At 67.6% G+C, this 350969-nt stretch carries 313 protein-coding genes, 6 tRNA genes and 2 rRNA genes (2 of these 321 cut by a window edge); 192 read left to right on the top strand and 129 right to left on the bottom strand.

What is annotated here, in order from left to right; translation table 11 throughout:
• The 3 genes from LHU95_RS16735 to LHU95_RS16725 all read left to right on the top strand — a co-directional run.
• Window positions 1-2365, top strand: a 23S ribosomal RNA gene (locus LHU95_RS16735) (it extends 384 nt beyond the left edge of the window).
• 120 nt (window positions 2366-2485) lie between these two features.
• Window positions 2486-2600: ribosomal RNA gene (gene rrf, locus LHU95_RS16730) — 5S ribosomal RNA — on the top strand.
• Window positions 2601-2635: 35 nt separating this feature from the next.
• Window positions 2636-2712, top strand: a tRNA-Met gene (locus LHU95_RS16725).
• Window positions 2713-2878: 166 nt separating this feature from the next.
• Here LHU95_RS16725 and LHU95_RS16720 read toward each other — a convergent pair.
• From LHU95_RS16720 to LHU95_RS16700, 5 genes are all read right to left on the bottom strand, one after another.
• On the bottom strand, window positions 2879-3310 hold the full coding sequence (locus tag LHU95_RS16720; RefSeq protein ID WP_248708098.1) for a hypothetical protein: 432 nt from the start codon (window positions 3308-3310) through the stop codon (window positions 2879-2881).
• A 17-nt stretch (window positions 3311-3327) separates the two neighbouring features.
• The gene (locus LHU95_RS16715) at window positions 3328-3687 is read right to left on the bottom strand and encodes a hypothetical protein (protein WP_248708097.1); all 360 of its coding nucleotides are present in this window, start codon (window positions 3685-3687) and stop codon (window positions 3328-3330) included.
• Window positions 3688-3828: 141 nt separating this feature from the next.
• Window positions 3829-4368, bottom strand: a complete 540-nt coding sequence (locus tag LHU95_RS16710; RefSeq protein WP_248708096.1) for an OmpA family protein — start codon at window positions 4366-4368, stop codon at window positions 3829-3831.
• Window positions 4365-5231: a hypothetical protein gene (locus tag LHU95_RS16705; protein ID WP_248708095.1), complete on the bottom strand. Its 867-nt coding sequence runs from the start codon at window positions 5229-5231 to the stop codon at window positions 4365-4367. Before LHU95_RS16705 ends, LHU95_RS16710 begins: the two co-directional genes overlap by 4 nt.
• A 211-nt stretch (window positions 5232-5442) precedes the next feature.
• Entirely contained in the window at window positions 5443-7089 is a 1647-nt protein-coding gene (locus tag LHU95_RS16700) for an arylsulfatase (protein ID WP_248708094.1), read from the bottom strand.
• An 859-nt stretch (window positions 7090-7948) separates the two neighbouring features.
• Here LHU95_RS16700 and LHU95_RS16695 point away from each other — a divergent pair.
• The 3 genes from LHU95_RS16695 (at window position 7949) to LHU95_RS16685 (ending at window position 21726) form a co-directional block, all read left to right on the top strand.
• Window positions 7949-8932, top strand: coding sequence for a helix-turn-helix domain-containing protein (locus LHU95_RS16695; RefSeq protein ID WP_248708093.1), 984 nt, complete (start codon window positions 7949-7951; stop codon window positions 8930-8932).
• 226 nt (window positions 8933-9158) lie between these two features.
• Window positions 9159-10169, top strand: coding sequence for an HAD family hydrolase (locus LHU95_RS16690; protein WP_248708092.1), 1011 nt, complete (start codon window positions 9159-9161; stop codon window positions 10167-10169).
• Between the two features lie 853 nt (window positions 10170-11022).
• Window positions 11023-21726, top strand: a complete 10704-nt coding sequence (locus tag LHU95_RS16685) for a VCBS domain-containing protein (protein WP_248708091.1) — start codon at window positions 11023-11025, stop codon at window positions 21724-21726.
• Window positions 21727-22056: 330 nt separating this feature from the next.
• Here the strand turns inward: LHU95_RS16685 and msrP are convergent, their stop codons facing one another.
• A complete protein-coding gene (gene msrP / locus LHU95_RS16680) occupies window positions 22057-23001 on the bottom strand; it encodes a protein-methionine-sulfoxide reductase catalytic subunit MsrP (RefSeq protein ID WP_248708090.1) in 945 nt (314 codons plus the stop codon).
• Window positions 23002-23115: 114 nt separating this feature from the next.
• Complete coding sequence (locus tag LHU95_RS16675) at window positions 23116-24723, bottom strand: ABC transporter substrate-binding protein (protein WP_248708089.1); 1608 nt, start codon at window positions 24721-24723, stop codon at window positions 23116-23118.
• A gap of 261 nt (window positions 24724-24984) precedes the next feature.
• On the opposite strand from LHU95_RS16675, the gene LHU95_RS16670 reads away from it, so the two are divergent.
• The 3 genes from LHU95_RS16670 to dps are packed head-to-tail and all read left to right on the top strand — an operon-like array spanning window position 24985 to window position 28420.
• Window positions 24985-26271, top strand: coding sequence for an NCS2 family permease (locus tag LHU95_RS16670; protein WP_248708088.1), 1287 nt, complete (start codon window positions 24985-24987; stop codon window positions 26269-26271).
• A 16-nt stretch (window positions 26272-26287) separates the two neighbouring features.
• Window positions 26288-27877 (top strand): MFS transporter, encoded by a 1590-nt coding sequence (locus LHU95_RS16665; RefSeq protein WP_248708087.1) that lies wholly within the window; start codon window positions 26288-26290, stop codon window positions 27875-27877.
• 60 nt (window positions 27878-27937) lie between these two features.
• Window positions 27938-28420, top strand: coding sequence for a DNA starvation/stationary phase protection protein Dps (dps, locus tag LHU95_RS16660; RefSeq protein ID WP_248708086.1), 483 nt, complete (start codon window positions 27938-27940; stop codon window positions 28418-28420).
• Between the two features lie 26 nt (window positions 28421-28446).
• Here dps and LHU95_RS16655 read toward each other — a convergent pair whose 3' ends face one another.
• Entirely contained in the window at window positions 28447-29724 is a 1278-nt protein-coding gene (locus LHU95_RS16655) for a transcriptional regulator (protein ID WP_248708085.1), read from the bottom strand.
• Between the two features lie 480 nt (window positions 29725-30204).
• Between LHU95_RS16655 and LHU95_RS16650 the strand changes: the two genes are divergently transcribed.
• The 3 genes from LHU95_RS16650 to parE all read left to right on the top strand — a co-directional run bounded on the left by LHU95_RS16650 (window position 30205) and on the right by parE (window position 34006).
• Window positions 30205-31002, top strand: coding sequence for a dienelactone hydrolase family protein (locus LHU95_RS16650; protein WP_248708084.1), 798 nt, complete (start codon window positions 30205-30207; stop codon window positions 31000-31002).
• Window positions 30999-31964 carry a hypothetical protein gene (locus tag LHU95_RS16645; protein WP_248708083.1) on the top strand — a complete coding sequence of 322 codons (966 nt, stop codon included), beginning with the start codon at window positions 30999-31001 and terminating at the stop codon, window positions 31962-31964. The genes LHU95_RS16650 and LHU95_RS16645 overlap by 4 nt, the downstream gene beginning before the upstream one ends.
• A 68-nt stretch (window positions 31965-32032) precedes the next feature.
• A complete protein-coding gene (gene parE / locus LHU95_RS16640) occupies window positions 32033-34006 on the top strand; it encodes a DNA topoisomerase IV subunit B (RefSeq protein WP_248708082.1) in 1974 nt (657 codons plus the stop codon).
• Window positions 34007-34034: 28 nt separating this feature from the next.
• Here the strand turns inward: parE and LHU95_RS16635 are convergent, their stop codons facing one another.
• Complete coding sequence (locus LHU95_RS16635; protein WP_248708081.1) at window positions 34035-34325, bottom strand: hypothetical protein; 291 nt, start codon at window positions 34323-34325, stop codon at window positions 34035-34037.
• 5 nt (window positions 34326-34330) lie between these two features.
• Between LHU95_RS16635 and LHU95_RS16630 the strand changes: the two genes are divergently transcribed.
• The gene (locus tag LHU95_RS16630) at window positions 34331-34663 is read left to right on the top strand and encodes a DUF1491 family protein (RefSeq protein ID WP_248708080.1); all 333 of its coding nucleotides are present in this window, start codon (window positions 34331-34333) and stop codon (window positions 34661-34663) included.
• Window positions 34664-34749: 86 nt separating this feature from the next.
• Here LHU95_RS16630 and htpX read toward each other — a convergent pair whose 3' ends face one another.
• Window positions 34750-35646, bottom strand: coding sequence for a zinc metalloprotease HtpX (htpX, locus tag LHU95_RS16625; protein ID WP_248708079.1), 897 nt, complete (start codon window positions 35644-35646; stop codon window positions 34750-34752).
• Window positions 35647-35682: 36 nt separating this feature from the next.
• Between htpX and LHU95_RS16620 the strand changes: the two genes are divergently transcribed.
• The 5 genes from LHU95_RS16620 to LHU95_RS16600 all read left to right on the top strand — a co-directional run bounded on the left by LHU95_RS16620 (window position 35683) and on the right by LHU95_RS16600 (window position 40995).
• Window positions 35683-35865 (top strand): DUF1674 domain-containing protein, encoded by a 183-nt coding sequence (locus LHU95_RS16620; RefSeq protein WP_248708078.1) that lies wholly within the window; start codon window positions 35683-35685, stop codon window positions 35863-35865.
• Between the two features lie 53 nt (window positions 35866-35918).
• Window positions 35919-36009: transfer RNA gene (locus LHU95_RS16615), tRNA-Ser, on the top strand.
• 88 nt (window positions 36010-36097) lie between these two features.
• Window positions 36098-37687, top strand: a complete 1590-nt coding sequence (locus LHU95_RS16610; RefSeq protein ID WP_349292627.1) for a tyrosine-type recombinase/integrase — start codon at window positions 36098-36100, stop codon at window positions 37685-37687.
• Between the two features lie 465 nt (window positions 37688-38152).
• Complete coding sequence (locus tag LHU95_RS16605) at window positions 38153-39124, top strand: hypothetical protein (RefSeq protein WP_248708076.1); 972 nt, start codon at window positions 38153-38155, stop codon at window positions 39122-39124.
• Window positions 39125-39276: 152 nt separating this feature from the next.
• Window positions 39277-40995 (top strand): hypothetical protein, encoded by a 1719-nt coding sequence (locus tag LHU95_RS16600; RefSeq protein WP_248708075.1) that lies wholly within the window; start codon window positions 39277-39279, stop codon window positions 40993-40995.
• Window positions 40996-41506: 511 nt separating this feature from the next.
• Here LHU95_RS16600 and LHU95_RS16595 read toward each other — a convergent pair.
• The 5 genes from LHU95_RS16595 to LHU95_RS16575 form a co-directional block, all read right to left on the bottom strand.
• Entirely contained in the window at window positions 41507-42337 is an 831-nt protein-coding gene (locus LHU95_RS16595; RefSeq protein ID WP_248708074.1) for a sulfite exporter TauE/SafE family protein, read from the bottom strand.
• Between the two features lie 83 nt (window positions 42338-42420).
• Window positions 42421-43494, bottom strand: coding sequence for a YeeE/YedE thiosulfate transporter family protein (locus LHU95_RS16590; RefSeq protein WP_248708073.1), 1074 nt, complete (start codon window positions 43492-43494; stop codon window positions 42421-42423).
• A gap of 40 nt (window positions 43495-43534) precedes the next feature.
• Window positions 43535-44008, bottom strand: a complete 474-nt coding sequence (locus tag LHU95_RS16585) for a DUF302 domain-containing protein (RefSeq protein ID WP_248708072.1) — start codon at window positions 44006-44008, stop codon at window positions 43535-43537.
• Between the two features lie 70 nt (window positions 44009-44078).
• Window positions 44079-44795 (bottom strand): cytochrome c biogenesis protein CcdA, encoded by a 717-nt coding sequence (locus LHU95_RS16580; RefSeq protein WP_248708071.1) that lies wholly within the window; start codon window positions 44793-44795, stop codon window positions 44079-44081.
• A gap of 10 nt (window positions 44796-44805) precedes the next feature.
• Complete coding sequence (locus LHU95_RS16575; RefSeq protein ID WP_248708070.1) at window positions 44806-45207, bottom strand: thioredoxin family protein; 402 nt, start codon at window positions 45205-45207, stop codon at window positions 44806-44808.
• Between the two features lie 156 nt (window positions 45208-45363).
• Here LHU95_RS16575 and LHU95_RS16570 point away from each other — a divergent pair, with 156 nt between their 5' ends.
• The 6 genes from LHU95_RS16570 to LHU95_RS16545 are packed head-to-tail and all read left to right on the top strand — an operon-like array spanning window position 45364 to window position 49549.
• Entirely contained in the window at window positions 45364-45957 is a 594-nt protein-coding gene (locus tag LHU95_RS16570; protein WP_248708069.1) for a TetR/AcrR family transcriptional regulator, read from the top strand.
• 16 nt (window positions 45958-45973) lie between these two features.
• Window positions 45974-46678: a glutathione S-transferase C-terminal domain-containing protein gene (locus tag LHU95_RS16565; RefSeq protein ID WP_248708068.1), complete on the top strand. Its 705-nt coding sequence runs from the start codon at window positions 45974-45976 to the stop codon at window positions 46676-46678.
• A gap of 29 nt (window positions 46679-46707) precedes the next feature.
• Window positions 46708-47586: a glutathione-dependent disulfide-bond oxidoreductase gene (gene yghU / locus LHU95_RS16560; protein ID WP_248708067.1), complete on the top strand. Its 879-nt coding sequence runs from the start codon at window positions 46708-46710 to the stop codon at window positions 47584-47586.
• A gap of 53 nt (window positions 47587-47639) precedes the next feature.
• Window positions 47640-48305 (top strand): peroxiredoxin-like family protein, encoded by a 666-nt coding sequence (locus LHU95_RS16555; protein WP_248708066.1) that lies wholly within the window; start codon window positions 47640-47642, stop codon window positions 48303-48305.
• Window positions 48306-48336: 31 nt separating this feature from the next.
• Window positions 48337-48858 (top strand): peroxiredoxin-like family protein, encoded by a 522-nt coding sequence (locus LHU95_RS16550; RefSeq protein WP_248708065.1) that lies wholly within the window; start codon window positions 48337-48339, stop codon window positions 48856-48858.
• A 7-nt stretch (window positions 48859-48865) separates the two neighbouring features.
• A complete protein-coding gene (locus LHU95_RS16545; protein ID WP_248708064.1) occupies window positions 48866-49549 on the top strand; it encodes a haloacid dehalogenase type II in 684 nt (227 codons plus the stop codon).
• Window positions 49550-49911: 362 nt separating this feature from the next.
• Here the strand turns inward: LHU95_RS16545 and LHU95_RS16540 are convergent, their stop codons facing one another.
• Together LHU95_RS16540 and LHU95_RS16535 are read right to left on the bottom strand one after the other, a co-directional pair.
• Window positions 49912-51744 (bottom strand): glycoside hydrolase family 55 protein, encoded by a 1833-nt coding sequence (locus LHU95_RS16540; protein ID WP_248708063.1) that lies wholly within the window; start codon window positions 51742-51744, stop codon window positions 49912-49914.
• Window positions 51745-51756: 12 nt separating this feature from the next.
• On the bottom strand, window positions 51757-53481 hold the full coding sequence (locus LHU95_RS16535) for a phage tail protein (protein WP_248708062.1): 1725 nt from the start codon (window positions 53479-53481) through the stop codon (window positions 51757-51759).
• Here LHU95_RS16535 and LHU95_RS16530 point away from each other — a divergent pair.
• The 6 genes from LHU95_RS16530 (at window position 53480) to LHU95_RS16505 (ending at window position 56902) form a co-directional block, all read left to right on the top strand.
• Window positions 53480-53632 (top strand): hypothetical protein, encoded by a 153-nt coding sequence (locus LHU95_RS16530; RefSeq protein ID WP_248708061.1) that lies wholly within the window; start codon window positions 53480-53482, stop codon window positions 53630-53632. The two genes, LHU95_RS16535 and LHU95_RS16530, sit on opposite strands and share 2 nt — an antisense overlap.
• A 22-nt stretch (window positions 53633-53654) precedes the next feature.
• Window positions 53655-53954 carry a hypothetical protein gene (locus LHU95_RS16525; protein WP_248708060.1) on the top strand — a complete coding sequence of 100 codons (300 nt, stop codon included), beginning with the start codon at window positions 53655-53657 and terminating at the stop codon, window positions 53952-53954.
• 99 nt (window positions 53955-54053) lie between these two features.
• Entirely contained in the window at window positions 54054-54254 is a 201-nt protein-coding gene (locus LHU95_RS16520) for a type II toxin-antitoxin system Phd/YefM family antitoxin (protein ID WP_248708059.1), read from the top strand.
• Between the two features lie 136 nt (window positions 54255-54390).
• Entirely contained in the window at window positions 54391-54840 is a 450-nt protein-coding gene (gene brxF / locus LHU95_RS16515; protein ID WP_248711575.1) for a BREX-3 system P-loop-containing protein BrxF, read from the top strand.
• A gap of 428 nt (window positions 54841-55268) precedes the next feature.
• Window positions 55269-56189 (top strand): BREX-3 system phosphatase PglZ, encoded by a 921-nt coding sequence (gene pglZ, locus LHU95_RS16510; RefSeq protein WP_248708058.1) that lies wholly within the window; start codon window positions 55269-55271, stop codon window positions 56187-56189.
• On the top strand, window positions 56186-56902 hold the full coding sequence (locus tag LHU95_RS16505; protein WP_248708057.1) for a hypothetical protein: 717 nt from the start codon (window positions 56186-56188) through the stop codon (window positions 56900-56902). Before pglZ ends, LHU95_RS16505 begins: the two co-directional genes overlap by 4 nt.
• A gap of 291 nt (window positions 56903-57193) precedes the next feature.
• Here the strand turns inward: LHU95_RS16505 and LHU95_RS16500 are convergent.
• Window positions 57194-57283 (bottom strand) — tRNA-Ser (locus LHU95_RS16500).
• 678 nt (window positions 57284-57961) lie between these two features.
• On the opposite strand from LHU95_RS16500, the gene LHU95_RS16495 reads away from it, so the two are divergent.
• Window positions 57962-58453 (top strand): DUF302 domain-containing protein, encoded by a 492-nt coding sequence (locus LHU95_RS16495; RefSeq protein ID WP_248708056.1) that lies wholly within the window; start codon window positions 57962-57964, stop codon window positions 58451-58453.
• Window positions 58454-58462: 9 nt separating this feature from the next.
• Here LHU95_RS16495 and LHU95_RS16490 read toward each other — a convergent pair whose 3' ends face one another.
• Entirely contained in the window at window positions 58463-59491 is a 1029-nt protein-coding gene (locus LHU95_RS16490) for an A/G-specific adenine glycosylase (RefSeq protein WP_248708055.1), read from the bottom strand.
• On the opposite strand from LHU95_RS16490, the gene LHU95_RS16485 reads away from it, so the two are divergent.
• The 9 genes from LHU95_RS16485 to LHU95_RS16445 all read left to right on the top strand — a co-directional run bounded on the left by LHU95_RS16485 (window position 59491) and on the right by LHU95_RS16445 (window position 68951).
• On the top strand, window positions 59491-59970 hold the full coding sequence (locus LHU95_RS16485; protein WP_248708054.1) for a DUF721 domain-containing protein: 480 nt from the start codon (window positions 59491-59493) through the stop codon (window positions 59968-59970). The genes LHU95_RS16490 and LHU95_RS16485 overlap by 1 nt on opposite strands.
• A gap of 189 nt (window positions 59971-60159) precedes the next feature.
• Window positions 60160-60759 carry a thioredoxin domain-containing protein gene (locus LHU95_RS16480; RefSeq protein WP_248708053.1) on the top strand — a complete coding sequence of 200 codons (600 nt, stop codon included), beginning with the start codon at window positions 60160-60162 and terminating at the stop codon, window positions 60757-60759.
• 9 nt (window positions 60760-60768) lie between these two features.
• Window positions 60769-64797 carry an AAA family ATPase gene (locus LHU95_RS16475; RefSeq protein WP_248708052.1) on the top strand — a complete coding sequence of 1343 codons (4029 nt, stop codon included), beginning with the start codon at window positions 60769-60771 and terminating at the stop codon, window positions 64795-64797.
• A gap of 88 nt (window positions 64798-64885) precedes the next feature.
• Complete coding sequence (locus LHU95_RS16470; RefSeq protein WP_248708051.1) at window positions 64886-65185, top strand: AtpZ/AtpI family protein; 300 nt, start codon at window positions 64886-64888, stop codon at window positions 65183-65185.
• A gap of 24 nt (window positions 65186-65209) precedes the next feature.
• Entirely contained in the window at window positions 65210-65965 is a 756-nt protein-coding gene (locus LHU95_RS16465; protein ID WP_248708050.1) for a F0F1 ATP synthase subunit A, read from the top strand.
• Between the two features lie 48 nt (window positions 65966-66013).
• Window positions 66014-66238 (top strand): ATP synthase subunit C family protein, encoded by a 225-nt coding sequence (locus tag LHU95_RS16460; protein ID WP_248708049.1) that lies wholly within the window; start codon window positions 66014-66016, stop codon window positions 66236-66238.
• Between the two features lie 58 nt (window positions 66239-66296).
• Window positions 66297-66794, top strand: coding sequence for a F0F1 ATP synthase subunit B' (locus tag LHU95_RS16455; protein ID WP_248708048.1), 498 nt, complete (start codon window positions 66297-66299; stop codon window positions 66792-66794).
• The gene (locus LHU95_RS16450) at window positions 66794-67282 is read left to right on the top strand and encodes a F0F1 ATP synthase subunit B (protein WP_248708047.1); all 489 of its coding nucleotides are present in this window, start codon (window positions 66794-66796) and stop codon (window positions 67280-67282) included. The genes LHU95_RS16455 and LHU95_RS16450 overlap by 1 nt, the downstream gene beginning before the upstream one ends.
• A gap of 79 nt (window positions 67283-67361) precedes the next feature.
• A complete protein-coding gene (locus LHU95_RS16445) occupies window positions 67362-68951 on the top strand; it encodes an ABC transporter substrate-binding protein (protein WP_248708046.1) in 1590 nt (529 codons plus the stop codon).
• 58 nt (window positions 68952-69009) lie between these two features.
• Here LHU95_RS16445 and LHU95_RS16440 read toward each other — a convergent pair whose 3' ends face one another.
• The 4 genes from LHU95_RS16440 to andAc all read right to left on the bottom strand — a co-directional run bounded on the left by LHU95_RS16440 (window position 69010) and on the right by andAc (window position 72313).
• The gene (locus tag LHU95_RS16440) at window positions 69010-70209 is read right to left on the bottom strand and encodes an MFS transporter (RefSeq protein ID WP_248708045.1); all 1200 of its coding nucleotides are present in this window, start codon (window positions 70207-70209) and stop codon (window positions 69010-69012) included.
• A gap of 78 nt (window positions 70210-70287) precedes the next feature.
• On the bottom strand, window positions 70288-70599 hold the full coding sequence (gene andAb, locus LHU95_RS16435) for an anthranilate 1,2-dioxygenase ferredoxin subunit AndAb (RefSeq protein ID WP_248708044.1): 312 nt from the start codon (window positions 70597-70599) through the stop codon (window positions 70288-70290).
• Window positions 70596-71072, bottom strand: coding sequence for an aromatic-ring-hydroxylating dioxygenase subunit beta (locus tag LHU95_RS16430; RefSeq protein ID WP_248708043.1), 477 nt, complete (start codon window positions 71070-71072; stop codon window positions 70596-70598). Before LHU95_RS16430 ends, andAb begins: the two co-directional genes overlap by 4 nt.
• Complete coding sequence (gene andAc, locus LHU95_RS16425) at window positions 71069-72313, bottom strand: anthranilate 1,2-dioxygenase large subunit AndAc (protein WP_248708042.1); 1245 nt, start codon at window positions 72311-72313, stop codon at window positions 71069-71071. Before andAc ends, LHU95_RS16430 begins: the two co-directional genes overlap by 4 nt.
• 105 nt (window positions 72314-72418) lie before the next feature.
• Here andAc and LHU95_RS16420 point away from each other — a divergent pair, with 105 nt between their 5' ends.
• The gene (locus LHU95_RS16420; protein WP_248708041.1) at window positions 72419-72868 is read left to right on the top strand and encodes a PIG-L family deacetylase; all 450 of its coding nucleotides are present in this window, start codon (window positions 72419-72421) and stop codon (window positions 72866-72868) included.
• 35 nt (window positions 72869-72903) lie between these two features.
• Here the strand turns inward: LHU95_RS16420 and LHU95_RS16415 are convergent, their stop codons facing one another.
• Both LHU95_RS16415 and LHU95_RS16410 read right to left on the bottom strand, forming a co-directional pair.
• A complete protein-coding gene (locus LHU95_RS16415) occupies window positions 72904-73818 on the bottom strand; it encodes a tripartite tricarboxylate transporter substrate binding protein (RefSeq protein WP_248708040.1) in 915 nt (304 codons plus the stop codon).
• The gene (locus LHU95_RS16410; protein ID WP_248708039.1) at window positions 73815-74861 is read right to left on the bottom strand and encodes an adenosine deaminase; all 1047 of its coding nucleotides are present in this window, start codon (window positions 74859-74861) and stop codon (window positions 73815-73817) included. Before LHU95_RS16410 ends, LHU95_RS16415 begins: the two co-directional genes overlap by 4 nt.
• A gap of 63 nt (window positions 74862-74924) precedes the next feature.
• Here LHU95_RS16410 and LHU95_RS16405 point away from each other — a divergent pair, with 63 nt between their 5' ends.
• From LHU95_RS16405 to LHU95_RS16395, 3 genes are all read left to right on the top strand, one after another.
• Window positions 74925-76073 (top strand): phosphoserine transaminase, encoded by a 1149-nt coding sequence (locus LHU95_RS16405; protein WP_248708038.1) that lies wholly within the window; start codon window positions 74925-74927, stop codon window positions 76071-76073.
• Window positions 76070-77242 carry an acyl-CoA dehydrogenase family protein gene (locus LHU95_RS16400; protein ID WP_248708037.1) on the top strand — a complete coding sequence of 391 codons (1173 nt, stop codon included), beginning with the start codon at window positions 76070-76072 and terminating at the stop codon, window positions 77240-77242. The genes LHU95_RS16405 and LHU95_RS16400 overlap by 4 nt, the downstream gene beginning before the upstream one ends.
• A gap of 291 nt (window positions 77243-77533) precedes the next feature.
• Entirely contained in the window at window positions 77534-78271 is a 738-nt protein-coding gene (locus LHU95_RS16395) for a class I SAM-dependent methyltransferase (RefSeq protein WP_248708036.1), read from the top strand.
• A gap of 14 nt (window positions 78272-78285) precedes the next feature.
• Here LHU95_RS16395 and LHU95_RS16390 read toward each other — a convergent pair whose 3' ends face one another.
• The 5 genes from LHU95_RS16390 to LHU95_RS16370 form a co-directional block, all read right to left on the bottom strand.
• Entirely contained in the window at window positions 78286-78681 is a 396-nt protein-coding gene (locus LHU95_RS16390; protein ID WP_248708035.1) for a Rieske (2Fe-2S) protein, read from the bottom strand.
• Window positions 78682-78701: 20 nt separating this feature from the next.
• Entirely contained in the window at window positions 78702-79811 is a 1110-nt protein-coding gene (locus tag LHU95_RS16385) for an amidohydrolase family protein (RefSeq protein ID WP_248708034.1), read from the bottom strand.
• Window positions 79811-80878, bottom strand: coding sequence for an amidohydrolase family protein (locus LHU95_RS16380; RefSeq protein ID WP_248708033.1), 1068 nt, complete (start codon window positions 80876-80878; stop codon window positions 79811-79813). Before LHU95_RS16380 ends, LHU95_RS16385 begins: the two co-directional genes overlap by 1 nt.
• Before the next feature lie 87 nt (window positions 80879-80965).
• Window positions 80966-81265, bottom strand: coding sequence for a putative quinol monooxygenase (locus tag LHU95_RS16375; protein ID WP_248708032.1), 300 nt, complete (start codon window positions 81263-81265; stop codon window positions 80966-80968).
• 55 nt (window positions 81266-81320) lie between these two features.
• The gene (locus LHU95_RS16370; protein WP_248708031.1) at window positions 81321-81632 is read right to left on the bottom strand and encodes an antibiotic biosynthesis monooxygenase; all 312 of its coding nucleotides are present in this window, start codon (window positions 81630-81632) and stop codon (window positions 81321-81323) included.
• Window positions 81633-81703: 71 nt separating this feature from the next.
• Between LHU95_RS16370 and LHU95_RS16365 the strand changes: the two genes are divergently transcribed.
• The 6 genes from LHU95_RS16365 (at window position 81704) to LHU95_RS16340 (ending at window position 89627) form a co-directional block, all read left to right on the top strand.
• The gene (locus LHU95_RS16365) at window positions 81704-82666 is read left to right on the top strand and encodes a tripartite tricarboxylate transporter substrate binding protein (protein WP_248708030.1); all 963 of its coding nucleotides are present in this window, start codon (window positions 81704-81706) and stop codon (window positions 82664-82666) included.
• A 415-nt stretch (window positions 82667-83081) separates the two neighbouring features.
• On the top strand, window positions 83082-84236 hold the full coding sequence (locus tag LHU95_RS16360) for a sugar transferase (RefSeq protein WP_248708029.1): 1155 nt from the start codon (window positions 83082-83084) through the stop codon (window positions 84234-84236).
• A gap of 201 nt (window positions 84237-84437) precedes the next feature.
• A complete protein-coding gene (locus tag LHU95_RS16355) occupies window positions 84438-85166 on the top strand; it encodes a WecB/TagA/CpsF family glycosyltransferase (protein ID WP_248708028.1) in 729 nt (242 codons plus the stop codon).
• Between the two features lie 155 nt (window positions 85167-85321).
• Window positions 85322-87487, top strand: a complete 2166-nt coding sequence (locus tag LHU95_RS16350) for a hypothetical protein (protein ID WP_248708027.1) — start codon at window positions 85322-85324, stop codon at window positions 87485-87487.
• The gene (locus LHU95_RS16345) at window positions 87484-88200 is read left to right on the top strand and encodes a polysaccharide biosynthesis/export family protein (RefSeq protein ID WP_248708026.1); all 717 of its coding nucleotides are present in this window, start codon (window positions 87484-87486) and stop codon (window positions 88198-88200) included. The genes LHU95_RS16350 and LHU95_RS16345 overlap by 4 nt, the downstream gene beginning before the upstream one ends.
• Window positions 88201-88298: 98 nt before the next feature.
• Window positions 88299-89627 carry a hypothetical protein gene (locus LHU95_RS16340; RefSeq protein ID WP_248708025.1) on the top strand — a complete coding sequence of 443 codons (1329 nt, stop codon included), beginning with the start codon at window positions 88299-88301 and terminating at the stop codon, window positions 89625-89627.
• On the opposite strand, the gene LHU95_RS16335 is transcribed toward LHU95_RS16340, so the two are convergent.
• Window positions 89516-90331: an FkbM family methyltransferase gene (locus LHU95_RS16335; protein ID WP_248708024.1), complete on the bottom strand. Its 816-nt coding sequence runs from the start codon at window positions 90329-90331 to the stop codon at window positions 89516-89518. The two genes, LHU95_RS16340 and LHU95_RS16335, sit on opposite strands and share 112 nt — an antisense overlap.
• Before the next feature lie 167 nt (window positions 90332-90498).
• Between LHU95_RS16335 and LHU95_RS16330 the strand changes: the two genes are divergently transcribed.
• On the top strand, window positions 90499-91785 hold the full coding sequence (locus LHU95_RS16330; RefSeq protein WP_248708023.1) for an oligosaccharide flippase family protein: 1287 nt from the start codon (window positions 90499-90501) through the stop codon (window positions 91783-91785).
• An 11-nt stretch (window positions 91786-91796) separates the two neighbouring features.
• Here LHU95_RS16330 and LHU95_RS16325 read toward each other — a convergent pair whose 3' ends face one another.
• The 5 genes from LHU95_RS16325 to LHU95_RS16305 all read right to left on the bottom strand — a co-directional run bounded on the left by LHU95_RS16325 (window position 91797) and on the right by LHU95_RS16305 (window position 98706).
• Entirely contained in the window at window positions 91797-92672 is an 876-nt protein-coding gene (locus LHU95_RS16325; protein WP_248708022.1) for an FkbM family methyltransferase, read from the bottom strand.
• Window positions 92673-92776: 104 nt separating this feature from the next.
• Window positions 92777-93730: a tripartite tricarboxylate transporter substrate binding protein gene (locus LHU95_RS16320; RefSeq protein ID WP_248708021.1), complete on the bottom strand. Its 954-nt coding sequence runs from the start codon at window positions 93728-93730 to the stop codon at window positions 92777-92779.
• Complete coding sequence (locus LHU95_RS16315) at window positions 93727-96333, bottom strand: MMPL family transporter (RefSeq protein ID WP_248708020.1); 2607 nt, start codon at window positions 96331-96333, stop codon at window positions 93727-93729. The genes LHU95_RS16320 and LHU95_RS16315 overlap by 4 nt, the downstream gene beginning before the upstream one ends.
• Window positions 96323-97774, bottom strand: coding sequence for a hypothetical protein (locus LHU95_RS16310; RefSeq protein WP_248708019.1), 1452 nt, complete (start codon window positions 97772-97774; stop codon window positions 96323-96325). Before LHU95_RS16310 ends, LHU95_RS16315 begins: the two co-directional genes overlap by 11 nt.
• The gene (locus LHU95_RS16305; RefSeq protein WP_248711574.1) at window positions 97774-98706 is read right to left on the bottom strand and encodes a ferritin-like domain-containing protein; all 933 of its coding nucleotides are present in this window, start codon (window positions 98704-98706) and stop codon (window positions 97774-97776) included. Before LHU95_RS16305 ends, LHU95_RS16310 begins: the two co-directional genes overlap by 1 nt.
• Here LHU95_RS16305 and LHU95_RS16300 point away from each other — a divergent pair.
• The 3 genes from LHU95_RS16300 to LHU95_RS16290 all read left to right on the top strand — a co-directional run bounded on the left by LHU95_RS16300 (window position 98705) and on the right by LHU95_RS16290 (window position 100778).
• A complete protein-coding gene (locus LHU95_RS16300) occupies window positions 98705-99439 on the top strand; it encodes a hypothetical protein (protein WP_248708018.1) in 735 nt (244 codons plus the stop codon). The genes LHU95_RS16305 and LHU95_RS16300 overlap by 2 nt on opposite strands.
• Before the next feature lie 2 nt (window positions 99440-99441).
• A complete protein-coding gene (locus LHU95_RS16295) occupies window positions 99442-99966 on the top strand; it encodes a hypothetical protein (protein WP_248708017.1) in 525 nt (174 codons plus the stop codon).
• 128 nt (window positions 99967-100094) lie between these two features.
• On the top strand, window positions 100095-100778 hold the full coding sequence (locus LHU95_RS16290; protein ID WP_248708016.1) for a class I SAM-dependent methyltransferase: 684 nt from the start codon (window positions 100095-100097) through the stop codon (window positions 100776-100778).
• A 282-nt stretch (window positions 100779-101060) separates the two neighbouring features.
• On the opposite strand, the gene guaA is transcribed toward LHU95_RS16290, so the two are convergent.
• From guaA to LHU95_RS16245, 9 genes are all read right to left on the bottom strand, one after another.
• The gene (gene guaA, locus LHU95_RS16285) at window positions 101061-102644 is read right to left on the bottom strand and encodes a glutamine-hydrolyzing GMP synthase (protein WP_248708015.1); all 1584 of its coding nucleotides are present in this window, start codon (window positions 102642-102644) and stop codon (window positions 101061-101063) included.
• A 15-nt stretch (window positions 102645-102659) separates the two neighbouring features.
• The gene (gene bla / locus LHU95_RS16280) at window positions 102660-103454 is read right to left on the bottom strand and encodes a class A beta-lactamase (protein WP_248708014.1); all 795 of its coding nucleotides are present in this window, start codon (window positions 103452-103454) and stop codon (window positions 102660-102662) included.
• Window positions 103455-103503: 49 nt separating this feature from the next.
• The gene (locus LHU95_RS16275; RefSeq protein WP_248708013.1) at window positions 103504-104067 is read right to left on the bottom strand and encodes a GNAT family N-acetyltransferase; all 564 of its coding nucleotides are present in this window, start codon (window positions 104065-104067) and stop codon (window positions 103504-103506) included.
• A 12-nt stretch (window positions 104068-104079) separates the two neighbouring features.
• Entirely contained in the window at window positions 104080-105402 is a 1323-nt protein-coding gene (locus LHU95_RS16270; RefSeq protein ID WP_248708012.1) for an RsmB/NOP family class I SAM-dependent RNA methyltransferase, read from the bottom strand.
• Window positions 105399-106109 carry a haloacid dehalogenase type II gene (locus LHU95_RS16265; RefSeq protein ID WP_248708011.1) on the bottom strand — a complete coding sequence of 237 codons (711 nt, stop codon included), beginning with the start codon at window positions 106107-106109 and terminating at the stop codon, window positions 105399-105401. The genes LHU95_RS16270 and LHU95_RS16265 overlap by 4 nt, the downstream gene beginning before the upstream one ends.
• Window positions 106102-107592 carry an IMP dehydrogenase gene (gene guaB, locus LHU95_RS16260; protein WP_248708010.1) on the bottom strand — a complete coding sequence of 497 codons (1491 nt, stop codon included), beginning with the start codon at window positions 107590-107592 and terminating at the stop codon, window positions 106102-106104. Before guaB ends, LHU95_RS16265 begins: the two co-directional genes overlap by 8 nt.
• 167 nt (window positions 107593-107759) lie before the next feature.
• Window positions 107760-108533, bottom strand: a complete 774-nt coding sequence (locus tag LHU95_RS16255; RefSeq protein WP_248708009.1) for a hypothetical protein — start codon at window positions 108531-108533, stop codon at window positions 107760-107762.
• Window positions 108534-108624: 91 nt separating this feature from the next.
• Window positions 108625-109311, bottom strand: coding sequence for an RlmE family RNA methyltransferase (locus LHU95_RS16250; protein WP_248708008.1), 687 nt, complete (start codon window positions 109309-109311; stop codon window positions 108625-108627).
• A 136-nt stretch (window positions 109312-109447) separates the two neighbouring features.
• The gene (locus LHU95_RS16245; RefSeq protein WP_248708007.1) at window positions 109448-110431 is read right to left on the bottom strand and encodes a Ppx/GppA phosphatase family protein; all 984 of its coding nucleotides are present in this window, start codon (window positions 110429-110431) and stop codon (window positions 109448-109450) included.
• Window positions 110432-110562: 131 nt separating this feature from the next.
• Here LHU95_RS16245 and LHU95_RS16240 point away from each other — a divergent pair.
• A tRNA-Gln gene (locus LHU95_RS16240) sits at window positions 110563-110636 on the top strand.
• Window positions 110637-110645: 9 nt separating this feature from the next.
• Here the strand turns inward: LHU95_RS16240 and LHU95_RS16235 are convergent.
• Window positions 110646-111278 carry a flavin reductase family protein gene (locus LHU95_RS16235; protein ID WP_248708006.1) on the bottom strand — a complete coding sequence of 211 codons (633 nt, stop codon included), beginning with the start codon at window positions 111276-111278 and terminating at the stop codon, window positions 110646-110648.
• A gap of 171 nt (window positions 111279-111449) precedes the next feature.
• On the opposite strand from LHU95_RS16235, the gene LHU95_RS16230 reads away from it, so the two are divergent.
• The gene (locus tag LHU95_RS16230; protein ID WP_248708005.1) at window positions 111450-111716 is read left to right on the top strand and encodes a hypothetical protein; all 267 of its coding nucleotides are present in this window, start codon (window positions 111450-111452) and stop codon (window positions 111714-111716) included.
• Here LHU95_RS16230 and LHU95_RS16225 read toward each other — a convergent pair.
• The 7 genes from LHU95_RS16225 to LHU95_RS16195 form a co-directional block, all read right to left on the bottom strand.
• Window positions 111710-113398: an NAD(P)/FAD-dependent oxidoreductase gene (locus LHU95_RS16225; protein WP_248708004.1), complete on the bottom strand. Its 1689-nt coding sequence runs from the start codon at window positions 113396-113398 to the stop codon at window positions 111710-111712. The two genes, LHU95_RS16230 and LHU95_RS16225, sit on opposite strands and share 7 nt — an antisense overlap.
• Before the next feature lie 171 nt (window positions 113399-113569).
• Window positions 113570-113914, bottom strand: a complete 345-nt coding sequence (locus tag LHU95_RS16220) for an FKBP-type peptidyl-prolyl cis-trans isomerase (protein ID WP_248708003.1) — start codon at window positions 113912-113914, stop codon at window positions 113570-113572.
• A 49-nt stretch (window positions 113915-113963) separates the two neighbouring features.
• The gene (locus LHU95_RS16215; protein WP_248708002.1) at window positions 113964-114434 is read right to left on the bottom strand and encodes a hypothetical protein; all 471 of its coding nucleotides are present in this window, start codon (window positions 114432-114434) and stop codon (window positions 113964-113966) included.
• A 127-nt stretch (window positions 114435-114561) separates the two neighbouring features.
• Complete coding sequence (locus LHU95_RS16210) at window positions 114562-116652, bottom strand: hypothetical protein (RefSeq protein WP_248708001.1); 2091 nt, start codon at window positions 116650-116652, stop codon at window positions 114562-114564.
• 217 nt (window positions 116653-116869) lie between these two features.
• Entirely contained in the window at window positions 116870-119551 is a 2682-nt protein-coding gene (locus LHU95_RS16205) for a DUF4159 domain-containing protein (protein ID WP_248708000.1), read from the bottom strand.
• 85 nt (window positions 119552-119636) lie between these two features.
• A complete protein-coding gene (locus LHU95_RS16200; protein WP_248707999.1) occupies window positions 119637-120503 on the bottom strand; it encodes a DUF58 domain-containing protein in 867 nt (288 codons plus the stop codon).
• The gene (locus tag LHU95_RS16195; RefSeq protein ID WP_248711573.1) at window positions 120496-121461 is read right to left on the bottom strand and encodes a MoxR family ATPase; all 966 of its coding nucleotides are present in this window, start codon (window positions 121459-121461) and stop codon (window positions 120496-120498) included. The genes LHU95_RS16200 and LHU95_RS16195 overlap by 8 nt, the downstream gene beginning before the upstream one ends.
• Window positions 121462-121615: 154 nt before the next feature.
• Here LHU95_RS16195 and LHU95_RS16190 point away from each other — a divergent pair, with 154 nt between their 5' ends.
• From LHU95_RS16190 to LHU95_RS16170, 5 genes are read left to right on the top strand one after another with little or no spacing between them, the layout of a single operon-like run.
• Entirely contained in the window at window positions 121616-122254 is a 639-nt protein-coding gene (locus LHU95_RS16190) for a DUF1285 domain-containing protein (protein ID WP_248707998.1), read from the top strand.
• A complete protein-coding gene (locus tag LHU95_RS16185) occupies window positions 122251-122844 on the top strand; it encodes a CoA pyrophosphatase (RefSeq protein ID WP_248707997.1) in 594 nt (197 codons plus the stop codon). Before LHU95_RS16190 ends, LHU95_RS16185 begins: the two co-directional genes overlap by 4 nt.
• Window positions 122844-123098: a hypothetical protein gene (locus tag LHU95_RS16180; protein WP_248707996.1), complete on the top strand. Its 255-nt coding sequence runs from the start codon at window positions 122844-122846 to the stop codon at window positions 123096-123098. The genes LHU95_RS16185 and LHU95_RS16180 overlap by 1 nt, the downstream gene beginning before the upstream one ends.
• Window positions 123095-124297 carry a CCA tRNA nucleotidyltransferase gene (locus LHU95_RS16175; protein WP_248707995.1) on the top strand — a complete coding sequence of 401 codons (1203 nt, stop codon included), beginning with the start codon at window positions 123095-123097 and terminating at the stop codon, window positions 124295-124297. Before LHU95_RS16180 ends, LHU95_RS16175 begins: the two co-directional genes overlap by 4 nt.
• 14 nt (window positions 124298-124311) lie before the next feature.
• The gene (locus tag LHU95_RS16170) at window positions 124312-126060 is read left to right on the top strand and encodes an ABC transporter ATP-binding protein (RefSeq protein ID WP_248707994.1); all 1749 of its coding nucleotides are present in this window, start codon (window positions 124312-124314) and stop codon (window positions 126058-126060) included.
• Here the strand turns inward: LHU95_RS16170 and LHU95_RS16165 are convergent.
• The gene (locus LHU95_RS16165; RefSeq protein WP_248707993.1) at window positions 126057-126863 is read right to left on the bottom strand and encodes a DUF169 domain-containing protein; all 807 of its coding nucleotides are present in this window, start codon (window positions 126861-126863) and stop codon (window positions 126057-126059) included. The two genes, LHU95_RS16170 and LHU95_RS16165, sit on opposite strands and share 4 nt — an antisense overlap.
• Before the next feature lie 155 nt (window positions 126864-127018).
• Here LHU95_RS16165 and LHU95_RS16160 point away from each other — a divergent pair, with 155 nt between their 5' ends.
• From LHU95_RS16160 to LHU95_RS16150, 3 genes are read left to right on the top strand one after another with little or no spacing between them, the layout of a single operon-like run.
• The gene (locus tag LHU95_RS16160) at window positions 127019-128008 is read left to right on the top strand and encodes an isocitrate lyase/PEP mutase family protein (protein WP_248707992.1); all 990 of its coding nucleotides are present in this window, start codon (window positions 127019-127021) and stop codon (window positions 128006-128008) included.
• 15 nt (window positions 128009-128023) lie between these two features.
• The gene (locus LHU95_RS16155; protein ID WP_248707991.1) at window positions 128024-128908 is read left to right on the top strand and encodes an N-formylglutamate amidohydrolase; all 885 of its coding nucleotides are present in this window, start codon (window positions 128024-128026) and stop codon (window positions 128906-128908) included.
• Between the two features lie 6 nt (window positions 128909-128914).
• Window positions 128915-129214: a hypothetical protein gene (locus LHU95_RS16150; protein WP_248707990.1), complete on the top strand. Its 300-nt coding sequence runs from the start codon at window positions 128915-128917 to the stop codon at window positions 129212-129214.
• A gap of 18 nt (window positions 129215-129232) precedes the next feature.
• Here the strand turns inward: LHU95_RS16150 and serA are convergent, their stop codons facing one another.
• Together serA and LHU95_RS16140 are read right to left on the bottom strand one after the other, a co-directional pair.
• A complete protein-coding gene (gene serA, locus LHU95_RS16145; RefSeq protein WP_248707989.1) occupies window positions 129233-130477 on the bottom strand; it encodes a phosphoglycerate dehydrogenase in 1245 nt (414 codons plus the stop codon).
• Between the two features lie 30 nt (window positions 130478-130507).
• Window positions 130508-131791 (bottom strand): M20 family metallo-hydrolase, encoded by a 1284-nt coding sequence (locus LHU95_RS16140; protein WP_248707988.1) that lies wholly within the window; start codon window positions 131789-131791, stop codon window positions 130508-130510.
• A gap of 326 nt (window positions 131792-132117) precedes the next feature.
• Between LHU95_RS16140 and argS the strand changes: the two genes are divergently transcribed.
• The 15 genes from argS to LHU95_RS16065 all read left to right on the top strand — a co-directional run bounded on the left by argS (window position 132118) and on the right by LHU95_RS16065 (window position 150184).
• Window positions 132118-133902 (top strand): arginine--tRNA ligase, encoded by a 1785-nt coding sequence (gene argS / locus LHU95_RS16135; RefSeq protein ID WP_248707987.1) that lies wholly within the window; start codon window positions 132118-132120, stop codon window positions 133900-133902.
• Between the two features lie 80 nt (window positions 133903-133982).
• Window positions 133983-134627: an SPOR domain-containing protein gene (locus LHU95_RS16130; RefSeq protein WP_248707986.1), complete on the top strand. Its 645-nt coding sequence runs from the start codon at window positions 133983-133985 to the stop codon at window positions 134625-134627.
• A gap of 1 nt (window position 134628) precedes the next feature.
• The gene (gene nagZ, locus LHU95_RS16125; protein ID WP_248707985.1) at window positions 134629-135555 is read left to right on the top strand and encodes a beta-N-acetylhexosaminidase; all 927 of its coding nucleotides are present in this window, start codon (window positions 134629-134631) and stop codon (window positions 135553-135555) included.
• 27 nt (window positions 135556-135582) lie between these two features.
• The gene (locus LHU95_RS16120) at window positions 135583-136287 is read left to right on the top strand and encodes a site-2 protease family protein (RefSeq protein WP_248707984.1); all 705 of its coding nucleotides are present in this window, start codon (window positions 135583-135585) and stop codon (window positions 136285-136287) included.
• A complete protein-coding gene (locus LHU95_RS16115) occupies window positions 136284-137048 on the top strand; it encodes a ScpA family protein (protein ID WP_248707983.1) in 765 nt (254 codons plus the stop codon). Before LHU95_RS16120 ends, LHU95_RS16115 begins: the two co-directional genes overlap by 4 nt.
• Window positions 137038-137640, top strand: coding sequence for an SMC-Scp complex subunit ScpB (gene scpB, locus LHU95_RS16110; RefSeq protein ID WP_248707982.1), 603 nt, complete (start codon window positions 137038-137040; stop codon window positions 137638-137640). The genes LHU95_RS16115 and scpB overlap by 11 nt, the downstream gene beginning before the upstream one ends.
• A 240-nt stretch (window positions 137641-137880) precedes the next feature.
• Entirely contained in the window at window positions 137881-138204 is a 324-nt protein-coding gene (locus LHU95_RS16105) for a Rap1a/Tai family immunity protein (protein WP_248707981.1), read from the top strand.
• Between the two features lie 16 nt (window positions 138205-138220).
• Window positions 138221-138499: a glycine zipper domain-containing protein gene (locus tag LHU95_RS16100; RefSeq protein ID WP_248707980.1), complete on the top strand. Its 279-nt coding sequence runs from the start codon at window positions 138221-138223 to the stop codon at window positions 138497-138499.
• Window positions 138499-140226 carry a DcaP family trimeric outer membrane transporter gene (locus tag LHU95_RS16095; RefSeq protein ID WP_248707979.1) on the top strand — a complete coding sequence of 576 codons (1728 nt, stop codon included), beginning with the start codon at window positions 138499-138501 and terminating at the stop codon, window positions 140224-140226. The genes LHU95_RS16100 and LHU95_RS16095 overlap by 1 nt, the downstream gene beginning before the upstream one ends.
• A 145-nt stretch (window positions 140227-140371) precedes the next feature.
• Window positions 140372-141559, top strand: coding sequence for a patatin-like phospholipase family protein (locus tag LHU95_RS16090; protein ID WP_248707978.1), 1188 nt, complete (start codon window positions 140372-140374; stop codon window positions 141557-141559).
• A gap of 155 nt (window positions 141560-141714) precedes the next feature.
• On the top strand, window positions 141715-143097 hold the full coding sequence (locus LHU95_RS16085; protein ID WP_248707977.1) for a M20/M25/M40 family metallo-hydrolase: 1383 nt from the start codon (window positions 141715-141717) through the stop codon (window positions 143095-143097).
• Between the two features lie 33 nt (window positions 143098-143130).
• Entirely contained in the window at window positions 143131-144663 is a 1533-nt protein-coding gene (locus tag LHU95_RS16080) for an AbgT family transporter (RefSeq protein ID WP_248707976.1), read from the top strand.
• 22 nt (window positions 144664-144685) lie between these two features.
• Complete coding sequence (locus tag LHU95_RS16075; protein ID WP_248707975.1) at window positions 144686-146518, top strand: SLC13 family permease; 1833 nt, start codon at window positions 144686-144688, stop codon at window positions 146516-146518.
• Window positions 146515-148344, top strand: coding sequence for an SLC13 family permease (locus LHU95_RS16070; RefSeq protein ID WP_248707974.1), 1830 nt, complete (start codon window positions 146515-146517; stop codon window positions 148342-148344). Before LHU95_RS16075 ends, LHU95_RS16070 begins: the two co-directional genes overlap by 4 nt.
• A gap of 25 nt (window positions 148345-148369) precedes the next feature.
• Window positions 148370-150184, top strand: coding sequence for an SLC13 family permease (locus LHU95_RS16065; protein WP_248707973.1), 1815 nt, complete (start codon window positions 148370-148372; stop codon window positions 150182-150184).
• Window positions 150185-150245: 61 nt separating this feature from the next.
• Here the strand turns inward: LHU95_RS16065 and LHU95_RS16060 are convergent, their stop codons facing one another.
• Window positions 150246-150794, bottom strand: a complete 549-nt coding sequence (locus LHU95_RS16060; protein ID WP_248707972.1) for a Yip1 family protein — start codon at window positions 150792-150794, stop codon at window positions 150246-150248.
• A 137-nt stretch (window positions 150795-150931) separates the two neighbouring features.
• Between LHU95_RS16060 and LHU95_RS16055 the strand changes: the two genes are divergently transcribed.
• Together LHU95_RS16055 and LHU95_RS16050 are read left to right on the top strand one after the other, a co-directional pair.
• On the top strand, window positions 150932-151900 hold the full coding sequence (locus LHU95_RS16055; protein WP_248707971.1) for a tripartite tricarboxylate transporter substrate binding protein: 969 nt from the start codon (window positions 150932-150934) through the stop codon (window positions 151898-151900).
• A gap of 10 nt (window positions 151901-151910) precedes the next feature.
• The gene (locus tag LHU95_RS16050; RefSeq protein ID WP_248707970.1) at window positions 151911-153356 is read left to right on the top strand and encodes an amidase family protein; all 1446 of its coding nucleotides are present in this window, start codon (window positions 151911-151913) and stop codon (window positions 153354-153356) included.
• 96 nt (window positions 153357-153452) lie between these two features.
• On the opposite strand, the gene LHU95_RS16045 is transcribed toward LHU95_RS16050, so the two are convergent.
• The 8 genes from LHU95_RS16045 to LHU95_RS16010 all read right to left on the bottom strand — a co-directional run bounded on the left by LHU95_RS16045 (window position 153453) and on the right by LHU95_RS16010 (window position 167330).
• Entirely contained in the window at window positions 153453-154700 is a 1248-nt protein-coding gene (locus LHU95_RS16045; protein WP_248707969.1) for a hydantoinase/carbamoylase family amidase, read from the bottom strand.
• Window positions 154701-154780: 80 nt separating this feature from the next.
• Window positions 154781-155755, bottom strand: a complete 975-nt coding sequence (locus tag LHU95_RS16040; protein ID WP_248707968.1) for a tripartite tricarboxylate transporter substrate binding protein — start codon at window positions 155753-155755, stop codon at window positions 154781-154783.
• A gap of 88 nt (window positions 155756-155843) precedes the next feature.
• Window positions 155844-159500 (bottom strand): translocation/assembly module TamB domain-containing protein, encoded by a 3657-nt coding sequence (locus tag LHU95_RS16035; protein ID WP_248707967.1) that lies wholly within the window; start codon window positions 159498-159500, stop codon window positions 155844-155846.
• A gap of 13 nt (window positions 159501-159513) precedes the next feature.
• Window positions 159514-161268, bottom strand: a complete 1755-nt coding sequence (locus tag LHU95_RS16030) for an autotransporter assembly complex family protein (protein ID WP_248711572.1) — start codon at window positions 161266-161268, stop codon at window positions 159514-159516.
• A gap of 202 nt (window positions 161269-161470) precedes the next feature.
• Window positions 161471-163051, bottom strand: a complete 1581-nt coding sequence (locus tag LHU95_RS16025) for an amidohydrolase (protein WP_248707966.1) — start codon at window positions 163049-163051, stop codon at window positions 161471-161473.
• Window positions 163048-164631: an ABC transporter substrate-binding protein gene (locus tag LHU95_RS16020; RefSeq protein WP_248707965.1), complete on the bottom strand. Its 1584-nt coding sequence runs from the start codon at window positions 164629-164631 to the stop codon at window positions 163048-163050. Before LHU95_RS16020 ends, LHU95_RS16025 begins: the two co-directional genes overlap by 4 nt.
• 67 nt (window positions 164632-164698) lie before the next feature.
• Window positions 164699-165889 carry an MFS transporter gene (locus tag LHU95_RS16015; RefSeq protein ID WP_248707964.1) on the bottom strand — a complete coding sequence of 397 codons (1191 nt, stop codon included), beginning with the start codon at window positions 165887-165889 and terminating at the stop codon, window positions 164699-164701.
• A gap of 118 nt (window positions 165890-166007) precedes the next feature.
• Window positions 166008-167330: an LLM class flavin-dependent oxidoreductase gene (locus tag LHU95_RS16010; protein WP_248707963.1), complete on the bottom strand. Its 1323-nt coding sequence runs from the start codon at window positions 167328-167330 to the stop codon at window positions 166008-166010.
• Between the two features lie 152 nt (window positions 167331-167482).
• Here LHU95_RS16010 and LHU95_RS16005 point away from each other — a divergent pair, with 152 nt between their 5' ends.
• The 7 genes from LHU95_RS16005 (at window position 167483) to LHU95_RS15975 (ending at window position 175633) form a co-directional block, all read left to right on the top strand.
• The gene (locus LHU95_RS16005; RefSeq protein ID WP_248707962.1) at window positions 167483-169063 is read left to right on the top strand and encodes an ABC transporter substrate-binding protein; all 1581 of its coding nucleotides are present in this window, start codon (window positions 167483-167485) and stop codon (window positions 169061-169063) included.
• A gap of 11 nt (window positions 169064-169074) precedes the next feature.
• Window positions 169075-170412 (top strand): LLM class flavin-dependent oxidoreductase, encoded by a 1338-nt coding sequence (locus LHU95_RS16000; RefSeq protein ID WP_248707961.1) that lies wholly within the window; start codon window positions 169075-169077, stop codon window positions 170410-170412.
• A gap of 169 nt (window positions 170413-170581) precedes the next feature.
• Window positions 170582-170809: an acetyl-CoA carboxylase biotin carboxyl carrier protein subunit gene (locus LHU95_RS15995; RefSeq protein ID WP_248707960.1), complete on the top strand. Its 228-nt coding sequence runs from the start codon at window positions 170582-170584 to the stop codon at window positions 170807-170809.
• Entirely contained in the window at window positions 170806-172191 is a 1386-nt protein-coding gene (locus LHU95_RS15990) for a biotin carboxylase N-terminal domain-containing protein (protein WP_248707959.1), read from the top strand. Before LHU95_RS15995 ends, LHU95_RS15990 begins: the two co-directional genes overlap by 4 nt.
• Window positions 172188-173747 (top strand): carboxyl transferase domain-containing protein, encoded by a 1560-nt coding sequence (locus tag LHU95_RS15985; RefSeq protein WP_248707958.1) that lies wholly within the window; start codon window positions 172188-172190, stop codon window positions 173745-173747. Before LHU95_RS15990 ends, LHU95_RS15985 begins: the two co-directional genes overlap by 4 nt.
• On the top strand, window positions 173744-174694 hold the full coding sequence (locus tag LHU95_RS15980; protein ID WP_248707957.1) for a tripartite tricarboxylate transporter substrate binding protein: 951 nt from the start codon (window positions 173744-173746) through the stop codon (window positions 174692-174694). The genes LHU95_RS15985 and LHU95_RS15980 overlap by 4 nt, the downstream gene beginning before the upstream one ends.
• A 57-nt stretch (window positions 174695-174751) precedes the next feature.
• On the top strand, window positions 174752-175633 hold the full coding sequence (locus LHU95_RS15975) for a hypothetical protein (RefSeq protein WP_248707956.1): 882 nt from the start codon (window positions 174752-174754) through the stop codon (window positions 175631-175633).
• 9 nt (window positions 175634-175642) lie between these two features.
• On the opposite strand, the gene LHU95_RS15970 is transcribed toward LHU95_RS15975, so the two are convergent.
• Window positions 175643-176611: a phosphoribosylaminoimidazolesuccinocarboxamide synthase gene (locus LHU95_RS15970; protein ID WP_248707955.1), complete on the bottom strand. Its 969-nt coding sequence runs from the start codon at window positions 176609-176611 to the stop codon at window positions 175643-175645.
• A 139-nt stretch (window positions 176612-176750) separates the two neighbouring features.
• Here LHU95_RS15970 and LHU95_RS15965 point away from each other — a divergent pair, with 139 nt between their 5' ends.
• Complete coding sequence (locus LHU95_RS15965; protein ID WP_248707954.1) at window positions 176751-177797, top strand: LLM class flavin-dependent oxidoreductase; 1047 nt, start codon at window positions 176751-176753, stop codon at window positions 177795-177797.
• 228 nt (window positions 177798-178025) lie between these two features.
• Window positions 178026-179567, top strand: a complete 1542-nt coding sequence (locus LHU95_RS15960) for an amidohydrolase family protein (protein WP_248707953.1) — start codon at window positions 178026-178028, stop codon at window positions 179565-179567.
• A 25-nt stretch (window positions 179568-179592) separates the two neighbouring features.
• Here LHU95_RS15960 and LHU95_RS15955 read toward each other — a convergent pair whose 3' ends face one another.
• Window positions 179593-180579, bottom strand: coding sequence for a tripartite tricarboxylate transporter substrate binding protein (locus LHU95_RS15955; RefSeq protein ID WP_248707952.1), 987 nt, complete (start codon window positions 180577-180579; stop codon window positions 179593-179595).
• Window positions 180580-180668: 89 nt separating this feature from the next.
• Between LHU95_RS15955 and LHU95_RS15950 the strand changes: the two genes are divergently transcribed.
• Window positions 180669-181895, top strand: coding sequence for an MFS transporter (locus LHU95_RS15950; protein ID WP_248707951.1), 1227 nt, complete (start codon window positions 180669-180671; stop codon window positions 181893-181895).
• On the opposite strand, the gene LHU95_RS15945 is transcribed toward LHU95_RS15950, so the two are convergent.
• Complete coding sequence (locus LHU95_RS15945) at window positions 181877-182263, bottom strand: RidA family protein (protein ID WP_248707950.1); 387 nt, start codon at window positions 182261-182263, stop codon at window positions 181877-181879. The two genes, LHU95_RS15950 and LHU95_RS15945, sit on opposite strands and share 19 nt — an antisense overlap.
• A gap of 74 nt (window positions 182264-182337) precedes the next feature.
• On the opposite strand from LHU95_RS15945, the gene LHU95_RS15940 reads away from it, so the two are divergent.
• The 3 genes from LHU95_RS15940 to LHU95_RS15930 are packed head-to-tail and all read left to right on the top strand — an operon-like array spanning window position 182338 to window position 185281.
• Window positions 182338-183297 carry a tripartite tricarboxylate transporter substrate binding protein gene (locus LHU95_RS15940; protein WP_248707949.1) on the top strand — a complete coding sequence of 320 codons (960 nt, stop codon included), beginning with the start codon at window positions 182338-182340 and terminating at the stop codon, window positions 183295-183297.
• Between the two features lie 11 nt (window positions 183298-183308).
• Window positions 183309-184301 (top strand): 2-oxoglutarate and iron-dependent oxygenase domain-containing protein, encoded by a 993-nt coding sequence (locus LHU95_RS15935; RefSeq protein WP_248707948.1) that lies wholly within the window; start codon window positions 183309-183311, stop codon window positions 184299-184301.
• Complete coding sequence (locus LHU95_RS15930; RefSeq protein ID WP_248707947.1) at window positions 184298-185281, top strand: tripartite tricarboxylate transporter substrate binding protein; 984 nt, start codon at window positions 184298-184300, stop codon at window positions 185279-185281. Before LHU95_RS15935 ends, LHU95_RS15930 begins: the two co-directional genes overlap by 4 nt.
• 49 nt (window positions 185282-185330) lie before the next feature.
• Here the strand turns inward: LHU95_RS15930 and LHU95_RS15925 are convergent, their stop codons facing one another.
• Window positions 185331-186302, bottom strand: a complete 972-nt coding sequence (locus LHU95_RS15925; RefSeq protein ID WP_248707946.1) for a tripartite tricarboxylate transporter substrate binding protein — start codon at window positions 186300-186302, stop codon at window positions 185331-185333.
• 132 nt (window positions 186303-186434) lie between these two features.
• Between LHU95_RS15925 and lepA the strand changes: the two genes are divergently transcribed.
• The 3 genes from lepA (at window position 186435) to LHU95_RS15910 (ending at window position 189735) form a co-directional block, all read left to right on the top strand.
• Window positions 186435-188240: a translation elongation factor 4 gene (lepA, locus tag LHU95_RS15920; RefSeq protein ID WP_248707945.1), complete on the top strand. Its 1806-nt coding sequence runs from the start codon at window positions 186435-186437 to the stop codon at window positions 188238-188240.
• A gap of 13 nt (window positions 188241-188253) precedes the next feature.
• Complete coding sequence (locus tag LHU95_RS15915) at window positions 188254-189003, top strand: class I SAM-dependent methyltransferase (RefSeq protein WP_248707944.1); 750 nt, start codon at window positions 188254-188256, stop codon at window positions 189001-189003.
• 537 nt (window positions 189004-189540) lie between these two features.
• The gene (locus tag LHU95_RS15910) at window positions 189541-189735 is read left to right on the top strand and encodes a hypothetical protein (RefSeq protein ID WP_248707943.1); all 195 of its coding nucleotides are present in this window, start codon (window positions 189541-189543) and stop codon (window positions 189733-189735) included.
• A 6-nt stretch (window positions 189736-189741) separates the two neighbouring features.
• On the opposite strand, the gene LHU95_RS15905 is transcribed toward LHU95_RS15910, so the two are convergent.
• The 7 genes from LHU95_RS15905 to LHU95_RS15875 all read right to left on the bottom strand — a co-directional run bounded on the left by LHU95_RS15905 (window position 189742) and on the right by LHU95_RS15875 (window position 198206).
• A complete protein-coding gene (locus LHU95_RS15905) occupies window positions 189742-190800 on the bottom strand; it encodes a 2Fe-2S iron-sulfur cluster-binding protein (protein WP_248707942.1) in 1059 nt (352 codons plus the stop codon).
• A gap of 173 nt (window positions 190801-190973) precedes the next feature.
• Entirely contained in the window at window positions 190974-191732 is a 759-nt protein-coding gene (locus tag LHU95_RS15900; protein ID WP_248707941.1) for an FAD binding domain-containing protein, read from the bottom strand.
• Window positions 191729-193978, bottom strand: coding sequence for a xanthine dehydrogenase family protein molybdopterin-binding subunit (locus LHU95_RS15895; protein ID WP_248707940.1), 2250 nt, complete (start codon window positions 193976-193978; stop codon window positions 191729-191731). Before LHU95_RS15895 ends, LHU95_RS15900 begins: the two co-directional genes overlap by 4 nt.
• Window positions 193979-194189: 211 nt before the next feature.
• Window positions 194190-195461: an amidohydrolase/deacetylase family metallohydrolase gene (locus LHU95_RS15890; protein WP_248707939.1), complete on the bottom strand. Its 1272-nt coding sequence runs from the start codon at window positions 195459-195461 to the stop codon at window positions 194190-194192.
• 68 nt (window positions 195462-195529) lie between these two features.
• A complete protein-coding gene (locus tag LHU95_RS15885; RefSeq protein WP_248707938.1) occupies window positions 195530-196348 on the bottom strand; it encodes an ABC transporter permease in 819 nt (272 codons plus the stop codon).
• On the bottom strand, window positions 196348-197112 hold the full coding sequence (locus tag LHU95_RS15880) for an ABC transporter ATP-binding protein (protein ID WP_248707937.1): 765 nt from the start codon (window positions 197110-197112) through the stop codon (window positions 196348-196350). The genes LHU95_RS15885 and LHU95_RS15880 overlap by 1 nt, the downstream gene beginning before the upstream one ends.
• Before the next feature lie 23 nt (window positions 197113-197135).
• Window positions 197136-198206 (bottom strand): ABC transporter substrate-binding protein, encoded by a 1071-nt coding sequence (locus LHU95_RS15875; protein WP_248707936.1) that lies wholly within the window; start codon window positions 198204-198206, stop codon window positions 197136-197138.
• Window positions 198207-198487: 281 nt separating this feature from the next.
• Here LHU95_RS15875 and LHU95_RS15870 point away from each other — a divergent pair, with 281 nt between their 5' ends.
• The 3 genes from LHU95_RS15870 to LHU95_RS15860 are packed head-to-tail and all read left to right on the top strand — an operon-like array spanning window position 198488 to window position 202314.
• Window positions 198488-199492, top strand: coding sequence for a tripartite tricarboxylate transporter substrate binding protein (locus LHU95_RS15870; protein ID WP_248707935.1), 1005 nt, complete (start codon window positions 198488-198490; stop codon window positions 199490-199492).
• A 51-nt stretch (window positions 199493-199543) separates the two neighbouring features.
• The gene (locus tag LHU95_RS15865) at window positions 199544-201199 is read left to right on the top strand and encodes an FAD-binding protein (protein ID WP_248707934.1); all 1656 of its coding nucleotides are present in this window, start codon (window positions 199544-199546) and stop codon (window positions 201197-201199) included.
• Entirely contained in the window at window positions 201199-202314 is a 1116-nt protein-coding gene (locus tag LHU95_RS15860) for a cyclase family protein (RefSeq protein WP_248707933.1), read from the top strand. The genes LHU95_RS15865 and LHU95_RS15860 overlap by 1 nt, the downstream gene beginning before the upstream one ends.
• A 9-nt stretch (window positions 202315-202323) precedes the next feature.
• On the opposite strand, the gene LHU95_RS15855 is transcribed toward LHU95_RS15860, so the two are convergent.
• The 3 genes from LHU95_RS15855 to LHU95_RS15845 form a co-directional block, all read right to left on the bottom strand.
• On the bottom strand, window positions 202324-203427 hold the full coding sequence (locus LHU95_RS15855) for an enolase C-terminal domain-like protein (RefSeq protein WP_248707932.1): 1104 nt from the start codon (window positions 203425-203427) through the stop codon (window positions 202324-202326).
• 209 nt (window positions 203428-203636) lie between these two features.
• A complete protein-coding gene (gene glnA / locus LHU95_RS15850) occupies window positions 203637-205061 on the bottom strand; it encodes a type I glutamate--ammonia ligase (protein WP_248707931.1) in 1425 nt (474 codons plus the stop codon).
• 147 nt (window positions 205062-205208) lie between these two features.
• Entirely contained in the window at window positions 205209-205547 is a 339-nt protein-coding gene (locus LHU95_RS15845; RefSeq protein WP_248707930.1) for a P-II family nitrogen regulator, read from the bottom strand.
• Between the two features lie 290 nt (window positions 205548-205837).
• On the opposite strand from LHU95_RS15845, the gene LHU95_RS15840 reads away from it, so the two are divergent.
• The 6 genes from LHU95_RS15840 (at window position 205838) to LHU95_RS15815 (ending at window position 211598) form a co-directional block, all read left to right on the top strand.
• Window positions 205838-207028, top strand: coding sequence for an aminotransferase (locus LHU95_RS15840; RefSeq protein WP_248707929.1), 1191 nt, complete (start codon window positions 205838-205840; stop codon window positions 207026-207028).
• A gap of 4 nt (window positions 207029-207032) precedes the next feature.
• A complete protein-coding gene (locus LHU95_RS15835) occupies window positions 207033-207281 on the top strand; it encodes a hypothetical protein (RefSeq protein ID WP_248707928.1) in 249 nt (82 codons plus the stop codon).
• 38 nt (window positions 207282-207319) lie between these two features.
• A tRNA-His gene (locus LHU95_RS15830) sits at window positions 207320-207392 on the top strand.
• A gap of 347 nt (window positions 207393-207739) precedes the next feature.
• Window positions 207740-208708: a tripartite tricarboxylate transporter substrate-binding protein gene (locus LHU95_RS15825; RefSeq protein ID WP_248707927.1), complete on the top strand. Its 969-nt coding sequence runs from the start codon at window positions 207740-207742 to the stop codon at window positions 208706-208708.
• Between the two features lie 50 nt (window positions 208709-208758).
• Window positions 208759-210975: an ATP-binding protein gene (locus LHU95_RS15820; protein WP_248707926.1), complete on the top strand. Its 2217-nt coding sequence runs from the start codon at window positions 208759-208761 to the stop codon at window positions 210973-210975.
• Window positions 210972-211598 (top strand): response regulator, encoded by a 627-nt coding sequence (locus tag LHU95_RS15815; protein WP_248707925.1) that lies wholly within the window; start codon window positions 210972-210974, stop codon window positions 211596-211598. Before LHU95_RS15820 ends, LHU95_RS15815 begins: the two co-directional genes overlap by 4 nt.
• Before the next feature lie 109 nt (window positions 211599-211707).
• On the opposite strand, the gene LHU95_RS15810 is transcribed toward LHU95_RS15815, so the two are convergent.
• The 5 genes from LHU95_RS15810 to LHU95_RS15790 all read right to left on the bottom strand — a co-directional run bounded on the left by LHU95_RS15810 (window position 211708) and on the right by LHU95_RS15790 (window position 216528).
• Window positions 211708-212571, bottom strand: a complete 864-nt coding sequence (locus tag LHU95_RS15810; RefSeq protein WP_248707924.1) for an endonuclease/exonuclease/phosphatase family protein — start codon at window positions 212569-212571, stop codon at window positions 211708-211710.
• 94 nt (window positions 212572-212665) lie between these two features.
• Window positions 212666-213724, bottom strand: coding sequence for an ABC transporter ATP-binding protein (locus LHU95_RS15805; protein WP_248707923.1), 1059 nt, complete (start codon window positions 213722-213724; stop codon window positions 212666-212668).
• Entirely contained in the window at window positions 213724-214542 is an 819-nt protein-coding gene (locus LHU95_RS15800) for an ABC transporter permease (protein WP_248707922.1), read from the bottom strand. Before LHU95_RS15800 ends, LHU95_RS15805 begins: the two co-directional genes overlap by 1 nt.
• A complete protein-coding gene (locus LHU95_RS15795) occupies window positions 214539-215381 on the bottom strand; it encodes an ABC transporter permease subunit (RefSeq protein ID WP_248707921.1) in 843 nt (280 codons plus the stop codon). The genes LHU95_RS15800 and LHU95_RS15795 overlap by 4 nt, the downstream gene beginning before the upstream one ends.
• A gap of 43 nt (window positions 215382-215424) precedes the next feature.
• Entirely contained in the window at window positions 215425-216528 is a 1104-nt protein-coding gene (locus tag LHU95_RS15790; RefSeq protein WP_248707920.1) for an extracellular solute-binding protein, read from the bottom strand.
• A gap of 70 nt (window positions 216529-216598) precedes the next feature.
• On the opposite strand from LHU95_RS15790, the gene LHU95_RS15785 reads away from it, so the two are divergent.
• The 11 genes from LHU95_RS15785 to LHU95_RS15735 all read left to right on the top strand — a co-directional run bounded on the left by LHU95_RS15785 (window position 216599) and on the right by LHU95_RS15735 (window position 226739).
• Window positions 216599-217936: an amidohydrolase family protein gene (locus LHU95_RS15785; RefSeq protein WP_248707919.1), complete on the top strand. Its 1338-nt coding sequence runs from the start codon at window positions 216599-216601 to the stop codon at window positions 217934-217936.
• Between the two features lie 290 nt (window positions 217937-218226).
• Complete coding sequence (locus LHU95_RS15780; protein WP_248707918.1) at window positions 218227-218826, top strand: sigma-70 family RNA polymerase sigma factor; 600 nt, start codon at window positions 218227-218229, stop codon at window positions 218824-218826.
• Window positions 218826-219479, top strand: coding sequence for an NrsF family protein (locus tag LHU95_RS15775; RefSeq protein WP_248707917.1), 654 nt, complete (start codon window positions 218826-218828; stop codon window positions 219477-219479). Before LHU95_RS15780 ends, LHU95_RS15775 begins: the two co-directional genes overlap by 1 nt.
• A gap of 125 nt (window positions 219480-219604) precedes the next feature.
• The gene (locus LHU95_RS15770; RefSeq protein WP_248707916.1) at window positions 219605-221062 is read left to right on the top strand and encodes an FAD-dependent oxidoreductase; all 1458 of its coding nucleotides are present in this window, start codon (window positions 219605-219607) and stop codon (window positions 221060-221062) included.
• The gene (locus LHU95_RS15765; protein ID WP_248707915.1) at window positions 221062-221766 is read left to right on the top strand and encodes a VTT domain-containing protein; all 705 of its coding nucleotides are present in this window, start codon (window positions 221062-221064) and stop codon (window positions 221764-221766) included. The genes LHU95_RS15770 and LHU95_RS15765 overlap by 1 nt, the downstream gene beginning before the upstream one ends.
• A gap of 80 nt (window positions 221767-221846) precedes the next feature.
• Window positions 221847-222557 (top strand): DUF547 domain-containing protein, encoded by a 711-nt coding sequence (locus LHU95_RS15760; RefSeq protein ID WP_248707914.1) that lies wholly within the window; start codon window positions 221847-221849, stop codon window positions 222555-222557.
• Between the two features lie 16 nt (window positions 222558-222573).
• Window positions 222574-223527 carry a radical SAM protein gene (locus LHU95_RS15755; RefSeq protein WP_248707913.1) on the top strand — a complete coding sequence of 318 codons (954 nt, stop codon included), beginning with the start codon at window positions 222574-222576 and terminating at the stop codon, window positions 223525-223527.
• On the top strand, window positions 223524-224306 hold the full coding sequence (locus LHU95_RS15750; protein ID WP_248707912.1) for a hypothetical protein: 783 nt from the start codon (window positions 223524-223526) through the stop codon (window positions 224304-224306). The genes LHU95_RS15755 and LHU95_RS15750 overlap by 4 nt, the downstream gene beginning before the upstream one ends.
• Complete coding sequence (locus LHU95_RS15745) at window positions 224306-225157, top strand: phosphate/phosphite/phosphonate ABC transporter substrate-binding protein (protein ID WP_248707911.1); 852 nt, start codon at window positions 224306-224308, stop codon at window positions 225155-225157. Before LHU95_RS15750 ends, LHU95_RS15745 begins: the two co-directional genes overlap by 1 nt.
• Entirely contained in the window at window positions 225154-225906 is a 753-nt protein-coding gene (gene phnE / locus LHU95_RS15740) for a phosphonate ABC transporter, permease protein PhnE (protein WP_248707910.1), read from the top strand. Before LHU95_RS15745 ends, phnE begins: the two co-directional genes overlap by 4 nt.
• On the top strand, window positions 225903-226739 hold the full coding sequence (locus LHU95_RS15735) for a metallophosphoesterase family protein (protein WP_248707909.1): 837 nt from the start codon (window positions 225903-225905) through the stop codon (window positions 226737-226739). Before phnE ends, LHU95_RS15735 begins: the two co-directional genes overlap by 4 nt.
• 3 nt (window positions 226740-226742) lie before the next feature.
• Here the strand turns inward: LHU95_RS15735 and ppk2 are convergent, their stop codons facing one another.
• From ppk2 to aspS, 3 genes are all read right to left on the bottom strand, one after another.
• Window positions 226743-227591 (bottom strand): polyphosphate kinase 2, encoded by an 849-nt coding sequence (ppk2, locus tag LHU95_RS15730; RefSeq protein WP_248707908.1) that lies wholly within the window; start codon window positions 227589-227591, stop codon window positions 226743-226745.
• A gap of 23 nt (window positions 227592-227614) precedes the next feature.
• Complete coding sequence (locus tag LHU95_RS15725; protein ID WP_248707907.1) at window positions 227615-228067, bottom strand: hypothetical protein; 453 nt, start codon at window positions 228065-228067, stop codon at window positions 227615-227617.
• Between the two features lie 100 nt (window positions 228068-228167).
• Window positions 228168-229973: an aspartate--tRNA ligase gene (aspS, locus tag LHU95_RS15720; protein WP_248707906.1), complete on the bottom strand. Its 1806-nt coding sequence runs from the start codon at window positions 229971-229973 to the stop codon at window positions 228168-228170.
• A gap of 105 nt (window positions 229974-230078) precedes the next feature.
• Between aspS and rnd the strand changes: the two genes are divergently transcribed.
• From rnd to LHU95_RS15705, 3 genes are all read left to right on the top strand, one after another.
• A complete protein-coding gene (gene rnd, locus LHU95_RS15715; protein ID WP_248707905.1) occupies window positions 230079-231272 on the top strand; it encodes a ribonuclease D in 1194 nt (397 codons plus the stop codon).
• 62 nt (window positions 231273-231334) lie between these two features.
• The gene (locus LHU95_RS15710; RefSeq protein ID WP_248707904.1) at window positions 231335-231937 is read left to right on the top strand and encodes a cytochrome b; all 603 of its coding nucleotides are present in this window, start codon (window positions 231335-231337) and stop codon (window positions 231935-231937) included.
• Window positions 231934-232239: a hypothetical protein gene (locus LHU95_RS15705; RefSeq protein ID WP_248707903.1), complete on the top strand. Its 306-nt coding sequence runs from the start codon at window positions 231934-231936 to the stop codon at window positions 232237-232239. The genes LHU95_RS15710 and LHU95_RS15705 overlap by 4 nt, the downstream gene beginning before the upstream one ends.
• On the opposite strand, the gene LHU95_RS15700 is transcribed toward LHU95_RS15705, so the two are convergent.
• The 3 genes from LHU95_RS15700 to LHU95_RS15690 are packed head-to-tail and all read right to left on the bottom strand — an operon-like array spanning window position 232224 to window position 236833.
• Entirely contained in the window at window positions 232224-233765 is a 1542-nt protein-coding gene (locus LHU95_RS15700; protein ID WP_248707902.1) for a hydantoinase B/oxoprolinase family protein, read from the bottom strand. The genes LHU95_RS15705 and LHU95_RS15700 overlap by 16 nt on opposite strands.
• The gene (locus LHU95_RS15695) at window positions 233765-235852 is read right to left on the bottom strand and encodes a hydantoinase/oxoprolinase family protein (protein WP_248707901.1); all 2088 of its coding nucleotides are present in this window, start codon (window positions 235850-235852) and stop codon (window positions 233765-233767) included. The genes LHU95_RS15700 and LHU95_RS15695 overlap by 1 nt, the downstream gene beginning before the upstream one ends.
• Before the next feature lie 15 nt (window positions 235853-235867).
• Window positions 235868-236833 carry a tripartite tricarboxylate transporter substrate binding protein gene (locus LHU95_RS15690; protein ID WP_248707900.1) on the bottom strand — a complete coding sequence of 322 codons (966 nt, stop codon included), beginning with the start codon at window positions 236831-236833 and terminating at the stop codon, window positions 235868-235870.
• Window positions 236834-237247: 414 nt separating this feature from the next.
• Between LHU95_RS15690 and LHU95_RS15685 the strand changes: the two genes are divergently transcribed.
• On the top strand, window positions 237248-237937 hold the full coding sequence (locus LHU95_RS15685) for a helix-turn-helix domain-containing protein (RefSeq protein WP_248707899.1): 690 nt from the start codon (window positions 237248-237250) through the stop codon (window positions 237935-237937).
• Here the strand turns inward: LHU95_RS15685 and LHU95_RS15680 are convergent.
• Window positions 237924-238589 (bottom strand): uracil-DNA glycosylase family protein, encoded by a 666-nt coding sequence (locus LHU95_RS15680; protein ID WP_248707898.1) that lies wholly within the window; start codon window positions 238587-238589, stop codon window positions 237924-237926. The two genes, LHU95_RS15685 and LHU95_RS15680, sit on opposite strands and share 14 nt — an antisense overlap.
• Window positions 238517-239677 (bottom strand): M20/M25/M40 family metallo-hydrolase, encoded by a 1161-nt coding sequence (locus LHU95_RS15675; RefSeq protein ID WP_248707897.1) that lies wholly within the window; start codon window positions 239675-239677, stop codon window positions 238517-238519. Before LHU95_RS15675 ends, LHU95_RS15680 begins: the two co-directional genes overlap by 73 nt.
• A gap of 82 nt (window positions 239678-239759) precedes the next feature.
• Between LHU95_RS15675 and LHU95_RS15670 the strand changes: the two genes are divergently transcribed.
• The 6 genes from LHU95_RS15670 (at window position 239760) to LHU95_RS15645 (ending at window position 247115) form a co-directional block, all read left to right on the top strand.
• Window positions 239760-241058, top strand: coding sequence for a M28 family peptidase (locus tag LHU95_RS15670; RefSeq protein WP_248707896.1), 1299 nt, complete (start codon window positions 239760-239762; stop codon window positions 241056-241058).
• Window positions 241059-241162: 104 nt separating this feature from the next.
• Window positions 241163-241822, top strand: coding sequence for a DUF1028 domain-containing protein (locus LHU95_RS15665; RefSeq protein ID WP_248707895.1), 660 nt, complete (start codon window positions 241163-241165; stop codon window positions 241820-241822).
• Between the two features lie 16 nt (window positions 241823-241838).
• Window positions 241839-243353, top strand: coding sequence for an ABC transporter substrate-binding protein (locus LHU95_RS15660; protein WP_248707894.1), 1515 nt, complete (start codon window positions 241839-241841; stop codon window positions 243351-243353).
• A complete protein-coding gene (locus LHU95_RS15655) occupies window positions 243353-244312 on the top strand; it encodes an ABC transporter permease (RefSeq protein WP_248707893.1) in 960 nt (319 codons plus the stop codon). Before LHU95_RS15660 ends, LHU95_RS15655 begins: the two co-directional genes overlap by 1 nt.
• Window positions 244309-245130, top strand: a complete 822-nt coding sequence (locus LHU95_RS15650; protein ID WP_248707892.1) for an ABC transporter permease — start codon at window positions 244309-244311, stop codon at window positions 245128-245130. The genes LHU95_RS15655 and LHU95_RS15650 overlap by 4 nt, the downstream gene beginning before the upstream one ends.
• Window positions 245130-247115: an ABC transporter ATP-binding protein gene (locus LHU95_RS15645; RefSeq protein ID WP_248707891.1), complete on the top strand. Its 1986-nt coding sequence runs from the start codon at window positions 245130-245132 to the stop codon at window positions 247113-247115. The genes LHU95_RS15650 and LHU95_RS15645 overlap by 1 nt, the downstream gene beginning before the upstream one ends.
• Before the next feature lie 2 nt (window positions 247116-247117).
• On the opposite strand, the gene LHU95_RS15640 is transcribed toward LHU95_RS15645, so the two are convergent.
• Entirely contained in the window at window positions 247118-247831 is a 714-nt protein-coding gene (locus LHU95_RS15640) for a Rid family hydrolase (RefSeq protein ID WP_248707890.1), read from the bottom strand.
• Window positions 247828-248244, bottom strand: coding sequence for a RidA family protein (locus LHU95_RS15635; protein ID WP_248707889.1), 417 nt, complete (start codon window positions 248242-248244; stop codon window positions 247828-247830). The genes LHU95_RS15640 and LHU95_RS15635 overlap by 4 nt, the downstream gene beginning before the upstream one ends.
• A gap of 333 nt (window positions 248245-248577) precedes the next feature.
• Between LHU95_RS15635 and LHU95_RS15630 the strand changes: the two genes are divergently transcribed.
• The gene (locus LHU95_RS15630) at window positions 248578-249576 is read left to right on the top strand and encodes a DUF808 domain-containing protein (RefSeq protein ID WP_248707888.1); all 999 of its coding nucleotides are present in this window, start codon (window positions 248578-248580) and stop codon (window positions 249574-249576) included.
• Between the two features lie 10 nt (window positions 249577-249586).
• Here LHU95_RS15630 and LHU95_RS15625 read toward each other — a convergent pair whose 3' ends face one another.
• Together LHU95_RS15625 and LHU95_RS15620 are read right to left on the bottom strand one after the other, a co-directional pair.
• Window positions 249587-252388, bottom strand: a complete 2802-nt coding sequence (locus LHU95_RS15625) for an ATP-binding protein (RefSeq protein ID WP_248707887.1) — start codon at window positions 252386-252388, stop codon at window positions 249587-249589.
• Window positions 252389-252649: 261 nt separating this feature from the next.
• Complete coding sequence (locus tag LHU95_RS15620; protein ID WP_248707886.1) at window positions 252650-253216, bottom strand: invasion associated locus B family protein; 567 nt, start codon at window positions 253214-253216, stop codon at window positions 252650-252652.
• Window positions 253217-253309: 93 nt separating this feature from the next.
• On the opposite strand from LHU95_RS15620, the gene LHU95_RS15615 reads away from it, so the two are divergent.
• Together LHU95_RS15615 and LHU95_RS15610 are read left to right on the top strand one after the other, a co-directional pair.
• A tRNA-Pro gene (locus tag LHU95_RS15615) sits at window positions 253310-253386 on the top strand.
• Window positions 253387-253430: 44 nt separating this feature from the next.
• The gene (locus LHU95_RS15610; RefSeq protein WP_248707885.1) at window positions 253431-255050 is read left to right on the top strand and encodes a peptide chain release factor 3; all 1620 of its coding nucleotides are present in this window, start codon (window positions 253431-253433) and stop codon (window positions 255048-255050) included.
• 11 nt (window positions 255051-255061) lie between these two features.
• On the opposite strand, the gene serB is transcribed toward LHU95_RS15610, so the two are convergent.
• The gene (gene serB, locus LHU95_RS15605) at window positions 255062-255955 is read right to left on the bottom strand and encodes a phosphoserine phosphatase SerB (RefSeq protein ID WP_248707884.1); all 894 of its coding nucleotides are present in this window, start codon (window positions 255953-255955) and stop codon (window positions 255062-255064) included.
• 29 nt (window positions 255956-255984) lie between these two features.
• Between serB and miaA the strand changes: the two genes are divergently transcribed.
• Genes miaA through ilvC form a run of 4 tightly spaced genes read left to right on the top strand, consistent with a single transcriptional unit; the run spans window position 255985 to window position 260359 of the window.
• Window positions 255985-256926, top strand: coding sequence for a tRNA (adenosine(37)-N6)-dimethylallyltransferase MiaA (miaA, locus tag LHU95_RS15600; protein ID WP_248707883.1), 942 nt, complete (start codon window positions 255985-255987; stop codon window positions 256924-256926).
• 52 nt (window positions 256927-256978) lie between these two features.
• Window positions 256979-258778, top strand: a complete 1800-nt coding sequence (locus LHU95_RS15595) for an acetolactate synthase 3 large subunit (RefSeq protein ID WP_248707882.1) — start codon at window positions 256979-256981, stop codon at window positions 258776-258778.
• A 4-nt stretch (window positions 258779-258782) separates the two neighbouring features.
• Complete coding sequence (gene ilvN / locus LHU95_RS15590) at window positions 258783-259298, top strand: acetolactate synthase small subunit (protein WP_248707881.1); 516 nt, start codon at window positions 258783-258785, stop codon at window positions 259296-259298.
• Between the two features lie 44 nt (window positions 259299-259342).
• A complete protein-coding gene (ilvC, locus tag LHU95_RS15585) occupies window positions 259343-260359 on the top strand; it encodes a ketol-acid reductoisomerase (protein WP_248707880.1) in 1017 nt (338 codons plus the stop codon).
• A gap of 70 nt (window positions 260360-260429) precedes the next feature.
• On the opposite strand, the gene LHU95_RS15580 is transcribed toward ilvC, so the two are convergent.
• Together LHU95_RS15580 and LHU95_RS15575 are read right to left on the bottom strand one after the other, a co-directional pair.
• Window positions 260430-260849 carry a CpaD family pilus assembly lipoprotein gene (locus LHU95_RS15580; RefSeq protein WP_248707879.1) on the bottom strand — a complete coding sequence of 140 codons (420 nt, stop codon included), beginning with the start codon at window positions 260847-260849 and terminating at the stop codon, window positions 260430-260432.
• Between the two features lie 75 nt (window positions 260850-260924).
• Window positions 260925-261386: an OmpA family protein gene (locus LHU95_RS15575; protein WP_248707878.1), complete on the bottom strand. Its 462-nt coding sequence runs from the start codon at window positions 261384-261386 to the stop codon at window positions 260925-260927.
• 113 nt (window positions 261387-261499) lie between these two features.
• Here LHU95_RS15575 and puuE point away from each other — a divergent pair, with 113 nt between their 5' ends.
• Window positions 261500-262447, top strand: a complete 948-nt coding sequence (gene puuE, locus LHU95_RS15570) for an allantoinase PuuE (protein WP_248707877.1) — start codon at window positions 261500-261502, stop codon at window positions 262445-262447.
• A 24-nt stretch (window positions 262448-262471) separates the two neighbouring features.
• Here puuE and aqpZ read toward each other — a convergent pair whose 3' ends face one another.
• A complete protein-coding gene (gene aqpZ, locus LHU95_RS15565; protein ID WP_248707876.1) occupies window positions 262472-263158 on the bottom strand; it encodes an aquaporin Z in 687 nt (228 codons plus the stop codon).
• 105 nt (window positions 263159-263263) lie between these two features.
• Window positions 263264-264256, bottom strand: a complete 993-nt coding sequence (locus LHU95_RS15560) for a tripartite tricarboxylate transporter substrate binding protein (RefSeq protein ID WP_248707875.1) — start codon at window positions 264254-264256, stop codon at window positions 263264-263266.
• Window positions 264257-264565: 309 nt separating this feature from the next.
• Between LHU95_RS15560 and LHU95_RS15555 the strand changes: the two genes are divergently transcribed.
• On the top strand, window positions 264566-266146 hold the full coding sequence (locus LHU95_RS15555) for a 2-isopropylmalate synthase (protein WP_248707874.1): 1581 nt from the start codon (window positions 264566-264568) through the stop codon (window positions 266144-266146).
• 3 nt (window positions 266147-266149) lie between these two features.
• Here the strand turns inward: LHU95_RS15555 and LHU95_RS15550 are convergent, their stop codons facing one another.
• The gene (locus tag LHU95_RS15550; RefSeq protein ID WP_248707873.1) at window positions 266150-267154 is read right to left on the bottom strand and encodes a tripartite tricarboxylate transporter substrate-binding protein; all 1005 of its coding nucleotides are present in this window, start codon (window positions 267152-267154) and stop codon (window positions 266150-266152) included.
• Between the two features lie 178 nt (window positions 267155-267332).
• On the opposite strand from LHU95_RS15550, the gene LHU95_RS15545 reads away from it, so the two are divergent.
• The 5 genes from LHU95_RS15545 (at window position 267333) to rodA (ending at window position 273246) form a co-directional block, all read left to right on the top strand.
• Window positions 267333-268376 (top strand): rod shape-determining protein, encoded by a 1044-nt coding sequence (locus tag LHU95_RS15545; protein ID WP_248707872.1) that lies wholly within the window; start codon window positions 267333-267335, stop codon window positions 268374-268376.
• Window positions 268377-268498: 122 nt separating this feature from the next.
• Window positions 268499-269362, top strand: a complete 864-nt coding sequence (gene mreC, locus LHU95_RS15540; RefSeq protein ID WP_248707871.1) for a rod shape-determining protein MreC — start codon at window positions 268499-268501, stop codon at window positions 269360-269362.
• A 124-nt stretch (window positions 269363-269486) separates the two neighbouring features.
• On the top strand, window positions 269487-269906 hold the full coding sequence (locus LHU95_RS15535) for a rod shape-determining protein MreD (RefSeq protein WP_248707870.1): 420 nt from the start codon (window positions 269487-269489) through the stop codon (window positions 269904-269906).
• A 210-nt stretch (window positions 269907-270116) separates the two neighbouring features.
• Window positions 270117-271982 (top strand): penicillin-binding protein 2, encoded by a 1866-nt coding sequence (gene mrdA / locus LHU95_RS15530; protein ID WP_248707869.1) that lies wholly within the window; start codon window positions 270117-270119, stop codon window positions 271980-271982.
• 112 nt (window positions 271983-272094) lie between these two features.
• On the top strand, window positions 272095-273246 hold the full coding sequence (gene rodA / locus LHU95_RS15525) for a rod shape-determining protein RodA (RefSeq protein WP_248707868.1): 1152 nt from the start codon (window positions 272095-272097) through the stop codon (window positions 273244-273246).
• Window positions 273247-273299: 53 nt separating this feature from the next.
• Here the strand turns inward: rodA and LHU95_RS15520 are convergent, their stop codons facing one another.
• Complete coding sequence (locus LHU95_RS15520; protein WP_248707867.1) at window positions 273300-273629, bottom strand: cytochrome c family protein; 330 nt, start codon at window positions 273627-273629, stop codon at window positions 273300-273302.
• A 192-nt stretch (window positions 273630-273821) separates the two neighbouring features.
• Here LHU95_RS15520 and LHU95_RS15515 point away from each other — a divergent pair, with 192 nt between their 5' ends.
• A complete protein-coding gene (locus LHU95_RS15515; protein WP_248707866.1) occupies window positions 273822-274109 on the top strand; it encodes a hypothetical protein in 288 nt (95 codons plus the stop codon).
• A gap of 82 nt (window positions 274110-274191) precedes the next feature.
• Here LHU95_RS15515 and LHU95_RS15510 read toward each other — a convergent pair whose 3' ends face one another.
• Window positions 274192-274590, bottom strand: coding sequence for a cytochrome c family protein (locus tag LHU95_RS15510; protein WP_248707865.1), 399 nt, complete (start codon window positions 274588-274590; stop codon window positions 274192-274194).
• A gap of 323 nt (window positions 274591-274913) precedes the next feature.
• Window positions 274914-275297: a response regulator gene (locus LHU95_RS15505; protein WP_248707864.1), complete on the bottom strand. Its 384-nt coding sequence runs from the start codon at window positions 275295-275297 to the stop codon at window positions 274914-274916.
• 272 nt (window positions 275298-275569) lie between these two features.
• On the opposite strand from LHU95_RS15505, the gene LHU95_RS15500 reads away from it, so the two are divergent.
• Window positions 275570-279166: a chemotaxis protein CheB gene (locus LHU95_RS15500; protein ID WP_248707863.1), complete on the top strand. Its 3597-nt coding sequence runs from the start codon at window positions 275570-275572 to the stop codon at window positions 279164-279166.
• A gap of 138 nt (window positions 279167-279304) precedes the next feature.
• Here the strand turns inward: LHU95_RS15500 and LHU95_RS15495 are convergent, their stop codons facing one another.
• Both LHU95_RS15495 and nikR read right to left on the bottom strand, forming a co-directional pair.
• Window positions 279305-281584: a heavy metal translocating P-type ATPase gene (locus tag LHU95_RS15495; RefSeq protein WP_248707862.1), complete on the bottom strand. Its 2280-nt coding sequence runs from the start codon at window positions 281582-281584 to the stop codon at window positions 279305-279307.
• A 178-nt stretch (window positions 281585-281762) separates the two neighbouring features.
• On the bottom strand, window positions 281763-282209 hold the full coding sequence (gene nikR / locus LHU95_RS15490; RefSeq protein WP_248707861.1) for a nickel-responsive transcriptional regulator NikR: 447 nt from the start codon (window positions 282207-282209) through the stop codon (window positions 281763-281765).
• Window positions 282210-282339: 130 nt separating this feature from the next.
• On the opposite strand from nikR, the gene LHU95_RS15485 reads away from it, so the two are divergent.
• The 4 genes from LHU95_RS15485 to LHU95_RS15470 all read left to right on the top strand — a co-directional run bounded on the left by LHU95_RS15485 (window position 282340) and on the right by LHU95_RS15470 (window position 287921).
• A complete protein-coding gene (locus LHU95_RS15485) occupies window positions 282340-283896 on the top strand; it encodes an ABC transporter substrate-binding protein (protein ID WP_248707860.1) in 1557 nt (518 codons plus the stop codon).
• Between the two features lie 4 nt (window positions 283897-283900).
• Complete coding sequence (locus LHU95_RS15480) at window positions 283901-284860, top strand: ABC transporter permease (protein WP_248707859.1); 960 nt, start codon at window positions 283901-283903, stop codon at window positions 284858-284860.
• Window positions 284857-285630: an ABC transporter permease gene (locus LHU95_RS15475; RefSeq protein ID WP_248707858.1), complete on the top strand. Its 774-nt coding sequence runs from the start codon at window positions 284857-284859 to the stop codon at window positions 285628-285630. The genes LHU95_RS15480 and LHU95_RS15475 overlap by 4 nt, the downstream gene beginning before the upstream one ends.
• A 185-nt stretch (window positions 285631-285815) precedes the next feature.
• Window positions 285816-287921 carry an alkyl sulfatase dimerization domain-containing protein gene (locus LHU95_RS15470; protein WP_248707857.1) on the top strand — a complete coding sequence of 702 codons (2106 nt, stop codon included), beginning with the start codon at window positions 285816-285818 and terminating at the stop codon, window positions 287919-287921.
• Here LHU95_RS15470 and LHU95_RS15465 read toward each other — a convergent pair.
• Genes LHU95_RS15465 through LHU95_RS15445 form a run of 5 tightly spaced genes read right to left on the bottom strand, consistent with a single transcriptional unit; the run spans window position 287885 to window position 290112 of the window.
• Window positions 287885-288094, bottom strand: coding sequence for a sulfur transferase domain-containing protein (locus LHU95_RS15465; protein WP_248707856.1), 210 nt, complete (start codon window positions 288092-288094; stop codon window positions 287885-287887). The genes LHU95_RS15470 and LHU95_RS15465 overlap by 37 nt on opposite strands.
• Window positions 288095-288104: 10 nt before the next feature.
• Window positions 288105-288998, bottom strand: a complete 894-nt coding sequence (locus tag LHU95_RS15460) for an MBL fold metallo-hydrolase (protein WP_248707855.1) — start codon at window positions 288996-288998, stop codon at window positions 288105-288107.
• A 31-nt stretch (window positions 288999-289029) separates the two neighbouring features.
• A complete protein-coding gene (locus LHU95_RS15455) occupies window positions 289030-289455 on the bottom strand; it encodes a DUF6691 family protein (RefSeq protein ID WP_248707854.1) in 426 nt (141 codons plus the stop codon).
• A gap of 8 nt (window positions 289456-289463) precedes the next feature.
• Window positions 289464-289892, bottom strand: a complete 429-nt coding sequence (locus LHU95_RS15450; protein WP_248707853.1) for a YeeE/YedE thiosulfate transporter family protein — start codon at window positions 289890-289892, stop codon at window positions 289464-289466.
• Between the two features lies 1 nt (window position 289893).
• On the bottom strand, window positions 289894-290112 hold the full coding sequence (locus LHU95_RS15445; protein WP_248707852.1) for a DUF2892 domain-containing protein: 219 nt from the start codon (window positions 290110-290112) through the stop codon (window positions 289894-289896).
• 61 nt (window positions 290113-290173) lie between these two features.
• Between LHU95_RS15445 and LHU95_RS15440 the strand changes: the two genes are divergently transcribed.
• The gene (locus tag LHU95_RS15440; protein WP_248707851.1) at window positions 290174-290509 is read left to right on the top strand and encodes a metalloregulator ArsR/SmtB family transcription factor; all 336 of its coding nucleotides are present in this window, start codon (window positions 290174-290176) and stop codon (window positions 290507-290509) included.
• On the opposite strand, the gene LHU95_RS15435 is transcribed toward LHU95_RS15440, so the two are convergent.
• Both LHU95_RS15435 and LHU95_RS15430 read right to left on the bottom strand, forming a co-directional pair.
• A complete protein-coding gene (locus tag LHU95_RS15435; protein ID WP_248707850.1) occupies window positions 290476-290955 on the bottom strand; it encodes an Rrf2 family transcriptional regulator in 480 nt (159 codons plus the stop codon). The two genes, LHU95_RS15440 and LHU95_RS15435, sit on opposite strands and share 34 nt — an antisense overlap.
• 527 nt (window positions 290956-291482) lie before the next feature.
• The gene (locus LHU95_RS15430) at window positions 291483-291920 is read right to left on the bottom strand and encodes a Spy/CpxP family protein refolding chaperone (RefSeq protein WP_248707849.1); all 438 of its coding nucleotides are present in this window, start codon (window positions 291918-291920) and stop codon (window positions 291483-291485) included.
• A gap of 287 nt (window positions 291921-292207) precedes the next feature.
• Here LHU95_RS15430 and LHU95_RS15425 point away from each other — a divergent pair, with 287 nt between their 5' ends.
• From LHU95_RS15425 to LHU95_RS15400, 6 genes are all read left to right on the top strand, one after another.
• Complete coding sequence (locus LHU95_RS15425) at window positions 292208-292930, top strand: response regulator (RefSeq protein WP_248707848.1); 723 nt, start codon at window positions 292208-292210, stop codon at window positions 292928-292930.
• Window positions 292927-294357 carry an ATP-binding protein gene (locus tag LHU95_RS15420; protein ID WP_248707847.1) on the top strand — a complete coding sequence of 477 codons (1431 nt, stop codon included), beginning with the start codon at window positions 292927-292929 and terminating at the stop codon, window positions 294355-294357. Before LHU95_RS15425 ends, LHU95_RS15420 begins: the two co-directional genes overlap by 4 nt.
• 128 nt (window positions 294358-294485) lie before the next feature.
• Window positions 294486-295058, top strand: coding sequence for a hypothetical protein (locus tag LHU95_RS15415; RefSeq protein WP_248707846.1), 573 nt, complete (start codon window positions 294486-294488; stop codon window positions 295056-295058).
• A gap of 155 nt (window positions 295059-295213) precedes the next feature.
• A complete protein-coding gene (locus LHU95_RS15410) occupies window positions 295214-296371 on the top strand; it encodes an efflux RND transporter periplasmic adaptor subunit (RefSeq protein ID WP_248707845.1) in 1158 nt (385 codons plus the stop codon).
• On the top strand, window positions 296368-297501 hold the full coding sequence (locus LHU95_RS15405) for an ABC transporter permease (protein WP_248707844.1): 1134 nt from the start codon (window positions 296368-296370) through the stop codon (window positions 297499-297501). The genes LHU95_RS15410 and LHU95_RS15405 overlap by 4 nt, the downstream gene beginning before the upstream one ends.
• A gap of 5 nt (window positions 297502-297506) precedes the next feature.
• Complete coding sequence (locus LHU95_RS15400; protein WP_248707843.1) at window positions 297507-298208, top strand: ABC transporter ATP-binding protein; 702 nt, start codon at window positions 297507-297509, stop codon at window positions 298206-298208.
• A gap of 168 nt (window positions 298209-298376) precedes the next feature.
• Here the strand turns inward: LHU95_RS15400 and LHU95_RS15395 are convergent, their stop codons facing one another.
• Window positions 298377-299414, bottom strand: a complete 1038-nt coding sequence (locus LHU95_RS15395) for a substrate-binding domain-containing protein (RefSeq protein ID WP_248707842.1) — start codon at window positions 299412-299414, stop codon at window positions 298377-298379.
• A gap of 159 nt (window positions 299415-299573) precedes the next feature.
• On the opposite strand from LHU95_RS15395, the gene LHU95_RS15390 reads away from it, so the two are divergent.
• The 12 genes from LHU95_RS15390 (at window position 299574) to LHU95_RS15335 (ending at window position 313083) form a co-directional block, all read left to right on the top strand.
• Complete coding sequence (locus tag LHU95_RS15390; protein ID WP_248707841.1) at window positions 299574-300323, top strand: ABC transporter permease; 750 nt, start codon at window positions 299574-299576, stop codon at window positions 300321-300323.
• Entirely contained in the window at window positions 300323-301132 is an 810-nt protein-coding gene (locus LHU95_RS15385) for an ABC transporter permease (RefSeq protein WP_248707840.1), read from the top strand. Before LHU95_RS15390 ends, LHU95_RS15385 begins: the two co-directional genes overlap by 1 nt.
• A gap of 73 nt (window positions 301133-301205) precedes the next feature.
• Window positions 301206-302012, top strand: a complete 807-nt coding sequence (locus tag LHU95_RS15380; protein ID WP_248707839.1) for an ABC transporter ATP-binding protein — start codon at window positions 301206-301208, stop codon at window positions 302010-302012.
• Between the two features lie 20 nt (window positions 302013-302032).
• Complete coding sequence (locus LHU95_RS15375) at window positions 302033-303076, top strand: ABC transporter substrate-binding protein (RefSeq protein ID WP_248707838.1); 1044 nt, start codon at window positions 302033-302035, stop codon at window positions 303074-303076.
• A gap of 48 nt (window positions 303077-303124) precedes the next feature.
• On the top strand, window positions 303125-304438 hold the full coding sequence (gene hisD, locus LHU95_RS15370; RefSeq protein WP_248707837.1) for a histidinol dehydrogenase: 1314 nt from the start codon (window positions 303125-303127) through the stop codon (window positions 304436-304438).
• On the top strand, window positions 304438-305634 hold the full coding sequence (locus LHU95_RS15365; RefSeq protein WP_248707836.1) for an aminotransferase class I/II-fold pyridoxal phosphate-dependent enzyme: 1197 nt from the start codon (window positions 304438-304440) through the stop codon (window positions 305632-305634). Before hisD ends, LHU95_RS15365 begins: the two co-directional genes overlap by 1 nt.
• Before the next feature lie 2 nt (window positions 305635-305636).
• Entirely contained in the window at window positions 305637-307232 is a 1596-nt protein-coding gene (locus tag LHU95_RS15360; RefSeq protein WP_248711571.1) for an amidohydrolase family protein, read from the top strand.
• 5 nt (window positions 307233-307237) lie between these two features.
• Complete coding sequence (locus LHU95_RS15355) at window positions 307238-308821, top strand: ABC transporter substrate-binding protein (RefSeq protein WP_248707835.1); 1584 nt, start codon at window positions 307238-307240, stop codon at window positions 308819-308821.
• Entirely contained in the window at window positions 308818-309564 is a 747-nt protein-coding gene (locus tag LHU95_RS15350) for an SDR family oxidoreductase (protein WP_248707834.1), read from the top strand. The genes LHU95_RS15355 and LHU95_RS15350 overlap by 4 nt, the downstream gene beginning before the upstream one ends.
• The gene (locus LHU95_RS15345) at window positions 309561-310550 is read left to right on the top strand and encodes an alcohol dehydrogenase catalytic domain-containing protein (protein WP_248707833.1); all 990 of its coding nucleotides are present in this window, start codon (window positions 309561-309563) and stop codon (window positions 310548-310550) included. The genes LHU95_RS15350 and LHU95_RS15345 overlap by 4 nt, the downstream gene beginning before the upstream one ends.
• Window positions 310551-310567: 17 nt before the next feature.
• On the top strand, window positions 310568-312127 hold the full coding sequence (betC, locus tag LHU95_RS15340; RefSeq protein ID WP_248707832.1) for a choline-sulfatase: 1560 nt from the start codon (window positions 310568-310570) through the stop codon (window positions 312125-312127).
• Window positions 312124-313083 (top strand): tripartite tricarboxylate transporter substrate-binding protein, encoded by a 960-nt coding sequence (locus LHU95_RS15335; protein ID WP_248707831.1) that lies wholly within the window; start codon window positions 312124-312126, stop codon window positions 313081-313083. Before betC ends, LHU95_RS15335 begins: the two co-directional genes overlap by 4 nt.
• Before the next feature lie 100 nt (window positions 313084-313183).
• Here LHU95_RS15335 and LHU95_RS15330 read toward each other — a convergent pair whose 3' ends face one another.
• A complete protein-coding gene (locus tag LHU95_RS15330; protein WP_248707830.1) occupies window positions 313184-313459 on the bottom strand; it encodes a PepSY domain-containing protein in 276 nt (91 codons plus the stop codon).
• Between the two features lie 145 nt (window positions 313460-313604).
• On the opposite strand from LHU95_RS15330, the gene LHU95_RS15325 reads away from it, so the two are divergent.
• From LHU95_RS15325 to LHU95_RS15265, 13 genes are all read left to right on the top strand, one after another.
• Complete coding sequence (locus tag LHU95_RS15325; RefSeq protein WP_248707829.1) at window positions 313605-314279, top strand: response regulator transcription factor; 675 nt, start codon at window positions 313605-313607, stop codon at window positions 314277-314279.
• A 56-nt stretch (window positions 314280-314335) separates the two neighbouring features.
• Entirely contained in the window at window positions 314336-315640 is a 1305-nt protein-coding gene (locus LHU95_RS15320; RefSeq protein WP_248707828.1) for an ATP-binding protein, read from the top strand.
• 93 nt (window positions 315641-315733) lie between these two features.
• Window positions 315734-316219, top strand: coding sequence for a DUF2271 domain-containing protein (locus LHU95_RS15315; protein WP_248707827.1), 486 nt, complete (start codon window positions 315734-315736; stop codon window positions 316217-316219).
• A 21-nt stretch (window positions 316220-316240) separates the two neighbouring features.
• Window positions 316241-318439, top strand: coding sequence for a PepSY domain-containing protein (locus LHU95_RS15310; RefSeq protein WP_248707826.1), 2199 nt, complete (start codon window positions 316241-316243; stop codon window positions 318437-318439).
• Window positions 318440-318449: 10 nt separating this feature from the next.
• Window positions 318450-319361, top strand: a complete 912-nt coding sequence (locus LHU95_RS15305) for an FAD:protein FMN transferase (protein ID WP_248707825.1) — start codon at window positions 318450-318452, stop codon at window positions 319359-319361.
• Window positions 319362-319459: 98 nt separating this feature from the next.
• Complete coding sequence (trxC, locus tag LHU95_RS15300) at window positions 319460-319903, top strand: thioredoxin TrxC (RefSeq protein ID WP_248707824.1); 444 nt, start codon at window positions 319460-319462, stop codon at window positions 319901-319903.
• Between the two features lie 100 nt (window positions 319904-320003).
• Window positions 320004-320357, top strand: coding sequence for a metalloregulator ArsR/SmtB family transcription factor (locus tag LHU95_RS15295; protein ID WP_248707823.1), 354 nt, complete (start codon window positions 320004-320006; stop codon window positions 320355-320357).
• 172 nt (window positions 320358-320529) lie between these two features.
• Window positions 320530-320952: a sulfur oxidation c-type cytochrome SoxX gene (soxX, locus tag LHU95_RS15290; protein ID WP_248707822.1), complete on the top strand. Its 423-nt coding sequence runs from the start codon at window positions 320530-320532 to the stop codon at window positions 320950-320952.
• A 17-nt stretch (window positions 320953-320969) separates the two neighbouring features.
• Window positions 320970-321431: a thiosulfate oxidation carrier protein SoxY gene (gene soxY, locus LHU95_RS15285; protein WP_248707821.1), complete on the top strand. Its 462-nt coding sequence runs from the start codon at window positions 320970-320972 to the stop codon at window positions 321429-321431.
• 18 nt (window positions 321432-321449) lie between these two features.
• Entirely contained in the window at window positions 321450-321782 is a 333-nt protein-coding gene (soxZ, locus tag LHU95_RS15280) for a thiosulfate oxidation carrier complex protein SoxZ (RefSeq protein ID WP_248707820.1), read from the top strand.
• A gap of 34 nt (window positions 321783-321816) precedes the next feature.
• Window positions 321817-322590: a sulfur oxidation c-type cytochrome SoxA gene (gene soxA, locus LHU95_RS15275; RefSeq protein WP_248707819.1), complete on the top strand. Its 774-nt coding sequence runs from the start codon at window positions 321817-321819 to the stop codon at window positions 322588-322590.
• 16 nt (window positions 322591-322606) lie between these two features.
• Complete coding sequence (soxB, locus tag LHU95_RS15270; protein WP_248707818.1) at window positions 322607-324268, top strand: thiosulfohydrolase SoxB; 1662 nt, start codon at window positions 322607-322609, stop codon at window positions 324266-324268.
• Window positions 324269-324271: 3 nt separating this feature from the next.
• Window positions 324272-325006 carry a cytochrome c biogenesis protein CcdA gene (locus LHU95_RS15265; RefSeq protein WP_248707817.1) on the top strand — a complete coding sequence of 245 codons (735 nt, stop codon included), beginning with the start codon at window positions 324272-324274 and terminating at the stop codon, window positions 325004-325006.
• An 8-nt stretch (window positions 325007-325014) separates the two neighbouring features.
• On the opposite strand, the gene LHU95_RS15260 is transcribed toward LHU95_RS15265, so the two are convergent.
• Window positions 325015-325563: a thioredoxin family protein gene (locus tag LHU95_RS15260; RefSeq protein ID WP_248707816.1), complete on the bottom strand. Its 549-nt coding sequence runs from the start codon at window positions 325561-325563 to the stop codon at window positions 325015-325017.
• 77 nt (window positions 325564-325640) lie between these two features.
• Here LHU95_RS15260 and LHU95_RS15255 point away from each other — a divergent pair, with 77 nt between their 5' ends.
• Window positions 325641-327167, top strand: a complete 1527-nt coding sequence (locus LHU95_RS15255) for a fused MFS/spermidine synthase (protein ID WP_248707815.1) — start codon at window positions 325641-325643, stop codon at window positions 327165-327167.
• Entirely contained in the window at window positions 327164-327610 is a 447-nt protein-coding gene (locus tag LHU95_RS15250; RefSeq protein ID WP_248707814.1) for a DsrE family protein, read from the top strand. The genes LHU95_RS15255 and LHU95_RS15250 overlap by 4 nt, the downstream gene beginning before the upstream one ends.
• Before the next feature lie 160 nt (window positions 327611-327770).
• Here the strand turns inward: LHU95_RS15250 and LHU95_RS15245 are convergent, their stop codons facing one another.
• Together LHU95_RS15245 and LHU95_RS15240 are read right to left on the bottom strand one after the other, a co-directional pair.
• Complete coding sequence (locus LHU95_RS15245; RefSeq protein ID WP_248707813.1) at window positions 327771-328259, bottom strand: heme-binding protein; 489 nt, start codon at window positions 328257-328259, stop codon at window positions 327771-327773.
• A 20-nt stretch (window positions 328260-328279) separates the two neighbouring features.
• Window positions 328280-328633 carry a transcriptional regulator gene (locus LHU95_RS15240; RefSeq protein WP_248707812.1) on the bottom strand — a complete coding sequence of 118 codons (354 nt, stop codon included), beginning with the start codon at window positions 328631-328633 and terminating at the stop codon, window positions 328280-328282.
• A gap of 176 nt (window positions 328634-328809) precedes the next feature.
• Between LHU95_RS15240 and LHU95_RS15235 the strand changes: the two genes are divergently transcribed.
• The 8 genes from LHU95_RS15235 (at window position 328810) to LHU95_RS15200 (ending at window position 335650) form a co-directional block, all read left to right on the top strand.
• A complete protein-coding gene (locus tag LHU95_RS15235; RefSeq protein WP_248707811.1) occupies window positions 328810-329103 on the top strand; it encodes a c-type cytochrome in 294 nt (97 codons plus the stop codon).
• Window positions 329104-329118: 15 nt separating this feature from the next.
• Window positions 329119-330402 carry an NAD(P)/FAD-dependent oxidoreductase gene (locus LHU95_RS15230; protein ID WP_248707810.1) on the top strand — a complete coding sequence of 428 codons (1284 nt, stop codon included), beginning with the start codon at window positions 329119-329121 and terminating at the stop codon, window positions 330400-330402.
• 33 nt (window positions 330403-330435) lie between these two features.
• Complete coding sequence (soxC, locus tag LHU95_RS15225) at window positions 330436-331713, top strand: sulfite dehydrogenase (RefSeq protein ID WP_248707809.1); 1278 nt, start codon at window positions 330436-330438, stop codon at window positions 331711-331713.
• A complete protein-coding gene (locus LHU95_RS15220) occupies window positions 331694-332476 on the top strand; it encodes a cytochrome c (RefSeq protein WP_248707808.1) in 783 nt (260 codons plus the stop codon). Before soxC ends, LHU95_RS15220 begins: the two co-directional genes overlap by 20 nt.
• Before the next feature lie 18 nt (window positions 332477-332494).
• On the top strand, window positions 332495-332953 hold the full coding sequence (locus LHU95_RS15215; protein ID WP_248707807.1) for a DsrE family protein: 459 nt from the start codon (window positions 332495-332497) through the stop codon (window positions 332951-332953).
• A 404-nt stretch (window positions 332954-333357) separates the two neighbouring features.
• On the top strand, window positions 333358-333672 hold the full coding sequence (locus LHU95_RS15210; protein WP_248707806.1) for a cytochrome c: 315 nt from the start codon (window positions 333358-333360) through the stop codon (window positions 333670-333672).
• Window positions 333669-334229 (top strand): glutathione S-transferase N-terminal domain-containing protein, encoded by a 561-nt coding sequence (locus tag LHU95_RS15205; RefSeq protein WP_248707805.1) that lies wholly within the window; start codon window positions 333669-333671, stop codon window positions 334227-334229. The genes LHU95_RS15210 and LHU95_RS15205 overlap by 4 nt, the downstream gene beginning before the upstream one ends.
• Window positions 334230-334231: 2 nt before the next feature.
• The gene (locus tag LHU95_RS15200) at window positions 334232-335650 is read left to right on the top strand and encodes a M20 family metallopeptidase (RefSeq protein WP_248707804.1); all 1419 of its coding nucleotides are present in this window, start codon (window positions 334232-334234) and stop codon (window positions 335648-335650) included.
• 175 nt (window positions 335651-335825) lie between these two features.
• Here the strand turns inward: LHU95_RS15200 and LHU95_RS15195 are convergent, their stop codons facing one another.
• The 9 genes from LHU95_RS15195 to recG all read right to left on the bottom strand — a co-directional run bounded on the left by LHU95_RS15195 (window position 335826) and on the right by recG (window position 345506).
• Window positions 335826-336458 (bottom strand): histidine phosphatase family protein, encoded by a 633-nt coding sequence (locus LHU95_RS15195; RefSeq protein ID WP_248707803.1) that lies wholly within the window; start codon window positions 336456-336458, stop codon window positions 335826-335828.
• A gap of 4 nt (window positions 336459-336462) precedes the next feature.
• Entirely contained in the window at window positions 336463-337239 is a 777-nt protein-coding gene (locus LHU95_RS15190) for a TorF family putative porin (protein WP_248707802.1), read from the bottom strand.
• 19 nt (window positions 337240-337258) lie between these two features.
• Window positions 337259-338242: a tripartite tricarboxylate transporter substrate binding protein gene (locus LHU95_RS15185; protein ID WP_248707801.1), complete on the bottom strand. Its 984-nt coding sequence runs from the start codon at window positions 338240-338242 to the stop codon at window positions 337259-337261.
• A gap of 37 nt (window positions 338243-338279) precedes the next feature.
• Window positions 338280-338720, bottom strand: coding sequence for an NUDIX hydrolase (locus LHU95_RS15180; RefSeq protein ID WP_248707800.1), 441 nt, complete (start codon window positions 338718-338720; stop codon window positions 338280-338282).
• Complete coding sequence (locus LHU95_RS15175) at window positions 338720-339730, bottom strand: DUF4340 domain-containing protein (RefSeq protein ID WP_248707799.1); 1011 nt, start codon at window positions 339728-339730, stop codon at window positions 338720-338722. The genes LHU95_RS15180 and LHU95_RS15175 overlap by 1 nt, the downstream gene beginning before the upstream one ends.
• Before the next feature lie 76 nt (window positions 339731-339806).
• A complete protein-coding gene (locus tag LHU95_RS15170; protein WP_248707798.1) occupies window positions 339807-341726 on the bottom strand; it encodes a Gldg family protein in 1920 nt (639 codons plus the stop codon).
• A gap of 4 nt (window positions 341727-341730) precedes the next feature.
• Window positions 341731-342462, bottom strand: a complete 732-nt coding sequence (locus LHU95_RS15165; RefSeq protein ID WP_248707797.1) for an ABC transporter permease subunit — start codon at window positions 342460-342462, stop codon at window positions 341731-341733.
• A gap of 172 nt (window positions 342463-342634) precedes the next feature.
• Window positions 342635-343360 carry an ABC transporter ATP-binding protein gene (locus tag LHU95_RS15160; protein WP_248707796.1) on the bottom strand — a complete coding sequence of 242 codons (726 nt, stop codon included), beginning with the start codon at window positions 343358-343360 and terminating at the stop codon, window positions 342635-342637.
• Window positions 343361-343415: 55 nt separating this feature from the next.
• Entirely contained in the window at window positions 343416-345506 is a 2091-nt protein-coding gene (recG, locus tag LHU95_RS15155) for an ATP-dependent DNA helicase RecG (protein WP_248707795.1), read from the bottom strand.
• Window positions 345507-345516: 10 nt separating this feature from the next.
• On the opposite strand from recG, the gene LHU95_RS15150 reads away from it, so the two are divergent.
• The 3 genes from LHU95_RS15150 (at window position 345517) to LHU95_RS15140 (ending at window position 350562) form a co-directional block, all read left to right on the top strand.
• Entirely contained in the window at window positions 345517-345831 is a 315-nt protein-coding gene (locus LHU95_RS15150) for a succinate dehydrogenase assembly factor 2 (RefSeq protein WP_248707794.1), read from the top strand.
• Window positions 345828-349511 carry a transcription-repair coupling factor gene (gene mfd / locus LHU95_RS15145; protein ID WP_248707793.1) on the top strand — a complete coding sequence of 1228 codons (3684 nt, stop codon included), beginning with the start codon at window positions 345828-345830 and terminating at the stop codon, window positions 349509-349511. The genes LHU95_RS15150 and mfd overlap by 4 nt, the downstream gene beginning before the upstream one ends.
• Before the next feature lie 79 nt (window positions 349512-349590).
• On the top strand, window positions 349591-350562 hold the full coding sequence (locus LHU95_RS15140) for a tripartite tricarboxylate transporter substrate binding protein (RefSeq protein ID WP_248707792.1): 972 nt from the start codon (window positions 349591-349593) through the stop codon (window positions 350560-350562).
• A gap of 6 nt (window positions 350563-350568) precedes the next feature.
• On the opposite strand, the gene LHU95_RS15135 is transcribed toward LHU95_RS15140, so the two are convergent.
• Window positions 350569-350969: the 3' portion of a DsbA family oxidoreductase gene (locus tag LHU95_RS15135; protein WP_248707791.1), read on the bottom strand. Its footprint extends 259 nt past the window's final position; 401 of the gene's 660 nt are visible here — the last part of the coding sequence; the start codon falls outside the window, past its right edge — the gene reads right to left on this strand; its stop codon occupies window positions 350569-350571.

Genomic DNA, 350969 nt, shown 5'->3' with positions numbered 1-350969 from the left:
ACATAGGGGGACCACCCTCTAAGCCTAAATACTCCTTGGCGACCGATAGTGCACAAGTACCGTGAGGGAAAGGTGAAAAGCACCCCGACGAGGGGAGTGAAAGAGACCTGAAACCGGACGCTTACAAGCAGTCGGAGCACCCCATAGAGCAATCTGGGAGGTGTGACGGCGTACCTTTTGTATAATGGGTCCGCGAGTTCGTGTTGGCAGCAAGCTTAAGCCGTTAGGTGTAGGCGAAGCGAAAGCGAGTCTGAACAGGGCGTTCAGTTGCCGGCATGAGACCCGAAACCGAGTGATCTAGCCATGGCCAGGCTGAAGGTGCGGTAACACGCACTGGAGGGCCGAACCCACGCCTGTTGAAAAAGTCGGGGATGAGCTGTGGCTAGGGGTGAAAGGCCAATCAAACTCGGAAATAGCTGGTTCTCCGCGAAATCTATTGAGGTAGATCGTCGTCTATTACCGCCGGAGGTAGAGCACCGGAAGGGCTAGGGGGGCCCAAAGCCCTACCAAACCCTACCGAACTCCGAATGCCGGCGAGTACAGGGCGGCAGACAGACTGTGGGTGCTAAGGTCCATAGTCGAGAGGGAAACAGCCCAGACCACCAGCTAAGGTCCCCAAATAGTGGCTAAGTGGGAAAGCATGTGAGACGGCCAAAACAACCAGGAGGTTGGCTTAGAAGCAGCCATCCTTTAAAGAAAGCGTAATAGCTCACTGGTCTAATAGCTGTCTTGCGGCGAAAATGTAACGGGGCTCAAGCCACTTACCGAAGCTGTGGATTCATCGAAAGATGAGTGGTAGCGGAGCGTTCCCTAGGCCTGTGAAGGTGAACCGTGAGGTTTGCTGGAGGTATGGGAAGTGCGAATGCGGACATGAGTAGCGACAAAGAGGGTGAGAAACCCTCTCGCCGTAAGTCCAAGGGTTCCTGCGCAAGGCTAATCCGCGCAGGGTGAGCCGGCCCCTAAGGCGAGGGCGACAGCCGTAGCCGATGGGAATCAGGTGAATATTCCTGAGCTCGTCAGAAGTGACGGCCATGAACTTCAGTTATCCCTTATTGGATTGGGGTGGCTGCTGGATTGGTCCGGGAAATAGCTCTGACATTGAACCGTACCCTAAACCGACACAGGTGGACTGGTAGAGTATACCAAGGCGCTTGAGAGAACCATGTCGAAGGAACTAGGCAAATTGCTCGCGTAACTTCGGGATAAGCGAGACCCATGTTTGCGCAAGCAGATGTGGGTGGCACAAAGCAGGGGGTGGCGACTGTTTAGTAAAAACACAGGGCTCTGCGAAATCGAGAGATGACGTATAGGGTCTGACGCCTGCCCGGTGCCGGAAGGTTAAAGGGAGATGTGCAAGCATCGAACTGAAGCCCCGGTAAACGGCGGCCGTAACTATAACGGTCCTAAGGTAGCGAAATTCCTTGTCGGGTAAGTTCCGACCTGCACGAATGGCGTAACGACCTCCCCACTGTCTCCGGCATGGGCTCAGCGAAATTGAATTCCCCGTGAAGATGCGGGGTACCCGCAGTTAGACGGAAAGACCCTATGAACCTTTACTGCAACTTCGCAGTGGCGCCAGGAAGGGACTGTGTAGGATAGGTGGGAGGCTATGAAGCATGGGCGCTAGCTTGTGTGGAGCCAACCTTGAAATACCACCCTGTGCCTTTTTGGCGTCTAACCGAGCCTGGTTATCCCGGGCCGGGACCCTGCGTGGTGGGCAGTTTGACTGGGGCGGTCGCCTCCCAAATTGTAACGGAGGCGCGCGATGGTGGGCTCAAGCCGGTCGGACATCGGCTGTTGAGTGCAAAGGCATAAGCCCGCCTGACTGTGAGCGTGACAGCGCGAACAGAGACGAAAGTCGGCCTTAGTGATCCGGTGGTCCCTCGTGGACGGGCCATCGCTCAACGGATAAAAGGTACTCTAGGGATAACAGGCTGATCTCCCCCAAGAGTCCACATCGACGGGGAGGTTTGGCACCTCGATGTCGGCTCATCGCATCCCGGGGCTGGAGCAGGTCCCAAGGGTTCGGCTGTTCGCCGATTAAAGCGGTACGTGAGCTGGGTTTAGAACGTCGTGAGACAGTTCGGTCCCTATCTGCTGTGGGTGTTGGAGACTTGAGAGGATCTGTCCCTAGTACGAGAGGACCGGGATGGACATACCTCTGGTGCACCAGTTGTCACGCCAGTGGCACCGCTGGGTAGCTAAGTGTGGACGGGATAACCGCTGAAAGCATCTAAGCGGGAAACCCACCTCAAAACCAGGTCTCCCCGAGGGCCGTGATAGACCATCACGTTGATAGGTCGTCTGTGGAAGCGCAGTAATGCGTGCAGCTAAGCGATCCTAATCGCCCGATAGGCTCAATACTCTACCTTTGCAGTCCAAGGTTCGTCCTGGACACCGCACGCAGCACCAAACCCCACTTCACTCATCCACTCAAAACCAACCAATCCATCACCACCTGAACCACAGGTTTTCGGTTCGGTGGCCTGGTGCCTATCGCGGAGTTGAAACACCCGATCCCATCCCGAACTCGGCCGTGAAACACTCCTGCGCCCATGGTACTGCCGCTCAAGCGGCGGGAGAGTCGGTCAGCGCCAGGCCACCAAACCGAAAACCTTTTTTTAGTCCCACTTCACGCGGGGTGGAGCAGCCCGGTAGCTCGTCAGGCTCATAACCTGAAGGTCACAGGTTCAAATCCTGTCCCCGCATCCAACGATCCCATAATTCCACCAGAACGCCCGTAACTCCAACGAGTTACGGGCGTTCTGCCGTTCTGACACCAGAGAACAACACCGTGACGCTCGCCTAAACCATGACTCGCAATACGGCATCACGCCACGCGGCCCCCGCCGAATGAGCGGCGACGACGCTCGGCGCTTCAGTAGTAGTTGTTGATCACGGTGGTCGGCTGCCCATAGTTTGCGCCGCTGTTCGCGGCGGTGCCGGCACTGGCTGCCGCACCCACCATGGCTCCTGCCACGAAGGCTCCCGCAGCCGGGTGATAGAAGGGCGCCACCGCCACGGGCGATCGCCACATGGCTCCGGGATAGGGCCGTGCCGCATAGCCCCCGACATAGCCGTGATAGCCGCCACCATAGTGATAGGCGCCACCCCAGCGTGCCCCGCCAGCACCGCCAGCATGCCAGGCTGTCCCGCCCGCGGTGACGCCGCCGGCGCGCCAAAAGACCAGCTCCAGGCCGGGGACCGGCGCCGGGCCAGGGAAGCGCGGGCCACTCGTCGGGCCGGCACTGGCTGAAAAAGCGACAATGCCCACACCCAAAGCGACCATCCCGATCGTGCGCAACGTCATCTGCATTCCTCCCTCCCTCATCGGTCGAGCCGGTGCTCAAGCACGTGCCGCCGCCAGTCAGCGATGCTGCGGCCACAGAATTGCGGGTCCACCTCGTGCGAGGAACCAGCACCAAAGGATGTCGCCCAGCGGAAGGCGGCATTTGCGCCCATCTGCCCGACGAGGATGCTGTTGAAGGCCAGCAGGGCCTGCTGTGCCGCCGGCCGCTCGGTCTCGGGCAGGCATTGGACGGCGTGGCCCGCCATGAGCCCCAGATTGACCAGGCCACGCTCCATGGTTTGTTCGGTCAGCGGCGCGGACGGCGCCACGGGTGGCGTCTGGCCCATGGCGGTGGATGTGACGGTGAGGGCTAGGATAACCGCGGCGGGAAGCTTCATGGCGTTCTCTCCTGGACTTCAGCGTGGCGACGGGGAGTGGCTCGCGTCTGGCACAACGCAAGGCGCAGCTGGGCAATCCAAGCCCTCCGCCAGCCCAATGGCTGGCGGAGGGCCCGTGGTCATTGGAGCATCAAGACGCGATCAGTTCCCTGGCCCGACCAGCGTGATCTCGATCCGCCGGTTCTGCGCCCGCCCCTCGGCCGTGGTGTTCGGCGCGATCGGGTTGGCCTCGCCGCGACCATCGGCTGAGATGATGTTCCGCGGCGTGCCCTGAGCGATCAAGCTGTCCGCCACCGTATCGGCACGGCGCGAGGACAGATCGAGGTTGGTGCTGATGCCCTCGCGGCGCAGTTCGGGCCCGACCGGCGTCGTATCGGTGTAGCCTTCGACGATCACCCGCGTGTTCTGCAGCCCCTGCAGCGTCGGCACCATTTTCCCCAGTGCCTCGCGAGCACGCTCATTGATGCGGTAGCCGCCGGAGGAGAACAGGATGCGGTCGGTCATGGTGATCTTCAGGCGCCCATTGAGCATCTGGATCGTCGCCTCATCCGCGGTGTAGCGCGCCTGGAGCTGGGTATATGCACCCTGCAGCGCATCGTAGCGCTGTTCGGACACGCAGCCCGTCAGCAGCAGGATGGACAGCATCGCGGGTGCGAGCGAGCGAAGGCTATTGATCTTCATGTGAATTCTCCAAGGCGTTTCGATGGGTTGCGCTGCCGCGGGACGAACTGGCGCCCACGACTTGCTTCGTGAGCCGCGGGTTCGGCACGCTGGCTCAGAAGGTCATGTTCATCGCGATGAAGGGCCCGCTGAGATTGAGGCTCTTGATCAGTTCGCCGCCATTCTGGGTATAGGCGAGGTGGCGATAACCGAGTGTCACGCCGGCCCAGCCGGTCTGATAGGCGATGCCCCCCAATCGCCTGCCAGGTCGAGTTCGAGGCGCCGGCGCCGACATCCACGGCAAAGGGAATATTGAAGCCACCGCCCAGCACCACGCGGCCGCGCAGGCCCGCGATGCCGTCCAGCAGATCGGCGTTCTGGCCGATGCGGCCGGTCCGCGAGAAGCTCCGCCCGGTGCCCTGGGGGCCCACGACATCCGCAGCCAGTTGCACATTGGTGCGGCTGCTGAGGGTGAGCAGGCGAATGCCAGCCTGAGCGTCAATATGCCCCCAGTTGCCTTGCAGCAGCGTGTATCCGCTAGCGAGGGTCCAGAGATTGGTGGTCATCGCGCTTTGCGTGCCGGTGTTCAAGCCAGCGCCGACGCGCCCGGCTGGCCCGAAATCCACATGACGGACCTGGCTCGTTTGATTGCCGACGTTTATGTAGATGTAGTCCGTCGCGATGGACCAGCGGCCAGAACGCGCCTCACCGGCGATCATCCCCGCGAAATTCAGCGCATCCACGACATTGCCCGCATCGAGCTTGACCTTGGCGCCGCCATTGCCCGGTCGGCCATAGAGCAATTGGCCACTGACGCTCGGGCGCCAGCCATAGGGTGTCACTGAGAAGCGCCAGCCCGAATCATCGCTGGGCACGGTCTGCAACTGGGCCGCGCCGCAGCCGAAGGTGATGGCAACCAGGCCGGCGCCGGGGGTGTCCGCGCGGGTTGTGGAGGGCCGGGTCATGGCATGTCCCTGGAGAAGGCTACTTGGCCTGTGATGCCGCGTATGGCTGAAGGTAAGATCCGCCCGGGCTGGGCCCGGGCGGCATGTCCACCGGCGACGGGTGCGCCGGTGCTTGTCATGACGCTGGCGCTTAGTTGCGCCGGTTGCGCGCAGCCGCGATGGCGCCTTCGATCTGCGCCTTCACCGCCTCCATGTTGAAGGAAGCGCCCCGCTGCATCGGCGGGAATTGCACGAAGCTCTCCGCGTAGCGCGCCACTTCCTGCTGGACGAAGGTGAAGCGCCAGAACTCATTGAGGAACCAGTTGTAGAAGGCGATCGAGCCCTGAGCCCCACTGGGCAGCCCCATCCGCTCGAACGGGTCGAGCCGGAGATTGACGATGATCGGCCAGTCCACATGCACCGTGCCGCCGAGCCAGCCCTGCGGCTGATCGGTGAAGCGGTATTTGAAGTCGCCGATGCGGATCGCGCTGAGTGTGCCTTCGGTGAAGTAGAAGATCTCGTTGCGGTTGGACGGCCCCGTGCCAGTCAGCATGGGAAGCTGGTTGTAGCCGTCGAGGAAGACGCGATAGCTCTGGCCGCCCAGGTTCACCCCGGTGAGAAGCTGCTCCTTGATGGTCGTGTTGCCCGCGGCGGCGACCAGCGTCGGGAACCAATCAAGCCCCGACATCAGGCCGTTCTGCACGGTGCCCGGTGCGATCTTGCCCGGCCACTTCGCGATCATCGGCACGCGCATGCCGCCTTCCAGCGCCGTGCCCTTGGCGCCAGCGAAGGGCGAGGTGCCGCCATCGGGCCAGGTGAAGCTCTCGGCGCCATTGTCGGTGGTGAAGACGACGATGGTGTTCTGGTCCAGGCCACGCGCCTTGAGGTGGTCCATCACATTGCCGATGCAGTCATCCATCTGCGCCATGCCGGCCTCTTGCAGCGACCAGCCATTTTCCGGCGTGCGTCGCGCCTGATATTCGGGCGAGAGATGGGTCTGGACGTGCATGCGCGTCGGGTTCATCCAGCAGAAGAACGGCTTGTTCGCTGCCACCGAGCGGTCGATGAAGGCCTTCACATTGTCACGGACGACCTCGTCGAAGGTTTCCATGTTGTGGGTGATGCCTGCCGTCGGATGCGGCGGCAGCGGCCCCTCATCAATGATGCGCTGCTTGCCGATGCGGCCCCAACGCGGCTGCTCGGTCGGGTCGTCCACATCGGTCGCGAAGGAACGCACGAGGTTGCGCGGGCCGATGGTGGCGCGCAGCGCGGGCGGGTAGCCCGGGAAGAACGGGTCCTGCATCGCGTCGAGGTGGTACAGGTAGCCGAAGAATTCGTCGAAACCATGCATGGTCGGCAGGAAGGGATTGAGGTCCCCCAGGTGGTTCTTGCCGAACTGGCCCGTGGCATAGCCCTGGGCGCGCAGCGCGGTGGCGATGGTCGGCGCTGCCGCCGGCATGCCCGTGGACGAGCCCGCCTGGCCGACCGTGGTCAGGCCGGAGCGAATGGGCAGCATGCCCGTGATGAAGTTCGCGCGGCCAGCGGTGCAGGAGGGCTCGGCGTAGTAGTCGGTGAAGATCACGCCTTCGGCGGCGAGCTTGTCGAGGTTGGGCGTGCGCCCCGCCATCAGGCCGCGGTGATAGGCACCGATATTCCACATGCCCACGTCATCACCCATGATGACCAGGATATTGGGCTTGGTGCCGGCGGCACCTGCGGCTGCCGGGGCAACCACCACGGCAGGAGCCGGGGCAGCACCCGGGCGCGTCTGGGCCTGGGCGAGCTGGGTACCACCCATCAGGGCAGCGGCTCCGCCCAGTAGCATGTTGCGGCGCGATGGCCGTGTGGATTCCGTCATAGTGATCTGCCTTCTTGGTTATTGTCATTACGGCGGATGCGGCGGGAGCCGAGTTGGCTCATGCCGGTATCCACCATCGGGGCGTGTCGCGCGGCCGGTCTGTATCGCCGGCCATCGGAAGGCGCGCACAAAAAGGAGCCACCCTTGGCCACCCGCCGTCGAATGCGGATGGCCGAGCCGCGCATCCCCACCGGCCGATCGGTCATGTGGAAGGCCATCGGGCCTCGCTGGAGCAATGCGGCGGGGGCGTCGGGATCGGCCAGGGGCCCGAGTGGGCCCTCCGCCAGGGTGACAAGGCGGATGGTGGCGTTGCGTGGGTGACGGTGGAGGCACCCAGCCAGAAGCCATCCACATGCAGGGAATGCGCTGACCATACCCTCGAGTCATGCCGGGCCGAGCCCATGGAGAGGGTGCCGCCAGCGACGCGGCGCGTGTCCTCAGGCATGGCGCGGCCCTTGGAGGGTTCTGCCACTTCTCGAACCCGGCGCCGTTCAGATGAACTGACACTCTCTCTCGCCTGCCGCGAGGCTGTCACCGCTGCAATCCCGTATCGTTGGACGGGATCACCCTAGGAGCAATTCGCCTCACATCGAATGAAATCGATATCCAAAATTGGCACGATCACAGGAAGGTTGCGGGGTTTTGGGGGCCACCGCCTCAGCTGACGGCCATCGGCACAGGCTGGGGCTGGGTTTGCCTGCCGTCATGATTCGGTAAGTTCTTTTGCTTCCGCATTAAATAAGATTACCATGGGGGGAAGCAACAATCGAACGCACAAGCCCCTGGCGGAAACGGCACAATGAGCGCGAGAACGAGCAACGAAACCCAGCCGCGCAACGCCGCGGCTTCGCTCCGCATCATGGATGTGGAACGGCTCACGGAAGCCCTCGGTGACGCCGATCTGCGGTTCGTGCCGCTGGTGGGCGGGCCATGCGATGCCAGGATCACCCGGATCCGGATGGAGCGCATCCATATCCAGCGCGCCGTCATTCCACCGCATATCTCCTTCGGGGCCGTTCATGCGGACCGAACGGCCCTGCTGATCACCTTGGGAACGCCTGGCGCGCCCATTCTGAATGGTCACGAGATTGATCGGTCCGGGCTGATGCTGCTGGGTGCGGGGATGGAGATCCACAGTGTCTGCCGGCAGCAGGAAAGCTGGGCCACCATGTCTTTCGCGGCGGAGGGCTTCAGCGATCTGATGGATGAATGCGGCGCATCATCCCTGGGGTTCGGGCTCGGCCGCATGCTGGATCTGCCAGCGCCAGGCCTCGCAGCCTTGGCCGAGACCCTCTCCACGGCCACCGATTTCGTCGAGCGCGTGCCGGGCATCATCAGCTCCTGCGATTTCGACGCGATCCTGACCGATACCTTGCGGGATATCCTCCATGGGCTTCTTGGCCGCGGCGTGGAGCGTGATGCGCCCGAGCGCTTGACGCATGATCGGCTGCGGGTCGTGAAGGCCGCGGATGCCTTCATGCGTTCGCATATCGGGGCTCCCATCTACACAACCGATCTGTGCAGCGCCCTCGGCGTTTCGCCCCGCCTGCTGCGAAAGGCCTTTGAGGCCGCCTGTGGCGTTAGCCCCCACGCCTATCTGAAGATGCGCCGCCTTCATCTTGTGCGGCGCGAACTCTGCGACCCTGCGCGGGGAGCCCGGATGGTGAAGTCCGTCGCTTTGGCCCATGGTTTTTGGCACATGGGCAATTTCGCGCGGGATTACTGCGCGCTGTTTGGCGAACTCCCGCACCAGACGTCCGAACGCGCGCCCCTCGGATCGTGACAGCCAGGGGGGCAAGTCCTCCCGCGGGCTTTCGTTGCGCCTCTGCGGCGCCTGTGACGCGAGGCGCGCGGCACCTTGCTGGCGCCATGCCCGGTCTCAGCACGGCAGGCTTCGATATCCAAAAATTTTCATATGAGCCCAGGCTCGGACGAAGTCGTTGCGGTTCTCGACACGGATTCTACTGTCACAGCCTGCCAAGGGTCGGCGATACGTCGGGAGCACCATCATGACTTCATCCGTGATCAGCCTGGCGCGCCGTGCGCTGGCCACCACCGCGCTGGCGCTTGTCGCGACCGCCGATGCATCGGCTCAAAGCGCGGTGCGCGATCCGCTGCCCTCCTGGCGGGATGGGCCGACCAAGCGCGCGATCCTGGCATTGATCCGCCAGTCGGTCCGGCAGGGCACGCCGGATCTCCTGCCTCCAGCCGAGCGCGTCGCCGTGTTTGACAATGACGGCACGCTTTGGGTGGAGCAGCCGCTCTATACCCAGTTCGCCTTCGCCATCGACCGGCTGAAGGAAATGGCGCAGCGCGACCCCGCGCTCGCCCAGCGCCAACCCTTCAAGGCGGCCATTGAGGGCGACATGCGTACGGTCATGGGGAGCGGCGAGAAGGGCCTGGCCGAGATCGTCGCGGTCACGCATGCCGGAATGTCGCAGGAGGCCTTCACCGGCTTGGTCACCCAGTGGCTTGCGACCGCGCGCCACCCGCGCTTCAACCGGCCCTACACCCAACTCATCTACCAGCCGATGCTGGAGGTGATGCGGCTGCTGCGGCGCGAGGGTTTCGCGGTCTGGATCGTCACCGGTGGCGGGCAGGAATTCGTTCGGGCTTTCAGCGCCGCGACCTATGATGTCGCGCTGGACCGCGTTGTGGGCTCCGTCGGAAAGACTGAGTTCCGCCTCCTGCCAGACGGCAAATCCGAGCTGTTTCGCCTTCCCGCGATTGATGCGCTGGATGACGGGCCAGGCAAGCCCATTGGCATCGGGCGTTTCATTGGCCGGCGCCCGGCCATCGCCTTCGGCAATTCCGATGGCGATATCGAGATGCTGCAATACACGACCACAGCCCCGGGGCGGCGCCTCGGACTTCTCGTCCATCACGACGATGCGGCGCGGGAATTCGCCTATGACCGTGAATCCCATATCGGCAAACTGGATCGCGGCTTGACCATGGCACCGCAAGCGGGCTGGCAGGTCATTTCCATGAGGAACGACTGGTCCCGCATTTTCGCATGATGTGCCGCGCAGCGATGTAGCAGCCCAACCCAGTGGGCTTGGGGTGGCGGATGCGTTGCAAAATCACATGACGGCACGCCGGGCGTCGATGTGGCCTGGCCGCTGGTGCCATTCCCTCAGACGAAGAGTGCTCCGGGTGGATGGCTGATGGCTGGCGTGGTGCCAGCGGGGTTCTGGGTATGCTTCAAGCCCGTTGGCCGACGATATCGGCGGCGGGTAAGCCCGCCCAGCTTCGACTGCGGCCTGACCGCATTGTTGCCCCGCCGCCCCTGTGGCTTGAAGCCAGAGCGGTGGGCGGCGTTATGTTCTCTCCTGATCGGCGATGGCTGCGCTGCTGCCAGCCGGGAAGCCCTGTGTCGCCTCGGCCGAAGCTGCGCAACCCGCTCACAGTCGTGTGACTGGCGCGCGACGCGGGGGGGCGGGCAATGATTTTCATTCCTTGCGATCATTAAGATGGTTCTTGGGATGGAAATTCATGACGGGGCCTCCCGTCATTTCGCCTGTTCCGTTGCTTATATCGTCGATGTAACGCAAAGCAGTCAAATCATATTGTTGCGCACGCAATTTTCATTGATTTTTGCTTTTGAAATTTCACCCATGCCTAAATGCCCGCAAATAGAACAATAAGAGCAATAAACCAGCATAAATCATGAATGAAAAGAAACGTTAATCGGCATATGCTCTCATTTTGAACTAAATGAAATTTTATGTCGTGATTTTTGCTGGCCTATTGCTGCAAGGCAAAAATCACTTACACAACCCTGGATTGTATGACGCCGATTTAAATCATCCCTGATTGCCATTGTGGATCGATCCACCAGCGCCACAACCTGCAAAAGCAGGAGTTTCAATCATGGCGCGTCGTACCCTTAACGGAACAACCTCGAACGATCGTTTGGACGCGGCCTCCCTCGCCTCCGCGGACTGGGCGTCGGGGCGCCTCTATGACGGGGATGACTTGTTCTTCGGCTCTGCCGCTGGCGACCGGATGGCCGGCGATGACGGCCATGACACTCTGATCGGCGGTTTGGGGAATGACAGCCTCCAGGGGGGCGCGGGCCAGGACAGCCTCTCCGGCGACGAGGGCGATGACCTGCTGGATGGCGGCCTGGGGGATGACACGCTCGATGGCGGCGTGGGCGATGATCAACTGCTCGGCGGGGCGGGCCAGGACAGCCTGACCGGCGGCGACGGGGCTGATCTTCTGGATGGCGGCGACGGCGATGACACGCTCTCCGGCGGCGATGGCCAGGATACGCTGCGCGCCGGGGCCGGAGATGACCGGCTGGATGCGGGGGACGGCAATGATCTCCTCCAGGCCGGCGAAGGCAACAACACGGTCCTCGGCGGCCTGGGTGAGGACAGCATCGTCGCGGGTGCTGGCAATGACAGCATTGAGGGCCAGGAGGGCGATGACGTCATCGCAACCGGCGCTGGCAGCAACATTGCAAGCGGCGGCGCGGGTGACGACGACATCACGGGCGGCAGCGGCAATGACACGCTGAGCGGCGATGATGGCAATGACGTCATCTCGGCGGGGGCAGGCAATGACAGCATCCTCGGCGGTATCGGTGATGACCTGATCGACACCGGCGAGGGCAGCAACTGGGTGGACGCCGGAACAGGCGATGATTCCGTCATCGGCGGCGGTGGCAACGACACCATCCTGGCCGGGGAGGGCAACAACACCGTCCTGGGTGGTGGCGGCACGGACAGCATCACCGCCGGCGATGGCAATGACAGCCTGCTGGGCGAGGCCGGCAATGATGTGATCAGCGCCGGGGCAGGCGCCAATTTCGTCAGTGGCGGGCTGGGCAATGACAGCATCACGGCCGATGCGGGCGCCGACAGCCTCTCAGGCGATGATGGCAATGACACGCTGAACGCGGGTGATGGCGACAACACCATCAGTGGCGGCGCGGGCGTGGATCGCATCACCGCCGGAACGGGGGCGGACAGCATTTCGGGCGATGACGGCAATGACGTCATCAATGCCGGCGCTGGCACCAACACCGTCAGTGGTGGCCTGGGCAATGACAGCATCACGGCCGGCGCGGACGCCGACAGCCTCTTGGGCGGTGACGGCAATGACACGCTGAACGCGGGCGATGGCGACAACACCATCCTGGGCGGCATCGGCAATGACAGCATCACCGGTGGCCTTGGTGATGACAGCATCCTGGGTGGCGAAGGCGAGGACATCATCAAGGCCGGCGCGGGCGCCAACCAGGTGGATGGCGGGCTTGGGCATGATCGCATCACGACGGGTGCGGGCGATGATCTGATCATGGGCGGTGCCGGCAATGACACCATCGTGGCAGGCGATGGCAGCAACGTGATTGACGGCGGTGACGACAATGACGCGATCACGGCCGGCAGCGGCGATGACGACATCTCCGGCGGCGCCGGCAATGACAGCATCCAGGCGGGCAGCGGCGCGAATTTCGTGGAGGGCGAGGCCGGCAATGACACGATCGAGGCCGGCGCCGGCGATGATTGGATCATGGGCGGTGCCGGTTACGATGTGATCCGCGCCGGGGACGGCGATAACCACGTGGATGCCGGCTCCGAGAACGACAACGTGACCACCGGCCAAGGCCAGGACAATGTCCTGGGCGGCGCGGGCAATGACACGATCAATACCGGGGGCGGCGATGACGCGGCCTATGGCAATGACGGCAATGACCAGATCATGCTCGGTGCCGGCAACGACTTCGCCTCGGGCGATGTGGGCCATGACAGCATCCTGGGCGGTGATGGCCTGGATACCATCTATGGCGGCCTCGGCAATGACACGCTGGCGGGCGAGGCCGGGACGGACCAGATCTTCGGTGATGGCGGCAATGACCTGATCATACACGCCCTGGCGCAGAAGACGCTGGTGAAGGACGAGTTCTGGGGCGGCACCGGCACCGATACGCTGCGGGTGGATTTCACCCGGGCCGAATGGTTCCTGACCACGACGCAAGCCGAGATCGTGCGGCTGGTGGGCGCCTTGAACACGCCGGCCGCGCGGCGCGGCGGAGAGGTGGTCAGCGAGACCTTCGGCACGAAGCTGCACAGTATCGAGACGCTCGGCGTGACGGTGGATGGCGTGGCGCTCTCCACGGAGGATGATGCCGTGGGCGCGGTGGCGGATGGCTTTACGGTTGCGGATGGTGCCTCCGTCAGTGGCAGCCTGGTCGGCAATGATGTGGTGCCGGATCTGATCGCGCTGGTGGAGTTGAACGGCGCCGCGCCGGCGCTGGGCAGCCTCGTCATCACGACGGATGGCGGCTTCACCTTCACGACGGGGCGGGCCTTCGAAAGCCTTGCCGTGGGCGAGACGCAGGATGTGCTGTTCACCTACCGCGTGACCGACGCCGATGGGGATACCGGCACGGCTGAGGTCACCCTCACGGTGCAGGGTTCCAATGATGCGGCGAGCATCACGGGCGGCGATCGCGGCCAGGTGACTGAGGATAATTCGGCCCAGGCCTCGGGCGTGCTGACCGTGCTCGATGTGGATCATGGCGAGGCGCGCTTCGCAGCCCCGGCCTCGCTGGCCGGCAGCTATGGTGCCTTCAGCTTTGACGCCCTGACGGGCGGCTGGAGCTATGCCCTGGATTCATCACAGGCCCAGGTGCAGGCCCTGAATGCGCGCCAGACGCTGACCGACAAGCTGACCGTGACCTCCTTCGACGGCACGGCCAGCCATGACATCCTGGTGACGATCCAGGGCACCAATGACGCTGCCAGCATTTTCGGAACCAGCACGGGTGCGGTGACGGAAGACAATCCAGGCATGGCCTCGGGCGTGCTCAGTGTCACGGATGTGGATAGCGGCGAGGCGCGCTTCGCCGTGCCGACGTCACCAGCCCCGCTTCCGCCGGGCCCGCCGGGATTCCCGGGCCCTCGCTCTTTGGCGGTCAGTTCGAGCAGCACCACCAGCACCAGCACCAGCACCAGCACCAGCACCAGCAGTAGCACTACCAGTTCGAGCAGTTCCAGCGGAAGTGCATCCAGCGGGAGCCCGGTCGGCACGGTGGCCGGAACCTATGGCAGCTTCGGCTTCGATGCGACGACGGGCGCCTGGACCTATACGCTCAACAGCGCGGCGCCGGCCGTGCAGGCGCTGGCCCTGGGCCAGTCCCTGATCGACAAGCTGACCGTGAAATCCGTCGATGGTACGGCCAGCCAGGACATCCTGGTGACCATCAACGGCGCCAATGACACGGCGGTGATCACCGGCACCAGCGCGGGCTCGGTGGCCGAGGATGGGGTGCTGACGGCCTCTGGCACGCTCGGCGTGCTGGACGCGGATGCGGGCCAGTCAGGCTTCGCGACACCGGCCTCGCTGGCCGGCACCTATGGCAGCTTCAGCTTCGATGCCGGGACGGGCGTGTGGGGCTACGTCCTGGATAACGCGGCGCCGGATGTGCAGGCGCTGGCGGCGGGGCAATCCGTGACGGACAGCCTGACCGTCGCTTCGCTCGATGGCTCGGCGAGCCAGGTGATCAGCGTCGCCATCGCGGGTGCCAATGACGTGGCGGCCATCACGATCTCGGGCGCGACGCCGGTCATGCCGGTGATCAGCCTGAATGCCGTGGCGGCAGGTGTGGGCGGCTACAAGATCATCGGCGAGGGCTTCGATCACCAGGCCGGCACGGCGATCGGCTCGATCGGCGATCTCAATGGCGATGGGCTGGACGAAGTGCTGGTCAGTGCGCCCGGCGTGCGCGATGGGTCGCTGGGCGCCACTTATGTCGTGTTCGGCAAGGCAGATGGGACGACCATCAATCTCGACGACATCGCGGCCGGCACCGGCGGCTATCGGATCAGCGGCGTGTATCAGACGGAGTTGCTGACAGGCCCGGTGGGCAGCATCGCCGACCTGAATGGCGATGGCCTGCCGGAAGTTCTGGTCGGCTATGCCGGCGGCGAGGCCGCGGTGGTCTGGGGCCAGTCCGGCACCAACCCAATCAGCATGGCCAACGTCCGGGACGGCATGGCTGGCTTCACGATCACCGGCGGCGGCACCGGCTATGCCATCGCCGCCGTGCAGGACCTCAATGGCGATGGGCTGGCGGATATCCTGGTCAGCTCGCGCTATGACTCGGCGGGCGGTGCCAATGCCGGCGCGGCCTATGTGGTGTTCGGCAAGGCCAGCGGCACCAATGTGGACCTCGCCAACGTGGCGGCCGGTTTGGGCGGCTACAAGATCATCGGCGAGAATGCCGGCGATACGCTGGGCATCTCCGTGGCCTCGGTGGGTGACCTCAACGGCGATGGCCGCGCGGAATTGCTGATTGGCACCCATCGGAATGACCAGGGCGGCACGGATGCGGGTGCGGCCTATCTGGTCTTTGGCAAGGCGGATGGCGCGGCCATCAACCTCGATGACGTCGCGGCGGGCGTGGGTGGCTTCAAGATCATCGGCGAGAATGGCTCGGAGACCTCGCCTTACTCCTTCTACGGCACCAACACCGACCAGGCCGGCTATGCCGTTACCTCGATCGCCGACATGAACGGCGATGGACTGGCGGAACTGGTGATCGCAGCGCCCTATAATGACAGCGACCCCTCGCTCTATTCGGATACGAGCGTGGCCCGCGGCATCAATGCGGGCGCGGTCTATGTGGTTTGGGGCAAGGCGAACACCACGACGGTGAACCTGGATGACGTGGCGGCCGGCCGTGGCGGCTTCAAGATCTATGGCGAGGAGGGCGACGCGCTGGGTTCGGCGGTCTCCAGCATCGGCGATCTGAATGGCGATGGCCTGGCCGAATTGCTGATCGGCTCCGAGAGCGACAGCGGCAATTACAACAACAACAGCGACCACGGCTCGGCCTATGTAGTCTTCGGCAAGGCCACCGGGACGGCGGTGAGCACGGCGACGATTTCGGCCGGCATTGGTGGCTACAAGATCCATGCGGAGAGCTCGGGCGGCTATGCCGGCCGGGCGCTGGGCTCGATCGGCGACCTGAATGGCGATGGCCTGCCGGAGGTGCTGGTCAGCGCCTATCTGAACAGCAATGAGGGCGGCGGCCAGGCGGGCGCAGCCTATGTGGTGTTCGGCCAGGCGCCGCCGCCGGCACCGACCGGCGTGGCCGAGGATGGTCTGCTGACGCTGGGCGGCACGATCACGGTGGCCGATGCGGATGCGGGGCAGTCGGGCTTTGTGGTCCCGGCCTCGCTGGTCGGCACCTATGGCAGCTTCACGCTGAATGCGGCGACGGGGGCCTGGGGCTACACGCTCGCCAACGCTTCGGCCGCGGTGCAGGGGCTGGTGTCGGGCCAGAGTGTCACCGACAGCATTGTCATCACCTCGACGGATGGTTCGGCCAGCAAGTCGCTGGTGGTGAGCATCGCAGGCCAGGATGACGCGGCGGTGATCACGGGCGCGGCGACGGGTTCGGTGGCTGAGGATGGCGCGCTCAGCGCCTCGGGCATGCTGGTGGTGACGGACCCCGATGCGGGTCAGGCGGGTTTTGCCGCGCCGGCTTCGTTGGCGGGCAGCTATAGCATGTTCAGCTTTGACGCCGCGACAGGCGCCTGGGGTTATGCGCTGGCCAATGCGGGCGCGAATGTGCAGGGGCTCAAGACCGGGCAATCGGTGACGGACAGCCTGACGGTGACGTCGCTGGATGGCTCGGCGAGCCAGATGATCCGCGTGAGCATCGCGGGCCAGGATGATGCGGCGGTGATCACGGGCACCAGCGCAGGTTCTGTGGCCGAGGATGGGACGCTGACGGCATCGGGCATGCTGAGCGTGGCTGATCCGGACAACGGCGAAGCGGGCTTTGCCACGCCGGCCTCGTTGCTGGGCAGCTACGGCACGTTCAGCTTTGATGCCGGGACGGGCATCTGGGGCTACACGCTGAACAATGCGGCGGCGAATGTGCAGGCGCTGGCGGCGGGGCAATCCGTGACGGACAGCCTGACCGTCGCTTCGCTCGATGGCTCGGCGAGCCAGGTGATCAGCGTCGCCATCGCGGGTGCCAATGACGTGGCGGCCATCACGATCTCGGGCGCGACGCCGGTCATGCCGGTGATCAGCCTGAATGCCGTGGCCGCCGGCGTGGGCGGCTACAAGATTTATGGCGAGGCGTTCAACGACCAGGCCGGTGTCACGGTCACCTCGGTGGGCGACATGAATGGCGATGGCCTGCCGGAAGTGCTGTTGGGCGCCCATCTGAACGGCGCGGGCGGCTTCTATGCGGGTGCGGGCTATGTCGTGTTCGGCAAGGCCGATGGCGTGGCGGTGAACCTCGACCAGGTCGCAGCCGGCACGGGCGGCTTCAAGATCATGGGCGAGAACGTGCAGGATCGCGCGGGCTTCTCCCTGAGCTCCATCGGCGATCTGAATGGCGATGGCCGGGCTGATCTGCTGATCAGCGCGCCCGGCAATGACGCCGGCGGAAGCGATGGCGGCGCTGCCTATGTCGTCTGGGGCAAGGCTGATGGCACGACGGTCAACCTAGATGATGTCTCCCGGGGCACGGGCGGCTACAAGATCCAGGGCGAAGGCCGGCTTGGCGCGGATACCGCTGGCTACGCGGTCTCGGCGATCGGGGACCTGAACGGCGATGGCCTGCCGGAAATCCTGCTCACCGCACCGGAGGAACAAACTGGCGGGCGCTCGTCTGGCGCGGCGTATGTGGTGTTCGGCAAATCGGGCGGGGGCACGGTCAAGCTGACGGATGTCGCGGCCGGCACCGGCGGCTACAAGATACTCGGCGAAGGCGTGGACAATTTCCTGGGCTATTCCATTGCCTCGGTCGCGGACCTGAATGGCGACGGCCGCGCGGAGTTGCTGGTCGGCGCGCATCTCAACGGCAATGCAGGCGGCACCAATGCCGGCGCCGCCTATCTGGTGTTCGGCAAGGCGGATGGCACGGCGATCAACCTGAGCAGCGTCGCGGCCGGCACGGGTGGCTTCAAGATCATCGGCGAGAATGGGCAGGACCAGGCAGGCCGCAATGTCACCTCCATCAGCGACCTGAACGGGGATGGGCTGGCGGAGTTGGTGATCGCGGCACCGGGTGGTGACATGCCAGGCAATGGCGAGGCCGGCGCGGTCTATGTGGTCTGGGGCAAGTCCAACACCACGACGGTGAACCTGGATGACGTCGCGGCTGGGATCGGCGGCTTCAAGATCTATGGCGAACAGGGCGACGCACTGGGTTCGGCGGTCTCCAGCATCGGCGATCTGAACGGCGATGGCCTGGCGGAGTTGCTGATCGGCTCCGAGAGTGACAGCGGCAATTACAACAACGCCAGCGACCACGGCTCGGCCTATGTGGTCTTCGGCAAGAGCACCGGGACGGCGGTGAGCACGGCGACGATCTCGGCCGGCATTGGTGGCTACAAGATCCATGCGGAGAGCTCGGGCGGCTATGCCGGCCGGGCGCTGGGCTCGATCGGCGACCTGAATGGCGATGGCCTGCCGGAGGTGCTGGTCAGCGCCTATCTGAACAGCAATGAGGGCGGCGGCCAGGCGGGCGCAGCCTATGTGGTGTTCGGCCAGGCGCCGCCGCCGGCACCGACCGGCGTGGCCGAGGATGGTCTGCTGACGCTGGGCGGCACGATCACGGTGGCCGATGCGGATGCGGGGCAGTCGGGCTTTGTGGTCCCGGCCTCGCTGGTCGGCACCTATGGCAGCTTCACGCTGAATGCGGCGACGGGGGCCTGGGGCTACACGCTCGCCAACGCTTCGGCCGCGGTGCAGGGGCTGGTGTCGGGCCAGAGTGTCACCGACAGCATTGTCATCACCTCGACGGATGGTTCGGCCAGCAAGTCGCTGGTGGTGAGCATCGCAGGCCAGGATGACGCGGCGGTGATCACGGGCGCGGCGACGGGTTCGGTGGCTGAGGATGGCGCGCTCAGCGCCTCGGGCATGCTGGTGGTGACGGACCCCGATGCGGGTCAGGCGGGTTTTGCCGCGCCGGCTTCGTTGGCGGGCAGCTATAGCATGTTCAGCTTTGACGCCGCGACAGGCGCCTGGGGTTATGCGCTGGCCAATGCGGGCGCGAATGTGCAGGGGCTCAAGACCGGGCAATCGGTGACGGACAGCCTGACGGTGACGTCGCTGGATGGCTCGGCGAGCCAGATGATCCGCGTGAGCATCGCGGGCCAGGATGACGCGGCGGTGATCACGGGCAGCAGCGCTGGTGCTGTTGCTGAGGATGGGACGCTGACGGCAACGGGCACGCTGAGCGTGGTGGACCCGGATGCGGGCCAGGCGAGGTTTGCCACGCCGGCTTCGCTGGTGGGCAGCTATGGCACATTCAGCTTTGACGCCGGGACGGGCGCCTGGGGCTACGCGCTGAACAACGCGGCCGCGAATGTGCAGGCGCTGATCACCGGGCAGCGCATGACGGAGAGTCTGGTCGTGTCCTCGCTTGATGGTGCAGCGAGCACGACAATCCAGCTTGAGGTCCAGGGCCGTGATGACACGGCGGCGATCACCGGGAGCAGTGCAGGCGCAGTGGCCGAGGATGGGACGCTGACGGCCTCGGGCACGCTGAGCGTGGTGGATCCGGATGCGGGGCAGGCGGGCTTCGCCACACCGGCCTCGCTGGCCGGCGTCTATGGCACATTCAGCTTTGACGCGGCGACGGGCGCCTGGGGTTATGCGCTGAACAATGCGGGTGCGAATGTGCAGGCGCTGGCGGCGGGGCAATCGGTGACCGACAGCCTCGCTGTCACATCGAGCGACGGCTCGGCCAGCAGGATGATCAACATCGCCATCGCCGGCGCCAATGATATCGCGACCATGGCTGGCACCTTCCGGGGCTCGGTATTGGAGGATACGGCACTGACCGCCTCCGGCAGGGTCACGGCGACGGATGCCGATGCGGGGCAATCCGGTTTCATGACGCCGGCCTCCCTGGCCGGGAAATATGGCAGCTTCAGCTTCAACGCGGGCACTGGCGATTGGGGCTATGCGCTCAACAACGGCCTGGCCGCTGTGCAGGCCCTGAACAATGGCCAGAGCCTGACCGATAGCCTCGCTATCGATTCCACGGACGCCTCGTCGCGTCGCTATCTCGTCGTGACCATCGGCGGCAAATCCGAGGGCGCCCAGGTTGTCCAGGCCATCAATCTGGATGACGTTGCTGCCGGCCGCGGCGGCTACAAGATTTACGGCGAGCATGCGGGCGACCAGGCTGGCTTCCCATCACTGGGCTTGGCCGACCTGAACGGCGATGGTCTGTCCGAGATGTTCATCGGTGCCCACAAGAATAATGGCGGCGGCGCCACGAGCGGTGCCGCCTATGTGGTGTGGGGTGCGGCGGCAGGCAGTGCGGCCGTCAATCTGGACAACGTCGCGGCGGGAAATGGCGGCTACAAGATTTATGGTGAGAACTCCGATGACCAGCTGGCCTGGGGCTCGGGTCTCGGCTCGGTCAGTGACCTCAATGGCGATGGCATGTTTGAGCTCGTCGTCGCGGGGCGGGGCAATGACAATGCCGGTGGCGCGAATGCCGGCGCGGTCTACGTGGTCTGGGGCAAATCCTCCGGCAGCGCGGTCAACCTCGACAGCGTTGCGGCCGGCAATGGCGGCTACAAGATCATCGGCGAGAACGCGGGCGACCTGCTGGGCAGCGGCGGCGTGGGATCGATCGGCGACCTCAATGGCGATGGCAAGTCCGAGATCGTCGTCGTGGCCCCCAATAATGGCGGCAATGCCGGCGGGGCCTATGTCGTCTGGGGTAAATCGGACGGGGCGCTGGTCAATCTGGACAACGTCGCCGCCGGCAATGGCGGCTACAAGATCACCGGCGAGAACGCGAATGACCAGATGTGGTCCATGGGCATCAGCAGTGATCTCAACGGCGATGGCAAGGGCGAGATCCTGCTGGCCTCACTGAATGACGGCGCGGGCGGGGCGAGTGCCGGTGCCGCCTATGTGGTCTGGGGCAAATCCAGCGGCACTGGCGTCAATCTCGACGATGTCGCACTTGGCCTGGGCGGCTTCAAGATCATCGGCGAGAAGGCCGGCGATCTGATCAGTTCGATCACGGGTGTTGGGGACATCAACGGCGATGGACTCGGCGAGATCCTGCTCGGCGGGGAGGGCGATGATGCCGGCGGCAACAATGCAGGTGCCGCCTATGTGGTGTGGGGCAAGGCCAGCGGAACCGCGGTCAATCTCGACGACGTGGCACTCGGCGTGGGCGGCTTCAAGATCTACGGCGAGAACGCAGCGGACCAGGTGTCCCGTGTGCAGAGCCTGGGCGACATCAACGGGGATGGCATGGCTGATCTTGGGATCCAGGCTTACTGGAATGACAATGGCGGCGGGACCAATGCCGGCGCGGCCTATGTCGTCTGGGGCAAGGCGGATGGCATGGCAGTCAATCTCGACACCGTCGCCAATGGGGTCGGCGGCTTCAAGATCTACGGCGAGAGTGCCAACGACCTGGCCGGAATTGGCCTCAGCGTCATCGCCGATCTGAACGGCGACGGCATGTCCGACATCCTGGTTGGAGCGCTGCAGAACGACAATGCCGGCGGCAATGACGCGGGCGCCAGCTACGTGGTCTATTCGCAGTCAAGCTGGCTCCTGTGAACCAAGGCGAGCGCCTGACCAAGGGCGGTCCCGCCGGAAGGTTGGGCCCGGCCAGGCCAGACGATCGGGCTGGTCGCCCAGCCCGGTGCGCCGTCCGATTGCTGTGACCCACCGCCGGGTCATCCGCGCCTGCTGAACGGTGCCGATTTCCCGCATGCATGGCGGAACTCGCCCACCGGTGAGGGGGCCATCCATCACAGGGCGCGACGCCGCGGATGGAAGAACGGCATATCGAGCGGGCGATGGCCCCGCCCGCCTCTGGGATGTCCGGCTGACTGGGGCAGGGGACGCGTCCCCGGCTGACATCCGCCACGCCGCTTCCGCCAGGTTTCAGGCCCAGAGACGCTCCCGCTGGAGATTCGTGTAGAGCCCGGCCACGAACTCGCCATACCCATTGAACAGCCGTGTCGGCACCCGCTCGCCCGAGCCGAGCAACCGCTCGGATGCCTGGGACCAACGCGGATGCGCCACCTCGGGGTTCACATTGGCCCAGAAGCCATATTCGGAGGGCTGGATCTTGAACCAGAAATTCTCCGGCCGGCGATCCGTCACCGTGATCCGCACGACGGATTTGCCGGATTTGAAGCCGTATTTCCACGGAAACACCACGCGGAACGGCCCGCCATTCTGGGCCTGCAGCGGCTTGCCATACATGCCGACCGGCATGAAGGCGAGTTCGTTGGCCGCCTCCTCGATCGAACAGCCTTCGATATGCGGCCAGGGATACCAGTTCTGCCGCAGGCCCGGCATCACGGCAGGCAGGCTCGCCGTCTGGAAGGACACATACCGGGCGCCGGCCTGCGGTTCGACCAGCTTCAGCAACTCGGAGAGCTGAAAGCCGGTCCAGGGCACAGTCATCGCCCAGGCTTCCACGCAACGCAGCCGATAGATGCGCTCCTCGATCGGCAGCAGGCGGATCAGGTCATCCACGCCAAATTCGGCCGGCTTGGCGACCATGCCATCCACCTTGATGGTCCAGGGGCGCAGCGCCATGCGGCTGGCTTCGCGCACGATGTTCTTGCTCGTGCCGAATTCGTAGAAGTTGTTGTAGGTCGTCGCCTCGCGCTCGGCCGTGACGTCGCGCTCCGGGCGAAAGCGCAGGTTGCGCTGGTGCTCGGGCAGGGGCGGCACCGCGCCTGCCGCCTGCTGGCCCATCGCCACGGAAGGGAGCAGGGCGGCGCCGGCGCCGAACAGGGCACGGCGATTCAGCACAAACCGCTCAGGCGTCACCTGGCTTTCGGGAATGTCATAGCCTCGGCGGCGGCGGATCAGCATGGGATGTCTCCTGGCGCAGGTCTCACGCCCAAGGGTGGGGATGTCCCCCTCTTCGTCAAGCGGGCCGCAAAGGTAACGGGCCCGCCCCGGGACCTGGTCCAGAAGGGCTCGGCGCTACCCCACGCTGATCTGCGTGTAATCCTGGAACCAGCTGCGCGCTTGCACGAAGCCGCGGCAGCGCGGGCTCAACGCGCGCGGGTTGAGGTCATGCACCACGGCGAGCAAGGCGGCTTCCTCGATCAGGATATTGTGCAGCCGCGCCATCTGCCGCGCCTGCTCGGCCGGCTCGAAGCTGTTGCGCACCACGCGCAGCTGGCCGTCCACCGCGGGCGAATTGTAGTAGCCCCAATTGATCCCGCGCGGATTTGAAAGCTGGCTGTCATAGATCAGCCAGCCCGTGTTCGGCTCCATCGAGGGGATGGCGACATTGATCGCATGCGCCCCGCGTGAGGCGGGGTCCCGCGCGCCGGCGCGCATCTGGTTGATGGCGGTGGCGAAATCCACCGGCAGGAAGCTGACATCGAAGAAGGCCTCGCGCAGGCCGGCCTGCATCGCCTCGTTCATCGGTTGCGGCACCATCTGGCCGCCGCCCGAAACCGGCATGATGACGCTGATGGCGCAACGGCGCGTGGCCGAATAGCCGGCCGCCGTCATCAGGCGCCGTGCCTCGGCCAGGTCATGGCGCAGGCGGAAGCCAGGATTGCCGAACCAGGGATCCTCCGGCGTCACCTTGCCGCGCGCAGGCAGGGCGGCACCCGAGAGCAGGGCCACCATCTCCTCGCGATTGATGGCGAGGTTGGCGGCCTGCCGCACGCGCAGATCGGCAAAGGGCGAACCCTCCGTCACGTTCAGCCGCCAGGCCCAGATATGCGGGTAGCTGTTCTGCACGATCTGGAAGCGTGCCGCGCGCAATGAAGCGATGGTGTCGGTCGGCAGGGATTCCACCACGTCGATCTGCCCCGCGCGCAAGGCGGCGACGCGTGCCGCGCCATCCGGGATGGGCAGCAGCGCCGTGCGCGGCGCCTTGGGGATGCGGCGCTCATCCCAATAGTCGCGGTTGGCCTCCAGATCGGCACGCTGGCGCGGCGTGATCGAGACCACCTTGTAGGGGCCGGTGCCCGAAGGGTTCATGGCGAAGCGCTGCCAGTCACCGCCCATGGCCTGCCAGTGGCTCGGAGAGGCAAACCAAAGAAACGCCATCTGGAAGGGGAAGGTCGCGTCCACCTCGCGCGTCGTGATCGCGATGCGGTGGGTGTCGAGCTTTTCGTAGCTGCCGACCGAGGTCGCGCGGCCCCGCACCAGGCCCGAGCGCGTGCCCTCGAATTGCGGGGCGTTGCTGTTGAAGATGCTCTCCAGGTTCCAGATGGCCGCATCGGCATCGAAGGGCGAGCCATCATGGAACTTCACGCCCTGGCGCAGTTCGATGATCCAGCGGCGCTGATTGCCCTCATCCACCCGCCAGGAGGTGGCCAGTCCCGGGCGCAGGCCGGAGGGCGCGTCATCGCGCGAGAGATCCCACAGCGTCAGGCTGTCATAGACGAAGTAGGAGCCGAAGCGCACGCCCTCGAACCCCGCCTCCGGCCCGCCCCAAAGCCGCGGCACATCGCCGATGGACATGGCGATGCGGAGCGGCTGGGCGGATTGCGCCTCGGCCTCGCTGGCACCCAGGGACGTGATGATGGCCGGGGTGGCAAGGAGGGAGCGGCGGCGGATATCCATCATGGGGCAGTCTCCGGGAGGGATTGCGGATTGCGGCGATGCAATCTTTGCATGCAAGCTCCGTGCCGCTCCGGAGGCCACACAGGGGGCTGTTTGAGTTGCACCACGAGACCGCCGCTTTGCCCGTACGGCAGGCAAAGGCGCGCCCTGGTTGCGCTTCCCGCAAGCGATGCAATCCTGCACCCGGCTTGAAACCAACCCCGGCCGCGCGGCCCGCGCGCGGTTTGGCGCTAGCCTGACACCAGGATCAGACAGGATTCGCAGATGGAAAGATTCTTCGGACTCACCGCGCACGGCACCACCGCCCGGCGTGAGATGGCAGCCGGTGCGGCCACCTTCCTGACCATGGCCTATATCCTGATCGTGAACCCGCAGATCATGGCCGCCGCCGGCATTGATCCGGGGGCCGCCTTCGTCGCCACCTGCCTGGCCGCCGCCATCGGTTCGGCGCTGATGGGGTTGCTGGCGAATTACCCGATCGCGCTGGCGCCCGGCATGGGACTGAACGCCTATTTCGCCTTTGTCGTCGTGGGGGCCATGGGCATTCCCTGGCAGGTGGCGCTGGGCGCCGTGTTTCTCTCGGGCATGATCTTTTTCGCCATCAGCGCGGTGCGTCTGCGCGAGTGGCTGATCGGCGGCATTCCGCTCTCGCTCAAGCTCGGCATCGCGGCCGGGATCGGGCTGTTCCTCGGCCTGATCGGCTTGAAGAACCTGGGCCTCGTGGTGGCCAATCCAGCCACGCTGGTGGGCATGGGGGCACTCACCTCTGCGCCGGTTCTGCTGGGCTGCGGCGGCTTCGTGCTGATGGCGGCGCTGGCCGCGCGCCGCGTGCCGGGGGCCGTCATCATCGGCATCCTCGCGACGGCGGCGGCCGGCATTCCCCTTGGCCTGACGCAGTTCGGCGGCATCTTCGCGCCGCCCCCTTCGCTGGCGCCGACCTTCCTGCAGATGGATATCGCGGGCGCGCTGCAACTCGGGCTGCTCAGCGTGGTTTTCACCTTCTTCCTGGTGGATTTGCTCGACAATGCCGGTACCCTCATCGCCACCACCCATCGCGCAGGGCTGATGCGCCCCGATGGCAGCGTGCCGCGCCTCGGCCGCGCGCTGATGGCCGATTCCGGCGGGGCGATGATCGGCGCGGCGCTGGGCACCTCCACCACGGTCAGCTTCATCGAAAGCGCCGCCGGGATCCAGCAGGGCGGCCGGACGGGGCTGACGGCGCTGACCGTGGCCGGCTTTTTCCTGCTGGCCTTGTTTTTCGCTCCCCTCGCGGCCTCCGTTCCGGCCTTTGCCACCGCACCCGCGCTGGTCTTTGTGGCCTGCCTCATGGCGCAGGCGCTGAAAGGCGTGGATTGGGCGGATGAGACCGAGTACCTCCCTGCCATGCTCACGGTCCTCGCGATGCCTTTCACCTTTTCCATCGCGACCGGCATCGGGCTCGGCTTCCTGGCCTATGCCGGCATCAAGACGCTGGCCGGGCGCGCCGCTGAGGTGCATGGCGCGGTCTGGCTGCTCTCCGGCCTGTGTGCCGTGAAATTCGCGGTCGGCTGATGAAAAGCTTGGCGCGATGAAGAACCCGGCCGCGCTGGCGCCGCTCCGCCATCCGGCCTTCCGGATGCTGTGGCTGGCCAATCTGGCCTCCAATATCGGGCTCTTCGTCCAGAACACCGCGGCGGGCTGGCTGATGACCAGCCTTGATCCCTCGCCGATGATGGTGAGCCTGGTGCAGGCCGCCTCCATGCTGCCGGTGTTCCTGCTGGCGCTGCCGGCAGGTGCGCTGGCCGATATCATGGACCGCCGCGTCTTTCTGATTGCCGCCCAGCTCTGGATGGCGGCCGTGGCGGGCCTGCTCTGCCTGCTCAGCGGGTTTGATGCGCTGGGGGCGTGGGGCTTGGTGGCCTTGACGTTTGGCCTCGGTGCCGGCCTCGCCATGACCTTTCCGGCCTGGGCGGCGACCACGCCAGAGCTGGTCCCGCGTGAGGATCTGATCAGCGCCATCGCGCTGAACGGCATCGGCTTCAACATCACCCGCGCGATTGGCCCGGCGATCGGCGGGCTGACCATCGCCTGGTTCGGCATGGAGGCGGCCTTCGCGCTGAATGCGCTCTGCCTGATGGTCATGGTGGCCGCACTCTTTGCCTGGAAGCGGCCGGCCACGTCGTCGCGCATGCCGCGGGAGCATTTCCTCTCCGCCGTGCGGGCGGGGACGCGGTTTGTCGCGGCCACGCCTGCCATGCATGCGGCGATCATGCGCGCGGTGGTGTTCTTCCTGTTCGGCTCGGCCGTCTGGGGGCTCTTGCCGCTGCTGGTGCGGGACACGCTGGCGCTCGGCCCGCAGGCCTTCGGGCTGTTGCTGGGCTGCATGGGGGTGGGTGCGGTGGGTGCCGGCTTCCTGCTGCCGGCCTTGCGCGGGCGGCTCGACCGGTCCGGCATGGTGCTCTGGGCCTCGCTGATCGGCGCGCTGGCCATGGCGATCCTGGCCTTGCTGCACCACTGGAGCTTCGCCGCCATCGGGATGCTGCTCTATGGCGTGTCCTGGATTTCGGCTGCCTCCACCTTGCAGGCTTCGGCGCAGATGGCGGCGCCGGCCTGGGTGCGGGCGCGGGCCATCGGCATCTACCAGATGTGCTTCTTCGGCGCGTTGGCGGCGGGCTCCGCACTTTCCGGCTGGATCGCGAGCCTGCTGGGCGTCACCTGGGCCATGGCATTGTTCGCGCTGGGGGCCGCCATAGGCGCCATCCTGGTCCGGCATTGGCGACTGGAGGGCGATGCCCCCAGCGCTCCACCGGCGGTGGAACTGGCCGGTCCCGCCCCGGCCGCCGCCGAATTGCACGATCTGCTGCATGACGATGCGAACCGTGTGCTGGAAGTGGTGCGCTATCACGTGGCGCCGGGCGACCGGACTGCGTTCCTGGCTGTCATGGCCGAATGCCGGCTGGTCCGGCTGCGCGGCGGTGCGGCCACCTGGCGGCTCTATGAGGATATTGCCAAGCCGGATCGCTGGGTTGAGCTCTGGGCCATCGAAAGCTGGGCCGAGCATCTGCGCGAGGCCGGGCGGCTTTCGGATGAGGATCGCGTGACGCTGGCCCGCGCCGCCGGCTTCCACGCGGATGAGGGCGGGCCGGAAGCCGTGCGCTATGTGAATGTCAGGGTCTGAACAGCATCACGTGACATGCAGCGCGAGGCTGCCCACATCATGTCCGACAAGGAGTTTTCCATGGCCAAATTGTTCAAGACCCGAAACACCCTGGGCGAGAATGCCCGCCTCGCCAGCGTGGCGCTGCTGAATGCGGCGCTGGTGGACCTCATGGACCTGACCAATGGCGTGCGCATGGCCCATTGGACCGTACGCGGCCCGCATTTCGCGGCGCTGCACGCGAAGTTCGAGGAATTCTACGACCAGCTCGGCACCGCCGTGGATGACACGGCCGAGCGCATCGTGCAGCTGGGCGGCACGCCCGATGGAACTACCCAGGCGGTGGGTGCGGCCACCCGGCTGGCACCCTATCCCGCCAAGCTGCGGGACGGCCTGGCGCATGTGGCGGCGCTGGCCGAACGCTATGCCGCCCTGGCCGATACCACCCGCGCGGCGATCGATGCGGCCGCCGAGGCGGGTGACGCCGATACGGCGGATTTGCTGACCGGCACCTCGCGCATGCTGGACAAGGCGCTGTGGATGCTGGAGGCGCATCTGGACTGAGACGGCCCGGGCGGCGCGTCCCACCGTTATTCCATCCTGATGGCCCAGCCCATTGCCAGCAGCGGGACCACGAAGCGCGCCTCGCGCAGGGCCAGATAGGCGGTCTCGTGTGAAAGGGCGGGCGCCGCCAGCGTCCGGGCCAGCAGATCCGGGGCGCGCGCCCTCAAGTGAGTGTGCAGGGCAGCGGCCTCGGCCGCGCGGCCGGTCTGCGCCAGTGCGGCGAGGCGGTAGAGCAACCGCTCCTCCTGCGGCATGAAGGCGCGCAGGCTGGGCGGCAGCGCGAAATCCTCAGCCCCGTGATCCGCCTCGCCCGCGAAGAGCTTGGCGATCCCCAGATAGGTCCGCCAGGTGCCGGCGAAGGGGTGAAAGGGCGCTTCCACCAGCATGGCCTCGAGCGGTGCAATCGCCTCCCTCGCCTGCCCGAGCAGCAGCAGCATCAGCCCCGCCCCTGCGCGGGCGGTAATGCGGCTGGGGTCCTCACCCGCTTGGCGGAACAGCGGCAGGGCCTCGGCGTAGCGCCCTTCGTGGCGAAGCACGACGGCGCGGGCATGCAGGGTGAAGGGGTCCTGCGGTGCCGCGGCATGGGCCAGTTCCGCGTAGCGCCTGGCCTCGGCCAGGTCCGCCGCCGGATCCTCGCTGTGGCGCGCGGTGATGAGATTGGCATAGGTGAAGGTGGCCTCGGCGGCGGCCTGGGCGAGGCTGGGGTCAAGCGCGCTGGCCTCGCGGAAGAAGGGCAGGCTTTCACGGAGCCGGACTTCGAAGGAACCGCCGCCGCGCAGGCGTGCGCGGCCTTGCTCCAAAAGGGTTTCGGCCATCGCGCGTGGGGAAGCGGCCGGAAGTTGTGCGGGCTGCGGCAGCGCCGGCCACAGCCAATAGGCAGCGGCCAATACTGGCAGGCCAGCAGCCAGCGCCAGGGCGGCGCGGCGGCGCGGCGCCATATTGGGGGCGGATGCTGCGGGCGGCGCCTCCGGCCGAAGTTCCGTGGCCAGCAGATAGCCCCGGCGCGGCAGGGTCTGCAGCAGGCGGGGCGCGGCCTCGCCCAGCGCCCTTCGGATTTCGGAGACGCATTGAGTCACGCTGTCATCTGTGACGGCGACATCGGGCCAGACGGCGTCCAGCAGGGCCTCGCGGCTCACCACTTCGCCCGCATGCAGCAGGAGATGAGCCAATACGGCAGCGGTCTTCGGGCGCAGCACCACCTCCCGGTCGCCGGTCGAGAGGGCGCCGCGCGCGGTATCCAGGGTGAAGCCGTCGAAGCTCAGCGATTTGGCGAGCATTCGGCGGCGAGTCGCCGCGTCACTCATACGCAAAGCTCCTCTGTCATGTGCCGGACCAGCGCGGGCTGATTTTGGTGGATGCATGCCGAGTCGCAATATCGCCCGCGCATGACAAGCCCGAGACCAGCCTGGGATCCGCCGGTTTCGGCAAAATTTCGGGCCTACGCACCGGCGGCCCGAGCGGATTTCGGACCAGCCTCAGGACAAGCCGCGTCGGTCCGGGCGTAGTTGGCGCGTCGTCGGGCAAGGGGGTTCGGATGTGGGATGGTTTGCGGAGCGTGTTGGCTGCCAAGGCCTGGCCCGGACGCCTCGGCCATTCGGGTGCGGAGAGGTTGGGCTTGGCGGCTTGCACGGCACCTCTCCACAGCAGGAAGCATCACAACCTTAGCGTGTTTTGCCTGCCCTGGATGTGACTCAGCGCACGGCATGCAGCGCTCCGGGGTGGGCATAAGGCGCCCATCCCTGGGCCCACACACATCCTGATCGCCCATTTTAACAAGCAGGAGCATGAAGATGCCAATCAGCTTCCAGTTCCGCGCCCGGAAAATCAACTCCTGGTTGCAATTCGGCCTGCTGAATCTGATGCTTCTTCTAGGCCCACAGCAACCCCTGGTCGCAGGCGAGGCTCCACCTGAACCTGTCGAGGAAGCCGAGGCCTTCACCGCCGCCGGCGCGATCGGCACGCTGATCCTCCCTCTCGGCGCGCCGGGCCGCCAGACGCCGGCCATCGTGATCCTCCAGGATGGTGAGGAGCCGGATGGCCGCGCCAGCCTCTACATGGACCAGTTGCTCGGTGCCGGCTTTGCCGTGCTGGAGATGACCCAATGGCCGGGTGACAGCCTGGAGGCGGTGCTGGCTGGCCTGGCCCGGCATCCGCGCGTGGCCGGCCAGAGGCTGGGCCTGCTGGGCTTCGGGGCCGGCGCGCGGCTGGCCGCCGCCATGCCCGAACAGGTCGCGGCCCGCGCCTTGCTCTATCCGGGCTGTGACGGCATCGCCCTCGCCGCGATGCCGGCCCAGCCAGTGCTGCTGATGCATGGCGCGGCGGATCCGGCCAACCCGGCCGCATCCTGCGACAGCCTCGGTACGGCGCTGGGGCAGGCGGGCGCATCGGTCCGGCTGCGAGTCCTGGCCGGCGCCAGCTATGCCTGGGATCGGCCCGCCTTCGCTGGTGAAGGCCATGCCATGCTGCCCCGGCCCGATGGCACAGGCCGGGTGCGGGCCGAGGCCTGGCCCGAATTGGCCGCGCTCTCGGCCGCCGAGGTGGCCGGCTTCTTCGCGGCCAGCCTGCTGGGCCAGCTTCCGTGAGGGGCGGCCTGGCCGCCGGCCTCAGCCGCATCGGGGATTTCGGGCTTTTCGCACCGCCCCTGGCCTTTCTGCTTGGCCTCGCCATCCCGCCCTTGGCGCTGCTGGGCCAGGCGGTGCTGGTGCCCTGCGTCATCATTCTGCTGGCGATGAGCGTGGGCCTGGCCGAGCCCGGCCGGGTCGAGGTGCGTGAATGGCCGCCGGTGCTGCTGCTGGCCAGCTGCAACCTGATCGCCACCCCCGTGCTGGTGCATGGCCTGGCCTTGTGGGCCGGGCTGGATGAGGCGGGCGGCTGGCTGGTGCTGGTGGCGGCCTGCCCGGCGGCGGGGGGGGCCGCACTGGTCGCCTCGCTTCTGCGCCTGCCGGTTCGGCCGCTGCTGCTGACGCAGTTGCTCTGCTTCTTCGCAATGCCACTGACCGCACCGCTGGTTGCGGGGCTGGTGCTGGAGGGCCAGGTGGTCGGCGCGCAGGCCCTGTTCTGGCGGGTGCTGCTGATGGTGGGCGTGCCGGCCCTCCTGGGCTACGCGCTGCGACGCGCACTTGGCGAGCGGCGGCGGCTGATCCTGGCGCGCCCCATGCGGGGCCTGGGCGTGCTGGCGCTGGGCGGCATCGCCCTGTCCATCGCGGCGGGGCTGCCGCGGCTGGAGGTGGAGGCGGCGATCTGGGGCCAGGCGCTGCTGGGGCTGCTGCTCGCCTCCGTGGTGGGTGCGGCGCTGGGCGTCACGGCCGCCCGCATGATCGCGCCCGGGCTGCTGCGGGGCTTCGCGCTGGGGGGCGCTGTGCGCAATGTCAGCCTGCTCTGGAGCGCCACGCTGGGCCTGGCGCCGCCCGAGGGCGCGCTGATCATGATGCTGGGCACGCTCTGGACGCTGCTGCTGCCCGCCCTGCTCGGCCTGCGGGTCTGGCGGCGCGAACGGCTGGGCCGCGCGGTGGCGCTCGCGGTGCTTGCGCTCGCCATGATCTGAACGCCGCCGAGGTTGCGGACGACTCGCCCGCCCTTGTATGGTCCGGCTTCAGGGATAGCGAACACATCATGAACGATCTCTTTGCGGGGCGCGGTGGCAAAGCCGCCGCCTCCAGCTACAACGCCGCCGATATCGAGGTCCTGGAAGGGCTGGAGCCCGTCCGGCGCCGGCCGGGCATGTATATCGGCGGCACGGATGAGAATGCGCTGCACCACCTCGCCGCCGAGGTGCTGGACAATTCCATGGATGAGGCCGTGGCCGGCCATGCCGATCGCATCGATGTGGTGCTGGAGGCCGGCAACTGGTTCTCCGTGCGGGACAATGGGCGCGGCATCCCGGTGGACCCGCACCCGAAATTCCCGAAACTGTCGGCGCTGGAGGTGATCCTCACCACGCTGCATTCGGGCGGCAAATTCTCCGGCAAATCCTACGAAACCTCGGGCGGGCTGCATGGCGTGGGCAGCAGCGTCGTGAATGCGCTCTCCGAGGCGCTGGAGGTCGAGGTCGCGCGCGGCGGCGAGCTGTTCCGCCAGACCTATGCGCGCGGCAAACCCACCAGCAAGCTGAAGCGCGAGGGCGAGGTGCGCAACCGGCGCGGCACGCTGCTGCGCTTCAAGCCGGACCCCGAAATCTTCGGCGCCTTGGCCTTCCGCGCCGAGCGGCTGTTCAAGCTGTGCCGTTCCAAGGCGTATCTCTATCGCGGCGTCGAAATCCGCTGGAAATGCGACCCGGCCCTGGTGGCCGGCAGCGACACACCGGCCGAGGCGGTACTGCATTTCCCGGGCGGGCTGTCGGACTTCCTGACCACGGCCATCGCCGGCCGCCCCGGCGTGGTGCCGACCCCCTTCGCCGATACCGCCGAATTCCCCGATGGCGCGGGCCGCTGCGAATACGCCATCACCTGGCTGGAGCAGGGCGATGGCTTCCTCTCCACCTACGCCAACACCATCCCGACACCGCAGGGCGGCACACATGAGGCCGGCCTGCGCGCGGCCCTGCTCAAGGGCCTGCGCGCCTATGGCGAGATGAAGAAGGAAAAGCGCGCCGCCACCGTCACCGCCGAGGATTTGCTGACAGGGCTGGCCGGCATGCTTAGCGTCTTCATCCGGGAGCCGCATTTCCAGGGCCAGACCAAGGACAAGCTGACCAATGCGGACGCGCAGCGGCTGACGGAAAACGCCCTTCGCGACCGCTTCGACCATTGGCTGGCGGCCGACCCCGCCAGTGCGGACAACCTCCTCGCCTTCGCCATCGAGCGCGCCGAGGAACGGCTGCGCCGCCGCGCCGAGAAGGAAACGCCCCGCAAGACCGCGACGCGCAAGCTGCGCCTGCCGGGCAAGCTCACCGATTGCTCGCGCGAGAGCAGCGAGGGGACGGAGATTTTCCTGGTCGAGGGCGACAGCGCCGGCGGCTCGGCCAAGCAGGCGCGCGACCGGGAGACCCAGGCGGTGCTGCCGCTGCGCGGGAAGATCCTGAACGTGGCCAGCGCCAGCGCCGAAAAGCTGCGCGGCAACCAGGAATTGAAGGATCTGATCGAGGCCTTGGGCTGCGGCGTGGGCGAGAAATTCGACTTGGCCAAGCTGCGCTACGGCCGCGTCGTCATCATGACGGACGCCGATGTGGACGGCGCGCATATCGCCGCCCTGCTGATGACCTTCTTCTACAAGGAAACGCCGGAACTGGTGCGCCAGGGCCGGCTTTACCTGGCGCAGCCGCCGCTGTTCCGCCTGCAGGCCGGGGGCAAGAGCGTCTATGCGATGGACGACAAGGACCGCGAGCGCCAGCTCAAGAAGCACTTCAAGGCGAACCAGAAGGTCGAGGTCAGCCGCTTCAAGGGCCTGGGCGAAATGCCGGCCGCCGTGCTGAAGGACACCACCATGGGCGCCAAGAATCGCGTGCTGCTGAAGGTGGTGCTGCCGCCGGAGGATCGCGCGAAGACGGCCGATCTGATGGAGGCGCTGATGGGCCGGCGGCCGGAGTTGCGCTTCAAATTCATCCAGGACAATGCCGCGAGCCTGGACGCGGAAGCCGTGGACGCCTGAAGCCACCCCGGCATCCAGGCCCCTCGGGTCAGAGCGGCTTCTGGGCGCGTTCCAGCAGGCGCGAGAAGAAGCCCGGTTTCTTGGGTGCTTCGGCCAGGGTCACCTTTGCCGCCTCGGCCGCTTCGGCCTTGGCGCGCTTTTCCTTGTCGCGCAGCCAGGCGTCCAGGCTCATGCCTGCCTTGGCGGCCCGCTTCGCCTCATAGGCCCGCTGGCCCTCGGTCAGCTTTTTCGCGTCCATGATCCGCTCCGAAACACGTGTCAGGCTTCTATGTGCCCACCGCCGGGGCTTGCGGCAAGCCACCGGCTGCGCGTAACGCATCGGGCATGGATGCAAAGGTGAAGGCGCATATCTGGGTGGCCATGGCGATCCGGATGTCGGACATGGCAGGGCGCCCGGCGGCGGTGCTGCGGCGCGGCGATGCGGATTCGGGCGGCTTGCTCTGCGTGCTCAATGGCCGCGGCGGGCAGGTGGTGCTGGCCCAGGCGCGCGATGCCGAAAGCCGCCCCGCCTGGGTGCGTGGTACTGGCGAGGCGCCCGTGACGCCCGATCTGGCGGATGCCTACATCGAGCGCCAGGTGAAGCGGGACCCGGATCTGTGGGTGCTGGAATTCGAGGCGCCGGACTACCTGCCCCCCTTCGAGGCGCGGCTGATTTAGAGCCGGCGCCGCCCGCAAGGCGTCACCGCACAAGATCCAGCCGATTGATTTGTCACTATGGTGGTCCGTTGGATTGGGTGACGCGCCTACCCCCAAGGGTTGCGCTGCGCCGGCGTTGACCAGGGGCTGGCCGGGTTGGCCGGGGCAGGCCGCCGCGGTCCACCCATGGCCATGAGCCGGGCGATGCGCTCCTCCGTCGGCGGATGCGTCGCAAAGAGGCGATCCATCCTGAGCCCGGAGAGCGGGTTGATGATGAACATGTGCGCGCTTGCCGGATTGGCCTCGGCCGTTTGGTTCACGTGGCCGATCTTGCCGCGTTCGAGCTTGGCCAGGCCATTGGCCAGCCAGCTCGCATCGCCGCAGATTCGAGCGCCCTCGGCATCGGCCTCGAATTCGCGTGCCCGGCTGATGGCCATCTGCACCAGCATGGCGGCGAGGGGGGCCAGGATCATCATCAGGATCATCGCGATCGGGTTCGGCCGGTTTTCCCGGCCGCGTCCCAGCATCATGCCGAATTGCGCCAGAAACCCGATCGCCCCGGCCAGGGTGGCGGTGATGGCCATGATCAGCGTGTCGCGGTTCTTGATATGCGCCAGCTCATGGGCGACGACGCCTGCCACTTCCTCCTGCGTCATGAGATCCAGCAGGCCGGTGTTGACGGCAACGGCCCCGCGCTCCGGGCTGCGGCCGGTGGCGAAGGCATTGGGCTGGTCTTCGTGGATGATGTAGAGTGCCGGCATGGGAATGCCCGCGCGCTCGGCCAGATCCTGCGTCATGCGGTAGAGCTGCGGTGCCTCGGCCGCGGTGACGGGTTGGGCGTTGTGCATGCGCAGCACCATGCCGTCGCTGCCCCACCAGGCGAACAGATTCATGCCCGCGGCCATGACCAGCGCCACCGTGGCGCCCGTCGGCCCGCCCAGCGCGTAGCCGATCACAGCAAAGAGTGCTGTGAGGCTCGCGAGCAAAATGAAGGTCTTGAACATCTTTCGCGAATCCCCTGCGCTCCCCACATCGGGATGATGAGCGAAGAAGAAAAGCCCCCCCTGCCTGCTGGCAAGCCCCGCACCGCGCCGCCTCTGACGAAGCTCAACCGGCCCCTTCATCCGCCCGCCGCCGCAGAGGGCGAGCATGGCGGCCCCGCTGGCCCCGAGCCCACGCGCTACAATGACTGGGAGCGCAAGGGCCGTGTCAGCGATTTTTGACAGGCCAACCCCGCTTGCCCGCTCGGGCAGGGAGCCTTAAGGAGAAGCGCGCTGGATGGGTGGCCGAGTGGTCGATGGCGCGCGCCTGGAAAGTGCGTATAGGTCAAAAGCCTATCGTGGGTTCGAATCCCACCTCATCCGCCAGACACCCCCGCCAGTCCCCAACGACAGACCCAGAAAAGCCCGCTTAGCCGCCAATCTCCCTCTTGAAACTGTCCGCCATAGTCCGCTAATGTCCTTCCTTATCCGCCGATCTATGGGGACTGGTAGGGGACAGAAGGGACGAAGCGGTCGCCTGGGGCGGTTTTCGGGGACTGGCATTCCGCTTTTCGCGGCCCGCCCCAAGCCCAAGGCCGCAGAGCGCCGGTCCCCATCCCCGTCGCCAGTCCCCGAAAACCGAGCGGAGCACCCGACGCCAGTCCCCAAAGACTGCGCGCAGCAGGAGCCGCCGATGCCTCGTCTTGTCCCCGCCCTGACCGCCGCCCGCGTTGCCCAACTCGTACGCGAAGGCACCCCCACGAAGGCTGCGGATGGCGGCTGCCCCGGCCTCACCCTCAAGGTATCCGACAAGGGCCGCGCGTCCTGGGTGCTGCGCTACACCACCCCAGAGGGGAAGCGCGCCGACATGGGGCTCGGCTCCGTGGCGCTGCCCGGCTCGACCGGCGGCGTGTCGCTGGCCGAAGCTCGCCGCCTCGTGGATCAGCACAGCCAGGCCAAGCGGGCCGGGAGAGACCCCCTGCAAGCCAAACGCCAGCGCCGGGCCGACGCCAGCGCCCAGGCCAAGGCCGAGGCGCCCAGCACCACCCCCACCTTCCGCCGCGCGGCCGAGGACTTCATCGCCACGCGCGAAGCCGGCTGGACCAACGCCAAACACGGCGCCCAATGGACGAGCACGCTGCGCCGCCACGCCTTCCCGGCCATCGGTGCCCTTCCGGTGGACAGCATCACGACGGAGCACGTCCTGGCCGCGCTGCGCCCGGTCTGGACCACCACGCCCGAGACAGGCTCCCGCCTGCGCCAGCGCATTGAGGCCGTGCTGGATGCAGCGAAGGCCCTGGGGCATCGCCAGGGCGAGAACCCCGCCCGATGGAAGGGACACCTGGCGCAGCTACTCCCGCCACCGCGCAGGGTGCAGGCTGTGGCTCATCACCCTTCGCTTCCTTGGCAGCGGGTGCCCGCCTTCCTCGCGGTGCTGGACGGCAAGGCCGGCATGAGCGCGGCGTTACTCCGGTTCCTGATCCTGACCGCCTCCCGGTCCGGCGAGGCGCGCGGGGCTACCTGGGGCGAGATTGACCCGGAGGCCGGCGTCTGGACGGTCCCAGCGGCGCGCATGAAGGCGAAAAAGGCGCATCGGGTGCCGCTCGCCGAGCCCGTGCTGGAGATGCTTCGCGCCCGCCGTTTGGCCGCCCAGGTCGAGCATGGCGCCGACGCCCTGCAACGCGACGCCCTGATCTTCCCTTCGCGCGGGGAAAAGGGCCTGCGGCGCCCCGTGTCAGACATGGCCCTCTCTATGCTGCTGCGCGGCATGAGCCTGGATGGGCTGCCGCCCGACGCATTGCCGCGCTGGCGGGATCAGGAAGGCCGGGCCGTGGTGCCGCACGGCTTCCGCTCTACCTTCAAGGCATGGTCGCTGGCCCAGGGCTGGCAGGACCACCTTTCGGAAAGCGCGCTGGCCCACACCGACCCCAACGCGGTCCGCGCGGCCTATGCGCGCGGTGATCTGCTCGAAGAACGCCGGGCGATGATGGAAGCCTGGGCGAGCTTCACCGCAGGCCGGGCGGGCGGCGTCGTGGTGCCTTTGAGCGTAGCGCTTAGCGCATAGGATTATGCGTAATTCGCATGGCTTGGCGTGCGATGGGCGCGGGTGGAGAGGCTTTGCCCCCGCTTCCAATGCCAAGCGCCTCACGCCGTAACCGGCCTCTGTCCTAGCTTCGCGCCGGATGCTGCGCGCCACGCGGCGCCCCCGGCCCCGGGCACGTGCGTCTTGACACCTTGACATGTTGCAGCGATTTCAATGGGTTGCGGGGAGGTCGGCGGCGAGGGGTCCGTGTTTTCCCGCTTGCGGCGGCGCACGCCCGCGTGCATCTTTCCCTCGGATTGCTTCGGCGCACCCGCGCTACCCGGCCGTGCAGACTACGTGCGAACGGGGTGGAAGTAATGCGAGGCCACCCGGCAGCCGCATGCGGCCGCTCCGTGGAAGCAGGGTGCCATAGGCGATGGCGCCCGATCCGTAACTCACGAAGGGGCCGGCACAGCCGGCTCCTTCGGGCTTATGGAGGTCGCTATTATGGTCAAGAAGGAAATCTCCACCACTCTCGAAGTGTCTGCGCCTGCCGCGCTGCTCACTGTCCCCGAGACACAGCGTCGCATGAGCGCCTGCCGCACGGTCGTCTATGATGGGCTCGAGGCCGTACAGAACAGCGCCGCGATGCTGGATACGCTCGACCCCGCTTTGCTGACCCCGGGAAAGCTCGAAGGCCTCGATTGGAAGAGTGGCCTGAAGGTCGCCGATCTCGTCGCCTACTTCGACGGCCACACTCTGACGATCGACCATCCGGAGGAGGGGTGGACCGAAGAGAAGCCGATCCCTCGTTGTCCGGAAGCGAAGGTGCTGGAGGCAGTGAGTGCCTCTGTGAAGGCCGGCAACATCTGGATCACCAGCGGCGCGGCATCCGTTTGGGGCGACACGCCACCTGCCGGCATCGTATCCAAGTCGGCAACCCTGCGCGCACCGCCCGAGCCGATCAACGTCTCATCGCTGACGCCCGAGGCGCTCCCGGATGCCTGGACCGATGGCAAGGCGTCAGTGCATTCGATCGAGCAGGCTGTTGCCGGACAGCGAGGGGTCGTCTCACTGCCGTGGAAGCTGGTGGAAGCCGCGATCACAGGTGCGGTGAACTACGGCTTCATTCGCGTGGTTCCTGGCGGCGTCGCATGGCCCTGCCAACCGCACGAAGCCGCAGCTGTCGAGATCGCCTTGCCGGAAGCGCCGAAAGCCAAGGGCGAGACCAGGGCCAAGGAGTTCGCGGAAGACCAGGCGCCTGGGCCCAAGCCAAAGGCAGCATTCCGTGAAGCCGTGCTGGATAGCAGCCAGCTGAATGAACTGGTCGAGGGCATGGGCGACGTTCTGGCAGCGGCAGGCAATCTGACGCTGCGGTTCCGGCTGGCAGTGGAGTTCGCTGACGGTGAGGTCGCGACCCCAGATGTAGCGGCAAAGCTAGCTGCGGCGCTCGATAAGCACGGTGTGGCCGCAAGCTGATGGCACGGAGCCGGCCATCTGTATCAACCCAGTCGATTCACCTACCGCGGCCGAAACGCTAGCGGGAGGAGCCGGAAAACCTCCACCGATCCATCCATCTCACTTGAGAGGCACCCCCGGTCACGGATCGGACGATAAGGGAGAACGAATACATGAACCGGACAAATTTAGTTAAACAAATCGAAGTACTTAATAAGATGCCCTCCGAGGATTCAGCGGCATGGTTATTGGGTGCCGCTGACGCTGTGGAGTTTATGAAAAAGGACGCACTCGCAGACAACATCGTTATTTGGGCTTCGGCGTCTCATATCTTGATCCATGGCGTGTTGGCACCGACGGAAAAGACGACACCGCCTGACTTCGATGATTTGCGGCGCATGATGGTTTTTCCAGATGCGAGTTGGGGCATTGAACACGTCTCAGGCGGGGGCGAGCCAGACCGTGTCTACCTTACGCCCCCACTGGACAGCCCTGGCTGCAAATCTCTGGTCGGCGGTGAGAAGCTGATCTTTAAGCGTGGCTTCGAAGGCATGAACGACTACGTGCCCCCGATCGAGATCAGTCAGAAGCTTGTGCACAGTCTTCGCCTACACTTCATCGCGGAACGCCACGCTTATTGCAAATTGAATGACCAAGGCGACTTAGAAGACGTCATAAATATAGTTAAGATTCCTAACGGGTGGGGAGATAGAGATGGAACCGCCATCACAATTCGAGCAGAAGAATTCTATGAATACATGATTCTTTCCAAAACAACGCTTATCCGTAAATTTGACTTCACGCGAACAGGTAAAAACTTCTCATCTTGGTCAAACGATAACCGATCAAAAAAGGAAGGTACCGGCCTGTCATATCACTGTGGCAAGGGACCTGCGGCTAGTTTCTGCAATGGCGTCCAGGTTATCGTTCCACCTCTTACTTACGAAGACGTTTTGCTGAAGCATATGAATGAGAGAGAGGGCGTAGGAAAGAAATACGCATCGTTCGTTATTCATGACTGGCGAAACAAGCGCATTTTCGAGACATCCGGCGCGCCAGGAAATTTGACCAACTACTTCACGAAAACCGAAGGGTTGCCGTATGAGGTCTCCCCAGCATTTTTTAGACCAGAGGTATTACATAAGTACAAGGCTGATCCAGAAAAATACAAAATCGAAAATAGATCAATCAGTTGCCGCGGTGCTTGGCACCTAGAGACCTACGACATTAATGCCGAAGGACAGGTACATTCCTACATCATTTACCTCTCGCGGCTACCCTACGAGGAGCAACTTTATTGGAAATCATTTAATGAGCCGCCAAAGGGACCTATCTCGGCCCGAGCCATCCAAACCGATTTTGAGGGGACATGGTCCACCGACTACGATCCTCTGGAAAATCTCAAGCGCCGTGTACGGGCTTTAGATGACTTGGCACCGGCATGGTGGAATCCTCGCAGAGACGGCCTGACTAGCGTCGTACATCTGCCTGCGACTGATTCCGCGGCAGAATGGGCTGACGAGATTCACAAGCTTGACCAAATGCTGGTCGAGGGATTTCAGCCCAGGCCCCTGCGCGAGCTTGTCACCGCTAAAGGTGGAACATTCGAGCAGCCGTGGGGATCTCTCCGCTTGCTCGAAGAAATGTTCGTTGCCGGCGGAATGCCGCCCGCTGACGCGAAGGGCGTGGTCGAGCCGTTAAAGCGGCTCCATGCGCTTCGCACCCCCCTGAAGGGCCACGGCGCGCTCAGCGATCGGAAAGCGCTTGCCGCAGAAGCGAGAACCGAGTTTGGCAGTTTCCGTGCGCATTTCACGCAGCTGGCAGCAGGCTGCGACACCGCCCTGAAACGCATCATCGACGAGCTTCTGCCAGGGTCAGATATAGCCGATTAGGCCAGATTCGACTCTCGCACCGTACCAAAGTGTTCGCTCTCGAAGTACGGATTTCGGGCAAGTGGGGTTCGAACCGGAGCAAGTGCCGACCGCGCTAAAACCGGCCTTTTACCTAGGTTTTTGAGTTCCGTACTAAATTGGCCAAGTCAGGAGGTCCGGAGAGAATTGGCCTCCGGAGAGCGATTTTCGGCCGTCTCCGCGCCAGGCCAGTCAACAGGTCTGGCCTGAAAACCCCAGGAAACCTGCCACTCAGCGCGGCGGTCGGCTTGGCGGAGAGCACGGCTCGTATGGGAACTGGCGGAGGAGGTGCGACCGGATGCGAACGGTCTCAAGGCTGGAGCCTTGGAGAGCAGACCAGCGGACATCGTCGTCCATCGCAGACCTGAGGACTTCGGCGAAGCGACGTGCCTTCGGCGGGAATTTCACATGCACCTCTTAGGCCCCACACGACCGCCATCCGATGTAGACAATTGAGGTTGGTATAATCCGGGCGACCGAGGCAGGTCAGCGTTCATTGCCCGGCCGCCGCGCGCCAAAGAACACGCAGGGCGATGGCGAAAAGGCAAGCGGCAAAGACGCGGCGCAGGAGCGGCACCGGAAGCCGCGATGAGAGGCGTGCGGCAAACGGCGCCACAACGGTGGCTGGGAGGGCCAGCAGGATCGCCGCGCTCAGGCTGACGTAGCCGAGGGAGTCGGGAGGCAGGCCGGGCCTCCCGTAGCCCAGGGCGGCAAAGCCGAGCGTCGCTGGCAGCGCGACCGCGATATTGAAGACGGCGCCGGCACCGACGGCGCGATTGATCGGCGTGTTGAAGAGCCCGAGAGCCGGGCCGCTCAACGTGCCCGCACCTATCCCAAGGGCGGCGGACAACCCGCCGATGGCTGCCGGCGGCAGCCATCCCAGCGGCGGGGCCGGCAGGCCGGAAGCCAGCACGCCGCGAGCACCCGCCATCATCTGGATGCCGAGCAGAGTGGCGACGGCAGCGAAGGCGCCGACCGACAGCGGGGCCGGGATCAGGGGTGCCAGCCCCAACCCGAGCAGTGCGCCCGCCAGGAGTGCGGGCATCCAGGCCCTCAGGATCGGCTGATCGATGGTCCCGGCGGCAGCGTGGGCTGCCGCCGCCGCCAGTGAGGACAGCAGGATCGCCGCTTGCGCGGTGCCGATGGCCAGCGCGGCGCGATCGGTGTCTGACATGCCTCCTGCTGCGAAGACCTCAAGCAGCACCGGCACGGCGATGACGCCACCGCCAATTCCGAGCAATCCGCCGACCACGCCGATGGCCGCGCCAGCCAGGACGAAGGCAAGCAGGGTCCAGCCGCCGTAAGTGAAAAGGATTTCCAACATGCTGACTTGTGCAGCCAGTCGAGAAACGGAACAACCTGGTGGCCATTATCGGCGGTCCGATGTGACGGCGTTGCAATGAGACGTCAGCGTGCCGTGAAGCCGAACATCGGCCGCATCCTGATCCCGATCCAGCAGCCCGGCATCGCAGCGGCGAGCCACACGAAGCCATGCAGGCTGCCCGATGATGCGCCGCCGAGGAAGGCGCCGACATTGCAGCCGAAGGACAGCCGAGCGCCGACGCCCATCAGCAACCCACCCAGCGCCGCCCCGGTGGCACCACGCCAGCCGATCGGCGCGCCGTGCCGCAACCGGCCTTGCCCCGCCGCAGCGAGAAGCGCACCGAGCAGCAGCCCTACATCGGACAGCGAACCGTGCATCGCCAGCATCGGGCCATCGAGCGCTTCCCGCGTCCAGCCGGACGACCAGAACTCGAAGCCAGAAAGGTCCCATCCCAGGGCCTGGACGGCTTGTGCGCCCCAAAGCGTCAGGCCCATCGTGATGCCCCAGGGCGTGCCCGAGACGAGGAACAGCGCCGCGGCGCCTGCCCCAATCGCCGCGCCTGCGAGCAATCGCTCGCGCGATGGGCGCGCCCCACGCAGAACCACAAGCGCGCCGAGGCAGAGCAGCGCCTCGGTCACCACAAGCCCTCCCCAGGGGCCGAGCAGGGCCGGCAGATCGATCTCGCCAAGGCTGGGCAGCCGTAGCGCCGCGGGGAGCATCAGGCTGCCCAGCACCCCGCCGAAGCAGAAAAACGGCAGTGCGACCCACATCCTGCGCGACCCCTGGCCGGCTGCGACCAGGGTGCCGGACCCGCAGCCATTGGTGATCTGCATGCCGACGCCAAAGATCGCGGCGCCTACCAGCAAAGGTGGCCCGATCGGCGCGACGAACCGCCCATAGCCCTCCACGAGCATGCCGACGGGCAGCACGACCAACGCCGCCACCGCGGGCACGACGAAGGCTGCGCCGAGCGTGCGGCCATTACCCTCCGAGAGCAGCGCGCGGAAACCGCCAGCGAAGCCGTAATCGAGCCAGACGAACATGGCGCCAAGCAGCATCGCCACGGCCAGGACCGGCAGAAGCGCCGCATCGCCGATGCCGGAGACGCCCGCAACGGCCAGAACAGTGCCGGCCACCCCGAGCAGGAGGCCCGTCACTTGGACGCGCCACGGCTCGGCCGAGAGCGCGCCCGCCACGCTATTCGGCGGCCTTGCGAACCAGGGTCTCGATGAAGGCCTCGGTGCTGCGCTGGCCCTCGGGCGGGACGGTGACGCCGTGACGGGCAAAGACCCGCTCCGCGATATCCGCCCCGGTGCTGCGGGTGATGAAGGTCCGGCCTTGATCGTCCTCCCACACCAGGACACGCATCGGCAGATCGATGGCGAGCGTCGGGTGGGCGGCCATGCCCGGCGTGCCGGCGCGCGGATTGCCGAACAGCACCACCGTGCGCGCACGCAACGTCATGCCGACATCGCGGGCTGCCGCGGCGTGGTCCACCTCGGTGAAGACAACCCAGCCGGCTTCGCGCACCGCGGCCGCGAAGCGATCGAGCGTTGCGCGGGTCCCATGCGCGCTTGGCGTGGTCACGAGACCGGCTTGCTGCGCATCCGCGGAAAGGCTGGATGCGAAGATCGTGAGCGCCGCGCCGAGGAAGATGGTGCGGCGCCTCATCGGGTGCTGGTAAGGTTCATGGTCGAAGACTCATCCCTGTTCATATTGCACTGCTGCTTCTCGACGCCTCTCAGAATCGAGTGATCAACTCTACCCACCCATCCGGCAGCGCCGCCGTCAGCACCGCCTCTACCCGGCGATCCAGGCCGCTCAGCATGGCCACCCCAACCAGTGCCAGCACGCCGCCCAGCGCCGGCCGGCCCCAGCCCCCCGCCTTGGCCAGATGCCGACGCAACGCCGGCATGGCACTGCGCGCCACTGTGCCAAGCGCCAGAAGCGGCAGGGCCGCACCCAGCGCGAAGGCCGCCATCACCAGAGTCGCCTGCGCCGCTGTCCCGGCCTGGGCGGCGAGGCCCAGGGCCGCGCCGAGCGCGGGCCCCGTGCAGGGCGCCCAGGCCACGCCCAGCACCACGCCGAGCCCGAACTGACCGCCCAGCCCCTGCGCCGGCATGCGCTGCGCCAGGGCGGAGATCGGTGCCATGATCGCTTCGCCCGCCATGGTCAGGCGTGTGGCGAGGCCCGCGACCAACAAGGCGAGGCCCGCCAGCAGCAGCATCACCGCGGACCCGATCCGCAGCACCTCTGGGTCGAAGCCGATCGAGGTCGCCAGCAGGCCAAGCACGACGCCCAGCCCGGCGAAGCCGATCACCAGGCCACCCGCCAAAGCCAACGGTGCCAAGCGATGCTCGGCGGTCGCGGCACCGAGCACGATCGGCAGCAAGGGCAGCACACAGGGCGACAGGCTGGCGAGGATCCCCGCTAGCCCCGCCAGCAACAACGATCCCATGGCCGCGGCCTCAGACGGCGCGGCGGATCAGGTCGCGGATCTGCGTCGCGTCGGTTACGCCGATGATGCGGCCGCGTTCCTGCGTGCCGTTGAAGGCGATGATCGTGGATTGCTGCCGCACGCCGAGGCGGCGAAGCGCGTCCTTCTGTGTGTCGAAATCGACCGTGAGCAGCAGCGCTGCTGCCAGCGCCGGCTCCGCCAGGGTGGCGGCCACATGCGGCGCCTGGGCGCGGCAGGTCGGGCACCAGGGTGCCGTGACTTCGACAATCAACGGCCGACCGGCGGCCTGCGCCGCGGCGAAGGCGGCGTCGGACCAGGGCGCGCGCTCGGCGGCGCGGGCGGTCGAAGCAGCGGCAGCGACCCAGCTGAAGGCGAGAGCCGCCAGCAGGGGGCGGCGGGGCAGGTTCGGCATGGCGGTCTGTCTCCTCAGTGACACGGGCGCACCCGCTCGCGTCGGCTTCGCTGAACTTCGATCGAAGGTTACGCGGGCCGAGCAGAAATTTGGATCTTGCCGGCAATCGCAGATGTTCTAAAACGATCGCTCTAGAATTAGGAATATCGCTTCCTGATGGCACGCGCCCGTGAGTTCGACGACAACGCGGTCCTCGACGCCGCAACCGACCGCTTTTGGCGGCAGGGCTACGCCGCGACCTCGGTGCGCGACCTCGGTGAGGCAATGGGGCTTGTGCCGGCGAGCCTCTACAACGCCTTCGGCAGCAAGCACGCGCTTTTCGCGTTGTGTCTCGACCGCTACCTCGACCGGAACATGCGCGAACGGATCGAGCGCCTGGAAGCGAGGCAACCACCGCGTGTGGCCATCGAGACCTTCCTGAACGAGATCGTGGCGCGTTCGCTCGCCGATCCGCGCGGCTGCCTGCTCGTCAATTCGGCGCTGGAAGTCGCCCCGCATGATGCGGAGATCGGCGCCGTCATCGCGGCAAGGTTGGCGGAGCTGGAAGCCTTCTTCCATCGCTGCGTCATCGCCGGGCAGCGCGATGGCAGCATCACCGCAGCGCCCTCGGCGCGCGACCTCGCGCGGCTCCTGCTGACCACGGTGATGGGCCTGCGCGTGCTGTCACGCGCCAGGCCGGAGCCTGCCCTGCTGCGTGGCGCCGCGCGCCAGGCGCTGACGCTGCTCGATCCACCAGCCTGCGCAAACTGACACAGGAGACGCCGCCATGATCCGCTTCTATTTCCACCCAACCCCCAACCCCGCCAAGGTCTCGCTGTTCCTTGAGGAAACCGGGCTGCCCTATGAGGTCGTTCCGGTCGATACCAGCAAGGGCGAGCAGCATCTGGCCGCCTTCCGCGCCGTCAATCCCAACGGCAAGCTGCCGGCCATCGTCGATACGGAGGGGCCGGGCGGCAGGGAAGCGCGCGTCTTCGACTCCACGGCGATCCTGCTGTACCTCGCGGAGAAGACCGGCAATCTGCTCGGCACGTCGGAGGATAGGCCGGAGCTGCTCTCCTGGCTCGCTTTCCTCGGCACCGGCCTTGGTCCCTTTTCCGGCCAGGCGGTGCATTTCCAGTTCGCCGCGCCCGAGGGGTTGGACTATGCGCGCAACCGCTACCGGCGCGAGGCGGAACGCCACTACCAAGTGCTGGAAGATCATCTGGCCGGGCGCGACGTCATCGTCGGCGACAGCTTCACCATCGCCGACATCTCCGCCTGGGGCTGGATCGACCGGGCGTCGCGCGTGCTGAAAGGCGATGGCGATCCGCTCGCGGCCTATCCGAACATCAAGCGCTGGTTCGCCGCTATCGACAGCCGCCCCGCCGTGGCGCGCGCGAGGGCGGTCGGGCAGGACCATGAGTTCAAGAAGGTGCAGGACGAGGAAGCCCGTCGGCACCTGTTCCCGTCCAACTATCCACCAGCTGCGTAGATCCACCCCGAGCGCGTTTGGAGGCGAACATGGCAGATACCCCAGCATATACGCCACCGAAGGTCTGGACCTGGGCCAAGCCCAATGGTGGCGCCTTCGCGAGCATCAACCGGCCGATTGCAGGCCCGACGCATGACAAGGAACTGCCGGTCGGGCGACACCCGCTTCAGCTTTACTCGCTGGGCACGCCGAACGGGGTGAAGGTCACGATCCTGCTGGAGGAGTTGCTGGCGCTTGGCCACACCGGTGCCGAGTATGACGCCTGGCTGATCAAGATCGCCGATGGCGACCAGTTCGGCTCGGGGTTCGTGGCGGTCAATCCGAACTCCAAGATCCCCGCTCTGCTGGACCAAAGCGGACCGAAGGCGATCCGGGTGTTCGAATCAGGCTCGATTCTGCTCTATCTAGCGGAGAAGTTCGGCGGGTTCCTGCCGACGGACATCGCTACCCGCACCGAGGCGCTGAACTGGCTATTCTGGCAGATGGGTAGCGCGCCTTATCTGGGGGGCGGCTTCGGCCATTTCTACGCCTACGCGCCGATCAAGATCGAGTATGCGATCGACCGCTTCGCGATGGAGGTGAAGCGGCAGCTTGATGTGCTCGACCGGCGGCTGGCCGAAAGCCCGTACCTCGCCGGAGACGACTACACGATCGCCGATATCGCGGTTTTCCCTTGGTATGGCGGCCTGGTGAAGGGCTGGTCCTATGGCGCGGCGGAGTTCCTGAGCGTGCAGGACTACACGCATGTCCAACGTTGGGCAGAAACCATTCTCGCGCGGCCGGCGGTGCAGCGCGGACGCATGGTGAACCGGGTGCGCGGCGAACCGCATGAGCAGTTGCTCGAACGCCATGACGCCAGGGATTTCGAGACCAGCACGCAGGACAAGATCGCGGATGCGCCGACGTGAGCGCCGCCCAGCGCCGCCACCTCCGCTCTGTCTAACCAAGAAGGACCTACCCTATGACCGAGACACTCTCCGAGCAGCTTGAATCCTATGGGGCTGGCTGGCGCGCCCGCGTTCCTACCGACCGCCAGGCGGTGATGGACGGGCATGTCGCGCACCTCGCCGCCAGCGGCATCGCAAAGACCGCAAAGCAGGTCGGTGACCGCGCCCCCGCCATCCAGCTGAGCGACCAGCATGGCGCCGAATTCGACGTGGCAAGCCTGCTCACCAAGGGAGCCGTCGTCGTCACCTTCTATCGCGGCGGCTGGTGCCCGTTCTGCAACATGGAGTTGAAGGCCTACCAGGCGGTGTTGCCGCGCCTCGCCGCGGCCGGCGCCAGCCTGGTCGCCATCAGCCCGGAGAAGCCGGATGACGTGGCTGATACCGCGACGAAGAACGAACTGAGCTTTCCCGTGCTCAGCGACATCGGCCACACGGTCGCCAAGGCCTTCGGCGTCCATTACGCCTTCACCGCCGAGGTCCGCACCGTCTACGACGGCTTCAAGCTCGACATCCCCGGCAAGAACGGCACACCGGACGACTGGTCGCTGCCGCTGTCGGCGACCTATGTCATCGGCAGGGATGGGACGATCCTCTTCGCCGATACGCGCACCGATTACCGCGAGCGCACCGACCCCGAAGAGATATTGCGGCTGCTCGAACACCGGGCTGCGGCCGAGTGACGTTTCATCACGCGACAAGGAGCCCTGGATCATGACCCACACCACGAAGCTTGCCGCCGGCGCGGCCTTTCCCGCGATCACCGTGCCGCGCCTCGGCGGCGGCGAAATCGCGCCGGCTGCGACCGCGGGCTGGCGCCTGCTGATCGTCTATCGCGGCAAGCATTGCCCTCTCTGCAAGCCCTATCTCGGCACGCTCGATAAGCTGCTGGAGGAGTTCGAGGCCGCCGGCGTCTCAGTCGCCGCCATCTCCGCCGATCCGGAGGAGAAGGCTGCGGCCGACCATGCCGAGTTCGGCTGGCGCTTCCCGCTGGGCTACGGGTTGACCGTCGCGCAGATGCAGGCGCTGGGCCTGTATATCTCCAACCCGCGCTCGGCCCAGGAAACCGACCGACCCTTCGCCGAGCCCGGTCTGTTCCTGATCAACCCGGCGGGCGAAGTGCAACTGATCGACATTTCCAACGCGCCCTTCGCGCGGCCGGACCTCGCGGGTATCGCCCGCGGCGCCAAGCGCATCCAGGAGATGAACTACCCGATCCGCGGCACGCTGGTCTGATCGCGCCATGCTGACCGGCATCCGCGCCTGCGTCTTCGATGCCTACGGCACGCTGTTCGATTTCGCTTCGGCGGCGGCCGGCTGCGCTGACGTGCTGGGCGACAAGGCGGGTCCGCTGACCGCGCTTTGGCGCGACAAGCAGCTGCAATACTCCTGGCTGCGCGGGCTGCAGGGCCGCTACGTGCCGTTCTGGCAGGTCACCGGCGACGCCCTGGACTTCGCGCTGGAGACACTTGATCTCCCGGCAGACGGGCCACTGCGCGAGCGTCTGATGAATCTGTACCGCACGCTCGGCACATTTCCCGAAGTGCCTGGCGTGCTCCGCGCGCTGCGCGAGGCAGGCTTTGCCACCGCCATCCTATCGAACGGCTCGCCGGACATGCTGGCAAGCGCGGTGGAGGGCGCCGGGCTCGCCGGGGCCTTCGATGCGGTGATCTCGGTGGATGAGGTCGGCAACTTCAAGCCGGACCCTCGGGTCTATCAACGCGCGGTCGACCGGCTCGGTGTCCCGGCGGAGGCTATTGCCTTCCAATCCTCCAATGCATGGGATGCGCATGCAGCGTCAGCGTTCGGCATGCGCGTGGTGTGGTGCAATCGCTATAGCCAGCGGCGCGAACGGCTGCCCGGGATACCGGACTACGAAATCCGTAGCCTTGCCGAGCTGCCGGCATTGCTTGCGACACAGGGATAGCGCCGAGATCGGCGATGCGGCGGCGTCGCCCACCGCAGTCGCTATCGAAGCCCGGATTGCTGGTTCTCTGGCTTCACCCTCGCGAGGCGGACCCGGCGACGCTTGGCTGATCTACGGATCGCGGAACGTGACCAACGTGGCGCAGCTTGCTTATGCTCTCGGTCGATGGGGACCCGGACCCGAAGCGCGGGGACCGCCGGAGACGCTGCACGAGGGGCAGATCGAGAGCGGTGGTGGGAATGGCGGCGAACCCGCTGGTGCCCACCAGGCTGGCCGTCATAAGGCCGGCCGAAAGGGATGGAGCGTGCCCAGCATGATGGCACCGCTGGGCACGCTTATCCTCCCCTCGCACGCTGGCCAGGTCACGGCACCCTTCGCTTCATCACCTGCACTGACAGCGGCGCCGCGGCGAGATCCACCGTCGACGCGCTGACGTTCCTCGCGGTGACCCGGACGCTGTTGTTCGACCACACATGGCAGTCGAGCACGAAGGCGATGCTGCTCGTGTCGAGCGACGCATCGGCAAAGTCTCCCCGCCGCGCGCCAGGCACGGTCACGTCGATGTTCGCCGTCGCGCCTGCCGTGAGGCTCGGCAGGTCCCAGGTCGTTTCCAGCGCCAGGCTGCGCGTCCCGATCGGCACAGAGGGGCAGGCATAGAGCACCGCGGGCGCCGCCTCCGGCAGCCCGAACAGCCGCAGCGCCTCGAGCTCGATCTGCCCGTCAAAGCCCACGATGCCCACCTGCGCGAAGGCTACGCCCGCACCCACCCGGATCGTCTGCCGCCGGTTCAGCGATGCGTCTGCCATCACCGCGCCGGCGTTCCAGCCCTTCGCCGGCGCGTTCCACTGCACGGTGGTGCCGGAGGCCAGCACGTCGCCGGCGATGTTCTCCCGCACATTCGCCGCGCCATCGAACACCCGCACAAAGAGCCGCCCGCCATCGACGCCGCCCACCAGCCAATGCGCCAGCGCGAACTCCTTCGCCGAGGAGGTGTCCACCACGAAGGCCATGCCGCGGTTGGCGTCCAGCAGCAGCCCACGCGCCGTCGCCGCGATCCCGTCCAGCCCGTTGAAGCACAGCCCCGCCAGTGTCGTCGCCGCGGTGGTGGAGGTCGCCAGCGTCGCCAGCTTCTCAACGCCGATCTCGGTGCCGCTCTGGCGGAAGGCCGCAGCGCGGAGATTCGGCACCGCCTCCAGTACCCGCAGCAGCCGCGAGGCCGGCGCGCGATGGCGGTTGATCACCGCATTGCCGGCCCGATCCGCGGTCGTGGCGTAGTCGATCCGCACGGCATAGGTGTTGGCCCACGCCACCTCGTACTCGCAGTCGGTGGCACTGCCGGTGTGCCGCGCCACGATCGGCGAGCACGCCTCCATGCGCAGCGCGCGGCCGATGATGGCCGTGCCATCCGTCTCGTTCAGGAACGGGATCGCCACATTCGGATCGAGTTGCCGCAACTCAAAGTTCGGCCCATCGAAGACGTGCCGGTTGTGGTTGTTGTAGCCGCCGGCGCCGCGCGAGAAGCGGATGCCGTAGCGGTCGATGGTGGGGTTGATGCCGGTGGCGAGGGCGAAGTGCCCGCCGTAGTATCGGATGGAGGTGTTCCACGCCGTCGCCGTCTCGGCGCGGATGTCGAGGCCGTAGCGGTTGTTCAGGATGCGCAGCAGGTGGAAGGTGCTGTCCTCGACGCCGCGCCCGTCGCCCAACGTGCGCATCCCGATCGTGAAGCCAGAGACCAGGCGAAGCTCCACCACCGAGGCGTCGATGTTGCGGACCAGGATGCCGATATCGGCCTCGGAGGCCCAGTCGGATTGCGTCTGCCTCACCACCTGCAGCCCGGCATAGAACTTCTCGCCGTTGCGGGTCGTGCCGCCATCGCCGAGCGTCAGCACCGTGGCCGGCGCATTGGCGGCGCCGGTGTAGCGGATGACGCCGCGCATGATCAGCCCGCGTGCGCCACCGCCGAGGGTCACGCCGCTGCCCACGTTCCAGGTGCCTGGCGGGATCACCGCGAACTTCTGGTCGGCCGACGCCCGGTCAAAGCAGGACTGGATGGCGGCGCGATCGTTCGCTACGCCATCGCCCAAGCCCCCGAAGTCGGTGGGAAGCACAGCCTCGCGGTCGCGGAGGTACTTCGCGAAGTCGCTCTTGTTGAGGTTGGCGTTGAGGACCAGCAGGTCATCGATGCGGGCCGGCATGGCGTTCTCCGATCAGAGGGCTGTGGCGGTGACCGGGCCGGCGAAGGCGGAGACGTTGCCCTCGGCCGAAACGCTGCGCAGCCAGTACCAGCGGGTCTGGCCGGTGGTGAGGCCGGTGCGATCCCAAGGGAGTGCTGTCGGCTCGGCGGCCAGCTTGGTTGCGGCGGCAAGGCTGGCGCTGCTGGCCTCGAACACCTGCAGCCGCACCCCGTCCGCGGGAAAGCCGCCGGACAGTCGAACCCCGCCAGCGATGCCGGTCGCGGTGGGTGCCGAGACGGCGGCCGGGACCAGCGCCTCGCGCCAGCCCGACACCGCGCCGCTGCGCGCCTGCGCCCGCACGCGGAATGCCGTGGGCTCCGCGGTGGTGATGGCGACGGCGGTCGCGCCGAAGCCGCCCGCATAGCCCTGCCAGATCGCAATCGAGGCCGGCCGGAACTCGATCTCGTAGCCCGCGAGATAGGCGGAGCCCACGGCGGTCCAGGAGACGGCGATCGCGGTGAATGATGTCCCGAGCGGCGTCTCCACCACGATCGCGGCAGGCGCGGCGATCACGCCCGGGTTCGGCAGCACCACCGAGGGGTTCTGCCCCGTCGCCCGCTCATCCGTCGCCGGGTTCCAGGCCCAGACCGCGGGATCCTCCTCCGCCAATTGCAGGTTCACCCCGCCATCTGGCGCCAGCGCCCAGCCGGTCACGCGGGCCGGAAAGGGCGTGAGCCGTTCCAGCGCCACCGTCACCCCATCCCAGGGCCGCAGGCGCAGCGCCGAGAGGTTGGCCTGCATCGCCACCTCGCGCTGGCGGCGGTTGCGCTCCAGCTCGATTTTCATCAGGCGCTGGACGGTGGCGGCCGAGGTGGTGAGCGGGAACTCCATGTCGCGGTAGATCGCCTCGCCGCCATCCTCGGTGACGTAGTTGCTGGCGAGCAGCGGCGGCGCGTCGGTCGGCTGCCAGGCCGCGGCCGGCTCGACATAGACGGCGCGCACCCCGTTGAAGAGATCCCGTCGCGGGCGGGAGCCGACGATGGTCACGTCGCCACGCAGATCGTCCGAGGTGAGGGTCGCCGCCGGCAACGCCGGCGCCCCCGCGTGGATGTAGAAGCGCCCGCCCGAGACCACCAGCGCGCCCGCCATGGCAGCGACGAGCTTGCGGGTGATGGCGATCTTGCCCTCGCCCAGGGTGACGGCGCCGTTGACGGTGTAGCGGCGCTCGGCGGTGCCATCGCGGCGGCCCATGATCTCGTCGCAGATGTTGGCCGCGGCCATCAACGCTGGCAGGTCGATGTCGGCCCAGGCGGCGCGCCAGCCAAAGGGCGAGGTCAGGTACCAGGCCAGGCACAGCGCCGGATTGTCGGACCAGCCGGTGGCGCCGGTACGCGGATCCATGATGGTGTCGGCGCCCTCGACGATGGCGGACAGCCGCGCCTCGACACCGGCGTCGGCGCCGCGCGCATCGATGGTGATGCTCTGGTTGATCACCGGCCCGCCCGGCGCCATGCCGTTGGGCAGCACCGTGCCGCTGCGGTTCGGCACGAACCATTCGGGGCCGCGCTCGCCCACGATGTAGGGCTGGCCGCCCGCGACCGGCCCGCCCTCGGCGCGGAACAGCCCGCCCAGCGCCGAGCCGATGCCGGAAAAGATGGAGCCGAAGTCAAAGCCGCCCAGGCTGGAGGTCGGCGCGCAAGCCAGTGTCGAGGGCGCCGCAGCCTGGGCCGCCGGCACCACCTGCGCCACGGCGACCATGGCCGGCCTTGATCTCGACATGCCGGCGGCGCTGACCACCGCCCGCGAGATGGGCGCCTCCGGCTGGGCCGCCGCCGAACTGCTGCTAGCCATGCGCATGGGCCTCGCCGCCGGCAGTGCCGCACGCCGCGTGGATCCCCCTGGACCCTGACCACCACACCGAAGCAGGAGGCGTGACGCATGCCACCGCCACGAACCAAGGCCCCTCGGCTGCGGACACCACGCTGGTGAAGGCTGTGGCCCGGGCGTTTCGGTGGCGGCGGATGATGGAGGCGGGTCGCTACGGCACGATCGACGAACTGGCGGCCGCCGAGAAGATCAACTCGTCTTACGTCTCGCGCCTGCTGCGCCTCACGCTGCTGTCCCCCGCCATCGTGGAGGCGATCCTGGACGGGCGGCAGCCGGATGGGATGACGCTGCCTGGGCTGATGGAGCCGTTTCCGGTGGAGTGGTGGCAGCAGCCGACAGCATGAAAGGGCCTATTGGCAATGTAAATTTCAACCTGTCCGACAAAACCGGGTTGTGGTTCCGGCCAAAATGGCCAATCCTCGGGCTGTCTCCGGGGATTGGAAATGCTGACGCTTACCGCGAAGGAAGCGAAGTACGGATTTGGCCGGCTGATCGATCTGGCGCGTGCCGAACCGGTCATCGTTGCGAAGCATGGGCGCCCGGTTGTCGTCGTGATGGCCATCGAAGAGTTTGGCCGACTGAAGGCGATTGACGACGGTAAGTCGCCAGCGGACCACCCCTCACGACCTTCCCCCAAAGCCTGACGATGGCTTGGTCCAGAGGCCTTGATCCGGTGTGCCTGGCGCATGTCGTTCTTCCAACAGACTCTAGTACTGTCGATAGTGCACATGTCTTTGCTGACAGTGTCTCGGCGAGCGCGGGGGCGGAAGCGTGATCGACATGCTTGACCGCCTCGTCGATGACATTGCCAGCCTAAACAGCAAGCTCGTGCTCTTGGTAGGTCCGCCAAGATCCGGCAAGACCGATCTACTTGCTCAGCTATCGGAGCGCAGGAACGTGCCGGTTTTGCGTGTTGGCGCGACGCTAGGCCGCCAGTTACTCGCAATACCCAGCACGCAGCGGCACTTGCTTGCTCCGGATCTACTCAAGCAGTTGGCTGACGAGGCTGCGAGCCGCGGGCTCCTGCTTTTGGACAACATCGAACTGCTGTTCGATGGCGCCCTGCGGCTCAGTCCTTTGGACCTATTGAGGCGATATGCGCATGCGCGTCGTGTCGCTGCAGTTTGGCCCGGAGAGCTCCGGGACGGGCGACTTTCCTACGCCAGTGCGGGCCATCCAGAACATCAGGACTACGGCGTCGAAGGCCTGGTCCCGTTCAAAATTCAATAAAGGGAAAGACTGGATGCCGATGCGCTATGGGGATCTGATTCAGTTCGAGCCGATCGAATCGGTCATTCAGCTGCTCGACGCCAACCGCCCAGCCGAAGCGAAGAAGCTGGTTTCGACCTACGTCATTTCCGATGACATGGCCGAGCGGATCGCAAAACTCATGATCCCCCAACTCTCATTCGATGAAGCGGTAGACCACAAAGGTGTTCTCATCGTTGGCAACTATGGCACCGGTAAGTCGCACCTTATGTCGGTGCTTTCGCTTGTTGCAGAGGATGCTGCCTATGTCTCGATGATCCGGCACCCCCGGGTCGCGGAGGCTGCCGCTGCGATCGCTGGGAAGTTCAAGGTTCCACGGTCTGAACGCAGCCATCGCAGCGCCACTTCTACAGCAGCTCCGGCAGCTGCAGCGCGACGCCGACGAGCGTTTGAAGGGCTGGCTTTTCGCTCATTTTGCCGACCTGCCGTCTCTCCCAGCCGCGAAGGGGCCGGTCATGGTTCATCACGTGCCTCGGTTTCTTTCGTTGCGCCGCAACGCCGGGGAGGAGCGCATCGCGCTCCTCGTGTTCGACGGCCTCGCGATGGACCAGTGGATCCAGATCCGCGAGTACCTGGCAGAACGCGTTCCTGGATTTACAGTGGATGAGGGGGCGTGCTTTGCGTGGTTGCCTACACTCACATCGGTCTCGCGGCAGGCATTATTCTCCGGCCTTAAGCCGCGCGAATTCGCAAGTTCCATCGATACCACCTCGCAGGAGGCATCACTGTGGGCGCGCTTTTGGCAAGACAACGGCCTGCGTAAATCGGAAGTCTTTTATCAGAAAAGCCTTAAGCGAACTGAGCAGTTGCCTGAGCTGGAGGCCGCCATTTCCAGGCCGACCACGAAAGTCGCCGGCATAGTCATCGACATGATCGATGAAATCGTCCACGGGGCGATGTTGGGCAAGCGAGGCATCACCGGTCAGATTGGCGCGTGGTGCGACACCGGCTTCGTCGAGACGCTACTCCTCCTGCTCGCTGAGCACGATTATCAGATCTATCTCACCGCGGATCACGGCAACGTCGAGGCGAAAGGGATCGGCCGGCTTAGCCAGGGAGTCGTATCAGAGATCAGGGGCGAGCGAGTACGAACGTATCGCAGCGAAGCCCTCGCGGCATCGGTGCCAGCAGAATTTGGTGCCCTTCGATTTGATATCCCTGGACTACCTCCCGACTTCTTGCCGCTATACGCCCGGACCGGGGAGGCATTTGTTCCAAAGGATGATCAGATTGTTGCGCACGGCGGACTTTCGCTGGAGGAACTGGTCGTCCCGTTCGTAAAAATAAATTTCATGCGAGATGCTTCATGAGTTCGTCTGTAAGTCAAATTGGATTCGACCGTTTCATTCAATTGGACTGGGCCGCAGGTGCACTTCGCGTGAGGGCTGGCATTGCGGCACTTGATGACCTTACCGGGCTTCTAGATGCGTCGCATGTAGGTCTCGCTGCCAAGAAAAAGACCCGAACGGTGCTGAATCGGTTGTGGCTAGAACCACGCCAGGACTTGGTTCAGTTCGCAGATCGAGGTGTACAAATCTATCGACAGGAACCCGGCACTTCCATTACCGCTCTTACATGGGGCATGGCCATCGCCACGTATCCCTTTTTCGGGAAAGTGGCTGAGATCGTGGGTCGGCTGACAGCGCTGCAGGGCGATTGCACATCTGCAGAGGTTCACAGGCGGATGGCCGAAATCTACGGTGAGCGTGAAGGAACTCGTCGTATGACGAACATGGTTCTCCAGTCTCAGGCGCACTGGGGCGCGATCGAGAGAATGAACCAGGGCAAGCGGATTGTTCGCAGCAATGAGATTGATCTGCACGGATCGGCGGTTGCTGCGTGGCTTGTCGAGGCGTGCCTGAGAAATGCCGGCCATGCGATGAACGTCGCCAATATCGACTCCGCTCCGATCATTTACCCGTTCGCGCTTGGCAGCTCGACCTCATACGTCCTGTCGATGTCTCGAGCGCTCGAAATGCGGGTGGATAGCACCGGCAACCGAGTCATCGGTCTGGTGAACTGACTGAGCGGCCAGGCAAAAAATCCGAACCGATTGCAGTGCCAGCATCACCTGGGTGTCGAGTGTAGATCGAATTCCCTGGTTGCAGCATGCTCTCAATGGCTTGTTATTCCTGGATATTTTCGTCCGTACTAAAACGCCCAAGTCAGGAGGTCCGGAGAGAATTGGCCGTCGGAGAGCGATTTTCCGCCGTCTCCGCGTCCAGCCAGTCAACAGGTCTGCGCCGAAAACCCCAGGAAACCTGCCACTCAGCGCGGCGCTCGATCTGGCGGAGAGCACGGCTCGTATGGGAACTGGCGGAGAGGGTGGGATTCGAACCCACGGTAGCTGTTACACTACTCCGGTTTTCGAGACCGGCGCGATCGACCACTCTGCCACCTCTCCAGCGGCGGTTTATCGCCATTTCCCGCCTCGTCACTCGTGGGCTTGTGCCGGCTTTAGTGCCGGATCTGGAAAATGGCGTCCGTTACGCGCCTACATGCCCGCCCGCAGGACGGCACGCAAGAGGCGCAGCCTCATTCCGGGGCGCTGACCAGCCAGTCGGCATACATTTCAGTGGTCTTCACCGTCGGGTGGCCGGGCGGCACGAACTCAGGCACTGAGGGCGGCAGAAGCCACCTCCAATCCACGTCCCAGGGGCGCAAGGTCTTGCTCAAGCCAGGCCGTGAGTCGGAACAACACCGCCCCGGCCAGAGATGTTTCGGACAGGCTCCTCGGCCGGCCGATTGATCCCCTGGCCTGGCACTTGCCGGAACCTGTTGCTTCCTGCCCCGTGAGCGGCGCGCGCGGTGCATGAGACGTCCAACCAGATGGTCATCTCAGGGACCGGGCCAGCGCCCAGATGACCGCCGGGATGCGCCGCACCGCCTCATCGCGGCGGCTCCATCCTGAGAATGTTGGCCGGCCGGATTGGCAGAATGAGCGAAGGGCACTGCCGCCCAGCATCGAGGCGGCGATCGAGCACGCGGGGGATGGCGCATGCGGGCGGCGCTGGTGAAAAGATTTTGCGGCGCGCTGGATGCCGCCGCGTAACCTTCGCGCCAGTGCGTGCGAAAACGCCGGATGACCGATCCGCTGTCTCGCGCCGCACAGCTCGCGCTGTTCTGCACCCTGCTCATGCCGGCTCTAGTGCCTGTGCGCGCCCAGGGGGAAGCCAGCGGGCTGGTCACGCAGGCCAGCGCGCATACCCTGCGCCAGACGCTGGACCGCTTCGCCCTGGCGGTGCGTGAGGCCGGTTGGGTCGTCTTCACCGAAATTGACCACGCCGCAGTTGCGGCGGCCTTGCAAATGCCCCTGCGTCCCCGCGTGGTGATCTTCTTCGGCAATCCTGGCGCCGGCACGCCCGCCATGCGCGCCCAGCCCACCCTGGCCCTCGACCTGCCGATGCGTGCCCTGGTCTGGGAGGATGATGCGGGCCGGGTTTTCGTCACGCGCAGCAGCGGCGAGGATATCGCCAGCCGCATCTTCGCGCGGCACGGGATCGGGCAGGACGCGCCGGCCCAGGCGGCGACCGAGGCCTTCCTGGCCCGGCTGACCCGCCGCGCTACGGAATAGCCGCCGCGGTCACAGCAGCGGGAGCAGTTTTCGCATGGCACTCGGCAGGCTGCGCGCGGCCTGGTCGAGTGGCGTGCCTTCCGGCAGTTCCGGCACCTGCGCGGCCATCAGCCGCATGGTGAGGTCGCGGTGGGTGAAGCCATGCTGCGCCAGGCCCGGCCGTGCCTGCCAGCTGAGGCCGGGGCGTGGTGCGTGTTGCAACGCCTCCGCATCCGCCCAGGGCTCCGCGCGCCAGGGCGTGCCGGGCAGGGCCAGCATGCCGCCGAGCAACCCGCTCTCCGGCCGGCGCTCCAGCAGGATGCGCCCCGCGGCGTCCAGCAGCGCGAAATGCACGCCATGCAGCGGCGTTCGCGCTGCCTTGGGCGATTTGCGTGGCAAGGCGGCGGCAACGCCCAGTGCCGCGGCCCGACAGCCCTCGCGCCAGGGGCAGATGGCGCAGGCAGGGCTGCGCGGCGTGCAAATGGTGGCGCCGAGGTCAAACAGCGCCTGGGCGAAATCGCCGGGGCGGGCGCGCATGGCGGGCTGCGCGGTGAAGCCGTCCGCCAGGCGGCCCAGTTCGGGCTTGGCCTGGGGCAGGGGGGTCTCGATGGCGAAAAGCCGCGACACCACGCGCTCCACATTGCCATCCAGCGGCACCAGCGCCTCACCCAGGGCAATGGCCCCGATGGCCGAGGCCGTGTAGGGGCCGATGCCGGGCAGGGCGCGCCACCCCGCGGAATCCGCCGGAAAGTCGCCCGCCGCCGCAATCGCCCGCGCCGCCGCATGCAGGTTCCGCGCGCGGGCGTAATAGCCAAGGCCGGCCCATTCCTCGGCCAGTTCGGACCAGTCGGCGGCGGCCAGCGCCGCCACATCGGGGAAGCGCGCCAGGAACCGGGCGTAACGGGGCCCGACAGCCGCGACCGTCGTTTGTTGGAGCATGACCTCACTGACCCAGATGCGGTAAGGGTCATATGTCCCGCTCGGGGGGGCGCGCCAGGCGAGGCGGCGGCCCGAGCGATCATACCAGGCGAGCAATTCGGTAGCGGAGGGGTGTTGCATTGGCCAAACCAGAGACGCCCGCCCCGTTCCTGTCCAGATCCGTCTTCGCGGGCCCGCAGGAGCTGGGCGCGCTGATTCCGCGCGCGACACGCCCGGCCTTTCGCAAGCGAAGCCCGGATGCGGCGCAGATCCTGGCCGATTGGCCGCAGATCATCGGCCCCGAGATCGCCCGCATGGCGGAGCCCGTGCGGCTTTCGGCGGGCACCTTGACGCTGGCCTGCTCAGGGCCGGCGGCGATGGAATTGGGCATGGGCGCGCCCGCGCTGATGCAGCGCATCAACAGCCATCTGGGGCGAATCGTGGTGCGCAAGCTGGCCTTCATCCAGCGGCTGCCGCGCGCCGTCGAGATGCGGCCGAAGCGGCCCGCGCCGGGTCCGTTGCCGCCGCGCGTGGCGCAAAGCCTCGATTCCGTGCCCGGCGAGGAGTTGCGGCTGGCACTGGAGCGCCTGGCCAAGGGCGTGTTTGCGGGGAAACCCTGACGCAAGGCGCCTTGCCCCTCGATATCCGCCGGCCGCCCGGTTTCCCGCAGTCCCGTCGCGAAGAGAGCAGGGGCAGTGTCTCCTGCCGGGGGGCGAGTGAGGGGGCAAACCCCACCCATGCCCCAAAGATGGACATCCCGCCCCCCCTGCGCCATCTGTAGGGGCATGGAACACAGCCGGAGCCTGGCCATGCAGATCAGCCGTCGCAGTCTTGGTATCATCGCCGCCGGCGCGCCCGGCCTGGCGCTCGCGCAGGCCGCCGACCCGCGCCTGGGTGTCCGCAGCACGGGCCAGGCCACCGCGCCGGTCACCGTCACCGAATTCTTTTCGCTCACTTGCGGCCATTGCGCGGCGTTTCACAACCAGGTCTGGCCCCGGGTGAAGCTGGAGCTGGTGAACACCGGCCGCATCCGCATGGTCTGGCGCGATTTCCCGCTGGATGGCGTGGCCCTCGCCGCCGCCGCCGTGGCCCGCGCCCTGCCCGAGGAACGCTACGAGGCCTTCATCGGCACGCTGTTCCAGACGCAGGATCGCTGGGCCTTCGCCCAGGGCCGCCAGATTGACGAACTGGCCCGCATCGCCGCCCTGGCCGGCATGGACCGCGCCAGCTTCGACACCGTGATGGGCGATGAGGCGCTGCGGCGCGGCATCCTGGAGCTGCGCGTGGCGGCCGAGCGCGAATTCCAGATCCGCGCCACCCCCTCTTTCGCCTTCAACGGGCGCATGCACAGCGGCAACCTGCCCTTCGAGCAATTCGCCCGTCTGGTGCAGGATGCGCCCCGAACTTGAGACGGGGACTTGAGCGCGGAGCGCGCAGGGGCCGTGAGTGAAGCCGCGCCGGAGCTTCCCGGCGAACTTCCAACCCCGCGCCGCCTTTCCGCCACGCTGATCGGCCTGCGCGTGGCCGGCTTCAAGAGCTTTGCCGAGCCCGTGCAGGTGCCCGTCCTGCCCGGGCTCACCGGCATTGTCGGCCCCAATGGCTGCGGCAAATCCAATGTGGTGGAGGCGCTGCGCTGGGCCATGGGCGAAAGCTCGGCCCGCAGCCTGCGCGGCGGCGAGATGGATGACATCATCTTCGCCGGCACTGCGACCCGCCCCGCCCGCAATCTGGCCGAGGTGGTGCTGAGCCTGGAGGATGCGACGGGCGTCGCCCCCGCGCCGATGGACCAGGCGGCGGAACTGGAAGTGATCCGCCGGATCGAGCGCGGCTCCGGCAGCCATTACCGCATCAATGGGCGCGAGGTGCGCGCGCGCGACGTGCAGACCATGTTCGCCGACCTCGCCAGCGGGCCGCGCGCCTCCGGCATGGTCAGCCAGGGCCGCGTGGCGACGCTGATCGGCGCCAAGCCCGAGGAACGCCGCTCGGTGCTGGAGGAGGCCGCGGGCATCGCCGGCCTGCGCGCCCGCCGGCATGAGGCCGAGCTGAAGCTACGGCAGGCCGAGACCAACCTCGCCCGCAGCGAGGATCTTCTCGCGCAGCTGACCACCCAGCAGGAGGCCTTGCGCAAGCAGGCCCGGCAGGCGGCGCGCTACCGCAATCTCTCGGGCCTCGTGCGCGATGCCGAGGGCGAATGGTTCGCCATCCTCGTCGCCCGCGCCGAGGCGGCGATCGAGGCGGCGCGGGAGAACCAGGCAGGCCGCGCCCAGGCGCTGCGCCTCGCGGAAGCCGCCGCTGAGGAAGCGCGCCGCCTGGCCGAGGCGGCGCAAGCCGCCATCGAGGCGCCGCGCGCCGAGGAGGGTGTGGCCCGCACGCTGCTGGAACGCCGCCGCGTCGAGGCCGAGAATATCGCCGCCGAAGCGGGCCGCGCCGCGGAAGCCCTGGCCGAGGCGGAGGCAAGCTACGCCCAGCTGATGGCCGATCTGGAGGATGCCGCCGGCGTGGAGCGCGACGCCCGCGCCGCCGAGACCCGCGCCCAGCGGGAAGCCGCCGGCCTCGCCTCGGCCGAGGCGCAATTGCCCGCCCGGATCGAGGCGGCGGAGGCCGAGGCCGCCGGGCTGGAAGGTGAACTCGCCGCCGCCGAGGCAGCCAACGAGGCGGCGACCGAGGCCGCGGCTTCGCTGGCGGCCCGCGCCAATCAATTGGCAGCTGAACTCGCTTTCAGTGACCAGCGCGCCCGGCGCCTGGCGCAGCAGGTGGCGCAAATCCTCGCGCAGCGGGTGGCGGCGGAGGCTCAATCCGTGCCCATCGCGGCGCTGGATGCGGCGGATTCGGCTCTTTCGGAGGCTGAATCGGCGCTTGAAGCCGCCCGTGTGGGCTTCGAGACGGCCGAGCGTGCCCGCGCCGAGGCGGAGCGCCGCGCCAATGCCGCGCGTGACGCCGCCCGCGCCGCCGAAATCGAGCGCAGCGCCGCCGAGCGCGCCCGCAACGCCGCGGGCCAGCGCCTGCAATCGGTCCGTTCCCGGGAGGAAGCCGCGCGCCGCGCGGCCCCCCCATCGCCTGATGCCGCCCTGCTGCCCGAAGCGCGTGCCGTCGCCATCGCGACCGAGGCGGCCCTGCGCGAGGCCGAAGCCAACCTGACCGCCGCCCGCGCCCTGCGTGAGGCAGCTGCCCGCGAAGCCGCCGCCGCCCGGGCTGCCGAGGCCGCCGCCCAATCCGCCGAATCCCGCCTCAAGGCCGAGTTGCAGGGGCTGCGCGCGGCCACTGGGGATGCCGCCGGTGAGGCTGAGCCGATCGCTCGCACGCTGACCATCCCGGAAGGGCTGGAAGCCGCTCTGGGGGCCGCGCTGGGCGAAGGGCTGGAAGGTGGGCGTGGCTCCGGCGCCAGCCGCTTCTGGCGCGCCCTGCCGCCGCTGGAATCGGCCCCGCCCTTGCCGGCAGGAGCCGCTCCCCTGGCCGGCCTGGTCGGCGCGCCAGCCGAATTGGCCCGCGCCCTGTCGCAGATCGGCCTGGTGGAGGAGGGCGCCGCGCTGCAGGTGGAGCTGCGGCCGGGCCAGGCGCTGGTGGCGCGTTCCGGCGCGCTGTGGCGCTGGGATGGCTATGTTTTGGCGCCGGGCGCCGCCAAAGCCGGTGCGGCACGCCTGCAAAACCTCGCGCGATTGCGCCAGGCCGAGGCACGGCTGGCCGAAGCCACGCCCGCCGCCCGCGCCGCCGAACAGGCCCGCGCTGCCGCCAGCGCTGCCGAGAACCGCGCCCAGGCCGCCGAGGAGCAGGCCCGCGCCGCCCGCAACGCGGCCGAGCCCGCCCATTCCCGCGCCACCGCGCGCGCCGCCGAACTCGCCACAAGGCTGGACGCGGCCGAGCGCCGGCTGGCCGAACATAACGCCCAGACGCAGCGCCTCGCCGAGGAAGCCAGCGAAGCCCAGGCCGCGCTGACGGAAGCGGAAGCGCTGCTCGCCGCCACGCCCGCCCTGGTCGGCTTTCAGGCCGAGGCACAGGAAGCGCAGCGCGCCCAGTCGGCCGAAACCGCCGCGCGCGAAGCCCGCCGCGAGGCCGAGGCATCCCTGGCGCGCAAGCGGGCCGAACAGGCCGCCCTGCGCAGCCGCCACAATGCGGCCCAGGCACAACTGGCCGCCCTGGCGCCGCAGCAGGAGCGCCTTGCCGCCGAATCGGCAGAGGCCGATTCCGCCCTGGCCGCCGCGCGCGCCGCACGGCAAGCCCTGCCCGATCTGGCGGAGGCACGGGCGGCGGTGGATCAGGCCCGGCTCGCCCTGGCCGGCATTCGGGGCCGTGCTGCCGAAATGCGTGGCCGGGCCATGGCGCTGCGGGCCGAGCGCGAGGGCCTCGCCGCCCGGCGTGAGGCCGCGCTGGCGGAGCGTACGGCCTGGGGCCAACGCCTGGCCGATGCGGCGACGCGGCTGGCCGGGCTTGAAGCCCGCCGCGCCGATGCCCTGGCCCGGCGCGAGGCGGCCGCCCATCTGCCCGAGCGCGTGGCAGATGCGGCCGCCGAGGCCACCCGCCGCCTGGAAGCGGCCGAAGCCGCCCATGCCAGCGCCCGCGCCGCGCTGGACGCGGCCGAGACGCGCGCGCGGGAGCGCGAGGAAGTTCGCCGTGGCACCGAATCGGGGCTGGTCCAGGCGCGCGAGGCGGCCCTGCGGGCCGAAGCCGCCCAGGATTCCGCCCTCCAGGCGGGCCAGGCGCTGACCGACCGCATTCTGGAGCGGCTCGGCGAGGCGGCCGAATTGCCCGGGCGCCCGGATGATGTTTCCGACGCGGCCGAGGAACGCGCACGCCGCCGCGCCGAGCGCCTGGCGCGTGAGCGGGAGGAGATGGGCCCGGTCAATCTGCGCGCCGAGACGGAGCTGGCGGAGCTGGAAGCCCGCATCGCCGGCATCACGCGCGACCGCGAGGAGGTGGCTTCGGCCATTGCCAAGCTGCGTGGCTCCATCGGGCATCTGAACCGCGAAGCGCGGGAGCGGCTGCGCGCCATCTTCGAGCAGGTGGACCGCGAATTCCGCGCGCTGTTCGGCAAGCTCTTTGGCGGCGGGCGGGCGCATCTGGCCCTGGTCGGCAGCGAGGACCCGCTGGAGGCGGGGCTGGAAATCTACGCCGAGCCGCCGGGCAAGAAGCTCTCGGCGCTGTCTCTGCTCTCGGGCGGGGAGCAGGCGCTGACGGCACTCTCGCTGATTTTTGCGGTGTTTCGCTGCCATCCCGCGCCGGTTTGCGTGCTGGATGAGGTGGATGCGCCATTGGATGACGCCAATGTGGAACGCCTCTGTGACCTGCTGGACAGCATGGCGGAAACCGGCACGCGTTTCCTCATCGTGACGCACCACGCGCTGACCATGGCGCGCATGCATCGGCTGTTTGGCGTGACCATGCAGGAACGCGGCGTTTCGCGCCTGCTCTCGGTGGATCTCGGCGAAGCCGTGGCGATGGCCGAAGGTTGAGTTTTCCAGCCCTTCCTGCGCTTGACAGTCATGCTGCGCCGCCATAGAGGCAGCCTCGCCTTCCGGCGGAAACTGCAAGGAAGGAGCCATGGTGGACGACCGGGATTCGCTGAACAGGCGCCTGAAGGCTGCACGGGACCGCCAAGGTCTCGACAAGCCCCAGGCAGGCCAAGGTGCGCTTCCCACTTCCGCCTGGGGGTTTGGTCTCCGGGCCGGTGTGGAGGTTTTCTCCGCCCTGGTGGTCGGTGTGGGGCTTGGCTTCGCGCTGGACCGGTGGCTTGGCACCTGGCCTTGGCTCTTCCTGGTGTTTTTCGTTCTGGGGGCCGCCGCCGGCGTGCTGAACATCTATCGGCTGTTCACGCCCCGAACCGGTGCCCGCAAGGATTGATCGGTTTTTTGTTGGAGATGCGCGGTGGCCGTTGAGGGGAAAGCGATTGACGCGCTCGGGCAGTTTGAGCTGCACACGGCGCTCGGCCCTGTCGGCGCTTCCGTGGGCTTCACGCAGTCCAACCTCTACATGCTCATTTCGGGTGCCCTCATTGTCGCATTGATGATGTGGGGCATGCGCGCCCGCGCCATCGTGCCGGGCCGCATGCAGAGCCTGGCCGAGAGTGCCTACGGCTTCATCGACGACATGGTGCTGGCGCAGATCGGTGAGGAAGGCCGTCGCTTTTTCCCCTTCGTCTTCACGCTGTTCATGTTCATCCTGTTCGGGAACATGCTGGGCCTGTTCCCTTACGCCTTCACCTACACCAGCCACATCACCATGACCTTCATGATGGCGCTGATCGTCTTCATCCTGATCACGGCGGTTGCCATCTCGCTGCATGGCAAGAAGTTCCTGGGCTACTTCTTTCCGGAAGGCGCGCCGCTCTGGTTGGCGCCCATCATCATCCCGGTCGAGATCGTCTCGTACCTCTCACGCCCGATCAGCCTCTCCATCCGTCTCTTCGCCAATATGGTGGCGGGGCACGTGATGCTGAAGGTCTTCGCCACCTTCGTGGTGATGCTGGCGGGGCTTGGGGCGGTCGGGCCGTTCATTGCCGTCATGCCGCTCGCGATCAATGTCGCGCTGGTCGGCTTCGAAGTGCTGGTCGCGTTCCTGCAGGCTTATGTGTTCGCGATCCTCACCTGCATCTACCTCCACGACGCGGTGCATCTGCACTAACCACGCGTCGTTCACACCCGCTTCTCAGCAAACAGAAGGATTGAGAATATGGAAGTTGCTGCCGCCAAGGCCCTCGGGGCTGGCATTGCCGTCATCGCGCTGTTCGGCGTGGGCCTGGGCATCGGGAACATCTTCTCCTCGCTGATCTCCAGCGTGGCCCGCAACCCCTCCGCGCGTGACGTGGTCTTCCCGATCGGCATTCTGGGCTTCGCGCTCACGGAAGCCGTGGCGCTCTTCGCGCTGCTGATCGCGTTCCTCATCCTGTTCGCCTGAGTGCGTCTGGCGGGGCGTAACGCCCCGCCTTTCTGCCTTTCAGCATCAGGAAGCCGTCATGCCGCAGCTCGATTTCGCCAATCCATTGATGATGAGCAAGCTGGTCTGGCTGCTGATCATCTTTGGCTTTCTGTTTTTCGTCCTGAAGAACTACGCGCTGCCGCAGGTGGCGTCGGTTCTGGACGAACGCGCTGCGCGCATCGCGGCGGATCTCAACGCCGCGCGTGACGCCCAGGCGGCTGGTGAGGCCGCGCTGGCTGAAATCCGGGCTGCCACCGTGGCCGCCCGGGCCGAGGCGCAGGCCGCCATCACGGCCGCCATGGTCGAGGCGCAGACCAAGGCCGCGCAACAGGCTGCCGAAATCAATGCCCGGCTGGCCGCCCAGGTGGCCCAGGCCGAGCAGCAGGTCCGCGCCGCACGTGACCAGGCGATGGGCGCCCTGCGCGAAGTCGCCGGTGAGACCGCGACCGCCATGCTGAGCCGGCTTTCGATCTCCGCACCGGCCAATGACGTGGCCGCCGCCGTGGACCGCGCCGCAAGCGAGGGAGCCCGCTGATGTTGCAGGATCCGAAATTCTGGGTTGCCGCCAGCTTTGTCATCTTCGTGCTGCTGGTCGGCAAGATGGCATGGAGCCGCGCAACCGCGATGCTCGATGGCCGGGGCGAGCGCATCCGCTTCGAACTCGACGAAGCCCGCCGCCTGCGCGCCGAGGCCGAGGCCATGCTGGCCAGTGCCACGGCCGAGCGTGAGGCCGCCATCGCCGAGGCCGCCGCCATGATCGCCCGCGCCCAGGCCGAAGCCCAGCGTCTGGCCACTGCCGCCGGCGTCGAGGCCGAGGCCGCCGCCCGCCGCCGCGAGCGCATGGCGATGGACCGCATCGCCGCCGCCGAGGCGAGTGCCGTCAATGAGGTTCGCCACGCCGCCGCCGAAATCGCGACTGCCGCCGTGCGCGAAGTCATCATCGCGCGGCATGATGCCGCCGCGGATGCGAGCCTGATTGACGCCGCCGTATTGAGCCTGCCGACGGCCTTCCGCGCCGCCTGATTTCGCGCATTCGCCCACTCGTCATGATGCCGGCAGGGGATTACCCTTGACCGGCATCATGCGTTTTCGGGAGAATTTCATGTTCCGCCCCTTCCTCGCCGTGGCGGCCCTGGCGGCCAGCCTCGGCCTTGGCCTTGTTCCTGTTTCCGGTCAGGCCAATCTCTTCCGCTGGGCCAATGACGGCGACGTCAACTCGATGGACCCCTATTCGCGGTCCGAGACCTTTCTGCTCACCTTCAACGCCAATATCTATGAGCCTCTGATCCGGCGGGACCGCAATCTGCGCCTCGAAGCAGCTCTTGCCGAGCGCTGGGAGCAGGCCGATCCGCTCACCTGGCGCTTCCATCTGCGGCGCAATGTCCGCTTCTCCGACGGCTCGCCTTTCACCGCCGATGACGTGGTGTTTTCCATCGCCCGCGGCCGTGGGCCGGGCTCCAATGTCAGCGCCTACTTCGCCGCCGTGGCGGAAGTCCGCAAGGTGGATGACTTCACCGTGGACCTCGTGACGCGCGTCCCCAGCCCCATCCTGCCCGAGGAACTCACCAGCTTCGGCATCATGAGCAAGGCCTGGCTGGAGCGGAACAACGCGACCCGCGTGGCCGACCTCACTTCGCGCGAGGAGAATTTCGCGACCCGCAACGCCATGGGCACCGGCCCCTTCGTGCTGGTGAGCCGCGAGCCGGATCGCCGCACGGTGCTGGCGCCCAACCCGCTCTGGTGGGATACGCCCACGCATAACCTGACGCGCGTGGAATTCAACGTCATCGCCAATGACGCGACGCGCGTGGCGGCTTTGCTGAGCGGCGAGGTGGACATGGTCTATACCGTGCCGCCGCAGGACATGGACCGCATCGGCCGCACGGCCAATCTGCGCGTGATCCAGGGGCCGGAGCTGCGCACCATCTATCTCGGCATGGACCAGAACCGGGCGGAGCTGCTGAAAAGCGATGTGCGCGGCCGCAATCCCTTCCAGGATGTGCGGGTGCGCCGCGCCATCTACCAGGCGATTGACATCCAGGCGATCACCACGCGCGTGATGCGCGGCCAGGCCCGCGCCACCGGCCAGATTTTCGGCCCCGGCGTGAATGGCTTCCTGGAAGCAAATGACACGCGCCTGCCGCTCGATCTTGATGGCGCCCGTCGCCTGCTCACGGAAGCCGGCTATCCCAACGGCTTCGGCGTCACGCTGGATTGCCCGAATGACCGCTATGTGAATGACGAGGCGATCTGCACCGCCGTCGTCGCCATGCTGGCGCGCATCAATGTGCGGGTGACGCTGGCGGCGCAAACCCGCGCGCGCTTCTTCGCCGAGGTGAATGCGCCGCGCTACAACACCAGCTTCTACCTGCTGGGCTGGACGCCCAACACCTATGACGCGCACAATGCGCTGTTCAACCTGGCGGGCACGCGGGACGGTACGCGGGGGGTCTTCAACAATGGCGGCTATTCCAACCCGGCCTTCGATGCGCTGGTCGCGCAGATCGAGACCGAGACGGTGCCCGCCCGCCGGCAGGAGCTGATCACGCAAGCCACACGCCTGCTGCAATCCGATGTGGCCTATATCCCGCTGCATCAGCAGCAGGTGGTCTGGGCGGCGCGGAACAATGTGACGCTGGTGCAGCAGGCCGATAACGGCTTCCCGCTGCGCTCGGTGCGCATCGGGAACTGAGCCTGACCAGCGGCGGCGACGCCGAGGCGGCCTCAGGGATGTTTCAGGCGGCGCAGCGTCAGCCCTGACGCTGCGCCGCCTGCCCGATGAGGGGCCAGGCCAGGACCCAGAGCAAGAGGGCCAGGCTCGCGATCCCGGCCAGGGTGAAATAGGCGGCGCTGTAGCCCGCCTGCCCCGCGACGATGCCACCCAGCAACGCGCTCAGCGCCGAGCCCACCGCCCAGGTGGTCAGCACGGCGCCCATGCCGGCCGCGACATGGCCGCTGCCCTGCATGATCCGCACGACGAGACCTGGGACCGCCACACCCATCATGCCATTGCCGAAGCCGTCCAGGATTTGCGCCGGAACGACGACCCAGGGGCTTTCGATCAGCCCCGAGGTCAGGCCGCGCAACGGCAGGGCGGTGAGCGCGATGAGAAAGACGATGTTGTAGCCGCGCCGGACCGCAAGCCAGGCCGCGAGCAGCGCCGTGAGGATCATCGTCCCCTGCGAGATGATCACCGTGGCGGCGGTATAGGCCATCGGGTCACCCGCGGTGCCGCGCGCCACGATCATCTGGCCGAGCAGTGGTGTCATCGCCGCATTGCCGAGGTGAAAGAGAAACACGGTGCTGGCCAGCACCAGCAGCGCCGGCGACGCCACCAGCGCCCGCAGGGTGGAGGCCGGCGCCCCGCCATCCGAAGCCAGGCCGCGCGCCACGGCGTGATCAATGTCACGTGCGCGGATCAGCAGCAGGGCCAGCAGGCCCAAGGCCCCATTCAGCACCAGGAGCCCAAAGACGCCGGGCAGCCCATAGAGATAGCCCAGCAGACCGGCCAGCAGTGCTGCCGCCACATTGCCCGCATGATTGCTGGCCTGGTTTCGTCCCACCTGCCGGGGGTAACCGCCCTGGCCCATGATGCCGAGCGTGATGGCCGCGATGGCCGGGCCGATCGCCGCCCCGGCCATGCCGGAGCCCATGCGTGATGCCGCGGCCAGGCCGGAATCCGGCGCCAGGAAGACCGCGCCGCAAGCCAGGATCACCCCCGTGACCGAGAGCACCAGAACCCCGCGCTTGGCGGGGGTTTCATCCAGCAGGAGGCCAAGCGGGATCATCGCCGCCATCGCCGCCAACCCACCCAAGGTATTGACCAGGCCAATCCCCGCCGGTGTCCAGCCGTTCAACTGCAGAAAGACGCCGAGGAATGGCCCGAAGCCATCCCGCAGATCCGCCATGAAGAAATTCACGCCCATGAGCGCGTAGGTCGGCTGAAGCATCGCGGCGCTGCTCTGGGTTACGCGTGAGATGAGGGATTGGGCCCGCTTGCGCGATTGGCAAGGACCAACCGCCCGCTTCTATGCGAGCCTGACCTGCACCATGCCGTCCACCATCCGCACCGGGTAGCTCCGCGTGGGCTCGGTGATGGGGGCCGAGGCTGCGGCGCCGGTGCGGATGTCCACCAGCCCCTGATGCAGCGGGCATTCCACACAGACATCATCCACATACCCATCCGAGAGCCGGGCCGCGCCATGGGGGCAAAGGTCATGCAGGGCGAAGAACTCCTCGCTGAGGCGGAAGATGGCGATGGGCACGCCCTCCAGCACGACGCCCGTGACGCTCTCATCGGCGAGGCTCGCCGCAGGGACCGCATCCAGCCAGCCTGTCATATCGGATAGGCCAGCAGCGTCTGCACGCGCGAGGTGTCGTAGATCACGCGCTTCTCGGCGAAGCGCCAGCCCGCCTCGGTGCGGCGGATCAGGTCGCGATAGACGCCGGTCTGATAGACCGAGGAGGAGCCTTCGATATTGGTGTTCAGCACGCAGTAATTGGTGCGCAGGCGGATGCCGGCGTCATCGGCGCCGGTCACGATCATGGCCGAGAGGAAGTGGCGATAGCTCGGCTGCTCGAAGATATTCGCGTGGCGCAGGCTGGCCACGCGGTCGCGCATCATCGCGGCGTTCTCGCAGCGCAGCAGCGGGGCGGGCAGGCCCAGATCCTCGTTTTCGCGCGGGATGATTTCGTAGAGCGCGTCCTCCAGGAAGAAGCCGGGCCAATCCTCCAGCCGGTCATCGTCAATGGCGGCGATATACTCGTCCTGGAAATAGCGCAGTTCCGCGAGGGTTTCGGGCTGGATGATCATGCGGAGAAGCCCATCAGCTTTTCGTAGCCCACCCAGAATTTGCGGACCATGCCCTCGGAAATCATGGTGCGTGTCTCATCGGGGGCGGAGCGGGACATCTCCAGGATGGAGTGCGTGTTGTCCGCGCCGCGAATGCCGCGCTGGACGAGCTCCGTGGCTTCGGTGTCCTCCATCGAGATATAGCCGGCCGCACCGACCAGATTAGCCTGCTTGATCCGCATGGCGCGCAGCTCGGGCGTGTCATCCGCATAGCCGAAGAAGTGGAACACCAGCTCGAACTCGTCATGCGCCTTGGCGATGAGCTGGCGCGCCACCAGCGTGTTGTGGATCTGCTGGATCACCAGCTGCGGAAACACCGGCTGGATATGGTTGGTCGAAAGCTCGTCATATTCGGGCACCATGTCGAGCACCGAGGGGTCCTCCAGCCGGAAGCCATCCTGGTAGGAGCGGATATTCTGCGCCTTGTAGGCGTCGCTGTTCTCCTCGGCGTTCTTCACCACCAGAACCACATTGTGCAGCCCCGTCGCATCCGTCTCGGAGCGCGCCTGCATGCCGACGCGCAGGATGTTGAAGGTGGTGTGGAAGAGGTGCAGCAGGCTCGCGTGGTAGGGGTCCTTCACATTTTCCAGATAGAGCTTCCAGTTGGATTTGGAGTATTGCCGCGTGCAGCCGAGATACTCGATGGGCCGGTTGAAGATGCGGTCCACATATTTCAGCATCGCGGGGCCGATATATTCCTCCAGCGTGCCCACACTCTCGCTGAAGGTGGCGAAGACCAGGCCGCGATAGCCCGTCACGCGCAGCTTGCGCAGGCCGTGATCCTTCGGGTTGAAGTCGGCCGGCATGCCGGTCATGTCCTTCTGGCCGCGCCGGAAGGGCACGCCCTGGAGATCGCCTTTCGCGCTGTAATTCCACTGGTGATAGACACAGGTATGGTTCAGCGCATTGCCGCGATTGACGCGGCAGATGGTCGCCCCCCGATGCGCGCAGCGATTCACCCAGGCGGCGAGGTTGCCATCCTGGTCGCGCGTCAGCACCACCGGCGTCTCGCCCACATAGGTGCGCTTGAAATCGCCGGGCTTGGGGATTTCGGCTTCCAGGCCGAGGAAGCTCCAGGTCGGCCCACGGAAAATCCTCTCCTGCTCCAGCGCGTAGATTTCGGGCGAGTTGAAGACGCCATAAGGCACGCGGGAGCCGTCGCTGCGCGGGAAATCCAGGCCGGCGGGGGAATGGGCGTCCATCGGGGTGCTCCTGCTCTGTCGCGGCGCAGCATAGGCGAAGGCTGCGACGGGCTGCCAGACCCGTCACCGCTTCCCCCCGCGTGCCAGCTGCCTGATGATCCTCGGATGACGCCTGAACCCGCCGAGCTGGCCGCCACCGAAAACTTGCTCATCCTCGTCACCCATCCGGGCGAGGAGGTGACGCGCTGCGAGGCGCTGATCGCCGAAGCCTGCCGCCGCGCCCGCACGCCGCTGCTGGTGGTGCTGAGCGATGGCAGTGGCCCGCATGGAGACCAGGCTCTCGCGGAGGCCCGGGCGGCGGCGACGCGCAGCGCGGCACGGCGCCTGGGCGTGCCGGAGCATCGCGTCTTCCTCCTGGGGTTGATGCAGGGCCGCACGCCGCGGCCAGGCACGGCGCTGCATGCCAAGCTCGTTGCGGCGCTGATCTTCCTGATGTGGTCGCGCGATTGCGGCGTGATCATCGTGCCGCGGGGTGACAGCCCCGACCATGATTGCGCCTGGAGCGCGGCCGAAGCCGTGGCGCGGGAGACCGGCGTGGGGCTGCTGGCCGCCTAATCCGCGCGGATATTGCCCAGCCGCACCACTTCCTCTTAGCGGGCGAGTTCGGCGCGCAGCAGGGTGGTCATGTCCTCCGGCGTCCGGCGCCAGGGCGTCATGCCGACATTCTCCAGCCGCTGACGGAAATCCGGATCGGCCTGCATGGCGTCGAGTTCCGTGGCGAGGCGGCGGATAATGGCGCCATCGGTGCGGGCGGGGGCGAAAAGCCCTTGCCAGGCGAGCATTTCGAAGCCGGCGAAGGCGGGCAGGCTCGCCAGGGGCGGCAGGCCGACGAGCGGGACCAGGGAGGAATTGGCGAAGCCCTTGATCCTCCCATCGCGCAGCAGCGCCGCCGTGCTGGTGATGGTCAGCACGGCCAGGTCCAGCCGCCCGGCCATCAGGTCCGTCGGGATTTGCGCGGCGATGCGATAGGGCACGTGTTCCAGCTTCACGCCGGCGCGGCGGGCGATGATCTCGCCCCAGAGATGCAGCGAGGTGCCGGTGCCGGAGGTGGCGAAGGTGAGGCCATCGGGGCGTGAGCGGGCCAAAGCCAGCAAGCCCCCCAGATCATTTGCTGGCAAATCGGGCCGGCCGACCAGCGTGAGCGGCAGCGAGGCCAGCATGCCGATGGGCGCGAAATCCCGCAGCGGGTCGTAGCGCACGGCATTGGGCGTCACGAAGGGCGAGATGGTGAAGGGGCTCTCCACGCCCACCAGCAGTGCGTGGCCATCGGGGGCGGCGCGGGCCGCGCGCTCGGTGCCGATGGTGCCGCCGGCACCCGGCGCATTCTCCACCACCACGCTGTGGCCGAGGCGGCGGGTGAGCTCGGCTGCGGCCAGGCGCGCCACCGTGTCCACATTGCCGCCCGCGGCGAAGGGCACCACCAGCGTGATGTTCCGCGTGGGCCAGGACTGCGCGAGAGCGGGTGTTGCGAGGGATGCCAGCAACAAGGCGCGGCGGGGGATCATGCGATGACTCCTTCGGGGAAGCATTCGGCGGCCAGCGCGTCGAATTCCTGCGCGAAGGCGCCCTCCAGATGGCGGCGCGCGGGCTCGGGCAGGAAGCTGCCGCGAATGCCGTTCAGCATGAAGCCCCGCAGATCCGGAAGGCCAAAGCCGAAATCCTCCACCATCATCCGCCAGCAGCGGGTGGGTGTCACCTGGTGCAAGGGCGGGTCATCGGTGTTGGGATGGATGAGCAATCCAGCGGCCGGCATGCGGGTGAGGGGGTGCCCCTCGGGCCAGTTTTCCAGCGTGCGGAGATAGTAGGAATTGGTCGGCACCACGGTGAACAGGATCCCGCGCTCGGCGCAGCGGGCCGTCAGGTCCGGGTCTTCCAGCACGGTATAGCCATGGTCAATTCGGTCCACCTCCAGCAGGTCGAGCGCGGTGGCGACATTGCGCGGGTGGCAGCCGAATTCGCCGGCGTGCGCCGTCAATTTGAAGCCGGCCTGCTTGGCCATGCGCCAGGCGCGCCAGAAGAGTTCGGGCGGGCGGTCCGTCTCGCGGTAGTCGATGCCCAGGCCGATGATGGGATCGCGCCGATGCGCCACCATCCATTCGGCGAGCTCGGTCGCGGCTTCGGGCGGGGCTTCGCGGTCAATGGCGGGGATCAGCAGGGCCGAGACGCCAAAATCCGCCGCCGCATCCGCGAAGCCGGCCAGGATGGCATCCGCCCCCCTGGCATAGCTGAACAGATGCGCCGTTCCGGTCGGGTTCCAGAAGATTTCCGAGTGCCGCACGCCATGCGCGGCCGCGTCCTGCAGATGTTCGTAGGTGATGCGGTGCAGGTCGCGCGGATTGCGCAGGATGCGTTGTTCCAGCGCGCGCAGGATGTGCAGCACGCCCTTGGGCTTCGCGTCCCGGGCGTAGAGCGCCTCGGTCTCGGCTTCGGCCATGCCGGCGCGGGCGGCCATCTCGGCGAAGGTGGCGGCCCGCACGGCGCCCAGCAGATGCACATGCACATCCACCTTGGGCATGGCGTGGCAGAAGGTTTCCAGCAGGTCTGTCATGGCGCCATTCTCGCACATGCGCAGAGGGATGACAGGCCAGCCTCCGCATGCGACGAAACAGCCATGCTGAAACCCGCCAATCCTCGCTTCTCCTCCGGCCCCTGCGCCAAGCGCCCCGGCTTCTCGCTGGCCGGCCTGGAATCGGCCCTGCTCGGCCGCAGTCATCGTGCTGGCGATGCGAAATCGCGCCTCGCCGAGGTGATCACGCGCTCCCGCGCGATTCTCGGTATGCCGGCGGATTACCGGCTGGGCATCGTGCCCGCTTCGGATACCGGCGCGGTCGAGATGGCGCTCTGGAGCCTGCTGGGGCCGCGCGGCGTGGATGTGCTGGCCTGGGAGAGTTTTTCCGCCGAATGGGCGCATGACATCGAGGCCGAGCTGAAGCTGCCCGATGTGCGGCTGCTGCGCGCCGATTACGGGAAGCTGCCGGAGCTTTCGGCGGTGGACCCGGCGCGGGATTGCGTCTTTGTCTGGAACGGCACCACCAGCGGCGTGCGCCTCACCGATGGCGACTGGATCAGCGATGGGCGGCAGGGGCTGACGATCTGCGACGCGACCTCGGCCGCCTTTGCCATGGAACTTCCCTGGCCCAAGCTCGATGTGGTCACCTGGTCCTGGCAGAAGGTGCTGGGGGGCGAGGCGGCGCATGGCATGCTGGCCCTCTCGCCGCGGGCCGTGGCTCGGCTGGAAGCCCATAAGCCGGCCTGGCCGCTGCCCAAGATTTTCCGCCTGACCAAGGGGGGCAAGCTGATCGAGGGCATCTTCAAGGGCGATACGATCAACACGCCCTCGATGCTCTGCGTCGAGGATGCGCTGGATGGGTTGCGCTGGGCGGAAGGCATCGGCGGGCTGAAGGGGTTGATCGCGCGCACCGAGGGCAATCTGGCCACCATCGCCGGCTGGGTGGCGCAGAGCGATTGGGCGCGGTTCCTGGCGGAGGTGCCGGCCACGCGCTCCTGCACCAGTGTCTGCCTGCGGATCGTGGCACCCTGGTTCACGGCGCTGGATCATGCGGCGCAGGCCAAGGCGGCGGCACGGCTCAGCGCCATCCTGGAAGCCGAGGGCGTGGCGCTGGATGCGGCGAGCTATCGGGACGCGCCGCCCGGACTGCGCATCTGGTGTGGCGCCACGGTGGAGCAAGCCGATGTGGCGGCGCTGCTGCCCTGGCTGGATCAGGCCTTCGCGCGCGTCACGGCCGAATTCTCCGCGTGATCTACTCGGCCGAGCACGAGGCCTGGATGGACAGCATCCGCCGCTTCGTGGCCGAGGAGATTGACCCCCATGTCGAGGACTGGGAGGCGGCCGAGGCCTTCCCCTCGCGCGAGTTGTTCCGCAAGGCCGGCAAGCTTGGCTTGTTCGGCATCACCAAGCCCGCGGCCTTCGGTGGCTCGGGCCTTGATTTCACCTGGTCGGTCGCGGCGGGTGAGGCGCTGGGCACCATGCAGGCGCAAGGTGTCGGCATGGCGCTTTCGGTGCAGAGCGACATGGCGACCCCTGCGCTGGCGGAATTCGGCAGCGATGAACTGCGCCGCGACTACCTGGCGCCCGCCATCGCGGGCGAGCATGTGGTGGCCATCGGTGTGTCCGAGGCGGGAGCGGGCTCGGATGTCGCCAGCATCCGCACCACGGCGCGGCGGGATGGCGATGACTACGTGATTTCCGGCGGCAAGATGTGGATCACCAATGGGATGGAGGCGGATTGGGTCTGCCTCCTGGCCAATACCTCCGACGGTCCGCCGCATCGGAACAAGAGCCTGATCATCCTGCCGCTGCGCGAAGGCCCCGGCGGGCGCGATGTGCCCGGCGTCACGCGCCAGAAGATCCGCAAATTCGGCATGTGGTGCAGCGATACGGCGCAGCTCTTTCTCGATGAGGTGCGGGTGCCCGCGCGCAACCGCATCGGCGAGGAGGGGCGCGGCTTCACCTACCAGATGAAGCAGTTCCAGGAGGAGCGGCTGAATGCCGCCGCCCGCCGCCTGGCCATGGGGCAGCTCATCGAGCATGTCGCAGCCTATCTGCGGGGCCGGGAGGCTTTCGGCAAACCCTTGCTCGACAACCAGTTCATCCAGTTCAAGCTGGCCGAGCTCAAGACCGAGATCGAGGCGCTCCGGGCACTCACCTATCGCGCGACGGAGCTTTACGTGGCCGGCCAGGATGTGACGGAACTGGCCAGCATGGCCAAGCTCAAGGCCGGCCGTCTCTCCCGCGAGGTGGCGGATTGGTGCATGCAATTCATGGGCGGCATGGGCTACGCCTGGGAAAGCTGGGTCAGCCGCGCCTATCGGGATTATCGCCTGGGCTCCATCGGCGGGGGTGCCGATGAGGTGATGCTGCAGGTCATCGCGCGGCGGATGGGGCTGGAAGCTCGGCCCGCACGTTAGCCGGCGGCCGGACATGGCCAGATAGCGAGAGGGCATTGCCCTCTCGCGTTGTCTCCGCTTTGCGGCCAACCCCACCAAGAAGCCCGGTTCCCTGGATCTTCGATGTGTCAGATCCACGGATGAAGGTGCAGGAAACGAGTTTCCTGCCGGGGGCTCGAGGGGCTGGCCCCTCGATCCCATCGCGATGGTTCTTCAGCAGCTTCTTCCCGCCGTCGCTTTGCCTTTCCGGCATGGCTGTGGCTGAAAGGCGCGCGCCGGCTGGATCATCCAGGACGGCGCAGGGGGTGCGTGATGCTTTCGCCCAGGCTCGAATCCTATCTCGATAGGGATTATGCGCGCATCCGCGGCATGTCCTCCCGCTTCGCGGCGCGGGTGGTGGCGCATCTCATGGCGGCCCAGGCCGCCGCGGGCATCACCGGCGGGGCCGCCGAGATCGGCACCTTCGAGGGGCGCTTCTTCATCGCCATGGGGCTTTCGCTGGCACCTGGCGAACGGCTCTTTGGTGCCGATTCCTTCGACTGGCCGGATGACCAGGTGGAGCAGCGATTGCGCGCCAACATGGCGGCGATGGGCGTTGATGTGGCGGCGCACACCATCTGGCGCGGCGACTCCAGGATATTGGCCCCGGCCGAAATCCTGGCGGCACTCGGCGGCAAGGCCCGCATCATCCATGTGGATGGCGATCACACGGATGGCGCGCTCACCGCCGACCTTGCCCTGGCCGTGCAGGTGGTACGGCCGGATGGGCTGATCGTGCTCGATGACATGCTGCACCCGATCTATCCGCTGCTGATCCTCACCGTGCAGCGCTTCCTGGATGCCCACCCCGACTGGCAGGTGGCCTGCGTCCTGGATCGGGAGAGCCTTTCGGGTGCGGCGAAATTCGTGCTTGCCCGCCACGACCAGGCGCCCCGCATCGCGGGTTGGCTGGAGGCGAGGCTGCCCGCGTTCATGGTCGCGATGCGGGCGCAATTCGCGGGGCATGATGCGCCCATCGTCGCGCCGGCGCCGGAATTGCCGAAGTTCTAGCCGCCGCGCCTGCGCTAGACTTCGACCACCACGTAATCTTCCTCCACCCGCACGGGGAAGGTCTCCGCCTGGAGCGCCTCGCCCTTCTCCACGCAGGCGGGGAAGGCGCGCACCTTCATGCGGCGCGGGTCGAAGCGCGACTTGCCGGTGCGGATGTCGAACTCCCAGGCATGCCAGGGGCAGCGGATGATCTCGCCGGCCCGGCCGTAGCTGTATTCGCCAGGGCCGGGGCTTTCCACCAACCCCATCACGGGCCCAAGCGCCAGGGAGCCTCCCTGGTGCGGGCAGCGATCCGAGAGGGCGAAGAATTCGCCACCCAGGTTGAAGACCACGACACGCTTGCCATTGGCCTCGACCAGGCGGCGTTCGCCGGGCGGGATCTCGGCGACGGGGCCGACCACATGGCGCATGTCAGCCTCCGCTTCGCCGTTCAGCCATGGAACCCGTAGAGCTTGCGCGCATTGCCGCCATAGATCGCGGCGCGCTTCGCCTCGGGGATGAAGCTCGGGATCGCGGTGCGCGGATCGTCGAAATCCCAATGCGGATAATCGCTGGCGTAGAGGATCTTCTCCCAGCCGATCCAGCCCATGCAGTCCAGCAGCTGCTCGGGCCGCACCGGCTCCTCGATAGGCTGGGTGCTGACCCAGATCTGGTCGCAGATCTGCTGCGAGGGCAGGCGCTGCATCGTCGGCAACTCGCTTTTCAGCGAGGACCAATGCTTGTCGAGCCGCCACGCTACACTTGGCAGCCAGCCGAAGCCGCATTCGATGAGGATGATGCGCAGCCTGGGGAAACGCTCCAGCACGCCCTCGATCACCAGCGAATTGACGAGGGACTGGCAGGAGGTGGCGTGCTCGCTCACCTCCTCGATATAGAAACTGGGCCAGCCGCCATTGGTCATGGCCCAGCCGCTATAGCCGAAGGCATGGATGCCGACGGGCAGCCCCACCTCCTGCGCGGCCTCGAAGACGGGCCAGTATTTCGGATTGCCGAGCGGGTGGGAGGTGCGGCTCATCAGCAGCACCTGGCAGAAGCGCGGATCACCGGCGCGCGCCCGGATTTCGCGCGCACTCGCCTCCGGGTCCTCATAGGGGACGACGATGCTGGCGCGCAGCCGCGCATCGCGATCCACCCAGGAAGCCAGCTGCCATTCATTCACCGCATGCGCCATGGCGACGGAGAAAGGGTTGTTCTGGTCGCCCTGCGCGGTGGGTTGCAGCGGGTTCAGCACGCCCACGTCAATGCCGTGGAAATCCAGCATCTGGCTTTGCAGGAAAGCGAGGTCGCTGGCGGGCGTGCCGTTCTCGGGCCAGGCATCGCGGCGGCAGGCCAGCGGCTGCGACTTGAAATAGGGCGTGCCCTTCACGAAGCCATGGCGCGGGCGGATGCCGAAGGTATTGAGCCGCTCCCGCATCTCGGCCGAAAGCCAGGGTTCATAGTCGCGGATGGAGCGCGGGCGCGGATGGATATCCACGTCAATCATGCCCTGGGTCGCGGCCAGTGGCCTGCCGGGAGCGGCTTGGGGGCGGATGACGTTCATCAGACGGTCTCCAGGGACAGCCGAGTATAGGTGAAAAGCGCGTTCTCCACGCAGATTTTCCGGACGAGGCCAGCGTCCAGGCCAGGCGGCAGGCGCGGCGGTCCATCGAATTGCCAATGCGGCCAGTCGCTCGACCACAGCAGCATCTCGTCGCTCCCCAGATGTTCCATCACGCGCTGGACGGTTTCGGCATCCTCCGGCGCATCGAAGGGCTGGATGGACAGGCGGAGATTCTCACGCACCACGTCGAAGGGATTGCGGTCCAGCCAGGGCACCTCGAAGCGCACGCCCTTCCAGCCCTTCACCAGGCGCCAGAGGAAGGCCGGCAGCCAGGAGACGCCGGATTCCAGCAGCACCACCTTCAGCGTCGGGAATTTCACGAAGACGCCCTCGGTGATGAGGGAGGCGAGGGTGCTCTGAAATGCCTGCTGATTGGCCGCGTAATCCTCCGCATACCAGGAGGGCCAGCCGAGCGAAGTGACCGGGTTGCGGTAGCAACTGCCCGCATGGATCGCGAGCGGCAGGCCATGCTTCACCAGCGCCTCGAAGACCGGCCAATTGTGCCGCCGGCCGAGCGGGGTTTCGCCCATCACGAGCACCATGGCCTGGACGAAGCGGGGGTCTGGCGCGCAACGCTCGATCTCCGCCACCGCATGATCCGCGTTGAACATGGGCAGGATGATGGAGCCGGCGAGACGCGGGTCCGCATCCAGCCATTCGGCGCGCGTCCAGTCATTCAGCGCCGAGGTGAAGGCGTTGCCCATATCCTCGTTGAAGACGAGTTGTACGCCATACAGTGGTGTCACGATGCCGCGGGAAATCCGCCAGGGATCGAGCACCTGCTCGCGCAGCAACCCGATGCGCGAGGCTGGCCATTCGCCCCCCGGCCGCCAATCCGCGCGGACGGATTTGGGCGCATTGGGCGGATAGGATTGCGTGTCAAAGCCCTCCATCCCGCGCAGGCTGATCTGGTCCCGCCAAAGCTCCGGCAGATAGGGCGCGAGGGCGGCGAGCCCGGGCACCATCGGGTGAAGATCGGCGTCAATCGCGCCCGAGGGCAGTTCCATGGCTCGTTTCCTCTGGCGCGAGCTTGGCACGCGCGGCGCCGGTCGGGAAGCGATCAGCCGCCGCCCGTGACCGCCGCAGGCCTCGCCTTACAGCGCGCAGATATGGATGGTCCGGCCCTCGATCAGCGGCTCATAGGCGGCACGGGTGCGGGCGAGGCGCGGGTTTTGCGTATGCGCCTTGAAGGCCGCGTCATCGGCATAGACCTCATAGAGCATGACGCGGGTGAGGTCCGGGCCCTCCTTGGACTTCGGCTGCAGCACGTCAAACCGCTCGCAGCCCGGCTCATCGCCGAGGGTGCCCGCCGCATGGTCGCGGATGATGGCATCGAAGGCGGCATGCGCACCCGGCTTGAGCTGGAATTCGACGACGAGGGCGATCCTGGACATGTTTGGCTTCCTCCGTTTCTGGCGAAGCGCATTGCGGCCCCTCCGGCGCGCCCCGTCAATCGGGGGCGAGGTGGCATACCCGGGAGGAGCGGCCGAGGATCAAAGGGGCGAAGGCGGCCTTCGTCGCCTCATGGCGCGGATTGGCCCAATGCGCCGCCCGCGCTGGCGCATCGGCGAAGACCTCATACAGCATCAGGCGCCCAGTGTCGGGCATGCCAGCCGCGTCCAGCACCTCCAGCACGTCGAAGCGCTCGCAGCCGGGTTCCTCGGCGAGGCAGGCGGCGGCATGGCCGCGCATCAGGGCCAGCAACGCGGAATGCGCTCCCGGCCGGACCTCGAACTCCACAACCAGGGCGATCTTGGGCATGCGGGTTTCCTCCGGGCCGCTCGCGCTTAGCCGCGAGGGGTGGCATATCACGCCATAACAGGAGGAAAACCATGTCCAACATCACGCGCCGCAGCCTTGGCGTCTCGCTTTCCCTGCTGGCGGCGCCAGCCCTTGCGCAGGGCGGCTTTCCGCAGCGCAACATCACCATCATCGTGCCCTTCGCCCCCGGCGGCAGCACCGATATCCTGACGCGGCTGCTGGCCGAGCGCATGACCCAGACGCTGGGCCGCGCCGTCCAGGTGGAAAACCGCCCCGGCGGCAACACCATCGTGGGCGCCGAAGCCGCCGCACGCGCCCAGCCGGATGGCCATACGCTGCTCATGGCCGCCGGCACCACACTGACGGTGAACCCGATCATCCAGCGCAACCTGCCATACAAGCTGGAGGATTTCGCGCCGGTCACGCTGGCGACCACCTTCCCCTTTGCCGTGATCGCGCGCCATGACGGCCCGGCCGACATCCCCGCCCTGGTGGCGGCTGCCCGCGCCCGGCCTGGCCGCATCACCTACGGCACGAATGGGCCGACGACGCTGACCAACGTCGCCATGCTGATGGTGCTGGAGCGGCTGGGCGTGACCATGCAGGACGTGACGTATCGCGGGGATGCCGCGCAGCTCAACGACTTCCTGGCGGGTACGCTGGACCTTCTCGTGGTCGCGGGCAGCACGGCGCTGCCGGTGCTGCGCAACAACCAGGGCCGCATCCTGGGCTGGACCAGCGCCCAGCGCGTGCCCTCGACGCCGGATGTCCCCTCCTTCGCGGAATTCGCGCCCGGGCTGGATGCGCTGAGCTGGTTCGGCCTGCTGGTCCCCGCCCGCACGCCGCCCGCCGCGATCGAGGCGCTGAACGCCGCGGCCGTGGCGGCCCTGGGTGACGCACGGATCCGCGAGCGCCTGACCAATGACGGGCAATTCGTCGTGGGCAGCAGCCCTGCCGAGTTCGGCAGGTTCCTGGCCACGCAATTGGAAGTCTGGCGGCCCATCCTGAGCCGGATGGAAGTGCCGCTGAACTGAACTCCGGGGCGACGAGCGCGCCGTTCGCCCGCCATCTCGCCCCGGCCCATCGCGAAGATATGGCCGTGGGCGGTGCTTCCCCGTGCCCTGGCGGCAGCGCCCTGCCGGGCGGATGCGTTCGTAGCGGCGGCCCGGGTCTGGGCCTGCGTTGCTGCGGAGGCCCCCGCAGGCGCCATGCATCATGATGCATGAGGGCGCGCGGAGAAATTTACGAAGCCGATCTCTTTTTAGGGACGCGCCCAATTCCTTCGAATCCGCGCTTTCCAGGCGCAGCGCCGCGCAGGAGGGCTGGAGTGGGGAGTGGGATTCCACCGAAACTTAAAAATAGACAAAAAATGAGAAAAATTCTCGTATTCATACTGGTTGTCTGTTAAGGCATCCTCAGCTATTGATCCACTCGGAGGCATGGCTGAACATGTCGTTACATATACCCACTAAAAACGAGCGAATCCGGAGCGATACCCCCAAAGCCGGGCGGTCCGCCCACGGTATCCTCCTCTCGCTCGTCCTCGGGACGGCTGCGATCTCGCTGGGCGTTTTCGTCCTGCTGGGCATGCCGATCGTCGAGTGGACGGTGGCTGGCGTGGTGCTGTTCCTGGTCCTGCTGATGGTGCGCGTGCCGGTGTGGCGCCGGCCGAGCCGCGTTGCCATCCTCGGCTCCGTCGCCTTTCAGCAGGCGAGCGAAGCTGCGGCCCTGCGCCAGGGCAAGAATGTGGTGTTCGCGCTGGATGCGCCGGATATCAATGATCACACCATTCGCGCCTTCCTCGCGGCATCCGATGCCAAGCGGCCGGGCACCATCCTGATCGAGTTGCCTGAAAATCAGCGTGTGCTGGCCCCCAGGCTGGTCCATCTGGTCGAAGCCGTGCCCGCCCGCGTTCTGTTGCTCTGCGGACGGGGCGATGCCGCTGCCACGGAAGGCTTTCTGGGCCAGGATTTCACGCTGGTGGCCCCGGCACCCCTTGGGCCGCTTCAGTATCTGAGCAAGCGCGCGCTTGACCTCGCGATCGCGCTGCCGGCCCTTCTGCTGCTTACGCCGCTTCTTTTGGCCATCGCGATTGCGGTCCGCCTGGGGAGCCCGGGTGGCGCCTTGTTCCGGCAGTACCGCATTGGCCGCCTCGGGCAGCGCTTTGCCATGCTGAAATTCCGCTCCATGCACGCTGACGCGCAGGATGATGGCGGCGGTGGGACGGCGCGTGATGATCCGCGCGTGACCCCCCTCGGCCGCTGGCTTCGCACGACGAGCCTGGATGAGCTTCCGCAGCTGTTCAACGTCGTTCTCGGTCAGATGTCCATCGTTGGCCCGCGGCCGCATATCCCGACGCACCGCGTCGAGCATGGCGTCTACAGCCAGGTCATTCCGGAATATGGCGCGCGCCATCGCGTGGCCCCCGGGATTACGGGGCTTGCCCAGATCAGCGGCATGCGTGGCGGGATCCAGACCATGCAGAAGGCGGCGCGCAGCGTTTCGCTGGACATGATCTACATCCGGCGCTGGAGCCTGTGGCTCGATATCCGGATCATCTACCGGACGCTGACCGGTGGCATGATGGGACGCGATGTCTTCTGACCATGCGGCGCATCCCCGTCCGGCTCCGCCAGTGGCGGCCGCGGGCGGGGAGCGTGCCCCAGGCAGGTGTCGCGGCCAGCCCTGCCGCGTGGCGCGGCCGTGCCGCCAGGGCCCCGATCAGTGACGGAGCCGGAGAGAACCGGAACGCTGCGATCCGTCAGCGAGGACCGTCCCTTTGGTCGCCAGGACTTCATCGGGATCGTGCAATTCGATGATCTGGATGTTGCCGAAGCCGCCGCCTGGCTGGCAGCCCGCCCGGCCGATGCGCCCTTCGCTTATGTCGTGACACCCAATGCGCAGCACCTGGTACAGATGGCGCGCGGCTACGCCTATGGTGACGCCTGCCGTGCCGCGACTCTGGTGCTGAACGACAGCCAAGTGGTGCGCGGCCTGGCCCGGCTGTTCTTCGGCCAGCGCATCAAGCTGGCGGCGGGCAGTGACCTGACGATGGCCTTGCTGCGCGGCGTCGTGCAGCCTGATGACGCGATCACGGTGATCGGCGGCCCGCCGGAATTGCCGGGATTGCTGGCCGAGCAATACGGGCTCCGGGCCATTGTGCAGCATTGCCCGCCCATGGGCCTGGGTGAAAACCCCGAGGCCATGGCGGCGGCGGTGCAGTTCGTTCTGGACCACCCGGCACGCTTCACCTTCAGCTGCACCGGCGCACCGCGCTCCGAGGCGATGCTGCTGGCGGTCAGCCGCGCTGGCGGGGGCAGGGGCCTTGGGCTCTCCGTCGGCAGTTCGCTGCTTTTCGCGACGGGGTTGGTGCGACGGGCGCCGCTGATGTTCCGCAAGCTTGGCCTCGAATGGCTCTGGCGGCTGGCGATCAATCCCCGGATGCATGCGCGGCGGGTCTTTGTGGAATCCATGCCGCTGCTGGGCCTCGTCTGGACGGCGTTCCGGCGCCAGCGCGGCGCATCCGGCCGCTGATACGCCGCGGCGCGCGTGTGGAGACGGCATCCCGCCCCCGGATCGCGGCGCCAGCGCGGCCTCTGCGGGCATGGCCACGAAGTCACGTTTGATCTGCCGCCGCGCAAAGGGCATCTTGTGCGCGTCGCGACGCTTGGCGCAATTAGGGATAGGGTATGAGCCGAGACGATCTGGCGGCGGAGGATGGGTTTCGGCGCGGCGCCATGGCCCCTGTCATGGCCCCGCCGATTGCCGGTGGCCTGCGCGACATGTCCTTCGAGGGCTGGGCCCTGCTGCGCAGCATCCTGGCCACGGCCCAGCATCGCTGGGTCTGGCTGCTGGTCGCTTTCGTGATCCCCGTCCTCGCATCCATCGTGGCCGCCGTGGTCGTGCCCTCGCGCTTCGTGGGGGAGGCGCTGCTCGTCGTTTCCGCCACCCGGGAGAACACCAGCAACAACGAGATCACCGGCGTGTTCCAGCAACTCCCGCAGGCGGATGTGCAGAAGCTGGTGCAGTCCGAAGTTGACCTGATGACCAGCGAAGCCGTGGTGCGCCGCGTCTTCGATCACATGGCGCCCGAGCGGATGTACCCCGAACTCGGCGAGCGGCGGCTGCTCGGCCTGCTCCCGCCGCATTCCGAGGAGCAGCGCAAGGCCCGCGCCGCCGACCGGCTCCGCACCACCCTGCTGACCGATGCGCAGAACAACAGCAATGTCGTCCGCCTCTTCGTGCTGCACCGGGACCGGACGATCGCGCTGCAACTGCTGGAGGCCGTACTGGCCGCCTATATGAGCCTGCGCAACGAGGTGTTCGCCAATCCGGCCGCCGGCATGCTCTCGGGCGAGGTGCAGCGCCAGGGCCAGGAATTGCGCCAGCTCGAAAGCGAGATCACCACCCTGAAAGAGCGCGCGGGGGTGCTCGACATCGCGCAGGAAATCCAGCTTGCCAGCCAGCGCCTGGATCAGACGATCCAGCGCCTGGACCGCCTGCGCGAGCAGCGCGAGGCAGCCCAGGCCGCCGTGCTTGCCGCGCAGACGGCGCTCGCCGCACAGCCGCAGCGCGTGGTGGCCCAGGTGGACCAGACCAACCTGGCCCCCAATGACGAAGCGGCCAACAACCTCGCGCGGTTGATGCAGGAGCGCACCCGCATGGTCGCGCAGTATCAGCCCAATGCACCGATGCTCGTCGAGCTGGAAAACCAGATCCAGCGGGCGCGGCTGCAAGTGCGCGAATCCCGCGGCGGCGGCACGCAGACCCAGCGCGAGGTCCGCAACCCCGCCGTGGAGCTGCTGACCACCCGGATGCTGGCCGCCCGCATTGACGCCGAAACCGTCGAGAGCCAGGAGCGCGAGGTCCGCCGGCAGCGCGCCGAGGGCGAGGCGCGCAACCTGTTGCTGCTCTCCGTCCAGCGCGACCTGCGCGACCTGGAACGCCGGCGCGATGCCCAGGACGCGAATTTCCGCCAGTTCAGCCAGCGCGAGGCCTCGGCCCGGCTGACCGAGGAAGCCCGGCTGGGCCGTGGGGCGGCGGTCAGCCTGGCGCAGCGGCCTTTCGTGCCAGCCAATGGGCGGAACCTGACGCCGCATCTGTTGGCGGCGGGGCTGGTCGGCGGGATGGGCTGCGCCGTGGCTGCGGCCTTCATCCTGACCTTCCTGCGCCGCACCTGCCTCCATCCGGCCGAAGCGGAGCGCGGCACCGGGCTGCCGGCACTGGGCGTCCTGCCGGCCGGGAGATGGCCCGCGAATACCGGGACATCGGCGGCCCCCATCGCGGGTCTTGCGGCGCAGTTGCTGGATGCCGGCATGCGCGGCCGCATCCAGATCCTGCAATTCCTCGGCACGGAGGATCTGGATGAGCGGGACCGCCTGGCCCGGGGCCTGGCCATCGAGCTGGCGCGCACCCATTCCAAGCGCGTGCTGCTGGTGGACCTCGCCGGCGACGGCCGCCGCCACTTCGATGAACTGGGCGACCCTGACCAACCGCCCATCCCCTCGGATGAGGGCATCCTGGCGCATGAGACGATGGTGCCGCGCCTCTGGATCGCCTATCAGGCGCGGGATTCAGACCTTGCCCGGCTGCATGCGCTGGAAACCAACGTGACCTTCCTGGCCGACCGCCTGCGGCGCGCCTTTGACCTTGTGCTCATCATCGGGGCGAATGAGGTCGAGACCTATGCGCGGCGGCGCCTCGCCGTGATGATGGATGGCAATATCCTGGTCATCGCCCAGGATGTGACACGGATTGAGCCGGCGGCGGAAATGATCGAGCGAGTGGAGGCCAGCGGCGGCCGCTTCTTCGGTTTCTTCTACACAGGCGCCACACGCTCCTGGATGCCGGCATGAGGTGCCGCCTCGCCTTTCTGCTGCTGCTGATCCTGGCCGCCTGTACGGGGCAGGAGATCCAGGTTTCCAACCGCCAGCCGGAGGGCTTCGCGCCCTGGCAGGAGAGTGTGCCGGTCTATCGCATCGGCCCGAACGACAAGCTGAATGTCCGCTTTCGCCTGACGCCGGAGCTGAATGAAACCGTGCTGGTCGCGCCCGATGGCTCCATCGTCCTGCGGGCGGCGGGGCGGGTGCAACTGCTGGGGCTGAGTGGTCCCGAGGCGGAGGCCGCGATTGCCACCGCCGCCTTGCGCGTGCTGCGCAACCCCGAGGTTTCCGTCGGCTTCGAGGAAGCGGCGGCGAGCCAGATCTTCGTGGGCGGTATGGTCCGGCGTGCCGGCTCCTTCCCGCTGACCGGGCGGCGCGGCGTGATGGAGGCGGTGCTGCTGGCCGGCGGCTTCGAGAATGAGGCCCGCATGAATGAGGTGGTCCTGATCCGGCGCAATCCGCAAAGCCGCCCGATGCTGCGTACCGTGGATCTGCAGAGCTTCACCGCCGCGGGTTCCGAGACGGAGGATGTGGCCTTGCAGCCCGGCGACATCATCTTCGTGCCGCGCAGCCGCGTGGCCGAAGTGGCGCTCTGGGTGGACCAGACCATCAACCGGACCATCCCGTTCAGCCGCGCCTTCAGCTACTCGATCAACCGCATTCCCACCGCCGGTACGGGATTCTGACCTGATGACCGGCGGCCGAGGAAGGCGCGGCGCGGTCAGGCCCAGCGGCCCTCCTGTGGGCATGACCGAGGCGAAGCCCCATGCGGGGTGAGGCAGCCATGCCCTTTGCCGCCCATGTGCCCCATGCGCGCGCGGTTTCGGAGCCCGGCAGGCTGCGCCGCCTTTTGGCGTTGCTGTTGCTTCTCCCGATCTTCTTTCAATCATTTCAGTATTTGATCGACGTGCCTCTGCTATGGACCTTCGCCAAGGCTTCGCCCTTGCTGCTGGCACCGTTGATCTTGCTTGGCTTGTTTCGACTGCGCCTGCCCTATGTCTCACTGACGATCATCATGTTGTCCTACATGCTTTTGGTCACGCCGGTGATGTCCATGCTGCATCTGCAGAATGATCTGCCTGAGGCGCTTGGGACGACCGTGAAAGTCTGGTCCTTCGGCTTCTACTTCGCTTTTGCGTTTATTTTGTTTTCCCTGAACATCAGCGAGACGCTGCTGAAGCAGGCTTTTCTGTCATTGGCGGTGGTGAATTTCGTCGTCCTGGTTGTCCTGTGGATCATCCTGCCGATCGAGATCTATGAAAGCCAGAATCTGGGCAGCATCTTCCTGCTCGAAATCGAGAGAGGGCCGCGCATCGCGCTCCCGCTGGCCTTTGGCTTGATCGGCATGTTCTGGCTGGCCAGGCGGTTTGGTGCGCAGCCCGCACTCTGGCCCGTGCTCCTCCTGCTCACCGGCCTCACGCTGATGCTGATGATCTTCAAGCAACGGACGGTGATCGCCGCCATGTTGCTGCTGGTGCTCTGGGCGATGAGCCAGCGCCTGCGTCATGGTGCCCCCGGCCTGTTCTGGGGCCTGGCGCTCGGGGGGGGCGCGATGTTGGCCGCGCTGCTGGTTCTGGCCGAGCCGCTCTTTGGGGATCTCGGGGTCAGCAGCAGTTTGGGCGGCTCGCTGACGGTGCGGCAGAACTCGATCGAGGTGCTGCTGGATTTCCTCTCCGAAAATCCGCTGCGCTGGGTGTTCGGCTTTGGCAGCTCGACGGATTTCAGTCAGTTCAACCTCCAGCGCATTCTCCGGACGCCGAACTTCTTCCTGGCTGATCTGGGTTGGCTCGGGGTGGTCGCCGAATACGGCTTGGTGGGTGCCGTGCTGGTGGGGCTGTTCTATGTGGCCGCCTGGCGCGAAATACGCCGGGCCACGCGCGCCGCGCCGCAGCCGATGCGCCTCGCGCTGCATGACTTCGTGGTGTACCTGCTGATCTCCTCGCCGATCCTTCCGGTGGTCTATACCCCGGGTCAGGTGGCGTCGGTCCTGGCCATCGCGGTCTATCTCAACCGGCTGGATGCCGCGACCAGAGGTGAAATGCCCAAGGCCGCGAGGCGCGCCATCTGGGCGCCCTCATCCACCCGCGGGATGAACAGGAAATCATTGATGTAATGCGTGGGTCGCGGGTCTTTCGGCCCGAAGGCCGGCTGGTCGAATTCCGGCTCGAATTCCGCCGCGTCCCGCAACTGCCCGGCATCCAGCATGAAGGCGCGATAGCCGCGCTCTTCGAGCCAGCCGATGGTGACGCGCACACCGCCCGGGCGGTGGCGCTCCTCCATTTCGACCAGCAGGGTGGGGTGATCCCGTCGCAGCAGTTCTTCGGCGCCGGCGAGTGCCGCTGCCTCGTGCCCTTCCACATCCATCTTGATGAAGCCCACGGGGGCCAGGTTCAGCGCATCGAGGCGATCGCGCCGTACCATCACATTCCGCCCCCTGGCGGTGTTGGCCGGATTGCGGGCCTCGATCGTCGCGAGGGCGGAGGATGCGTCGGGGATGTGCAACGCCACTTCGCCCGCCATGTCGGAGAGCGCCATGGCATGGATCACATGCCTTGTTCCGAAGGTCGCCCTCAGGAATTCCACCTTTTCCGGATTGGGCTCGACGATGTGCAATTGCCCCACGCGCCGCCCGAGGGCCGCGGCAAAAAGCCCCCAGGAGCCGCCGATATCAATGCCGATCCGGTTCGGGTCAGCCAGGGCACGCGCCAGGCGCAACTCGAATGCGGCGTCACTGCTCCACCAGGCCGCGAGGCGCCATGCCAGCTCGGGGCTCAGTCGGAACACGGCTCGCTTGGCCAATAAGGACAGGCTGCTCATTCGCCATCTGCTAAATTGAATTTGCCCAGGACCTCCTGGGCTGAAAGTCGTTGCAACCTATTGCACGCCGGGCACCGAACGCCCATAGCCCAGGCCTTCCGATTGGTCAGCGAGGCGGGCAAACGGAAACTCGACCTTCAGGCAGCCCAGGCGCTGGAAAGATCCGCATGAAAGGCCCGGGGCAGCATCCCACCATCATCAGCTCATTGATCCGGCTTGGCCTGGGGTTGGGCACGCGCGGGCTCGAAATCCTCGGCAAGCTTGGCCTTTATGTCCTGGTGGCCCAGAGCCTGGGGCTCGCTGAGGCCGGACTCTACTTCATCGCGCTGGCATGGAGCGGGGTGGGCGGGACCCTGGGCCGATTCGGCCTCGAACGCGCGGCGATGGCGCGCATCCCGGCCGAGCTGGCGGTGAATGACGGCGCGGCGGCGCTGCGGGTGGTCCGCCGGGTCCTGGGGGGCACGCTGCTGGGGGGATGCCTCGTTGGCGGCGTGACCAGCCTCGCCGGGCCCGGCTTGGCCCACGCGCTGCTCGGCCAGCCAGCCCTTGCCCCCGTATTGCTGCTCACGGGAGGCCTTGTGTTGGCGGATGCGCTCGCAATCAGCGCTGGCTGCATCCTGGCAAGCCTGCATCGCAACGTCGCGGCGCAGCTCACCGGCACTTCGCTGTGGCCCATCCTGACCTTGACCGCTTTGTGGCTTTGGCCGGCGCCCGATCTGCGGGATGTCCTCATGCTGACCATCCTGGCTCGGTTCGCGACGGTGGGCATGGGCCTTGCCATCATCTGGGCGGGGCGCATGCGCTTCGCGGTGGTGTGCCCGGGGGCGGCAACGGCCGCGCGGCCATTGCTGCGCCTTGCCTTGCCGCTGCTGGGGGTCGAGCTTGTGCAGGTGTCCCTGGTCACCATGCCCACCTTGATCCTGGCGGCCTTCGCGACGCCCGAAGCCGTCGCCTATTTCAGCATGGCCAGCCGGCTTTCCGTCCTGACCTGGGTGATCTTGCTGAGTGTCGCGACCATCGCCTCCCCGCGCATGGCCGAGCAATTTCGCCTGCGCGACTGGCGCCGCCTGCGCCAGACCCAGCGCGCGGCGCGCTGGGCCTCGGCTTCGCTGGCCGTCCCGCCGCTGCTTGGCATGATCCTGCTGGCGCCCTGGCTGCTCGGGCTCCTGGGGGCGGGGTTTGAGCCTGGCGCCGCCGCCTTGCGCATCCTCTGCCTGGGGCAGATCGTGAATGCGATGTTCGCCTGCCGCGATACGCTCCTGGCCACGACCGGCCATGGCGACGACCTGTTGCGGTTGAACCTCATCCAGCTCGCCTTGGCCACGCTGCTGGCCGCAACGGCGGTGCCGCTGCTGGGCGCCGAGGGGGCTGCGTTGATGACGGCGATCAGCATCGGCTCCGGCGCACTCATGCAAAGCTGGCTGGCACGGCGGAGGGTCCCGGGCGCCTTCTGACGCGCCGCCGGTCACAACCCCCGCGGCTGGGCTCCGGCCGGGTGCACGGCGACGAGATTGCCATGCTCGCGCGGCTGTGTGGTGATCCGCACGAGGCGGTCACCCGCGAGCCGATGAATGAGGTAGCCGGCGCTGACCAGCCAATCGAAGGCGTCCTGGCTTGCGCCATGCGCCTCCAGCGCCGCGGCGGCATTGATTTCGAAGATGATCATGGGCTTGAGGCGCGCGATGCTCTGCGCGCCGCCCCGCAGCACGGCGAGTTCCAGCCCCTCCACATCCATCTTGATGAGGTCGAGCCGCGTCACCCCGGCCTCCTCCAGGATCGAATCCAGGGTGCGCGTCACCACCTGTTCACTCGGCACGCTCCCCTCCTGGGGCAGCAGCGAGAAGGCCTGCGGATCATTGCCGAGCGGCACATGATACAGCTGCGCCACCCCCTCCTCGGCGGCGAGCGCGACCGGCAGGATGGTCACCTGCGGCATGTCGTTGAGGGCCAGGTTCGCCCGCAGGGCCAGCAGCGCCTCCCGCCCCGGCTCAACCGCGATCACCCGGCCGGTTCGGCCAACCAGCGTCGCCGCGCGCAGGGTATAGATCCCGATATTCGCGCCGATATCGAGCATCTGCCCACCCGCGCCGATCAATCGGTCCAGTATGGCCAGCTCAGGCTCCGCCCGGTCCCGCATCAGGAACACCGTGACACTGGTGTAGCGGCCACCGGCCGGCACATGCAGCTTCTCGCCCGCGGGGGTCAGCTCGATCAGCGTTTCGCCGCCGCGCAGGATGTGCAGGCCGAGGCCCAGGCCACGCCCTGTGACGGTCAAGGGCTTCTCGCGAAAGCCCGGATGGTTCCACAGCTTCCGAAACTTGCCTGCCAGGCCTTGCAACATGCTCTTCTCCAGCCCGCGTCACGCGGTCACGCCGGACAGTGAATCGGGCGCCGTATTGCAGTTTGCCGGAACATGTTCCGCGCGGCCAGTTGGCGTGCGCGATGCTACTCCCGCCAGGGGTGCTGTGCCCACATGCGCTGGTAATTCTCGCGCATGGCGAACAGCACGGCGCGATGCTGATCGGGGTCCAGGAAGCGCAGCGGCAATTGCTGCTGCGTGGCGGCGGCGATGAAGTCCGGGTGCTGCATCACGCCGCGCACCACGCCAGCCAGGCGCTGCAGCACCGGTGCGGGCGTGCCGGCCGGGGCCGCGATGCCCCTGAGCGAACCATCCACCACATCGAAGCCCTGCTCCCGGAAGGTCGGCACCTCGGCCGTATTGGCCCAGCGCGTCTCGGCCATCTGGCCCAGCGGGCGCAGCACGTTCTGCCGGAAATCACCCACACCCTCGCCCATGTTCATCGCGGCCAGCTGAATGGTGCGGCCGAGAATGGCGTTGCGCACCTGGGAGGAGCCGTTGAAGGGCACATGCAGCAGCGAAGCGCCGATCTGCCGCTCAAAGGCCAGGGTGGCCAGATGGTCGTCCGAGCCGACGCCCGTCGTGCCGTAGCTGATCGTGCCTGGTGCGGCCCGCACGGCGGCGGCCAGTTCCGTGAGGTTGCGCCAAGGGCTGTCGGGCAGCACCCAGAAGCCACCCGGATCATCCACGACATTCGCGATTGGCGAAAAATCCTCCAGCCGGTAGCGCGCCTGACGCTCGATCGGGATGGTGACGAGGTTGGGCGTATTCACGAAGCCGATGGTAAGCCCGTCCGGCCGCGCGCGCGCAAGCTCCGCCCAGCCCACCTCGCCGCCCGCACCGGCGCGGTTGTGCACGACGACCGACTGGCCGAGTTCGCGTTCCATGAAGCGGGCCAGGGTGCGCGCCGCGACATCGGTGCCGCCGCCTGGCGCGAAGGCCACGATCATGGTGATGGGGCGCTCGGGCTGCCAGGACTGGGCGTGGGCGGGCAGGGCCAGCAGGGCAGGGGCGGCCAGCATCATGCGGCGCGTGGTCATGGTGTTCCTCCGTGATTTTCGGAGAGCCTGCCACGCACCGGCCCGGGCGCAAACAGCTGCAACAGGGGCGGCAGCACCAGCATCACGCAGAGCAGCGAATAAACCAGGCTGACCGAGAGCACGATGCCCATGCTCGCCGTGCCTGGATGCGGCGAGAGGGCCAAGGCGCCGAAAGCGGCCGCATTGGTCACGGCGGAATAGATCACCGCCCGGTTCAGCGGGCTTGCCAGCAGATCCCGCCGCCCCTGCTGCCAGGCCGCGACAAAGTAGATGTCATAGGCAACACCCTGCCCAAAGAGCAGCGGCAGCGCGATGATGTTCGCGAGGTTCAGATCCGGCCCGAACAGTGCGCAATGCGCCATGGTCATCAACCCCGCCAACGCCAGCGGGGCCAGGGCCAGCAGCGAAAGCCGCAGCGAGCGCAGCGTGGCCCAGAGCAGGGCCAGCACCAGCACTAGGCCCAGCACGCCTGATTGCACGAAGGCGCGCTGGATGGTGGCCGAGGATTCCTGCATGGATACGGCCAGCCCCGTCGCTTCCGGCGCCAGCGCCTGCACGGAAGATGCGAAGCGGCGCAGCAGAAGCGTCTCATCCGCGCTGACCGGGTTGGGCACCATTTCGATCCGCGCTCGCCCATCCGCCGTCAGCCAATCGGCGCGAAGTTCGGCGGGCAGGGTTTCGAGCGTCACGGTCGTGGCCGAGAGCATGGCCCGGATCTGCCCGAGCAGATGCATCAGGCCGGGCAGGGTGCTGGCCGCGAAATCCTCGCGATTCTCCACGGGGCCGCGCGCCAGCAGCGCCAGGGAACGGCCCAGCAGGGCCGCCTCACCCCCCAGGGGCACAAGCTCGCTCGCGGCCGCGCGCAGGGCGGCGACATTGGCCAGATCATCCGGCACGGGGCGTGGCTCGGCCGCAAGGGCGGGGCCGAGGAGCATGGCCGCATCCTCGATCAGGGCGAGCTTGTCCGACTGACGGTCGGGGATGAAATCGGCCAGGGTCGTGGCGCGCGCCACTTCGGGCAGGGCGGCCAGCCGTGCGGCCAGCGCCTGCGCCGCAGCCAGATCGGGCGCCAGCACCTCGAGCGTATTCGGATTGGTCTCGGCGCTGCGTGCCAGGTCGCGCCAGGTGGAGACGGATTCCGCCGCGGGGTCCCGCAGGTTGATCGGGTTGGTGTCAAACCGCAGCCATTGCAGGGCGGCGAGGCAGCAGGCGGCCAGGGCCAGCGCCAGGAGGGCCACGCCCAGCGCATTGACCGAAAGCCAGCCATCCAGGGGGCGCAGCGCGGGATAGCCCACCTCATGCGCCTCGCCACGCGGACGGGCGAGCAGCATCAGCGCGGGCAGCAGCGTCATGGCCAGGAACCAGCCGATCACCATCCCGCCGGCCGCGACCACGCCCAATTCCGCGACGCCCCGGTAATCCGTCGGCCAGAAGGAAAGAAAGCTGAAGGTCACGGCCAGGGCCGCAAGCGTCATGCCCGGCCCGGCGACGCGCGCCGCTTGCTCCAATGCGGGGCGAAGGCCGGGCAGAAGCGCGCGCTCGGCGCGATACTGCACCGCGTATTGGATGCCGAAATCCACCCCGAGCCCGATGAACAACACGGCAAAGGCGATCGAGAGCGGGTTGAAGCTGCCGACCGACACAATCCCGAAGCCGGCGGTCCAGACCAGCCCCACCACCACCAGCACCAGCAGCGGCCAGATCAGCCGCCAGGAGCGCAGCGCCATCCAGAGCAGCACCGCCACCAGCACAAAGGAGAGCACGGCATTCTCCACCGCCCCCTCGCTCACGGTGGCGAATTCCTCATCGGCCATGGGGACCGGGCCGGTGAGGCGGATGGGGATGCCAAGCCGCGCGGCCTCGGCACGGATCACCTCGGTCGCGGCGGCACCGGCCGAGAGTTGTTCGTAATCCAGCGCGGGCTGCACCAGGATCAGGCGGCGCAGCTCCAGCGGGCGCGGTGCCTGGCCGGTGATCAGCCGGACCCAGTCGGGCTGGACGACCCGCCCTTCGGTCGCGGCCTGCGCGGCCCCGGCGAAGGCGGCGATGGGGGCGGCGAGCCTGGCCGGCTCGGCCTCGCCACGCGCCAGCCCTTCGCCCATCAGCCGCAGCAGGTCAGCGAGGCCGCGCAGGCTCGGATCGCTGGCCAGGGGGCCGAGCAGGCCTTGCGCGCCGATCAGCTGCTCGGTCACCGCCTGCACGCCGGCCAGGTCCAGATAGAGTAGCCCGTGTTTCGCCCAGAATTCGCCGCCATCGGGCCGCCGGACCGAGCGGAACAGCGCCGGCCGCGCCTGCAGGGCGGCGGCCAGGGCCGTGGCCGCCGCATCGCCGCTGCGCGCATCCGGGGCGTCCAGCACGATGACGATGAGGTCCAGCCGCTGCGGGAAGGCGGCCTCCATCTGCCGCTCGGCGATGCGCCAGGGCAGATCGGCCGGGAACAGTTTCGTCACGTCGGAGTCGAGGGTGAAGCGCGTGGCCGCGAGCCAGCCCGCCGCCCCGGTGACCAGGGCCAGCAGCAGCAGCACCCAGCCGGTTCGGCGGATGGAAAGCCGCACCAGCGCCACCACGATGCGGCCCAGCCCGGCCGCCGGATCAGCGCCCATGCGCGAGCAGCAGGACAAGGCCCAGCGCGCCCAGCGCGAAGGGCCAGGCGATGGCCGCCACCAGCCGGTCCCGCGGCGCGGGCAGGCGAAGCTCCGCCCAACGGATCAGCAAGGCGAGGGTGGCGAGCAGGCAGGGCAGCAGCGCCTCGGCCGGGGGATTGCCGGCCAGGATGAGGACGATGCCCAGGATCACCGCAAAGGGCAGCACCATGCCCAGCCCGCCCGCCTCGCCCCGCCAGAGAACCCAGGCCTCCGCCAGGCCGGACAGGAGGACCAGCACGCCGAGGCTCAGTGCCGGCGCGCTCTCAGCCTCCAGGGCCAGCCCGGCGCCGAGGGGCAACAACAGGAGCGGGCCGAAGCGGGTGAGGGAGGTGCCCGGCCCGGTTTCGGCGTGCCGGGTCAGCCCACCTTCGGCATGCTTGTTCAGCGCGCCTTCGGCAGGCCCATTCAGCGCGCCTTCGGCGCGACCATTCAGCGCGCCTTCGGCGCGACGCAGCCAAGCCGAAACCGCAATCAGCATCAGCACAAGCCCAGCGACCTCGGCCGGGCCAAACGCGTGCAGCCTGAAGCGGGGCAGCAGCGCCGCAAGGTCCGGCGCGGCCGCTGGCGAAAGCCCCTGCGCCGCCAGCACGAACAGCGCCACGATCGGCCCGCAGAGCACGATGGCCAGCAGCAACTCGCACTCCACCACGCAGCGCAGCCGGGGCAGCCAAAGACTGGCCGGCGCGGCCCGCCCGGCCTCGATCAGCAGCATCACGCGCAAAGCTGCCGCAAGCTGTGCCAGAACCACGAAGCCGGCCGTGATGGCCAGCAGCGGAAAGGCCGCCGCACCGAACAGCAAGCCACGATGCGGCCAGGCGATGGCCAGCCCCACCGCCGTCAGCCCCATCCCGAGCAGCATGAGGGCCGCATGCCGCATCCCGACCACCTGGGGCACCGAAGCCGGCCAACCGCTCCCGCTGGCCGGTCCCGGCGCGCGAAGCAGCATCCAGAGCAACGGCAGATTGCCCATCCACAACGCCGCCCCCGCCTCGCGCAGCAGGGTTGCGGTGGTCAGGCTGCGTGGCGTGAATTGGCCGGGTCGGCCGCCGCTGACGGCCAGCAGCATGGCCAGGCTCGCGAAGAACAGCAGTACCAGCGCAAGCCGGGGGGAGGGTCCCTCGCGCGGGGCCAGCAGCAGGACGGCCAGCGCCGCCAGCAGCACGCCCAATCCGGCGAATTGGCCGGCGGCCAATTGCAGCGCGGCCAGTGTCATGGTGCTCAGCGCCGCAGCGCGCAGGAAAAGCTGCGTCCGGCCCATCAGCATGGCTGCCTGGCCGGCCGGCAGGCGCCGCGCCAGCGGGCTGGAGACGGTCAGCAGGAACGCCGCCCCACCCAGCAAGGCGCTGCGCGCGGCCAGCGCACCCGCTTCCAGCAAGGCAGGAGCGAGCCCCGGCTCCATCAGGCCGGTTTGGGGGTGCGCATGAAGCGCCGCGCCAGCCGCACCAGCCAGGGCATGGTCACGGGGCGCAGCAGGCGTTCGTCATAGCCCAGGAAGCGGCGGTCATTTTCGGCGAGGCAGATGTCCATGATTTCCGCCATGGAATACTCCTTCGCCGCCACCGCCTTGCCGCCGGTCACGGTGAAGTTGTTGTCCTGTGCCTGCGTCTTGCCATCCCCGTCCACCTGCTTGGCGAGGCCCATGCGCTCATAGCCAAGGAAGGCCCAGACGGCCCAGACGCGCAGCTCAAACCAGGGCCGCCGCCAGAGCGGCATGGTGGCGCGGTGCCAGGCGAGCCAATTCGCAAAAAGCAGGATGTGGCGGCATTCCTCCTGCATGACGGGTTCGAAGGTCTCGATCAGTTCTTCCGGGAAGAAGCCGGATTGGCGGGCCATTTCGAACAGGCCGAAGGCGAAGAAGCTGTCCACGCATTCGCTGAAGCCTGTGACCATGTAGGCCCATTCGGCATCCTTGGGCTTCACGTATTCGGGCTCGGGTGCCAGCTGGATGCCATAGGCCTCGACGAGCTTGGAGAGCACCTCCTTGTGGCGGTTCTCCTCCCAGCCATTGCTGGCGATGGCCTTTCTCATCTCTGGGTCGGTCAGGGTCTCGGCATAGGCCGCCATGCGCAGCATCGCCTTGCCTTCCGTCTGCACCGCGATGTCCCAGATCGGCAGGGAGGTGACGCGGTGCAGCGTCTCGGGGTCAAGCTTGGGCCAGGCGATGACCGAGGGTTTGTAGGGGTTGAAGGTCTCGGCGAACATCGCGCACATCGCGCGCTTATGCGCGGGCGAGCCGGGCTTCAGCGGCCCGCGCTCGGGGCTCACCCAATGGCGGGCCTGGCGGTCGGCCGCGGCGATGGTGGCGGCATCGGCCCCGTTGACGTGGATCATGCTGGCTTGGGCGGGGCTCAAGGCGGGACTCCGTGAGAGAGGGGAATGGTTATCCGCCTCCGGATATGGGGGCAAGCGGCGAGGGCGCCATGATGTTCCGCAAGCCGGCACGTGGAAGGCCATGGCGCCGCGGCTTGATGGCGGGCTTGCCGAGAGCTTCCAATGGAAGCGCCGCCATCTGAATTTAGAGATTGATCCCGCCATGAATCAGGCTTGTCTTTTCCCTGGCATGCGCCGGATCACGCGGTTTCTGCTGCCGGGCGTCATGGCGCTGGTTGTGGTGACGCACGCCGCCCCGGCGGCCGCCCAGTACCGCGAGGAGCAGGCCGGCCAGGTCGGCTCCGGGACTGTGGTGCGCATCTTCGAGGCCAATCGCTTCAATCGCCGCTCGGGCACCTTTTTCGACGCCAACCGCAACATGTTGCGGATCGCCTTCGGGATCGGCCGAAGCTACGGGCTGAGCATTCCGCCCGTGACGCCCGCCCCGGGCGTGCCGCTGACCATCGCGGTCAGCGCCGCCGGCTCGGGCACCCATGCATCGGAAGCCACCACGAATGGCCAGCGTATCTGGACGACACCTCCCCAGCCCACCATCGAAGCCATGATGAATTTCCGGGGACCGATGATCGTCCAGTCCGGCAGGAGCCGCTTCCAATGGTCGCTCGGCGCCTCCGTGCAGGATGTGCTGATCGCCATCGAGAATTGTACGAACCGTGCGGCAGGGTGGCGCTGACCATGACACAGCATGTCCTGTTTTCCCCGCTGGCCCTGCTCGCGCTCTGCGCGCCTTTGCTGTCCTCCGTGCCCGCGGCCGCGCAGGACAATGTGGCCCGCGAGTGGGAGCGGCGGGTCGGTGACTGGACGGTTGCGCGCTATTTGGTGGCCGGTACCCGCCGCCTCGCGCGGTGTGATTGGGAACGCAGCCAGCCCGATGGCAGCCTCCTCCGCGTGCTGGCGATGCCCGGCCGCGGCCTCGTCATCGGCTTTGCCTCCGGCAATGAGGCGCTGGACCGGCTCGGCCCCCGCTTTGCCGTGCGGTATTGGGTGGATGACGCGGCCGGCGCGCAAACCGCCCAGGCCATTATCGGCCCGCCCGGTTTTGCCCGGTTCAGCGAGCCGGATGGCGAGCCGGGCTCGGAGGATGGGCTGGCCAATGGGCAGGCCCTGTTCATCCAGGCCGGCCAGGCCACGCTGCGCTTTCCATCGGCACGCTCCAACGCGGCCTTCCGGCAGCTCTTCGACTGCGCGGGCCGGCCCTGAACGCCACTGCTCCCGAGGGAGGACGGGATTGGCGCGGCTTCCCGCGCGCGCCATTCTGGGCTTGTTTCTCAACGCGTCCCGACAGCGCCTGGGCTGCTTGGCTGCGCCGGACATAAGCGGGAGTTCCCATGTCATCCGACGGCTTTCTGCACAGGTATTTCCTGAACAACGGTCATAAGCGGCTGCACAAATGGGTGCATTATTTCGATATTTACGAGAAGCACTTCGAGCGATTTCGCAATCGCCCGGTCACCATGCTGGAAATCGGCGTCTTTGGTGGCGGGTCGCTCGCCATGTGGCGTGAGTATCTGGGCCCGCAGGCGCGCATCATCGGCCTCGACATCAATCCGGCCTGCAAGGCGCATGAGGCCGAGGGGATCGAGATCCATATCGGCAGCCAGGATGACCCTGCCGTGCTGGACCGCATCCTGGCCGAAAACCCCACGATAGACATCGTCCTCGATGATGGCAGCCACATGATGCGGCATCTGGCCGCCACGTTTCAGCACCTCTACCCGCGCATGAGCCCGCATGGCGTCTACATGCTCGAGGACCTGCACACCTGCTATTGGGATGAATTCGAAGGCGGCTTGAAACGGCCCGGCAGCTTCATGGAACTGGCCAAGGAGCTGATGGATAGCCTGAACGCGGCGCATACGCGTGGGGCGCTGCCCATCAGCGACTTCACGGCGTCAACATTCTCGATGTCCGTCTATGACAGCATCATCGCCTTCGAGCGGCGGCCGCAAGGTGCCCGGCTGGCGCCGGTGACGCAGCCCATGCCGCGCAAGGATCCGGCGAAGGGGGGATGACGCGACGCGTCGCTATTCGCTGGCTCCGGGACGCAGCCGCAGCGGCCTGGTCCTGAGCTTCGGCGGCGCCTTCGCCGCACCGCGCTCCTCGAGGCAGGGTTGGCGTCGCCGACGATCAGCGAAGCCAGGTTTCGCGCCACATGAATGATCCAGCCGCCATCCAGGCCATGGTCATCCCCTCGGGCCTTATGAGCCCGCCGACGCGGCTTCAAGACAGACCACATCCGCGCGTGCTGGCATGGCTCCGCGCCAACCGCTTCAAGGCCTGATGTTGCCGGACGCCTACTCCCACTCAATCGTCCCCGGCGGCTTGCTCGTGATGTCGTAGGTCACCCGGTTCACGCCCCGAACCTCATTCACGATCCGGTTCGCCACCCGCCCCAAAAAGCCCATGTCGAACGGATAAAATTCCGCAGTCATGCCATCCGTGCTGGTCACGGCGCGCAGCGCGCAGGCCATGTCATAGGTCCGGCCATCGCCCATCACGCCCACGGTCCGCACCGGCAGCAGCACGGCAAAGGCCTGCCAGATCGCGTCATAGAGCCCTGCCGCGCGGATTTCCTCCAGGTAGATCGTGTCCACCTTCCGCAGCAGATCCGCCTTCTCCCGCGTCACTTCGCCCGGGATGCGGATGGCCAGGCCCGGCCCCGGGAAAGGGTGGCGGCCCACGATCTCCTCGGGGATGCCAAGCTCGCGGCCGAGCACGCGCACTTCGTCCTTGAAGAGTTCGCGCAGTGGTTCCACCAGCTGCATCCGCATGCCCTCGGGCAGGCCGCCCACATTGTGGTGGCTCTTGATCGTCACAGAAGGCCCGCCAGTGGCGGAAACGCTTTCGATCACATCCGGATACAGCGTGCCCTGGGCCAGGAAATCGGCACCGCCGAGCTTATTCTGCTCCTCCTCGAAGACCTCGATGAACAACCGCCCGATGATCTTGCGCTTCTGCTCCGGATCAGGGACGCCGGAGAGCTGGCCCAGGAACAGGTCACTCGCGTCGCGATGGATCAGCTTGATGTTGAAGCGGTCGCGGAAGGTCTTCACCACCTGCTCGCTCTCATTGGCGCGCATCAGCCCGTGATCCACATAGATGCAGGTCAGCTGGTCGCCGATCGCCTCGTGCAGCAGCACCGCCGCCACCGAGGAATCCACGCCGCCCGAAAGTCCGCACACCACGCGGCCCTGGCCGACCTGCGCGCGGATCTTGGCGATGGTCTCGGCGCGATAGCCGGCCATGGTCCAGTCGCCCGTGCAGCCGCAGATGCCGTGGGTGAAGTTGCGCAGCAGTGCGGCGCCATGCGGCGTGTGCACCACCTCGGGGTGGAACATGGTGCCGTAGTAGCGGCGCTCATCATTGGCGATGAGGGCGAAGGGCGCGCCTTCGCTCTCGGCCACCACGCGGAAGCCGGGGGGCAACACGGTGATCCGGTCGCCATGCGACATCCACACCGTCTCGCGCGCACCCTTGGCCCAGACACCCTGGGTGATCGGGCAATCACCCGTGACGGTGACGGTGGCGCGGCCGAATTCGCGGGCATGGCCGCCCTCGACCGTGCCGCCCAGCTGATGCGCCAGCGTCTGCTGGCCATAGCAGATGCCCAGGATCGGCAGGCCGGAGGCAAAGGCATAATCCGGAGCGCGGGGGCTCTCGCCCTCGGTGACCGAGGCCGGGCCGCCGGAGAAGATGATGCCCTTGGGCGCGAAGGCGCGGATTCGCGCCTCAGGGGCGGCGTTGAACGGCCAGATCTCGCAATAAACCCCGGATTCCCGGAGCCGCCGCGCAATGAGCTGCGTCACCTGGCTGCCGAAATCGAGGATGAGGATGCGGTCTTGCTGGGGCGAGGTGGTGTTCATGGCGTTGCGCACCATGGCGCGCGCGCCACGTCAAGAGTGCTGAGCCACCAGCAGCCGCGCGACATCGGCCAGGGCGGCATCGCGCGCGGCTGGCTCGGCCGCGCATTCAGTGAGGAAGGCGGCAACCACCCAGGGCCGGGCATCGCCGGGCGGCCAGAGGACGCCCACCACATTGCTCGTGCCATGCGCGGCGCCGCCGGTCCGGTCCCCCACGCGCCAGCCAGGCGGAAGGCCGGCACGCAGCCGCGCCCCGCCCGTGCCGTTGCCGATCATCCAGGCCTGGAACTGCGCGCGTGATGGCTGGGAAAGCACGTCCCCCAGCGCAATCCGCCCGAGCGTCGCGCCAAACGCCTCCGGGGTGCTGGTATCGCGCGGATCGCCGGGTGTGGCCTCGTTCAGCGTGGGTTCCGTGCGGTCGAGCCGGGTTGTTGCGTCGCCTGCCCGCCGCAGCCAGGCCGTCAGTCCCGCCGGCCCGCCGACCACGCCGAGCAGGAGGTTGGCGGCGGTATTGTCGCTGATCGTCATGATGGCGGCGCAGAGTTCGCCGAGGCTCATTTCGCCGCCGGCGCGGGGCTGCGTCACCGGCGACCAGGGGATCAGCCCTTCGCGCGGGACGGGCAGGCGCCGGTCGAGGCGGTCCTCGCCCGCATCCACGCGGGCCAGGATGGCGGCCGCCAGCAGCGCCTTGAAGGTGCTGGCCATGGGGAAGCGTTCCGCCGCGCGATGCGCGAAGCGCGTGGCCCCGTCCTGCGCTACCACACCCAGGCGGCCGCCTACCCGCGCTTCGATCTGCGCGAGGCTGGCAGCCAGGGCAGGCCGTGGCAAAACTGCTGACAGCCCCGCGAGGAGCCAGGGGCGCCGGCCTGGCATCGGTTCAGCGCGGCAGCTTGGTGGTGGCGGTCGCGGTCAGCAGCGTGTGGATCGGCTCCCACGCATAGGCGAGCTGCGTGGTCTTCTGGCCGGCGAAGACCATGTCCTCCCGCGCGGCCAGCTTGGCGCCCAGCCGCTCGTAGAACCACCGCGCGGGATTGTCCTGCAGCACCCAGGCAAAGGCCGATTCGGCCCCGAGCGATGCGAGGTGCGAGGCCATGGCCCGCATCAGCCGCCGCCCGATCCCGCGGTCGCGGAAATCATCCAGCAGATAGAGTGTTTCCACCTCGCCCTCGGCGATGGCCTGGCGCCGGGACATGCCGCCGGTGATGAAGCCGATGATGCCGCCGCCCGGCATTTCCTGGCCATCGGCGATGGCCACGAAGCCCGCATGCCCGCCGCGGCGTTCCAGGATGCCCCGCTCATAGCCGAGGCTCTCCTGGTGGGCGGAAAGGCTGGTCAGATAGGCTTCGGGGAGCACGCCGGCATAGGTGCTGCGCCAGGTGGCCAGGTGCACGCGCGCCATGGCGTCGGCGTCGGAGGGGCGGGCGCGGCGGATGGTAACCATCGCAGCCGGTGCCTAACCCGCCTTTTCCAGGGCGGTTCGTTCCAGCACGGCGCAGAAGAAGCCATCCGTGCCATGCGCCCCGGGCGAGAGCAGCAGATGCTCGGCCGTGGTCGGGGGGGTGCCGGGCAGGCCAGCCTCGGCCCAGGCCGTGCTCAAGGGGATGGCGCGGAAGGCCGGGTGGCTCGCCAGGAATGCCTCAACCTGCACTTCATCCTCCTCAGGCAACAGCGAGCACGTCGCGTAGACGAGCCTACCCCCAGGCTTCACCAGATGCGCGGATGTGGCGAGAATTTCATGTTGTTTCCCGAGCAATTCCCTCAGGTCCTCGGCCCCTGTGCGGCTGCGCGCATCAGGGTTGCGGCGCCAGGTGCCGGTGCCGGTGCAGGGCGCATCCACCAGGACGCGGTCGAAGGTCGCCGCACGGCGCTTCACCCAGCGATCTCCCGCCTCCAGCAGATGCGTCTCGGCATTGTGGACGCCGGCCCGGCGCAGGCGCTTGGTGGCCCCCTCCAGGCGCGGTACCGAGACATCGCAGGCGGTGACGCGGCCCTGATTGTTCATCGTGGCGGCCATGGCGAGCGTCTTCCCCGCCGCCCCCGCGCAGTAATCCACCACGCGCATGCCGCCCCGCGCGCCGACCAGGGCCGCGATGATCTGACTGCCCTCATCCTGAACCTCGATCACGCCAGCCTTGTAGGCGGCGGTCCCGGTGATGGGGGTACGCCCGGGCAGTCGCAGACCCCAGGGCGAAAAGGGGGTGGTTTCCGAGATGAGGCCCTCGGCGCGCAGCGCGGCCTGGGCCGCTTCACGCGTGGATTTCAGCAGATTGACGCGCAGATCGAGCGGCGCGGTCGCTTCCATGGCCAGCGACTCGGCGTCCAGCGCGTCGCCGAAACGGGCGGTCAGGCCCGGCATGGCCCAGTCGGGCAGGTTCATGCGGGGACCGTCGGGCATTTCCTTGCCGGTCAGCGGCTTGCCGACGAGTTGCTCGCCCACGCCCATCTCACCGGCATCGAGCGGGCCGGCGGCGAAGCGCCCGCCATCGAACAGCCGCGCGGCCTCCACCAGCTTGCGCTTTTCTGCCAGCAGCAGGTGAGCCAGCACCAGCAGGCGCGGTGTCAGCCGCGCGCCGGTCTGGGCGATCCACCATTCCAGCCGCAGCCTTTGCCGCAGCACGCCCCAGGCCAGGTCGGACACGGCGCGCCGGTCACTGCCGCCGATGTAGCGCCGTGCGCGGAAGAAATCCGCGCTGATCGCATCGGCGGGCCGGCGCGGCTGGTCGAAGACCGCATGCAGCAGGTCAATCGCGGCGGAGAGCCGTCCTTCGGGCGTCACGAGACGAGATCAGGGAGGGAGGAGAGGTCGGTCAGGCTTGGCACGCCGGCGGCTTCCAGCCCGTATTCATCGGGCGCGTTGTTGCGATTGATGCGGATGGCCTGGTAGCCCGCCGCGAGCGCCGCCTGGGTGTCCCAGGCATTGGCCGAGACGAACATCATGCGCGCGGCCGGCAGGCCAAGCCTGTGCTCGGCCAGCGCATAGACGCGCGGATCGGGCTTGAAGATGCCCACCGCCTCGACCGAGAGCAGCGCATCCAGCAGGGTGGCGATGCCCGATGCGGTCGTGGCTTCCACCAGCATCATCGGCGTGCCGTTGGAGAGGATGGCCGTGCGCGTCCCCTTGGCCTTGAGGGCGCGCAGCATGGCCGGCACCTCCGGATAGGCATCGAGGCGGCGATAGGCGTCAAGCAGATCCTGGATCAGGGAGGCATCGCGCAGGCTGTAGCGCGCGCAGACGAAGCGCAGCGCCTCCACCGTACAGGCCCAGAAATCCTGGTGACGGGATGGCCCTGTCAGGCTGCGGACCCAGGAGTATTCCAGCTGCTTCACCCGCCATTCCTGGGAGAAGGCCGCCGCTTCCGGCCCCAGCCGGACAGCGTGGCGCAGCACGGCCGAATGCACATCCAGCAATGTGCCATAGGCATCGAACACCACGGCCTCGATGGCGCGCTCCGGCGCGGCCGGAGGCTCCCAGCGCTCACCCATCGTTGCGGTAATTCGGGGCTTCGCGCGTCACCGCTACGTCATGCACATGGCTTTCGCGCAGGCCCGCATTGGTGATGCGGCGGAAGCGCGCATTCTTCTGCAGATCCGCGATGGTGGCGCTTCCGGTGTAGCCCATGGCCGCGCGCAGGCCGCCGACCAACTGGTGAATCACGGCTCCCACCGGGCCCTTATAGCCGACGCGGCCTTCCACGCCCTCGGGCACCAGCTTCAACTGGTCGCTCACATCGGCCTGGAAGTAGCGGTCGGCGCTGCCGCGGGCCATGGCGCCCAGGCTGCCCATGCCGCGATAGGACTTGTAGGAGCGGCCCTGGTAGAGGAACACCTCGCCCGGGGCTTCATCAGTGCCCGCGAACATGCTGCCCATCATCACGCATTCGGCGCCACCCGCCAGCGCCTTGGCGATATCGCCGGAATTGCGGATCCCACCATCGGCGATGCTGGGCACACCACGCTCCCGCGCCGCCGCCGCGCATTCCATGACTGCCGAAAGCTGCGGCACGCCCACTCCGGCCACGATGCGCGTGGTGCAGATGGAGCCGGGCCCGATGCCGATCTTCACGGCATCCGCACCCGCCTCGATCAAGGCGAGCGCGCCTTCGGGCGTGGCCACATTGCCGGCGATGATCTGCACCGTGTTGGAGAGGCGCTTGATGCGCTCGATCGCGGCCAGCACGCCGCCGGAATGGCCATGGGCCGTATCCACGACGATGACATCGGCCTCGGCCGCCACCAGGGCCTCGGCCCGGCGAATACCCTCCTCGCCGACGCCCGTGGCGCCAGCGGCGCGCAACCGGCCGAGGCCATCCTTCACGGCATTGGGATGTGCCTCGGACTTGTCCATGTCCTTCACGGTGATGAGCCCGACGCAGCGGCCGGCATCATCCACCACCAGCAGCTTTTCGAGGCGCCGCTTGTGCAGCAGGGTGCGGGCCTGTTCGGCCGAGACATTCTGCGGCGCGGTGACCAGGTTCTCCCGCGTCATCAATTCATAGACGCGCTGCTTGGGGTCGGTGGCGAAGCGCAGATCCCGGTTGGTGATGATGCCGACGAGGCGGCCCGTACCGGGCTCCACCACGGGGAAGCCCGAGATGCGATGGCGCGCCTTGAGTTCCATCACATCGGCGAGCGTCTGCTCGGGGTTCACCATGACCGGGTTCACCACCATGCCGCTTTCGAAGCGTTTCACCTGGCGGATCTGGTCGGCCTGTTCGTCGGGGGACATGTTCTTGTGAATCACGCCGATGCCGCCCCGCTGGGCCATGGCGATGGCCATCGGCGCCTCGGTCACGGTGTCCATGGCGGCCGCGATGAGCGGGATGTGCAACGAGATCTCCCGCGTCAGGCGGGTGCGCGTATCGGTCTGGCTGGGCAGCACCGTCGAGTAGGCGGGCAGCATCAGGACATCGTCAAAAGCATATGCCTCTGCGATGCGGATGGGTTCTGCGAAATCAAGAGCTGCCATGGCGGGGCCTTTCGGGCGGTCACACGACCTTGGCGTGCTGCCTTAACCGGGCGCGCGCCTTGCGTCCAGCATTGCAATATGACGGTCTGGCATGCGCTACCGCCGGTACCGCATCGCCACCATGGAAAGCTCGCTGCTGTCCTTGAGGCTTTCTCTCAATCTGCGGGCTATTGCGGGCCGGTCACCAGGAGCTGCGGCACGTAGGGAGCGAGGGCGACGAGGCCGGACCCGGCCTCCCTCACCACCATGCACCGCCCGATCCAGTCCAAGGCCGACACCACCGCTTGGTGCACGCGGTCAGCGGCTGGCCCACCCTTGGGCAGCGCCCCCGCCGTGGCAACGGAGACCGCGCTGCCCATCGCCCCCATTAGGTCGGTTACGCCGGCCGCGCCCACGAGGTGCCAATTCTCCACAGCCCACCGCAGGGCCGCGACCCGCCCCTCAATCGCCGCCCGGGCGTGGGCAGGATACGGTACGCCGTCCAGCGCCTCGGTCACCGCGTCAATGCGCTCTATCAGATCGGGGGTTACGCCCTCGCCGGGGCAGCCCTCCGGGAACTGCGCATCGAGCAGGTCGGCCACCATCCCCAGCAGATTCAGGCGGTCACTGGTCACGTACTGTGCCGCACTACTCCAGGGCTGGCCGAGCATGTGCGGCTCCAGCGCTGCTTTCAGGTTCGCGACGACCTCCCTCGCCTGGCTCTTCGACCGGTTGAAGCGGTCTGGAAGTAGTTCGGCCTGCGCGCCGACGGTCGTCACGAGCCGTGCAGTCTGCTCAAGAGACCAGTAGATCGGCACCTCGGAGGGCAGGCCCATGGCCGCCCGCCAACGTTCGTGCAGCGGCCCCTGTGGCAAGCCTGGGTCCGACAGCTTGCTGAAGGCGGCGTGCAGCACTGCAGCGCTCGATGTGATCCCCTGCGCGGGTTCCTGATCGCCATCCATCAACTATTTCCCCCAAGTGGCACCGCCGCTCCCAGCGCAACACAGTCACATTCTCGGTCCACCCACGTCCACCATCCGCTCCAACTCGCCCTCAGCCGCGCTTGAACCCGGTCGCGACCACGTAAAGCTCGCTGCTTTCCTTGCGGCTGGCGGGCGGCTTGGCGTGGCGCACCTCGGTGAAGCTGAGCCTGAGGCGCTCGAGCATGGCTTTTTCGCTGCCGCCCTGGAACACCTTGGCCACGAAAGCGCCGCCCGGGGCCAGCACCTTCACCGCGAAATCGAGGGCGAGGGCCGCGAGGTCCATGATGCGCAAATGGTCCGTCGGGCCATGGCCCGTGGTGTTGGGCGCCATGTCGGAGAGGACGAGGTCGGCGAAGCCGCCCAGGGCCGCCAGCACCGCGGCCTCGGTCGCGTCGTCCTGAAAATCGCCTTGCAGGATGATGGCGCCGGCCAGGTTGTCCATGGGCAGCAGGTCCAGCGCCACGACCTGCCCGCGCTCACCCAGTTGGCGCAGCACCACCTGCGTCCAGCCGCCAGGTGCCGCACCCAGATCCACCACGCGCTGGCCGGGTTTGAGCAGCTTGAAGCGATCATTCAGCTCGGTCAGCTTGAAGGCCGCGCGGGAGCGATAGCCGGCCGCCTGGGCCATCTTCACATAAGGGTCGTTCAATTGCCGCAGCAGCCAGCGCTGGCTCGCATTGCTGCGGCCGCGGGCGGTTTTGACATTGGCATGGGTGCTGCGGGGACCCGGGCCCTGCTTGATCGGCGGTTTGGCCATGCTGGGCGTTTAGAGCAGATCGGCCCGCGCGGGAACGCCGCCCGGGCCAAAGGCCCATACCCGGGCCATGGGTTGCGGCCGAAGCCTCCGCCAGGGGAGGAGCGCCGCCCGCGGAGATGCCAGGCGCCCTCGACCGCTAGGCGCGGCCGCCGCGCATGAGGCGCATCAGCATCCCCTCACGCAGGCCACGATCGGCCACGGTGAGTTCGCCCACCGGCCAAAGCTGGCGGATGGCGGCATAGACGGCGCAGCCTGGCAGCACGAAATCCGCCCGCTCCGGCCCCACGCAAGGGTGCGCGGCGAGGCCCTTGCGGCCCATGGCAAAGAGTTGCTCCAGCGCGGCGTCGGCCGCCTGGGCGTTGAGCCGTGTGCCATCCACCAATTGCCGGCGATATTTCGGCAAGGCCATGACCACCCCGGCCAGGGTGGTGACGGTGCCCGAGGTGCCGATCAGCCGCACCCCGCCCGCGCGAATCTCCTGGCCAATGCAATGGAGCCGGTCAAACTGGGCCAGCCTGGCATGGATATCCTCCACCACGGCGGCGAAGCCATGGGTGGAGAAGCAGTCGCCCCCCTCGCGCTCGGCCAGGGTCACCACGCCAAAGGGGATCGAGATATAGCCGATCAGTTCGGGCCGTGGGCCGGTGCGAATCCAGGCGATTTCCGTGCTACCGCCGCCGATGTCGAACAAAATGGCGCGGCGGTCCCCCGGCTCCAGCAGGGGGGCACAGCTTTCCATCGCGAGCTCGGCTTCCTCGCGCGGGGAGATGATGCGCGGGCGCAGGCCGGTTTCCTGGGCGGCACGGGCCAGGAAGGCCGGGCCATTGGCGGCACGGCGGCAGGCCTCGGTCGCGACGGCGGCCAGACGCCGGACCGGGCGGCGGTGCAGGCGCTCGGCGCAGGCCGAGAGGGCGGAGATGGTCCGCTCCATCGCGGCATCGGAGAGCGCGCCGCTGCCGGCCAGGCCCTCACCCAGCCGGACGATTCGCGAAAAACTGTCCACCACGCGGAAGCCATGGCGCGTCGGCGCGCCGATCAGCAGGCGGCAATTATTGGTGCCAAGATCCAGCGCCGCAAACAGCGCGGGCGGTGGAGCCGGGCGAGGGAGGAGGGCACTCATCGGGGGATGGCGGGTCCTGCGGGGGGCGATGCTGTCATGATCATGAAGCAGGGCTGTCATCGCAAGCGGGAACTGCGCTTGGCAAGCGAGAAATGCGGTGTTAGGACCCCTGCCTGCCGAGCGGGCGCGCTTGGGGGATAGTTTAACGGTAGAACTTCCGACTCTGACTCGGACAGTCTTGGTTCGAATCCAGGTCCCCCAGCCACGCGGCCTGTCACCGATCGGGCTGACCCGCGGCGAACGCCCCGCCATCGGTGGGGCGCAACGCCTCGAACATCTCCGTCACCGCCGCGTAGTCCCGATAGCCGCAGCGGGCCAAAGGCTCGGCCGCCGCCGTGTCAAAGCGGCCATCCCGGAGATACGCCTCGTCGATATGCACGCCGACGACCTGGCCGATGATCATCCAGCCTTCCAGCGCCGCCCCGTTCGCATCCTGCAGGCGGAAGGACTGCGCCACCCGGCATTCCAGCGCGGCGGGTGCGGCGGCCACGCGCGGCGCCTTGACGATGCGGCAGGGCGCCGTCTCCAGCCCCGCGGCCTCGAACTCGCTCTCACCGGCCGCCAGCGCCGCGGAGGAGATGTTCATCGCGTCGAACAGGCGCCGGGTGCAGAGGTTGAACACGAACTCGCCGCTGGCGATGGCATTGGCCGCGCTGTGCTTCATCGTCTCGCTGGTGAAGGCCAGCATGGGCGGGCGCGAATGGATCGCGTTGAAGAAGCTGTAGGGTGCCAGGTTCGGGCGGCCCTGCGCATCCAGCGTGGAGATCCAGCCGATGGGCCGGGGGGCTATGATGGCCTTGAAGGGGTCATGCGGCAGGCCGTGGCCGAGACGGGGTTCATAGAACATGGCAGCCCTCCAAAGCGGTCAGTGTGGCGGCCGGGCCCGGGCCTGGGAAGCCGCTTGCCACTCCTGGCAATCGCCGCCATTTCGATGCCATGCCAACCGGTGGCGCGAATCCGCGTTAGGCATGTGCAGGACAGGCCGGGCGAGGCCGGATCCGACCAGGAGGAATGTCACGTGTTCAAGGTGCTCTACCGCTTTTCAGGCCATAATTACGCAACGCGGATGGAAGGCGGCGGCAAGTTCTCGGAGGGGCAGCTGCAATTCCTCACGATCCCGCGCGTGGGCGAACATGTGGAAATCCTGGACCACAAGAGCATGTCCGTCGCCAATTCCCGCACGATCGATCCGCAGCATAATGGCAGCTACGTCGTGGAGCGCGTGACCCACAGCCTGGTCGAGGGCACCAACGAGATCGTGCTGAATTTGCGCCGGGACTACTGAGGCACCAGCCCCGCCTCGCGCGCCTTGATCTGCATCGCCAGGAATTTCGAATAGATCCGGCATTGCGCGAGGCTCCCGGCGGTGAACCACAGGCCCTTCTGCGCCGTCGGCCGCCACATGTTCCGCAATTCGCCCCCCGCATCAAAGCCCCAGACGGGGCCGATCCGCTCGGCCACCGCATCGCCCAGATAGGCGCGCGCCGTCTCCTGCTGGTTCTTGTAGCCGGTGGCCAGCACCAGCAGTTCCGCCGGGGCCAGGCTGCCATCGCGCAACCGCACGCCCTCGGCCACGAAGCGGTCCACATCGGCATATTGCAGCAGGCCGATGCGGCGCTCGGCGATGAGGTCCGAGCAGCCGACATTGAAGTAATAGCCGCCGCCGCGCTCCAGGTATTTCATCTGAAACCCCATCGAGCCTTCGTCATTGTCCAGCCGGAAGCCGACGGCGGCCAGGGAATCCAGCAGGGGCTGATCCACCAGGCGCGAATGCGTCGTCGCCCTGCGGTAGGAATCGCACAGCGCGGGATAGGGCATGGAGGTTGCCAGCAGGTCGCAATCCTCCACCGGCAGCCCCTCGGTGTAGATGGAATAGACGCGCTGTGCCTCGACCAGGCTCACGATGTGAGTGGGGCTGCGCTGGATCAGCGTCACTTCGGCGCCGCTGGCGTGCAGGTCCTGCGCTACGTCATGGCCGGAATTGCCGGTGCCCAGCACGATGGCGCGCTTGCCCTTCCAGGCATGCCCCTCGGTATAGGCGCCCGAATGCAGCACCGTGCCGGCGAAATCGTCGAGGCCGGGAAGCCTGGGCCGGATGGGAATGCTGCTGACGCCTGTGGCAAAGACCAGATGCCGCGGTCGCATCACGCGGCCGCTGCCGTCGGCGCGCTTCAGCGTCACCTCCCAGGCCGTGCCGTCATGCTGGCCTGAGATGAGCTCCGTTCCGGTCCAGAAATTCAGCTCCATCGCCTCGACGTAGAATTCGAACCAGTTGGCCAGCTTGTCCTTGGGGATGAAGACCGGCCAGGTCTTGGGGAAGGGCAGATATGGCAGGTGGTTGACCTGCGTCTCATTGTGCAGCGTCAGCGCGTGGTAGCGCTTGCGCCAGTTGTCGCCGATGCGCGCCGCGCGATCCACGATCAGCGTATCCACCCCCATCTGGCCGAGGCGCGCCGCGATGGAAAGCCCAGCCTGGCCGCCGCCCACCACCAGCACCGCGGGGTCGTGATCCGCATAGGCGCGGGCGCGGTTGCGCTTGTCCAGCCAGTTTTCGCCGCCGAATTCGCGCGAATAATCGGGCAGCTCCACCTGCGCCGCACCTGCCAATTCGCCGAGCGCCGTCAGCAGCGTCCAGGCGCGGCCCTCCACGAGACGCGCCACGCCATGGCCTTCGCCATGCTCCGCATCGAAGGCAAAGATCACCTCCAGGCAATCCACGCCCGCACGCTGCACGCGGCGCGGCGGGGAGCGCTCGGGGTCGAGCCGGAAGTTGCGCGCGCGGGCGCCGCGCAGGGCGGCGGCAATGGCGGCGGCGCCGCTGATGGTACGCAACTCCCAGGTGAAGGCCAGCACATCGCGCCAATGGCCGTCCGGCTGAAACAGCGCGCTGGCATCGCCCGCCGCCAGCGCCGCTTCGAAGTGGCCCAGCCAGGCCGTGGCTGTGGCGCTGTGGTCCATGGCGTTCATTGCCGCGTCTCCCCTGATGGCGCCAGCCGAGCGCGCCGAGGGCCAGCCGTCAAGCAAAGGCGGCTGTCAGGACCCTCTCCGCTTCGGAAGGCGCGGGGCATGTGGGAAGACCACGCGGCTGCTCACCCGGCCGGGAGAGATTGAGAGGGCAGGGCCCTCTCAAACCGGGCGTCAGCCGACTTCAAGCAGTTCCACGTCAAACACCAGCGTCGCGTTGGGCGGGATCACGCCGCCCGCGCCGCGCGCGCCGTACCCCAGCTCCGGCGGCAGGACGAGGCGGCGATGGCCGCCGATCTTCATGCCGACCACCCCCTGATCCCAGCCCTGGATGACCTGGCCTTGGCCCAGATGAAAGCGGAACGCGTCTCCCCGGTCGCGGGAGCTGTCGAATTTGCGGCCCTTGTTCTCGGGGGCGGCGGCGTCGAACAGCCAGCCCGTGTAATGCACCGCAACGGGGCGCCCGGCGGTCGCGGCTTCGCCCGTGCCCAGCGTCACATCGGTGAAAAATTCGGTCATGTGGAATCTCCAGGTGATGCGGGGGGACGGCCCCCGCATCTGGCCTGTATCAGCGTGGCACGATTTCGGAAATCACCAGCTGCGCCGGCACCCCCGCGCCACGGCCATAATGGCCGATCCAGATGTCGTACTGGCCGGATTGCGGCTGGTTGAAGATGATCCCGGGGTCAGTGCCCTTGAAGTCATCATTGCAGATCCAGCGCCCGTTCGGCAGGTTGATCACCAGCGTCACATCGGTGCGCGCCGTGGCCGAAATGAACAGCGGCAGCCCGCCGCCCGCGCGATAATTCAGCCGCACATCAGGCGGCGTTGCGATCGAGCCGACGCAGCCCGGGCCGCCGATCCGCTCGGCCGGGATGGAGCCGCCGGCGGTGACGTTCACGATGGTCGGGTCGGGTGCGAAATTATAATTCAGGTTCAACGTCCCGAAGGAGGGGCGGCGGTTGAAATCCTGGGCCAGGACGGAGCCCGCCGTGAGGGCGAGGGTGGCGGCCGAAATGGCCAAGGCGCGTGCGAGCATGATGGGCTTCCTTGGGGGATTGAGCGTGGGGCGGCGCGGTTGATCCGGCTCGCCCACCCAGACTTGAACGCCCGGGCCGATCATGCAACGGCGATTTTGTCCTTCCCGCCAAGAATTGGCGCCCGCTTCAGCGCGCTTCCCGGCGCCAGGCAAGAATTGCGACGCCCAGCAGCAAGGGCAGCATCAGCCAGGGCGGCAGCAGCGGCAGGGCGGCGATGCCCGTCACGGTGTGATCCTCCCGCTTGCGCAGGCCAATCCAGCCTGAGCCCTGGGCATCCCGCCCGGCCGCAACCGGGCGGATATCCGGCACGCCCGCCCCTTCGCCGATCCAGCGCGCGGCACCTCCCGTCGCATTCACCAGCGGGAGCAAGCGCGAGGGTTCCGCGCGGAGGTCACTGAATTCGGGTGGGTTGGCCGGCATGCTGGCGGCGAAGGCCTGCCGGCGGCCATCACTGATCTGCCAAAGCCCCGGCGCCTCGGCCGGCGCTTCGCCCGTGGCCCGCCCGCCCGCGCCGGCGCTGAGCGGTGCGCGGCGGGTGGAGCCATCGGGCGCGGTGATGGTCACCTCGGGCGGGGCGCCCGCATCCAGGCTGCGGCGCGCGATGAAGAGGCGGCCCGCCTCGATCCGTGCCGTGAGGTCTTCTTCCTCCAATTCGGGTTCGCGCATCAGCCAATGCGCGGTGCGGCGGAGCAATTCCTGCTGTGGTCCGCCGCCATCATGCCCGCGCGACCAGAGCCAGATATGGTCGGACAGCATGAGGGCCACGCGCCCCTGGCCCACACGATCCAGCACCAGGAGCGGCGCCGAGCCGGCCCCCTCCATCAGCGTGGTGCCGGAGCGCGGTTCGGTGCGGATGGTGCGGTACCAGCGCCCCCAGGAGGGTTCCGCCGTCTCGGTATTGCCGCCGGGCATGCCCTCGGTGACCGGGTGGCGGGCGCCTGCCATGCTGATTCGCGGCCGATAGGCCTGCTCGATGATCGCCTGCTGCGGATTGAGCGGCCGGGCCGGGAGCACGGCGCCGAGCGGTGTTGCGGCGAGGCTGGTCGGCCCCACGAATTCCGGCCCGACCGAAACGAGCAAGGCGCCGCCCGCCCGCACATATTCCGCGATGTTGCGCATATAGGTGGGCGGCAAAATCCCGCGATTGGCGAAGCGGTCAAACACCACGAGATCAAATTCGCGCAGCTTCACCTGGAACAATTCGCGCACCGGAAAGGCGATCAGCGCCAGCTCGTTCAGCGGCGTCAGGTCATCCTTCTCGGGTGGGCGCAGGATGGTGAAATGCACCAGGTCCACGCCCGGATCAGCCTTCAGGAGGCGGCGCCAGGTGCGCTCCCCGGCATGCGGCTCGCCGCTGACCAGCAGCACGCGCAGCCGGTCCCGCACGCCGTTGAGCGTGACGACGACGCGGTTGTTCACATCCGAAACCTCGCCCGGCCGGGTTTCGGCAACCAGGTCAATCACCGAAGGCCCGGCGCGCTCGATCGGCAAGGTGATGCGGTGCTCGCGCCCGATGGGCACGGCCTCGGTGATGGGGGCGGCGCCATCGCGGCGCAGGGTCAGCTGCGCCATGCCCTCGGGCCGGGCCACGCCCAGATCCTCGATGATCAGGCGCAGTTCCACGCTGCGGCCGACAATGCCGAAGCCCGGCGCCTCGATCAGCCGGATGCGGCGATCCGTCTCGCCGGCGCGGCCGGGCATCAGCAGATGCAGGGGCACGCCCTCGCCCGGGGGCCACGTGCCGTCGGGCGGCACATCATGCACCTGGCCGTCCGACAGCAGCATGACGCCGGCGAGGCGTGCCGCGGGAATATCGGCCAGCGCACGCTCCAGCGCGGCGAAGGCGCGGGTTCCCTGGTTGCCGCCCTCGGGGATGTCCACCACGCGCAATTCCACATCCCGCATCCGGCCGAGCCTCGCCTCGATGTTGCGGCGTGCGGCCTCGATCGCGGCGGCGTGGGTGGAGGAGACGCGCGTGCTGTCACTGCGATCCACCAGCAGGAGGGCGATGTCGGGCCGGGTTTCACGCGTCTGCTCGACAAGGCGCGGCTGGGCCAGGGCGCCCAGGATCAGCGCGAAGGCGGCGGCGCGCCACCAGACGCCGCGTGCCCGCCGGAGTGCCGCGGGCAGCAGGGCCAGTGCGCAAACCGCCGCGAGCGCGCCCAGCAGCCAGAGCGGCAGGATCGGCGCGAAATCAAAGGCGAGGGATGTATTCAACGGGCAGCCCTCACGGTGAGTGATGCCCGCAGGGGATCATGCCCCTCGCCCCAGGTGCCGCTCCGCTGCAAGACATGCGGCTTCGCGGCAAGCCCCGCACAGACCGCCCGGAACAACGCGCAAATCCGGGACCCCCAGACAGACGCCGCAGGCGGGTTCGCGGGGAGCGCGACCCGTGGCCCCCGCAAAAGCGCGCAGCGATTTTCTGGGGAATGAATCAATTGCCCAGCCTTTCCAGGATGGCCGGCACATGCACCTGGTCGCCCTTGTAGTTGCCGGTCAGCGCGTACATCACGAGATTGGCGCCGAACCGGTAGGCGAGGATGCGCTGGCGCGCACCGCCCGGCACCGCCGCGTGCAGATTCTGCCCGCGCGCATCCACGGCCCAGGCACCGGCCCAGTCATGCCCGCCGATCACCACGGGAGAGACGCTGTCATTGGCGCGATCCTGCTCGCGGCTGACCCAGACCGTGCCGCCGGCGAAGCGGCCGGGCAATTCGGCCAGCAGATAGAAGGCGCGGCGCAGCACGTGCTCCTCCGGCACCGGCATCAGGGGCGGGATGGCCAGCCCCTGGGTGACGCGCCGCAGGGCCGCGCGCGCACCCGGCGCAAACCCCTCGCCCGAGCCCTCATCGCGCGTGTCGAACAGGATGATCCCGCCATTGCGCATGAAGGTATTGAGGGCTGTGACGGCGGCGGGGTCGAGCACCGGCGCATCGGGCCGCACGGTGAAATAGAGCAGGGGATAGAGGCTCAGATCATCCCGCCCGGGCGTGACCGCCGCGGGCTCGGCCAGCGTGGCGGCCGTGCGGCGATTGACGAAATCCGAGAGGCCCGCGAGGCCCTGGCGCATGGTTTCATCGAGGCTGGAATCGCCGGTGACGACATAGGCGAGGCGCGTGACCAGCGCGGATTGCCCCGCATTCTCCTGCGCCATGGCAGGTGCGGCGAGGAGCATCAGCGCGAGGCCCGCGATCCGCGCCGGCGTCAGCAAACCGCGCAGCCGGAGCGAGGCGAGAAGATCCGCGGCCAGGATCAGCAAGGCCAGCGCCATCAGCCAGGGGCCCAGGTCCCGCTCGGCGGGGATGCTGGCGATGCTGCGCTGCGCGGTGCCGGCCGGTGGCTGCGCATGCAGCGTGGGGGCGGGCAGGCTTTCGCCCAGGTTGATGGCGCGGCGGAAGCCCTCGCCGCCCACCGTGCCATACCAACCGGGCGGATGGCGGGCCGAAATCACCACCTCGCCCGCCGCGGGCAGGGCCTGGGCGCCGGGCGGCGGCGGCACGGCGCGGCCGAAGCCATCCAGCGCTTCCAGCGGCGCCAGCATGGCCTCGCCCTCCTGGCCCGAGACACCGGCTGAAAGCGCCACCAGCCGGCGCAGCATCTGCACGAAAAGCCCAGAGAGCGGCAGGTCGGACCATTCCGCGGTCGCGGTCACGTGGAACAGGATGATGCGCCCGGCACCCCGCGTTTCCGCCGTGACCAGCGGCGTGCCATCGGTCAGCCTGGCCCAGACGCGCTCCGCGAGGCGCGGCGAGGGTTCGGCCAGCACCTGGCGCTCCACGCTGATTTCGGCCGGCACGGTCAGGCCAGCGAAGGGGGAGCCCTCGGCGAAGGGGGCCAGGCGCTGCGGTTGCTCCCAGGAGAGGGAGCCGCCCAATTGCCGCTCGGCGCGCAGTTGCACGGGCAGCAACGGGTCCGGCCGCTCGGCCAGCCTGGCGCCGGCGAAGCGGATCAGCGTGCCCCCCTGCTGCACGAAGCGCGTGAGAGCAGCGAGTTCCGGCCCCTCCGCCACCGGGCGATCGGCCAGGATCAGCACCGAGATCGGGCGCGCCAGCAGCCGGTCCACATCGCCGCGCCGCAACTCCGCGAAGGGGTTGAGGGCGCGCTCCAGATAGAACAGATCCCCGATCAGGGGGGCATCGGCGGCGTCTTCGGCGCCGGGCAGCAGGCCCACGGGGCGGCGGCGGAAACGCTCATCCAGCAGCACGACGGCGCCGGCGCCATTCTCCTCCGCGAGGTCGAGGCGGTGCACGCGGTTGCGAATCTCGGTGGGCAATTCCAGCACCGCTTGCGCTTCGGTGGCGCCGGAGCCGAGCGCGAAGCTGGCGCGGGCCAGGGCGCGGCCATCCTGGGCGCGGGCGATGAGGCTGGCCTCGCCGGGTATCAGCACCGGCGATTGCCGGAGCGTGACCAGCAGGCGGTCCCCCTCGGCGCGGGGCGGGCTGAGCAGACGCACCGGGCGCTCCTCCGCGCGGGCCAGGGTAAGGCCGGGGCCAAGCCGCGCCATCAGCGCCTCGGCCGCCGCGCCATCCTGGTGGGCCAGCGCGTCCGAGAGATAGATCGCGGTGAAGCGGCCGGCCTCCGTGCGGTTCCAGGCTTCGAGTGCCGCAAGGGCAGCGGCGCGGTCCGGCGGCCAGGGGCGGGGGCGCAGGGCAGCGAGCCGCGGCGCCAGGTCGCCCGCGGGCATGGGGCCGATGATGCGGGGCGGGGTGGCGCCCTCGCCGGGCGCGGTGCCGAGCAGGGCGACGGGCCGGCCTTCCCGCCCGGCGCGGTCCAGTTCGGACTGGGCGATGGCCATGCGCAGCGGCCAGTCCGGCCCGGAAGCCCAGCCATCATCCATGACCAGGAGCAGCGTGCCGGCATTCGTGCCCTCGCCGCCGGGGCCCAGGACCGGCCGGGCCAGGCCCAGGATCAGCAGGGCGGCGGCGGCGATGCGCATCAGCAGCACCCACCAGGGTGTGCGGGCCGGCGTTTCCTCGGCCAGCGGCAGGTCGCGCAGCAGCATGGCGGCCGGAAAATCCATCCGGCGGGGCTGCGGCGGGGTGACGCGCAGCAGCCACCACAGCAGGGGGAGTGCCGGCAGGACCAAGAGCAGCCAGGGGGCGGCGAAGGAGATCATGCGCACGCAGCCGGATAAGCCGCAGGGGACAGCTTGCCTGCCGGGGGGCGAGAGGGACTAAGCCCCAGGCGGGTCGCGCGCCCCTTCATGACGGCGCCAGGGCCTGCCAAAGCGCCAGAAGTGCGGCATGCGGCGGCTGGTCGGTCCGGTGCGTGGCAAACCCCCAGCCCGCCGCCCGCGCCATGGTGGAGATGCCGTCCCGATGCGCGGATAGCCGCTCGGCATAGAGTGCCCGGATGGTTTCCACGCGGGGAACGAGCAAGGGTGCCTCGCCTTCCAGCCCGTCGAAGCGGATACGGCCGGAGTAGGGGAGGGTTTCCTCCGCCGGGTCCATCACCTGGAGCATCTGGCCGCGGACCGGCCGGGCGGCGAAGCTGGCCAGGGCGGATTGAATCTCCGGCATCGGCTGCAGGAAATCGCCGAACATGACCAGGCGCGCATGGCGCGGCATGGAAAGATCAAGCTCCGGGGAGCCTTCGGGCACCGGGCGCATCAGGGCGGCGGCCAGGGCGGGCAGGGCGGCGCGCCCCATGAAGGCGCGGCGATCGCCGGGGATCAGCCGCACCCGCTCGCCACCGCGCAACAGCAGCGAGGCGAGTGCGAGGAGCAGCAGATCGGCACGGCGGGATTTCGGTTCGAGATTGGGCCTGGAGCGCCATTGCATCGAGGGCGAGGGGTCCCGCCACAACAGCACGGTCTGCGCCGCCTCCCACTCGGTTTCGCGCACGAAAAGCCGGTCGGCCTTGGCACTTTGCCGCCAATCCACGCTGGAGGCCGCATCGCCCGCCGTGTAGGGGCGGAATTGCCAGAAGGCATCGCCATGGCCGGAGCGCCGCCTGCCATGCACGCCCTGCATCACGGTGGCGGCGATGCGCTCGGCGGCCACGATGAGTGGCGGCAGGCGTGATGCCGCGCTTTCAGCGATGGCGGGACTGAGTTGCGCCTCAGCCAAGGCTGGCCTTCAGCTCGGCGATCACGTCGCTGAGCTTCACGCCATCGGCCCGGGCGGCGAAGGAGAGCGCCATGCGGTGCCGCAGCACCGGCTCGGCCAGGGCCAGCACGTCATCCAGGCTGGGCGAGAGGCGGCCATCCAGCACGGCGCGGGCGCGCGTGGCCAGCATCAGCGCCTGGGCGGCGCGGGGGCCGGGGCCCCAGGCCAGGTTGTTGCGCACGCTGGGCAGGCCATCCTCGCTCGGCCGGGCGCCGCGCACGAGCTTCATGATGGCATCCACCACCTGCTCACCCACCGGAATGCGGCGGATCAGCTGCTGCGCCGCGATGAGCTCGCGCGCCGTCATGGCGGGCGTGGCCTGGGCCTCGCTGGCGCCGGTGGTGGCCAGCAGCATGGCGCGCTCGGCCTCCGCACTCGGGTAATCCACCTCGATTTCCAGCAGGAAGCGGTCGAGCTGCGCCTCGGGCAGGGGGTAGGTGCCCTCCTGCTCGATGGGGTTTTGCGTGGCCAGGACGTGAAACGGCTCGGGCAGGGGCATGATTTCGCCGCCGATGGCCACCTTATGCTCCTGCATGGCCTGGAGCAGGGCGGATTGGGTGCGGGGCGAGGCGCGGTTGATCTCGTCGGCCATCAGCAATTGGCAGAAGACCGGCCCCTGCAGGAAGCGGAAGGCGCGTTTGCCGTCGGCCCCTTCCTCCAGAACCTCGCTGCCCAGGATATCGGCCGGCATCAGGTCCGGGGTGAATTGCACGCGGCGCTCATCGAGGCCCATGACGGTGCCCAGCGTCTGCACCAGCTTGGTCTTGCCCAGCCCCGGCACGCCCACCAGCAGCACATGCCCGCCCGAGAGCAGGGTGATGAGCACCTGGTCCACCACCTCCTCCTGGCCGAAAATCACGCGGCCTATGGATGCCCGGGCCTTTTGCAACCGCGCGCCGAGGGCTTCGATGTCCATCATCAACGAATTGCTGTCTGCCACTTCACCCATGTGGTTCCGGTTCCCATATTGACGAGGTGCGGGTGGCGATGCTGCGCTGGGTGTCATCGCCAAACCACACGGTGGATTGCCAGGGAAGAGTATGCTGCCCCAACGCCGGATCAAAGCATCGAATGTGACCCCCGCCCCCCCCTGGGTCCGTGCGGGTGATGATTCCATGGGCAATGCGCCGGCCCCTGCCGCCCAATGCGGCCCCCCGCCTGCCTCCGGCTGCGCCAAGCCGCGCGCCAGGCATGAATGCGGCGACCTCGACATGCGCATCGCCCGCGACGGCACCTGGTACTACAAGGGCAGCCCGATCGGCCGGAAGGAACTGGTCTGCCTGTTTGCCAGCGTTCTCAAGCGCGAGGCGGATGGCAGCTACATGCTGGAAACCCCGGTTGAGCGCGGCCGGATCGAGGTGGAGGACGCGCCCTTCATCGCGGTCGAGATGGTCTGGCGGGACTGTGATTGCGGTGGTGGCGGCGCGATCCGCCAGTGTCTCAGTTTTCGCACCAACTGCGACGAGGTGGTGCCCGCCAATGCCGAGCACCCGATTCGCGTCCAGCTCGACCCCCGCACCCGCGAGCCCCGCCCCTACATCATGATCCGCCCCGGGCTGGAGGCGAAGATCAACCGCGCGGTGTTCTACGAAATGGTCGCCCTCGCCGTGACCGAGACGGTGGATGGCCGGGACCTCATGGGCGTCTGGAGCGAGGGCGTCTTCTTCCCGATTGACGAGGCGGTGGCAGACCCCCTCCTGGCGGCGGAGTGACGGCCGCCGAACTGCGCGCGCGGCTCAGCCATCCCGGTTTTCTCGCTTCCCTGCCGCCCACCAGCAGCGATGACGGGGTGGCCCCGCATCAGGGCGCCATCAAGCCGGCCGCCGTCCTCGTGCCGCTGATCCTCTACAGCGAGGCGCCAGCGGTCCTGCTGACGCGCCGTGCCGCGCATCTCAACAACCATGCGGGCCAGGTGAGCTTCCCCGGCGGCCGCATCGAGCCTGGCGAGACGCCCGAGCAAGCCGCGCTGCGCGAAAGCGAGGAGGAGATCGGGCTGGACCCGCGGCTGGCGCGCCTCGCGGGCCGCATGCCAAGCCACCGCACCGGCACGGGCTATGAGATCACGCCCATCCTGGGGATGATCGAGCCCGGCTTCACCCTGACGCCCGACCCCGCCGAAGTGGCGCTGGCCTTCGAATTTCCGCTGGCCATCCTGCTCGACCCGGATGCACCGCGCCGTGAACGCAAGGAGTGGAAGGGCCGGATGCGCGAGTATTGGGTCTGGCCGCATGGCGAGCACTTCATCTGGGGCGCCACCGCCACCATCCTGGTCAATCTCGCCCGTGGCCTGCGGGAGGCTTGATGGCCGCTCTGCTGGAATTCTCGCTTTTCGCGCTGCCTTTCCTCGCCTACCTGCTCTGGTGGCGGCTGGCCGGGCGCAAGCCGGGGCATGAGCCTTCGCAGCGCATCGTCATGCTGGCCGCCATCGGCGTCGCCTGCGCCCTGGCGGGGGCGGTGTATTACGGCCTCTCCCGCAGCTTTGAGCGCGGTGAGAAATACGTCCCGGCCCGGATCGAGGGCGGGGCGATCACGCGCGGGGAAGGCGTTTCGCGGTGAGCCTGCCCGGCTATCTGCTGGCCCCGGGGCCGCAGCGCGTCTTTGCGGCCCTGCCGGATTCGCGCGCCGTGGGCGGCTGCGTGCGCGATCATCTGGCGGGGCTGCCCGTGCATGACCTGGACATGGCCGCGCCCTTCGCGCCCGAAGTCATCGCCGAGCGCCTGGCGGCGGCCGGATTCCGCGTCTTCGAAACCGGCCTGAAGCACGGGACGGTGACCGCCCTGCTGGAGGGCCAACCGATCGAGGTCACCTCCCTGCGCCGCGACATCACGACGGATGGCCGCCACGCCGAGGTGGAATGGACCACCGACTGGCAGGAAGACTCGGCCAGGCGGGATTTCACCATCAACGCCATGTCCATGGGGGCGGATGGCGCGCTGCATGACCCCTTTGGCGGCCAGGCGGACCTGGCGGCGCGGCGCGTTCGCTTCGTTGGCGATGCCGATCAACGCCTGCGCGAGGATTACCTGCGCGCGCTGCGCTTCTTCCGCTTCCAGGCGCGCTATGGCGGCGATGCGCCGGATGCCGAGGCGGTGCGCGCCGTCCACGCGGCCGTGCCCGGCCTGGCCCGGCTCTCCGCCGAACGGGTCTGGAGCGAAATCAAGCGGCTGATGGCCGCCCCCGACCCGCGCGCCGCGCTGCGCCTGATGGCGGCAACCGGCGTGCTCGGTGCGGTCCTGCCCGAGGCGGGGGAGGCCGCGCGGCTGGACCTCGCCCTGGCCCGGGGTGTCGGGGATGTGCTGTTGCGCATCGCCATCCTGTTGCCGGTGGGCACGGACATTGCCGCGCTGGCCAGCCGCCTGCGCCTCTCGGGCGAGGAGGCTGGCCGGCTGCGCGCCCTGCACGCCATCGCCGATGCCCCAGCACCCGGCGAGCGCGATGCCGATGCGCTGCGCCGCTTCGCCGCCCTGGCGCGCTTGCGCAGCGAAGCCGCGCAACCGGCTGAAATCCTGCTGGTCGCCGCCGCCAACCGCCCAGGAGGCCAGGATACGCGGCTGCTGGACATCATGCCGCCCGGGCTGGGCCCGGCCTTTCCGTTGCAGGGGCGGGATGTCCTGGCCCTCGGCCTGCCGCATGGCCCGCGCATCGGCGCGTTGCTCGGCGCCGCGCGGGATTGGTGGCTGGCGGGTGGCGCGCGGGCCGACCACGCCGCCTGCCTCGAAAAACTGCGCGAACTGGCCGAAGCGGAGACTTCCTGATAGCGGGGGCACAGATGACAAAGCCCGACCCCTCGATCCACCTGATCCGCCGTTTCTGGCGCCAGCACCTGTTCCATCAGCGCAAGCGCTTTGCGCTCGCCGTGCTGTTCACCCTGGGCCTGGCCGGCATCACCGCGCTCTACCCCATCATCATCCAGCAGAGCTTCGACATGTTCGGGCGCGGCGACATGAGCGTGATGTGGCTGCTGCCGCCCCTGATCATCGGCGTCACGGCGGCGCGTGGCGGCTTCATGTATCTGCAGCAGATCACCATGCAGGGTGCCGTGCTGCGCAGCATCGAGCATCTGCAGAACGGGCTGTTCACCGCGCTCACCCGCGCCGATTACGCGACTGTGAGCGCCGAGGCGCCAGCCCGCCACGCCAGCCGCTTCACCACCGACGCCACGCAGATTCGCGAGGCGCTGACGCGCAGCGTGAACGGCATGGGTGATGTGCTGACCATCATCGGCCTCGTTGCCTCCATGCTCTGGCTCGACTGGCAATTGGCGCTGATGGCAGCGCTGCTCTACCCCATCGCGGCCTGGCCGATCATCACCATCGGCAAGCGCATCCGGCGTGCATCTTCGGGCATGCAGGATCGGATGGGCGAGACCAATGCCCTGCTGAACGAAAGCTTCGCCGCCGCGCGGGTGGTGCGCAGCTACCGGCTGGAAGCGCAGGAGGAGCAGCGCGCCGCCGCCGCCTTCGCCGATCTGCGCCGGAGCCTGTTTCGCATCACCAGCGCGCGCGCGCGGGTGGACCCCATCCTGGAAGTGCTGGGCGGGCTGACCGTGGCGCTGGTGCTGGGCTTTGTCGGCTGGCGGGTGTCCAGCGGCATGGGGACGATTGGTGAATTCACGGGCTTTGTCGCGGCCGTGCTGATCGCGGCCCGGCCGGTCCGTTCCCTGGGTTCGCTGAATGCGGCCTTGCAGGAGGGGCTGGCCGGCCTCAGCCGCGTCTTTGGCATCATGGACACGCAGCGCCTGATCACCGATGCGCCCGATGCCGCAAGCCTGCCCGCCGGGCGTGGCGAGGTGGTGTTCGAGCGCGTGGCCTTCCGCTACGCCGGCAGCGCCGCCAGCGCCATTGCGGAGCTCAGCTTCACGGCCAAGCCCGGGGAGACGGTCGCCCTCGTCGGGCCCTCGGGTGCCGGCAAATCCACCGCCATCACCCTGCTGCCGCGCCTGTTCGACGCGACCGCGGGGCGCATCACGCTGGATGGCGCTGATCTGCGCGCGGTGCGCATCGCCTCGCTGCGGGACGCGATTGCCTATGTCGGGCAGGAGGCGGTGCTGTTCGATGACACGGCCTTCGCCAATATCGCCTGCGGCCGCCCCGATGCGACGCGCGAGGAGGTGGAGGCCGCTTCCCGCGCTGCCCAGGCGCATGGCTTCATCGCGAGCCTGCCTGAGGGATATGACACGCCGCTCGGCCCTTCCGGCGGCCGTCTTTCGGGCGGGCAGCGCCAGCGCGTGAGCCTGGCGCGCGCGCTGCTGCGCAATCCGCGCGTGCTGCTGCTGGATGAAGCCACCAGCGCGCTGGATGCCGAGAATGAGGCGGCCGTGCAGGCCGCGCTGGAAACACTGCGGGCCGGCCGCACCACGCTGGTCATCGCGCATCGCCTGGCCACCGTGCAGAAAGCGGACCGCATCGTCGTGATGGAGGAGGGGCGCGCCATCGAGCAGGGCACGCATGCCGAGCTCATGGCGCTGGACGGGCTTTACGCCCGGTTGGTGCGGACGCAGGCCTTCACGGCGGCCTAGCTTTTTCCCGCGTAGCTCTTGCCCATCCCCTCGGCCGGGTCCGCCTGCGGCCCATAGGGCATGATCGGATAGCGCAGCCCGGCCTTGGACAGGCCGCGCAGTCCCGTGACGGCGCGTTGCAGATCAGCCGGTGGGCAGGCCATCAGCATCTCGTCATCGGCCACACCGCCATAGCGGCGCTCGGCATAGCAGGGGAGGGAGAGGCAGACGGTGCGGTCCCGCAGGGCGCGGCCCCAGCTATCGGCGCAGGCGCTCTCACCCGTGATGGAGAAGTCGTAGCGCTGATAATTGCGCCATTGCAGCCCGTTGATGAACAGGATCATCTGCGCCGGATTGGCGTAGAACAGGCAGATATCCGGCGGGTCCAGCCGCGCCGAGCGCAGCGGCGAGACGACCAGGCCATGATATTCCGGCGCCACGCGCGGCATCTGCGCCTGGTGGGCCGCGGAAGCTTCGAGGTTCTCGAACCAGACCCCCTCCATCTTGCGGCCGGAGAGATAGAGCTCGGATGGGGCGTTCAGGCCGATGACACCGCCGCAATTGCTGAATTCCGGCACATTGTCATGCGTGATGCCGAGCGTGAAACCAGCAAGACGCGCCTGCGTCACCAATTGGCAGGTCGAGAAGCGCTTGCCGGGCGTCGGGCGGCGCAGGCCCTGGACTTGCTCCATGCTCTCGGCATCGCGGAACAGCTTCATGCCGATGGGCAGCGTGCGCAGGCGCAAGAGGTCCGAGAGGGCATTGGCGAGTTCAGCGAGGGCGGCGGCATTGGCTGGCCCGGCCTCGGGCAATGCATCTGGCATGGCGTTTCTCTCCTGTTATTGTTGCCGGATCGTGATTTCGGTCCAGCCCCTTGCCGGGAGGCGGATTCACCGCTTCGGTGATGCCGGCCCCACGGATCATGTTTCAGGTTCGCACGGGGCGATGCCCGGCGAAAGTCTCGCTGCAGGAGAATGCCATGCGTCTGGGTCAGGCCGAAACAGGACGTCCGGGAGAGCGCCTCAGGGCGCTTTTGGCCGCGCACAAGCCGCTGGTGGTGCCCGGCTGCTACAACGCGCTTTCGGCCCTGATCCTGGAGGAGGCGGGGTTCGAGGCGGTCTACATGTCAGGCTATGGCACCTCGCTCAGCCTGCTTGGCCTGCCGGATGCGGGGCTGGCGACGCTGACGGAAATGGCGCTGAATGCGAGGCTGATCGCTTCGGCGGTGCGCGTGCCGGTGATTGCCGATGGGGATACCGGCCATGGCAACGCGATCAACGTGGTCCGCTGCGTCGAGGAATTCATTCGCGCCGGTGTGGCCGGCATTCACCTGGAGGATCAGGTGGCGCCGAAGCGCTGCGGCCATGTGGCCGGGCGCGAGGTGATCGGCCGGGCCGAGGCCGTGGCGAAAATCCGCGCGGCGAGCGACACGCGAAAGGCACTGGACCCGAGCTTCCTGATCATCGCCCGCACCGATAGCCGCGGCGCCCATGGCGGATCGCTGGAAGAGGCAATCTGGCGGGCCAATGCCTTCCTCGATGCCGGCGCGGACCAGGCCTTCGTGGAGGGCCCGGCCAGCGAGGCGGAGGTGGAGCGCATCACGCGCGAGGTGAAGGGGCCGGTCTTCTACAACATGACCGGCATTTCGCCCCGCATGACGGCCGAGCGCATGGGGGAACTGGGCATCGCGACCTGTATCCTGCCCGGCGCGCTGCTGCGGCATTCCATCATGGCGATGGGGGACCTCGCCGCCGAGTTGCGGCGTGAAGGGCCGATGGCGGAAGCCCGGATGACCGAGCGGCTGTCCAATCACCGGCTTGGCAACCTGCACAAGTTTTCCGGCTTCGATCAGATCCGCCAATTGGAGGAAGCCTATCTTCCGCCCGAGGCGCAGGAGAAATATGAGGGAGGCCTCGGCCATCGGCCGGAGGTTCAGCCTGGCATGGCGCCGGACGCGAAGCGTGGATGAGGGGAGGGGCAGTGCGTGGCGCATGATCTGATCTGCCCACCCGAATCGCATTCGCGCGCCTTCGACCTGACCCGCCCGGCGCGCCACCTGGCGCCGCTGATCTTCGTCTCGGCCCATTCAGGGCGTGACTATTCCGAGGATTTCCTGGCTGCCGCCCGGCTGGACGCGACCGCGCTGCGCAAGAGCGAGGACGCCTTCGTGGACGAGCTTTTCGCCGCCACCCCGGCACTCGGCGCGCCACTCCTGGCCGCCCGCTTCCCGCGCGCCTGGTGCGACGCCAATCGCGAGCCTTGGGAGCTGGATCCCTCGATGTTCGACGAGCCATTGCCCGACTGGGTCAATAGCGCGAGCCCGCGCGTGGGGGCGGGCCTCGGCACCATCGCGCGGGTGGTGGCCAGCGGGGAGGCGATCTACCGCCGGCGCCTCTCCTTCCAGGAAGCGGAGCTGCGCGTGCGCCTCTCCTGGGAGCCGTTTCACGCGGCCCTCGCGGCCTTGGTGGCCGAAACGCGGGAGCGCTTCGGCACCTGCCTGCTGGTGGATTGCCATTCCATGCCCACCGCTGCCAGCCCGCCGGGCGAGCCGCCGGATTTCGTGCTGGGCGACGCGCATGGCTCGGCCTGCGCCCCCCGGGCGACGCGGGCGGTGGAGGCACTGCTCCAGGCCAGCGGCCGCAAGGTCCAGCGCAATGATCCCTATGCCGGCGGCTACATCACCCGCCATTACGGCCGCCCGCGCGAGAATATCCACGCGATCCAGATCGAGATCGCGCGTGGGCTCTACATGGATGAGCGGACCATCCAGCGCGCGCCGGCCTTCGCGGCCTTCCAGGAGGAGATGGCGGGGCTGGTCGAAAGCCTGCTCGGCCTTGGCTGGGATTCGCTGCTGCGGGGCGGCAAGTAATCCGCCATGCGCGATGACCGGCCCTTCGGCCTCGATCCGGACACGATCCAGGATGTGGGACGCGATGGCCGGCCGATGGAACGCGCCACACCGCCGCCCGAGTGGTTTTCGGCCCGGCACCGCCTGATCCTCGGGCTGTTTGCCCTGGGGGCGATCGTGGTGGGCGGCCTGGCAGGCGCCACGGTCGCGGCCTTCGCCTCGGGCGCGCGCGGCTGGGCGGCGATCCTGGCGTTGCTCACGCTGGCGGCCTCACCCTCGTTGGCGCTGGGCCCGCTGCAGGATTGGTGGCGGCACCGCCGGCGGTAAAGCCGGCGGCCAGGGGCTTCATTCGCGCTCGTAAAGCAGCCTGGCGCGGATGGTGTGAGGCAGGGCGCGCAGCTCCGCCAGGATGGCCTCACTGTCGCGCGTGGCGCCGGCATCCACGACGACATAGCCGATCTCGCCATCCGTCTGGAGGTATTGGCCGGCGATGTTCACGCCGCGCTTGGCGAAGACCTGGTTCACATTGCCCAGCACGCCCGGCGCATTGCGGTGCACATGCATGAAGCGCGTGCCGGTAGGCCGCGCCGGCAGCGCCACCTGCGGGAAGTTCACCGCTCCCTCGGTGCTGCCGGTATCCGAGTAATCAGCCAGCTTGCGGGCCACTTCCTCGCCGATGCGCGATTGCGCTTCCTCGGTGCTGCCGCCGATATGCGGCGTCAGGATCACGTTGGAGATGCCTTGCAGCGGCGAGATGAAGGGGTCTCCGTTGCGCTTGGGCTCCTCGGGGAAGACATCCAGCGCGGCACCCGCCAGATGGCCGGCGCGCAGCGCGGCGGCGAGGGCCGGCACATCTACCAGCGTGCCGCGGGCATTGTTGATCAGGAAGGCGCCCGGCTTCATCTTGGCGATCCGGTCGGCATCCAGCAGGTTCATCGTGGCCGGCGTCTCGGGCAGATGAATGGTCACGACGTCCGACCAATGGAGCAGCTCATCCAGCGTGGCGCAGCGGCTGGCATTGCCGTGCGGCAGCTTGGCCGCCGTGTCGAAATAGATGACGCGCATGCCAAAGGCCTCGGCCAGGACCGAGAGCTGGCTGCCGATATTGCCATAGCCCACGATGCCGAGCGTACGGCCGCGCACCTCACGATATCCGTCGGCCGACTTGTCCCATTGGCCGATATGCGCGGCGTTGGATTTCGGGAAAATGCCACGCAGCAGCATGACGATTTCGCCAAGTGTCAGCTCCGCGACGGAGCGCGTGTTGCTGAACGGCGCGTTGAACACCGGGATGCCGCGATGCCGCGCGGCATCGAGGTCCACCTGGTTGGTGCCGATGCAGAAGCAGCCGATGCTCATCAGCCGGTCGGCATGGCTCAGCACTTCATCGGTGATGGTGGTGCGGCTGCGGATGCCCAGCATGTGGACGCCGCGGATCGCCTCATGCAGCGCCGCACCCTCCAGCGCCTTTTTCTCGCGCCCGACATTGTTGTAGCCATCCTGGGCCAGCAGCTCGACCGCCGTGTCGGAGATATTCTCCAGCAGCAGGGCGCGGATGCGGTCCTTAGGCAGGGAAAGTTGGTCGCTCATGGGGTTACCACCGGTCTGGAAGGGCATGGTTCAGTTGTTCGCCAGATCCGTCAGGACCTGGGCCAGCACGCGGGCGCCAGCGGCGAGTTCGGAAGGCTCCGAGTATTCGGCAGGGTGATGTGAAACGCCACCCCGGCACGGCACGAAGATCATGCCGGTGGGGCACAGCGGATGCATGAACTGCGCATCATGGAAGGCGCCCGAGGGCAGGCGCAGGGCGCGCAGGCCCTGGGCGCGGGCGGCTGCCTCCACCGCATCGGGCACCAGCGGCGCGAATACCGTGGGGGCCGCGTGGAAGCGCTCGGTCACCTGGGCGGTGCAAAAGCGCAGCGCCGCCTGGATCACGCCCTCGATCGCATTGCCGCGCGGCTGCAGGGTGCTGTTGTCCGGATGCCGCAGGTCAATGGTGAAGCGGGCGGTCTGCGCCACCGAGTTGGAGCTGTTGGGCAGCACCTCGATGGAGGCGACGGTGAAGCGCAGCGTGTCCGTCGGGTCCTGCATCAGCACATTCAGGGCGTTGATGGCGCGGACCATGTCCTGCACGGCATCGCGGCGCAGGCTGACGGGTGTGGTGCCGGCGTGGTCGGACTTGCCAGTGATTTCCACCAGGAACCAGCGGCTGCCCTGGATGCCGGTGACGATGCCGATATCGGCATCCTGGGATTCCAGCGTAGGCCCCTGTTCGATATGCGCTTCGACATAGGCATAGGGTGCTGCGCCCTCGACCACGCCGAGGGGGCGGCGCTTCAAGTCGCCCTCGCTGGCCAGGTGCTCGGCCAGCGCCTCGCCGAAGGGGATGCCGTCCTTGTCCAGCACGGCGTCCCAGGTTTCGGGCGGGCGGTAGCCGGCATAGGCCATGCTGCCCATGCAGCCGGGGGCGTAGCGGCCGCCCTCCTCATTGGTCCAGGCGACGACCTCGATGGGGCGCCTGGTGGTGACGCCCGCCTCACGCAGCGCCTGCACGGCTTCGAGGCCGGCGATGACGCCCCAGATGCCATCGAAGCGCCCGCCGGCCGGCTGGCTGTCCATGTGGCTGCCGGTCAGCACGGGTGCCAGCGTCGGGTCGGTGCCTTCATGGCGCAGAAACAGGTTGCCCAGGCGATCCACGCTGACCGAGAGGCCAGCCGCCTCTGCCCAGGAGATCAGCAACCGGCGGGATTTGCGGTCATTTTGCGTCAGGCAGGCGCGGTTCACGCCCCAATGGCCGTCCGCATCGGTGAAGCCGCCCAGGGCCCCCATCTCCATCAGGCGCTGCCATTGGCGCGCCTCGCTGACGGCCGCGACGAGGTTGGGGGCGACGGTGGTGTCGGGCATGAAACGGGGCTCCTGCTCCAGGCGCCTTACGGCGGGCGGGCAGGGGGATCAAGGGCAGGGGGGTCAGGGCAGGTCTTCGCGCTGGCCATGGCGGCGCCGATGGGGCGGGGCGTTGGCTCCGGGAAAGCCTGGCAGCCAGGGGGGGCGGTCCCCCGGACCCCTCGTGAGCGCCGCTACGGCACCGGCGTCGCTTCTGGGTTCCAGCGGCCTCCCAGGCTTCGGTTGGGCGGATGTTAGAGGATAACGTCCGCGCCGCGGCCCGCCCCCTCTTGCGCGAAACGCCCCCTCTTGCGCGAAACGGTTGGCCGGCGTCACAAGCGCGCATCATGAGCCACGATATCTTTGCCCATCTGCGGGACCGCACCGTCACCGCCCTCCGCGCTCTTCTGCCCGAATTGCCCGAGGAGGCCTTTGCCCGCGTCACCATGGAGCCGCCGCGCGAGGCGAGCCATGGCGACATGGCAACCAATGCGGCGCTGGTGGTGGGCAAGCTGGCCAAGCTGGCGCCGCCCAAGCTGGCGGCCGATCTGGCCGCGGCGTTGAGTGCCCTGCCCGAGGTGGAAGCGGCCGCGCCCGCCGGGCCCGGCTTCGTCAATCTGCGCCTGCGCGAGGATTATCTGCGCGGCCAGTTGCCCATCATCCTGCGCGAGGGCGAGGCATTCGGACAGGGCGCCGAAAAGCCCGGCCGGGTGAATGTGGAGTATGTTTCGGCCAATCCGACGGGGCCGATGCATGTCGGCCATTGCCGCGGCGCCGTGGTGGGCGATGCGCTGGCGGCGCTGCTGGCCAAGGCCGGCCACCAGGTGACGCGTGAATATTATATCAATGATGCGGGTGCCCAGGTGCAGGCGCTGGGTTGGGCGGCCTATTGGCGGTATCTGGAGGCGCTGCCGGTGGCGGTGCACGGCCTCTGGGCCGAGGACGCCACCCCCGAGGGGCGCAAAGCGGCGGTTGAGGCGGCCTATGACACCACCCTGCAATATGGCGGTGAATATCTGGTCCCGGTCGGCCAGGCCTTGGCGGCCGAGCGCGGGACGACGCTGTTTCCCCCCGATCCCGGGAAGCTCGCCGAAGTGCGCCACTTCACCGTCGCCGCCATGATGGCCGAAATCCGCGAGGATCTCGCGGCGCTGGGCGTCGCGCATGATGTGTTCATCAGCGAGGCGCAGGTCGTTGCAGATGGCGTGCTGGAGCGTGCCGAAGCCCTGCTGGACAGCCAGGGCCTCATCTATGTCGGCACTCTGCCGCCGCCCAAGGGCAAGCTGCCCGAGGATTGGGAGGAGCGCGAGCAGACGCTGTTCCGCTCCGAGAGATTCGGCGACGACACCGACCGCCCGCTGCGCAAATCCGATGGCACCGGCACCTATTTCGCCAATGATATCGCCAATCACCTGCACAAGATCGAGCGCGGTTTCGACCAGCTCGTGCATGTCTGGGGTGCCGATCACGGCGGTTATGTGAAGCGCATGCAGGCGGCGGTGGCGGCGCTCAGCAACCGTTCCGTCTCGCTCGACGTGGTGCTGACGCAGATCGTCCATGTGGTGAAGAATGGCGCACCAGTGCGCATGTCCAAGCGCGCCGGCAGCTACATCACCCTGCGCGACCTGATCGAGGAAGTCGGCCGGGACGCCGTGCGCTTTACCATGCTGACCCGCAAATCCGATGCGCAGATGGAGTTCGACCTGGACCTGGTGGTTCAGCAATCGCGTGATAATCCAGTGTTTTATGTGCAATACGCCCATGCACGCTGCCGCTCGGTGCTGCGCGGCGCGGGGGACCCTTCCCTGGAGAGCCTCGCGGCCGCCCCGCTCGATAGCCTGACCGATCCGGCCGAGCTTGGCCTGATCCGCCGGCTGGCCGCCTGGCCGCGTGTGGTGGACGCCGCCGCCGCCGCGCGGGAACCGCATCGGGTGGCGTTCTTTTTGAATGACTTGGCCAGCGACTTTCATCTACTATGGAATAAGGGCAAGGAAGACACGACCTTGCGCTTCATCCAGGCGGACCAGCCCGCGGCCACACAGGCCAGGCTCGCCTTGGTGGCCGCGACAGCGGCGGTTGTCAGGTCCGGATTGCGCGTGATGGGGGTCACGCCGGTCGAGGAGATGAGATGAGCGATGTGATGCAGCCCTCGTGGCGGGTTCGCCCGCCAGAGAGGGAGTCGTCGGGATGGGGGATCCCGCCGAAATTCTGGATGATCGGCGCCGGGCTGGGGGGCTCTGTCCTGCTGGCGGGCGGCATCATCTGGGGAATTTCGATGATGGGGCCGCGTGGCGTGCCCCTGATCGAGACGGATGGGCGGCCCTTCAAGGTCCGGCCGGACACACCCGGCGGCACCGTGGTGCCCAACCAGCAGGAATTGATCTTCGAGCGCGGCAACAACCGCCAGGATCGCCCGGCCGAAGCGCGGCTTGGGCCGCCGCCCGAGGCGCCGCGCCCCGATGCATGGCGCGCCCAGGTGCCGCCGCAAACGCCGCCGGCACCCGCCGCAGCGGCAGGCGTACCCGCCGCTGCCCCGCCAGCGACACCGGCCCGGCCCGCCGCCGCACCGCCGCCCGCGCAGCAGGCCGCGCGCCCGGCCCCCGCCACTGGTGGGCGCTTCATGGTGCAATTCGCCGCGACCCGCAGCGAGGAAGGTGCCCGCGCCGATTGGGAGCGGCTGCAGCGCCGCGCGCCCGAACTCGCCGGCCGCCAGCCCATCATCACCAGGCTGGAGCGGGATGGGCAGCCCACACTCTGGCGCCTGCGCGCCGGGGGCTTCGCCGATGCCGCCGCGGCGCGCGCTTTTTGCGAGCAGCTCCGCGCGCGGGACATCGCCTGCATCCCGGCAGGCGGTTGAGATGAAGGCCGCCATCATCGGGGTTGCCGGCCTGCGCCTGACGGTGGAGGAGGCAGCCCTACTGCGCCGCCACAAGCCGCTCGGCGTGATCCTTTTTGCCCGCAACATCGCCGATCCGGCGCAGCTGCGGGCGCTGACCCACGAAATCCGCGAGGCGCTGGGCCATGCGGCGCCCATCCTGGTGGATCAGGAAGGCGGCCGCGTCGCGCGGCTGCGCCCTCCGCATTGGCGCGCCCATCCGCCGGCCGCGAGCTTCGAGAACGGCCCGGCCAGCGCGGCGCAGGCCGCGGCGGCGGCCATCGGCGCCGAATGCCGGGCCGTGGGCCTCGATGTGGTCTGTGCCCCCGTGCTGGATCTGCGCCTGCCCGAGATGCACAAGGTGATCGGCGACCGCGCCTTCTCGGCCGAGCCGGCCGAGGTGACGCGGCTGGGCGGCGCCTGGATCGCCGGATTGCGCCAGGCGGGCGTGCAGCCCGTGATCAAGCATATCCCCGGCCATGGACGCGCCACGCTGGACAGCCATGAGGCGCTGCCGGTCGTCACCGCCAGCCGCGGCGAGCTCTCGGCTGATCTGGAGCCCTTCCGCGCCCTCTCCAGTGGCGATCTCTGGGGGATGACGGCGCATATCCTCTACACCGCGCTGGATGAAAGCCTCTGTGCGACGCTTTCGCCCGGTGTGATCTCGGGCGTGATCCGCGGCGAGATCGGCTTTGAGGGTTTTCTGCTGTCCGATGATCTCGGCATGAAGGCGCTGGCTGGCACGCTGCCGGAGCTGACGCAGGCCGCACTTGGCGCGGGCTGCGATGCGGTGCTGCATTGCTCTGGCGTCTTCACCGAAAGCCTGGCGGTGCTGGAAGCCTGCCCTGGCCTGAGCGAGAGCGCGCTGGCCCGCTATGCCGCCTCGCGCAGCCAAAAGAAGGCCGCGTGAGGAACCCTTCTTGAGGTTGGGGCTGCCATGATGGCCATGCTCCCGGAACTGGCGGTGGCGGTGCTGGCCAGCATCATCGCCATCACCCTGCATGAGGCGGCGCATGGTTATGCGGCGCTCTGGCTGGGCGACCCCACGGCCAAGCTGATGGGGCGGCTTTCGCTCAATCCGCTGCGCCATGTGGACCCGGTGGGAACCATCCTGGTACCGGGCATCCTGCTGGTCTCGCAATTGCTGGCCACAGGCCGGGTGGATGTGATGTTCGGCTGGGCCAAGCCGGTGCCGGTGGACCTGCGGAACCTGCGCAACCCCCGCACGGGCATGATGTGGGTGGCCATCGCCGGCCCGGCCATGAATTTCGCCCTGGCCTTCATCGCCGCCTTGCTGATTCACCCGGCCGGGCTGCTGGACGGGTTGCTCTCGGCCGACTCGATGGCGCTGGTCTATCGCTTTCTGGGTCTGTCCATTCTCGCAAATTTGGTGCTTGGCCTGTTCAACCTGATTCCCATTCCGCCGCTGGATGGCGGCCGCATCGCGGTGGGGTTGCTGCCCTTCCGGGCGGCCATGGCCTATGCGCGGCTGGAGCCGGCGGGACTTTTCATCGTGCTTGGCGTGCTGTTCCTGCTGCCGGCCTTGATTCCGGCCTTCCAGCCGATGGAGCTGTTCATCCGCGAAGTGGTTCGCCCGGCCTTTGACCTGGTGATCCGCGCTGCCGGGCACCGCATGCCATGAGCGGGGCGCAGGAATCCCTGCTGCTCGACCTGGAAGGCTTCCAGGGTCCGCTCGACGTGCTGCTGGAACTGGCGCGCGCGCAGAAGGTGGATATCCGCCAGATTTCGATCGTGGCGCTGGTGGATCAATTCCTCGCCATCGTCGAGGGGGCGCGCCGCGTGCGCCTGGAACTCGCCGCCGATTGGTTGGTGATGGCCGCCTGGCTCGCCTGGCTGAAATCCCGCCTGCTGCTGCCCGAGGAGGAGCGCGGCGCGGATGAGGAGGACCCGATCCTCGCCGCCCATCGCCTGACCGAGCGCCTGGCCGAACTGGACCGCATGCGCGCTGCGGCCGCATGGCTCGGCGGGCGGGCGCAGTTGGGGCGCGAGGTGTTTGCCCGTGGCGCCCCGGAATCGCTGCGCGTCGAGGATCGCTCGGGCCTGGTGGCGGATCTGACCACCTTGCTGCGCGCCTATGCCACCGCGCGCCGGCGGGGGGCAGCGGACCGCCCTTTCACGCCCAAGCCCCGCAAGCTCTGGTCCGTGGCCGAGGCGCTGGCCCGGCTGCAATGGTTGATCGGCAGCACGCCCGGCTGGAATACGCTGGCGAGCTTCCTGCCCGAGGGGATGCTCTCCGCCCTGGACCGCCGCGCGGCGGTGGCCAGCACCCTGATCGCTGCTCTGGAGGCTGCCCGGGGGGGTGGCATCGAACTGCGCCAGGAGGAGGCCTTCGGGCCGATTCTGCTGCGCCGCAATGAGGGGGAACTCTACCATGTCGCCTGATAACGATGTTGATTTCCAGCATGGCCTGCGCATCGCCGAGGCGCTGATCTTTGCCTCCGAACGCCCGGTACCGGCCGCGCGCATCCAGCTGGCCCTGCCGCCGGGGATCGAGGCGCAGACTGTCTTGACCGCGCTGGCCGCGCGCAGCGCCGGACGCGCGGTGGAGTTGGTGGAGGTGGGCGGCGGCTTTGCCTTCCGCACCGCGCTCGACCTCGCCCCCGCCATCACGCGCATCGTCGAAGTTCCGCGCCGCCTGCCGCGCGCGGCGATGGAGGCGCTGTCCATCATCGCTTACCACCAACCGGTCACGCGGGCGGAAATCGAGGAAATTCGCGGCGCGGCCCTGGCGCAGACCAGCCTGGACGCGCTGCTCGATGCCGGGCTGGTGGCACCGCGCGGGCGCAAGGAAGCGCCGGGCCGGCCGACACTCTGGGGCACGACGGCGCGCTTCCTCGATCAATTCGGGCTGAAGTCGTTGAACGAAATGCCGCGCCGGGAAGAACTCGTCTCGCATGACCTTGCGGTGATGGAATTGGCGCCCCCGCCGACCGGCGCGCCGCCGCTCATCGCCGAAGGGCAGCACGCCGCCTGATCGGGCGCCCGCGACCTTGGGATGGCGGGCACCGCGCCGGAATGACAAGCCTATTGTTCCTGCGAAGGCGCCGTCTTACCGTCATGGCATAAGATTCGTAGGGCGCTGGAACGGCGCCGGCCAGAGACGCGGGGAGATCGCAGGATGCGGCACATCAGATCATGGATTGGTGGGGGCGCCTTGCTCGCCCTTGCTGCCGGGCCGGGATTGGCGCAGGCACCCGCGACAGTGCCGTCGCCTTTGCCAGCCCTGACAACGGGCGTCCTCGCCGCACTTTGCGGTGCCACGGGGACGGATGCGGAATCCACGACGGCGGCCGGCTATTGCCGAGGCTTCATTGTCGGCGTCGGCCAATACCATGTCGAGATTTCGCGTGCCGGCGGCATTCGCCCGGCCTTCTGCCTGCCATCGCCTACGCCCACGATGGAATTCGTGCAGGCCTCCTTCGTGACCTGGGTGAACGGCAATCCCCAATATGCGGGTGACAGGGCCGTGGACGGGCTCATGCGCTGGGCTTCCACCACCTATCCCTGCGCGGCGCCGCGCCGCCCCGGGCAGAACTGACGTGAGAGGGAACGCCATGAAGCTCCGTATTCTCGTCCCCGCCGCGCTCCTGCTCGGCCTTGCCGGCTGTGACGATGCCGGCCGCATGACGCCGACGACGCAGCGCGTCGGTGGTGGCGCCGCGGTCGGGGCGCTCACCGGCCTCGCGATCGGGTCCATCTCCGGCAATGCCGGCACTGGCGCGCTGATCGGCGCCGCGGCGGGTGGTGCGGGCGGTTTCGCCTGGGACCAGCACCAGCGCTCGCGCCAGCGCTCCTTTGACCAGGGTGTTGCCGCCGGGCGCTCATCGCGCTGATGCGGCCGCGGCCGGAGCAGCCGGAGCGCCGCCCGGCGCTCTGGGCGTTGGCGGCGGCACTGGCCATGGCCGGCGCCGCACCTGCAGCCCAGGCCCAGGGCAATGACGCCGCCACCGTTCTGGAGCTGCGGCGCCAGATGGAGGAAATGCGCCGGCGGATGGAACAGCTGGAGGCCCTGGTGGCCCGCCAGCCGCGCCCCGCAGCACCCCCACGTGCCACGGCGCAGCGCGCCGCGCCCCAACCCCCCACACCCCAGGCCGATGTCCAGGCCGCGCAAGCCGCCGCGCGCGAAGCACGTTCGGCGGCCGACGAAGCCCAGGCCATCCAGCGCAACCTCGCCCGGGCCACACTGCCGGCCGCCGGAACTTCGGCGCCGCTGGAGCGTGACGTGCCCGGGCTCCAGCCGCCCGAGCCCATGGGCGACCAGACCGCGACCGGCGATGCGCTGCGCGCCGATCTGCCCGGGATCGCCTTCCGCGTGCCGGGCACAGAAACCCAGGTGCGCCTCTATGGCTGGGCCAAGCTCTCTGCCTGGACCGATGCGAATGGCCGCAACCAGACGGATGCGCCGCTGCCCGGTGGCATCCCGCTGACCGCCTCCGCCGCGGACCGCCAGGGTGGCGATTTCGGCATGACGGCGCGGTTCAGCCGCTTTGGCGTGGACACCCGCACCCTGACCGCCTGGGGCACGCTGGAAACCCGCCTGGAGGGTGATTTCGGCGGCGGTTCGGCCACCTCCGGCAATGCCGTTTTCCGCCTGCGGCAGGCCTGGGGGGAATTGGGCGATGAGCGGCTGCGAGTGCTGGTGGGCCAGGCGAACAGCCTGTGGAATGAGGGCCTCTACGAGACGCTGATCGACGCCACCAACCTCAACCAGTCTTTCATCCGCCAGGCGCAGCTGCGGGTCACGGCGCGGCTGGCGACGGGCCTCACCGGCCAGGTCTCCATCGAGGCGCCGGATACCGCCTATACCTCCAGCGCGGGGGTCTTCACGCCGGATAGCCGGCTGGATGGCGGCGCCAGCCCGGCCTTCAACGCCATGCCTGATTTTCACGCCCGCCTGACCTATCGCAAGGATGGGCTGGAACTCGGCGCGCGGGGCATGATCCGGCAATTGCAGATCCGCCCCGCCGGCACGGCCGCGGAATTCCCGCTGAGCGGTTCACGGACCGCGACGGGGATCGGCGCCGCCGGCCATGTCCGCTTCCCGATGCGCTGGCTTTCGGAATGGTTCGGCGCGGATGAGCTGCTGGCCATGGCCTATGTCGGGGAGGGGATTGGCCGCTATCTGCCGGGCAGCACCAACGGGCTGGATGCGCTCTCCAATATCGGCATGGCGGGGGTCCAGGGGCGCGTCAGCCTGGACCCGGTCCCGGCCTGGGGCGTGACCGCCGGATATCGCCGCTTCTGGACGCCGCAGTTCCGCAGCAATCTGAGTTACTCCTACGCGCGCCAGGATTTCGCGGATTACGCGCAAGGTTTCACCCCCGGCTCGGCCAGCGCCACCGGCCTCAATCGCGAGGTGCAGCAGGTGTTCGCCAATATCATCTGGAGCCCCTTCGGCCAGGTGCGCAACGGCGTCTTCGGCTCAGGCTGGCTCGATGTCGGGTTGGAATATCTCTATACCCGCCGGGATATTTCGGGCGGGGCGGCGGCGGCGGGGCCAGGCCAGGTCGGCCATGGCATCGCCAACCGCTTCCTCTTCGCCACGATCGCACGGTTCTGATCACAGGGTTTCACGCCATCGTCACGCACGAATGCTGATTTCGGCTGGCGGGCCGGGGAGGATACTCCCTAAATGCCGGGTCGGGAGGGAGGATCAGCGCTTGGCGATGCATTGGGCTTCACGCTGCCGGCGGGCTTGCAGCCGTATGGTCCAGCTCTGGCTGCTTTTGCTCCCGCTGTCTGGCTGCGCCAGCTACATCCGGCTTGCCGCGCCGCCCGGGGCCACGGCCGAGGCCATACCCGTCCTCGGCATCCCGAATGCCCGCTTCTGGCTCGATGCATCGCCCGATGGGCTGATCCGGGAAGGCAGCCTGATGGCGCAGCGCGAGGCGGCCGCGGGCCCGCTCGGGCCGCAGAATTTCCTGGCGCTCTCGGGCGGCGGCGACAATGGCGCCTTCGGGGCCGGGATGATGCTGGGCTGGACGGCGGCCGGAACACGGCCGCGCTTCAACGTCGTCACCGGCATTTCGGCTGGCGCGCTGATTGCACCCTTTGCCTTCCTGGGCCCCGCCTATGACGAGCAACTGCGGGAGGTCTTCACCGGGCAGCAGGCGCGCGACATCCTGTTGCTGCCACGCCAGGCCTTCGCGGTCTTCGCGCTGTTCTTCGGCGAGGCGCTGGCCGATACCTCGCCGCTCAACCGCCTGATCGCCCGCCACGCCAATGAAGCGATGCTGGCGGATATCGCGGCCGAATACGCCAAGGGACGCCTGTTGCTGATCGGCACCACCAACCTCGATCTGCAACGCCCCGTGGTCTGGAATATCGGTGCCATCGCGGCGAGTGGGCATCCGGAGGCGCTCGGGCTGTTTCGCCGCATCCTGCTGGCCTCGGCCTCCATTCCCGGCGCATTCCCGCCCGTCCTGGTGGAGGTGCAGCATGAGGGGCGCGTCTTCCAGGAAATGCATGTGGATGGCGGCGCGGCCATGCAGGTGTTCCTCTATCCGCCCTCGCTCAATCTGGGCGATGCGGCGCGCGGCCGTGGCATCACGCGGCAGCGGACCGCCTATGTCATTCGCAACGGGCGGGTGGATGTGGAGGCGGGGAGCACCACGCGCGGCATTTTCAGCATCACCCGCCGCGCCGCTAATACGCTGCTGCATTTCGGCGGCATCGGCGATATCAGCCGGATCTACCTCACCACGCAGCGCGATGGCGTTGCCTTCCGCGTCGCCTATATCGGCCGCGAATTCCAGCACCCGCGCAATGAACCCTTCGATCCGGCCTTCATGCAGGCCTTGTTCGACTATGGGTTTGAGCGCGGGCGGCTGGGCGATGCCTGGCAAACCCAGCCCTCGGCCGTGGGCACCTTCGCCGCACCCGCCGTTCCATGAGGCGGCCCCGCTCTTTCGTGAAGCGGCCCCGCTCTTCCGTGAAGCGGCATGGGACGGTTGAACAACCGCCGGGACGCCGGGCGCATCCGGTGCTGGCGTGGCGCCGGTAATCTCGTTCAAACTGTGCCAGCATAAAGATCGGCCTTGGAGGCAACATGACCCAGCTCGACTCTGTCCTCGCGAATATTGACGCCAATCTGGATGCCGCGCTGGAGCGGCTTTTCGCCGTGATCCGCATCAAATCCATCTCGACGGACCCGGCCTACAAGGCGGAGTGCCTGGCCAATGCCGAATGGCATGTGGCGGATCTGAAGAGCATTGGCTTCGAGGCTGCTGTCCGCCCCACGCCGGGCCACCCCATGGTGGTGGCGCATGATCGCTCGGCCCCTGGCAAATCCGCTCTGTTCTACGGCCATTACGACGTGCAGCCGGTGGACCCGCTGGAGCTCTGGGACCGCGACCCCTTCGAGCCCACGATCCAGACCATGGCCGATGGCACCAAGGTCATCACCGGGCGCGGCTCGGCCGATGACAAGGGCCAGCTGATGACCTTCATCGAGGCCTGCCGCGCCTGGAAGGCCGTCACTGGCAAGCTGCCCATCCCCATCTCCATCCTGCTGGAGGGCGAGGAGGAATCGGGCGGCGTGAACCTGCCGGGCTTCCTCGACGCCAATGCCGATGAACTGCGCGCGGATATCGGCCTGATCTGTGACACCAACATGTGGGACCCACAGACGCCCGCCATCACAACCATGCTGCGCGGCCTCTGCGGCGAGGAGGTGATCATCCACGCGGCGGATCGCGATCTCCATTCGGGCTTCTACGGTTCGGCCGCCGCCAATCCGAACCGCGTCCTGGCCCGTATCCTGGCCGATCTGCATGACGAGAATGGCCGCGTGACGCTGGATGGCTTCTATGATGGCGTGCCTGAACTGCCCAACGCGCTGCGCGCGCAATGGGACACGCTGGGCTTCACGGCCGAGGCCTTCCTGGGTGCCGTCGGCCTCTCCGTCCCCGCCGGCGAGAGGGGCCGCACCGCCTTGGAAATGACCTGGTCCCGCCCCACCGCCGAGATCAACGGCATGGGCGGCGGCTATCAGGGCGAGGGCTTCAAGACGGTGATCCCGGCGATGGCCTCCGCCAAAGTGTCTTTCCGGCTGGTGTTTGACCAGGATCCGCACAAGGTCCGCGCCGCCTTCCGCGCCCATGTCGCCGCCCGGCTGCCGGCTGATTGCCGCGCCGAATTCATCGAGCATGGCTCGGGCCAGGCGATCCGCTTCCCGACCGACGATCCCGCTTTCATGAAGGCGCGCGATGCGCTGAGTCAGGAATGGCCGAAGCCCGCCGTCTTCATCGGCGGCGGCGGCTCGATCCCCGTCACGCACCAGCTGAAGCAGTCGCTGGGGATGGATGTGATCCTGGCGGGCTTCGGGCTGGAGGATGACCGGATCCACAGCCCGAACGAGAAGTACAATCTGGTCAGCTTCCAGAAGGGCATCCACTCCTGGGCGCGGATTCTGGACGCGCTCTCCCGCTAGACTCCCCCCAAGGCCCAGGAAGGACCACTGCCGATGAGCGAAGCGACCGCCCCCAAGAGCCGGATGCAGAAGATGCTCGACACGGTCGAGCGCGTCGGCAATCAGGTGCCGCATCCGGTGATGATCTTCGTCTATCTGATCGGCATCATCATCGTGCTCTCGACGCTGCTTTCCGTGTTCGGCGCGGAAGTCAGCTACCAGGCCTACAATCCCGCCACGGGGGATATCGAGCCCGCGACCACCGTCGCGCGCAGCCTTCTGACCATCGAGGGCATCCGCTTCATGTACACCGGCGTGGTTGGCAACTTCATGAGCTTCACCGCGGTTGGCGTCATCATCATCGCGATGGTGGGCGTGGGAGTGGCCGAGGAAGCGGGGCTGGTGAAGGTGCTGATCCGCAAGCTGGTCATCATCTCGCCGCGCTGGGCGCTGACCTGGATCCTGACCTTTGTCGGCATCCTTTCCTCCGTTGCGGCGGATGCGGGGTATCTCGTGCTGATTCCGCTGGCGGCGGCGGCCTTCGTCTCGGTCGGGCGGCATCCGCTGGCCGGGCTCGCGGTGGGCTTCGCCTCGGTGGCGGCGGCCTTCCTGGTGAATATCCTGATCGTGCCGGTGGATGGCATCCTGACCGAGATCACCAATGACGCGATCCGCCTGGTGAACCCGGCGCAATCCATTGATCTGGCCGCGAATGTCTGGTTCTCGATCGGCTCGGTGGTGCTGCTCACCGTGCTCATCGTGGTGATCACCGAGCGTGTGATCGAGCCGCGTCTGGGCAAATACACCGGCGACTACACGGTGCCCGGCGAGAATGTGCTGACCGAGGCGGAGTATCGCGGGCTGCGCTATGCCGGCTACGGGCTGCTCGGCGTGCTCGGCTTCATCGCCCTCCTGCTGCTGCCGCCGGGTGCCCCCCTGCGCAACCCGGAGACGGGGGCGATGATCCAGGGCTCGCCCTTCATGAACAGCCTGATCGTCACCATCGCGCTGATCTTTGGCGTCGTCGGCGCCGCCTATGGGCGGGGGGCGGGCACCATGAAGGGCTCGGCGGACATCATCGCGGCCATGCAGAAATCCATCAGCGGGCTGGGCGGCCTGATCTTGCTGCTGCTGGTGATCAGCCAGTTCATCGCCTTCTTCAACTACACCAACATGGCCACACTCGCCGCTGTCTCGGCCGCCAAGATCCTGGCCTGGCTGAATCTGCCCTCCATTGCGCTGATCATCGGCTTCGTCATCGCGGTGATGGGCATTGACCTCATCATCACCGCCGCCATCGCCAAATGGGCGATCTTCGCGCCGGTCTTCGTGCCGCTGCTGATGCAGCTGGGCGTGGAGCCGGAGGTGGTGCTGGCCGCCTATCGGGTGGGCGACAGCCCGCTCAACGCCATCACCCCGCTCAACGCCTATTTCGCGATGATCGTCACCTTCGCGATCAAGTACCAGAAGGATGCCGGCATCGGCACGGTCATCGCGCTGATGCTCCCCTATGTGATCTGGATCTCGCTGATCTGGACCGCCTTCCTCGCTGGCTGGTATCTGCTCGGGATTCCTTGGGGATTGTGATGCCCCCAGACAGTGACGTGTGATGTCGGACATCGCCATCACCTTCGCCATCATCGGTGGCATGGTCGTGCTGTTCGTCTCGAACCGCGTGCCGGTGGCAGTCGTCGCACTTTGCGCCGCCCTGCTGCTGTACGCGACGGGGATCCTTGAGCTTTCCGAGGCCCTGGCCGGCTTCGGCGATACCACCATCCTCTTCATCGCCTCGCTTTTCGTGGTCAGCGCCAGCCTGGAAGCGAGCGGCGTGACCGCCTGGGCCGGCCAGGTGCTGGTGCGCCGGGCAGGCAACAGCCGCGAGCGCCTGCTGCTGCTGACCATGCTGCTCGCGGCCGGCCTCACGGCCATGATCGGATCGAGCGGCGCGGCCGCGGCCCTGCTGCCCGTGCTGGTGCTGGCGGCGGTGCGGCTTGGGCAGCCGGCAGCGCAGCTCATGATGCCGCTTGCCTTCGCTTCCTATTCCGGCTCCATGCTGGTGCTGACCGGCAGCCTGGTGAATGTGCTGATCTCGGATGCGGCGGTCGAGCAGGGCATGCCGCCCTTTGCCTTCTTCGAGATGACGTTGATCGGCGTGGCGCTGCTGATGGGCCATGTGGCCATCGTGCTGCTCTTCGGCGCGAAGCTGCTGCCCAGCCGCAGCAGCCGCGGCATGCCCGAGGATCTCAGCCGCCACTCCGGCAAGCTGAGCGAGCAATACGGCCTGTTCGAGGATCTCTACCAACTGGAGGTCACGGCCGCCTCGCCCTTCATCGGCATCCCGCGGGCTGTCCTGGAAGTGCGGCTGGAAGGCCAGAATCATCCTGGCCTCAGCCTCATCGCCATTCGTGGGCCGGACCGTTCGGGGGCGGCGCGGCATCGTCCCCTGGCGGTGGGCGACACGCTCATCATGCGCGGCGAGACCGATGTGGTGGAAGCGTTCATGGCCGAGAACCGGCTGGTCCAGGTCAAGACCGAGCGGCCCAGCCTGCAGACCGCGCTGTTCAATCAGAACTATGGCTTCATCGAGGTCGTGCTGCCGCCGCGCTCCGGCCTGATCGGGGAGGCCGTCTTCCCCGGCATGATCACCGAAAGCGGGGACCTCATCATCCTGGGCATCCAGCGCCGGGGCGAGAGGCTTGGCCCGGGCCAGGTGGTGCTGGCGGCAGGCGATACGCTGCTGCTGCAAGGCGCCTGGGAATCCCTGGAGGAGCAATCGCGCGACCCCGACGTGCTGGTGGTGACCGCCCCCTCAGCGCTGCGTGGCCAGGGCATCCCGCTGGGCACCGGCTCGCGCCGTGCCATCGCGATCCTGCTGCTGATGGTGGGGCTGCTGGCCAGCGGCGCGGTGCCCAGCGTGGTGGCGGCGCTGCTCGCCGCCTGTTCGGTGATCCTGCTCGGCGTGCTCAAGGTGGAGCGCGCCTACCGGGCGATCAACTGGAACATCCTGATCATGATCGCCTCCCTGATCCCGCTCTCCATCGCGATGTACAAGACCGGAGCGGCCTATCTCATCGCCGATACGCTGGTCGCCATGGTGGGCAATGCCAGCCCCTATGCGCTGCTTGCCGGGCTGTTTCTGCTGACGGCCGGGCTTGGCCAGTTGATCAGCAGCACGGCGACGGCGCTGATCATCATTCCCGTCGCCATCGCCTCGGCGGCGGCGATCCAGGTCTCGCCACGCACGGCGCTGGTGACGGTGGCCGTCGCGGCGGCGGCCTCCTTCCTCACGCCCATCGCCTCCTCGGCCAGCCTCATGGTGCAGGGGCCGGGGGGCTATCGCTTCGGCGATTACTGGCGGCTGGGCCTGCCCCTGATCGGCTGGTCCTTCCTGGTCGCGGTGTTTCTCGTGCCCCTCCTCTGGCCCTTCGGACGCCCTGCATGAACACCGAGCTTCTTCTGGTCCTGCTGCTGCTGGGGGCCGCGATCGTCATGTTCGTCGCCAACCGGCCCCGCATGGATGCCGTGGCGCTGCTGATGATCGTCCTGATGCCCTTCACCGGCGTCATCACGATCAACGAGGCCCTGGCCGGGTTTTCCGACCCCACCATCATCCTCATCGCCGGGCTTTTCGTCATCGGCGAGGGCCTGGTGCGGACGGGCGTGGCGCGCCGCCTGGGCGATTGGCTCTACGCCACGGCCGGTGACAGCGAGACGCGGCTGCTGATGCTGCTGATGGTCAGCGTGGCCGGGCTTGGTGCCTTCATGAGCAGCACCGCGGTGGTGGCCATCTTCATCCCCGTCGTGCTGCGCATCTGCCAGAATAATGGCACGGCGCCGAGCCAGCTGATGATGCCGCTGAGTGTGGCGGCGCTGACGTCGGGCATGCTGACGCTGGTGGCCACGGCGCCCAACCTCGTGGTGAATGCCGAACTGATCCGCCAGGGCAGCGCGGGCTTCGGCTTCTTCAGCTTCACCCCCTTTGGCCTGGCTTTCCTGCTGCTTGGCCTTGGCTACATGCTCTTTGCGCGGCGGCTCCTGCCAAAGGGAGATGCATCGGCGGCAGGTGAGCGCCGCCAGCCCAATCTGAAGGATTGGGTGGAGCAATATGGCCTCGCCGGGCGCGCCTACCGCGTTCAGGTGCTGCTGGGTTCGCCGCTCATCGGCAAGCGGGTGGAGGAGGTGCATGCGCGCAGCCTCGGCGTGAACCTGCTGGCCATTGAATTGCCCGGCCGCTTCGGCGCGGAAGTGATCCGCCCCAATCCGCGCACGCAGCTGGCCGCTGGGCAAATTCTGCTGCTCGATGTCCTGCATCTGGGCGTTGAGCTGGAAAACCTCCAGCGGGAGTACCGGCTGGAGCGGCTGCCGCTCGGCGATGGCGGCTATTTCACCGATCGCTCGCAGGAAATCGGCATGGTGGAGGTGATTGTGCCAGCCGATTCGGCGCTGATCGGCCAGAGCGTGTTGCAGGCCCGCATCCGCAGCGAAATGGGCCTCACCGTGCTGGGCCTGCGGCGTGGCCGCAAGGTGATGGGCCAGGGCCTGCTGGATGAAGTGCTGCGGGTTGGCGATACGCTGCTGCTGACCGGCTTCTGGTCCGATATCCGCAAGCTTCAGGGCGAATTCGCGGACCTCGTCGTGCTCAATCTTCCGGTGGAGCTGAAGGAGGTTCTGCCGGCCGCCAATCTCGCTCCCCAGGCGGTGGCCGTGCTGGCCCTGACCGTGGGCATGATGGTGAGTGGCATTGTCCCGAATGCCCATGCCGTGCTGATCGGCTGCTTGCTGATGGGGCTGCTGCGCTGCGTGGATTTCAACAGCGCCTATGCCTCCATCAGCTGGAAGAGCCTGGTGCTCATCGTCGGCATGCTGCCCTTCTCGCTCGCGCTGCAACGCACGGGCGGCGTGGATCTGGCGGCCGATGCGGTGACGGCGCTGGCCGGGCAGGCCGCGCCGCACGTCATTCTGGGCCTGCTCTTCGTCATCACCTCCATGCTGGGGCTGTTCATCTCCAATACGGCGACGGCGGTGCTGATGGCGCCGGTCGCCATCGCCGTGGCGAAGGATCTTGGCGCTTCGCCCTATCCCTTTGCCATGACCATCGCCATCGCCGCCTCGGCAGCCTTCATGACGCCGATTTCCTCGCCGGTGAATACGCTGGTGGTCGGGCCGGGCGGCTATGGCTTTGGTGATTTCGTCAAGGTCGGCGTGCCCTTCACGCTGATCGTGATGGCGGCAACCCTGGTGCTTGTGCCATGGCTGCTGCCGCTGTGACCCCCCTCCAAGGAGACCGCGCGCCATGAGCGACATCTGGATCATCGCCGCGATCATCTCCGTGACGATCGTGCTCTTCGTCTGGAACCGGCTGCCGGTGGTGCTGGTGGCCATGGGCACGGGGCTCTCGCTTTGGGCGACGGGCGTGCTGACCCTGAACGAGGCGCTGGCCGGCTATGGCGATCCGGCGGTGCTGTTCATCGCCTCGCTGTTCCTGGTGAGCGCCGCGCTGGAGCGCACGGGTGTCACCGCCTGGGCCGGGCAGCAGCTCATCGCCCGGGCGGGGGCGGAGAGCCGCGCGCGCCTGCTCGCACTCACCTCCCTTCTCGTTGCCTTCCTGACCGCGCTGATCAGCGTGAATGGCGCGGTCGCGGCCCTGCTCCCGGTGGTGGTCGTGATGGCGGTGCGGCTGAAGCGCGCCCCTTCCCAGCTCCTGATGCCGCTGGTGTTTTCGGCGCATGCGGGTTCCCTGCTGGCGCTGACGGGCACGCCGGTGAACGTCCTTGTCTCCAATGCCGCGCTGGAAGCGGGGCTCGGCCGCTTCGGGTTTTTCGAGTTCACGCTGGTCGGCGTGCCGCTGCTTCTGGGCACCATGGCGATCATCATCCTGTTCGGCCAATTCCTGCTGCCGACGCGCGGCGGCCCCTCCATGCCGGCGGATTTCAGCCAGCACGCGCGCACGCTGGTCGAGCAATACGGCCTGACGGCGGATACCTTCCGCCTGCGGATCCGCCGCACTTCCCCCTATGCGGGGGAGCGGGCCGAGGCCGTGGACCTCTCGGCCTATCCGGGCCTTCGCCTCATGGCGCTGCAGCAGGGCGAGACTGGCGCCCCCCTGCAACGCGCCGTGCTGCTGGAGGGCGATCACATGCTGCTGCGGGGTGATGCCGATGCGGCCGCGCGCCTGGCAGCGGACATGCATCTCGCCTTCCGCCAGGAAGATGCCGCGGGCGACGTGGAGGAGACGCTGTTCAACCGGCAATCCGGCCTGGCCGAGGTGATGATCCCGCCGCGCTCCGCGATGATCGGCCTGCGCGCCTTCCCGGGCATGATCACCCAGAGCGGCGACCTGATCGTCATCGCGGTGCAGCGCGGGGGCAGCGATACCGGCCCACAGGAAACCATCCTGGAGGCGGGCGATACCCTGCTGTTGCAGGGCACCTGGAAGGCACTGGATCTCCACCTGACGGACCCCGAGGTGCTGGTCGTGAATTCGCCCGAGGTGGTGCGCCGCCAGGCGGTGCCACTCGGCCAGGGGGCAAAGCAGGCGCTGATCATCCTGGGTGCCATGGTGTTCCTGCTGGCGACGGGCCTGGTGCCCGCCGCCGTGGCCGGGCTGCTCGCCGGCTTCGCGCTGATCCTCAGCGGCGTGCTCACGGTGGAGCAATCCTATCGCGCGGTGGATTGGACGACGGTCATCCTGGTGGGGGCGATGATGCCGCTTTCCGCTGCCATGGAGCAGAGCGGTGCGGCGCGGCTGATGGCCGAAGGGCTGGTGGCGGTCGTCGGCGATGCCGGCCCCTACGCGCTGCTGGCCGGGCTGTTCCTGCTGACGGCCATCCTCGGCCAGCTCATCAGCAATACCGCGACGGCGCTGATCGTCATCCCGATCAGCGTCGCGGCCGCGACCGGCATGGGAGTTTCGCCGCTGCCGGTGCTGATGAGCGTGGGCGTGGCCGCGGCCGCCGCTTTCCTGACACCCATCGCCACCCCCACCAACCTGATGGTGATGGGGCCGGGCGGCTATGCCTTTGGCGATTACTGGAAGCTCGGTCTGCCGCTGATGATCTGGTTCTTCGTCGTCTCGGTGTTCCTGGTGCCGCTGATCTGGCGCTTCTGATGGCGCATCATCGCCCCTGGCCGGAATGGCCAAGGGCGATGATCATCCCCCTGGCCAGGCCTCAGAACAGGATGCTGATGATGGCGCCGATCAGGATATTCACCAGCACGGCCACCAGCACGACCGAGAGGGCGAAGCCCATCACGCGATCCTTCGGGATGCGCATCACCGTCGGCGTGCCGACGTAGAAGAGGAACAGGCTGTAAAGGCCACCTGCCAGCGCCGGAATCCAGCCGATCCAGGGAATGATCATGAAGGCGCCGCCCACCCAGGACGCGGTGGGCGCATAGGCGGCGAGCTTGATGGCGGCAACCGGATCGGCCGGGCCGCCAAAGCGCGGGGCCAGCAGTTCGACGATCTTCGCCAGGACGAAGATGCCCACCAGCGCCAGCAGGTAACCCACCACGGCGCTGCCGATCAGCCCGCCGAAGCCCAGGACGCCGAACCCCATCAGCGCGGTGCCGATCACCCCGGCCACCGCGGGAATTGCCGCCAGCGGCACCACATAGGATTTGAACAGGCCAGCGACATCGGCTGGCTCGGCCGCGATGATGCCCCATTCCCGCATGGGGTCCATGAGCAAGCCCTTGGCGCGCGCGACAATATCCATCACTTCCATCCTTCCGCAGCGCGCCCTTGGGCGGACGCCCGTGAATAGTGCGCGCGCGTGCAGCGCCGGGGCAAGCGTGACCTTTCGCCTCGCCAGGTGATGCGCCATGCTGCCCGCTTACGAGTGGGAGGGGCCCCATGCGCCGCCGTCGACTTCTCTGCCTGCCGGCGTTGCTCGCGGGGCATGGTGCCGCCGCCCAGGTGGCAACCGGCTTTCCCAGCCAGCCGATGCGATGGGTGGTGCCATTCCCGCCTGGCTTCACCACCAATATCTCCCGCCTGATCGGTGACCATATGGCGGCACGGCTGGGGCAGCCCTTCGTCTATGACAATCGCTCGGGGGCCACGGGCGTCATCGGCTCCGATCAGGTCGCCAAGGCGCGGCCCGATGGCTACACGATGGTGATGGCGACGCAGGCCTCGCATGCTGTGCTGCCGCATCTGATGCCCAATTTTCCCTATGATCCGGAGCGGGATTTCGCGCCGATCGGGATGATGGCGGTGTTTCCCAATATCCTGGTGGTGCGCCCCGCCCTTGGCCCGCGTAACGCCGCCGAATTGCTGGCCCTGGCCCGCACGCGGCCGGCCGGATTGACCTATGGATCGAGCGGCAATGGCTCCTCCATCCAGATGGTGAGCGAGGCGCTGGCCATGGCGACCGGCACGCGGCTGGTGCACGCGCCTTATCGAGGGGCCACCCTGGCGCAGACAGACCTGCTGGCGGGGCATATTGACCTGATGCTGGACAATCTCCCCAACGCGATGGGCCAGATCCAGGGTGGCACGTTGCTGGCCCTGGCCACGGCGACGGAGAGCCGCATCCCGCAATTGCCGCAGGTGCCCACCTTCACCGAACTTGGCATTCCGGGCGTGGAAATGGCGGCCTGGATCGGCCTGATGGCGCCTGGTGGTACGCCGCCCACCATCGTTGCGCGGCTCAATGCGGAACTGAACACAACCCTCCAGGCGCCCGAGATCCGTGACCGGCTGCTCGCCATGGGGGCGGTGCCGTTGATCACCACGCCCGCGGAATTCGCCACCCGCCTGCACGCCGATCTGGCGCGTTTCCGGGACTTCGTGCCACGCGCCGGCATTCGCCTGGACTGAGGGATCTCCGATGGAATTGTTCCAGCTGACCGCCTGCGAGGCCGTATCCAGGCTCGCCCGTCGCGAGGTCTCGCCGCTCGAACTGGTGGAGGCTGCGGCGGCGCGCATCGCCGAGGTCGAGCCTGCACTCAATGCCTTGCCCACCCTCTGCCTGGACCGCGCGCGGGACCATGCGCGGCGCCTGATGGCGGGTGAGGGGCGTGAGATGGAGGGGCAGCCCGGCTGGCTGGGTGGCCTGCCCGTCAGCATCAAGGACCTGACCGATGTGGCCGGCGTGCGCACCACCTATGGCTCGCCGATTTTCCAGGACCATGTGCCCCTGGCCTCGCACCCCGTGGTGCAGCGGATCGAGGCGCGGGGCGGCATCGTCATCGGCAAGTCCAACACGCCTGAATTCGGCGCGGGCGGCTCCACCTTCAATGAGGTTTTTGGCCGCACGCGCAACCCGTGGAACACCTCGCTCACCTGCGGGGGCAGCACCGGTGGCGGGGCGGTTTCGCTGGCCGCGGGCGAGGTCTGGCTGGCGCAGGGCACGGATCACGGCGGCAGCCTGCGCCGGCCTGGCACCTATTGCAGCGTGGTGGGCATCCGCCCCTCGCCCGGGCGGGTCACGCGCGGCACGGTGAATAACCTTTTCGCGCCGCTCTCGGTGCAGGGCCCGATGGCGCGCAACATTCCGGATTTGGCGCTGTTTCTCGATACCATGGCCGGCTGGTGCCCCAGTGACCCGCTGACCTACGACGCGCCTGCGCAGAGCTACGCCGCTGCGGTGGCCGAGGCGCGCCCGCCGCGCCGTGTCGCCTTCACCATGGACTATAGTGGCGCGCTGCCGATCGACCGTGAAACCCGCGCCATCTGTACCGAAGCGATGAAGCACTTCGAGGCGATGGGCTGCATCGTCGAGGAGTTCGCGCCCGATCTCGGCGAGCTGACCGAGGCCTTCCTCGTGCTGCGCAGCCAGAATTTCGTGGTGGATCGCGAGATCCAGATGCAGACCCATCGCGACCTGCTGAAGCCCGACATCATCTGGAACACCCAGCGCGGCCTGGATGCGACACCGAGCCGCATCGGCTGGGCGGATCGCGAGCGCGCGGCCTTCTACCGCCGCATGGTGGGGCTGTTCGCGCGCTATGACGTCTTCGTCACGCCCAGTGCCGGCACGCCCGCCTTTGATGTGATGCTGCGCAATCCCGAAAGCATCGCCGGCGTGAAGCTTACCAACTACATGGCCGGGTCCATGCTCAACGCGGCGATGACCATGGCGGGTTCCCCCGCTGTCGCCGTGCCCTGCGGCTTTGACCAATATGGCCGGCCGGTGGGCTTGCAGATCGCCGCCCCCTCGCGCCGCGATGACGTGGCGTTGCAGGTGGCCGCGCTGTTCGAACGCTCCACTGGACTGGACCGGAAATTGCCGATTGATCCGCGGCCTGGTGTGGTGCCGCCTTACGAGAAGTAAGAAAAATGAGGCCTCCGGCGGCTGGGGCCGAGAGGCCCCAGACCCTAGTCAATGCAATGGGTCTGGGGCCCCGGCCCCAGCCGCCGGATGCTCTTTTCAGTTCGCCGCGATGGCCTCGATCGCCCCAACCAGCACCCGAAGTGCGGCGCCGAAATCCTCCAGGGCCATCGCCTCATCCGGGTTGTGACTGCCATTGGCGTTGCGGATGAACAGCATCGCCGAGGGCACGCCCTTCAGCACGAAGCTCGCGCAATCATGCCCCGCACCGGAGGTCATCTCCATGCAGGGCACGCCCGCCTGCGCGGCGCCCGCGCGCAGCGCCGCGCGCAGCCGGGGGTGCATCAGCGCGGGTGCGGCGCGCATCCCCTCGCCGTAATCCAGCGTGACGCGGCGTTGCGTCAGCGCTTCCTCGGCCATGTCGCGCATCACCGAGACGACCGCATCCAGCACCGCATCCTGTTCGCTGCGGATATCCAGGCTGAACGCCACCTCGCCCGGCACCTTGGTGGGCGCATGCATGGCGGCGGGCGTCCAGAACTCGCCCATGGTCAGCACCAGATCCCCGCCTGACGCCTCGGTGCGGTCCCAGAGCGCGTCCAGCCGTGCGGCGAGTTGCGCGGTGGCGAGCACGGCATCCTGCCGGAAGCCACGCGGCACGGCGCCCGCATGGTTCCAGGCGCCATGCGCCCGGCAGATCGGGTGGCGCAGGATGCCGCGAATCCCGGTGACGATGGCGCAAGGCAGGCCAGCCCCCACCAGCACCGGCCCCTGCTCGATATGCGGCTCGATGAAGGCGTGGATACGCGCGGGATCGAGCGAGGATTTGCCCTGGCGGATGAAGTCGGGATCGAAGCCCTCCTCCAGCATATGCTCGGCCAGCGTCTTGCCGCTGTCGGAGCGGCGGGCGCTGTCCGGCACGCCCGGCGGCAGCAGGCCGAAGGCGGCGCGGCTGCCGATGTAATTCACCGGAAACCAGCACATTTCCTCCGCCCGGATCCCCAGGATGGTGAGGTCGCGCGGCAGGACGCGCCGCTCCGCCTGTAACTGCGCGACCAGGGCGAGGCCCATGACCACGCCCGCCGCGCCATCGAAATTCCCGCCATGCGTCACCGCATCCAGATGCGAGCCGATCATCACCGGTGAGAGGCTGCGATCCGCCCCGGGCAGCGTCATGAACAGCGTGCCCACCGGGTCCACGCGGCATTGCAGGCCCAGTTGTTCGGCCGCGGCGCGGATGATCGCATGCGCCGCCCGCTCGCCCGCGCCATAACTGGCGCGCGAGACGCCGGGCGGATCGAGCGAGGCCTCGCGCAGCGCGTCAAAGAGTTGGGCAGCGAGGGTCATGGGGGCGGGCTGCATCGGTGTTCCGTCAATCGGTGACCGCGCAGCCTTGGCCCTTACCACGCCCGATGCAAGCGCCCCCGCTACTCGACGCTGGCGCCTGAAATGCGCACCAGTTCCGTCACGCGCGGCAATTCCGCGGCCTGGAAGGCGGCGAATTCCTCCGGCGTGCTGCCCACCACTTCATAGCCGAGCTGCTCCATCCGCCCGCGCACGGCGGGGGTGGCCAGCGCCGTGCTGATCTCGCGCGAGAGGCGCAGCACCACCGGCGCCGGCGTCCCGGCGGGCGCGAAGACGCCGAGCCAGGAGTTGAACACATAGCCTGGCAGCGCCTCGCCCACCGCCGGCACCTCCGGCAATTGGGCCGAGCGCCCCTGCCGCGTGATGCCGAGCGCGCGCACCTGCCCCGAGCGCACCTGCTCGACAGCCTCCACCACCGGCGTGAACATCACATCCAGCCGGCCGGAGACGAGGTCCGCCATGGCCGGTGCACCACCGCGATAGGCCACCTGGGTGAAGCGGATGCCGGCCTGGTGCTCGAACAGGGCGGCCGCAAAATGCTGCGAGGAGCCAGCACCGGCGATGCCGCAATTCAGGCTGCCCGGTGCGGACTTCGCGCGGGCGATCAGTTCAGCCACGCTCTGCACCGGCAGATCGGCCCGCACCACCAGCAGGCAGGCGCTTAGCGCCACGAGTGAGACGGGCGCGAAATCCCGCACGACATGGAAGGAGAGGCTGCGATACAGCGCCTGGTTCGTCGCATGCGTGCCCATGGAGCCCATGACCAGGCTGTAGCCATCGGGCGTGCTGCGCGCGACATGCTCATTCGCGAGGTTGCCGGCCGCGCCCGTGCGGTTTTCCACCAGCACGGATTGGCCGAGGCCACCGCTGATGCCCTGGGCCACGATGCGCGCAGTGATATCGGTGCTGCCGCCCGGCGCGAAGCCGACCAGCAGCCGGATCGGGCGATCCGGCGCCCATGCGGGTTGGGCGCGCGCCGCGATTGGCAGCGCAAGCATCACGGCAAGGTCGCGGCAAAAGCCTCGGCGGCGCTGCATGGTCTGATCCTCCGATGGCAGGGCTTTGGCGCCCCGCTCTTGTCTCATCGGCCAGGATTGCTCATCCGGCCCCGCGGGTCCATCGCGGTCAGTATTCGCGCTCCCAGGTGATGCCGAGCCGGTCGCCAGCCGGGCCGGTGCTGGTCTGTCCCTCCATCCGCAGGCTGGGGGTGAGTTCCACCTGAACGCCGACACCCGGCGCCCCGCCCGCTGTGCCCTGGCGGATGCCGAGATAGACGCCCGGCGCGACATAGCCGCCGGCCTCCAGCGCCGCCCGCCCGCTGCCATCCGAGCCGACGCCCAGCCGATCCAGCCCCAGGCCGCGCCGCAGTCGGTCCATCGCGCTCAGCCCCGGGGTGGGCAGCCCGGCCAGTTGGGCGGCCGCCTGGGTGATGGTGAGGATTTCGAAGGGCGAGAGCCGGCCCGTCTCGCGGTCGAATAGCAGCCGGGCCAGTGCCTCATCCTGCGGCAATTCCGGCTCGGCCGTCACATGGATCTGGGGTGTGGCGGGGTTGCCCGTGATGGTGAGGTTGATGGTGTGGGAGCGGCTGCGCGCGCTTGCCAGGAAATCGAGGTTCGGCGTGAAATTTTGGGAGTCGAAGCCGATGATGCCGCGGCTGAATTCCAGCCGCCGCCCAGCGAGATCGTAGCTGCCACGCCGCAGCCGGAACCCACCGGAGGGGATGGGCGCGGCCAGCGTGCCGCGCAGCACCAGTTCACCCCCCAATTCGGCGTCCAGCCCGCGCCCGCGGATGAACAGGGCGCGCGGGGCGGCGACCGTGATGTCCAGCGCCATGGGCAGGCTTGGCCTGGCGATGGGCGGGCGCGGGGCGGGCGGCGCCGGGCGGCCGGGGGGCAGGGGCCCGATCTGCCGCACCGGGGCCAGGCTGGGCACGCTGGCGGGCAGGCTTTCGGGGATGCGCAGCTCGGCCCGGCGCAGATTCACCCGCCCGCTGAGGCTTCCGCCCGAGAGCAGCGGCCCGGCCAGCCGGAGGTCGGCGTCCAGTGTGGCATCGCCCAGGCTGCCGCCGATGGGGCGTGCAGCCTCCGCCTGCAGACGGAACTGCGCGGGCAACCCCTCGCCCAGGGGTTCAATCCAGCCTTGCGCGGACAGCGTGCCGCCACCGCCGGTGCGCCCCGTGAAGCTCTCCACGACCAGGCGCTGGCCCTGAGCCGTCAGCCGCGCGCCGACCCCCTCGATGCGCGTGCCATAGATCGGGTTGGCGTAGCTGGCCTCGCTCAGCGTCGCCCCGCCGGCCAGCACGGGTGCTGCCGGGGTGCCGCTGGCCCGCAGATCCAGCGCGAGCCGGCCGGAGACCCGATCGGCACCGGCGGCCAGATAGGGCCGCGCCAGCAGCCCGAGGTCGAGCCGCCCGCGCAGGCTGGCCTCGAAGGCCTGTGCGGGCCCCAGGCCGCGCGGCTGTTGTGCTGTGATATCCAGCTGCACGGCCGGACCGGCGGTGAGCCGCGCCTCCGCCCGCAGCGCCTGCCCCTGCAGCCGCGCCGTGCCGGTCAGCTGGGCAGGCGGCAGAAGCGGCGCCTGGCTGGCCCGCAGCGCGTCGACGCGCAGGCTGGCCTCGATCTGCGGCGTGCCCAGGCTGCCTGATGCCGTCGCCTGCCCGGAGGCTGTGCCGGTGGCCAAGCCGCCGCTCAGCGGGCCCAGCGGCACGGCTGCCAGATCGGCCCGCGCCGTGATCTGCCCGCCCTGCACGCGTCCTTGCAGCGCCAGCGTGCCGCCGCGCCGGCTGGTAAGGCGCGCCGGTTCCAGCACCCCATCCCCCGCCTGGTTCACCCGGATCCGCGCCGGGCCGGCGAGGTTCAGCGCATCCAGGCCGGAGCGTGCCTCCAGACGTACGAGCGTGATCTGCGCCTCCGTCCCATCCAGTGCCAGTTCCCCTGCCAGGTTCAGCGCGCCCTCCGCCACCGTGAGCCCAAGCCGGAAGGCGAGCGCGGCCAGACTGCCCTCGGCCTCCGCCTGGATGCCAGCGCGCAGGCCAGTCGTCCCCAGGCCCGTGCCGTTCAGCCGCAGCCGGATCCCCTGGGCCGCCGCGCCGCTCGCACCGGGGATGGCGCTGGCATTCAACTCGGCACTGAGCCGGCCATGCAGCCCCAATTCCAGTCGCGCGAGATCGGGCGCTTCCAGCCGCACATCGCCGGTGAAGGGGCCGGCCGGCAGGCTGCCCCGGCCGGAACCGGTCAGTGTGGCTTCGGCGAAGCGGGCCTCCAGCCGGTCCAGCCGCAGGATCTCGCCTTCGCGGCTGGCCTCGATGTTGAGGTTCAGCGGGCGCGACTGGAAGCGGCCCACCCCCTCCACCCGGGCCGCGCTGACCGAGGCGCTGGCCGAAAGGTGAATGGCTTCAAAGACCTGGCCCTGGCCCTCCAGCCGTTCGGAGCGCAGCTCGGCCTGCAAAAGTGGTGCCTCGGCGGTGCCGGCCAGGCGGCCTTCGGCGCTGATATCCCCCGTCAGGCCGGGTGGGTCGCGCGCGGAGAGGGTGAAGGCGAGATCAAAGGGCGCCGTGATCGGGCCATCCAGGCGGGCATCCACGCGCTCCCCCGCAAGGCTGGCCTCGATGTGCCCGCCGGCCAGCCGCGCGTGCAGGCGGGGGGCTTCGCCCAGCATCGCATCCGCCTCGCCCAGCCCATGCGGCGCCTCGGCCAGGATATTGAGGATGAGCGCCGGGGCGGCGAGGCTGCCGCTCACCTCGCCCTCTGCGGAGAGGGCGCGCCATGTCAGGCCCGGCGGGAGCCAGGGGGCGAAGAATTCGGCTGGTGCTGCATCGAGCCGGAAGCGGGCGCTCAATGCCTCGCGCGCATCCAGCCGGCCTGCGCCGCTTGCCTGGCCCGCGGGGAGGCCGAGGGCCAAATTGCCGAGGGTGAGCGCGCCATCCGGCGCACGGGCCACCGCCGCATCCAGCGTGATGCGCGCGGCCAGCGGGGCGAAAGCCGCCGGCAGCAGCCCCGCGGGCGAGGCCGTGCCGCCCAGCGTCAGCGCCAGGGTGCCATCGGCCGCAAGCCCGGCATTGCCACGCAGATGCGCCTCTGCCGGCCCAAGCGTGGCGGCAAGGCTCCACGCCGCACCACTCGCCGGGCCATCCAGACTGAGATCGAGCGCGAAGGGCGCCTCCGGCATCCCGGCCAGGGCCGCCACCAGCCCGCCGGCTGGCTCGGCGGCCGCGAGGTTTGCCGTCAGCGCCACGCCTCCCAGGCTCAGCTCCAGCCGCGCGCTGCCGGGCCGGTCCAGCCGTTGCAGCGTGAGCGAAGCCGCGAGATGAGCTGCCTCCAATGCCAGGGAGCCAACCAGGGAGAGGCTGGCCGCCTGGCCGAGCACCGCCTCGCCCAGTTCGACCCTGGGCAGGTCCACCCCTTCCAGCCGGATGGCGACGGGCAGATGGGGCAGGCGGGGCAGCGCGAATGGCGCGGGCTCGGCCGTAGGCGCGGAGGGCGGCAGGCGGTGCAGGATGAGCCGCCGCGCGCCCACCGCCTCCAGCCGGACACGGCCTGCCAGAAGATCGCGCCAGGCGAGCTGGATCTCCACGCCCTCCGCTTCCAGCCAGGTTCCTTCCGGATCGGTCAGGCTGACGCGCTCGGCGCCCAGCCGACCGGGCAGGGGGCCGGAAAGCCCCTCCAGCTGCAGGCCGGGCACAAAGCCCAGCGCGACCCCCAGGCCCCAGGGCGTCAGCAGCGCGCCCAGCAGCAGCACCGGTAAGCCCAGCATGAACGCGATGATCAGGAGCGCGCGGCGCATCACGGAGAGCCCATCAGAAGGCCTGGCCGATGCCGATATAGAAGCCGAAGGACCCGCTGCCCTGCTGGCGCACCAACGGGATGGCGAGGTCGGCGCGGATCGGGCCGATCGCCGTGTAGTAGCGCAGGCCAATGCCGGCGCCCACGCGCAAATCATCCGTCGGCGCCCAGGTCTTGGCGCCGACCGAGCCCGCATCCACGAAAGCGACGGCCCCGAAGTTCTCGCCAAAGCGCTGGCGCCACTCGACGGTGCCCTCCAGCAGGCTCGCCCCGCCGGCGGGCTTGCCCCCCCCTGGTTGGCCCTGGGGCGTGCGCGGCCCGATGGATTGATAATCATAGCCGCGGACCGATCCACCGCCGCCCGCATAGAAGCGCTGGCTGGGTGGGACATTTTCGGCCGTGGTGTTCACGAGGCTGCCCAGGACGCCGCGCAGCGCGAGGATGCCACGGCCGTCGCCCGTCACGTCGAAATAGGTGGAGCCGGCCAGCCGCAGCGGCAGATAGGCCGTGCTGTCATTGAACGCATAGGAGGGCGTCACGCTGCCCTGCGCACGGATGCCCGAGCGCGGATCGAGCAGGCTTTGCGTGCTGTCATACCGCGCCTGCACCGCCCAGCCGGCCAACTGATAGGGGCTGAGCGTGCCGCCCGGCACGCCGCTCTGGCCGATCTCGGCGATGGGGCCGGTGGAGAGGGTCCAGCGCTCGCCGAGCCGCCGCTCATAGGCCAGGTTGAACACGAAGGCGTTACGGTCGTAGCTATCCAGCCTGTCCCGCACGAGGGCGGGCCCACCGACGAGGCTGCCATCCCAGCCGAAGGGCAGCGGCTGCCGCCAGGTCACGGCGGCGCGGGCATTGAGCAGGTTCGGGTCCGTGCCGATGCGGCTGGCTTCCAGCTCCACGCGGAGATTTTCGGCACCCCCCAGAAGGTTGCGATGCTGCCAGCCAAAGCGCAGCGAGGCGCCGTAATTGGTCTCATAGGCAGCCGTGGCGCTCAGCACCCGGAAGGGGCGTTCACGCACCTCCACCGTCACCGGCAGGCGGCCCTGCGCATCCAGTGCCGGACCGGTCTCGATCCGCACCGAGGCGAAGGGCCCGAGGGCTGCCACATCGGCGCGGGCGCGAGCGAGGCGTTCCGGGCTGAAGCTTTGCTCGGCCAGGCGCAGGGCCGCCACGCGGCGCACCACCTCGGGGTTCACGCGCTCGGTGCCGGTGACGCTGGGGGGAGCGAACTCCGCGCGCGGGCCGGGCTGCACGGTGAAGGCGATGTCCATCGCGCGGGCTGAATGGTCCACCGTCACCTGCCGCTCGATCCGGGCCAGCGGGTGGCCGTCGCGGCGTAGCTGGGCAAGCAGCGCGGTTTCGGCGCCCAGCACCGCCTCGGCCCGGGCTGGCTGGCCGGCTGTGAGATCCGGCGCCGGGCTCCCCTCCACCGTGATTTGCCTGAGCGTATAGCGGGGGCCGGGTGTCACGCCGATCTCCACCGCGACGGGCGTGCCGGGCGATTGGGTGATCTCGATCCTGCCGGCCCAATAGCCTTCGGCGTCGAGCACTGGCCAGAGCCGTGCCGGCTCCGCCGCGATGCGGGAGAGCAGCCCTTCCGCATCCGTCGGCGCAACCTCCTGCAGGGCGATCAGGTTGGAGGTGGTGCGCAGCAGTGCATCGAGTGTCGCATCGCCAGTATCGGGGATGCGGGCGCGATAGGAGAGCGCGGCCGGCTCATCCTGCGCGGGCTCGCTCAAGGATTGGGGCAGGGAGGGCGGGGCCAGCATGAGGGCCAAGGCCAGGATCCCCCCCAGCTGCCGATATGGTCCCCAGCGCAAGTGGTTTTTCCATCACGGGTTTCGCGGCTGCCGGCCATATGCGCATGACGGGGGGGATTTGTCTTGGGGGTTGGGCGGATCCTCGAAGGGGGCGGCGCTTCGAGGATCCTGGCAGCGGCATCAGCCGGCCATATTGATGGCCGGGCGGGGGCTAAAGGGTTTCGCCTGCCCCGGTGCCAGCATGTGGCGTGGGGATGCACCATTCCTCGCCCCGCGCGGTGGTCACGTATTCCGGCCAGCGCAGATCCACGGGCGGGTCAAAATCCGCTGGCAGCAGCGGCGGCACCCAGGCGGGCGTGCCGATGCCGCTGCGTTCGCGGAACTCGGCCTGTGCGGCGGCCAGGGTCTCCGGCTGCGTGGCGAGGTCCACATAGGTCAGCGCCATGGTGCGCGCGGCGACGAACATGCCCGGGTCCACCGCGCCGGGCAGGCCGCCAAGGGCCAGATAGGCCCAGTTGGGATAGGCGAAGCCGGGCGTGGGCGGACGCAGCCGGGGCCGCGCGGCCAGCAGCCGCACCGTGGGCGCATGCCAGCAGAACTCCACATAGTCATCGGCGCTGAGATGCTTCTGCCAGGCGGGCAGGCCGGCGCGCAGCCGGGCCTCGTTTTCCTCTGGCGGCATCAGGCGGCTGGCGGTGGGGATGAAAGGATCCTCCATCGGCGCGAGGCCCAGGTTGCGCTGGATGTCGCGCCCGAATTCCAGCGCGGCTTCGTCATAGGCTGGCGCACCGACGGCTTGCAGGTTCTTCCAGGTGAGGTCTGTCATCACCTGGTTGGGCAGGCCCACGCGCGTCTTCGTCACCCAGCGCACAAAGGCGCGGCAGCCGGTGCTGGCCGCGGCATGGCGCGCATTATTCGCCAGCACGCGCCAGATCTGCTCCTGGATGCCGAGCGAGGAAGCGCGCCAGGAATACTGGATCTGCGCGAAGCGCGGCGCGAGATTGTCCGATGTGGCACCGCCATCGCCCAGGACGAATTCATTCAGCGTCCAGGAGCCGGCATGCGGGAACATCGCCTCCTTCGTGTATTTCGTCGTGGTGTACATCAGGCACATCGCATCCAGCGCGCCGGGGCAGCGGGCCTGGGCATGGGCACCCTCGATGGGCACAAGCGTGGGGTCGATCCAGTTTTCCGGATCGGCCGCCTCGAAGGTGATGACGCAGGACCAATAGGCGCCGAATTGCGTGTCGCTGGTCACGGTGTTGGACGGCCAGGGGTGCCAGACCACGGCGGCATCGAGGTCGTTGTAATAGCCCTTGGCCGCGTGCACGGGCTTGGAGCCGCAGACCTTCTCGGCCGGTTCGCCGAACAGCTTCAGAGTGCCGGCGATGCCATGCTGCTGCATCGCGGCCTTGGCACCCAGCATGGCGACGAGGGATGCGGTCCCCAGCACGGAGTGCGGGTCGGTATGGCCCGCCGCATAGGGGTGCACGCCCTCGCGCGGGGCGGGATAGGGCACCACCTGCTGCGAATTGCCGGGCACCGCGTCATATTCGGAGAAGCCCGCCAGGACGGGCTTGCCGCTGCCCCAGCTCGCCACGAAGGCGGTGGGCATGCCGCCGGATCCGGCCTCGACCGAGAAGCCCTCGGCGCGCAGCAATTCCACATAGTCGCGGGCGGACTTGTATTCGCGCCAGGCGGGCTCCGCATGGGACCAGATGCGCTGGCAGAATTCCGAGAAGCGGGGCTCATTCGCGCTGATGTAAGCCAGCGCCGTGTCGCGCGGGCTCATGCGCGCCGCACATTCCAGAAGGTGGAGAAGCCCTCCAGAACGCCAGTGAGGTTGGCGCGGAAGACCGTAGGCTGCATCACCTGGCCCAGCGGGTAGTAGGGCACCTCCCGCATGGCTTCGAGCTGGATGTCGCGGCAGATGGCCTGCTGCGCCGCCTCGTCCGGGGCGTTGAACCAGGCTTCGCGCAGCGCCTCGATGCGGGGCATGGTGGCCCAGCCGGCGTAACCGGCCTCGCCATTGCCGCGCAGCGCGATGTGGCCTGCGGGCGACAGCCAATCCGAGCCGGACCAATTGGTGACGAAGGCGCTCCAGCCGCCCTCGCTCACCGGGCCGCGGCGGTTGCGCCGTTGCAGCATGGCGTTGAACTCCACCGCATAGACCTCGACATTCATGCCGGCGCGCTTGAGCGTATCGGCCATCACCTCGCCCTGCAGGGCGAGGGAGGCGGAGTTGCTCGGGATCATCAGCAGCACCGTCTCGCCATTATAGCCCGCGCCGCGCAGCGCCCGGTTGACGGCGGCCATGTCGCGTGGCCCGCGCAAAGGCTCCAGCCCGACCTCTGAGGCCATGGGGGTATTGGGCGCGAAGAAGCCGAGCGGCACGTGGTAAAGGCTCGTCTCCGTGGGGCCGACCAGCGCATGCATGCAGGCCGTCTGGTCAATCGCCCCCCACAGTGCCCGGCGGATGGCCGGGTTGTTGAAGGGCGGCTGCAGGTGGTTCACCCGCAGCATGGAGACATAGCCGGTCGGGTCCAGGTTCTGCATACGCAGGTTGCGCGCGCGGCGCAGCATCGTCAGGTGATTGAGCGAGGCGTATTCCTGCCAATCCTGCTCATTGTTCAGCATCGCGGAATTGGCGGTGGAGGCATCGGGCATGGAGTTCCACTCCACGCGGTCGAAGTGAACCACCTTGGGACCAGCGGTCCAGCTGGGCGTGCCGCCGCTGCGCGGCACATAGCGCTCGAACTTCGTATAGACCACCTTGGCGCCCGCCACGCGCTCATCCGCTTTGAAGCGGAAGGGGCCGCTGCCGACCATCTCGGGCACCTGCTGGAAGGGGTCGGTGTTCGCCAGGCGCTCGGGCATCATGGCGCAGACCGGCACCGAGGCTTTTCCCAGGGCGATGGGCAGCAGCGGGAAGGGGCGCTTGAGGCGGAAGCGGATGGTGCGGTCATCCGGCGCCGAAAGCTCATCGGTCGCTTCCATGAGGGTCACGCCGAAGGGATCACGCCGCGCCCAGCGGCGGATGCTGGCCACGCAATCCTTGGCCAGCACCGGCGTGCCGTCATGGAACCAGAGGTTTTCGCGCAGGCGCAGATTCCACAGCCTGCCGTCATTCTCGATGCTGTGGCCTTCCAGCATCTGCGGCGTCGCCTGGAAGCGGCTATCCATGCCGTAGAGCGTGTCGAAGACCATGTAGCCATGGTTGCGGGTGATATAGGCCGTGGTGGTGACCGGATCGAGCACGATCAGATCCTGCTGCGGGATGAAGCGCAGTGTGCTGGCGGATTGCGCGCGGGTGGCGGCCGGTGCCGCGAGGGATGCAGCAAGCCCCGCCTGCATCAGGGAACGACGTTGCATGATCCAGGATCTCCTTGCGCGGGCGGAGCGATCAGCATGCGGGCCTGCGCGCGGCCTTGTCCAGGGCTCAGCGCGGCCTGCGCGAGAGAACAATTCCCACCACCAGCGCCGGCAGGCCGCAGACGGCGAAGCCGAGGCCGTGGCTGCCAGTCACCCATAGCAGCAGCGCATAGATCAGCGGCAGCAAAAGCCCACCCATCTGGCCAAAGGACAGCACGCCGCCGGTGGCCCCGCCACGCATGCCAGGTGGTGCCAGGCGCGCGGCTTCCGCCAGCAGCACGCCATGCCAGGACATGGCGGTGGCGCTGAGGCAACTCGCCGTCAGGCCGATCAGGAAGACGGGCCAGGAGGGGCCGTAGAAGCCCATGACCAGTGTGCTCGCCGCCATGCCGAGCGCCAAGCCGCCCATCATCGCGCGTGGCGTCGCGATGGTGCTGCCAAGCCAACCCCAGACGATGCGGCAGGGTACCGCCACGAACATCGCCACCGCGAAGACGAAGCCGGCCAGGCTGAGGCTATGGCCGAGGTCCACGAGGTAGAGGATGAAGTAGGAGGTAAAGACCGTCTGCAAGCCGTTGAAGGCGAAGCAGGCAAAGGAGAGGTTGCGCAATTCCGGCGTCGCCAGCACTGCGGTGATGGTCGTCTTGAAGTCGGAGAGATGGAATTGCCGCGTGGGCACGCGGTCGGAGTCGAATTCGCGCCGCATGGGCTGCAGCAGCACCGCAAAGATGAGGCAGGCGACGGCCGCGACATCGAGGGCCAGGCGCCAACCACCCCAATAGGTGATGGCCGGCCCCAGCAGCCCGGCCAGCAGCAGGCCGGCCGGCACCGCCGTCTGCTTCACGGAAAACACCAGCGGCGCGTATTTCGGTGGCGAGTACCGGCCGAGCAGATGCGAACTCGCCGGCGTCGAAATCGCCGATCCGCCGCCACCGATCATGGCCGAGAGCGCCAGCATGACGATCAGTCCGGAGGATGCGGCAAACAGCCCGCCCGCCAGCAGCACCAGCGCCACCTGGCTCATGCGCAGCGCGCCATGCCGGATGATGAAGCTGCCGCAGCCCAGTTGGAAGGCCAGCGCCGAAACCGCGATCAGGCTGACATAGACACCGACCCAGGCCGCATCAATGCCGAGATCGGTGATGATGGCGGGGGCGATGACGCTGGGCAGGCTGCGGCCGAGCGAGGCGAAGCTTTGCTGCACGAACATCGCCCCCAGGGCCAGCAGCAGCAAATTCGTCTCGCGACCCCAGCGCATTTTTTCTCCCCGGAGCATGATCCACTGAGGCGAGGTCGCTCCAGCGGTGAACCATCCTCTCAAACGCCACCCGGCGCCAAGGCCGGCGCGCCCTTCGCCCCGGCCAAAGCCCCGGTCTTCACCCCGGCGCGGCGCCAAAGAGGCGATTGGCCGGGCGCGCCAGGCCCAGATGGTCCCGCAGCATGGTCCCGGTGTAGTCGCGCCGGAAGAGGCCGCGCGCCTGAAGGATCGGCACCACCTGATCCACGAAGTCATCAAAGCCGCCGGGGAAATAGGGCGGCAGGATATTGAAGCCATCGGCCGCATATTCGCGGAACCAGAGTTCCAGCATATCGGCGATGGTCTGGGCTGTGCCGCAGATCACCCAATGCCCGCGCGCGGCCCCGGTCAGGTTGTGCAGGTCCCGCCACGTCATCCGCTCGCGCTTGGCCTTTGCCAGCATGGTGCGGGCGAAGCCGTGCGAGGTGTCGGGCAGGGGCAGATCCGGCACCAGCTCATCCATCGGGAAGCCGGAGACGTCCATGCCGAGGCGATTGGAAAGCAGCGTTGCGGCATTGTTGCTGGTGACGAAGCCCTGCAGCGTGTTGAGCTTCTCGCGCGCTTCGGCCTCGGTCGCGCCGATCACGGGCATGACGCCGGGCAGCAGGGCGATATCGGAAGCCACGCGGCCGTAGCGCGGCAGGAGGTCCTTGAGCGCGCGGTAGGCGAGCTTCGCCTCCTCCAGATCCTGTACGACCGAGAACACGACATCGGCCGTGCGTGCCGCCAGCGCCAGGCCGACCTCCGAGCTGCCGGCCTGCAGGATGATGGGCTGCCCCTGCGGGCAGCGGCCGATATTCAGCGGCCCCTTCACCTGGAAGAAGCGGCCCTTGTGGTTCAGCTCACGCACCTTGTCGGGGTTGATGTACTGGCCCGTCTCGCGATCGGCGATGATCGCGCCATCATCCCAGCAATCCCAGAGGCCGCGCACCACATCCACGAATTCCTCGGCCACTTCATAACGCGCATCATGCCGGGGATGTTCGCGGCCGAAATTGGCCGCGGCCTTGGGGCCTGAGCTAGTGACGGCATTCCAGGCCGCGCGCCCGCCACTCAGATGATCCAACGAGGCGAAGGCGCGCGCCACGATGAAGGGTTCGCCATAGGTGGTGGAGGAGGTGGCACCAAGGCCCAGATGCGTCGTTGTCGCAGCGAGTGCTGCCAGCATGGTGATGGGTTCGAAGCGCGCGGTGAAGGAAGGGTGGTCATTCACGCCGGCCACCAGGCTGTCGCCGAGAAAGAGCAGGTCGAATTTCCCGCGCTCGGCGATGCGGGCAATCTCCTGGATCACGGGCAGGCTCTGGAAGCTATCTGCCGCCCCCGGATACCGCCAACCGGCGATATGGTTGCCGGTGCCGAGGACGAAGACACCCAAATGCATCTGTCGGTCTGGGGTTTGCATCAGGCATGGTCTCCTTATGGGCAGATTCGCCCGCTTCCTGGGCGTTGGTGCGGTCTCCTGACGGATTTGGCCCGGCTTCGGCCTTGTGGCGCAAGCGCGGCCTGACGCCAGATGCTACGAGAATTCTGCGCGGAGATCAGGGGATGGTGGCGATGCGAAGCGGGGCAATCCTGTTGGGGCTCATGGCCGGGTGGCTGGTGGGGCAGCCCGCGCAGGCGCAAAACCTGCGCATCGGCATGAAGGCGGCGGTGGATAGCTCCGATCCGCATCTCACCTTCACGCCCAACCGCAACGTGCAGCTGCATGTGTTCGAGACATTGCTGACGCAAAATGCCCAGCTGCGCGCTGAAGCCGGCCTCGCGGAATCATGGCGGCCGATTGATCCGCTGACCTGGGAGTTTCGCCTTCGCCCCGGCGTGAACTTCCATGATGGCAGCCCGCTGACCGCCTCCGACGTGGCGTTCTCCATCCGCCGCGCCCAGGCGGCGCAGGGCCCGCGCACTTATGCCAGTGCGGTGCGCAACATCACTGAAATCGAAGTGGTGGATGCGCTGACGCTGCGCGTGAAGACCCGAACGCCCACCCCCTTGCAGCCGCATTTCCTGGTCGCCATCGCCATCCTGAACGAGCGCGGCGCCACGGATGCGAGCGAGGCGGATTTCAATGGCGGCCGCGCGGCCCTCGGCACCGGCCCCTATCGCTGGATCCGTTGGACGCCCAACCAGGATGTAGTGCTGGAACGCAGCGCGAATTGGCGCGGACCGGCTGAGCCCTGGGCGCGCGTGACCTATCGCTTCATCTCCAATGACAGCGCGCGGGTGGCGGCCTTGCTGGCCGGCGATGTGGATGTGATTGATACCGTGCCGTCCGGACTGCACGAACGTATCCAGAATGATTCCCGCACGCAGCTGGTCTCCGGCGACAGCATTTTCACGCATTACTTCTACCTCGACAGCATGAGTGCCAGCATCCCCAACGCGACAGGTGCCGATGGCCAGCCGCTGGCGCAAAACCCGCTGCGGGACCAGCGCGTGCGCCAAGCAATGACGCACGCCATCAACCGCCGCGCACTGGCCGAACGCGTGATGGAAGGCGGCGCGACACCCGCCAACCAGGTGGCCGCGCCCGGCTTCAGCGGGCATGAACCCGCGCTGCTGCTGCCCGCCTTCGATCCCGCCGCCGCCCGCCGCTTGCTGACCGAGGCCGGATTGCCGCAGGGCTTCAACCTCAATCTGCATTGCACGCAGGACCGCTTCGCGGGCGACAGCCGCACCTGCCAGGCCATTGCGCAGATGCTGACGGCGGTGGGCATCCGCACCACCATCGAGGCGCTGCCCATGCCCATCTACCTGCGCCGCAGCGCGACGCTGTTGCCGAGCGGCGTGCCGGAACTCAGCGCGCATCTCTCCATCTTCGGTTCCTCCAGCGGCCTGGCGAGCGAGGGGCTGACGGCGCTGGTCCGCACGCCCAATGCCGCGCGCGCCCATGGTGGCTGGAACCGCACGCGCTATTCCAACCCGGAGATGGACCGGTTGCTGGATGTGGCGGACAGCACCTTCGACGAAGCGGAGCGCGAAGCAGCGACGCGAGAGGCGGTGCGCTTCGCGGTGGAGAACCAGGCGCTGCTGCCGATCTTTTTCATGCGCTCCACCTGGGGGGCGCGCCGCAACCTTCGGGTGACGCCGCGTGGCGATCAATACACCATGGCGACCGAGATCCGGCCCATCCCATGAAAACGGGTCCCATGATGCACCTGGCGGCCTTCCTGTTCACCCCCGGCAGCCATTCGGCCGGCTGGCGCCATCCGGAAGCGATTCCGGAATGCGACATGGAATTCCCCCTCTATGTCCGCATCGCGCAGGCTGCCGAGCGTGGCAAGCTGGACACCATCTTCTTCCAGGACACCGTCGCGGTGAATGGTAGCGCGGGGCTGGATGGCATCACGGCCGTCCGCCCGAAGCAGGCCCGCCAGGCCTATCTGGAACCCACCACGTTGTTGGCCGCACTCGCGACCGTGACCACGCATATCGGGCTGATCGCCACGGCAACGACGACCTATAATGAGCCCTACAACATCGCCCGCCGCTTCGCCTCGATTGACCATATCAGTGGCGGCCGGGCGGGCTGGAACCTGGTTACCTCCCAGGTCGAGGATGAGGCCGGGAATTTCGGCGCGGACCATCACATGCTGCATGCCGAACGCTATGAGCGGGCCGAGGAGTTCTACGATGTGGTCGCCGGCCTATGGGACAGCTTCGAGGATGGGGCGATGCTGCGCGACAAGGCGAGCGGCAACTTCATTGACCCGTCCCGGCTTCATCACTTGAACCACCGCGGCAAGCATTTCTCCGTGCGGGGGCCGTTGAACATGGCGCGATGCCCGCAAGGGCGGCCCATCGTCACCCAGGCCGGATCCTCCAGTGCTGGCATGGAATTGGCGGCGCGCACGGCCGATCTCGTCTTCACCGCGCAAAGCGATCTTGCCGAGGCGCAGGCCTTCACGCGGGATCTGAAGGCCCGCGCCGCGCGCCATGGCCGCAACCCGCAGCATGTGAAGGTGATGCCCGGGCTGATGACCATCATCGGCCGGACGGAGGCGGAGGCGCAGGCCAAATACCGCAGCTTGCAAGGCCTGCTCTCGGATGAGAACGCGATGCGCCTCCTGGCGCGGCTTTGCGGTGACCTCGATATCCACAGCTTCCCGCCCGACGCACCGTTGCCGCCACTGCCGCCGAGCAACGCGGCCAAGGCGCGGCAGCAGCACCTGATGGACAAGGCGAAGCGGGAAAATCTCAGCGTCATCCAGGTGGCGCGGTATCTCGGCACTTCGCTGGGCCATCAATTGCTGGTCGGCACGCCGGCCAGCATCGCCGACAGCATGGCGCAATGGGTGGCTGAGGGCGCCTGCGATGGCTTCACCCTGATGTTCCCCTACTACCCGACGCCGCTGGAGGATTTCGTGGCGTTGGTGGTGCCGGAATTGCAGCGGCGCGGCCTGTTCCGCACCGAATACGAGGGCCGCACTCTGCGCGAGCATCTGGGCCTGCCAGTGCCGGCCAATCGCTTCACCGCTGCGGGCTGAACCGAGGGCGGGCTGATCCCCTGCCTCGGAAGCCCCCGGTCGCGAAAGTGATTTCCGCCGCATCCCGGCTTGTGCGGGAGCGTCCCGGCGTTCAAACTTCCCACAGGCCCGAAGAGGCCCTGTGAAAAGCGGCGCACGCATCGCGCCCACGAGGAAGCGATACCGCAGCATGGCCGAAACCCTTGTCACCATTCGCGCCGAGATTGGCGCCTCCGTCTGGAAGATCACGGCCCCGGCCGGCACAGTGCTGGCCGAGGATGAGCCGATCGTCATCCTGGAATCCATGAAGATGGAGATCCCCATCCAGGCCCCGTATGCGGGGGTGGTCATCGAAATTCTGGTGGTGGAGGGGCAGCAGGTCGAGGAAGGCCAGGCGGTCGCGACCTTCCGCGCGTGAGCGGCCCCGTTCTCATCGCCAATCGGGGCGAGATCGCGGCGCGGATTGCGCGCAGTTGCCGGCGCCTCGGCTGGCCCAGCATCGCCGTTTTCTCCGATGTGGATGCGGGCGCGCTGCACGTGGAGGCGGCCGATCGCGCCGAACATATTGGCCCGGCGCATCCGCGCGAGAGCTATCTCTGCATCCCCGCGATCATCGCGGCGGCGGAGCGCAGCGGCGCGCGCTACGTGCATCCGGGCTACGGTTTTCTCTCGGAAAACGCCGATTTCGCAGAAGCCTGCGCCAGGGCAGGATTGATCTTCATCGGCCCGCCACCCGCTGCCATCCGCGCGATGGGCGGCAAGGCGCAAGCCCGCATCCTGGCGGAGGAAGCGGGGCTGCGCTGTCTGCCGGGGGACGCCGGCGCGGATCAGTCCGAGGCAGCGCTGGCCTCGGCCGCGCAGCGTATCGGCTACCCCATCATGGTCAAGGCGATTGGCGGCGGCGGTGGGCGCGGCATGCGCCGCGTCGCGCAGGCTGACGCACTCCCGGCCGCCCTGGCCGCCGCCCGGCGCGAAGCCGCGATCTTTGGCGATGAGCGCGTGATGCTGGAAAAACTGGTCGAGGATGCGCGCCATGTCGAGGTGCAGATCCTGGCCGATGCCCATGGCCATGTCCTGCACCTGCATGAGCGTGATTGCACGCTGCAACGCCGCCACCAGAAGCTCGTCGAGGAATGCCCGGCCCCTGGCATGGAGCAGGAATTGCGCGCCGAATTGGGCCGCCGCGCCTGCGCGCTGGCGCGGGCGGTCGGCTATGTGGGCGTGGGCACGGTGGAGTTCATCGCCGCCACGCCACTGCATGGCGATCATGTCTGGTTCATGGAGATGAACACGCGGCTCCAGGTGGAGCATCCCGTCACGGAGATGGTCACGGGGCTTGATCTGGTGGAATGGCAATTGCGCATCGCCGCCGGCGAAGCCTTGCCCTTCACGCAAGCGGATATCCGCCTCGATGGCCATGCCGTGGAAGCACGTCTCTGCGCCGAGGACCCGGCGCGGCAATTCCTGCCCTCGCCCGGTCGCCTCGCCGTATTGACCCTGCCGCGCGAGGCCCCGGGGCTGCGGGTGGATGCGGGCTTCCGGGCCGGTGATCTTTTGACGCCCTACTACGACTCCATGATCGCCAAGCTCATCGTCCATGCGCCAACGCGGGCCGAGGCACTGTCCCGCCTGGCTGAAGCGCTCGAGCAATGCCGGGCCGAGGGTGTGCGGCTGAACGCGCCCTTCCTGGCCGCGGCCCTCCGCTCGCCCGAGATGCGGGCAGGGACCATGAATACCGGGTTCCTTGAAGCCGCGCGCAAGCGCCTTGTTGAAGCCGCGCAGAAGGAACCCGCCCAATGACCTGGCAGCCCGAGCTGGATGAACTGCGCGCGCGCGAAGCCCATGCGCGCAAGCTGGGCGGCGAGGACAAGATCGCCCGGCAGCATGCGGGCGGCCGCCTCACCGTGCGCGAACGCATCGAGGGCCTGGCGGATGCCGGCAGCTTCCGCGAGGTCGGCGCCATCGCGGGCAAGGCGGAATATGGGCCGGATGGCAAGCTCCTGGCGCTGACGCCCTCCAACTGCGTGATGGGGCGCGCCCAGGTGGGAGGCCGCCCGGTGGTGGTGGTGGGCGATGACTTCACTGTGCGCGGCGGCTCGGCCGATGCCACGATCCGCGAAAAGCCGATCATGGCCGAGCGCATGGCGCATGAATTCCGCCTGCCGATCATCCGCATCATCGAGGGCTCGGGCGGGGGTGGTTCGGTGAAGACCATCGAGACGACGGGCCGGGCCAATCTGCCGGGCGGTGTCGGCGGCACTGTGCTGTATCACTACACGGGGGCCAATCTCAGCATGGTGCCTGTGGTGGGCCTGGGCCTGGGCTCCGTCGCTGGGCTGGGTGCGGCGCGGCTCGCGGCCAGCCATTATTCCGTGATGACCAGGACCACCTCCGCCATGTTCGTCGCTGGCCCGCCGGTCGTGAAGCGGCTGGGCGAGGATCTGACCAAGCAGGAGCTCGGCGGATGGGAGATCCAGACCAAGGCTGGCGGCGTGGATCATGCCGTGGACAGCGAGGAGGAAGCCTTCGCCTGCGCGCGGCAATTCCTCTCCTATCTGCCATCCTCGGTCTACGACACACCGCCCGTCACGGCCTGCATGGATGATCCGCTGCGGCGCGAGGAAAAGCTGTTCACCCACATCCCGCGTGACAGGCGGCGCGTCTATCAGATGCGGCCCATCATCAACATGGTGGTGGACCAGGGCAGCTTCTTCGAGATGGGCCGCATGTTCGGCCGCAGCATCATCACCGGCTTCGCGCGGCTGAATGGCAAGCCTGTGGCATTGATGGCCAGTGATCCCTTCTTCTACGGCGGCTCCTGGACGGCGGATGCCTGCGCCAAGATCATCCGCTTCGTGGACCTGGCCGAGACGTTCCATCTCCCCATCGTCTATCTCCAGGATTGCCCGGGCTTCATGGTCGGCCTCGCGGCAGAGAAGGCGGCGACCATCCGCCTGGGCGTGCGCGCGATGGCCGCGGTGAACCAGACCACCGTGCCCTGGTGCACCATGATCATCCGCAACGCCTTCGGTGTGGCGGGCGTGGTGCATCAGCCGGCGGGCCGCTTCTCGCTGCGCTACGCCTGGCTTTCGGCCCGCTGGGGCTCCCTCCCGCTGGAAGGCGGGATCGAGGCCGCCTACAGCGCCGAGATCGCCGCCGCCGCGGACCCCGCAGCCAAGCTCGCGGAGATCGAGGAGCGTTTGAACCTGCTGCGCAGCCCCTTCCGCACTGCCGAGGTCTTCTGGGTGGAGGAGATCATTGACCCGCGCGACACACGGCGCCTGCTGTGCGAATTCGCCGATCTGGCGCAGCCGCTGCTGAAGCCCGTCCCCGCAGCGTTGAGCATGCGGCCATGAGGCGCGCACTCATCCTCGCCGCGCTGTTGCTGGCGCCCGGCCTGGCCCCGGCGCAAGAGCGCCCGCCGCGCATCGTGGTCGGCTTCGCGCCCGGCGGCACGGCCGATCTTGTTGCCCGCCTGATCGCCGAGGGGATTGGCCAGGCGATGGGTATGCGCATCGTCGTGGAAAGCCGCACCGGCGCCAATGGCATGATCGCCGCCGAATATGTCGCGCGCGGTCCGGCCGATGGTACGACGGTGATGCAATGCCCCATGGGGACCATGACCATCGGGCCTGAACTGCCTGGCGCCAATCTGCCGATTGACCCGCGGACGGAACTTGTCGCTGTCGCGAATGTGGCGCTTTCGAGCTACGGCGCCGTCACCAGTGCAAGGGGGCCGTATCAGAGCTTCGGCGCGCTTGTCGCCGCCGCGCGGGCGCGTCCGGGCAGCGTCACCTATGCGAGTGCGGGCGTGGGCTCGGCGCAGCATCTGACGGGCGCGCGGCTGGCGGTGATGGCGGGGCTGGATCTTGTGCATGTGCCGTATCGCGGGGCGGCGCCGGCGGCGCTCGATGTGATCGCAGGGCGGGCGGATGTGCTGATCACCAATCTGGGGGATGTGGTCCGCCAGATCCAGGGCGGCGAGCTGCGGTTGCTGGCCTTGGCTGATGCGGTGGGCGTGCCGGAATTCGCGAGCGCACCCCGCCTCGCCGACACGGTGCCCGGGCTGGAAGTGGCGGGCTGGTTCGGGCTTTGCGGCCCGCGCGGCATGCCACCAGCCAGCATCCGCCGCTGGGCCGAAGCGACCGAGCGTGCCCTGCAGGAGCCGCTCTTGCGCCAGCGCCTCCTGGAGAATGGCCTCACGCCGAATTTCGAGGGCTCGGATGATTTCATGGCCCGCATGCAGCGCGACCGCGCTGGCTGGGGCGAGGCGATCCGCCGGGCGAATATCCGCGCGGAGTGAGTGGCTTGCGCGTCATGCGCGGCGCATGGGAGCCTCACGCATCCCTCGGAGTGAGCCATGCCTGACGCCAATCCCCGCATTCCCTTCCAGATGGAGGGCGATGCGCCTCCCTTGCCGCCCTTTCGGGGCAAGCGCGTCATCGTGAACCTGGCGGTGAATGTCGAGCACTGGCCCTTCGACCAGCCCATGCCGCGTGCGGTGCTGCCGCCGCCGCATGGCATTCGCGCCGTGCCGGATGTGCCGAATTTCACCTGGGTGGAATATGGCCTGCGCGTGGGGATGCCCCGCCTGCTGGAGCTTTGCCGGCAGCTTGGCATCCGTGCCTCGAACCTCTCCAATTCCGAGATCTGCACGCATTACCCGCGCCTGGCAGAGGCGATGCTCAAGGCGGAATGGGAATTCGTCGGCCATGGGCTGTATCAGCGCGCCCTGGCCACCTTCGAGAATGATGCGGAGATCGTGGAGCAGTGCCTCGCCGTGATGCGTGGCTTCTCCGGTCAGAAGGTCCGTGCCTGGCTGGGTGCCGGGCTGAGCGAGAAGGCGGATACGCCGGAGGTGCTGCTACGCCACGGCATCACCTATCTGCATGACTGGCTGGTGGATGATGTACCGGTCTGGATGACCACCGCGGAAGGGCCCTTGCTGTCCATCCCCTATACGGTCGAGCTGAACGATGTGCCGGTCTATGTCATCGGCCAGCACACGTCATCGGCGCTGGCGGACCGCATTCGCGACAGCATGGCCTTCTTCGCGCGTGATGGATTTTCCCGCACGCGTGTCATGACCATCGCGCTGCACCCGCATGTGATCGGTGTGGCGCATCGCATGGAATCCTTCACCGCCGTGATGCAGGAACTGGCGGATCACCCCGAGGTCAGCTTCGCCACTTCCAGCGAGATCGGCGACTGGTATGCCTGGCTCCACCCCGCCCCGGCCTGAGTCCGGCCCTTATTGGGTGAAATAGGGGCGCAGGTTCTGCCGCACGCGGTCCAGCACATCCTCCGGGCCCTCCGGCAGGGTGAAGCGCTGGCCGGTGATGGTCTCGAAGGCCTCGATGTATACCGCGGCGGTGCCGAGAATGAGCTCCTCCGGGATTTCGGGGATTGCGTCGTGATAGGGATCGCAGCGGGCCGCGACCCAGCTGCGGACGAAATCCTTGTCGAAGCTCTCCGGCTTCTCGCCGGCCTCGAAGCGCGACTGGAAGCTCGCCGCACGCCAGTAGCGGCTGCTGTCGGGGGTGTGGATTTCATCGGCCAGGATGACCCGGCCTTCGGCATCGGTCCCGAATTCGTATTTTGTATCGGCCAGGATCAGCCCCCGCTCCGCCGCCATCTTCTGGCCCCGCGCGAAGAGTGCCAGCGCATAGGCGCTGAGCTGCTCCCACTGAGCCGGCGTGAGCAGGCCGCGCGCCAGGATATCGTCGGGTGTCAGGGGCGCGTCATGATCGCCGTCGAACGCCTTGCTGGTGGGGGTGATGATGGGGTGGGGCAGGCGCTGGTTGTCGCGCATGCCATCGGGCAGGGTGACCCCATACATGTGGCGCTGGCCGGCCTTGTACATGGTGAGCACCGAGGTGCCGGTGGTGCCGGCCAGATAGTCCCGCACCACGATCTCGACCGGCAGGATCTCCAGCCGCTTCGCGATCACCACATTGGGGTCGGGATAGGATATCACGTGGTTGGGGCAGAGATCGGCCGTGTGCTCGAACCAGAAGCGGGCGGTCTGCGTCAGCACCTGGCCCTTGAAGGGGATGCAGCAGAGGATGCGGTCAAACGCGCTGAGGCGATCCGTCGCGATCAGGATGCGGCTGCCATCGGGCAGGTCATAATTTTCGCGCACCTTGCCGCTGTAGTGGTTCGGCAATTCGGCGATGGCGGCGGCGCGCAGGACTCGATGAGCATGGGCTTTGAGATTCATGCCCGTCAAATAGCGCATCCGCTTCGCGCTGTCAGCGATGGCCCCGCGGTGCAGCGCAAATCATGCCACCGCTGGTCGACAAGTGCTGCGATATTCCTGTTAACTTTGGCGGCCGCCGCCGGCCCGGAGATCGCTTCGCATGGAATTCGCGCTGTTCAACCTGATGTCGCTGAATCATGCGCAGGAAACCCCGGAAGAGGTCATGGCGACCACCATCGCCGCGGTCCAGCAGGCCGAGGCGCTGGGCTTCGACGCCACATGGTTCGCGGAGCACCATTTCACCAGCGCTTCCGTCTGCGCCTCCCCGTTGATGATGGCGGCGCATTGCGCGGCGCTGACCCGGCGCATCCGGCTGGGCCCCGCCGTGGTGGTGCTGCCGCTGCACCATCCCCTGCGGGTTGTGCAGGAGGTGGGGATGCTCAATCTGCTCAGCGGCGGGCGGCTCAATCTGGGCATCGGCACGGGTCACCAACCGCATGAATTTCGCAGCTTCGGCGTGAATATCGCAGCCCGCACAGCGATCCTGAGCGAGGCCTGGGACATCCTGGAGCAGGGGCTGCGCACCGGCGTGGTGAATCATTCCGGCGTTCATTTCCAGATTCCCCCGACGCCGATCTGCATTCCCGGCACCCTTCCGCCGCTGTTCCTGGCGGGCGGCAGTCCGGAGCTTCTGGCCCGGGCTGCGCGCAGCGGTGCGACCCCACTGATCAGCCAGGGCCTGCGCGAGGCCGAAGCGGCCCTGCCCCTCAAGGCCAAGGCCGAGGCGGGCTATCGTGCGGGCGGTTTTACCGGGCGTGACATTCCGCTTGGCATCCAGCGCTACGTCTTCGTCACGAATGACGCGGCCGAGCAGCGCGCGGCCGCTGAAGGGCTGCTCAAGCTCGCGCGTACCACGCTCTCCTTGCGCGATCCTGTGCCGCAGCGGGATGGCGTGCTGATGCGCTCCCTGCCCTATGAGGGCGAGCCCAGCATCGAGTGGCTGCTGGAGCGTGCGCCGATCGGCCCGGCCGAGAAGGTTGCGCGCATCCTGGCGCATGACATGCGTGTGCTGCGGCCCTCGCATATGAGCCTCTACATGGGCTTTTCCGGCCTGCCGCAGGGCCAGGTTCTGGCAGCGCTGGAACGTCTCGGCCGGGATGTGCTGCCGCATCTGCGGCGTAGGCAGGAATTGGCCCTGGCCTCCTGATGCGGACCTGCGCTGCGGTACTTTTGATGCTGGGCGATGCGACAGAATGGCATCGCGCCAGCGTTGTCAAAGGGATGATGCAAGCGGCAGGATTGGTGAATGTCTCAGACGTTGCGTTGAAACCGTGGGGCGCCGGTGTGGTCGCCTCTCCCCAACCATCGCCGCGAGGCAAGCGAGGATTCCGAACATGCGTACCAGGATGATGTTCGTCACCGAGGATGTCGCCCCATGAGCACCACGCTGATCCGCGGGCGCTACGTGATTTGCCGCGCACTGGACCGCGATACGGCCGAGATCATCGAGTATGGCGCCGTCCTGCAGAAGGACGGCGTGATCATCGAGGTCGGCACCTATGAGGATCTGGCGCGGCGGCATGTGGTGGATGAGGTGCTCGGCTCGCCCGATCATGTCGTGCTGCCGGGCTTTGTGAACGCCCATCATCATGTCGGCCTGACGCCGCTTCAACTGGGCTCGCCCGACATGCCGCTGGAGTTGTGGTTCGGCACCAGGCTCGCCGCGCGCAGTGTGGATCTGCGACTGGACACGCTCTATTCCGCCTTCGAGATGGTGGAGAGCGGCATCACCACGGTGCAGCACCTGCAAGGCCGCCTGCCAGCGCCGCTGGAGAATATGGTGGCCGGCGCCAGCGAGACGCTGCGTGCCTATCAGCAGCTTGGTATGCGCGTCTCCTATGCGCATGGCATCCGCGACCAGAACCTGCTGGTCTATGAGGCGGATCAGGCGTTCCTCGCGCGGCTTCCGCCGGATCTCGCGCGGGATCTGGCGCCGATGCTGGCGCGGCAACTGGCCCCGCTGGATGATCACTTTGCCCTGTTTGACGAGTTGCGCGCGCGCTTCGCGGATGATCCGCGCATCGCGATCCAGCTTGCGCCGGCCAATCTGCACTGGTGCAGTGATGCGGCACTGGAGCGCGTCCGCGCCACCTGCGAGCGCACCGGGGTGCCGCATCACATCCACCTGCTGGAGACGCAGTATCAGAAGCAATACGCGCATCGGCGGGCGGGCGTCGGCGCGCTGGAACAGCTGGACCGCGCCGGGCTTCTCGGGCCGCATTGCACGTTGGGCCATGGCGTCTGGCTGACCGAGGCGGAGGTGGAGCGTGTGGCGGAGACGGGCACGCGCATCTGCCACAACTGCTCCTCCAACCTGCGGCTGCGCAGCGGTGTTGCGGCGCTGAACCGCTGGGAGAAGCGCGGTGTGCGCGTGGCCATCGGGATAGACGAAGCGGGCTTGAACGATGACCGCGACATGCTGGTGGAAATGCGCATGGTGCTGCGCCAGCACCGCGTGCCCGGCATGAATGAGGCCGATGTGCCGACGCCGGCACAGGTGTTCCGCATGGCGACCGAGCATGGCGCGACCACGACAGGCTTTGGCGAAAGCATCGGCCGATTGGTTCCAGGTGCGGCCGCGGATATCGTGCTGATGAATTGGCGGCAGATCGCCTTCCCCTTCCTCGATGAGGATACGGATGTGCTCTCGGCCGTGGTGCAGCGCGCCAAGACGGGCGGCGTCGAGACCGTGATGGTCCATGGCGAGGTGATCTACCGCGACCGCAAATTCACCCGTGTGGACAAGGACGCCGCGCTGAACGCCCTGGCCGATCTGCTGAAGCGGCCACGCACCGATGAGGAGGAGCGCCGGCGCCTGGTGTCGCGCCGGGTCCTCCCCTTCATGCGGGATTTCTACAGCGACTATCTGCCGGCCGAGGCATCAGCGCCGTTCTATGTCACCTCCTCGCGCAGCTGAGGCCAGGCAGCCATCCGATCCGCCCTCAGGCCGGCGTGATGCCGGCACTGCGCACCACTTCGCGCCAGCGGGTCAGGTCGGCCGTGATGATGCGTGCCAGTGCGGCACCATCGGTCGCTTCCACGGTGAAGCCGGTGGCGGCGAGGCGGGCGGCGATCTCGGGGTTGCGCAGGGTGGTGCGCAGCGTCTCCTCGACCCGCGCCTGTAATGGTGCTGCCATGCCGCGCGGCCCGACGATGCCGTGCCAGCTGCCGCTGGTGTAGTCGGCGAGGCCCGCCTCCGCGAAGGTCGGCACTTCGGGCAGCAAGGGGTGGCGGCGCGTGCCGCCCACGGCGATGGGGCGCAGCCTTCCGCCCGTCACGTGCGGCGCCACGGTCGCAATGTTCAAGAGCCCGAGCTGCAAGGTGCCGGAGAGTAGATCCGTCGCTGCCGCACCACCGCCCGGATAGGGGATATGCGTCTGCTCGGTGCCGGTGCGCAGCTTGAACAATTCCATGCCCAGATGCTCCGAGGAACCGATGCCGGAGGAGCCATAGGACGCGCGCGTCGGATTGGCCTTCAGCCAGGCGATCAGTTCGGTGAGGGTGCTGGCGGGCACCGCGGGATTCACGACCATGAGGTTGGGCGCGCTGATCGCCAGGGTGATCGGCGTCAGGTCATTTTCCGGGTCGAAGGGCGCGCGGGGCGTGAGGATGGGGGTGATGGTCATCAGCCCGCTCGCCGCGATGAAAAGCGTATGCCCATCAGCTGCCTGCCGGGTGACGTATTGGACAGCGACGACGCCATTCGCGCCGGTGCGATTTTCCACCAGCACGGTCTGCCCCGTCGCGGCCTGCAATGGGCCGGAGAGGGAGCGCGCCAGAAGATCCGACGGGCCGCCCGGAACATAGGGGACGACGATGGAAATTGGCCGTGTGGGCCAGGCCTGCGGCGCGGTCTGCGCCAAGGCGCTGCCGGATGCGGCGATGCCGCCCAGAATTTGGGCCGTGAAGCTGCGACGTGTGGTGCTCATGTCTCGGTTTTCCGTGGGGCAGCGCCATGGTGGCGCCGGCTTCGGCGCTATGGCATGCAAGCCATATGCCGCACGGAGAAGCCTGGGCGATGAAAAGCGGAAAGCTGCGCAACCTCGCTTTGCTGACGGGCGCGATCATCCTTGCTCCGGCTATCTGGTTCGCGGGCACCGCCGCCGTGCCTGCGCTGCTGCGCGACGGCGTGATCACCCGTGCCGAGGCGGGCTGGCTGACGGCCGCGGTGCAATTGGGCTTCGTCCTGGGCACGCTCACTTCGGCGATATTCTCCCTGGCGGATCGCTGGCCCGCGCGCGCGCTGTTTTTCGGGGCGGCGACGGTCGCGGGCGCAGGCACGCTGGTGCAGGCCTTCATCGAGCCCGCTGGCCTCGGCGCCTTTGCGCTGCGCTTTCTGGCGGGGGCGGCCATGGCGGGGGTGTATCCGGTGGGCATGAAGCTCGCCGCGGGCTGGGCGCGCAGCGGATCGCCAGGGGCGGCGGCATGCACGGCGCCGCAGCGAAGCCAGCGTGGTGATCTGGGCTTGCTGATCGGCATCGTGGTGGGGGCGCTGACCATTGGTTCCGCGGCGCCCCATGCGCTGCCCGGGTTGCTGGGTTCGGTCGATTGGCGGCAGATCTACCTCACCGCCGGGCTGCTGGCCTTGCTCGGCGGCGCGCTGATCCTGCCCTTCCGCGAGGGGCCGAATACAGCGCGGCGCCCGCCCTTCAACCCGCGCGCTGTACTGCTGGCCTGGCGCGACCCGCGGCTGCGCCTCGCCAATGCCGGATACCTTGGCCATATGTGGGAACTCTACGCCGTCTGGGCCTGGGTGGGGCTGTTCCTGGCGCAGCAGGGTGCGGGTGGCGATGCCGGCTGGATCACCGCGATGGTGGTGGGCTCTGGCGCCATCGGTTGCGTGGGCCTCGGGCTGCTGGCGGATCGCTTCAATCGTGCGCGCATGGCCGCATTCGCCATGTTCGTCTCGGGCTCCTGCGCGATGCTGATCGGCAGCACGGCGGGCTGGGCGCTGCCCCTGACGCTGGTGCTGGCCGCCATCTGGGGTGTCAGCGTGGTGGCGGATTCCGCGCAGTTCAGCGCTTGCACTTCGGTCTGCGCGCCCCCCGAACTGGTCGGCACCATGCTGACGGTGCAGACCTGCGCGGGGTTTTTGCTCACCGTGCCGGCGATCCAGCTCATGGCCTGGGCGGTGCCGGCGCTGGGCTGGGGCGGGGCCTTCGCCCTCCTGGGTATGGGCCCGTTGATCGGTGCTTTCGCGATGCTGCGCCTGGCACCGCTGCTGCCTCAATCCGTGCCGAGATAAGCCGTCGCATCAATCTCGACGAGGCAATCGGGCGAGCCCAGGCCACTGACGATGCAGGAGACGCGATGCGGTGGGTTTTCCGCGAAATTCGCGAAATACACCTCATTCATGGGCGCCCAATTCGCTCGGTCCGTGACATAGACCGTGCACTTCACCACATCATCGAGGGTGCCGCCGGCGGCTTCGATCAGCGCGCGGATGTTATCGATCGTCTGCTGTGTCTGCGCACGCACGTCGTCAATGGCAAAGCGTCCCTCGCGGTCCCGCCCGATCGAGCAGGCGAAGACGAAGCCGCCCGCCTTGCTGGCCTGGGCGAAGGGCAGGGCGGGCTTGAAGACCTGGTCGCTGGAGATGGCGGTTTTCGGCATGGGAGTTCCTTCCACTTTGACGCTGCCATGCGAGTGTGGGAGCGTTTTGCTCCGCACTCCAGAAGGGGTTTGCCATGCCCGTGCTTCCGCGCCGCGCTGCCCTGCTGGGCCTGCTCGCAACACCCGCATTGGCGCAGGCCGCCTGGCGGCCGGAACGCCCCATCCGCCTCATCGTGCCCTGGCCGCCGGGTGGCCCTGCCGATACGCATTTCCGCGTCCTCGCCGAGGTGGCAACGCGGCATTTCGGCCAGGCGGTGGTGGTGGAGAACCGGCCCGGCGCCACCGGCACGCTGGGGGCGACCACGCTCAAGGAGTCGCGTCCGGATGGCAGCGTCGTCTCGCAAATGCCGCCGGGCGTGTTTCGCGTGCCGCTGCTCTCGCCGCGCCCGGCCTTTGATCCGATGACGGACTTCACCTGGATCATCCAGCTGACCGGCTCGGTCTTCGGGACGGTGGTGCGGGCGGATTCGCCCTGGCAGACGCTGGAGGAATTGCTGGCCCATGCGCGCGCCAATCCGGGCCGGTTGAACTACGGCACACTGGGCATCGCCTCCTCCCAGCATCTGGGCATGGAGCGCATCGCTGCGCAGGCGGGCGTGACCTGGACGCATGTGCCCTATCGCGGCACGGCGGAGACACTGACCGCGCTGCTGGCCGGGCAGATTGACGCAGCGGGCGAAAGCTCCTCCTGGGCGCCCATGGTGGAGGAGGGGCGGCTGCGCCTGCTCGCCACCTGGGGCTCTGCCCGGCCGCCACGCTTCGCCCAGGTGCCGACGCTGATGGAACTCGGCATTCCGGTCGTGGCCGAGGCGCAATACGGCCTGGCTGCACCACGCGGGATGGATCCTGCGATCATCCAGGGGCTGCATGACGGCTTCCGGGCCGCGCTGTTCGATCCCGCGCATCTGGCGGCGCTGGAGCGGTTCCATCAACGCCCGCTCTATCTCAACAGCGCGGACTACACGGCCGCGGTGCGCGTCCAGTTCGAGACGGAGCGCGAAGCGCTGCGCCGCATCGGCATGCTGCCGGCCTGAGGAGAAAAATGATGAGCATGACCCTGGCCGAAGGCCGCATCCCCGTTCTCGATATCTCGGCATTTCTGCGCGGCGAGGCGGGCGCGCGGGCGGAATTGGCCCGCCATGTGGCCCGCAGCTGCGAGGATACTGGTTTTCTCGTCTTCGCCGGCCATGGCATCGCCCAAGGGCTGATCGATGGCTGCTTCGACGCCGCCGCGCGTTTCTTCGCGCTGCCGGACGAGGAGAAGCTGGCACTCAAGATCGGCGACCTCAATATCGGCTTCCTGCCCACCGGGGCGCAGGTGATCCGCACCTCCAAGGTGGCAGAGGTCAAGAAGCCCAACCTGAATGAGAGCTTCTACATCACCCATGACCGCGCGCCGGATGATCCCGATGTGCTGGCGGGCAAGCCCTTCGCGCAACCCAATAAGTGGCCGCCTGGCCTGCCCGATTTTCGAGCCCCCACCATGGCCTATTTCAACGCCATGGAGCGCCTGGCGCGCAGCATGCTGCCGGTTTTTGCCAGCGCACTCGATCTGGCGGCCGACCACTTCGATGCCGACTTCGCGGACCCGACCTGCACGCTGCGGCTGATCCGCTACCAGCCACAACCCGAGGATGAGGCGGACCGCTTCGGCTTCGCCCCGCATATTGATACCAACTTCACCACCTATCTCGCGCAATCGGCGCTGCCGGGGCTTGAAGTCCGCACGCGGGAAGGTGAGTGGCTGCGCCCGCCGGCCATCCCCGGCACCTTCGTCGTGAATACGGCGGAAATGCTGGGGCGCTACAGCAATGACCGCTTCGCGCCCACGCCGCATCGCGTGGTGAACAACAACCGCGCCATGCGCTACGCCATCCCCTTCTTCTACGGCCCGAGCAATGACGCGGTGATCCGCTGCGTGCCGAGCTGCGTCAGTGAGGGCAATCCCGCGCGCTATGAGCCGTTGCTGTATCTCGACCATCGGTTGGAATTGAACCGCCGCAACTTCGCCCATCGCCAGACGGAGGCCGCCCGATGATTGCCCGCCGCGCGCTCCTCGCCAGCACGCTGGCTGCCTCTACCTCTGTCCATGCCCAGATCATCAGCCGGCCCATGCGCTGGGTGGTGCCCTTCCCGCCGGGGGGTGCTGCCGATGCGATCGCCCGCATCTGGGCCGATGCCGTCACGACGCGCACCGGCCAGTCCATCGTGGTGGATAATCGGGGCGGGGCGAATGGCCTGCTCGGCGTGCAGGCGGTGATGCAGGCGCCGGCGGATGGCAGCACGCTGGGCATTCTCAGCATCCCCTTCTTCACCGCACTGCCGATGATGATGGACCGCCCGCCCTATGACCCGGCGCGGGACCTCGTGCCCATCATCCGCCTCGTCACCTCCACCGTGCTCTGCTGCGTGACCGCCGAGCGCGCGCGGGAGCGGGGCTGGACGGATTTCCGCGCCCTGGTGAATGCGGCCAAGCAACCGGGGGCGCGCGTCACCAAGGGGTCGGCCGGCAATGGCTCGGCCGCGCATCTGCTGATCGCTACCATCGCGCGGCGGTCTGGGGCGAATATCGAGCATATCGCCTATCGCGGCGGGGCGCCGGCCCTGACGGACCTATTGGGCGGGCAGATCGACATGGTGTTCGACTTCATGCCCGCGCTGATGCCGCATGTCGTATCGGGGCGGCTGATGCCGCTGGCCGTGGGCAGCAACGCCCGCAGCCCGCTGCTGCCCCAGGTGCCGGGGCTGGGCGAGTTCGCCGACCTCAACCTTGGCGATCTCGACATGCAGTCCTGGAACGCGCTGACCGCCCCGCGCGGCACGCCGCCCGAGGTGCAGCGCGCCATCGCCGATGGGGTGCTGCGCAGCGCCGATGCGCCAGGCCTCGCCGACCGGCTCAGGGCGAGCGGCCTGGTGCTGGCGACCAGCGCTGGCCCCGCGGAGACGGCAGCGCTGATCGCGGCCGATGCACCGCGTTGGGCGGAAATGGTGCGGGTTTCGGGCGCGCGGATCGAGTAGCCGCGCCGGCTCGGCTCAGTCTGCTTCATGCAGGAGCGGGAGCCGGCCGCTACCCGGCATTTTGTTGCGTGATGCCCGCCGCGCGTGCCGCCGCACCCCATTTCGCCATCTCGGCTTCCACGAAGTCGCGGCTTTGCTCCGGCGTCGTTGTCACGACCTCGGCGCCAAGCGTCTGGTGCCGGGCCAGAATCTCCGGCCGGCGCAATGCGGCATGGATTTCGGCCACCAGGCGGGTGGTCACCGGCGGCGGCAATCCGGCCGGGCCAAAAAGCATGCCCCAGGTGGAGGCCTCGAAGCCCGGCAGGAACTCGCTCAGGGTGGGGATATTGGGCAGCTGCGGCGCGCGGGTGGCGCCCGTGGTGGCGAGCGCCTTCAGCGAACCCCCCTGGATATGCGGCAGGGCGGCGGGCACCGTGTCGAACATGATGTTCACGCGGCCCGCGATCAGGTCGGGGTGGGCGTGGGTGCTGCCGCGATAGGGGACATAGGTCAGCTCGATACCGGTCTGCTGCGCGAACAGGACGGGCGCGAGGCGCACCACCCCGGCCGAGCCGGCGAAGGTGATGCGGCCAGCTGGCAGGGATTTCGCGTGGCTGACCAACTCGGCCGGCGTGCTGGCCGGGAAGCTGGGCGCCGCGCAGAGCACGAGGGGCGTGCGGGTCGTCATGCTGAGGAAGGTGAAGTCCCGCACCGTGTCGAAGGGCAGCCGGTAAAGTGCGGCATTCACTGCATGGCCGACCGAGGTCAGGCCCAGCATATGGCCATCCGGTGGGGATTTCGCGACCGCATCCGTGCCGATGATGCCATCGGCCCCGGGCCGGTTCTCCACCGTGACCGGCTGGCCCAGGGCGGCCGACATGGGCTCGGCGATCAACCTTGCCGTGATGTCGGAGACACCACCTGGCGAGTAGGGCACCACGATTCGCAAGGGTCGGGCGGGAAAGCCCTGCGCCTGGCCGCGCGGTGCGGCAAGCAGCAGGGCAGGGGCGGCCAGCAGGACAATGCGGCGGGTCAGTGTCATGGGGGTTCCTCCGGCCGGGTTGTTCCCGGTTCGGCGACGATCTTGGGATATTCCTTGCCCTGCGGGAAGCAAAACCCTGGGACTGCCTTTCAGCGCTTTGACTTCCCCGGCTTTGGCCCTATCTCCCCTCCCATGACCGAAACGCCGCTGCACCTCATCCGCAATTTCTCCATCGTCGCCCATATTGACCATGGAAAATCCACCCTCGCCGACCGGCTGATCCAGTCCACCGGGACCGTGGCGCTGCGCGACATGAAGGAACAGATGCTCGACAGCATGGATATCGAGCGCGAGCGCGGCATCACCATCAAGGCGCAGACCGTCCGGATCAACTACAAGGCCAAGGATGGGCTGATCTATACGCTGAACCTCATGGACACGCCGGGCCATGTGGACTTCGCCTATGAGGTGAGCCGCAGCCTCGCTGCCTGCGAGGGCTCGCTGCTGGTGGTGGACGCCTCCCAGGGGGTCGAGGCGCAGACGCTGGCCAATGTTTACCAGGCGCTGGATGCGAACCACGAAATCGTGCCGGTGCTGAACAAGATTGATCTGCCGGCGGCCGAGCCGGACCGGGTGAAGCAGCAGATCGAGGATGTGATCGGCCTCGATGCCTCGGATGCCGTGATGATCTCGGCGAAAACTGGGCTCAACATCGAGGGCGTGCTGGAAGCCATCGTGACCCGCCTGCCGCCGCCCAGGGGCGATGCGTCCAAGACGCTGACTGCCTTGCTGGTGGATAGCTGGTATGACGCCTATCTGGGCGTGGTGGTCCTGGTGCGCGTGCGCGATGGGCATCTGCGCAAGGGCCAGAAGATCCGCATGATGTCCAATGGCGCCGTGCATACCGTGGAGCAGGTCGGCTATTTCACGCCCAAGATGGTCGCGGCCGACAGCCTTGGCCCGGGCGAGATGGGCTTTGTCACCGCCGCCATCAAAACAGTGGCCGACACCAATGTCGGCGATACCCTGACCGATGACCGCAACCCCGCGACCGAGGCGCTGCCCGGCTTCAAGCCCAGCATTCCCGTCGTGTGGTGCGGGCTGTACCCGGTGGATGCCGATGATTTCGAGAAGCTGCGCGAAAGTGTGGGCAAGCTTCGGCTGAATGACAGCAGCTTCCATTACGAGATGGAGACCTCGGCGGCGCTCGGCCTGGGCTATCGCTGCGGCTTCCTGGGGCTGTTGCACCTGGAAATCGTGCAGGAGCGACTTTCGCGCGAGTTCGACCTTGATCTGATCGCAACCGCGCCCAGCGTCGTCTACAAGCTCAAGAAGAACAACGGCGAAGAGCTCGACCTGCATAACCCGGCGGATATGCCGGACCCCACCTTCATCGCCGAAATCCAGGAGCCCTGGATCAAGGCGACCATCATGGTGCCGGATGAGTATCTCGGCCCCGTCCTGACGCTCTGCAATGAGCGCCGCGGCCGCCAGGTGGAGCTGACCTATGTCGGCACCCGCGCCATGGCGGTCTATATGCTGCCGCTGAATGAGGTGGTGTTCGATTTTTACGATCGCCTGAAATCGCTCAGCCGCGGCTATGCGAGCTTCGACTACGCCATGGAAGGCTATGAGCAGGGCGACCTCGTGAAGATTTCCATCCTGGTAAATGCCGAGCCGGTGGATGCGCTCTCCTTCATGGCGCACCGCAACCAGGCTGACCGGCGCGGTCGGCAGATCTGCGAGAAGCTGAAGGAGCTGATCCCGCGCCAGCTCTTCAAGATCCCCATCCAGGCGGCGATCGGCGGGCGGGTCATCGCGCGTGAGACGATCTCCGCCATGTCCAAGGACGTGACGGCCAAGTGCTATGGCGGCGACATCAGCCGCAAGCGCAAGCTTCTGGACAAGCAGAAGGAAGGCAAGAAGCGCATGCGGCAATTCGGCAAGGTCGAAATCCCGCAAAGCGCCTTTATCGCTGCCCTCAAGATGGATGCCTGAGGGACTGGCCGGCATGTACGAGATGCCGTGGCCAAAGCCTGCACTGGCGAATTGCGTCTTCTATCACAGCATGTATTTGCCCCAGACAGGGCCGGTCGAAGGCCAATGGGATATCCGCCCGGATTTCGAGGCCTATACCGGCGGGCTCGATCTGCGGGGCAAGCGCGTTCTGGATGTAGGGACCTGTACAGGCGCGATCGCCTTTGAGATGGATAACCGGGGGGCGGATGTTACGGCCTTCGATGCCGATAGCGTCGCGCGGTTCCAATGGGTGCCCTTCGCCAGCACGCTGTACCACCAGGACCGCGCCCGTTGGAACGCAGCAAGCGAGCAGGGCCTGATCGCCTATAAGAGCGCCTTCTGGTATGCGTGGCATGAATATGAGTCGCGCGTGAAGGTCGTCTACGGCGATGTCGGGCAACTGGCGCAGCTGGTGCCGGAGCAGGATGTGGTGCTGGCCTGCGCGATCATCGAACATCTCTCGGATCCCGTCACCGCCATCGGTCAAATTGCCCGTGTGGCCAAGGAGGCGGTGGTGATCGGCTTCACGCATGTGGATTTCACGCCCGGGCTCTTCATGCGCCCCCATCAGGAGTGGTCGGCCAATCACCCCTATGTCTGGTGGCGCCTCTCGGCCGACCTGTATCGCTTGATCTTCCGCCAACTGGGCTTCGAGGTGGAATTTGTCGAAGCCTATGCGATGTTCGGCACGGTCAAGGCCGAGCGGCACACCATCGTCGCCCGGCGCGTCGTGGCTGCATGAGGTGCGGCGGTTGACCGAAGGCTTGGGATGGACTGCTTCCCGTCACCACGCCGACCGCCTGCCTGGATGGCCGTGGGCAGGCGGATATGTTATTCGCCTGAATTGTGGGGAAGAGGAAGCAGGGCAGGGGCTTGTCTGTCTGTTTCATTGCTGGATAGCGCCCAAGGCACGTATCCGACCCGCAAGGCACTATAAATGTTGAAAAATCACCTGCCCTTGGGCATCTCCGAAATGGGGGGCTCCTGCGGCAAGTGACCAGAGCGCCATCCGTTCAAACAGAATCGTTTGGGCGGATAATGATGCTCGAAAATTAATGGTCTAGAGGTTGTTTCGTGAGCCCTTGCGAGCGGAACAAGCTCTGGTCATCTGCGATGCGGAACGCATGTCGCTCGGAGCCCGATGGTGAGGGAACCGAGCAGCTCTGCCCCGTGCATGCAGCATGCTTATGGAAAACAAAGGGAAAGCGCGGGGCACACCTGGCTGGGCCGAGGTCCCGCCGGGCGTTCTGGTCGCTGCCCTCAAAATGGACGTTGAGCTATGGAACATCGCGGTTGCGTATTCACGGTCGGCCCCCTCAAGGGCCGCAATAACTGGCGCTGGACCACCTATGACGGCGCCACGGCTGCCGCCAAGCCCGTCAACACGGGCGATGTGATGGGCCAGCACGAGCGGGTGGCCAAGCAGGAAGCCATGGCCGCGATTGATGAGTGGCGCAAGAAAAACCGCGAATAGCGCGGGTCAGCGCCGGATCAGCGCCCGCCACCAGCCCAGCAGCAGGCCCCAGAAGCTGGCCTTTGCCACCACGGCTTCACCGCGCGCCTGGCGCTCCAGGTTGCGGGCGAAATCGGCTGCCATCGCGGCCACCACGCCGCGCAGCAGCGCCGGCCTGGAGAATTGCGCGAGCGGGCCGGTCAGGCGCCAGCCCAGCTCCAGGAGCAGGCGGGAGGCCTCGCCATCTGGCTCCAACCGCCACTGGACCTCGCCTTCGGCACCATTCGCGCCATCTCGCCCCTGGCCGCGCAGGCGCCCCATGCGCGCCGCCTGATCGAGCGTCAATGTGCCCAGGCCGGCAAAGCGGACGGCGAAGGGGCCAAGGCTCACGGCCATCTCGCCCTCCACCAACGTGCCCTCGTGCCGGATCAGGCGCATGCCGGGCACGCAGTCGGCGATGCGGGCCGGGTCGGAGAGGATGAGCCAGGCGACATCCGGCGGGATGGCCAGGGTTTCGCGATGCTCAAGATGGTTGGGCAGCGCCGCGTCAACCGGTGGCGCGTTGACGGCCAGGGGCGGTGGCGGCGGAGCCGGGATGGCAGCTTCGCGCCGCGCCAGAGGCAGTGCGGCGGGGCGTGTGGCGGCCACCTCGGCGATGGCTCGCACAATGCCGCGATAGCCGGTGCAGCGGCACAGATTGCCGGCCAGTTCGTCGCGGATGCGTGTCTCATCCACGGCGCCCAGGCGGATCACGATATCGCGCGCCGTCATCATCATGCCCGGCGTGCAATAGCCGCATTGCAGGGCGTGGTGCCGGTTGAAGGCGGCGCGCAAGGCCTCGGCCACGGGATCCTCGTCCAGCCCCTCGATGGTGGTGACCTCCATCCCGGCCGCCTCATGCGCATAGATCAGGCAGGAGCGGGTTGGAGCCCCGTTCACCAGCACGGTGCAGGCGCCACAGACGCCCTGTTCGCAGCCCAGATGCGTGCCGGTGAGGCCGCAATGCTCGCGGATCACATCGGCCAAGTGGGTGCGGGCGGGGGCGCTCACCTCGCGCCGCGCACCATTCACATGAAGGGTGATCACATTGCCTCCGATGGCCGGAGCGCCTGCTTGGCGCGGAGGTCTGAATCGGTGGCGCTCACATTGCCTCCGATGGCCGGAGCGCCTGCTTGGCGCGGAGGTTTGAATCGGTGGCGCTCACATTGCCTCCGATGGCCGGAGCGCCTGCTTGGCGCGGAGGTCTGAATCGGTGGAGTTCATGCGGCTTCCATCATCGCGATGGCGCGCTGCAAGGCGATGCCGCTGAGGCGCTGGGCCGCGGCGTCCAGCCAGGGTAGCCGTGTTGGGATGTCATCCACGCTCTCCAGCAGCGTCGGCGGGCCTTCCACGGCGCCGGCCAGAAGCCGGCGCGGGCGCTCGATGGCGATGCCGATGGCCTTGGCGAATTCGCCGATCTTGCGGTTGATCTTGCAATAACCCCAGCGCGCGCCGGCGGGCAGGCGTGGCACCTCGACCGCCAGGATGATTTCGCCCGGCTTCAGCGCGGTGGTGAAGGGGGCGAGGATGAAGGCCTCGGCGGGGATGCGGCGCTCGCCTTGGCTGCCGAGCGCGATGATGTTGGCGCCCAGTGCCGCCATCACGCCAGGCCAATCGGCGGCAGGGTCGGCATGGGCGAGGCTGCCGCCCAGCGTCCCGCGGTTGCGCACGGCGCGGTAGGCGATGCCATGGGCCACATGTGGCATCAGGCCGTTGCTCGGGTCGGGGACGGCGCCGTCCTCAATCTCGGCGTGGGTGATGGCGGCGCCGAAGCGGATATGGTCCGCCGCTTCGAGGGCTCCGCGCAGGTCAGGAAGCCGCTTCACATCCACCAGCAGCGCTGGCCGCACCAGCCGCAGATTCATCATGGGCGAAAGCGATTGCCCGCCCGAGAGCGGCTTCGCGCCGGGTTGCGCCAGCAGCGTCAATGCGCCGCGCGTATCGGCCGGGGCGGCATGTTCGAAGGCGGCGGGCTTCATGCCGCACCGCGAAGCTGGCGGCCGGTGTCGGCCGGCGTGGGGATCGCGCTTGCCAGCACCGCCAGGATGCGATCCGGCGTCGCCGGCAGGTCCGTCACCTCGCAGCCGAGATGCGCGATGGCGTCGTTGATCGCGTTCACGATCGCAGCCGGCGGGCCGATGGCGCCGCTCTCGCCGATGCCCTTCTGCCCAAAGCGGCTGATGGGCGAGGGCGTTTCCATATGGAGAATTTCGATGTCCGGCACATCCGAGGCGCCGGGCAACATGTAGTCGGCCAAGGTGGAAGCGAGCGGCTGGCCGCCCGTGTCATAAGGCATTTCCTCGAACAGCGCGGTGCCGATGCCTTGCGCCGCGCCGCCCAGGACCTGGCCATCGGCGATCAGGGGATTGAGCAGCACGCCGCCATCCTCGACGATCACATAGCGCGTAAGGCGCACATGGCCTGTCGCCGCATCCAACTCCACCTCCACCGCATGGCAGGCGTAGCTGAAGGTGCCGGTGTCCCGCGCGGTCTTGTGGCCGACCGTGCAGTCCAGGCCCTCAGCCTGCATCGCCTCGGTCAGGTTTTGCGGCGCGCGGAAGAAGGTGCGGGCGATTTCGGCAACACTGACGCTCGCATTGCCGGCGCGCACGGCGCCTTCCGCGAAGATCGCGTCCTTGTCCTGCAGCAGATGGGCGCCCATCGGGATGAGGCGGCTGCGGAGTTCCGTGCAGGCCTCGGCCACGGCGCCGCCGGCCATCACGGCGCAGCGGCTGCCCCAGGTGCCGGTGGAATAAGGCGTCAATGCTGTATCGCCGTGGATGAGCTGCACGCGCTCCACCGGCACGCCGAGGATTTCATGCGCCACCTGGGCCAACGTCGTCTCCATCCCCTGGCCATGGCTGTGGACGCCCACGCGGAGTTCCAGCGCGCCGTCCGGCGTCAGGCGCGCCTGGCAGGGCTCGGCGCCAGGGACGAAGGGGATCCCCCAGCCGTGATAAACGCTGGTTCCATGCGCACCTTGCTCGCAGAAGATGGCGAAGCCCTGGCCGATCAGCCGGCCTTCCGCACGGGCGTCGTCCCGGCGGGCGGCGAAGCCCTCGGCATCCACGGCTTCGGCCGCGCGGCGCAACGCTTCAGGGTAGTCGCCGCTGTCGAAGATCTTCTTCGTGACGTTGATGTAGGGCATCTGCGCGGCGCTGGGCAGGTTGCGCAGGCGGAGTGCCACGGGGCTGATGCCGGCCGCACGCGCCACGGCATCCAGCGTGGTTTCCAGCGCGTAGCAGACACCGGTTCGCGCGACACCGCGATAGGGCAGGATGGGCGGCTTGTTGGTGGCGACACTCCAGGTCTTGCAGCGAAACCGCGGCACGATGTAGGGGCCGGGCAGGATGGAGCCGATCTGCGCCGCCTCCAGGCAGGCTGAAAACGGATAGGCCGAATAGGCGCCACTATCCACATGCGCCTCACAATCCAGCGCCAGGATGGTGCCGTCACGATCGGCATGGACGGTGATGTCGTAATGGTGTTCGCGGCAATTGGCCTGGGCTGATAGGCCCTCGCGCCGGTCCTCGATCCAGCGGAGCGGCGTGCCGCCCAGCTTGCGGGCGAGCCAGCCGATGGCGACCTCTTCCTGCAACAGGATGCCCTTGTAGCCGAAGCCACCGCCGACATCGGGGCTGATGATCCGCACCGCGGATTCCGCCAGGCCGAGGCATTCGGCCAGACCCGTCTTGGTCACATGCACCATCTGCGAGGAGGTGTGCATTTCCAACTGGCCCAGGCGGGAGTCCCAGCGCGCGACGACGCCGCGGCCCTCGATCGGCGCCATATGCTGGCGCGCGGTGCGCAGGCGGCGGCGGATGACGATGGGGGCCTGCACATCGCTGATATCGTCCTCGACGAGGGCTTGCAGAACCACATTGTCGGGCCAGCCCTCATGGATCGGCGGACCGGCGCGATGGGCCAGCATGTCAGTTGCGGCCGGCAGTTCCTCGATATCGAGAGCGATGGCGTCGAGGATATCCTCGGCTTCGGCGCGTGTGGCGGCCACCACCATGGCGATGGGCTCACCCACCTGGCGGACGCGGCCCTGCGCGAGCGGCCATTGGTCGGTGCGGCGGAAGCCCGGAAGGGAGGAGGGGGCGCGGATCGGCAGCACGCCTGTGAGATCCGCCATGGTGAAGACCTGTGCGCCCTGGGGTGCGCGGATGGCGCGGATGATCCCGTGCGCCACAGGGCTGCGCAGGAAGGCGACCTCCCGCATGCCTGGCAGCTGGATATCCCCCACATACTTCCCGCGCCCGCGGAGGAACCGATCATCCTCCTTGCGGGGCAGGGCCGCGCCAACCCCTTGCCTCATGGTGCGGTGGGGTCCGGGGTCCGCCACGGACCCCGGCGGAGCGCGAGGCAGAGCCTCGCCTTTTGTTCTGGCCGAATCAGACCTCCGGGCTGCGCCCTCCGGTCATCATGCGGAATCATGCAGCGATGGCCGCAGGCAAAATCGGCGCCGTGGCGTCAAACCGCATGCCGGCCTTCAGGCAGAAGGCCGGCTGCAACAGCCGTTCGGCGACAACCTCCGTGCCTTCGTTATCGGCCATCTTGAAGCGCCCGCGCAGATCATCCAGCACCGAGATATCCGCGAGCGCGCCGATGCGCAGCGTGCCGATGCCATCATCCAGGCGCAGCATGGCGGCTGGCCCGGTGGTGACCATGGGCACGATCCGCTCGAGAGGAACACCCAGCGCGATGAGTTCGCTCATCGCCAGCGTCAGCGAGAAGCGCGCCTTGCCGGTGAAGGGGTGATCCTCCTCCGGGTCCGAATGATTGGCGGGCGTGCCGGGTGGGGCAGGGATGCGCGTGTTGTAGCCATGCATGTCGGCGCCCAGCGTGTCGGGCATGATGCCGGCATCGAGGCTGATGCGCGCCATCTTGAAGCTGAAATGCGAGCCATGGCCCACATCCACCTTGAGTCCGGCATCGAGTGCCGCTTGCACCATGCCATGCACCTTGCCGGTGCGCCGATCCACGAAGCCGCCGGGATGGCGGGTGAAGGGGTGGGCCAGGATATCGCCAGGCCGCAGCAGGGGGATGACCAGCGGCAGGATTTCATCGGCATCAATGCCATTATTGCCGGTCTCCGGCGTCGGCCAGAGCTGGCCGAAATGGCAATAGACGGGCAGATCCGCCTCACGCCCGATCTGTGCGGCCTTCTTGAGAACTTCCAGCCCGTAGCGCGCCATATTGCCGATCTCGGCATGCGCCTTCACGCCCTTCACGAGATCGGGATTGGCGCGGGCGGCCTTGACCGTCGCGTCCACATCCACATGCTCGGGGCCGTAGAGCGTCGGGTAGTAATGACCTTCCAGCCCACCCACGACATAGGCGCTGATGAAGCTGAAGACGCGTGAATGCGCGGGCTTGGCGATGAATTCCTGGAAGCCCGGCAGCGTCATGCAGGAGGCGCCGCCCTGGTCCACCAGCGCCGTCACGCCGCTATGGACGCCCGCCATGTCGGCCGGCAGGCCGAAGCGGCCGGAAACATAGGTGTAGATATGGGCATGCGTGTCCACCATGCCGGGCAGCACGAGCTTGTCCCTGACCGAGACCACCTCACGCGCAGAACTGCCGAGGATTTCGGGCGCGATGGCGGCAATGCGGCCATTCGCCACCGCCACATCCATCACGCCATCGAGACCCGAAGCCGGGCAGACCACTCGGCCGCCCTTGAGGAGGATGTCGTATTGCATGGTCTGCTCCCTTGCCTTCCGAGCCGGCGATTCATCCCCCGGCGCAACCCCGCCGGAAGAACCGCGGCCTAGTGTCCGAACTTGCTCAGAATGAGCTTTTCCAGCCCCGCGACAACCCCGTACAGCACCAGTCCCACCACGCAAAGCATACCGATGGAAGCCAGGATCAGCGCCGTCTCTGCCTGGCTGGAGGCAAAGAGGATGAGGTAGCCGAGGCCCGCCTGCGCCGTGATGAACTCACCCACGATCACGCCGATGATGGCGAAGGTGACGGCGATCTTCAGGCCCGAGAAAATATGCGGCAGCGCATAGGGGAAGCGCACGGAGAGAAACACCTGCCAGGAGCGCGCGGTGAGCGCCTTGCAGAGCCGCAGCATGTCAGGCGGTGTCGCGTTCAGGCCGGTCAATGTCGCGATGACCACGGGAAAAAACGCGATGAACATCGAGAACGCCAGCCGAGAGGAGGAGCCGATGCCGAGCCAGACGATGAACAAGGGTGCCAGCGCGATCTTCGGGATGAGCTGGAAGAAGATGACATTCGGATACAGCGCCGCATAAGCCCATTTCGAATAGGAGAGCAGCACGGCGAGCGAGATGCCCAGCACGGTGGCCAGCACGAAGCCGACAGCGGCCTCGGTGCCCGTGGGCACCGCATGCTGCAACAGGAAGGGCCAGGCTGTGATGGTGCGCTGGTAGATATCCATCGGCGAGGGCAGGATGACCTTGGGCACCTGGTAGAAATCCACCAGGAACTCCCAGAGCAGCAGCACCGAGACGGCGAAAGCGATGGGCAGCAGGATCTGCACCGCGGGATGCCGGGCGAGGTCGCGCTTCTCCACATTCAGCGCGGCGGGCGCCTCCGTCACGGCGGGGGTTGCGCCATCCATCACGCCGCATCCTTGATGCTGTGCTCGATCATCCCGCGCAGCCTGGCCACGATGGCGATGAATTCAGGACTGTCCTGCACGCTCTCGTCGCGCGGGCGGGCAAAGGGGATGGGCACATCGGCCACCACCACGGCGGGGCGCTTGGTCATCACCAGGACACGGTCGCTCAACAGCACCGCCTCGCGGATTGAATGCGTGATGAAGATGCCGGTCTTGCGATGCCGCGCCCAGAGATCCAGCAGGACCAGCGCCATTTCATCGCGCGTGATGGCATCGAGGGCCGAGAAGGGCTCATCCATCAGCATGATGGAGGGGGTGTGCACGAGTGACCGGCAGAGAGCGACGCGCTGGCGCATACCGCCGGACAGTTCGCGCGGGCGCTTGTCCATGAAGGCGCCCAGGCCGACCGAATGCAGAAGTTCCTCCGCGCGGGCCAAATATTTCTCGCGTGGCAGGCGCATCATCTTGATGGGAAACAGCACGTTGTCGCGCGCGGAGAGCCAGGGCAGCAGCGTGGCGTCCTGGAACACCAGCCCCGCATCACGGCGCGGGCCGGTCATCGGCTGGCCGCCTATGGTAATGCTGCCCGCGGTGATGGGCTCAAGGCCCGCCAGCATCATCAGGAGGGTGGATTTGCCGCAGCCTGACGGGCCGAGGACGGAGACGAACTCTCCCTCGGCGATATCCACGGAGACGCCGGCCACGGCCTCGATCGGCCCGGCCGGCGAGGCGTAGGTCTTGCGGACGCCGCGAAGCGAAATCATCCCGGCATCCTGCCCTTGATCCCTCAGCCCAGCATCGCGCCGAAAGGTGCGAGGCGCGTGCGCTGCGCGGCCCATTCGGCCTCGGTCAGCTTGATGCGGCCGGCAAAGCGGTTGGAGATGATGGCATCCGTCGCGGGGCGCTTGGCATCGGCCGGCGCGCCGAACTCCATCACGAGGTCGGTCATGGCGTTCCACTTCGCCATGTCGGTGAAGCCGAGGCCGTTCTCGATCGCTTCCGGCGCCAGCATGGTCGCCTGCATCAGCCCCTGGCTGAGGCGCGCATTCTCACGCCCGCCTGCCGTGATGCCGATTTCCGGCACCTGGCGCACGAACATGTCCACCGCACGGTCCGGCTCACGCAGTTGCAAGGCCGCGGCTTCGAGCAGCGCATCGGTGATGGCCTCGGCCTGGGCTGCGCGGTCGCGCAGGATCTCGGGGCGCGTGCAAATGACATTGGCGTAGAAATTCAGCCCCGCCGAGGAATACGGAATGAAGCGGTGCGCCGCGTTCTGCGCCTGCATCACCGGAATGGTGGAGGAGCCGATGGCGGTGATCGCATCCACCTGGCGGTCAATCAGCGAGCGTTCCAGCACGCGGTTGTCCATCTGCTGGATCGTGACGCTGGAGAGATTGATGCCGGCGCGCCGCGCAAAAGCAGGCCAGAAGGGGAATTCGGCACTGGTCGGCACCGCGCCGATGCGCTTGCCCTCCAGGTCCTTCGCGGTGCGGATCGGGCTGTCGGCGCGCAGCGCGATGCCCATCGTCATGTCGTAATTCACCGTCGCCATGCCGACGATCGGCAGTTCGCGCGCGGCGGCGAGGATCATGGGCCCAGCGCCGACGATGGCGTAGTCGAACTGGCCCTGGGCCAGCGCCTGGGCGGCGGCGACGGAACCAAAGCCGCGCGTCACATCCACATTGAGGCCGCGGCGCGAGAAGGCGCCCATCTCACGGGCGATGTAGGCGTAAGCGGTCGAGCCCTGGGCGAGCCAGGGCAATGTCAGCTTGATGGCCGCCTGGGCGCGCGCGACATGCGGGGTGGCCAGTAGCGCGGTTCCGGCAACAAGGGCCGAACGACGGGACAGCGTGGGCATGGCGGGCAGCCTCCAGGCGGTTGATTTCTGGCCCCGGTATGTCGGGCGGCCGGGGTGCCGGCAAGCGATACGGGGCCCTGCCGAGGCATTTCTGGTCAGCGCATGCACGTTTCGTTTGCAGTATCCGCGCGGAACGCACGTTTACAAAGCAGGCAGCGCGTCTCGTTTTTTCCCGCTCCATGCCGTTCCAGCTTCGATTGCTTTGGCGCAGCCTTTGCTAGGCCTGCCCGTCATCGCCTTCCCGCGAAGCGCGATCTTCCCTTACCCCGACCGGAGGCTCAATGCCCGTTTTCCATCGCCGCAGCCTGCCCGCCTTCGCGGCGTCCCTGCTTGCCGCCACCCAAAGCGGCGCGTTCGCCCAGAGTGCTGGTGCCGCGCTCCCTGGCGCACTGCCCGCGGGCACCCTGCGCCTCGTTGTGCCCTATAACCCGGGTGGCATCACTGATATTCTTGCGCGCGGCATGGCGCAGTCGCTCACGCCGATCCTGGGCAACACCACGGTGGTCGAGAACCGCCCGGGCGCGAATGGCAGCATCGGCGCGAATATGGTGGCGCGTTCCCCGGCCGATGGGCTCACGCTCCTGGTCGGCGTCACGGACACGCATGCCGTCAATCCGGCTGCCATGCGCAACCTGCCCTACGACCCGGAGCGCGATTTCGAGCCGGTGAGCAACATCACCAACGTGCCACTGGCCCTCGCCGTCGGCCCCACGCAGCGCGAGATCGTGGACCTGCGCGCCTTCATCGCGGCCGCCCGCGCCCGCCCTGGCGCGCTGACGCATTCGAGCTGGGGCGTGGGCAGTGTGTCGCAGATCGCCATGCTGCGCATCGGCGCGGCGGCCGGTGTGGAATTGCTGCATGTTCCCTTCACCGGCGCTGCCCCAGCGCAGCAGGCGCTTGCCGCCGGCCAGGTGGACTCGATGGTGATGCCGGCCGGCGCTGCCGAAGCGCTGGCGCGTGATGGCCGCGTGCGCGTGCTGGCGACGCTCTCGCCCGCACGGCTCGCGCTGTTGCCCGATGTGCCGACCTTGCAGGAGCAGGGCGTGGCACTCTCCACCACCATCTTCCAGGCGATCTTCGCGCCGGCCCGCACGCCGGCTGCGGCCATCGCCCGGCTGAATGCGGCGATGGGCCTGGCCTTGCAGACGCCCTCCATGCTGGAAATCCTGCGCGCGCAGGCGGCCCTGCCGGACCACACGACGCCCGCCGGCCTCGCCCAGCGCGCCCGTGAGGAGCGGGAGGCCTGGGGCGCCGTGGTGCGCAGCGCCAATATCCGGCTGGACTGACGCGGGCGGCTGTCAGGCGCTAGTCTTGCGCCTGACAGCAAGGAGAATGGCGTGACGCATCTCGAGGCCGATGTGCTGATCATCGGCGCCGGCGGGGCTGGCATGTATGCCGCGATCGAGGCCGCGCGCTCCGGTGCACAGCGCGTGCTGCTGCTGGATCGCAGCCTGATCGGCCGTGGCGGCGCGACTGTGATGGCGCAGATGACCGTCGCCGCCGCCGTGGGCCAGGGCGATCATTGGGAACATCACCTGGCCGATACGCTGACCGCAGCGCGCGGGCTGGCCGATCCTGGCCTCGCGGCCCTGCTGTGCGAGGTGGGGGCGGAATGCATCCTGGAGATGGATCAGTGGCGTGTCGGCTGGGCGCGCTCCGGCGATGGCTTCGCCGCCGTCCAGGCGCCCGGGCATGACCGTGCGCGCTGTGTCTATGTGGATTTCCTCAACACGGGCCCGGCCGTCTCGCGCACGCTGCGCGCGCAGGTGCAGCGCGTCGGTCCGGCCATCCGCCGCGTGGGCGAGATCGCCGTTACGGATCTCGTCGTGCAGGATGGCGCGGTGACGGGGGCGGCCGCCCTCCATGTGGCCACGGGCGAGGCGGTCACCATCGCCGCCCCCGCGACCATTATCGCAACCGGGGGGCTGACGCGCCTCTACGCCCGCAACAGTGCGAGTGCGAATATGTCGGGCGATGGCTACGCGCTCGCGCTGCGCGCCGGGGCGACGCTGGTGGACATGGAATTCGTGCAGTTCTTCCCGATCGGCCACCTGGCGCCGCGGCTGATCGGCATGGACCCCATCATGTGGGATCCGTTCCGCTACAAGCTTGGCGGGCGGTTGCTGAATGGCGCGATGGAGGATTTCCTGCCGCGCTGGGGCGGTGACGCCGAAGCAGGCCGCTACAGCACGACGCGCGACCTCGCGACCTATGCCATCACCAAGGAAAATGAGGCCGGGCGCGGTTCGCCGCATGGTGGCGCCTGGCTGAGCTTCACGCATCTCTCGGAGGCCGAGTTGCGCGCAGCCTTCGGCCCGGTGGTGGACAAGCTCGCCGCCAATGGAATTGACCTGACGCGCGACTGCGTGGAGGTGGCGCCGATCGCGCATTACCATATGGGGGGCATCCGGGTGGACCGCGCGATGCGGACAGATCTGCCGGGGCTGCTCGCCGCCGGCGAGGCAGTGGGCGGCGCCAATGGCGCGAACCGTCTTTCCGGCAATGCGATCACGGAGGCGCTGGCCTTCGGGCGCATCGCCGGGCGTGAGGCGGCGCGCCTGGCGGCGACCGGGCCGATGCGCGGCTTCGCGGCCGGTGCCGCGCTCGATTTGCTGCGCGCTTCCGGACCACCGATGAACACGGCGGCGATGGTCGCCGCATTGCAGCGGCTGATGTCCAGGGATGTTGGCCCCTTCCGCACCGCCGCCGGCCTGCAGCGTGCGGCGGCAGGGATTGCTGCCTTGCAGGCCGAGTGCGGTTCCGTGCCGCCCGGGCCGCCTGATCAACCGCATGATCTGGCGCGCCTGGATTGGTTCGACCTGCGGCAGATGCTCCTGGTGGCGCGTGCCGTGGTCGAGGCGGCGCTGGCGCGTGAGGAAAGCCGGGGGGCCCATCAGCGCGAGGACTTTCCCCAGACGCAGCCGGCATGGCAGGTCAATCAACTCACTCGCGGCGAGGCACTCCGCCTGACGCGCGCGGCGGTGCCGGCCTGATGCGCGCGACACTCCTGATCCAGCGCGGCGCGCCTGGCGAAGCCCCGCGCGAGGACGCCTTCGACGTGGATTTCGAGCCGGGCGAGTCCGTGCTTGATGCTTTGCGCCGCCTGCGCGTTACGCAGGATCCGACACTGGCTTTCCGCTACGCCTGCCTCAATGCCAATGCATGCAAGGAATGCATGATGCTGCTGGATGGCCGTGTCATCTACGCCTGCACGGCGCGGCTGGAAGCGCGGGACATGCGGCTGGCCCCGCTGCCGAACAAGCCCCTGCTGCGCGACCTCGCGACGCTGATCGCGCCACCGGATGAGCGGTTGTGGGAGCGGCACATCCACGCATCGGCCCCCAAGCCGACCGCTGCGGGATTGCCTGGCCTGCCACCTGCCGCATACTCGAGACGCCAACTGGGGAACCACATGATGAAGCTGATTGATCTGAGCCGGGAGATTCACCACAAGGCCCAGCGCCTGCCCAATCACCCGACGATCGAGCTCTATCCCTTCAGCACGCATGCGGAAAAGCGCGTGGTGGATGGCTATGAGTTCTCCTCGGCCACGATGGTGCTGCACATGGGCGATCATGGCGGGACGCATGTGGATGCGCCGGTGCATTTCGATGAAGCGCCGGGTGCCATGACGATTGACCAGATGCCGCTCGAAACCTTCTTCACCGAGGCACTTTGCCTCGACCTCACGCATGTGCCGGACCGGACGGATATCACCATCGCGCATCTGGAAGCGGCGGAGAAAGCCTCGGGCGTCCGCATCCAGCCGAAGGACACGGTGCTGCTCTACACGGGCTTCTACCAGCGCGCCTCCGGCACCGAGGGCTACATCACGGATTTCCCGGGCCTGACCAAGGAAAGCGCGACCTGGCTTGGCCAGAAGGGGATCACCGCCTTTACGGTGGAATCGGTGAGTCCCGGCCGGCCGGGCCGCAACAATTTCGAGGTGCACCACGTCTGCCGCGACATGGGTTTCACGCATTACGAAGGCGTCGTGAATCTGGACAAGGTGGTGGGCAAGGGGCGCTTCCGCTTCATCGGATTGCCCTTGAAGATCCGCGGCGGGACCGGCAGCCCCGTGCGTGCCGTGGCATTGCTGGACGCTTAGGGCCAGGCCTCACGCCTGATAGGCGGAGAGCCTCGCGGGGTCGGGCACCACGCCGATCCCCGGACCCTGCGGCAACCAGGCGCGGCCGGCTTCGAGCTTGACGCCCGGCAGGGCCACATCCTCGGTCAGCATCGCCTGGGTGACGCTCACGCCCCACTCCACATCCGGCAGCAGTGCTGCGATATGCAACGCGGCCGCCGCACCGACCGACGTCTCGGCGATCTTGCAGGCAAGGGTGGTGCGCATGCCTTCGGCGCGCGCCAGGGCATCGGCTGCAAGCGTCGGCAAGAGCCCACCGAGCTTGATGGATTTCAGCCCAAAGCCGGCCGCGATCCCGCGATAGGCGGGAATATCCGAGAGCGCGTGCAGGCCCTCATCAATGCAGATCGGGCAGCCCATCAGGCCAGCAAGGCCGGCACGGTCATCATCGGCCAGGGGTTGCTCCAGGTAATTCAGCATGCCCTCCGGCAGGGCCTCCAGGAAGAGGCGCGCGGCATCCCGGCTCCAGGCCATATTCGCATCGCCCGAGAGATGGGCTGAGGGGCCGAGCGCGGCGCGCAGGCGCCGCAGCATGGCCGCGTCCTCGCGCGGATCGGGCTGCAGGCCTAGCTTGACCTTGATGTGGCGGAAGCCCTGCGCCTGGGCGGCCAGCGCGGCCTCCTGCACGGCGTGTTCCGTCGCACCGCCGATCATCGCGATGGCGGGGACGGAATCACGCTGGCGTGTGCCCAGCATCTCGCAAAGCGGAAGGCCTGCGCGCCGGGCAGCAAGATCCAGCAGGGCGGCCTCGGCGGCGCATTTCGCACCGTGATTGCCGCGGATGGCGCGGTCCAGGCGCGGGGTGATGGCGGCGGCTTCGCTGAAGGGGGCGGCGATCAGTGCCGGCGCCAGGTAGCGCCGCGCAACCTCCGCCATGCCGGGCAGGACCTCGCCCGTCATGGTCGGGGCGGCGGAGGCTTCACCCCAGCCGCACAGACCCTCGGCGTCTCGCGCTTCGATCAGCAGGGTTTCGGCATGGGTGATGGTCTCGCTGGCCAGGTGCAGCGGCACGCGCAGCGGAATGCGCAGCGGCCAGACATGGATGGCGGCGATGGAGAGGGGCCAGGGCATCATCCCAGCTTAGGGCATGATCGGCCCAGGCGGCATGGCCTGAGCGGCGCGAGGTGCCAGAAAAACCCGCGGCTGGCGGTTCTCCATTACGCCCCGGCCAAGAAAAAGCCCGCCGCTCCGAAAGGGGCGACGGGCTGAAACAGAGTTGCCATAGGCGCTGGCCAGCCCCGCACCGCCTTCGCGGTACCAGGCCGGCCCAGCGCCCGAGGGCCTCAGACCGAGTAGTACATCTCGAACTCGACCGGGTGCGGCGTGTGCTCGAAGCGATACACTTCGCTCCACTTCAGCTCGATATAGCTCTCGATCTGGTCCTTGCTGAACACGTCACCGGCCAGCAGGAAGTCATGGTCGGCGGCCAGGGCACCCAGGGCTTCGCGAAGCGAACCGCACACCGTCGGGATGTCCTTCAGCTCTTCCGGCGGCAGGTCATAGAGATCCTTGTCCATCGGGTCGCCGGGGTGGATCTTGTTCTTGATGCCATCCAGGCCCGCCATCAGCATCGCCGAGAAGGCGAGGTAGGGGTTGGCACCCGGATCGGGGAAGCGAACCTCGACGCGCTTGGCCTTCGGGTTCGTCGCATACGGGATGCGGCAGGAGGCGGAGCGGTTGCGGGCCGAATAGGCCAGCAGCACAGGGGCCTCGAAGCCCGGGATCAGCCGCTTGTAGCTGTTGGTCAGCGGGTTGGTGAAGGCGTTCAGTGCCTTGGCGTGCTTGATGATGCCGCCGATGTAGTAGAGCGCCATCTCGCTGAGGTCGGCATAGGCGTTGCCGGCGAACATCGGCTTGCCATCCTTCCAGATGGACTGGTGCACGTGCATGCCCGAGCCGTTGTCGCCGTAGATCGGCTTCGGCATGAAGGTGGCCGACTTGCCGTAGCTGTGCGCCACATTGTGGATCACATACTTGTAGATCTGCATGTGGTCGGCCTGCAGCACCAGCGTCCCGAACTTGGTGCCGAGCTCATGCTGCGACTGCGCCACCTCGTGGTGGTGCTTCTCGCCGACGACGCCCATCTCGATCATGGTCGAGAGCATTTCGGCGCGCAGGTCCACTTCGCTGTCCACGGGGTTCACCGGGAAGTAGCCGCCCTTGACGCCCGGGCGGTGGCCCATGTTGCCCTCGGGGAAGTCCTTCATCGAGGCGCCGGGGCCTTCGATGCTGTCCAGGCTGAAATGGCCGAAATTGCCGCCCGTGCCGAACTTCACATTGTCGAACACGAAGAACTCGGCTTCCGGGCCGAAGAAGGCGGTGTCGCCCAGGCCCGTGCTCTTCAGGTATTCTTCGGCCTTCTTGGCGGTCGAGCGCGGGTCGCGGTTGTAGCGCTGGCCGGTCGAGGGCTCATAGATGTCGCAAAACAGGATCAGCTGCGGCTTGGCCGAGAAGGGGTCCATGCAGGCCGACGCCGCGTCGGGCATCAGGATCATGTCGGACTCGTTGATCGCCTTCCAGCCGGCGATGGAGGAGCCATCGAACATGATGCCTTCCTCGAAGGTCTCTTCCTCGACGGTCGAGACGTGCTGGGCCGTGTGCTGCCACTTGCCGCGCGGGTCGGTGAAGCGGAAGTCCACATACTCCACGCTGTTCTCCTTGATCATTTCCATGACCTTGGAGACGCTCTCGGGGGAATTCATCGCCATGTCGTCTCTGTCCTGTTGCCTGCGTCCCTGTGGAAATTTCCCCGCGGGCGCGTCCCGCATGGGCGCCGCCTTGCTGGCCAGGGACGCCCCCAGGGCCGGCATGCGACGAAAATCTCGCCCCTCCCGAGCCCGGGAGAGGCAGCAACCTCAGACCGCGTCCTCGCCCCGCTCGCCGGTGCGGATACGGATCACCTCGGCAATGTCCGAGACGAAGATCTTGCCATCGCCGATGCGGCCGGTCCGGGCAGCGGCCTGGATGGCCTCGACAGCGCGTTCCAGCATGTCATCGGCGCAGATCACCTCGATCTTTACCTTGGGCAGAAAGTCCACGACATACTCGGCGCCGCGATACAGCTCCGTATGGCCTTTCTGCCGGCCGAAACCCTTGGCCTCAAGCACCGTCAGGCCTTGCAGGCCGATCTCGTGCAGGGCGTCCTTCACCTCATCGAGTTTGAAGGGCTTGATGATGGCCTCGATCTTTTTCATCGCATCCAACATGTCTGTGCCTGGGCGAATGACTGGCCCATGACGTTTCCCGATTGGCCCCGGTGGCGATGCTTGTCGCCAGCAGTAAGCCGACAGCCTTTTGCACGCGGCGGCCAGCGGGCGCAATCGTGTCAGGAGGTGGTTCCAGGCTGTTTGCCCGAGGGGCAAGCCCGAAAGACGGGCATGCTGCCCGGGATAAAGGCAGCTGGACGGCCCAATCCTTGCGTGGTCGGGGGGGGATCGCCATGCTAAGGCGCGTAACAATCCACTCGCGCCAAGGTATGCCGCCGATGAAGCCGATGAACGAACTGCTCTCCGCCACGGGCACGACGATCTTCACCGTCATGTCCGCATTGGCGGTCCAACATGGCGCCATCAACCTCGGCCAGGGCTTCCCGGATTACGATGGCCCGCCCGATGTGCTCCAGGCCGCGGCCGACGCGCTGATGGATGGCCGCAACCAATACCCGCCCATGACCGGCGTGCCCGAGCTGCGCCAGGCCGTCGCCACCGCCAACCAGCGCTTCTACGGCATCGAGGTGGACCCCAATGCCGAGGTCATCGTCACTTCCGGCGCCACCGAGGCGATCACGGCAAGCCTGATGGCCGTGCTCAATCCGGGCGATGAGGTCGTGCTGATCGAGCCGCTCTATGACACCTACGCCCCCACGGTGAAGCTGCTGGGTGCCATCCCGCGCATCGTCCGCCTCAACCCGCCCAAGTGGGAATTGCCGCGCGCCGAACTGGCCGCCGCTTTCGGCCCCAGGACCAAGGCCATCCTGTTCAACACGCCAATGAACCCGACGGGCAAGGTCTTCACCGCCGCCGAGCTCGCCTTCATCGCCGATCTCGTGACGCGGCACGACTGCTACGCCATCTGCGACGAGGTCTATGAGCATCTGACCTATGATGGCTGGAAGCATATCCCGCTGATGACGCTGCCGGGCATGCGGGAGCGGTGCCTGCGCATCGGCAGCGCGGGCAAGACCTTCAACCTGACCGGCTGGAAGGTCGGCTATGTCACCTGCGACCGCGCATTGGCGCCCAATGTGGCCAAGGCGCACCAGAACCTGACCTTCACCACGCCGCCCAACCTGCAACGCGCGGTGGCCGTGGGGCTCGCCAAGGATGATGCCTATTTCGCCTCGCTCGGTGCCGATCTCGCGGCACGCCGGGATATCCTCTCGGCTGGGCTCACCGAATTGGGCTTCAACGTCCTGCCGGCCATGGGCAGCTATTTCGTGACGGCCGATATCCGCTCGATTGGCTTCACGGGCGATGACGTGGCCTTTTGCCGCGCCCTGACGGAAGAGGCCAAGGTGACGGCGATTCCCGTCACGGCCTTCTATGCCGGCGAGAATCCGCCCAATCACTACGCCCGCTTCGCCTTCTGCAAGAATGAAAGCGTTCTGCGCGAGGCACTCTCCCGCATCGGCCGCTGGATGGCGGCGCGCGGGCAAGCCCGCCGGGTCGCCGGATAAGGCCATGAGCGCCACTGGCATCACGCCCGATGCGCTGGCGCTGGCGACGGGCAACCTGCTGCGCTGGATCGCGGCCGAACCGCGCGTCTATGCCCAGACCATGGAGGCTTGGCGCAGCTCCTGCCCGCGCCTCTCGGTGTGGGAGGATGCGCTGCTGGATGGTCTCGTCGAGATCGTGCCCGGCGCCGGCGTCATGTCGGATGCGCGCATCCATCTGACGGCGCGGGGAAGGGCTGTGCTGGCGGCGGGTTGACGCAGGCGGCAGAGCGGGCCTATCCAGCCCGCCGTGCGGCGGTCGTAGCTCAGTTGGCAGAGCGCCAGGTTGTGGTCTTGGATGTCGCGGGTTCGAGCCCCGTCGATCGCCCATCCGCACATTCAGTTCAGCCCTTGCCCGGGCCGAGCGGCGCCTTGCAACGCGCGCTGACGAGGCTTCCGCCCGCTTCTCGAAGCACCCCGGGCGAACCGCCGGGCGTGTTTCCGGCAGTGTGGAGGTGCCGCGTTGGCCGGGCCATGTGCGGCCTGCCTTCCACCCGGCTCTTGGCCGGACCGGCCCCAGTGCCAAGGCGGTGCGCGGATGCTCTCCGCCGTGTGGAAGCCTCCGGGCAGGTTGCGCTTGGCGGGCTGCGCGACCGGAACCACGGAACTCTGCGTGCTGTCCCCAGGCGGCTGAAAGCCTGCTACACCAGCGCAAAATACACCCCGGAGGAAATCATGTCCCTGCGCCGCGCGCTGACGGCGGGCCTGCTCGCCCTGGCCCCTGCTGTCCTGGCCGAGCCTGCCGCCGCCTTCCCCGAACGGCCCATCCGCCTGGTCGTTCCCTTTGCCGCCGGAGGTGCCACGGATGTCGGCGCCCGCGTGCTGGCGGAGGCGATGTCCGCGCATCTGTCGCAGCCCATCGTGGTCGAGAATCGGGTGGGCGGGGCCGGCATCGTGGCGTCTGAGGTGGTGGCGCGCGCTGCCGCGGATGGCCACACATTGCTGATCAACAATACCTCCCATGCCGTGCTGCGCCTCGTTGTTCCCAATGCGCCGATTGACGTGACCACGGCCCTGACTGCCGTTTCCGTCCTTTCGGAGATGCCGATGGTCATGCTGGTCGCGAATAATCATCCGGCGCGGGACGTGCGGGAATTCATCACCATGGCCCGCGCGGCGCCGGGCCGCTTCGACTATGGCAGCACGGGCGGCGGCGGCACGCTGCAGATGGCGGCCTTGCTGTTCCTGCAGTCCGCCGGGCTGGATCTCAACGAAATTCCCTATCGCGGCGGCGCGCCTGCCACGCTCGATCTCGCGGCCGGGCGCATCGCCATGGTGTTCGACGTGGCACTGACCGGCGTGCAGACCGCGCGCGGCGGCCAGGCGCGCGCTTTCGCCGTCACCAGCGCCGGCCGGAGCCCCGCCCTGCCGGAGGTGCCGAGCCTGCGCGAGATCGGCCTGGATGCCGAAATGAACGTCTGGCAAGCAATCTTTGCGGCCAGCTCGACGCCCGCCCCCATTCAGGCTGCCCTGCACCGCGCCATCGCGGCGGCCATGGGCACCGAGGCGATGGCCCGCCGCATGGCCGAACTCGGCGTGGACCGCATCCTGGCCAGCCGGCCTGAAGCCGCCCAGCCCTATGTGGCGGCGGAGGTGGCTCGTTGGGAGGGCCTGCTGCGTGGACGGATCAACCCCGCCCGGTAACATCCTGTGCCTTGGCCTGGGGGGGGCTGCTCTGGCATGGTGCCGACGTCATGCGCACCCCCAAACCGGCCCGGAGCCTGCGCCGCCATTTGCTCAGGCTGGCGGTTCTTCTGCTCGCCCCCGCGATCCTGCTGGGGGGGTGGCTGACCTTCGAACTCGCCGCCCGCCTGAAATCCGACACGGAGGAGCTGCTCGCCGGCGGCGCGCGGGCCCGGGCGTTGGCGGTGGGGCGCGAATTGGAAGCCGCGGTGCTGTTGCTGCAATCGCTGGCCACTTCGCCCCATCTGGATGGCGGGGAAGCCGGCTATATCGCCTTTCATGCCCAGGCAAGGGAGGTGGTGGCGCCGCTCGGCAGCTTCGCGATTTTTGTGCGGCGGGAGGAGCCGCGGCGGCAATTGGTGAATAGCCGTCTGCCGATCGGTGCGGCCTTGCCGAGCATGCTGGAGAACGGGCCGGCGGGCGAGGCGATGCGAAGCGGCAGTCCCGCCTTCCTGGGGCCGGTGGTCCTGCCGGGCATCGAGCAGAGCCTGGCCAGCGTGGCTGTGCCGGTCCGCCGCCATGGTGAGGTGATCGGCGCCTTGGCCATGCCGATCCAGCCGGGGCGCCTGGCTGCGCTGCTCCGCCAGCCGGTCGGGCGGGTCGGCTCCATGGGGTTCATTCTGGCGCCACCGGATCGCCCCGTGGCCAGCCTCGCCCTGGCCGGGGGGATGACAGATATGCGGGAGGTTCCCGCCGGTTTCGTGGAGCGCCTGGGCGACGAGCCACGCGGCACGCTGCGCGGGCCGGCGCCTGATGGCCAGCCGATGCTGATGGCTTTCGAACGTGTGCCGATCAGCGGCTGGATCGTCATCCTCGGCGCCACCCGCGCCCAGGAGCGGGCCGCCTGGCTGGCCCCCGCGCTCAATGCGGCGCTGCTGGGCCTGATCCTGGTGCTGCTCCTCGCGTTGCTGACGGCCTGGTTCATTCACCGCCTGATGACGCCGCTCTCCGGTCTGACCGGGGAGATGCCGGGCCTGCCGGCAGGCAGCATGCGGGTCGCGGAATTCGAGGCCCTCGCCGTCGCGGTCGCCGAATCCCGCAGCGCGCCCCTGCGGGAGGCTGAGGCGTCGCGCGCCCTGGTCGCGCAGACCATCGCCCTTGCGCGGGAAGTGGAGGACGACCGGCAGTTGTTGCGCTCGGTCATGGAATCCGTGCCGGACGAGATTTTCGTGAAGGACGCCGAACTGCGCTATGTGATGGTCAACCGCGAGGTGACCCGCGTCATGGGCCGGGCCGAGCGAGACATCCTGGGCCAGACGGATGACGCCCTGTTGCTGCCGGAGCTTGCCCGGACGCTTGATGAGATAGACCGGGAAACCATGCGCAGCGGCGTGGTGCAGGAGTATGAACGCAGCCTCATCATGCCAGGGCATCCCGACGAAGCGCGCAACTACTATGTGGTGAAGGCGCCCTGGCGGGACTCGACGGGCCAGGTGGTCGGCCTCGTCGGCGTCGCGCGGGACGTGACGCGCCGCCGCGCGACCGAGGCGCGGCTGCGCCAGGCGGAGGAGGCGATGCGCCGCATCGCGCGGGCCGATACGCTGGCCGCGATGAGCCTCGGTGTTGCGCATGAACTGAACCAGCCGCTGACGGCCGCGGGAAATTTCCTGCGCGCGGGGATGCGCATGCTGCAGGCCGAACAGCCCGACGCGGCGCGCATCGCCGCCGCGCGTGAGGCGATGCGCGAAGCCGCCGCCCAGGCGCTGCGGGCGGGTGAAATCCTGCGCCGCCTGCGCGATTTCATCGGCCGCGGCGAAACCGAGCAGCGCCTGGTTTCGCTCGGGCCGCTGGTGGCCGATGGCGTGGCGCTGGTGACCGTGGCCCAGGGTGCCGCGGCACCTGCCATATCCCTCGACCTCGCGGCGGCGGGCTGCCTCGTGATGGCCGACGAAGTCCAGTTGCAGCAGGTTTTCGTCAACCTGTTGCGCAACGCCATCGAGGCGACGGAGGGTCTGGAGGAGCGCGGCATCGTGGTGAGCCTGCGGCGTGAGGGTGGGCGGGCCCTGTTGAGTTTCAGTGACGCAGGGCCGGGCCTGCCGGCCGAGGTGCGCGCCCGCCTGTTCCAGCCATTCGTCACCACCAAGGAACATGGCATGGGCATCGGTCTTTCGATCTGCCGTGCCATCGTGGAAGCGCATGGCGGGAGGATCGCGGCGGCGCGGGGCGAGACGGGGGGCACGGTGATCCGCATCGAATTGCCACTCAGCGAAGCGGCGCTCGCCGCATGAACACCCTGCTGGTGCATGTGGTGGATGATGACGAGGCGGTCCGCCGCTCCCTCGCGATGCTGCTCGATTCCATGCACTACCGCGTGGCGACCTACCCGAGTGCGGAAGCCCTGCTGACCATTGCCGCGACGCCGGAGGGGCTGGAGGCCGGCTGCATCCTGGTGGATGTGCGCATGGAAGGCATGGACGGGCTCTCCTTGATCGAGGCCTTGCGCCGGCAGGGGGTGGGGCTGCCGGTGGTTGTGGTGACCGGCCACGCCGATGTGCCGCTCGCCGTGCGGGCCATGCGCGCGGGTGCGATGGATTTCGTGGAGAAGCCCTATTCGGAGGAGCGCATCCTGGAGGCGGTGGGCGCGGCGTTCGGCGCCATGCGGGTGGTGGATCAGCGCCGTGTGCTGGAACTCCAGTCAGAAGCGCGCGTCGCCTCGCTGTCACCGCGCGAGAGCGAGGTGCTGGCGGCGCTGGTCGCTGGCAAGGCCAATAAGGTGATCGGCTTTGAGCTCGGTATCAGTCCGCGCACCGTGGAGGTGCACCGGGCCAATCTGATGGAAAAGCTCGGCGTGCGCAGCCTGCCCGAGGCGGTGCGCATCGGCCTCGCCGCCGGAATCTCCCCCGGCGGTTAGCGCTTGCCCCATTCGCAAGGGCTCATCGCATAACGGTCATCAACCATGTCCTCTGGCATATCTATCCGTTCAGACAGGAGAGTTTGAGCGGATGATAATCGAAGGGCGCTCAGGCCGCCGCGGCAAAGGCAGGCATGGCTGCTTCCCGCAGGTCAATCCGCGCGCGCAGCGGCAGGTGGTCCGAGGCGAGCCGCGCCAGCGGCGAGCTATGCGCCTCCACATTGCCCAGCATCTGCTGGGGATGCGCCAGGATCCGATCCAGCGCGAGGAAGGGCAGCCGGGACGGAAAACTCGGCTGGCCCGGGCCGAGCGGGCCAAAAAACGACTCCAGCGCCACCAGGGATGAGGGGATGCCGGGGCGCCATTCATTGAGATCGCCCAGGAGCAGCGTGGGCATGGGGCTGCCATGGCCGATCGCGTCCAGCAGCGCCTGGGCCTGCATGGCCCGGTGCCGGCGCAGCAAGCCCAGATGGGCCGCCACCACGCGCAGCTTCCCGGCGGGCAACTGCAATTCGGCCAGCAGGGCGCCGCGCGCTTCGGCACCTGGCAGGTTGAGGCGGCGCAGGCGGATCAGCCGCCCCTGCCGCACCAGCAGCGCATTGCCATGCCAGCCATGCCCGCCCGGGGTATCGGAGACATGCAGCAAGGTCAGGCCGGTGCGACGCTCCAGTGCTGCGGTGTTCAGCAATCCGGTGCGCTGGCCGAAGCGGCGATCCACCTCCTGCAGGGCCAGAACATCGGCGTCGAGCTCGGCGATGACGGCGGCGATGCGGCCCGGATCAAACCGGCGGTCCACGCCCACGCATTTGTGGATGTTGTAGGACGCAACGATCAGGCTGCCATCGGCGCGCGGGGCGATCGGCGCCGGGCCGCGTGGCTTCCCGCGCAGCAATGCGCCGCCAAGCTTGCGCAGTGCGCCATGCAGCTCAGTCGGCAGGGCCGTTCGGACGGGGCGGTTCGGCGACGGGGGCATGCGGGCTTCTTTGCGGGAAGGATCTCGATATGGGGGTGTAACAGCTGGCCGTGGCGCTTCGACAGCATCTATCCGTCACAAGATGCATTTTCCGTCAGCCAGCCTCCACGGGAACCGCGAGGCAGGCGCCGGGTTGCACGGCCAGGGTCAGCCTCTCCCCGGGGCTTGGAATGCCCGCATCATGCGGCAGCGCCAGGGAAACGGGCGCTCGATCCTCCACCAGAAGGTCCAGCAGGATGGCCGCGCCGCGATACCGGCTGCCCAGAACCTGGGCTGGCAGCAGGTTTTCGCCTTCACCCGGGGGGCCGGGGCGCAGCGCTTCGGGGCGGATCAGCAGGCCATGCGCGCGCGCCATGCGGCGTGGCGGTGCGCAGGCGAGGCGCGTCCCGGCCGAGGTGACGAAGCCGCCCGGTTCGGTGCGGCCCTCCAGCCAGAGCGCGCTGCCCAGGAATTCCGCGACGAAACGGCAGGCCGGCTGCTCATAGACCTCGCGCGGGGTGCCGATCTGCAACACGCGGCCGCCCCCTCCCTGTTGGGCCATGATGGCGATGCGATCGGCCAGGGCCATCGCCTCCTCCTGGTCATGGGTGACGATCAGCGTGGTGGTGCCGATGCGGGTGAGAATGCCGCGGAGCTCGCCTTGCAGCGTGTGGCGCAGCTTGGCATCGAGGTTGGAGAGCGGTTCGTCCAGCAGCAACAGGCGCGGATCAATGGCCAGCGCCCGGGCCAGCGCCACGCGCTGCTGCTGCCCGCCGGAAAGCTGCGTGGGGCGGCGCGCATCAAGGCCGGAAAGGCGCACGAGGTCCAGCATCTCGGTCACCCGGCGGCTGCGTTCTGGCTTGGCCATCCCGCGCCGGCGAAGCCCATAGGCGATATTGTCGGCGACACTCATATGCGGGAACAGCGCATAATCCTGGAAGACCAGGCCAATATCGCGCTGGTGGGGTGCCAAGCGGATCAGGTCGCGCCCCGCCAGGGTCACGCTGCCGGAATCAGCGCTTTCGAAGCCGGCGACGATGCGCAAGGTGGTGGTCTTGCCGCAGCCGGAGGGGCCGAGCAGCGCCACCACTTCGGCCGGACCCGCATCCAGGCTTGCGCCATCCAGCGCGAGGGAAGCGCCGAAGCGGCGCGTCAGGTTCTGGATTTCGAGCATCAGCCGCGCGCCCCCACATCGCCCGCCAGGCGCTCGATGCCGATGGTGCGGTCCAGCAGCACCAGAAGCACCAGCGTGGCACCCAGGAACACGGTGGAGACGGCAGCGATGGTGAGGTTGAGGTTGGCCCGCATTTCAGCGACCAGCGCGATGGGCAGCGTCTGGGTGAAGGCGTCCGACAGGAACAGACTCACGGCCACCTCATCGAAGGACAGCACGAAGGCCATGGCGGCCCCGGCGACGATGCCGCTGCGCGCAGCTGGCACGGCCACATCCCAGAGCGCGCGCGCCTCGCTGGCGCCAAGCGAGATCGCGGCCTCGATCTGGCTGCGCTTCACCCCGATCAGGCTGGCCAGGATGGCGCGGAGCGTGAAGGGCAGGGTGATGAGGACATGGCCCATCACCAGCCGCGTGAAGGGATCGAAAATGCCGAGCTTCGCGGTGAAGACCAGCAGCGAGAAGCCGATGACGACGGTGGGGACGAATTTCGGCGAGAGGAACACCGCCTCCAGCGTGTCCCGCCCGGCGAGGCGCGGGTCCATCAGCGCCAGCGCGCCCATGGTGCCGAGTGCCGTGGCGATGGCGGCGGCTACCAGGCCCAGTTGCAGGCTGATGAACAGCCCATCCATGTAGGTCGGGTTGCTGGCAAAGGCGCGGTACCAGCGCAAGGAGAGGTCCCGCGGCGGGAAGGCGCCGAGGAAGCTGCGATCATCAAAGGAGAGCAGGCAGGCGACCAGCAGTGGCACCAGCAGGAACAAGACGGCGGCCAGCACCGCGCCCCGCGCCAGCAGCCGCGCCGCGAGATCGAGCGCCCTCATCGCGGAATCAGCCGCTGGGCCAGTGCGCTCAGCCCGTAGACCACGAGGAAGGCCAGGATCAGCATGGTGATGCCGATGGCGGCCCCCGAAGGGTAATTCCCGATATCGGCGAAGCGCGTGTACATCAGGCTCGTCGTGAAGACGACGACGCCGCGCCCGAGCACGAGGGGCGCCACGAAATTGCTGATGCACATGGCGAGCGCGACCAGGAAGGCCGAAACCAAGCCGGGTGCCGCAAGCGGCAGCACAATGCTCACCACCGCGTCACTCCGCGTGGCGCCGAGCGAGGCCGCAGCCTCCTCCAGGCGCGGGCTCAGGGCGCGAAAGGTGCCCACCAGCATGAGTGCCACGACGGGCAGGGTGAAATGCAGCAGCCCGATGCCGACCTGCACCTCGGCATAGCGGGGATGGCGCGGCGCGATGCCGAGCAGTGCGCCCAGCGGTGCCAGCGGGCCGTTGCTGCCCCAGGCCATCTCAATGGCATAAAGCCGCGCGATCAGGCTCATCACCAGCAGCCCGACCAGCAGGGCCAGCAGCGCCTTGCGAATGGCGGCGCGGGGGCTGCGCACGGCGGCAAAGGCCAGCGGCGCGCCGAAGATCACGCTGAGCGTGGCCACGATCAGCCCGATCCGGAAGGTCTCCCAGAAGTAGAACAGGTAGGCAGGCTGCAGCAGCTCGCGGTAATGGGCCAGCGTCCAGCCCTCGCCAGGCCGCACGCTGCCAGGGACGAAGGGCTTCAGGCTTTCGAGCGCCAGCAGCACCACCGGTCCGCCCATCAGGGCTGCCAGCAGCAGGAGGCCGGGCGCCAGCAGCCATATGGCAAGGCGGGGCCGGCTCATGCCAGCCATTCGGCGCGCCACGCAACAGGCCGCCCGCTGGCCATCACCCCCGCCGAATGAGCGGCGTGATCTCGGTCTCCCAGCGCCGCGTCCAGGCATCCACCTGCGAGGACATGTAGGCATAGTCCGGGATATAGGCGAAGCGCTCGATCTCGTCGGGCTTGTAGAAGATGTCGGCGATGGCCGGCGCCGGGGTCGAGTTGATGTTGGTCGGCCCCGAGCCCAGCGGCATGTTGTAGCGCGTGTTGATCGGCGCGGTGGCGAAGTGGTTGGCGAAGCGCTTGGCGGCGGCAACGCGGGCGGGATTGTCGCCCTTCATCACGGCGAAGCCCTCATTGAACAGGAAGCCCTTGTTGTCGGGCAGGCGGGTCAGCAGCCGGCAGGGGAAGCGGTCCCGCACGGCCTGCCAGCCGCCGGTATTCCAGAAGGCGACCGAAAGATCGCCCGCACTCATCGCATTGATCATCTCGGAGTTATTGGCGACGACGCGGCCGATCTGCCCGCGCTCGGCCAATTCCTTGAGGAAGGCCCAGCCTGGCTCGATGTTGCGCTCATTGCCGCCGCGCTGCATGGCGAGGCTGACCATGAGCAGGCCGGAGAGGTTCACCGGCACCGGCACGCAAAGCTTGCCGCGGAAGCGCGGCTCCAGAAGCTGCTCGATGCTTTCGATCGGCGGGCCGGTGACGAGGTCCGTGCGATAACCCCAGAAGGCGCCGGCCGTGGAGAGCGGCACGGTCATCTTCTGGCCTTGGGCGTTCTTCTTGAAGAAGGCGTCCGGGATTTCGCGCAGGGCGGGCATCTCCGCCTCGCTCACCGGCTCCATCCAGCCGGCTTCCATCATGGCGGCAAAGACCGGGTCCCATGCGGCGATCAGATTCTGCGGCACGCGCGGCCAAAGCGGGCGCAGCCGGCCCACCACGGCCATCGCACCCCCTGCATGCAATTCCCACTGGATGCGGTCCCCGCTGGCGCGCATCCATTCCTCGCCGATCGGGCGGCAGACCTCGATCCACTGCGCGCCCCACATCACCACCAGGAGTTGTTCCCCGCGCGGCTGCGCAAAGACGGGGCCGGCCGCGGACATCGCCGCGAGCCCGCCGAGCAGGGCGCGGCGATTGACAGCGGGGGTGGCGATGATCGGGGCCATGGGTGTCTCCGCGAGGGTTCCGCGGCACGGGGTATGCATAGCCCGTGCCAGCCAACCGGGAGAAACATTCTTGAAACCCGACCTCATCCTCACGGATGCGATGCTTGTCACCCATGGTGAAGCCCCGCTGCCGTGCGCCTTCCTGGCCATGGCGGGCGGCAGGATCCTGGATTGCGGACCAATGGAGCGGCTACCTGCCAGCGACGCGCCCAGGCTCAGCCTGCCGGGCCGGCTGCTGACACCAGGGCTGATCAACATCCACACCCATGCGGTGCTCTCGCTGATGCGCGGGATCGCCGTGGATATGGGTTTCGCCCCCGCCTATACGCCCGGCGTGCCGCATGGCCATGAGATCAATGCGGAGGAGGCCGTGGCCCTGGCGCGGCTGGGGGCGATGGAAGCCCTGCTCATGGGCTCCACCGTCATGGTGGACAGCTATGTGCATGGCGAGGTGACGCTGCCCGCCATCGCCGGGCTCGGCCTGCGCGTCTGGGCCTGTGGCCGGCTGCATGATGTTGATTTTTCCCGCGTGCATCTCGCCGACTGGCGCCATGTGCCCGAAATCGGCGCGCAGCGCCTGGCCGAGGTGGAGGGCCTGATTGCCCAGTTCCATGGCAGCCACGGGGGCAGGGCGCATGTCATCGTGGCACCGCATGCGCCTGACACCTGTTCGGCCGGGCTGCTGCGTCGCGCGGCGGATCTGGCGCGCGATGCGAAACTGCTGACCACCACGCATCTTTCCCAGTCGCAGCTGGAAAACGCGGAGATCCAGCGCCGCGATGGCTGCACGCCGACACAATTGCTGGAGCGTTGCGGGCTGCTGGATGAGCGGCTGATCGCCGCCCATTGCATCCATATGTCGGCCGAGGATGTGGTGCGCTTCGGTGCGGCCGGTGCCACAGTCGCGCATGTTCCCAAGGGGAATGCGACGGGTGGTGCGATGGCCAATACGCCCGCATTGCGCGCGGCCGGGGCGCGCATTGCCCTCGGCACCGACAATCTGACCCAGGACATGGCCGAGCAGATGCGCTGGGCGCTGGCCACGGCCCGCATCCGCGTGGGCTCCGTGGGCCAGGGCTGGCAGCCCGAGGATGCCTTCGCCATGGCGACGGTGAATGGCGCGGCAGCCTTGGGGAAATCAGGCCGGCTTGGCCAATTGGCGCCGGGTTTCGCGGCCGATGTGGTGGCCTGGGATTTCCGCCGCGCCCATCTGACGCCGCTGCTCGACCCCCTGGGCACGCTGGTCCATGACGCCAATGGCCGCGATGTCGAGCATGTCTGGATCGGCGGCCGCCAGGTGGTGGAATCCGGCCGGCCGACCGAGGCGGATGAGACCGCGGTGCGCGCCGCGGCCCAAGCCGCTGCGGAAGGGCTCTGGAAGCGGGCGCGGGATTCGGTGGCCGCATGAGGCCGCGTCTTTTGGGTTGAAAGCTGCGCCTGGGCTCTGTCAGCCTGGGGCCGCCGGATTGGGCGCGCATTGGGCCGTGGCCGCAGGGCGCAGCCTGCAGCTCCTGATGGCCTCAATCCTTTGGGCCGTGCGGCTTTTGTGCGAGAAGCCGCGTAACCTTTCGCCCGGCCCTTTCGTAGCGGAGACCAGATGTCTGGCCAGAACACCACGCAGCGGCCCGGCGGAACGCGCTTTCGGGCCCGGCATGATGCCGGGTGGGCGCGCATGAGGAATGCCGTGTCAGGTCGCCCATGCAGCAGCTTGCCTCCTTCCCGATCGGCTTTGCCCGGGTGAGCGCCACGGAAGACCGTGTGGCGCGCGATGAACGCTGGTCCGCTCTCATGGCCCGCGCCCAGGATGGCGATGCGCGCGCCTATGACACCCTTCTGCGCGAATGCCTGCCCCTGCTGCGCGCCATCTGCCGCCAGCGCCTGCGCGAGCCCGCCGAGGTGGAGGATGCCGTGCAGGACACCTTGCTGACGCTGCATCGCGTTCGCGCCACCTATGATCCTGCGCGCCCCTTTCGCCCATGGATCGCCGCCATCGCCGAACGCCGGGCGCTGGACCGTGGCCGCGGCGTGGCGCGCGGCCTGGCCCGCAACACGGAATTGGCCGCGGCCGACCATATCGGGCTCGATGGCGATGCCGAGGGCAAGCTGATGTCGGCCGATTTGCGGGCGGCGGTCGGCGAATTGCCGGCCTCGCAACGCACAGCCCTGCAGCTGACCAAGATCGAGGCACTTTCATTGGCCGAAGCGAGCGCCCGTTCGGGCATGTCCATGGGGGCGCTGAAAGTCGCCACCCATCGCGCCGTTCTGACCTTGCGGCGCAAATTCGGCATGGAGCCATGATGATGCGGACCGAAGACCTGGTCACCCAACTGGCGATCGGCCTCCGGCCGGTACGTCGCTTGCCCTCGCCCCTGGCCATGCTCGGGCTTTGGTGCCTGTTCTGCGCGGGCGTCATCGTGGCGGCGCTGCTGATCTCTGGCCTGCGCGCGGATTTCGCGGCCTGGCTGATGGACGGGTTTGACCTGTATCACCTGATGTCCGCGGCACTGGTCGCATTGACCGCCGGTTACGCGGCCTTCCAGCTCGCCCTGCCGGATCGCGACCAGCGCTGGGCCTTGCTGCCGATACCGGCCGTGGTGGGCTGGCTGGTAACGATGGGCTGGGGTTGCCTGGCCGATCTTGCGCGGCTGGGGCCGGAGGCGTTGAAACTGAGCATCAGCTACCCTTGCCTGGGCTTCATCATCGGCCTTGGCGTGCCCATGACAGCAGCCATTGTCTATCTGACGCGCCATGCCGCGCTGTTCCGGCCGGTCCCGGTGGCAGCACTTGGGGGGCTCTCGGCGGCGGCTTTCGCCAGCCTGGGCCTGACCCTGGTGCATGAGCTGAATGCGGCGGTGATGGTGCTGGTCTGGCACGGCATTGCGGTGCTGGTGGTGACCTGCGTGGGCGCGCTGATGGGGCCGCTGCTCATGCAGCGCGCGGCGGCGGTGTGACGGCTGGTTCCGTATCCCGCCCGGCACCCCATATCGGACAGGTCGCCGATGGCGGGAGGGAAATACAGCAGCCTGTGCAGCTGGCCCTCGCGGAAGGAACATCTTCTCTTGTGTGAAGGCCAAGCATGACCGCTCCTGTGCCCATGACCACCGCTGGCCGCCGGCCCAGGCTGCGCAAGGGCGTCCTGCATGCCGATCTCTGCATCATCGGCGCCGGCTCGGGCGGCCTTTCCCTGGCGGCGGGCGCGGTGCAGATGGGCGCTTCGGTCGTGATCATCGAAAAGCATCTGATGGGCGGGGATTGCCTCAATACCGGCTGCGTTCCCTCCAAGGCGTTGCTGGCGGCGTCGCATGCTGCGCAATCCGCCCGCCAGGCCGGGCGCTTCGGCGTGGACCTGCCCGAGCCTGTGGTGGATTTCGCCCGGGTCCACGCCCATGTGCAGGGCGTGATCGCCGGCATAGCGCCGCATGACAGCGTGGAGCGGTTTGAGGGTCTCGGCTGCACCGTCATCCAGGCGGCGGCGCGCTTCACCGGCCCGGCCGAAGTGGAGGCCGGTGGACAGCGCATCCGCGCCCGGCGCTTCGTGGTGGCGACGGGTTCCTCACCTGCGCTGCCGCCAGTGCCTGGGCTGGCCGAAACCCCGCATCTGACCAACGAGACCGTCTTTCAACTCACGGAATTGCCGAAACATCTCCTCGTCCTGGGCGGCGGGCCGATCGGGATCGAGATGGCCCAGGCCTTTCGCGGCCTTGGCGCGCAGGTCACGGTGATCGAGCGCGCCAGTATCCTCCCGCGGGATGATCCCGAAGCCGTGGCGATGCTGCGCGATATCCTGATCCGCGAGGGGATTGCCCTGATCGAGGGCGCGCAGGTGGCGCGCATTGGACCTGGGATCGAGGTCGAGCTGGGAGATGGGCATATCATCACCGGCACGCATCTGCTCGTCGCGGCCGGGCGTAAGCCCAATATGGATGGTCTGGACCTCGCGCTCGCCGGTGTGGAGACGACGCCGCGGGGCATCACGGTGGATGCGCGGCTGCGCAGCAGCAACAAGCGCGTCTTCGCCTCGGGCGATGTCGCGGGCGGGCCGCAATTCACCCATGTGGCGGGGTATCATGCCGGCGTGCTGATCCGGAACATCCTGTTCGGCCTGCCGGCGCGCGTGGATTATACGGCGCTGCCCTGGGTGACCTACAGCGACCCCGAGCTCGCCCATGTCGGCCTGACCGAGAGCGAGGCGCGGCTGGCCAATCACCCGGTCCAGGTGCTGACCCAACCCCTGTCCGGCAATGACCGCGCCCAGGCCGAACGCACGACGGAGGGCATGGCGAAGATCATCCTGGGCGGCGGCGGGCGCATCCTGGGCGCCACCATCCTGGCCCCGCGCGCGGGGGAGATGATCGGGCTCTGGGGCCTCGCCATCCAGTCGAAGATGAAGATCGGCGCCGTCGCGCAGATGATGGCGCCCTATCCGACCATGTCGGAAATCTCCAAGCGCGCTGCGGGAAGCTTCTATACGCCCGGCCTGTTCTCCGCCCGCACGCGCCGCATCGTCGGCTGGATTCAGAGGCTGCTGCCGTGATGGGGCGCCTCATTCGCGACAGGCGCTTCTGGCTGGTCCTGGCGGTGGTCGCCATCATCCTGGTGCTGCGGGCGACGGGCCTCGGCTCTCTCTTGTCGCTCGATACCCTGGCGCGGCATCGCGAGGCGCTGGGTGGCTTCGTTGCGCAGAACTTCCTGCTGGCGGGGCTTGGCTTCGTGGTGGTCTATGCGGTGGCGGTGGCGCTCTCCGTGCCGGGGGCCATCATCCTCACCCTTGCGGGCGGGTTCCTGTTCGGTGCGTTCATCGGCACGCTGCTGACCGTGCTGGGTGCCACGATCGGCGCGACGCTCGTCTTCCTCTTTGCCCGCACGATCTTCGGCGAGAATGCGCTGGACCGCTTCGGCGCCCCGGCGCAACGCCTGGCCGAGGGAATTCGCCGCAATGCGGCCTCCTATCTTCTCGTGCTGCGCCTGGTGCCGTTGTTTCCCTTCTTTCTGGTCAACCTCGTGCCGGCCTTTGTTGGGGTCAAACTGCCGGTCTATGTATTGACCACGTTCTTCGGGATCATGCCGGGCACCTTCGTCTTCAGCCTCACAGGGGCCGGGCTCGGCTCCATCCTGGATGCGGGCGGCACGCTGGATCTGGCTTCGGTGCTGACGCCGCAGATCCTGGGCGCGCTGCTCGGCCTGGCGGCCTTGTCGCTGGCCGCCATTCCCCTCAAGAACCGGTTCGCCGCGAAATGATGCAGCGGCGATCTCTCACGATCCTGGCTGCATGCGCCCTTGCGCGCAACGCCGCGGCTGCCGAGCCGGATCTTGATGCATTGCTGGCGCGCTATGCCTCAACCCCGGCTGATGGCGTGACCCGCGTGGATTATGCCCGGTGGAAGGCAAATGCGACGGACCTCGCGGCGCTGGATGGCTGGATCGCCGCCGCCGCCACGCGCCGCCCCTCTACCATGCCGCGTGACGAGGCCTTCGCCTTCTGGGCCAATCTCTACAATGCCCTCACGCTGAAGCTGGTGCTGGAGCGCTATCCAGTGCGTTCGATCAAGGATATCCGCTCGACCGGCGTCGGGCTCGACCCTCGGCAATTTGCCGGTCCCTGGCGCACGCGCCTGGTCACGATCGAGGGCCAGCGCATGTCGCTCGATGATATCGAGCACGGGACGATGCGCCCGACCTTCCGGGACCCCCGTGTGCATTACGCGGTGAATTGCGCCTCCATCGGCTGCCCGAACCTGCCACTGCGCGCTTGGCGTGCGGCCAGCCTGGAGGCGGATCTGGACATGGCCGCGCGTGCCTTCATCAACCATCCGCGCGGTGCCGTGGTGCTGGCGGATGGGCGGCTGCGCGTCTCCTCCATCTTCAAATGGTTTCGTGAGGATTTCGGCGGCAATGATGCGGGAGTAATCGCGCATTTGCGCCGCCATGCCGGCCCGGCCCTTGCCGCTGGTCTGCGCAGCGCCACCCTCGTCGCGGAAGACGCCTATGACTGGGCGCTGAACGACACCAGCCCATCCGCTCGCGCCTGAACCCGGAGTTTTTGCCTTGTCCATCCGCAGCCAGACGACCCCGCCGCTCAACCCTGCCAAATTCCAGGACCCGATGCTGACGCTGAAGGGCGAGCAGCGGGCCCATGTCGGCCTCACCGCGCTGGAAACGCTGTGGTTCAACACCGGCACGCTGTGCAACATCACCTGTGCAAATTGCTACATCGAGAGCAGCCCGCGCAATGACGCGCTGGTGTATCTCTCTGCCGCCGAGGTGCGGGAATATCTGGATGAGGCGCGTGATTTCCCGGTGACGGAAATCGGCTTCACCGGCGGCGAGCCCTTCATGAATCCCGATCTGGTGCCGATGCTGGAGGATGTGCTGGCGCGCGGCCTCAAGGCCCTGGTGCTCACCAATGCGATGCAGCCCATGCGGCGCTATGCCGCCCCTCTGCTCGCCCTGCGAGATCGCCATGGGGTGGACCGCCTAGTCATCCGCGTCAGCCTCGACCACCACGACGCCGCCATCCATGATATCGAGCGCGGTGTGGGCAGCTTCGCCCGGACCATGGAGGGCCTGGCCTGGCTGGCGCGGGAGGGCTTTGCCATCCATGTCGCGGGCCGGGCCGGTTTTGGCGCGGGCGATGGGGCGACCATGCGCGCCGGCTACGCCGCGCTCTTTGCCGAATGGAACATCCCGGTGGATGCGCAGGATCCGGTGGCGCTGATGCTGTTTCCCGAAATGGATGCGGATCGGGATGTGCCGGAAATCACGGAAGCCTGCTGGGGCATCCTGAAGAAATCCCCCGATGCGATGATGTGCGCCTCCTCACGCATGGTGGTGAAGCGGAAGGGGGCGGCGCGGCCATCGGTGCTGGCCTGCACGCTGCTCGCTTACGACGCGCGGTTTGAACTCGGCGCCACGCTGGCCGAGGCGGATCGCCCCGTGGCGCTGAACCACCCCCATTGCGCCACCTTTTGTGTGCTGGGCGGCGCGGCCTGTAGCCGATGAGCCTGCGCCTTGTGCCCCTCAGCGCCCGGCCCGATCTGCGGCCGCTGCTTTTTGCCGAGCCGCTGGAACGGCTCTGGCCAAAATTCATGATGCATGACCCGACGGCTGACCTGTATTTCGCCGACGCGCCCTTCGCACGCTATCTCGACTTCGCCTTTGCCGTGATGGACCCGGAGGGGTCGGCAACGCCGGTCGGCCGGTGTTTCTCCGTCCCCTTTGCCTTGGGGGGCGCGCGCACCGAATTGCCCGATTCCGGCTGGGATGGCGTGATCCGCTGGGCGCATGAGGATGCGCTGGCTGACCGTGCACCGAACGCGCTGAGCGCGCTGGAGATCACGCTGCTGCCGGCCTATCGGGGCAAGGGCGGTTCGCCTGTGGTGCTCGATGCCCTTCGGCGCCACGCCCATGCCATGGGTTTGAGCCGCCTTTTCGCCCCCGTCCGCCCCACCGCGAAGCATCGCGAGCCGTTTCTGCCCATGCCGGATTATCTCGCCCGGCGCACCGCTGACGGATTCTCCGTGGACCCCTGGCTGCGCACCCATGAACGGACTGGCGGCAAGGTCATCAAGATCGCCCCGACCAGCATGGTCATCCCGGGAACCCTCCGTGATTGGCGACGCTGGACGGGCCTGCCGCTGGCGCAATCCGGCCCCGCCGTGATCGAGGGCGGCCTGGTTCCGCTGCATGTCTCGGTCGAGCAGGACTGCGCCGTCTATGTCGAGCCCAATGTGTGGATCGAGCATTCGGTCCTGCCACCCCAAGAAGGAATCAGCGCATGATGAATCGCCGCTCCCTGCTCGCCACGCCCCTGCTGCTGCCCGGTTTCGCCGCCGCCCAGACGCGAGCGCCCATCCGCTTCGCCGTCGGGCCTTTCCAGCCGACGGCGGGCGATACCCGCCGCGCCTTCGAGCCTTTCTTCGCGCATTTGGCCCAGCAATTGGGCCGGCCCTACGAACTTACCGTCACCACGGACTGGGCGGGCATTGCCGTGGCACTCGGCAGTGGCCAGGTGGACGCAGCCTGGATGGGCCCCTGGGGCTATGTGCTGGCGCGTGACCGGGCGCGGGCCGAGGCGCTGGCGACCGTGCTCTACAACGGCCAACCCACCTATCACGCCATCATCCTGGCCCGCGCCGGCATCAGCATCGCGCGGTTTCCCGAGGATGCGCGCGGCATGTCCATCTCCTTCGCGGATGCGGGCTCGACCAGCGGCTGGCTCATCCCGCATCACTGGTTCGCCACGCGGGGCCTCGATCCGCGCAGCTTCTTCCGCTACCGCGACGGCGCCAGCCATGCGGCGAATGTGATTTCCGTGGCGTCGGGCCAGGTGGATCTGGCGACGGATTTCGATCGCAACTTCGCGGCGATGCTGGCGTCGGGCCGCGTGCGGGCGGACCAGGCGCAGATCGTCTGGCGCAGCGATCCCTTGCCGAATGATGCGCTGGCCGTTCGGCATGATCTGGACTCCGCCACCAAGCAGGCCATCGCGGCGGCGGCCACGGCCATCACGCCCGAACAGGCTCTGGCGGTGATGCCGGCCAACTACACCGGCTGGGTGCCGGCCACGTCCGAGACCTATGCCATGATCGAGGCGGCGGGACGCGCGCTGGGCCGGTTGCGCAATTCGTGAGTGGCGGCCGGGTCTTCTTCTGGGCCGGGTTCGTGGCGCTGATGGCGGCCTCGCTTTGGGTGGTCGCTCCGGACCCGGCGCGGTTGGCTGCCGGGCTGCCTCGCCTGATGGGCTGGCTTGGTGGCGCCTGGCCGCCCGACTTCTCGGGCGGCGCCGATATCGCGCGCCGCGCGGCCGAAACGGTGGGCATCGCCACGCTGGGGACGGTGGCGGCGGCCGTCATTGGCCTGCCGTTGGCTTTGATGGCCACGCGGCAGGTCACGCCCTCGGCTGCCCTATATCACCCCTTGCGGGGCATCCTGGATGCGCTGCGTGGGGTGGATGGCTTCGTCTTCGCGCTGCTGTTCGTGGCGGCCGTCGGCCTTGGGCCCTTCGCGGGGATGCTGGGGGTGGCGCTGCATTCGGCTGGCTCCGTCGCCAAGCTCTGGTCGGAGACGATGGAGAATGCCGATCCGCGCCCTTCCGAGGCCATCCTGGCGGTTGGCGGCACGCGCCTGGAGGTAGCGCTTTGCGCATTGCTGCCGCAGACCCTGCCGCAGAACCTGGGCGGGCTGCTCTATGTGTGGGAGGCCAATATCCGCGCCTCCACCGTGCTCGGCCTGGTGGGGGCGGGCGGGCTTGGCCAGGAGCTGAAGAACGCGGTGGACCTGCTTGATTTCAACCGGGTGCTGGCCATCCTGATCGTCATCATCGCCCTGACTTTCGCCGCGGATCGCATCAGCGGCAGCTTGCGACGGAGCCTTGCATGATCCCGCTCATTCGCCTCGATGCCCCCATGCTGGTCTTTGGCGGGCCCTATTCCAACCTGCAGGCGACCGAGGCCGTCCTGGCCGAGGCGGCGCGCCGCGGCATCGCGCAGGACCGCATTCTCTGCACGGGGGATGTGGTGGCCTATGGCGCCGATGCAGCCGCCTGTTGCGACCGCATGATGGGCAGCGGCGCCCTCGTGCTGATGGGCAATTGCGAGGAGAATCTGGCCGCCGAAGCCCCCGATTGCGGCTGCGGCTTCGAGGAGGACACGGCCTGTGACCTGCTCTCCCGCGCCTGGTATGCGCATGCCAATCGCCAGGTCAGCCCGCGCCACCGGGCCTGGATGAGCGGCCTGCCGCGCAGCCTGCACCTCGAATTGCCGGATCGCCGGCGCCTCGCTGTCCTGCATGGCGGAGCGAGCGAGATCAGCCGCTTTCTCTTTGCCTCGACGCCCGAGCCTGTCCTGCTGGAGGAACTGGCCGAAACGGGGTGCCACGGCGTCATTGCCGGGCATTGCGGCATTCCCTTCGCTCGGCGCCTCGAAGATGCGGGGCTTTGGCTGAATGCCGGTGCCGTGGGCATGCCGGCGAATGATGGGACGCCGCGCGTGTGGTTCTCGGTGCTGACGCCCGCGCGGCACGGCCTGACGGTGGAGATCCTGCCACTTGCCTATGATCACGCTGCCGCTGCGGCGGCGATGCGCGCGGCCGCCCTGCCGGAGGGCTATGCGGCCGCGCTGGAAAGCGGGCTCTGGCCCTCCTGCGATGTACTGCCGAGCGTGGAACTGGCCCGGCGGGGACGCGCGCTGGAGGCGGTGCGGCTGGAGTGGTAGCCGTCAGCTGGCGGCGATGCTGTCCGGGATCAGTTTGAACGGGTAGTCGGGCTCGACATAGTCGCCCGGCTTTTGCCGCTTGGGCAGCGATATCTTGGGCCGCTTCGGCGCCTTGTAGGGGATGTGGTGCAGCATGTGCCGGATCATGTTCAGCCGCGCCCGCTTCTTGTCATCCGAGGGCACGACATACCAGGGCGCCCAGGCGGTGTCCGTGGCCAGGAACATGGCATCCCGGGCGCGGGAATAGTCATACCAGCGGCTGTAGGATTTCAGATCCATGGGCGAAAGCTTCCACAGCTTGCGCCCATCATGGATGCGCGCATCCAGGCGGCGGGTCTGCTCCTCCGGGGTGACCTCCAGCCAGTATTTCAGCAGGATCACGCCGGAATCGATGATGGCGCGCTCAATGCCAGGCGCCATCTGCAGGAAGCGTTCTGTCTGCGCTTCGGAGCAGAAGCCCATTACGCGCTCCACCCCGGCGCGGTTGTACCAGCTGCGGTCGAAGATGACGATTTCGCCGGCGGCCGGCAGATGCTGGATATAGCGCTGGATGTACATCTGCGACTTCTCGCGCTCGGTCGGCGCGGGCAGGGCGATGACGCGGAAGACGCGCGGGCTGACGCGCTCGGTGATGGCCTTGATGGTGCCGCCCTTGCCCGCGCCGTCCCGGCCCTCGAAGATGATGCAGATCTTGGCGCCGGTCTCCTGCACCCAGCGCTGCAGCGCGACCAATTCGACGTGAAGCTCGGTCAGCGCCTTTTCATAGGCCTTGCGGGAGAGTTTCCCATCGGCGCGGAACACCGCTGGTGCATGGCTTTCGGTGTCCGGCGCCGTCTTGTGTTTCTTGGACATGGCGTGTTTCCCCTGCCTGGTGGCTATCGCAGCGCATCCGGCCAACCGATGAAGATGCCCACATTGCCCGGCATGCCGCCCGGATAGTCAATCACCCTGGCGCCGAAGGTAAAGCCGCCTGGGGCCAGCTCCGTCTCCCACCATTTATGCACATGCTTGATGACGCCGGGCAGGGTGTCCTGCCAGCCCTCCAGGCGGTTGTTGATGCGGCGGCCCAGATCCTCGCAGATTTCGGAGGGAAACTGCATCAGCATCAGCTCCTTCTCGCCAGCCTCGAAGGCGCGGCGGATCCTGGCGACCGCGCGCTCCTTGTCCTCCGCGGTGATCTCGTAGGTCATCAGCTTTTCGGTGAAGGCCTTGAGCTCGGCCTTGTGGGCTTCCGCGGCGGCGGCTTCTTCGGCGCGTTTGCGGCGGGCGGCGGCCTCCTTGTCGGAGAACAGGCCCGCGACGGTGAAGGTGGGTTTGGATCCACTCATGATGCACTCCTGGCGCTGAACCGGTGGGCAGGCTGGTTCCTTACGTCAGGTTCGTCTCCGGTGCCTTGCGGAAGATCAAGCTTCCGCAAGGCTGGGCGCCTCAGCCGGCCTTGGGGGCCTTGGCCGGGGGCAATTGCACGCGGATGGAGAGTTCCTTCAGCCGGATTTCCTCGACCGGCGCGGGCGCGCCCATCATCAAATCCTCGGCCTGCTGGTTCATCGGGAAGAGGATGACCTCGCGGATATTCGGCTCATCGGCCAGCAGCATCACGATGCGGTCAATGCCCGGCGCGGAGCCACCATGCGGGGGGGCGCCATAGCGGAAGGCGTTGAGCATGCCGCCAAACCGGGCTTCCACTACATCGGGGCCGTAGCCCGCGATCTCGAAGGCCTTGAGCATGATGTCCGGGCGATGGTTGCGGATGGCGCCCGAAGACAGCTCGATGCCGTTGCAGACGATGTCGTACTGATAGGCCTTGATGTCGAGCGGGTTCATCGTGTTCAGCGCCTCCAGTTCGCCCTGGGGCATGCTGAAGGGGTTGTGGCTGAAGTCGATCTGGCCGGTTTCCTCGTTCAATTCATACATGGGAAAATCGGTGACCCAGCAGAAGCGATAGGCTTCCGGCTCCACCAGGCCCAGCTCATTGCCGATACGCGTGCGCGCCTTGCCGGCCAGCTTGGCGGCGTCTTCCACCTTCCCGGCGGCGAAGAACACGGCATCGCCATCGGTGAGGCCCATGGCGTCGCGCAGGGCGATGCCGCGCTCGGATTCCAGGTTTTTGGCGATGGGGCCGCCGGCCACACCCTCCGCGAAGGTGATGTAGCCGAGACCACCAGCCCCCTCGCTGCGCGCCCATTCATTCATCTGGTCGAAGAAGCGGCGCGGCTGGCCGCCCGCCCCCGGTGCCGGAATCGCGCGGATCACGCCGCCCGAGGCCGCGATCTTGGCGAACAACCCGAAGCTCGATCCGGCAAAGTGCGCGGTCACGTCCTTGATGCGCAGCGGATTGCGCAGATCGGGCTTGTCCGAGCCGAATTCCAGCATCGCCTGGTCAAACGGGATGCGCGGGAAGGGGGCCTGCGTCACCTTCCGCTCATTCCCTGTCCAGGCCGCGAACTCGTTGAAGACGCCAGCCAGCACAGGCTCGATGGCGGCGAAGACGTCTTCCTGCGTGACGAAGCTCATCTCGAAATCGAGCTGGTAGAATTCGCCGGGGCTGCGGTCAGCGCGGCTGGCTTCATCCCGGAAGCAGGGGGCGATCTGGAAGTAGCGGTCGAAGCCGGCCACCATCGCCAGCTGCTTGAACTGCTGTGGCGCCTGCGGCAGGGCGTAGAACTTGCCCGGATGCATGCGGGCCGGCACCAGGAAGTCACGGGCACCTTCGGGGCTGCTGGCGGTCAGGATCGGCGTCTGGAATTCGGTGAAGCCCTGCTCGATCATCCGGCGGCGGATGCTGGCGATGACCGAGCTGCGCAGCATCAGGTTGCGATGCTGCTTCTCGCGGCGCAGATCGAGGAAGCGGTAGCGCAGGCGCAGCTCTTCGGGGAATTCGGCATCGCCGGCCACCTGGATCGGCAGCAATTCGGCCGCGGATTGCACGGTAAGTTCGCGCACGCGCAGCTCGATGGCGCCGGTCGGCAAGCGGTCATTCACCGTGTTGCCCTCACGCGCCACGACATCGCCGGTGACGGTGATGACGCTTTCCGCGCGCAGCTTGTCGGCCACGTCGAACACGGCCGAACCCTGGGGAATCACGCATTGCGTCAGGCCGTAATGGTCGCGCAGGTCAATGAAGAGCAGCCCGCCATGGTCGCGCTTGCGGTGCACCCAGCCGGAGAGGCGGGCCGTCTGCCCGGCGTTTTCGGCGCGAAGGGCGCCGCAGGTGTGGGTGCGATAGGCGTGCATGATATCCTGCGATCTCAGATTGACGGCCCCGGTAAGGGCCTTCGTGCGGCGTCCCTGTCAAGAGTTGCCCTTGCATGGCGGCCCATCCGGCGGCAAACCCATGGCATGGCCCCTGCTCAATACGCGACAGACGCAACCCTGACCCCGCGTCTGATTACCCAATCCTCCGATCTGGCGGAACTCTGCGAAAGGCTCCGCCGCGAGCCCTTCGTGACCGTGGACACCGAGTTCATGCGTGAGCGCACCTATTGGCCGGAGCTTTGCGTCGTGCAGTTGGCCGGGGCGGATGAGGTGGCCGTGGTGGATGCCGAGGCGCCGGGCATGGACCTCGCCCCGCTGGGCGATCTCCTGGCCGATCCGGCCGTGGTGAAGGTGTTCCACGCCGCCCGACAGGATGTGGAAATCTTCCTGCTGAAATTCGGCGCTGTCCCTACCCCGATGTTCGACACGCAGATCGCCGCCATGGTGGCCGGCTTCGGCGACCAGGCGAGCTATGACAGCTTGGTGCGCGCGCTGGCGGGCGCTTCGATTGACAAGGCGCATCGGTTTTCCGACTGGTCCGCCCGCCCGCTGTCCCAGGCGCAGATCATCTATGCGGCGGGGGACGTGACCTATCTGCGCCAGGTCTATCTGCGCCTGCGCGAGAAGCTGCTGGCGGAAGGGCGGCTCGATTGGGTGGCGCAGGAAATGGACGCGCTGCTGGAGCCCTCCACCTATATCACCGAACCCGCCGTTGCCTGGGAGCGGCTGAAGCCCAAGACCGGCAATCGCCGCTTCCTGGGCGTACTGCGTGCCGCCGCCGCCTGGCGCGAGGCGGAGGCCCAGCGCATCAACATCCCGCGCGGCCGGCTGGTGAAGGATGAAACCCTGCTGGAAGTGGCGGCCACCGCCCCTGAAACCGCGGACCAGCTGGCCCGCGCGCGGGGGATTTCGGAAGGCTTTGCGCGCGGCAAATCGGGCGTCGCCCTGCTCGCCGCCATCGCCGAGGCCAAGGCCCTGCCAGAGGACCAACTCCCCATGCCGCTGGAAGCCCGGCGCGGGGCCGGCGCCTCGCCAGCGCTGGTCGCGCTGTTGAAGGTACTGTTGGCGGCGAGTGCGGAGGCGCATCACGTCGCCCCCAAGCTGCTGGCCGATACCGAGGATCTGGAGCGGCTGGCCAGCGAGAGCGAGCCGGATATCCGCGCTCTCAGCGGCTGGCGGCGGGAAGTGTTTGGCGAGGATGCTCTGGCGCTGAAGACGGGGCAGTTGGCGCTGGGCGTGGCCGGGCGGCGGGTGCGGCTGATCCGTACGGAGGGGTAAATTCGGCGCGGGCTTCGGCCCGCTTCAGCGTGGTGTCAGCTTCGCGCCCCAAGACGGGCGTCATGATCAACCGCCCCGCAGATTTCCGCCACGATGCCGTCACGCAGGGCCTGCATTGGCTGGTGGCGTTGGCCATCCTGCTCGCCTACGGCAGCAGCCTGATCATGGATGATTGGCCGCGTGGCGCCTTCAAGGCGCAACTGCTGGGGGGGCATGTCGCGCTGGGCCTCACCGTGCTGGGGTTGACGGCGCTGCGCATCCTCTGGCGCGCCCTGATGGCCCCTCCAGCCCCGCCCGACGGCTCGCCCGGCCTGCGTCGCATCGCGCGGGCGGCTCATCTGGCGCTCTATCTTGCCATGCTGGCCGTGCCGCTGCTCGGGCTGCTCATGATGTGGAGCACGGGCCGCGAGGTGAGTTTCCTCTGGCTCTTCACCATCCCCTCGCCATTGCCGGTGGATCGCGCTCTGGGCCGGCTCCTCGCGGAGGGGCACGAGCTTGCGGCCCATGGCCTGATCCTGCTGGCAGGCCTGCATGCCGCCGCCGCGATCTTTCACCAATTCGCCCTGAAGGACGGCCTGATGCAGCGGATGATGCCGCGCATCATCGCCTTCAAGGCGCCAGGCGGACCACCCCCGACAACCACCCAACGGAGTGACTTTTCATGAAGCGTCTTTTTGCCCTGGCTCTTGGCCTCTCTCCCCTCGCGGCTCAGGCGCAGCAGGTCCAGTGCTGGTTGCCCTATACGGGCTTCGAGGAAACCGTGCCGCATATCAACCTGGCGCGATGCCCCGGCGAGAGCATGGACCCGGCCGAGTGGGTGTGTCGGATCGTGCTGCGCGATGACATGGCGACGGTCTATTTCTTCCGGCACACCGCCGAAGCAGGCATGCCCTGCCTGATCCGCGTGCTGCGCCAGGATTTCAACAGCTTCGCGGCGATCCACGGCACCACTTACATGGAGCCGTAGCCTCCGCCGCCCGGCGTGCGTACCGTCACGCGCGTGCCGCGGTTCAGCGTCTGCTGCATGCGCGTATTGGCGGGCTTGCCGTCGATCAGCACCTCGCCGAGCGCACCCGCGCCGCCCCCGAACAGCCCGGGGGCGGGATACTTGATGCGCTCGGTCACGAAGACGGCGGCGATGCCATCCGCCTCGCACTCGATCTCCGTCTCATGCCCCAGCCCGCCGCGATGCCGGCCCGTGCCGCCTGAGCCCGGCAGCTGCACCTTGCGATGGATCAGCACCGGCGCCGTGCGCTCCGCCACCTCGACCGGTGTCGCCGAGATATTGGACGGCCAGGAGATTGAGTCCGCGCCATCCTGGTCCGCGCCCGCGCCTGTCCCGCCATTGAAGAACAGCGTGCCCGCATAAGGCTGCCCCGCCTGATCCTTGCCCGCGAGGCTCATCATCCACAACGGGCTCCCCGGGGCCGCGCGCACCTTGTCCGGCAGGGCCTCGGCCAGGGCCCGGAAGATCAGTACCGGCACGTAATGCCCGGTCGCCGCCCGGCCACCGACCGGCGCCGGTTCGATCGGGTTGAGGATGCAGCCCTCCGGCACCAGAATGCGGATCGGCCGGAAGATGCCGTCATTGCTGGGCAGTTCGGGCAGCAGCATGGCCTTGAGCACGAACCAGGTCATGGCCCGCGTATAGGTAAAGGGGCAATTCACGGAGCGTGGCTGCTGCGGGCTGCTGCCGGTGAAATCCGCCAGCAACTGGCCGTCCTTCAGCGTCACCTTCACCGTCAGGTGGAAGGGCTGGTCCATCCCGTCCGTCTCGAAGGCGGTGCTCCAGCTGCCCTCGGGCACTTGCCGCAGCCGCGCGATCATCGCGGCTTCCGAGCGATCGAAGATCTCCGTGGCCACGTCCGCCAGATCGGCCAGTCCGTGATCCACCAGCGTGGCCACCACACGGTCGCCGATCAGCGTGACGGCGGCGGCTTGGGCCCAGATATCGCCCTCGGTCTGGTCGGGGGTGCGGATATTGGTGCGCAGCAGCCTGATCAGCGTGGCATCCGCCACGCCATCGCGCAGCAGCCGCATGGGCGGGATGTGGAAGCCTTCCTCGAACAGCTCCCGCGCCTCGGTGCTGCGCAGCCGCCCGCCGATATCGGGCACATGGCTCGTGGTGGCGCCATAGGCCACGATGCGCCCGCCATGGAAGATCGGCCGCACGAGGCAGACATCGTTCAGATGGCCCGTGCCGATCCAGGGATTATTGGTGACATAGATATCGCCAGGCTGCATCTCGGCTTCGGGGATGGCCTCACGGATGGCCCGCACCGTATTGGGCAGCGTGCCGATGAAGCTCGGGATCGAGCCGGTGTTCTGCGCCAGTGAGCGCGCCCTTGCATCCGTCAGCACGCAGGCGAAGTCATTCGCCTCGTTGGAGAGGGTCGAGAAGGAGGTGCGGACGATGGCCTTGGCCGCCTCATCCACGGCCGAGATCAGCCGCGTCCAGACCAGTTCGAGCTTCACCGCATCGAGTTGGGGCATCAGCCGACCTCCACCAGGATATTGCCGGATTCCAGCACGCTGAACCGGCCGCCCGGGCCGATGACGAGGGTCGAGCCGGCTTCCTCGACCAGGGCCGGCCCGCTGGCCGAGAAGCCGGGCCGCAGCCCGCCGCGGCTGTAGATATCGGCCGTGGCGCTGATGCCGCCGGCCAGCACTTCCCGCTGGTGAGTGACCGCCGGACCCTCCCAGGAGCGCTTGGCCCCGGGCAAGGCCAGCCCCGTGCTGGCCCCTCGCAGCACGACGCGGGCGTGGACGAGGTCAATCGCCACGGCGGGCGGCGGGCGGCGGAAGCGCTCCTGATAGGCGGCGGTGAAGGCCTCGGTGATCATCCCATGCAGTGCGGCATCCCCCGACGGCCAGGGGGCAGGGGGCAGTGTGACGGGCATATGCGCGCCCTGGCCGACGCAACGCGCATCCACCACGCGTTCGGGGGCTGGCGCATCATCGGCCCAGCCTCCGCGTGCCAGAACGGCGCGGGCATCAGCCTCGAGTTCACCGAAGGCGGCTTCGAGCTCAGCGGCCTTCCAGGCCAGCAGCCGGCGCCCCAAGGTGGCCACGCGGTCCACGCGGGGCGGCGCGGTGAGCAGCCCAAGGGCCGAGGCCACGCCCGCCTCGGGCGGCACGATGATGCGGCGGATGCCGAGCTTGCGGGCGAGGTGATAGCCATGCACCGGCCCGCCGCCGCCAGTGCAGACCAGGGTGAAGCCCGAGGCATCGCGCCCGCGTTCGGCCAGGTGGGTGCGCGCCGCGCTGGCCATGGCTTCCGTCACCACATCATGGATGCCCCAGGCGGCGGCCTCCATGCCGATGCCGAGGGATTGCGCCAGGCGCTGCATGGCCGCCTGCGCCGCCGCGCGGTCCAGCGGCAGGCGGCCACCGGCGAAGCGCGATGGGTCCAGATAGCCAAGCAGCAGATTGGCGTCGGTCACCGTGGCCTCGGTGCCGCCCCGGCCATAGCAGGCGGGACCAGGCTCTGAGCCCGCGCTATCGGGGCCGACCTTCAGCAGGCCGATGGCATCGCGGCGTGCGATGCTGCCGCCGCCGGCACCGATCTCCATCAGATCCACGGCGGAAATGCGGATGGGCAGGCCGCTGCCCTCGATGAAGCGGGCCTGCCGCGCTGCCTCGAAGCCGAAGACGATCTCGGGCTCGCCATGCTCGACGACGCTGAGCTTGGCCGTGGTGCCGCCCATGTCGAAGGCGAGGATGCGCGCCTCCTGGCCACCGGCCAGATAGGCGGCCGCCAGCGCGCCGGCGGCCGGGCCCGATTCCAGCAGTTGCACGGGCGCGCGGCCGGCTTCCTCCAGATGCGTCATCCCGCCATTGGACAGCATCAGCAACAAGGGCGAGCCGATGCCCAGTGCGGCCAGTTCCGCACCGAGCCGCGCCAGATAACGCCCGGCCATGGGGGCGACATAGGCATTCGCGCTGGCCGTGGAGCCGCGCTCATATTCACGCACCTCGCGCACGATGGCGTGGGAGGCGGTGACGGAAAGCCCAGGATGTCGCGCCGCGATGCGCTGCGCCGCCGCCACCTCATGCCCCGGATGGAGATCGCTGTGCAGGAAAAGGATGGCGATGGCCTCCGCACCTGCCGCCACGGCCTGGTCCGCCGCCGCATCCACGGCCGCGAGATCAAGCGGCGTCAGCACCGTGCCATCCACCTTCACACGCTCGGGCACTTCCAGGCGAAGGTGGTCGGGCATCAGGGGAGCGGGCGGGCGCAGCGAAAGGTCGAACAACTCATAGCGTCGCTCGCGGCCGATTTTCAGGACGTCACGGAAGCCCTGGGTCGTGATCAGGGCGATCAGGGCGCCCTTCCGCTCGATCAGCGCATTGGTGAACAGCGTTGTGGCATGCACGATCCGGGTGATCTCGGCCGCTTCCACGCCAGCTTCCCCGAGCAGACGGCGGGTGCCTTCCAGAATGCCTAGCACTGGATCGCCGTGGGTGGTCAGGATCTTGAGGCTGCCGGAGCGGCGCTCGGCCGGGTCATGCAGCACCAGGTCGGTGAAGGTTCCGCCGATATCAATGCCGAGGGAAATGCCGGATGGGTGGGCGGTCACGTGATGTGAATTCCGTTACTGCAGTGTGATGTTGGCGGTGCGGATGACCTGCGCCCAACGCGCCGTCTCCTCGCCAATCAGGGTGGCGAGGTCTTCCGGGCTGCCATCGCCGCGTTCGGCGCCCAGGTCCCGGAAGCGCAGGGCCATGGCAGGCTCGGCGAGGATCCGGCGCAGCCCCTGGTTGAGACGCAGCACGGTGGGGCGCGGCGTGCCGGCGGGCGCGAAGACGGCGAACCATGAATTGACCTCATAGCCGGGCACGGTCTCGGCGACACTCGGGAATTCCGGAGCCGCCTGGCTGCGCTGGGCCGAGGTTACGGCGATGGCACGCAGGCGCCCTTCGCGGACATGCTGGATGGCGCCGGGAAGGTTTTCGAACATCATCTGGATCTGCCCGCCCATCAGGTCGGTCAGCGCGGCGCCGCTGCCGCGATAGGGCACATGGACGATATCGGAACCTGTCATCAGTCGGAACAATTCTCCCGAAAGATGGGTGGTGGCGCCCGTTCCGGCCGAACCATAATTGATCCGCCCCGGCGCCGCGCGCGCGGCGGCGATCAGATCGGCGATGCTGTGGATCGGCAGCGCCGGATGGACCACCACAATGTTCGGAACACTCGCGATGAGGGCCACCGGCGCGAAGTCACGCACCGGGTCATAGGGCAAATTGGGATAGAGGGCGGTTGCTGTGGCATGGGTACCCGGCGTGCCCATCAGCAATGTGGCGCCATCCGGCCGCTGCTGAGCGACGAAATGCGTGCCGATGGTGCCCCCGGCACCTGGTCGCAGATCAAGCACCAGGGGTTGGCCGAATTCGGCCTGAAAGCGCTCGGACAGCAGGCGGGCAAGGATGTCCGTCGTGCCACCGGGTGCGAAGGGGACCACCATGCGCGTGGCCCGCTGGCTCAGATCCTGCGCGCGGGTCGGCAGCGAACGAAGCGCGAGGCCGCCAGCCAGGTATGGCAGGGCACGTCTATGCATCGCCGTTGCCGGCCCGTTCCGGGTGATCGGATTTCATGGAATATCTGTCAAGCGGCATGCATGGTGCATGGCTGATTTTGTCCGGACAATCTAGTATTGTTTTGCATGGAGAGCAAAAAATCTGGCCGCGGCGTGCTGGATTTCGAATGGCCGTTCGGCAAAGAGTGGCCCAAGGGAAGCCTCGATCTGGTTTGGTTTTGGGGAGCCGAATGAACCTGCGTTCCGTATCGTGGAACGGCTGAGGTTGGAATGTCAAACGGCGCAGTCGGGTAGATAAATGAAGAAACGAGGAGGGTCCTGGCGATTGTGGGGTGCCATTGACGTGCAATCGCGCCGGGCATTTAATCGGTGAGAATGCAACCACCGTGCACAAGTCATTTGCCTCAGACGCACCGCCCCGGCGGCGTCGTGGCGGTGGAACGCAGTCTGGCCATCCTCGACGCTTTCCTGGGGCCGCTTCAGTCACGCGGCCTCTCGGAACTGGCGCGCGCCACGCAATTGCCCAAGCCCACCGTCCTGCGCAGCCTCGTTTCGCTGGAGCGGATGGGCTATGTCGTTCGTCTGGCGGATGGCCGGTATCAGCTTGGCGCCCGCCTTCTCCAGTTGGGCGAAGCCTATCGGGCGCATTTCCGGCTGGAGGATCACGTCCTGCCTGTTCTGCGCCACCTGGCGACGGTGACCGGAGAAAGCGCTGCCTTCCAGGTGCGCGAGCAGGAGAAGCGCCTGACCCTGTTCCGCGTGGAAAGTCCGCAATCGGTGCGTGACGTGCAGGGATTGCCCGCTCTTCTGCCGCTGGATGGCACCTCGGTCAGCCAGGCCTTGCTTCGCGCGGATTGGGCGGCCGAACTGGCCCGTGGAAGGCCGGCCGTCTTCTACACCGCCGGAAAACTCAATCCACAGACCGCCTCATTGTCCACCGCGGTCTATGGCGTTGGCGGATTGCTGCGGGGGGCGCTGAACATCAGCGGCCCCATCGAGCGCGTTTCGGCGGCGGATTTGTCGGCCCTGGCGCACCATATCGCGGTTGCGGCGGCGCGGCTTTCCACGGGCCTCGGCGCGCCGATGCCTGAGCGCCAGCCCGCCCCAGAACTCATTCGCCCCTGACGCCCAGCAAGGCCGCCACGTGGGATTTCAAAGCCGGGAGCACTTCCGTCACGAACCAGGGGTTCCGCCGTATCCAGTTGGTGCTGCGCCAGGAGGGATGGGGCAGCGGGAAGAATCGCGGCCCATATACGGCAAATCCCTGGACGGTCTGGGCCACGGTTTGCCTGGTTGCGCCACCCAGATAGCGCCGCTGGGCATAGCTGCCGACCAGCAAGGTCAGGCGGAGTTCTGGCAGTTGCGCCAGCACGCGCTGATGCCACAGTGGCGCGCATTCCGGGCGCGGTGGCAGATCCCCGCTGGTGCCCGTGCCAGGGTAGCAAAAGCCCATGGGCATGATGGCGATGTGCCGTGTGTCGTAGAACAGCAACGGTGATATGCCCATCCAGTCGCGCAGACGTGCGCCGCTGGCATCATCCCATGGCGTGCCGCTGGCATGCACGCGGGCGCCGGGCGCCTGGCCGATGACGAGCAGCCGTGCCGTTGCCCCCAGCCGCACCACCGGGCGGCATCCGGCGGGCAGATGGGCCGCGCAAACCCGGCAGGCCGCGATTTCGGCCTGGAGCCCGTCCAGCCCCTCCTTCAGCGGCCCGCCGAGGCCATCAGCCCCGCCAGCACTGCGCCGCGCGTGACGATGGAGGGCACTTCCACCCATTCGCGCCGGCTGCAGGTCTCGTGCGTGATGGGGCCGAGGCCATCGAGCGTCGGCACGCCAAGGCGCGCGGCGAAGCTGCCATCCGAACCCCCGCGCGAGACCACCTGATGCACCGGAATACCCAGCGTGGCGCAGAAGCCCTCGGCCTTGGCGTAAAGTTCCCGCGTGCCCGCATGGGTCGGGAAGGCCGGGCGGGTGAAGCCGCCGCGGGCGGTGATGGTCACGCGCGGATCGGCGGGCGGGCGGGCGGCGATGGCGCGCACCTCGGCGAGCAGTTTCTCGCCCGCCGCGTCATCCGGCGCGCGCAGGTCGAGGTGGAGTTCGGCCGAGCCAGGCACCACCTGCCGCGCCTCGCCACCGCGCAGGATGCCGACCGTGGCGCAAAGCCCGTTCGGCGGGTCGCCCAGTGCCTCCAGCGGAGCCACCAGGGCGGCGAGGGCGGCGATGGCCGAAGCTCCCTTTTCCCGCGCGGAACCCACATGGGCGGTGATGCCCGTGGCGTTCAGGTAGAAGGCGCCGACCGCACCACGGCCCACCACCATGCCGCCAGCGGGGCGGCAGGGCTCCAGCGTCAGGCAGAGATCGGCCTCGCGCGATTCCGCCTCCAGCCAGGCGCGGCTGCCGGGGCTGCCGATCTCCTCATCGGGCACGATGCAGAGGGTGATGGAGGCGAGGTGCCCCAGCGCCTTCTCGGCCAGCAGCATGCGGATGGCGTGCAGCGCCATCACCACATTGGTCTTCATGTCGCCCACGCCGGGGCCGGTGATGCGGTCGCCTTCGTGGGCGAAGGGCCAAACGGCCGCGATGCCTTCCGGCCAGACCGTATCCGCATGGCCCAGCACCAGGATGCGCGGACCATTGCCGCCGAGCGGCAGCCGCGCCGTCATCTGGTCGCCAAAGCCGGGCAGGGGGGTGCGCTCCACCGCGAAGCCCATGCCCGCTGCCATGCCCGCCCAGATATCAATCACGGCGTTCACGCCGCCGGCCATGTAGCTGCCGCTGTCAATGTTCACGCAGCGCTCCGCCATGGCGAGGATTTCGGGGAGGGCCGCCTGCATGCCGGCGGCGTGGCGTTGGATGTCGGTCATCGGGCGCTCCGGGTTTGTCCGGTCAAGCCTAGACCGATGCCGCGCGGCGCGTCACCCTGGAGGCGCAATCCAGGAGGCGGCGATGCTCAAGCCAGGCGTGATGGAAACCGTGCTCGGCCGCATCTGGGCCTCGCCCCGCATCGCCGAAGATTTCGCCGCGATCTGCGCGACGGGCGGCCGCTTCTCCGGCACAGCAAGCGAGAAGGCGGCCGTCGAATGGCTGGCGCCACGCCTGGCTGAAGCGACGGGTGCCGCCGTGACGCGCGAGGCAATCCCCTATTGCGGCTGGACGCGCATCGGCGCGCGCGTGGTGGATGCCGCCGGCACCACTCATCCGGCCGAGGCGCTGGGCCGCTCCCCCGCCACCCCGCCCGAGGGGCTGGAGGCCAGGCTGCTCGATCTCGGCCGCGGCACGCCCGAGCAAATCCTGGCGGCGGGCGAGGCGGTGCGGGGTGCCATCATCCTGGTCCGGCATGAATTCATGGTCGGTACCGGGCACATGCACCGCCGGAAGAAATACGAATGCGCGCGCGATGCCGGGGCGGCGGGCTTCCTGATTGCCTGCCATGAGCCGGGGCTGCTGCCGGTGACTGGCTCAGCTGGCAACGGGGCGCCGGGCAACATCCCCTGCGCGGGCTTGTCCCACGAGGCAGGGGCGGCGTTGTCCGCGCAATCCGGAAGCCGCATTCGCTTTTTCGTGGAGGGCGTCTTCGAGGATCGTCACGCGGAAAACCTGCTGGCCACCGTGCCCGGCCAGGGCGAGGAGCTGGTGGTGCTCTCCGCCCATATTGATGGCCATGACCTCGCTTGCTCGGCGATCGACAATGCCACCGGCCTCGCTTGTGCGCTGACGGTGATCGAGGCGATCCGCGACATCGTGCCGGGCCTCGCGCGCGGCGTGCAGGTGGGGCTCTTCAACATCGAGGAATGGGCGCTGCTGGGCTCCGCCGCGCATCTGGCGCAGCTGGCGCCGGATCAGCGCGCCAAGCGCGTGCTGAATGTGAACCTGGATTCGCTGGCCGGGGCCGAGGGCCTCACGGCGCTGACCAGCGGCGTGCCCGGCATGGCGGAATTCCTGGCGGCGGCGCTGAGCCCGGCGGGCTTGTCAGTGGGCATCAGCGCGCCCTTCATGGGCAATTCGGACCATGCGAATTATCTGCGGCACGGCATCCCGGCGCTGCGCCTTTGCGCCGGCTTCGACCGTCCGCAATCCAATATGCGCTTCCTGCTGACGCCGGCCGATACGCCCGACAAGGTGCACCCGCATCAACTCAAGCTCGCCGCCAGCATCGCGGCGCTGCTGGTGCTGGCCGGTTGCGCCAGCGACGCACCCCCCGTGCCCAGGCTGGATGAGGCGACGGTGCGTCGGATTACCGCTTGATGCGGGGGCAGATTGCCACCCCACTGGGCAGCATCGGCGCTTTTTTCTGGACATTCGCCCGCGCCACCCCCTGACATGACCCCGAAGCGGAGTAGCCTTCCCCCATGACCTATTCGCTCCTCGGCCGATGCGCCCGCACCGGGCAATTCGGCGCCGCCGTGACCACCTCCAGCATCGCCGTCGGCTCCCGCGTGCCGCATGTGGCCCCCGGCGTGGGGGGCGTGCTGACGCAGCACCGCACCGATCCGCGCCTGGGACCACGCGGGCTGGAATTGCTGCGCAGCGGCTGCTCGGCGGAGGAGACGCTGGCCGCACTCGTTGCCAGCACGCCGCATCACAAGTGGCGGCAGCTGGCCGTGCTCGACGCACGAGGCCGCACCGCGCATTTCCATGGGGCCGCGGTGAAGCCCGCGCTGAATGCCGTGCATGTCCCGGATTGCGTGGCGCTGGGCAATATCCTGGCAAATGATCGTGTCCCCGCCGCCATGGCCGCCGCCTTCACGGCCAGCGCCGACCAGCCGCTGGCCGAGCGCCTGGTGCGCGCCATGGAGGCGGGCGAGGCCGCGGGCGGCGAGGGCAAGCCCGTGATCTCGGCCGCGCTAGTGGTGATGGAAAAGGAGATCTTCCCGCTGGTGGATTTGCGTGTGGACCTGGCGCCCGACGCCATGACCGCGCTGCGTGCGCTCTGGGATGCCTATGCCCCTTCCATGCGGGAATTCGTCACCCGCGCCCTAGATCCCGACGCCGCACCCGGCGTGATCTGAACCAGGAGAGACCCCCATGCTGCTCCCCCGCCGTTCTGCCTTGGCCATCCCCGCCCTGGTCAGCGCCGTCGCCCTGCCGCGCCCCGGCGCATCACAGGCCGGTGGCGGCACCTTGCGCATCGCGATGAGCGCCAATCTGCGCGCACTCGATCCCGCCAAGACCACGATCGGCGAGGAGTTCATGCACTCCGTCTTCGTCTTCAACGGCCTGACGCGGATGACGGAAGACCAGGCCGTGGTGCCCGAGCTGGCGGAATCCTGGACCTATTCGCCCGACCTCAAGACCTGGGAATTCAAGCTGCGGCGCGGCGTGAAGTTCCACCACGGGCGCGAGATGACGGCCGATGACGTCATCGTGACCTATCGCCGCATCCTCGACCCCGCGACGGGGGCGGCCAGCCGCAGCAATTACGACATGATCGAGCGGATGGAAGCGCCCGACCCCTACACGGTGATCTTCCGCCTTTCCTATGCCTATGGCGGCTTTGCCGACATCCTCTCCGACCGCCAGGTGAAGATCGTCCCCGCTGACAAGCTGGATGAGCTGGCGACGAACCCCATCGGCACCGGGCCTTTCGTGTTTCGCAGCTACGCGCCGGGCGACCGCGTCAGCTACGCGCGCAATCCGAATTACTGGGAGGCCGGGCCGCGTTTCGATGCGGTGGAAATGCGCATCCTGCCCGAGATGTCGGTGCGTATCGCAGCCCTCCAGGCGGGCGATCTGGACGTGGTCTGGGACCTCGGCCCCGAGAATATCCGCGCCCTGCGCGAGGCGCGGAATGTGCGGGTGGAGAGCATCCCCACCGCATCCTGGGATGGCGCCATCCTGAACAACAGCATCGCGCCCTTCAATGACCCGCGCGTGCGCCGCGCGCTGAACCTGGCGGTTGCGAAAGCCGACGTGGCGGAGGCGGTGCTGTTTGGCGAGGGTGCGCCCACGCACAGCCCCATCGCGCCCAACCATCCCTTCTTCGCCAGCGATATTCCCTTCCCCGCGCGCCCCGATGTGGCGACGGCCCGGCGCCTGCTGCGCGAGGCGGGGCACACCGGCAATCTGCGCGTGCCGCTGGTGATCCCGGTGGGCCGCCCGGTGCGGGAGCGGCTGGGTGTGACCTTGCAGCAAATGGCGCGGCCGGCCGGCTTTGAGTTTGACATTCAGCGCGTGCCCTTCTCACGCTACTCGGCCGAGGTGGCAGGCAAGGCGCCGGCCTATATCGACGGCTATTTCGCGCGCCCGACGATTGATACCTCCACCTTCCCTTTCCTGCATTCGCGCGGCAGCCAGAATGAGCGGCTGTGGATGTATAACGAGCCGCGCGTGGATGCCGCACTCGAAGCCGCGCGCCTGACCGGCGATCTGACGCAGCAGAAGACGCATTACGTGGCGATGCAGCGCGCCATGGTGGAGAACCCGCCCGGCTACATCGCCTATGCCCAGAAATTCGCCTGCGCCTATCGCAGCGCAGTGAAGGATGTGAAGACGCACCCGATGCGCTGGTTTGATCTCAGGGCCGGATTTATCGCCTCCTGATGGCGGGCTTCCTTGCCCGGCGCTTCCTCTCGGTCGTCTTCGTCCTTTGGGCGATGACGATCCTCGTCTTTGCCATCGTGCATATCTTGCCCGGCAGCGTCGCGCACATGATCCTGGGCGAGTTCGCGACCAACGCGTCGATTGCCGCGCTGGAGGAGAGGCTCGGGCTTAACCTGCCTTTGTATGAGCAATATTGGCGCTGGTTCAGCGGCCTCATGCGCGGGGATTTCGGCCAGTCCCTGACCATGGACCGTCCCGCGGGCCCCGTGATCCTGGAGGCCTTGGGCCGCTCGGCGATCCTCGCTTCCATCAGCATCGTGCTGGTGGCGATCATCGGGATCGCGCTGGGTATTCATTCGGCCACGCATGTGGGCTCCTGGGCGGATCGCGGCCTCACGCTGATGCAGTATTTTTTCATCGCCGTGCCGGAGTTCTTCTGGTGCATCCTGGTGATCATCTTCTTCGCCGTCTGGCTCGGCTGGCTGCCGGCCACGGGCTACACGCCGCTCGCGGATGGCGGATTTCTCGGCTGGGCCGAGCATCTGATCCTGCCCGTCTCGACGCTGGTGCTGGGCTTGATCGCGCATGTCTCGCGCCTCACGCGCTCCTCCATGCTCGAAGCCATCGAGAGCAAGTATGTGCTGGCCGCCCGCGCCAAGGGCCTGCCTGAGCATATCGTTCTGCGCCGCCACGCTTTGCCCAATGCGCTGCTGCCCACCATCACCGTGCTGGCGGTGGATGTCGGCATCCTCATCGGCGGCATCGTGGTGGTGGAGAGCGTCTTCGCCTTCCCGGGCTTGGGCCGCATGCTGATCTACGCGATTGATAACCAGGACATTCCGCTGATGATGGGCGGCATGATCGTCATCACCGCGATCTATGCGCTGGCCAATCTCGTGGCGGATATCCTCTACGCCGTGTTGAACCCGCGCATTCGCGTGAGCGGCACGGCCGGATGAATCATATCCCGCGCACGCTCTGGGTGGGCGGCGTGATTGTCACGGCTATCGTGATTCTGGCCATTCTCGGCCCCTGGATCGCGCCTTTTGAGCCGGATGCCTTCAATGTCCGCGCCAGGCTGCAACCGCCATCCAGCACCTACTGGTTCGGCACGGATGAATTCGGGCGGGATGTGTTTTCGCGCGTGCTGGCGGGTGCGCATCACTCGCTGCTCATGGGGTTCGGCGCCACCGCCATTTCGCTTGCCATCGGCGTGCCGCTGGGCCTCGTGGCCGCGTTTCGCCGTGGCTGGGCGGAGGAGGCCATCATGCGCGGCGTGGACTTGATGATCTCCATTCCGCCCGTGTTGCTCGGGCTTCTCATCCTGGCCGTGACCGAGCCTGGCCTGGGCAAGACCATCCTTGCCGTGGGCCTGGTCTATGTGCCGATCATGACGCGCGTGGCCCGCGCCGTCGCACTCGATCTGCTCTCGGAGGATTTCGTGGAGGCAGCGCGGGCGCGGGGCGAGGGCGGATACCACATCCTGGTGCGCGAAATCCTGCCCAATGCCTGGCCGCCGCTGATCGTCGAGACGGCCCTGCGCATCACCTTTGCCATCCTGCTTGGTTCCGCGCTGAGCTTCCTTGGTCTCGGCCCGCAGCCGCCAGACAGCGAATGGGGCCTGATGATCGCGGAGAGCCGCCCTTTCATCAGTGAGGCGCCCTGGATCGGCCTCGCTCCCGGCCTGTGTCTTTGCGTGCTGCTGATCGCGGTCAACATCGTGGGCGAGGGGCTGCGGGACCTGCTTGATCCGCGTTTACGGGGGCGCGGACATTGATGCTCTCGATCGAGCGGATGTCGCTGCAATACGCCACCCAGCGTGGGTCAGTGCATGCGTTGCAGGACGTCTCTCTCGCCATTCCACGCGGCGGTGCAATGGGGTTGGTGGGGGAAAGCGGTTCGGGCAAGTCCTCCGTCGTGCTGGCCTTGCTCGGCCTGCTGGGCCAGGGCGCTACCCTCACCTGCGACGCGTTGCGCTTCGATGGCGAGGATCTGCGCGAAGCCGCCGCACGCTTGCGCGGCCGCCGCATTGGCGTTGTGTTCCAGGATCCGGCCGCTGCCCTCAACCCCTCGCTGACCATCGGCTTCCAGGTGGCCGAGCCCTTGATCCAGCATCAGGCCATGCCGCGCGAAGCCGCATGGGCCCGCGCCGTAACGCTGCTTGGCGAAATGGGCATCGCCCGTGCGGCGGAAGTGGCGCGCGCTTATCCGCACCAACTCTCGGGCGGCATGAAGCAGCGCGCGGTGATTGCAACCGCACTGGCCTGCGAGCCCGAGTTGCTCCTGCTGGATGAGCCGACCACGGCCCTCGACGTCACGGTGGAAGCGCAGATCCTGGACCTGCTGGAGAAGCTGCGGCATGAGCGTGGTGTGTCCATGCTGCTGGTCAGCCACAATCTCGGCATCGTGGATCGGCTCTGCGACGACCTGACCGTGCTCTATGCCGGCCGTGTGGTGGAGCAGGGCCCTTGCGCCGAAGTGTTGGCGGCACCCAGCCATCCCTATACACGCGGATTGTTGGGCGCCCTGCCGCGCGTGGATCGCGGCCGCATGGCGCGCCTCGCCCCCATTCCGGGCGGCTTGCCGGATCTGACGCAGCCCATGGCCGGCTGCAATTTCCAGCCGCGTTGCCCCTTCGCGGTGGAGGCCTGCGCTGGGCCGCAGGCGCTGCTGGGGGCATCGCGCCTTACGCGTTGCCATCGCATCAGTGAGATCGCCGGCGCGCCCTGGCCCATCCCGCCTGCGCCGGAGGCCGTGGTGCGCCCCGTGCCCACGCCGCTGCTCCAGGCCGATAGCCTCAGCCGCAGCTTTGGCGGGGGTGGCGTCTTTCGCAAGCGCGCCGGGGTGCGGGCGGTGGATGGCGTCTCGCTCAATATCGGCCGTGGTGAGGTACTGGGCCTGGTGGGTGAATCCGGCTGCGGGAAATCCACGCTCGGCCGGCTGGTGCTGCGCCTCATCGCCTCGGATTCCGGCGCCATCCGGTTTGACGGCAAAGCCATCCCGCCCGAGGCTTCCACCGAATTCCGCCGCCGCGCGCAGATCGTCTTCCAGAACCCGGATTCATCGCTCAATCCGCGCCAGACGGTGGATGAAGCGCTGCGCCGGCCACTGACCCGCTTTGGCATTGCCAATGGTGCCGCCGCAACGCGCGAGGTGGAGCGTCTGCTGGAACTGGTGCGCCTGCCCCCCAGCTATCGCAGCCGCTATCCGCACCAGATGTCGGGGGGTGAGAAGCAGCGCATCGGCATCGCCCGCGCGCTGGCCAGCCAGCCGGATTTTCTGGTGTGTGACGAGGCGGTCTCAGCACTCGATGTCTCGGTCCAGGCGGCGGTGCTGAACCTGCTGACCGATCTGCGCGATGCATTGGGCGTGGCCTATCTGTTCATCTCGCATGATATCGGCGTGGTGGCGCATATCGCGGATCGCATTGCGGTCATGTATCGCGGCGGCATCGTCGAGGAAGGCCCGGCCGCACAGGTACTGGCACCGCCCTATCATCCCTACACGGAGGCGCTGCTTTCGGCTGTGCCGGTGGTGGGGGCGCATGGGCGCGCCGCCGGGCGCATCCGCCTCAAGGGCGATGTCTCCACCGCTCAGGGAAGTGCTGGCTGCCGCTTTGCGCATCGCTGCCCGCGGCATATCGGCGCGATCTGCGACACGGAGGTGCCGCCGATCCGGGAGTTCGGCGCGGCGCATCGCATCGCCTGCCATTTGCCGGCGGGGGAACTTGCGGCCATGCCGGGAGCGCTGGGGGCTGGCTGACGCTACAGCACCGCGTGCACATCAATCTCCATCAGGATTTCCGGTGCGGCCAGGCCCTTCACGACGAACAGCGTGTGGGTGATGGGATGCACGGAAAGCACCGGCATGAGAGTTGCCATGACCGGCGTGATATAGGCGCGGTCGGTCACGTAGACCGTCGCGTGCACGGCATCCGCCAGGGTGGCACCCGCATCCGCCAGAAGCTTTTCCACATTGGCGATGGCGATGCGCGCCTGCCCGCCCGCATCTCCCACGGTCGAGAAGCCGCCCTCCAGCGTCAGCCCGGTCTGGCCGCGCAAAAAGACCCGCTTGCCCGCTACGACGGCCATGCAGAACTCCGCCTCGAAAGGTTGCTTTTCCAGGCCGTAGGGCATGCTGGTCGAGCGATAGGGGCGAAGGCGCTGATGCGGTCCGCCAGGCACGGCGAAGGCATCCAGCTGGAACAGCGCCGCCGGGTCATGCAGCGCCTTCACGATGAGACCGGTGCTGACCGGGCGCACCCCCAAGAGGCGCCGCCCCATCACGCCATAGACTGCCTGGCGCCAGGCGCGGTCGGTGATCTGCATGGTGATCTTGCAGAGATCGGTCAGCCGCCCGCCCTGTTCCGTGATGCGCGCCTCCAGCGCGTCGAACACCGCCTCAGCCTGGGCGGCGGCGGCTTTGGCCGTGTGGGTCGGCGCCACATGGCCCGCCGAAATGCCCCCCAGATGGATCACGCCTCGTCATCCGGGATGACGGCGTCAATATCAATTTCCACCAGCATCTCCGGCAGGGCGAGGCCGTTGACGATCAAGCCCGTGCCAACCGGCGCGATGTCACCCAGATGCCGGCCCACCACCTGATAGACGGCCTCGCGATAGGCACGGTCTGTGATGTAGGTCGTGATCTTGCAGATATGCGCCATTTTCGAGCCGGCTTCCTCCAGCAGCACCTTCACATTCTTCATCGCCTGGTCGGCCTGGGCGGCGGCATCGCCATGACCCACAAAGCCGCCCTCGAAGGTGAAGCCGGTCTGTCCTCGCAGGAAGATCAGATTGCCGGCCCGCACCGCCATGGACATCTCGTTCTTGACGTCATGGTCCTTGTAGTAGAGGCCGGTGTTGAAGCGGCGAAAGCGTTGATGCGCCATGGGCGTCTCCTCAGGGCTTGATCATCCGTGGGACGGGGCCACGGCCCGCACTCAAGGTGGCATGCTGCGCTCCTCATCGGGCCGCGCCTAGAGTCTGGCCGCCTGGGAGGGCGGCAACAAAGGCCGCGATCTCGGTTGGGACGGCTGGCCGCAGCGCGGAATTTCAGCACAGGGCGCCACTTCGCGATGGCCGCGAAGCCCCAGGGCCCCCGCCACCACCGGGCGGGGGTCGGCCGGCTGGCCTTTTCTGCAGCGCGTGCCATTCAAGAAAACTTCCATGAGACACTTGCATCTTTCGGCCCGTCGCGCGTTCTGACGCGCATGAGCACCGGATTGATCGCCCTCCTCGATGATATTGCGGCTCTCGCCAAGGTCGCCGCTGCGAGCCTGGACGATGTGGCCGCGCAGGCGACCAAGGCGGGCGCCAAGGCGGCCGGCGTCGTGATTGACGATGCCGCGGTCACGCCGCGCTATGTGGTGGGCTTCGCCGCTGCGCGTGAGTTGCCCATCGTGCGCCGCATCGCCGTGGGCTCGCTGAAGAACAAGCTGCTCTTCCTCCTGCCCGCAGCGCTGGCACTGGGGCTGTTCCTGCCCGGCGCCATCACGCCACTGCTCATGCTGGGCGGCGCCTTCCTCTGCTACGAAGGCGCCGAGAAGCTGTGGGAAAAGCTCGCGCCGCATGACGCGGCCCTGCACGCGGCAGCGCCGGAGCCACTGGATGCGCAGGCGCTGGAGAATGCCAAGGTGCGCGGCGCGATCCAGACGGATTTCATTCTCTCGGCCGAGATCATGGCAATCGCGCTGGCCACCGTGCCGGATCAGGGCTTCTGGATGCAGGCCATCGTGCTCAGCGTGGTGGCCATCGGCATCACCATCGTGGTCTATGGCGCCGTGGCGCTGATCGTGAAGGCCGATGATATGGGCGTGGCGCTGGCGCTCCATACGGCCCCCGTCAGCGGCAGGCCCGCCGCGCCGAACGCGTTGGACCGCCTGCTGCGTCCGCTCAGCCAGGCGCTGGGGCGTGGCCTGGTGAAGGGCATGCCGCCCTTCCTGACCCTGCTGGGTGCCGTGGGCACGGCCGCGATGCTTTGGGTTGGTGGCGGCATCCTGCTGCATGGGATGGAGACGTTGGGTCCCATCGCGGTGCCGGCCTTTGCGCACCTGGTGGCACATGCTGCGGCCGGGGCGGTTCCGGCGCTGGCCAGCAGTGTCGAATGGCTGGTCCATGCCGCGCTCGCAGGGGTGTTCGGCCTTGGGGTGGGTGCGGCGCTGATCCCGGTGGTCGCCTGGGTCGTGCTGCCGATCGCGCGGCGCCTGCGGCACGGCCCGTAAGGCGCGAAGCTCAAGCGCCCACCGAGACCGATTCCAGCAGCGGGACCGTCTCTGCCACGATGCGCGGCACGGCCTGCAAATATGGGGTCACGTCCTGGCCGGCCCGGATGGCGCGCTGCAGCCGGTCAATCCCGGCGGTCAGCCGCTCGGCGCCCAGGCTACGTGCTGGCTCCATCACCATATGCGCGGCCTGGCGCATGCGCGTCACATCCCGCGCAATATGGGGCTCGGCCAGCACGTCGCAGCCCTGGATGATCTCGTCCACCATGTCGTGCATGGCATGGCTCGCCATGGGGCCGAGTTCCGCCAAGGCGCGGCGCAGCGTGATCCGGTTCACCAACGGGGGCTCATCGGGCGGCAGCACCATGGCGGGCAGGGCGGCGCGCCAGGAATGGCCGGCCATCAGCTCGGCCATGGCGGCAAACAGAGCGTCGCGGTCAATCGGCTTGGCGAGATGCCCATCCATGCCCGCCTCGTAGCAGGCCGAGACCTCCTCCGGCAGGGTCGAGGCGGTGACGCCGAGGATGGGGGTCGCGCCCTTGGGGGCCGGCAGCGCGCGAATGCGGCGCGTGGCCTCCAGCCCGTCCATGCCTGGCATATGCACATCCATCAGCACGATGTCATAGCTCTCGCGCTCGACCGTGCTGACGGCGCCGCTGCCGCTGTTGACGAAATCCACATGATGCCCGGCCGGGGCCAGCAGTGCCTGGATCACGAGGCGGTTGGGCGCCAGATCATCGGCCACGAGAACCCGCAACCCGGCCGGCAGCGGCACGGAGGGCACGATCGGCGCCACCGGCTCAGGCCGGGCGGAAAGCGTTCGCAGAGGCAATTCCAGCCAGAACAGCGCACCGGCACCCGGCTCGCTGTCGCAGCCGATGCTGCCCCCCATCGCCCCGGCCAGGCGCGCGGTGATGGCGAGGCCGAGGCCCGTGCCCAGCCCTTCCGATTCCGCATGCGGGGAGATCTGCGTGAAGTCGCGGAACAGCAGATGGCGCTTGTCGGGCGGCACGCCGGGGCCGCTATCCTGCACCTCGATGCGCAGCCCCACCTGGTTGCGGCCAAGGGTGCGCACGCGCAGATCCACCCGCCCGCCAGTGGGCGTGAACTTCACGGCGTTGGAGAGCAGGTTCAGCAGCATCTGCCTCAGCCGCATGGCATCGGCCTCGACCACTTCCGGCATGGCGGGCGAGATATCGAGCGTGAGGCGCAGGCGCTTGCGGTCCACATCAGGCGCCATGAGGCCCACACAGGCCTCGAACAGCGGGCGGAGTGTTACCGGCCGCGCATCGAGGTCGAGCTGCCCAGCCTCGATCTTCGTCAGGTCCAGCAGGCGATTCACCAATTCGCGCAGATGCCCGCCTGCATCATGCAGCAGGCGAAGCTGGTCGCGCTGGGTGTGGCCCAGGTTGTTGTCCTGCATCAGCGCCTGGGCGAAGCCGAGCATGGAGTTCAGCGGCGTGCGCAATTCATGCGACATGCGGGCGAGGAACATGCCCTTCGCCTCATCCTCGGCATGGGCGGCGTCCCGCGCGCGGGCCAACTCCTCATTGGCGCGCTTGAGCTCGGTGATGTCGGTGCGGATGCCGATGGTGCCACCATCGGGCGTCATGCGCTCGGTGATCAGGATCCAGCGCCCATCGGGGAGCAGGGATTCGAGCGGCGGCCCCTTGGAGCGGCGCCAGCGCACCATCTCGTCGATCGCCGCCTCGATGTCGCCGGTCAGTTGCGGAAATTGGCCGCGCAGCGCCCCTTCGCGCATGATGTCCCGGAAATAGGCGCCTTCGCGGATGAAGGGCGCGCTCAGCGCATACATCTCACGGAAGCGCTGGTTGCAGATCACCAGGCGGTCATCGGGGCCGAAGAGGACGAAGCCATCCGTCATGCTGTCCAGCGCGCTGGCGAGGGTGCTGCGCCAGCGATCGCGGTCGCTCTCGGCGCGCTCCCGCTGGCGGAGCATGATGGAAAGCAGCCCTGCCAGCGTCACGATGAGCATGCCGAACGCCGCCGAGAACAGGATGGCCGGCCAACGATCCGCGGACCACGCCGCCAGCGCGGCGTCCCGCGTCATGGTCACGCGGATGGTCAGGTTGCCGTAGAGCGTGGGGCGGGTCAGTGCCAGGACGGGCGGTCCGGTCGTAGCATCGGGTTTGGTCGCGATCTGCGCTTCCTCATGCGGCAGGGCAGCGAGCAGCATGCCGTCATTGCGCATCAGCGTGATGCGAAGCCCAGGCGCCTCCCCCCCTGACGCCAGCAGCGTGCTGAGATGCGCCAGCGGAATTTCGGCCATGGCGGTGGCATTGGGCAGGCCCGCCACACTCACCGGATTGGCGAAGAACAAGCCCCACTCGCGCGAGGCGGGGTTGCGGATGGGCCCGCCGATGCGCAGGCCACCATCATGCAGGCCTGACTCATTGAAGCTGGGTCCGGTCGGTACCGGCAGGCGCCGGCGGCGATAGACACTGAGCGCCGTTGCCACCGCCTGCCCGCTGGAATCCAGCAGCAGCAGGTCCCGGTAGATGAGGTTCTGGTTGTTCAGTTCTTGCAGGACTTCGCTGGCGCGGGCCGGATCGAAGCGGCCATCCCGCGCGGGGCCGAGGATGACGGGCAGGCCAAAGAGCAGCGATTCGACCTGGGTGAAGTGGCGGTTGATGTTGGCTTCCACGGCGCGCGCGATGCGGTCCACCGTCTGGTTTGCCTGGGCAATGGCCTCCTGCCGCCCGCGTTCAAGCATCAGCCCCGTCGCCAGCGCCTGCACGAGCAGGATGGCAACGGCAGCGACCAGGACGGTGCGGCGGAGGGATCGCGTCAAGGCAGGATCAGCCGCGGCATGGCCGTTCCGCGCTCAGCGAGCCTGCCGTGAGCCTGGGTGGATGGCGGCACGTCGCATGATCACCGACTCCGGAAGGGTTCGCCGCCGATTCTTCGTGCAGCAAAATAAAATGCCCTAGAATTTAGATTTGTCTCTGATCCCCAAACCTATCTGGGCTTGGGTGATTCGACAACGAAAGAAAGCCAAAGCAACTATTTGCGTGACGCTGTTACAAAAAAGGCTCAGCCTGCCAGTTGCTGCTCAAAATCCCTCTCGCGCCAGGGCGTCCAGGGCCGCCCCGAAGCCGCGAGTCGAGAAGGGCAGCGCCACTTCGGCATTCAGCGCATCCCGATATTCCAGCCGCCCCTGTGCGTCGCGCGCGCGGATGCGGGTCAATTGGGCGGCGCTGACATCGGCCTCCGCCACGCAGCCGCGGGGACCACAGGCCCGCAGGGAGACCGTGATGGGCGGCCCGCGATCCGGCAATTGGATCAGCATCGGGGTTGCAACGGTGATATTGGCGGGAATCAGCACCAGAAGGCGCATGGGGTCGCTGCGCTGCGCCCGGCCGAAGGCAAATTGCGCCACGGGTTGGCGGCGCTGATCCTGCAGGGATTGCAGGATTTCGCAGCCACGCGGTGCTGTGCCCCGTGTCTCACAGCGCAACAGCCAATCGCCGAAATTGGCCGATGTCACGTTGGTGGCCGGAGCCTGGGGCTGCGCCCGCACCATGGGCGCGGCCAGCAGGCCGGCTGCCAGGGCGAGGCTCCAGACGCTTGGATGCAATCTTTGGAAGGTCATGCTGCCGGTATAGTCCAGTCGCGCCATGGAGCGAACGGCCGGAATGTGACGAAAGCCAACAAGCCCCCCGCCCTGACCCCCCTTGGACAAGCGCGCAACGGGTGGTAAGGCCTCCCGCGTCGGAGCGTAGCGCAGTCTGGTAGCGCACCAGTCTGGGGGACTGGGGGTCGTGGGTTCGAATCCCGCCGCTCCGACCATTCCGACGCCCCCTTCAGCGTATCGCGTCGCGGAGATGTTTCCCTTGGACCAGGTCACCCCCGAAGCACGCCCGACGGATGCGGCCCATGAGGCCGCGCGCCGGCGCAGCTTCGCGATCATCGCCCACCCCGATGCGGGCAAGACCACGCTGACCGAGAAGCTTCTGCTGAAGGGCGGCGCGATCCAGCTTGCCGGCCAGGTCCGCGCCAAGGGCAATCGCCGCGCCACACGCTCGGACTGGATGAGCATCGAGCAGGATCGCGGCATTTCCGTCGCCACCTCGGTCATGACCTTCGAGCGGGATGACCTGATCTTCAACCTGCTGGACACGCCGGGCCACGAGGATTTCTCGGAGGATACCTACCGCACCCTGACCGCCGTGGACGCCGCGGTGATGGTGCTGGACGCGGCCAAGGGCATTGAGGCGCAGACTCTCAAGCTGTTCGAGGTCTGCCGCCTGCGGGATATCCCGATCATCACCTTCATCAACAAGATGGACCGGGACGGCCGGGACCCGCTGGAATTGCTGGACGAGATCGAAAAGACCCTGGCGCTGGACGTCTCACCCGCCGCCTGGCCGGTGGGGCAGGGGCGGGACCTGCTCGGCGTCTATGACCTGCTGGACCCTGCCTTGCGCATGCTGGATACGGCGGATGGCAGTCATATCCCGCTCTCCGGGCTCGATGATCCGGCGCTGGAGAAGCTGGTTCCGGCCGCGCTGCTCGCGGAATTGCGAGACCAGGCCGGCCTCGTGACCGGGGGGTATCCCGAATTCGACAAGGACGCATTCCTGCAGGGCAGCATGACGCCGGTGTTTTTCGGCAGCGCGCTGCGTGATTTCGGCGTGGGGCATTTGCTGGATGGCCTGGCGCGCCTGGCCCCGCCGCCCCGCCCACGTGCCTCGGATGCGCGGATGGTCGCCCCGGGTGAGCCGAAGCTGACCGGCTTCGTCTTCAAGGTGCAGGCGAACATGGACCCGCAGCATCGTGACCGCGTGGCCTTTCTGCGCATCTGTTCGGGCCGCCTGCAAAAGGGCGCCCGCCTGCTTCAGGTCCGCACCGGCAAGCAGGTGCCGGTGAACGCACCGCTGTTTTTCTTCGCAAAAGATCGGCAGGTGGCGGAAGAAGCCTGGCCCGGCGACGTGGTGGGCATCGCCAATCACGGAACCTTGCGCATCGGCGATACGCTGACCGAGGGCGAGGCCATCAATTTCCGCGGCGTCCCCTCCTTCGCGCCCGAGCATCTGCGCCGCGTGCGGCTGGATGACCCGATGCTGGCCAAGAAGCTGAACAAGGCGCTTGAACAACTCGCGGATGAAGGCGTGGTGCAGATCTTCCGCCCGCTGGATGGCTCGCCCCCCGTGATCGGGGTGGTGGGCCTGCTGCAGATTGACGTGCTGCAAAGCCGGCTGAAGGTCGAATACGGCGTTCCAGCCAGCTTCGAGCACACGCAATGGGAATATCTGCGCTGGGTGACCTCGGAGGATCGTGACGCCGTGGTGCGATTCAGCCAGTTCAACCGCAGCGAATTGGCTGAGGATCACGATGGGGAGCTGGTGGCGCTGTTCACCTCGGATTGGCGCCGCAAGCGCGCGGAGGAGGAGTGGAAGATGCTGCAATTCCACGCGTTGCGCGAACAGCATAGTCTCTCGGAAGGGGGCTGATCCCCGGCGGGTCAGGCCACCACGAAATCCGCCGCCCGATAGCCCTGCGCAAACAGCAGGCCGCGCAAATCCCCATGCTCGATCCGATGACGTGCCGCCGCTGCCACACTGGGCTTGGCCCGATAGGCGACGCCCAGCCCGGCGGCCTGGATCATCGCCAGGTCATTCGCGCCATCGCCGATGGTGGCGGCCTCGCTCAGCGCCAGCCCATGCGCGGCGGCGAGGCGCTTGAGTGTCGCCAACTTCGCATCGCGGTCCAGGATGGGCTGGCCAACCTTGCCGGTGAGCTTGCCGCCGCGCAGCAGAAGCGTATTGGCGTGGTGCTCATGAAAGCCCACGCGCTTCGCCACCCGCCCCGTGAAATAGCGGAACCCGCCCGAGACCAGTGCGGTGCGTGCGCCATGCTTGCGCATGGTGCGCACCAGCGTCTCCGCACCCGGCATCAGTTCCGTCGCTTTCCACGTCTCCTCCAGGGCGGCGGCGTCGAGGCCCTTGAGCATGCCGACCCGCTCGGTCAGGGCCTGCCTGAAATCCAGCTCGCCATTCATGGAGCGCGCCGTGATCTCGGCGATTTGATCCTTGAGGCCGGCAAAGGCGGCGATCTCGTCCAGCGTCTCGGTGGTGATGATGGTGCTGTCCATGTCCGCCAGCAGAAGCTTTTTACGGCGGCCCTGGGCGGGCTGGGCGATCAGGTCCAGTGCGGCGTCACCCAGCGTCCCTCGCACGGCGGCGATGGCCTGCTCGGCCGCGAGGGCCGTGAAGGGCAGATCCGCCGCTTCGCCCTCCGCCAGCCAGTCCACTGCGTCACAATCGGCGCCGAGCGCGCTCAAGGCCGCGCGCGCGGCATTCAGATGGGCGGGCGCAAGCGCGCCAGGCTGGGCGATCAGGGTCAGGATATGGGGCATGGCGGGCGGACCATGCCGGGGTGCGGCGCATGACGCAACCGCGGGCACTCATCATCGCCGGCCCCACGGCGTCCGGAAAATCCGCACTGGCCTTGGAACTGGCGGAACGCTTCGGCGGCACCGTGATCAATGCCGATGCGATGCAATGCTATCGCGAGCTTCGGGTGGTCACGGCCCGCCCCCCACCGGAGGACGAAGCCCGCGCCCCGCACGCGCTGTATGGGGTGCTGCCTGCGGCCGAGGCTGGCTCCGTCGCCTGGTGGCGCGAAGCGGCGCTGGCCGAGATGGCCCGTGCCCGGCTGCCGATCCTGTGCGGCGGGACAGGGATGTATCTGCGCGCCCTCACCCAGGGGCTCTCCGTCCTGCCCGAGATTCCACCACCTGCCCGGGAGGAGGCGCGCGCGCGCCTCGCGGCACTGGGAGCCGAGCGTCTGCATGCCCAATTGCCCCCGGAGGATGCCGCGCGGCTCCGCCCCTCTGACAGCCAGCGCATTGCGCGCGCGCTGGAGGTCTGGCTGGCCACCGGGCAAAGTCTCGCGGCGTGGCACCGCACAGCGCCCCGGCTGCCGCCCGCCGATTACGACTTCAGGGCAATCCTGCTGACCCCGCCGCGCGAGCAGCTCCATCCGGCGATCATCGCCCGCTGGGCCATCATGCGGGCCGAGGGCGCGCTGGAGGAGGTGGGCGCATTGCTGGAGCAGGGGCTGGACCCAGGCCTGCCGGCGATGCGCGCGCATGGGGTTCCCGAACTTGCCGCCGAATGGCGAGGTGAGGCGTCTCCCGCCGAGGCGGATGCCCGCGCCATCGCTGGGACCTGGACCTACACGCGGCGCCAGGCGACGTGGTTTCGGCATCAGGAACTGGTCGCCCCCGCGGCAACGCATAGGATCAATGCGCGAATCGCGGGTCTTGCGCAATTTTCAGAAAGAAATGCACCTGAAATCTTCGCATTTCTTCAGCGGGCCGGTTGACGCGCCGCAGCACGGCCCCTAAGCCTCGCCTGCCAGAACACGAGAGATCACCATGTCCGCCACCACAGCCCCCGCCGCCGACGCCACCGTGATGACCGGTGCGGAAGTCGTTCTCCGCGCGCTGAAGGATCAGGGCGTGGATGTCATCTTCGGCTATCCCGGCGGCGCCGTCCTGCCGATCTATGACGCGCTGTTCCAGCAGAATTTCATCCGCCACATCCTGGTGCGCCACGAACAGGCGGCGGTGCACGCGGCCGAGGGCTATGCGCGCTCCACCGGCAAGGTGGGCGTGGTGCTCGTCACCTCCGGCCCCGGTGCCACCAATGCGGTGACGGGCCTGGTGGATGCGCTGATGGACAGCATCCCCGTGGTCTGCCTCACCGGCCAGGTGGCGACGCATCTGATCGGCAATGACGCCTTCCAGGAGGCCGATACGACCGGCATTACCCGCCCCGCCACCAAGCATAACTACCTGGTGAAGCGCAGCGAGGACCTCGCGCGCGTCATGCATGACGCCTTCTATGTGGCGCGCAGCGGCCGCCCCGGCCCGGTGGTGGTGGATCTGCCCAAGGACATCCTGATCAGGCCGGCGCCCTATGTGGACGCGCCCGCCGTGACCACGCCGCATCGCAGCTATCGGCCCGTCACGTCGCCTGATCCGAAGCGCATCCTGGAAGCCGTACAGGCGCTGAAGCGCAGCGAGCGCCCCGTGATCTATGCCGGTGGCGGCGTGATCAATTCCGGCCCCGAGGCCTCGCGCCTGCTCGGCGAGTTCGTGCGGATCACGGGCATGCCATGCACCAACACGCTGATGGGGCTGGGCGCCTTCCCGGCCTCGGACCCGCTGTTCATCGGCATGCTGGGGATGCACGGCACCTACGAAGCCAACCTCACGATGCATGGCTGCGACGTGATGTTCAACATCGGCGCCCGCTTCGATGACCGCATCACCGGGCGCCTTGATGCCTTCAGCCCCGGCTCGAAGAAGATCCATGCCGATATTGACCCCTCCTCCATCAATAAGAATGTGAAGGTGGATGTGCCGATCGTCGGCGATGCCGGTCAGGTGCTCGCCGCCATGATCGAGTGCTGGAAGAGCGACCCGACGCCGGTGGCGAAGGAAGCGCAGGCCGCCTGGTGGCGGCAGATCGACCAGTGGCGCGCGCGTAACTGCCTTGCCTATGTCCAGGCGGGGCCGATCATCAAGCCGCAGCACGCGGTGAAGCGCCTGTTCGAGATCACGCAGGAACTGGGGCGCGAGACCTTCATCTCCACCGAGGTGGGCCAGCACCAGATGTGGGCGGCGCAGTATTTCGGCTTCGACAAGCCGAACCGCTGGATGACCTCGGGCGGGCTCGGCACCATGGGCTATGGCTTGCCGGCCGCGATGGGCGTGCAGATCGCGCATCCGGATGCGCTCTGCATTGATATCGCCGGCGAGGCGTCCATCCTGATGAACATCCAGGAGATGGGCACGCTCGCGCAGTATCGCCTGCCGGTGAAGGTCTTCATCCTCAACAACGAATATATGGGCATGGTGCGCCAGTGGCAGGAGCTGCTGCACGGCAGCCGCTACTCCGAGAGCTATTCCGAGGCGCTGCCCGATTTCGTGAAGCTCGCCGAAGCTTTTCACGCCCGCGGCTTGCGCGCCGAGACGAGCGACCAGCTGGATGACGTGATCCGCGAGATGATCGCCCATCCCGGCCCCGTCATCGCGGATATCTGCGTGGCGAAGGATGAGAACTGCTTCCCGATGATCCCCTCGGGGGCGGCGCATAACGACATGATCCTGGGCCCGGACCAGGAGAAGAACGCGCGCGCGGTCACCGACGACGGAATGGTGCTGGTCTAAACCCATGGCAGACATGAATTCGCGAACCGCGACCATCGCGGTGCTGGTGGAAAACGAGTCGGGAATCCTGGCCCGGGTGGTCGGCCTCTTCTCGGGGCGGGGGTACAACATCGAAAGCCTGACGGTGGCGCCCGTGGATGATGAGAAGCGGCTCTCGCGCATCACCGTCGTCACCACCGGGACCGACATGGTGATCGAGCAGATCAAGGCGCAGCTGGACCGGCTGGTGCCAGTGCACCGGGTGAATGACCTCGCGCTGGAAGGACCGCACCTCGTGCGCGAATTGGCGCTCATCAAGGTGGTGGGTAAGGGCGAGAGCCGCGTCGAGGCGCTGCGCCTGGCCGATGCCTTCCGCGCCCGCGTGGTGGACGCGACGACGGAGAGCTTCGTCTTCGAGATGACCGGCAATGCCGAGAAGATTGATGCCTTTTGTGCCTTGATGCGCCCGCTGGGCCTCAAGGAAGTTTGCCGCACCGGGGCGGTTGCCATCGCGCGCGGCACGGCGCACATGGCGGCCTGATTTTCCCTTTCGACCAAGACCAGTAGCAAAGAGGAGCGCCCAAGATGCGCGTCTATTACGATCGTGATGCCGATGTGAACCTGATCAAGGCGAAGAAGGTCGCCGTGATCGGCTTCGGCTCCCAGGGCCATGCCCATGCCATGAACATGCGCGACAGCGGCGTGAAGGATGTGGTCATCGGCCTGCGTCCCGGCGGTTCCTGGAAGAAGGCCGAAGCTGCCGGCTTCCAGGTGATGTCGCCCGCCGATGCGGCCAAGTGGGCCGATATCGTCATGGTGCTGACGCCCGATGAACTCCAGGGCGATCTCTATCGCGATCACCTGCACGCCAACCTCAAGCCCGGCGCGGCGCTCGCCTTCGCCCATGGCCTGAACGTGCATTTCAACCTGCTCGATCCGCGCTCGGACATTGACGTGTTCATGATCGCGCCGAAGGGCCCCGGCCATACGGTGCGCGGCGAATACCAGAAGGGCGGCGGCGTGCCCTGCCTTGTGGCCGTCAACCAGAACCCCTCGGGCAATGCGCTGGAAATCGCCCTCTCCTACGCCTCGGCCATTGGCGGCGGGCGTTCGGGCGTGATCGAGACGACCTTCAAGGAAGAATGCGAGACCGACCTCTTCGGCGAACAGGTCGTGCTCTGCGGCGGCCTGGTGGAGCTCATCAAGGCTGGCTTCGAGACGCTGGTGGAAGCCGGCTACGCCCCCGAGATGGCCTATTTCGAGTGCCTGCACGAGGTGAAGCTCATCGTTGACCTGATCTATGAGGGCGGCATCGCCAACATGAACTACTCGATCAGCAACACGGCCGAATACGGCGAATACGTCACCGGCCCACGCATCATCACGGATGAGACCAAGGCGGAGATGAAGCGCGTGCTGGCCGATATCCAGACCGGCAAGTTTGCCCGCGACTGGATGCTGGAAAACAAGGTGAACCAGGCCAGCTTCAAGGCCACGCGCCGCCGCCTGGCCGAGCATCCGATCGAGGAAGTGGGTGCCAAGCTGCGCGCCATGATGCCCTGGATCACCAAGGGCGCCCTGGTGGACAAGGCAAAGAACTAATCTTGCCAGCAGGCAAGCAGAAGGGCCGGCGGAGCAATCCGTCGGCCCTTTTTCGTTGTGTCGGGGGTGCTTAGCGCACCTGCACCTGGACCACGTCCGGGTCGGCATTGGCCATCATCCCGGCATTCACCACCCGGATGCGGCTGCCGGCCACGCCGTGTTGCGCCAGCGCGCTGCGCACGGTTGCCGTGCGCGCACGGGACATGGCGAGGTCCATCCGCTCGGAATAGCTGGTAATGGTGACGGGCGAGCGCGGATTGGCCATCAGCCGATCCAGCACGGGGCCGAGGCTGGCGCGGGCCATCGGCGTCAGGTTCGAGGTGCCGGCATCAAAGCGGATGGCGGCCACGCGGCCATCGCCGGTCGGCAGGGCCGGGGCTGCGACTGGGGCAGGCGCCGGGGGGCGCGGCGGCGGGGGCGGCGGCTCCTGCGCGCAGGCGGCGAGCAGGGCGGCGGCGGCAAAGGCGCCGGAGAGGGTCTTGAACGACATGTAGGAGTTCCTTCGGGCATGGGGCCCGCAAGGACCCCAACACCCAAAGGAAGCGATGGTTACACGCGCGGCGAATTAACGCTGGCCGCGATCCACCCGGACCTCAACGCGGCGGCTCTCCAGGCTCTCGAAGCCCGGCGTGGCGCCACGGTAGAGGATACGGAGCCGGCGGGCAGGCACGCCATTGGCGATCAGCGCATCGGCCACCACGCGCGCCCGCAGCCGCGAGAGGGTCATGTTGGCCTCGGCCGAGCCGCGCGGGTCGGAATAGCCCACCACCAGGACCGGCACGCGGGGATTGGCCTTGATGCGGGTCGCCACTTCATTCAGGGCCACCTGGGCGGGCTCCTCCAGCAGGGCGGACCAGGCCTCGAAGAAGATCGGCAGCGCGCGGTTGGGGTCCACCGGGGCGGCGGGTGCCGCGGCCGGCGGCGGCGGGGGAGGGGCAGCCGCGACAACCGGCGCGGGCGTCTCCGCGCAAGCCGCGAGGGCCAAGAGGGCGGCGCCAAAAGCGGCTTGGGTCAGGCTGCGGGGCATGGGGTCTTCTCCTGAATTCACCGACGAATCGGCGGCGATTGCAGTCTTTTGCAACAGTCGGCCGCCGCTGTCACCGCTTGACCGGAAAGGCCGCGCGTTCAAGCCTCCCGGACATGACCCATATCATGGCCCCTGGCACCACCTACCCACGCGATCTGCGGGGCTATGGCCCCCATACGCCCGACCCACGCTGGCCTAATGGCGCGAAGCTCGCCCTCTCCTTCGTGCTGAACTATGAGGAGGGGGGCGAGAACACTGTGCTCAACGGCGATGCCGCCTCGGAAATCTATCTGCACGAAGTCCCCGGCGGCAGCCCCCTGGTGGGGGAACGCAACCGAACTGTGGAGACGCAATTCGACTATGGGGCGCGAGCCGGCGTCTGGCGCATCCTGCGCCTCTTTGCCGCGCGCGGGCTGAAGCTCACGGTCTATGGCGTCGGCCGTGCGCTGGAGCTCAACCCTGACGTGGCGCGGGCCTTCGCCGAGCAGGGACATGAGGTGGCAAGCCATGGCTGGCGCTGGATCGACTATCACGCCATGCCCGAAGCCGCGGAACGCGCCGAAATCGCGCGCTGCGTGGAGACCATCACCCGGCTGACCGGCAAGCGGCCGGTTGGCTGGTACACGGGGCGCATCAGCCCCAATACGCGCCGCCTGGTCGCGGAGCATGGCGGCTTTCTCTACGACAGCGATTCCTATGATGACGACCTGCCCCACTACATCGAGGTGTCGGGCAAGCCGCAGCTCGTCATCCCCTATACGCTCGACAATAATGACATGAAATTCGCCGTGCCGCCCGGTTTTGGCGACCCTGACGGATTCGAGCGGCATTTGCGGGATGCTTGCGACATGCTGCGTGCGGAGGGGGCCGATGGCTCACCGAAGATGATGAGTGTGGGGCTGCATTGCCGCCTCGCGGGCCGGCCGGGCCGCGCCGCGGCGCTTGCCCGTTTTCTCGACCATGTCGTGGCGTGTGGCGACGTCTGGGTCGCGCGGCGCGAGGATATCGCGCGCCATTGGTGGGAGACCCACCCACCGCAGGCGATCCATCCGGCAAAATGAGCAGGATGGATCGCCCGGGCTTGATCAGTCTTCGTCGCTGAAGCGATGCGCCAGGCCGGCAAACACCGCGCCGAGCATCGGCGCCAGCCAGAAGAGCCAGAGCTGGTGCAGCGCCGTGCCGCCCATGATGAGGGCGGGGCCGGTGCTGCGCGCCGGGTTCACCGAGGTGTTGGTCACCGGGATGCTGATGAGATGGATCAGCGTCAACCCGAGGCCGATGGCGATGGGCGCGAAGCCTGCCGGCGCACGCTTGGAGGTGGAGCCCAGGATGATCATGAGGAACATGAAGGTCATGACCAGCTCGGTCAGGAAGCCCACCGCCATGCTGTATTTCCCGGGAGATGCGTCGCCATAGCCATTGGCGGCGAGGCCCTTGCTGATATCCCAGCCCGGCGCGCCCGAAGCGATGGCATAGAGCACCATGGCGGCGACGATGGCGCCACCGACCTGCGCGATCATGTAGGGGATGGCTTCATCCGCATCGAAACGCCCGGCACAGACCAGGCCGAGCGTCACGGCCGGGTTCAAATGGCAGCCCGAGACGTGGCCGATGGCGTAGGCCATGGTCAGGACCGTCAGGCCGAAGGCCAGGGACACGCCGACCAGGCCGATCCCCACCTCGGGGAAGGCCGCCGCGAGCACGGCGCTGCCGCAGCCCCCGAGGACAAGCCAGAATGTACCCAGAAATTCAAAACCAAGCCTTTGCGGCATATCCCGCCTCCTCGAAAAATTTAATTCCCTGACCATGCAACGCTACACGCCAATCCCCTCGGGAGAGAAGAGGGGATCGAAAACCGCATATCTAAACCGAGAAGATTACTCGGTAATTCTTTCAATCCGATTGACCCTGACCACTTCGCGCCAGCGCGTGACTTCGCTGTTGACATGGGCGACGAAGCGCTCAGGCGGGCCGCCTTCCGGGCGGGCTCCCATGTCACGCAGCCGCGACTGCACCAGTTCATCGGTGAGCGCCATGTTCAGCAGGGCGTTCAGTCGTGCCACCACGGCGGGCGGCGTGCCGCGCGGGGCCATGTAGCCGAACCAGGGCTCGATCACGGCATCCGGCATGCCGGCCTCCTCCAGCGTGGGCACATCCGGCAGCGCTGCATCACGCGTGCGGCCGCTGACGACCAGCGCGCGCAGCTGCCCGCCGCGAATGGCGCCGATCAGCGTCGGCGTGTTCTCGAAAAAGAGCTGCGTGTCCCCCGAGATCACCGCCTGCATTCCCGGCGCACCGCCGCGAAAGGGCACATGCGTCATCTGCAGGCCAAGCCGCCCATTGAGAAATTCGCCAAGCAGGTGGTTCGAGGCGCCAAAGCCCGAGGAGGAGAAATTCACGCGTGGGCCCTCGCGCTTCGCCCAGGCCACGAATTGCTGGAAATCACGCGCCGGATGGTCGGGGCGGACAGCCAGGGCGTTCATCACGCTGGCACTCCAGAAGACCGGCACCAGGTCGCGCTCGATGTCGAAGGGCATACGGGCATAGATGGCGGCGTTGATCGCGCAATTGCCGATGGTGCAGGCGCCCAGCGTATAGCCATCGGGTGCGGACTGCGCGGCGGCCGCCATGCCGATATTGCCATTGGCGCCCGAGCGGTTCTCCACCACCCAGCGATGCGGCAGATCGCGCGAGGCGCGCTCGGCCAGGATGCGGGCGATCAAATCCGTGGCGCCACCAGGCGGAAAGGGCAGGATGATGCGGACCGGCCGCTCGGGCTGCCATTCCTGGCCTTGGGCCTGCCCCTGGGCCTGCGCCGCGGCGGGAAGGGTCAGGAACAGGGCGCAAAGGGCCATCAGGGGGCGGCGCATGGTGTTTCCTCCGGTCATTGCTTTGCGGGCAGCTTGGCCGGGACGGCGCGCCACGTCCATGCTTGGCTTGATCGCCTTTCGCTGCCGCCTTATGGTGCGCGCATGGCGATGATGACCGCATGCTTGATGCTGTCCGCCGGGTTGTTCGCTTTTGTGCAGCGGGCCCGGTCGGTCTCGCTCGGCCTTCTTCCGCTTCGACTTTCCCGCCCCTGGGTGTGAGCTGAGGCCGCGCGCGGCCCGCACAACTCAGGGGACCCTGGTCCACCAGGGGTATTCACCGGAAAGCCTTCGAACTCTGCGAGATCACCCATGAGCATCAACCATCCCTCCTTCGGCACGCTCGACGCTGGCCGCATCATCATCTTCGACACGACTTTGCGCGACGGCGAGCAATCGCCGGGCTTCTCCATGAATCTGGACGAGAAGCTGCGCATGGCCGAGGCGCTGCATGAACTCGGCGCCGATGTGCTGGAGGCGGGCTTCGCCATCGCCAGCCCCGGCGATTTCGAGAGCGTGCAATCCATCGCCAGGCGCTTCGCCAAGGATGGTCCCGTCATCGCCAGCCTGAGCCGCGCGAATGCCGCGGATATCCTGGCCTCGGCCGAGGCGACCAAGCCCGCCGCCCGCCCGCGCATCCATATCGTGCTGGCCACCAGCGATCTGCACATGCGCGTCAAGCTGCGCATGACGCGGGAAGAGGTGCTGGAGCGCATCACCGAGAGCGTGAGCCTGGCCCGCAACCATGCGGCCGATGTCGAATGGTCGGCCGAAGATGGCTCGCGCTCTGATCTCGAATTCCTCTGCCGTTGCGTCGAGACGGCGATCAAGGCGGGCGCCACGACCATCAATATCCCGGACACGGTGGGGTACTCACTGCCGGCCGATATGGGGCTGATTTTCTCGACGCTGATGAACAAGGTGCCGAATGCGGATCAGGTGATCTTCTCGGCGCATAATCACAATGACCTGGGGCTGGCCGTGGCCAATACCCTGGCCGCCATCCAGGCCGGCGCCCGGCAGATCGAATGCACCATCAATGGCATCGGCGAGCGCGCCGGGAATGCGAGCCTGGAGGAGATCGCCATGGCGCTCCGCACCCGGCATGACGCGCTGGGCCTGCGGACCGGCATCGAGAGCAAGCGCATTTTGCGCACCTCCAAGCTGCTGGCGACCATCACCGGCTTCGACGTGCAGCCCAACAAGGCCATCGTCGGCCGCAACGCCTTCGCGCATGAGAGCGGCATCCATCAGGATGGCGTGCTGAAGGATGCCAGCACCTATGAGATCATGACGCCGGAATCCGTGGGCTGGACCACGAATTCCATCGTGCTGGGCAAGCATTCCGGTCGCGCCGCCTTCCGCGACCGGTTGAAGACCCTGGGCTATGAGGTCGGCGACAACCAGCTGAATGACGCCTTCAAGCGCTTCAAGGATTTGGCCGACCGCAAGAAGGTGGTTTACGACGAGGACATCGCCGCCCTCGTGGATGACGAGGTCGGCCGCGGCAATGACCGCATCAAGCTGACCGGCCTGAATGTCTCCACCGGCATGGGCACCAAGCCGATGGCGACCATCGCGCTTGATGTGGACGGGGCACGCCGTGATGGCATGGCCATGGGGGATGGTGGCGTGGATGCCACCTTCAACGCGCTGCGCGCCGCCTTCCCGCATGAGGTCAATCTCAAGCTGTTCGCTGTCCAGAGCGTGACAGGCGGCACCGACGCCCAGGCGCGCGTGACAATCCGTCTGGAGGAAAACGGCAAGCTCGTGGACGGGCAGGGGGCGGATACGGATACGATCGTCGCCGCCGCGCGGGCCTATGTGCACGCGCTGAACAAGCTGCTGGTGAAGCGGGAGCGGACCGAGCCGCCCCCGGTCGCGGCCGAGTAAGCCTCACTCGACCCGGATATTGAGCCGGCGAATGAGTGCCGCGTAGAGCGGGGTCTCGGTCGCGATCTGCCGCTGCATCGCGGCCGGCCCCATTTCGGGCGCCGAGAGGGAGAGTGCATCCAGCCGCTGCCGCGCGGCGGGGGCGGCAAAGACCTCCGCCGTGGTGCTCGCCAGGGTCGCCAGCACCGCGGCTGGGGTGCCCGCGGTGGCCGAGGCGCTGAACCACCCGGTCACCACCACGCCGGCCAGCCCCTGCTCGGCGAAGCTTGGCACCTCGGGCAGGGCCGGCAGCCGGGCGGTGGCGGTCACGCCCAGCGCCCGCAACTGGCCTGACTGGATATGCGGCTTGGCGGAGGCCACCGTGTCGAACATCAGGTCGATATTGCCGGCCAGCAGGTCGGGCACGGCCTGGCCGCTGCCGCGATAGGGGACATGCGTCATGGTCACGCCCGCGCGCTCGGCGAAGATTTCGGCCGCCAGATGCGCCATGCTGCCATTGCCGAAGGAGCCGTAGCTGAGTGCCCCCGGCCGGGCGCGCGCCCGCTCCAGGAAGGCGGCCAGGCTGGCCGGGCCTCGCGCCGCATGGACCACCAGCACATAGGGTGTTTCAGCCAGCAGGCTGACATGGGCGAAATCCGCCACGGGATCATAGCCGAGATCGGGCAACAGGGACGGGTTGACCGTGAAGCTGACATTGGTGCCCACCAGCAGGATGTGCCCGTCCGCAGGCCGCGCGCGGGCCACGGCGCGCGCGCCGATGGCCGTCGCCGCGCCGGGGCGGTTCTCGACGATGAAGCTGCCGCCCAGCCGCTCCTGCAGGCCCTGCGCCAGGATGCGGCCGAGAATGTCGGTGGCACCACCGGCGGCATAGGGTACGACCAGTGTGACTGTCCGCGCCGGATAGGCGGTCTGGGCGCGGGCTGGCGCGGCTGGAACGAAAGCGCTCAAAGCGGGAGTGCCGAGGGCGAGTCCGCTGAGCAGCGCAGCGCGGCGGGTGGTCATGGTCATCGGGGCATCCTCCAGGATGGCTTTGCGCCGGTTCAGCCGGCGATTATCCCCAATCATGCCACGGCCGGCGCGGCCCTGGCGAGGCGGCGCGCGCGCAACGGGTTGCCCCAGGGGACACTTGGGGCTAGGGGTCCCTGTCTCAGACCACCCCATGGCCACCCTCTGGAAGGCTCCCCGCATGTTCTCTCGCCTGTTCGGCTTCCTCTCCGCCGACATGGCCATTGACCTCGGCACCGCGAACACACTCGTTTACGTGAAGGGCCGGGGCATTGTGCTGAACGAGCCGTCTGTTGTCGCGATTTCCGACAATCGCGGCCGCAAGCAGGTGCTCGCGGTCGGTGAGGAGGCGAAGCAGATGCTGGGCCGCACGCCCGGCAACATCGCCGCCATTCGCCCCCTGCGCGACGGCGTGATCGCCGATTTCGAAGTGGCGGAGGAAATGATCAAGCATTTCATCCGCAAGGTGCATAACCGCCGCAGCTTCACTTCGCCGCTCATTATCGTCTGCGTGCCTTCCGGCTCGACCGCGGTGGAGCGCCGCGCCATCCAGGAAAGCGCCGAAAGCGCTGGCGCCCGCAAGGTCCTGCTGATCGAGGAACCGATGGCGGCCGCGATCGGCGCCGGCCTGCCCGTGACCGAGCCTTCGGGCTCCATGGTCGTGGATATTGGCGGCGGCACGACGGAAGTGGCCGTGATTTCGCTGGGCGGCATTGTCTATGCGCGCAGCGTGCGCGTGGGTGGCGACAAAATGGATGAGGCGGTGATTTCGTATATTCGCCGCACCCACAACCTGCTGATCGGCGAAAGCTCGGCCGAACGGATCAAGATGACCATCGGCGCCGCGGCCCCTCCGCTGGATGGCGAGGAAGGCCCGCTCACCGAGGTCAAGGGCCGGGACCTGATGAACGGCGTCCCGCGCGAGGTGCTGGTCAGCCAGCGGGAGATTGCCTATTCGCTGATGGAGCCAGTCACGTCGATCGTGGATGCGGTGAAAGTGGCCCTTGAGAATACGCCGCCCGAACTGGCGGCCGATATCGTGGACAAGGGAATTGTCCTCACCGGCGGTGGGGCCCTGCTGTACCGGCTGGATGAAGTGCTGCGCGATGCGACAGGCCTGCCCGTTGTTGTGGCAGAGGAGCCGTTGAATTGCGTGGCGATGGGCACTGGCCGCGCCCTGGAGGAGCTGAAGCGGCTTCGCCAGGTGCTGACTTCGATGTATTGAGAGCTACCGAATCACTCTTCGATCCTGTTGTGTAGTCCTGAGCATTTTTCTCCGATACGGCTGGATATGCCGTGGCGGAAATGGTCTCAATCCCTCGATGGGCCCCATGGGGCGGAGATGCCGTGATCCGTCTGAGTATCCCGCTGAGACAGGCTTTAGCCCGGCTTTCCCTGCCGGTGCTGATCGCGGCCGCCTTCGGCATCATGCTGCTGGGCAAGGCGGATGCGCTGCTGATCGAGCGCATGCGGATGTCCTTGGCGGATGCTCTGGCACCCATCTGGGGCGCCGTGCAGGAACCTGTCTCCGCCGTGCGTGATGCGGTGCAGGAGGGTGAGGCGCTGTGGAACATGCGGGCCGAGAATGCCCGCCTGATCGAGGAAAATGAGCGTCTGCGCCGTTGGCAAGCGACGGCCCTGGCCCTCGAGGCCGAGAACGCGCTCCTGCGCCGCCAGCTCTCCTGGGTGCCGGACCCCGCCCCGCAATTCCGCACGGCCCGCGTGGTGGCGGATGCGGGCGGCACCTATGCCCGCGCTGTCCTGCTGGCGACGGGCCCGCAACACAATGTGCGCAAAGGGCAGATCGCACTGGATGAGCGCGGCTTCGCAGGCCGCGTGACGGAGGTGGGCAGCCGCTCCGCCCGCGTCCTGCTCGCGACGGACATCAACAGTCGCGTGCCGGTCACGCTGGAAACCAGCCGGGCACGGGCCATCATGGTGGGCAACAACGCGGCGCGGCCAAGGCTCCAGCATTGGCCTGAGGGCACCTTGCCGCGCGAAGGCGATCGCGTCGTGACCAGCGCTCAGGCGGGCGCCTTCCCGGCCGGGCTGCCGGTCGGCGTGGTGCGCTGGACAGAGAGCGGCGCCGTTGAGGTGGAGCTTTTCGCGCATCTGGAGCGGCTGGATGTGCTGCGGCTGTTTGATTTCGGGCTTTCCGGGATCTTGCCGCCGGAATCCGTGGCCCGGCCCGAGCCGCGCGGGCGGCGCTGACCGCATGGTCTCCAAGGGCCGGCCGGAGCCGCCCATGGGCTTGCTCCAGCGCCTGGATGCAGCTGCGCGCGCGGGATTTCCGGGACTCTTTACCGCTTTCCTGATCATTTTGGCAGCGGTCCCCGTGGGCCTTCCCGGGATCATCGGCGCCGTGGCGCTGCCCTGCATTTTCTTCTGGACGATCTTCCGTCCGGCTGCCATGCCCGCACCCGTGGTGTTCTTTCTTGGTCTTTTGCAGGATCTCCTCTCCTTTGCCGCCCTCGGGACGGGGGTGCTGACCCTGCTCATCCTGCATGGGGTGACGCTGCGCCTCCGCGATTTCCTCGTGCGGCAATCCTTTCTCTCGGCCTGGGTGGTGTTCAGCGCCTTCGCCGCCGGGGCTGGCGCGCTGGGCTGGGCGCTGCAGGCTGTGCTTGGCTGGATGTTGCCGCCGGCAGCGCCGGGATTGCACCAGTTCGGCATCGCGGTCGGCCTCTACCCGGCCTTGGCCTGGGTGCTGGCGCGCCTGCACACGGCCATGCGCCGGGCGGAGACGGCACTGTGAAGATGCCGCGCATCTTCCGTCGCACGAAAGGCGGGATTGAGAATTTTTCGATGCGTCACGCCGGGGGCGTGCGGTCATGAAGATGCCGCGCATCTTCCGTCGCTCGAAAGGCGGGATTGAGAATTTTTCGATGCGTCACGCCGGGGGCGTGCGGTCATGAAGATGCCGCGCATCTTCCGTCGCTCGAAAGGCGGGATTGAAAATTTCTCAATGCGCGGCGTCAAGCGGGAGGAAGAGGAGCGGCGCTCCGTCTTCACCCGCCGCGCCTTGCTCATGGGCGGCACGCAATTGGGGGCCTTTGGCTTCCTGGGATACCGCTTGCACAAGCTGCAGGTGGAACAGGGTGAGCGCTACGCCACGCTGGCCGAGGAAAATCGCCTCTCCGCCCGGCTGCTCTCGCCACCGCGCGGCCGCGTGCTGGACCGCAATGAGCGGGTGGTGGCTGGCAATCGCCTCAACTGGCGCGCGCTGCTGGTGGCCGAGCACACGGCCGATGTCGGCGCCACGCTGGAAACCTTCAGCCGCATCGTGCCGCTGGCCGACCATGAACGCGCCCGGGTGGAGCGGGATGTCCGCCGCCGCCGCCGCTTCGTGCCCGTGATCGTGCGCGAATTCCTGACCTGGGAGGAGATGGCGCGGATCGAAGTCAACGCGCCCGACCTGCCCGGCATCCTGATCGATGTCGGCACCACCCGGATCTACCCCGAGGCCGAGCATCTGGCCCATATCGTCGGCTATGTGGCGCCACCCGCCGAGCGCGACATGGATGGCGACCCACTGCTGCAATTGCCCGGCATCCGTGTCGGGCGCTCCGGGATTGAGCGGCATCACGACCAGGTGCTGCGAGGCCGCGCCGGCGCTGTGCAACTCGAAGTGAATGCCGTGGGCCGCGTGATCCGCGAACTGGACCGGCGCGAGGGCATGCCCGGCCAGGATATCGAGATCAGCGTCGATACCGAATTACAGAAGACCCTGCGCGGAAAGATTGAGGAAGGCACCTCCATCGTCGTCATGAATGCACGCAATGGCGAAGTGCTGGCCATGGCAAGCCAGCCCAGCTTCGACCCGAATGTGTTCAATTCCGGCGTCAGCGGCGCGCAATGGCGGCAATGGACGGCCAACCGCGCAACACCCCTGATCAACAAGGCGACCAACGGCCTTTACGCCCCGGGCTCGACCTTCAAGATGGTGGTGGCGCTGGCCGGGCTTGAGGCGCGCGTCATCAGCACAGGCGAGCGCGTCACCTGCCCCGGCCATTTCGACCTGGGCGAGAGCCGGTTCCATTGCTGGAATCGCAGCGGTCATGGCGGCGTGGAAATGCGCACCGCGCTCAAGGTCAGCTGCGACGTTTATTTCTACGAACTGGCCAAGCGCCTGGGCATCAACCGCATCGCCGCCATGTCACGGCGGTTCGGCCTCGGGGTGGACCTCGACATCGAGTTGCCGGGCACCCGCCGCGGCCTTGTGCCGACGCGTGAATGGCGTGAGGCGCAGGGGCGGGGCTGGGCCTTGGGCGACACGGTGGTGCATGGCATTGGGCAGGGCTTCTACCAGCTCACTCCGCTCAGCCTGTGCACAATGACGGCGCGGCTGGCCACGGGCCGCGCGATCCAGCCGCATCTGACGCGCAGCATCGGCGGCCGCCCGGTGCGCGGCAGCCGGCCGGAGGACTGGCCCAGCATGGGTATCCCCGACCGTGACATGCGCCTCGTGCGGGATGCCATGTGGGCGGTGGTGAATGAGCCTGGCGGCACGGCGCTGCCCTCCCGCCTGCCGGGCGGCTACGGCATGATGGCGGGCAAGACCGGCACCACCCAGGTGCGCCGCGTAACGCGTGAGCAGCGCGAGCGGGGCTTCCATGTCAGCCAGGTGCCGCGCGAATGGCGGCCACATGCCCTGTTTGTTGGGTATGCGCCGCATGACAATCCGCTTTATGCGGTGAGCGTGATCGTCGAGCATGGCAGCTCGGGCTCGGGCACGGCCGCCCCATTGGCGCGGGATGCGCTGGTTGAAACCTTCAACCGCTTCCGCCAGACGCCCGGACCACGCGTGGCGGATGTGGGACGCGGAACATGAAGGCGGCGCCGGATGCTCCAGGGTTGCGCCGCGGCGCGCTGCGCCCGTGCATGGTCGGCCAGGGCATGGCGCAAGCCTGCAACCTGCCCGCGCACCGAACGAGGGCAGCATAATGTCCACCGTCTTTGAGAAGCGCCTGCTCACCGGTGATCGTGGCGCCGGCATTCTCCAGAAGCTCTGGCAGATTCCCTGGCTTTTCGTCTTGCTGCTCTGTTCCGTGGCGGCGGTGGGGTATGTCGCGCTCTATTCGGCCGGCAGCGGCAATCCTGATCTCTATGCCACGAAGCACGCGCTGCGGTTTGGCTTCTGCCTCGTGCTGATGCTGTGCATCGGCTTCGTGGATATCCGGGTGATCGCGAAGCTTGCGCCGCTTGGCTATCTGGGGGGCGTCGGGCTGCTGGTCTTGGTGGCCTTGCATGGCGAAGTGGGGAAGGGGGCGCAGCGCTGGGTCGATTTGGGGCCGCTGCAGTTGCAGCCCTCGGAATTGATGAAGATCATGCTGGTCCTGGCCTTGGCCGCCTGGTTCCATCGGGCGAGTTGGGACAGGGTGGGCAATCCGTTTTTCCTGGTGATCCCGGCGGTGCTGACGCTGGTGCCGGTGGCGCTCATCTTCAAGCAGCCCAATCTCGGCACGGCGCTCATCACGGCCGCGCTGGGTGGTGCCATGTTCTGGGCGGCGGGCGTGCGCTGGTGGAAATTTGCCGCGATCATTGGCGCGGCGGTGGCGGCGGCGCCCATCGTCTATGAGAATTTGCGCGATTATCAGCGCGCCCGGATCACCACCTTCCTTGATCCCGAATCCGACCCGCTGGGGGCCGGCTACAACATCATCCAGTCCAAGATCGCGCTGGGCTCAGGCGGGTTGTGGGGCAAGGGGTTTTTGCAGGGCACCCAGGGCCATCTGAACTTCCTGCCGGAGAAGCAGACGGATTTCATCTTCACGATGATTGCCGAGGAATTTGGCCTGGTGGGCGCCATGGGCACCCTGGCCCTTCTGATGAGTGTTGTGGGGTTCTGCTTCCTGGTCGCCCTGCGCTGCCGGCATCAATTCGGCAGGCTGCTCGCGATCGGCCTGGGAACCAATTACTTTCTGTACATCTTCGTCAATGTCGCCATGGTCACGGGCAGCATTCCTGTGGGCGGTGTGCCGCTGCCGCTGATCAGCCATGGTGGCAGCGCCATGTTGACGACGATGATAGGTTTTGGCCTGCTGATCAGTGCCTGGGTGCATCGCGACGCGGAATTCGGCCCAGCGCAGGACTGAGCAACGGGCCCAAAGGGTCGGCGTCAAGGCCGACCCTTTGGCCGCTTCCCGGCTTACTGGGCTGTGCTGGCGCGCTCGAGATAGGCCAGCAGGTCATTCAACTGCTGCTCGTTGCGAATGCCGGCGAAGGACATGGAGCCTGCGGGCACCACGGCCTTGGGGTCGGTCAGATAGGCGCGCAGGTTGTCCACGTTCCAGACCAGGCCCTCACCGGCCTTGGCCCGCATCGGCGCCGAATAACGGAACGCCTCGATCGAGCCGGCCGGGCGGCCCCACAGGCCGTACAGATTGGGGCCCACGCCATTGCGGCCACCCTGATTGATCGTGTGGCAGGCGCGGCACTGGTTGAATACCCGTGCCCCTGCATCAGCATCCTGTGCCATTGCGCCACTCAGCGGCGCAAGCGCCAGGGCTGCTGCCGCCATCATCCAAACCCGCATCGAACCATTCCTCCATGCATCTAACTTACCCTCCCTTAATGGGCATTCCTGACCTTCCTGCAATACCCTGACAGGGGTGGCAAGGGCGGCGTGGCCGTCATAAGAGAGCCGGGTGTTGGGGCAGTGGCGGAGAATATGTTGGACGGTCCGGGCGTGATGGCGGATTTTTTCGCCTCCGGTCGCGTGGCCGATCTGATTCTGCTGGTGCTGTTGCTGGAGGGGGTGGCCCTGGGCCTCTACCACAGCCGAACCGGGCGAGGCGTGGCGCTGGCCGCAGTCCTGCCCTTCCTGCTGGCAGGGGCCGCCTTCGCGCTCAGCCTCCGGGCATCGCTGACAGGCGCTGGATGGCCGCTGGTTGCGCTGCCCCTGATCGGCGCGCTCGCCGCCCATCTGTGGGATCTTGCGACGCGCTGGCGGCGGTGAAGCCCTCACCCAGGCAGGAATGCCCGGGTGAGGACGTGGCCACAAAACTTCACCAGGAGTGGCCGGGCACGCCCGTCGGTGGCTACTGGCCGCCGACCGAGCGCAGATAGGCGATCACGTCGCTGATGTTCTGCGCATTTTCCTTGAAGCCTGGAAAGGACATGGAGCCTGCCGGCACCACCGCCTTGGGGTCGGCCAGATAGGCGCGCAGATTGGCTTCGTTCCAGACCAGGCCGGCCGTCGCGCGCTCGCGCATCGGCGCGGAGTAGCGGAAGCCCTCGATCGAGCCGGCCGGGCGGCCATAGACGCGATACAGGTTGGGGCCGACGCCGTTGCGCCCGCCTTCATTCGGCGTGTGGCAAACGCGGCACTGGTTGAACAGGCGCTGGCCGTTTTCGACCACGCCCGCCGGCGCGTCCTGTGCCACGGCAGCGAGGGGTGAAAGCGCCACGAAAACGGCGGCGAACATCATGGAGCGCATGCTTGGAAACTCTCCTCAGGGTGGCTGCCGGACGAAGACCGTGCCGGGCTGTCGGAATAACGCTCGGAAATGCGCTGCGACAACTTTCGGCGGCATGACGTTTGCGCAACCCGCGGCTTCCGGGGGCGCCGGGTTACATGACCGGCCGGCGCGGCGCCATGTCGGTGACGCGCGCAATCTGCCGAGGTCCGGCCGAGCGCGTGCTCCCCCAAGGCGTGCGCGATCTGCTCCGGAGTGTCCCTCGGTTGCGGCGCAACGCCCGGCGCCCGCCCTTTGGCAGGACGCGGAGGTGATGCTTCGTGCCATGGGCCTCGGCCCGGGTATCAGGGGTTCTGCGGGCCAGCTGCGCCCATGGCCGCCGCGGACATGGTCACCTGCGCAATCGCCAGCTCCAGCTCCAGCTCCGAGAAGGGCTTGCGCAGCTCAGCCACCCCGCGGGACAGGATCGCCCGATGCGTTGGGGCGCCGCTCATCCAGATGTGCGGGATGAAGCCATCCCGCAGGATTCGCTCCACGGCGGAGATACCACTGCCGGCACGCAGTCGCTCATCGGCCAGGATCAGGTCCGGCCGGGCTTTGCCGGCGGCCGCCACGGCGCCCTCCTCGGTACCCTCCACGGCCGTCACCTCATGCCCCATGGCCGCGAGAAGCTGCGCGAGCAACATCCCGATCACCACCTCATCCTCGATGATCAGCACCCGAAGCATCAGGCTCCTCCGCTCCCCGCCTGAAGAGCTGGGGCTTGCCGCCAGGCACGCGGCAACATTCCGGAATGGTATCACCCTCATGCCCAAGCTCCCAGATGTTGCCTCACGCCTCCTGTCAGGTGAACTGCAGGCAAGGCCCATGTGGCTGACGTCGGAACTGGCTGACGCCCACGATACATTTCTGGCCTGAATATTCACGCGTGCGGGCCGAATGATGATAAGTGGCTGAATGGTTGGGCGCAGCAGTGCTCCGCCAGAACCAGGAGCGTGCCGTGCCAGCCATCGCACAAGACTCTCCGGGCAAGGCTCTGTCCATCATTGCCATCGGCGCCTCGGCCGGCGGGCTGGAGGCCAGTCGCCGCTTCCTGGATGCCTGGCCGAAGCAACCGGGATTCGCCTTCATTCTGGTGCAGCATCTCGACCCGATGCATCCCAGCCTGCTGGTGGAGCTGCTGGCCACACACACATCTCTGAACGTGCTGCAGGCCACCGACGGAGCGGTGATCGAGGCCGAGCATCTCTACATCATCGCGCCCGGTACAACGCTGGGAGTGCGGGCCGGGCGGCTTGTGGTCTCACTCCCCACGGAGCGGCATGGCGCGCGGCTGCCCTTTGATGTGCTGCTGCGTTCACTGGCTGCGGAACCCGATGCGGCGGGCAGCATGGCCGTTGTGCTGTCGGGCACTGGCGAGGATGGCACAAAGGGCGCCCTGGCCCTGCGGGCAGCGGGCGGCTTCGTGCTGGCACAGGAGCCGGCCGAGGCCGGCTTCGGCGGAATGCCAGGTGCTGTCATCGCCGCCAATGCCGTAGACTTGGTGCTCCCCGTGGCCGCCATGGCTGAGGCGCTGGTGGCGCGGTCGTTGCAGCGCCAGCCCCGACCCTCCGCGCGTGCCGCGGAGGATCGGTTGGCGCGGATCGTGGCGTTGCTGCGGCAGCGCGGAGCCACGGATTTCAGCCTCTACAAGCCAGGCACGCTGCGCCGCCGGATTGAGCGCCGCATGGGGCTGGCCGGTACGCCCGGACTGGAAAGCTATCTCGCCCTGCTCGAAGCCGATCCCGCCGAGGCCCAGCATCTGGCAAAGGATCTGCTGATCCATGTGACCGCCTTCTTTCGCGATCCAGAGGTGTTCGCGCTACTGGCCGAGCGCGTCATCCCCGACATGCTCGCCTCGCACCCGGCCGGCCAGGCCTTGCGAATCTGGGTGGCCGGTTGCAGCACGGGTGAGGAAACCTGGTCCCTGGCGATCCTGTTTCGTGAAGCGATCGCAGCCGCGGGTCAGGATATCCGGCTGCAGATCTTCGCCTCCGACAAGGATGCCGATGCCGTGGCGACAGCCAGGCAGGCGCGTTACCCCGCCGTGATTGAATCCGCCGTCTCGCCCGCGCGGCTGAAGCGCTTCTTCACGCGTGAGGATGATGCCTGGCTGGTCAATGGGGAACTGCGCTCCCTGGTGGTGTTCACCGTCCAGGATGTGCTGGCGGACCCGCCCTTCTCGCGGCTTGATTTCATCTCCTGCCGCAACCTGCTGATCTATCTCCGGCCCCAGGCGCAGGCGCGCGTGGCCGCGTTGTTCCGCTTCGCACTGCGCCCGGGCGGCATCCTGCTGCTCGGCGGCTCGGAGACCCTGGGCGCCAATGAAACAGGCTTCGCCGTGGTGGCGAAGGCCGAGCGCATCTGGCGGCGCCATATGGGTGACAGCCCGGCCAATCATGGCCTGGATTTCGCGGCATTCGCCACAGTGCCACGCAGTGCAACGCCGCCTCGGCCGATGAGGATGGCGGAGCAGTGTCGCCGTATTCTGGACCAGCATTATGGCCCCGCCGCCGTGCTGGTGGATGCGCAGAATCGATGCCTGCATTCGCTGGGTCCCACGGACCGCTATCTGCTGCATGCGTCCGGCGCCGCCACCCAGCAACTCCTGGCGATTGCGCGGCCTGGACTCAGGGCGCGATTGCGATCCGCCTTGGCCGCGGCGCGTGAGCCTGGCCGCGCATGTCTGCGCGATGACAGGCGGAATCCGATCATCGATATCCGGCAAATCCTCGATCACGGTGAAATGCTGCTGCTCGTCTGCTTCATTGAAGCGCCCCCTGCCGTGTCTTCGCCGGGCCGGCCCCCTGCAGCCCGAAACCAGCCACGCATCGCCGTCCTCGAGCGCGAGCTGGAGAGCACGCGTGCCGAATTGCATGGCGCCATTCAGGACCTCGAAGGTGCGGCCGAGGAGCAGCGCGCGCTGAATGACGAGGCGCTCTCGGTGAATGAGGAATACCAGTCCACCAATGAGGAGTTGCTGACCTCCAAGGAGGAGCTGCAATCGCTGAACGAGGAATTGACCGTGCTGAACGGCCAACTCCAGGAAACGCTGGAGCACAGCCGGACCACCTCCAACGATCTGCAAAACGTCCTCTACAGCACTGAGGAAGCAACAATTTTCCTGGATGCGAATTTGCATATCCGGTTCTTCACGCCGGCCACACGCGCGGTGTTCAGCGTGTTGTCCGGCGATCTCGGCCGCCCGCTGGCGGATCTGCGCTCGCTCGCCACGGATGCGGCCCTGCTGGAGGATGCGGCGGCTGTGCTCGCGGGCGCGGCACCCCGCATGCAGGAGATCACGACAGCTGAGGGCGCCTGGTTCAATCGTCGCGTCCTCCCCTATCGCGCGCAGGATGCGACGGTGGCGGGTGTGGTCATCACCTTTGTGGACATCACCGAACGCCGGAAGACAGCCGCCCTGCTGGAGGAGGCGACGCACCGCGCGGAACAGGCGAGCGCCGTGAAGTCACGCTTCCTGGGGGCTGCCAGCCATGACCTCCGCCAGCCGCTCCAGACACTGACCCTGCTGCGGGACCTGTTGGCGAAGATCGTGGAGGGTGATGAAGCGCGCAAGCTCGTGGCGATGCAGGCCCCCACACTCGCCGCGATGGCGGGGATGCTGGATACGCTGCTCGACATCAACCAGATCGAGACCGGGACGCTCAAGGCCAACCCCATCGCCTTCTCCATGGATGGGCTGCTGGACCAGCTGCGTGAGGAGTTCAGCTACCTGGCCGCCGGACAGGGGCTGGATCTGCGTGTCGTACCGTGTGGACTCAGCATCAGGAGCGACCCACGGCTGCTCGACCAGATTCTGCGCAACCTTCTGTCAAACGCGCTGAAATACACGCGGGAGGGCCGCATCCTGCTGGGCTGCCGGCGCCGCGCAGGCCTGCTCCGCATCGAGGTCTGGGATACCGGGATCGGCATTCCAGAAAAGGACAAGAAGGCGATCTTTGACGAGTACCATCAGCTCGACAATGCAGCGCGCGAGCGGGAGCGCGGGCTTGGCCTTGGGCTTGCCATCGTGCAGCGGCTCGCCGTGCTGCTGGGGCATGGCCTGGACGTGCAATCCAGGCCTGGACGAGGCTCCGTCTTTTCGATCACGGTGCCGGTCTGCGGGGCGGCTGCCATCCTGCCGGTACCGGCCACGCTGCCTGCCAGCATGCATCGGACCGGGGCCATCCTCGTCGTGGAGGATGATGCCGCTGTCCGTGATCTGCTGGTGCGGGTGCTGACGGCGGAAGGGCATGCCGCCATCGCGGCGGCGGATGGTGAGGCTGCACTCGCGCTGATCGCGCGCGGCGCCATCCGCCCCGAAATCATCCTGGCGGATTTCAACCTGCCCAAGGGTATCAACGGGTTGCGGCTTGGCGATTTGTTGCGGGAAAGATTGGGCATGGCCGTGCCGATCATCATCCTGACCGCAGATATCTCGACTGAGACGCTGCGTGGCATCGCCGAACGGAATTTTCTTCGGCTGCACAAGCCGGTGCGTGCCGCGGATCTCACCGCCCTGCTGCAACGCCTGCTCAGCGAAGCCGCGTCGGGCTGATCACCAGCGGCCTCATGGCCCCGGGCGGCGCAAGGGGTGGAGCAACGCAACAGCTGCGCATCCGCGGCGGCCCTCTGCCATCACGCGGGAGCGCGCGTCGCCTTGGCGCAAAGATCACATCACAGGCCCGGCTGAAACCTACGCGGCCGTTGCGTTGAACTCCGCCAGCGCCTCTTCTTCAATGGTCAGGTGCAGGCTGAGCATCGCCTCCAGCTCAAACAGGCTGCGGCGCAGGGGGCCCGAGGCCGCGGCCCAGCCATCAGGGCCTTGGGCTGCGGCGATCAGGTTGCCGACTTCACCGACCAGCACCTCGATCGCGGTATGCATCCGGATCAGCGGCCCCATCGGGTCCAGCCCGCCCAGCCGCTGCGCCGCAAGCGGGTAGAGGGTGCGTTCCTCGGCACGCTGATGCGGCAGGACCTCCGCCCTCAGTCGTGCCTCCAATGCCGCGATGTCGGGCAGTGATTCTGGCCCGGCCCCCATCGCATCCGCCGCGTCGCGCAGCGCCTCGGCCAGGTGGCGCAGCGCTGCGTGCTCGGCCTGCCGCTCCACCAGGCCGGCCGAAGCCGGCAGTGGTGCGGGTGTCGCCTCACGCCAGCCAGGCCGCAACGCGGTCAGCGCGAACAGGATCGCCGCGACATCAATCCCCTCCTGCAGCACCGCACCGGCCAGGGGCGTCAGGAAGCCCATCGCTGCCGCAATCATGGCCAGGCCTGAGAGCCCCATGCCCAGGGCGATGGCCTGCAAGGCGATGCGCCGGCTGCGCTGCGCGATGGCGATGGCATCCACGATGCGGTCCAGCCGGTCCACCAGCAGCACGACATCGCCCGCTTCGGCCGCCGCCGCCGTGCCCTGCGCGCCCATCGCGATGCCCACCCCGGCCGCGGCCAGGGCCGGCGCATCGTTGATGCCATCGCCAACCATCGCCGTCGGCGCCGTGACGGATTCCTGCTGCACCACCGCGATCTTCTGTGCTGGCGCGCAATCGGCCTGCACGGCATCCAGGCGCAGCGCCGCCGCGATGGGTGCGGCGGCGGCCGCACGATCACCGGTCAGCATCACCATCCGCGTCACACCCAGCGCGCGCAGAGCGCGCAGGGTGCGCGGCGCTTCCGGGCGGAGACCATCGGCCAGGACGAAGACCGCGACCGCCCGTCCCTCCTGCGCCAGCCAGGAGACCGAGCCCGCCACGGCCACCACCGCCGGCGAAGCGCCAAGGCTGCCCAGATCGGCCACGCCGCGCCGCGCCAGGAAGGCCTGGCTGCCGAGCAGCAGATGCTGGCCCGCCACGCTGCCGGCCACACCGCCGCCAGCCGCTTCCTCCGGCGCGTCAAGCAACGGCAGGTCGAGGGCACGCGCACGTGCGGCGCCTGCCAATGCCTCAGAAACCGGATGGGTTGAGCCCTGCGCCAGGATGCCGGCCAGCCGCAGCGCCGCATCACGCTCCATCCCCGGCGCCACATCCATGGCCACGAGGCGCAGTTGGCCGGTGGTCAGCGTCCCGGTCTTGTCGAACAGCACGGTGCGGATGCGGGCCAGTCGCTCCAGCGCGCCGCCGCCCTTGATGACGATGCCGCGGGAGGCCGCCCGGCCGATACCCGCCACCAGCGCAATGGGGGCCGCGAGGATGAGCGGGCAGGGGGTGGCCACCACCAGCACCGCCAGTGCCCGCACGGCATCGCCCGTCCAGGCCCAGGCCCCGCCTGCCACGATTGCCGTCAGCGCCACGAAGCCGAGCGCCCATTGATCCGCGAGGCGCGCGAGGGGCGGGCGGGCTTCAGCGGCATCACGCGTCAGCCGGATGATCGCGGCGTAGCTGCTGGCATCGGCCGTGTGCGTGGCGCGGAGGCGAAAGGCGCCCCCCGCATTCACCGCGCCGCTGCGCAGCTTGCCACCGCGGAGCAGGTTCACCGGCAGGGATTCGCCGGTCAATGCGCTGTCATCAAGGGTGGCGGCCTCGTCTTCCAGCACGCCATCCGCCGGCACGGTCTCGCCCTTACGGACCAGCAGGATGTCGCCCACGGCAATCGCGGCGACGCCGATCTCCTCGATGCCTGAAGCTGTCACGCGCGCGGCCTGGCGCGGCGCGCGGGCGAGCAGGGCGGTCAGCGCCCGCGTGGCACGGCCCTCGGCCCAACCCTCCAGCGCCTCCCCTCCGGCCACCATCAGCGCCACCACGGCGCCGGTCAGCGGCTCGCTCATGGCGACGGCGGCCAGGATGGCGGCCAGGGCGATGATGTCCACGCCGAGCTTCCCGCCCAGCAGGGAGCGCGCGACGCCGATGGCGACATGCGCGGCAACCGGCAGGGCCGTGATGGACCAGGCCCAGCCGGCCGCGGCGCTTTGGCCAAGCGCCAGCAGGATCGCCCCGCCAAGAAGACCGAGCAGCACCCAGGCCAGCAGCGCCATGCGGCTCATCTAGGGGGTGTCCCGCATGGCTGGCCATTTGATGGCTTGCCCCTGCGGCTCTGGGAGACGCAGGCGACGCATGGCGCTGCGGATGATCATGCCCTGCTCCTTGTTCGAGTTGACAGCATATCGAAGATGCTGCCGAGGGACATGGCGCGCCTCGCTGGGCGCCAGGCTCGTCTCGTCGTTACGTTTTTTGCCGGGCCAGCCGGCGTGCGGGCGGCGCGGCAGCTTGCGGAATGGGCATGACGTTGATGCCGCCCAGCCGAACGCCGCGTTCGCGCACCAGCGCCTCGGCAAAGCCCCGCACCTGGGCGGCCGGGCCGCGCAGCAGCGCGACCTCGACGCATTGATGATGGTCGAGATGCAGATGCAGCGTCGTGACGCCCAGATCATGGTGCGCATGCTGCGCCTCGGTCAGGCGGCGGCCGAGTTCGCGCTCATGATGGTCATACAGATAGGATACGGCCGCGACGCAGGGCAGGGATGGGTCCCGCTCCCCTGCCGCATCGCGCAGCCCGGCGCGCAGCAGGTCGCGCATCGCTTCCGAGCGGTTATCGTAGCCGCGGTTCGTCATGAAGGCGTCAAGCGCTTCGGCGGTGTCGTCATCGAGGCTGATGGTCAGGCGTTGCACGGCGATCTCCCTCGCCACCGAGGCTAGCGCAACTGCGCAGCTCCGGCATCCCGGCTTTCGAGTGTGACGATTATTGGCAATCCGCTTAACGGTAGCTAACCTGTCTCTCCCCTCGCCGGAGTGCCGCGCCGTGTTGCCTCGCCGATTTTGCCTGATCCTGGCGGCCGCGCTGGCATTGTCCACGCCGCTGGCCGCGCAGCATTCGGGTGGGACGGCGGTGATCGCTGTCGCGGGCGATCCAGGCCACCTCAACCCGGCGATTTCCACTGCCGGCCCCCTGCACGCCATCGCTGGTTCGCTGTTCAACGGGCTGGTCGCGCTGGATGAGGCTGGGCATCCGGAGCCAGATCTGGCGGCCTCCTGGGATGTGGCGCCGGATGGGCTCGTCGTCACCTTCCGGCTGCGCCCGGGCGTCCATTGGCATGATGGGCAACCCTTCACCTCCGCCGACGTGAAGGCCAGCTTTGAGCAAATGCTGCTGCGCTTCCACGCGCGTGCCCGCGCCGGCCTGGCACCCGCCCTGGCCGGGATCGAGGCGCCGGACCCGCTGACCGTGGTGTTCCGCCTGAACCGCCCGCATCCGGCGCTGCTGCGGCAACTGGACGTGACCGAGGCGCCCATCCTGCCCGCGCATCTTTTCGCCGGCACCGACCCCACCACCAACCCCGTCAATCTGCGGCCCATCGGCACTGGCCCCTTCCGCTTCGAGAGTTACCGGCGCGATGATCAGGTGGTGCTCGCCCGCAACCCTGCCTACTTCAAGAGCGCTTTGCCGCGCCTCGATCGTCTGGTGTTCCGCATCATTCCCGATGCCAATACCCAGGTGAATGCTCTGCTGGCGGGCGAGGTGGACATGCTGGCCCGCATCTCCGCCCCTGATGCCGCGCGGTTGCGCGGGCGCGGCGTGACCTTGACCGAGACGCGCGCAGCGGCCGGTGGATCCAACTGCGTGATGACCCTCTCCTTCAATCTGGACCGCCCCACCCCCGGCAACATCGCGCTGCGCGAGGCCATGGCGCTCGGTCTGGACCGGCAGCGCATTTTGGAACTGGTGGGTTTTGGCCAGGGCCGGGTGGCGGAAGCGCCGATCGCTTCGGGCATTGGTTGGGCGCATCGGCCAGGCACCCTGGCGGCCTGGCAGCTCGACCCGGTGGAGGCCAATCGCCGCCTGGATGCGGCGGGGCTTGCCCGCGGGGCCGATGGCGTGCGCACCACGCTCGACATCCTGCACTTCCCTGCCTTCGCCCGCTGGTCCGAGATCATGCGGCAGCAATTGGCCCCACTCGGCATCGCGTTGCGCGTGCGCATGCCGGACCCCGCCGCCTTCGCGCAGGCGGTGTTCACGCGGCGTGACTTTGATGTGGCGCTGATTTCCTACTGCAACGGAACCGACCCCGAGATTGGCGTGCGGCGCATGGTGCATTCCTCCGCCATCGGCAACGTGCCGTTCTCCAACGCGGCCGGCTACCGCAATGCCGAGGTGGACCGGCAATTCGACATCGCCGCCTCCGTGCAGGACGAGAAACTCCGGGGCGATGCCTATCGCGCTGCGCAGGCGATCCTGGCGCGGGACCTGCCCTATTGGTGGCTGGTTGAAACCGATTTCCTCGCCGCCTGGCAGGATCGCTTCGCTGATTTCGCGCCCTGGTCGGGACAGGTGGCGGAGCGCGCCTGGCGGCGGCCCTAAGCGGTTGGCCGGCATTCTGCTGCGGCGGCTGGCCTTCGGGTTCATCGCCATCTTCGCCTCGGCCAGCCTTGCCTTCGTGCTGGCCTGGCATGCGCCCGGCGGGCCGGCGGTGGGGCTGGCCGGGGAGTATGGCGCGCCGGGCTATCTGGAGGAGGTGGCCGCCCGCTACGGTCTGGACCGGCCGGCCTTCGAGGTCTGGCTCGGCTGGATGGGGCGGCTGCTGCGGGGCGATCTCGGGCACTCCTGGCGGGAGCAGGCGTCCGTCGCGGCGCTGATCCTGGAGCGTCTGCCGCTGACCTTGAGCCTGACGCTGGCGGCGGCGGCGCTTGCGGCCCTGGCCGGGACGTTGATCGGCCTCGCCGCCTCGGCCAGCGAGCGTCGCTGGCCGGTGGCGGCGCTCTCGGCACTGCATGCCGTGCCAGGCTATGTCGTGGCGCAGGCGCTCGTTCTGGTCTTCGCGCTCGGCCTGGGTCTGCTGCCGGTGCAGGGCATCGCTGATTCACGCGCACCGGCGGCTGGCGGCCTGGCCTGGGGGCTGGAGCGGCTGCGCTATCTGGCCCTGCCGATCGTGGCGCTGACCCTGCACCAACTCTGCTTCGTGGGGCTTCTGGTTCGTGCCGGGCTGATCGCGGAGATGCGCCAGCCCTATGTCGTGGCGGCCGAGGCGCGTGGCCTGTCACGTGCGGCGGCGCGCTGGCGGCATGCGCTGCCAAATGCCTGGCTGCCGGTGGCAACGCTGACCGCCATGCGCCTGGGCAGCCTGGTGGGTGGAGCCTTGGTGATCGAGGTGGCCTTCGCATTGCCGGGCCTTGGGCGGCTGGCCGTCTCCGCGGCGATGGCGCGGGACCATCCGGTGGTGATCGGCACGGTGGTTGCGGCCTGCGGCATGGCCTGGGCCGCGAACCTCCTGGCCGATGCCGCGGCACCCTGGCTTGACCCCCGGCTGCGGCCCGCTGGCCGATGACGGCGCGCGGCGCGGCGCTGGCCCTGTTGGTGGCGATCTACGTCGCTTGCCTGATCTTGGCGCCCAGCGGGTCCCTCGCGATGCTGGAGCCGCATGTGGCTTTGCTTTCGCCGCGCCTGGCGCATCCGCTTGGCACCGATGACCTGGGGCGCGACATGCTGGCGGCATTGCTGCAAGCCGGCCGAACCTCACTCACCGTCGCGACGGTGGCGACTGGCCTGGCCCTGCTGATTGGCGTGCTGGTTGGGCTGTTGGCGGGCATCGTGCCGGGGTGGGTCGATGAGGGCCTGATGCGTGTGGGCGAGATCACGGCCAGCCTGCCGGCGCTGCTGCTGGCCGTGCTGTTGGCGGCCCTGTTCGGTGGGTCTGCCACGAATCTCGCGCTGCTGCTTGGCCTGACGCGTTGGCCGGTGATCGCGCGGATCGTGCGGATGGAAGTGCGCAGCCTGCTCGGCCGGGAATTCCTGCGCGCGGCCTGGGCGCTGGGGGCTTCACCTTTCCAGGTGGCGCGGCGCCATCTGCTGCCGCATCTGGCAGGGCCGGTCATGGCCGCTGCCGGGATCGTCTTTGGCGGCGCCGTAGTGGCCGAGGCTGCATTGGCCTTTGTCGGGCTGGGTGATCCAGCGGTGACGAGTTGGGGGCAGATGGTGGCGGCGGGCTTTGCGGTGCTCGGCCTCGGCTGGTGGATGTGGCTCTGGCCTGCGGCGATGCTTGTGACGGTCAGCGGGCTGGTAGCCGTTGCTGCCTCGGCCGGGGAAGAACTGCGCTGAGGGCATTCTGCCGCTCTTGAGTGGGGGAGGATGCGGTCTTCGCCTGGGATCCCTTCGCAATCGACTGAAGGCACGCATCCGGGATGGGGTGGGTAGCCAGCCGCTGTCTCCATTGCGCTATCGCAAGGCAGCCCGGCGCGAGGCGGCGCAGCTTGACCCCGCAGAGCAAAACCGAGGAACGCCTGATGACCAGCCGCCGAGATTTCATGCAAACCCTGCCCGTCACCGGTGCTGCCTTCGCCGTGGCAGGGAAATTGGTGCTGGACGACGCCCCGGCCCAGGCCCAGCCGGCCGCCACGCCGCTGGCAGGCCATTTCCATCCCAAGGGCAAGGCGCCATCCCGCTTCACCCAGGATGCGCTGCGCGAGGCTCGCGCCGCCTTGCCCTTCGCCGATACCCAGGATTTCGACGAAAACCGCCGCGGCCTGGTCGCGCGGATGCCTGAGCTGAAGATCATGGCCGATGCGGGGCATGTCGCCTGGGATATGGAGCGCTTCCAGTTCCTCGACCGGCAGGATGAATTCGACAGCATACACCCCTCGCTGCACCGCATCTCAAAGCTCAACAACAATTACGGCCTCTATGAGGTGATGCCCGGCATCTACCAGGTGCGTGGCTTCGATCTGGCGCAGATCACCTTCGTGCGCGGCCGCACCGGCTGGATCGTCTTCGACGTGCTGGTCACGGGTGAGGTTGCGCGCGCCGCCTGGCGCCTGTTCCAGCAGCACAAGGGCGAGGGGCTGCCGATAACGGCCGTGGTGTATTCACACAACCATGCCGACCATTGGGGCGGCATTCGCGGCATTGTAAGCGAGGCCGATGTGCGGTCCGGCAAGGTGCAGATCATCGCCCCGCGCGATTTTCTGCGCCACACGGTCGAGGAGAATGTCTACGCCGGCAATGCGATGAACCGCCGGCTGTTCTTCCAGTATGGGCTGCTACTGCCGGCAGCGCCGCATGGTTATGTGGGGCAGGGGCTTGGCCAAGGTGTTTCCTCCGGCGCGGTTGGGCTGATTGCGCCCACGCGCATCGTCGAGGATGCCATCGAGGCGTTCGAGGTGGATGGCATTCCCATGGTCTTCCAGAATACCCCTGGCACCGAGGCGCCCGCCGAGATGAACACCTGGATTCCGGGCATGAAGGCGCTGTGGATGGCGGAGAATGTCATCGCATCCCTGCATAACATCTACACGCTGCGCGGTGCCCCGGTGCGCGACCCGCTGCGGTGGTCGAAATACATCGCCGAGGCGCTGCATCGCTTCGGCCTGGAGGCGGAGGTGATGTTCGCCTCCCACCACTGGCCGCGCTGGGGCAACCAGCGCATCCAGGAGGTGTTGCGGGCGCAGCGCGACCTCTACGCCAACATGAACAACCAGGTGCTGCACCTGGCCAATCAGGGCGTGACGATCAACCAGGTGCACAATGTCTATGAGGTGCCAAAGACGCTGCAACAGAAGTGGTATTGCCGCGGCTACCACGGCTCGCCAGAGCATAATTCGCGGGGCGTCATCCAGCGCTTCCTGGGCTTCTGGGACTGCAACCCCGCCACGCTCATCCCGCTTTCACCAAGTGAGAGCGCGCCGCTCTATGTCGAGATGATGGGTGGGGCGGCGCCCATCCTGGCACGGGGCAGGCAGCTGCATGATGCGGGGCAATACAAGCTTTCCACGGAGATCCTGAACAAGCTGGTGCAGGCCGAGCCGCAGAACCAGGCGGCGAAGGATTTGCTGGCCGATGTCTATGAACAGCTTGGCTACCAGCAGGAAAATCCGGGGCTGCGGAACAGCTTCCTGGCCGGCGCCTATGAGCTGCGCAGCGGCATCCCGCAGGGTGAGGCGGTCAGCTCTTCCAGCCCTGACGTCATTCGCGCCATGTCCACCGAACTGTTCCTGAACTTCCTGGGCATCCGGATGGATACGAAGAAGGCCGAAGGGCTCCGCTTCACCATCAACCTCGTGACGCCCGACAATGGGGAGAAGTTCATCGTGGAAATGGAGAATGCCACGCTCACCAACATCCAGGGCTTTCAGGCGCCGAATCCGACATTGACGCTGACCATCAACCGCGTCGACCTCGAACAGGTGATGGCAGGCACCAAGACGCTGGAAGCTCAGATCGCCGAGGGCAAGGCGCGTGTGCAGGGTGATGTGACCGTCTTGGCCAAGCTGGCCGCCACGATGGTGGATTTCGACCCACGTTTTGAAATCCTGCCGGGCACCAAGGCGCGTGGCGAGGCCATCATGCATGCCGATGCCTACCAGGCTGTGCCAGGTGGTGTCATCCCGGAATAGCCCGCTGCCTGCGCCGCGGCCTCCATCTCGGCGAAGCCTCGCTGCTCCGCGCCTTCGTCACCCGGGCGATCGCACATGACGGATTTGCACCCGGCGGTGGCGATGCTGGCCATGGCGTTGGCGGTGATCTGAGCAGCGACGGAGAGTGACGCGCCAATGCGCTTCGGCTGCATGCTGTTGGTTTCACAGGGCGTTGACGGGAACTTTCAGGAAGACCTTGCCGCTTGCATCCGCAGGGGGCAGAGTGCCCCCGCGCATATTCACTTGCAGCGATGGAATGATCAGCCGCGGCATGCCGAGTGTCGCGTCACGCGCTTCACGCATTGCCACGAAGGCGTCCTCGGTGATGCCATCCTTCACATGGATATTATGCCGGGCCTCCTCGGCGACGGTGGTCTCCCACTGGATGTCGCGGCCATTCGGGCCGTAGTCGTGGCACATGAAGAGCCGGGTCTCGGGCGGAAGTTGCAGCACGCGTTGGATTGAGCGGAACAACGTCCGTGCATCACCACCCGGGAAGTCGGCACGGGCCGAACCGCCATCCGGCATGAACAGCGTGTCACCGACAAAGGCGGCATTGCCCACAATATGCGTCATGCAGGCGGGGGTATGGCCCGGGGTATGCATCGCGAAGGCCGTCATGCCGCCGATGCTGTAAGTATCGCCATCCTTGAGCAGGCGGTCGAACTGGCTGCCGTCCCGGCGGAATTCGGTGCCCTCGTTGAACACCTTGCCAAAGACTTCCTGGACGGTGGTGATCTGCTCCCCAATGCCGATCTGGCCACCGAGCTGCTGCTGGATATAGGGCGCGGCGGAGAGATGGTCCGCATGCACATGCGTCTCGATCAGCCATTCGAGCCGAAGGCCATGCGCCTTGATATGGGCGATGATCGCCTCGGCCGAGCCATGCGTGATGCGGCCGGCCGCGTAGTCGAGATCCATCACAGAATCGATAATGGCGCAGGCGGGGGAAGCGGGGTCTTTCACGACGTAGCTGATGGTGTTGGTCGGTGCGTCGAAGAAGGCCGTGACCTCGGGTTTTATGGACAGATCGACGTGTTGCGGAAGGACGTTCATGGAAGGTTTCCTCTCGGATGTGTTCATGGCGTCAGATCCGGTTGGCGAGCCATCGTGCAGCGGCCATGCCAGACAGCATTGCGACGACAAAGAATACCGCGGCGCCGCCCCCGCTCGCCAGCGCCGTGAAGGCCGGCCCAGGGCAAAAGCCGGCGAGACCCCAGCCCACGCCGAAGATGGCAGGGCCCAGCAGGATGCGTGAGTCGATCTCGGTGGCGCCCGGCAGGTGGAACGTCTCGCCAAAGATCGGTCGCGGGCGCCGCAGGACCAGCTTGAAGCCGATGAATGTGACGGCGATGGCGCCGGCCATGACGAAGGCCAGGCTCGGATCCCAGCCACCCGTCGGGATGGCGCCCAGATCCAGGAAGTTCAGCACCTTTGCCGGGTTGGACATGCCAGCGACAAGGAGGCCAAGCCCGAAGACGAGGCCAATGGCGAACTGGACGATGATGGACATGGCGGGCTTCACAGGATGTGGCGTGTGAGGAAAACGGTGATCATCGCCGTCGCCATGAAGCTGAGCGTTGCGACCAGCGAACGCATGGACAGGCGCGACAGGCCGCAGACTCCGTGGCCCGACGTGCAACCATTGCCCCAGACGGAACCAAACCCGACCAACAGCCCCGCCAGGACCAACAGGGCCGGCCCTGCCTCGATGATCGGTATGGGCGCCGTCCCGGTGGCGAGCAGCACGACAAGCGGTGCCGCGATGATGCCCAGGATGAAGGCCAGGCGGCCGGCCAATTCCCGGTCCGCGTAGGGTGGCAGCAGCCGCACAGCGATGCCGCTGACACCGGCGATGCGGCCCTGCGTGGCCATCAGCATCACCGCCGCCACGCCAATCAACGCGCCGCCGAGGAGCGATGCCACCGGCGTGAAGTCGGTGGCAGTCATGTCACGACTTGCCGATCGCGCAGGTGCGGATGCCAAACAGCAAATAGGCCGGGCAGATGCGGAACACCGCAGTTCCGAGCAGCACGGCACCGACGCCGGCGACGGCAAAGCGCCATGGGCCGAGCGATGCGAAGGCGTCAGGCACCAAGAAGGGGGCGGCGAGCAGGGCGGAGCCGAGCACGAAGCGAGCGGCGCGGTCGAATGAACCGATATTGACCATGGGGAGATCCTCCAGCGAAATGCTGCTGGCTTCATATCTGCGCAAGTTCTAATATGTCAAGATGAAAAACGCTATCACAGATAATGCTTTGATTGCTTTGGAGGAGAAGGCAGATGCGGCAGCCCGCTTGCTCGGGGCGCTGGCGAACGCCAAGCGCCTGATGGCGCTGTGCCACCTGCTGGAAGGGAAGAAATCCGTCGGGTGCCTTGCGGAGCTGGTCGGGTTGGCGCCGGCCGCCCTGTCACAGCATCTCGCCAGGATGCGGGACCTCGGCCTGGTTGCGACGCGGCGGGAGGGCCAGACGATCTTCTACAGCCTGGCCAGTCAGGAAGTGGAGGCCATCCTGGCCACGCTCTACCGTCTTTACTGCGCGCCGGCCATGGCTCCGGGCGGATGATCGGCCGGTGCTTCCGGTGTGAAGAGACGTGCCAGCAATGCATCGCGATTCAAGGCAATGTCGGCGATCGTCAGATCATCCAGAACCGAGAGAAAAGCTCGCAAGGCGCGCTGCAGACCGCGTGAGAGATGGCAGGCGCCGAGCAGCGGGCAGGTGTTCGTCTCGGCGTTGAAGCATTCCACCAGTTCCAGCGGTGCCTCTGTCCAGCGGATGATCTCGCCCACCGTGATCTGCTCGGCCGGGCGGGCCAGGCGCATGCCGCCACGGCGGCCGCGGGTCGCGTCAATATAGCCTCGGCGCGAAAGCTCGGCGGCGACCTTCACCAGATGTGCCTTGGAGATGCGATGGGCGCGGGCGACTTCGTCCACGGTCACGATCTCGGGCGATCGGAGGGCGACGAGTTGCAGCGTGCGGAGCGTGAAGTTGGAATACTGGGTCAGGCGCAAGGTGAATCCTTTGCGGAATAATCGTCATTGTGATTATTGCTTTTTGTAAGCGTGAGCAATATTCTTTATCCGTGATGACGATTTGCCGCGCTGCTATCGCCTCCCTTGGCGTGCTCACCACGGCCCAGTCGCAGCTGCAGGCCATGGCCGTTGCGCCGCGTGTACATGTGTGCCCATCGCGCCACGGTCCAAGGCGCACTGTTTGGCCCGGCCGTTGATCTTGTGCGGCGTGAGTCGCCCGGCCCTGCCGCCGCGCCCGACTGGCGCTACGCCCGCCCGGACGCTCCGCGGTATCATGCGCGCCGGCGTGCGCACCGAGGTTCGTGTGCTGTGTCTGCGCCATGCTGACCTCGCGCCGGACGCGTTGCTCAAGGACGTCGGGCCCGCCAGCTCATCCAAATGGCGCGTCGCTCGATGCAACGCGCCACTGCGGTGCTGCCCTTCCGACGATGGACCTTGGCTGGACGCCGCCCGGTAAAGCATCCTCACGGCTTGCTCAGGCAAGCTGCCCGAACAAGCCTCCGCGTTCAGCGCGCCGGCATGCTGCCCGGACCCGAGAAGGGCATGCCCATGCCGGCATGGCGCATCATGCCTGGGCCGTGCGGGGCAAGGCCCGGAAGCAGCTGCTGGGCCTTCGCCTTCTGCGCGTCGTCGAGCGCCGGCAGCAGGGCCTCTGCCGCATTGCGGATCGCGGCAAGGGCGCTGTCACGGCGCGTCTGCATGCCGGTCATCAAGGCCTGTCGATCCTGCGGCGACATGCTGTGCACCGCGCCCATATCTGCCGGGCGAGCGGTGCGCATGTTTTCGCCAGTCGCTTGCAGGGTTGCCGCATAGGCATTCCAGGCCGCCGTCTGCTCCGGCCTGATGCCGAGCTCCGCCTTCAGGGTGGCAAGGCGCGCCGTGGCATCAGCAGAATTCGGGGCCTGGCCGCCCATCATGGCATGACCCATGCCCGGGCCCATCATCCCGCGGCCCATCATGCCAGGACCAGGCTGAGCCGCGGCATAGCCACCCAGGCCGCCCAACGCGATGGCCGCACCGATGGCCAGGAACTTTGTCGTCTTGCGCATGTCTGTCTTCCTCGTTTCCGAACACGGCGCGTTCCGCCGTCCGCATCCTTCTACGGAGCAGGTGTCACGGGAATTTGTCGGTTGCGGCCTTTTATGTGCCGAGATGTGCCTGGCGCCCGTTCCGACAAACCTTGCCACACTCTTCCTGCCCCAAGCGCCCGAAGCCGGATTAGGATCAGCCGATGAACACGGGTCCGCACATTCTGATCGTTGATGACCAACGCGAAATTCGCGATCTCGTCGCCCGCGCACTGGCGCGCGAGGGCTTTCGCACCAGCAGCGCCGGCGATGGCAAGGCAATGCGTCGTGCGCTGGCGGATGCGCGGATTGACCTGGTCCTGCTCGACCTCATGCTGCCCGGCGAGGATGGGCTCTCTCTCTGCCGGGCCATCCGCGCGGAGAGCCGCGTGCCCATCATCATGCTGACCGCCAAGGGCGAAGAGGTGGACCGCGTCATCGGGCTCGAGATGGGCGCCGATGACTATATGGCCAAGCCCTTCGGCAGCAGGGAGCTCATTGCGCGCATTCGCGCGGTCCTGCGCCGCAGCGAGGCCCTCGGCCCAATGACCGAAGCGGCGCATCGGCCCAGACTGCACGCTTTCGATCGCTGGATCCTGAACACCGAGTCACGCGATCTGACGCGCGAGGATGGCGTGGTCCTTCCCTTGAGCACTGGCGAATATGACCTGCTGCTCGCGCTGGTCGAGCGCCCGCAGCGCGTGTTGAGCCGCGACCAGTTGCTGGATCTCGCGCGCGGCCGGGCGGCAGCGGGTCTTGATCGCAGCATTGATACCCAGATCAGCCGCCTGCGCCGCAAGATTGAACGCAATCCCGATGAGCCTCAGGTCATCAAGACCATCTGGGGCGGCGGCTATATGCTGGCGACGGCTGTGCACCAACTATGAGATGGCCGCTGCCACGCAGCTTGTTCGGCCAGACCGTCACGGTGTTGCTGGCCGGGCTGGTGGTGTCTCATCTGGTCGGGGCCTGGATCTATGCGGCGGATCGTGCGGAGACCGTGCGCGCGATTGGTGGCTTTGCCGCAACGCAACGCATTGCGAACCTGGCGCGCCTGATTGACGAAGCGCCCGCCGATTGGCGCAGCCGTATTGTCGCGGCGGCAAGCGATCCTGCCCTGCGCGTCAGCCTTTCACCACAGCCACCGGCCCTGGATGCGGCGGCAGCTCAGGCGGGGTCTGTGGATCGCATCATGCAGGATCTCCTGCGGCAGCAACTGCCGGCAGCGCTGGCGGCCTCCGTGCAGGTCAGTCTCTCGCTGACCGCGTCCATGCCGGTGGGGCCGGGGAGGGTTCCGGCGGGAATGATGGGCGGGCCCCTTGGCGCCGGGCCCGGCGTGCATGGGCCGATGATGGCCGGGCCATGGCTGCACGCCAGCGGTGGCTGGCAGAGGCTGCAGGTCGTCATTCGCCTGACAGATGGCAGCTGGCTTGCCTTCACAACCGGGCTGCCGCAGGGCGGGGCTGCATCCTCCTGGCGGTTTCTGATCGCCATGAGTGTGATGGCGATGATCGTGCTCCTGGTGTCCATTTGGGCCGTGCGCCGCGTGACGGCGCCGCTCGGCACGGTGGTGGGCGCCGCGGAGAGGCTTGGCCGGGATGTCAACGCGCCGCCCATCATTGAACTGGGCACCCGCGAGATGCGCCAGGTGGCCCATGCGTTCAATGACATGCAGGGGCGGCTTCAACGGCTGCTGAACAACCGGACCCGCATGCTGGCGGCGCTGTCACATGATTTGCGCACCCCGCTGACCAGGCTGCGCCTGCGGGCGGAAGGTGTGCCCAATCTCGAAGAGCGCGACCGAATGCTGGCCACCATCGGTGAGCTTGATGCGATGATCGAAGCCACCCTCAGATTTGCCCGCGGCGAGGCACCAGAAGCGCTGCGACGGACCGATATTGCGGCGCTTCTGGGGGCCGTCGTGGATGACATGGCCGATGCCGGCCATGGCGTCAGCATGCGCCCGGCTGAGCCCGTCATCCTCGAATGCCATCCGACCGCATTGCGGCGCGCGATCAGCAATCTGCTCGACAATGCCGTGAAGTATGGCGGCACTGCGCGGGCAGCGATCGAGAGCACGCCCACCTCAGTCCGAATCATCGTGGATGATGATGGGCCGGGCATCCCGGAAGCTGAAATCCAGCGCGTGTTTGAGCCATTCTACCGGCTCGAGGAATCTCGCAACTGTGACACGGGCGGCAGCGGGCTCGGCCTCGCGATCGCGCAATCCATTGTCCAGGAGCAGGGCGGTGAGGTGACACTCGCCAACCGTACCCAGGGGGGGCTGCATGCCGTCCTCTCGCTGCCGCGGTGAACCGGGCGGCGAAGCTGTGCGGTGTGCGTGGCGGCCAACCGGCCCCGATCGGCCGGGCATGATCCGGATCATATCAGGGCGCAGCCGGCAGCCCTTATACAAAGACAATCATTGAAAGCGAGGACCCTATGTCCCTGAAATCCAATCTGAGTGTTCTGCTGCTCGGCATGAGCGTGGCGGTTGGCGCTCCCCATGTCGTGAACAGCCAGCCGGCCGCCCACGGCGGTCATGGCCGGCAAGCCCAGCATGCGGCGGCCATGCCAAGGCTGCCGGGGCAGGACGCCTTCGGCGCGATCCAGGAGATCGTCCAGATCCTCCAGGCGGACCCCACGACCGATTGGTCCAAGGTCAATCTGGGCGCGCTGCGCGAGCATCTGGTGGATATGAACGAGGTCACCCTGCGGGCCGTGGCGACAGAAAGCCCGGTTGAGGGCGGCATTGCCATTGCTGTGACCGGCAGCGGCCGCACGCTGGACGGCATCCGGCGCATGATCCCCGCCCATGGGCAGGAATTGAACCGCCTGCCTGGATGGCGAGCGACCACGGAACCCCTGCCTGATGGTATGCGGCTGATCGTGACCGCCGTGGAGCCTGCACAGGTCATTCGCCTTCGGGCTCTCGGCTTCGCCGGCCTCCTCGTGAGTGGTGCGCATCATCAGCCACATCACCTGATGATGGCGCGTGGCGAGCATTTCCATTGATCCCTGCCACGCCCCTGCGGGATGCCATGGGCTTTCGTCTGGCTCCATGCCTTCCGGATGGGTTCCGCGCAGCGCCGCGACGCAAATTCCTTACGGAATTTCTGCATCCGGCCCGGTTGATCCACCGGGTCATCCGGTCTCGCTAGGAGATGGTCATGCGTCGCAGGCTCGTGCTGTTTCTTGCCCTTTCGCTGCTGCTGATCGGTGGGGGAGGGGGGGTATTATATCTCAGGAATCTGCGTCCGCTGGAGGTCGCCATAGCGCCCTTCCGTGAGGATGTGGCGGTGACGGTGTTTGGCCTGGGTGCGATCGAGGCGCAGGTGCTCTCACGCGTGGGCTTCGAGGTTCCCGGCACGCTGGTCGAACTCGCCGTGGATCATGGAGATCGCGTGGCTGCCGGCGCCGTGCTCGCGCGGCTCAACCCGATCAGCCAGCTGGCGCGCGTGGCGCGGGCAGAGGCAGCCGTATTGTCGGCGGAGGCGAATACGGCCAGGGCCATCGCGCAGCGCGATCGTGCCGAAGCGCAATTCGCCCAGAAACAGGCCACGGCGCGGCGGCGGCGGGATCTCGCCACCCGCGGTGTCGGCAGTCTGGAGGTCGCGGAGCTGGCCGATACCGAGGTCGAGCTGGCGCGGGGGGACCTGGCTGTGAACCGCGCTGATGCCATGGTGACCCGGAGTGCTCAGGCGGAAGCCCAGGCCAATCTGGCGACAGAGCGTGCAACACTGGAGAAGCACACGCTGCGCGCGCCCTTCGATGCCATGGTGATTGCGCGTTCCCGCGAGGCGGGCTCCGCTCTCAATCCTGGTGAGGCCGTGTTCACGCTGGTGGCGCCGGAGAGCATCTGGATGCAGGCCTTCGTGGATGAGGGCCGCGCCGGGGACCTGGCGGTCGGCCAAGGCGGCATGGTCACGCTGCGCAGCCGTCCGGGCCGCGCGGTTGCTGCGGAAATCGTTCGTATCGGCCTGGAGGCTGATCGTGTCACGGAGGAACGGCGCGTCTATCTGCGCTGCCGCTCCTGTCCGTCCATGCCGGTGGTGGGCGAACAGGCGGAGGTGGTGATCGAGACGGGGCGCCTGCCACGCGCCCGGATCATCCCCGAGCAAGCATTGCATGGCTTTGACGGGGCCGGCGGCCTCGTGTGGGTCATCGCGGATGGCAAGCTCGCGCGCCAGCATGTCCGCATCGCGGCGCGCCTCGTGGATGGGCGCGTGGCCATCACCGACGGGCTGCGGGAGGATGTTGCCCTTGTGGCCCAGCCGGGCACCCGCTTCGCGGTCGGCAGGGCGGCGCGGGCGGTGCTGGCGCCGTGAACCTCGCCCTGGCCGATATCCGGCATAAATTCGGGCGGTTCGTGCTGACCTGCCTGGGCCTGGGCCTCCTCATGGCGGTCGCACTCTCGATGGTGGGCATCTATCAGGGCGTTGTCTCGGAGGCGCTCGCTTTGTCACGCAGCCTGCGGGCCGATCTTTGGGTGGTGGAATCGGGAACGCGGGGCCCCTTTGCCGAGGCGTCGCGCATCCCGGGCGACGTGCGGGAGATGGTGGCGCGCCTGCCCGGCGTGGCCGCGGCCGGCGCGATCACCTTGCGCACCGCTGAGGCGCAGGCACCGCAGGGCATCATCCGCGTCCAGGTCATCGGCTATGAACCTGGCCGGCCAGGCGGGCCCTCTGTCATCGCGGCAGGGCGCGGCCTGGGTGCCGCCCGCTTCGAGATCGTGGCCGACGCCCGCGCTGGCCTGCCGCTTGGTGCCACACTGATGCTGGGACGCTATCGCTATCATGTGGTCGGCACGACGCGGGGCCTGGTCGCTTCCAGCGGGGATCCGCTGATCTTCATGCAGTTGCGTGACAGCCAGGATCTGCAATTCCGGCTGGCGCCAGCGGCGGCGCGGCGCGCCATCGCGGCCAGTTCCTTGGGCACCGGCACCGATACGGTCAACGCCATCATCGCCCGGCTGCACCCCGACGCCGATCCGGCCCTGGTGGCCGATACGGCGCGGCGCTGGAAGCATCTTGCCGCAATGACCGATGCTGAGCAATCCAATCTGCTGACACTCTCGGTGGTGAACCGCGCGCGTGTGCAATTGGGCATGTTTACCGTGGTGCTGTTGTTCGTCTCGGCCGTCATCATCGCGCTGATCATCTACACGATGACGATGGACAAGCTGCGGGAGATTGCGACGCTGAAGCTGATCGGCGCCCCGGACAGCACCATCATCGGCCTTGTGATGCAGCAGGCGCTGCTGCTCGGTGGCGTCGCCTATGTGGCTGCCGTGGCCATCGTCTTTTCAGCGCGGGACATGTTCCCGCGTGCCGTGGCCCTTGGCCCCACGGAGGTTGCGGTGATGGCGGGCGTGATCGCCATGATCTGCCTGCTGGGCAGCCTGGTCTCCATCCGCGCGGCACTCAGGATCGAGCCACAGCAGGCCCTGGGAGGCTGATGCGCATGAGCGGATCCCTCGTTCAGGTCGAGAAGCTGAGCAAGACCTTCGGTGACGGGCCCACAGCCGTGCGCGCCCTGGCGGATGTGGATTTGTCTGTGGGCGCGGGGGAGGTGGTCGGGTTGAAGGGGCCCTCGGGCAGCGGGAAATCCACTTTGCTCAACCTCATTGCCTGCATCCAGGAACCGACGGGCGGCCAGCTCTCCCTCGGTGGTGAGACGGTCTGGGAGGGGCGCTGGCGCGTCCCCGATCTACGGCGGCTGCGGCGCGAGCGCATCGGCTTCATCTTCCAATTCCACAACCTGCTCCCCTTCCTCAACGCGATCGACAATGTCGCGCTGGCGATGACGCTGGACGGCGTGGACCGCAGCATAGCGCGCGAGCGGGCGCGTGCGTTGCTGGATTATCTGCAGGTGGGCGCGCGCGCTACTGCCATGCCTGCGCGGCTCTCGGGCGGCGAGGCACAGCGCGTGGCCATCGCCCGCGCGCTCGTCAATCGGCCCCAGGTGATCCTGGCCGATGAGCCGACGGCGGCGCTCGATTCCGAACGCGCGCGGGTCGTGATGGACCTGCTCCGCCAGGTCGCCCGGGAGCAGCAGGCGGCGATCCTGGTGGTCACGCATGATGAGAAGATCTTCGATCGCTTCGACCGCATGGTAGCGTTGCGGGATGGCCGTATCGAGCAGGAGCAGCGAAGCGCGGCATAGCGAGAGTGCGGTTGAAAAGGAGGGAGAGGGCTCCTGCGAGGTCGGCCTTATCGGCCATGCATAGCTTCGACATGCGCGCTTGGTGATTGCGTGGACTCCTCAAGCAGAGTCGGTTGGCGCTTCAGCCTCCACGCCGCCACAAATGGCACTGGGCAGACGCGAGGAGCCTCACCGCCGATCGGGAGATATCTCGCGAAGTCCTGGCGCGGCCGATGAGTGGCGCACCACGAGTTCGACCGGCAGTTCGATGAGGCGTTCGCAGGCGTCTCCCCGCAAGCGAGCCAGCATCAGCCCTGCGGCAGCCTCGCCGATCCGGGCTGTTGGCACATGCACCGTGGTCAATGCGGGCGAGACATGGGCGGCCATTTCCAGATTATCGATCCCGACCACTGAAATCTCGCCGGGGACATTGATCTGGCGGGATTGCGCTTCGATCAGGCATCCCACGGCGAGTTGATCAATCCCGCAGACGATGGCCGTCGGTGGCTCGGCAAGGGCGAGCAGGGCAGCGCAGCCGGCGCGCCCTCCCGCGAGGGAAAACCCTTCTTCAATCACGCGCCAATCCGGCAGGTCCAGCCCATGCGCCGCCAGCGCGCTCCGCACCCCCTCCACCCGCGCGAACTGACGGTCATTGTGCCGCAGCGCGCCGCAGACGACGCCCAGCCGCCGATGGCCGAGGCCGATGAGATGTTCGGCGGCAATGCGGCCGGCGGCATGGTTGTCCACCACAACCGCATCGAAGCGCGCATCGTCGCACCAGGTGAGGATGACGGGCACGCCGGCGCCTTCCAGCGCCTCCCAGGCGTCGGCGGAGCGCTGTGCGCCGACCAGGATCACCCCATCCACGCCCCGTGCCAGCAGGCCGCGCAGCACGGCCAGCTCCGTCTCTGGCTGGTAGTCGGAAGAGGCGACGAGGAGATGATGTCCGGCCTCAGTCAGCACGGTCTGCATCGCCTGCAACGCACGCGCGAAGATTGGATTGTCCAGGGTTGGCACGATGGCCGCGATGCCATTGCCCGGGATGCCGCGCGCTGCATCGAGGGCATGGGGCCCGCCAAGGCGCAGCGCGGCTGAACGCACGCGGGCGCGGGTCTCGGGGCTGACGATTTCAGGCTGCGCCAGGCTGCGGGACGCGGTGGCGAGGGAGACGCCAGCGGCGGCGGCGATATCCACGAGCCGGGGGCGGGTGCGCGATCTCATCGGCATGATCTAACGCTCAATGAAAAAATTTTCAAGACCGTAGCCGTGCTGTACATCAATTTTCGTTTGACTCTGCGAAACAGCGATGAAAGCATCCTGAAAAGAATGGGAGGGACGTAGATGGCAGTGATGTCGCCCCCAGGGCGAATTTCCCGCGCATTCCTTGTGGGTGCCGCCACGATTGCCAGTGTCCTGGCCTTGTGGTGGGTTGCGACCACCGGGTTGCGTTTGCTCAACCCCCTCCGCCTGCCGGCCCCCAGCGAGGTTTGGGTCGCGTTTCAGCAAATCCTCGATCGCGGCTATGCCGGCGCGACCCTTTGGCAGCATGCGGCACATAGCCTTGGCCTGGTCGCTCGCGGTTTTGCAGTGGCTGTCATCACTGGTGTTCCGCTCGGGCTGCTGATGGGCTGGAGCCGCCGCGCTGAGGCACTGATCAACCCGATATTCCTTCTTCTCCGCCCCATCCCGGCCCTGGCGTGGATTCCACTCGCCATCGTCTGGTTCGGTCTGGGTGATACCGGCAAGGTCTTCGTCATCTGGCTGACCGCCTTCGTGCCCGCTGTGATCAATGCCTTTGCGGGCGTGCGCAATGTGGACCCGGTGCTGATCGCAGCCGCGCGAACACAGGGCGCTTCCACGGCACAGGTCATCCGGCACGTGGTCATCCCCGGCGCGATGCCGATGATCTTCACCGGATTGCGGCTTTCGCTCCAGGCATCATGGACGACGCTGGTCGCCGCTGAGCTGGTTGGCGCGTTCTTCGGCCTGGGCCGGGTACTGAACATCGCGGGGCAGGACATCTACCCCGGCATGATCCTGGTGGGCATGGCCGCAGTCGCTGTGTGTGGGGCCGCTACCACCTGGCTCCTGAGCCTGCTGGAACGGCGCGTCCTCAATTGGCGGCAGGCCATCTGATGGCCAATCGCAATTTCCTTGGCCCCTCCGGGACCATCCTCGGCCTGGGCGAATTCTGGCTGCTGACCATCGCGGGCTTCGCCCTGTTCTTTGGCGCCTGGACATTGGTGGCCTGGTCCGGACTCCTGCCAGCCAATCTGCTCCCGACCCCGCGCGTGGTATGGGAGACGCTGGTGCGGCTCTGGACCCAGCCCTTCGCGGGGCACGTCTACGCCGACCACCTCACCGCCAGCATCGGTCGCTTCCTGATGGGCTGGGCGATTGCGGTTGCGATCGGCGTTCCGCTCGGCCTTCTGATGGGTTGGTATCGCATCCTGGATGAAATCATCACGCCACTCTTCGACAGCATCCGCTTTGTCGCGCCTCTTGCCTGGGTTCCGCTGGCTGCCTTGTGGTTCGGCACAGGGATTGGCGGGCCGTTGCTGATCATCTTCGTTGGCTCCTTCGCCCCCTGCCTGATCAGTTCCTATCGCGGCGCGCGCCTCGTCGAGCCGCGCCTGGTCGAGGCCGCGCAGACCATGGGAGCGAGTGGCCGCCAGATCATTCAACATGTGCTTGTGCCCGGCGCGATGCCCTCGATCATCTCGGGGTTGAGGGTCTCGGCGGGGCTGGGTTGGCAATCGCTGGTTGGCTCGGAACTCATCGTGGTGGGCGCTGGCCTCGGCTATCTGATGGTCCAGGGGCAGGGGAACCTCGCCACCAACATCGTCATCGCCGGGATGATCGGCATTGGTGTGGTGGGCTTCGCGATAGATGTGGCGCTGCGCGGCGTCGAGACCTGGTTCAAGCGGCGCTGGGGGCAGGCATGAGCGCGCCCGATGATCGCAGCGCGGCTTCGCGCGGAGAGCTGAATCATTCGCGCCAGGAAGGAATACGCGCAGCATGAGTGAGATCGTTTTCCGCGGCGTTACCAAAAGCTTCGCGCTGGCCAAGGGGGGCAACTTCCTTGCCATAGACACCACCGATCTACGCATCGAGGAAAGAGAGTTTGTCGCGATTGTCGGCCCCTCAGGCTGTGGCAAGACAACGCTTATGCGCATGGCGGCAGGCCTCGAATTTCCGAGCAGCGGGAGCGTCGAAGTGGGCGGCAAGGCCGTGCGAGGCCCAGGGCCGGAGCGCGCCGTCGTGTTTCAGCAATTCGCGCTGATGCCCTGGAAAACCGTGCGTGAGAACATTGGCTTCGGCCTGATGTGCAAGGGCACGCCGCGCGCGGAAGCGGATGCCGCCATCGCGCATTATGTGGAGTTGATGGGCCTTTCCGGCCATGAGGACAGCTTTCCGCATCAGCTTTCCGGCGGCATGCAGCAGCGCGTCGCAATCGCGCGCGCCTATGTGATGAATCCCAACGCCCTCCTGATGGACGAGCCCTTCGGTGCATTGGATGCGCAAACGCGCATCGTCATGCAGGAGGAACTGGTGCGCCTTGCGCGGCGCAACCCGCGCACCGTTCTCTTCATCACTCATTCCGTAGAGGAGGCCGTCTATCTGGCCGACCGCGTCGTGGTGATGGGCCGCAAGCCCGGTCGCATCATCGAGACCATTGATATCCGCGCGCTGCGTGAGAGCGAGGCCTGGGAAAGCCAGCCCATCGAGGAGGTGATGGACCTGCCCTCCTTCACGCATATGCGCAGCCGCATCTGGAAATTGCTGAAGGCGCGCGAACAGAACGCCGCCCCGGCTGAACATTGAACATCAGGAGGAGACGCTACATGTTTCGCAGGACGCTCTCGGGCAGCATCATCGCAGCGGCGATGGCATTGGCGGCACCCGCCCTCGCGCAGGCGCCGCAGCGCATCAACATCTCGATGCAGCCGGCCTTGTATTCAATGTTCCCGCTGCATCTTGCCACCGAGCAGGGCTGGTGGCGCCAGGCCGGGTTGGAGCCAAGCTTCTCCTCCTTCCCGGCCGGTCCGCCGCAGATCGCAGCGGCCGCGGCGGGAACCTGGGATGTGGGTGTGACGGGCTCGGCACCTGGCGTGCTGGGAGCCGCGCGCTTCAACATCCGCACCATCGGCATTTCCAACGATGAGAGTGTGACAAACGTGCTGATGGCCCGCGCGTCGGAAGTGGCCGCCATCCGCGCGAACCCGGCCAGCCTGCGCGGCCAGCGCTTCCTCATTACCGTCAATACGACGGTGGACTACGTTCTGCAGAACTGCCTGCGCATGTGGAATATCGCGCGGAATGATGTGCAGGTGGTGAACCTCGCCCAGGCGCAGATCCTCTCGGCCTTCTCCACCGGCGAGGGGCGCGTGGCCGGCCTCTGGGCGCCGAATGTCTATACGGCAGAGGAGCGGATGAACGCCGTGCCGCTGTGCAGCGGTGCGGATGCCGGCGCGATCGTGCCCTCCAACGTGATCGTGCGCGAGGAATACATGCGTCAGAACCCTGATGCGACGGCGCGCTTCCTAGCGGTGTTCCTGCGCGGAATCGCATGGACGAAGGCCAATCACGACGCGGCGGTGCAGTCCATGCAGCGCTTCTATACGGCTGGCGGCGTCAACGTCTCCGAGGCTGCGCTGCGTTCCGAAATTGCCCGCCGCCCGACCTTCACGCTGGAGGAGCAGTTGCGCCTGATGGATCGTTCGGCTGGGCCTTCGCAGGCCGATCGTTGGTATCAGGGCCTGGGCGAATTCCTGCAGCAGGTCGGCACGGTGCCCACTGCGCCGCCGGTTGCTTCCTATATCACCGATGATGTGTTGAAGCGCATCGCAGCCAATCCGCAGCTTCGCGCCTTCGCGATGAATCAATAGGCCTTCGCGGTGCGGGCCATGGCCCGCACCCCTCTCAGGACACGCAGCATGACCATCACTTACCTCAAGCGGGCGAGCCGCACGCCGGATGATACCACCTCGGAGGCGCGCGGCGTGGTGGAGGCCATGTTGGCCGACATCGCAGCGGGCGGAGAGGGGGCGGTGCGCGCCCATGCGGCCCGCCTTGATGGCTGGCATGGGGAGATCATCGTGACCGGCGAGGAGATTGACAGGCGCCTCGCTGATCTGCCCGCCGGCATTCGCGCCGATATTGATTTCGCGGTGGATCGTGTGCGGCGCTTTGCCTTGGCGCAGCGCGCCAGCATTCAGGATTTTGCCGTTGAGCTATCGCCTGGCGTGACGGTGGGGCAGCGCCTGGTGCCAATGCAGGTGGCGGGATGCTATGTTCCGGCCGGGCGCTACGCGCATATCGCCTCGGCCTATATGTCGGTGGCGACGGCCAAGGCGGCGGGCGTGCCCACCGTGATCGCCTGCTCCGGCCCGCGTGGGAGTGAGGGCGTGCATCCCCTCGTGCTCTATGCCTTGCGCGCAGCGGGCGCCGATATCGTCATGACGCTGGGCGGTGTGCAGGCGATTGCCGCGATGGCGCATGGCCTTTTCACCGGAAAGCCGGCGGACATCGTGGTTGGGCCGGGCAATAAATTCGTGGCCGAAGCCAAGCGGCAGCTCTACGGCAAGGTTGGCATAGATGTCTTCGCTGGCCCCTCGGAAGTGGCGGTGATCGCGGATGCATCGGCCGATGCTGAGATCGTTGCCGTGGATCTCGTGGCGCAGATGGAGCATGGCCATGAAAGCCCCGGCTGGCTGATTTCCACGGACCGTGCGCTGGCCGAGGAGGTGATGGCCCGCGTCCCCGCACTGATCGATGCCCTGCCGCCCACCGCGCGCGATGCAAGTGCCGCCGCGTGGCGTGATTTCGGTGAGGTGGTGCTGTGCGATACGCGGGAGGAGGCCGTCACCATCTCGGACGCCTATTGCTGCGAGCACCTGCAGATCCAGACGCTGGAGCCGGAGTGGTGGCTGGAAAACCTCAGCAACTACGGCTCGCTGTTCATCGGCCAGGAGACGACAGTGGCCTATGGCGACAAGGCGAGTGGCCCCAACCACATCCTGCCAACCAAGGCGGCGGGGCGATATTCGGCAGGGCTTTCCGTGCATAAATTCCTTAAGCCGCTTTCGTGGCAAAAGATGACGCGCGAGGGTTCGCGTGATGTCGCACTCGCCACGGCACGCATCTCGCGCGCCGAGGGGATGGAGGCGCATGCGCGCTCGGCTGATATTCGCCTCGCGCGGTATTTCCCCGGGGTGAATTTCGACCTGGGTGAGCCGGTAAAAAGCTGATGCTGCGCCTCGAACGCGACCTTTCCGCGCCGCCTGCGATTCCTGAGGCCGGGATTGCGGCGGTCGAAACAGTGCTGCGATCGGGCTGGCTGCACCGCTATGGCGAGACGATGGGCGACGCTTCCGAGGCGTCGCTTCTGGAGGCCGAATTCGCCTCGATGCTGGGCAGCCGCTACGTCGTGGCAGTGAATTCGTGCGGGAGCGCGATGTTCCTGGCGCTGCTCTGCACGGGAATAAAGCCGGGCGACCGCGTGCTGATGAACGCTTTCACGCTGGCGCCGGTCCCTGGCGCCGTGGCGCATGCGGGGGCCGAGCACGTACTCGTGGAAGTCACGCCCGATCTGGTGACTGACCTCGATGACCTGGCGGGCAAGGCCGAGGCTTCAGGGGCGCGCCATCTGCTGCTTTCGCATATGCGCGGGCACATCGCTGATATGGGCAAGCTGATGCGCCTCTGCGACCGCCTTGGCATCACCGTTATCGAGGATTGTGCGCATACGATGGGGGCCAGCTGGGCGGGGCGCCCGACGGGCCGCTTTGGCCGGGTCGGCTGTTTCAGCTTGCAAGCCTATAAGCACGTCAATGCCGGAGAGGGCGGGTTGCTCGCCACGGATGATCCGGATGTGGCGGCACGCGCCGTCCTCTACTCGGGCAGCTACATGCTCTACGGCCAGCATCGCGTGCGGCCGGACGAAGCGACCTTTGAGCGCTGGCGGGATGTCACCCCGAACTACTCGCTGCGCATGTCAAATCTCGTCGCTGCAGCTGCGCGGCCGCAGCTGCCCCTGCTGGCCGAGCGCGCGCGTATCTGGAATGACCGGTATGGCCGCCTCGCGGTTGCGCTCTCAGCCCTTCCAGGCCTTCGCCTGCCGCAGCGCCCGCAGGAGGAGGAGTTCGTTCAATCCTCGATCCAATTCGCTGTCAGCGGGATGCGCGATGCACAATTCTCCGCCTTTCTGGAGCGCTGCCGCGCGCGCGGTGTGTATCTCAAATGGTTCGGCGCGAAGCAGGCGGCAGGTTATACCAGCGTGTCCGCGCAATGGGGTTTTCTGCGGGATCCTTACACGCCGCCAGCAACGGCCGAAGTGCTCGAGCGACTATGCGACATGCGCATCCCCCTGACACTCACCGAAGCGGAATGCGGGACCATCGCTGCGATCATTGGCGAAGAACTCGCCCGGAGGAGTGAGGCTTGAGCATGTTCGATCTGCTGATCAAGGGCGGCGAGATCCTGGACGGCACCGGCGCTCCTGCCTATCGCGCCGATCTTGGCGTGAAGAATGGTCGCATTGCCGCGATCGGCCTGGAGCTGGGGGAGGCGGCCGAGACGTTGGACGCCACGAGCTGCATCGTCGCGCCCGGCTTCATTGATATCCACACGCATAGCGACTTCGTGCTGCTGGTGGATGGCCGCGCGGATAGCCAAGTCTGCCAGGGAGTGACGCTGGAGGTGATTGGCCAATGCGGCTTCTCCTGCGCGCCCTTCACGGGCGACATGGCACCCAGCCAGCTCATTGGCTTTCACGATGCGGGCGTGGAGGTGAACTGGCGCAGCTTCGGGGATTATCTGGACCGGCTGGACGCCCAGGCGCTTGGCGTGAACGTCGCTGCGATGGTGGGGCATGGCGCGATCCGTCAGGCGATCAAATGCGACGCCGTCACTCCCACCACGCCCGAGGAGTTGCGCGCCATGGTATGGCTGGCCGACCAGGCCTTTGAAGCCGGCGCCATAGGGTTTTCCACCGGGCTCGAATATTTCCCCGGCAACATCGCGCCCATGGAGGAGATGGTGGAGCTTTGCTCCGCCTGTGCGCGCCACGGCCGGCTTTATGCGACGCATGTCCGCAACCGTGATGTCCATTATGACCTTGGCTTTACCGAGGCGGTTGCCACGGCGCGGCAATCGGGCGCCCGCCTGCAGATTTCGCATATCCAGCCCAAATATGGCGCGCCGAAGCGCGCCATGGCGCACACGCTGGAATTGCTGGACCGCGCCAAGCGTGAGGATGTAGACGTCGCCTTCGACATCATCCCGCATGACTGGAACCACACCTCCGTCGTGTCCTCACTGCCGGCCTGGGCGCGGGAGGGCGGGCCGCTTGGCTTGCTGGCGCGCCTGGCTGATCCTGGCCTGCGTGAAGCGATGAAGCATAACCCCCGCCCGATGTGGCGCCTCGTGGCCGAACGCCGCTTTGACGACGTCCTGCTGCTGCGCTCCGAGGCGCATCCCGAGCTGGTCGGCATGTCGTTCAGCGAGATCGGCCGTCGTCGTAATGCGGAGCCCATGGATGCGGCGCTTGATCTTCTGCAGGCCGAGGGCGAGGCGCTGAACAATGTGATGTGGACGTCACGCGGGTTTGATGACGCCGATGTCCGGCTCTGCCTGGAACAGGCGGAATGCGCCGTGATGTCGGACACCAAGGCCCTGACGCCAGGCGGACCACTTGGCGAGACGATCGGCTCTCTCAGCGGCTATGGATGGGTTGCGCGGCTGCTCGGCCATTATGTGCGCGATGAGGGCGTGCTGAGCCTCGCGGAGGCGGTGCGCCGGATCACATCTCTGCCTGCCGCCCGGCTTGGCCTGTCGGATCGCGGCCGGCTGCATGGCGGGGCGATTGCCGATATTGTCGTCTTCGATCCGCGGCGCGTGCGTGACGTCAGCAGCGTGCGGGAGCCACGCCGCCACCCCGAAGGCTTCGAGCATGTCCTGCTGGGCGGGGTCTGTACCCTGCGCGATGGCCAGCGCACCAAGGCCAGTCCCGGCCGTGTCATTCGCGCTACCAGTGGAAGGTGAAGGCCATGCCACAATCAACCCGCCGTACCGTGTTCGCCGCCGGTGCCGCCATGGCGCTGCCCGCCAGGGCGCAGGGGCCGGCCGGAACGGGACTGACCATCGCCGTGGGTGCGCCGGTCACGTCCATGGATCCGCATTTCTTCAATGCATCCTTCAACAGCGCCATCGCATCGCATGTCTTTGACCGACTAACTGAACGCACGGCTGATGCCCGGTTGGTTCCGGGCCTTGCCGAAAGCTGGCGTCTGGTGTCCGACACGGTGTGGGAGTTCCGCCTGCGGGCGGGCGTGCTGTGGCATGATGGCAGGCCGTTCACGGCGGATGATGTGGCCTTCACCATCGAACGCGCGCCCAACGTGCCCAATAGTCCGGGCGGCTTCGGTGTTTACCTGCGCGCCATCACGCGCGTGGAGATCCTGGACCCGCTGACCATCAGGCTGCATTCCGCGCGGCCGCATCCCTCCATGCCGAGCGATCTGGGCTTTATCCCCATCATCGCCAGGCACGCGGCGAGTGGCGCGGCGACGGAGGATTTCAATGCTGGCCGCGCCACGATCGGCACGGGTCCCTATCGCTTCGTCGCGTTCCGCGCGGGAGATCGCATCGAACTCATCCGCAACGACGCCTATTGGCGTGGGCCGCAGCCCTGGGCGCGCGTCAGCTATCGCATGATTACCAATGACAGTGCGCGCCTGGCCGCCGTCCTGGCGGGCGATGTGGATGTGATTGATCAGGTCCCCTCGGCGGATCTGGCGCGGTTGCGGCGGGAGCCGCGCGTGGCCATCGCGCAGGTGCCAAGCCTTCGGCTGATTTTTCTTGCACCCGACTTCTCGCGGCTCGAGAACCCGGTCTTCCTGACCGATCAGGAGGGTCGCCCGCTGCCCACCAACCCCCTGCGGGACCAGCGTGTGCGCCGTGCCCTCTCGATCGCGATAGACCGCGAAGCATTGGCAGCCCGCGTCATGGAGGGCACGGCGCTTCCGGCAGGCCAATGGCTGCCGCCCGGGATATTTTCGCATCATCCGGCCATTGGACCGCCAGCTTATGATCCGGAGGGCGCCCGCCGCCTGCTGGCCGAGGCTGGCTTCCCGGCGGGCTTCCGCCTTTCGCTGCACACGCCCAATGACCGCTATCCCAATGACAGCCGGACCTGCCAGGCGGTCGCGCAGATGTGGACGCGCGTCGGGGTGCGAACGGAGGTTGTGGCCCTGCCATGGGCCGCATACCCCGCGCGCGCCGCACGGCAGGAATTCGCCATGCATCTGATCGGCTGGGGTTCCTCGGCGGCTGATTCCTTTGGCGCGCTGATGAATGTCGTCGGCACATTTGACCGGGAACGTCGCCTGGGCGCGGTCAATCATCATCGCTACTCGAACCCCGCAATGGATACGCTGGTCGAGCGCGCCCTCGTCACCACGGATGACGCCGCGCGTGAGGCCTTGCTGCGCGATGCCGTGCGGATGGCGGCGGAGGATGTGTGCGTGATTCCGATCTACAACCTCATCAATGTCTGGGCCACGCGGCCCGGCCTGCGGCTGGAAGCGCGAATGGATGAGCGCACCCTGGCGATGGGAGTGCGTCCCGCATGAACCGCCTCGCGCCGCTGTTCTCCCTGGAGGGGCGCACGGCCTTTGTCACCGGCGGAAATTCGGGCATTGGGCTGGCCATCGCCCGCGCGCTGGGACTGGCCGGCGCGCGACTCGTCCTGTCGGCGCGGCGCGGTGCCGAACTGGACCGCGCGGTGGATGAACTTGCGGCCGAGGGCATCAACGCGGAGGCGCTGCCGCTCGATCTGACAAGCTCCGATTTCGGCGCGGTCACGGACTCGCCCGATATCCTGGTGAATGCGGCCGGGGTGAATCTGCGCCAGCCCTTCGCCGAGGTGACGGCCGAAGCTTTTGATGTGCATATGGCGCTGCATCTGCGCGCGCCCTTCCTGCTGACGCAACGCTTCGCTCCGGCCATGGCGGCGCGGGGCTGGGGGCGCATCCTGAATATCGGATCGCTGCAATCCTTCCGCGCTTTTCCCGATAGCGCGCCGTATGGCGCGGCCAAGGGGGGCGTTGCGCAGCTCACCCGAGCCATCGCCGAGGCATGGTCACGTCAGGGCATCACCTGCAATGCGCTTGCCCCCGGATTTTTCCCGACGGCGCTGACCGCCCCCGTCTTCGCCGATGCGTCCCGCGCGGCGGCCCTGGCGGAACGCACCTGCGTCGGCCGCAATGGGCGGCTCGAGGATCTGCACGGCGCGGCCGTGTTCCTGTGTTCGGACGCCGCGGCCTATGTGACCGGGCAGATCCTGGCCGTGGATGGAGGATTTCTCGCCAAATGAAAGCGCTCGTGCAAACCGCGCCCAATATCCTGGTCTATCGGGATGAGCCTGAGCCGGGACCGTGCGCGGGCGAGGCGCTGATCCGCGTCGAGGCGGTAGGCATCTGCGGTTCCGACATGCACGCCATCCATGGCCACGACGCGCGCCGGCCCACGCCGATCATCCTGGGCCATGAGGCTGCGGGGCACGTGCTGGATGGCCCGCTGGCCGGGCAGCGTGTCGCGGTGAATCCGCTTTGGGTGCCGATGGATTGCCCCTTTGCGCAACAGGGCCGGCCACATCTCTCGCCGCGTCGGGAAATTCTCTCGATGCCGCCGCGGCCGGGGGCTTTCGCCGAATGGGTGCGCGCGCCGCTCGAGAATCTGGTCGTCATCCCAGAGGCCATGCCGGCACAGGAGGCCGCCCTCGCTGAGCCCATCGCTGTTGCCTACCACGCCGTGCATCACGGGGCGCGCCTGCTGGCGCGGCCGCTGCCGGGGCTGTGCTGCGTGGTGCTGGGCGGCGGCGCGATCGGGCTGGCCTCGGCATTGGTCTTGCGCCAGGCGGGCGCTGGCGAAGTCTGGCTGATCGAGCCAAATGCTGCGCGTCGGGAGACGGCGCTGCGGGCCGGCATCGCGCTGAGCCGTGCGCCGGAGGAGGGGCTGCCCGACGGCTCCGCCGATTTCGTGCTGGATGCTGTGGGCAGTGCCGCCACGCGCGCGGCCTCCTGCCGCCTCACGCGGGCTGGTGGCGTGATTGTGCATGCGGGACTGCTGCCGGGCGCCGAGGGCCTGGATGTGCGGCGGCTGACGCTGCAGGAGATCACCTTTACCGGCACCTATTGCTACACGCCGGAGGAATTCCGCACCGTGGTCGGGCTACTGGTCGGCGGGCGCTTCGGCGCGCTGGATTGGCTGGAAACACGGCCACTGGCGGAGGGCGCCGCCGCGATTGCCGATATTGATGCCGGGCGCGTCGCCGCCGCCAAGATCATCCTCATCCCATGATGCAACAGGACAGCCCCATGCCGAAGCCCAACATCATCCTGGTGATGGCCGATCAGCTGACGGCAGGTGCCTTGCCGGCCTATGGCAACAGAGTAGCGAAGACGCCGCATATCGACGCGCTTTGTGCCCGGGGTACGGTCTTTGGCAACACGTATTGCAACTTCCCGATCTGTGCGCCCTCACGTGCTTCCATGTTGACCGGCCAGCGCGCGACGAGCATTGGCGCTTTCGACAATGGGGCGGATTTCCCCTCCTCCACGCCCACGCTGATGCATCACCTGCGGCTGGAGGGCTATCGCACCATTCTGGCGGGCAAGATGCACTTCGTCGGCCCCGATCAGCTGCATGGATATGAGGAGCGGATCACGACGGATATCTACCCGTCGGATTTCACATGGACGCCGGATTGGCAGGCGCCCGGCCCACCCGCTTCCGGCGCGCGGATGAGCCTGCTGGGCGTGGTCGAAGCGGGGCTTTGCACGCGCAGCCTGCAGCTCGATTACGACGAGGAGGTGGCCTACGCGGCGCAGCGCAAGCTTTTTGACCTGGCGCGCGATGAGGATAAGCGGCCGTTCTTCATGACTGTTTCCTTCACCCATCCGCACAATCCCTTCGTCACCACGCAGGAATACTGGGATCGCTACGACCCGGCGGAAATCGATATGCCGGCGGTGGGACCGATCCCCTATGAGGAGCAGGATGGCCGGAGCAAGCGCCACTATCTGCTGACCCGCTGTGACGAGCATGATGTGACGCCGGACCGCCTGCGCGATGCCCGCCACGCCTACTACGCCATGACCAGCTATATTGACGATAAGCTCGGCCAGCTGATGGCCACGCTGAAGGCCGCGGGCCTCGATGAGAACACGGTCGTGATCTTCACCTCCGATCATGGCGAAATGCTGGGTGAGCGCGGCATGTGGTTCAAGATGTGCCTCTTTGAGGGTTCGGTGCGCGTTCCCCTGGTCGTCGCGGGGCCGGGCTGGCCGCAGGGCGGAGCGCGGGCGGAAAACACCTCACTGCTTGATCTGGCGCCCACGATCCTGGCGCAGGCCGCAGGCGCGCCACGCGTGACGGCTTTTGAAGGGCGGGACCTTCTGCCACTGGCCAAGGGCGAAGCGAAGGATTGGCCCGAGGATGTGCTGTGCGAATACACGGCAGAGGGTTGCAACGAACCATGGCTCATGCTGCGGCGCGGTGCCCGCAAGATGATCTGGAGCGAAACGCATGGCCCGCAGCTCTTTGACCTTGCCGTTGATCCACATGAGGCGCGTGACCTGGCCGCGCTGCCGGAACACGCGGCCGAGGTCGCGACGATGATTGCCGCCATCCGCGCGCATTGGGATGTGCCGCGCGTCAACCGGGCCGCACTGGAAAGCCAGAAGCGCCGCCATATGCTGCGCACGGCATTGGCGCAGGGCCAGCGTCCGCCCTGGGATTGGCAGCCGCCGAGCGACGCCGCCCGACAATATGTTCGCAGCGGCGACAGCCCGACACTGACCAAGATCAGATCGCGCCTGCCTTACCGGGCACCCGTGGCGCCCGACCATCCCCGCAAGCCGGAGGACAAGCCATGACCATGGGACGCCGTGAATGGATGCTCGCCACCGCTGCGATTGCAATGTCCGGGGCCGGGCAGGCGCAGACGCTGCAGAACCGGCCTGTGCGGCTGATCGTGCCATTCCCACCGGGCGGGGCGGTTGATGTGATCGCGCGCATGATCACCACCCCCCTTTCCGAGGCGCTCGGCCAGACCGTCGTCGTGGAGACGCGGCCCGGCGCCGGGGCCACCATCGGTGCGGCTGCCGTCGCGAGTGCCGCGCCGGATGGCCACACCATCCTGTTCACATCGGCGGCGATCGCCTCGGCACCGGCGGTCATGCCGCAGCTGAGTTATGACGCGATGCGCGACCTCGCACCGCTCAGCCTGCTTGGCGATGTGCCGCTGGTGCTGACGGCCTCGCCGCAGAATGGCATCACCGATATGGCGGGGCTGCTCGCCGCGGCGCGGGCGCGGCCCGGTGCTTTGACCTACGCCACGCCAGGCAATGGCACGCCCATCCACCTGGCGATGGAGTTGCTGCAGCGTGAGGCCCGGATCAGCCTGGTGCATGTGCCCTATCGTGGCTCGCCGGTTCCAGATCTGATGGCTGGCCGGGTGGATTTCCATCTGGACAGCGCGAATGCGGCGGTTGCGCGGGGGCGCCAGGGGCAGGTGAAGCTGCTGGCCATTTCCACGCCGCGGCGCCTCGCCTCGCTGCCGGATCTGCCTGCCATCGCGGAGACCGTGCCGGGTTATGATGCGACAACCTGGTTCGCGTTCTTCGCCCCGGCGCGGGTGCCGGCGCCGATCCTGGCGGCATTGAGCGCTGCGCTTATCAGCGTCACAGCACGGCCGGCCCTGCGAGAGGCCCTGGCTGCGCAAGGCGTGGAGGTGCAGGCGACGGGTCCTGATGTGCTTGGCCGTTTGCTGCAAGCTGATACCGAGCGATGGGGCGGCATTGCGCGCTCTGTCGGCGCGCGCATGGAGTGATGCTCCGCCCGGCATGGTCGGGTGGTCAGACCTCTGGCCATGAGGAGGGCTGGGGGGAGAGCCGCATGTTCAGCGGCAGGTTGCCGTTGAACAGGGAGCCTCAGTCGTACTCGATCTCGACTTTCAGAACCCGCAGTGTCCCGGGGTGGAACGTCCCCTCATAGCGTTCGCCTCGGTCATTGGTTCCATGCACACGGTAGCAGCCATCCTTGCTCCTGATGCGGGTGACGCGCCAGCCCTGCGCTTCGACCTGCTGTTGCAATGCGCTGCGCGGCTGCCACTCCGCCAAGGGCACGTTGCAGCGCTGGTCGGCCATGGCCGTGCCGGTGCCAAGGGCGCAGAATGCCAGCGCAATCATGGGGAAAGATCGGGTCATGGCATCGCATCCTGTCAGTTGCAGCTGGCGATGATAAGGCCACGCCCACCTGACGGGAGCCTGAACGCGGCGGGCTGGCGCTTCAGCTGGCTGTCAGGTGCCCGCGGCATGACCGCATGCGGCCATTGATGCGAAGGACCGGGCAATGCGTGTGCTGTTGATCGAGGACGACGCCATCCTGGGTGCCGCCGTGCGCGACCAGGTTGCGGCCGATGGCCATACGGTGGACTGGGCGACGAGGCTCGCGACAGCCCGCGATTGCGTCGCGACCGTGACCTATGAACTCATCCTGCTCGACCTCATGCTGCCGGATGGCCGGGGGCTGGAGTTTCTCAAGGCCCGCCGGGCCGCGCGTGACGCAACCCCCGTGATCATCATGACGGCACGCGACCAGATTTCCGACCGCATCGCCGGGCTGAACACGGGCGCGGATGACTATCTGGTCAAGCCCTTCGACCTGGCTGAGCTATCGGCCCGCATTGGCGCCGTGGCGCGGCGCTATGCCGGCAACCCCAATCCGCAGGTGGAGATCGGCGACCTAACGATTGACCTGGCGGAACGATTGATCCAGCGGGCGGGCCAGCCCATCGCGTTGACGGCGCGCGAATGGGTCCTGTTCGAGGCCTTCGTCCAGCGCCCCCGCGCATTGGTCACCAAGGCGCAGATGGAGGAAAGGCTCTATTCCTTCGATGCCGAGGTGGAGAGCAACACCATCGAGGTCTATATCGGGCGAATCCGCAAGAAGCTCGGCCATGACATCATCGAGACGATCCGCGGCATGGGCTACCGGCTTGGGCAACCAAGGCGAGCGTCATCCTGATGCCCGCGCGGCAGCAGAGTCTGCAACGCCGCCTTGGCGGCGGCCTTGCGCTTGCAATGATCCTGCTTTGGCTTGCGGGCAGTATCGCGGCGGGGCTGATCCTGCGTCACGAGATTGACGAGGTCTTCGACAGCGCCCTGCAGGAAGTCACGCAGCGCATCCTGCCGCTCGCCTATAGCGAGATCCTGAACAGCGATCCGCCGGCTGAGGGCGAGAGCCCCGTCCAGCGGTTGCCGGCGGTGGTGCAGCATGAGGAGCAGATCACCTATATTGTTCGGGACGGCGAGGGCCGCGTCCTGCTGCAATCCCACAATGCCGACCCTGGGCTCTTTCCAACGCTGCTGACGCCAGGCTTCCAGGATCTGCGCGGCCTGCGCCTTTACACCGAGGCTGCGGTTCAGGGCACGCTGTTCGTCACTGCCGCCGAAGCGATCAGCCATCGGCGCCAGGCCGTCATCGAAGCGGTGGGCATGCTGCTTTGGCCCCTGGCGCTTTTGTTGCCGCTCAGCCAGCTCGGTGTCTGGGGGCTGGTGCGCTTCACGCTGCGTCCGGTGCTCGCATTCCAGGAGGAGATCGAGGCGCGCGGCCGGGGTGATCTCTCGCCCGTCAATGCACCTGCGCTGCCGCTGGAGCTGGCGCCTGTCGCGGCCTCCGTCAATCGGCTGATCGCGCGGCTGCAACGGGCGTTGGAGGCAGAACGCGGCTTCACCGCCAGCAGCGCGCATGAATTGCGGACACCTGTCGCGGCGGCGCTGGCCCAGGTTCAGCGGTTGCTGGCCGAGCTGCCGGAGGGTACCCCACATGAGCGTGCGCGCAGCGTGGAGGCCGCGTTGCGGCAATTGGCGCGCCTGTCGGAAAAGCTGCTGCAACTTGCCAAGGCCGAAGGAGCGGGGTTGCTGGCCGATGCGCCGCAGGACCTGGCGCAGGTGCTGGGGTTTGTCCTGGACGAGTTCATGGATGACCCAGGCTTTGCCGCCCGCGTCACCATCGCCTTGCCGGCAAGCGGTGTCTTGCTCTCGCGCATGGATGCGGATGCCTTCGCCATCCTGGCCCGCAACCTCATCGAGAATGCGCTGAAGCATGGTGCGGCCGATCAGCCGGTATCCATCGCGCTGACCGAGGACGGCTTTCTGCGAATTTGCAATGATGGCCCTGTGATCGACGCGGAAGCGATGGCCCGCCTCAAGCGCCCTTTCGAACGCGGTTCCACCCGAGCCAGCGGCTCCGGCCTGGGGCTGGCGATTGCCGAGGCTATTTCGATTGGCGCGGGCACCAGCCTGGAACTCTCCTCGCCCGTGCCTGGCCGTGAATCGGGCTTCGAAGCGCGCGTGCGGCTGCCCGGAAGTGTGGCGCTGCGCTGAACCGGCTCTGAACGGATCAGCATTCTCGGTTCAGGCGAGTGTCAGCCTGGGCGTCCATCTCTCCAGGATCGAAACGCCTGCTGGAGAATTCCGATGAACAAGATGCTCGCCACACTCGGCCTTGCGGCGACCCTCGCTGTGCCGGCCATGGCCTTCGCGCCGCCTGCCGAGGCGCGCAGCGTCACGCTGACCACGCAGCTGCGCCCCTATGGCGGCAACGGCGCCTATCTCGCCTTCTATCTTGTGGATGCGCAGGGTCGTTTCCACTCCACGCTGCATGTCGCCGGGGGTAAGGCCAAATATCATACGCATCTCAGCGCCTGGGCCCGCGGCCGAACGAGCGAGGCCGCGCGCATTGATGGCATCACCGGTGCCAGCGTCGGCAGCGGCCAGGCGCTTCGGGTAAGTGTTGAGATCGCCGACGCACTCATTGATGCAGGGTATCAGATCCGGGTGGATACCGCGGTTGAGAATGGGCGGGACAATCCAGGGGAAGTCACCGCGCCACTGACAGGCGCCGCCAGTGGCCGGCCAGTCGCCGGACGCGGTTATGTCGCCTCCTTCAAGTTCGATATGTGACGACGACGCGGGATCGCTGACATGCTTCGCCGCACCCATTCCCTGCCGGGCCTCTTCGCCGCGCTGCTGATTGCGGCGTTGGCTTTGACAGGCGCCTTCCTGGCGTTTGCCTCGATCACCGAGCGGATGGGCGCCACCATCCCGGCCGCGGGTGAGGCGACCGTGGCCGCCCTCGCCGAGGCCGTGGCCACCCGGCATCCCGAGGTGGAGCGGATTGTCCGGACGGCCTCCGGCTCTGTCATCGCTTACTATTTCGAGGCGGATTTGCCGGGCGCGGAAATGGTGGACCCGATGACCGGCCAGGCGATGGGGCCACATGAGCCGTCGGACCTGACCCGCACCATCACGAACCTGCATCGCTCCTTTTTGTTGGGCGATGCGGGACGCGTGGCGGCGGGCCTCGGGGCAGCGGCGATGGTGGTGCTGTGCATTTCGGGCGCCATGCTGCTGGCGGTGCGGCTGGGCGGCTGGGCGGCAATCCTGCGGGCCAGCCGTGGCACACTCTCCCAGCGGCTGCATTGCGAGTTGGGGCGGTTCGCGCTGATCGGCCTCATGCTCTCGGCGTTGACGGGCTGCTGGATGTCGCTCGCGACCTTCGGCGTGCTTCCCGATGGCGCGGCGGTGGAGGTCGCGCCCCTCGTACAGCCGAGCGGTGCTGCGCGGCTTCCGCCCGGGCACCTGGCGGCGCTGCAAGCCGTGGATCTGTCGGCCCTGCGCGAACTCACCTTTCCCTACGGCGATGATCTGACCGACTCCTACGCGCTGACCACGGCACGGGGCCTTGCCCATGTTGATGCGGCAACTGGGCAAATCCTTGACTTCACGCCCAATTCCCGTGCGCGGCAGGTGCATGAGACGATCGTCATGCTGCACACCGGGCGCGGCGTCTGGCCGCTGGCGTTGCTGCTTGGGCTCGCCGCGCTGGCCGCGCCGGTGCTGGCTGGTGCTGGTGGGGTGATCTGGTGGCGCCGTCGCGCTGCCTTACCGAAGCTCCGCCAGAATGTTGGCGCGCAAGCCGCGGATACGATCATTCTCGTCGGCAGCGAGGGCCATGCCAGCTGGGGCTTCGCGGCCACGCTGCATGCTGGGCTGAGCAGGGCCGGGCACCGCGTTCATACCGCGCCGATGAACAGCCTGGCACCGCGCTACGCACAGGCAGAGCGCCTGCTGGTGCTGACTTCGACCTATGGAGATGGTGACGCCCCGGCATCCGCGAAGCTGTTCCTGCAGCGCCTGGAAGCCTCCGCCGGGGTGCTGCCCGTCGCGGTGCTGGGCTTCGGTGACCGCAGCTTTCCGAGCTTCTGCGGCTTCGCGGAGAAGGTCGCCGCGGCGCTTGGCGCCAAGGGCTTTCCCATGCTGCTGGACACCTGGCTGATTGACCGGCAATCGGCACAGAGATTTGCCGCCTGGGGCGAAGCAATCGGCCGGGCGATGGGCATCAGCCTGGAGCTGTCGCATGTCGCGGCGCGCCCCAAGACCATCGCGCTGGCCCTGTCCGGACGCGTGGAATACGGCGCGGAATCGCAGACGCCAACGGCCATTCTGAGCTTTGTGCCGGCCGATGGCGGCAGGCTTTGGCAGCGGCGCCGTCTGCCGCGCTTCGAGGCGGGCGATCTCGTCGGGATCCTGGCGCCGGGGGGCAATCTGCCGCGCTTCTATTCGCTCGCCTCCGCCTCCAAAGATGGCGTGCTGGAGATATGCGTCCGCAAGCAGCCGGGAGGCCTTTGCTCGGGCTTCCTGCATGAGCTGGCGCCGGGCGGGCGGGTCCAGGCCTTCATCCGCCCCAACCCTGGCTTTCGGCCCTTGCGCGGGAAGGCGCCGGTGATCCTGATCGGCGCTGGCACGGGGATCGGCCCGCTTGCGGGCTTCATTCGCCACAACATCGCGCGCCGTCCCATGCACCTCTACTGGGGCGGGCGGCACCCCGGGTCGGATTTCCTCTATGAACCGGAGTTGGCGGCCTATGTCGGTGATGGGCGCCTCACGCAGCTGAACACCGCCTTTTCCCGCGTGCCGGGCGGCGGCTATGTGCAGGACCGGCTGACAAAGGACGCCGCGATGCTGCGAAGCCTGATCCGGCACGGCGCCCAGGTGCTGGTCTGTGGCGGGCGGGACATGGCGGGCGGCGTCGCTTGTGCCTTTGACGCGATCCTGCAGCCCCTCGGCTGCGACCTCGCATCCCTGAAATCGGAGGGGCGCTATCTTGAAGATGTGTATTGAGGCGGCGCCGATGGTGCGCCACATGCTGAATGGCCCGACCATGGGCACACGCTATGCCGCCGTGTTCTTCGCGCCGGACGGCATGGCGACCGAGGCCCTGGCCGCTGCGCTCTTCGAAGCTGTGGACCGCGTGGACCGGCAGATGTCCAGTTGGAAGCCGGACTCCGATCTCAACCGCCTGAATGCGGCGCCCATCGGCGAGTGGATTGCGATCCCGCGCGAATTGATGACGGTGCTCGCCGAGGCGCTGAAGATCGGCCGGGCCACGAAAGGCGCCTTCGATATCGGCGTTGGCGCATTGGTCGAGGCTTGGGGTTTCGGGCCGGGCGAGCGCCGGCCGGACCGGAGCCGCATCGACACCGCATCCGTATCGCCGCGCGCGGTGACGAGCGCGTCTTTGCAACTGGATGCCGCTGCTTTCCGCGCGCGGAAATCGGCCCCGCTGTCGCTCGATCTCTCGGGCATCGCCAAGGGCTTCGGCGTGGACGAGATGGCACGGGTGATGAACAGCTTTGGCATCCAGACCTGGCTGGTCGGCATTGATGGCGAGATGCGCGCCCAGGGTTTGAAGCCGGATGGCGCAAGCTGGGCCGTGGCGCATGAACGCCCCGACCGGTACAGCCGCGATGCGATGGGCGTGATCGAACTGACCGACAGGGCGGTCGCGACCTCCGGCAACTACCGGCATTGGGTGGAAGTTGCAGGCAGAGTTTTGTCGCACACGATGGATCCGGCCACGCAAAGCCCGCTCGATAACGGGATCGCCTCCGTCTCCGTTCTTGCGGGCACCTGCATGGCCGCCGATGCCTGGGCGACGGCGTTCATGGTGCTGGGTGCGGAAGCGGCCAGTTCGCTGGCCGCCAAGTTCGGATTGGAGACCATCTTCGTGTTCTGCGACGGGACGGTCAGGTCTACGGTCTGATCCGCCGCAGCCATGAATGCGGCCGGTTTGCTGGAGCAGAGCCGCTTCAGGCCGCAATGGCGATCCATGTTAGAGTGACTTGACGGAGGGACAGCACGATGACGCCGACAACCCAGATCGCTTGCCCGCAATGCGATGCCGCCAACCGTGTGCCGACGGCGCGGCTCGGCGATGGCCCGCGCTGCGGGGTGTGCAAGGCGCCCTTGTTCACGGGCAAGCCGGTTGCCCTGTCCGAGCTTCGTTTCCGCCGGCATCTGCGGATCTGCGAATTGCCGGTGCTGGTGGATTTCTGGGCCTCCTGGTGCGGCCCATGCCGCGCCATGGCGCCGGCTTTCGAGGCTGCCGCCGCCACGCTGGAACCGCGCATGCGGCTGCTCAAGGTTTCGACGGAGGAGGCCCCCGGGCTGGCGGCGGAATTGGCGATCAGCAGCATCCCGACCCTCGCCCTGTTCGCGGCTGGGCGCGAAATCGCCCGCCAGGCTGGTGCCTTGCCAGCCGGGCGCATCATCGCCTGGGCTGAGAGTGTTTTCCCGACCAAATAACTCCCAGGAGACCACGCGGCGGGCCAAGGGAGCCTGGAGATTGCGGCAAGCGCCCCCTAATAAGTGCCTGACCGTGAACACGTCATGGAGAAAGACGACCGTGGAGCCAGGGGCAGATGTTTCGGCCATCCAGGACAATGCAGCGGAAGCGGCGCGCCTGCTGCGTTTGCTGGCGAATGAACGGCGCCTGCTGTTGCTCTGCCACCTCGTTGGCGCAGGGGAGATGACGGTGACAGCGCTGGCAGCCAGCGTCGGCCTCTCGCAGCCCGCGCTCTCGCAGCATCTCGCCAAGCTCCGGGCCGATGGGCTCGTCGCCACGCGGAAGTCATCGCAGACCGTGTTCTACCGCCTGGCCGACCCCAAGGCCGCACGGCTGCTGGAAGTGCTGCGCGATCTCTATTGCCCGCCCCAGGCTCCGGCCATCGCAGCAGAGGCTGAGGCAACCAACGCCTGAAAGCGCCGGCCAAGGGGAGCCACTTCTCCAGCAAAGGCTGCAGCGATCAGGCCTGGCGAAACACGTGCAGGAAGTGCTTGTCCCTGGCCGCGCTGATGTGATTATATAAGCGGAAGCTAAACAACGGGGAAACGTCAAAGTGAGGATAGTCGGCCGCTGCGCTGCATGGACCTTGCTCGTCATCCTGGCGACCGGTCATGACGCCGCCAGCCAGGGCGAATCCCTTGTCCCATTTCAGGTCGTTGATGACGCGATTCCGCAGCCTTTGACGGCGAGCCCGGGTGATGCCGCACGGGGGCGGGCGATTGCTCTTGATCGCGCCAAGGGCAACTGCATCACCTGCCACGAACTGCCTGTCAGGGCTGATTTCCAGGGCAATCTCGGCCCGCCGCTGGCTGGCGTGGCCGCGCGTTATTCGCTGGGTGAGTTGCGGCTGCGCGTTGTGGACGGCAAGCGCCTCAATCCCGAAAGCAACATGCCATCCTATTACCGCACCCACGGGCTGGTTGCGGTGCGCCGTGAGTCAGTCGGGCGCCCCATTCTGACGGCGCAGGAGGTCGAGGACGTCCTCGCCTATCTGCAGACATTGCGATGATGATGATGGAGAGTTGCATGAACAACGCCCCTCAACCCAGCCGACGCGGCGTGCTGGCATTGGCTGCCGGTGGCATGGCGATCAGCCTGTTGCCGCGGCCTGCCTTCGCCCAGATGTCGCCCGCCACGCAGGCGGCGGTGGACCGTGTGCGCGGCACCCGCAGCCTGCAGGAGGGACGGATCACCCTGCGCGTTCCCCCCATTGCCGAGAACGGCAACACCGTGCCGCTGACCGTCTCGGTGGAGAGCCCGATGACGGCTGCGGATCACGTGAAGGCGATCCATCTTTTCGCGGACAAGAACCCAACGCCCGATCTCGCGACCTTCCAGTTCACCCCGGCGATGGGCCGCGCCAGTGCGGATACGCGCATCCGCCTCGGCCAGACCCAGGATGTCGTGGCGCTGGCGGAGATGAGCAACGGCTCGGTCTATCTCGTCCGGGCCGAGGTCAAGGTTACCATCGGCGGCTGCGGCGGCTGAGCGAGAAGGAAGAAGCACATGGCCTCCCCCATCGGACAACCCCGCGTTCGCATCCCCGCCCAGGCCCGCGCCGGCGAGGTGATCGAGATCCGCACGCTGATCTCCCACATCATGGAAACCGGCCTGCGGCGCGATGCCGCTGGCGCCATCATCCCGCGCGATATCATCAAGCGCTTCGAAGCGAAATTCGACGGGCAGGTGATCTTCGGCATGGACCTGGCTTCGGCCATCTCCGCCAACCCCTACATCGCCTTCCCCTTCAAGGTGGAGAAGGCGGGCAGCTTCGAGTTCGTCTGGACCAATGACGCCGGCGAGGAACGCAAGGCGACCGCCGAAATCCGGCTGAGCTGAGGCGCGCGGCATGTGGAGGGCAGCGGGTCTGACGTTGGGTGCCACGGCCCTCGTGGCCGTCATGGCGCTGGCGCAGGGCAATCCGCCGGCACCCCAGCGGGCGATTCCCAACCCGCAAACCGGCCGCGACTTCGCGACACCGGAAACCCTCGCCATCCAGGACGATGACTTCCAGAACCCGGCCATGCTCTGGGCCGAGGAGGGTGAGGCGGCCTGGAGCCAGGCCGAAGGCACGAATGGCCAGTCCTGCGCCTCCTGCCACAATGACGCGACGCAGACGATGCGCGGTGTGCGTGCGCGGATGCCAGCCTATCACCCGCGCCTGCAACGTGTCGTGACGCTGGAGCAGCAGATCAATATCTGCCGCACCGAGCGCATGGGCGCACCCGCCTTGCCTGTGGACAGCCGGCCGCTCAATGCCATGAGCACCTTCGTGGCGCTGCAATCGCGCGGCATGCCGGTGACTGTGGATATCAATGGCGCAGCGCGCGCCAGCTTTGACGCGGGGGAGCGTTTCTACAACACGCGGCGCGGCCAGCTCGATATGCGTTGCGGTTCCTGCCACGAGGATAATTATGGCCGCTCGCTCCGCGCCGACCTGCTCTCCCAGGGGATGAGCAATGGCTTCCCCACTTATCGCCTGAAGGAGCAGCGGGTGATCAGCCTGCAATTCCGCCTTCAGGGCTGCGTCGCCGATGTGCGTGGGCAACCGCCGGCGATGGGCGGCGAGGACTTCACCAATCTGGAATTCTACCTGGCCTGGCGGGCGCAGGGCCTGCCGGTCGAAAGCCCCTCGGTTCGCCGCTGATGGGCGGAGAACAGACATGATCACCCGTCGCGATCTTCTGGCCGCCGGCGCTGCGCTGGCGGCATTGCCCGCGCACGCGCAACAGGCGCCCACCCAGGCGGATCTGCTGCGCTTTGAGCCGCTGGGTCAGGTCACGCTGATCCACATCACGGATATCCACGGCCAGTTGATGCCGATGGGCTTTCGCGAAGCCTCCACCAATCTCGGCGTCGGTACGGCACGCGGCCTCGCGCCGCATATCACGGGTGCGGCGATGCTCGGTGCCTATGACGTGCCGCGCGGCACAGCGATGGCGCATGCGCTGACCGACCTCGACTACACGGAACTCGCGCGGCGCTTTGGCCCGATGGGTGGGGCGGATCGCATCGCCACGGTTGTGCAGGCGATCAAGGCGGAGCGGCTGGGCCGGACCATCCTGCTCGATGGCGGGGATACCTGGCAGGGCTCCTGGACCAGCCTGCAAACCAAGGGGGCCGATATGGTGGCCTTCCAGAAGGCACTGGGCGTCGAGGCGATGGTCGCGCATTGGGAATTCACCTATGGCGCCGAGCGTGTGCGTGAATTGGTGGATGGCCTCGGCTTTCCCTTCCTCGGTGCGAATATCCAGGACACCGAATGGAGCGAGGATGTCTTCCCAGCCCTCGCGGAGTTCGAGCGCGGCGGCGTGAAGGTGGCCGTGATCGGCCAGGCTTTTCCCTATACGCCGATCGCCAATCCGCGCTGGATGTTCCCCGACTGGGAATTCGGCATCAAGGAGGAGAAGCTGGCCGAGCGCGTGCAGGCGGCCCGTGCGGGCGGCGCGCAGCTTGTGGTGCTGCTCTCGCACAACGGCTTCGATGTGGACCGCAAGCTCGCTGCCCGCGTGCCGGGCATTGACGTGATCCTGACCGGCCACACGCATGATGCGCTGCCGCGCCCGCTCCAGGTTGGGCAGACGCTGCTGATCGCGACGGGGGCCAATGGCAAGTTCGTCAGCCGGCTGGATCTGGATGTGCAGGGCGGAAGGCTCGCCGGGTTCCGCCATGCGCTGATCCCGGTCTTTGCCAATGCCATAGCACCCGATGCGGCGATGGCGGCCCTGGTGCAGCGGCAGCGTGCGCCCTTCGCCGCTGACCTCGCGCGCGTGGTTGGCCGCACGGAAAGCCTGCTCTGGCGGCGCGGCAACACTGCCGGCACCTGGGATGACCTGATCTGCGATGCGCTGCTGGAACAGCGCGAGGCGGAGATCGCGCTCTCGCCCGGCTTCCGCTGGGGCACGACGCTGCTGCCGGGCACCGATATCACGGCCGAGGATGTGTGGTCACAGACCGCCATCACCTACCCCGCCGCCTATCGCAACCGCATGACGGGAGAGACGCTAAAAGCCGTGCTGGAGGATGTGGCCGATAATCTGTTCAACCCCGATCCCTATTACCAGCAGGGCGGCGACATGGTCCGCAGCGGCGGCATTTCCTTCACGCTGGATGTGACGGCCGCGTCAGGCCAGCGCGTCTCTGACCTGACTTTGCTGCGCACCGGGCAGCCGATCGAGGCCGCGCGCGAATACATCGTGGCCGGCTGGGCCAGCATCAACCAGGCGACGGAAGGGCCGCCGATCTGGGATGTGGTGAATAGACACCTCGCGCGCGGCCCCGTCCGCGTCGAACCGCGCAGCGACATCCGCCTGCGCAACGCCTGAGGGATGCAGGTCGGGTATGCCGCGGCGCTGCTGGGGGGCATGCTGTCCTTCCTCTCGCCCTGCGTGTTGCCGCTGATCATTCCGTATCTCGGATTCCTTGGCGGGGTGACCTTGCGCGCCGCACCTGGCGGGCCGGTCGCGGAGGCACCGGACCGCGGACGCGTCATGGCGGCGGCCAGCTTCTTTGTTCTGGGCTTTGCCACGGTCTTCACCGCGATGGGTGCGACGGCCAGCCTCATCTCGCAGCTTCTGTCCGATCATCTGGATACGGTGGCGATGATCGCCGGCGTCGTGCTCATTGCCTTCGGCCTGCATTTTGCCGGCGTCTTCCGGATTTCCTTCCTGAACTACGAGAAGCGTTTCCAGCCGACGGAAAAACCCGTCTCGCCGCTTGGTTCCTATGTGGTGGGGTTGGCTTTCGCCTTTGGCTGGACACCCTGCGTGGGGCCGGTGCTGGCCGGCATCCTGACCATCGCGGCGGCAGCGGACAGCGTCTGGGAGGGGGCGGCGTTGCTCTTTGCCTATGCGCTCGGCATCGGCGTGCCCTTCCTGCTGGCGGCGGCGTTCGTCACGCCCTTCCTGCGGTTTGTGCAGCGCTTCCGGAGGCACTTCCGCCTGGTCGAAATCCTGGTGGGCGGCTTGCTGGTGGTCACGGGGCTGATGGTGCTGACTGGCACCTTTCAGGATATCGGCGCCTTTCTGCTCGACCGCTGGCCCGATCTGGGGCGCTTTGGATGAGCCCGGAGTCAGCCGCGCTCCCGCCATGCGCGGAAGCTTCTGCCGCCCGCATAGCCATGCTCGGCCACATAGGTGAACATCGCCAGGAAATCCGGCTTCGGCATCAGGCCATGCATGCGCGCCACCTCGATCTCGCGGCCCATTCGGGGCGGCGCCTGCTCTGGCAGGAAAATGAAGCTCGGCGTGAAGGTAACTCGCCAACGCCGCGCCAGAGCGCGTTCCTCCAGCACTGTGCCATCGAAATCCGTCACCGGGCGCGCGCCATGCAGATCGAGTTGGATGATGCGGAAGCGTGGGCGGACGAAGCCCTCGATCTCGGGGCGCGTCAGGTGGTCGGTGTGCATCTCGCGGCAATAGGGGCAGCCGCGCTGGTCAAAGGTGACAGCGAGGCGCTTTCCCTCGGCGGTGGCTTCGCGCAAATCCTCGGGCAGATCGAGGAAGCCTTCGTGGAACCAGTCCTGGGTGAACCCGTTATCCGTGGGGACCGGCGCGGCGTGTGCCAAACCGGGGGCGAGCGCGAGGCCGGTGAGCAGGTTGCGGCGGGTGAGTCGAGGCATGGGCGCATCCTCCAGACCTTCATTCCTGCACCAGCATGTGCGCATCCGGCGGGGCCGCGTCAATGCGCCTGAGAGCCATGCTGGACGCTGGCACCATCCTGCTCGCCAGTGCGCTGGGCCTGGTTGTCGAGATCGTCGCGGGGCGGCTGCTGGCACCCTATGTGGGCATGTCGGTGCATTCCTGGACGGCGGTGATCGCGGTGGTGCTCGGTGGCTTTTCGCTTGGCCATTGGTGGGGCGGGCGGCTGGCGGGACCGGATTGCGACCGCGCGCGCGGTCATGGGCGGCTGGCCTGGGTGCTGGCGGGCTGCGCGCTGGCCTCCATGGCGGCCGTCCCGGCCTTGCGACTTGCGGCGCCCTACCTGGACCGGGAGGGCGTCTCGCCGCTCGTCGCCATGCTGGGCTTCGCGCTGGCGGGCTTCTTTGCGCCGAGCCTGCTGGTCGGCGCCGTCTCGCCGATCGTGACCAAGCTCGCCGTCGAGGAGGGTGAGCGGGACCAGATCGGCCGCGTGCTGGGGCGGCTTTTTGCGCTCTCGGCGCTGGGGGCGATCGGCGGGACGCTGATGGCGGGCTTCGTCTTCGTGGCCTGGATCGGCTCCTCCGGCACCATGCTGGTCTGCGCCGGGTTGTATGCGGCCCTGGCGGCGCTGCATGCGGCGATGGCTGCGCGGCGAGCGGCGGCACTTGCCCTCGCCGTCGCAGCCATCACGTGCCCGGCCGCTGCCTCGGCGTTGCAGGCCTATGGCCGTGTCTGTGATGTGGAGAGCGCCTATGCCTGCCTGCGCGTCGTGGATGCCGCGTCCATGGTGGGGCAACCCGCGCGGCTGCTTGTGCTGGACCATCTGGCACACGGGGTGAACGTCCGGGACGAGCCGGGGCTGCTGGCCCAGCCTTACCTGCACCTCGTGGATGAGTTGATGCAGCGCCGTGGCTTGCCCGCGACGCCCGCCGCGTTCTTCGCCGGCGGCGGAGCCTTTACGCTGCCGCGCGCCTGGGCTGCCACATGGCCGGATGCGCGCCTGACGGTGGCTGAAATTGACCCGGCCATCACGGCCCTTGCCCGGCGGGAGTTCTGGCTCGAGACCGGCCCCGGCGTTCAGGTCATCCCGCGCGACGGCCGTGCCGCGCTGCAGGCGCTGCCCACCGCCGCGCAATTCGACATGGTCTTTGCCGATGCTTTTCAGGACCTCGCCATGCCCGTGCATCTGGTCACGCGCGAATGGCACCAGGCGGTGCGCGCGCGGCTCAAGCCAGGTGGCGCCTATCTGGTCAATGTGATGGAGGATCGCAGCGATCCGCGCTTTCTCTTTGCGCTGCTGCGCACCCTCGCCGAGGATTTTCCTGCCGTCGAAGTCTGGGTGGAGGCGAGCGAGCAGCCTGCCGGGCGGCGCATCACCTATCTGGTCCTGGCATCCGATACGGCCAGCCCCGGCGCCCGCCTGGCAGCGCATCGCGGCCCGGCGCGGCAGTGGGCGCGACTTCCGGCGGCCTATGTCGCGGCCCGTTGGGCGGAGGCGCGCGTGCCGGTCCTCACCGATGATTACGCGCCGGTGGACCGGCTGATGTCTCATCTCATTCTCTCACCGGAGGCCAGCGGAAGATGAACCGTCGCAGCATGTTCGCCGGCCTCGCATCGCTGGCCCTCGGTGCCGCCGGCCCGCGCGAGACGCCGCTGGCAGAGCCCAGGCCCAGCATTGAAAATCCGCGGCGCATCGTGGTTTCACTCGCGGAAGCCGATCCGGCGCGGGCCAATGCGGTGTTCAGCAATATCATCAACGTGCAGAGCTTCTATGGCCAGGATCAGGTGCGCATCCTGGTCGTGGCCTATGGGCCCGGCGTGCGGCATCTGATCGCGGCGGAAAGCCAGGTGGTGGAGAGGGTCCAGTCGTTGCGGGCTTACGATATCGAATTCGTTGCCTGTGGCGCCACGCTGGACGCACTCGGCCTGGGACCCGAGGCGGTGATCGAGGGCATTGCTGTGGTGCCCAATGGCCTGCCGGAAATCATCGAACTGTCACTCCAGGGCTGGGTGCATCTGCGGCCCTGAGCGCCCTTGAGCGAAACTCTGCGATCTTGGTCGACGGGAAGGGCCTCCGGCGGCTGGGGCCATTGGCCCCAGACCCCATTCGTGTTGCTTTGCCCTCGCTGTCGGCTTCAAGGCAACGCGTCGCTGATGCGGGCGACTGGTTGCGGCGCTCGGGCCGCCATTACATCAGCAGGCGGTCCTCGATGGCGGCGATGCCCACGCGTGCGCAGGCGTCATCCTCGGCGCCACCCGGCGCGCCCGAAATCCCGATGCCACCGACGATCGCGCCCGCAGATTCCACCGGCACGCCGCCGCCCAGGAAGATGTAGCCCGGCAGATGCCGGATTGCGCTGTTCAACTGCCCAGCCTGCGTCGCCGCCGACATGGCTTCGGTCGAAGTACGGAAGGAGACGGCGGTGCGCGCCTTGGCCTGCGCTGTCTCGGGCGTATGCGCCCCAGCGAGTGAATCCCGCAGCACCACCTGTGTCACGCCAAAGCGATCCACCACGGCGACGGCCACCTGAAAGCCGCGATCGCTGCACGACTTCAGCGCGGCCTGCGCCAATTCGAGTGCCAAGGGCGGCGCCATGATGCGGAAGGGGATGAAATCATTGGCGGCGAGTGGTGTCGCCGCCAGCAGGCCAGCGAGCACGAGGGGTGTTCTTGTCATGGTCATTCCTCCCTAGGTTGTCACGGCAATCGGGCGAGCAGCGCTTCCGCCTGCTGCCAGAAGAAGTGATCGGCCTGATAGCCGATCATGCGGCCCAGCTCGCGCCCGCCACGGACCAGCACGAAGGTCGGCGTGAAGCGCCAATTACTGACGAAGCGGAGGTCCTCGGGCAGCCCGGCCGCGACATCCACACGGCGCAACGGCGCCCGTTGACCGAGGTTTGAAAGGTTCCAGGAATTCTCGCCCACCTCACGCAGCCAACGGCGGCACCAGGGGCAGTCATGGCGTTCCAGCATCAGCAGGTTTGCGCCCGTCTCGGCCCGCGCGGGAGTTGCCGCGATGAGGCCGATGAACAGGCCGCGACGGCCCAACATCGTGATACCGGCCCGGTCACGGGACACAGCAACCACCGCCGGAATGGCGTCTCCAACCATGCGCTTCGCTTCCCTGGCCCATGGCGCATTTTCGTATGGACGGCGCGCATCGGCGTATATTAGTATTGTCTTAATTATACGGCCAAACAAGGCTGATCTGGAGAGGAAATCGCATCATGTCGCTGCGAATTGCGTGCGCCTTCGTTCTTCTTGGCATGGGGCCAGGGCTGGCCCAGGTGCCGGATGCGGTTCTGCTCGCCGGCGCCTGCCAGGGCTGCCACGGGGCGGCTGGCCAAGGCTTTCACGGCATTCCCCAGATCAAGGACGCCCATTCCCGCGCGGATTTCGTGGCGATGATGCAGGCATTTCGTGCCAATCAGCGCGAAGCGACGGTGATGGGGCGCATCGCCCGGGGCTACAGCGAGGCGGAGATCACGGCACTCGCCGTGCTCTACGCGCGCGCGCAGTAAGGGGGGAGGGGGATCATGCAGCTTTCCCGCCGCGCACTTCTCGCAGCCACGCCGCTTCTGGCGGCGCCGCGCCTGGCTTCCGCCCAGGCTGGAACAGGTCGCATTGTCATCATTGGCGGTGGCTTTGGTGGCGCCTCCGCCGCGCGCTTCGCGCGGGACAACTTCCCCGGCCTGGACGTCACGCTGATCGAACGCAGCCGCCGCTTCACCACCTGCCCCTATGGCAATCTCGTTCTCGCTGGCCGGCGTGATCTTGCCAGCATCACCTTCGGCTATGAGCGCCTCGCTGCGCGCGGCGTGCGCGTGGTGCATCAGAGCGTCACCGCGGTGGATGCCGCGCGCAAGCGCGTGCGCCTCGCCGACAATGCCGAGGTGCCGTATGACCGGCTGATCATGTCCCCTGGCATTGACCTGCGCTGGGGCGCGATCGAGGGCTATGACGAGGCCGCCAGCGCGCGCATGCCGCATGGCTGGGTTCCCGCCTTGCAGCCGATCACGGTGCTGCGGCAGCAGCTGGAAGCCATGCCCGATGGCGGCGTTTTCCTCATGACCATCCCTGATAATCCCTTCCGCTGTCCGCCTGGCCCTTATGAGCGGATCAGCATGGTCGCCGACTATCTCAAGCGCGCGAAGCCGCGCAGCAAGATCATCGCGCTGGATGCCAAGAACGGCTTCTCCAAGCAGCCCCTGTTCCAGGACGCCTGGGAGGAGCTTTACCCCGGCATGGTCGAATGGCGCGGCGCCTCAAATGACGGGCGCGTGATGCGCGTGAACCCTGGGGGCATGGAGGTCGAGACCGAATTCGGCGAGAAGGTGAAAGGCGCTGTCATCAACGTCATCCCGCCGCAGATGGCAGCGGGCATCGCGCGTGAAGCGGGGCTTGCCAATGCGTCCGGCTGGTGCCCGGTGAAGCCCGTGACCTTCGAGAGCGCGCAGGTCCCCGACATTCATGTGCTGGGCGATGCTACGATCGCGGCACCCATGCCCAAATCCGGCTTCGCAGCATCCTCGCATGCCAAGCAGGCCGTGGCCTGCATCGCCGCGTCGCTAGCCGGGCGCCCGCCGCCGCCGGCTAGCTATTTCAACACCTGCTACAGCCATGTGGGCGCCGATTACGGGATCTCGATCGTCGGCGTGTTTCGCGGAACGCCGGAGCGCCTGGTGGAGGTCGAAGGCTCGGGCGGCATCAGCCCACGCAACGCGACGCTGGCGCCCGCGCGCCGCGCTGAGCATCGCCGTCTGGAAGCGCTCTACGCCGATGGCTGGTACGAAAGCATCACCGATGAAATGTTCGGCTGAAAGACGCGCGGGAACGGCGCCGGGAGGCGAGGCATGACCAAGAATCAGCGCGGCAATTCCGCGTCGCGGCGAGGCTTCCTGCGCGGGGCCGGGGCGGCGGCTGGCCTCGCGGCGCCGGGTGGCATCGTGCTCGCTGCGGGCAACCCTGAGAACCAGCCGCCCAACCTGCCCGAATGGGGCCGCCACCTGGGGCCGGGCGTCATCGAGGAACCCTATGGCGCGCGCAGCCGGCATGAGACGGCCGTACGCCGCTACGTCCCGTGGCTGACGCCGGACCGCGTCTCCTCCGTGTCGTTCACGCCGCTGGCCGAGATGCATGGCATCATCACGCCCTCCGGCCTCCATTTCGAGCGGCATCACGGGGGCGTGCCCGATGTTGATCCGGTGGATTGGCGGCTGATGATCCATGGCATGGTGGAGCGGCCGCTGGTCTTCACGTTGGAAGACCTCAAGCGCATGCCCAGTGTCTCGCGCATCCACTTCCTCGAATGCCCGGCCAATGGCGGCATGGAGTGGCGCGGCGCGCAGATGTCCGGCGTGCAGTTCACGCACGGCATGCTCGCCTGCTCGGAATGGACGGGCGTGCCGCTGAAGCATCTGCTCGCGCAATGCGGGATCAGGGACGGCGCCTCCTGGCTGCTGGCGGAAGGCGGCGATGCAAGCCACCTCGCGCGCTCCATCCCCATCGCCAAGGCACTGGATGATGCCATCGTCGCCTTCGGCCAGAATGGCGAGGCGGTGCGCCCGCAGCAGGGCTATCCGGTGCGCCTCGTCGTGCCGGGCTGGGAGGGCAATGTCTGGGTGAAATGGCTGCGCCGTATCGAGGTGGGGGACCGCCCCTGGTTCACCCGCTGGGAGACGCGCGGCTACACCGATCTCATGGCGAATGGCACGGCGCGGCAGTTCACCTTCGTCAACGAGGTGAACAGCGTCATCACGCAGCCCTGCCCGGAAAAGCCGCTGAGCGGGCGGCCGGGCTTTGTCGAGATTTCCGGCCTCGCCTGGTCCGGGGCGGGCCGCGTCACGCGGGTGGATGTCTCCGTGGATGGCGGCGACACCTGGCGCACCGCCGCCCTGGAGGGGCCGGCCTTGCCCAAGGCGGTGACGCGCTTCCGGATTCCGTGGGAGTGGCGGGAGGGCCAGCGCGCCTATCTGCAAAGCCGCGCGATGGACGAGACTGGCCGCGTGCAGCCCAACATTGCCGAATTGCGGCGCGTGCGCGGTGTTGAGAGCATTTACCACAAGAACAGCATCCACACCTGGCTGGTTGAGCCCGATGGAGGCGTCGTGAATGTCCAGATCGATGCGTAGGGCGTTCCTCGTCGGCGTGCCGCTGCTGGCTATGGCGGCCATCGCCGTCGCTCAGCAGGCGGCCCCGCCCAATGCCGCGCCGGACCTTATGGCCATCTACCGCCCATTTCCCGCCCCGCCCGGGCCGCATACCCGCGCTGATATCGCCTGGCCCGCGCCGCGCCTGGCCGCCGGCGCGCTCCCTGCCGCCATCCCCGGCATTGGCCGCGCCGCCACGGTCCAGGAAGTGGCCGGCTGGAGCATCGCCGTGCGTGGTGACGGCCAGGGCCTGCCGCCGGGGCGTGGCACGGCGAAGGATGGCGAGGAGTTGTTCCAGCAGCACTGCGCCTCCTGCCACGGTGATTTCGGTGAGGGGCTGGACCGCTGGCCGGCGCTGATGGGCGGGCGCGGCTCCCTCACCACCGACCAGCCCAGGCGCACCGTCGGCTCCTACTGGCAGCATGCACCATCGGTCTTCGACTATGTGCGCCGCGCCATGCCCTATGCGGCGCCGCAGAGCCTGACGAATGACGATTACTACGCGCTGACCGCCTATATCCTCTCGATCAATGAGCTGGTCGCGGAGGATGCGGTGATGGACCGTGAAAGCCTGCCGCGCGTCGAAATGCCCAACCGCAACGGCTTCGTGCTGGAAGCCCGCCCGGATACTGGCAACGACACCTGCATGACAGGCTGCCGGCAGGGCCGCGCGGTGAGCGTGACGATGGACAGCCGCCAATTCACCCCACCGGGCTCTGGCTCCGGCACGTCGGAGCCGCAATAGCACAACAGGGAGGCCAGGATGACCAAGCGAATGGGACGGCGCGGCGGCATGGCGGCCCTGGCCGCGATGGGGGCTGCGACACCGGCACTGGCCCAAGCCCCGGCCGGCAAGGAGAAAGTCCTGTACCACCTGAACCAGCCGGGTGGGGAGGAGTTCGCCTATTACCGGCAATTCCTGGTCAATCTCCGCAATCACCTGAGCGTGCTGACGCCGGGCCAATATGATCTGCGCGTGGTCATGCACGGGGCAGGGCTTAATCTCCTACGCATCGCCGCTCGGCAAAACCCGCAGATCGCAGCGAGCATTGACGAGATGAAGCTCGCTGGCGTGCGCTTCGAGGTGTGCCGGATCACGCTGCGCAGCAACAACATCCGGCTGGATGAGCTGTACGATGCGGGGGAGGAGGATCTTGTGCCAAGTGGCGTCGGTCAGCTGGGACGTCTGCAACACCAGGGCTTTGCCTATATCAAGATTTAGCGTGGTGGCGGCGAGGAGAGCCCCGGTGAAGCCTGGCGCAGCCCTCCCGCTGCACGGGTTTCGCCGGGAAGAGAGATGGCGGCGCTCACCCGCCGCGGCTTGATCGCCCCTTTAGCCATGGTGATCGGCCGCGTGCCATGAGGTGGGCCGGCCCGGCCCTGTCGGGCGCGCTATGCCCGGTCGGGATCCTGTTCTCAGACTGACCACAACAGGGGCCGCGGCCGCTTCTTCGCGCCCTGGTGCCGTGGGCACCGCGCTGGGTTCCGATCTGTGCGCCATCAGCGCCTCTCGATCATCGTCCTGGCTGCCTCAGTCTTCGGTCACCTTCCAACTCATCCCCGCAAAAAGCCTTCATTGCCGGAAACCGCCGACACGCGCAGCATGACGCGCAGGAGGATCCTGCCATGCTGCGTTACCTGTTTGCCCTCGGGCTGCTTGCAAGTGCTGCCGGTGCCGCCGCGCAGGACCAGCCCATGGCGGGCGAAGGACTGCGCCTTGCCCGGCAGTGGTGCGCCAATTGCCACGTTGTCTCACGCGGCATGCCGCCACCCACCGGCGATGCGACACCCAGCTTTCCTGCCCTGGCCGCCATGTCCAGCACGACGGAGGCGGGCCTGCGTGTCTTCCTGCAAACGCCCCACGCCAATATGCCGGATTATCGCCTCAGCCAGAGGGAGCTGGATGCCGTGGTGGCCTACATCCTCTCGCTCGCGCGTTGATCCTCTATTTCGCGCCGGGCAGCCCCTTCGCCCGCATCCTGCGCATTCTGGGCCGCGAGCGTGGGGTACCGCTGACCGAGATCGAGACCCCGCTGCGCGACCCCGCCGCACCCCAACTGGCCCACAACCCGGCCGGCCGCGTGCCCGCGCTGCTGGATGGCAGCACGCTGATCTGCGAGACGCCGCTGATCCTCGCGTATCTGGGCTGGTTGCCGAGCGACCCCGCGGCGCTGTCCCGCCTCGGCCAGGCCTTGGCACTGACGGATGGAATCGCCGTCTGGAACCGCGATCTGCGGCGCCCCGTGCATGAGCGTTCGCCCGCCTTCCAGGCACTGGAGCGCAGCCGTGCCGGCCGGATCCTCGATGCGCTGCACCTGTCCGCGCATGACCCTTTCAGCGTGGAGGGAGTGGCACTTGCCTGTGCGCTGGGCTACTGCGACCGGCGCCACACCGTCTTCCCATGGCGTGAGGGCCGGGACACACTGGCCGCCTGGTACGCGGCGGCGATCAACCGCCCGGCCTTCGCCGAGACCACTCCTCCTCTTTCCGGAATTTGACCATGCAGAACAGCGAACCCGTCTGGCGCCATGTGGATGACAAGGCGCAACCCGCGATCGAACTCAGCGATCGCGTCTGGGGCATGCCGGAGCTGGCCTATAACGAGCATCGCTCGGCCGCCGAGCATACCGCTTATCTGAACGCCGAGGGCTTTCGCGTCACCGAACGCCTGGCCGGCATCCCGACCGCCATGATGGGCGAAGCCGGGGAGGGTGGGCCGGTGATCGCCATCCTCGGTGAATTCGACGCATTGCCGGCGCTGTCCAACGAGTCGGGTGTCACGACGCACAGCCCGGTGCCGGGCGATGGCAACGGCCATGCCTGCGGGCATAACCTGCTGGGCGCCGCCTCGCTCCTCGCGGCAACTGCGGTGAAGGACTATCTGGCCGCGAATGGGTTGAAGGGGCGCGTGCGCTATTACGGCTGCCCGGCTGAGGAGGGCGGTGCCGCCAAGGGCTTCATGGCGCGCGCGGGCCTGTTCGATGATGTGGACATCGCCATCTCCTGGCACCCGTCAGCCTTCGCCGGCGTGAATGAGCCGCTTTCGCTGGCCAATACCCGCATTGACTTCACCTTCCATGGCCGCGCCAGCCACGCCGCCGCCGCACCCCATCTGGGCCGCTCCGCGCTGGATGCCGTGGAGCTCATGTCGGTCGGGGTGAACTACCTGCGCGAGCATATCCCGCAGGAAAGCCGCATCCACTACGCCTATCTGGATGCCGGCGGTGTCGCGCCCAATGTGGTACAGGCCAAGGCGAAGGTCCGCTACCTGATCCGCGCCGCGAATGTGAAGGACCTGCAGCATCTGGTGACGCGCGTGCGCGCCATCGCCGATGGCGCGGCGCTGATGGCGGAATGCCGGGTGGAAACCCAGGTGATCTCGGCCGTGTCCAACCTGCTGGCCAATCCGCCGCTGGAAAAGCTGATGCAGGAAAGCCTGGACCGCCTCGGCCCGCCGCCCTTCGATGCCGAGGACCGCAAGCGCGCCGCCGAATTCCAGGCGACGCTGTCGGAGGCCGATATCGCCTCCGCCTTCCGTAAGGTGGGACTCCCGCCGACTGACGCGCCGCTGGCCGACAGCATCGTGCCGCTGGACAGCAAGCGCGCGCCGATGATCGGCAGCACGGATGTGGGCGACGTCTCCTGGGTGGTGCCGACGGTGCAGGCGCGGGGGGCGACGCATGCCATCGGCACGCAGTTGCATTCCTGGCAGGCGACCGCCCAGGGCAAGCTGCCGCATGCGCACAAGGGCATGGTGCATGTGGCCAAGGTGATGGCCGGCACGGCGGTGGATGCGCTGCTGAAGCCGGAGATCATTGCGGCGGCCAAGGCGGATCACGCGGTGCGGGCGGGCGGGCCCTATGTGAGCCCGCTGCCGGCGGATGCGGTGCCGCCGATCGGGATGTCGCTCGCGGTTTGACGCCGAAGGAGGCTGGGGGCCGTGGCGGTCCCCGGTCCCTTGCTGGGGGCGCCGCGGCGGATTCTTCCCCTGCGGGAACGCCGACCGCACCGGAAGGAAGGCAGCCCCGCGCCAGCTGATGGGATATTCGCGGAGGAGCTTCGAGATCCTGCCCCCTCGGGGTGGGGGCATCGGCTCAACAGCCGTGAAAGCCGCCGCCTGGCAGGGGGGCGAATTCCGCAACTCCCAGCACGCGCATGACCCCCGGCTGGATTACCAGCGCGGCGCCTTCGGGAAAGGCCCGCCCTGCGACCGGATCGCCGAAAATCATGATCGCTGGCGTGCGATGGCCCACGAGTACCCGGTTCACCCCGGGCGATACGGGCGCCGTAAAGAGGCGCCGGTGCTCCGCCAGCACCCAGTCCAAACGGGCGCCTGAGAAATCATCCGCCAGCAGGCTCTCCGTCACGCGTACCCGGGCGGGCCCCCAGGCTTCTTCGGCCGTGTCGCGCGCGCGGTAGACCGGGCCGGCGAGCACCGGGAATTCCACGGGAATGCCAAGCTCGGCCATGCGCTGGGCGATGCGGCGCGATTGCTCCCGGCCGCGTGGCGCGATGTTGCGCTGGCCGGCTCGGTCACCCAGGCGGAAGCTGCGATCACACGGCTCGCCCTGGGTGTCGGCATGGCGGAAAAACAGGACCAGCCCGCCAGCTCGCAGCGGCTCCAGCAGGCCGGAGGCTTCAATCCCGACGGGCGCCAGCCGCTGCGCCATCGCGGGCGAGGCGAGCGTGAGGCCCAGGATGCAGCGCCGGGTGAGCCTCAGCCCCATGCCGTCAAAACTTGAAGGCAATGCTGCCGATCACCCGCGCGGCGCAGGTGTCCTGCTGCACGCCCTGGCCGCTGAGACAGCCAGGCCGGTGGATGCTGGTGTCGAAATAGCCGAGGCTGGCGGTGATGGTGCCGAGATTCTCGATCTCGAAATCACGGCTGAGCGCGATACCCCACCAGGTGTAGTCGGGCGTGCCGAAGCGCGGGTTCTTCTCGATGAACTGGTAGCCGAGCCGCGCGCCGAGCGTCAGGCCCCAGAAGCCGGTCGTCCAATCGGCGCCCGATTCCAGATAGACGCCAAGCCCTGTCGCATCGAAGTAATTGGGCGAGACATTGATCGAGCCCATGAGCCGCACCGGCCCCCATTGGCGCGCGAGCCGGAGATAGGCCTCGCCGAAATCCACCGCGTCGCTGGCACGGCCGGCGGAATAGCCGGGGTAGAAGGTGCCAATGCCGCCGATATCGAAATCAACCCCGGACCAGCTGAAGCGATACCCGGCGAAGACATCCACCTCCTGGCGCGCATCGGTATAGGCGAAGCGGACATTGCCGATGAAGCCGCCGAGATAGAGGCCGCTCTCATGCTGCAACTCGGCCGTCACCTGATATGCCATGCGTGAGCGAGTCTGGCTGAGCCCGCGTGAGACATAGTCGCTCCCGTAGGTGGCCGTTCCCGTGATGGTGAAGCCGGTCTCTCCGATGGGGATCTGCGCCTGTGCCGGGGCGGCAAGCCAGAGGATCGGCAGGGCAGCAAGGCGCAGGCGGCGCGTCGGGTCGCTCATGGACGGAAGTTTGGCCTGCCTATTCCAGCCGGGCGCCGGAGACCTGCACCAGCCTCTGCCAAACCGGCGTCTCCCGGTCCACCAACGCCGTCAATTCGGCCGGCGTCTGGCTCACCACGGTCCCAAATCCCAGCGGCTTCAGGCGCTCCATGAATTCCGGCACCACGCTGATGGTCTTCACCGCATTGTGGATGCGCGTGATGTGTTCGGCCGGCGTGCCACCCGGTGCCATGATGGCGTTCCAGGTCACTACATTGTGCTGAGCCAGGCCCAGATCGGCGAAATCCGCCATGCCCGGCACTTGCGGCAGAAGGGGCAGGCGCTGTGCCGAACTCACCGCGAAGGCCAGCACGCGGCCCGAGGCGACATGCGGCATCAGCGCGGGCATCACGTCGAACATCATGTCGATCGTGCCTGACAGCATGTCCGTGATGGCAGGGCCACCACCACGATAGGGCACATGCAGGATCTTGGCGCCAGAGGCTGCATTCACCGCCTCGATGTTGATGTGGCTGGTGGTGCCGGTGCCGCTGCTGCCCATCTTGACCTGATCGGGGAAGCGCTTGCTCCAGGCCACGAGCGAGCGAAAATCCGTCCAGCCATTGCGGCGCGCGGATTCCGCATTGACCACGCAAAGCAGGGCACCATCGGTGATCTGCGTGACGGGCGTGAAATCGGTGCGTGGGTTGAAGGGCAGTCGGTTGGTCATGAAGGGGAAGGCGCACAGGATCGCAACACCCAGCAGCCCGACCATGGTGCCGTCCTTGTCGCCCTTGGCGAGCGCATCGGCGCCGATCATTCCGCCAGCACCGCCACGATTTTCAACCACGACGCCAGTGCCCAGCGCAGGTGGCAGGCGCTCTGCCAGGATGCGGCCGAGCAAATCCACGGCGCCGCCGGGTGGAAAGGGAACAATGATGCGCAGCGGACGTGACTGGGCCAGGGCCGGGGTGGCCAAAGGCAGGGCGGCTGCGCCGAGAAGCACGCTGCGTCGCATCGTCATGGATTTCGTCTCCGGGTCTGTGGCGGCAGCTTGCGGCTCAGAGTGCTGCTTCTGCAAGCCGTTTGCGGGACAGGGCGATCACCGCCTCGGCTTCGCGTGTCAGGGCATATTTCTGCAGATCCTCCGGGCGCGCCCAGGCGGTGGCGCTGACATCATCCCCGGCCACCGCCTCGCCCGCGATCCATTCGGCGCAGTAATCCACGATAGTGTAGTGGTAGCGCACGGCGCCCGCGTCATCATGCGTGACGGAATCGATCACATCGGCCAGCAACAGCGGGCCGACGGTCACGCCGGTTTCCTCCAGCAATTCGCGCCGCGCCGCGGCTTGCGCGCCCTCGCCCAGATGCTGCGCACCACCAGGAAGTGACCAGGAGCCCAGGCGTGGCGGCTTGCCGCGCTGCACCAGCAGCACCTCCTCGCCGCGGAAAACGATGACGCCGATGCCGATCCAGGGGCGGTCCGGATATTCGCGACTCATCACGTGACCGCAAGGTCTTCGACGCGCGGGATCATTGCCTTTTCCTTCCAGAGGCCGAGCTGAAAGGCCCAGCCCTGGAAGCGAGCCTGGAGCTGCTGCGCCTCCTCGCCGCCCGCGGCGCTGAGGCGCACCCAGAACAATTCGCCCTCGCGGCTGGGCCGGGCGGTGATGGTCACGTCATCCGTGTAGTGGAAGCGCGTTTCGCCCAGGGCCTCCCCCACGGCCTCGCTGGCCGAGTCCGTGGCTGGACGCACCTCCACGAAGGTCAGCATGTCAAAAGCGCGGCCCACTTCATCCAGCGCGACCCGGTCGGCGACGGGCGCATCCTCGGGCGTGATGATGTCGAGTGGCGCATCAACCTCTCCCGCTCGGGCCAGAACGAGCGGCGGCGCACCGTTGCGGGCGATCTCGACGCGGCGCAGGCGGGCCGGGGCCAAATTCGCGATGTCGCGGTTGATCCAGAGCGAGGGGTCGGCATCGGCGCCAATGCGCCCTTCGGCCAACCAGGCGCGGCTTTCGCCGGGCCGCCGGACATAGACGCTCTCCGGCAGATTGCCCTGGGTGCGAACACGCCGGCGGCCGAGGATAAGCTCGGCCAGCACCCCGCCTGTCGCATTGAGCACCCGCAGGAGAGCGGCCGTGCTGCCCGCCGCCAGAGGATCCTCGACACCAAGGCGCGACCATTGCCCGGGTTCGCCGCTGCGTTCTTCCATCAGCCGCAACTCCGTGAGGCCGGTGAGCATCTCGCGGATGCGCTCAGCCCGGGCAGGGTAGCCTTGGCTTTCCGCGATGCCCCAACTCTCCCCGTCACGGATCAGTGTGGTGGATTGCGCGCCGCGTTTGATCTCGATTCGAGCGGCCCCGGTGAGCCGCGCGGCAAGGCCAGGGAAGGCGAGGGTGCCCGTGGCAATCTGGCCCTGGCTTTCCCCTTCCGGCCGCAGCAGGAATGCTCCGCCCAGGCTGGCCGCCGCCGCGCCGGCCAGCAGTGCCAAGCTTCGCTTGCCGATCATGCGTGTGCCCTCATGATGCCCTTCACGCGCGCGCCCTCGCGTTGCTTCATCACGCGCGCGCCCTCGCGTTGCTTCATCACGCGCGCGCCCTCGCGCGACGCCGGCTGCGCAGCACGCCGAGCACCACGGCAAAGAGGGTCAATAGCACCGGCACCAGCGCGATGTTGAAGACGCGCAGCCAGGTTTCCAGCGTCTCGATGTCGCGCCGCAGCTCGAGCTGGACCGCGCGCAATTGCCGCCGTGTATTGGCGATTTCCTCGCGCGCACGGTCAATTTCCGCGCGCTGCTCGGCGGTGATGACGGTCTGGTTGGTGTTGCGCGCGCCCTCACCGCCAGTTCCCTGGCGCAACTCACGCAGGCGGCGCTCGGTGGCTTGCAGGCGTTCGGTCAGTTGTTGTTCGCTCTGGCGGAACTGGGCGTCGGCCTGCCGGCGGATATCTTCCACCAACTCGAAGGGGCGTTGGGATTCGCCGCGCGAACGCAGGCTGATCATCGCATCCGATCCGGCCAGCGTATCCGCCACATTCACCACAAAGCTGCCATTGCCCGAGAAGGGATTGGCGACCGGCTGGCCAAAGAATTCCTGCACACGGACCCAGAAGCGGTCCTCCAGGAGGTCCGTGTCATGCACGATCACGAGATTGGCGGCGCCCTCGCTGCGGGCCAGATGCGCCGGGAAATCGGCCGGGCGTTCCACGCCTTCGGCAGGGGCGGGCGCGCCCTCCTGGAAGGCGCTCCGCAGATTGCCGCGCACACGGGCGGCAATCACGCGGCGTTCTCCATCGGCGCGGAAATCCGCCAGGATGCGCGTGGGCGAGGGCTCGCTGCGCACCCGCGCCGCATCCACCAGCATGGATTGTGCGGAGCTGGTCAGCAGCGGGATGAACTCGATCCCTGCATTGGGCCGTGGCCGCAGATAACCCGAGGAGGCGACGGTGACCTGCTCGATCAGCGCCGTTGCCACTTCCTGGCGGTTCACACTGTCGCCCTGAAGGTTGAACCAGGCGATGTAGTCCACCGCCTGCACACGTTCCGTGGGCGCCGCGCGCACGCGCCAGGCGCCGCGCAGATCCAGCACCACACGATCGGCCGGCGCCTCGATGCCCCAGGCTTCCAGCAGGCGCGGCAGGATGGAGGCGGTGTTGGTGGGCGGCCTGCCGCCGGGGCCCGGGCGCGCCGCCTGCATCTCGCTATGCGGGTCGATCATCAGGAACAGCTTGCCGCCACGCATGACGAACTGGTCGACGGCATATTGCGCCGCCTCCGGCAGGTCCTGCGGGTGGGCGAGCAGCAGGATCCGCACCTCGGGCGGGATGACCTGCACGTCAAAGGCGATGTCCTGCACGGTGAAATTCTCGCGCAGCTGACGCATTACCACCTGGGGCTGCGCCAGGGCCGGCTGGCGCATCATCATGGCGCGCGGATCGCCATTCAGCGGCAGGGGCGACATGACGCCGAGGACGGGCTTGGCGGGGCTGGACAGTTCGAAGATGAGGCGCGTCAGATCGGCTTCCAGGAAGCGTTCACGCTCGGGCTGGAAGAAGGGGATATTGCGTTCTTCATCCACCTGGTTGCTGGCGGCCAGGCCGAAATAGACCTGCTCGCCGGCCTGATCGAGCGGCACGCCCTGCATGCCCAGCGCCACGGCACGGTCCTCGACTTCGGAGAACGGCTCGGGGTCGAAGATTTCCAGGCGCAGCTTGCCACGCGATGTGGCGACATATTCCCGCAGCATCTCCCGCACGCGCTCGGCATAGGCGCCGAATTGCGGCGCCTCGGCACCGAGTTTGCGGGAATAGAAAAAGCGCAGCGTGATCGGATCCTGCAACCCGCCCAGCACCTGCCGCGTGCCGGGGGAGAGGGTGTAGAGCTGGTTTTCCGTCAGATCCGCGCGTGCGGCGCCGAGCAGGCGGTCCGCCAGCATATTCACGCCGACAGCCAGCATGAATGCGGCCACCACGCCGAGCAGGGAAAAGGTGAGGCGGGAATTCCGCATGGCCTCAATCCGCCTTCTTGTGTTCAAGGATGACGGCATTCACGAAAAGCCAGAAGCCGATGAAGCTCGCGAAGAAGATGAAATCCTTGGCGGAGATGACGCCTCGGGTGAAGCCGTTGATGCGTTCACCCACACTGACCCCGCGGGCGATCTCGGCAAGGATGGGCAGCCTGGATGACAGGAACTCCGTCACCACCGGAGAGCCCGCGGCGGCAAAGACGAAACAGCCCGCGACGGCAAGCACGAAGGCGATGACCTGGTTCCGCGTGAGGGCCGAAATCGCGGCACCGATGGCCAGATAGGCGCCCGCGACCAGCAGGCAGCCGAGATAGCCGGTCAGGATCACGCCATTATCCGGCTCGCCCAGGACGTTCACGGTGATGACGAGGGGGAAGGTCAAGGCCAGCGCCACCGCGCAGAACGCCCAGGCGGCAAGGAATTTCCCGATCACCGCCTGGCCCGCCGTGATGGGCAGCGTCAGCAGCAGTTCAATCGTGCCCAGGCGCCGTTCCTCGGCCCAGAGACGCATGGTGAGGGCCGGGACGAGGAACAGGAACAGCCAGGGGATGAAGCCGAAAAATGGCAGCAGATCAGCCTGGCCACGCCCGAAGAACCCACCGAGCGTGAAGGTCAGCGCCCCCGAGAGCACCAGGAAGATCACGATGAACACGGTGGCGACGGGCGTTGCGAAATAGGCCGCGAACTCGCGCCTGGCGACCGTCAGGGCGGCGTTCATGCGGCCTCCGATCGCTGGAGGGCCTTGGCCCGGAGGCGTGAATCGGTGGCAGGAGAGCAGTTGGCCTCCGATCGCTGGAGGGCCTTGGCCCGGAGGCGTGAATCGGTGGCAGGAGAGCAGTTGGCCTCCGATCGCTGGAGGGCCTTGGCCCGGAGGCGTGAATCGGCGGCGTTCATGGGGCTTCTCCCAGGGTGAGGCTGCGGAACACCTCCTCCATGCTGCGTCCGTCAGCGACCAGTGCGGCCGGCGTCGCGTCGGCCAGGACCCGGCCTCGGGCGATGACGATGGCCCGTGTGCAGACGGCCGAGACCTCCTCGAGGATATGGGTCGAGATGATGATCGCCTTCTCGGGCGCCATGGCACGGATCAACTCGCGCACCTCATGCTTCTGGTTGGGGTCGAGGCCATCGGTCGGCTCATCCAGCACCAGCACAGGGGGAGAGTGCAGCAGCGCCTGGGCCAGGCCGACGCGGCGCTTGAACCCCTTGGAGAGGGTCTCGATGGGTTGCAGCCGCACCCCTTCGAGCTGCGTCAGCGCCATGGCGTGGTCCACGCGCGTGGCCCGCTCGGCGCCGGAGAAGCCGCGGATGCGGGCGCAGAAATCCAGGAAGTCGGTGACACTCATCTCCGGGTAGGTGGGCGCGCCCTCGGGCAGGAAGCCGAGCTGGCGCTTGGCTGCCACGGGGCGCTTCACCACATCCTCGCCGCAGATTCGGGCGGTGCCGGCGCTGGGCAGCATGAAGCCCGCCAGCATGCGCATGGTGGTGGATTTGCCAGCCCCATTGGGCCCGAGGAAGCCCACCACTTCGCCGCGCGCTACGGCAAAGCTCACGTCATTCACGGCGGTGAAGCCGCCGAAGCTTTTGGTCAGGCCTTCGATTTCGATCAGGGCAGTCACCCGATGGTCTCCCGGTTCGGCAGGCCGATTTAAAAAACTGGGCAAGGAATTCAAGTCACCCGGCCGCCAGGAGCGCCACGGCGCCCTCCTTGTCAAACAGCCGCAGAAGTTGCCGCGCCGCAACCCCGCGCGGCGATGTCAGGTGCGGATCACGGGTCAGCAGAACCTCGGCATCCCCGGCTGCCATCTCGATCAGCGCGTTCTGGCGCGTGGCGGCGCGGCTGGCGGCGGCCTCATCCTCGCCGCGCAGGCCCAGCCGAAACTGGGCCTGGCCCGCCTGGCGGGTCCCCAGCGCCTCACCCCCCCCGCGCAGGCGCAGATCCTCCTCGGCGATGACAAAGCCATCCTCCGTGTCGCGCAGGATGAGCAGTCGCTCGCGCTCGCGCTCGGAGAGCTGCTCGGAATGCACCAGGAGGCAGGAGGAGGGCTTGGACCCGCGCCCGACCCGGCCGCGCAGCTGGTGCAGGGCCGAGAGGCCAAAGCGCTCGGCCTGCTCGATCAGGATGATGGTGGCTTCGGGCACATCCACGCCCACCTCGATGACGGTGGTCGCCACCAGGATCTGCGTCCGGCCCGTCGCGAAATCCGCCAGGGCCTGTTCGCGCCGGTCCATCTCCAATTCGCCATGGGCGAGGCCGACGCGGCCCGGAAACAGCTCGGAGAGTTCGGCGAAGCGGGTCTCCGCCGCGATGCTGTCATCATGCTCACCGCCGGTGATGGCCCGCACCACCCAATAGGCGCGCTCACCCCGTTCCAGTGCCTGGCGCATGCGGGCGATGATTTCGGGCAGGCGCGCGCCGCTGGCGATGCGGGTTGCGATGGGTTGGCGGCCGGCCGGCTTGCCCGCAATGCGGCTGACCCGCATTTCGCCCCATTGCGTGAGTTGCAGCGTGCGCGGGATGGGGGTGGCGGTCATCACCAGCATATCCGCCAAGGCGCCCTTGCCGGCCAGCTCGAGGCGCTGGGCCACGCCGAAGCGATGCTGCTCATCTACCACGGCCAGGCCGAGGTCCCGGAACTCCACCCCCTGCTGGAACAGTGCGTGGGTGCCGATGGCAATCCTGATGGAGCCATCCGCGAAGCCCCGCAGCACCCGCCGGCGTTCTGGCCCCTTGACCGACCCGGCCAGCAGCGCCACCGGCACCGGGCAGAGCTTCTCCAGCGTGCGCAAATGCTGCCGCGCCAGGATTTCCGTGGGCGCCATGATGGCCGCCTGGGCGCCGGCTTCCACCGCCTGGAGCATGGCCAGTACCGCGACCAGCGTCTTGCCCGAGCCAACATCGCCTTGAAGCAGACGCAGCATGCGGTGCGGGGCGGAGAGATCGGCCGAAATTTCGGCCAGGGCCTTGGCCTGGTCCGGTGTGGGGGGATGGCCGAATCGGGCCAGGGCCTCGCCCCTCAGCGCGCCATCGCCGGCCAGTGGGCGGCCCGGGGCCTCACGGTTGCGCCGGCGCAGCAGGGCCAAGGCCAATTGCCCGGCCAGTGCCTCGTCATAGGCCAGGCGTTCCCATGGCTTCTGATCCGGGCGGGTTTGGGGCGTATGCAGGGCGCGCAGTGCCCCGGCAAAGCCGGGCCAGGATTCGCGCGCCAACAAGGGGGCATCCTGCCATTCTTCCATCTCCGGAAGGCGTTGCAGTGCCGCGACCATCGCCGGCGCGAGATGCCCGCGCTTCAACCCATCGGTCAGCGGCCAGATGGCTTCCAGGCTCGGCAGCGCTGCATCATCTGCCGCCACATCGGGGTTGATGCAGGACCAGCCATCGCCCTCAGGGCGAATACGGCCCGAAATCCAGCGCGCTTCCCCCTGCGGCAGCAGCCGCTCGATCCAGCCCAGGTTGGATTGCATGAAACGCAGGGTCACTTCCTCGGCGGTGCGCAACTCCACATAGCGGCGGCGGGTGGCGCGGCTGAGCGCCGTGCGACTGCTGATGGGCGTTACGCGCAGCACGGCGTCCTGATCGGCTGGCGCCAGGGAGGCATGCGTCACGCGCATTCGTGCCGCGATCCGGTCGGGCAGATGAAACAGCAGGTCCAGAATCCGCGGCCCGCCGCAGGCCTTGGCGATGAGGGCAGCACGCTTCGGCCCGACCCCCGGCAGGGTTTCGAGCGGTTCAAACAGGTTCGAGAGGCTGACACTCGGGTTCACAACCCCCTATATGCCTCGTGTGACGAGTCCTGACGAAGCCCCCGAGCTCTCCCATCGCCAGCGCCGGATGCTGTTCCGCGCGCTGCATCGCGGCACCAAGGAGTGCGACCTGATGTTCGGCGGCTTTGTGCGCCGGCATATCGCGAGCCTGACGGCTGCCGAACTGGACGAGCTGGATGCCATCATGGAATTGCCGGATGTGGATCTGGCCGATTGGCTCTCCGGCCGCCGTCCGATTCCCCTGGATGCGCGCGGCCCCCTGCTGGACCGGATCGCCGCCGAGAGTGCCGCGCCCGGCGCGGGCAAGCCGGATCATTTGAAGTGAATCCGTCCGATCGCGAAGCGGAGCGCAGCGTGAATCGGCCGGGCAGTGACGCGTCCGATCGCGAAGCGGAGCGCAGCGTGAATCGGCCGGGCGGTGACACGTCCGATCGCGAAGCGGAGCGCAGCGTGAATCGGCCGGGCGGTGACACGTCCGATCGCGAAGCGGAGCGCAGCGTGAATCGGCCGGGCGACGACGCGTCCGATCGCGGAGCGGAGCGCAGCGGCAAGCGGGGTGCTGCGCAGGGTCTCAACGTCTATGGCGCGCCTGAGGGCTATGACGCGCTTCTTCTCCGCCAGCGCCGCGCCGAGACGCAGGAACCCGTCCTGCATGTCTGCCGCGATGATGCCCGCATGGCCCGCATGGCCGATGCGCTGGCCTTCTTCATGCCCGAGGCGGAGATCCTGCGCCTGCCGGCCTGGGACTGCCTGCCCTATGACCGTGTCTCGCCCAACCCCGAGCTGATCGCCGAACGCGTGGCCACATTGGCCGAACTCACCGCGCCACCGACGCGTCCGCGCATCGTGCTGACCACGGTGAATGCGCTGATCCAGCGCGTGCCGCCGCGCACCGCCTTCGCCGATTCGGCGCTGCTGCTGCGCAAGGGCGGGCGCACCAGCATCGAGCGGATCACGGCCTTCCTGGAAACCAATGGCTACAACCGCACCGGCACCGTCATGGAGCCGGGTGAATACGCCGTGCGCGGCGGCATCCTGGACCTCTTCCCCTCGGGCGAGGCGGAGCCGCTCCGCCTCGATCTCTTCGGCGATGAGATCGAGAGCATCCGCAGGCTGGATACCGGCACGCAGCGCAGCGGCGCCCATGTCGAACGGCTGACCCTGCGTCCGGTGGGCGAGGTGTTCCTGGACCCTGCCTCGATCGAGCGTTTCCGCTCCGCCTATCGGGAGTTGTTTGGCAATGCGGCAGCGGAAGACCCGCTGTATGCCGCCATCAGCGCAGGACGCCGCCACCCGGGCATGGAGCATTGGGCCGGGCTGTTCCACGCGACGATGGAAACGCTGCTCGACTATCTGCCCGGGGCTTCCGTGAGCCTCGATTCCCAGGCCGAGGAAGCGCTTTCGGCCAGGCTGGAGATGATCCAGGACCACTATGAAGCCCGGCGCATTCCCGCCCGTATCAGCGAGGGCGAAGTGCCGTATCGCCCGGCGCCCCCGGGCCGCCTCTACCTCGACCGCGCCGGCTGGGGGGCCATGTTGGCCCAGGGCCGGCAATTCAACTTCTCGCCCTTCCACAAGCCTGAGGGCGCCGAGGGGTTTGACGCCGGCGGCCGGGCTGGGCGGCTTTTCACCGAAATCCGCCAGGCTGGGGAAAACCTGTTCTCCGCCTATGCCGCCCACGCCGAGACTGAGCGCGGGCGCGGCCGGCAGCCCATGCTGGCCGCCTGGACGCGGGGCTCCCGCGAGCGCCTGGTGGCCCTGCTGCGCGAGAATCGCGTGGCGGCCGAGCCAGTGGACGATTTCTACCAGTTCCAGCGGCTGTCACCCGGTGTGGTCGGCGTTGGAATTCTGGGCCTGGAGCGAGGCTTCACCGCCGAAAAACTCTCGATCACCGCCGAGCAGGATCTGCTGGGCGAGCGCATCGCGCGCCCAGCCCGCCGCAAAAAGCGCGCCGATCAATTCATCGCGGATGCCACGCAAATCGAAGTGGGCGATCTTCTGGTCCATCAGGACCACGGCATTGGCCGCTATGATGGGCTGGCCACCATCGAAGTGAGCGGTGCGCCGCATGATTGCCTGCGCATGATCTATGATGGCAATGACAAGCTGTTTGTCCCGGTCGAGAACATCGAGATCCTGTCCCGCTTTGGCAGCGAGACGGGCGGTGTCGCGCTCGACAAGCTGGGCGGTGCGTCCTGGCAGGCGCGCAAATCCAAGGCCAAGCAGCGCATCGCCGATATGGCGGGCGCGCTGATCCGCATCGCCGCGGAACGCCAGACGCGCGAGGCGCCGATGATGGCCCCGCCCGAGGGCGCCTGGGACGAATTCTGCGCGCGCTTCCCCTACATCGAAACCGATGATCAGGCCCGCGCCATCGCCGACGTGCTGGAGGATCTGGCCGCGGGCAAGCCCATGGACCGGCTGATCTGCGGCGATGTCGGCTTCGGCAAGACGGAGGTGGCGCTGCGCGCCGCCTTCACCGTCGCCATGTCCGGCAGCCAGGTGGCGGTGGTGGTGCCGACGACGCTGCTGGCGCGCCAGCATCATCGCGTGTTTTCGGCGCGCTTTGGGGGCCTGCCGGTGAAGGTGGCGCAGCTCTCGCGCATGGTGACGGCCAAGGATGCGGCGGCGGTAAAGGCGGGCCTGGCGGATGGCTCGGTGGATATCGTGGTCGGCACGCATGCGCTGCTGGGCAAGACCATCGGCTTTGACAATCTCGCCCTCGTCATCGTGGATGAGGAGCAGCATTTCGGCGTGAAGCACAAGGAACGGCTGAAGGAACTCGAAGCCGGCGTGCATGTGCTGACCCTGACCGCAACGCCCATTCCGCGCACCCTGCAACTGGCGCTTTCAGGCGTGCGGGAGATGAGCGTGATCGCGACGCCGCCAGTGGACCGGTTGGCGGTGCGCACCTTCATCATGCCCTGGGACAGCCTGGTGCTGCGTGAGGCGGTGCAACGCGAGCGCTTCCGCGGCGGCCAGATCTTCGTGGTGGTGCCGCGCATCGAGGACATGGCCAAGATGGCCGAGCGCCTCACCGAAGTCGCCCCCGAGGCGCGGGTGGTGCAGGCGCATGGCCGCCTGGCGCCGACCGAACTCGAGCAGGTGATGACCGAATTCGGCGATGGCAAATACGATATCCTGCTGGCCACCAATATCGTGGAATCCGGCCTCGACATGCCTGCGGTCAACACGCTGATCATCCACCGGGCCGACATGTTCGGCCTGGGTCAGCTCTATCAGCTGCGCGGGCGCGTGGGACGCGGCAAGCAGCGGGGCTATGCCTATCTCACCTGGCCGCCGCATCACCGGCTTTCCCCCACCTCTCAGAAGCGGCTGGAGGTGATGCAGACGCTGGATAATCTCGGCGCCGGCTTCACGCTGGCAAGCCATGATCTGGACATCCGTGGCGCCGGCAATCTGCTGGGCGAGGAGCAATCCGGCCAGATCCGCGAGGTCGGCATCGAGCTCTATCAGGAAATGCTGGAAGAGGCGGTGGCCGATCTGCGCGCCGGCGCCAAGCGCTCACGCGAGGCGGACGGGAAATTCACGCCGCAGATCAACCTCGGCCTGCCCGTGCTCATCCCCGAGACCTATGTGCAGGAACTGCCCGTGCGCCTGGGGCTCTATCGCCGTATCGGCGCGCTGGAGACGGATGCCGAGGTGGAGGCGATCGCCGCCGAATTCGCCGACCGCTTCGGGCCAATCCCCGTGGAGGTCGAGAATTTGCTGCAGGTGGTGGGCCTCAAGCTGCAATGCCGGGCTGCGGGGGTGGAGAAGGTGGATGCCGGGCCGAAGGGCGTGGTGATCGCCTTCCACAAGAACCGCTTCGCCAATCCGGCCGGGCTGGTCGCCTGGGTCTCGGCGCAGAAGGGGCTGGTGTCACTCCGGCCGGACCACAAGCTGGCCTTGCTGCGGGAATTGCCCTTCGACGCACGGGTGAAGGCAGCGCGCGGCTTGGTGGCCAATCTGGTGCGCGTGGTGGAGCAAGCAAAGGCAGCGTGACGATTTTGCGGGAATTCCCGGATCAGCAGCGCTAGCCTCCGCCCGGAGGAGCCCTGAGAGGCTCCCTGGAGGAATGCCCATGATGCTTCATCGCCGTGCCCTTCCGGGGCTGGCCCTGGCAGCCGCAACCCCGGCTTTCGCACAGGGCCATTGGCCCGACCGCCCGATCCGCCTCGTCGCCCCCTATCCGCCCGGCGGCCAGACCGACGTTGTGGCCCGCTGGCTGGCCGAACAGCTGCGCACGGTCCTGCCGCAGCCCATCATCGTCGAGAATCGTGCGGGCGCGCAGGGCATCATCGGCACGCAGGCGGTGCTGGCGGCGCCCCCCGATGGCTATTCCGTGCTCTATGTGAATGCCTCGACCACGCTGATCAATCCGGTGATCCATCCAGGGCCGCCCTATGACACCTTCCGGGACATGGCCCCTGTTGTGCAATTCGGCACGGCCGCACTGGTACTGACGGTGCGGCCCGATCGCGGGATCAATTCCCTGGCGGAACTGCTCGCTCTCGCGCGGCAGCGGCCGGGGGAGTTGTCGTATGCTTCCTTCGGCATCGGCTCCGCGTCGCATCTTTATGGCGCCATGCTGGAAAAGGCGGCGGGCGTGCGGATGTCCCATGTGCCGTATCGTGGCTCGGCTGCGGCGGTGCAGGACGTGCTGGCAGGGCACGCCTTCATGTCCATCAATGACGAGGCGGTCAGCATCCCGCAGGTGGCGGATGGGCGCCTCAAAGCCCTGGCGGTGACCGGGACACAACGCATTGCACCGCTGCCGGATGTGCCAACCTTCCAGGAGCTGGGCTTCGCGGGCGGGTTGGAAATCCTGGGCTTCAACGGTCTGGTCATGCGGGCTGGCACCCCGCCCGCCATCATCCAGCGCCTCGCCGATGCCGTGCTGGGCGTGATCCGCACAGCACAGGGGCGGGAGCGACTGGCGGCGATGCGCCTGCTGCTCACTGGGCTCGGCCCCGAGGATTTCGCGAGCCAGTTGCGGCGGGATGCGCCGATCTGGGCGCAGGCGGCGCGGGATAGCGGGGCGCGGGTGGAGTAGTCTGCCTCAGCCGGCGGCCAGCGCCACTTCGATCAGCCGTTCCAGCACCTCGGCCTCCTGCGCGCCGGCGATGGCATGCTCGCCATCCACCAGGAAGCAGGGCACGCCGTTGATGCCGAGGCGATGGGCGCGGAGGTTTTCCAGATGCACCCACTCCGTCTCGCCAGCGCCGCCCAGGAAGCGCAGCGCGGCGGCCGAATCGAAGCCTTCCTCCCCAGCCAGCGCGGCCAGGGTGGTGTTCTGGCCGATATCCAGCCCCTCGCAGAAATAGGCCGCGAAAAGCCGCTCCACCAGGCGATCCACCGAGGCCTGGCGGCCGGCCCAGCGCAACAGGCGATGGGCATCCAGGCTGGCTGGGATGCGGCGCAGCAGGTCAAACCGGAACTCGATGCCCTCGGCGCGGCCGA

The sequence above is a fragment of the Sediminicoccus sp. KRV36 genome (assembly GCF_023243115.1).
Classification (GTDB): Bacteria; Pseudomonadota; Alphaproteobacteria; order Acetobacterales; family Acetobacteraceae; genus Roseococcus.
The sequence above is the reverse complement of the archived record's forward strand: the minus strand, read 5'-3'. Positions and strand labels throughout refer to the sequence as shown.

Bases quoted from the DNA above. Each gene is read 5' to 3' on its own strand.
- LHU95_RS16720 (WP_248708098.1), bottom strand. From the start codon at position 3,310: ATGACGTTGCGCACGATCGGGATGGTCGCTTTGGGTGTGGGCATTGTC.
- LHU95_RS16715 (WP_248708097.1), bottom strand. From the start codon at position 3,687: ATGAAGCTTCCCGCCGCGGTTATCCTAGCCCTCACCGTCACATCCACC.
- LHU95_RS16710 (WP_248708096.1), bottom strand. From the start codon at position 4,368: ATGAAGATCAATAGCCTTCGCTCGCTCGCACCCGCGATGCTGTCCATC.
- LHU95_RS16700 (WP_248708094.1), bottom strand. From the start codon at position 7,089: ATGGGTGGTACCCAGCTCGCCCAGGCCCAGACGCGCCCGGGTGCTGCC.
- LHU95_RS16695 (WP_248708093.1), top strand. From the start codon at position 7,949: ATGAGCGCGAGAACGAGCAACGAAACCCAGCCGCGCAACGCCGCGGCT.
- LHU95_RS16690 (WP_248708092.1), top strand. From the start codon at position 9,159: ATGACTTCATCCGTGATCAGCCTGGCGCGCCGTGCGCTGGCCACCACC.
- LHU95_RS16685 (WP_248708091.1), top strand. From the start codon at position 11,023: ATGGCGCGTCGTACCCTTAACGGAACAACCTCGAACGATCGTTTGGAC.
- msrP (WP_248708090.1), bottom strand. From the start codon at position 23,001: ATGCTGATCCGCCGCCGCCGAGGCTATGACATTCCCGAAAGCCAGGTG.
- LHU95_RS16675 (WP_248708089.1), bottom strand. From the start codon at position 24,723: ATGATGGATATCCGCCGCCGCTCCCTCCTTGCCACCCCGGCCATCATC.
- LHU95_RS16670 (WP_248708088.1), top strand. From the start codon at position 24,985: ATGGAAAGATTCTTCGGACTCACCGCGCACGGCACCACCGCCCGGCGT.
- LHU95_RS16665 (WP_248708087.1), top strand. From the start codon at position 26,288: ATGAAGAACCCGGCCGCGCTGGCGCCGCTCCGCCATCCGGCCTTCCGG.
- dps (WP_248708086.1), top strand. From the start codon at position 27,938: ATGGCCAAATTGTTCAAGACCCGAAACACCCTGGGCGAGAATGCCCGC.
- LHU95_RS16655 (WP_248708085.1), bottom strand. From the start codon at position 29,724: ATGAGTGACGCGGCGACTCGCCGCCGAATGCTCGCCAAATCGCTGAGC.
- LHU95_RS16650 (WP_248708084.1), top strand. From the start codon at position 30,205: ATGAAGATGCCAATCAGCTTCCAGTTCCGCGCCCGGAAAATCAACTCC.
- parE (WP_248708082.1), top strand. From the start codon at position 32,033: ATGAACGATCTCTTTGCGGGGCGCGGTGGCAAAGCCGCCGCCTCCAGC.
- LHU95_RS16635 (WP_248708081.1), bottom strand. From the start codon at position 34,325: ATGCGTTACGCGCAGCCGGTGGCTTGCCGCAAGCCCCGGCGGTGGGCA.
- LHU95_RS16630 (WP_248708080.1), top strand. From the start codon at position 34,331: ATGGATGCAAAGGTGAAGGCGCATATCTGGGTGGCCATGGCGATCCGG.
- htpX (WP_248708079.1), bottom strand. From the start codon at position 35,646: ATGTTCAAGACCTTCATTTTGCTCGCGAGCCTCACAGCACTCTTTGCT.
- LHU95_RS16620 (WP_248708078.1), top strand. From the start codon at position 35,683: ATGAGCGAAGAAGAAAAGCCCCCCCTGCCTGCTGGCAAGCCCCGCACC.
- LHU95_RS16610 (WP_349292627.1), top strand. From the start codon at position 36,098: ATGTCCTTCCTTATCCGCCGATCTATGGGGACTGGTAGGGGACAGAAG.
- LHU95_RS16605 (WP_248708076.1), top strand. From the start codon at position 38,153: ATGGTCAAGAAGGAAATCTCCACCACTCTCGAAGTGTCTGCGCCTGCC.
- LHU95_RS16600 (WP_248708075.1), top strand. From the start codon at position 39,277: ATGAACCGGACAAATTTAGTTAAACAAATCGAAGTACTTAATAAGATG.
- LHU95_RS16595 (WP_248708074.1), bottom strand. From the start codon at position 42,337: ATGTTGGAAATCCTTTTCACTTACGGCGGCTGGACCCTGCTTGCCTTC.
- LHU95_RS16585 (WP_248708072.1), bottom strand. From the start codon at position 44,008: ATGAGGCGCCGCACCATCTTCCTCGGCGCGGCGCTCACGATCTTCGCA.
- LHU95_RS16580 (WP_248708071.1), bottom strand. From the start codon at position 44,795: ATGGGATCGTTGTTGCTGGCGGGGCTAGCGGGGATCCTCGCCAGCCTG.
- LHU95_RS16575 (WP_248708070.1), bottom strand. From the start codon at position 45,207: ATGCCGAACCTGCCCCGCCGCCCCCTGCTGGCGGCTCTCGCCTTCAGC.
- LHU95_RS16570 (WP_248708069.1), top strand. From the start codon at position 45,364: ATGGCACGCGCCCGTGAGTTCGACGACAACGCGGTCCTCGACGCCGCA.
- LHU95_RS16565 (WP_248708068.1), top strand. From the start codon at position 45,974: ATGATCCGCTTCTATTTCCACCCAACCCCCAACCCCGCCAAGGTCTCG.
- yghU (WP_248708067.1), top strand. From the start codon at position 46,708: ATGGCAGATACCCCAGCATATACGCCACCGAAGGTCTGGACCTGGGCC.
- LHU95_RS16555 (WP_248708066.1), top strand. From the start codon at position 47,640: ATGACCGAGACACTCTCCGAGCAGCTTGAATCCTATGGGGCTGGCTGG.
- LHU95_RS16550 (WP_248708065.1), top strand. From the start codon at position 48,337: ATGACCCACACCACGAAGCTTGCCGCCGGCGCGGCCTTTCCCGCGATC.
- LHU95_RS16545 (WP_248708064.1), top strand. From the start codon at position 48,866: ATGCTGACCGGCATCCGCGCCTGCGTCTTCGATGCCTACGGCACGCTG.
- LHU95_RS16540 (WP_248708063.1), bottom strand. From the start codon at position 51,744: ATGCCGGCCCGCATCGATGACCTGCTGGTCCTCAACGCCAACCTCAAC.
- LHU95_RS16530 (WP_248708061.1), top strand. From the start codon at position 53,480: ATGGCCGGCCTTGATCTCGACATGCCGGCGGCGCTGACCACCGCCCGC.
- LHU95_RS16535 (WP_248708062.1), bottom strand. From the start codon at position 53,481: ATGGTCGCCGTGGCGCAGGTGGTGCCGGCGGCCCAGGCTGCGGCGCCC.
- LHU95_RS16520 (WP_248708059.1), top strand. From the start codon at position 54,054: ATGCTGACGCTTACCGCGAAGGAAGCGAAGTACGGATTTGGCCGGCTG.
- brxF (WP_248711575.1), top strand. From the start codon at position 54,391: ATGCTTGACCGCCTCGTCGATGACATTGCCAGCCTAAACAGCAAGCTC.
- LHU95_RS16505 (WP_248708057.1), top strand. From the start codon at position 56,186: ATGAGTTCGTCTGTAAGTCAAATTGGATTCGACCGTTTCATTCAATTG.
- LHU95_RS16495 (WP_248708056.1), top strand. From the start codon at position 57,962: ATGACCGATCCGCTGTCTCGCGCCGCACAGCTCGCGCTGTTCTGCACC.
- LHU95_RS16490 (WP_248708055.1), bottom strand. From the start codon at position 59,491: ATGCAACACCCCTCCGCTACCGAATTGCTCGCCTGGTATGATCGCTCG.
- LHU95_RS16480 (WP_248708053.1), top strand. From the start codon at position 60,160: ATGCAGATCAGCCGTCGCAGTCTTGGTATCATCGCCGCCGGCGCGCCC.
- LHU95_RS16470 (WP_248708051.1), top strand. From the start codon at position 64,886: ATGGTGGACGACCGGGATTCGCTGAACAGGCGCCTGAAGGCTGCACGG.
- LHU95_RS16460 (WP_248708049.1), top strand. From the start codon at position 66,014: ATGGAAGTTGCTGCCGCCAAGGCCCTCGGGGCTGGCATTGCCGTCATC.
- LHU95_RS16455 (WP_248708048.1), top strand. From the start codon at position 66,297: ATGCCGCAGCTCGATTTCGCCAATCCATTGATGATGAGCAAGCTGGTC.
- LHU95_RS16450 (WP_248708047.1), top strand. From the start codon at position 66,794: ATGTTGCAGGATCCGAAATTCTGGGTTGCCGCCAGCTTTGTCATCTTC.
- LHU95_RS16445 (WP_248708046.1), top strand. From the start codon at position 67,362: ATGTTCCGCCCCTTCCTCGCCGTGGCGGCCCTGGCGGCCAGCCTCGGC.
- LHU95_RS16440 (WP_248708045.1), bottom strand. From the start codon at position 70,209: ATGCTTCAGCCGACCTACGCGCTCATGGGCGTGAATTTCTTCATGGCG.
- andAb (WP_248708044.1), bottom strand. From the start codon at position 70,599: ATGACAGGCTGGCTGGATGCGGTCCCTGCGGCGAGCCTCGCCGATGAG.
- LHU95_RS16430 (WP_248708043.1), bottom strand. From the start codon at position 71,072: ATGATCATCCAGCCCGAAACCCTCGCGGAACTGCGCTATTTCCAGGAC.
- andAc (WP_248708042.1), bottom strand. From the start codon at position 72,313: ATGGACGCCCATTCCCCCGCCGGCCTGGATTTCCCGCGCAGCGACGGC.
- LHU95_RS16420 (WP_248708041.1), top strand. From the start codon at position 72,419: ATGACGCCTGAACCCGCCGAGCTGGCCGCCACCGAAAACTTGCTCATC.
- LHU95_RS16415 (WP_248708040.1), bottom strand. From the start codon at position 73,818: ATGATCCCCCGCCGCGCCTTGTTGCTGGCATCCCTCGCAACACCCGCT.
- LHU95_RS16410 (WP_248708039.1), bottom strand. From the start codon at position 74,861: ATGACAGACCTGCTGGAAACCTTCTGCCACGCCATGCCCAAGGTGGAT.
- LHU95_RS16405 (WP_248708038.1), top strand. From the start codon at position 74,925: ATGCTGAAACCCGCCAATCCTCGCTTCTCCTCCGGCCCCTGCGCCAAG.
- LHU95_RS16395 (WP_248708036.1), top strand. From the start codon at position 77,534: ATGCTTTCGCCCAGGCTCGAATCCTATCTCGATAGGGATTATGCGCGC.
- LHU95_RS16390 (WP_248708035.1), bottom strand. From the start codon at position 78,681: ATGCGCCATGTGGTCGGCCCCGTCGCCGAGATCCCGCCCGGCGAACGC.
- LHU95_RS16385 (WP_248708034.1), bottom strand. From the start codon at position 79,811: ATGAACGTCATCCGCCCCCAAGCCGCTCCCGGCAGGCCACTGGCCGCG.
- LHU95_RS16380 (WP_248708033.1), bottom strand. From the start codon at position 80,878: ATGGAACTGCCCTCGGGCGCGATTGACGCCGATCTTCACCCGATGGTG.
- LHU95_RS16375 (WP_248708032.1), bottom strand. From the start codon at position 81,265: ATGTCCAGGATCGCCCTCGTCGTCGAATTCCAGCTCAAGCCGGGTGCG.
- LHU95_RS16370 (WP_248708031.1), bottom strand. From the start codon at position 81,632: ATGCCCAAGATCGCCCTGGTTGTGGAGTTCGAGGTCCGGCCGGGAGCG.
- LHU95_RS16365 (WP_248708030.1), top strand. From the start codon at position 81,704: ATGTCCAACATCACGCGCCGCAGCCTTGGCGTCTCGCTTTCCCTGCTG.
- LHU95_RS16360 (WP_248708029.1), top strand. From the start codon at position 83,082: ATGTCGTTACATATACCCACTAAAAACGAGCGAATCCGGAGCGATACC.
- LHU95_RS16350 (WP_248708027.1), top strand. From the start codon at position 85,322: ATGAGCCGAGACGATCTGGCGGCGGAGGATGGGTTTCGGCGCGGCGCC.
- LHU95_RS16345 (WP_248708026.1), top strand. From the start codon at position 87,484: ATGAGGTGCCGCCTCGCCTTTCTGCTGCTGCTGATCCTGGCCGCCTGT.
- LHU95_RS16340 (WP_248708025.1), top strand. From the start codon at position 88,299: ATGCCCTTTGCCGCCCATGTGCCCCATGCGCGCGCGGTTTCGGAGCCC.
- LHU95_RS16335 (WP_248708024.1), bottom strand. From the start codon at position 90,331: ATGAGCAGCCTGTCCTTATTGGCCAAGCGAGCCGTGTTCCGACTGAGC.
- LHU95_RS16330 (WP_248708023.1), top strand. From the start codon at position 90,499: ATGAAAGGCCCGGGGCAGCATCCCACCATCATCAGCTCATTGATCCGG.
- LHU95_RS16325 (WP_248708022.1), bottom strand. From the start codon at position 92,672: ATGTTGCAAGGCCTGGCAGGCAAGTTTCGGAAGCTGTGGAACCATCCG.
- LHU95_RS16320 (WP_248708021.1), bottom strand. From the start codon at position 93,730: ATGACCACGCGCCGCATGATGCTGGCCGCCCCTGCCCTGCTGGCCCTG.
- LHU95_RS16315 (WP_248708020.1), bottom strand. From the start codon at position 96,333: ATGGGCGCTGATCCGGCGGCCGGGCTGGGCCGCATCGTGGTGGCGCTG.
- LHU95_RS16310 (WP_248708019.1), bottom strand. From the start codon at position 97,774: ATGGAGCCGGGGCTCGCTCCTGCCTTGCTGGAAGCGGGTGCGCTGGCC.
- LHU95_RS16300 (WP_248708018.1), top strand. From the start codon at position 98,705: ATGCTGGCTTGGGCGGGGCTCAAGGCGGGACTCCGTGAGAGAGGGGAA.
- LHU95_RS16305 (WP_248711574.1), bottom strand. From the start codon at position 98,706: ATGATCCACGTCAACGGGGCCGATGCCGCCACCATCGCCGCGGCCGAC.
- LHU95_RS16295 (WP_248708017.1), top strand. From the start codon at position 99,442: ATGACACAGCATGTCCTGTTTTCCCCGCTGGCCCTGCTCGCGCTCTGC.
- LHU95_RS16290 (WP_248708016.1), top strand. From the start codon at position 100,095: ATGTCATCCGACGGCTTTCTGCACAGGTATTTCCTGAACAACGGTCAT.
- guaA (WP_248708015.1), bottom strand. From the start codon at position 102,644: ATGGTGCGCAACGCCATGAACACCACCTCGCCCCAGCAAGACCGCATC.
- LHU95_RS16275 (WP_248708013.1), bottom strand. From the start codon at position 104,067: ATGGTTACCATCCGCCGCGCCCGCCCCTCCGACGCCGACGCCATGGCG.
- LHU95_RS16265 (WP_248708011.1), bottom strand. From the start codon at position 106,109: ATGGGTGAGCGCTGGGAGCCTCCGGCCGCGCCGGAGCGCGCCATCGAG.
- guaB (WP_248708010.1), bottom strand. From the start codon at position 107,592: ATGGCAGCTCTTGATTTCGCAGAACCCATCCGCATCGCAGAGGCATAT.
- LHU95_RS16255 (WP_248708009.1), bottom strand. From the start codon at position 108,533: ATGGATGGCGATCAGGAACCCGCGCAGGGGATCACATCGAGCGCTGCA.
- LHU95_RS16250 (WP_248708008.1), bottom strand. From the start codon at position 109,311: ATGGCCAAACCGCCGATCAAGCAGGGCCCGGGTCCCCGCAGCACCCAT.
- LHU95_RS16245 (WP_248708007.1), bottom strand. From the start codon at position 110,431: ATGAGTGCCCTCCTCCCTCGCCCGGCTCCACCGCCCGCGCTGTTTGCG.
- LHU95_RS16235 (WP_248708006.1), bottom strand. From the start codon at position 111,278: ATGTTCTATGAACCCCGTCTCGGCCACGGCCTGCCGCATGACCCCTTC.
- LHU95_RS16225 (WP_248708004.1), bottom strand. From the start codon at position 113,398: ATGAACGCCATGGACCACAGCGCCACAGCCACGGCCTGGCTGGGCCAC.
- LHU95_RS16220 (WP_248708003.1), bottom strand. From the start codon at position 113,914: ATGACCGAATTTTTCACCGATGTGACGCTGGGCACGGGCGAAGCCGCG.
- LHU95_RS16215 (WP_248708002.1), bottom strand. From the start codon at position 114,434: ATGCTCGCACGCGCCTTGGCCATTTCGGCCGCCACCCTCGCCCTCACG.
- LHU95_RS16205 (WP_248708000.1), bottom strand. From the start codon at position 119,551: ATGATCTCCTTCGCCGCCCCCTGGCTGCTCTTGGTCCTGCCGGCACTC.
- LHU95_RS16195 (WP_248711573.1), bottom strand. From the start codon at position 121,461: ATGATGGACATCGAAGCCCTCGGCGCGCGGTTGCAAAAGGCCCGGGCA.
- LHU95_RS16180 (WP_248707996.1), top strand. From the start codon at position 122,844: ATGGCCGCTCTGCTGGAATTCTCGCTTTTCGCGCTGCCTTTCCTCGCC.
- LHU95_RS16170 (WP_248707994.1), top strand. From the start codon at position 124,312: ATGACAAAGCCCGACCCCTCGATCCACCTGATCCGCCGTTTCTGGCGC.
- LHU95_RS16165 (WP_248707993.1), bottom strand. From the start codon at position 126,863: ATGCCAGATGCATTGCCCGAGGCCGGGCCAGCCAATGCCGCCGCCCTC.
- LHU95_RS16160 (WP_248707992.1), top strand. From the start codon at position 127,019: ATGCGTCTGGGTCAGGCCGAAACAGGACGTCCGGGAGAGCGCCTCAGG.
- LHU95_RS16150 (WP_248707990.1), top strand. From the start codon at position 128,915: ATGCGCGATGACCGGCCCTTCGGCCTCGATCCGGACACGATCCAGGAT.
- serA (WP_248707989.1), bottom strand. From the start codon at position 130,477: ATGAGCGACCAACTTTCCCTGCCTAAGGACCGCATCCGCGCCCTGCTG.
- LHU95_RS16140 (WP_248707988.1), bottom strand. From the start codon at position 131,791: ATGCCCGACACCACCGTCGCCCCCAACCTCGTCGCGGCCGTCAGCGAG.
- argS (WP_248707987.1), top strand. From the start codon at position 132,118: ATGAGCCACGATATCTTTGCCCATCTGCGGGACCGCACCGTCACCGCC.
- LHU95_RS16130 (WP_248707986.1), top strand. From the start codon at position 133,983: ATGATCGGCGCCGGGCTGGGGGGCTCTGTCCTGCTGGCGGGCGGCATC.
- nagZ (WP_248707985.1), top strand. From the start codon at position 134,629: ATGAAGGCCGCCATCATCGGGGTTGCCGGCCTGCGCCTGACGGTGGAG.
- LHU95_RS16120 (WP_248707984.1), top strand. From the start codon at position 135,583: ATGATGGCCATGCTCCCGGAACTGGCGGTGGCGGTGCTGGCCAGCATC.
- LHU95_RS16115 (WP_248707983.1), top strand. From the start codon at position 136,284: ATGAGCGGGGCGCAGGAATCCCTGCTGCTCGACCTGGAAGGCTTCCAG.
- scpB (WP_248707982.1), top strand. From the start codon at position 137,038: ATGTCGCCTGATAACGATGTTGATTTCCAGCATGGCCTGCGCATCGCC.
- LHU95_RS16100 (WP_248707980.1), top strand. From the start codon at position 138,221: ATGAAGCTCCGTATTCTCGTCCCCGCCGCGCTCCTGCTCGGCCTTGCC.
- LHU95_RS16095 (WP_248707979.1), top strand. From the start codon at position 138,499: ATGCGGCCGCGGCCGGAGCAGCCGGAGCGCCGCCCGGCGCTCTGGGCG.
- LHU95_RS16090 (WP_248707978.1), top strand. From the start codon at position 140,372: ATGGTCCAGCTCTGGCTGCTTTTGCTCCCGCTGTCTGGCTGCGCCAGC.
- LHU95_RS16085 (WP_248707977.1), top strand. From the start codon at position 141,715: ATGACCCAGCTCGACTCTGTCCTCGCGAATATTGACGCCAATCTGGAT.
- LHU95_RS16080 (WP_248707976.1), top strand. From the start codon at position 143,131: ATGAGCGAAGCGACCGCCCCCAAGAGCCGGATGCAGAAGATGCTCGAC.
- LHU95_RS16075 (WP_248707975.1), top strand. From the start codon at position 144,686: ATGTCGGACATCGCCATCACCTTCGCCATCATCGGTGGCATGGTCGTG.
- LHU95_RS16070 (WP_248707974.1), top strand. From the start codon at position 146,515: ATGAACACCGAGCTTCTTCTGGTCCTGCTGCTGCTGGGGGCCGCGATC.
- LHU95_RS16065 (WP_248707973.1), top strand. From the start codon at position 148,370: ATGAGCGACATCTGGATCATCGCCGCGATCATCTCCGTGACGATCGTG.
- LHU95_RS16060 (WP_248707972.1), bottom strand. From the start codon at position 150,794: ATGGATATTGTCGCGCGCGCCAAGGGCTTGCTCATGGACCCCATGCGG.
- LHU95_RS16055 (WP_248707971.1), top strand. From the start codon at position 150,932: ATGCGCCGCCGTCGACTTCTCTGCCTGCCGGCGTTGCTCGCGGGGCAT.
- LHU95_RS16050 (WP_248707970.1), top strand. From the start codon at position 151,911: ATGGAATTGTTCCAGCTGACCGCCTGCGAGGCCGTATCCAGGCTCGCC.
- LHU95_RS16045 (WP_248707969.1), bottom strand. From the start codon at position 154,700: ATGACCCTCGCTGCCCAACTCTTTGACGCGCTGCGCGAGGCCTCGCTC.
- LHU95_RS16040 (WP_248707968.1), bottom strand. From the start codon at position 155,755: ATGCAGCGCCGCCGAGGCTTTTGCCGCGACCTTGCCGTGATGCTTGCG.
- LHU95_RS16035 (WP_248707967.1), bottom strand. From the start codon at position 159,500: ATGCGCCGCGCGCTCCTGATCATCGCGTTCATGCTGGGCTTACCGGTG.
- LHU95_RS16030 (WP_248711572.1), bottom strand. From the start codon at position 161,268: ATGCTGGCCCCGCCCTCCCTGCCCCAATCCTTGAGCGAGCCCGCGCAG.
- LHU95_RS16025 (WP_248707966.1), bottom strand. From the start codon at position 163,051: ATGAGCCCGCGCGACACGGCGCTGGCTTACATCAGCGCGAATGAGCCC.
- LHU95_RS16020 (WP_248707965.1), bottom strand. From the start codon at position 164,631: ATGCAACGTCGTTCCCTGATGCAGGCGGGGCTTGCTGCATCCCTCGCG.
- LHU95_RS16015 (WP_248707964.1), bottom strand. From the start codon at position 165,889: ATGCGCTGGGGTCGCGAGACGAATTTGCTGCTGCTGGCCCTGGGGGCG.
- LHU95_RS16010 (WP_248707963.1), bottom strand. From the start codon at position 167,330: ATGCAAACCCCAGACCGACAGATGCATTTGGGTGTCTTCGTCCTCGGC.
- LHU95_RS16005 (WP_248707962.1), top strand. From the start codon at position 167,483: ATGCGAAGCGGGGCAATCCTGTTGGGGCTCATGGCCGGGTGGCTGGTG.
- LHU95_RS16000 (WP_248707961.1), top strand. From the start codon at position 169,075: ATGATGCACCTGGCGGCCTTCCTGTTCACCCCCGGCAGCCATTCGGCC.
- LHU95_RS15995 (WP_248707960.1), top strand. From the start codon at position 170,582: ATGGCCGAAACCCTTGTCACCATTCGCGCCGAGATTGGCGCCTCCGTC.
- LHU95_RS15985 (WP_248707958.1), top strand. From the start codon at position 172,188: ATGACCTGGCAGCCCGAGCTGGATGAACTGCGCGCGCGCGAAGCCCAT.
- LHU95_RS15980 (WP_248707957.1), top strand. From the start codon at position 173,744: ATGAGGCGCGCACTCATCCTCGCCGCGCTGTTGCTGGCGCCCGGCCTG.
- LHU95_RS15975 (WP_248707956.1), top strand. From the start codon at position 174,752: ATGCCTGACGCCAATCCCCGCATTCCCTTCCAGATGGAGGGCGATGCG.
- LHU95_RS15970 (WP_248707955.1), bottom strand. From the start codon at position 176,611: ATGAATCTCAAAGCCCATGCTCATCGAGTCCTGCGCGCCGCCGCCATC.
- LHU95_RS15965 (WP_248707954.1), top strand. From the start codon at position 176,751: ATGGAATTCGCGCTGTTCAACCTGATGTCGCTGAATCATGCGCAGGAA.
- LHU95_RS15960 (WP_248707953.1), top strand. From the start codon at position 178,026: ATGAGCACCACGCTGATCCGCGGGCGCTACGTGATTTGCCGCGCACTG.
- LHU95_RS15955 (WP_248707952.1), bottom strand. From the start codon at position 180,579: ATGAGCACCACACGTCGCAGCTTCACGGCCCAAATTCTGGGCGGCATC.
- LHU95_RS15950 (WP_248707951.1), top strand. From the start codon at position 180,669: ATGAAAAGCGGAAAGCTGCGCAACCTCGCTTTGCTGACGGGCGCGATC.
- LHU95_RS15945 (WP_248707950.1), bottom strand. From the start codon at position 182,263: ATGCCGAAAACCGCCATCTCCAGCGACCAGGTCTTCAAGCCCGCCCTG.
- LHU95_RS15940 (WP_248707949.1), top strand. From the start codon at position 182,338: ATGCCCGTGCTTCCGCGCCGCGCTGCCCTGCTGGGCCTGCTCGCAACA.
- LHU95_RS15935 (WP_248707948.1), top strand. From the start codon at position 183,309: ATGAGCATGACCCTGGCCGAAGGCCGCATCCCCGTTCTCGATATCTCG.
- LHU95_RS15930 (WP_248707947.1), top strand. From the start codon at position 184,298: ATGATTGCCCGCCGCGCGCTCCTCGCCAGCACGCTGGCTGCCTCTACC.
- LHU95_RS15925 (WP_248707946.1), bottom strand. From the start codon at position 186,302: ATGACACTGACCCGCCGCATTGTCCTGCTGGCCGCCCCTGCCCTGCTG.
- lepA (WP_248707945.1), top strand. From the start codon at position 186,435: ATGACCGAAACGCCGCTGCACCTCATCCGCAATTTCTCCATCGTCGCC.
- LHU95_RS15915 (WP_248707944.1), top strand. From the start codon at position 188,254: ATGTACGAGATGCCGTGGCCAAAGCCTGCACTGGCGAATTGCGTCTTC.
- LHU95_RS15910 (WP_248707943.1), top strand. From the start codon at position 189,541: ATGGAACATCGCGGTTGCGTATTCACGGTCGGCCCCCTCAAGGGCCGC.
- LHU95_RS15900 (WP_248707941.1), bottom strand. From the start codon at position 191,732: ATGAAGCCCGCCGCCTTCGAACATGCCGCCCCGGCCGATACGCGCGGC.
- LHU95_RS15895 (WP_248707940.1), bottom strand. From the start codon at position 193,978: ATGCGGGAGGTCGCCTTCCTGCGCAGCCCTGTGGCGCACGGGATCATC.
- LHU95_RS15890 (WP_248707939.1), bottom strand. From the start codon at position 195,461: ATGCAATACGACATCCTCCTCAAGGGCGGCCGAGTGGTCTGCCCGGCT.
- LHU95_RS15885 (WP_248707938.1), bottom strand. From the start codon at position 196,348: ATGGATGGCGCAACCCCCGCCGTGACGGAGGCGCCCGCCGCGCTGAAT.
- LHU95_RS15880 (WP_248707937.1), bottom strand. From the start codon at position 197,112: ATGATTTCGCTTCGCGGCGTCCGCAAGACCTACGCCTCGCCGGCCGGG.
- LHU95_RS15875 (WP_248707936.1), bottom strand. From the start codon at position 198,206: ATGCCCACGCTGTCCCGTCGTTCGGCCCTTGTTGCCGGAACCGCGCTA.
- LHU95_RS15870 (WP_248707935.1), top strand. From the start codon at position 198,488: ATGCCCGTTTTCCATCGCCGCAGCCTGCCCGCCTTCGCGGCGTCCCTG.
- LHU95_RS15860 (WP_248707933.1), top strand. From the start codon at position 201,199: ATGCGCGCGACACTCCTGATCCAGCGCGGCGCGCCTGGCGAAGCCCCG.
- LHU95_RS15855 (WP_248707932.1), bottom strand. From the start codon at position 203,427: ATGATGCCCTGGCCCCTCTCCATCGCCGCCATCCATGTCTGGCCGCTG.
- glnA (WP_248707931.1), bottom strand. From the start codon at position 205,061: ATGGCGATGAATTCCCCCGAGAGCGTCTCCAAGGTCATGGAAATGATC.
- LHU95_RS15845 (WP_248707930.1), bottom strand. From the start codon at position 205,547: ATGAAAAAGATCGAGGCCATCATCAAGCCCTTCAAACTCGATGAGGTG.
- LHU95_RS15840 (WP_248707929.1), top strand. From the start codon at position 205,838: ATGAAGCCGATGAACGAACTGCTCTCCGCCACGGGCACGACGATCTTC.
- LHU95_RS15835 (WP_248707928.1), top strand. From the start codon at position 207,033: ATGAGCGCCACTGGCATCACGCCCGATGCGCTGGCGCTGGCGACGGGC.
- LHU95_RS15825 (WP_248707927.1), top strand. From the start codon at position 207,740: ATGTCCCTGCGCCGCGCGCTGACGGCGGGCCTGCTCGCCCTGGCCCCT.
- LHU95_RS15820 (WP_248707926.1), top strand. From the start codon at position 208,759: ATGCGCACCCCCAAACCGGCCCGGAGCCTGCGCCGCCATTTGCTCAGG.
- LHU95_RS15815 (WP_248707925.1), top strand. From the start codon at position 210,972: ATGAACACCCTGCTGGTGCATGTGGTGGATGATGACGAGGCGGTCCGC.
- LHU95_RS15810 (WP_248707924.1), bottom strand. From the start codon at position 212,571: ATGCCCCCGTCGCCGAACCGCCCCGTCCGAACGGCCCTGCCGACTGAG.
- LHU95_RS15805 (WP_248707923.1), bottom strand. From the start codon at position 213,724: ATGCTCGAAATCCAGAACCTGACGCGCCGCTTCGGCGCTTCCCTCGCG.
- LHU95_RS15800 (WP_248707922.1), bottom strand. From the start codon at position 214,542: ATGAGGGCGCTCGATCTCGCGGCGCGGCTGCTGGCGCGGGGCGCGGTG.
- LHU95_RS15795 (WP_248707921.1), bottom strand. From the start codon at position 215,381: ATGAGCCGGCCCCGCCTTGCCATATGGCTGCTGGCGCCCGGCCTCCTG.
- LHU95_RS15790 (WP_248707920.1), bottom strand. From the start codon at position 216,528: ATGGCCCCGATCATCGCCACCCCCGCTGTCAATCGCCGCGCCCTGCTC.
- LHU95_RS15780 (WP_248707918.1), top strand. From the start codon at position 218,227: ATGCAGCAGCTTGCCTCCTTCCCGATCGGCTTTGCCCGGGTGAGCGCC.
- LHU95_RS15775 (WP_248707917.1), top strand. From the start codon at position 218,826: ATGATGCGGACCGAAGACCTGGTCACCCAACTGGCGATCGGCCTCCGG.
- LHU95_RS15770 (WP_248707916.1), top strand. From the start codon at position 219,605: ATGACCGCTCCTGTGCCCATGACCACCGCTGGCCGCCGGCCCAGGCTG.
- LHU95_RS15765 (WP_248707915.1), top strand. From the start codon at position 221,062: ATGGGGCGCCTCATTCGCGACAGGCGCTTCTGGCTGGTCCTGGCGGTG.
- LHU95_RS15750 (WP_248707912.1), top strand. From the start codon at position 223,524: ATGAGCCTGCGCCTTGTGCCCCTCAGCGCCCGGCCCGATCTGCGGCCG.
- LHU95_RS15745 (WP_248707911.1), top strand. From the start codon at position 224,306: ATGAATCGCCGCTCCCTGCTCGCCACGCCCCTGCTGCTGCCCGGTTTC.
- LHU95_RS15735 (WP_248707909.1), top strand. From the start codon at position 225,903: ATGATCCCGCTCATTCGCCTCGATGCCCCCATGCTGGTCTTTGGCGGG.
- ppk2 (WP_248707908.1), bottom strand. From the start codon at position 227,591: ATGTCCAAGAAACACAAGACGGCGCCGGACACCGAAAGCCATGCACCA.
- LHU95_RS15725 (WP_248707907.1), bottom strand. From the start codon at position 228,067: ATGAGTGGATCCAAACCCACCTTCACCGTCGCGGGCCTGTTCTCCGAC.
- aspS (WP_248707906.1), bottom strand. From the start codon at position 229,973: ATGCACGCCTATCGCACCCACACCTGCGGCGCCCTTCGCGCCGAAAAC.
- rnd (WP_248707905.1), top strand. From the start codon at position 230,079: ATGGCCCCTGCTCAATACGCGACAGACGCAACCCTGACCCCGCGTCTG.
- LHU95_RS15710 (WP_248707904.1), top strand. From the start codon at position 231,335: ATGATCAACCGCCCCGCAGATTTCCGCCACGATGCCGTCACGCAGGGC.
- LHU95_RS15705 (WP_248707903.1), top strand. From the start codon at position 231,934: ATGAAGCGTCTTTTTGCCCTGGCTCTTGGCCTCTCTCCCCTCGCGGCT.
- LHU95_RS15700 (WP_248707902.1), bottom strand. From the start codon at position 233,765: ATGCCCCAACTCGATGCGGTGAAGCTCGAACTGGTCTGGACGCGGCTG.
- LHU95_RS15690 (WP_248707900.1), bottom strand. From the start codon at position 236,833: ATGCATAGACGTGCCCTGCCATACCTGGCTGGCGGCCTCGCGCTTCGT.
- LHU95_RS15680 (WP_248707898.1), bottom strand. From the start codon at position 238,589: ATGGGTGGAAGTGCCCTCCATCGTCACGCGCGGCGCAGTGCTGGCGGG.
- LHU95_RS15675 (WP_248707897.1), bottom strand. From the start codon at position 239,677: ATGACCGACATCCAACGCCACGCCGCCGGCATGCAGGCGGCCCTCCCC.
- LHU95_RS15670 (WP_248707896.1), top strand. From the start codon at position 239,760: ATGCTCAAGCCAGGCGTGATGGAAACCGTGCTCGGCCGCATCTGGGCC.
- LHU95_RS15665 (WP_248707895.1), top strand. From the start codon at position 241,163: ATGACCTATTCGCTCCTCGGCCGATGCGCCCGCACCGGGCAATTCGGC.
- LHU95_RS15660 (WP_248707894.1), top strand. From the start codon at position 241,839: ATGCTGCTCCCCCGCCGTTCTGCCTTGGCCATCCCCGCCCTGGTCAGC.
- LHU95_RS15655 (WP_248707893.1), top strand. From the start codon at position 243,353: ATGGCGGGCTTCCTTGCCCGGCGCTTCCTCTCGGTCGTCTTCGTCCTT.
- LHU95_RS15650 (WP_248707892.1), top strand. From the start codon at position 244,309: ATGAATCATATCCCGCGCACGCTCTGGGTGGGCGGCGTGATTGTCACG.
- LHU95_RS15645 (WP_248707891.1), top strand. From the start codon at position 245,130: ATGCTCTCGATCGAGCGGATGTCGCTGCAATACGCCACCCAGCGTGGG.
- LHU95_RS15635 (WP_248707889.1), bottom strand. From the start codon at position 248,244: ATGGCGCATCAACGCTTTCGCCGCTTCAACACCGGCCTCTACTACAAG.
- LHU95_RS15620 (WP_248707886.1), bottom strand. From the start codon at position 253,216: ATGGCGCGACTGGACTATACCGGCAGCATGACCTTCCAAAGATTGCAT.
- serB (WP_248707884.1), bottom strand. From the start codon at position 255,955: ATGCCCCATATCCTGACCCTGATCGCCCAGCCTGGCGCGCTTGCGCCC.
- miaA (WP_248707883.1), top strand. From the start codon at position 255,985: ATGACGCAACCGCGGGCACTCATCATCGCCGGCCCCACGGCGTCCGGA.
- LHU95_RS15595 (WP_248707882.1), top strand. From the start codon at position 256,979: ATGTCCGCCACCACAGCCCCCGCCGCCGACGCCACCGTGATGACCGGT.
- ilvN (WP_248707881.1), top strand. From the start codon at position 258,783: ATGGCAGACATGAATTCGCGAACCGCGACCATCGCGGTGCTGGTGGAA.
- ilvC (WP_248707880.1), top strand. From the start codon at position 259,343: ATGCGCGTCTATTACGATCGTGATGCCGATGTGAACCTGATCAAGGCG.
- LHU95_RS15580 (WP_248707879.1), bottom strand. From the start codon at position 260,849: ATGTCGTTCAAGACCCTCTCCGGCGCCTTTGCCGCCGCCGCCCTGCTC.
- LHU95_RS15575 (WP_248707878.1), bottom strand. From the start codon at position 261,386: ATGCCCCGCAGCCTGACCCAAGCCGCTTTTGGCGCCGCCCTCTTGGCC.
- puuE (WP_248707877.1), top strand. From the start codon at position 261,500: ATGACCCATATCATGGCCCCTGGCACCACCTACCCACGCGATCTGCGG.
- aqpZ (WP_248707876.1), bottom strand. From the start codon at position 263,158: ATGCCGCAAAGGCTTGGTTTTGAATTTCTGGGTACATTCTGGCTTGTC.
- LHU95_RS15560 (WP_248707875.1), bottom strand. From the start codon at position 264,256: ATGCGCCGCCCCCTGATGGCCCTTTGCGCCCTGTTCCTGACCCTTCCC.
- LHU95_RS15555 (WP_248707874.1), top strand. From the start codon at position 264,566: ATGAGCATCAACCATCCCTCCTTCGGCACGCTCGACGCTGGCCGCATC.
- LHU95_RS15550 (WP_248707873.1), bottom strand. From the start codon at position 267,154: ATGACCATGACCACCCGCCGCGCTGCGCTGCTCAGCGGACTCGCCCTC.
- LHU95_RS15545 (WP_248707872.1), top strand. From the start codon at position 267,333: ATGTTCTCTCGCCTGTTCGGCTTCCTCTCCGCCGACATGGCCATTGAC.
- mrdA (WP_248707869.1), top strand. From the start codon at position 270,117: ATGCGCGGCGTCAAGCGGGAGGAAGAGGAGCGGCGCTCCGTCTTCACC.
- rodA (WP_248707868.1), top strand. From the start codon at position 272,095: ATGTCCACCGTCTTTGAGAAGCGCCTGCTCACCGGTGATCGTGGCGCC.
- LHU95_RS15520 (WP_248707867.1), bottom strand. From the start codon at position 273,629: ATGGCACAGGATGCTGATGCAGGGGCACGGGTATTCAACCAGTGCCGC.
- LHU95_RS15515 (WP_248707866.1), top strand. From the start codon at position 273,822: ATGTTGGACGGTCCGGGCGTGATGGCGGATTTTTTCGCCTCCGGTCGC.
- LHU95_RS15510 (WP_248707865.1), bottom strand. From the start codon at position 274,590: ATGCGCTCCATGATGTTCGCCGCCGTTTTCGTGGCGCTTTCACCCCTC.
- LHU95_RS15505 (WP_248707864.1), bottom strand. From the start codon at position 275,297: ATGCTTCGGGTGCTGATCATCGAGGATGAGGTGGTGATCGGGATGTTG.
- LHU95_RS15495 (WP_248707862.1), bottom strand. From the start codon at position 281,584: ATGAGCCGCATGGCGCTGCTGGCCTGGGTGCTGCTCGGTCTTCTTGGC.
- LHU95_RS15475 (WP_248707858.1), top strand. From the start codon at position 284,857: ATGACGGCGCGCGGCGCGGCGCTGGCCCTGTTGGTGGCGATCTACGTC.
- LHU95_RS15470 (WP_248707857.1), top strand. From the start codon at position 285,816: ATGACCAGCCGCCGAGATTTCATGCAAACCCTGCCCGTCACCGGTGCT.
- LHU95_RS15465 (WP_248707856.1), bottom strand. From the start codon at position 288,094: ATGCAGCCGAAGCGCATTGGCGCGTCACTCTCCGTCGCTGCTCAGATC.
- LHU95_RS15460 (WP_248707855.1), bottom strand. From the start codon at position 288,998: ATGAACGTCCTTCCGCAACACGTCGATCTGTCCATAAAACCCGAGGTC.
- LHU95_RS15455 (WP_248707854.1), bottom strand. From the start codon at position 289,455: ATGTCCATCATCGTCCAGTTCGCCATTGGCCTCGTCTTCGGGCTTGGC.
- LHU95_RS15450 (WP_248707853.1), bottom strand. From the start codon at position 289,892: ATGACTGCCACCGACTTCACGCCGGTGGCATCGCTCCTCGGCGGCGCG.
- LHU95_RS15445 (WP_248707852.1), bottom strand. From the start codon at position 290,112: ATGGTCAATATCGGTTCATTCGACCGCGCCGCTCGCTTCGTGCTCGGC.
- LHU95_RS15440 (WP_248707851.1), top strand. From the start codon at position 290,174: ATGAAAAACGCTATCACAGATAATGCTTTGATTGCTTTGGAGGAGAAG.
- LHU95_RS15430 (WP_248707849.1), bottom strand. From the start codon at position 291,920: ATGATGGGCCCGGGCATGGGTCATGCCATGATGGGCGGCCAGGCCCCG.
- LHU95_RS15425 (WP_248707848.1), top strand. From the start codon at position 292,208: ATGAACACGGGTCCGCACATTCTGATCGTTGATGACCAACGCGAAATT.
- LHU95_RS15420 (WP_248707847.1), top strand. From the start codon at position 292,927: ATGAGATGGCCGCTGCCACGCAGCTTGTTCGGCCAGACCGTCACGGTG.
- LHU95_RS15415 (WP_248707846.1), top strand. From the start codon at position 294,486: ATGTCCCTGAAATCCAATCTGAGTGTTCTGCTGCTCGGCATGAGCGTG.
- LHU95_RS15410 (WP_248707845.1), top strand. From the start codon at position 295,214: ATGCGTCGCAGGCTCGTGCTGTTTCTTGCCCTTTCGCTGCTGCTGATC.
- LHU95_RS15400 (WP_248707843.1), top strand. From the start codon at position 297,507: ATGAGCGGATCCCTCGTTCAGGTCGAGAAGCTGAGCAAGACCTTCGGT.
- LHU95_RS15395 (WP_248707842.1), bottom strand. From the start codon at position 299,414: ATGCCGATGAGATCGCGCACCCGCCCCCGGCTCGTGGATATCGCCGCC.
- LHU95_RS15385 (WP_248707840.1), top strand. From the start codon at position 300,323: ATGGCCAATCGCAATTTCCTTGGCCCCTCCGGGACCATCCTCGGCCTG.
- LHU95_RS15380 (WP_248707839.1), top strand. From the start codon at position 301,206: ATGAGTGAGATCGTTTTCCGCGGCGTTACCAAAAGCTTCGCGCTGGCC.
- LHU95_RS15375 (WP_248707838.1), top strand. From the start codon at position 302,033: ATGTTTCGCAGGACGCTCTCGGGCAGCATCATCGCAGCGGCGATGGCA.
- hisD (WP_248707837.1), top strand. From the start codon at position 303,125: ATGACCATCACTTACCTCAAGCGGGCGAGCCGCACGCCGGATGATACC.
- LHU95_RS15365 (WP_248707836.1), top strand. From the start codon at position 304,438: ATGCTGCGCCTCGAACGCGACCTTTCCGCGCCGCCTGCGATTCCTGAG.
- LHU95_RS15360 (WP_248711571.1), top strand. From the start codon at position 305,637: ATGTTCGATCTGCTGATCAAGGGCGGCGAGATCCTGGACGGCACCGGC.
- LHU95_RS15355 (WP_248707835.1), top strand. From the start codon at position 307,238: ATGCCACAATCAACCCGCCGTACCGTGTTCGCCGCCGGTGCCGCCATG.
- LHU95_RS15350 (WP_248707834.1), top strand. From the start codon at position 308,818: ATGAACCGCCTCGCGCCGCTGTTCTCCCTGGAGGGGCGCACGGCCTTT.
- LHU95_RS15345 (WP_248707833.1), top strand. From the start codon at position 309,561: ATGAAAGCGCTCGTGCAAACCGCGCCCAATATCCTGGTCTATCGGGAT.
- betC (WP_248707832.1), top strand. From the start codon at position 310,568: ATGCCGAAGCCCAACATCATCCTGGTGATGGCCGATCAGCTGACGGCA.
- LHU95_RS15335 (WP_248707831.1), top strand. From the start codon at position 312,124: ATGACCATGGGACGCCGTGAATGGATGCTCGCCACCGCTGCGATTGCA.
- LHU95_RS15330 (WP_248707830.1), bottom strand. From the start codon at position 313,459: ATGACCCGATCTTTCCCCATGATTGCGCTGGCATTCTGCGCCCTTGGC.
- LHU95_RS15325 (WP_248707829.1), top strand. From the start codon at position 313,605: ATGCGTGTGCTGTTGATCGAGGACGACGCCATCCTGGGTGCCGCCGTG.
- LHU95_RS15320 (WP_248707828.1), top strand. From the start codon at position 314,336: ATGATCCTGCTTTGGCTTGCGGGCAGTATCGCGGCGGGGCTGATCCTG.
- LHU95_RS15315 (WP_248707827.1), top strand. From the start codon at position 315,734: ATGAACAAGATGCTCGCCACACTCGGCCTTGCGGCGACCCTCGCTGTG.
- LHU95_RS15310 (WP_248707826.1), top strand. From the start codon at position 316,241: ATGCTTCGCCGCACCCATTCCCTGCCGGGCCTCTTCGCCGCGCTGCTG.
- LHU95_RS15305 (WP_248707825.1), top strand. From the start codon at position 318,450: ATGGTGCGCCACATGCTGAATGGCCCGACCATGGGCACACGCTATGCC.
- trxC (WP_248707824.1), top strand. From the start codon at position 319,460: ATGACGCCGACAACCCAGATCGCTTGCCCGCAATGCGATGCCGCCAAC.
- soxY (WP_248707821.1), top strand. From the start codon at position 320,970: ATGAACAACGCCCCTCAACCCAGCCGACGCGGCGTGCTGGCATTGGCT.
- soxZ (WP_248707820.1), top strand. From the start codon at position 321,450: ATGGCCTCCCCCATCGGACAACCCCGCGTTCGCATCCCCGCCCAGGCC.
- soxB (WP_248707818.1), top strand. From the start codon at position 322,607: ATGATCACCCGTCGCGATCTTCTGGCCGCCGGCGCTGCGCTGGCGGCA.
- LHU95_RS15265 (WP_248707817.1), top strand. From the start codon at position 324,272: ATGCAGGTCGGGTATGCCGCGGCGCTGCTGGGGGGCATGCTGTCCTTC.
- LHU95_RS15260 (WP_248707816.1), bottom strand. From the start codon at position 325,563: ATGCCTCGACTCACCCGCCGCAACCTGCTCACCGGCCTCGCGCTCGCC.
- LHU95_RS15255 (WP_248707815.1), top strand. From the start codon at position 325,641: ATGCTGGACGCTGGCACCATCCTGCTCGCCAGTGCGCTGGGCCTGGTT.
- LHU95_RS15250 (WP_248707814.1), top strand. From the start codon at position 327,164: ATGAACCGTCGCAGCATGTTCGCCGGCCTCGCATCGCTGGCCCTCGGT.
- LHU95_RS15245 (WP_248707813.1), bottom strand. From the start codon at position 328,259: ATGACAAGAACACCCCTCGTGCTCGCTGGCCTGCTGGCGGCGACACCA.
- LHU95_RS15240 (WP_248707812.1), bottom strand. From the start codon at position 328,633: ATGTTGGGCCGTCGCGGCCTGTTCATCGGCCTCATCGCGGCAACTCCC.
- LHU95_RS15235 (WP_248707811.1), top strand. From the start codon at position 328,810: ATGTCGCTGCGAATTGCGTGCGCCTTCGTTCTTCTTGGCATGGGGCCA.
- LHU95_RS15230 (WP_248707810.1), top strand. From the start codon at position 329,119: ATGCAGCTTTCCCGCCGCGCACTTCTCGCAGCCACGCCGCTTCTGGCG.
- soxC (WP_248707809.1), top strand. From the start codon at position 330,436: ATGACCAAGAATCAGCGCGGCAATTCCGCGTCGCGGCGAGGCTTCCTG.
- LHU95_RS15220 (WP_248707808.1), top strand. From the start codon at position 331,694: ATGTCCAGATCGATGCGTAGGGCGTTCCTCGTCGGCGTGCCGCTGCTG.
- LHU95_RS15215 (WP_248707807.1), top strand. From the start codon at position 332,495: ATGACCAAGCGAATGGGACGGCGCGGCGGCATGGCGGCCCTGGCCGCG.
- LHU95_RS15210 (WP_248707806.1), top strand. From the start codon at position 333,358: ATGCTGCGTTACCTGTTTGCCCTCGGGCTGCTTGCAAGTGCTGCCGGT.
- LHU95_RS15200 (WP_248707804.1), top strand. From the start codon at position 334,232: ATGCAGAACAGCGAACCCGTCTGGCGCCATGTGGATGACAAGGCGCAA.
- LHU95_RS15195 (WP_248707803.1), bottom strand. From the start codon at position 336,458: ATGGGGCTGAGGCTCACCCGGCGCTGCATCCTGGGCCTCACGCTCGCC.
- LHU95_RS15190 (WP_248707802.1), bottom strand. From the start codon at position 337,239: ATGAGCGACCCGACGCGCCGCCTGCGCCTTGCTGCCCTGCCGATCCTC.
- LHU95_RS15185 (WP_248707801.1), bottom strand. From the start codon at position 338,242: ATGACGATGCGACGCAGCGTGCTTCTCGGCGCAGCCGCCCTGCCTTTG.
- LHU95_RS15180 (WP_248707800.1), bottom strand. From the start codon at position 338,720: ATGAGTCGCGAATATCCGGACCGCCCCTGGATCGGCATCGGCGTCATC.
- LHU95_RS15175 (WP_248707799.1), bottom strand. From the start codon at position 339,730: ATGATCGGCAAGCGAAGCTTGGCACTGCTGGCCGGCGCGGCGGCGGCC.
- LHU95_RS15170 (WP_248707798.1), bottom strand. From the start codon at position 341,726: ATGCGGAATTCCCGCCTCACCTTTTCCCTGCTCGGCGTGGTGGCCGCA.
- LHU95_RS15165 (WP_248707797.1), bottom strand. From the start codon at position 342,462: ATGAACGCCGCCCTGACGGTCGCCAGGCGCGAGTTCGCGGCCTATTTC.
- LHU95_RS15150 (WP_248707794.1), top strand. From the start codon at position 345,517: ATGCCTCGTGTGACGAGTCCTGACGAAGCCCCCGAGCTCTCCCATCGC.
- LHU95_RS15140 (WP_248707792.1), top strand. From the start codon at position 349,591: ATGATGCTTCATCGCCGTGCCCTTCCGGGGCTGGCCCTGGCAGCCGCA.